The organism is Sphaerobacter thermophilus DSM 20745 (genome assembly GCF_000024985.1).
Taxonomy (GTDB): Bacteria; Chloroflexota; Chloroflexia; order Thermomicrobiales; family Thermomicrobiaceae; genus Sphaerobacter; species Sphaerobacter thermophilus.
This window is the reverse complement of sequence record NC_013523.1, coordinates 1895755-2357127: the sequence shown is the minus strand read 5'-3', so window position 1 is coordinate 2357127 and position 461373 is coordinate 1895755. Positions and strand designations below refer to the sequence as shown.

386 protein-coding genes, 1 tRNA gene, 2 pseudogenes and 2 riboswitches (2 of these 391 cut by a window edge) are annotated in these 461373 nt (G+C 68.4%); of the genes and pseudogenes, 190 read left to right on the top strand and 199 right to left on the bottom strand.

Going from position 1 to position 461373, the window contains the following annotated elements; genetic code table 11:
* On the bottom strand, positions 1–506 hold the 5' portion of the coding sequence (locus STHE_RS10635; RefSeq protein ID WP_012872585.1) for a hypothetical protein. The gene continues 265 nt to the left of window position 1, outside the view; 506 of the gene's 771 nt are visible here — the first part of the coding sequence; the start codon lies at positions 504–506; the stop codon falls past the left edge of the window.
* A 539-nt stretch (positions 507–1045) separates the two neighbouring features.
* Between STHE_RS10635 and STHE_RS10630 the strand changes: the two genes are divergently transcribed.
* The 4 genes from STHE_RS10630 (at position 1046) to STHE_RS10615 (ending at position 6301) form a co-directional block, all read left to right on the top strand.
* Entirely contained in the window at positions 1046–2065 is a 1020-nt protein-coding gene (locus STHE_RS10630) for an Ig-like domain-containing protein (protein ID WP_012872584.1), read from the top strand.
* A 15-nt stretch (positions 2066–2080) separates the two neighbouring features.
* Positions 2081–3250 (top strand): Ig-like domain-containing protein, encoded by a 1170-nt coding sequence (locus tag STHE_RS10625; protein WP_148219961.1) that lies wholly within the window; start codon positions 2081–2083, stop codon positions 3248–3250.
* Between the two features lie 277 nt (positions 3251–3527).
* Complete coding sequence (locus STHE_RS10620) at positions 3528–4598, top strand: signal peptidase I (protein WP_012872582.1); 1071 nt, start codon at positions 3528–3530, stop codon at positions 4596–4598.
* Positions 4595–6301, top strand: coding sequence for a hypothetical protein (locus STHE_RS10615; RefSeq protein ID WP_012872581.1), 1707 nt, complete (start codon positions 4595–4597; stop codon positions 6299–6301). The genes STHE_RS10620 and STHE_RS10615 overlap by 4 nt, the downstream gene beginning before the upstream one ends.
* A gap of 360 nt (positions 6302–6661) precedes the next feature.
* On the opposite strand, the gene STHE_RS10610 is transcribed toward STHE_RS10615, so the two are convergent.
* The 3 genes from STHE_RS10610 to STHE_RS10600 form a co-directional block, all read right to left on the bottom strand.
* On the bottom strand, positions 6662–7051 hold the full coding sequence (locus STHE_RS10610; RefSeq protein ID WP_083776102.1) for a c-type cytochrome domain-containing protein: 390 nt from the start codon (positions 7049–7051) through the stop codon (positions 6662–6664).
* An 18-nt stretch (positions 7052–7069) separates the two neighbouring features.
* Positions 7070–8506, bottom strand: a complete 1437-nt coding sequence (locus tag STHE_RS10605; RefSeq protein ID WP_012872579.1) for a glycosyltransferase — start codon at positions 8504–8506, stop codon at positions 7070–7072.
* 188 nt (positions 8507–8694) lie between these two features.
* A complete protein-coding gene (locus STHE_RS10600; protein WP_012872578.1) occupies positions 8695–9678 on the bottom strand; it encodes a gluconeogenesis factor YvcK family protein in 984 nt (327 codons plus the stop codon).
* A gap of 278 nt (positions 9679–9956) precedes the next feature.
* Here STHE_RS10600 and STHE_RS18525 point away from each other — a divergent pair, with 278 nt between their 5' ends.
* The 5 genes from STHE_RS18525 to STHE_RS10575 all read left to right on the top strand — a co-directional run bounded on the left by STHE_RS18525 (position 9957) and on the right by STHE_RS10575 (position 15457).
* Positions 9957–10193: a glutaredoxin family protein gene (locus STHE_RS18525; RefSeq protein ID WP_012872577.1), complete on the top strand. Its 237-nt coding sequence runs from the start codon at positions 9957–9959 to the stop codon at positions 10191–10193.
* Between the two features lie 13 nt (positions 10194–10206).
* The gene (locus STHE_RS10590) at positions 10207–10404 is read left to right on the top strand and encodes a hypothetical protein (RefSeq protein WP_012872576.1); all 198 of its coding nucleotides are present in this window, start codon (positions 10207–10209) and stop codon (positions 10402–10404) included.
* A 426-nt stretch (positions 10405–10830) separates the two neighbouring features.
* Positions 10831–12327 carry a hypothetical protein gene (locus STHE_RS18030; protein ID WP_012872575.1) on the top strand — a complete coding sequence of 499 codons (1497 nt, stop codon included), beginning with the start codon at positions 10831–10833 and terminating at the stop codon, positions 12325–12327.
* Positions 12328–12875: 548 nt separating this feature from the next.
* Entirely contained in the window at positions 12876–14231 is a 1356-nt protein-coding gene (locus STHE_RS19450; protein WP_012872574.1) for a L,D-transpeptidase, read from the top strand.
* A gap of 212 nt (positions 14232–14443) precedes the next feature.
* Positions 14444–15457, top strand: coding sequence for a WD40/YVTN/BNR-like repeat-containing protein (locus tag STHE_RS10575; RefSeq protein ID WP_012872573.1), 1014 nt, complete (start codon positions 14444–14446; stop codon positions 15455–15457).
* Positions 15458–15648: 191 nt separating this feature from the next.
* Here the strand turns inward: STHE_RS10575 and STHE_RS10570 are convergent, their stop codons facing one another.
* From STHE_RS10570 to STHE_RS10555, 4 genes are all read right to left on the bottom strand, one after another.
* Positions 15649–16737: an ABC transporter permease gene (locus STHE_RS10570; RefSeq protein WP_012872572.1), complete on the bottom strand. Its 1089-nt coding sequence runs from the start codon at positions 16735–16737 to the stop codon at positions 15649–15651.
* A gap of 13 nt (positions 16738–16750) precedes the next feature.
* Complete coding sequence (locus STHE_RS10565) at positions 16751–17608, bottom strand: ABC transporter ATP-binding protein (RefSeq protein WP_012872571.1); 858 nt, start codon at positions 17606–17608, stop codon at positions 16751–16753.
* 106 nt (positions 17609–17714) lie between these two features.
* Positions 17715–18107, bottom strand: coding sequence for a hypothetical protein (locus STHE_RS10560; RefSeq protein ID WP_012872570.1), 393 nt, complete (start codon positions 18105–18107; stop codon positions 17715–17717).
* A 15-nt stretch (positions 18108–18122) separates the two neighbouring features.
* The gene (locus tag STHE_RS10555; RefSeq protein ID WP_012872569.1) at positions 18123–18329 is read right to left on the bottom strand and encodes a helix-turn-helix transcriptional regulator; all 207 of its coding nucleotides are present in this window, start codon (positions 18327–18329) and stop codon (positions 18123–18125) included.
* Positions 18330–18609: 280 nt separating this feature from the next.
* Here STHE_RS10555 and STHE_RS10550 point away from each other — a divergent pair, with 280 nt between their 5' ends.
* The gene (locus tag STHE_RS10550; RefSeq protein ID WP_012872568.1) at positions 18610–19122 is read left to right on the top strand and encodes an IS1096 element passenger TnpR family protein; all 513 of its coding nucleotides are present in this window, start codon (positions 18610–18612) and stop codon (positions 19120–19122) included.
* Between the two features lie 61 nt (positions 19123–19183).
* On the opposite strand, the gene gltX is transcribed toward STHE_RS10550, so the two are convergent.
* The 3 genes from gltX to STHE_RS10535 form a co-directional block, all read right to left on the bottom strand.
* Entirely contained in the window at positions 19184–20677 is a 1494-nt protein-coding gene (gltX, locus tag STHE_RS10545; RefSeq protein WP_012872567.1) for a glutamate--tRNA ligase, read from the bottom strand.
* A gap of 133 nt (positions 20678–20810) precedes the next feature.
* A complete protein-coding gene (locus STHE_RS10540; RefSeq protein WP_012872566.1) occupies positions 20811–24188 on the bottom strand; it encodes a UvrD-helicase domain-containing protein in 3378 nt (1125 codons plus the stop codon).
* 1 nt (position 24189) lies between these two features.
* Positions 24190–27390: a PD-(D/E)XK nuclease family protein gene (locus tag STHE_RS10535; RefSeq protein WP_012872565.1), complete on the bottom strand. Its 3201-nt coding sequence runs from the start codon at positions 27388–27390 to the stop codon at positions 24190–24192.
* A 309-nt stretch (positions 27391–27699) separates the two neighbouring features.
* Here STHE_RS10535 and STHE_RS10530 point away from each other — a divergent pair, with 309 nt between their 5' ends.
* The 4 genes from STHE_RS10530 to STHE_RS10515 all read left to right on the top strand — a co-directional run bounded on the left by STHE_RS10530 (position 27700) and on the right by STHE_RS10515 (position 36145).
* Positions 27700–29607 carry a S9 family peptidase gene (locus STHE_RS10530; protein ID WP_012872564.1) on the top strand — a complete coding sequence of 636 codons (1908 nt, stop codon included), beginning with the start codon at positions 27700–27702 and terminating at the stop codon, positions 29605–29607.
* A 402-nt stretch (positions 29608–30009) separates the two neighbouring features.
* Positions 30010–32853 carry a type I restriction endonuclease subunit R gene (locus tag STHE_RS10525; protein WP_012872563.1) on the top strand — a complete coding sequence of 948 codons (2844 nt, stop codon included), beginning with the start codon at positions 30010–30012 and terminating at the stop codon, positions 32851–32853.
* 173 nt (positions 32854–33026) lie between these two features.
* Positions 33027–34625 carry a restriction endonuclease subunit S gene (locus tag STHE_RS10520; RefSeq protein ID WP_012872562.1) on the top strand — a complete coding sequence of 533 codons (1599 nt, stop codon included), beginning with the start codon at positions 33027–33029 and terminating at the stop codon, positions 34623–34625.
* On the top strand, positions 34622–36145 hold the full coding sequence (locus tag STHE_RS10515; RefSeq protein WP_012872561.1) for a class I SAM-dependent DNA methyltransferase: 1524 nt from the start codon (positions 34622–34624) through the stop codon (positions 36143–36145). The genes STHE_RS10520 and STHE_RS10515 overlap by 4 nt, the downstream gene beginning before the upstream one ends.
* Positions 36146–36210: 65 nt before the next feature.
* Here STHE_RS10515 and STHE_RS18520 read toward each other — a convergent pair whose 3' ends face one another.
* From STHE_RS18520 to STHE_RS18020, 16 genes and pseudogenes are all read right to left on the bottom strand, one after another.
* Complete coding sequence (locus STHE_RS18520; RefSeq protein WP_012872560.1) at positions 36211–37134, bottom strand: ABC transporter ATP-binding protein; 924 nt, start codon at positions 37132–37134, stop codon at positions 36211–36213.
* Positions 37125–38003 carry a hypothetical protein gene (locus tag STHE_RS19025; RefSeq protein WP_012872559.1) on the bottom strand — a complete coding sequence of 293 codons (879 nt, stop codon included), beginning with the start codon at positions 38001–38003 and terminating at the stop codon, positions 37125–37127. Before STHE_RS19025 ends, STHE_RS18520 begins: the two co-directional genes overlap by 10 nt.
* Entirely contained in the window at positions 37957–38670 is a 714-nt protein-coding gene (locus tag STHE_RS10500; protein WP_012872558.1) for an RNA polymerase sigma factor, read from the bottom strand. The genes STHE_RS19025 and STHE_RS10500 overlap by 47 nt, the downstream gene beginning before the upstream one ends.
* A complete protein-coding gene (locus STHE_RS18795; protein WP_012872557.1) occupies positions 38667–39089 on the bottom strand; it encodes a hypothetical protein in 423 nt (140 codons plus the stop codon). The genes STHE_RS10500 and STHE_RS18795 overlap by 4 nt, the downstream gene beginning before the upstream one ends.
* Positions 39079–41133 (bottom strand): M1 aminopeptidase family protein, encoded by a 2055-nt coding sequence (locus tag STHE_RS10490; protein WP_012872556.1) that lies wholly within the window; start codon positions 41131–41133, stop codon positions 39079–39081. The genes STHE_RS18795 and STHE_RS10490 overlap by 11 nt, the downstream gene beginning before the upstream one ends.
* Entirely contained in the window at positions 41126–41878 is a 753-nt protein-coding gene (locus STHE_RS10485; RefSeq protein WP_012872555.1) for a hypothetical protein, read from the bottom strand. Before STHE_RS10485 ends, STHE_RS10490 begins: the two co-directional genes overlap by 8 nt.
* Entirely contained in the window at positions 41868–43892 is a 2025-nt protein-coding gene (locus STHE_RS10480; RefSeq protein ID WP_012872554.1) for a M1 aminopeptidase family protein, read from the bottom strand. Before STHE_RS10480 ends, STHE_RS10485 begins: the two co-directional genes overlap by 11 nt.
* Complete coding sequence (locus STHE_RS10475; protein WP_012872553.1) at positions 43885–44775, bottom strand: ABC transporter ATP-binding protein; 891 nt, start codon at positions 44773–44775, stop codon at positions 43885–43887. The genes STHE_RS10480 and STHE_RS10475 overlap by 8 nt, the downstream gene beginning before the upstream one ends.
* Positions 44776–45353: 578 nt before the next feature.
* Positions 45354–46475, bottom strand: coding sequence for a phytoene desaturase family protein (gene crtI / locus STHE_RS19445; RefSeq protein WP_425376003.1), 1122 nt, complete (start codon positions 46473–46475; stop codon positions 45354–45356).
* 68 nt (positions 46476–46543) lie between these two features.
* Positions 46544–46879 (bottom strand): annotated as a pseudogene (locus tag STHE_RS19565) (FAD-dependent oxidoreductase); the annotation flags it as partial.
* On the bottom strand, positions 46876–48408 hold the full coding sequence (locus STHE_RS18025; RefSeq protein ID WP_012872552.1) for a carotenoid biosynthesis protein: 1533 nt from the start codon (positions 48406–48408) through the stop codon (positions 46876–46878). The gene STHE_RS18025 and the pseudogene STHE_RS19565, both read right to left, overlap by 4 nt.
* A 1-nt stretch (position 48409) precedes the next feature.
* Positions 48410–49564, bottom strand: coding sequence for a glycosyltransferase family 2 protein (locus STHE_RS10460; RefSeq protein WP_012872551.1), 1155 nt, complete (start codon positions 49562–49564; stop codon positions 48410–48412).
* On the bottom strand, positions 49561–50376 hold the full coding sequence (locus tag STHE_RS10455) for an alpha/beta hydrolase (protein WP_012872550.1): 816 nt from the start codon (positions 50374–50376) through the stop codon (positions 49561–49563). The genes STHE_RS10460 and STHE_RS10455 overlap by 4 nt, the downstream gene beginning before the upstream one ends.
* Positions 50357–51102, bottom strand: a pseudogene (locus STHE_RS19440) (phytoene/squalene synthase family protein). Before STHE_RS19440 ends, STHE_RS10455 begins: the two are co-directional and overlap by 20 nt.
* Before the next feature lie 32 nt (positions 51103–51134).
* Complete coding sequence (locus STHE_RS10440) at positions 51135–51314, bottom strand: hypothetical protein (protein WP_041399018.1); 180 nt, start codon at positions 51312–51314, stop codon at positions 51135–51137.
* 256 nt (positions 51315–51570) lie between these two features.
* Positions 51571–52032: a MarR family winged helix-turn-helix transcriptional regulator gene (locus STHE_RS18020; RefSeq protein ID WP_169308191.1), complete on the bottom strand. Its 462-nt coding sequence runs from the start codon at positions 52030–52032 to the stop codon at positions 51571–51573.
* Positions 52033–52527: 495 nt separating this feature from the next.
* On the opposite strand from STHE_RS18020, the gene STHE_RS10430 reads away from it, so the two are divergent.
* Complete coding sequence (locus tag STHE_RS10430; RefSeq protein WP_012872548.1) at positions 52528–53184, top strand: 50S ribosomal protein L25; 657 nt, start codon at positions 52528–52530, stop codon at positions 53182–53184.
* 282 nt (positions 53185–53466) lie between these two features.
* Here the strand turns inward: STHE_RS10430 and STHE_RS10425 are convergent, their stop codons facing one another.
* From STHE_RS10425 to STHE_RS10415, 3 genes are all read right to left on the bottom strand, one after another.
* The gene (locus STHE_RS10425; RefSeq protein WP_012872547.1) at positions 53467–54381 is read right to left on the bottom strand and encodes an LLM class flavin-dependent oxidoreductase; all 915 of its coding nucleotides are present in this window, start codon (positions 54379–54381) and stop codon (positions 53467–53469) included.
* A gap of 193 nt (positions 54382–54574) precedes the next feature.
* Complete coding sequence (locus tag STHE_RS10420; protein WP_012872546.1) at positions 54575–54955, bottom strand: VOC family protein; 381 nt, start codon at positions 54953–54955, stop codon at positions 54575–54577.
* Between the two features lie 32 nt (positions 54956–54987).
* Entirely contained in the window at positions 54988–56247 is a 1260-nt protein-coding gene (locus STHE_RS10415) for an MFS transporter (protein ID WP_012872545.1), read from the bottom strand.
* Between the two features lie 426 nt (positions 56248–56673).
* Here STHE_RS10415 and STHE_RS10410 point away from each other — a divergent pair, with 426 nt between their 5' ends.
* Positions 56674–57522 carry a TIGR03560 family F420-dependent LLM class oxidoreductase gene (locus tag STHE_RS10410; RefSeq protein WP_012872544.1) on the top strand — a complete coding sequence of 283 codons (849 nt, stop codon included), beginning with the start codon at positions 56674–56676 and terminating at the stop codon, positions 57520–57522.
* A 73-nt stretch (positions 57523–57595) separates the two neighbouring features.
* Positions 57596–58228, top strand: a complete 633-nt coding sequence (locus tag STHE_RS10405; protein ID WP_245534860.1) for a thioredoxin family protein — start codon at positions 57596–57598, stop codon at positions 58226–58228.
* 380 nt (positions 58229–58608) lie between these two features.
* Here the strand turns inward: STHE_RS10405 and STHE_RS10400 are convergent, their stop codons facing one another.
* The 3 genes from STHE_RS10400 to STHE_RS10390 form a co-directional block, all read right to left on the bottom strand.
* The gene (locus STHE_RS10400) at positions 58609–59085 is read right to left on the bottom strand and encodes a DUF6194 family protein (RefSeq protein ID WP_012872542.1); all 477 of its coding nucleotides are present in this window, start codon (positions 59083–59085) and stop codon (positions 58609–58611) included.
* A gap of 184 nt (positions 59086–59269) precedes the next feature.
* Positions 59270–59878 (bottom strand): zinc ribbon domain-containing protein, encoded by a 609-nt coding sequence (locus STHE_RS10395; RefSeq protein ID WP_012872541.1) that lies wholly within the window; start codon positions 59876–59878, stop codon positions 59270–59272.
* A gap of 210 nt (positions 59879–60088) precedes the next feature.
* On the bottom strand, positions 60089–61003 hold the full coding sequence (locus STHE_RS10390; RefSeq protein ID WP_012872540.1) for an HpcH/HpaI aldolase/citrate lyase family protein: 915 nt from the start codon (positions 61001–61003) through the stop codon (positions 60089–60091).
* A 118-nt stretch (positions 61004–61121) separates the two neighbouring features.
* Between STHE_RS10390 and STHE_RS10385 the strand changes: the two genes are divergently transcribed.
* Complete coding sequence (locus STHE_RS10385; protein WP_052295297.1) at positions 61122–61766, top strand: uracil-DNA glycosylase family protein; 645 nt, start codon at positions 61122–61124, stop codon at positions 61764–61766.
* A 128-nt stretch (positions 61767–61894) separates the two neighbouring features.
* Here STHE_RS10385 and mgtE read toward each other — a convergent pair whose 3' ends face one another.
* Positions 61895–63247 (bottom strand): magnesium transporter, encoded by a 1353-nt coding sequence (mgtE, locus tag STHE_RS10380; protein ID WP_012872538.1) that lies wholly within the window; start codon positions 63245–63247, stop codon positions 61895–61897.
* 434 nt (positions 63248–63681) lie between these two features.
* Positions 63682–64734 carry an SIS domain-containing protein gene (locus tag STHE_RS10375; protein WP_012872537.1) on the bottom strand — a complete coding sequence of 351 codons (1053 nt, stop codon included), beginning with the start codon at positions 64732–64734 and terminating at the stop codon, positions 63682–63684.
* A 405-nt stretch (positions 64735–65139) separates the two neighbouring features.
* Here STHE_RS10375 and STHE_RS10370 point away from each other — a divergent pair, with 405 nt between their 5' ends.
* From STHE_RS10370 to STHE_RS10350, 5 genes are all read left to right on the top strand, one after another.
* Complete coding sequence (locus STHE_RS10370; protein ID WP_012872536.1) at positions 65140–66246, top strand: ABC transporter ATP-binding protein; 1107 nt, start codon at positions 65140–65142, stop codon at positions 66244–66246.
* A 202-nt stretch (positions 66247–66448) separates the two neighbouring features.
* The gene (locus tag STHE_RS10365) at positions 66449–67696 is read left to right on the top strand and encodes an NAD(P)/FAD-dependent oxidoreductase (protein ID WP_012872535.1); all 1248 of its coding nucleotides are present in this window, start codon (positions 66449–66451) and stop codon (positions 67694–67696) included.
* 574 nt (positions 67697–68270) lie between these two features.
* The gene (locus tag STHE_RS10360; protein ID WP_012872534.1) at positions 68271–71081 is read left to right on the top strand and encodes a 2-oxoglutarate dehydrogenase E1 component; all 2811 of its coding nucleotides are present in this window, start codon (positions 68271–68273) and stop codon (positions 71079–71081) included.
* Positions 71071–72399, top strand: a complete 1329-nt coding sequence (gene odhB / locus STHE_RS10355; RefSeq protein ID WP_012872533.1) for a 2-oxoglutarate dehydrogenase complex dihydrolipoyllysine-residue succinyltransferase — start codon at positions 71071–71073, stop codon at positions 72397–72399. The genes STHE_RS10360 and odhB overlap by 11 nt, the downstream gene beginning before the upstream one ends.
* A 170-nt stretch (positions 72400–72569) precedes the next feature.
* Positions 72570–73406: an alpha/beta fold hydrolase gene (locus STHE_RS10350; protein WP_012872532.1), complete on the top strand. Its 837-nt coding sequence runs from the start codon at positions 72570–72572 to the stop codon at positions 73404–73406.
* Between the two features lie 699 nt (positions 73407–74105).
* On the opposite strand, the gene STHE_RS10345 is transcribed toward STHE_RS10350, so the two are convergent.
* Positions 74106–74330 carry a hypothetical protein gene (locus STHE_RS10345; RefSeq protein WP_012872531.1) on the bottom strand — a complete coding sequence of 75 codons (225 nt, stop codon included), beginning with the start codon at positions 74328–74330 and terminating at the stop codon, positions 74106–74108.
* Positions 74331–75170: 840 nt separating this feature from the next.
* Here STHE_RS10345 and STHE_RS10340 point away from each other — a divergent pair.
* A complete protein-coding gene (locus tag STHE_RS10340; RefSeq protein ID WP_052295363.1) occupies positions 75171–76793 on the top strand; it encodes a thiamine pyrophosphate-dependent enzyme in 1623 nt (540 codons plus the stop codon).
* A gap of 112 nt (positions 76794–76905) precedes the next feature.
* On the opposite strand, the gene STHE_RS10335 is transcribed toward STHE_RS10340, so the two are convergent.
* From STHE_RS10335 to STHE_RS10300, 9 genes are all read right to left on the bottom strand, one after another.
* Positions 76906–78591, bottom strand: a complete 1686-nt coding sequence (locus STHE_RS10335; protein WP_012872529.1) for a cbb3-type cytochrome c oxidase subunit I — start codon at positions 78589–78591, stop codon at positions 76906–76908.
* Positions 78588–79055, bottom strand: a complete 468-nt coding sequence (locus tag STHE_RS10330) for a cytochrome c oxidase subunit II (RefSeq protein WP_012872528.1) — start codon at positions 79053–79055, stop codon at positions 78588–78590. The genes STHE_RS10335 and STHE_RS10330 overlap by 4 nt, the downstream gene beginning before the upstream one ends.
* 16 nt (positions 79056–79071) lie before the next feature.
* Positions 79072–79212: a cytochrome c oxidase subunit 2A gene (locus STHE_RS18515; protein ID WP_012872527.1), complete on the bottom strand. Its 141-nt coding sequence runs from the start codon at positions 79210–79212 to the stop codon at positions 79072–79074.
* Between the two features lie 33 nt (positions 79213–79245).
* On the bottom strand, positions 79246–79455 hold the full coding sequence (locus tag STHE_RS10325) for a hypothetical protein (protein WP_012872526.1): 210 nt from the start codon (positions 79453–79455) through the stop codon (positions 79246–79248).
* A 482-nt stretch (positions 79456–79937) separates the two neighbouring features.
* On the bottom strand, positions 79938–80492 hold the full coding sequence (locus STHE_RS10320) for a hypothetical protein (protein ID WP_012872525.1): 555 nt from the start codon (positions 80490–80492) through the stop codon (positions 79938–79940).
* Positions 80493–80559: 67 nt separating this feature from the next.
* On the bottom strand, positions 80560–82467 hold the full coding sequence (locus STHE_RS18015; RefSeq protein ID WP_012872524.1) for a nitric oxide reductase activation protein NorD: 1908 nt from the start codon (positions 82465–82467) through the stop codon (positions 80560–80562).
* A gap of 3 nt (positions 82468–82470) precedes the next feature.
* Positions 82471–83346 carry a CbbQ/NirQ/NorQ/GpvN family protein gene (locus STHE_RS10310; RefSeq protein ID WP_012872523.1) on the bottom strand — a complete coding sequence of 292 codons (876 nt, stop codon included), beginning with the start codon at positions 83344–83346 and terminating at the stop codon, positions 82471–82473.
* 317 nt (positions 83347–83663) lie between these two features.
* Positions 83664–83945: a hypothetical protein gene (locus STHE_RS10305; RefSeq protein ID WP_012872522.1), complete on the bottom strand. Its 282-nt coding sequence runs from the start codon at positions 83943–83945 to the stop codon at positions 83664–83666.
* A complete protein-coding gene (locus tag STHE_RS10300; RefSeq protein WP_012872521.1) occupies positions 83894–85087 on the bottom strand; it encodes a DNA polymerase Y family protein in 1194 nt (397 codons plus the stop codon). The genes STHE_RS10305 and STHE_RS10300 overlap by 52 nt, the downstream gene beginning before the upstream one ends.
* 176 nt (positions 85088–85263) lie before the next feature.
* On the opposite strand from STHE_RS10300, the gene STHE_RS10295 reads away from it, so the two are divergent.
* Entirely contained in the window at positions 85264–85539 is a 276-nt protein-coding gene (locus STHE_RS10295) for a hypothetical protein (protein ID WP_012872520.1), read from the top strand.
* A 9-nt stretch (positions 85540–85548) separates the two neighbouring features.
* Here STHE_RS10295 and STHE_RS10290 read toward each other — a convergent pair whose 3' ends face one another.
* Together STHE_RS10290 and dinB are read right to left on the bottom strand one after the other, a co-directional pair.
* Complete coding sequence (locus tag STHE_RS10290) at positions 85549–86208, bottom strand: RNA polymerase sigma factor (protein ID WP_012872519.1); 660 nt, start codon at positions 86206–86208, stop codon at positions 85549–85551.
* Between the two features lie 182 nt (positions 86209–86390).
* Entirely contained in the window at positions 86391–87575 is a 1185-nt protein-coding gene (dinB, locus tag STHE_RS10285) for a DNA polymerase IV (protein WP_012872518.1), read from the bottom strand.
* Positions 87576–87916: 341 nt separating this feature from the next.
* Here dinB and STHE_RS10280 point away from each other — a divergent pair, with 341 nt between their 5' ends.
* From STHE_RS10280 to STHE_RS10270, 3 genes are all read left to right on the top strand, one after another.
* On the top strand, positions 87917–89845 hold the full coding sequence (locus STHE_RS10280) for a CocE/NonD family hydrolase (protein WP_012872517.1): 1929 nt from the start codon (positions 87917–87919) through the stop codon (positions 89843–89845).
* A gap of 59 nt (positions 89846–89904) precedes the next feature.
* Positions 89905–91125 (top strand): CaiB/BaiF CoA transferase family protein, encoded by a 1221-nt coding sequence (locus tag STHE_RS10275; protein ID WP_012872516.1) that lies wholly within the window; start codon positions 89905–89907, stop codon positions 91123–91125.
* 201 nt (positions 91126–91326) lie between these two features.
* Positions 91327–92898, top strand: coding sequence for a sensor histidine kinase (locus STHE_RS10270; RefSeq protein ID WP_012872515.1), 1572 nt, complete (start codon positions 91327–91329; stop codon positions 92896–92898).
* 174 nt (positions 92899–93072) lie between these two features.
* Here the strand turns inward: STHE_RS10270 and arsM are convergent, their stop codons facing one another.
* Positions 93073–93909 (bottom strand): arsenite methyltransferase, encoded by an 837-nt coding sequence (gene arsM, locus STHE_RS10265; RefSeq protein ID WP_012872514.1) that lies wholly within the window; start codon positions 93907–93909, stop codon positions 93073–93075.
* A 315-nt stretch (positions 93910–94224) separates the two neighbouring features.
* Positions 94225–95418, bottom strand: a complete 1194-nt coding sequence (gene chrA, locus STHE_RS10260) for a chromate efflux transporter (RefSeq protein WP_012872513.1) — start codon at positions 95416–95418, stop codon at positions 94225–94227.
* A gap of 408 nt (positions 95419–95826) precedes the next feature.
* On the opposite strand from chrA, the gene STHE_RS10255 reads away from it, so the two are divergent.
* From STHE_RS10255 to STHE_RS10245, 3 genes are all read left to right on the top strand, one after another.
* Positions 95827–96969, top strand: a complete 1143-nt coding sequence (locus STHE_RS10255; RefSeq protein ID WP_012872512.1) for an AI-2E family transporter — start codon at positions 95827–95829, stop codon at positions 96967–96969.
* 261 nt (positions 96970–97230) lie between these two features.
* On the top strand, positions 97231–97974 hold the full coding sequence (locus STHE_RS19435) for a DsbA family protein (RefSeq protein ID WP_012872511.1): 744 nt from the start codon (positions 97231–97233) through the stop codon (positions 97972–97974).
* Complete coding sequence (locus STHE_RS10245; protein WP_012872510.1) at positions 97971–98420, top strand: vitamin K epoxide reductase family protein; 450 nt, start codon at positions 97971–97973, stop codon at positions 98418–98420. Before STHE_RS19435 ends, STHE_RS10245 begins: the two co-directional genes overlap by 4 nt.
* A 108-nt stretch (positions 98421–98528) precedes the next feature.
* Here STHE_RS10245 and STHE_RS10240 read toward each other — a convergent pair whose 3' ends face one another.
* On the bottom strand, positions 98529–99782 hold the full coding sequence (locus STHE_RS10240) for an MFS transporter (RefSeq protein WP_012872509.1): 1254 nt from the start codon (positions 99780–99782) through the stop codon (positions 98529–98531).
* A gap of 258 nt (positions 99783–100040) precedes the next feature.
* On the opposite strand from STHE_RS10240, the gene STHE_RS10235 reads away from it, so the two are divergent.
* From STHE_RS10235 to STHE_RS10190, 10 genes are all read left to right on the top strand, one after another.
* Positions 100041–100859 carry a serine hydrolase gene (locus tag STHE_RS10235; protein WP_012872508.1) on the top strand — a complete coding sequence of 273 codons (819 nt, stop codon included), beginning with the start codon at positions 100041–100043 and terminating at the stop codon, positions 100857–100859.
* Between the two features lie 239 nt (positions 100860–101098).
* The gene (locus STHE_RS18000; protein WP_169308190.1) at positions 101099–102220 is read left to right on the top strand and encodes a sensor histidine kinase; all 1122 of its coding nucleotides are present in this window, start codon (positions 101099–101101) and stop codon (positions 102218–102220) included.
* A gap of 110 nt (positions 102221–102330) precedes the next feature.
* On the top strand, positions 102331–103179 hold the full coding sequence (locus tag STHE_RS10225; protein ID WP_012872506.1) for a M55 family metallopeptidase: 849 nt from the start codon (positions 102331–102333) through the stop codon (positions 103177–103179).
* Positions 103180–103345: 166 nt separating this feature from the next.
* Entirely contained in the window at positions 103346–103855 is a 510-nt protein-coding gene (locus tag STHE_RS10220) for a CinA family protein (protein WP_217155816.1), read from the top strand.
* A 49-nt stretch (positions 103856–103904) separates the two neighbouring features.
* On the top strand, positions 103905–105170 hold the full coding sequence (locus STHE_RS10215; RefSeq protein ID WP_012872504.1) for a M16 family metallopeptidase: 1266 nt from the start codon (positions 103905–103907) through the stop codon (positions 105168–105170).
* Positions 105171–105189: 19 nt separating this feature from the next.
* Entirely contained in the window at positions 105190–105924 is a 735-nt protein-coding gene (locus tag STHE_RS10210) for a response regulator transcription factor (RefSeq protein ID WP_012872503.1), read from the top strand.
* Positions 105925–105933: 9 nt separating this feature from the next.
* Entirely contained in the window at positions 105934–107415 is a 1482-nt protein-coding gene (locus STHE_RS10205) for an ATP-binding protein (RefSeq protein ID WP_012872502.1), read from the top strand.
* Between the two features lie 149 nt (positions 107416–107564).
* Positions 107565–109490: an acetate--CoA ligase gene (locus tag STHE_RS10200; RefSeq protein WP_012872501.1), complete on the top strand. Its 1926-nt coding sequence runs from the start codon at positions 107565–107567 to the stop codon at positions 109488–109490.
* A gap of 290 nt (positions 109491–109780) precedes the next feature.
* On the top strand, positions 109781–111181 hold the full coding sequence (locus tag STHE_RS10195; protein ID WP_041399014.1) for a cystathionine beta-synthase: 1401 nt from the start codon (positions 109781–109783) through the stop codon (positions 111179–111181).
* Positions 111182–111321: 140 nt separating this feature from the next.
* Positions 111322–112503 carry a cystathionine gamma-synthase gene (locus tag STHE_RS10190; protein WP_041399012.1) on the top strand — a complete coding sequence of 394 codons (1182 nt, stop codon included), beginning with the start codon at positions 111322–111324 and terminating at the stop codon, positions 112501–112503.
* A gap of 192 nt (positions 112504–112695) precedes the next feature.
* Here the strand turns inward: STHE_RS10190 and STHE_RS10185 are convergent, their stop codons facing one another.
* Positions 112696–113142: a nucleoside deaminase gene (locus STHE_RS10185; RefSeq protein ID WP_012872498.1), complete on the bottom strand. Its 447-nt coding sequence runs from the start codon at positions 113140–113142 to the stop codon at positions 112696–112698.
* Between the two features lie 150 nt (positions 113143–113292).
* Positions 113293–113688, bottom strand: coding sequence for a helix-turn-helix domain-containing protein (locus STHE_RS10180; RefSeq protein WP_012872497.1), 396 nt, complete (start codon positions 113686–113688; stop codon positions 113293–113295).
* A 1137-nt stretch (positions 113689–114825) separates the two neighbouring features.
* Here STHE_RS10180 and STHE_RS10175 point away from each other — a divergent pair.
* The 3 genes from STHE_RS10175 (at position 114826) to uppP (ending at position 117726) form a co-directional block, all read left to right on the top strand.
* Positions 114826–115809, top strand: coding sequence for a polysaccharide deacetylase family protein (locus tag STHE_RS10175; protein ID WP_012872495.1), 984 nt, complete (start codon positions 114826–114828; stop codon positions 115807–115809).
* Positions 115810–115896: 87 nt separating this feature from the next.
* Positions 115897–116886, top strand: coding sequence for a lysylphosphatidylglycerol synthase transmembrane domain-containing protein (locus STHE_RS10170; protein ID WP_012872494.1), 990 nt, complete (start codon positions 115897–115899; stop codon positions 116884–116886).
* Positions 116887–117726, top strand: coding sequence for an undecaprenyl-diphosphatase UppP (gene uppP / locus STHE_RS10165; RefSeq protein WP_012872493.1), 840 nt, complete (start codon positions 116887–116889; stop codon positions 117724–117726).
* Between the two features lie 25 nt (positions 117727–117751).
* Here the strand turns inward: uppP and STHE_RS10160 are convergent, their stop codons facing one another.
* Together STHE_RS10160 and STHE_RS10155 are read right to left on the bottom strand one after the other, a co-directional pair.
* A complete protein-coding gene (locus STHE_RS10160) occupies positions 117752–118081 on the bottom strand; it encodes a tRNA-binding protein (protein WP_012872492.1) in 330 nt (109 codons plus the stop codon).
* 105 nt (positions 118082–118186) lie between these two features.
* Positions 118187–118750, bottom strand: coding sequence for a DJ-1/PfpI family protein (locus STHE_RS10155; protein WP_012872491.1), 564 nt, complete (start codon positions 118748–118750; stop codon positions 118187–118189).
* A 380-nt stretch (positions 118751–119130) separates the two neighbouring features.
* Between STHE_RS10155 and mreD the strand changes: the two genes are divergently transcribed.
* From mreD to STHE_RS10120, 7 genes are all read left to right on the top strand, one after another.
* On the top strand, positions 119131–119628 hold the full coding sequence (gene mreD / locus STHE_RS17995; RefSeq protein WP_148219956.1) for a rod shape-determining protein MreD: 498 nt from the start codon (positions 119131–119133) through the stop codon (positions 119626–119628).
* Positions 119612–121876 (top strand): penicillin-binding protein 2, encoded by a 2265-nt coding sequence (gene mrdA / locus STHE_RS10145; RefSeq protein ID WP_012872489.1) that lies wholly within the window; start codon positions 119612–119614, stop codon positions 121874–121876. The genes mreD and mrdA overlap by 17 nt, the downstream gene beginning before the upstream one ends.
* 74 nt (positions 121877–121950) lie before the next feature.
* On the top strand, positions 121951–122667 hold the full coding sequence (gene minC, locus STHE_RS10140; protein WP_012872488.1) for a septum site-determining protein MinC: 717 nt from the start codon (positions 121951–121953) through the stop codon (positions 122665–122667).
* A gap of 67 nt (positions 122668–122734) precedes the next feature.
* Entirely contained in the window at positions 122735–123598 is an 864-nt protein-coding gene (gene minD / locus STHE_RS10135) for a septum site-determining protein MinD (RefSeq protein WP_012872487.1), read from the top strand.
* Positions 123598–123885 (top strand): cell division topological specificity factor MinE, encoded by a 288-nt coding sequence (gene minE, locus STHE_RS10130; protein ID WP_012872486.1) that lies wholly within the window; start codon positions 123598–123600, stop codon positions 123883–123885. Before minD ends, minE begins: the two co-directional genes overlap by 1 nt.
* Before the next feature lie 7 nt (positions 123886–123892).
* Positions 123893–124309, top strand: a complete 417-nt coding sequence (gene mce / locus STHE_RS10125; protein ID WP_012872485.1) for a methylmalonyl-CoA epimerase — start codon at positions 123893–123895, stop codon at positions 124307–124309.
* Between the two features lie 173 nt (positions 124310–124482).
* Positions 124483–126054, top strand: a complete 1572-nt coding sequence (locus STHE_RS10120) for an acyl-CoA mutase large subunit family protein (protein WP_012872484.1) — start codon at positions 124483–124485, stop codon at positions 126052–126054.
* A gap of 325 nt (positions 126055–126379) precedes the next feature.
* Here STHE_RS10120 and shc read toward each other — a convergent pair whose 3' ends face one another.
* Both shc and fni read right to left on the bottom strand, forming a co-directional pair.
* A complete protein-coding gene (shc, locus tag STHE_RS10115) occupies positions 126380–128233 on the bottom strand; it encodes a squalene--hopene cyclase (RefSeq protein ID WP_012872483.1) in 1854 nt (617 codons plus the stop codon).
* A gap of 124 nt (positions 128234–128357) precedes the next feature.
* The gene (fni, locus tag STHE_RS10110) at positions 128358–129863 is read right to left on the bottom strand and encodes a type 2 isopentenyl-diphosphate Delta-isomerase (protein WP_012872482.1); all 1506 of its coding nucleotides are present in this window, start codon (positions 129861–129863) and stop codon (positions 128358–128360) included.
* Between the two features lie 361 nt (positions 129864–130224).
* On the opposite strand from fni, the gene STHE_RS10105 reads away from it, so the two are divergent.
* The 4 genes from STHE_RS10105 (at position 130225) to STHE_RS10090 (ending at position 135042) form a co-directional block, all read left to right on the top strand.
* A complete protein-coding gene (locus STHE_RS10105) occupies positions 130225–131778 on the top strand; it encodes an acyl-CoA carboxylase subunit beta (protein WP_012872481.1) in 1554 nt (517 codons plus the stop codon).
* Positions 131775–132011 (top strand): acyl-CoA carboxylase epsilon subunit, encoded by a 237-nt coding sequence (locus STHE_RS10100; protein WP_012872480.1) that lies wholly within the window; start codon positions 131775–131777, stop codon positions 132009–132011. The genes STHE_RS10105 and STHE_RS10100 overlap by 4 nt, the downstream gene beginning before the upstream one ends.
* A gap of 51 nt (positions 132012–132062) precedes the next feature.
* The gene (locus STHE_RS10095; protein WP_012872479.1) at positions 132063–133841 is read left to right on the top strand and encodes an acetyl/propionyl/methylcrotonyl-CoA carboxylase subunit alpha; all 1779 of its coding nucleotides are present in this window, start codon (positions 132063–132065) and stop codon (positions 133839–133841) included.
* A gap of 325 nt (positions 133842–134166) precedes the next feature.
* Positions 134167–135042 carry a hypothetical protein gene (locus tag STHE_RS10090; RefSeq protein WP_012872477.1) on the top strand — a complete coding sequence of 292 codons (876 nt, stop codon included), beginning with the start codon at positions 134167–134169 and terminating at the stop codon, positions 135040–135042.
* A 184-nt stretch (positions 135043–135226) separates the two neighbouring features.
* Here the strand turns inward: STHE_RS10090 and STHE_RS10085 are convergent, their stop codons facing one another.
* Positions 135227–135607, bottom strand: coding sequence for an SPW repeat protein (locus STHE_RS10085; RefSeq protein ID WP_012872476.1), 381 nt, complete (start codon positions 135605–135607; stop codon positions 135227–135229).
* A 347-nt stretch (positions 135608–135954) separates the two neighbouring features.
* Between STHE_RS10085 and mraZ the strand changes: the two genes are divergently transcribed.
* From mraZ to STHE_RS17990, 16 genes are all read left to right on the top strand, one after another.
* Positions 135955–136383: a division/cell wall cluster transcriptional repressor MraZ gene (gene mraZ / locus STHE_RS10080; RefSeq protein ID WP_012872475.1), complete on the top strand. Its 429-nt coding sequence runs from the start codon at positions 135955–135957 to the stop codon at positions 136381–136383.
* Positions 136384–136405: 22 nt separating this feature from the next.
* Complete coding sequence (gene rsmH, locus STHE_RS10075) at positions 136406–137386, top strand: 16S rRNA (cytosine(1402)-N(4))-methyltransferase RsmH (protein ID WP_012872474.1); 981 nt, start codon at positions 136406–136408, stop codon at positions 137384–137386.
* The gene (locus STHE_RS10070; protein WP_012872473.1) at positions 137383–137865 is read left to right on the top strand and encodes an FtsB/FtsL family cell division protein; all 483 of its coding nucleotides are present in this window, start codon (positions 137383–137385) and stop codon (positions 137863–137865) included. Before rsmH ends, STHE_RS10070 begins: the two co-directional genes overlap by 4 nt.
* A complete protein-coding gene (locus tag STHE_RS10065; RefSeq protein ID WP_012872472.1) occupies positions 137865–139613 on the top strand; it encodes a peptidoglycan D,D-transpeptidase FtsI family protein in 1749 nt (582 codons plus the stop codon). The genes STHE_RS10070 and STHE_RS10065 overlap by 1 nt, the downstream gene beginning before the upstream one ends.
* Before the next feature lie 81 nt (positions 139614–139694).
* Positions 139695–141086 carry a UDP-N-acetylmuramoyl-tripeptide--D-alanyl-D-alanine ligase gene (locus STHE_RS10060; protein WP_012872471.1) on the top strand — a complete coding sequence of 464 codons (1392 nt, stop codon included), beginning with the start codon at positions 139695–139697 and terminating at the stop codon, positions 141084–141086.
* Positions 141083–142123 (top strand): phospho-N-acetylmuramoyl-pentapeptide-transferase, encoded by a 1041-nt coding sequence (gene mraY / locus STHE_RS10055; RefSeq protein WP_012872470.1) that lies wholly within the window; start codon positions 141083–141085, stop codon positions 142121–142123. Before STHE_RS10060 ends, mraY begins: the two co-directional genes overlap by 4 nt.
* Before the next feature lie 147 nt (positions 142124–142270).
* On the top strand, positions 142271–143716 hold the full coding sequence (gene murD, locus STHE_RS10050) for a UDP-N-acetylmuramoyl-L-alanine--D-glutamate ligase (RefSeq protein WP_012872469.1): 1446 nt from the start codon (positions 142271–142273) through the stop codon (positions 143714–143716).
* A complete protein-coding gene (gene ftsW / locus STHE_RS10045) occupies positions 143713–145107 on the top strand; it encodes a putative lipid II flippase FtsW (RefSeq protein WP_012872468.1) in 1395 nt (464 codons plus the stop codon). Before murD ends, ftsW begins: the two co-directional genes overlap by 4 nt.
* A gap of 4 nt (positions 145108–145111) precedes the next feature.
* A complete protein-coding gene (murC, locus tag STHE_RS10040) occupies positions 145112–146533 on the top strand; it encodes a UDP-N-acetylmuramate--L-alanine ligase (protein WP_012872467.1) in 1422 nt (473 codons plus the stop codon).
* Complete coding sequence (locus STHE_RS10035) at positions 146520–147662, top strand: D-alanine--D-alanine ligase (protein WP_281047858.1); 1143 nt, start codon at positions 146520–146522, stop codon at positions 147660–147662. The genes murC and STHE_RS10035 overlap by 14 nt, the downstream gene beginning before the upstream one ends.
* The gene (locus STHE_RS10030) at positions 147659–148429 is read left to right on the top strand and encodes a cell division protein FtsQ/DivIB (protein ID WP_012872465.1); all 771 of its coding nucleotides are present in this window, start codon (positions 147659–147661) and stop codon (positions 148427–148429) included. The genes STHE_RS10035 and STHE_RS10030 overlap by 4 nt, the downstream gene beginning before the upstream one ends.
* Positions 148430–148612: 183 nt before the next feature.
* Entirely contained in the window at positions 148613–149788 is a 1176-nt protein-coding gene (locus STHE_RS10020) for a cell division protein FtsA (RefSeq protein ID WP_012872464.1), read from the top strand.
* A 128-nt stretch (positions 149789–149916) separates the two neighbouring features.
* Complete coding sequence (gene ftsZ, locus STHE_RS10015; protein WP_012872463.1) at positions 149917–151026, top strand: cell division protein FtsZ; 1110 nt, start codon at positions 149917–149919, stop codon at positions 151024–151026.
* A 9-nt stretch (positions 151027–151035) separates the two neighbouring features.
* Entirely contained in the window at positions 151036–151512 is a 477-nt protein-coding gene (nrdR, locus tag STHE_RS10010; RefSeq protein WP_012872462.1) for a transcriptional regulator NrdR, read from the top strand.
* Between the two features lie 12 nt (positions 151513–151524).
* Positions 151525–152748, top strand: a complete 1224-nt coding sequence (locus STHE_RS10005) for a hypothetical protein (protein ID WP_012872461.1) — start codon at positions 151525–151527, stop codon at positions 152746–152748.
* A 252-nt stretch (positions 152749–153000) separates the two neighbouring features.
* Positions 153001–153684, top strand: a complete 684-nt coding sequence (locus tag STHE_RS17990; RefSeq protein ID WP_012872460.1) for an NUDIX hydrolase — start codon at positions 153001–153003, stop codon at positions 153682–153684.
* 13 nt (positions 153685–153697) lie between these two features.
* Here STHE_RS17990 and STHE_RS09995 read toward each other — a convergent pair whose 3' ends face one another.
* From STHE_RS09995 to STHE_RS09980, 4 genes are all read right to left on the bottom strand, one after another.
* Positions 153698–154549 (bottom strand): ABC transporter permease, encoded by an 852-nt coding sequence (locus STHE_RS09995; RefSeq protein WP_012872459.1) that lies wholly within the window; start codon positions 154547–154549, stop codon positions 153698–153700.
* A gap of 1 nt (position 154550) precedes the next feature.
* Entirely contained in the window at positions 154551–155483 is a 933-nt protein-coding gene (locus STHE_RS09990) for an ABC transporter ATP-binding protein (protein WP_012872458.1), read from the bottom strand.
* 39 nt (positions 155484–155522) lie between these two features.
* Positions 155523–156206, bottom strand: a complete 684-nt coding sequence (locus tag STHE_RS09985; RefSeq protein ID WP_012872457.1) for a LiaF transmembrane domain-containing protein — start codon at positions 156204–156206, stop codon at positions 155523–155525.
* 228 nt (positions 156207–156434) lie between these two features.
* Positions 156435–156785 (bottom strand): SPW repeat domain-containing protein, encoded by a 351-nt coding sequence (locus STHE_RS09980; protein ID WP_012872456.1) that lies wholly within the window; start codon positions 156783–156785, stop codon positions 156435–156437.
* A 223-nt stretch (positions 156786–157008) separates the two neighbouring features.
* Here STHE_RS09980 and STHE_RS09975 point away from each other — a divergent pair, with 223 nt between their 5' ends.
* From STHE_RS09975 to STHE_RS09955, 5 genes are all read left to right on the top strand, one after another.
* Positions 157009–158775, top strand: coding sequence for an ArnT family glycosyltransferase (locus tag STHE_RS09975; RefSeq protein ID WP_012872455.1), 1767 nt, complete (start codon positions 157009–157011; stop codon positions 158773–158775).
* 161 nt (positions 158776–158936) lie between these two features.
* A complete protein-coding gene (locus STHE_RS09970; protein ID WP_012872453.1) occupies positions 158937–160484 on the top strand; it encodes an ArnT family glycosyltransferase in 1548 nt (515 codons plus the stop codon).
* A 216-nt stretch (positions 160485–160700) separates the two neighbouring features.
* Entirely contained in the window at positions 160701–162518 is a 1818-nt protein-coding gene (locus STHE_RS09965) for a cellulase family glycosylhydrolase (protein ID WP_012872452.1), read from the top strand.
* Between the two features lie 195 nt (positions 162519–162713).
* Positions 162714–164606, top strand: coding sequence for a selenocysteine-specific translation elongation factor (gene selB, locus STHE_RS09960; protein ID WP_012872451.1), 1893 nt, complete (start codon positions 162714–162716; stop codon positions 164604–164606).
* Complete coding sequence (locus STHE_RS09955; RefSeq protein WP_012872450.1) at positions 164584–165366, top strand: PIG-L deacetylase family protein; 783 nt, start codon at positions 164584–164586, stop codon at positions 165364–165366. Before selB ends, STHE_RS09955 begins: the two co-directional genes overlap by 23 nt.
* A 54-nt stretch (positions 165367–165420) precedes the next feature.
* On the opposite strand, the gene STHE_RS09950 is transcribed toward STHE_RS09955, so the two are convergent.
* From STHE_RS09950 to pdo, 7 genes are all read right to left on the bottom strand, one after another.
* Positions 165421–167379 carry a hypothetical protein gene (locus tag STHE_RS09950; protein WP_041399001.1) on the bottom strand — a complete coding sequence of 653 codons (1959 nt, stop codon included), beginning with the start codon at positions 167377–167379 and terminating at the stop codon, positions 165421–165423.
* A gap of 342 nt (positions 167380–167721) precedes the next feature.
* The gene (gene ribH / locus STHE_RS09945; RefSeq protein ID WP_012872448.1) at positions 167722–168204 is read right to left on the bottom strand and encodes a 6,7-dimethyl-8-ribityllumazine synthase; all 483 of its coding nucleotides are present in this window, start codon (positions 168202–168204) and stop codon (positions 167722–167724) included.
* A 76-nt stretch (positions 168205–168280) separates the two neighbouring features.
* A complete protein-coding gene (ribB, locus tag STHE_RS09940) occupies positions 168281–168973 on the bottom strand; it encodes a 3,4-dihydroxy-2-butanone-4-phosphate synthase (protein ID WP_012872447.1) in 693 nt (230 codons plus the stop codon).
* A gap of 14 nt (positions 168974–168987) precedes the next feature.
* Positions 168988–169626, bottom strand: coding sequence for a riboflavin synthase (locus tag STHE_RS09935; protein WP_012872446.1), 639 nt, complete (start codon positions 169624–169626; stop codon positions 168988–168990).
* Positions 169626–170789: a bifunctional diaminohydroxyphosphoribosylaminopyrimidine deaminase/5-amino-6-(5-phosphoribosylamino)uracil reductase RibD gene (gene ribD / locus STHE_RS09930; protein WP_012872445.1), complete on the bottom strand. Its 1164-nt coding sequence runs from the start codon at positions 170787–170789 to the stop codon at positions 169626–169628. The genes STHE_RS09935 and ribD overlap by 1 nt, the downstream gene beginning before the upstream one ends.
* A gap of 91 nt (positions 170790–170880) precedes the next feature.
* Positions 170881–171012: riboswitch (FMN riboswitch) on the bottom strand.
* A gap of 159 nt (positions 171013–171171) precedes the next feature.
* On the bottom strand, positions 171172–172506 hold the full coding sequence (gene nhaA / locus STHE_RS09925) for a Na+/H+ antiporter NhaA (protein ID WP_012872444.1): 1335 nt from the start codon (positions 172504–172506) through the stop codon (positions 171172–171174).
* Positions 172507–172712: 206 nt separating this feature from the next.
* Positions 172713–173393 carry a protein disulfide oxidoreductase gene (gene pdo / locus STHE_RS18775; RefSeq protein ID WP_012872443.1) on the bottom strand — a complete coding sequence of 227 codons (681 nt, stop codon included), beginning with the start codon at positions 173391–173393 and terminating at the stop codon, positions 172713–172715.
* Between the two features lie 247 nt (positions 173394–173640).
* Between pdo and STHE_RS09915 the strand changes: the two genes are divergently transcribed.
* From STHE_RS09915 to STHE_RS09885, 7 genes are all read left to right on the top strand, one after another.
* Entirely contained in the window at positions 173641–174507 is an 867-nt protein-coding gene (locus STHE_RS09915) for a DUF72 domain-containing protein (RefSeq protein ID WP_012872442.1), read from the top strand.
* Between the two features lie 860 nt (positions 174508–175367).
* The gene (locus tag STHE_RS09910; RefSeq protein ID WP_012872441.1) at positions 175368–177287 is read left to right on the top strand and encodes a hypothetical protein; all 1920 of its coding nucleotides are present in this window, start codon (positions 175368–175370) and stop codon (positions 177285–177287) included.
* Between the two features lie 643 nt (positions 177288–177930).
* Complete coding sequence (locus STHE_RS09905; protein WP_012872440.1) at positions 177931–178197, top strand: hypothetical protein; 267 nt, start codon at positions 177931–177933, stop codon at positions 178195–178197.
* Positions 178198–178212: 15 nt separating this feature from the next.
* Positions 178213–181020 (top strand): Ig-like domain-containing protein, encoded by a 2808-nt coding sequence (locus STHE_RS09900; RefSeq protein ID WP_012872439.1) that lies wholly within the window; start codon positions 178213–178215, stop codon positions 181018–181020.
* Between the two features lie 446 nt (positions 181021–181466).
* Complete coding sequence (locus STHE_RS09895) at positions 181467–182999, top strand: hypothetical protein (RefSeq protein WP_012872438.1); 1533 nt, start codon at positions 181467–181469, stop codon at positions 182997–182999.
* A 182-nt stretch (positions 183000–183181) separates the two neighbouring features.
* Positions 183182–183913: a hypothetical protein gene (locus tag STHE_RS09890; protein ID WP_012872437.1), complete on the top strand. Its 732-nt coding sequence runs from the start codon at positions 183182–183184 to the stop codon at positions 183911–183913.
* 471 nt (positions 183914–184384) lie between these two features.
* Positions 184385–185182, top strand: a complete 798-nt coding sequence (locus STHE_RS09885; RefSeq protein WP_012872436.1) for a class I SAM-dependent methyltransferase — start codon at positions 184385–184387, stop codon at positions 185180–185182.
* Between the two features lie 92 nt (positions 185183–185274).
* Here the strand turns inward: STHE_RS09885 and STHE_RS09880 are convergent, their stop codons facing one another.
* A complete protein-coding gene (locus STHE_RS09880; protein ID WP_012872435.1) occupies positions 185275–186519 on the bottom strand; it encodes a M48 family metallopeptidase in 1245 nt (414 codons plus the stop codon).
* A 261-nt stretch (positions 186520–186780) separates the two neighbouring features.
* Between STHE_RS09880 and STHE_RS09875 the strand changes: the two genes are divergently transcribed.
* Both STHE_RS09875 and STHE_RS09870 read left to right on the top strand, forming a co-directional pair.
* Positions 186781–187419: a LysE family translocator gene (locus STHE_RS09875; RefSeq protein WP_012872434.1), complete on the top strand. Its 639-nt coding sequence runs from the start codon at positions 186781–186783 to the stop codon at positions 187417–187419.
* A complete protein-coding gene (locus STHE_RS09870) occupies positions 187410–188534 on the top strand; it encodes a DmpA family aminopeptidase (protein ID WP_012872433.1) in 1125 nt (374 codons plus the stop codon). The genes STHE_RS09875 and STHE_RS09870 overlap by 10 nt, the downstream gene beginning before the upstream one ends.
* Before the next feature lie 66 nt (positions 188535–188600).
* Here STHE_RS09870 and STHE_RS09865 read toward each other — a convergent pair whose 3' ends face one another.
* Positions 188601–189860 (bottom strand): ArgE/DapE family deacylase, encoded by a 1260-nt coding sequence (locus STHE_RS09865; RefSeq protein WP_012872432.1) that lies wholly within the window; start codon positions 189858–189860, stop codon positions 188601–188603.
* A gap of 188 nt (positions 189861–190048) precedes the next feature.
* A complete protein-coding gene (locus STHE_RS09860) occupies positions 190049–191623 on the bottom strand; it encodes an alpha,alpha-trehalose-phosphate synthase (UDP-forming) (RefSeq protein ID WP_012872431.1) in 1575 nt (524 codons plus the stop codon).
* 403 nt (positions 191624–192026) lie between these two features.
* Between STHE_RS09860 and STHE_RS09855 the strand changes: the two genes are divergently transcribed.
* On the top strand, positions 192027–192356 hold the full coding sequence (locus tag STHE_RS09855) for a hypothetical protein (protein WP_012872430.1): 330 nt from the start codon (positions 192027–192029) through the stop codon (positions 192354–192356).
* A 608-nt stretch (positions 192357–192964) separates the two neighbouring features.
* Here the strand turns inward: STHE_RS09855 and STHE_RS09850 are convergent.
* The 12 genes from STHE_RS09850 to STHE_RS18770 all read right to left on the bottom strand — a co-directional run bounded on the left by STHE_RS09850 (position 192965) and on the right by STHE_RS18770 (position 207838).
* Positions 192965–194374, bottom strand: a complete 1410-nt coding sequence (locus STHE_RS09850; RefSeq protein WP_012872429.1) for a class II fructose-bisphosphate aldolase — start codon at positions 194372–194374, stop codon at positions 192965–192967.
* Positions 194375–194510: 136 nt separating this feature from the next.
* Complete coding sequence (locus STHE_RS09845) at positions 194511–196502, bottom strand: S9 family peptidase (protein ID WP_012872428.1); 1992 nt, start codon at positions 196500–196502, stop codon at positions 194511–194513.
* A gap of 129 nt (positions 196503–196631) precedes the next feature.
* On the bottom strand, positions 196632–197993 hold the full coding sequence (locus STHE_RS09840) for a M20/M25/M40 family metallo-hydrolase (RefSeq protein WP_012872427.1): 1362 nt from the start codon (positions 197991–197993) through the stop codon (positions 196632–196634).
* Positions 197994–198021: 28 nt separating this feature from the next.
* Positions 198022–199980, bottom strand: coding sequence for a S9 family peptidase (locus STHE_RS09835; RefSeq protein ID WP_012872426.1), 1959 nt, complete (start codon positions 199978–199980; stop codon positions 198022–198024).
* Positions 199981–200680: 700 nt separating this feature from the next.
* On the bottom strand, positions 200681–202087 hold the full coding sequence (locus STHE_RS09830; protein ID WP_012872425.1) for an NAD(P)(+) transhydrogenase (Re/Si-specific) subunit beta: 1407 nt from the start codon (positions 202085–202087) through the stop codon (positions 200681–200683).
* Entirely contained in the window at positions 202084–202380 is a 297-nt protein-coding gene (locus tag STHE_RS09825; RefSeq protein ID WP_012872424.1) for an NAD(P) transhydrogenase subunit alpha part 2, read from the bottom strand. Before STHE_RS09825 ends, STHE_RS09830 begins: the two co-directional genes overlap by 4 nt.
* The gene (locus STHE_RS09820) at positions 202377–203543 is read right to left on the bottom strand and encodes a Re/Si-specific NAD(P)(+) transhydrogenase subunit alpha (protein ID WP_012872423.1); all 1167 of its coding nucleotides are present in this window, start codon (positions 203541–203543) and stop codon (positions 202377–202379) included. The genes STHE_RS09825 and STHE_RS09820 overlap by 4 nt, the downstream gene beginning before the upstream one ends.
* A gap of 157 nt (positions 203544–203700) precedes the next feature.
* Positions 203701–203940, bottom strand: a complete 240-nt coding sequence (locus tag STHE_RS09815) for a hypothetical protein (RefSeq protein WP_012872422.1) — start codon at positions 203938–203940, stop codon at positions 203701–203703.
* Positions 203941–203943: 3 nt separating this feature from the next.
* Positions 203944–204474, bottom strand: a complete 531-nt coding sequence (locus STHE_RS09810) for a hypothetical protein (protein WP_012872421.1) — start codon at positions 204472–204474, stop codon at positions 203944–203946.
* A gap of 40 nt (positions 204475–204514) precedes the next feature.
* Entirely contained in the window at positions 204515–205837 is a 1323-nt protein-coding gene (locus STHE_RS09805) for a Glu/Leu/Phe/Val family dehydrogenase (RefSeq protein ID WP_012872420.1), read from the bottom strand.
* Between the two features lie 174 nt (positions 205838–206011).
* On the bottom strand, positions 206012–206734 hold the full coding sequence (locus STHE_RS09800; protein ID WP_012872419.1) for a response regulator transcription factor: 723 nt from the start codon (positions 206732–206734) through the stop codon (positions 206012–206014).
* A gap of 3 nt (positions 206735–206737) precedes the next feature.
* Positions 206738–207838 carry an ATP-binding protein gene (locus STHE_RS18770; RefSeq protein WP_012872418.1) on the bottom strand — a complete coding sequence of 367 codons (1101 nt, stop codon included), beginning with the start codon at positions 207836–207838 and terminating at the stop codon, positions 206738–206740.
* 181 nt (positions 207839–208019) lie between these two features.
* On the opposite strand from STHE_RS18770, the gene STHE_RS09790 reads away from it, so the two are divergent.
* On the top strand, positions 208020–208865 hold the full coding sequence (locus STHE_RS09790) for an MBL fold metallo-hydrolase (RefSeq protein ID WP_012872417.1): 846 nt from the start codon (positions 208020–208022) through the stop codon (positions 208863–208865).
* Between the two features lie 382 nt (positions 208866–209247).
* Here STHE_RS09790 and pyk read toward each other — a convergent pair whose 3' ends face one another.
* The gene (gene pyk, locus STHE_RS09785; RefSeq protein ID WP_012872416.1) at positions 209248–210678 is read right to left on the bottom strand and encodes a pyruvate kinase; all 1431 of its coding nucleotides are present in this window, start codon (positions 210676–210678) and stop codon (positions 209248–209250) included.
* Between the two features lie 521 nt (positions 210679–211199).
* Here pyk and STHE_RS09780 point away from each other — a divergent pair.
* From STHE_RS09780 to STHE_RS09760, 5 genes are all read left to right on the top strand, one after another.
* Positions 211200–212819 (top strand): MFS transporter, encoded by a 1620-nt coding sequence (locus tag STHE_RS09780; RefSeq protein WP_012872415.1) that lies wholly within the window; start codon positions 211200–211202, stop codon positions 212817–212819.
* Between the two features lie 210 nt (positions 212820–213029).
* Entirely contained in the window at positions 213030–213533 is a 504-nt protein-coding gene (locus STHE_RS09775) for an adenosine-specific kinase (RefSeq protein ID WP_012872414.1), read from the top strand.
* Positions 213534–213764: 231 nt separating this feature from the next.
* Positions 213765–214775, top strand: coding sequence for a pyruvate dehydrogenase (acetyl-transferring) E1 component subunit alpha (gene pdhA, locus STHE_RS19020; protein ID WP_012872413.1), 1011 nt, complete (start codon positions 213765–213767; stop codon positions 214773–214775).
* A gap of 40 nt (positions 214776–214815) precedes the next feature.
* The gene (locus STHE_RS19015) at positions 214816–215811 is read left to right on the top strand and encodes an alpha-ketoacid dehydrogenase subunit beta (protein ID WP_012872412.1); all 996 of its coding nucleotides are present in this window, start codon (positions 214816–214818) and stop codon (positions 215809–215811) included.
* A 39-nt stretch (positions 215812–215850) separates the two neighbouring features.
* On the top strand, positions 215851–217182 hold the full coding sequence (locus STHE_RS09760) for a dihydrolipoamide acetyltransferase family protein (protein WP_012872411.1): 1332 nt from the start codon (positions 215851–215853) through the stop codon (positions 217180–217182).
* Positions 217183–218171: 989 nt separating this feature from the next.
* Here the strand turns inward: STHE_RS09760 and rsmI are convergent.
* Entirely contained in the window at positions 218172–219029 is an 858-nt protein-coding gene (gene rsmI, locus STHE_RS09755) for a 16S rRNA (cytidine(1402)-2'-O)-methyltransferase (protein WP_012872410.1), read from the bottom strand.
* Positions 219030–219118: 89 nt separating this feature from the next.
* On the opposite strand from rsmI, the gene dnaX reads away from it, so the two are divergent.
* Positions 219119–220888, top strand: coding sequence for a DNA polymerase III subunit gamma/tau (gene dnaX / locus STHE_RS09750; RefSeq protein WP_012872409.1), 1770 nt, complete (start codon positions 219119–219121; stop codon positions 220886–220888).
* A 7-nt stretch (positions 220889–220895) separates the two neighbouring features.
* Here dnaX and STHE_RS09745 read toward each other — a convergent pair whose 3' ends face one another.
* The gene (locus STHE_RS09745) at positions 220896–221450 is read right to left on the bottom strand and encodes a hypothetical protein (RefSeq protein ID WP_012872408.1); all 555 of its coding nucleotides are present in this window, start codon (positions 221448–221450) and stop codon (positions 220896–220898) included.
* Positions 221451–221549: 99 nt separating this feature from the next.
* Positions 221550–222773, bottom strand: a complete 1224-nt coding sequence (locus STHE_RS09740) for a TolB family protein (RefSeq protein ID WP_012872407.1) — start codon at positions 222771–222773, stop codon at positions 221550–221552.
* Positions 222774–222911: 138 nt separating this feature from the next.
* Here STHE_RS09740 and STHE_RS18760 point away from each other — a divergent pair, with 138 nt between their 5' ends.
* The 6 genes from STHE_RS18760 to STHE_RS09715 all read left to right on the top strand — a co-directional run bounded on the left by STHE_RS18760 (position 222912) and on the right by STHE_RS09715 (position 229571).
* Positions 222912–223139, top strand: coding sequence for a hypothetical protein (locus STHE_RS18760; RefSeq protein WP_148219953.1), 228 nt, complete (start codon positions 222912–222914; stop codon positions 223137–223139).
* Between the two features lie 1147 nt (positions 223140–224286).
* Positions 224287–224580, top strand: coding sequence for an Asp-tRNA(Asn)/Glu-tRNA(Gln) amidotransferase subunit GatC (gatC, locus tag STHE_RS09735; RefSeq protein ID WP_012872406.1), 294 nt, complete (start codon positions 224287–224289; stop codon positions 224578–224580).
* A 38-nt stretch (positions 224581–224618) separates the two neighbouring features.
* The gene (gatA, locus tag STHE_RS09730) at positions 224619–226112 is read left to right on the top strand and encodes an Asp-tRNA(Asn)/Glu-tRNA(Gln) amidotransferase subunit GatA (protein WP_012872405.1); all 1494 of its coding nucleotides are present in this window, start codon (positions 224619–224621) and stop codon (positions 226110–226112) included.
* Between the two features lie 13 nt (positions 226113–226125).
* Positions 226126–226539 (top strand): FtsB family cell division protein, encoded by a 414-nt coding sequence (locus STHE_RS09725; protein ID WP_012872404.1) that lies wholly within the window; start codon positions 226126–226128, stop codon positions 226537–226539.
* Positions 226540–226879: 340 nt separating this feature from the next.
* Positions 226880–228478, top strand: a complete 1599-nt coding sequence (locus STHE_RS09720) for an amidohydrolase (RefSeq protein WP_012872403.1) — start codon at positions 226880–226882, stop codon at positions 228476–228478.
* Positions 228479–228629: 151 nt separating this feature from the next.
* On the top strand, positions 228630–229571 hold the full coding sequence (locus tag STHE_RS09715; RefSeq protein WP_012872402.1) for an LLM class flavin-dependent oxidoreductase: 942 nt from the start codon (positions 228630–228632) through the stop codon (positions 229569–229571).
* 354 nt (positions 229572–229925) lie between these two features.
* Here STHE_RS09715 and STHE_RS09710 read toward each other — a convergent pair whose 3' ends face one another.
* The 5 genes from STHE_RS09710 to folB all read right to left on the bottom strand — a co-directional run bounded on the left by STHE_RS09710 (position 229926) and on the right by folB (position 233598).
* Positions 229926–231059 (bottom strand): DUF3500 domain-containing protein, encoded by a 1134-nt coding sequence (locus tag STHE_RS09710; RefSeq protein ID WP_012872401.1) that lies wholly within the window; start codon positions 231057–231059, stop codon positions 229926–229928.
* 140 nt (positions 231060–231199) lie between these two features.
* Positions 231200–231703, bottom strand: coding sequence for a 2-amino-4-hydroxy-6-hydroxymethyldihydropteridine diphosphokinase (gene folK, locus STHE_RS09705; protein WP_012872400.1), 504 nt, complete (start codon positions 231701–231703; stop codon positions 231200–231202).
* Complete coding sequence (folP, locus tag STHE_RS09700; RefSeq protein WP_012872399.1) at positions 231703–232539, bottom strand: dihydropteroate synthase; 837 nt, start codon at positions 232537–232539, stop codon at positions 231703–231705. Before folP ends, folK begins: the two co-directional genes overlap by 1 nt.
* Positions 232540–232658: 119 nt before the next feature.
* Complete coding sequence (gene folE, locus STHE_RS09695; protein ID WP_012872398.1) at positions 232659–233210, bottom strand: GTP cyclohydrolase I FolE; 552 nt, start codon at positions 233208–233210, stop codon at positions 232659–232661.
* A gap of 10 nt (positions 233211–233220) precedes the next feature.
* Positions 233221–233598, bottom strand: a complete 378-nt coding sequence (gene folB, locus STHE_RS09690) for a dihydroneopterin aldolase (RefSeq protein ID WP_012872397.1) — start codon at positions 233596–233598, stop codon at positions 233221–233223.
* A gap of 140 nt (positions 233599–233738) precedes the next feature.
* On the opposite strand from folB, the gene STHE_RS09685 reads away from it, so the two are divergent.
* Positions 233739–234332 (top strand): 3'-5' exonuclease, encoded by a 594-nt coding sequence (locus tag STHE_RS09685; protein WP_012872396.1) that lies wholly within the window; start codon positions 233739–233741, stop codon positions 234330–234332.
* Here the strand turns inward: STHE_RS09685 and STHE_RS09680 are convergent.
* From STHE_RS09680 to STHE_RS09635, 10 genes are all read right to left on the bottom strand, one after another.
* A complete protein-coding gene (locus STHE_RS09680; protein ID WP_012872395.1) occupies positions 234329–235291 on the bottom strand; it encodes an ABC transporter permease in 963 nt (320 codons plus the stop codon). The genes STHE_RS09685 and STHE_RS09680 overlap by 4 nt on opposite strands.
* Positions 235292–236233, bottom strand: coding sequence for an ABC transporter permease (locus STHE_RS09675; protein WP_012872394.1), 942 nt, complete (start codon positions 236231–236233; stop codon positions 235292–235294).
* 63 nt (positions 236234–236296) lie between these two features.
* Complete coding sequence (locus STHE_RS09670; protein ID WP_012872393.1) at positions 236297–238024, bottom strand: ABC transporter substrate-binding protein; 1728 nt, start codon at positions 238022–238024, stop codon at positions 236297–236299.
* A 549-nt stretch (positions 238025–238573) separates the two neighbouring features.
* On the bottom strand, positions 238574–239518 hold the full coding sequence (locus STHE_RS19010; protein WP_012872392.1) for an N-acetylmuramoyl-L-alanine amidase family protein: 945 nt from the start codon (positions 239516–239518) through the stop codon (positions 238574–238576).
* A gap of 131 nt (positions 239519–239649) precedes the next feature.
* Positions 239650–240849, bottom strand: coding sequence for a DUF8173 domain-containing protein (locus tag STHE_RS19005; RefSeq protein WP_012872391.1), 1200 nt, complete (start codon positions 240847–240849; stop codon positions 239650–239652).
* A gap of 626 nt (positions 240850–241475) precedes the next feature.
* Positions 241476–241685: a hypothetical protein gene (locus STHE_RS09655; protein ID WP_012872390.1), complete on the bottom strand. Its 210-nt coding sequence runs from the start codon at positions 241683–241685 to the stop codon at positions 241476–241478.
* A 190-nt stretch (positions 241686–241875) separates the two neighbouring features.
* The gene (locus tag STHE_RS09650; RefSeq protein ID WP_012872389.1) at positions 241876–242055 is read right to left on the bottom strand and encodes a hypothetical protein; all 180 of its coding nucleotides are present in this window, start codon (positions 242053–242055) and stop codon (positions 241876–241878) included.
* A gap of 280 nt (positions 242056–242335) precedes the next feature.
* Positions 242336–243058: a DUF2182 domain-containing protein gene (locus STHE_RS09645; protein WP_012872388.1), complete on the bottom strand. Its 723-nt coding sequence runs from the start codon at positions 243056–243058 to the stop codon at positions 242336–242338.
* 196 nt (positions 243059–243254) lie between these two features.
* Positions 243255–244031, bottom strand: coding sequence for a phosphatase PAP2 family protein (locus STHE_RS09640; protein ID WP_012872387.1), 777 nt, complete (start codon positions 244029–244031; stop codon positions 243255–243257).
* A gap of 115 nt (positions 244032–244146) precedes the next feature.
* Positions 244147–245040 (bottom strand): MqnA/MqnD/SBP family protein, encoded by an 894-nt coding sequence (locus STHE_RS09635; protein WP_012872386.1) that lies wholly within the window; start codon positions 245038–245040, stop codon positions 244147–244149.
* A gap of 485 nt (positions 245041–245525) precedes the next feature.
* Between STHE_RS09635 and STHE_RS09630 the strand changes: the two genes are divergently transcribed.
* Positions 245526–247481: a hypothetical protein gene (locus STHE_RS09630; RefSeq protein WP_012872385.1), complete on the top strand. Its 1956-nt coding sequence runs from the start codon at positions 245526–245528 to the stop codon at positions 247479–247481.
* A gap of 36 nt (positions 247482–247517) precedes the next feature.
* Here the strand turns inward: STHE_RS09630 and recG are convergent, their stop codons facing one another.
* From recG to STHE_RS09610, 4 genes are read right to left on the bottom strand one after another with little or no spacing between them, the layout of a single operon-like run.
* Positions 247518–249992, bottom strand: a complete 2475-nt coding sequence (gene recG, locus STHE_RS09625) for an ATP-dependent DNA helicase RecG (RefSeq protein WP_012872384.1) — start codon at positions 249990–249992, stop codon at positions 247518–247520.
* Positions 249993–250024: 32 nt separating this feature from the next.
* Positions 250025–250903 carry a DegV family protein gene (locus STHE_RS09620; RefSeq protein ID WP_012872383.1) on the bottom strand — a complete coding sequence of 293 codons (879 nt, stop codon included), beginning with the start codon at positions 250901–250903 and terminating at the stop codon, positions 250025–250027.
* Complete coding sequence (locus STHE_RS09615; RefSeq protein ID WP_012872382.1) at positions 250900–251769, bottom strand: DegV family protein; 870 nt, start codon at positions 251767–251769, stop codon at positions 250900–250902. Before STHE_RS09615 ends, STHE_RS09620 begins: the two co-directional genes overlap by 4 nt.
* Positions 251770–251784: 15 nt before the next feature.
* Complete coding sequence (locus STHE_RS09610; protein WP_012872381.1) at positions 251785–253509, bottom strand: DAK2 domain-containing protein; 1725 nt, start codon at positions 253507–253509, stop codon at positions 251785–251787.
* Positions 253510–253727: 218 nt separating this feature from the next.
* Here STHE_RS09610 and rpmB point away from each other — a divergent pair, with 218 nt between their 5' ends.
* On the top strand, positions 253728–253955 hold the full coding sequence (rpmB, locus tag STHE_RS18490; RefSeq protein WP_342626137.1) for a 50S ribosomal protein L28: 228 nt from the start codon (positions 253728–253730) through the stop codon (positions 253953–253955).
* A gap of 351 nt (positions 253956–254306) precedes the next feature.
* On the opposite strand, the gene prmC is transcribed toward rpmB, so the two are convergent.
* From prmC to STHE_RS09555, 11 genes are all read right to left on the bottom strand, one after another.
* The gene (gene prmC / locus STHE_RS09605; RefSeq protein WP_012872380.1) at positions 254307–255161 is read right to left on the bottom strand and encodes a peptide chain release factor N(5)-glutamine methyltransferase; all 855 of its coding nucleotides are present in this window, start codon (positions 255159–255161) and stop codon (positions 254307–254309) included.
* 131 nt (positions 255162–255292) lie between these two features.
* Positions 255293–256369, bottom strand: coding sequence for a peptide chain release factor 1 (gene prfA / locus STHE_RS09600; RefSeq protein WP_148220049.1), 1077 nt, complete (start codon positions 256367–256369; stop codon positions 255293–255295).
* A gap of 70 nt (positions 256370–256439) precedes the next feature.
* On the bottom strand, positions 256440–256967 hold the full coding sequence (locus tag STHE_RS09595; protein ID WP_012872378.1) for a TIGR00725 family protein: 528 nt from the start codon (positions 256965–256967) through the stop codon (positions 256440–256442).
* The gene (gene thpR, locus STHE_RS09590) at positions 256964–257548 is read right to left on the bottom strand and encodes an RNA 2',3'-cyclic phosphodiesterase (protein WP_012872377.1); all 585 of its coding nucleotides are present in this window, start codon (positions 257546–257548) and stop codon (positions 256964–256966) included. The genes STHE_RS09595 and thpR overlap by 4 nt, the downstream gene beginning before the upstream one ends.
* A 162-nt stretch (positions 257549–257710) precedes the next feature.
* Entirely contained in the window at positions 257711–258637 is a 927-nt protein-coding gene (locus STHE_RS09585; RefSeq protein WP_012872376.1) for a hypothetical protein, read from the bottom strand.
* A 278-nt stretch (positions 258638–258915) separates the two neighbouring features.
* A complete protein-coding gene (locus STHE_RS09580; protein ID WP_012872375.1) occupies positions 258916–260712 on the bottom strand; it encodes a peptide ABC transporter substrate-binding protein in 1797 nt (598 codons plus the stop codon).
* Between the two features lie 129 nt (positions 260713–260841).
* Positions 260842–261786: an ABC transporter permease gene (locus tag STHE_RS09575; RefSeq protein ID WP_012872374.1), complete on the bottom strand. Its 945-nt coding sequence runs from the start codon at positions 261784–261786 to the stop codon at positions 260842–260844.
* Between the two features lie 15 nt (positions 261787–261801).
* A complete protein-coding gene (locus tag STHE_RS09570) occupies positions 261802–262734 on the bottom strand; it encodes an ABC transporter permease (protein ID WP_012872373.1) in 933 nt (310 codons plus the stop codon).
* Positions 262735–263152: 418 nt separating this feature from the next.
* A complete protein-coding gene (locus STHE_RS09565; protein ID WP_012872372.1) occupies positions 263153–264031 on the bottom strand; it encodes an ABC transporter permease in 879 nt (292 codons plus the stop codon).
* On the bottom strand, positions 264032–264973 hold the full coding sequence (locus STHE_RS09560; protein ID WP_012872371.1) for an ABC transporter permease: 942 nt from the start codon (positions 264971–264973) through the stop codon (positions 264032–264034).
* A 69-nt stretch (positions 264974–265042) separates the two neighbouring features.
* Positions 265043–266812: an ABC transporter substrate-binding protein gene (locus tag STHE_RS09555; protein ID WP_012872370.1), complete on the bottom strand. Its 1770-nt coding sequence runs from the start codon at positions 266810–266812 to the stop codon at positions 265043–265045.
* Between the two features lie 451 nt (positions 266813–267263).
* Between STHE_RS09555 and STHE_RS09550 the strand changes: the two genes are divergently transcribed.
* Positions 267264–268214 (top strand): proline dehydrogenase family protein, encoded by a 951-nt coding sequence (locus tag STHE_RS09550; protein WP_012872369.1) that lies wholly within the window; start codon positions 267264–267266, stop codon positions 268212–268214.
* A 267-nt stretch (positions 268215–268481) separates the two neighbouring features.
* On the opposite strand, the gene STHE_RS09545 is transcribed toward STHE_RS09550, so the two are convergent.
* Positions 268482–269708: a DegT/DnrJ/EryC1/StrS family aminotransferase gene (locus tag STHE_RS09545; protein WP_012872368.1), complete on the bottom strand. Its 1227-nt coding sequence runs from the start codon at positions 269706–269708 to the stop codon at positions 268482–268484.
* 793 nt (positions 269709–270501) lie between these two features.
* Between STHE_RS09545 and STHE_RS18750 the strand changes: the two genes are divergently transcribed.
* The 7 genes from STHE_RS18750 to STHE_RS09510 all read left to right on the top strand — a co-directional run bounded on the left by STHE_RS18750 (position 270502) and on the right by STHE_RS09510 (position 277004).
* Positions 270502–273201 carry an ATP-binding protein gene (locus tag STHE_RS18750; protein WP_148219950.1) on the top strand — a complete coding sequence of 900 codons (2700 nt, stop codon included), beginning with the start codon at positions 270502–270504 and terminating at the stop codon, positions 273199–273201.
* 120 nt (positions 273202–273321) lie between these two features.
* Entirely contained in the window at positions 273322–274182 is an 861-nt protein-coding gene (gene pheA / locus STHE_RS09535) for a prephenate dehydratase (protein ID WP_012872366.1), read from the top strand.
* A 31-nt stretch (positions 274183–274213) separates the two neighbouring features.
* Positions 274214–274798, top strand: a complete 585-nt coding sequence (locus STHE_RS09530) for an RsmD family RNA methyltransferase (protein WP_012872365.1) — start codon at positions 274214–274216, stop codon at positions 274796–274798.
* A gap of 1 nt (position 274799) precedes the next feature.
* On the top strand, positions 274800–275306 hold the full coding sequence (gene coaD, locus STHE_RS09525) for a pantetheine-phosphate adenylyltransferase (RefSeq protein ID WP_012872364.1): 507 nt from the start codon (positions 274800–274802) through the stop codon (positions 275304–275306).
* 23 nt (positions 275307–275329) lie between these two features.
* Positions 275330–275815, top strand: a complete 486-nt coding sequence (locus STHE_RS09520; RefSeq protein ID WP_012872363.1) for an ATP synthase subunit B family protein — start codon at positions 275330–275332, stop codon at positions 275813–275815.
* Positions 275816–275929: 114 nt separating this feature from the next.
* Complete coding sequence (locus STHE_RS09515) at positions 275930–276139, top strand: hypothetical protein (protein ID WP_012872362.1); 210 nt, start codon at positions 275930–275932, stop codon at positions 276137–276139.
* 52 nt (positions 276140–276191) lie between these two features.
* Positions 276192–277004: a DUF4097 family beta strand repeat-containing protein gene (locus STHE_RS09510; protein ID WP_012872361.1), complete on the top strand. Its 813-nt coding sequence runs from the start codon at positions 276192–276194 to the stop codon at positions 277002–277004.
* A gap of 547 nt (positions 277005–277551) precedes the next feature.
* Here the strand turns inward: STHE_RS09510 and STHE_RS09505 are convergent.
* Genes STHE_RS09505 through STHE_RS09495 form a run of 3 tightly spaced genes read right to left on the bottom strand, consistent with a single transcriptional unit; the run spans position 277552 to position 281178 of the window.
* The gene (locus STHE_RS09505; RefSeq protein ID WP_012872360.1) at positions 277552–278448 is read right to left on the bottom strand and encodes an ABC transporter permease; all 897 of its coding nucleotides are present in this window, start codon (positions 278446–278448) and stop codon (positions 277552–277554) included.
* Positions 278449–278499: 51 nt separating this feature from the next.
* Positions 278500–279444 (bottom strand): ABC transporter permease, encoded by a 945-nt coding sequence (locus tag STHE_RS09500; RefSeq protein ID WP_012872359.1) that lies wholly within the window; start codon positions 279442–279444, stop codon positions 278500–278502.
* Positions 279445–279459: 15 nt separating this feature from the next.
* Positions 279460–281178, bottom strand: coding sequence for an ABC transporter substrate-binding protein (locus tag STHE_RS09495; RefSeq protein ID WP_012872358.1), 1719 nt, complete (start codon positions 281176–281178; stop codon positions 279460–279462).
* 664 nt (positions 281179–281842) lie between these two features.
* Between STHE_RS09495 and trpE the strand changes: the two genes are divergently transcribed.
* The 10 genes from trpE to hisIE all read left to right on the top strand — a co-directional run bounded on the left by trpE (position 281843) and on the right by hisIE (position 291110).
* Positions 281843–283429 (top strand): anthranilate synthase component I, encoded by a 1587-nt coding sequence (gene trpE / locus STHE_RS09490; protein ID WP_012872357.1) that lies wholly within the window; start codon positions 281843–281845, stop codon positions 283427–283429.
* A complete protein-coding gene (locus STHE_RS09485) occupies positions 283426–284067 on the top strand; it encodes an anthranilate synthase component II (protein ID WP_012872356.1) in 642 nt (213 codons plus the stop codon). The genes trpE and STHE_RS09485 overlap by 4 nt, the downstream gene beginning before the upstream one ends.
* Entirely contained in the window at positions 284064–285101 is a 1038-nt protein-coding gene (trpD, locus tag STHE_RS09480) for an anthranilate phosphoribosyltransferase (protein ID WP_012872355.1), read from the top strand. The genes STHE_RS09485 and trpD overlap by 4 nt, the downstream gene beginning before the upstream one ends.
* Positions 285101–285904 carry an indole-3-glycerol phosphate synthase TrpC gene (gene trpC, locus STHE_RS09475; RefSeq protein ID WP_012872354.1) on the top strand — a complete coding sequence of 268 codons (804 nt, stop codon included), beginning with the start codon at positions 285101–285103 and terminating at the stop codon, positions 285902–285904. The genes trpD and trpC overlap by 1 nt, the downstream gene beginning before the upstream one ends.
* The gene (locus STHE_RS09470; RefSeq protein WP_012872353.1) at positions 285901–286695 is read left to right on the top strand and encodes a phosphoribosylanthranilate isomerase; all 795 of its coding nucleotides are present in this window, start codon (positions 285901–285903) and stop codon (positions 286693–286695) included. Before trpC ends, STHE_RS09470 begins: the two co-directional genes overlap by 4 nt.
* Complete coding sequence (gene trpB, locus STHE_RS09465; protein WP_012872352.1) at positions 286692–287915, top strand: tryptophan synthase subunit beta; 1224 nt, start codon at positions 286692–286694, stop codon at positions 287913–287915. Before STHE_RS09470 ends, trpB begins: the two co-directional genes overlap by 4 nt.
* The gene (gene trpA, locus STHE_RS09460; protein ID WP_012872351.1) at positions 287915–288718 is read left to right on the top strand and encodes a tryptophan synthase subunit alpha; all 804 of its coding nucleotides are present in this window, start codon (positions 287915–287917) and stop codon (positions 288716–288718) included. The genes trpB and trpA overlap by 1 nt, the downstream gene beginning before the upstream one ends.
* 84 nt (positions 288719–288802) lie before the next feature.
* The gene (aroH, locus tag STHE_RS09455) at positions 288803–289189 is read left to right on the top strand and encodes a chorismate mutase (protein ID WP_012872350.1); all 387 of its coding nucleotides are present in this window, start codon (positions 288803–288805) and stop codon (positions 289187–289189) included.
* 127 nt (positions 289190–289316) lie between these two features.
* On the top strand, positions 289317–290363 hold the full coding sequence (aroF, locus tag STHE_RS09450; protein WP_012872349.1) for a 3-deoxy-7-phosphoheptulonate synthase: 1047 nt from the start codon (positions 289317–289319) through the stop codon (positions 290361–290363).
* 60 nt (positions 290364–290423) lie between these two features.
* Positions 290424–291110 carry a bifunctional phosphoribosyl-AMP cyclohydrolase/phosphoribosyl-ATP diphosphatase HisIE gene (gene hisIE, locus STHE_RS09445; protein ID WP_012872348.1) on the top strand — a complete coding sequence of 229 codons (687 nt, stop codon included), beginning with the start codon at positions 290424–290426 and terminating at the stop codon, positions 291108–291110.
* Here hisIE and rimM read toward each other — a convergent pair.
* The 3 genes from rimM to rpsP form a co-directional block, all read right to left on the bottom strand.
* Positions 291092–291628, bottom strand: coding sequence for a ribosome maturation factor RimM (rimM, locus tag STHE_RS09440; RefSeq protein WP_012872347.1), 537 nt, complete (start codon positions 291626–291628; stop codon positions 291092–291094). The two genes, hisIE and rimM, sit on opposite strands and share 19 nt — an antisense overlap.
* On the bottom strand, positions 291621–291860 hold the full coding sequence (locus STHE_RS09435) for a KH domain-containing protein (RefSeq protein ID WP_012872346.1): 240 nt from the start codon (positions 291858–291860) through the stop codon (positions 291621–291623). The genes rimM and STHE_RS09435 overlap by 8 nt, the downstream gene beginning before the upstream one ends.
* A 66-nt stretch (positions 291861–291926) precedes the next feature.
* A complete protein-coding gene (rpsP, locus tag STHE_RS09430; RefSeq protein ID WP_012872345.1) occupies positions 291927–292250 on the bottom strand; it encodes a 30S ribosomal protein S16 in 324 nt (107 codons plus the stop codon).
* Between the two features lie 569 nt (positions 292251–292819).
* Between rpsP and STHE_RS09425 the strand changes: the two genes are divergently transcribed.
* On the top strand, positions 292820–293890 hold the full coding sequence (locus STHE_RS09425) for a L,D-transpeptidase (protein WP_012872344.1): 1071 nt from the start codon (positions 292820–292822) through the stop codon (positions 293888–293890).
* A gap of 169 nt (positions 293891–294059) precedes the next feature.
* Here the strand turns inward: STHE_RS09425 and rsmG are convergent, their stop codons facing one another.
* Both rsmG and dxs read right to left on the bottom strand, forming a co-directional pair.
* On the bottom strand, positions 294060–294791 hold the full coding sequence (gene rsmG, locus STHE_RS09420; protein ID WP_012872343.1) for a 16S rRNA (guanine(527)-N(7))-methyltransferase RsmG: 732 nt from the start codon (positions 294789–294791) through the stop codon (positions 294060–294062).
* Between the two features lie 284 nt (positions 294792–295075).
* Positions 295076–296965, bottom strand: a complete 1890-nt coding sequence (dxs, locus tag STHE_RS09415; protein WP_012872342.1) for a 1-deoxy-D-xylulose-5-phosphate synthase — start codon at positions 296963–296965, stop codon at positions 295076–295078.
* 473 nt (positions 296966–297438) lie between these two features.
* Between dxs and STHE_RS09410 the strand changes: the two genes are divergently transcribed.
* A complete protein-coding gene (locus tag STHE_RS09410) occupies positions 297439–297846 on the top strand; it encodes a response regulator (RefSeq protein ID WP_012872341.1) in 408 nt (135 codons plus the stop codon).
* Between the two features lie 47 nt (positions 297847–297893).
* On the opposite strand, the gene STHE_RS09405 is transcribed toward STHE_RS09410, so the two are convergent.
* Complete coding sequence (locus STHE_RS09405; RefSeq protein ID WP_012872340.1) at positions 297894–299801, bottom strand: glycosyltransferase family 39 protein; 1908 nt, start codon at positions 299799–299801, stop codon at positions 297894–297896.
* Between the two features lie 41 nt (positions 299802–299842).
* Entirely contained in the window at positions 299843–302269 is a 2427-nt protein-coding gene (locus tag STHE_RS09400; RefSeq protein ID WP_245534856.1) for a flippase activity-associated protein Agl23, read from the bottom strand.
* A 159-nt stretch (positions 302270–302428) separates the two neighbouring features.
* Between STHE_RS09400 and STHE_RS09395 the strand changes: the two genes are divergently transcribed.
* Together STHE_RS09395 and lhgO are read left to right on the top strand one after the other, a co-directional pair.
* Positions 302429–303322: a pyruvate, water dikinase regulatory protein gene (locus STHE_RS09395; RefSeq protein ID WP_012872338.1), complete on the top strand. Its 894-nt coding sequence runs from the start codon at positions 302429–302431 to the stop codon at positions 303320–303322.
* A 62-nt stretch (positions 303323–303384) separates the two neighbouring features.
* Positions 303385–304614 (top strand): L-2-hydroxyglutarate oxidase, encoded by a 1230-nt coding sequence (gene lhgO / locus STHE_RS09390; protein WP_012872337.1) that lies wholly within the window; start codon positions 303385–303387, stop codon positions 304612–304614.
* A 139-nt stretch (positions 304615–304753) separates the two neighbouring features.
* Here the strand turns inward: lhgO and STHE_RS09385 are convergent, their stop codons facing one another.
* The 3 genes from STHE_RS09385 to STHE_RS09375 all read right to left on the bottom strand — a co-directional run bounded on the left by STHE_RS09385 (position 304754) and on the right by STHE_RS09375 (position 307441).
* A complete protein-coding gene (locus tag STHE_RS09385; RefSeq protein ID WP_012872336.1) occupies positions 304754–305098 on the bottom strand; it encodes a hypothetical protein in 345 nt (114 codons plus the stop codon).
* Positions 305099–305209: 111 nt separating this feature from the next.
* On the bottom strand, positions 305210–305998 hold the full coding sequence (locus STHE_RS09380) for a slipin family protein (RefSeq protein ID WP_012872335.1): 789 nt from the start codon (positions 305996–305998) through the stop codon (positions 305210–305212).
* A gap of 72 nt (positions 305999–306070) precedes the next feature.
* Positions 306071–307441 (bottom strand): NfeD family protein, encoded by a 1371-nt coding sequence (locus STHE_RS09375; RefSeq protein ID WP_012872334.1) that lies wholly within the window; start codon positions 307439–307441, stop codon positions 306071–306073.
* A gap of 174 nt (positions 307442–307615) precedes the next feature.
* On the opposite strand from STHE_RS09375, the gene STHE_RS17975 reads away from it, so the two are divergent.
* The 4 genes from STHE_RS17975 to STHE_RS09355 all read left to right on the top strand — a co-directional run bounded on the left by STHE_RS17975 (position 307616) and on the right by STHE_RS09355 (position 315716).
* Positions 307616–309079: an FxLYD domain-containing protein gene (locus STHE_RS17975; protein ID WP_012872333.1), complete on the top strand. Its 1464-nt coding sequence runs from the start codon at positions 307616–307618 to the stop codon at positions 309077–309079.
* Positions 309080–309412: 333 nt separating this feature from the next.
* Positions 309413–313489: a dynamin family protein gene (locus STHE_RS09365; RefSeq protein ID WP_169308188.1), complete on the top strand. Its 4077-nt coding sequence runs from the start codon at positions 309413–309415 to the stop codon at positions 313487–313489.
* Between the two features lie 5 nt (positions 313490–313494).
* On the top strand, positions 313495–315159 hold the full coding sequence (locus STHE_RS09360; RefSeq protein WP_041398984.1) for a dynamin family protein: 1665 nt from the start codon (positions 313495–313497) through the stop codon (positions 315157–315159).
* Positions 315156–315716, top strand: a complete 561-nt coding sequence (locus STHE_RS09355; RefSeq protein ID WP_012872330.1) for a hypothetical protein — start codon at positions 315156–315158, stop codon at positions 315714–315716. Before STHE_RS09360 ends, STHE_RS09355 begins: the two co-directional genes overlap by 4 nt.
* Positions 315717–316500: 784 nt before the next feature.
* Here the strand turns inward: STHE_RS09355 and STHE_RS09350 are convergent.
* A complete protein-coding gene (locus tag STHE_RS09350) occupies positions 316501–319053 on the bottom strand; it encodes an AAA family ATPase (RefSeq protein ID WP_012872329.1) in 2553 nt (850 codons plus the stop codon).
* Positions 319054–319318: 265 nt separating this feature from the next.
* Here STHE_RS09350 and STHE_RS09345 point away from each other — a divergent pair, with 265 nt between their 5' ends.
* Both STHE_RS09345 and STHE_RS09340 read left to right on the top strand, forming a co-directional pair.
* The gene (locus tag STHE_RS09345; protein WP_012872328.1) at positions 319319–320344 is read left to right on the top strand and encodes a sigma-70 family RNA polymerase sigma factor; all 1026 of its coding nucleotides are present in this window, start codon (positions 319319–319321) and stop codon (positions 320342–320344) included.
* Between the two features lie 85 nt (positions 320345–320429).
* The gene (locus STHE_RS09340; RefSeq protein WP_012872327.1) at positions 320430–321767 is read left to right on the top strand and encodes a hemolysin family protein; all 1338 of its coding nucleotides are present in this window, start codon (positions 320430–320432) and stop codon (positions 321765–321767) included.
* A 93-nt stretch (positions 321768–321860) separates the two neighbouring features.
* On the opposite strand, the gene pyrB is transcribed toward STHE_RS09340, so the two are convergent.
* Complete coding sequence (gene pyrB / locus STHE_RS09335) at positions 321861–322793, bottom strand: aspartate carbamoyltransferase (RefSeq protein WP_012872326.1); 933 nt, start codon at positions 322791–322793, stop codon at positions 321861–321863.
* Between the two features lie 215 nt (positions 322794–323008).
* Positions 323009–323110: riboswitch (SAM riboswitch) on the top strand.
* 442 nt (positions 323111–323552) lie between these two features.
* Between pyrB and STHE_RS09330 the strand changes: the two genes are divergently transcribed.
* Positions 323553–324599: a uroporphyrinogen decarboxylase/cobalamine-independent methonine synthase family protein gene (locus tag STHE_RS09330; RefSeq protein ID WP_012872325.1), complete on the top strand. Its 1047-nt coding sequence runs from the start codon at positions 323553–323555 to the stop codon at positions 324597–324599.
* A 106-nt stretch (positions 324600–324705) separates the two neighbouring features.
* Here the strand turns inward: STHE_RS09330 and rpoN are convergent, their stop codons facing one another.
* Complete coding sequence (gene rpoN, locus STHE_RS09325; RefSeq protein WP_012872324.1) at positions 324706–326124, bottom strand: RNA polymerase factor sigma-54; 1419 nt, start codon at positions 326122–326124, stop codon at positions 324706–324708.
* Between the two features lie 435 nt (positions 326125–326559).
* Between rpoN and STHE_RS09320 the strand changes: the two genes are divergently transcribed.
* The 4 genes from STHE_RS09320 to STHE_RS09305 all read left to right on the top strand — a co-directional run bounded on the left by STHE_RS09320 (position 326560) and on the right by STHE_RS09305 (position 330157).
* Positions 326560–327702, top strand: a complete 1143-nt coding sequence (locus tag STHE_RS09320) for a site-2 protease family protein (protein WP_012872323.1) — start codon at positions 326560–326562, stop codon at positions 327700–327702.
* A 125-nt stretch (positions 327703–327827) separates the two neighbouring features.
* A complete protein-coding gene (locus STHE_RS09315; protein ID WP_012872322.1) occupies positions 327828–328343 on the top strand; it encodes an Hsp20/alpha crystallin family protein in 516 nt (171 codons plus the stop codon).
* Between the two features lie 150 nt (positions 328344–328493).
* Positions 328494–329162 (top strand): alpha/beta hydrolase, encoded by a 669-nt coding sequence (locus STHE_RS09310; protein ID WP_012872321.1) that lies wholly within the window; start codon positions 328494–328496, stop codon positions 329160–329162.
* Positions 329159–330157 carry a ring-cleaving dioxygenase gene (locus tag STHE_RS09305; RefSeq protein WP_012872320.1) on the top strand — a complete coding sequence of 333 codons (999 nt, stop codon included), beginning with the start codon at positions 329159–329161 and terminating at the stop codon, positions 330155–330157. The genes STHE_RS09310 and STHE_RS09305 overlap by 4 nt, the downstream gene beginning before the upstream one ends.
* Positions 330158–330209: 52 nt before the next feature.
* Here STHE_RS09305 and STHE_RS09300 read toward each other — a convergent pair whose 3' ends face one another.
* Together STHE_RS09300 and accD are read right to left on the bottom strand one after the other, a co-directional pair.
* Positions 330210–331094 carry an acetyl-CoA carboxylase carboxyltransferase subunit alpha gene (locus STHE_RS09300; RefSeq protein WP_012872319.1) on the bottom strand — a complete coding sequence of 295 codons (885 nt, stop codon included), beginning with the start codon at positions 331092–331094 and terminating at the stop codon, positions 330210–330212.
* Complete coding sequence (gene accD, locus STHE_RS09295) at positions 331087–332007, bottom strand: acetyl-CoA carboxylase, carboxyltransferase subunit beta (protein WP_012872318.1); 921 nt, start codon at positions 332005–332007, stop codon at positions 331087–331089. The genes STHE_RS09300 and accD overlap by 8 nt, the downstream gene beginning before the upstream one ends.
* Before the next feature lie 196 nt (positions 332008–332203).
* Between accD and STHE_RS09290 the strand changes: the two genes are divergently transcribed.
* On the top strand, positions 332204–333487 hold the full coding sequence (locus tag STHE_RS09290) for a glucose-1-phosphate adenylyltransferase (RefSeq protein WP_012872317.1): 1284 nt from the start codon (positions 332204–332206) through the stop codon (positions 333485–333487).
* Positions 333488–334089: 602 nt separating this feature from the next.
* Entirely contained in the window at positions 334090–335205 is a 1116-nt protein-coding gene (locus tag STHE_RS09285; RefSeq protein WP_012872316.1) for a hypothetical protein, read from the top strand.
* Between the two features lie 104 nt (positions 335206–335309).
* Here the strand turns inward: STHE_RS09285 and STHE_RS09280 are convergent, their stop codons facing one another.
* The 3 genes from STHE_RS09280 to STHE_RS09270 are packed head-to-tail and all read right to left on the bottom strand — an operon-like array spanning position 335310 to position 337668.
* Positions 335310–336974 (bottom strand): cbb3-type cytochrome c oxidase subunit I, encoded by a 1665-nt coding sequence (locus tag STHE_RS09280; RefSeq protein WP_012872315.1) that lies wholly within the window; start codon positions 336972–336974, stop codon positions 335310–335312.
* Complete coding sequence (locus tag STHE_RS09275; RefSeq protein ID WP_012872314.1) at positions 336974–337456, bottom strand: cytochrome c oxidase subunit II; 483 nt, start codon at positions 337454–337456, stop codon at positions 336974–336976. The genes STHE_RS09280 and STHE_RS09275 overlap by 1 nt, the downstream gene beginning before the upstream one ends.
* The gene (locus tag STHE_RS09270; RefSeq protein ID WP_012872313.1) at positions 337453–337668 is read right to left on the bottom strand and encodes a hypothetical protein; all 216 of its coding nucleotides are present in this window, start codon (positions 337666–337668) and stop codon (positions 337453–337455) included. Before STHE_RS09270 ends, STHE_RS09275 begins: the two co-directional genes overlap by 4 nt.
* A 303-nt stretch (positions 337669–337971) precedes the next feature.
* On the opposite strand from STHE_RS09270, the gene STHE_RS09265 reads away from it, so the two are divergent.
* Together STHE_RS09265 and STHE_RS09260 are read left to right on the top strand one after the other, a co-directional pair.
* Positions 337972–339219, top strand: a complete 1248-nt coding sequence (locus STHE_RS09265; RefSeq protein ID WP_169308187.1) for an MFS transporter — start codon at positions 337972–337974, stop codon at positions 339217–339219.
* Positions 339220–339303: 84 nt separating this feature from the next.
* A complete protein-coding gene (locus STHE_RS09260) occupies positions 339304–339996 on the top strand; it encodes a sulfite exporter TauE/SafE family protein (RefSeq protein WP_012872311.1) in 693 nt (230 codons plus the stop codon).
* A gap of 100 nt (positions 339997–340096) precedes the next feature.
* Here STHE_RS09260 and STHE_RS09255 read toward each other — a convergent pair whose 3' ends face one another.
* On the bottom strand, positions 340097–341497 hold the full coding sequence (locus STHE_RS09255; protein ID WP_012872310.1) for an amidase: 1401 nt from the start codon (positions 341495–341497) through the stop codon (positions 340097–340099).
* A gap of 98 nt (positions 341498–341595) precedes the next feature.
* On the opposite strand from STHE_RS09255, the gene STHE_RS09250 reads away from it, so the two are divergent.
* From STHE_RS09250 to STHE_RS09230, 5 genes are all read left to right on the top strand, one after another.
* Positions 341596–343140 carry a gluconokinase gene (locus STHE_RS09250; RefSeq protein WP_012872309.1) on the top strand — a complete coding sequence of 515 codons (1545 nt, stop codon included), beginning with the start codon at positions 341596–341598 and terminating at the stop codon, positions 343138–343140.
* Positions 343141–343550: 410 nt separating this feature from the next.
* Positions 343551–345020, top strand: a complete 1470-nt coding sequence (ftsH, locus tag STHE_RS09245; RefSeq protein ID WP_012872308.1) for an ATP-dependent zinc metalloprotease FtsH — start codon at positions 343551–343553, stop codon at positions 345018–345020.
* Positions 345021–345194: 174 nt separating this feature from the next.
* Positions 345195–345689, top strand: coding sequence for a DUF488 domain-containing protein (locus STHE_RS09240; RefSeq protein WP_012872307.1), 495 nt, complete (start codon positions 345195–345197; stop codon positions 345687–345689).
* The gene (locus tag STHE_RS09235) at positions 345686–346141 is read left to right on the top strand and encodes a DUF488 domain-containing protein (protein WP_012872306.1); all 456 of its coding nucleotides are present in this window, start codon (positions 345686–345688) and stop codon (positions 346139–346141) included. Before STHE_RS09240 ends, STHE_RS09235 begins: the two co-directional genes overlap by 4 nt.
* Before the next feature lie 68 nt (positions 346142–346209).
* Entirely contained in the window at positions 346210–346974 is a 765-nt protein-coding gene (locus STHE_RS09230) for a dual OB domain-containing protein (protein ID WP_012872305.1), read from the top strand.
* 125 nt (positions 346975–347099) lie between these two features.
* Here the strand turns inward: STHE_RS09230 and STHE_RS09225 are convergent, their stop codons facing one another.
* Together STHE_RS09225 and STHE_RS09220 are read right to left on the bottom strand one after the other, a co-directional pair.
* Positions 347100–347711 (bottom strand): superoxide dismutase, encoded by a 612-nt coding sequence (locus tag STHE_RS09225; protein WP_012872304.1) that lies wholly within the window; start codon positions 347709–347711, stop codon positions 347100–347102.
* A 125-nt stretch (positions 347712–347836) separates the two neighbouring features.
* Positions 347837–348613: a metallophosphoesterase family protein gene (locus STHE_RS09220; protein WP_012872303.1), complete on the bottom strand. Its 777-nt coding sequence runs from the start codon at positions 348611–348613 to the stop codon at positions 347837–347839.
* A 144-nt stretch (positions 348614–348757) separates the two neighbouring features.
* On the opposite strand from STHE_RS09220, the gene STHE_RS09215 reads away from it, so the two are divergent.
* Positions 348758–349606 (top strand): nucleotidyltransferase family protein, encoded by an 849-nt coding sequence (locus STHE_RS09215; protein ID WP_012872302.1) that lies wholly within the window; start codon positions 348758–348760, stop codon positions 349604–349606.
* A 199-nt stretch (positions 349607–349805) separates the two neighbouring features.
* Here STHE_RS09215 and STHE_RS09210 read toward each other — a convergent pair whose 3' ends face one another.
* On the bottom strand, positions 349806–351449 hold the full coding sequence (locus tag STHE_RS09210) for an amidase (protein WP_012872301.1): 1644 nt from the start codon (positions 351447–351449) through the stop codon (positions 349806–349808).
* Between the two features lie 637 nt (positions 351450–352086).
* On the opposite strand from STHE_RS09210, the gene rlmN reads away from it, so the two are divergent.
* Together rlmN and purE are read left to right on the top strand one after the other, a co-directional pair.
* A complete protein-coding gene (gene rlmN, locus STHE_RS09205; RefSeq protein WP_012872300.1) occupies positions 352087–353130 on the top strand; it encodes a dual-specificity RNA methyltransferase RlmN in 1044 nt (347 codons plus the stop codon).
* Between the two features lie 204 nt (positions 353131–353334).
* Positions 353335–353817, top strand: a complete 483-nt coding sequence (gene purE / locus STHE_RS09200; protein ID WP_012872299.1) for a 5-(carboxyamino)imidazole ribonucleotide mutase — start codon at positions 353335–353337, stop codon at positions 353815–353817.
* A 173-nt stretch (positions 353818–353990) separates the two neighbouring features.
* On the opposite strand, the gene STHE_RS09195 is transcribed toward purE, so the two are convergent.
* Positions 353991–354443 (bottom strand): Fur family transcriptional regulator, encoded by a 453-nt coding sequence (locus tag STHE_RS09195; RefSeq protein WP_012872298.1) that lies wholly within the window; start codon positions 354441–354443, stop codon positions 353991–353993.
* Positions 354444–354640: 197 nt separating this feature from the next.
* Here STHE_RS09195 and STHE_RS09190 point away from each other — a divergent pair, with 197 nt between their 5' ends.
* Both STHE_RS09190 and STHE_RS09185 read left to right on the top strand, forming a co-directional pair.
* Positions 354641–355495, top strand: coding sequence for a hypothetical protein (locus STHE_RS09190; RefSeq protein WP_012872297.1), 855 nt, complete (start codon positions 354641–354643; stop codon positions 355493–355495).
* A 297-nt stretch (positions 355496–355792) separates the two neighbouring features.
* Positions 355793–357142, top strand: coding sequence for a glycosyltransferase (locus STHE_RS09185; RefSeq protein WP_012872296.1), 1350 nt, complete (start codon positions 355793–355795; stop codon positions 357140–357142).
* An 83-nt stretch (positions 357143–357225) separates the two neighbouring features.
* On the opposite strand, the gene STHE_RS09180 is transcribed toward STHE_RS09185, so the two are convergent.
* The 3 genes from STHE_RS09180 to STHE_RS09170 all read right to left on the bottom strand — a co-directional run bounded on the left by STHE_RS09180 (position 357226) and on the right by STHE_RS09170 (position 361800).
* A complete protein-coding gene (locus tag STHE_RS09180) occupies positions 357226–359706 on the bottom strand; it encodes a heavy metal translocating P-type ATPase (protein WP_012872295.1) in 2481 nt (826 codons plus the stop codon).
* 161 nt (positions 359707–359867) lie between these two features.
* The gene (locus STHE_RS09175) at positions 359868–360182 is read right to left on the bottom strand and encodes a metal-sensitive transcriptional regulator (RefSeq protein ID WP_012872294.1); all 315 of its coding nucleotides are present in this window, start codon (positions 360180–360182) and stop codon (positions 359868–359870) included.
* 133 nt (positions 360183–360315) lie between these two features.
* Positions 360316–361800, bottom strand: coding sequence for a thioredoxin-like domain-containing protein (locus tag STHE_RS09170; RefSeq protein WP_012872293.1), 1485 nt, complete (start codon positions 361798–361800; stop codon positions 360316–360318).
* Between the two features lie 425 nt (positions 361801–362225).
* Between STHE_RS09170 and STHE_RS09165 the strand changes: the two genes are divergently transcribed.
* The 4 genes from STHE_RS09165 to STHE_RS09150 all read left to right on the top strand — a co-directional run bounded on the left by STHE_RS09165 (position 362226) and on the right by STHE_RS09150 (position 367285).
* Entirely contained in the window at positions 362226–363752 is a 1527-nt protein-coding gene (locus tag STHE_RS09165; protein WP_217155806.1) for an ABC transporter substrate-binding protein, read from the top strand.
* A gap of 96 nt (positions 363753–363848) precedes the next feature.
* A complete protein-coding gene (locus tag STHE_RS09160) occupies positions 363849–364784 on the top strand; it encodes a carbohydrate ABC transporter permease (RefSeq protein WP_012872291.1) in 936 nt (311 codons plus the stop codon).
* On the top strand, positions 364781–365632 hold the full coding sequence (locus STHE_RS09155) for a carbohydrate ABC transporter permease (protein ID WP_012872290.1): 852 nt from the start codon (positions 364781–364783) through the stop codon (positions 365630–365632). The genes STHE_RS09160 and STHE_RS09155 overlap by 4 nt, the downstream gene beginning before the upstream one ends.
* 279 nt (positions 365633–365911) lie before the next feature.
* Positions 365912–367285: an aspartate aminotransferase family protein gene (locus STHE_RS09150; protein ID WP_012872289.1), complete on the top strand. Its 1374-nt coding sequence runs from the start codon at positions 365912–365914 to the stop codon at positions 367283–367285.
* 208 nt (positions 367286–367493) lie between these two features.
* Here the strand turns inward: STHE_RS09150 and STHE_RS09145 are convergent, their stop codons facing one another.
* The 5 genes from STHE_RS09145 to rplU form a co-directional block, all read right to left on the bottom strand.
* Positions 367494–367736 carry a 4Fe-4S dicluster domain-containing protein gene (locus tag STHE_RS09145; RefSeq protein ID WP_012872288.1) on the bottom strand — a complete coding sequence of 81 codons (243 nt, stop codon included), beginning with the start codon at positions 367734–367736 and terminating at the stop codon, positions 367494–367496.
* 229 nt (positions 367737–367965) lie between these two features.
* Positions 367966–368133 carry a hypothetical protein gene (locus STHE_RS09140; protein ID WP_245534855.1) on the bottom strand — a complete coding sequence of 56 codons (168 nt, stop codon included), beginning with the start codon at positions 368131–368133 and terminating at the stop codon, positions 367966–367968.
* A gap of 277 nt (positions 368134–368410) precedes the next feature.
* A complete protein-coding gene (gene rpmE, locus STHE_RS19560) occupies positions 368411–368743 on the bottom strand; it encodes a 50S ribosomal protein L31 (RefSeq protein WP_012872286.1) in 333 nt (110 codons plus the stop codon).
* Positions 368744–368783: 40 nt separating this feature from the next.
* A complete protein-coding gene (rpmA, locus tag STHE_RS09130) occupies positions 368784–369077 on the bottom strand; it encodes a 50S ribosomal protein L27 (RefSeq protein ID WP_012872285.1) in 294 nt (97 codons plus the stop codon).
* 42 nt (positions 369078–369119) lie between these two features.
* On the bottom strand, positions 369120–369431 hold the full coding sequence (gene rplU / locus STHE_RS09125) for a 50S ribosomal protein L21 (RefSeq protein ID WP_012872284.1): 312 nt from the start codon (positions 369429–369431) through the stop codon (positions 369120–369122).
* Between the two features lie 386 nt (positions 369432–369817).
* On the opposite strand from rplU, the gene hemC reads away from it, so the two are divergent.
* From hemC to hemA, 5 genes are read left to right on the top strand one after another with little or no spacing between them, the layout of a single operon-like run.
* On the top strand, positions 369818–370753 hold the full coding sequence (gene hemC, locus STHE_RS09120; RefSeq protein WP_012872283.1) for a hydroxymethylbilane synthase: 936 nt from the start codon (positions 369818–369820) through the stop codon (positions 370751–370753).
* 8 nt (positions 370754–370761) lie between these two features.
* Positions 370762–371568: a uroporphyrinogen-III synthase gene (locus STHE_RS09115; protein ID WP_012872282.1), complete on the top strand. Its 807-nt coding sequence runs from the start codon at positions 370762–370764 to the stop codon at positions 371566–371568.
* Positions 371565–372602, top strand: a complete 1038-nt coding sequence (gene hemB, locus STHE_RS09110; protein ID WP_012872281.1) for a porphobilinogen synthase — start codon at positions 371565–371567, stop codon at positions 372600–372602. The genes STHE_RS09115 and hemB overlap by 4 nt, the downstream gene beginning before the upstream one ends.
* A gap of 43 nt (positions 372603–372645) precedes the next feature.
* Positions 372646–373929 (top strand): glutamate-1-semialdehyde 2,1-aminomutase, encoded by a 1284-nt coding sequence (hemL, locus tag STHE_RS09105; protein WP_012872280.1) that lies wholly within the window; start codon positions 372646–372648, stop codon positions 373927–373929.
* Between the two features lie 23 nt (positions 373930–373952).
* Positions 373953–375221, top strand: coding sequence for a glutamyl-tRNA reductase (gene hemA / locus STHE_RS09100; RefSeq protein ID WP_012872279.1), 1269 nt, complete (start codon positions 373953–373955; stop codon positions 375219–375221).
* Between the two features lie 137 nt (positions 375222–375358).
* On the opposite strand, the gene STHE_RS09095 is transcribed toward hemA, so the two are convergent.
* The 3 genes from STHE_RS09095 to STHE_RS09085 all read right to left on the bottom strand — a co-directional run bounded on the left by STHE_RS09095 (position 375359) and on the right by STHE_RS09085 (position 377925).
* Positions 375359–376084, bottom strand: a complete 726-nt coding sequence (locus STHE_RS09095; RefSeq protein WP_041398970.1) for an RDD family protein — start codon at positions 376082–376084, stop codon at positions 375359–375361.
* Between the two features lie 206 nt (positions 376085–376290).
* The gene (locus STHE_RS09090; RefSeq protein WP_012872277.1) at positions 376291–376800 is read right to left on the bottom strand and encodes a hypothetical protein; all 510 of its coding nucleotides are present in this window, start codon (positions 376798–376800) and stop codon (positions 376291–376293) included.
* A 12-nt stretch (positions 376801–376812) separates the two neighbouring features.
* Complete coding sequence (locus tag STHE_RS09085) at positions 376813–377925, bottom strand: DSD1 family PLP-dependent enzyme (protein ID WP_012872276.1); 1113 nt, start codon at positions 377923–377925, stop codon at positions 376813–376815.
* A 350-nt stretch (positions 377926–378275) separates the two neighbouring features.
* On the opposite strand from STHE_RS09085, the gene STHE_RS09080 reads away from it, so the two are divergent.
* Positions 378276–378530, top strand: a complete 255-nt coding sequence (locus STHE_RS09080; RefSeq protein WP_148219945.1) for a hypothetical protein — start codon at positions 378276–378278, stop codon at positions 378528–378530.
* 80 nt (positions 378531–378610) lie between these two features.
* Here the strand turns inward: STHE_RS09080 and argF are convergent, their stop codons facing one another.
* Positions 378611–379576 carry an ornithine carbamoyltransferase gene (argF, locus tag STHE_RS09075; protein ID WP_012872274.1) on the bottom strand — a complete coding sequence of 322 codons (966 nt, stop codon included), beginning with the start codon at positions 379574–379576 and terminating at the stop codon, positions 378611–378613.
* A gap of 382 nt (positions 379577–379958) precedes the next feature.
* On the opposite strand from argF, the gene STHE_RS09070 reads away from it, so the two are divergent.
* The 4 genes from STHE_RS09070 to STHE_RS09055 all read left to right on the top strand — a co-directional run bounded on the left by STHE_RS09070 (position 379959) and on the right by STHE_RS09055 (position 383920).
* Positions 379959–381116 carry an acyl-CoA dehydrogenase family protein gene (locus STHE_RS09070; protein WP_012872273.1) on the top strand — a complete coding sequence of 386 codons (1158 nt, stop codon included), beginning with the start codon at positions 379959–379961 and terminating at the stop codon, positions 381114–381116.
* The gene (locus STHE_RS09065; RefSeq protein WP_012872272.1) at positions 381116–382294 is read left to right on the top strand and encodes a CaiB/BaiF CoA transferase family protein; all 1179 of its coding nucleotides are present in this window, start codon (positions 381116–381118) and stop codon (positions 382292–382294) included. Before STHE_RS09070 ends, STHE_RS09065 begins: the two co-directional genes overlap by 1 nt.
* A gap of 142 nt (positions 382295–382436) precedes the next feature.
* Positions 382437–382958, top strand: coding sequence for a MaoC family dehydratase (locus STHE_RS09060; protein WP_012872271.1), 522 nt, complete (start codon positions 382437–382439; stop codon positions 382956–382958).
* 176 nt (positions 382959–383134) lie between these two features.
* Positions 383135–383920: an enoyl-CoA hydratase/isomerase family protein gene (locus tag STHE_RS09055; RefSeq protein ID WP_012872270.1), complete on the top strand. Its 786-nt coding sequence runs from the start codon at positions 383135–383137 to the stop codon at positions 383918–383920.
* 98 nt (positions 383921–384018) lie between these two features.
* Here the strand turns inward: STHE_RS09055 and STHE_RS09050 are convergent, their stop codons facing one another.
* The 4 genes from STHE_RS09050 to STHE_RS09035 form a co-directional block, all read right to left on the bottom strand.
* Positions 384019–384861: a CoA-binding protein gene (locus tag STHE_RS09050; protein ID WP_012872269.1), complete on the bottom strand. Its 843-nt coding sequence runs from the start codon at positions 384859–384861 to the stop codon at positions 384019–384021.
* A gap of 53 nt (positions 384862–384914) precedes the next feature.
* The gene (locus STHE_RS09045; protein WP_012872268.1) at positions 384915–386276 is read right to left on the bottom strand and encodes an MmgE/PrpD family protein; all 1362 of its coding nucleotides are present in this window, start codon (positions 386274–386276) and stop codon (positions 384915–384917) included.
* 160 nt (positions 386277–386436) lie between these two features.
* Positions 386437–388569 (bottom strand): YfhO family protein, encoded by a 2133-nt coding sequence (locus STHE_RS09040; RefSeq protein WP_041398967.1) that lies wholly within the window; start codon positions 388567–388569, stop codon positions 386437–386439.
* A gap of 141 nt (positions 388570–388710) precedes the next feature.
* Positions 388711–388974, bottom strand: a complete 264-nt coding sequence (locus tag STHE_RS09035; RefSeq protein WP_012872266.1) for a hypothetical protein — start codon at positions 388972–388974, stop codon at positions 388711–388713.
* A gap of 194 nt (positions 388975–389168) precedes the next feature.
* Between STHE_RS09035 and STHE_RS09030 the strand changes: the two genes are divergently transcribed.
* The gene (locus STHE_RS09030) at positions 389169–390218 is read left to right on the top strand and encodes a hypothetical protein (protein ID WP_148219944.1); all 1050 of its coding nucleotides are present in this window, start codon (positions 389169–389171) and stop codon (positions 390216–390218) included.
* A gap of 133 nt (positions 390219–390351) precedes the next feature.
* On the opposite strand, the gene sucD is transcribed toward STHE_RS09030, so the two are convergent.
* From sucD to STHE_RS09015, 3 genes are all read right to left on the bottom strand, one after another.
* Positions 390352–391221, bottom strand: a complete 870-nt coding sequence (gene sucD, locus STHE_RS09025) for a succinate--CoA ligase subunit alpha (RefSeq protein WP_012872264.1) — start codon at positions 391219–391221, stop codon at positions 390352–390354.
* Positions 391222–391241: 20 nt separating this feature from the next.
* Positions 391242–392381, bottom strand: coding sequence for an ADP-forming succinate--CoA ligase subunit beta (gene sucC / locus STHE_RS09020; RefSeq protein ID WP_012872263.1), 1140 nt, complete (start codon positions 392379–392381; stop codon positions 391242–391244).
* 295 nt (positions 392382–392676) lie between these two features.
* Positions 392677–393858, bottom strand: coding sequence for a S9 family peptidase (locus tag STHE_RS09015; protein ID WP_052295288.1), 1182 nt, complete (start codon positions 393856–393858; stop codon positions 392677–392679).
* Between the two features lie 206 nt (positions 393859–394064).
* Between STHE_RS09015 and STHE_RS09010 the strand changes: the two genes are divergently transcribed.
* From STHE_RS09010 to STHE_RS08990, 4 genes are read left to right on the top strand one after another with little or no spacing between them, the layout of a single operon-like run.
* Positions 394065–394469, top strand: coding sequence for a YtxH domain-containing protein (locus STHE_RS09010; RefSeq protein ID WP_012872261.1), 405 nt, complete (start codon positions 394065–394067; stop codon positions 394467–394469).
* Positions 394470–394487: 18 nt separating this feature from the next.
* Positions 394488–394661, top strand: coding sequence for a YtxH domain-containing protein (locus STHE_RS18745; protein ID WP_012872260.1), 174 nt, complete (start codon positions 394488–394490; stop codon positions 394659–394661).
* Positions 394662–394699: 38 nt separating this feature from the next.
* Positions 394700–396286, top strand: coding sequence for an ArnT family glycosyltransferase (locus STHE_RS17970; protein ID WP_052295287.1), 1587 nt, complete (start codon positions 394700–394702; stop codon positions 396284–396286).
* Between the two features lie 39 nt (positions 396287–396325).
* The gene (locus STHE_RS08990) at positions 396326–397063 is read left to right on the top strand and encodes a rhomboid family intramembrane serine protease (RefSeq protein WP_012872258.1); all 738 of its coding nucleotides are present in this window, start codon (positions 396326–396328) and stop codon (positions 397061–397063) included.
* 44 nt (positions 397064–397107) lie between these two features.
* Here STHE_RS08990 and STHE_RS08985 read toward each other — a convergent pair whose 3' ends face one another.
* The 3 genes from STHE_RS08985 to STHE_RS08975 all read right to left on the bottom strand — a co-directional run bounded on the left by STHE_RS08985 (position 397108) and on the right by STHE_RS08975 (position 401895).
* Complete coding sequence (locus tag STHE_RS08985) at positions 397108–397989, bottom strand: DUF1028 domain-containing protein (RefSeq protein ID WP_012872257.1); 882 nt, start codon at positions 397987–397989, stop codon at positions 397108–397110.
* 144 nt (positions 397990–398133) lie between these two features.
* Positions 398134–401124: an ABC transporter permease gene (locus STHE_RS08980; RefSeq protein ID WP_012872256.1), complete on the bottom strand. Its 2991-nt coding sequence runs from the start codon at positions 401122–401124 to the stop codon at positions 398134–398136.
* A 30-nt stretch (positions 401125–401154) separates the two neighbouring features.
* On the bottom strand, positions 401155–401895 hold the full coding sequence (locus tag STHE_RS08975) for an ABC transporter ATP-binding protein (protein WP_012872255.1): 741 nt from the start codon (positions 401893–401895) through the stop codon (positions 401155–401157).
* A gap of 438 nt (positions 401896–402333) precedes the next feature.
* Here STHE_RS08975 and STHE_RS08970 point away from each other — a divergent pair, with 438 nt between their 5' ends.
* Positions 402334–404058, top strand: a complete 1725-nt coding sequence (locus tag STHE_RS08970; protein ID WP_012872253.1) for a cation:proton antiporter — start codon at positions 402334–402336, stop codon at positions 404056–404058.
* Positions 404059–404067: 9 nt separating this feature from the next.
* Here STHE_RS08970 and STHE_RS08965 read toward each other — a convergent pair whose 3' ends face one another.
* Positions 404068–404775 carry an SDR family NAD(P)-dependent oxidoreductase gene (locus tag STHE_RS08965; protein WP_012872252.1) on the bottom strand — a complete coding sequence of 236 codons (708 nt, stop codon included), beginning with the start codon at positions 404773–404775 and terminating at the stop codon, positions 404068–404070.
* A gap of 145 nt (positions 404776–404920) precedes the next feature.
* Between STHE_RS08965 and STHE_RS08960 the strand changes: the two genes are divergently transcribed.
* Positions 404921–405499, top strand: coding sequence for a DNA-directed RNA polymerase subunit alpha C-terminal domain-containing protein (locus tag STHE_RS08960; protein ID WP_169308184.1), 579 nt, complete (start codon positions 404921–404923; stop codon positions 405497–405499).
* Between the two features lie 6 nt (positions 405500–405505).
* Here STHE_RS08960 and galE read toward each other — a convergent pair whose 3' ends face one another.
* Together galE and STHE_RS08950 are read right to left on the bottom strand one after the other, a co-directional pair.
* Entirely contained in the window at positions 405506–406486 is a 981-nt protein-coding gene (galE, locus tag STHE_RS08955; RefSeq protein WP_012872250.1) for a UDP-glucose 4-epimerase GalE, read from the bottom strand.
* Positions 406487–406579: 93 nt separating this feature from the next.
* Entirely contained in the window at positions 406580–407665 is a 1086-nt protein-coding gene (locus STHE_RS08950) for a lysylphosphatidylglycerol synthase transmembrane domain-containing protein (protein ID WP_012872249.1), read from the bottom strand.
* A gap of 550 nt (positions 407666–408215) precedes the next feature.
* Between STHE_RS08950 and STHE_RS08945 the strand changes: the two genes are divergently transcribed.
* Together STHE_RS08945 and STHE_RS08940 are read left to right on the top strand one after the other, a co-directional pair.
* Positions 408216–409148, top strand: coding sequence for an ABC transporter ATP-binding protein (locus STHE_RS08945; RefSeq protein WP_012872248.1), 933 nt, complete (start codon positions 408216–408218; stop codon positions 409146–409148).
* The gene (locus STHE_RS08940; protein WP_012872247.1) at positions 409145–409942 is read left to right on the top strand and encodes an ABC transporter permease subunit; all 798 of its coding nucleotides are present in this window, start codon (positions 409145–409147) and stop codon (positions 409940–409942) included. Before STHE_RS08945 ends, STHE_RS08940 begins: the two co-directional genes overlap by 4 nt.
* A 67-nt stretch (positions 409943–410009) precedes the next feature.
* Here STHE_RS08940 and STHE_RS08935 read toward each other — a convergent pair whose 3' ends face one another.
* Positions 410010–411254, bottom strand: a complete 1245-nt coding sequence (locus STHE_RS08935; protein ID WP_012872246.1) for a hypothetical protein — start codon at positions 411252–411254, stop codon at positions 410010–410012.
* Between the two features lie 219 nt (positions 411255–411473).
* On the opposite strand from STHE_RS08935, the gene STHE_RS08930 reads away from it, so the two are divergent.
* From STHE_RS08930 to STHE_RS18995, 4 genes are read left to right on the top strand one after another with little or no spacing between them, the layout of a single operon-like run.
* Positions 411474–412289, top strand: a complete 816-nt coding sequence (locus STHE_RS08930; RefSeq protein ID WP_052295355.1) for a HipA family kinase — start codon at positions 411474–411476, stop codon at positions 412287–412289.
* Positions 412258–412692 (top strand): DUF3037 domain-containing protein, encoded by a 435-nt coding sequence (locus STHE_RS08925; protein ID WP_012872244.1) that lies wholly within the window; start codon positions 412258–412260, stop codon positions 412690–412692. Before STHE_RS08930 ends, STHE_RS08925 begins: the two co-directional genes overlap by 32 nt.
* Positions 412693–412729: 37 nt before the next feature.
* On the top strand, positions 412730–413524 hold the full coding sequence (locus tag STHE_RS08920) for an enoyl-CoA hydratase (protein WP_012872243.1): 795 nt from the start codon (positions 412730–412732) through the stop codon (positions 413522–413524).
* A 6-nt stretch (positions 413525–413530) separates the two neighbouring features.
* Entirely contained in the window at positions 413531–415564 is a 2034-nt protein-coding gene (locus STHE_RS18995; protein ID WP_012872242.1) for a hypothetical protein, read from the top strand.
* Positions 415565–415636: 72 nt separating this feature from the next.
* Here STHE_RS18995 and STHE_RS19655 read toward each other — a convergent pair whose 3' ends face one another.
* Complete coding sequence (locus STHE_RS19655; RefSeq protein ID WP_012872241.1) at positions 415637–415930, bottom strand: AbrB/MazE/SpoVT family DNA-binding domain-containing protein; 294 nt, start codon at positions 415928–415930, stop codon at positions 415637–415639.
* A 307-nt stretch (positions 415931–416237) separates the two neighbouring features.
* On the opposite strand from STHE_RS19655, the gene STHE_RS08910 reads away from it, so the two are divergent.
* From STHE_RS08910 to STHE_RS08880, 7 genes are all read left to right on the top strand, one after another.
* Positions 416238–417092 (top strand): transketolase, encoded by an 855-nt coding sequence (locus tag STHE_RS08910; RefSeq protein ID WP_012872240.1) that lies wholly within the window; start codon positions 416238–416240, stop codon positions 417090–417092.
* Positions 417089–418051 carry a transketolase family protein gene (locus tag STHE_RS08905; protein WP_012872239.1) on the top strand — a complete coding sequence of 321 codons (963 nt, stop codon included), beginning with the start codon at positions 417089–417091 and terminating at the stop codon, positions 418049–418051. The genes STHE_RS08910 and STHE_RS08905 overlap by 4 nt, the downstream gene beginning before the upstream one ends.
* A gap of 78 nt (positions 418052–418129) precedes the next feature.
* A complete protein-coding gene (gene rpiA / locus STHE_RS08900) occupies positions 418130–418834 on the top strand; it encodes a ribose-5-phosphate isomerase RpiA (protein WP_012872238.1) in 705 nt (234 codons plus the stop codon).
* 249 nt (positions 418835–419083) lie between these two features.
* Positions 419084–420523, top strand: a complete 1440-nt coding sequence (locus STHE_RS17965; protein ID WP_012872237.1) for a LysM peptidoglycan-binding domain-containing protein — start codon at positions 419084–419086, stop codon at positions 420521–420523.
* A gap of 46 nt (positions 420524–420569) precedes the next feature.
* Positions 420570–420944 carry a fluoride efflux transporter CrcB gene (crcB, locus tag STHE_RS08890; protein ID WP_012872236.1) on the top strand — a complete coding sequence of 125 codons (375 nt, stop codon included), beginning with the start codon at positions 420570–420572 and terminating at the stop codon, positions 420942–420944.
* Between the two features lie 102 nt (positions 420945–421046).
* Entirely contained in the window at positions 421047–421796 is a 750-nt protein-coding gene (locus STHE_RS08885; RefSeq protein ID WP_012872235.1) for an anti-sigma factor, read from the top strand.
* A gap of 157 nt (positions 421797–421953) precedes the next feature.
* A complete protein-coding gene (locus STHE_RS08880) occupies positions 421954–422328 on the top strand; it encodes a cupin domain-containing protein (protein WP_012872234.1) in 375 nt (124 codons plus the stop codon).
* 60 nt (positions 422329–422388) lie between these two features.
* Here the strand turns inward: STHE_RS08880 and STHE_RS08875 are convergent, their stop codons facing one another.
* Genes STHE_RS08875 through STHE_RS08865 form a run of 3 tightly spaced genes read right to left on the bottom strand, consistent with a single transcriptional unit; the run spans position 422389 to position 425082 of the window.
* Positions 422389–422892, bottom strand: a complete 504-nt coding sequence (locus STHE_RS08875) for a DUF4149 domain-containing protein (protein ID WP_012872233.1) — start codon at positions 422890–422892, stop codon at positions 422389–422391.
* Positions 422893–422932: 40 nt separating this feature from the next.
* Positions 422933–424564: a murein biosynthesis integral membrane protein MurJ gene (gene murJ, locus STHE_RS08870; protein WP_012872232.1), complete on the bottom strand. Its 1632-nt coding sequence runs from the start codon at positions 424562–424564 to the stop codon at positions 422933–422935.
* A 2-nt stretch (positions 424565–424566) separates the two neighbouring features.
* Positions 424567–425082 carry an adenylyltransferase/cytidyltransferase family protein gene (locus STHE_RS08865; RefSeq protein ID WP_012872231.1) on the bottom strand — a complete coding sequence of 172 codons (516 nt, stop codon included), beginning with the start codon at positions 425080–425082 and terminating at the stop codon, positions 424567–424569.
* Positions 425083–425374: 292 nt separating this feature from the next.
* Between STHE_RS08865 and STHE_RS18990 the strand changes: the two genes are divergently transcribed.
* Positions 425375–425536: a hypothetical protein gene (locus tag STHE_RS18990; protein WP_012872230.1), complete on the top strand. Its 162-nt coding sequence runs from the start codon at positions 425375–425377 to the stop codon at positions 425534–425536.
* Positions 425537–425705: 169 nt separating this feature from the next.
* On the opposite strand, the gene STHE_RS08860 is transcribed toward STHE_RS18990, so the two are convergent.
* The 3 genes from STHE_RS08860 to STHE_RS08850 are packed head-to-tail and all read right to left on the bottom strand — an operon-like array spanning position 425706 to position 428117.
* Entirely contained in the window at positions 425706–426719 is a 1014-nt protein-coding gene (locus STHE_RS08860) for a bifunctional heptose 7-phosphate kinase/heptose 1-phosphate adenyltransferase (protein ID WP_041398957.1), read from the bottom strand.
* Positions 426720–426724: 5 nt separating this feature from the next.
* Positions 426725–427282: a B-box zinc finger protein gene (locus STHE_RS08855; RefSeq protein WP_012872228.1), complete on the bottom strand. Its 558-nt coding sequence runs from the start codon at positions 427280–427282 to the stop codon at positions 426725–426727.
* Between the two features lie 19 nt (positions 427283–427301).
* Positions 427302–428117, bottom strand: a complete 816-nt coding sequence (locus STHE_RS08850; RefSeq protein WP_012872227.1) for a WecB/TagA/CpsF family glycosyltransferase — start codon at positions 428115–428117, stop codon at positions 427302–427304.
* Positions 428118–428603: 486 nt separating this feature from the next.
* Here STHE_RS08850 and STHE_RS08845 point away from each other — a divergent pair, with 486 nt between their 5' ends.
* From STHE_RS08845 to STHE_RS08835, 3 genes are all read left to right on the top strand, one after another.
* On the top strand, positions 428604–429668 hold the full coding sequence (locus tag STHE_RS08845) for a helix-turn-helix transcriptional regulator (protein ID WP_012872226.1): 1065 nt from the start codon (positions 428604–428606) through the stop codon (positions 429666–429668).
* 102 nt (positions 429669–429770) lie between these two features.
* Entirely contained in the window at positions 429771–430631 is an 861-nt protein-coding gene (locus tag STHE_RS08840) for a hypothetical protein (protein ID WP_012872225.1), read from the top strand.
* A gap of 290 nt (positions 430632–430921) precedes the next feature.
* Positions 430922–431476: a S1C family serine protease gene (locus tag STHE_RS08835; protein ID WP_245534905.1), complete on the top strand. Its 555-nt coding sequence runs from the start codon at positions 430922–430924 to the stop codon at positions 431474–431476.
* Between the two features lie 359 nt (positions 431477–431835).
* Here the strand turns inward: STHE_RS08835 and STHE_RS08830 are convergent, their stop codons facing one another.
* Positions 431836–432711 (bottom strand): DUF4352 domain-containing protein, encoded by an 876-nt coding sequence (locus STHE_RS08830; protein ID WP_012872223.1) that lies wholly within the window; start codon positions 432709–432711, stop codon positions 431836–431838.
* 240 nt (positions 432712–432951) lie between these two features.
* On the bottom strand, positions 432952–436218 hold the full coding sequence (locus STHE_RS08825) for a WD40/YVTN/BNR-like repeat-containing protein (RefSeq protein ID WP_012872222.1): 3267 nt from the start codon (positions 436216–436218) through the stop codon (positions 432952–432954).
* 520 nt (positions 436219–436738) lie between these two features.
* On the opposite strand from STHE_RS08825, the gene STHE_RS17960 reads away from it, so the two are divergent.
* Positions 436739–437866 carry a C40 family peptidase gene (locus STHE_RS17960; RefSeq protein ID WP_148219943.1) on the top strand — a complete coding sequence of 376 codons (1128 nt, stop codon included), beginning with the start codon at positions 436739–436741 and terminating at the stop codon, positions 437864–437866.
* A gap of 725 nt (positions 437867–438591) precedes the next feature.
* Here the strand turns inward: STHE_RS17960 and STHE_RS08815 are convergent.
* From STHE_RS08815 to STHE_RS08770, 10 genes are all read right to left on the bottom strand, one after another.
* Positions 438592–439743: a 1-deoxy-D-xylulose-5-phosphate reductoisomerase gene (locus tag STHE_RS08815; RefSeq protein ID WP_012872220.1), complete on the bottom strand. Its 1152-nt coding sequence runs from the start codon at positions 439741–439743 to the stop codon at positions 438592–438594.
* Positions 439744–439758: 15 nt separating this feature from the next.
* Positions 439759–440613 (bottom strand): phosphatidate cytidylyltransferase, encoded by an 855-nt coding sequence (locus STHE_RS08810; RefSeq protein WP_012872219.1) that lies wholly within the window; start codon positions 440611–440613, stop codon positions 439759–439761.
* Between the two features lie 15 nt (positions 440614–440628).
* A complete protein-coding gene (locus STHE_RS08805; RefSeq protein ID WP_245534853.1) occupies positions 440629–441387 on the bottom strand; it encodes an undecaprenyl pyrophosphate synthase in 759 nt (252 codons plus the stop codon).
* A 13-nt stretch (positions 441388–441400) separates the two neighbouring features.
* A complete protein-coding gene (frr, locus tag STHE_RS08800) occupies positions 441401–441958 on the bottom strand; it encodes a ribosome recycling factor (RefSeq protein WP_012872217.1) in 558 nt (185 codons plus the stop codon).
* A 67-nt stretch (positions 441959–442025) separates the two neighbouring features.
* A complete protein-coding gene (gene pyrH / locus STHE_RS08795; RefSeq protein WP_012872216.1) occupies positions 442026–442772 on the bottom strand; it encodes a UMP kinase in 747 nt (248 codons plus the stop codon).
* Positions 442773–442784: 12 nt separating this feature from the next.
* Positions 442785–443345: a translation elongation factor Ts gene (gene tsf, locus STHE_RS08790; RefSeq protein ID WP_012872215.1), complete on the bottom strand. Its 561-nt coding sequence runs from the start codon at positions 443343–443345 to the stop codon at positions 442785–442787.
* Between the two features lie 91 nt (positions 443346–443436).
* A complete protein-coding gene (rpsB, locus tag STHE_RS08785) occupies positions 443437–444246 on the bottom strand; it encodes a 30S ribosomal protein S2 (protein ID WP_012872214.1) in 810 nt (269 codons plus the stop codon).
* A gap of 226 nt (positions 444247–444472) precedes the next feature.
* Positions 444473–445399 (bottom strand): SH3 domain-containing protein, encoded by a 927-nt coding sequence (locus STHE_RS08780; protein ID WP_012872213.1) that lies wholly within the window; start codon positions 445397–445399, stop codon positions 444473–444475.
* A 177-nt stretch (positions 445400–445576) separates the two neighbouring features.
* Positions 445577–446092, bottom strand: coding sequence for a bactofilin family protein (locus STHE_RS08775; protein ID WP_012872212.1), 516 nt, complete (start codon positions 446090–446092; stop codon positions 445577–445579).
* Between the two features lie 35 nt (positions 446093–446127).
* Positions 446128–446778, bottom strand: coding sequence for a bactofilin family protein (locus tag STHE_RS08770; protein WP_012872211.1), 651 nt, complete (start codon positions 446776–446778; stop codon positions 446128–446130).
* Positions 446779–447305: 527 nt separating this feature from the next.
* On the opposite strand from STHE_RS08770, the gene STHE_RS08765 reads away from it, so the two are divergent.
* Positions 447306–447593 (top strand): glycosyltransferase 87 family protein, encoded by a 288-nt coding sequence (locus STHE_RS08765; protein ID WP_012872210.1) that lies wholly within the window; start codon positions 447306–447308, stop codon positions 447591–447593.
* Between the two features lie 188 nt (positions 447594–447781).
* On the opposite strand, the gene STHE_RS08760 is transcribed toward STHE_RS08765, so the two are convergent.
* The 8 genes from STHE_RS08760 to nadD all read right to left on the bottom strand — a co-directional run bounded on the left by STHE_RS08760 (position 447782) and on the right by nadD (position 456631).
* A tRNA-Arg gene (locus STHE_RS08760) sits at positions 447782–447857 on the bottom strand.
* A gap of 166 nt (positions 447858–448023) precedes the next feature.
* The gene (locus STHE_RS08755; protein WP_012872209.1) at positions 448024–448389 is read right to left on the bottom strand and encodes an antibiotic biosynthesis monooxygenase family protein; all 366 of its coding nucleotides are present in this window, start codon (positions 448387–448389) and stop codon (positions 448024–448026) included.
* A 259-nt stretch (positions 448390–448648) separates the two neighbouring features.
* Complete coding sequence (locus tag STHE_RS08750) at positions 448649–450025, bottom strand: NAD(P)/FAD-dependent oxidoreductase (protein ID WP_012872208.1); 1377 nt, start codon at positions 450023–450025, stop codon at positions 448649–448651.
* A complete protein-coding gene (gene secF / locus STHE_RS08745) occupies positions 450022–450972 on the bottom strand; it encodes a protein translocase subunit SecF (RefSeq protein WP_012872207.1) in 951 nt (316 codons plus the stop codon). The genes STHE_RS08750 and secF overlap by 4 nt, the downstream gene beginning before the upstream one ends.
* 64 nt (positions 450973–451036) lie before the next feature.
* Positions 451037–452506 carry a protein translocase subunit SecD gene (secD, locus tag STHE_RS08740; RefSeq protein ID WP_012872206.1) on the bottom strand — a complete coding sequence of 490 codons (1470 nt, stop codon included), beginning with the start codon at positions 452504–452506 and terminating at the stop codon, positions 451037–451039.
* A gap of 868 nt (positions 452507–453374) precedes the next feature.
* Positions 453375–454307 carry a hypothetical protein gene (locus STHE_RS08735; protein ID WP_012872205.1) on the bottom strand — a complete coding sequence of 311 codons (933 nt, stop codon included), beginning with the start codon at positions 454305–454307 and terminating at the stop codon, positions 453375–453377.
* Between the two features lie 349 nt (positions 454308–454656).
* The gene (locus STHE_RS08730; RefSeq protein ID WP_012870543.1) at positions 454657–455580 is read right to left on the bottom strand and encodes an IS982 family transposase; all 924 of its coding nucleotides are present in this window, start codon (positions 455578–455580) and stop codon (positions 454657–454659) included.
* 433 nt (positions 455581–456013) lie between these two features.
* The gene (gene nadD / locus STHE_RS08725) at positions 456014–456631 is read right to left on the bottom strand and encodes a nicotinate-nucleotide adenylyltransferase (protein WP_012872204.1); all 618 of its coding nucleotides are present in this window, start codon (positions 456629–456631) and stop codon (positions 456014–456016) included.
* 168 nt (positions 456632–456799) lie between these two features.
* Here nadD and STHE_RS08720 point away from each other — a divergent pair, with 168 nt between their 5' ends.
* Positions 456800–457714: a hypothetical protein gene (locus STHE_RS08720; RefSeq protein ID WP_012872203.1), complete on the top strand. Its 915-nt coding sequence runs from the start codon at positions 456800–456802 to the stop codon at positions 457712–457714.
* 7 nt (positions 457715–457721) lie between these two features.
* Here STHE_RS08720 and gyrA read toward each other — a convergent pair whose 3' ends face one another.
* Both gyrA and STHE_RS08710 read right to left on the bottom strand, forming a co-directional pair.
* Entirely contained in the window at positions 457722–460232 is a 2511-nt protein-coding gene (gene gyrA / locus STHE_RS08715) for a DNA gyrase subunit A (RefSeq protein WP_012872202.1), read from the bottom strand.
* Between the two features lie 433 nt (positions 460233–460665).
* A protein-coding gene (locus STHE_RS08710; RefSeq protein WP_012872201.1) for an acetyl-CoA hydrolase/transferase family protein crosses the window boundary here: on the bottom strand, positions 460666–461373 show its 3' portion. Its footprint extends 576 nt past the window's final position; only the last 708 of its 1284 coding nucleotides appear in the window; its start codon lies beyond the right edge, outside the window; the stop codon is at positions 460666–460668.

Below are 461373 nucleotides of genomic sequence, written 5' to 3'. Positions count from 1 at the left end.
GCGCCGCGATCGTTGGGGTCGGTACCCAGGTAGAGCGACAGGTCGATCCGCCCGTCGCTCAGGTGCAGGTAGTAGCCCTCCTCGGCATGCTCGATGGCGATGTCCTGCGGGAACCAGAGGTCGTAGATCACCAGCGGCCGGTTGACCTCTTCCTCGTCATCGTCTGCCGGCGGCTCGACTTCGACATCGACCGCGCCCTGCTGCTGCAAGAGGGAGTAGTGGGCGAGCCCGTACGCGTAGAGCATCTCCGCTACCCGTGTGCGCAGCGCCCCGTTGAACGTCCCCGGAAATTCATCCTCAACGAGGCGTTCCAGGGTGCGGATCATCCGGGAATACTCCTCCATCGCGCGGAGCTCCCGGTTGATAAAGCTCCGCGCGCCCTGGAAGGCAGCTCGGATATCCTCGTAGATCTCGTCGCCCGCCTGCTCGGCGAGGAACCTCCGGATTTCCTCGAAGAGTTCCTCGTCGTCGTCCGATTGTTCCCGGAATCCCGGCTCCTCAGACACGGCTGGCTCCCCGCGATTTCAGTCTCGCACCGTCGCCGTCGTCGCCGACGGACCCTTATACAGCGAGAACAATACCAGAGCATTCCGGGGTGGGCTAGATCCTGTCCGGGGGAGCGCCCCGTCCCACGCCGACATACATCACCTCCCTACTGCTGCCATCTGCCTGTGCCGTTCCGGAGGCAACCCGCGGCAGCGCCCCGCGGCGCACGGGTTTCCGGCGTCGAGAGGACAGGGCTTGTCCGCAATTGGATAGTCTGTAACGAACTGTATGACACTGTGTTCATGATATCGCCATGCGTGATGATGTGAGGGTATGATCGTTTCCAATCCATATACGTCATGCTTGACATGCTCAACGGACGCCGACAGAATGAGAAGCGATGTACGTACGCCATCGGGCGCGCGGGCTGAGTGCGCTGGGTGCCCTGTACGCCAGTCGTGCGGCGACCGCCACGATGCCGCGCGGGTTGAGCGCGATCCAGCGATGTCCTGCGGAAAGGCGCTTTCGTGCCGGTCCGCCCGGAGAAGGAGAGGATATCGTGAGACGCACAGGACGTGACGCCAGTCCCTCCCGCCACCACACCTACCGTCTGGCGCGACTGCTCGCGGCGCTCCTGCTGCTGGTCCTGGCGGCACCGCCCGCGGTGGTGAGTGCTGATGACCCGGAACCACCATATTCACTCACCTTGACCGCCAGCGCAGAGCGGCTCGAGGTCGACCAACAAGTCACGCTCACCGCGAAACTGACGAAGGGTGGTGTCGCCGAGAAGGACGCCGAAATCGCATTCAGCATCACTGGCACCGTGAACAGGACCGGAAAACTCACCACCGACGAAGACGGCGAGGTCACATTCACGCACACGAGCAATCAGGTTGGTGAGGACGATATCGAGGCGACGTTCTCGCTCAATGGTCAGGAGCTCGCATCGGACGAGGTGACTGTCACCTGGTTCCGTGTGACGCAGGTGACCCTCACGCCGTCAGAGTCGTTCGGCATCGGCGGCAAGTCGGTCACGCTCACCGCGACGGTGCGTGCCAACGACGGTGGATCGACTGACGGTGCGACGCTCAACTTCGAGGTGATTGAGGGCCCGAACGAGGGTAAGGGCGGGACCGTAACCGTTGAAGACGGCACCGCGACCATCACGTACGAGGGCACGGGAACGTTGCCGGCGAACAACGACACCGACACGGTCGAGGTGACAAGCCCCAGCAACGACGACGTGGAAGTGACGGCCACGGTGCGCTGGGTGCGCGGCCCGGTACACATCACCCTGTCGCCCAACAGCGCCACCGGCACGCTGGGCCTGCCGCACGAGGTGACGGCCAGGGTCACTGATACCGCCAACGTCGCTGTGGCCGGGGCGACGGTGCGCTTCACCGTTACCGGCCAGAACCCGGACACAAGGGACGTCAAGACCAACGCCAACGGTGTGGCGACTCTCAGCTACACCAGTAGCCGTACTGGTCGCGACACGATCACTGCGTACGTCGACCTCAACATGAACGGCTCTCTCAACAGTCCCGATGAGCCGGAAGCACAGGCCACCGTGGACTAGGCCGGGCGCGGGGGCCTGACGCTCTCGCCCACAGCGAACACGCTGACGACCGGCCTCTCGCAGACGCTGACGGCGACGCTGACCGACGCCGAGGGCGACCCGATCGTCGGGATCATGGTCTACTTCGACATCACCGGTGCTAACACGGTCTCGCGTGGCAGCTCGACCAACGAGTCGGGCGTGGCGTCGATCTCCTACACCGGGCGGAACGCCGGCAGCGATACCGTCAGTGCCTACGCTGACCTCAACGGGAACAACCGCCGGGACAGCAACGAGCCGACCGCGACCGCGACGATCACCTGGGTGCGCAATGCCACCCTGAGCCTGGCTGTCTCCGCCGATGCGCCTGACGCAGGCAGCGCGGTGGAGGTCATCGCGACCCTGGCGGATCCCGACGGCGGCGTGTCCGGGGTTCCGATCCGCTTCTCGGTCACCGGCAGCAACAGCACCAGCGGCGTGCGGACGAGCGACGCCACAGGCAAGGCCGTATTCACCTATACCGGCAGCAACGTGGGTACTGACACGGTGACCGCCTACGCCGACTTCAACAGCAACGGTGTGCGCGACACCGGTGAGCCTTCAGCCAGCGTGACCATCAACTGGAGACGGCCCTTCGGGCCGGCCGACCCGTCGCCCGCTCGGCCCGGCTGCGTCTACTTCCTGGCTACGCAGCACAACCTCTGCGCCGGGTTCCGGAGCTACTGGGAGCAGTTCGGTGGGCTCGCGGTCTACGGCATGCCGATCACCGAAGAGTTCGTCGAGAATGGTGTGACGGTGCAGTACTTCGAGCGCGCCCGCTTCGAGTGGCATCCCGGCGTCTGGCCGGAGCGTTACGACGTCCTGCTCGGCCTGCTCGGCAACGAGGTGACCGAGGGACGCCGCGGCGAGCTGCCGTTCCAGGCCGTTCAGGCGAACCCCGCCTGCCGCTACTTCCCGGAGACGGGCCATAACCTCTGCGGCGGGTTCCGGACCTACTGGGAGACCTTCGGCGGCCTAGCCGTCTACGGCCTGCCCATCAGCGAGGAGTTCCGGGAGGTCAACCCGGATACCGGCGTGGAGTACACCGTGCAGTACTTCGAGCGGCAGCGCTTCGAGTGGCACCCGGGTGAGTGGCCCGAGCGCTACGACGTCCTGCTCGGTCGCATCGGCGTCCAGGTGCTCGACGCCCGCTATCCCAACCGTTAGCCTCTCGACGCGAACCAGCCACCCAGGCGCCGCCGGGGATCTTCCCCGGCGGCGCTCACGTTCCCAGCGGTACCGTGCCGCCGGCGCCGGGCGAGGCGCTCGCGCCCTATCCCGCGCGGAGCCGGTCGCAGCGGGTGCCGCGGCCCGAGGTTCCATTCGGATTGAGGGAGCCGTCCTTCTGCTGCCCAGCGCGTGCACACCGTCGGCGCGTGGCACCAGCGCACCAAGACGGGGCTGGCTGGCTATCGTCGGCGCGATCGTAGCTGTCTATGCGGGCGTGAGCTATTTGGCGCCGCTGGCTCCGGCGCGCGTGGACATGTACGTCATCCGGCCAATGCTCTGGCTGCTGCTGGGATTGCTGGCGCTCCGGTTGGCCTGGCACGATCCGCGGGCGTCGCTGCGCGCGTCTGGCTTCCTCCTCCCCGCGCTCGCCATCGGCGCAATTCAGGTTGGAATCTCCGCCATCGCCGCTTTCCTCCTCGGTTGGGGCCGTTCGCCATACGGGCACGCGCCACTGGCGATCATTCTGAACCTTTGGTACGCAGGCGCACTCCTTGTCGGGCGCGAACTGGCCCGCTGGTATCTCGTATCGGCGATGAAGCAGCGCAGTGAAGCGCTCGCGGTCGCCGCCACCACGGTGCTGCTCTGGCTGGTGACGCTGTCGCCGCATGCAGTGACACAACTCACGGATCCCGACCGCGCCTTCGACTACCTGGGCCGTGTCGCGCTACCGGCCATGGCGGCCAGCCTGCTGGCGACCTACCTGGCACTCCTAGGCGGCCCGCTCGATTCTATTGGCTACCTGGGCGTGCTGACTGCCTTCGAGTGGCTGTCGCCGCTTCTGCCCGACCTCCCCTGGCCCGTCGCCGCGATGATCGGCGTCATGGTCCCACTGCTCGGTCTGCTCCTGATCCAGCCGGAGGAGGCGGCCGAAGCCGAGGAGGGCGGTATCAGCCTCCACTGGATGGTCGCGGCGGTACTGCTAGTGGTGATCGTCTGGTTCAACACCGGCGTCTTCGGTGTGCGGCCGGTTCTGGTGCAGGGGATCAGCATGGAGCCGGGATTCCACACCGGCGACGTGGTCATCGTGCGCCCGGTGGACCCGGAGGATCTGAAGGTCGGGGACATCATCCAGTTCCGGGACGGCAACCACGACGTGCTGCACCGGATCATTGAGATCCGCCAGGAGGAGGGCGGGCTCGTCTTCATCACGCAGGGCGACAACAACGATGCGCCCGACCCCCGGGTGCCGGCCGAGCACGTCCGGGGACGGCTCGCGTTGCACATCCCCAAGGCCGGGCTGCCGGGGATCTATTTCAAGCGTCTCGTGACGGCGGTGGTGCGATGAGTGAGCATCCGTTTTGTCGGTTGACACCTCCCACGTCCGGCGCGCCCGAGCCGACGGCGCACCCGGGGAAGGCCCGCCTGCGTAGCCGGATCAAGCGCCTGCGCGCTACTGCCCTTAGCGCCCTCTCGGCGCTCTGCCTGCTCTCGATGCTCACCCTGCCGATCGCCTACGGCGGCTGGTCCCAGGATCTCACCATCCGCGCGACGGTCCAGATGGGCACGTGGTGTCCGGCCGACCCGATCCCGGCGGACGTGTGGATCACGCCCCGGTCATTCAATCCGACGGGCAACGGGCCTGACCTCAAGGTTGAGATCACGCTCGCGAGCGACGTGTCGCACGCCTACTCAGCCCATCAGATCGCTGTCGCCAGTATCACTCTGCGGACCAGTGAGAACAGCATCGGGCCGAACATTGCAACGGCGCCAAAGTACAAGGGCAATGGGCGGCTGGAAGTAACGATCCCCCATCATCTGGCCGAGGATCTCGTGGAAGGCCAGCTGGCCGGCGACGTGACGATCACCGTCGAAGGCGTCGTAGGCGGCGACCGCTGCACCTTCGCCGGAAGCGACACGATCACCTACATCGTTCCCCCAGGCGGGCCGAAGTCCAAGGCTGCCCAGGACCCAGGGGGAGCGATTACCGGCGACCAGGGCATTGCCGACGACGCGACGGACAGCGAGGACGGAACGCCGACGCCCATGCCCGAACCGGGCGACGACGAGGGCACCGATACGTCGGACACGCCGTCGACCAAGCCGGATGGGACGGACGACACCCCGACGCCCGCGCCAACCACGCGCGATGGAGGCGAAGAGCCAGCGCCGCCAACCGAGCCTGAACCGGCGAGTGACCTCGATCCCAAGCCACAGGTGATGCCGACTCCGAAGCCCACCCCGGTGTCGTCCGCTGCGCCGCGGCCCGGCAATCGGGAGCCGTCCCCGGCACCAACTCCGGTACCTACGCCGAAACCGCGCGCGACGCCGGCGCCGGTGCCGACCGTGCCGCCGCCATCCTTCAGCATCGACCCGCCCGCGCCACGGTCGCAGCCGCCGCGTGCGCCGCATCAACCGCGTGAGACGCGCGAGGCGTGGCCGCTGACGATCGAGCGCATCACCTGGGCCTGCGACGGCGAAGATCGTGTCTGCGGCGAGGTTGTCGTCGATCGGTTCCCGTGGTTGCAGGCGGGCTCGGAGATCGTACTGGCGCTGGAGTACCAGGACCCGGCTACCGGCGCCTGGCAGCCGACCGGTGACACCGTCACGATCACGCTCGACCGCTGGCAGACGCGCTACGACTTCTGCCTGACCATCCCCGAGAAATACCGCGACGCGACTGTGACCGGCGCGCTGCGGCTCACACTCGCGTCGGAAACCACAACCGCGCTTACCGATCAGCCGGTCGCGTCCGACCCGCTGCTATGCTCCCCACCCGAGCCAGCGGAGGACCCGCCGCCATCGGACGCGACCGACCTCCCGGAGGACGATCCCGCGCGCGATCCGCCAGAGCCCGCTGCCCCGGCCGAGGAGCCGCCGCCTCCACCCCCGCCGCCAGCACCACCGCCGGCACCCGTCGAAGCTGCCACCGGCACCGACCCGGATTCCGACACGGACCCCGATCCAGTCCCGGACACCCCGGAGCCCGACCCCGACCCGGCTCCCGAGCCAACCCCGACGCCCGACGACCCAACACAGGACGAGGCGTAGTACCCATTGCGGGTAATGCCGCGCGTTGGTGTTGCGGACGAGTCCTCGAACTCTTGTTGCGGGGCGAGGTCTCGTGCTTTTCTCGTGGGCGGTGCCTCGTATTCATGTCATCCGGAGCGGAGCCGTCCGCCGCATGGCGGCGGAAGCGAAGGATCTCTGCGCTGGGAGTGAAGCCGAGGAGAGATCCTTCGACTCGAACGGAGCCGCCGGGGACGGCTGGCCGCCGCCCCCGGCTCCGCTCGGGATGACATCTGCGCACGCGGTGCCGGGTGTTGATATCGGCTCACGTTCCCAATCAACGCCGCTAGCCGTGTCGGCGTCGGAAGGGGGAGGCGGGCAAGGGCCGTGCCGGCGGCTGGGTCAGTTGTCCTTGGCGCCCTGGGCGATCCAGAGGCGGATGGTTTCGATCTGCTCGGGGCGGAGCTTGCGGCCGCCGATGGGCATGGCGGGTTGCTTCTGGCCGGTGATGCGCAGGTACAGCTCGCTCGCGTCGGGATCGCCCGGGATGATGACCGGCGCGCGCGGAGTGCCCTCCATCACCGTCTCATACCGGTCGAGCCAGAGCCCGGCTGAGCCGCCGTGGCAGCCGACGCAGTTGCGCAGCAGGATCGGCTGGACGTGTTTCTTGAAGCTCACCTCCCCGGTCGGCACTTCGGCCGGCTCCTCGTTGCTGCCGCCGCACGCCGCGGTCAGGAGCGTTATCGCCAGCAGCGACCCTGCGACCAGCCGCCGCCACATTTGCACCCTCATTCCTCCTCATTTCTGGACTCATGCGGCCCCGTTGCCGCTCTTCCCCATCTCTGGGCCCTGGGTCATCCACTCGAACCGGTCGTGGGTTCTGAGGAACATGCGCAGGCAATCCTCGGAGCAGAAGCGGATCACGGTGTCGCCGTGGCGCGTCTCCACACCGGTGCCGGGCGCGACACGGTGTCCGCAGACCGGGTCACAGACCTCCGCGGCGAGCGGCTCGCCGCTCAGCAGGTCGCGGTAGAGGCGCAGCTCGTCGGCGATCAGGCGCGTCAGCAGGAAGCGCTTGCGCACCCGCTCCCGGCCGAGCTCCGCCAACGCCTTCCCCTCCTCCGGGTGCCGCAGCAGCCAGAGGGTCCGCTCGGCGTACTCCTCGATCGTCTTCACCAGGAAGCCGCCGATGCCCTTGGGCATCTGAAGCGGGATGCCGCCGACCTGGCCGGCGACCACCGGGGTGCCTTTCCAGAGCGCCTCGGAGACGACGAGCCCGAATCCCTCGCGGATCGACTTCTGAACGATGACGTCGGACAGCCGTTGGAAGGCGTTGACCTCGAGGTTGCCGACTCCGGTGAGGTTCGTATAGACGTGGATGCCGGGGTCGGCGTTGGCTGCCTCCCGGATCTGGCGGTAGATGTCCCAGGCTTCGGGGTCGTCCAGGGCCATCGAGCCGACCAGCGCGAGCTGGAGGTCGGGCACCTCGGACTTGATCATCTTGTAGCCCTCGATGACGCCGAGCGGGTCTTTCCACGGGTCGAAGCGGCTGACCTGGGTGATAAGCGGTTTGTCCACCTCGACGCCGATCCACTCGAGCACGCGGCGAGCCAGGTGCGGGTCCAGGTCGAGGTTCTTCGGGCTCACCGGGTCGATGGCCGGCGGGATAACGTCGACGCGCATAGCGGGGAAGCGTGGCGGGACGAAACTGCCCAGGGTGAAGACCGCCGCGTCGTAGCCTTCCAGGTAGGGCAGCAGGAAATCCCACACCTCGAGGTTCGGCTCCGAGGTGTCGATATGGCAGCGCCAGATCCAGCGGGCGGAGTTCCGGCCGTGGAAGTGGAGGAGCGCCAGCGGCTGGGGATCGTGGACGACGATGACGTCGTAGTGGCGTTCGAACTGCTCCGCGTTGTGCTTGCTGTGTGCCTGGTAGATCTCCTTCTCCTCGGGGGTCAGGGGATACGGCGCGCCCTGCAGGCCGTTGTGGATCTTCTTGGTGACGGTGAAGAACGCCTCATCGCCGCAGATGATGCGCCAGTCGGCTGCCAGCCCGAGGTCGCGCAGCAGCGGGATCTTGGAGCGGAGGATCTCGGCGACGCCGCCGCCGTACGGGGTCGCGTTCAGGTGGAGCACCCGCACGCCGCGCAGGGGTTCGGCCAGAGCTCGGAGCTCCTCGACGACCTCGGCGCCGGCGCTGGCTGCGTAGGCATCGATCGACTGGGTGCCGACATCGATTAGTTCGAGCAACGCACACCTCCTCGGGCTCGTGCTGTGCCCTGGGGCACCGCGACGGCTTACGCTTCTTGAGGATAGCCTAGAGCGCGGAATCGGTGCCGTCAGTGGCCAACTATCGAGATCCCGCCATCGCGTTCCGGGGTGGGATCAGTGCCGTCAACTGGCACGATGCCAGCGCTCCCGAGTAGGACCGGCCGCCGTCAACTGGCCAGCTCGGGCCAGATGGTCAGGATGACACGCTCGGCGTCGTGGCGGATCAGCCGCTCGGTGTGCGCGACCGGCCCGGTCAGGACACGGGGCACCAGTGCCCGCACCGTGTCGAGGTCGGGTCGCACCGGTTCCGCCCGTTCCTCGGCGTAGCGGGCGAGCAGCTCCGGTGGATAGTCGCCGGTGTTGACAACGACGGCGTCGACCCGGCGCCCCAGGTAGCGGTGGACTTCCCGCACGAAATCGGACGCGGCGAAGCCGTCGGTTTCGCCGTGCTTGGTCATCACGTTGCAGATGTAGATCACCTCACCGTCGCTGGCGCGGATCGCCTCGGCCACGCCCTCGACGAGGAGGCAGGGGAGCACGCTGGTGTAGAGGTCGCCGGGGCCGATCAGGATCTTGTCGGCGCGCTCCAGTGCCTTGCGCGCCCGCAGCGTGGCGCGCACCGGCGGGTCGAGGAAGATCCGTCGGATCGGGAGCACCGGCCGGCCCTCGGGGCGGTCGATAGCCGCTTCGCCACGGATCACCGTGCCGTCGCTCAACTCGGCGCAGAGCGTGGACTGGTCGAGCGTGACGGGGATGACGTGCCCGTTGGTGCGGAGCAGTTCCTCGGCGTCTTCGATGGCGCCGAGCAGGTCGCCGTCGTTCAGGTCCTGCAGGGCGTGGAGGATCAGGTTGCCGAGCGCGTGGCCGCCGACGCCCTGGGTGGTTGCGTCGGGGAACTCGGGGAACCGGTAGTTGAACAGCTCTCGCCAGAGCGCGCTGGCGCGTGAGAGGGCCACGAGCGCCTGGCGAAGGTCACCCAGCGGCAGCGGGCGGCCGAACTCGTCGATCAGCCGGCGCGAGGATCCGCCGGAGTCCATCATGGTGACGATGGCCCACAGGTTGGTGGCGACCTTGCGCAGCTCCGACAGCATGGTGTAGGAGCCGGTGCCACCCCCGACCGTCACAATGCGCTCGTCGATCCGCTGGCGCATGGTCGCCCCCTCACAATCCGCGCGGGCGCCGACCCACGTGGATCGGCTCGCCGCGCCCTGCCCGATGGCGGTCGCGCCGAAACCGCCACGCGGGCAGCGACCCTCGTCACTCCCGGGACCGTGACCTTCCCTCTCCCCCGTACCTTCATCGTACCGCACGATGAACGAAGATGGACGATTCGGACGGGGAGCGCATCGAGTGGACGCGGTGGGGATCCTGCGGTACAGTGCGGACTACCGCCGGTGAGTCGCGGCGTGCGTCGGAGATGAGAGCCGCTATGCATACGGTCGTCATCTTTTCCCAGCCCGGGTGACGGGCCTGCCACCAGGAGATGGAGTATCTATCTCGACGCGGCATCAGTTATACGGTGCGAGACATCACCGAGGACCCGGACGCGCTCCGGGAGCTGCTGGAGCTGGGCTCGTACCTGACGCCGACAACGCTGATCGATGGCGAGCACGTCGTCATCGGGTTCGACCAGGCGCGGCTCTCCCGCCTGCTGGGCCTGACCTGATTCGAGGGAGCGTATGGCCGAGAAGCCGGACCAGCCGCTGCACGGGACCGGCCCGGAGGATCTGGACCTCGCAGGCCATGTAGGACAAGGTGACTACGAGGACGAGGAAGAGGAGATCCCGCGGCCGGCGATGACCGTCATCATCGTCATTGCCGTGGTGATCGCGATCCTCTACCTGACCGTGGGTGGCGGCCACAACCACTTCCACTAGTGCCGAACGCCCGGATGGACCGCCGTTGGCGCAGACGGCCATGCCCGCCGTGTGGCGGATGGCCGTGACAATGGGTGTGCCGGTCAGCGGAGCCCTCACGAGGGTGCGATCCACGCCATAGAGATCCCGCACGAGCGCGGGCGTGACCACGTCGGCCGGCGCTCCCTGCGCGACCACCTTGCCACCACACATCTCCACCAGATGGTTCACGTCCCGGCACGCCTGAAAGCGATCGTGCCGGGTCATGACTGTGGCCTGCGAGAGAACGGGACACACAGGGCACCTGACCTGTTAGACTCTCTTCGTCGTCTGCGTCACCCCGTACCGTTAGCCCGCGTGCGCATATCGTCCCGATGGGTGACGCCGCACACCGGGGCTTACCTGCAAGGTGTGGCAGGCGCCGTGGTCCAGGGTCGGAGTCCTGTCGTGTCCAGTCTCCTCCGTGTCGCGATCGTCCTCACCCTGCTTCTGGCAGGCACCGCCGTCAGCCCGGTCGGCGTGCGTGCCGCACCAGATACGCCCGCCATTGGCGAGCCTGCCTTCGCCCGCCTCTGGGAGCGGACCGAACGCCCGGTCGCCACCCAGGCGGTCACGCGCTCCTGGCTTTGGGGGCCGGCGCCGCTCGATGCAGTCGTCACTGAGCGCTACGTCGACGCGCCGGGTGGTGCGCGCCGGGTGCAGTACTTCGACAAGGGGCGCATGGAGTTGACTGACCCGCAGGGCGACCCGACGAGCCCCTGGTACGTTACCAGCGGCCTGCTGACCCGCGAGCTGATCAGCGGACGCGTGCAGATCGGTGACGGGACGTTCCTCAACGGGCACGGTGCGGAGGTGCCGGTGGCGGGCGACCCCACGAACACCTTCCCGACGTATCGTGACCTGGAAGCGATCGTCGACCAGACCCAGCCGGATCGCACCGGCGAGGCGGCGACGATGGCGCTGCTGCCCGACGGCCCCGGCACGTACGACGAGGCCGCCCAGGATCCCAAGGCCCGCTTCACCCGCTACATCACCTACACCGGTCCCTTCGGCACGCCGGTGGGCTACAACATCCCGGTCGCATTCTGGGAGTTCATGACCCAGCCCGGGCTGGTGGCGAGCGAAAGCGGATTCGCCATGGCCGAGCCGCTGTTCGACTGGCTCTTCGTCCTCGGCTACCCGATCGCCGACCCGTTTTGGACACGGGTGCAGGTGGCCGGGGTCGAGCGCTGGGTGCTGGTGCAGCCCTTTGAGCGCCGCGTGCTGACCTACACGCCGGACAACCCGGCCGGGTGGCAGGTGGAGATGGGGAACATCGGGCAGCACTACCACCGCTGGCGCTACGAGGCCACGCCCCCCACCACGTCCACGGGCGATCTCGTGGGGTACGGCATGGTCCAGGGCCGGACCTGGACCTACGCGACGACGATGGGCATCGACACCGAGTGGCGGATCACCGGCACCTCGGAGTCCTTCACGGCCGGGTCCACGCTGATTACCCGCAGTGAGTCGGGATGGACCGGGCGCTTTGTGACCTACTGGTCGGTCGGCCCGGATGGTCTGACTCTCCACGGGCATGACCAGGTGGACGAAGCCGGTCGCCTGCTTGAGTCGGCGGTCTACTGGCCGCCGGTCCGCTACCTCCCGCCGCTGCCGTTGGAGACCGGCGTGCAGTGGCAAACCAGCACCACCGTGCTCTCGACCAGCGGCCCGCCCCGGCGCACGCTCGTCAGCGGGCTTGTTCTCGGCCGTGACCTGGTGGCGACTCCCGCCGGGCTCTTCCCGTCGTGGAAGATCGAGCTGTCGTCGTCGACCGACCGCGCGGCCCCGCAGGGCTTCAGGCTCTCCGCCACCCTCTGGTTCGAGCCTGGCATCGGCATCCTCCGCTGGCACACCCGTACCTACGGCGCGCATCTGTATTCAGCCACCCCGGTACAGGAGTGACGCGCGCGGCGGCGCTGGCCGCCGCACGGCAGGGGGTCGGCCGCTCCTCCTGGGGTGAGCGCGACCCATGAGGGAGCGGCCGTTTGCGTTCGTCCCGCGATCTCCCCGTCTCGCCCCAGTTCGCATTGCGTGGCCGTGGCACGGTGTGGAGTGTGCGGGGATGAGAAAGGGCGATCCTGGCCGGAGGTACAGGTCGCCGTCATGAAGATGCTGTCTATGATGAAGATGGGACGACATGGTGCCTGTCACACGACCGGATAAGGGGAGGGGCGCCATGTGGCGGAGCGTGTGGACCCGTAGCCGGCCATCGGGCCGGGTTCTGATCGCCGCACTCGGGGTTGCGCTGGTGCTGTTGTTTGCCCGACCCCGGCGTGTCCGCGCGGCAAGCTGCCCGTGACGGTCACGTGAGACGAGCGGAGAGGGGTGCGTATGCCGATGTTCATGTAACATCGGTCACCATGCTCCGTTGAGAGAGGTGGGGCGACAGAAGACCCTGAGGAGAGCGGGCGCGGCCCGAGAAGATCAGACAGGTGGGGGAGGGGATGAGCGTGCACCGTCTTCGGCGGCTTCCGCTGCTTGCTGTGCTGATTGCGGTTCTGATTTCCGGTGTGGCCGGGGTATTCGGCGCGCCGGCCGCACAGGCGGCAGATATCCTGCCGGCCAAGATCTATTTCCATGAAACCGGTCACCATCTCAGTGGGGACTTCTTGACCGCCTGGCAGGCCAACGGGGGTCTGATGACGTTCGGCTACCCGCTGACCGAGCCGTTCGTCGAGGACGGCATGCTCGTGCAGTACTTCGAGCGGGCGCGCTTCGAGCGGCACGACCAGCATGCCGGCACGCGCTACGTGGTGCAGGCGACGCTCCTGGGCAATTGGGTCGCTGAGCGGCTGCGCCACACCGACCCGTTCCGGCCGCTCCCTCCCGATACCGGCACCGGGGGTGACCCGCACCGGCGCTTCTTCCCGGAGACCGGACATTCCCTGGCGTACGGCTTCCTGGACTACTGGCAGCGCCACGGCGGACTCTACGTCTTCGGCTATCCGATCAGCGAGGAGTTCACCGAGAACGGGCTGACGGTGCAGTACTTCGAGCGGGCGCGCTTCGAGTGGCACCCGGAGCACCGCGGCACCGAGTTCGAGGTCCTGCTCGGCCGGCTCGGGGCGGACTACGCGGCCAGCCGTGGGGTCAGCACCGCACCGGTCCCGAAAGACAGCGATGCCATCTCCGCCTTCCCGGGGCTGCTCGATCCCGATTGGGGCAAGGCGATCCGCACTCACGACGGCGCGGTCTTCGGCGCGATTACTGCCGACGTCCTGAACATCCGCTCGGCCCCGCGCCTCGACGCGCCCACGGTCGGCACAACCTACTACCGGCATCCGGTCGCCATCCGCGCCATCGTCGAAGGCGACCCGGTGGACGGAATCCCGGTCTGGTACCAGATCGGTGACGGTCGCTACGTCGCGGCGGCCTGGGTGCGGCCGCTGGTTCCCGCCGCTCCGCCGCAGATCTACGGCGGGCGCTGGGTGGACGTCAACCTGTCGAACTTCTACGCGGTGGCCTACGAGGGCTCGCGACCGGTCTACGTCGCGATCATCACCGCCGGGCGCGACGGCAAGACCCCGATCGGCGTCTTCAACGTGCAGTACCGGGTGCGCAACGAGACGATGGACTCGGCGACCATCGGGATCCAGAAGGGGCAGCCTGGCTACTACTACCTGGAGAACGTGCAGTTCACCCAGTACTTCAAGGACGGCGGGTACGCCATCCATGAGAACTACTGGACGCCGCCCTCCGCCTTCGGCGGCTTCGGTAGCAACGGCTGCATCGGCCTGCTCCTGCCCGACGCCGAGTGGTTCTGGAACTTCCTGTCGGTCGGGTCGGTGGTGGCGATCCACTACTGAGGCGCGATCCGTGTTGCGTGGTCCGTGTTGCGTGCTCCGTGCTCCTGAGCGCTTGCGCGCTAGTCGTCTCACCCGGGACTGTGCGACGGCGACGTGCCCCATACGGAACACGGAACACGCAACACGGACCACGTCCCCGCCCTCTGCTCCCTGAGTCGCGTAGAATCGGGGTATCCAACCGGGCCGCACGCGGCGACGAGAAGGAGCATCCCATGTTCGAGACGTACCTCGGGACCGACGCGGGCGTCGTCCGGCTGACGACCTCCGGCGTGGAGTCGCTCGGGCTTGACGACCAGCGGATCAGCGCCGTCTACGCGCTCCGCGACGCACGCGGCGACACCGTGATCCTGGCCGGGAGCTACGGCAACGGCCTCTTCCGCAGCAGCGACGGCGGCCGCACGTGGGCCCCGGTCGACGGCGGGATGACGGCGCCTGCCGCGCGCACCATCACCCCAGACCCGACCCGTCCGGGCGCGCTGCTCTGCGGCACCGAGCCGGGGCGGATCTTCCGCAGCCTGGACGACGGCAGCACCTGGGAGGAACTGGCGGGTATCCGCGACCTGGCGGGCTACGAGGAGTGGTTCCTGCCCTACTCGCCGCGGGCCGGCGCGGTGCGCAACATCTACTCGCCGCCGGGCGAGAGCCAGCGCCTGCTGGCATCGGTCGAAGTCGGTGGGTTGATCGAGAGTCGCGACGGCGGGGTCACCTGGGCCTACGTTGATGTCGGGCCTGACCACGACATCCATCACATCGGTGGCCACCCGTCGGACCCACGGATTCTCTACGCTTCCCTCGGCTATGCCGCGCTGAAGTCGCAGCCGCGCGGTGACGGTGCGCCCCAGTACGGCGGCATCGCCCGCTCCCGCGATGGCGGCGCGACCTGGACCAAGGTGGAGACGGACTACACGCGCGCCACGATCGTCCCGCCGGCGCGGCCCGATCTGCTGCTCGCCGGCCCGGCGCCGCATGTCGGGCGCATGGGCCGCATCGTGGTCTCGGTCGACGAAGGTGACACCTGGGAGCCGGCCGGGACCGGTATCGAGACGCCGATGGAGGACATGGTCGAGCTGTTCCTGGCGGCGCCGGACGACACGGTGTGGGCGATCTGCTCCGGCGGGCGGCTGCTGCGTGCCGAACCCGCCGACCCTGGCGCCTGGCACTGGCGCTCGGCCCTGCCCGCGGACTTCAAGGCAAAGGTCGAAGCCGCCTGCTTCCTGGCCGGCTGAGGGCCGGGCACGGGGCGGGAGCGGGCGTCGTTGATGGCGCCCGATGACTCAACACGATGTACGTGGTCGGCATGGGCCAGGGGAGGGTGGCGTGAAGGATCCCACAGCGCGGCACAGGCCGGGTGGCGGACCCCCTATGCCGAGGTGTTCACCTTGATCCACCGCTCCCCGTTACCGGTGCGTCCGGACCGCTACGCCTCGCGGCGCTGGAGGGTGCGCAGGAGCAGCAGGTAGGCAAGGGCGGTCCAGGCAAGGATCACGACGAAGCCGAGCCAGGTGTCCGCGAAGTAGGCCCGGCCGCTCAGCCCGTTGATCATGAGCTGGACGGCCTGGCTGGTCGGGAGCAGCTTGAGCAGGACCTCGACCACGTCGGGCATGGACAATCCGGCGATGAACGCCGGGGCGATCACCGGGAGAAGGATGAAGCCCGACCAGGTGTTGAGCTGGTTCGCGTTCTTGAACACCCCGCCGAGCAGCAGGCCGAAGCCGATCATCGCCAGACTGAGAGTCAGGAGCGCTCCGATAAAGAGCGCCGGTTGCTCAGGGGCGACGCCGGTGAGTGCCAGGAGCAGCCCGACGGAGATGACGACGTACACCAGGCCGACCAATGCCTTGGCAACGATCACGTCGGTGTAGGACACCGCCATCACCAGCGCGTCCAGTGTCTTCTTCTCCGCCTCCTCGGCCAGGATGACCGGCACGGCCAGCATGCCGATCATAGCGACCAGCATCACGGCGACCGCGACCACGAAGTAGCGGCGCAGCCCCAGCTCCTCAAAGATCGCCTGGGCGGCACTCGGCGGCTCGTCGATGATCTCCTGCTGGATCGTCGCCGGAGGTTGTTGCCCGGCCATCGTGCGCAGCGCCCCGTCCAGGATGGCGGTGACGAGGTCGGCGTCGCTGTTGGTCTGGCCGCGAATGACCGTCAGCGGCGGCGAGCTACCCTCGGCGACGCCTTCGTCGAACCCGGCCGGGATGACGAGGCCGACGTCGGCATCCTCGTTGGCCACTTGCTCACGTACTGCCGCCTCGTCGTCATAGGCGGTGACGATGAGCTTGACCGCCGGGCCGGCAGCCGTCTGCAGGGTGTCGAGCAGTTGCGTCTGGCCCGCGGCGTGGTACGCGATGTCGACTTCGAAGGTCGGTGCCTCGTCGCTGAAGATCTGGCCGTAGAGGATCCCCAGGCCGAGCGGGACGATGACGGCGACCAGCACCCGCGCGTCCCGGATCGCGTCGCGCAGATCCTTGCGGAAGATCGGCAACATCAGATTGAAACGCATGCTCCGCTCCTCCTCACAGCGGTCGCCCGGCGAGGGCGATGAAGACGTCCTCCAGCGTCCCCTCATTGGAGTGGATGGTGAGGACGCGCCCGTCGCGCATCCAGGCTGCGAGCCGGTCGGCGTCGGCGGGATCGTCAAGCCGCACGGTGTGCTCGCTGCGGTCGTCGAGGAGCACGGTGGCCGAGCGCTGACCGTAGCGGAGCTTCAACTCGCGAGGAGTGTCGAGGGCGACGATCTTCCCCTGGCTGAGGAAGGCGACCCGGTCGCACAGTTCGTCGGCCTCTTCCATGTAGTGGGTCGTCAGCACAATGGTCGTGCCCTGCGCGCTCAGGTTCTTGACCAGATCGCGGAGGTCACGGGCGGAGGAAGGGTCGAGGCCGCGAGTCGGCTCATCGAGGAAGAGGACGCGTGGCTCGTTGATCAGCGCGCGGGCGACGAGCAGTCGCTGCTTCATCCCTGTGGAGTAGGTCTTCACCTTGCGGTCGGCCGCCTCGGTGAGCCCGACCAGCTCCAGGAGGTCGTCGGCGCGGGAGCGGGGCGCCTGGTAGAGGTCCGCGAAGAAGTGCAGCGTTTCTCGTCCGCTCAGGCGCTCGTACAGGTTCTGGTCTTCGAAGACGAGGTTGATGAGCGGCTTGATCTTGTCCCGCTCGGCAACGATGTCGTAGCCCGCCACGGTGGCCTGCCCGGCGGTCGGGCGGGTACGGCCGGTCAGCATGCGGATGGTGGTGGTCTTGCCGGCGCCGTTGTGGCCCAGCAGGCCGAAGACCTCGCCCGCCGCCACGCTGAAGCTGATCCCGTCGACCGCGCGCACGCTGCCGTAGTGCTTGGCGAGCTGCTCGACGGTGACCATCGGTGTAGCGGATGCCGTCATCCAGACTCCTTTCCTCCTCAGCAGGTCTCCGGGCGCAGCTCACCGGAGCTTCTCGGTGGTGCAGCCCCTGACATCATGCCACGCGCGTCTCAGCGACGGGTCGGACTCAGCGATAGCGCCACTGGACGGCGAGCCAGGCCACACTCCAGGTGGCGCCCATGAAGGCGAACAGGTAAGTGACCGGGTTGTAGACCTCCCCCGTTGCGAGGGCCTGCTGGAAGGCGACGAAGTAGGTTGCGAGGATGGCTGCGCTGTAGGCGTACCGCATCGCCTTGGCCTGCAGCCAGGCCGCGCGTTCGTCCATCGCCCGGACGATCGTGTCCTCACCGCGCAGCATGACCTGGAGGACCGAGGCCACGGCCATGACGCCGAACAGCACTGCCGCGAACAGGTAGAACCAACTATCCGTGACGCCGTGGCTCCGCACGATCAGGTACTGCACGACCGCGACGGCGGCCAGTGCCAGGAAGCTCGCAACCTGGTTCCGTACCGCTGCCACTTCGTTCCGCTCCTCTCATGTCACGGGCGTTTCCTCCGGAAAGAACAGATCTTCGATGGTGGTCTCAAACACGCGGGCGAGCTTGAACGCCAGTGGCAGCGACGGGTCATAGCGGCCGTTCTCGATCGCGTTGATCGTCTGCCGTGAAACGCCGACGCGCCGCCCGAGGTCGTCCTGGGTCCAGCCTTGCTTCTGCCGCGCCTCGCGTACTCGGTTCCGCACCACCATCCTCCCCGATGTAAAGTTCGCTTTCCATCTTCAGGATAGCGACGGTGCGGCCCGATGTCAAGGATGCTTTCCATCGCCGGCTGGGGGGAGATGAGGATTCATCGCCCGCCACGGCGCAGTGTTGGCGTTCTTCATGCAGTGGGAATGAGTGCTCTGGTCTTGCCCATGCGCGCGTTCCATGGGTCCGGTGCATGGTCGGAGCGCCCGGAGTCGCGGGCACGCCGGCCCCCGGGTGGCAGCTCGGCACCGGCCCAATCAGCGGAGGGAGACTCCGATGTCGACGACACCCGCTCCCTACGAGGCGCCGATCTATACCTTCCGCGTCCGCATGCTCGGCGGCGGCTACGCGCCACCGAACCCGCAGGAGATCTGGCGCGACATCGAAATCGCGGCCAACCAGGTGGTCGCCGAGCTGGGGGATGCCATCCCGCTCGCGTTCGACTTCGATCTGGACCACATGTGGGCCTTCTACCTGACCGGTAAGGCATGGGATCAGGAGGGGTCCTACAACATTGACGACCCGGAGGTCGACGAGGTCGTCATTCGCGAGTTGCCGCTGCCGGGCCCATCGGGCACGAAGGAGTTCCTCTACATCTACGACTTCGGCGACGAGTGGCACTTCGGTGTCCAGCTCCAGCGGACGAGCGACGCCGTGGACCCCGACGCCGATTATCCCCGGGTCGTCGCCAAGCACGGGGAGGCGCCGCCGCAGTACCCGGACATGGATGAGTGGGACGAGGAATGGGACGACGAGGACGACCTGGACGAGGATGAGGACGAGCTCTAGGAGCGGTACGGGCGCCCCACGGGCGCCCGCTCATCGCTCGTATTCAGTCGGGCGACGGACGCTAACTGGCGGCGGAGGATTGCTCGGTGACGTAGGCGCGGAGCTTGTCGCGGGCCACGTCGAGCCGAGCCAGGGTCCGTTCCTTGCCCAGCACCCGCAGCGTTTCGAATAGCCCGGGGGAGACGGTTCGCCCGGTCGCGGCGACGCGGATCGGCATGAAGAGCTGGCCTGCCTTGAGCCCGATCTCATCCGCCAGGGCGCGGAGGGCTGCCTCCATCCCGGCTTCGTCCTCGAAGTCGGCGTCGGCCAGGATCTCCCGCGTGCGATCGAGTCCCTCCAGCACGCTCGCAGGCTCGGTCTTGCGCGGCACGAGCAAGTCCGCCGGGTACTCCTCGGTCCCCTCGGTGAAGAAGAAGCTGGTCAACTCGACCACTTCGGCCAGCGTCTTGAGGCGATCCTTCAGCAGGGCGACAACCGAGCGCACGTAAGCGTGCTCGGGTGTGGTCGGGTCTTCGGCCGCAGCCGGGACCAGCCCGGCCTCCCGCAGGTAAGGGATGCAGCGGACGGTCAGATCCTCCAGCGAGATGATGTGGTTGATGTAGTACTGGTTCATCCAGGCGAGCTTGTCGAAGCTGAAGCGCGCCGGGCTGGGGTTGATCTCCTTCAGATCGAAGAGCTGAATCAACTCCTCGCGGGTGAAGATCTCCTGGTCGCCGTACGACCAGCCGAGCAGCGCCAGGTAGTTGACGACCGCCTCGGGCAGGTAGCCGGCCCGCTGGTACTCGAGGACGCCGACGGCGCCGTCTCGCTTGGAGAGCTTCCCCTTGCCGTCGGGGCGCAGGATGACAGGCAGGTGGACGAAGGTGGGCAGATCCCAGCCGAATGCCTGGATGATGCGGACGTGCAGCGGCGCCGAGGGGAGCCACTCCTCGCCGCGGGTGACGTGGGTGATGCCCATCAGGTGGTCGTCGACCATCGCCGCCAGGTGGTAGGTCGGGAAGCCGTCCGACTTCAGGATCACCGCGTCTTCCAACAGGCGGTTCTCGAAGGTGATGTTGCCGCGCAAGAGGTCCGGCACAACGGTCGTGCCCGCCTCGGGCATCTTGAAGCGGATGGCCGGGGTGATCCCCTGGGCCTCGAACTCCGCGCGTTCGTCGGGCGTCAGGTTGCGGCAGCGCCGGTCGTAGCCGGGCGGCTCGCCCCGCGCGCGCTGCTCGGCGCGCACCTGTTCCAGCCGCTCCGGGGTGCAGTAGCACGGGTAGGCGTCGCCCTGCGCGACGAGACGTTCGGCGTGCTCGCGGTAGATCTCCAGTCGCTGGCTCTGGAAGATCGGCCCCTCGTCCCATTCGAGCCCGAGCCATTTGAGCGACTCGACGATCCCCTCGACGCTGCCCTCGACGTAGCGGCGGCGGTCGGTGTCCTCAATGCGGAGGATGAAGTCGCCGCCGTGGTGACGGGCAAAGAGCCAGGTGAAGAGTGCGGAACGAGCTCCACCGACGTGGAGGTCGCCCGTGGGGCTGGGCGCGAAGCGCACCCGAACCCGCGTCCCGGTCATATCCGTTCTCCCTCCCGAGGCATCAGACGACGCGCCCCGGTGCCAAGTATGAGCCACCACGCCGTCACCGGGCAACGCGGCGCCGCTACCCGGCTCACATCATGATCGTGTGGGAACAAACCGCGCGCCGCTCTCACCCCGCCGCGACGGCTGCGTCGGTCAGGGTCGCGCTGGCGGTCGCCAGGTGCCGGCCGAGGGCGAGGAGGCCGTCGTCAACCGGGATGGCGCGCTCGACCCCGGCGCGAGCGAAGACGAAGACGACCTCTTTCACCGGTAGTCCGGTGACTTCGGCCACGGCGAAGGCGTAGACCGCCGCCTGGTTGCGGTAGACCGCGAGGCGCGCGTCGACCTGCTCCGGCGTTACCCGGTCGGTCTTGTAGTCGGCGATGACGAGGCCGTCGGGCTCGCGGAAGAGGAGGTCGACCCGGCCCTCGACGAATCCGTCGCCCACGGGGAGGGTGAAGGCCGCCTCGCGCGCGGCGCGCTCAGCCGCGCGGGCACGCTGAACCACGCCGGAGGCAAGGCAGGCGCGGGCGAGGGCGGCGACCTCGTCCGCGTGGCCGGGCACACCCGCCTCGGCGGCCTTAGCGCGGGCCATCGACTCGACCTCGCCGTCGTCACTCAGGTCCAGCGCCTCCATCGTGGCGTGGAGGGCAGTGCCGACGGCGAGCGCGGCATCACGCGGCAGCGCACCCGGCGTCGCCTCGGCGTCGTCCGCCGGTTCCTGGTCCCACGCCTCGACGCTGCTGGCAGTCGTGACCTGGAGGCCGGCCCCGGCCTGCTTCAGCAGCGCGGCGCGCTCCATGAGCCACCGCTCACGGACGGCCAGGACGTCGTCGACATCCACGTTGGTGGCGGGCGGCGACTCCCGTAAACCGTTGTCACCAACCGGGAGGTGCGCGGCGAGGAGGACGTGGCAGCCGTCGATGTCCGCGCCGTTGGGCGAGTGGTCGGGCGTCGGCACGGGCAGGTGGGGAGCCAGGCGGGCGAGCATCCCCTTCGGCTTGCGCTCCTTCTCCCTGGAACCCTTCCAGATGATCACCGGGAGGATCAGGTGATCGCGGGCACGGGTGGCGGCCACGTAGAGGAGCCGGTCCTGCTCGGCTGCGTCGTGCTGTTTCTCGATCTCTGCCGCCGCGGCGTACCCCGGCGTCTCGAAGTAGCCCTGGTCCTGACTGCCGACCCGCAGGTGCAACCGGCGAACGGCATGGTCGGGGATGACGTTCCTGGTCCTGGCGTCGCGGCCCTGGAGGTTGGCGAGCGCCACGATGGGGAACTCCAGCCCCTTGGCGGCGTGGATGGTGAGCAGGCGCACTACGTCGTCCCCCGCCTCGGCTACGTCGGCGTCCTCCTCCTCGGTGCTCCTGCTGGTGGCCGTGTCGAGCCAGCGGACGAAGGCGCGGAGTCCCCCGCCGCGCGCGGCGGCGAAGGCGCGAGCCTGATCGACGACCTTGAGCAGGTTGGCAGCGGCCTGGTCTCCCTGCGGCAACGTCAAGGCGTACTCGATCAGCCGGGTCTCGTCGATCACGCGGCGCACCAGCTCCGGCAGCGGCAGGCGGTGCCGCAGCGTGTGGAGCTCGCGGAGGGTGTGCATCCCGTCGGCCACGGCGGCATGCTCGGGCGGCGGCTCGCGGCGGTAGTCAAAGTCGGTGCCCATGGCTTCGGCGGCCAGAAAGATCTCCTCATCGGAGCAGCCGAAGGCGCCGGAGCGCAGCGCCGCGACCATCGACAGCCGGTCGCCCGGATCGTCGATAGCGCGCAGGCAGTTGATGAGCTCCCGCACTTCCTGCCGTTGGAAGAAGCTGCGACCGCCCTCATGGCGGTAGGGGATGCCCGCCTCGGCCAGCGCCTCCTCGTAGATCTCGATGCCGGTCCGGCTGGGGATGAGAATGGCGACGTCACGCCAGCGGGCGGGGCGGATCTCGCCCGTCTCCGGGTCGCGCACCGGCCAGCCCTCGACATCCACCGCCTGCCGCAGCAGTGCCGCCAGCGTGGTCGCCTCGTACCGGCGCACGTCGTCGGCCGAGCCGTCCATCTCGTGGTGGACGACCACGACCGGAGCGCGGGGCAGGTCGAGCCGGGCCTGCGGCCACGGATCGAGCGGGACGTACCCGGCCTGGACGCCGTCATGCGGGGCGATGATGTGCTGGAAGCAACCGTTCACCCAGTCGATGACGCCGCCGAGCGAGCGGAAGTTCTGGGTGATGGTGCAGAGATCACCCGGCAGGACATGCCGCTTGACCCACTCGTAGATGCTGATGTCGGCGCGGCGGAAGCGGTAGATCGACTGCTTCGGGTCGCCGACGAGGAAGAGCCGTCCCGGCGCCGGGCGCAGCTCGCGCCAGTCGCGCGCGGCGACCCCGTCCGGTTCTTCGCCGCAGAGGTAGAGCAGGATCTCGACCTGGAGCGGGTCGGTGTCCTGGAACTCGTCGACCAGGATGCAGCGGAAGCGTTCGCGGAAGTAGCGGCGGACCTCCGGCCGGTCGCGCAGCAGGTCGCGCGCCCAGATGAGCAGGTCTTCGAACTCGGCCCGGCCGGTGCGGCGGCGCTGCTCGGTGTAGCCCCGCACGAAGTCCTCGGCCAGCGGCAGCAGCCCGGCGATCGCCTCGGCGCGCAGCGCGCGCTTGACCTCTTCGACCGCCTCATTCAGTTCCCGGCAGATCTCCTTCTGCCGGTCGCAGTCCGCCGGATCGACCCAGCTCGTCCGCGCTCCCTTCTGGCTGATCTTGGGCAGGTGCAGGATCGCGCGCTCCAGGGCGTCGCGGTCGTTGCGCACCGCGCGGAGGTCATCGCGCTGGGCCATAAGCATGCGGATCTGCTGCGCACCGTGATCGGCGGGGTTGCGGCAGCGGGCGAGGATCTCCTCCAGCTCGTCCACGTCCTGCTCGAACCGCGCCAGGAACCCGTGGATGTCGGGTGCCGGCACGTCGTCATGGACGAGTGGCAGCAGGCTCCGGTGGTGGTGCACCTGCTCCACGACCTCGCGCAGATGCCGCAGATCCAGTCCCCGGTTGAGCGCGCGCCAGACCGCCTCGGGGCGCTCGCCGTCCTCGGGGTTCAGGAGCGTGGCGAGCCAGTCCTGGTACGCCTCGTCGAACGCCAGCGAGGCGCTCAGGTCGTCCATCTCTTCGAAGCCGGGGTCGAGCCCCGCCTCGACCGGCCGCTCCCGCAGGAGCCCGGCGGCGAAGGCGTGGATCGTCTCGATCCGGGCGCGGGGGAGCGCGTAGAGTGCCTCTTCCAGCCGGGCGCGCTCCTCCTCGGACTCGGTGGTATCGCGTGTCTCCTCCAGTCGCTCGCGGACCCGTGTCGCCAGTTCCGCCGCGGCCAGCCGGGTGAAGGTGATGACCACCAGCTCGTCCACCGTCGCGTGGCCGTTGCGGAGGATGGCGACAATGCGGTCGACCAGGACGGTCGTCTTGCCGGTCCCGGCACCGGCCTCGACGAAGAAGTTGCGGTCGAGCGCGGTGCGGATCGCCTCGCGGGTTGCCTGGTCAATCGGCCGGTAGTCCACGCTACATCACCTCCCCCAGCCGGGCGAAGTCGGCGGCGCGCGGGTCGGCCGCTTTGCGCTCCGCCAGGCGGGCGATGCGGATGTCGCAGACCGTGCTGTAGTCGCAGTACGTGCAGTGCTCTCGGCTCGGGCCGGGCACCGGGTGGAACCGGCCGGCGGCGATGCCCTCGGCGAGCCCCTGCACCAGCGCGGTGAACTCCTCCCAGCGGTCGCGCAGCGTCGCGCCGCTGAAGCGCACCCGTTTGAACTCGCCGCGGCGGGTGACGTAGAAGTACTCGGCTTCGCCCCGCTCCCAGGGGATACCGAGGACGTGCGACGCGGCCAGCAGGTAGATCGGCAACTGCAGCGCGCGCCCGCCGGCCAGGCGGTCGTCCTTGTGGTGACCGGGGCACTTCCCGGTCTTGTAGTCCACCACGCGGAAGGCGCTGCGATCGGGCGACCAGTCGATCCGGTCGATCCGTCCCTGGAAGCGAAGCGTCAGCCCGTCGGCCTGGAGCGGCACAGGATCGTCGGTCGAGAGCGGGCTGTCCTCCCGGTCGTGGGTCCACTTGGGGCCGAAGCGCAGCTCGAAGGCGCCGGGGCGCAGGGCGTCGTCGCGCTCGGCCACCTCCCGGTCGTACCAGGTGATGAGATCCTCCAGGATTGCCCGACGGTCCACCTGCCAGAGGAGCGGGTAGCCGACCAGCCCGCGCTGCTCGCGGTCGGCGCACTCCTCCTCGGCGATGGCGCGCAGCCGGGCCAGGTGGGCTTCCCGGCGGACCCGTGAGGGCGGATCGTTCGCGCCACACTCGGTCAGGAACCGCTGGAGCACGTCGTGGACGAGCGCGCCGCGCTCGAGCGACTCGATCCGCTCCAGCAGATCTGGCTCCTCGACCGGCTCCAGCCGCAGCAGGTAGGAGAGGAAGAAGCGGAAGGGGCAGGTGGCGTAGGTCTCCAGACGGCTGGGCGAGATCGCCCGGCGCAGTCCGGCCCGCCGCGCCACTGCCGCGGCTGCGGCTTCCCCCAGTACCCCGTCGTAGGTGGTGAGTTCGCGTCCGCGCCAGCGCGCCTCCCAGGCGGCACGCGCCCGGGCGAAGGGCGGGTGAAGCCGCGCCAGGCACTCCGCTCCCTCCTGGGGCAAGAGCGCCAGCAGCGTGCGGTCGTACTCTCCGGCGGTCAACGCTTCCTCGGGCGTGGCGGCACCGAAGCGGTTTGTCGGCACGCGGGTGAACAGCTCTCGTGAGAGGCTGTCGATGTCCTCGACACCAACCCGGCGGCCGGTCAGTGCCTCGGCCGCTGCGCGGAAGAAGTGGGAAGGGAGGATCGTCCGCCCGTCGCCGCCCGAGCGCGGGTAGCTCAGCAGCAGGCGCTCTCCGGCCGCGGCGACAGCCAGCGCGAACAGCAGCGGCTCCGGGTCCGCCCCGGCGGCGCGGAGCGGGATCTCCCACCGACCCGCCGCGCTGAGCCGGACGCGCTCGCGATCGAGCAGCAGGGCATCCTGCCGCGGCGGGGCCGGGAAGGAGCGTTCAGCCAGTCCAAGTACCGCCACGGCGCGGAGCCGCAGGAAACGCAGGGAGAAGACGTCCAGCACCGCGACCCCGTCGCGGCCGAAGTGCCCGTTGGGTGGCACCTCGTCGGGGCCAAGCACCGTGCCGGCATCGGCCCGCTCCAACACCCGGCGCACGGTGCGCTGGAAGCGGACGAAGCTCACCTGGGGCACAAGGGCGTCGAGCCGTGCCAGCGGCGCCAGGAGGTCGAGCAACGGCTCGGCGCGATCGACATAGGTCACGGCCAGGTCACGCAGGTAGTCGAGGTGTGCCTGCCAGGAGGCGTGCTCGGGCCGCGCCTCGAGTTGGTCGGCGAAGTCCTTGATGAACTGCGAGAGGCGCTCGATCGCCTCCAACTCCGTTCGGAGCCGTTCGTCGATGCGCTCCGGGTCTTCCTGCTCCTCACCGAGGACGGCGCGCCGCTTCGCCTGGTGCAGCAGGCTGAGCCGGGAGATCCACTGGTCGCGCCCCTCGACGATCCCGGCCTCGCGGGAGAGAGCGTCCCAGAGGGCCGGCTCGACCGGGCCATAGCGCTCGGCGGTAGCGTCCGGCAGGTGTGTCTCAGTGATGAACTCCATGACCGCGGCGCGGCGCAGGGGCGATCCGGCCAGGGCGAGCAGCGCCAGCAGGCGCCGGCCCTGGGGGTGCTCAGCCAGCGGGCGCCCGCCGTACAGGTAAACGGGAATGCCTGTCTCGCGGAAGACCTCGTCCACCAGCGCCCGATATGGCTCGTCGCGCCGGAAGACCACGGCCATCTCGTGGAAGGGGATACCTTCTGCCGCCCAGGCGAGGCAGGCGCGGGCCGCCTCCCGCACCTCGCGCGCCGGGTCGGGCGCCGAGACGAGCCGCACTGTGCCGTCCGGCTCAGTCCCGCCGGCAGGGTGGAAGAGCGTCGCGCGGAGGTGGTCGAGTGCCGTCGGCTCCCGGTCGGGCACCGGCTCCGGCGCGGGCTCCTCGCCGGCCCCCAGGCTGGTGAGCCAGTCGATCATCTCGCGGTGTGCCCGGTCGGCCTCGGGGACGGTGCGAGGCAGGAAGACCGTAACCGGGAGGGTCTCCATCAGCCGCTCCAGCAAGCGGCGCAGCAGCCCGGACGGCTGCGAGATGCCGTAGACCAGCACGGCGGGCGCGTCGAGCCGCGACGGGTCGGCCGCGGCGTAGGTGTCGAGCCCGTCGTAGAAGCCACGGCGCCGCTCGGCGTAGCGCGCGTAGAGGTGGGCCAGCGCCGTGCACTTCTCCTGATTGACCTCAGCCTGTGATACCGCCGCGCGAAAACCCTCGGGGTCGACCCCAGCCTCGCGCAGTTCCCGGAAGAGGCGATCGAGTGCTTGGGCGAATCCGGGTGCCTGCCGCACCGGGGCGAAGTAGCCCCCGGCTCCGAGCGCGATCTCTTCCGCCAGCAGGTGCTGCCCGCCGGCCGGGAGCGGCGTGCGTCCCTCGGCGAGCAGGGCCGGCTCACCGAGCAGCCGGGCGAGATGCCCCGGCGTCATGACCGGCAGGTTGACGTGGCCACCGGCCAGACGGGCCAGGCGGCGACGCAGGTAGATGCCGATCAGCACGTCGCCGACCAGCAGCAGCGGCGGGGCGAGCGGATCAACGGCCTTCCAGCGGCGCAGTTCATCCCCTAGCGCCGCCTCGATTGCGTCGAGGCTGCCCAGGATCAGTCGCGGTCGATGCATTCGGGATGTCCCCCTCCCGCGCAGACCGGATCATCCGGAGCGGGTTGCTTCGATCCTAGTCACTTCGACGCATCAGGTCAACGTCACTCAGTGTCGCGACATAAGACTGTAGTGCTGGATGGGCTGGGAGACCCCTCACCCCCTAGCCCCCTCTCCCACAAGGGGAGAGGGGGAACGCCCCTCGCCCAATTTTGGGAGAGGGACCGGGGGCGAGGGCCGTATCCGCGCTCTTCCCCCTGCCGTATCATGTGCCTTGGGAGTCCTGCTCCCCTGTCCAGAGCGCAAGACGAATAGCGAGTGACGAACACGATGACGAGCAAGCAACGCTATACCCCGGACCACGCGGTGAACCTCCGCATCGCGAGCGACGTCCAGGTGTCGCCGGATGGGCGGCACGTGGCCTTCACCGTCGCACCCATCGGCCACAAGGAGACCAAGCCCACCTCGGCCATCTGGCTGGCGGCGGTTGAAGACGGCGAGGCGCGAGAGTTCACGATGGGCGCGGTCGTGGGGCATGAGGACAAGATGCCGCGCTGGTCGCCCGATGGCCGCACCCTCGCGTTCCTCTCCGACCGGACGGAGCGGGGCGCGCACCAGATCCACCTGATCGACCTGGAGGGTGGGGAGGCACGCCCGCTGACGAGCGTCCCCAAGGGGCTGGATCTGCTCGCCTGGGCGCCCGACGGCCGGTCGCTGACGGCGACGGCGGACCGGCGTGCCCTGGCCGGGGAGGACAAGCCCGCCACCGAGGTGCGGGTCGCCAGCGCGGACGCGCGCCCGCGGGTGATCGTGCGCGTCCCGGTGGAAGGCGGAACGGTGCGGGTGCTCGGCCCGGCCGAGGGGCATGTCTGGGCCTACGCCTGGAGCGCCGACGGCCGGCGTGTCGCCGCGCTGACGACGCCCGGCAACGGGCTGGATGAGCCGGCGCGGGGCGTTCGCCTGCTCGTGATCGACCCGGCCACCCGCGCTGAGCGCGTCCTCACCACGCTCGACAACCTCCCGGCGACCCTCCAGTGGTCCCCCGACGGCAGCCGGCTCGTGGCCGTGGCCAACGTCCCTGGGAGCGCCGACGATACCCGCGTGCTGCTCATCGACGCCGAATCCGGTGCGATTGAGACCCTGGAGGCGGGCGCGACGACCCCGCTCTGGGCCGGCTGGCTACCGGGCCAAGAGCCGCGCCTACTTACGCTGGCCGAGGAGGGTCTGTACAACCGGATCGAGCTGGTCAACCTCAGCGACGATACCCGGCAGCAGCTCGACCCCCTCCCTCCCGGCGGCGCGGCGCAGGCACCGCTCAGCGTCAGCGCCGACGGACGGACCCTCGCCTGTGTCCGCACGCACCCGGCGGGGCCGCCTGAGGTCTGGGCCGGGCCAATCGACGGTGAGCTGCGCTGTCTGACGCACCTGAACCCCCAGCTCGACGATGTGGCGATCGCCCCGATGGAGCCGGTCGAATGGACCGCCAGCGACGGGCTGACGATCCAGGGTTGGCTGCTCCGCCCGCCCGGCGCGGAGCCGGGGGAGCGACTGCCGCTCATCGTCCAGGTCCACGGCGGGCCGACCTCCCGCTGGGGCCCGACCTTCCACGGCACCTGGCACGACTGGGGGCAGATCTTCGCCGCCGCGGGCTACGCCGTGCTCCTGCCGAACCCGCGCGGCAGCACCGGCCGGGGTGCCTCCTTCACCGCCTCCAACCGCGGCGATCTCGGCGGGATGGACTTCGACGACGTGATGCGCGGGGTCGACTGGGCCATCGAGCAGGGTATCGCCGATCCGGACCGCCTCGGCATCGCCGGCTGGAGCTACGGCGGGTTCCTCACTGCCTGGGCCGTTTCCCATACCGACCGCTTCAAAGCGGCCGTGGCCGGGGCCGCCGTGACCAACTGGCCGAGCAAGGTCGGCACGACCGACATCCGGCCCTACAACGAGGCCCGCTTCCCCGGCCCTCTCCACGAGGCGCCCGACGCCTACTGGGAGCGCTCACCGATCCGCTATCTGGGGCGGATCACCACGCCGACGCTGGTGGTCCACGGCGAAGCCGACGTGCGGGTGCCGCCCGAGCAGGGCATGGAGCTCTACCTGGGCCTGCGCGCCGCCGGAGTGCCGACCGACTTCATCACCTACCCCCGTCAAGGCCACGCCTTCCACGAGCGCACCTTCCAGCGCGATCTCCTGCAGCGCCTCGTGGCGTGGTTCGACCGGTGGATGGGGAAGTGAGGGATGGTGCGTCATGCGTCATACGTCATACGTCCCCCTCACCCCCTACCCCCTCTCCCCTCGTGGGAGAGGGGGAAACGGCCCTCACCCCCGGCCCCTCTCCCAACGTTGGGAGAGGGGGGGATGTTATGCATGATGCGTCACGCGTCAGTCGTTACACGTCACCCGTAGTGCTCCCCTCTCCCCTTGTGGGAGAGGGGCCGGAGGTGAGGGGTGCTTCTAGATGCCACTTGGACGTGTCGATCAGGTATTCTTACAGAGCTCTATCGCCGCACCGCGTATCCCTTGCCTGAACGTACACCAGGCTGGCATACTAGCGGCCAACTAGTCATAACGCCGGGTTCGCGGCACTTTGGTGATCCCGGCGTGAGCATCGCTGCAACAGTGGAGTACAGAGCTGACATGCCGACGCCGGAGACGCGCGCTCGTGCTGACATCGACGCAGCCTTAGATAAGGCGGGCTGGGCAGTGCAGGATCGGTACGCCGTGAACCTAGCCGCGGCCCGCGGGGTGGCGGTGCGCGAGGTGCCGCTCAAGCCTGGTCATGGCGTTGCAGATTATCTCCTCTTCGTCGACGGTTTGGCGGTCGGCGTCATTGAGGCCAAGCGCGTGGGTACGACGTTGACCGGCGTCGAGCCGCAGACCGCGAAGTACGGCGCGGGCTTACCCGATTACCTCGACACGCTGGTCAAGCCGCTGCCGTTCCTTTATCAGAGTACGAGCATCGAGACGCGCTTCACGAACGGGCTCGACCCCGAGCCGCGCAGTCGCCGTGTGTTCTCTTTCCACCGGCCGGAGACGCTCGCCGCCTGGATCAGCGGCACCCCGCCGGCTCAGGCCGCGGTCGCGTCGCCGATCCTGCGGGCTGCAGAGGATCCGGCGCGTTACCAGGCAGTGACGACCCTCCGCGCCCGCCTGCAGAAAATGCCGCGCCTCGACCCGGGCAGGCTCTGGCCCGCCCAGGAGCAGGCAGTGCGTAATCTGGAGCGCTCCCTCGCGGATGACCGGCCCCGGGCATTGATCCAGATGACCATGGGCAGCGGCAAGACCTACACCGCGATCACGGCGATCTACCGGCTGATCAAGTACGCGGACGCCCAGCGCATCCTCTTCTTGGTTGATCGCGCTAACCTCGGGACACAGGCCAAGAAGGAGTTTGATGCCTACGTCCCCCCGGACGACCGCCGTACCTTCACCCAGCTCTACAACGTCCAGCACCTGAAGACGAACCGGATCGATCCGACCGCCCGTGTCGTCATTACCACTATTCAGCGGCTCTACTCGATCCTCAAGGGCGAGCCGGAGCTCGATCCGTCGCTGGAGGAGGGCTCCCACTTCGACACCGCCTCCGGGCTGGTGCCTGAGCCTGTTCCGGTCGTCTACAACCCAGACGTCCCGATCGAGACGTTCGATTTCATCGTCATCGACGAGTGCCACCGCTCGATCTACAACCTCTGGCGCCAGGTGCTCGAGTATTTCGATGCCTACCTGATCGGGTTGACCGCCACGCCGTCGAAGCAGACCTTCGGGTTCTTCAATCAGAACCTGGTCATGGAGTACAGCTACCCGCAGGCGGTGGCCGATGGGGTCAACGTCGACCACGACATCTACCGCATCCGCACGCGTATCACCGAATCCGGCTCGACCATCGAGGCCGGCATGTACGTCGAGAAGCGTGACCGCCTCACCCGCGCAGCTCGCTGGGAGCAGCTTGACGAGGATCTCGCCTACGATGCGGCCGACCTCGACCGCGCGGTGGTGGCGCCCGATCAGATCCGCACCGTGATCCGCACCTTCCGCGACCGGCTTTTCACCGAGATCTTCCCCGGTCGCAGCCACGTGCCGAAGACACTCATCTACGCCAAAGACGACGCCCACGCCGAGGAGATCGTCCAGATCGTTCGCGAAGAGTTTGGCAAGGGCAACGACTTCTGCCAGAAGATCACCTACAAGACGACCGGTGTCCGGCCCGAGGATCTGATCCAGTCGTTCCGCATCAGCTACAATCCGCGCATCGCTGTCACCGTCGACATGATCGCCACCGGCACCGACATTAAGCCGATCGAGATCGTCATGTTCATGCGTGCGGTCAAGAGCCGCACCTTCTTCGAGCAGATGAAGGGGCGCGGCGTGCGGGTCATCGACGAGACCGAATTCAAGGCGGTCACTCCCGACGCCGAGCGCAAGACGCGCTTCGTACTGATCGACTGCGTCGGCGTAACGGAGCGGATGCTGAGCGACAGCCCTCCGCTCGAGCGCGCGCCGACCGTGTCCTTCGAGACGCTGCTGCAGCGGGTCGCTTTCGGCAGCCTCGACCGTGACCTCCTCTCCTCGCTCGCCAGTCGTCTGGCCCGGCTTGACCGCCAGCTGGGCGCACCCGACAAGGCACGGTTGGCCGAGTGCGCGGGCGGGCACACCCTCCAGGACATTGCCCGCGGGATCATCGATGCCCTCGACCCCGATCGGCAGGTCGAGGCGGCCCGCACGATGTTCGGGCTACCCCCGGGAGAAGATCCGACGCCGGAGCAGCTCGAGCAGGCCACTCGTGAGCTATTGCGGCAAGCCGCCGCGCCGATCGCGACCAATCCGGACCTGCGTGAGCAGCTCGTGTCCTTACGCCGGCACTACGAGCAGACAATCGACGTGGTCAGCAAGGACTCGCTGCTGGAGGCCGGCTTCGATGCCCAGGCGCGGGAGCGGGCGCGTGAGCTGACCACCTCGTTCGAGCAGTTCATCATCGAGCACAAGGACGAGATCACCGCCCTCCAGGTCCTCTACAGCCGGCCCTACGGCCAGCGGCTGCGCTTCGCCGACATCAAGGCGTTGGCCGACGCGATCCAGGCGCCGCCCCGCCAGTGGACGACGGATCGCCTCTGGCAGGCCTATGAGACGCTCGACAAGTCGCGGGTGCGCGGCTCTGGCATGCGCAGGCTGACCGACGTCGTGTCCCTGGTCCGCTTCGCGCTCCACCAGGAGGAGGAGCTGATACCCTTCGAGGAGCAGGTGGAGGCCCGCTTCGACGCCTGGCTGGCGCAGCAGGCCGCTCTCGGGCGGGAGTTCACCGAGGAGCAGCGCCGCTGGCTGGAGTGGATCCGCGACCACATCGTGGCGAGCTATACCATCGAACTCGACGCCTTCGACTATGCTCCCTTCGCGCAGCACGGCGGCTTGGGGCGCTTCTACCAGCTCTTCGGCTCCGACTGGCGCACCCTGTTGGATGAGTTGAACGAGGTGCTGGCGGCGTGATCCTCTATGTGGAGCCAGTCCGCTGCCATCCTGAGGTGCCGGCCGACGGATCTCAATGGTGCGGCCCACAGCCTCCGAGTGAGGTGCGCCGTTGCGCTCAGCGCTGCAGATGCGCGACTGCCTGCCCCGTGGTGATGACATGACGCGTTCCGCGCGAATAGAGGAGCCGCCCTATGCGTGAGGACAACTCTCCGTGCCTGCCTCCAGGCTGGACCTGGGCGACGATCAGAGACACCGGGGAATACATCAACGGTCTGGCCTTTAGGAAGAGTGATTGGGGTGACGAGGGGCTGCCGATTATCCGGATTCAGAACCTAACTGACCCATCCAAGCCTTTCAATAGGACAAGCCGCCAAGTGGACCCGGTCTACATCGTCCACCGCGGTGATATCCTACTCAGTTGGTCAGCAACGTTGGATGCCTTCACTTGGCGGGGTGAAACTGGTGTCCTGAACCAGCACATCTTTAAAGTGGTACCTGACAACCGTCTAGTGCATTCACCCTATCTCTATCACCTACTGCGTCATGCCATAGATTTGCTGAAGCAGAGCAGCCACCTGCACGGTTCTACGATGAAGCACATTAACCGTGGTCCGTTCTTGAGCTTTCAGGTACCCCTCGCCCCCCTCGCCGAGCAGCGCCGCATCGTGGCGGAGATCGAGAAGCACTTCACGCGGCTGGACGCTGCGGTGGCGGCGCTGGAGCGGGCGCGCGCCAACCTGAAGCGCTACCGCGCGGCCGTGCTCAAGGCCGCCTGTGAGGGCCGACTCGTCCCGACCGAAGCTGAGCTTGCCCGTGCCGAGGGCCGGGATTACGAGACGGGCGAGCAGCTCCTCCAGCGCATCCTCCAGGAGCGCCGCGCGAAGTGGGAGGCGGAGGAGCTCGCCAAGCTGCGGGCCAAGGGCAAGGAGCCCAAGGACGACCGGTGGAAGGCGAGGTACAAGGAGCCCGCCGCGCCCGACACCAGCGACCTGCCCGAGTTGCCCGAGGGGTGGGTGTGGGCAAGGCTAGATCAACTCCTCGGGTCTCTTAGAAACGGGATCTCGAAGAAACCAGATTCCGAGTCTGGGACGCCAATCTTACGCATTAACGCCGTTCGGCCCCTTTCCGTGAATATGGAGGAGATCCGTTACCTCTCCGGTTCGGTTGATCAGTATGCGGATTATGTTCTCTGCCAGGGTGATCTTCTATTCACGAGGTACAACGGCAGCCCGGAACTGGTCGGGGTTTGCGGAGCCGTTAGGGCGGTGGATCGAAAAGTGGTCTACCCTGACAAGCTGATCCGAGCTCGGCTCGCTTCTCACCTCTGCTTGTCGTCGTTCGTTCAGATTGTGCTAAACGTTGGACTCTCTCGGGAGTTCATCGCGCGCCGCATTCGAACAACGGCGGGCCAATCTGGTGTGAGCGGAAGTGATATCCGCAGCGTTCCTCTCCCCCTCCCACCCCTCGCTGAGCAGCGGCGCATCGTGGCCGAGGTGGAGCGGCGGCTGTCGGTGGTGGAAGAGCTGGAGCGGCAGATCGAGGCGAACCTAAAGCGGGCAGAGCGGCTGCGCCAGGCGATTCTGAAGCGCGCCTTCGCGGGCAAGCTCGTGCCGCAGGATCCCAACGATGAGCCGGCCAGCGTGCTGCTGGAGCGCATCCGCGCCGAGCGCGCGGCCGCCGCAGCGGCTGAGCCGAAGCGCCGCCGGACTCGCCGGACTGGTGGGAATGGGAAGCGGACGGAGCCGGTAGCCAAGACGCTGCCGCTGTTCGGTGCGGGGGGTGAACGGTGAGCGCGACGAACCACGCGCAGCAGATCGTCCAGAGGCTCTGGAGCTACTGCAACGTTCTGCGCGACGACGGGCTGTCCTACGGCGACTACGTGGAGCAGTTGACGTATCTCCTTTTCCTCAAGATGGCGCACGAGCAGACCCAGGAGCCGTGGAACCGGCCCTCACCGGTGCCGGAAGGATATGATTGGCCCAGTCTGCTCGCCCGCGACGGCGACGAGTTGGAAACCCACTACCGCCACCTACTGGAGGAACTGGGTCGGCAGCCGGGGATGCTCGGGCTGATCTTCCACAAGGCGCAGAACAAGATCCAGGACCCGGCCAAGCTGCGTCGGCTAATCGTCGACCTGATCGACCGCGAGCAATGGATGGTACTGGGCACCGATGCCAAGGGTGCCACCTACGAGGGGCTGCTGGAGAAGAACGCTCGGGACGTGAAGGGCGGTGCCGGGCAGTACTTCACCCCCCGACCGCTGATCCAGGCGATCGTCGATGTGATGCGCCCGCAGCCGGGAGAGACGATCTGTGACCCGGCCTGCGGCACGGGCGGCTTCCTGCTGGCGGCACACAACTCCATCGTCGAGCGGTACCCCCACCTTGACCCGGAGCAGCGCAAGCACCTGAAGCTCCATGCGCTGCGCGGCGTCGAAATCGTGGACAGCGTGACCCGGCTCTGCGCGATGAATCTGCTGCTCCACGGTGTCGGGCCGGGGCCGGCCGAGGCCGACATCGAGCCGCCGGTGCGCACCGGCGATAGTCTGAACTCGGCGCCGAGCGACCACTTCGACGTCGTGCTGACCAACCCGCCCTTCGGCCGCAAGTCGAGCGTGCTGGTGGTGAACGAGGAAGGACAGCAGGAGCGGGAGGCACTGACAGTCGTCCGCGAGGACTTCTGGGCCACGACGAGCAACAAGCAGCTCAACTTCGTGCAGCACGTGAAGTCGCTCCTGAAGATCCACGGCCGGGCCGCGGTCGTGGTGCCCGACAACGTCCTCTTCGAGGGTGGCGCTGGGGAGACGATCCGGCGCAAACTCCTGCAGGAGTGCGATGTCCACACCCTGCTGCGCCTACCGACCGGGATCTTCTACGCGCAGGGCGTCAAGGCGAACGTCCTGTTCTTCGACCGCAAGCCACCGCGCGAGCAGCCCTGGACGTCCCAACTCTGGATCTACGACCTGCGCACCAACAAGCACTTCACGCTGAAGACCAAGCCGCTCCAGCGATCGGACCTCGACGAGTTCGTCGCGTGCTTCAACCCCGAGAACCGACATCAACGGACGCCGACCTGGTCGGAGGAGAACCCGGATGGCCGCTGGCGAGCCTTCAGCTATGACGAGTTGATCCAGCGGGACAAGGTGAACCTCGACATCTTCTGGCTCAAGGACAAGAGCCTGGAGGACGGGGAGAACCTGGGTGACCCGGACGAGATCGCGGCCGACATCGTAGAAGACCTGCGCGCGGCGCTGGAGGAGTTCGAGACGATCCTTGCCGACCTCGCGCCCAACGGCGTTGTCGCCGACTGATGGCACCCCTCACCCCCGGCCCCTCTCCCAAAGTTGGGAGAGGGGGGAAATCCTCGCGTCATCCGTCACGCGTCAGTCGCCAGCCGTCTTCGGTCCTCCTCCCCTCTCCCCTTGTGGGAGAGGGGCTGGGGGTGAGGGGGAATCGCCTGCACCCACAGGTACGCATCCTCCAGCGTCGGTGTAACCGGCACCCCGGTGAGGCCGGGCGGGAGGGGGCCGACGACGCGGAGGAGGGCGTGGTCGGCGTGGAGGGTCATCTGACTGACCTGGCAGATGCGAAGGGTGTCCTCGAGGTCGGCGGTGGGGATAGTCACCTCGTGGACCTGGCCGGCGGCGAGGGCACGGACGGTGTCGATGGTTCCCTGGGCGCGGACGGTGCCCTGCTGAAGGACCAGCACGGCCGCGGCGCCGGCCTCGATATCGGCCGGGACGTGGCTGCTCAGGACCACCACGCGCTCGCCGGGGGGACCGGCGATGATGCGCAGGACGCGGGCGCGCTCGGTGGTGTCGAGGCCCGTGAGGGGCTCGTCGAGGATCAGCAGGCGCGGGCGGCCGAGCAGTGCCTGGGCCAGGGCGACCAGCCGCGCCTGACCGCCGGAGAGGGTCCGGAGCGGGCGGTTGGCCAGGTCGCCGAGGCCGAGGTCTTGAAGGAGCATGTCCGCCTGTGGCTCGGGTTGGATGCCCTTGAGCCGCGCCACGTAGTGGAGGAACCCGCGCGGCGTCAGATGGCCCGGCAGGTCGATCTCCTGCGGCAGGTAGCCGATGCGGCGGCGCAGCGGGCGGGGATCGGACGCGTAGTCGCGGCCGGCGAAGGAGGCCCGGCCCGCATCGGGCCGCAACGCCGTGGCGAGGATGCGCAGCAGCGTCGTCTTGCCTGAGCCGTTCGGGCCCAGCACGGCGAGCACGCCCGGACCGGCGTGGAGGGAGACGCCGGTCAGGGCTGGGACGTCGCCATAGCGTTTGGTCAGCCCCTCGGCGATCAGTTCCACGCGGCGGTCTCCCGGCCGACGAGCCGCGTGCCCTGCCAGAGCAGCAGCACGCCCGCAGCGAGCAGCAGCAGCGTGGCGACCAGCACGCCGGGCGCCTGGCTCAGGTGGACGAGAATGTCCGTTGGCCCGAACACCTGCGGGTCGGCGGGCTCGATCACCCCCTGCCACGCGAGGAGAACGAGCGTGCCCCAGGCGCCGAGGGGAACGGTCAACCCGGCGATGGTGCCCCAGCGGGCCGAGGTGTAGAGCGCCATGCCCGCCAGCCCGAGCATCGGCCCGAGCCAGAGGAGTACCACCCGCCAGAGGACCAGCCGCGGCCCTTCGATCCAGACCAACCCGAGGAGCGCCAGGGCCAGCGCGAGGTTCCCGGCCAGCACCAGCCCGAGCCGGACGTAGAGCAACTCCAGGGGCATTACCGGGCTGATCCGCTCGATCTCCGCCAGCGTTTGCCCGGCGGGGCGGAAGGCGAAGGCGACCCCGGCCGCGGCGAGCACCGGTGCACACAGGGTGACGCCGAGCGAGAGCAGCCCGCTGTACCCGACCCCGGCCACGATCAGGCCGAGGGCCAGGACCAGCCCACCGGCCCAGAGGACGACGTGGTCGATCAGCGCGATCTGGGCCCGCGCCAGCGCCAGCCAGTGATGGATGCTGGGGGCCGGGCTCTCGTCCCATACCAGGTCGGACTCCGGCGCGGTGCGGGCGGCCACCAGCGGCGCCAGCCGGTCGATCAGCGCCTCGGTGTCGGCCGGGTCCGGCTCCGGCGCATCGTAGGTGGCGAGGCGGGCTGCCAGCGGGTCGAGATCGCCCAGCGCCGCGCGCGCCTCAGGCGAGAGACCGCTGGCCAGGTCTGACCGGCGCTGCCGTGTCATGGGCCATCCCTCCTTCCGCGTGCTTCCTGTGCTGCGGGCGCGGGGTGCCGGGTGAGGGCGGTGGTGCCGCGCCGTTCGGGGCTCGGTACTCGTCGATGAGCAAGGTCTTCAGCCGCCGCAGGCCGTGGAACAACCGGCTCTTGACTGTGCCTACGGCGACACCGGTCACCTCGGCGATCTCGTTCAGCGAGAGGTCGTGGTAGAAGCGGAGCACGACCGTCTCCCGTTGGTGCGGCGGCAGTTGCTGGAGCGCCGCTGCCACGGTGCGCCGGTCGTCGTCGCGCAGCACCAGATCGAGCGCGCCGGGGTCCGGGTCCGGCACCGTGGTGAATGGATCGTCGTCCTCTGATGGCGTCACCCGTGGGGCGATCGCCTGCCGTCGCGCGGCGGTGCGCAGGTGGTCGAGTGCGATGTTGCGAGCGACGGTGAACGCCCACGGGCGGAAACGGGTCGGCGGCTCGCCGCGATAGGTGACGATCCGGGTGAACGTCTCCTGCACCAGATCCTCCGCCTGCTGGCGATCGCCGGTCAGGCGGTAGAGGAAGGCGAGCAGCGGGCCGTGGTAGCGCGGCACCAGCGCCTCCAGCGCGGCGACATCCCCCGCCAGCAGGCGGCGGTAGAGCGCCTCATCAGAGGTGTCGATGCTGTGGTGTCGCGGGTCGCTCATCGCCATCTCCCCGGTCGCCGCGCGGCGAGGTTCGCGTTCGAAGTCATCAGCCCCGCGCCGGCCGCCAGCGCAGCGCGGTTCCACTCGGCGAGGACGCCCTCGGCCGGGCGACTGTGCTGGAAGATATCGAGCAAGCCGCTTGCCTCGCGGCCTACCCCAATCTCAACCCACCAGTACCCTACCACGGCGCCGGCTGCGAGCCAGGATCCCCCGGTAACGCACCCCAGCACGAGCACAACCCCGAGCAGGTAGACGGTCGGCACGAGACGGCCCCACCGTCGAGTGGTGAGCACGGGAGCCGGCAAGCTGCCGGCACTCCGCTCAGGATGCCAGGAATTGGGCGGCTGCCGGCCGGGGACGGCGCGGTGTGGGACGTGCCGGCGTTCATACACGCCGTCGATCAGTGCACTACGACACACCGGCGGCCTCCTTGTACCAGGCGGCGATCGCCTCGTCGGACGTCACCCCGTCGAGCGACGCCGGGTTGGCAAGCAGCCGGTCGATTACCGCCTGAATTCCCGCGGCTCCGCGCTGGCGGTAGATGTCGAGCAGCGTTCTGGCGGGGAGCTTTGACCCGTTGTCACCTCCGGGCAACGAGCGGCCATAGGCATCGATGGTGGCCGCGATTTTCTCGGGGTCGCCCTCTTCCCGCGCGTAGGCCCAGAGGAACAGGTCGAGCGTCCAGGGGACGAGCCATCGCTCCCCGTCGGGATCGACCGGCGCGCCGAGGGCGGCCGTCCACAGGCTGTTGAGCACCCAACTGCCGAAGTACTGGGCGTCCATCTCCAGTGAGCGATCCAGGCTGTCGATCTGATCCGCGTCGAACACGAGGAGGATCTGCCGACCCGCTGGAGCGCGCTCCAGCGCATAGCCCGGCAACCCATCGAGGAGGGCGAAGGTCATCCCGTCGATCTGCACGGTCGGGAAGAAGGGAGTGAGCCGTTCGAGCGTCGCCTCATAGCGGGCGGCGTAGGCGCGTGCCCGCGGCAGCAGCACGTCCGGCGCGGCCACCGTCACCCTGCCGACCTGCTCCGTCCGAAGGCGCGGCGCGGCGAACAGGAAGGCTCCGGTTACGTGCTCGGCGGCGAAGACCCCATCGCCCACCGGCGGCAGGTTTGATGTCACGCCGAAGCCAGCCGGCGCCTGCACCGTCAGGCGGAAGGCCCCCGGTGGGTGGTTCTGCGACTCGAATCGGTTCAGGTCGTCGAGCCCGCTCACACCCGCCAGCGGATACCAGCCGACCGCGGGCAGCAGGCGCACCCCGCCTGGGCCGACGAAGTAGGTCAGTTGGGGCTTTCCCTGCTGGTAGCGTACGTAGACCGCGAAGGCCCCTTCGTAGGTAAGGCGGACCTCGGTTGCCGCGCCGGGCGCGAGTGGCTCCGGCAGGGCGAGTGTGAGCTGGTCACCGTCGCGGGTCACGGGTAGGCTGCTGTCGACCACGACGAGGTCGTGATAGAGCGTCAGCGTGGCGTCGGAGATGGGCGTGCTGCCGGCGTTGCGGAGCGTCATCCGGGCGTCGAAGCGGGGCCGTGCGAGATCGCGCAAGTCGGCATCGATCTCCCAGGCGTCGATCACCTCGCGGTCGGACACGACCTCGGCCGGCTCCCCTCCACTGAAATCGATCGCCACGGCCTCGGCGCTCCACTCGGTAAGCAGGCTGTTGTAGCGCACGCCTCCGGTCAGCGCGAACGTGAGCCCGGCCAGAACCACCGCGCCGGTCAGGATCGGCAGGCGCCGCGTCCGACGGTGCTGGGTCAGCAGGATCGCCAGCGCCAGCACGCCGAGTGCCAATCCCGCATAGAACCGGTTGAACAACGCCGGAAGCTCTCCGGCGAGGAAACGTCCCCACAGTTCCTGGTACTCGGCGCGGTTCATCCGGGTGAAGTCGAGCAAGGACGAGATCCCCCGGCCGCCGGTCAGGATTCGGCTCATGGGCGACACCGCGACCCAGCCGGCGGCGAGCACGGGATAGATCCAGCGCCGGTTCCCGAGCCAGACGACCGCGCACCAGCCGATCGCGCTGGCGAAGGCGAAGGTGATCGTTGCCTCCAGGAGGTAGCGCGGCACGGCGCGGGTGAAGGAGTCCACCGGGCCGACGCGGAAGGCCAGCACCAGCGGTACGATCAGCGCGCTGAGGAGCGCTGTGACTGTCGCCAGCCAGCGGCCGAGCATCACCTCGGCGCCGGTCGGGTAGGTCTGCTCCAGATCGTCGAACCGCGTCCGGGCGCTGCGGGAAGCACCGACCGCGCCGACGATGAGCGACACCAGCGAGACGGCGCCGATCGACAGGTTGCCCAGCTCGGTGCTCAGCGCCGCCTCGGCCGTCACGCCGATCCAGGTGCGGAACGTGAAGAGCAGCAGGCCCGCCCAGAGCAGGTGCAGGACCGGGAAGGTCCAGTGGAAGCAGAGCAGCCGCAACTCCGTGCGCCACGTCCGCACCAGGCGGCACGCCAGGTCAGTCATCGTGGCGCCCCTCCCGGTCGTCTGCGGGCTGCGCGTATGCGGCAGGGGCCGGGCGCAGCGCAGTCCGCCCCCGGTGACGGGCCATGCCCGGGGTGGTGCGACGCGCGGTCCAGAGCGCATTGGCTGCCAGCATCGCCACGCCGAGGCCCGTCACGAGGGCGCGGTTGAGATCGTTGCTGACTCCTGCCACCGGGTAGATCGGGTGGAACAGGTAGAGCGGGCCGGTCACCGGGTCGGAGCGGGTGAAGACTTCGAAGAACCAGTAGGCCAGCACGCCCCCACCCGCTGCCCAGTAGCTCCCGGTCAGGTTGCCGAGCAGTAATCCCAGCCCTAGCAGGAAGGCCGCGGGGGCCAGCGCCGGCAACACCGTGGTGCCCAGATCGTATGGCCCGTAGCCGATCCGGAAGATGACCATTGCCAGCAGGAGCGGCAGCGCCGTAGTCGCCACCGCCCCGGCCGTGCGCAGTAGCGGCAGACGCCAGGGCGACTCTGGATAGGTGCGGCGCAACTCGTCGAATCCTTCCTGGCGCTCGACTCCCATCAGGTGCGCCGCGCCGAGCCCACCGGCGAGGCACACGGTGAGTGTCAGGGCGCGGGTGATCTCCCACTCGTAGGCCGGCTCCAGCCGTTGGGTCCAGACGAACCACTGGAACAGGGCGAAAAGGGGCGGGATGAGCGCCGCTAGCACCGAGGAGAGGCCGAAGACGACGCGAGCCTCGTACCAGACGATGCCTCTAGCGCGCACCGCCGACCTCCTCGATCCAGGTGGCGATCTGATCCGGCTCGAGATCGCGTAGCGACTCGCCCTCGGCGATCATCCGGGCGATGATCTCGCGCACGCCGTCCACACCCTGCTGGTTCTCAATCGCCATCAGCGCCCGGGCGATCGGTGCCGTGTAGGATCCGCCATTGGCGAGCAGCGCGCGCTCGAACTGCGTCGGGTCCGTGCCGACGCGGTGGCGGATCCAGAGGTATTCGCTGATGCCGGCTCGCGGGATGGTCACGCTGGTGTCGCCACCGGCCAGGACCCAGAGGTCCGCCGCCAGCGCGTCGCTGATGAAGTAGCGGTGGCCGCCGGTGTTCTCCTTCAAGTCCTCCGGCGTGTTCTGGCTGATGACCACGAGCGGCTGGTCCCCGGCCGGAGGCGTGTGGTCGGCCATCCCCGCGAAGCTATCGAGCACGGCCAGCGTCACCCCGTCCGGTGCCGTGGTCGGGAAGAACGGGGCGTACTCGGCGAGTAGCGCCTCGTAGTTGGGGATGACCGCACGCGCAGTGGGCAGGATCGCCTCCGGCGCGATGATGGTGCTGGCGTCCACCCGCTCGGTCCGCAGCCGCGGCGAGGCGTAGAGCACCGCCCAGGTGGCCCGGTCGCTGGCGAAGGTCAACTCACCGGTCGCCGGCAGGTTGGTGAAGATGCCCCAGCCGCGCGGGACCGACACGGTGAGGACGAACCGTCCCGGCGGGTGGAGGACGCCGGACGCATCGGGGCCAACGAGTTCCTCGCCCGGAACGGGGTACCAGCCGGCGAAGAACGGCAGGCGCACGCCACGCTCGGTTGTGAAGACGAGCGGATCCGGCAGCGGGCGGAAGGACGGGACCAGGGTCCAGAGTTCCCCGCCGTAGGTCAGATGCAGTTCCTGAGTTGCTCCCGGCGCGAGTGGTTCGGGCAGTGCCAGTGTCAGCACGTCCCCGTCCCGCTCGTAGGGCACGCTCGACGACGCGATCTCCAGATCGTGATGGAGCGTCAGCGTCACCGTGGAGATCGGCTCGTCCCCCGCGGCGCGCAGGGTGAGGCGGGCGTCGAAGCGGGGCGAAGCCGGGTCGGTCAGATCGGCGGCGATCTCCCAGGCGTCGACCACCACGGGGGACGCGACTGTCGCCTCCGGCTCAGACGGCTGGATCGACTCGACGATGATGGCCTGCGCGCTCCATGCCTGCGCCTGCCGCACGTAGGCGGTCACGGCCGATGCAGCCAGCATCAGTGCCGCCAGCGCGAGGGCTGCCGGGATCAGCGGCGCCCGCCGGTTGCGCCTCGCCGCGGTGCGGGTGGCGACCAGGGCCACAAAGAGCGCCGCCAGTCCGCCGTAGAAGAGGTTGAACCAGACCGGTCGCTCTCCTTCCATCAGTCGGCCCCAGAGCTCTTCGTACCGGATGCTCGCGGTGCGCAGGACGTCGAACAGGTCACTACCGGGGATACCCAGTCCCTGCCCGCCGAGGAAGATCTCCCACCCCAGGCTGGAGAGCCAACCGCCGGCGAGCAGCAGGTAGACCCAGCGTCGCGGCCCGAGCCAGGTGACGAAGAGCCACCCGACCGAGACGGCGAACGCCAGGATGATCCCGGCCTCCAGCAGGAACGTGGGCAGCCCGCGCCACAGTGACGATGCCGGTCCAATCCGGCTGGCGAGGACCACGGCCGCCACCTGCGTCGGCAGGAGCGCCACAATGCACGCCAGCCACCGACCGAGCAGGACCTCGGCGCCGGTCGGGAAGGTCTCCTCCAGCGCCTCGAAGCGGGTCCGCTGGCTGCGCCCGGCCACGAATGCCCCAAGCAGGAGCGCCGCCAGCGCGGACAGTCCGACGCTGAATGCGCCGGGGTTCCCTTTCAGCGCCGCCTCGGGCGAAATGAGGGACTGAATGCTGAAGACGTAGGCTACCAGCGCCCACCACCCCAGGAGCATCAGCGGGTACGACCAGTGACGCACCACCAGCCGCAGCTCCATACGCCAGGCGGTGAGCAAGCGGCGGAGGAGGTTAGACATGGACCAGCCACTCCTCACGCTGCACGCTGCCGCTGACGGCCAGGTACCCGTCCTCCAGCCCGGGCTCGACCGGGACACCCCGCCCCAGCGGGTTCTCGTCCGCCACCACCCGGAGCTGTACCCGGCCGCCGACCGTGCGGCTCGACACGACCTGCACCCGCGCCGCGACCTCGTCCCACTCGCCCGGCTCGACCTCCACCTGCCAGACCCGGCCTCGCGCCCGCTCGACCAGCTCCTCCGGTGTTCCGGCGAAGGCCAGCCGACCCTGGCGCAGCACCGCCAGCCCGGTGCAACTCGCCTCGACATCGGCCACGATGTGGGTCGAGAGCAGCACCGTGCGCCGCCCGGAGATGCGCACCAGCAGGTTCCGGAAGCGGATACGCTCCTCCGGGTCGAGCCCCGCCGTCGGCTCGTCCACCACCAGCAGGTCCGGATCACCCAGCAGCGCCTGGGCGATCCCCAGCCGCTGCTTCATCCCGCCGGAGTAGGTACCGACCCGGCGCTTCGCGTCGGCCGTCAGGTTCACCTCCTCCAGCACCGCCTCTATCTGACGCTTGCGCTCGCGCGGCGGGATGCGCTTCATCGTGCCGATGTAATCGAGCATCTCGTAGGCGTTGAGGCTGCGGTAGAAGCCGAACTCCTGTGGGATGTAGCCCAGTCGCTCGCGCACCTTCGCCGGGTCGCGCATCACATCGATCCCACCGATGGTCACCCGGCCCGAGGTCGGCGCCAGCAGCGTGACCAGGATGCGCATCAACGTCGTCTTCCCGGCGCCGTTGGGGCCCAGCAGGCCGAACATCCCGCCCGGCACCCGCAGCGACACCCCATCCAGTGCCCGCACACTGCCGTAGTGCTTGCTGAGTTCCTCGATCACGATCTCCATCGCGCATCCCTTCGTCGTCCTCCGTGGCGACAGGCCACTCTCACCGACAGAGACGAGGTGGTTGCCAGCAAGGTTCAAGAGGAGCGTGGGCAGCCAGTCGGTTGCGTGGGCAGCGCATGGACCGTTCATGCGTGCGTGACGCATGGATCCAACGTGGTCGGCACGTGCCCCCGGCGATAGGCGTGTGTTCGGGAAGAGCGGCGTGAAGGTCTACGTGCGGTGGCATGTGCCCGGGCCTAAAGGCGCCGGGCTGACAAAAAAGCCCGCTAAAGCGGGCTGGGGCAGACCAGGGATAACACCCAGGTGGGAGGTGTCCACCGCCCGGTTGGTGCCCGGGGGTAAACCCCCGGGCTGAATATAGAAAGCCCACTGAAGGGGCTGGGGACGCTGCGTTCGGTAGGAGGCCGGTTCGTATACGCCTGGATGTGAGTATCGCAGCCCCTTTCGTGGGCTTACCCTGTATTCAGCCCGGCAGCTTTAGCCCCGGGCACGCGCCGACCGCCGGAAATCCTCGCGGCTGCCAGCCTCGGCCACGTACACCAACGGTGATCGTGCCCGAGACAGACTCCGCGCGCCCGTCACACGGCTTTGCTGTACACACGCGCCCTCACTGAACGGAGATCCTCCTGGACCAGGCGGCTGGTGATCTTGGCGGAGAGGAGTACGCCGGGAAGGCCGGCGCCAGGGTGGGTGCCGGCGCCGACGAGGTAGAGGCCGGGGAGGTCGCGCGAGCGGTTGTGTGGGCGGAAGTAGGCCGATTGGAGCAGGGTCGGCTCGATCGAGAAGGCGGCGCCGAGGTGGCTCCGGAGGTCCGTCGCGAAGTCGACCGGGGTGAAGCGCCGCTCGATCACGATGCTCGATTCCAGGTCGTCCAGTCCGACCTGCTCTTCCAGTGCCCGGATGATCCGGTCGCGGAGCATGTCGCCGGCGTGGTTCCAGTCGATGCCGTGGCCCAGGTGCGGGACCGGCGCCAGGGCGTAGAGGCTCTCCCCGCCGGGCGGGGCCATGGTCGGGTCGGTGCGCGTCGGTGTGTGGAGGTAGAGGGCCAGGTCGTCGGGGAGGCCGTGGCCGTCGAAGATGGCGCGAATGTGCTCGCGGTAGTGGGCAGGCATCAGGACGGTGTGGTGGTGGAGCTGCGGGTATGTGCGGTTTAGGCCAAGGTAGAGAAGGAAGCAGCTCATCGAGTAGCGGAAGCGCGCCAGACGAGCGAGCGTGCGCCGGGGGCGGTGGGCGGGTGGGATCAGCTCCCGGTAGGTGGTGGCGACGTCGCTGTTGGCGACCACGGCGGCTGCGGGGATGGTCTCGCCGCCGGCAAGGCGGACCCCGGCGGCGCGGCCGTCGGTGACGATAATCTCCTCCACCGGCGTGCCGCAGCGCACCTCGGCGCCGAGGTCACACAGCAGGCGCTCCATCGCCTCGACCAGCGTGTACATCCCGCCCATGGCGAAGTGGACCCCCTGCTGGCGCTCCAGGTAGGGAACGATGCCGTAGATGGCGCTGGCGCGGAACGGGTTCCCGCCGATGAAGAGCGGGTGGAAGGAGAAGACGGCGCGGAGACGCGGATCGTGGAAGTGGCGCGAGGTGAAGCGATAGACGCTCTGAGCCGCGCCGAGGCGCAACAGCTCCGGGAGGACGCGGGCGAAGGATCCGGGCGACAGGAACGGCTCGCCGGCCAGGTCGGCGAAAGCGCGGGCGTAGATGCGCTCCGACGCGGCGAGGAAGGTGCGGTAGCGGTCACGTCGCGCGGGTCGAAGCGGGCGATCTGCTCCTCGTCCGCCTCCGGCCCGGCCCCGTAGTCGAACTGGCTGCCGTCCGGGAAGAGGAGCCGGTAGAAGGGGCGGAGCGGCACCAGGGGCAGGTCGGCCGCACGGGAGCGACCGGCAGCGGCCCAGAGGTCGTCGAGGAGCTCCGGGGCGGTGATGAGGGTCGGGCCCATGTCGAAGGTGAAGCCCGCCTCGCGATGCTGGGAGGCGCGGCCGCCGAGGCGCGGGCGTGCCTCGACCAGGGTCACGGCGTACCCGGCGGCTTGCAGGCGGATCGCGGCGGCCAGACCGCCGAAGCCGCCGCCGATGACGACGACGCGCGTTGCCTGCGGGTCGCTCATGGCTGCAAGACCTCGCCCGCGACGGCCGGGCGGTACGCGGGGGCCGGGCGCGACAGGTCGCGCACCTGCTGCTCTACGGCGGCCACCAGCGCCGCCCGGTCGGGCCAGTCGTCGATGAAGAGGGGCGGGCCGAAGCGGAGCGTCAGCTCCCAGCGGTCGCCGGGGCGGTATGCCAGCCCAGCCGGGATGATCGGGACCGGTAGATGGCCGTCGCGCTCGGCCAGGGCCGCGAGCGCGGCAAAGCCGGGGCGGAAGGGGAGGAAGCCGTCCGCCGTCTTGGGAGTGTAGGTCGGGTCAACGTTAGGGTAGGCCTCGGGGAAGACCACGACGACCTCGCCCGCGCGCAGCAGGTCGACCGTCTCCGTCACCGCGCGGTGCAGGTAGCGACGGCGCTCGGCCGGGCTGTAGGCCGTGCGGGCGCCGGGGCGTGTCAGGGCGTCGCCACGGAGCACGATCGGCCAGCGGGCCGCGGCGCAGGCGCGCTCCATCACCCGGCGGACGATGGGGCGGTCCACCCAGTCGAGCGCGACCAGGATGTGGACCGGGCGGGGCAGCGTGGTGATGAGGGCGCAGCCGTCGTAGAGGTGGTGATAGTGGCGAGCGGCGATCAGGGCTGGGCCGCTGGCCGGAATGTGCTCCAAACCCTCGACGGTGAGTCGGAGTCGCCGCCCGGCGATGGCGCGGCTGCCGAGGCGGATCGCGGTCGCGGCCGGAGACGTCGTCCTCCCCAGCGCCAGCGTTGCCGGGAGCACGCCCAGGAGGACGGCCGCCACGGCCGGCTCCCACAGCCCCACGCTCAGGCTCAGCGCCAGGGCGAAGATGATGTTGGCGGTGTAGATCCCGAAGGGGAGCCAGGCCGGGAACTCATCCGGACTGGCGTTGCGCCGCCAGAGCAGGCGGCTGAGGCCCATGAAGAGGAGGCCGGTCACGGACCAGCCCACGAAGTTCTGCAGCGGCATCCCGAAGTAGGGCCCAGTCGCGTGCCAGACCCAGAACTGCATCGGGAGCGACGGGTGAGCCATGGCCGGGTCGAGCACCAGGTCCCAGACGGTGAGGAACCAGACGCCAAGGAGCACCGCGCTGAGCGCCGAGCGGCGGACGCTGAGCCGGGCCACGATGGCGCTGGCGAGCAGGTAGGCGGCCAGACCGACGAAGAACCAGGAGAGCGGGATGGTGTAGGGCACCCGCCCGAGCACCTTCATCCCCAGCCCGCTGGTGTAGCTGTACGCGCCGAAGGGCCAGCCGGTGCCGGTGCCGAGCAGTTCCATCCCGAGGGAGAGCGTAGTGGCGAGCGCGAAGAAGGTGAGCGTGCGCCAGGCGCCGAGGTAGCGAAGACCGAAGGCGAGCATGGCGGCAGCGCCGAGGACGATGTGCAGCGCACCGCCGTGGCGCATCCCGAAGGCGAAGACCTTCGCGGCCTGGGCGCTGCCGGCCCATAGCTCGGGGTGTGGCAGGGCGATCAGGAGGCCGCCCAGGGCGAAGATGAGCGCCCCGAGGTGGGCGAAGAACAGGGTCCGTGCTGCCGTCACGTCAACCTCCTCCATCGACGAGCGGGCGACCGCGCCAGACGTGCCGACGCTGCAGCGCGCTGGCGCAGAGCCGGAGGGCTACCGGCACGTCGCTCAGGGGCGAGAGCCAGTAGGTCCAGGGCGGGCATCGGTAGGCGCGTGCCATGCCGGCCAGCACGCCGACCCGGGTCGCGGCCAGCACGGCGTTGACCGCGGTTGCCGGGCCGCGCTGACCGGTGAGCAGGCGCAGCATGAGCAGGGGTAGCGGCAGGGCCTGGACCAGGGTGACCTCGGCCAGCCCCAGCAGGGTGGCGCCCCAGCCGGCGAAGCGGTCGCGCAGAGGGAGCGACCGCGGCCAGTTGCGCCAGGCCTCGCCCGCACTCGCGTACATCTGCACCCGCGCCAGGTCGCCCGCCTCGTAGAACCCGACCGCGGTGCCGGAGGCCGCCAGCGCGCGGGCGAGCCTCACGTCCTCACAGCGTGAGTCCCGGACGACGGCGAAGCCCCCGGCACGGGCCAGGACATCGCGCCGTAAAAGGAAGCACTGACCGTTCGCCTGCACGCGGTCGACCTGATCGGTCGCATGGCCGGGGATGCCGAAGCGGTAGACGAGCGTCGCGAGCAGCGCCGGGTGGATCAACCCCTCGGCTGGACCCGATAGCTCCTGCCGTGTGGCGACGCTGAGGGCCGCGACTCCCTCGATGGCGGTGTGAGCCAGGAGCGCGGCCGCCAGCCTGGGTGCCGGGCGCACGTCGGCGTCGATGGTGAGCAGCCACGGCGCGGTGGGGTTGGCTTCCCTGGCTCCGACCTCGAGTCCCCATGCCTTGCCGTTCCAGCCGGGTGGGATCGGTCCGGCGTCGACCAACCGCACCCGGGCGTCGCGCGCGGCATAGGTGGCGACCAGTGCCTGGGTGCCGTCGGTCGAGCCACCGTCAACCACTACGATCTCGCCGACCTCGGGACCCTGGGCGGTCAGCCCGTCCAGGCAGGGGCCGAGGCGCGCCACTTCATTCAGTACCGGCACGACCACCGCGACGCTGCCCGGTGCCGTGGCCGAGTAGTGTGGACAAGGCGCCACGCGGTTCCCCCCGGCGGTGTCGAGCAGGCGCAGCAGGACACGGGTGCCGAGCGCCGCCTGTGCCAGGGTGAGGAGGCTCCAGAGCAGCCGGGCGGTCACGGCGCACCTCCGAGCGTGAAGCGGACGACGAGGTCGCGGACGGTGGGCCACGCCTTTTCCTCCGGCCGCACGATCTGGTGGCCGGCCGGGACCTCCCGCAACGCGGTGCTGCCGTTCAGGCGTGCCGCGAGCCGCCGGGTGTCGGCCGGGGTGACCGTGCGGTCATCGGTGCCCTGGATCACCAGCGTGGGTACGGTGACGCGCTCGGCGGCGCGTCCGGCTCCGCTGGCGACCCGGCGCAGCTCATCGAGGGTCACCGGCGAGAGGTGAACCTCGTTGCGCAGGGCGTGCTGCACCGCGGGGTCGTCCAGGTCAACGCCCGGCATGGCTTCAGCGAAGAACGTGCGCACCTCCGGGTTCTGGAAGTCGGCGGCCTCGAAGGGGCGCAGCGGCCGCATGACGTACCGGGCCAGCGGAAGCAGGCGTACGCGCCAGTCTCCGGAGAGGAGCCGCCACAGCGGCGCGAGGAGCACCAGCCGGTCGGGCGGATTCTCCGCGGCGAGGTGGAGGGCGACGGCACCGCCCATCGAGAAGCCGATCAGCGACGCCGGGCTGTGCTTCTTGCGAACCTCCTCCCAGGCGCTGGCCGCGGCCTGGATCCAGTCGCGGGCGCGCATCGCCTCCAACCGCTCGATGTCGGGACCGAAGCCGGGCAGGAGCACACCGTGCGCGGAGATGCCGGCCTCAGCCAGGGCGTGCCCGAGTGGGCGCATCTCCGCCGGGGTGCCCATGAAGCCGTGGATCAGCAGCGCCCCAGCCGCGCCCGACTCGAAATGGAACGGCTGATGTTCCTCAGCGTCGAACCAGCGCACCGGTCGGCTCCCCTGGTTGGGGCAGCAGGTTCTCCCCATCCCGCCACAGCCGCACGAGCATGATCGCGATGGCTGCCTCGCGCAGCTTCTCCCGGCGTGTCGTCACGGCACGCTGCCGCAGTGTGTCGTAGTCGTTCCGCTCGATGACGTCGAGGATGCGCCGGTAGAGCCGTCCGGCGATGAGGATCGGGAGGCGACAGTCCGGCGGCAAGAGCCAGACTCCGGCCAGCCCGCGGGCGTAGTAGACGCGGGCGCGGTCGATCTGGAGCCGGATCACCTGGCGCAGCGGCTCGTCGGGGCCACGCCCATCGGCGACGAGCCGCGCGAGCGCCTCAGGCGATGAGCCGGCCGCGAGGAGTTCATCGAGCGGCAGGTAGACGCGGCCGCGGCCGAGGTCGGCGCCGATGTCGCGGTCAACTGCATGGCCACGCCCAAGTCCGCCGCGGCCGCGAGCGCTTCGGGCCGGGTCGCGTCGAGCACGTGGGCCATCGCGAGCCCGACAGTCGAGGCCACCTGGTAGCAGTAATGGTGAAGCTGGGAAAAGGACGTGAACTCACGCGGGATCAGGTCCGAGGCGAGGCCGTCGACGAGGTCGGTGAGGTAGTGGACCGGGATGCGATGCTTGTCGATCACCCCGGCCAGGAGGCTGCCGAGCGGCTCACGCGGCGCGCGGCCCGTCTGCCCCGCCAACAGCCAGTCCCGCCAGGCATCGAGTTCGGCCCTCACCGGCTCGACGGCCGCCGTGCCATCCCGCTCGTCTACCAGATCATCCAGCGTCCGGGAGAAGCGTAGAGCACGACCACGGACTGGCGACGCTCCGGCCGCAGGAAGCGGGCGGCGAAGGCGAAGGTCCGTGCGTGGTGCTGCAGGAGCGCTTCCGCCGCCACCAGATCAGGGGGCGAGCCGCGGATCGATTGCCGTGAGCGTGGACACTGCACGGTATCCTCCGCTGAGTCGAGTGCGACGCACGCATATTTGTCCGGACGTCAACGCAAGCGAGGTGCCAAACGCAGGGCACGCGGGGGTGGCGAACCGCTCTGCCACTCGGGAAAGCGGCGTGCAGGGCACACGTCATCGCGGCGACGCGTCCAGCGTGACGGACGGCCGTCTGGGCAGAGGAATGGATTGGTTTAGGCGATCGGTGAGAGCTTGGGGGCTGGCGCGCGGCTCGGCCGCGCGCCCAGTCGTGACCGGCTAGGTGCGCGCGGTCATCCCCTCCAGCAGGCTCGTCAGGCTGTTCGCCAGCGCACGGCGGGTGGCTGGGTCCAGCGTTGCCACCGCCGCTCGGAGCCGATCCTCCTCAAGCGGGTGAAGGCTCGCAATGACCTCTTCGCCCTCGGGGGTGAGTGCGTTGAGGACCACGCGGCGGTCGCGTGGGTCGTCGGTGCGGTAGGCCAGCCGCTGGCGCACGAGGCGGTCGAGGATGCCGGTGACGGTCGGCGTCGACACGCGGAGCCGCCGGGCTAGCACCGAAACGCGGGTTGGTCCCTCGGCATACAAGATCCGCAGCACCCGAAGTTGCTGCATCGTCAAGTTCGGCCAGTCAGTCGCCAGGCGCTCCGGGCCCGGCTGCAACTGCGCGAGCATCCTGCGGAGAAGTTCTACCAGTTCGTCGCTCTCCTCCTCGGAATGGCCATTGTCCGTCAAGACCGGCATGCTCATGGTATCCCTCGTCCCTTCCTGCCATTCGTGACTGCCGGGGCACGCGCCCCGGTTCAGTTCCACTCTGGCAAGCGCTCCACTGAGGTTGACGAACCCCCTCAACCCTCTGCCTAAACACCAATTCCCAGTATAGCAATGGTGTTTACTACTAGGCTATCGGTGACAGGTCCTGATCATATAGGGTGATCAGCCCGTGATCGATAGGCCTAGCAGATCGTCACCAATCTTTGCATAGAGCCTTCCGATGCCCTAGCAGTATTCTCTGTCATTCGTGCGCGTTTGTCTAGTCTCGAGTCAACAAAAGAAGGGTGCCGAAGTACGCTCGACTTCTGTACTAACGGCATGCCGAATGGTGGGCTGAGATTGCGTACAGGGTGACGTGGCTTTGCTCGGACCCGGCTCCGGGTGCTAGGCTACATGCGCAGGAGCAAGAAGCGCCGGATCGTAACCGAAACGAGTGGCCGGTGCTGCGAAGTAGGGAGAGTAATCGTGGCGACGCATCCTCAGCTACAGGCACAGCAGCGTGCCGTGCTCGGTAAGAAGGTACGACAGCTCCGGCGTCAGGGCTTGCTGCCGGGTGTCATCTATGGGCCCGCGGTGGAAACTCCCCGCCCTGTCGCCATCGACGGCAAGGAGTTCGACCGGTTGTACCGGAACGTCGGTCCAACCACGCTGGTCGACCTCGATCTGGATGGCACGACCCATACGGTCTTCATCCGTGGGGTCGATCGGGACTCCCTGGGCAAGGAGTTGCTGCACGTTGACTTCTACGCGCCTAACCTGAACGAGCCGACCGTCGTCAGCGTGGCGATCAACGTCGTGGGTGAGTTGCCCGCGTCGGTGGACGGCGTGCTCACCTACGGGCGACAGGATGTTGAGATCCGGGCGCTGCCGGAGAACATCCCTTCGCAGATCGAGGTCGACATCTCCGGGCTGACCAACGAGAACCGCGCGATCCATGTGTCCGATCTGCAGGTTCCAGAGGGCTGCGAGATTCTGACCCCCGGCGACGAGGTGGTCGTGCAGGTGGCGGCGCCGGTGGTGGCCGAGGTTGCCGCGCCGGAGGCCGAGGAGGCGCTCGCCGAGGAGCTGGGCGACCAGCCGGCTGCACTGGCCGAGGGTGCCGAGCCGGTCGAGGAGGAGTAGCCGGTCATCCGGCAACTCAGGGCTGGAACGCGCTTGGGATTGCATTGGACTGCGGCGGCTTCGGCCGCCGCTTTCGTATGGCGCGGGATGGTGACGCATACCCGGGATGGGTGGTGCCAGCGATCCCGCGCCGCCGTCCGTACCCGGGACGGTTCGTGCAAGATCTCCAACCCCGTGGTCAGGATCCGGAACGGGTGGTGTGAGGTTCCCGCGCGGTGTTTTGGGGCCCGGTGGCTTCAGCCCCGGGCCCAGACCACACGCCGCATCCGGGTGCCTTCCCGCCTATCCACCGCTCGCTAGGGCGGCGCGGACGGGCGGCACGACCTCGGCAGCGAAGACGGCTGCCTGCTCGACCTGATGCTCGCCCAGCGGCCAGAAGATGAACGTGTCGATCCGATACTCGCGTCCCAGCCGGATCAGATACTCAACCCATCCCGCGGCGGGGAACACGAGCGTGTCAGCCTGGATCTCGTCTGAGCGGTTCGGGCGGTCGGCGAGGTCGATTGCCCCCATCACGTTGTAGCCCCGGCGGATCGACTCCGGCGGGCGCCCAGCCTCGGCCGCGCCTTCGTCCACCCAGCGGTTGATCCGCGGCAGATCCTCGACGGACGCGAACGTATTGGTCACCAGAATCCCGTCTGCCAGGCGCCCGGCAAGGCGCAGCATCCGCGGCCGGGCGGCTCCCACCCAGATCGGGATCGGTCGTGTCGGACTAGGGCCGAAGCGCGCGCCCCGCGTGCGGTAGTGCTCGCCGTCGAATGTGAACCCGCGCTCGCTGGTCCAGAGCCCGCGGATGACGCGGATCCCCTCCTCGAACGCCGCCACGATCTCGGCGCGCTCCAGCACATCCGCGCCGAAGGCCCGCAACCCGACCGGGTAGCCCCCTGCGCCGATCCCGAGCTCGACCCGCCCCCCGCTCAACATATCGAGCGAGGCCGCCGCCTTGGCCAGGATTGCCGGTGGCCGGAGCGGCAGGGGCGAGACGTTCGTCCCGAGCCGGACCCGCGTCGTCGTAAACGCCAGTGCGGTCAGCAGCGTCCATGTGTCGTAGTGGGTCGCCACATAGGGGTGGTCCTGAATGGTGATCAGGTCGATCCCGGCCGCGTCGGCGATCCGGGCGCGGCGAAACGGCTCATCGGGATCCTCAACGCCGGGGTGGATATTGAGGCCGAACTGCGGGGAGAGACGATCGGTCACGGATGCACTCCTCAGAATCGCGCGGACGGGCCAATCATGCCCTGCATCACCCCGCAACGGTCATGCCGGTTGACGTATTCCTGCAACGGCAGCGCGGCGCAGGGAGCGGTGCGAGCGGCTCTCACCCCCGATCCCTCTCCCAACTTTGGGAGAGGGGAGGCATGCACGCCGGTTACCTGCCTGGGAGTGGGTGCTAGTGGGGACGCCGAGAGCGCTGGACGAGGCGGAAGCGGTTGCCGTCGGGGTCGCGGAACTCCGCTTCCCAGTCGCCCCAGTCCTGCATGCATGGCTCGTCGTCGAACTCGACACCGCGTTCGCGCAGCGTCACGTATGTGCGGTGGATGTCGTTGGTGAGGAGTGCGACCCCGGTGATGGGCGGGAGGTCGTTTGCGGCCGGGGCCAGGGTCAGCGTCACGTCTGGCCCCGCACCCGCCGGTGCGACTGCCACCCGGCGCATGCCGTCCGGCATCCGCCGATCCTCCCGCACGACGAAGCCGAGCGTGTCCCGGTAGAAACGGAGCGCGCGGTCGAGGTCGGTGACCGGGACGGGGATGCTGCCAACGCCGGTGATCACGGGCTCCTCCTCTCGGTGCGGGGCGGTGCCGCTCAGTCGGCGATCACCGGGGCCGGCTGCTCAGCGGTGGGTGCCTCGGTCCGGGCGAAGATCGGCCGCGCCTGGACGAGCAGGGTGACCGCGGCCGCAAGCAGCCCGGCGGCGACGTTGGCCAACAGCGAGACGGTGTAGTTCCCCGTCAGGTCGCGCAGTTCTCCGGCCAGCGCCGAGCCGACGGCCGAGCCGATGGGCATGATCGCGAACATGAGCCCGAAGATCGTGCCGAGCGCGCGTCGGCCGTAGATGTCGGCGCAGAGCGCGGAGGTCAGCGGCACAGTCGAGCTCCAGGAAAAGCCGGTGACCGCCAGCGCCAGGAGGACCAGCGGCACGTTGCTTCCGGCCAGCAACAGCCCGGCGAATCCCAGGCCGCGCAGTGCATAGACCACAGAAAGCGGAACCACGCTGCCGCGCCGGTCGGCCCACCGGCCGGTGATCAAGGTGCCGAGGATGCTCGCCCCACCGACGAGCGAGAGCCCGAACCCGGCTGTCTCCCGGCTGATTCCCTGATCCAGGGAGTAGTCGACAAAGTAGTTCATGAGCCAGGCCATCGTGAAGCCGCAGACGAAGAAGCCGAAGCTCAGCTCCCAGAACGACCGGTGTGACAATGCAGTGCGCACCGAGCAGCCCACCTGCGCCATGTCGGCCGCAGCTTCCCCCTCTCGCTCGCGCAAGAGCCAGAGGATCATCGGCACGCCGACCAGGAACAGCCCCGCGCCCAGGAGCACGTAGGCGTCGCGCCACCCGACCGCGACGACCAGCACCGTCAGCCCGGGGACGATGGCCAACTGCCCCACCGAGCCGCCCGCGTTCACGATCGAGAGCGCCGTCGCCCGCCGCTTGACGAACCAGCTCGCCACCAGCGGCGTCACGGTGACCGGCGACACGGCGGCGAGCCCAAGGGCCACGAAGACGCAGTAGCCGATGACCAGCTCCCAGACGCTGCTCGCCCGCCCGGTGATGATGAGGCCGATCGCCAGCAGGGCCAGTCCCCCGGCTGCCACGAATCGCGCCTGCAGCCGGTCGACCAGCCAGCCGACCGCGGGCTGGGTCGTGCCGATCACCAGGATGCTGAGGGAGACGACCAGGCCGAGGTCGCCGTGGGAGAGGGAGAAGCCCTCACGTACCTGATCGAACACCACGCCGATCAGGAATCGGCCGCCGGAGGCGACAGCCAGGATGGCGGTCGCCGCGACGACGATCCCCCAGCGCAGCAGGCTGCTGTTCCTCCGCGTGCCGGTCGCTGGTGACGCCATGCCGCTCCCCCGTCTCTCCACTGATGGGCCATCGCAGCCGCAGAATGTGCGCCGCGAACCCCGCCCGACCCGGGCTGAACCATCGCCAATTGCACGTGCGGAGGAGTATAACGCACCGCCGCGCTTGTACGGTTGTCATGACAATACTTTGATGGGAGTGCCGGCATCGTGCCGACTCCGTGCCCGGCGCGTCACCAGCCTCGTCGGCCGACGACGTGACCGCCTGGTGATCGTAAGCACAAAGGCCGGCAGGATGCCGGCGCTCCTGGCGGGGCGCTCCTACGATTGATGTACACTGGTGGTCGTGCGATTTTCTGATGGGTGGAACCAGCGACCCTAGCGCCCGCGCGCAAGGCGTGCGAGAACCGTGACCGTGGGGACGGTCGCGTGACGCGGCCGGCCGCCGACGGTGAGTGGAGGAGATCGATGGAGTTTCCGCTTCGTTTTGGCATCGGTACTGGCAACCGGCGGCCGTTTCCGGAGCTGGCACAGCAGTGGCAAATGGTCGAGTCGCTCGGCTTCGACACCGTCTGGGTGGTCGACCACTTCCTGCCACCCGACGATGAGGGGTCGCCGTACTTCGAGGCATGGTCCCTGATTGCCTCGCTCTGTATGCTGACCCGGCGGCTACGCTTCGGCGTGATGGTGAGCGGGAACACCTACCGCAACCCGGCGCTGCTGGCGAAGCAAGCCGTGACCATCGACCATGCGTCTAACGGCCGGATCGAACTCGGCATCGGCGCCGGATGGTTGGAGCGGGAGCACGAGGCGTACTCCTTCCACTTCCCGTCGGTCAACGAACGCGTCGAGATGCTGGAGGAAGCGCTGCAGGTCATCCGCAGCCTGATGACCCAGGAGCGTACCACCTTCCACGGCCGCTACTACCGCCTGGAGAATGCACCCTTCGAGCCCAAGTCGCTGCAGCAGCCGCACATCCCGATCGTCATCGGTGCGTTCCGGCCGAGGATGCTGCGCCTGGTCGCGCGCTACGCCGACATCTGGAACACCCGGCTCGAACCGGAGGAGGCCGAGGCGGCAGTGCAGCGGTTCCGCGAGGCGGCGCGGAGTGTCGGGCGGAACCCGGACGAGGTTCGCCTGTCGGTCTACACCTGGCGCCACCCCTTCACCTCGGTCGATCACTTCCGGGACGTCGTGCTGACGTACCGCCAGGCCGGGTTCACCGACTTCATCTTCCCGATGCCGCCCGAGGAGCACTACGAGACGCTGCGGCGCTGCGCTCTGGAGGTGATCCCGGAGATTCGCCGCATGGGCTGAGGCGTCCCCGGGGGAATACGCCGCGTGCCGCAGCGTTGCTCATTAGTGGGGGAGATGTCCATGAGCATCCCCAGTGAGCACGACACAGGTTGAGGAGCGAGCCATGCTGGCAGCCGAGCGTTGGCCCCAGGCCACGAGCGTCGACGACTACATCGCCCGGATGGAGCAGAACCGCGAGCGGTATCTGGAGAATATCGAGCGGACGGAGATTACCGCGACCGATCGCGAGGTCTTCGGCCGGGAACCGCTGCGAATCCTCGTTCTGACCGAGGACTGGTGTGGGGACTCGGCGCAGTTCATCCCGGTCATCGCCCGGCTCGCGCGCGAGGTACCGACCGTCGAGGTGCGCATCCTCCGCCGGGATCAGCACCGCGACCTCAACGCCCTCTACCCGCGCAAGGACGGGTACCTGGCGATCCCGGTCCTGATCGTCATGGACAAGGATCTCAACGTCCTCGGCGTACTGGTGGAGCGGCCCGAGCGTGCCACCGAGGAGATCGCGGCCGAGACGCGCCGCTTCCAGCTGGCGAACCCCCACCTGCCCGGAATCAACCGCACGGTTGACCGCATGCCCGAGGAAACCCGTGCCGCCGTGAAGGCCAACATCGCCCGCTGGCGCGTCGGCCAGCAGGACCGCTTCGCGCGCTACCTCCTCGAAGACCTCGCCGCCCTCATCCAGCGCGCCCGGTCCGAGCGCGTGGCGTGACAGGGGACGCCAACGAATACGGCGAGCACGTGAGTGCGCGTCGTGTGTGGTGCTTGCCCGGGGGTTCGCCCCCGGGCTAACAACGAAAGCCGGCTGGGGTGGAGCAGGGCTCATAGCCCGGCGTCAGGTTCCCACCGCCCGGCACGTGCCCGGGGCTAAAGCCGCCGGGCTGAACATGAAAAGCCCACTGAAGGGGCTCTCTTGTACACCCGCGGGTGGAGCCGATCCAGCATCCCGTCGGGCGTCGTGACCCCAGCCCCTTCAGCGGGCTTCGCCTTATCAGCCCGGGGTTTACCCCCGGGCACGTGCGGACCGCGTAGACCCCTGCGATGAGTCCAACTCCAGCAGCCCAGGCACGGGCCTCCCGCAATAGTTGTTGTTCACTCATCACGCCGGGCCTGCGTGCGAGCGTGCCGGGTGGCGACCCGGTCGTAGGCGTCGGCCAGCAAGGGCTTGACGGCTTCGAACGTCTCCGGGCTGGGATTGAGCAAGCACACCCACCATTGCGATGCGTAGATCGGGTGGGGCATCAGCCGGTCGAGGGCCGCGTAGTCATAGTCAGTGCTCGGCGCATCGGCTCCGCTGGGCGGATCCCCGAAGAGCGCGCGAAAGGTGTCTCGGCGCACGCCGATGTTGAGCCGGAAGACACCGGGGCGGTCCAGGCGCGAGGACTCATCGAAACCGGTGTGGTTCTTGGTGACGATCGTGGCGAACGGGAGCTCACGCGTCCGATCGAGATCGCCATCGGGGTCGTAATAGATGAACGTGTCCCCCGCACCGGGCCCGTCGCTTGGTCTCAGGACGTCAACACCCGCGAACGTGTCCGTGATGTACTGGATGATCGCCTCCTGGTCCATGGTCGGCCTCCAAGTCGTTGGTTGGGACCCGAGGTAGCCACGTCTCACTAAACGTGCGCCACCGTCGTCGGTTGTGGAACAGACCGGTGTGGCTCGGTGTCGAACGTTCGTGACCGGCTCGCCGCGTGGGATTCGCGAGCACGTTGCAAGTGCTCGCGTTCTGTCGTGGGCGCGTGCTGGCGGCCTATCCCGCCTCGATGGGCGGCAGCGGGTGGCCGCAGGAGGGGCACCAGCTTGCGTCAGGGAAGGTCCGGGTGCCGCAGGCGGGACAGAGGCGCAGGGGCGTGGTGACCGGTTCCCCGCAGTAGGCGCAGTACGCCGCCCCCGACTGCAGGGGCTTTTCGCATGCCGGGCAGGTGCCCGCCGATTCCGGCAGCAACCCGAGCCTGGCCTCCAGCTCAGCGATGCGCTGTTGGCGCTCGAGTGCCCGGCGCGACTGGGCGGCGCGCGTATCTTGCGCAGCGATTGCCAGGTAGGGGATCAACCAGAAAAACAAGAAGGGAAAGAAGACAATCGCGAGCCCGATCGCCAGGCAACCCGGCGGACGCCCGCCCCCGATCCGTCCGCGCAGAGAGAGGACTCCGCGCCCGTCGAGCACGAGCGTGGTCACGAGGACGCCAATGATGAGGAGCCCCCCGACGTCCTCCAACAGGTTGATGCCTGCCACGAAGGGAGCCCACGCCAGCACGTAGGCCAGGATCAGCCCACCGATCACTCGGGGGCTGTACTCGTGGTATTGCACGTCCCCGTCGTCGGGTGTGTCGATCCGTTGGAGGCTCTTGGTCTCGTCCACCTGCCCACGCCCTTACGCCCGGCTGACGCGTGATGTCGGATCGCCACCGGGCGCACTCTGGACGATACGCGCTGATCCGCCAGTATGTCAAGATGACGCCCCGTGGGTGCCGGCATCGTGCCGGCTCCCGCGCGGGGACGGTCACTGTCGCAGCACCGCGAGCTGCTGCTTTGGGCGTAGAGGCGAACGCCGGCTGAAGGCTGGCGCTGCTTACTCCAGCATCCCCGCGGCGCGGGCGAGGTCGAGGGTGGTTTGTGCCATGCGGATGCTGGCGGCGTCGATCATCCGGCCGTCGATGGCGATGGCGCCGCGCCCTTCGCGGGTGGCGGCGTCGTACTCCTCGACCACGCGCCGGGCCCAGGCGATCTCGTCCGGGGTGGGAGAGAAGACCTCGTTGACGATCGGGATCTGGCTCGGGTGGATGCACCACTTGCCGTCGTAGCCCATCGCCCGGCTGAGCATGGCCGAGCGGCGGCAGCCGTCGGGGTCGCGGAAGTCGGCGTAGGGGCCGTCGATCACCAGCACCCCCGCCGCGCGGGCGGCCACGAGCAGGTGGTGCATGACGTACTGGTAGCGGTGACCGGGGTAGGCCGCGTCCCATTCGTCGAGGGTGCCGATGGCAGTGGAGGGCATTCGCACCGAGGCGCTGTAGTCGCCGGGGCCGTAGATGAGCGCGGTGATGCGCGGGCTGGCGGCGGCGATGTCGGCACAGTTGAGCACCCCCTCGGCCGTCTCGATCTGCACTTCGAGGCCGATCATCCGGTCGAGGCCGCGGTTTGCCTCGATCTGTGTCAGGAGCGTGTCGACGAAGGCTACGTCCTCCGGGCGGTTGACCTTGGGCACGATGATCCGGTTGAGTCGGTCCCCTGCCGCCTCCACCACCTCGATTACGTCACGGTAGCAGAAGGGGGTGTCGAGCGCGTTGATGCGGAAGACGCGCGGCTTCCGCCCCCAGTCGAGCTCGGTCAGCGCACGGATGACCGTCTCCCGCCCGGCCGCTTTGGCGTCCGGGGCGACGGCGTCTTCCAGATCGAGGAAGATGACGTCGGCGTCGGAGGCAATCGCCTTCTCGATCATGCGCCAGTTGTTCCCCGGCACCGCCAGCACACTCCGCTGCACCGCCATACCGTTGCTCCCTCCCTGCGCCGTCGATCTCGCGCGCCGCGCTCCCATGGTCGGCGGCAGCATACCACGGTCCCCGGTCGATAGAATGGGCGCCGAGAACGAGCGGACAGGGGAGGCAATGGCGCACCGAGTCGCGGAGGATCTGCGGATCACGGTCGAGGACCGGCAACGCCGGCTGGAAGCGCACCAGGCGGCCATCCGGGCCTGCACCGCATGTGTCGCCGCCGGGTTCATCCCCGAATCACGGCCAGTCTTCCGCGGCCACACCGGGCAGCGCATTATGGTGATCGGGCAGGCCCCGGCGGAGCACCGGGAGGAGAACCCGATCCCCTACTCCGGCGCCAGCGGGCGGACGCTCCGCCGCTGGCTAGCCCAGGCGGGCTTCCCTGAGGACGCGCTGCACGAGCGCTGCTACCTCACCTCGCTGACCAAGTGCTTCCCCGGTCCGAGCCGCTCCGGCAAGGGCGACCGCGCTCCGTCGGCCCGGGAGATCGCACTCTGTCGCCCCCACCTGGAGGGAGAGATCGCGCTGGTGCAGCCGGAGGTGATCCTGGCGCTGGGCAGGCTCGCATCGACCTACTTCGTGGGCAACCGCCCGCTCGCCCAACTCGTCGGGCAGTCGTTCACCCACGGCACCGCCGTGGTCGTGCCGCTCCCGCACCCCTCCGGCGTCAGCCACTGGCTCAACGTCCCCGCCCACCGCGCACTGCTCGACCGCGCCCTCACTCTCCTCGATGCCATCCGGCGTGAGCGGGGGTTATAGGGAGTGATGCGTCATACGTCATGCGTCATACGTCACTCGTAGTGCGTATTGCGTATCCATCCCCTCTCCCCTGATGGGCTCCGTCCGAGAGGGGCCGCGAGTGAGGGGAACGCATGACGCATCACGCATCACCCTAACCGCAGCACCATGCGGGCGATGGTGAAGTAGATGAGGAGGCCGGTGCCGTCGACGAGGGTGGAGATGAACGGCGCCGAGACCACGGTCGGGTCGACCTTGAGCTGGCGCAGGACCATCGGGAGGATGGCACCGACCACTGCGGCCCAGACGACGATCGCGGTCACCGCAGCGGCGACGACCATGCCGACGTCGACGCCGACGTCCAGCATCAGCGCCCGGATGAAGGTGGCGACGGCCATGGTGATCCCGAGCATCAGGCCGGTCGCGAACTCCTTGGTGACGACGCGCGGCAGGTCGCGGAAGCGTACCTCGCCGAGCGTCATGGCGCGCACCAGGGTCATCACGACCTGGGATCCGGCGTTCCCGCCGGTGCCGATCAGGAGCGGGATGAAGAAGGAGAGGGCGATGACCTCGGCCAACTCGGCCTCGAAGAACTGCATCACGGTGCCGGTGTATGCCTGGGCCAGGAAGAGGACGAAGAGCCAGACGATCCGCTTGCGCCAGAGTTCGACCGGCGACACGCGTAGGTATGGCTCCTCCAGCGGTGCGGATGCACCCAGCCGGGTGATGTCCTCAGTGGCCTCCTGAGCGAGGATGTCGGCCACGTCGTCGGCGGTGATGATCCCGAGCAGGCGCCGCTGGTCGTCGACCACCGGGAGTGCGAGCAGGTTGTTCTCCGTCAGGAGGTGGGCCGCTTCCTCCTGATCGGCCATGGCCGGCACGGTCACCAGGTCGGTGACCATCAGGTCGCCCACCCGGCGGTGGGGCGGGCTGAGGACGAGGTTGCGCAGCGAGAGGACGCCGAGCAGCCGGTCGTGAGGGTCGGTGACATAGACGTAGGTGACTCCCTCGGCCTCCTGTGCCAGTCGTCGCAGCGCGAGGACCGCCTGGTCGGCGCGCAGGTCCGGTGCGATCGAGACGAAGGCCGGGGTCATGCGCCCGCCCGCCGTGTCGGGCGGGTAGGTGAGCAGGTCGCGCAGCTCGGCGGCCTCGACCGGCTCCATCTCGATCAGGATGCGGTCGGCCGCCTCCGGCGCGATCTCGCCCATCACGTCGGCCGCCTCGTCCGGGGCCATGGCCTCCAGCACGTCGGCGGCGTCGGCCACGGCCAGCCGGCTCAAGATCTCGGCCGCGTCGGCCGGGTCGAGGGTTCCCAGCAGGTCGCCGAAGACCTCGTCGCCGAGGTCGCGGGCGATGGCGGCCAGGCGGGAGGGCGGCACCTGGAGGAGGTATGGCACCAGGTCGCCTTCGGTCGCCAGGTATCGGAGTTGGTCGAGCAGCGAAACGGTCTCGCCGTCGCTGGGCGTGGCCTCCGGGGATCGCTTCTGCTCATCCAGGCTCACGCTGACCCTCCTTCGCCGTGGCGGGAGCCGTCCCCCGTGATGGCTGGTCTTTCCTCCCTCGATGCGGGCGCGCGCGCCGACGCCAAGCTGCCGGAGCGGCTCAGGGGCGGGAGCTGGGCACGCACCGGAGCATACCCGAGGTGGCGAGCGAGCGGCGCCGGGCAGGACCGCAACCCCTGCCGTGGCCGCAATCGGTGCGCCGTGTCACCGGGCCTGGCGGCAACGTCCCCGGACACCGCGCTGCCTGGGGGCGTCGCCCATCCAGGCAATTATTCACCTCATCGCCAGCAGGCGACAGTCCCGGCGCCCAGCGGCAGCGCGGCTCCCGTCGGTGCGCGCGCGGTTCGGCGCCCCAGCGGTGGGGGCGCAAGGGGTTGCTGGACGACTGCGCTCCCGACCCGGCTCCTGCCGGATCGCTTACGCTGGGCTGGGCACTAGTGCGTGACGGTGACCTTGCTCAGGCCCCGTGGCTGGTCCGGGTCGAGCCCACGGGCGGCGGCGAGCGCCCCGGCCAAGAGTTGCCCCGGGATCACCGCGATCGCGGGCGTGAGCCACTCCGGCACTCCCGTCGGGAGCGGCAGCGGCGTCCCGGCGCGTGCCAGCAGGTCCTCCTGGTCGGAGATGGTGATGACCTCCGCTGCGCGTTCCTCCAGCAGGCCGAGCAGCCCGGCGGTGTTGTCCAGCGTGGCGCCGGAGGGCGCGATGAGTAGGACCGGGAAGCCTGGCTCGATCATCGCCACCGGGCCGTGCAGAAAGTCGGCCGACGAGTAGGAGTGCGCCATGGTGTAGGTCGTCTCTTTGATCTTGAGGGCGATCTCGTGAGCGGTGGCGAGGTTGTAGCCGCGGCCGATCACGGCGAAGCGGTCTACGTGGCGGAAGCGCTCGACCTGCTCGGCGATCCCCGCGTTGAGCCACAGTGCCGCCTCGGCGGCGGCCGGGATGGCCGCGAGCGCTTCCCAGTCGGCGTCAGCGTCCTCCCCGCGGAGGGCAGTGGAGAGGAGTGCGAGCGCCATCAACTGGTTGGTGTAGGTCTTGGTGGCCGCGACGGCGTATTCAGGCCCGGCGTGCAGCGGCAGGCAGTAGTCCGCCGCGGTGGCGAGCGGCGACTCGGGGTGGTTGGTGATGGCGACGGTGAGCGCTCCCTGCTGCCGTGCCGCCTCTTCCACCGCCACGATGTCGGCCGACTGGCCCGACTGGCTGATGCCGATCACCACGGCGCGGCCGAGCCGCGGCGGCTGCTGGTAGAGGGTAAACATGGAGGGCGCAGCGAGCGTGACCGGGAATCCGTTCCGCATGCCCAGGAGATACTTGGCGTACACCGCCGCGTTGCCGGAGCTACCCCGCGCGACAATGACGATCAGGTTCGGCTCGGCGTCGCGGATCGCTTCCGCGATCGCCTCGGCCTGCTCCCGTCCACGAGCGAGGAGCCGCTCGAGTGCCTCCGGCTGCTCGCGTACCTCCCGGTCGAAATTCTGGCCCTGGCTCATCGTTCTCCCTCGCAGGTGTCCCCGCCGCCATCTGCAAGCTTGGGGAATCGCTGGTTGGTGCGCGGTCCTCCGCCACGCGCGGCAAAGGATAACAGCCGGCTGGGCATGGTGGAGGATGCGTGTGAACGGACTCTACCACGCTCGGCGCCGCGACCGGGTAGCCCAGGCGTCCCGGATCGTGCTTTCCCGGTTTCCCGTGCGTAGCCTGTGTAGCGGCACGCGGCGTGCGATGCGCGGCGGAGACACTATCCCGCTCGGCGAACCGAAGACGAGCGCCCGAGCGCCCTGCGCACACAGTCGGGTAGGTGACGGCAGGTACGACGCGGGTTAAGATGGGGAGAGGCCGCAACCGTGGGCGGCGCCGCGCGCGTGCGCCGGTCGATACCGGAAAGAGGGGGATCCAGCATGGCGCAAGTGATCTACGACCACGTCACCAAACGCTTCGACGGGGTCACGGCCGTCAATGACCTGAACCTGGACATTGCTGACGGCGAGTTCTTGGTGCTGGTAGGTCCCTCCGGCTGCGGGAAGACGACCGCGCTGCGCTGCCTCGCCGGGCTGGAGGAAGTCACCAGCGGCGACATCATCATCGGCGACCGCGTGGTGACCCACGTGCCGCCCAAGGACCGCGACATCGCGATGGTCTTCCAGAACTACGCCCTCTACCCACACATGACCGTGCGCGACAACATGGCGTTCGGCCTCAAGCTGCGGGGCACCCCCAAGGAGGAGATCGAGCGGCGCGTGAAGAACGTGGCCGAGATCCTGGGGATCGACACCCTGCTGGACCGCAAGCCGAAGCAGCTCTCGGGCGGGCAGCGGCAGCGGGTGGCGCTGGGGCGGGCCATCGTGCGCGAGCCACAGGTCTTCCTGATGGACGAGCCGCTCTCCAACCTGGACGCCAAGCTGCGCGTGCAGACGCGGGCCGAGATCATCAAGCTGCAGCAGCGGCTGGGGACCACCACCGTCTACGTGACCCACGACCAGGTCGAGGCGATGACGATGGGCCACCGGATCGCGGTCATGAACGCCGGGGTGCTTCAGCAACTCGACACGCCGCAGAACCTCTACGACCGGCCGGCCAACCTGTTCGTCGCGACCTTCATCGGTAGCCCGGCCATGAACGTCTTCCCGGCTCACGTGACCACCACGCCGGAGGGGCTGCAGGTCGTCGCCGAGGACCTGCGGCTGACGCTCCCGGCGGAGCGAGGTGCGCGGCTGCGCGAGTGGGACGGTAAGTCAGTGCTGCTCGGCATCCGACCGGAGCACTTCCACGAGGTGAACGAGGCGGACGCCGCCCCCGACGGGCGACACGTGCGTCTGCCGGTGGAGCTGGTCGAGCCGCTGGGAGCGGAGACGCTGCTGCACCTGCGCGGGCCGGAAGGGCGCACGCTGGTGGCACGGGTCGAGCCGGAGTTCCAGCCCGACCCGGGCGACGTGGTCACCCTCACGGTGGACGTCGACCAGATCCACGCCTTCGACCCCGACTCCCAGGCTACGTTGACGTTATGAAAGGGCGCCGGGAAGATCCCGGCGCTCATCGTCTACCTACGTGCAGGGACGAAGGAAGCCGCTCGGATGCTGGCGCAGCCGGGCCGGACGGGAACGCGTGTGTTCCGGCCGGTGGTAGAGTTAGGGCTGGCCGGGCGGTGTGCCCGTGGGGCCGCCGCACGGTCTGGCTGCTGGCGCTCACGGCAAGGAACGACCCGGTCTGATGTACGACGCCATCATCGTCGGTGCCCGGATCGCGGGCTCAACCACCGCTCTGCTCCTGGCGCAGCGGGGCTACTCCATCCTGCTGCTCGATCGCGATCGCTTCCCCAGTTCGACGCTGTCCACCCACCTCTTCTTCACCGACTCGCTCAGTGCGTTCGAGCGCATCGGCGTGCTGGACCGTGTGCTGGCGATCGACGCGCCCCGGCTGAAGCGTCTGCGCTTCCCCTACGTCGACGCGCCCTTCGCCGAGGTTGACGGCCGCGACTTCGCGCTCTGCATCCGCCGGGAGCCGCTCGACGCGATCCTGGTCGAGGCGGCCGGAGCACACCCGGAAATCGAGCTGCACACCGGGGCACGCGTGACCGGCCTTCTGCGGGAGGGCGAGCGGGTCATCGGCGTGCGCTACCAGGAGGCGGGACAGGAGCACGAGGCGCGGGCGCGCTTCGTTATCGGCGCCGACGGACGGCACTCGCTGGTCGCGCGCGAGGTCGGCGCGACGGCCTATGAGGACTTCCCGCCGATGTTCGCCTGGTACTACGGCTACTTCCGCGGGGTTCCGCTGGACGACCCGCCGAGCGCCTTCGCCGTACGCGGCACCTACCCCGAGATCGGTGCCGAGTACGCCGCGTCCTTCATCTTCCCCTGCGACGACGGGCTGACCCTGGTCGGCTTCGGCGTACAGGCCAGCGCCTTCGACGCCTTCCGGCGCAACCACCGGGAGCACTTCTTCGGCGGTCTGGCGCGCATCCCGGAGGCAATGGAGCGGATCGGCGACAGCCAACTCGAGGGGCCGATCGTCGGCACCGGCGATCTGCCGAACTTCCTGCGCGTGCCGGTCGGCCCCGGCTGGGCACTCGTGGGCGACGCCGGGTGCCACAAGGACCCGCACAGTGTGCAGGGGATGGGTGACGCGGTCCGCAGCGCCCAGCTCCTCGTCGAGTCGCTCGACCGTTGGTGGCAGGGAGAGATCGACGAACAGACGGCGCTGGCCGAGTACCACGCCCGGCGTGACGCCGATGTGTTGCCGATGTTCGAGTTCACCACCGGCCAGCTCGAGGCGCGCTTCACCGAGGAGGAGTGGAAGGAATTCGGCCGCCGCACCTGGGAGGACCCGGCGCTGGCCCGCGCCCGCGTCGCCGCCATGGCTCATGCCATTCCCCCGGCCGAGGTCTACTCGGAGCAGGCAATCCGCCGGGTGCTCGAAGGCCGCGGCGTCGGTCTTAGTGATTCGGGCCCGGGCCAGTAGGGGTGGTGCGAAGGGTCCCGCGCTGTGGCACGGGCCCGGGGGTTTACCTCGGGCACGAACCGGACGGTGGACACCGAACTACCCGGATGTGAATCCTATGTTCCCGGCCGGCTCTAGCCGGCTTTCATTGTGAGCCCGGGGGGGGTTACCCCCGGGCACGCGCCATGCGCGGAGACCTTGCATCATTCGCCACACTCCATCACCGCCGGCGTCGACGCCGTCATTCGCTGACGGCGAACCGGGGCGACAGGACATGCGCAGGCACCGGCTGTGCGGCGCGTACGATTCGGAAGAGGATACGCGCGGAGGGGGCGTCCGAAAGCGTGCCAGTTGGTGTACCATTAACAGCGTAACAACGGTGACGCCCGCACCCGCGCGCATCGTAGCCGCTCCGATGACAGAGAATAACCGCGGGCCATGGGCCTCACCGGGGTGGGGGGCACGCTGTGCGTACTCGCGTCGCATGCCGGGGATGTGAACCGTCCCGGCGGGCCTGGTGCGCGGGGGCGCCGGGCACGACGCGCGATCGATTGCTGCGAAGGAGCGGTGCGGGGAAGATGGGTGGAAGCGCCAAATGAGTGTCATGAGCCGTTTTCATGGCCCAAATGCTGGCTACGTCCTGGAGCTGTACGACCGCTACCTGCGTGATCCGGAGTCGGTCGACCCAGAAACGCGTGCGATCTTCGAGCGCTGGGCACCGGAGCCGGATGGTGCGGTCGCCACGGCGGTTGCGGAGGCTGCGCCGGGGGTCGATGTCGCCAAGGTCGTTGCCGCTGCCAATCTCGCCCAGAGTATTCGCTCACGCGGCCACCGCGCAGCGCGGCTCGACCCGCTGGGCAGTGAGCCGCCCGGCGATCCATCGCTCGATCCGGCGGCCCATGGTCTGACTGAGGCCGATCTCGCTGCGCTGCCGGCGACGGTGGTTGGTGGGCCGGCGGCTGAGGGCGCGCGCAACGCCGCCGAGGCGATCGCCAACCTGCGCCGCATCTACTGCGGGACCATCGGCTACGACTTTGACCACGTGCAGATCGCCGAGGAGCGCGAGTGGCTGCAGGAGGCGGTCGAGTCCGGCCGCTACGCACGGCCGCTCACTGCCGAGCAGAAGCGGGCGCTGCTGCAGCGGCTGACCGAGGTGGAATCGTTCGAGCAGTTCCTACACCGCGCCTTCATCGGTCAGAAGCGCTTCTCGATCGAGGGGACCGACATGATGGTCCCCATGCTCGATGAGATCATCCGGGAGGCGGTCGAGGCCGGCACCTCCGACATCATCATCGGCGCAGCCCACCGCGGACGGTTGAACCTGCTGGCCCACGTGCTGGGCAAGCCCTACGCTAAGATCATCGCCGAGTTCATGGGGGTCAACCACCGCGAGCCGGCCGCGGCCACCGAGGGCGGCAGCAGCGGCTGGACCGGTGACGTCAAGTACCACATGGGAGCGGTCCGCCACGCCCCTGAGATCCGTGCCCGCCTCTCGATGTCCGCCAACCCGAGCCACCTGGAGTTCGTCAACCCGGTCGTCCAGGGGATGACTCGCGCCGCGCAGGAGGACCGCGACCAGGGCGGCCCGCCCCGGCAGGATGTCCGGCGCGCGCTGTCGATCCTGATCCACGGGGATGCCGCCTTCCCGGGCGAGGGTATCGTCGCCGAGACGCTCAACCTCTCGCGCCTCGCCGGCTACCAGGTGGGCGGTACGCTGCACATCATTGCCAACAACCAGATCGGCTTCACCACGGAGCCGTGGCAGGCTCGCTCGACCCACTACGCCAGCGACCCGGCGCGCGGCTTCGAGATCCCGATCGTGCATGTCAACGCCGACGACCCGGTCGCCTGCTTGATCGCGACTCGGCTTGCCGTGGCCTACCGCCAGCGGTTCCACAAGGACTTCCTGATCGACCTCATCGGCTATCGCCGCTGGGGGCACAACGAGGGTGACGAGCCGGGGTTCACCCAGCCGCGCATGTACGAGATCGTCAGCCGGCACCCAACCGTGCGCGACATCTGGGTGGCGTCGCTCGTGGACGAAGGAGTCGTCACCAAGGACGAAGCCGACTCCATGAAGCAGGCGGCCCTCAACAAGCTGCAGGAGATCCGCAACGCTGTCGCCCACGGCGAGGAAGGGGGCGAGCCGCTCGTCGAGGAGTCGGTGGACCCGCGGGTGCGTCATGTCGAGACGGCTGTCCCGCTCGACGTGCTGATCCAGCTCAACGAGGAGATCCACCGCCTGCCCGAGGGGTTCAACCTCAACCCCAAGCTGCGCCGGCAGATGCAGCGGCGCGTGGCAGCCGTGGTAGAGGGCGGGCCGCTCGACTGGGCTCACGCCGAGTCGCTCGCCTTCGCTTCGATCCTGCGCGACGGCACGCCGATCCGCATGGCGGGGCAGGACGCGGAGCGCGGCACCTTCAGCCAGCGCCACCTCGTCTTCCATGATGTCGAGACCGGCGACCGCTTCGTCCCGCTGCAGCAGATGCCGTCGGCCCGCGCCTCGTTCGCGATCCACAACAGCCCGCTGTCGGAGGCCGCGGCGCTCGGCTTCGAGTACGGCTACAGCCTGGAGGCGCCGGAGGCGCTGGTCCTCTGGGAGGCCCAGTTCGGCGACTTCGCCAACGTGGCCCAGGTGATCATCGACCAGTTCATCGTGGCGGCGCGCTCCAAGTGGCAGGAGAACCCGTCGCTCACGCTGCTGCTGCCCCACGGCTATGAGGGGCAGGGGCCGGAGCACTCCAGCGCCCGCCTGGAGCGCTTCCTGCAGCTCGCGGCCGACGACAACGTGCGGGTGGCCAACTGCACCACGTCGGCGCAGTACTTCCACCTGCTGCGCAAGCAGGCGGCGCTGCTCAAGTCGGCACCGCGGCCGCTCATCGTCATGACCCCCAAGAGCCTGCTGCGCCACCCGGCTGCGGCCTCGCTCCCGGTCGACCTGGCCGAAGGGCGCTTCCAGCCGGTGCTGGACGACCCGGAGGCGGCAGAGCGGCGTGAGGAGATCGGCCGGGTCATCCTCTGCAGCGGCAAGGTCTACGTTGACCTGATCACCAGCGAGGCGCGCAAGGCGGGGGCGCCGGTGGCCATCGTGCGGGTTGAGCAGCTCTACCCGTTCCCCGAGGAGGATCTGCGCCGCGTGCTGGAGTCGTACCGCAACGCGCGCGAGGTGGTCTGGCTGCAGGAGGAGCCGGCCAACATGGGCGCCTGGACCTACATGGAGCCGCGCCTGCGCCGGATCATCGGGCCGGATCTGGACTTGCGCTACATCGGCCGGCCGGAGCGGGCCAGCCCCGCCGAGGGATTCCACGAAGTGCACGTGGTCGAGCAGGGACGCATCGTGGCCGAGGCCTTCGCGGGGGTGGCCTCGCCGCGGGTGAAGACCTACGGAGTGCAGCATGCCGGTTGAGATTCGAGTGCCACAACTCGGTGAGTCGGTCGTCGATGCGGTCGTCGGCACCTGGCTCAAGAAAGAAGGAGACCCGGTCCAGGTCGGCGAGACGCTGGTCGAACTCGAAACCGACAAGGTCAACGTCGAGATCACAGCCGAGCAGTCTGGGGTGCTGGCGAAGATCCTCAAGCCGGAGGGGGAGACGGTGGCCGTCGGCGAGGTGATCGGGGCCATCGTGGAAGCGGAGGCTGCCGCCGCTCCGGCGCCTGCTGCGGCAGCCGAGGCCCCGGCGGCTCCGGCCCCGGCCCCGGCGCGGGAGCCAGAGCCCGAACCGGTCGCTGTCCCGGCCGCGCCGGGTGGGCCGCGCGCGACCCCGGCGGTTCGCCGCCTCGCGGCGGAGTACGATATCGACCTGGCGCAGGTGCCGGCCAGTGGTGAGGGTGGCCGGGTCACCCGCGAGGACGTGCTTGCGTACATTCAGCGCGCGGGACGCACCCGCGAGGCCGCGCCGGCCGCCCCGGCCAACGGCGCCGAGGCACCCGCGGCGCCGGCACCGGCGCCCACTCCGGCCGCGCCTGCTGCGCCCGCTGCACCGGCGGCGCCGAGCGCACTGCCGTTCGAGATCGCGGCCGACGGCCGCCGCGAAGAGCGCGTCCGCATGACCCGGCGGCGGCAGACCATCGCCCAGCGGCTGGTCGAGGCCCAGCACACCGCCGCCATGCTTACGACCTTCAACGAGGTCGACATGAGCGCCGTCATGGAGCTGCGCAAGCGGCGTGGCGAGTCCTTCCAGCAGCGGCACGGGGTCAAACTCGGCTTCATGTCCTTCTTCACCAAGGCTGTCGTCGGCGCGCTCAAGGCGTTCCCGTACCTCAACGCCGAGATCCAGGGGAACGAGATCGTCCTGAAGCACTACTACGACATCGGCATCGCCGTTGGCGCCGAGGAGGGCCTGGTGGTGCCCGTGGTGCGCGACGCCGACCGCAAGAGCTTCGCTGAGATCGAGCGGGAGATCCTTGATCTCGCCACGCGGGCGCGCGAGGGCAAGCTCCAGCTCCAGGAACTGATGGGCGGCACCTTCACCATCACGAACGGCGGCGTCTACGGCTCGCTCCTGAGCACGCCGATCCTCAACCCGCCGCAGGTCGGCATTCTCGGGATGCACAAGATCGAGCAGCGGCCGGTCGTCGTCGACGGCGAGATCGTCATCCGCCCGATGATGTACCTCGCCCTCTCCTACGACCACCGTATCGTCGACGGCAGCGATGCCGTCCGCTTCCTGGTGCGGGTCAAGGAGTTGATCGAGGATCCGGAATCCCTGCTGCTGGAGGGCTAGACCCGCGCAGCCAAACGATGCAAGCAGATCGGGGCGCGATGGATCGCGCCCCGATTGTGTGGGAAGCATGTCCCCCTCATCCCGCACGGAGCCGGGTGATTTTCGAAGGTGTCCACGGGGGGCGGGGGAACTGACGGATGACGCATCACGCATGACGTAAAGGATCACCGATGGCGCTGATCGAGCAGCGGATGACCCAGGCGGACGACGGCGCACGCATCGCCTACGAGGTGCGCCACGAGCCGGGCGCGAGCCCGGCCATCCTTGCCTTGCACGGCGTCCTGGTCGGCACCTCCAACTGGGTCCACCAGATGCTGCGCCTCCCGCAGTTCCACTGGATCGCCCCGTTCTTCCGTGGCCATGGCAACAGCGCCCCGGCCGGTGAGCGCCCGACCATCGAGCGCGCCGCGTACGACGCGCTGGCCGTCCTCGATGCCGAGGACGTTGAGCAGGCGGTCGTTATCGGCAACTCGCTCGGCGCGACGGTCGCCCTGGCGCTCGGCCTCCTCCGGCCCGAGCGCGTCCGGGGGCTGCTGCTGGTGGAGCCGTCGGTCCCCGCACTGCTGCCCGACCGCGGCGGGGACCGCCTCAGCGCCGCCGCGCGGCAGGCGCGGGTCCTCCTGGACGATGGCAAGGTGGACGAGGCGCTCGACCTCTTCCTCACACCCCGCCTCGGTGCCGACTGGCCGCAGAAGGTCGGCCGCCGCCGGCTGGCTGAGTGGCGGCACAACGTGCATTCCACTCCGGCGTGGTTTGATGCCGTGATGGACTTCGATCCCGGCCCCGGCCCGCTCGCCGCCCTCGACATTCCCACCCTCCTGGTCTACGGCGCCAACACCCAGCCCGAGTACCGCGAGCTGACCCTCGCGGTCGCCGACGCCCTCCCGCCCACCGACCTGGTGGAGGTGCCCGACGCCGGTCACGGCGTCCCCGTCGACAACCCCGACGCCTTCAACGCGCTGCTCCTGGAGTTCCTGGAGCGGATTGGGGTGGGTGGGAGTTCATGATCGGGACCGCCCGATCGACGAGCGTGGTCAACTAGACGGATCTATGCCGGTGGCATGTGCCCGGGGGTGAACCCCCGGGCTAACAACGGAAGCCCGCTGAAGCGGGCTGGGACACAGCAGGGCTCAGACCCGGGTGAAACGGTCTCCACCGTTCAGGTGAGTGCTCCGGGCCAAAGCCGCCGGGCTGAAGAACAAGAGCCCACTGAAGGGGCTTCTCTTTCCCACACCTGTAGTGAGCCGATCCGGCACCTCGCGGGGCGAAGACTCCCCAGCCCCTTCAGTGGGCTTCGCCTTCTCAGCCCGGGAGTTTACTCCCGGGCACTTACCACGATACGGGGATCCTCTCGCCACCCATCCGTCGTCCCGACGACGGTACGAAACCGACCGACGCGCCATCATCCCGCGCCATACCAAAGCAGCGGTGCTGGCCGCTGCACTCCACAGCCGGCTTCAGCCGGCTTTCCTTGTCAGCCCGGGGGGTCACCCCGGGCACACGCCGGGCAGTGTGAAACCTGCGCCGAGTGGTGAACGTAAGAGGCGCAGATCCGGGCAGGCGGATCGAGCCACGTTCGGCACTGGCTGGGACGAGGAGCGCCGGCATCGTGCCGGCGCCGCCGTTCGCAGGTTTGAAGGCAGGGGCGAGCGGCGGTTGTCACCGCCAGACGCCGAACGGGGAGACGCAGCCACCCACCGTGGCCGCTACCGTTCTTCCTGCTCGCGCTCTGCATTCGCGCAGACCGGGCAGGTGACCCACGCGTCCCCGGCCAGGATATCGGTCGGACTCACGGTCCAGGTGGTGCCGCAGTCGGCGCAGGTCAGGTCGAATCGGCGTGGGAGCAACGGTGTGGCGCTCGGCTTGTGTGGCGACTCGGCCGGAGCGCCGAAATGCCGGTGGCGGTAGGGCCGGTCGTCAATGGGCATCATCGGGATCTCCAAATCAAAAGGGGAACTACAACAGATAGGTTAGGTCTACATGGCGATGAGTAGGCGCTGCAATAGCCAATCTTGGCTAGAAATATGTGTACTCAGGTGGGAGAAGGGGCCTGGTACTTGCGCGTTGGAACGAGGTCGGTGCGTCTGCCTGCATCGCTGCTCTCCCCCTGCACAGGCCGGGACGCACTGCGCGCGATGCGGGCGCCATGATCACCCCGTCGCATTGGTTCGACGACGAGCCGGTCAGTTCGCGGGCGCTATAGGCGGGGGTTCGGGCGAAGCTCGATCGACACAGCCGGTGCGAGCGAGGCGGTTATTTGCCTGGCGATGGTGGTGTAGGTGCTGGGGTGTGAGCGGGTCGACACCTGGGACACAAGATCCAATCGTTTCCCTGGATCATCGATTCGGCCGTGACGCTCCAGGACTCGCCGCAGTCGGCGCACCGGAGCTCCCACGCTTCGGGCGTGTCGAAGCGTGGGGTGTTGACCTGGGACGCTGATGTTGTCGAGTCGGTTTGCGGGCGAGCAGACTCGGGCTGTGGCGCCATAGGCGTGACTCCTCCATCTCCCCTGTTGTCCCCGTGGGATCAACGTATATCGGAGCCCCGGTCCGCGTCAAGACCCCTCGCCACGGGCGAGAGCGTGCAGCTCTCGTGGATCCGTCCTACAATCGTCGGAGCTGACGTCGCGGACGCCGAACACGGCCAGCAATGTGCAGGTACCGTGCCGCGGGTTTGGCCGGCTTTTCCCGGCGTGCCCATGCGGATTCCGGCCGCGGCCGATCCTTGGTGCTCCGGGCGAGCGAGGAGAAAGGAGACTGAGTGTGGCACAGATGACGGGTGGGGAGGCGCTGGCAGCCGCGTTGGTGGCGCACGAGGTGGCGGTCGTCTTCGGCCTGCCGGGCGTGCAGCTCGACTGGGCCTTCGACGCCCTGTATGCGGTCCAGGACCGCATCCGGGTCATCCACACCCGCCACGAGCAGGCCACCTCCTACATGGCGGATGGCTATGCGCGCACCACCGGACGGCCGGGGGTGTGCCTGGTGGTGCCGGGACCGGGGCTGCTCAATGCGGCCAGTGGGCTGGCCACGGCCTATGCCTGCTCCAGCCCGGTGCTGTGCCTGGCGGGGCAGATCGCCAGTGACCTGATCGACCGGGGGCGGGGGGTGCTGCATGAGGTGCCGCGGCAGCTGGAGCTGGCGGGGTCGTTCACCAAGTGGGCGGCGCGGGCGCTGGCACCGGGGGAGGTGCCGGGGCTGGTGGCGACGGCCTTCGAGCAGCTGGCGAGCGGGCGACCCCGGCCGGTGCTGATCGAAGTGCCGCCCGATATCCTGCAGGCGGTCGGGGACGTAGGACCGATCGAGCGGGGAGCGGCCCCGGCTCGGCCCTCGGGCGACCCCGATCTGCTGGAGGCCGCGGCGAAAGCCCTCGGCGAGGCGAAGCAGCCGGTGATCTTCGTCGGCGGAGGTATCCTGCGGGCCGAAGCCTGGGAAGAGCTGCGAGAGCTGGCGGAGATGCTGCAGGCGCCGGTGGTGATGTCGGCCAACGGGAAAGGCGCGATCTCGGCTCGCCACTATCTGGCGCAGAACATGGTCGCCGGGCGGGAGCTGTTGCCCCAGGCCGACGTGGTCTTCGTCGCCGGGACCCGCTTCGTTCAGCCCGCAACCTCCACCTGGGGGCCGCGGCCTGACCAGACCGTGATCCAGATGGATATCGACCCGGAGGAGATCGGGCGGAATACGCCGGTTGCAGTCGGCATCGCGGCTGACCTGAAGGCGGGGCTGGCCGAGCTGGTGAACCGTGTGCCGCGCCACAACCGCAAGCGCCCGTCGCGGGAGGAGGAACTGACCGCGCTCAAGGAGCGGATCGACGACCTCCTCTTCGAACTGCAGCCGCAGGCGTCCTACGCCCAGGTCATCCGCGAGGAGCTGCCGGACGACGGCATCCTGGTCAACGAGAGCACGCAGGTCGGCTACTGGTCGAACCTCGGCTTCCCGGTGTACGAGCCGAACACCTTCCTGACGTCGGGTTACCAGGGCACGCTCGGCTACGGCTTCGCAACGTCACTCGGCGCTCAAGTGGGCAACCCCGGGAAACGGGTGGTCTCGATCAACGGCGACGGCGGCTTCATGTACAACGTCCAGGAGTTGTCAACTGCGGTCCGTCACGGGATCAACCTGGTGACGATCGTGTTCAACGACAACGCCTACGGCAACGTCCGGCGCATCCAGAAGGAGAACTTCGGCGGGCGGACCATCGCCTCCGACCTGCTGAACCCCGACTTCGTCAAACTGGCCGAGTCGTTCGGGGTCGAAGGGCGGCGTGCCGAGGGGCCCGAGGGGTTGCGCGCCGCGCTGCGCGACGCCCTCGCGAGCGATCACCCCACGTTGATCGAGGTGCCGGTCGGCGAGATGCCCAGCATCTGGCCGATCGTCTTCGCCGGCCGGCGGGACTAGATGGCGTAGCCCTCATCCCCGACCCCTCTCCCAACGTTGGGAGAGGGGCGAAAAGAGAGCCCCCCTCTCCCGTGATGGGAGAGGGGGGTGGGGTGAGGGGGGCACACGCTCGTTACCACACCTTGATCGGCGGGGAGGTCATGTTGGCCGGGAGGTAGGGGATGATCACCGGGAGGTAGGCGATCAGCATCAGCGCGATCGACACGATGACCCAGAGTCCGACCCGGTCGAATGCCTTCCAGGTGTCCTTGGGGCCGTGGATCGGCTCGCTCAGGACCGGCTCCACCGTGGCCGGGTCAATCCGCTTGGGGTTGAAGAGCGTGCCGATCAGGACGATGAAGAAGAGCACCCCGCCGATCGCCATGATCACGCCGCCGACGGCGGTGAACCAGTTCGAGACATCCCAACCGGGCAAGGAGTAGGTCGCCGAGCCGATGGCGGTGCGCCGCGGCATGGCGTCCAGCCCGCCCTGGATCTGCCCGCGGGCGAAGATCAGCGCGCCGATGGCCCAGAACCAGGCCTGGGCGATTGCCAGGCGGCGGCTGAAGAGCTGGCGGCCGGTGAGGTAGGGCACGAACCAGTAGGCGATGCCCATGAAGGTGAGGGCCACGGCGGTCCCGACGGTCAGGTGGAAGTGACCGGGCACGAAGGCCGTGTTGTGGACCGTCAGGTTCATCGTGTAGCTGGCGTTGATCAGGCCGGTGGCGCCGCCCAGGAAGAAGGTGAGCATCGCCAGGAGCTGCGCCGCGACGCTCGGTTCACGCCATGGCAGCTTCGGGATCCAGCCGAGCACGCCCTTGCCGCCCGCCTTGCGGCCACCCATCTCCAGCGCCGCCATGACCGAGAAGGCGGTGATCATGCTCGGGACGAAGACCACGAAGGTCAGCACCGCGTGAATGGCCTTCATGGCCGGCGGGATGCCCGGGTCGGTGAACTGGTGGTGCAGGCCAACCGGGATCGAGAAGAGCAGGAAGAGCAGGAAGGTCAGCCGGGTTAGCCCGTCGCTGTACAGCTTGCCACCGACCTGCCCCGGGATCAGGGCGTACCAGGACATGTAGGCCGGGAGCAGCCAGAAGTAGACGATCGGGTGCCCGGTGAGCCAGAAGAGGATCCGGTTGAGCTGCGGGTCGGTGGTGCTCACCCAGCCCAGCGACCAGGGGAGCAGGAAGCCCAGCACCTCGACCGCGATCCCGACCGTGGCGATGGTCCACATGAGGTAGTTGAACAGCCCCATGTAGGCGATCAGCGGGATCCGCTCGCCGGGGTTATCCCGCCGGAAGGCGCGGAGCGTCAGCAGCAGGTTGGCGAGCACCAGCCAGGTCGAGACGACCAGGAGCGCCGCGCCCAGGTAGAAGAGCGGGTGGGCCTTCATCGGCGGGTAGAAGGTGAAGAGCACGCTCGCCTGGTTGGTGAGGATCGCGTAGCCCGCCAGGACGACCCCCAGCAGCGCGGTGAGGAACGAGGCGTGCACCAGGGCGGTGCTGGCGAGCGGCCGCCCGTAGGCGCGAATCGTCATGTACTGCGTGAAGGCGTTGGCGAAGGTGAAGGTAAAGACCAGCGCCAGCAGCACGCCGTGCAGGGTGAGCCCCTGGTAGTAGGTCTTGATCTCGCTGATCTTATAGAGGTCCACCCCGATCCGCTCGAGGGCCTGGAGCAGCCCCATATAGCCCCCGATGAGGAGCCCGGCGAAGCCGAGGAGGAGTTGCCAGCGTATCGGGCGAAGCTGCGCGGCCGGGTAGGCGGTCACCGCCTCCTCGGCAGCGGCTTCGCGTGGGAGAGAGATCGCAGCGCCCGTCATTCGACCACCACCCGTCCATACATCGTGTGATGCCCGATCCCGCAGTACTCATGGCAGATGAAGAGATACTCGCCCGGCTCCTCGAAGGTCTTGGTCATGGACGTCACCTGGCCGGGGATGAGCATCCCGTTGATCGCCGTGTTCTCCAGCTCGAAGCCATGGACCACGTCGGCCGAGGTCATCCGGAAGGTGACGGTGGAGCCGGCCGGGATCCGGATCTCCTTCGGCTCGAAGTACCAGACGCGGGCGAGGATGACCGCCTCGTACTCGCCCGGGGCGATCTCGCGCAGGCCCGGCTCGTTGAACGGCGGTGTCTCCTCCACGGTACGCGGGTCGACCCGCCCGGCGGGCGACGGCACGTGCACTCCGGCCACGACCACCGAGGCGCCGATGGTCACGAGCCCGACCGCCAGCACGATGACGGTCAGGACCACGAAGACTTTCTCGTAGAATTCGACCTTCATGCGTCGCTCCCCGGGCCTATGCGCGTTGGAGCAAGATCAAATAGACCGAGCCCCAGAGACCGATGATCACCACCAGGTAGATCAGGAGGATGATGAGCGTCCCGGTTGGGTGCCCACCTTCCTCATGTTCGGCCTGTGGCTTACCCTTGTTGGCCATGCAGGACCTCCCCCATCCAGCGATCGCCCGCGGCTAGCGTGGCTGCTCCAGGTGGCGGACGTATCGCACCACCCCCCCGAGCAGCAGAATGAGCGCGGCGGCCACGACGGCCGCGGACACTCCACGCTGCCAGGTGAGATCGCCCTTGAGGAGCGCGGTCGTCGCGCTCCAGACGTAGATCGCGCCCAACCCGCCGACCGCCAGGCCGCCGAGCAGGACCGTAAAGAGCCGCGCCGTGCTCATGCCGTATCTACTCCTCGCTACTCGCTGCGCGGGTGGGCCGTGCTCCAGGAACACGGGCCGCATCCTCCCGAGAACTGTAGAGCGAGAGGCAGCGCGGACTTGTGAAAAAGTGCGCGAGGGGCGCTACAAAACCGCAACAGGGTTCATGGCGCAGGTGGACGCCCATCACGGGATTGATGTGAGGATCATCGCGGATGGGTTCCGTAAACCGGGATCAGGGGTCATGTCCTGCATCGAAGACGTTATCTAGGGGCGTGAGGTTCACGCAATGTGGGCAGCGCCAGCCGCGTCCTTTGACGCCAAGTGGCTGTCATCCTTCGTTTCTGTGTCACCCTGAGCGGAGCCGTCCGCGGCGGGAGCCGCGAGCGGCGGAGTCGAAGGATGCCATGGGTCCAAGCGGCGACGCGGAACTGGTATCAGCAGTCCACACGGTGGGCTTGCCGTGGTGGATGGTGCCTGTCAGGTGGCGTCCGCCGGCTCACTCAGTTCTGCTGGCTACCGCTGCGGCGGGCCTGGCGGGCGCGCCAGGCAAGGATCCCCTTGCCGACCAGCCGCCCGGCGACCCGGGCGCCTTGGACCGACAGAGAGTCGAGCGTGGCGACACCGGTGCGACCGAGGTGGCGGGTGATGCGGGTGATGTCCCGCAGGTCGGCCTCTACCTGCGCGCGGGTCAGGCCGACGGCCGCCAGGTGCTCCTCGGCGACTTCGGGCTGCACTTGGTGCAGCACGACGTTGATCGTCTGCACACCGCGCATCAGCCGCTCGGCGTTGGCGAGGAGCGGGCCGAGGCCGGGGACCAGGCCAAGGGGGACGTTCCGCCCCGTCAGCCCGGCCAGGGACGAGCGCTGGCTGGTGGCGAGGCGCGTATCGGCGGCGAGGCGCGTGGCGAGTTGCGCATAGAGCGGCAGCCGACGGGCGATATCGGCCAGAACCTCGCGCATCGGCGGTTCCTGGCCCTCGGGCTCCTCCTCGTCCGGCTGCGCTGCAGGCTCGATGTCCGTCTCGTCGATCGCCTGGATGCTGCGTTCCTCCGTCATCTTCGGTTCCCTCACCACGCCCACCGTGTCGCTGTTCCGGATCGCGTGTTGATTCCGATTGTACCGTCTACGGCAGGGTCAGGCGCCGGTAGACCTCGGCTAGCCGCAGGGCGAGCGCGGGGACGTCCTCGACCACCACGTAGTGGCCGCCGCCGAACATGTGCGGCATGTAGTCGCGCGCCTCGGCGTCGATGGTGAGCGCGAAGGTAGCAACCCCCTGCTGTCGCGCCTCGATCAGTGCCCGGCGGGTGTCCTCGATCCCGTAGCGCCCGCCGTAGCCGTCGAAGTCGTTCGGCCGGCCGTCGGAGATCAGGAGCAGCAGCCGCACCCGTGCCGGTTGCTGGATCAGCGCCCGCGTGGTGTAGCGCACCGCCGGGCCAATGCGGGTGTACGACCCCGGCGAGAGCCCGGCAATGCGTCCCTTGACCGTCTCCCCGTAGCGCTCGTCGAACCCCTTCACGACGGTGATCTCGCAGCGCTTGCGGGTGCCGCCGGTGAAGCCGTAGATCGCATAGCGGTCGTCGAGCACGCTCAGCGCCTCGCAGAGGAGGACCAGCGCCCGGCGCGTCACCTCGATCACCTGGTCGTTGCGCGGGTCGTCGTCGATCCAGGCGCCGGTCGAGCCGCTGAGGTCGACGAGGCAGCCGAGGGCGATGTTGCGCTCCCGCTCCAGCACGCGGCTGTAGAGCTTGTCGCTGGGGGCGAACCCGGCGCGGCGGTCGGCGTGGTCGGCCACGATAGCGTCCAGGTCGAGCGCGTCGCCGTCAAACTGCCGCGTGAGTCGCAGCCGCTCCGGCCGCAGCGCCTCGAACTGCTGCTTGAGCCGGGTGATGAGCGCCCGGTTCTGACGCAGGATGCGCTCGACCGGCTCCGAACTGCCCCCGCGCGGGCGCCGCTCGCGGACGGCGCACCACTCGGGGAGGTACATGCCGCGGATGTAGTCCCACTCGTCGAACAGGAGCGCCCCCGCCTTGTCCTCCTCGGTGAGCGGCACCTGCTGGAAGGTGACCGGCGGCTCGCGGTCGCCGAGGCTGAGCTGGATCGCCTGCCGCCCGCCGGAGGAGGCGCGCCGGTCCCGCGCCGCGAACTGCTCGGGCGTTCGCGCCTCGACGTGGATCGGCAGCCCGCGCGCGGTGGCCCGGGGCGGCGGCTTCCTCCGGTCGTCCCGCGCCTCGTCCTTGCCCTCGTCGTCGCCCTCCACCACCGCCGCTGGCCGACGTATCAGGTCGGGTCGGAGCCGTCCCCGGTAGTGGATGGCCTCTGGGGCGGGCTCGTCCGGATCGAGCGGAGCCACCCGCGCCAGCTCGATTGCCAGATCCCGGCACAGCTCCGGCCCCGGTGCGACGAGTGCCTCCGGCACCGCAGCCAGTCGCGCGCCCGCCGCCGGGTCCAGCCCCACCTGCTCGACAGCCGCAACGAGCGCGGCGGGGTCCGGCGGTGTCGCCAGCGGCGCGGCGACGAGCGCCCGCAGCAGCGCCTCGGGCAGTGTTCGGGGTGCGACGCCGTCCCGGCGTGCCAGCGCGTCGGCCCGCAGGAGCGCCAGATCGTCCGCCAGCCCCGGCCAGGTGGCCACCAGCCGCCGGTCGAGCCACTCCCCCGCCAGCGCCTCATACAGCGCCAGCGCCGCACCGTAGTGCTCCACCCCGCGAAGGTCGCCCGCTTCCAGGTAGCCGCTGGTCGCCTGCAGCACCTTCCAGGCGGTCATGACCCGGTAGAGGCGGCGGGCGTCGGTCGGGTCGGGGAAGAGGTCGATCCGCGGCGGCAGGAAGATCGTGCGCCCGTCGGTGTAGCTCCCGCGCGCCGCGCCGGTGTTCGACATGACCCGAAGCCGCCCGCCGGAGAGCGCGGTGGCGTAGAGCGCGAGCGCCCCCTCGACCTCGGTGAAGTCGAGCCCGGCAGTGGCCGACACCGCGGGCGACGCGGCGGCCCGCGGTTCCTCTCTGCCCGGTCGCAGGCGTCGGAGCCAGCGCTGCATGGCTCAGGCCGGGAAGACGGTGGCGACCAGGTCGCGCACGGCGGCCTGGACCGTCGGGTCGTCGGTGATCGGCGCGGCGATCGCCAGATCGCAGGCGCGGCGCGGGGAGACCCCGGAGCGGATCAGGTGGCCCGCGTAGACGAGCAGCCGGGTGCTCGCCGGCTCCTCCAGGCCGGAGTCGCTCAGGTTGCGGATCAACCCCGCGAGCTTCACCAGTGCCTCGGCGGTCGCGCGATCGACGCCGCTCTCGTGGACCACGATTTCGGTCTCGACCTCCGGCGGCGGGAAGTTGAAGTCGATCGCCACGAACCGCTGGCGGGTGCTCGGCTTGAGGTTCTTCATCAGGCTCTGGTAGCCGGGGTTGTAGGAGATGACGAGCAGGAACTCGGGCGGCGCCACGATCAGCTCACCGGTCTTTTCCAGGCGCAGGCGGCGGCGGTCGTCCGTGAGCGGGTGGATCACGACGGTGGTGTCCTTACGCGCCTCGACGATCTCGTCCAGGTAGCAGATCGCGCCGATGCGCACGGCGTGGGTCAGCGGTCCGTCGATCCAGACCGTCTCATTGCCGCGGATGAGGTACCGCCCCAGCAGGTCGCTGGCGGTCAGGTCGTCGTGGCAGGCGACGGTGACCAGCGGGCGTCCCAGCCGGTAGGCCATGTAGCGCAGAAAGCGGGTCTTGCCGACCCCGGTCGGCCCCTTGAGCATCACCGGCAACCGCCGTGCGTAAGCCGCCTCGAAGATCTCCACCTCGTCGCCCACCGGCAGGTAGTACGGCTCCTCGACCACCTCCGCGATCCCTGCATCCGCCCAGCGCTCAACCTGCTGCTCGCCGCTCACAGCGCCCTCCCGTCCGGCTGCCCCGGGGTGTTCCATCGCCATCTCACGTTGCCCTCTCTCCCCAATCCTACCGCGAGCCGCGTTCCGCCGGGGGAAGGGCTGGTGCGTGGAAACGCGGATCGCTCATGTTCGTCCGCATCTCTTGCGTGAGTGTGTCAAGCCTCGCCGGCGGAATGGATCACTCGGTGTCATGTGCCGGATGATCGCGCCGTGCCAGGAGCGCAGGCGTCGGACGGAGCCTCGGCGGTCTCCTGCAGAGGAGACACCCCTCTCCCAACGTTGGGAGAGGGGTTGGGGGTGAGGGCCACTTCCTTTGCGGGATGGCGGCGTGTGCCTCGTGGGAAGGTGCGACTGGCCCCTCAATACCCCTGCTCGTACCAGGTGTCAGTGATGAGGTCGTGGTAGACGGTGCGGAGGCTGCCATTGTCGAGGACGAGCTGGTAGTAGCGGCGGCTGATCGGGTTGCGCCACCACTCGTCGTCGATGCGCCAGGCGTCTCGCACCTGAGTCACCCGGTAGCGCCGCTGTCCTTCGATTACGACCGCCGGGCGGCCCTGCTCGGTCAGGATCCGGGCCGGGCGCGGGTGGTTTAGGGGTCGAAGCTGATCAGCGCGCGTCTCCGCTCGGGGATTCGGGACCATGGCTCGACCTCCACGACGCGATAGATCGGGGATGTACCGTAGCGCTGTTTGAGCTGGCGGATGGCCTCGATGAGTTGCCGGGCGCGCCGGGGGCGGGTGCCGAAGAGCGTCTCCTGGTGGGCGGCTACCGCGGTCAGGCCGGTCAGCTCCAGGGTGAGCGCTTCCAGCGGGGCCGGGAGTGTCACTGCCTGGAGCCGGTGGCCGAGGGCGTCGATCAGCCGCTCGCGCCCGGCCGGCTCGCGGAGGGTGGCGACGTGCTCCCAGGAGCGGCCGCCCTCCAGGTGGGCCCGCAGTCGTGCCTGCCGCACACCCCGGCCGTGGAGCGCGGGGCGCGCGAAGGCGCGGGTGACGAGCTGGCGCAGGGCAATCATCAGGGCGTCGCGGCTGGTGGCCGGTGCCGGCAGGGACAGTTCGACGACAACCGACTCGGCGCGCTCGCGCGGGCGGACCGGGTCGCTGTCCAGCCCCTGGGCCAGCTCCCAGGCGCGGCGGCCCTCGGGGCCGAAGCGGGCCTGGACCGCGTGGGCCGGGAGCTCCGCGAGGTCACGCATGGTGCGCAGCCCCAGGCGCTCCAGTCGGCGCAGCATGTCCGGTGGAAGGGGCAGCCAGTCGATCGGCTTGTCGGCCAGGAAGGTTGCGACGTCCTCCGGCGCGACGATGTGCCAGCCGCCCGGCGCCGCCTGTCCGGCTGCGACGCGCGCGGCGAACTTCCCCGGCGCGATGCCGGCCCGCGGGCGCAGGAGCGGCGGGACGGCTTGGAGCAGGCGGGCGGCCGCGCGCTCCGGCGAGCCGTAGTGGCGGTCGAGCCCGCGCAGGTCGACGTAACAACAGCCGGGCGCGGCCGGCTCGACCAGTGGGCTGAGCCCTTCGAGCCGGGTGACGATGCGCTCGAACACGGCCGCGTCGCGCACCGGGTTCGGCTGGACGACGACGGCGTCGGGGCAGAGGGCGGTCACCTCGCGCAATGACAGACCGGGGCGGATGCCCGCGGCGATGGCTTCGAGTGTGCAGTCATCGACCAGGTTGCGGCCCCCGGGTGGGGTGGCGAGCACGAGCGGCCTGCCGTCGAGCTCCGGGCGCTCGAGGACCTCGACCCGGAGTGCGAAGTGGGGGATGCTGACGCAGGCGATGCTCACCGTCATCCCTTCCCGCTGCCCCTCGGCCCCCGCCGGAGCGGGGGACCGGCGCTGTCCGATGCCTCTAGGATAGAACAGATGTTCGAATTCTGCAAGGGGGTCGTGGGACTCTGTTACACTGGGGCGGGGCAGGTCGCGCTCGCGTGGGCGAGCGGGGAATTCGAAGTGGAGGAAGCGCGCCGATGTCGGGTCAGGCAGAGAAGCCGTCCGGAGGAGAGTCGACCGCGGTGCAGCCGGCGACGGAGTCCGCCCCAGCCGTTGTGGAGGGGCACGCGGTCGCCGGGCCGCCGCCACAGGGCGGGGTGAGCTGGGAAGAGGCGCGCAAGGGGCAGGCGCCGAAGACGATCAAGAACCCGGACGAGGCGCTGCTGTACGACCGCTACACCAGCCAGTTCACGATCGTCAACATGCCGGGAGCTACCTGGCGGCCGGTGCGCCCGCTGTTCAAGCCGGACTAGGCGCGGCGGCTACCGAGGTCCGTCGTCCGGCTGACGGGGTCGGCTGCGCTTCCGGCGCGCCCGCTTCGGCGGGATCTCGGGCCACATGCGGCGCACCTCGGCGGTGATCCGCGCCCAGGCGCGGTAGACCGTCTGCGGGTGGACGCCGAGCACGTGGGCCACCTCGCGCAGGTGCAGCCGGTAGCCGATGTGGAGCTCCAGCACCATGCGGTCGCGTGGGTCGAGCCCGGCGCCGATCTCGGCCAGGGCGAACAGGTCGTCGGGGTCGAGCGGCGCGATGGAGCGAGCAGTGTCGAGGTCGTCCAGCGGAGTGAGCCGGGCCGCCGACCAGCCGCGCTCGATGATGTCGATGGCGCGGGCGAGCCGCCAGGGGAAGCGACTGAAGAAGTAGCCGAGGAAGCTCTCCTGACCCGGCCAGGCCGCGACCAGGTCGCAGAAGACGACGAACGCCTCCTGTGTGATGTCCTCCAGATCACAGATGACCAGCCGCTCGGCGCGGCGGTGGTAGCGCCGCACGAAGCGCTGGACTTTGAAGCCGAGCGCGCGGTAGAGCACGTTGCGGGCGGCCGGATCCTCCTTTGCCCGGCGCGCCAGCGTGGTGATGAGCGTGTCCAGGTTCGGTGTCGGATCGAAGTCTCCGAGCGACTCTGTGAAGAGCGCCTGCGCCACGGCGGATATCCCTCCCCGTTGCGTCATGGGTCACGTGTCATGCGTCATACGTCATGCGTATTGCGTGTTGCGTATTCCGTGTTCCGTTCTGTTCCCCTCTTCCCTGGTGGTCTCCGTCCGAGAGGGGGCGGGGGTGAGGGTGACGGATGACGGAGGACGGATGACGCATGACGCATGACGCATCACGTATGACGTGCTACTCGTGCCGGGATGACCAGTCCGGCGTGGTAGCGCGCGGCGAGATCGTCGAGGGCGTGGTTGAGCCGGTGCCGCCGCAGCGGGTCGTCGCCGAACATCGTGAGCTGGATCGCGGCCGGGCCGAGCCCGGCCACCCGTACGCCGAGCAGGCGCACCGGCGCCTGGCGCTCCTCCAGCAGACGGGCCACCAGGTCCATCGCAACCTCCGCGATCTCCTGGTGGTCGTCGGTCGGCCGGGGCAGCCGTCGCTGCCGCCCGACTGTCTCGAAGTCGCTGTAGCGCAGCTTGACCGCGACCACGCGGCCCTGCAGCCCCTCACGGCGGAGGTCGCGTCCGGTCCGCTCAGCGAGGTGGTAGAGGGCGCGCTCGATCTCGTGCCGGTCGGTGAGGTCCTGGCCGAAGGTGCGCTCGCGCCCGATCGACTTGGCAGGCTCGCGCTCCGGGTTCACCGGCCGCGGGTCGATGCCGCGGGCGCGGGCGATCACTTCGTCTGCGCGCCGACCGAAGATCGGCCGCAGCGCCGCCGCCGGCATCCGCGCCAGCCCGCCGAGCGTCGTGACGCCGATGCGCTGGAGCCGCTCGACCGACTTCGGGCCGATGCCGGGCATGCGCTCGACCGGCAGCGGGGCCAGGGTGACCGCCTCGGCGCCCGGCTCGATCAGGCGCAGGCCGTCCGGCTTGTCGAGATCGGAGGCGATCTTGGCCACGAGGCGGCTGGTGGCGACGCCGAGCGAGACGGTTAGCCCCAACTCTTCGCGCACCTGCCGCTTGATGGCGCGCGCCGCCTCCAGCGGGGGGCCGACGCTGCGCTCGGAGTGGCTCAAGTCGAGGTAGGCTTCGTCGACGCTCACCATCTCGACCAGCGGGCTGAAGCGCTCCAGGATGGCGCGGAAGCGGCCCGATAGCTCGCGGTAGTAGGCATGGTCGCCGGGCAGGAAGACGCCGTGCGGGCAGAGTCGGACCGCCTGCGCGATCGGCATGGCCGAGCGGACGCCGTACGCGCGGGCCTCGTAGCTGGCGGCGGCGACCACACCGCGCCCGCCGGGCCGCCCGCCGACGATGACCGGCTTGCCCCGCAGCTCCGGCCGGCGCAGGATCTCGGCGGCGGCGAAGAAGGCGTCGAGGTCGGCGTGGACGATGACCCGCGGCCAGTGCGTCGCGACGCTCATGGCGCGGCTCCTCTCCTGGGTGTCAGGCGTCGACCCTCACTCTCTGGCTCCTCTCCCAACCTTTCGGCTTCGTTCAACGTAGGCGCCTGGGAGAGGCGACCGGGGAACGTGTTCCGTGTTGCGTGTTTCGTGTTCCGTTCTTTTCCCTCTTCCCTGGCGGGCTCCGTCCGAGCGGGGCCGGCACGGTACGGGATGAGAGGGATTTCTCGTTCTACTCCGCCCCGGCAGAATAGAACATCTGTTCGTATCGTAGGGCAACGTCCGTACGCTGTCAAGGGGGTGACGGCGGCGTTGCCTTGCTACAATGGCCCCCGACGCTGCCGCATGGGAAGGGGGCTGCTATGGATCAGGCTGGCGAATCGCGCTCGCGGCCGACATACGAGGTCGTCGTCGCCCGGGATGTCATGGTGCCGATGCGCGATGGGGTGCGACTGGCGACCGACATCTACCGCCCCGCGCGCGATGGGGAGCCGCTCCCCGGGCCGTTCCCCGCTCTCCTCGTCCGCACGCCCTACGACAAGAGCGTGCCGCACACCGTCGAGACCAAGGGGATCTTCTTCGCCCGGCACGGCTACGTCGTGGCGATTCAGGACGTGCGCGGTCGCTATGCCTCCGAGGGAACCTTCGCCTTCCTCTCCCAGGAGGCAGAGGACGGATATGATACCGTCGAGTGGCTGGCGGCGCAACCCTGGTGCGATGGGAAGGTCGGTACCTTCGGCACCTCCTACCTCGCCTGGGTGCAGAACGCGCTCGCCGCGCTCAACCCGCCGCACCTGGCCGCGATGTACATCAACCAGGGCGGTGCCCAGGCGCACTCCAGCTCGGTGCGGCACAACGGCGCCTTTGAGCTCCGCTTCATGGCCTGGGCCTTCATGGGCGCGGCCACCAGCCCGGAAGCCGCGGCCAATCCCGCGGTGCGCCAGGCCCTGGCCAACACCCGCTTCCGTGACTGGCTGCAGCGCCTCCCGCTGCGCCCCGGCCAGAGCCCGCTGGCGCTCGTGCCGAGCTACGAGCGCTGGCTCTTCGATATCTGGACCCGCGGCGACTACGACGAGTTCTGGTCCCAGCCCTCGCTCGACTTCCTGGCGCACGTCGAGCAGCACGCCGACGTGCCCATGCTCTTCACCGGCGGCTGGTACGACTCCTACACCCGGGCCACGTTGGAGAACTTCGCGGCCTTCTCTGCCGCCAAGCGTGGTCCGGTTCGGGTCATCATGGGCCCGTGGACGCACGGCACCGAGATGCCCGACCGCACGTGGGCCGGCGACGTGGAGTTCGGCCCGGGAGCCTCGATCGCCGGCACCTTCGCGGACAACGTCTACGACCATCACCTGCGCTTCTTCGATCGCTATCTCAAGGGGCTGGACACCGGGATCGATGACGACCCGCCGGTGTGGATCTTCGTCATGGGTGGCGGCGACGGGCACCGCACGCCCGAGGGGCGGCTGTTCCACGGCGGCCGCTGGCGCGCCGAACGCGAGTGGCCACTCGCGCGCACGCGCTACACCGAGTACTACCTCGGCCCGGGCGGGACGCTCGGGACCGAGCCCCCGACTGCGCCGAGTGCGTCCAGCAGCTTCCGCTTCGATCCGGACGACCCGGTTCCGACGGTCGGCGGCAACATGTCGTCGCTCAACGACTTTGCCCCGGTGCCGGCAGAGATCGCGGACAAAGTGCGGCTGGAGGACCGCTGGGCCAGCATCGTCAAGGTCGGCCCGTGGGACCAGCGTACGACGCCCGATACCTTTGGGGCCCGGCCGCCCTACCTGCCCCTGAGCAGCCGGCCCGACATCCTGGTGTTCCAGACTGAGCCGCTGGAGGAGCCGGTGGAGGTGACCGGGCCGCTGCGGGCAGTGCTGTGGGTCTCCTCCACGGCCGTCGACACTGATGTGACGGTGAAGCTGATCGATGTCTACCCGCCGAGCCCGGATTACCCGGAGGGCTACGCGCTCAACCTCTCTGACAGCATCCTCCGGCTTCGCTACCGCAACAGCCCGGAGCGGGCCGAGTTGATGACGCCGGGCGAGGTCTACCGCGTGGAGATCCCGCTCTACCCGACGAGCAACCTGTTCGGCCGCGGCCACCGGATCAGGGTCGATATCTCGAGCAGCAACTTCCCGCGCTTTGACGTCAACCCGAATACCGGGGAGCCGCTGGGCCGTCACACACACACCCAGGTGGCGATCAACACGATCCACCACGACCGGGACCATCCATCGCACATCGTCTTGCCGCTGATCCCCGTTGAAGAGGAGGACGCGGACGCCTGAGGACGCCCCGTCCGCGATGCGCGGATCGGTCGGCGTGGGCTGAGGAGGGAGAGGCACAGGTGAGCGACGCGACCAACCCGGCGGGCGGCGCGCGGCCGCAGCCGCTGGAAGGCGTGCGGGTGTTGGAGTTCGGGCAGGCGGTCTCCAGCCCGCTGTGCACGATGCTGCTGGGCGATCTCGGCGCCGACGTGGTCAAGATCGAGCCGCCGCACGGCGACGCCGCGCGGGGCTACGGCCCGCCCTTCGTCGCCGGGGAGAGCCCCTACTTCCTGTCGGTCAACCGGAACAAGCGCAGCGCGGTCATCAACCTGAAGCACCCGGAAGGCGCCGCGCTCGTCCGCACCCTGGCCGAGCGGGCGGACATCATCGTGACGAACTTCCGGCCGGGGGTGATGGAGCGCCTGGGGCTCGGGGAGGAGTCGCTGCGCGCGGTCAACCCCGGCCTGATCTTCTGCCAGGTCAGCGGCTACGGCCCGCGCGGTCCCTACGCCGGTCAGCCGTCCTACGACCAGATCGCGCAGGGGATGTCGGGGCTGATGAGCGTGACCGGCACGGAGGAGAGTGGGCCGGTGCGGGTCGGGGTGGCCATCGCCGACTGCCTGGCGGCGCTCTTCGCCACCATCGGGGTCCTGGGTGCCTTTGCTGAGCGGCAACGGACCGGGCTCGGGCAACGGGTCGACACCTCGCTCCTCGGCGCCGTGCTCGGCATCCTGACCTACCAGACCGGTGGTTATCTCGCCGGCGGCGGCGATCCCAAGCGCGAGGGGAACGACCACCCGGTCGCGGCGCCCTACGGTGCGTTCCCGGTCCAGGACGGCCACATCAACATCGCCGTCGCCAGTGAGCCGGTCTGGCGGCGGCTGGCTGAGGTGCTGGGCCACCCCGAGTGGGTTGACGATCCCCGCTTCCGTACCAATGCTGATCGGGTCCGCAACCGTCCGGCGCTCAACGCGCTGGTGACCGAGGCGCTGGCGGGCGACACGGTGGACAACTGGGTGGCACGGCTAAACGAGGCGGGCGTGCCGTGCGGGCCGATCTGGAGCATCGGGCAGGCACTGGAGAGCGACGTGGTGCGCCACCTGGGGATCATCCAGCAGGTGCGGCACGACCGGGCGGGAGAGATCCCGCTGATCGGCCCGGCCATCGAGCTGACCGCCACGCCGCCGGTCATCCGCCGCCCGCCGCCGCTGCTGGGCCAGCACACGGCCGAGGTGCTGGCCGAGATCGGGGTGGATGAGGCAGAGTTTGCCCGGCTGCGTGAAGCGGGGGCGGTTGGGTAGAGGTACGCCGATCGGTCATTCTTCCCCGCGCCATGGTACTTAAGGAGGGTTTTCATCAGGGATTTTCGGGCTATGGCGCAAGTGGAGGTGTTCTGGCAGAATGCGTTTCTGTCAAGATGCCGCAGTCTGAACCTGGCTTGCTGACTCCCGCGGCTCGCGGCGCGGTGCCGGATGTGTGTGCCACGCGGAGGGGCGAATCAGATGACCGTCATGCCTGACGGTGGTGTCCTGCTTGACCATCTGACTCGGTTACTCGCGCGTGTGTCTGACCGGGACGGCGTCGTGGAAGCCGCCCTCGATCTCGTGCTAACCCTCGGCGCGGTCAACGCGGCCGTCTTCCTCTACGACCCCGAGCAAGGGGGAGCGGTTCTTGCCGGGCACCGGAACCACCCGCCCGACCTGGTGGAGCAGTGGCAGCGGCTCTCTCTCGACGAGGAGACCCTGATCACGCGCGCGATCCGCACCGGCGAGTACCAGTTCATCGCCGACCTGCCGGCCGTGGCCGACCAGTTACCCAAGACGGCGGACGCCGCCGTACGGACTGGCTTCCGTGCAGCGGCGGCCTGTCCGCTCCTCGTCGATGGCCAGCCCGTGGGTGCCTTCGCCTGCGGGTTCGACACTGCGCCGGCCGGCGACGACCTGGCGAAGGTGTTGGGCGCCATCGCGCAAGCCATCGCCGTCGCGGTGGAGCACTCCCAGCGCTTCCGGCGCGTCCGCGACGAGCACGTGTTTCTCCGGTCGGTCGTCGACCGCCTGCCGGAGGCGGTGATCATCGCTGAGGGCCCAGAGCAGCGGCTGACGGTCGTCAACCGCGCGGTGAGGTATCTGCTCGGCACCGCGCCCTCCGTGGGGATGCGGCTGGTGGACTGGGCGCCGCAGTGCCCCTGCCGCGACGCCGAGGGCACGCCCTTCACGCTGGAGACCCACCCGCTGGTGCGCGCCGCGACCGGCGAGACCCTGCACGGCGTGGAGATGAGCGTCGAGCGCCCGGACGGGTCCGTCCTGTTCGTGCTGGGCAACTTCGCGCCGCTGCGCGACCAGGCGGGGCACCTCGTCGGCTCGGTAGGGATCATGCAGGACATCACCTGGCGTCGGGAACTGGAGCAGGAGAAGGACGACTTCCTGGCCGTCGCCGCGCATGAGCTGCGCACCCCGCTCACCACCATTCGCGGCCACCTGCAACTCATCATGCGCCGCGCCGACCGCCTGCCGGAGGACATCCGCGGGCGGATCGAGATCGTGCAGGAGCAGGTGGAGCGCATGACCCAGATGGCGGTCCGGTTGCTCGACGTCTCGCGGATTGGGATGGATCGTCTCGACCTCCACCGCACCGAGGTCGACCTCGGCGAGCTTATCGCGGGGGTCGTCCGCCGCTACGAGCCGCGTCTGGTCAATCACCAGGTGGTGCTTGCGCTCCCGGAGCGGCCCGTGGTCGGCTGGTGGGACGGCCCGCGGCTGGAAGAAGTGCTGGCAAACCTGCTCGACAACGCGATCCGTCACGGCCCACCCGGCACCCAGATCACCATCGCGGCCGGAGATCTCGGCGATCGGGCACGCCTGGAGGTCTGCGACGAGGGGCCGGGTATCCCCGAGGACGTCCGCCCCCACCTGTTCACCCGCTACACCCGGAGCCGCCGCGACAGCACTGGCGGCAGTGGGCTGGGTTTGGGGTTGTTCATCTGCCACGGCATCGTGTCGGCGCACGGCGGGCAGATCGACGTCGAAAGCCGCCCGGGGGAAGGCTGCCGGTTCTGGGTGGAGCTGCCGAAGTAGGGCGGGGAAACGGCCCTCACCCCCTGGCCCCCGCTCCCAACCCTTCACCTTCGCTCGGGGCAGGCTCTTGGGAGAGGGGGAACGTCATGCGTTTTCCGTGATACGTGTTGCGTGTTCCGTCCTCCTCCCCTCTCCCAGTGTTGGGAGAGGGGACGGGGGTGAGGGCCGTCTACTCTACGGCTTGCGGGCGCGGATGAAGGCCGAGATCAGAGTGCCGTGCTCCGCCTGGAGCGTGGTCAGCGCCTGCAGGTCGGCACCACCGCCCCCACAGCAATCGCCCATCAGCTCGTCGAGGGTCAATTCCCGTGTCGCCTCGACGGAGATGTCGATAAACCCCGCCGCCGCGAGCTTTTCCCGGTACTCCTCCTCGCTGAGCGCTCCGCCGACGCAGGCGGACCACGCGCTCAGGCTCTGCCGTACCGGGGGCAGCAGGCGACCGCGCACCACGATGTCGGCGACCGCGAACCGGCCGCTTGGCCGGAGCACCCGCCACGCCTCGCGCAGCACGCGGTCCTTATCGCCGGAGAGGTTGATGACGCAGTTGGAGATGATGACGTCGACGCTGGCGTCGGGCAGGGGAATCTCCTCGATGTGCCCCTTGAGGAAGCGCGCGTTCTCGATACCGGCCTGCTGCCGGTTCCGCTCGGCCAGCTCCAGCATCTCGTCGGTCATGTCGAGCCCGTAGGCGAAGCCGGTCGGGCCGACCCGCCGGGCCGAGAGGAGCACGTCGATCCCGCCGCCCGAGCCGAGGTCGAGCACGATCTCGCCCGGTTTCAGGGCCGCGAGCGCGGTCGGGTTGCCGCAGCCGAGCGCGGCCAGGACGGCCTCCTGCGGCAGGTCGCGCAGGGCGTCAGGGTCGTAGGCGGTCACGACGAGCGGGCTGACCTGTGCTCCGCCGCAACAGCCGCCGCCCGTTGCCGCGCCGGTCTCAACCGCCCGGGCCGCCGCCCCGTATCGATCACGGACAACCAGGCGGATCTCATCAAGTGCGGGCCGAGATGGCTCAGGCATCGGAGATGTCCTTCCTCGTGCCGGGCGATGTCCCTCGCCGCGCAGGTGTCGCATGCGCCAGGCCGCCGCCGGGCCACACGGGCGTGGGTCCAAGTCCGGGTGGCGAGCCACCGCGACTCCCGGCCATCGTATTTTTACGAACTACCGCCGGAAACGAATGCCGCTCCACCGGCGGCTTTCATCGGTAATTTACGATGAAGCAGGCCGGCTGTCAATACCCTCTCGGAGCCCCGCTCCTACCGAAGCCCCTTTCCCCAGGTGGGCTCCGTCCGAGAGGGGTTGGGGTGAGGGGGGACGCGCCTCTCAACCACCCCTTCACAATAGCCACGTGATGAGCCCGACCAATCCGCCGCCGAGGACCAGCCAGGCGGAGTTGACCCGGAAGCGCACAAGCAGGACCAGCGCGGCGAGGGCGAGCGCGGCCGTGAGCGGGTCGACCACGGCCGAGCGGGTGAGCTGCCAGGTGACCGCTGCCATCAGCCCCAGGGCCGCGACATTGACCCCGTCCAGCAATGGACCGGTCCACGGGGATCCCCTGAGCCTGGGGATGAGCGGGTTGAGCACCGCGACGAAGATGAACGAGGGGAGGAAGATGCCCACGGTCGCCAGCGCCGCGCCGGGGAACCCGCCGACGAGGTAACCGACGAAGGTGGCGGTGGTGAAGACCGGTCCCGGTGTGAACTGGCCGACCGCGACGGCGTCTAGCAGTTGCTGGTCGGTCAGCCAGCCGAGGCGCAGCACGAAGTCGTTGCGGAGGAAGGCGAGCAGCACGTAGCCGCTGCCGAAGAGGACCGAGCCGATCTTGAGGAAGGTGAGGAACAGCGTCAGGAAGCTGAACGGCGCCGTGCCGGCCACGGCTGTCGCCGCCGGGATCGGGGCTCCGACCAGCGGCAGTAGTGCGGCGACCGGCGGGGGGCGTCGCGCACGGCGGGCGAGGGTGAGCACGAGCATCAGTGCCGCACCGCCGAAGAGGAGCACGATCTCGTTGAACCCGAGCAGCGCCAGCGCGAGCACCCCCAGGCCGATCGCGGCGGCCAGCACGCCCTTGACGGCGGTTTTCGCCAGGTTCCAGAGCGCCTGGGCCACGATGGCGATGATGACCGGCTTGATCCCGTAGAGCAGCCATTCGGCCTCGGGTGTCGTGCCGACGCGGGCGTAGGTCCAGGCGAAGGCGAGGACGATCAACGCGGCGGGGGCGATGAAGCCGACCCCGGCGGCGATCAACCCCCGCCACCCGGCGCGGATGTAGCCGGTGTGGATCACCATCTCGGTTGAGTTCGGTCCGGGAATCAGGTTGGTCGCACCGAGCAGGTCGAGGAAGTGCTGCTCCGTCACCCAGCGGCGGCGGACGACCACTTCGTCACGCAGCATGGCGATGTGCGCGGCCGGTCCGCCGAAGGCGGTGAAGCCGAGTTTGACCGCCACCCATGCGACCTCACGCAGGGCCGCGCGACCGCGCTCTCCTGGCGTGCCGGTCGTGGATGCATCCTCGTCCGTCGCGATGGTCACCGCCCCTCCGTTTCGGTGTGCATGTCTTGGCCGCGACACGTGCGCAGGGCTACGGCGCCGTGCCAGGAAGCGACGTTCACGAGAACGACCGCGAACGGGCGCCGTTCCAGCCCGCTGCAGCGGGCTTCGCCTGGTGAGCCTGGGGGGTTACCCCCGGGCTCGCGCCGCGGCGCTGGGATCCTCGCACTACCCACCTCAGGCCCAGGACGAGCGCGTGTCCTCGATTCGTTCGGCAAGCTCCATGCTCTTCCCGGGTAGTCTTATCGCACCCGCAGTTCGCTGGCAACGCGCGCCGCAGGGCGACAATGGGGGACAGCGGATTGCGGATTCTCCCATGGTCCGGGGTGATGCCCCGGACCGGTGGACCCGGCTGTGGGAGAGTAGGCGAGGGTATCGAGGAGAGAGCCTATGGAAGGCGTTGACCTGGACGGGGATCGGCCCGCTTCCCGGCAGCGCGAGTCGGTCATTCAGCGGGCCATGCCGATCTACTACGCGCTCCTGTTCGCCATCCTCACCGCGTTCGGGCTCTACCTGCTGATGCGCCTGAGTGGCGTGCTGCTGATCCTGTTCATCAGCCTCCTGTTCGCCGCGGCGGCGGCGCGCCCGGCGTCCCAGCTCGAGCGGCTACGCATACCGTCCGGCATCGCCGTGCTGTTGGTCTACCTGGTGGCGATGGCCGTCGTGGTGGCCATCGGCTGGTTTGTGCTGCCGCCCCTCTTCGGGCAGGTCGCCACGCTGGTGGATGAGATCCCCAACTACGTCGATCGCTACCAGGCCGTGCGGGAGAGCTGGGAGCGCCTGCGCGAGCAATACCCGGAACTGGAACCGTTCGAGGAACAGGTCGCCACGGCCGGCTCGCGACTGCTGAGCACCGTCGGCAGCCGGCTGGCCGAGTTGCCGAGCGAGTTGTTCAGTCTCTTTCTCGACGTCCTGAGCATCTTCGTCATCTCGATGCTGCTGGTCACGACGCGCGGTCGGCTGCTGAGCTTTATCCTGTCGCTGGTCAGCCCCGATCACCGCGACACCGCGGAGCGCGTGATGCGCGAGATGTGGGATCGTATCGGCTACTACGTGCGCGCCAAGCTGATCGTCATGACGATCATCGCGGTGATCACCTACGTGGCGCTGATCATCATCGGTGTGCCGTACGCGGTCCTGCTGTCGATCGTGGTGGGGCTCGGCGAGGCGGTGCCGCGCATTGGTCCGTGGCTGGCGCGCATCCCGCTGCTCACCATCGCGGCGCTCCAGGGGTGGACGACCTTCCTCCTGGTGTTCGGTGCCTCGCTCGTCATCGAGAACGCCAAGGGCTACGCCATCTCCCCCTGGGTGGAAGGTGACCAGCTCGACATCCACCCTCTGCTCGTCTTCGTAGCCGTACTGGTGGGGGCGGCGCTGCTCGGCGTTGCGGGTGCGTTCGTCGCCGTGCCGGCCGCGGCGATGGTGCAGGTCATGTTCGAGGAGGTGATCATCCCCTGGCGGCGCGCTCAGATCGCGCCGGAGCCCGCCCCGGATCGCGTCCCCGAGCCGGCCGCGCGCGAGCACGAGGGGTAGGCCGCAGCGCAGGCCTCTGGCGGCGGCGCTGCGGCCTTCACCAGCCGGCTCAGCCGGCTGGCGGGGCGTTCGGTCGTCAGCCCGCCACGAGTATCGACATGAGGCTCGATCCCTCAGCTATCCTTAAGGTACGCGTGCTAGGAGTACGGACGTGGGCTGCTTCCGGCGTGCCGCGACTCGCCGTAGCTGGGCGGGGGCGTGGTACGATACGGCCCAGACAACTGGGCAGGTGGTGTTGTTGGGAAGGGCAACGCGGAGGAGATGAGTCGCCAATCAGAGCGGGAGGCACGGCGCTCCCGCAGAGCGGAGCGCCGGCTGGCGGCGGAGCGAGCGGCGCGGCGACGGCGGCAGATGTCGATCTTTGGCGGTCTGGTCGCTGTCGCGTTGATCGCAGCCGTCGTGCTGATCCTGCTCAACCGGCCGCAGGGCAGCGAGGACGTCTCGGACATCGCGGTGGCGCCGCCGCCGGACGCGAGCATCCCGACCAACGGGCGCGTCATGGGGCAGGAAGGCGCGCCGGTCCACGTGGTGGAGTGGGGCGACTATCAATGACCAGGCTGTGGTTACTTCACCCGTGCGGTGAAGCCGCAGCTCATTCAGGAGTATGTCGCGACCGGGAAGATCACCTTTGAGTATCGCGATTTCGCCTTCCTGGGAGCGGAATCGACCCGCGCGGCCGAGGCAGCCTTCTGCGCCGAGGACCAGGGCAAGTTCTGGCAGTATCACGACACGGTCTTCCTGAACCAGCGCGGGGAGAATCAGGGCGCCTTCAGCGAGGCCCGGTTGAAGGAGATGGCGCGGCAAGTTGGCCTGGACATGGAAGCGTTCAACGAATGCTACGACAACCGGACGCACAAGCAGGACGTCGAGGCCATGTACAACGAGGCCAAAGAGGCCGGGGTCACCGGGACGCCGAGCATTATGATCAACGGCCAGCTCCTGCAGGGCTGGAACGGTCGCTGGGAGACGCTGAAGGCCGCGATCGATCAGGCACTGGGGCAGTGATCCGCGGAACTGGTTGGCAGACCGCCTCGTTGGCCCTGGCGATCCCAGGGGTGCTGGTCGCCGGATACCTGACCTACAGCCACTACGACACCGGCGCACTCGTCTGCACCGTCGGCGACTGCAAGACGGTGCAGAACAGCCCCTATGCGGAGATTGCGGGCATCCCCATCTCGATCCTCGGGATGGGGATGTACCTCGCGGTCATCGGCCTGGGATTCCTCCGCCGGACTCGGCCGGCCTGGGCCAGCACCGCCACTATGGCCGCCTTCGCGCTGGTCCTCTCCGGCGCGCTCTACGCGGCCTACCTGACGTACCTCGAGATCGCCGTGATCGAGGCCATCTGCCAGTGGTGCGTCACGTCGGCGGTGCTGACCCTCGGCATCCTGGTCGCTGAGGGCGTCCTCCTCTGGCGCTTCCTCGGCGCCGGGGAGAGCGAGATCGCCTGAGCCGTCGCCACGGCGCGATGTGCGGACAGGGCCCGTGGGAACGGCCCTCACCCCAACCCCTCTCCCAACAGTGGGAGAGGGGAGTTTTTTCTTCCCCGGTCGAGGCATTCAGTCCGCTGCCGGGGTGACGGCTTCCACCTCCTCGGGGCGGCGCAGCGCCCGGGTGTACAGGCCGAGCGAGGGCACGAACGCGAGCGCCACGCCGATCATGGCGGCCGGGATCGAGGCGAGCGTGGCCACCGCGCCGAGTACCGGGCCGCCGGCGATCTGGCCGAGGGCGTCGGCCTGGCTGGCGATTGAGAGGACCGTGGCGCGTACCCGCGGCTCCAGCCGCTGGTTGACCCAGGCGGTGTAAAGCGGGTCGTGGGTCGTGCGCAGCAGGTAGGTCAGCCAGTAGGCTGCCAGGGCGACCGTGAAGCCTTGGGCCAGGCCGAAGAGCGCGACCGAGCCGATCAGCAGGAGGTTGATCGTCAGCAGCGCTCGCGCGACGCCGCGGTGACTGGCGGTGTTGACCCGGCGCCGTGCGATCTCCGTCACCCCGGCGCTCAGGACCATCGCCACTGCGTTGATAATGCCGAACCAGACGACCGGCTCGAAGTCGGCGATCTGCGGGAAGGTGAAGTTGTCGAGGAAGTGGACCGGCCAGAGCCGGTCGAACGCCTCGCTGGCCATGCCGTAGATGGCGCCGATCGTAAGGATGGTGATCAGTACCGGCCGGCCCCGAACCGTGCGGGCCCCATCGCGCAGGGTGCGCCGCATCGACTGCCACGAGGAGCGTTCCTCCGGCGGCCGAGGGGTGAAATGCCGTTCGGGCATCCGGAGGATGAGATAGAGGCCGAGCAGCGCGAAGCAGCCCCCGCCGGCCAGGATCGGCAGGTTGAGCCGGACGCTGGCGAGCGCGACGCTGACGCCCGTCGCCAGCAGCGCGCCCGCCTGACCCAGTTGCGCGCCGCGGAGGAAGGCGCGCCCGGCGCCTTCCTCACCGATCTCGTCGCTGATCCAGGCGTTGACTGCGCCGCTGGTGAAGGTGTAGCCGATCCCCCAGAGGGCCTGCGCCAGCAGGATCGTCCAGAAGATGGGAAGGGCACCCTCCAGCAGGAACCCTGCGCCGACCAGGAAGACGCCGATGATGACCGACAGGCGGCGGCTGTAGACGTCGGCCACGACGCCGGTCGGGATCTCGAACAGGAAGACCGATGCTTCCAGCACCGTCCCGACGAGCACCAGTTGGAACGGGTTGAGCCCGGCCTGCTCGACCCGGTAGACCGCGCTGACGGTGAAGACGAGCGTGTAGAAAAAGGCCGATGCGGCCGCGAAGATCAGATAGACGGAGTAGGCGTTCCGTCGCTCCCTACCCCGCATGGCAGACCGCCATTCTCGCTCCGTTCCTCTCTACGGCGGGCGTGGGGCACCGCCCGGTTGCAGATCGAGCCCTGCGTCAGAAGAAACGTCGCGATTGTCACGGCATTGCTCCTCGCGGTCGGCGTGTTCAACCCGGTGGTCTGCCTGCGTCGGGCACGCGCGGGATTGTAGCCTACGACGCTTCTCCCGCGCACGGATGGGCGCGACCGGCTATGATGCCGGGCGGTTGGGCTTGCACGTGAGTTAGGGAGGCGTGGCATGGACGGGATGACGATCGACTGGTCTGGCGTAGCCGCGGCGGTTGCGGCAGCCGAAGCGACGGGAGGCACGGTAGGAGCGACCATCGTCGCACCCGGCGGTGAAACCTTCCGCCACAACGGCGACCGGCGCTTCCGCGCCGCGAGCACGGTGAAGATCCCGCTCATGATCGCCGTCTACCGCGCGGTGGACGCCGGGGAACGCGCGCTGACCGACCGGATCGTCCTGCGCGCTGCCGACAAGGCGCCCGGGAGCGGCGTGCTGCTGCACCTGCACGACGGGCTGGAGCTGACGCTGGAGGACCTCGTCTATCTCACCATCTCGATCAGCGACAACACCGCAACCAACCTGCTGATCGATCTCGTCGGCCTCGACGCGGTGAACGACGTGATCGCGTCGCTGGGCATGCGAGACTCGAACCTGAGCCGGAAGATGAAGGGGCGCCCGGCGCTCCCCGACGAGCCGGAGAACTGGGCCACGCCGGACGACTACGCCCTGGCCGTCCAGGCGCTGCTGGAGGGCCGTGCCGCGTCGCAGGAGTCCTGCACGGCGATGCTGGCGATGCTGGAGAAGCAGCAGAACCCGCGCCGGATCGGGCGCTACGTGCCCGAGGGTGAGGGCATCCGCTGGGGCTCGAAGACCGGCAGCCTGACCGGCGTGGTCAACGACGTCGGCTTCATCACCACCCCGGCCGGTACGCTCGTGGTTGCCGTCTTCACGGAGAACCTTCCCGACCTCCATGCCGGGGAGCAGGCGATCGGCGACATCACGCGCGCTGCACTGCAGGCGACGGGCCTCATTCCACCGGGGGCAGCCTAATCACAGGCCCGGCGCGAATCCGTGCGATCCGTCATCGCACCTCTTTCGCCAGGGACTGGCCTGCGCTATACTCGGCGTGACACGGTGTCCATTGATAGGTGTTTGTGGCAACGCGCCCGTGCCAGTTCTGTGAGAGCGGTAGCGCGTATGCGCGCGTTCGTTGCCGAACACGGTATCACTGGCGCTGAGCACGACCGAGCAGGCAGAGTATGGACATCGGGCCAGGGGAGCGGGCCAGGGTGGCGGGGTCAGAGCCTCGCGGGGCAGCGTGGGACACGTCGGTGCCGGCCGGCGATGCAGCGTCGCAGCGTCGAAGCGTCTCCCCGTGGCTGATCGGTGCCCTGGCCATCGCGAGCCTCCTGGTGGCCCTGGCTCTCGACCTGACCCTCATGCCTCAGGGTCGGGTCGTCTCCCTCCTCTACGCACTTCCCATCCTGGTGGTGGCGCGGTGGCTCACCCCCCGTGCGGTTGGCGTCATCGGCGCCGCCGCACTGTGTGTCGGCGTCATCAGTGGCGCGGTTCAGGGACTCCCCGTTGCCGTCTGGATCACGGATGTGCTCGGGCTGCTCCTCATCGTCGGCGCAGCAGTGCTCCTCGCTCGCCAGCGTGTCGCCATGCTCCATGACGCGCGCGTGATCGAGGAGGGGAACCGGCGGCTGACCGACGCCCAGCAGCAACTCCAGGTCTTCATTGCCGCGGTCACCCATGAACTGCGCCAGCCCCTGACCACCATCGTCGGCTACGCCCAGGGGCTGCAGCGCCGCATCGAGCCGGACCTGGCGGAGCAGGATCGCCGGGCGCTGGAAGCCATCATCGAGGCGGTCTGGCGCACGCGCCGGATCACCACGGACCTCCACGACGCCGCCCGCCTCGGGGTCGGCGAGTTCAAGCTCCAGCCGGCCCCGGTCGATCTGGTTGCGGTCGTCCGCGAGGTGGTCGAGGCCCAACTTGTTAGCGGGGGGCAGCACCGGTTGCACCTCGATGCCCCGGAGCAACTGACCGGCTGCTGGGATCGCGAGCGGATCGCGCAGGTCGTCGCCAACCTCATCGACAACGCCGTCAAGTACTCCCCCGACGGCGGTGAGGTGCGCGCCTCCCTCCGCGAGGAGGCAGGGTCGGCGATCCTCACCATCAGCGATCAGGGCCCCGGCCTGTCCGACGATCAGCAGACGCGGCTGTTCCAGCCGTTCTCCCGTGTCGGCGAGACCACCCTGGTCGGCAGTGGGTTGGGCCTCTTCATCGCCAAGGGGATCGTCGAGTCCCATGGCGGTCGCATCTGGGTCGACAGCGAGCCCAACCGCGGCTCGACCTTCACCGTCCGCCTGCCGCTCCGGTCGGCCGATTGCCAGCCCGCCGGGTGATCGCCTAGCACTCCCCGACCGGATACTTGTCACCCCACCCCTGGCGTCGGAAGATGGGCCGGTGCGAGAGCCGCTCTCGCCGATGATGGTCCGATAGGGGAGGTTGGGCAATGAAGGTGTACATGTCGGTCGACATCGAGGGGATCACCGGTGTGGTCCACGGCGACATGATGATGTCGACCGAGCGGGAGTACGACCGCGGCCGCAAGCTGATGACCGGCGACGCGAACGCCGCGATCGAGGGGCTGATCCAGGCGGGTGCGACGGACATCCTCGTCAGCGACGGGCACGGTCCGATGCGCAACATCCTGATCGAGGACCTCCACCCCGCGGCGCGGCTGATGACCGGCGCCGGGGAGGCGCGTGACGCCTGCCAGCTCGAAGGTGCCGACAGCGAGCGCTTCGACGCCGCCGTGTTCATCGGCTACCACGCGATGGCGAAGACGCCGCGTGCCGTGCACCCGCACACCATCGCCGGGGCGGCGGTGGCCGAACTGCGCATCAACGGCCGCCCGCACGGCGAGACCGGCCTGAACGCCGCCATCCTCGGCTCCTTCGGCATCCCGGTCATCATGGTCACCGGTGACACCGCGACCGTGGCCGAGGCGCGCGCGTTCCTGGGCGACGACATCGAGACGGTGGCGGTGAAGGAAGCGCGTGGGCGCAACGCCGCGATCTGCCGCCCCCCGGCAGCGACGGGGCCGGAGATCCGGGAAGCCGCTGCTCGGGCGCTGAGCAATCTGAGCCGGGCACGGGTCTACGCGCCGGAGCGGCCGCTCCGGCTGGAGGTGGACTTCCTCACGATGCAGCAGTGCGACCGCGCCGCGCGCGTCGCCGGGGTCGAGCGCCTCGGTCCGGTCACCCTCCTCGTGCCCGGGGATGACCCGTGGCAGCAGTACCAAACCCTCTGGGCGGCCCTGCGCAACGCCCTCTACGAGCCGGCCGGCTGGTTGGGCTGATGCCGCGATCAGGAGCGTCGGCTGTCGGCCACCTCTCGTCGCTCTCGGAGCGACCGCGCGGAGGCTGGCGGGTAGCCGGCGCTCCTCGGGCGCTGGGTCATCTGGACCCGCCTGCTATACTTCAAAGACGTGATCGAGTCCCGCGATGTGGGGAAGGGTGGCCCGGGTGGCCGCGCGTACGATGGAACAACAGCTTGCAGACATCCTCACTCGGCAGGAGTTGACGATCGCGACCGCCGAGTCGTGCACCGGCGGCTTGGTCGCCCACCGGATCACCACGGTGCCAGGGAGTTCGGCCTACTTCGTCGGCGGCATCGTGTCCTACAGCAACGACCTGAAGGAGCGCCTCCTCCACGTGCCGCGGGAGGTGCTCGAGCAGCACGGAGCGGTCAGCCGCGAGTGCGCGCTGGCGATGGCCCGCGGCGTCCGCGCCACGACCGGCGCCGACATCGGCGTCTCGACGACGGGCATCGCCGGACCGGGTGGGGCTACGCCGACCAAGCCGGTCGGCCTGGTCTACATCGCCTGCGTGACACCTGCGGGTGAGGCCTGCGAGGAGCATCGCTGGGACGGCGATCGCGCCAGCAACATCGCACGCACCGCCGAGGCGGCGCTGCGCCTAGCCGTGGAGATGGCGCGCCGCGTGCCAGGCACGGGGGCGGGCACCACCGCGTGAGCGTGCCTCGGCGACACTTCGGATCTGTATCCTCAGAGTGAGGGAAACGTTGTACCAGAAGACGGTTCTACCGAACGGCGTCCGGGTTGTTACCAGCCGGATGGACCACGTTCGCTCCGCAACGCTGATTCTCTACTTCCGCGTCGGCTCTCGCTACGAGTCCGACGACCAGGCGGGCATCTCGCACTTCCTGGAGCACATGGTCTTCAAGGGGACCGAGCGTCGCCCCGATCCGATCATGTTGACCCAGGAGATCGAGGGCGTCGGCGGCATCCTCAACGCCGCCACCAGCCGCGAGAGCACCAACTACTGGGTCAAGGTCCCGAGCGCGCACCTGGCGCGGGCCTTCGACGTACTGGCGGACATGCTGCGCCACTCCACCTTCGACCCCGAAGAGCTGGAGAAGGAGCGCTTCGTCATCATCGAGGAGATCCGCGGGATCCACGACACGCCTGACGACCTGATCCACGACGTCATCGACGAGCTGGTCTGGGACGGGCAGTCGGTCGGTCGCCCGGTCATCGGCAGTGTCGACACCGTGAGCGCGATCTCGCGCGAGGACCTCATCACCTACCTGCGCACCCAGTACCGGCCCGACCGGTTGGTCATCGCGGCCGCAGGCGATATCCACCACGAGCAGGTCGTGGAGCTGGCCGAGCAGTACTTCGGCGATCTCCCCGCCAGCGACGTCAATACCTTCGTCCAGGCCGAGGTGCGGCAGCAGGAGCCGCGCGTGCGGCTGCTCACCCGTCCGACCGAGCAGGCGCACCTGTGCGTCGCCGTCCCGGCGCTTCCCTACACCGACGACCGGCGCTACGTTCAGGAGATGATCGACGCCGTGCTCAGCTCCGGGATGAGCTCGCGCCTGTTCCAGGAGATCCGGGAGCGGCTGGGGCTGGTCTACGAGGTCTATGGGTACTTCCGCGAGTACGCCGACGTGGGCCAGGGCGTCGTCTATGCCGGGACCGACCCGGCGCGGGTCGAGCAGACCATCGAGGCGATCCTGCGCGAGTTCGACAAGTTGCGCCGGGAGCCGGTGCCGGCGGACGAGCTGGAGCGCACCAAGGAGCTGCGCCGGGGTCGGATCGTAATGGGGCTGGAGGACAGCCGCGCCGTTGCCGCCTGGGTCGGGAGCCAGGAGGCCGTCTTCGGCGAGATCCTCACCCCGGAGGAGGTCATGGCGCGGATCGACGCCGTCACGGCCGAGCAGATCCAGGAGTTGGCGACCGAACTCTTCCGACCCGACCTACTGAACCTGGCGATCGTGGGGCCGTACGAGGCCGAGAGCCATTTCCGGTCGCTGCTGCACCTCTGATGGAGGGAGGCGGAACGGAATGGCGCAGGAGCAGCACATCCTGGTCGTCGAGGACGAGCGCGCGATTGCATCGTTCCTGCGCCGCGGCCTGGTCTTCGAGGGCTACCGGGTCACGGTGGCCGACACCGGAGCGCGCGCGCTGGATGCGGTGCGCGACGACCCGCCGGACCTCATCATCCTCGACATCATGCTGCCGGGCGACATCGACGGCCTCGAAGTCTGCCGCCGAATTCGTGCGGCCGGCGAGGGGATGCCGATCCTGATGCTGACGGCGCGGGACGAGGTGGCCGACCGGGTGGCCGGTCTCGATGCCGGAGCCGACGACTATCTAATCAAGCCGTTCGCGTTCGAGGAGTTGCTGGCACGGGTCCGTGCACTCCTGCGGCGCCAGGAGCGGCGCCGCGCCGAGGAACCGGCTGACGACGGCGTCTACCGCTTCGCCGACCTGACGCTCGACACCACCTCGCGCTTCGCCTACCGGGGCGATCGCCGCATTGAGCTGACGACCCGCGAGTACGAGCTGCTGCTGCTCTTCATGCGGCACCCGAACCAGGTGCTGACGCGGGACGTCATCATGGAGCGGGTCTGGGGCTACGATTTCCCCGGCGAGTCGAACGTGCTGGAGGTCTACGTCAGCAATCTGCGGCGCCACCTCGAAGCGGGCGGTGAGCCGCGCCTGCTTCAGACCGTCCGCGGCGCCGGCTATGCCCTGCGCCTGCCGACGGAGGAGCGCGCGGGGTCGCAATCATCGTAGGAGCCATCGATGTCGGTTCGATTCCGGATAGCGCTCTTGACGACCGCGCTGATGGCCGTGCTCCTGGTGGCGGTGGGCGCAGGGGTCTACCTCACCCTCCAGCGTTCGCTCAGTAGCGAGGTCAACGCCCGGCTGGCGGAAGCCTGGACGCGGGTCGCGCGCCAGGTGCGCGAGCAGTCGCGGGCGGTCCGGGTCGGTCCGGACGGGCCGAGTTTCCCCTTCCCGCCGCCCGATCTCGACCCGGTGACATTCCCCGGCCTCTACTCGCAGTTGACCCTCCCGGATGGGAGCTTCTACCTCAACTCCCCTCAGCTCGAGGACTACATCCCGCTGCCCGCGTCGGTGCTCGAACGCAACCTGCGGGGCGAGCCGGTCTACTACACAGTGCACTTCCACGGCGCCCCGGTGCGCGTCCTCAGCGTGCTCCTCGTTGCCTACCCGACGGAGGAGCCGGTCGTCACGCTCCAGGTGGCCGAGCCGCTCACCCCGATGTACCAGACGCTCAGCAAGCTTCGGCTGCTGCTGGCCGTCTGTGGCGGGATGGGGCTGGTCGCGACCGCCGTCGGTGCCTACGTCCTGGCGGGCCGCTCGCTGCGGCCGCTGACGCGCATCACCCACACGGCTCAGCACATCGGTGACGAGGGCGACCTGAGCCGGCGGATCGATCCGCCTCCCACGCGGGATGAGGTGCGGCAACTGGCCGAGACCTTCAATGAGATGCTCGACCGCCTTGAGGAGGCCTTCTCCGCCGAGCGACGCTTTGTCTCCGACGCCTCCCACGAGCTGCGCACGCCCCTCACGGCGCTGCGCGGCAACGCCGAGATCCTGCTGCGCCAGATCGACGCTGAGCGCTGGGATCCCGCGGACCTGCGCGACGGCCTGGCCGACATCCGCGACGAGGCCGAGCGCATGGGTCGGCTGGTGGAGAACCTGCTGACCCTGGCGCGTGCCGACGTCGGCTGGCGGCCCGACCTGGAGGTCATCCACCTCGATCAGGTCGTGGCCGACGCCGCGCGCGTGGTGGCCCCGCTCGCCGGTGAGCACATATTCCGCGTCCACAATGCGGGCGAGATCGACGTCGTCGGGAACGCCGACCAGCTCAAGCAGTTGCTCCTGATCCTGCTCGACAACGCCTTTACCTACACCCCGCCCGGTGGCGAAGTGGAACTCAGCCTCCACCGCCGCGACGACGCAGCCGAGATCATCGTGCGCGACACCGGGCCGGGTATCCCGCCCGAGCAGCGCCAGCGCATCTTCGACCGCTTTTACCGGGGCGATGCAGCCCGCGCCAACGGCGCCGCCGGCGCCGGCCTCGGCCTCGCCATCGCCCGCTGGATCGTCGACTGCCACAACGGGTCGATCCGGATCGACGGCGGGGAGACGGGCGGTACCGTCGTGACCGTGACCGTGCCGCTCGCGCCCGCGACCGGTTCCTCGCCAGACGGCCGACCAGCCGCTGCCACTGGCCAGCCCATCGCCGCCGCCGGGTGACCCCGTGCCGGTGGGAGTTGCCGGCTCGGACCGTTAGGGTGATACTGGCGATACCCTGGGTATCGGTTGTAGGGACTGCCGGGGTGCGACGGCCCCCTGGCTCCGGAGGGGCGGGAGCATACCCGATCGACGGCCGCGGGAGGTGCGCGATGGAAGTCGTCAACCCGATCGTCCGCCGTTGGCAGCAGGAGGCGGCCGACGACCACGAAGGATTCTGGGCGCGCGCGGCTGAGCAGATTCCCTGGTTCCGCACCTGGGATCAGGTGTTCGCCTGGGATCCGCCCGGCTTCCGCTGGTTCCTCGGTGCAGAGACGAACCTGTGCTACAACGCGCTCGACTACCATGTCCGGCGCGGCTGGGGCGGGCACGCGGCGCTGATCGCCGAGAACGAACGCGGCGAGCGGCGTGTCCTGACCTACGCGCAGTTGCTGCACGAGGTTGAGCGTGTGGCGGCCGCCCTGCGCGGGCTGGGGGTGCGCCGCGGCGACCGGGTCGGGATCTACATGCCCACCTGCGCCGAGGCGATCATCGCGATGCTCGCCACCGCGCGCATCGGCGCGATCCATTTGGTCGTCTTCGCCGGGTTCGGCAGCGGGGCGCTGGCCCAGCGGCTGCAGCTCGCCGGGGCACGGGTTCTCCTGGCCGCCGACGCGACCTGGCGCAAGGGGCGCACCGTCCCGTTGAAGCCGATCGTGGACGCTGCGCTCGACACGCTCGATGGGCAGGTCGAGCGCGTGGTGGTGCTGCGGCGGACGGACGACTCCGCCATGCAGCCCGGGCGCGACCTCGACTGGGACGAATTCCTGGCCCTGGGAGCCGGGCAGAGCGCCGAGCACGAGGTGATGGAGGCGAACGAGCCGGCGTACATCCTGGCCACGTCGGGGACCACCGCCAGCCCGAAGCTCGCGGTGCACAGCCACGGGACCTATCAGGTCGGCATCCGCAGCACCGCCGACTGGTGCTTTGGGATGAAGCCGACCGACATCTGGTGGTCTACTTCCGACATCGGCTGGGTGGTCGGTCACAGCTTCATCGTCTACGCGCCGCTCCTGGTGGGGTGCACCACCATCGCCTACGAGGGTGCCCTGGACCACCCCGGCCCGGAGACCGTCTACCGGATCATCGAGGAGAACCGGGTCACCGGCATTTTCACCTCCCCGACCGCGGCCCGGATGCTGATGCGCTATGGCACCGAGCCGGCGCGGGCGCATGATCTATCGTCGGTCGAGCGGGTCTTCTGCGCCGGGGAGCTGCTCAACCCGCCCGCCTGGGAATGGCTGCAGAAGGAGGTCTTCCAGGACCGCGTTCCGGTGCTGGATCACTGGTGGCAGACCGAGACGGGTGGGCCGGTGGTCGGCAACCCCTATGGGCTCGGCATGCTGCCGATCAAGCCCGGCTCGGCCGGCGTGCCGCTGCCCGGCTTCGCGCTCGCAGTGATGACGCCGGAGGGGGAGCGGTGCGGGCCGGACGAGCCGGGGATCGTGGTCATCGAGCGGCCGTTCCCGGGACTGACGCCGACGATCTGGGGCGACCCGGAGCGCTACGCTAATGAGTACTGGCGGCGCATCCCCGGGGTCTACTATACCGGCGACTCGGGTGCGATCGACGAGGACGGCTACGTCTGGTTCTCCGGCCGGGCCGACGAGATCATCAAGATTGCCGGGCACCGCATTGGCACGGCGGAGGTAGAGAGCGCCTTCCTGCGCCACCCGGCCGTCGCCGAGGCGGGCGTGACCGGGCGGCCGGATCCGGTCCGCGGTGAGGTCATCTCGGCCTTTATCGCGCTCAAGCCGGGCTGGCAGCCGACGGAGCTGCTCAAGAGCGAACTGCTCGGCACCGTGCGCCAGGAGCTGGGGCCGGTAGCGGTCATCGGCGAGCTGAATTTCGTCAGCATGCTGCCGAAGACGCGCAGTGGCAAGATCATGCGCCGCGTCTTCCGAGCGGTCATCGCGGATCAGGACCCGGGCGACGTCTCGACGATCGAGGACGAAGCCTCTGTCGAGGAAGCACGCGCCGCCTGGCGTCGCATGCGGGCAGAGATCAAGGGCGGCCAGGGGGACGGCAGCGCGTCCTGATCCGGATCGTGAGCGCGGGCGTCTTGCCCGACCCGTCTCCCAACGTTGGGAGAGGAGTCGGGGGTGAGGGCCGCTCTCGCGGCGAGGACGCCTGCGCTTCTCTTAGACAGCTAGACAGCGCGGGAGCGGGCACGAGGCCGGCGCTCCCGGGGAGCCGGGTGGGCGGTTCGCCCGTGCTAGAATCGCCGCTGCGGGGCTTCACCCCGCCAGGCGATGCTTCCTCGCGGCAGGACGCCGGTGGGCGAGCCGTCGTGCGGAAAGGGGGAGTGGCCCGCTCGGGCCGAACGACGATGATTCACCCAAACGTCCTCTCGCTCATCGGTGAAACGCCACTGGTCCGGTTGAACCGGGTGACGCAGGGGATCACCACCCCCGTAGTGGCCAAGGTTGAGTTCGTCAATCCCGGCGGGAGCGTCAAGGACCGCATCGGCTTCCGCATGATTGAAGAGGCTGAGCGGCGGGGCTGGCTCAAGCCGGGCGGTACGATCGTCGAACCGACCAGCGGCAACACGGGCGTTGGCCTGGCGATGGCGGCCGCCGTGCGGGGCTACCGCTGTGTGTTCGTCATGCCGGACAAGGTGTCGCAGGAGAAGGTTGCGCTGCTGCGCGCCTACGGTGCCGAGGTGGTCACCACGCCGACCGCCGTGCCGCGCGAGTCGCCCGAGAGTTACTACAGCGTGGCCGACCGGCTGACGCGCGAGATCCCCGGCGCATTCCAGCCCAACCAGTATTTCAACCCGATCAACCCCCGTGCCCACTATGAGACGACCGGACCGGAGATCTGGCGGCAGACTGAGGGCAAGGTCACCCACTTCGTGGCCGGTGTCGGCACCGGCGGGACCATCAGCGGTGTCGGCCGCTACCTGAAGGAGCAGAACCCGAACATCAAGGTCATCGGCGCCGATCCCGAGGGATCGATCTACACCGACCCGGACAACATCCGGCCCTACAAGGTCGAGGGTATCGGGGAGGATTTCTGGCCGGGCACGTTCGACCGCGCGGTCGTCGACGAGTTCATCCAGGTCAGCGACCGGGACTCGTTCCTCACCGCCCGCCGGGTCACGCGCGAGGAGGGCCTGCTGGTCGGCGGCTCGGGGGGCACGGCCGTCTGGGCGGCGCTGCAGGTCGCCGCTCGGCTGGACGACCCGGAGTCGCTGGTGGTCGTGCTCTTGCCCGACAGCGGGCGGGGCTACCTCTCGAAGGTCTACAACGACGACTGGATGCGGGAGAACGGCTTCCTCTCGCGCTTCGCACACGGGTCGCGGGTGGCGGCCTTGCTGGCGCGTGAGGCAGATGCGGAGATCCCCGCCGTGGTCGCCGCGACGGTCGACCAGACGGTTGAGGAGGCGATCGACCTGCTGCGGCGCTACCGCATCTCGCAGATGCCGGTGGTGCGGGCCGGCGGCACCGGAGACGGCCGGATCGAGGTCCACAGTGTGGTCGGCAGCTTGCAAGAGCGAACACTGCTCGACCAGGTCTTCCGCCGCCCGGAGGCGATCCGCGAGCCGGTTAGCACGGTGATGGACCCGCCCTTCGCGCTGGTGGACGTCAAGGAAGAGGTCGAGCGCGTCTTCCCGCTCCTGGCTGCCGGTTCTCCGGCGGTCCTGGTGCAGGAGGAGGGGGTGCTGGTCGGTATCATCACCCGCGCCGACCTGCTGGACTTCGTGGCGCACCAGAAGAACGGCGGGTAAGGGGAACTGCCCTCGCCCCCGTGCCTCTCCCAACCCTTCAGCGCCGCTCAGGGCGGGTTTGTGGGAGAGGAGAGTGAACGGATTACGCATACAACGGGTGCGGGGGCGTCCCCGCACCACGCGAAAGGATTCGGATGCATATGGCGCAGGATGAGACGACCCTGCGGTTCGAGACCCTCGCCATCCACGCGGGGCAGGACCCGGACCCGGCGACCGGGGCGGTGATCGTGCCGATTTACCAGACCTCCACCTTTGCCCAGGAGGAGGTCGGCAAGCACAAAGGGTTCGAGTACGGCCGCACCGACAATCCGACCCGCAGCGCGCTGCAGACGGCGCTGGCCGCGCTGGAGCAGGCCGATTGGGGACTGTGCTACGCCTCCGGCCTGGCGGCGACCCAGAACACCTGGTACCTGCTCAACCCCGGCGACCACTTGATCCTGTCCGACGACGCCTATGGCGGCACCTACCGCCTGGCGGCGCGGGTCGCCTCCCGCTACGGCATCACGTTCTCGATGGTCGATCTGACCGATCTGGACGCGGTGGCGGGCGCCATCCAGCCGAACACGCGCATGATCTGGGTCGAGACGCCGACCAACCCGTACCTCAAGATCGTCGACATCGCCGGGATTCGGGAGGTCATCGGGGACCGGTCCATCTGGCTGGTGGTCGACAACACCTTCGCCTCGCCGTACCTGCAGCAGCCGCTGACGCTGGGCGCCGACCTGGTGCTCCACAGCACCACCAAGTACCTGGGCGGGCACAGCGACGTGATCGGCGGCGCGGTGCTGGGGAACGACCCCGAGATCTACGAAACGCTGAAGTTCCACCAGAACGCGGCGGGCGCGGTGCCCGGCCCGTTCGACTGCTGGCTGGTGCTGCGCGGGATTAAGACGCTCTCGGTTCGCATGCGCGAGCACAGCGCGAACGGCATGGCGATCGCCGCGATGCTGCGCGAGCACCCGGCGGTTGAGCAGGTCTTCTACCCCGGCCTGCCGGACCACCCGGGTCACCTGGTGGCGCGGCGGCAGATGCCGCGTGGCTTCGGCGGCATGGTGTCGTTCACGGTGCAGGGCGGCTACGAGGCGGCGCGGACCGTGGTCAGCCGCACGCGTCTCTTCACCCTGGCTGAGAGCCTGGGGGGTGTCGAATCGCTCATCGAGCACCCGGGTCAGATGACCCACGCCAGCCTGGCCGGCTCCGGCTTCGAGATCGCGCCGAACCTGATCCGGCTCTCGGTCGGGATCGAGCACGTGGATGACCTGATGGACGACCTGCGCGAGGCCCTGTCCGCGGTCGTCCCGGCCAGCGTGCCCGGGAACTAGCGGCTGGGCCCGCAGCCGACGCGCCGCGGCAAGACGGCGATGCCCGCCGACGGGGGCGAAAGGATCCCCGCGCCGTGGTCTGGGCCCGGTGTTTACCCCCGGGCACGTGCCACCGCCGTAGATCGTTCTTGCCGGGTCGTCGTCTCCAGACCTCCGGATCGCCCTCGGGTGGCGGTGCCGGCGGCGCCGGGGTTATGGCTGGAGGATTGCCCGGCACTCGTCGGCGAGGACGCCGGTGATGACGGTGACGCGGTCCTGGTAGCCGAGCCACTCGACCAGCCGATCGACCGAGTAGGTGGGCCAGCGGGTCTGGGCAGGGTCGTCTGGCACCGCGCCGATGACCACCGTGCTGATCCCGCTCACCAGGATCGACCCACAGCACATCGGGCATGGCTGGAAGGTTGCGTAGAGGGTGCAGCCTGACAGGTCGAGCGTGCCCAGCGCCATGCCGGCGTTGCGCACGGCGATCGTTTCGGCATGAGCGGTGGGGTCGCTCGTGGTGGTGGCTTCATTGCGCCCGGTGGCGATCACCTGCCCGTCGCGGACGACCACCGCGCCGTAGGCGCCGTTGCCGGCCGCCTTGGCCTTGGCCGCTTCCTCCAGGGCCAGGCGCATATAGCGCTCGTGCGTGTCGCTCATGAGATTTCCATCCTGACGATGACGCCTGGTGACGCTGGCGCATACCAACGCACCGAGCACGCCAGGCGCGTCCTCGGTGCGATCGTGCGCGATTGGGGTTCGACCGGGCCGTGCCGGCGGGCACACCCCGGTCGAGACACGCTGTCCTTATCAGCTCCCGGCGCGGGCGTGCGCTTCGAAGTAGTCGAGGAGCGCCTTCCGGGCTTCGATGCTCAGCGAGAAGATCTCGGGCCAGACGTCCTCTGGGATGGAGGTCTTGCTGAGCTCCTCCTCGAGCGCGCGGTCCACGTCCTGGGCTTCCCGCTCGGTCTCAACGAAGAAGCCGATGTCGACGCCAAGCTCGTTGCCGAGCCGGGAGAGGAGCGTGAAGGACGGGACGCTGCGGCCCTTCTCTAGGCGCGAGAGATACGACACCGAGATGCCGGTGCGCTCGGCAAGATCGGAGAGTGACAGCCCTTGTTGCTGGCGTAGCCGGCGAATAGCCGGTCCGATGCGTTGGCGCACTTCCGACGACGTTGGTCTGCGCTCGCTGCGTTCGTTTTCCACAGTCTCAGTCCTCCCTGCAGTTCGTGTTCACGCTTGCGTTGTGCCGTGCCCGCCGCGGCCTCATGGTCGTGGCTACCTCGTTCGAGGCGACCCAAGGCGTGGGACGATGCCGTACACCACGCTTAGGCGAGGTTGCCGGCGACAGCCTCCACCCGCCGATTCCGGTGGTGTCGCCACACGCTACTAGCCGGGGCGCGGCGGACGCTGCCTCGATCGGAGCAGCCGCACGCGTCCTCCCTCCTCGCCGTTCTGCGGCGTTGTGTGGCACCGGAGCTGGGGCGCTGGTGCTGCGCCGGCGCCTGCTACGAGGCTCCGCACCAGCCAGCGCGATGGCAGTTTGGTTCCCCATCGAGCGGTAGCGGTGCGGCTCCTCGTTCGTTCCGCAACCCCCCAACATTGGCCCGCTGGCCCGCACAACCTGCGCGTCCTAAGCGCCCGGTGCACCGGAGATGGGCTTCCGGGCGGATCGCGTGACGAGGATGATGGTGCCGCGACGCCCGGTGAGAGTCCGGTCCTACCCATGTCCCACCGGCGCTTGCCGGGTAGCGTGGCGGCGACGTGTCGCAACCACGCGCCGGGGCCGTCCGCAACTCCCAACGGGCACGGACCACAAGGCCGGGTCCATGGGCACCCAGTGGGAACCTCGTCGTTCCCGGCCCCGCAGGCCACTGTGCGATCAAATGGGTCGTCCCGGGGGCACCCGTATGCACCCCACCCCACAAACAACCCAGAAAGACGATAGCATCTGTTTGCCCGTTTGTCTACTCGACCCAGCCTGACAAACGTTCCATGCAGTCGTGCCCGCGGGACCCAGTTACGCGAATTGGACAAGAAGCGAGTACCGCGCAGTACCCGTCCATCCACCCTGCCCGTCTCCGCACATTGCTCCAAATACCCGCCCCGGCTCGGATTTCCGCCGGTTGAAGCTGCCCCGACGGCGTGTGCCGGATCTCTCGCGACGCTGCGCAGCGTCGCAGGTCGGTGCGCTGTACTCAGTACGCATCGGCCCCCAAAAGGTCAATGGATGTCAAACATGTCAGCTACGATAGGGACTCGACGGCTCGCGGCTGGCGACGGTAGGATTCTGGCGGATCGTTCGCAAACCGCGCATTGCTTGCTCGGGAGGGGAAGAAAGTTATGCGCGAGCCGGTGTGGCCCCGACTGGTGCTGGGGCTGCTGGTGCTCGCCGTTGCGCTCTTCAATCTCTCGATCCCCACGTCGACCATCCTCCTTCCCGTGATCGCCGCGGGGCCGGCTACGCCGGAGGTCCCAACCCCCGCGACTCCCGAGCGCCCGCTCGCAACGCGCGTGCCCGCCACACCAATTCCGGTCGCCACACCGACGGCAACCCCACGACCCACACCGACGGCGACGCCTACCCCGGAGCCGACGCCCACGCCGGTGCCCACACCCACGCCGACGCCGACTCCGGAGCCGCAGGGCCAGATCACTCCGGTGCCGATCCTGATGTACCACTACGTCCGTCCCGACCCGGGGCCGGGTGACTCGATCGGCCGTGACCTCTCGGTCAGTCCGGAACGATTCGCCGAGCAGATGGCCTGGCTGGCACAGGAGGGCTACACCCCGATCACGCTGGGTGAACTGGCCGATGTCCGGGCCCGGCGCCGCCCCCTGCCGCCCAAGCCGATCGTGCTCACGTTCGATGACGGCTACCGGGACTTCTACACCGCTGCCTTTCCGGTGCTTAAGCAGTACGGCTTCAAGGCCACGCTCTTTGTCATCACCGGCGCGGTGGATCAGCCGCCGTACGTCACCTGGGACATGATCGCGGAGATGGACCGCTCCGGCCTGGTCGAGATCGGGTCGCACACGGTGTCGCACCACCAGCTCCCGTCGCTGGGGGAGGCGCAGGTGCGGGCCGAGGTGATGGACAGCAAGCAGGCCCTGGAGGCGCACCTGGGCCATCCGGTGCGCGCCTTCTGCTACCCGGTGGGCCGTTTCGACCAGCGCAGCGTAGCCGCGGTGCGGGACGCCGGCTATGAGATCGCGGTGACCACCCAGGGCGGCCGGGCCACGGCTGAGCAGGACCAACTGCTCCTTCCCCGGCTGCGCATCCACGGAGGAGCCAGCATGGAGCAGTTCAAGTCGCTGCTGTCGTGAGGCGCGGGGACGGTATACTCTGGTGGCCCGTCACGGCGTTGCCCGGGGCGCGGCATCGACGATACGCTGCACGGCTGGAGATTCTGGGTGGGTAAGCCGCGCGTCTGGCTCGGGTTCGCCGTGAGCCTCATCTTCCTGGTGATCGCCTTCCACGGCCAGGATCTGGACCAGATCGGGGCGTCGCTGGCGCGCGCCAATTACTGGCTGCTCTTGCCGGCCGTCCTGCTCTACTTCGCCGGGCTGTGGGTGCGCACCCTCCGCTGGTCGTCCCTGCTCCGTGCGGTGCATCGTTGCGCGCCGCGCGACCTCTTCCCGGTTGTGACCGTTGGCTTTATGGCGAACAACGTCCTGCCGTTCCGGGCCGGCGAGCTGGTGCGGGCGTATATGCTTTCCAATCGCCGTGGCGTGCGGGCGTCGTCGGTGCTGGCGACCATCGCGGTCGAGAAGGTCTTCGACGGGCTGACGATGCTCCTCTTCATGCTGGTGGCCTCGTTGTCGGTGGCGCTGACGGCGCAGGTGCGCCACGTCGGGCTGGTCGCCGGGGTGCTCTTCGGCGGATTGCTGTTTGGGCTCGTCGTGCTGACGACCGAGTGGCCGCGCCGGTGGCTGCTGGAGCGCGGGCTGGGGCTGCTCCCGGCACGCGTCGCCGTGCCGCTCGGGCAGGCGGCGCACACCTTCCTCGATGGGCTGGGTATCCTTCGGCGCCGGGGCGACCTGATCGCGGTCGCCGTCGCGTCACTCGGCGCCTGGCTGCTGGAAGCGTCCATGTACTGGGTGATCGCCGAGGGCTTCGGGCTTGGGCTCAGCCCCGGGGCGGTGCTCCTGGTCACCGCCGTGGCCAACCTGGCGACCTTGATCCCGGCCTCCCCGGGCTACGTCGGGCCCTTCGAGGCCGGCATCCTGCTAGCGCTGGCCGGGGCGGTCGGTGTCGAGCGGGGAACCGCCCTCTCCTATGCGATCGCCGTCCACGCCGCGCTCTACTTCCCGGTGACGCTCGTCGGCCTCTACCACTGGTGGCGCGAGAGCCTCTCCTGGCGCGCCGTGCGGCGCCTGTCGGCCGAGGAGGTGGGTGACTGAGTGGACGTCCTGCGCGCGATTGTCCTGGGCGCGGTCCAGGGCCTGACCGAGTTCCTGCCGATCAGCAGTTCGGCCCACCTGATCATCATTCCCTGGTTGTTCGGCTGGGAGGAGTCGGGCCTGACGTTCGACGTCGCCCTGCACCTCGGAACGCTGGTCGCGGTGCTGGTCTATTTCCGGCGGGAGATCTTTCAGATCGCCGTGGCCGTGCCGCGCGGGCTGATCGAGCGCCGTCCGCTGGCCGACCCGATGGCGCGGATGGGCTGGATCATCATCCTCGGCTCGATCCCGGCCGCCATCGTCGGGTTCGTCGCAAACGACACGATCGACTCCTTCTTCCACGGAGGCGCCGGGGGGAACACCGCCATCGTCCTCGTGGCGCTCCTCCTGATCGCTCTCGGTGCGCTCCTCGCCCTGGCCGAGCGGGTCGCCAAGCACTGCCGACCGGTCGAGTGCATCAACGCCGGCGACGGGTTGGTGGTCGGACTGGCCCAGGCGCTGGCGCTGCTGCCGGGGGTGTCGCGTTCGGGCAGCACCATCACCGCAGCGCTCTTCCGCGGGCTGCAGCGGGATGCGGCGGCACGCTTCTCGTTCCTGCTCGGCATCCCGGCCATCGTCGGCGCGGGCGTGCTGGAGACGCGCTCACTCATGGAAACCGGGCTGGCCCCGGGGGAGGGGCAGTCCTTCCTCGCCGGGATGGCTACCGCTGCCATCGTCGGCTACCTCGCCATCGCGTTCCTGCTGCGCTATCTGCGGACGCGTTCGACGATGATCTTCGTCGTCTACCGGCTTGGGTTGGGCGTGCTGCTCCTAGCCTTGGTCGCGACCGGGGTGCGCTAGACACCCCGGTCGGCGGAGTGATCGATCAGGCGATCGGGGCTGCCAGTTCCGACTCGCGATCCGGCTGGAGCAGGACGACGCGGCCGTCAGCCTGCATAGCTCCCAGCACCAGAACCTCCGACGGGAAGCCCGCGACGCGGCGCGGCGGGAAGTTGACCACGCAGACCACCTGGCGCCCGATCAGCTCCTCCGGCTGGTAATAGGGCTTCAATCCGGCCGACGAGCGGCGGATACCGAGCGGGCCGAAGTCGATAGTGAGCTTGTAGGACGGCTTGCGGGCCTCCGGGAACTCCTCAACCTCGATGATCCGGCCGACCCGCATGTCGATCTTCTCAAAGTCCTCGATGGTTGCCACGAGATGCTTCTCCCCTTCCACGGAGCGCCGGCCGCGTGCCCGCGCTCTCTCATACCCCCGATGTTGTCCCGCCGCCGGCGCTCTCGGGATGGCGTCCCCCCCCAGTTATGCACCGTAGGGGTAGTCCATCTGCTGCTTGATGCGGGCCTTGACCTCCGGTCCGGCGATGCGTTCCACCAGGTAGAGCCCCAGGTCGATGGAGCTGGAGACGCCCCGGCCGGTGACGAGGTTCCCCTCGTCCACCACGCGCTCATCCACGACCTGCGGCGTGTAGGCACGCAGCTCGTCGTAGGCGGATGGGTGGCTGGTTGCCCTGCGGCCGGCGAGCAGCCCCGCCGCTCCCAGCAGGAGCGACCCGGTGCAGACCGAGGCCAGGCAACGGCTGTCGCGGGCCGTCGCCAGCCAGGCCAGGAACCCCGCATCCTGAACCAGCGTGCGGGTGCCGAAGCCACCCGGCACGTAGACCAGATCGTACCCCGCGAGCGGCTCGCCGATGCGGGTGGGCGTGAATTGCAGCCCGGAGCCGTCTCGCACCTCCGCGGTGTAGGCGCAGATGTCCCAGGTAACTTCAGGCATGAATCCCATCGTCTTGAGGCGCGTGAGCGGGTCATAGGCGCCGATGAAATCGAGGGCTGTCATCCCGTCGTAGATCACGAAGGCAAACTTCATCGTTCCTCCTCGATACAGATTACGGCGTGCCCGACCGTTCCGCTCGGCGACCTATTGTCAGGCCGCGCGCTAACGTTGTCATCCCGGTTGCCCCGGTCGCTGCCTCAAGAGCCTCAGGAGCGCCGGCACCATCGAAGTTGACGTAAGGTCGCGACAGGCCAGAATCACCACCGTGTCATCCTTCGCGTCGCTCCGGATGACTCATGAGTGACGTCGCAGGCTGCTGAAAGGTTTACCGGGGGGTGATTCCTCAACGTTCATCCTGCCGGCGCTTTGGTTCGGGCCCGCTATCCGTTTGTGGCCCCGAGAGGGCCTATGATACGATTCGCCGGGATGGGTGGCAGTCCGTTTCCGACAACGAGCGGGGCGACGCGGCGAGGGTGACACGCCTCTTCTTTGCGCTGATCCTCATCATCACGGCATTTGTGCAGATCACGGTGTTCCCGGTTGTCAATGTGCTCGGGATCGGCCCGAACCTCATCCTCGTCCTCGTGCTCGTCTGGAGCGGGCTGCGGGGCGCGCCCGAGGGGCTGCTCTGGGTCTTCCCGCTCGGGCTGCTGCTTGATGTCCTGACGCTCGACCCGCTCGGGTCCAACGGGCTGGCACTGGTACCCGTCGCGCTGATCGGGGGTCTTGCGCGGCGACGGCTCTTCCACAGCGGCTTGATCATCCCGCTGGTGGCGGTGGTCGGGGCCACGCTGGCTCACCACGTCGTGACGCTGCTCGTATCGCTCCTTGCCGGGACGAGCTATCCGTTCCTGGCGAGCGTGCGACTGGGCATCCTGACGGCGCTGCTCAACGTGATGGTGGTGCCACCGATGTACCTGTTCGTGCTGCTGATGGAGCGTATGGGGGTGGGGCGTGCGGCGCGGGCATAAGCGCATGGAGCTGGTCCGCCCAGCGGACCGGAAACGGCGGCGCGCCGACAACCGGCCGGACGACGCCGTGTTCCTCACGCGGCGCGCCTTCCTGCTCAAGGGGCTGTTCCTCAGTGGCTTCGGCGCTCTGGTGGCCAAGCTGTTCAAGATGCAGGTGATCGACGCCGCCGAGTACGAGCTGGCGGCCGCCGGCAACCAGTTCCGCGACGAGCCGATCCGCGCCCCGCGCGGGTTGATTGTCGATCGGAACGGGAACGTCCTGGCCGAGAACCGCATCAGCTGGACCGTCTCGGTCGTGCCGGCTCTCTTCCCCGACGACTCCGAAGAAGCTGACGCCATCGCCGAGCAGCTCGTCCGGCTGCTCGACCTGCGGGACCTGCTCGTCGTCCGTCGCTCGGCGCTGCCCGAGGGGTCCGAAGAGTATGTGCTGCGCGAGCTGGCGGCGCTGGTCGGGATCGAGCCGGCCCGCCTGCTGGGGAGCGTGCTGCGCAGCGGCAGTTCTGACGATCTGTACATCATTCGCGAAGATCTCTCTCCCGAAGAGGCCGCGCGGCTCCGCGAGGAGGTCAAGCGGCTCCCGGGCGTCCACGTCATGGACCGCGTCCGCTATACCCTGGAGGCCAACCCGGGTGCGCCGCGGCCGGTCCTGCTCAAGAAGGACGTGGACCGGGAGGTGGCGCTCGCCATCGAGGGAAACCGGTTGTACCTGAAGGGCGTGGAGGTCAGCGACGAGACGCTGGTGCGCCAGTACCCCGCCGGGCCGGAGTTCTCCCACATCCTCGGCTACGTCGGGCCGATCACGAAGGAGGAGTACGAGGCGGCTGGAGGCCCGGACGGGAATTACCTCTTCGACGACTGGGTCGGCCGGGGCGGCATCGAGGAGCACATGGAGGGGGTGCTGCGGGGACAGCACGGGCTGCGCTGGGTGCAGGTCGACGCCCACGGGGTGAAGGTCAACGAGCTGGAATCCCTGCGCCAGGATCCCCAGCCCGGCCACACGGTCGTCCTGACGATCGACCGCGACTTCCAGTTGAAGGCGACGGAGGCGCTGCGCGAGGGGATCGCCGCGGCCAACGAGGCAGCCATGAAAGATGGGCGGGACCCGGTCGGGAGCGGTGTGGTCATCGCGCTCGACCCGCGCACCGGTGCGATCCTGGCGCTGGTGAGCTGGCCGACGTTCGACAATCAGCTCTTCGTCGACGGCATCTCCCAGGAGCAGTACGACGCCTATCTCAACGACCCGTTCAAGCCGCTGACGAACTTCGCCATCAGCGGCGAGTTCCCACCCGGCTCCGTGATCAAGCCGCTCCTGGCCTGCCTGGGGCTCGAGGCGGGTGTCATCGGGCCGCAGGACCACGTCTACTGTGCTGGGCAGATCCGCGTGCCGGTGGTGGGAGACGAATCCGGCGGCCAGTACTACTACTGCTGGGTGCAGAACGGCCACGGCGCGGTGGCGATGGAGGAGGCCATCGCCGTCTCGTGCGACGTCTACTTCTACAACGTGGGCGCGCCGAACCAGCAGGCGGAGGGGGCCGATTTGCCCCTGCACTACTACAATCCCGGGGACCCGCAGCCCTACTTCTTCCACGGTCTCGGGATCGATCGGATCCATGAGGGGCTGACCAAGGAGTTCCGCCTGGGCGCGCCGACGGGGATCGAGCTGGCTTCCGAGGCCTCGGGAGTCGTGCCGAACCCCAAGTGGTTGTTCCAATCCCCTTTGCGCGAATACTGGTCTGTCGGCGATACTATTAACGTCTCCATCGGCCAGGGGCACTTGTCGTGCACGCCGCTGCAGTTGACATGCGGGATCGCGGCAATCGCCAACGGGGGAACCTACTACCGGCCGCGGCTGGTTGAGGCACTGGCTGATGGAGCGGGTAACATTATCCGGCGCTTCGAGCCGGAGGTCGTGCACCGGCTGAACGTGGCGCCCGAGCACATTGAGACGGTGCGGCGCGGGATGCGGCGCACCATAACGGACCGCATCGGGACGGCCTACGGCAAGTTTCCCCGGACGGGCGACGACATTCCGATCGCCGGGAAGACCGGGACTGCCGAGTATGGCGTCGCTGTCGACGGGAAGTACAGGCAGTCGCATGCCTGGTTCACCGCCTTTGCCCCGTACGACGATCCCGAGATCGTGGTGACCGTACTGATTCCGGCGGGCGGGGAAGGGGCGGTCGTGTCGACCCCGGTGGCGGACGCGGTCCTCGCCGCCTACTTCGGGAAGACGCCGCAGGCGGTATGAGGCGCGCGCCCAGGGCGCGCGGGGCGCCGGCCGGACCCGGCGTCCAGTTCGGTGTTAGGAAGGAGCGGGGTCCGATGGCGGAGCCGCACCGCAGCGAGTCGGGACAGGTCCGGGTGCGCGGCACCCAGGACGGCCTCGTCATCCAGTTGCCACCCGAAGTGCCGCTGCCGGTCCTGCTCGGCCAGGTGCGCAGCCACATCGACAGCGGGGGCGACTTCTTCCGGCAGGCGGAGATCGTATTGGACTACGGCACCCGCGTCCCCAACGTGGAAGAAATCGTCGCGCTGCGGGCGCTGCTGGCCGAGCGCGGGATCACCCTGCGCACCGTCACCGCCAGCGTGCCCGCGCACCGGGAGTTGCTCCACACCTGGGGCTACCACCCGCTGCGCCTCGTCAGCCGCGACGAGGGGATCAATCGCGACGCCCCGGCGGCCGCGGAGGGGGAGCGGGTTGCACTCTACGTGCGCCGGACCCTGCGGTCGGGATCGTCGGTGCAGAGTGACGGCGACGTGGTGATCATGGGTGACGTCAACGCCGGGGCCGAGGTCTATGCCGCCGGTGACGTCGTCGTCTGGGGGGCGATCCGCGGGACGGTCCACGCCGGGATCGATGGCGATCCTGGTGCCGTCATCTGTGCCCTCCGCTTGATGCCGACGCAGCTGCGCATCGGTCGCATCTTTGCTCGCCCTCCCGATGAGCAGGGCGCACGGGCCGAGGGGCCGATGCTCGCTCGGATCCAGGACGGTGAGATCGTCGTCGAGTCGTGGCGGGCGGACCGGTTGAGCCGCTGAGGCGGGGGTGCCGGGCGCCGCGGCGCCCGGCGTACCGGGACCGGACCGCCTGATAGAGGTGGGGACTATGGGAGAGGAACAGCAGCAGACCACCCTCGGACGCGTCATCACATTCACCTCGGGGAAGGGCGGGGTCGGCAAGACAACCACGACGGCCAACGTCGGTGCCGCGCTGGCGGCCCTGGGCAAGTCGGTCGTCCTGATTGACGCCGATATCGGCCTGCGCAACCTTGACATCGTGCTTGGCCTGGAGAATCGGATCGTCTACGATCTTGTCGACGTCGTTGAGGGCAACTGCCGGCTGCGGCAGGCGATGATCCGCGATAAGCGGCTCAACAGCCTGCACCTGATCCCGGCAGCACAGACGCGTGAGAAGGAAGCGGTCTCGCCGCAGCAGATGAAGGCGCTGTGCGATGAGCTGCGGCGGCAGTTCGACTTCATCCTGATCGACTCCCCGGCCGGGATCGAGCAGGGCTTCCGCAACTCGATCGCGGGCGCGGACGAGGTCGTGGTGGTGACGAACCCGGAGGTGTCGTCGGTACGCGACGCCGATCGGATCATCGGCCTGGTGGAGGCGGCGGAGTTGCCGACTCCCCGGCTCATCGTCAACCGCTTGAACCCGATGCTGGTGCGGCGGGGCGACATGATGAGCGTCGAGGATGTCACCGACATCCTCTCGATTCCCCTCCTGGGGATCGTGCCGGATGACGAGACGATCGTGACGTCCACCAACCGGGGCGAGCCGGCCGCGCTCGATCCCCGCTCGCGTGCTGGGCAGGCATTTCGCAACATCGCCGCGCGGCTGACTGGGCAGGATGTGCCGCTGATGGTGATGGAAGAGCCGGACGGCGCCTTCCGCCGCTTCCTCCGAGCGATCGGCCTGGGCGGCGGCAACCAGGGTGGCGTCGCGGTTCGGGGAGGAGGGGGCTGATGGGCCTGTTCGACACGTTGTTTGGCCGCCGCCAGGCGTCGCGATCGTCCCAACCCGCGAGCGCCAGTGTGGCCAAGCAGCGGCTTGTCGAGGTCTTGATCCAAGACCACGTCAAGTTGACGCCGGCCGCGATGGAGGCTATCCGCCAGGACATCGTCAAGATCCTCTCGCGCCACCTCGACATCGACGCCGACGCCCTGCAGATCCACATCACCCGGGGTGAGCGAGGCGAGAGCCTGACGGCAAACGTACCGGTGCGCCGCTCTGGGGTGCCGCAGCGAAGGTAGGGGGCCCATGATCCCGGAGGTGCTCGGGCAACCGGCCCTCCACCACGTCGGCATCGTCGTGCATGACCTTGAGGCGGCGGTGGCGCGCTACCGCACGCTGGGCTTCGGTGAGCCGGAGGTGTTCGACGTTGCCGATCAGGGCGTGCGCGTCGCCTCCTTCCACGCCGGGCCGGGCTACGTCGAGCTGCTGACGCCGACGATCCCTGACACCGGCGTGGCACGGTTCCTGGAGGCGCGCGGCGACGGGATGCACCACGTGGCCTTCGGCGTGCGCGATCTGGACGGGACGCTGCGCCGGCTGGCCGAGGCCGGGATCGAGCTGATCGACGCCGAGCCCCGGCGGGGCATCCACGACTGGCGCATCGCCTTCCTCCACCCCCGCTCCTGCGGCGGCGTGCTGGTGGAGTTGGTGGAGGTGGAGTGAGACGTCATGCGTGATACGTCATTGGTCATCCGTGTTGCGTGATGCGTGTTGCGTATTCGGTGGCTTCACCAGCGACGTCGGAACAATGGCAACGCAACACGGAACACGCAACACGGAACACGCCTCACAGACCACTGATGACGCGTGACGCATGACGCACAGAGGAGCATCCGATGGCCGAGAAGGGGCGCCGGGAGGTCGTGACCGACTCCGGCATCGTCATCGAACCGGTCTACCGCGCGAAGGAACGCCCGCCCGAGCCGGACCCGGGCGAGTACCCATTCACGCGCGGCATCTACCCGACGATGTACCGGGGCCGCCGCTGGACGATGCGCCAGTACGCCGGCTTCTCCTCGGCCGAGGAGACCAACCGCCGTTTCCGGCTCCTCCTGGAGCGTGGGCAGACCGGGCTGAGCGTCGCCTTCGACCTGCCGACCCAACTCGGCTACGACTCCGATCACCCGGCGGCGCGGGCCGAGGTCGGTCGCGTTGGTGTCGCCATCAGCACGCTCGACGACATGCGCCGGCTGTTCGACGGGATCGACCTCTCCTCGGTCACCACCTCGATGACGATCAACGCCCCCGCCTCACTCCTGCTGCTCCTCTACCAGATCGTCGCCGAGGAGCAGGGGGTGGACCCGGCGAAGCTGGGCGGCACCATCCAGAACGACATCCTGAAGGAGTACGCCGCCCGCGGGACGTACATCTTCCCGCCCCGGCCATCCATGCGCCTTGTCACCGACACCTTCGCCTACTGCCGTGAGCACCTGCCCAACTGGAACACGATCAGCATCAGCGGCTACCACATCCGCGAGGCGGGCGCGACGGCGGTGCAGGAGATCGCCTTCACCCTGGCCAACGGCATCGCCTACGTGCAGGCGGCGCTGGACGCAGGTCTGGACCTGGACGATTTCGCGCCGCGGCTCAGCTTCTTCTTCGCGGCCCACAGCACCTTCTTCGAGGAGGTCGCCAAGTTCCGCGCCGCCCGGCGCATGTGGGCCAAGATCATGCGCGAGCGCTTCGGCGCCAAGAACCCGCGCTCGTGGATGCTCCGCTTCCACACCCAGACCGGAGGCTGCACCCTCACCGCCCAGCAGCCGCTCAACAACGTGGTGCGCGTCGCCTTCCAGGCCCTGGCCGCCGTGCTCGGCGGCACCCAGAGCCTCCACACCAACGGCTTCGACGAAGCCCTTGCCCTCCCGACCGAAGAGGCGGCCACCCTGGCCCTGCGCACCCAGCAGATCATCAGCGAGGAGACAGGCGTCGCCGACACCGCCGATCCCCTGGGGGGCAGCTACTTCGTCGAGACCCTGACCGACGAGCTGGAGCAGCGCGCCTGGGCCTTGATCGACGAGGTCGAAGAGCGGGGCGGGGCGGTCGCGGCCATCGAGTCCGGCTTCATCCAGGACCAGATCGCCGACAGCGCCTACAAGTGGGAGCTGGCCGTCGCGTCCGGCGAGCGCACGGTGGTCGGGGTGAACAAGTACCGGGTCGAGGAAGACGTGTCTGTGCCGATCATGCGCATCGACGAGGAGTCGGTGCAGCGGCAGATCAAGCGCGTCATCGCCTACCGCGAGCGTCAGGACCGGGCGCGCGTTGCCGCCGCGCTCGACGAGGTGGAGGCCGCGGCGCGAGGCACGGACAACCTCCTGCCCCCCATGAAGGCCGCCCTCCTCGCCGGGGCAACCGTGGGTGAGATCTGTGGTCGCCTGCGTGAGGTCTGGGGCGAGTACCGGCCGGCGTAGGGTTATCCAGAATCGGTATGTGCCCGGGGGTGAACCCCCGGGCTGAGCATGAAAAGCCCACTGAAGGGGCTCTCCTGCCCACATTTATACGTAGCCGGTTCGGCAGCCCGCGGGGTGCAGCGTCCCCAGCCGGCTTTAGCCGGCTTTCTTTGTCAGCCCGGCGGCTTTAGCGCCGGGCACATACCACGGTGCGAAAACCCTCACACCACCCCTTCCCGGCACGCCTATCCGGTCACCAACCACAGCGCGTAGATCGTCGCACCACCCCGAGTCCTGACCACGGCGCACGGACCCACGTGCGACTGCGTCCGGGGCACGTCCGTGCCTAGCGGGGGCTGTCCATACCGGTAGCTGCACCGGCGAGGGCCATGGTTGGGAAGACGTGTCGGTAGAGGTGGTAGTTGATGAAGAAGTCGCCGGGGAACCCGGTGCCGGTATGTTCGCGCTCTTCCCAGGTGCCGCCCACTTGCCGCTCGCGGAGGAAGTCGAGGCCGCGGCGGCAGGCGGGGTGTTGGCCCAGGCCGGCAGCCTGGAGGGCGAGCACGGCCCACGCCGTCTGCGAGGGTGTGCTGCGGCCGACGCCGGCCAGGTTGGGGTCTTCGTAGGAACCGCAGGTCTCGCCCCAGCCGCCGTCGGCGTTCTGCCGGTCGAGGAGCCAGGCCACTGCTCTCGGGACCATCGCGCGCGCCGTGGCGTCCGTGTCGGCGAAGGCGGTGAGTGCCGAGACCGCGCACCAGGTGCCGTAGATGTAGTTCACGCCCCAGCGGCCGAACCACGCGCCGTCCGGCCGCTGGGTCTGCTGCAGGAACTCCAGCCCACGAGCGACGACGGGGTCGGTGCTCGGGAACGAGAGGCGAGCCAGCATCTCCAGCACGTGGGCGGTGACGTCCTCGCTCGGCGGGTCGATCAGCGTGCCGAAGTCGGCGATCGGTAGCCGATGGATCACCTCGCGCGCGTTGTCCCGGTCGAAGGCGCCCCAGCCACCGTCTGTCGAGCGCATCGCCAGGATCCAGCGGGCCGCCCGCTCGACGGCGTTGCGGACTCGGTCCTCGTGGCCTGCCTCCAGCAGTGCCAGCACGACCACCGCGGTGTCGTCGATGTCGGGGTAGTGGTCATTGTCGAACTCGAAGGCCCAGCCTCCGCCCGGGATTGTGCCCGTGCGCACCTGCCAGTCGCCACCCCCGGGGATCTGCTCCTGCAGCAGCCAGTCGACGGCCAGGGCGAGGCGCGGGTGCTCGCGCGGCAGGCCGGCCCGCCGGAGCGCCAGTACGGCCCAGGCGGTATCCCACACTGGCGACGTGGACGCCTGCAGGCGCCAGCCGCGCTCGTCCTCCAGCGCGACCCGGTCGAACCCCGCCAGGCCCGCGCGCATGACTGGGTGGTCGAGCGGGAGGCCCTCCAGGTGCAGCGCGATGAGGGACATGACCCACGCCGATTGGATGCCGCCCCAGCTCCCGTCGGCCTCCTGGCGAGCGATGATCCACTCGACGATCCGCTGGCAGGCTCGGTCGCGGCCGGGGTGGCGGACCAGATGGTCGTAGCGCTTGAGGACCTTGTCGCCCCACCAGAAGGGGCCCGAGCCCGGCACGCGGGTCAGCAGGTGTTCGCTGCCGGGCAGGACCAGCTCGCCGAGGTCGCAACCGAGTGGGCGCACCGGGCGGCGCGCGAGGATGATCAGGAGCGGGGTGATGGTGGCGCGCGCCCAGCAGGCGAAGTCGTACAGGTTGAACGGGGCGGACGGCGGGAGCCAGATCAGCTCCGGCGGCATGCTCGGCACGCCGTCCCAGGGGTACTGCCCGAACATAGCGAGCCAGATCCGGGTGAAGACCCGTGCCTGTGCCACCCCGCCGAGGTCGTGGATCACCTGCAGCGCGCGGCGCATCGGCTCGCTCGTGGGGTCGAGGCCGAGGACCTTGAGCGCGGCATAGGCCTCGATGGAGGTGCTGAGGTCGGCCGGTCCCTCGTAGTACAGCGCCCAGGAGCCATCCTCACGCTGCTGGCCCAGCAGGTAGCGGGTGACGGCGTCGCGGAGCGGGGACGGGTCCAGGCCGAGGAAGCGGAGCAGCAGGATGTGCTCGGCCGTGATCGTCACGTTGGTTTCGAACTCCCCGCACCACCAGCCCGCGGGGTCCTGGTGCTCCAGCAACCAGTCGACCGCGCGGCTTAGGGCCGGGTCCATGGCGTGGTGCTCCTCTCGACACCCTCCAAGCCGGCCGTAGCGCTCTGGTTCAGCGCACGACCGGCAACTCTCGGGTGGAAGAAGTGCTCCTGAGGCGCGGGCGGCTATGGCGCTCCTGGCGTGCTCACCGGCCTACCACTTGCACTGTGATCCGGCGCTCACGGGCGTCGTCGAGTTCGATCAGGAAGATGCGCTGCCACAGGCCGAGCGCCAGGCGGCCGCCGACCAGTGGGACGCTCTCGCTGGAGGCGAGGAGCAGGTGCTGGCAGTGGGAGTGCCCGTTGCGGGGCTCGTCCGGGCCGACCCCGGTGCGGCGCGCCAGATCGTCGTGCTCGTAGGGTCCAGCGCACGGCGCGAGCCGCTCCAGCATCTCCTGGAAGTCGGTCAGCAGCAGGGACTCATGCTCATTGATCCGGATGGCCGCGGTCGTGTGGCTGGAGAAGATGTGGACGATGCCGTCCTGAATGCCGGAGCGGCGGGCCACGCCGGCCACTGCCTCGGTGATGTCGATGAACTCCCGCGCCCCCGTCGTCCGGAAGATCAGGTCCTCGGTGGCGACGCCGAGCCCGGCAGGGCTCTCGGGCACCAGGCGCGGCGTGCCGCGCAGCTCCTCGAGGGTCGATGCGCCGATGCAGAACATCGTGATGCGCAGGGTTTCGATCAACTCCGTCGCGAGGTCGTGGACCGCTTCCGGTCCCTGGTCGGCCGCGCGGAGGAACGGACCGGCCATGCCGACCAGATCGGCCCCCAGTGCGACGGCCTTGGCGGCGTCCATGCCGTCGCGGATGCCGCCGCTGGCGAAGATCAGCCGGTCGGGCGCGACGCGACGCGCGCCGCGCAGCGCCTCGGCCGTGGGGATCCCCCACCCGGCGAACGCGGCTGCCACCCGGCGGCGGACCTCCCCTTCCATCCGGTGCCGCTCGACCTCGCTCCAGGAGGTGCCGCCGGCCCCGGCCACGTCCACCGCAGCGACGCCGGCCTCGAAGAGGCGGACGACCGTGTCGGGCGGGATACCCCATCCGACCTCCTTGACGATGACCGGCACCTCGAGGACGGCGCAGAGGGCGGCGATCCGGTCGAGCAGGCCCGCGAAGCGGGTGTCGCCTCCGGGTTGCAGTGCCTCCTGCAGCGCGTTCAGGTGCAGCACCAGGGCGTCGGCTTCGAGTTGCTCGACGAGCCAGCGGCACTGGTCCGGTCCGACCCCGAGGTTCAACTGCACGGCGCCGAGGTTGGCCAGCAGGAGCACGTCCGGCGCCTCGGGCCGCACCCGGAAGGTGGGCAGTACCTCCGGGTGCTCCAGCAGCACCCGGCCGGATCCCAGGCCGACGGCCAGCCCGATCTCCTGGGCGGCGCCCGCCAGCGTGAGGTTGATGCGTTCAGCCTCGGGCACGCCCCCGGTCATGCATGAGATCAGGAGCGGCGCGGCGAGCCGGCGGCCAAAGAGGGTGGTTCCGGTGTCGACCTGGTCCAGATCGATCTCGGGGAGGGCTGCGGGGACGAAGCGGTAGCGCTCGAACCCGGTGGTGACGCCCTTCGCGGAAACATCCTCGTCGAGATTGATGCGAAGATGCTCGGCCTTGCGTTTGGGCGTCGCAGTGGGCTCGGCCCGGGACGACTGCACTCGAGCCACGGAACCTTCCCTCTCTGTGTGCCGGGATTCGGCGCCGCGGCCGTCCGCCGGCTGGGATGTATGCTCGACCTCAGGAGCGCGAGCCCCGGCTCATCTCTCGCAACGTCCTTGCCCCGGCAATAATGTGGGGCACGGTCGCGCTTAGCGGTACTCTAGCACAGACCGTCTTCTTGCTCGATGGGTCACCTTCCTTGGTGCTACGTGCCCGTTGCCGCTGCTCCCGTGTGTTTGGACACGCTTGCTGCACCGGAAGGATGGCCCCGGAGCCGGGGATCGGGCGGGGCGGGCGTCATAGCTGGTGCGGGGCGCGTACAATCAGCGGCGAAAGTGCGTGCGCCGTGGTGCAGGACGGGATGGAAGCATGGCTGTCGAACAGCGCGCCAAGCGCGAGCGGCTGGAGCAGATTCGCGCCGAGATCGCGGCGCAGGAGGCTGAGGCGGCCGAGAAGCAGCATGCCCGCGGCAAGTTGACGGCCCGCGAGCGCATCGACCTGCTGCTCGATCCCGGCTCGTTCGTCGAGCTGGACGCAATGGTGCGACACCGCTCGCATTACTTCGGCATGGACAAGCGGCGCCCCTACGGTGACGGCGTGGTCACCGGCTACGGCACGGTCGATGGCCGCACCGTGGCGGTCTTTTCGCAGGACTTCACCATCTTCGGCGGCAGCCTGGGCGAAGCCTTCGCCGAGAAGATGGTCAAGATCATGGACCTGGCGCTGAAGATCGGCTGCCCGATCATCGGCATCAACGACTCGGCGGGTGCCCGCATCCAGGAGGGGGTCGAGGGGCTGGCCGGCTACGGCGAGGTTTTCTATCGGAACGTGCAGGCCTCCGGCGTGGTGCCGCAGCTCTCGCTGATCGCCGGGCCGTGCGCGGGCGGCGCGGTCTACTCCCCGGCCATGACCGACTTCATCTTCATGGTCAAGGGCACCAGCCAGATGTTCATCACCGGGCCAGACGTGATCAAGACCGTCACCGGCGAGGAGGTCACCCACGAAGAGCTGGGCGGGGCGATGACGCACACCTCCGTCAGCGGGGTGGCGCACTTCGCCGCCGAGGATGAGGAGGATCTCTTCGTCCAGGTGCGGCATCTGCTGTCGTACCTGCCGTCGAACAACCTGGAGCATCCTCCGTACGAACCGCCGATGGACGACCCCGAGCGGCAGGATCCGGAGCTGGACGACGTGGTGCCGGAGGTCTCGAGCAAGGCCTACGACATGCATGACGTCATCAGCCGGATCGTCGACGATGGGGAGTTCCTCGAGGTTCAGCCGAACTGGGCGCGCAACATCATCATCGGGTTCGCGCGTCTCGACGGGCATGTGGTCGGCATCGTGGCGAACCAGCCCAAGGTGCTGGCCGGGACGCTCGACATCGACGCCTCGGCCAAAGCGGCGCGCTTCGTCCGCTTCTGCGATGCCTTCAACATCCCGCTGATCACCTTCGTCGATGTCCCCGGGTTCCTGCCCGGCACCAACCAGGAGTACGGCGGGATCATCCGGCACGGCTCGAAGCTGCTCTATGCGTACTGCGAGGCGACCGTGCCGAAGCTCACAGTCATCACGCGCAAGGCGTACGGCGGGGCCTACGTCGTGATGTGCTCCAAGGCGCTGCGGTCCGACTTCAACGTCGCCTGGCCCACGGCCGAGGTTGCGGTGATGGGGCCGGAGGCGGCTGTCAACCTGGTGCAGCGACGGGAGATCGCGGCTGCGCCCGACCCGGAGGCGCGCCGGAAGGAGCTGGTGGCCGAGTACGAGCGGGAGTTTGCCAACCCCTTCCAGGTCGCCTCGCGCGGCTACGTGGACGACGTCATTGCGCCGAGCCAGACGCGGCCCTGGCTGATCCGGGCGCTGCGCGCGGCGCGGACGAAGCGGGTGAGCGTGCCGGCCCGCAAGCATGGGAACATCCCGCTATGATCGAGGAGACGCGGTCGCTAGGGCGGGTGGAAGTCCGGCCGCAGCCGTCGCCGGAGGAGCTGGCGGCCATCGGCGCCGTGCTGCGAGCGCGCAAGGCGCGGCAAGACGAGGCGGGGCCGGCGCCGATGCCTGCCTGGGTGGAGGCGGGGCGGCGTGAGGCGATGCGCGCACGGGAGGTCGGCCCGACGCCGGGCGGCTGGGCGCGGGCGGCGCGGCTGGGCACTGTGCGGTAGCGCGGCGCGTGCGGAGGACGCGGAGCAGAGGAGAGCAAAGGGAGGCAGCACTTGGACGGGCGGGTGCCGGCGTTTCGGAAGGTCCTGGTGGCCAACCGTGGCGAGATCGCGCTGCGGGTGATGCGCGCGTGCCGCGAGCTGGGCATCGCGAGCGTCGCGGTCTACGGCGACGACGAGCGGGACGCCCCGCACGTGCGCTACGCCGACGAGGCCTACCGTATCCCCTCCACGCAGCCGCTGCCCTACCTCGACATCGCCGCCCTGCTCGAAGTCGCGCGCGCCGCCGGAGCCGAGGCGGTCCATCCCGGCTACGGCTTCCTGGCCGAAAACGCCGACTTTGCTCGCGCGTGCGCCGAGGCCGGTATCGTCTTCATCGGCCCGCCGCCGGAGGCGATCGCGGCCATGGGGGACAAGGTGGCCGCGCGCCGGGTGGCACAGGATGCCGGGGTGCCGGTGGTGCCCGGCAGCGACGGGCCGGTCGATGCCGACGGTGCGGCCGCCTTCGGCGCGGCGCACGGCTATCCGATCGCCATCAAGGCGGCGGCCGGGGGTGGTGGGCGCGGGTTCCGCGTCGTGTGGGATGCGGGAGAGGTGGCTGAGGCACACCGCGCGGCGTCCGGCGAGGCTGAGCGCTACTTCGGCGACCCGACGGTCTACGTCGAGCGCTACCTGGACCACCCGCGGCACGTCGAGGTTCAGGTCTTCGCCGACGCCCACGGCAACGTCGTCGCGCTCGGCGAGCGTGACTGCTCGATCCAGCGGCGCCATCAGAAGCTGATCGAAGAGAGCCCGTCCCCCGCCATCGACGCGGCAACCCGCAGGCGGATGGGGGAGACGGCCGTGGCGCTGGCCCGCGCGGTGGGCTACCGCGGCGCGGGGACGGTCGAGTTCCTGTACCAGGATGGCGAGTTCTTCTTCATTGAGATGAACACCCGCATTCAGGTCGAGCACCCGGTGACGGAGCTGGTGACCGGGATCGACCTGGTCAAGGAGCAGATCCGGGTAGCGGCCGGCTGCCCGCTCTCCTTCGACTCCAACGTCCCGCTCCTCGGGCACGCGATCGAGGTGCGCATCAATGCCGAGGACCCGGCCCGTGGCTTCACCCCGACCCCCGGGCAGATCACGACCTATCGCGCTCCGGCCGGCTTCGGCGTGCGGGTCGACAGCGCCGCCGAGCCCGGTTTCACCATCCTTCCGCAGTACGACTCACTGATCGCCAAGCTCATCGTCTGGGGTCGTGACCGGGACGAGGCGCTGACGCGACTGGGCCGGGCGCTCGACGAGTTCGCCGTCGAGGGCGTGGCCACGACGATCCCGTTCCACCGGGCGGTGCTGGCCGTGCCGTCCTTCCGCGAGGGTACGTTCGACACGCGGTTCCTGGAGCGCCACCCGGAGGTGCTGGAGGGTCTGGCGGCCGCGGCCGGTACTGCTGCATCGAACCCGGCGCCGGCGGATCCGCCCGCGGAGCCGGAGGTCTACGTGGTCGAAGTGGCGGGGAAGCGCTTCGACGTCCGGCTCTTCCCGGCCGGCGATGCGCGCCCGGCGCGGCGCTCCCGTCCGCGCGTGAGTTCGTCGCGGTCCGGCTCGACTGCCCCGGCCGGGCGCGAAGATCTGACCAGCCCGATCCAGGGGACCGTCCTCTCGGTCGCCGTGGCGGAGGGCGACCGTGTGCGGCAGGGGGATCTCGTCTGCGTCATCGAGGCGATGAAGATGGAGAATGAGATCACCGCGCCGCACGACGGTGTGGTGCGTGCGGTCGACGTGGCGCCCGGGCAGACGGTGCAGATCGGGGCGCGGCTGGCCCGGATCGAGGCGGACGGCGCATCGTGACCGCCGACCGAGCGGAACTCCTCTCCCCGGTGCCGTACAGCAAGCCGCTGGAAGAGCGCTGCTGCCCAAATTTGGAGAAGTTCGTCCAGGCGGCGCGCTAGGTGCTCGCTGCCTGACCTCCCAGCCGTGCGGGGCGGCTGCAGCGGAGCCGAGGGAACGGCGAGTTCGTTGCGAAGCGAGCGGGAGGGATGGCCTTCCGCTTGCGGTTGTCAGGGACATCCTGTCCCAACGGACATTGATCCAGCGATCCCGCCCAGTTATCCTCAAGGTGAGACACGCTGTGCTGGCCGCCCAGCGCCACGGTGATCGGAGGAGGTGGGGCGAGATGTACCAGCTAGCGCGGGTGGGATGTCTCGCGTTCGGAGCCTTCATCCTCTTTGTGATACTGATTAGCCTCATCGTGCCGTTGCTCGCGCTGCTGGCGCTGGCGGGCGTGGTCTACCTCTTCGTGCTGCTGTGGCGGTCGTCACTCTCGCTGCGGACGAAGCGCGCCATCACCGGCATGATTGTCTACCCGGCCGGGCTCTACTTCCTCTGGCGCTACACCCGCCACGACCAGAACGTGAAGCTCGGTGCGCTGGCCGTGACCGTGGGGGCGACGGCCCTCCTGAGCGCGGCCCCGGCTGCCCTGTTCGGGCTGGTGCCGCTCATGGGCGCCGGGTTCCTGTTCCTCTTCCTGACGGGGTCGGAGGCCACCACGCCGCTACCCGCCCCGGCGATGCCTGTCGCGGAGGTCCCGGCGGGGCGCACGGGGAAGGTCGAGGTCCCGCGGCCCGACCGGCGTCGCTTGCTGGAGATCGAGTCGGCGAACACCGCCACGGAGCGGCGCGTCCTGCAGGTGCGGGAGTTCAGCCGTCTGGCTTCGGCCGCGCTGGCAGCGCTCCCCGACGACCCGAAGAGCTGGCCCTCGAAGGGGGAGCTGGCGAGCCTGCGTGAGCAGGCCCGGGTGCTGCGCAGCAGCGTTGCCGACCCGATCGGCCGGGCGCTGCCCGACCCGAGCCCGAGCGAACCGGTGCCGGACGAGTTGCTGACGCGGGCCATCGACGCGCTCGCGAGCTACACGGCGCTGCTGGCGACGATGCCGGCCTCGGGGACGACCGACCTGGAGCGGCTGCGGGTGTTGGCCCGCGAGCGCGCCCGCCTGGCTGCGATCCACGACGAAATCGCCGACGCCCTCGGCGATCGCCTTCCCAAGGTGTGAGTCACCGACCAAACCCGGCAGGGGCACCACGCATGGTGCCCCGTTTTCGTTATGCCGCCTGACTCCGTGGGTTTGGCCCTCACCCCCAACCCCCTCTCCCAACGTTGGGAGAGGGGGCGCCTTGAGGGGGCTGGGCGACGACGCCTGCGCCCCTGAGTCGTGCCCGGCACCAGGCCGCTGGGGGTCAGGCTCGGGAGGTCAGGGTGGGGGTGCCGAGCGCGGACCAGGCGGCCATGCTGGTGATGAACAGGCCGCATATCACGTGGTTCACCACCAGGGTCAGGTTGTCCGCGTCGCCCCAGATCCACGGCGATGCGATCAGGTAGAGCCCGATCAGCGCGTTCACCCAGCTCAGCCAGCCCTCGTCCGCTGCGCCGGTGACGCGCAGCCCGGCGATGAACGCTGCCACCCAGGCCACGGCGATCGCGTTCCAGGCCGAGTCGCGCAGATGGTTGTAGTCCAGGACGAACGGCGAGAGCATGAGCCAGATCGCGACGAGGACGATGATCAGGGTCGAGATGCGCAGGCGTTCGGTCAGGTCGAATTCGCGCGATTCCTGGTGCATCCGTGTACGTCCTTTCTAGGTGCGACACGTGGTGTTCGATTCGTTGCCGATGCATCACATCCAGTGCCACGAGCTCGCTCACGTGGGGTCGATCCGGGGCGCGTGAACGGACAATCTGTACGAACAAATGGATCTAGTTGTCATAAAGAGCATTGCGGAGTGGGTGGCGGCCAGTATAATGTGGATAAGGGTGGGGAGAAGTGGGGATAAGTGGGGTCCGATGTGGATAACATGCCGGCGAGTGGGGTTCGCACCCCCTCGGGAAGGTGCAGCCGCCGGTCGGACCTCGGGGTGATCGGGGGCCGCGGAGCAGGCCAGCGCACCGCGGCGGCTAGAGGTGGGGACGCGTGTTCCTCGGGCGCTACAGCCACAATCTGGATGCCAAAGGACGGCTGGCGATCCCGGCGCGCTTCCGCGAGGCGCTCGGTTCCGACGTCGTGATCACGCGCGGTATCGATCGCTGCCTCTCCCTCTACCCGATGGCCGCCTGGCAGCCGCTGGCGGAGAAGGTGTCCGCCCTCCCCATCAGCGACCCGGACGCTCGTACCTTCCGGCGCATGGTGTTCGCTGAGGCCGCCACCGCCGAGTTCGATCGCCAGGGCCGCATCCTCATTCCCCCTGACCTGCGACGCTATGCCGGTCTGGACCGCGAGGCGATCGTGGTCGGCATGCACACCTACATCGAGATTTGGAGCCCGGAGCAGTGGGAGGCTCAGGCCGAGATGATGGACAGCGAGGGCTCCAGCATCGCGCAGCGGCTGGCCTCGCTGATCTAACTAGACCGGAGTTCCACCAGCCATGTCCACCGACGCCCTTCCGGGTAACACGCCGTTTGACGCGTCCCGGCCGTCCGGCCATCAGCCGGTCATGTTGGCCGAGTCGCTCAACCTCCTCCAGGTTCGACCCGGCGGGCGGTACATCGACGCCACCTTCGGCGGCGGTGGGCACACCCGAGCCATCCTGGAGGCCAGTTCGCCCGATGGCCGCGTGCTGGCGCTGGATGCCGACCCGGCGGCTGTGGCCCGAGCCGAGGCGCTCGCGGAGGAGGTCGGCCCACGCCTGACCGTGCGCCACGGCAACTTTGCCCAGATTGCGCGCCTGGCGCGCGCGGCCGGCTTCGACGCGGTCGACGGCGTCCTGATGGACCTCGGCTTTTCCTCGTTCCAGATCGATGAGCCGTCGCGCGGGTTCTCCTTCCAGCGGCCCGGCCCGCTCGATATGCGGTTCGATCCGACGACGGGATCCAGCGCGCGGGAGATCGTCAACACCTGGGACGAGGCGGACCTCTCGCGGATCATCTTCGAGTATGGCGAGGAGCCGAAGGCACGCCGGATCGCCCGCGCCATCGTCGCGGCCCGGCGCGAGCGGCCGATCGAAACGACCGACCACCTGGCGGCGATCGTGGAACAGGCCGTCGGGGGGCGGCGCGGGCGCGCGATCCATCCCGCCACACGGACCTTCCAGGCACTGCGCATCGCGGTCAACCGTGAACTTGAGGTGCTGGAGCAGGGGCTTGCCGGCGCCCTTGATGTGCTCGCCCCTGGCGGGCGGCTGGTGGTGATCGCGTTCCACTCTCTGGAGGATCGGATCGTGAAGCAATACTTCCGCACCGAGGCGCGAGACTGCATCTGCCCGCCCGAGACGCCCGTATGTGTCTGCGGACATCGCGCGCGGCTGCGGGTTGTCACGCCCAAGCCGCTGCGCCCGACGGAGGCCGAGCAGGCGCTGAACCCGCGCAGCCGGAGCGCCCGGTTGCGCGCAGCGGAGCGGCTGCCATGAGTACGGTCACGCGGGTTGGACGAGCGCAAACTGCGCGGCGCGAGCGGCGACGCTACGTCTCGCTCAACGGCGCGGCGCTGGTGATCGTGGCCGGGGTGGCGGTGTCCGTCATCGGCATCCTGTACCTGATCCAGACCAGCCACGTCGCCAGCCTCGGCTATGAACTCAGCCGCATCGAGCGTGAGCGGAACGAGTTGGCGATGGAGAACGCGCGGCTCAGCTACCTCGTGGCCGAGGAGGAGTCGCTGGAGAAGGTCGAGCGCGTCGCGACAGAGGAGTTGGGGATGCGACCACTGACGCGCTACCGCTTCCTGGAGGTGCAGGCGCCGCTGGAGGAGGAGCTTCCGCCACCCCCGACGCCGGCTCCTTACTCTGAATCGCTCTGGGAGCGGGTGTGGCGTGGTCTGACCGGGGTCGGTCGCGCACAGGCACCGGCGGCCGGACCGCCCGCGCTGCCGGGCCTCGGGGGAGGCGAGTGATGCGCCGTCCCTATGCCATCCCCCGCCGCCGGATCAACGTGCTGTTCGCCGCGTTCCTGATCTTCTCGCTGGCGATCAGCTACCGCGTCGTGTCGTTCCAGGTGGTGCGCAGCCACGAGCTGGCCGCCGAGGCGCACGCCATCCGCTACCGGGAGGAGGACGTCCCGGCCCAGCGGGGCGATATCCGCGACGCGCGCGGCCGCCCGCTGGCGACCAACATGCCGGTCGACCGGGTGGTGGCCATCGTGGACAAGATCGAGGATCCACGCCTGACGGCGGAGCTGTTGGCGCCGCTGATCGGTCGCAGCGTCGACTACATCTACGAGCGGCTGACTGACCCCAATCTGGAGTGGGTCTGGCTCCAGCGTCAGCTCAGCCCGGAGGTGTCGGCTAAGATCCGGGAGTTGAAGCTGCCCGGGATCGTGCTCGATCCCGAGCCGCGGCGGGTCTACCCGATGGGTGATTTCGCCTCGCACGTGCTAGGCTTCGTCAACTACGATTACGTCGGCTCCTACGGTGTCGAGGGGGCGTACAACGACATCGTCGGGGGCGAGCCGGGGAAGCTCATCGGGGAGCGGGATGCCGCGGGGAACGTGATCGCATTGAGTCGCAGCACACTGGACCCGCCGATCGACGGCGCGAATCTGACCCTGACGATCGACAGCGCGGTCCAGCGCGTGGCTGAGCAGGCGCTTGACGAGGCCATCGCCCAGCAGCGGGCCTCGGGCGGCACGGTCATCGTCCAGAATCCCAAGACGGGCGAGATCCTGGCCATGGCCAGCCGGCCGTCGTTCGACCCCAACCAGTTCGAGCAGGTAACCGACCCGGCCCTCTTCAACAACCCGGCCATCAGCTCGACCTACGAACCGGGTTCCACTCTCAAGGTGCTGGTGATGGCGCTCGGGCTGGAAACCGGCGTGGTCTCGCCGACGACCACCTGGGAGGGTGCACAGTCCCGGGTTATCCCGGGGGGCGCCCGGATCACCAACGCGCTGGAGCAGGATTTCGGCCCCGAGACGATGACCGAGGTGCTGCAGCACTCCAGCAACCTCGGCATCATGTGGGTGGCGGACCTGGTGAACCAGGACCGCTTCTACCGGGGGCTGGTGTCGTTCGGCATCGGGGAGCAGACCGGCGTCGACCTGGCCGCTGAGTCGGACGGGCTGCTGCCGCTGCCGGGCGGTCCGAACTGGACGCCTGCCAGCTTCTACACGCACTCGTTCGGCCAGGGGCTGGCGGTGACGCCGCTGCAGTTGGTCAACGCCATCTCGGCTCTGGCCAACGGTGGCAACCTGATGAAGCCGTACGTGGTCAAGGAGATCGAGCGGGCTGACGGCACCGAGGTGAACCAGCCGGAGGTCGTGCGCCGCGTGGTCTCCGAGGAGACATCGCGTCAGATCACCGAGATGCTGACGACGGTGATGGAGACCACCTACGAACGCTTCAAGGTGCCGGGCTACGACATCGCGGCCAAGACCGGCACGGCGCAGATCCCGTCGCCCAACGGCGGCTACGAAGAGGATGCGACGATCGCCTCGATGGTCGGGTACGGGCCCTCGCAGGATCCACAGTTCACCGTTCTGGTCAAGATCGACCGGCCGCAGGAGTCGCCCTGGGGCGAGACTGCCGCCGGTCCGGCCTTCCAGAAGATTTTCCAGGAACTGTTCCTGCTGTACGGCATTCCACCGAGTGACCCGGACGCTGCCAGCGGGTCACCGGTCACGCCCTCGACATCGAGCACGCCCTGATCGGTGCCCTGTGTTGCCCGGAGCGGCCGGGCACACCCGGGCGCGGGCGTCCGTGCCTGGGCGGAGATGGAGAGTGTGAGCATGTTGACGCTGCGCGAGGTGCTGGAAGGGTCCCGCGGGGCACTGCGCGGCGCGGCCGACCTCGGCACGCCGGTGCGGCGGGTCTGGCACGACTCGCGGGAGATCGAGCCGGGCGACCTCTTCGTCGCCGTGGTGGGCGAGCGCCTGGACGGGCACGACTTCCTGGCCGAGGCCTTCGCCCGCGGCGCCGTGGCAGCCCTGGTCGATCGCGCCCACGTGCCGCGCCTCCCAGAGGGGCTCGGTCCATTGATCGTGGTGCCCGACACCGTGGCGGGCTTGCAGGATCTGGCTGCGTTCTGGCGCGACAGCCACGACGTGGCCGTGGTCGGCATCACCGGGAGCATCGGGAAGTCGAGCACCAAGGAAGTCGTCTGGTCGGTTGCCTCCCAACGCTTCCGCGCCATCCGCAGCCAGCGCAGCTTCAACAACGAGATCGGCCTGCCGCTGAGCCTGATGGAGATCGGCAGCGACACTGAGGTGGTAGTGCTCGAGATCGGCGGCGCCTACGCGCCGGGGGAGATCTCGCGGCTGGCCGAGATCGCCCGTCCAACGATCGGCGTCGTCACCAACGTCAGCCATTCCCACCTGGCTCGCATGGGTTCGCTGGAGGCGATCGCGGCCACCAAGGCGGAACTCCCGGCCTCGCTGCCGGAGGATGGGGTGGCCGTCCTGAACGGCGACGACCTGCGGGTGCGCCTCATGGCCGACAAGTGCCGCTGCCGGGTCATCCGCTACGGTCTGGCGCCCGACTGCGAGGTCCGCGCCGAGAACGTCGAGAGCCACGGGTTGGACGGCATCTCGTTCGACCTGCTGGTGGACGGGGGCCGCCACCACGTGCACGTGCCGCTGCTGGGGCAGCACAGTGTCCACACCGTGCTGGCGGGGGTGTCCGTCGGTCTGGCGCTCGGGATGTCCGTCGAGGAGACCCTGCCGGGCCTGCGCGACCCGAGCATCCAACTGCGGCTCCTGGTGGTGCCGGCAATCGGCGGGGCGACGCTCATCGACGACACCTACAACGCCAACCCGACCTCCAGCCTGGCGGCGCTGAACCTGCTGGCCGAGCTGCCGGCTCGGCGACGCATCGCGGCCTTCGGGGACATGCTGGAGCTGGGGAGCTACGAGGAGGAAGGGCATCGGATCGTCGGCAAGCGGGCCGCGGCGGTAGTCGATCGACTCTTCACCATGGGGCCGCGTGCTCGGATCATCGCCGACGAGGCGGTCGCGAGCGGGCTGGCACCTGATGCCGTCGTGGCGGTAGACACCAAGCAGGATCTGATCGACGCGCTGAAGGAGACGATGCGCGAGGGGGACGTCGTGCTGGTGAAGGGGTCGAGGGGGATCCAACTGGAACACGTGGTGGCCGCGCTTCGTGATCGGACACGCTCCGCATGATCCCGACGCTCAACATCGTTGCCGATCTGTTTGAGCTGCTACGGAGCAACAGCCTGCTGCCGCGGGACCCGGACCACAACCTGGCCGTGTCGCTCGGGCTCTCGGCCGTCACCTTCTTGATGACGGTCAGCATGGGGCGACCCTTCATTCAGTTCCTGCGGGCCAAGAAGGTGGGCAAGCAGATCCGGATTGAGGAGCCCGAGGGTCATTTCATCAAGACCGGCACGCCGACCATGGGTGGCTTCATGATCACGATCCCGGTGCTCCTGGCCACGGTCGCGTTCAATCTCGCCGGGCGCCTATCCATGCTACTGCCCGTCGGCGTCCTGATCTGCACGGCCACGCTGGGGGCGATCGACGACCGCATGAGTCTGGTGGGGACCAACCGGGAGGGTCTGGCGGCGCGCTTCAAGATGATCTGGCTGCTGGCCTTCGCGACGGTCTCCGCCCTGATCCTCTATTTCCCGCTCGGCCTGCGCAGCATCTACATCCCGGCGATGGGGAAGTACGAGATCGGGCTGCTCTACATCCCGATCGCCATCCTCGGCATCTCCGGCTTCGCCAACGCGGTGAACCTGACCGACGGGCTGGACTCGCTGGCCGGCGGCACGGCGGCAGTGGCCTTCGTGGCCTACGGCATCATCGCCTACCTCCAGGGTCAGGTGCAGGTGGTGACCTTCTGCTTCATGATGGTCGGCTCGCTGCTGGGCTTCCTCTGGTTCAACGCCCACCCGGCCCAGGTGTTCATGGGCGACACCGGCGCGCTGGCGATCGGCGCGTCGCTGGCAACGGCGGCCTTCATGACCGGGCAGTGGCTCTTGCTGCCGATCGTGGGCATCGTATTTGTGGCCGAGACGCTGTCGGTGATGCTGCAGGTGGCCTACTTCAAGTGGACCGGGGGCAAGCGCATCTTCCGCATGACGCCGATCCACCTGCACTTCGAGTTGCTCGGTTGGTCGGAGACGCAGATCACGATGCGCTTCTGGTTGATCTCGATGATGGCGGGGCTCCTCGGCGTCGCCCTGGCATTGATCTAAGGGGGACGGCGATGGTTCCGGGCTCGGACCGGCAAGACTTGCTATCGCCGGGTGGCCGCTGCCTCTGTCATCCTTAGACTCCGCCGGGCGCGGCAGCACGCCGCGCCCGGATCCGCTCAGGATGACACACGTTGGGACGCTGTGGTGATGACGGATCACGTTGCTCGGACCACGCAGAGGAGAGCGGAGCCGGACCTGCGCGGGGCGCGGGCGCTGGTGATGGGCCTGGGCACGCGCCAGGGGGGCGTCGGCGTGGCCCGCTACCTGGTGGCGCAGGGTGCCGAGGTCACCGTGACCGATCTCCGCACCGAGGCGGACCTCGTCCCGGCGCTGGAGGAGCTGGCCGGGCTGCCTATCCGCTACGTGCTGGGCGAGCACCGCGCCGAGGACTTCGAGCGGGCCGACCTGGTGGTGCGGAATCCCGCCGTGCCGCTCGATTCCCCCTGGCTCCAACGTGCCCGCGCGGCCGGTGCCCGGATCGAGATGGAGATGTCCCTCTTCTTCCGCGCCTGCCCGGCTCCCATCGTCGGGATCACCGGCACGAAGGGGAAGACCACGACCGCCACCCTCTGCGCCGGCATCCTGCGGGTAGCCCGGCCGGACACGGTGCTGGCGGGAAACATGGGCACATCGACCCTCGATGCGCTGCCCGGCATCCGGCCCGACACGCCGGTCGTCATCGAGCTGTCGAGCTGGCAGATCGAGGGGCTCGCCGAGCACGGCCTCAGCCCGCACGTGGCCGTGATCACCAACATCAGTGAGGACCACTTGAACCGCTACCCCTCCATGGCGGCCTACGTTGAGGCAAAGCGGCAGATCGCCCGCTACCAGGGGCCGGACGACTGGCTGGTGCTGAATCGTGACGACCCGCTCGCCTGGGAGAGCCGCAGTGCGGGCGCGGGACGCGTGGTGCCCTTTGGCATGGCCGGGGACGCGCCGGCCGGTGCCTTCCGCGACGGCGACCGGCTCGTCTGGCGTTGGGACGGCAGCGAGGTCGAACTGCTGCGCCGTGATGAGTTCCCCTTGCCGGGGGACCACGCCGTGGCCAATGCCCTGGCGGCCGCGGCGGCGGCCATCCTGGCTGGGGCGGACCCGGCCCAGGTGCGGACCGGGCTGCTCGCTGCGACCCCGGTGCCGCACCGGCAGGAGATCGTGGCCACCATCGACGGGGTCTGCTACGTGAACGACACGGCAGCCACCGCCCCGGCCGCGGCGGTGGCCGCGCTCGACACCTTCCGTGGGCGGCCGCTGGTCCTGATCGCGGGCGGTGCCGCTAAGGGCGCCGACCTCGGCCCGATGGCCCGGCGCGTCGCCGCCGAGGCGAGCGCCGTCGTCCTGCTCGACGGCACGGCCACCCCTGACCTGCACGCGCGGCTGCGCGACGCGGGAGCGGCACGGATCTCCGGGCCGCACCGGTCGATGGAGGACGCCGTGCGGGCCGCGGCCGAACTGGCGACGCCGGGTGGGGTTGTGCTGCTGGCCCCGGGCTGCGCCAGCTTCGGCCTGTTCCGGGATGAGTTTGAGCGCGGGGAGGCCTTCCGGGCGGCGGTGCGCGCCCTGGCCGGGGCCGCCCGGCGGGAAGGAGAGCCATGAGCGCCACGACCGCCAGGACCGCCGGGGAGCGCCTGCGCCGCGTCCGCGACTTCACCGCGGCGCGCTACGCCGTGCACGCGCCCGACTACTGGCTCGTGACCATCCCGCTGACGCTGGTCATGTTCGGGACCGTCATGGTCTTCAGCGCCAGCTTCACCATCGGTCTGAGCCAGGACGGCAACGCCTACTACTACCTGACCCGGCAACTCATCTGGGTCGCGCTCGGCCTGGCGGGGATGGCCGTGACCTATGCCGTCGACTACCACGTCTGGCGGCGCTTCTCGATCCTGGGCATGTTGGTGGTGCTCCTGCTGCTCTCCGTGGTGCTGATGCCGGGTGTGGGCCAGGAGATTTACGGGGCACAGCGCTGGATCTTCATCGGGCCGCTCTCGGTCCAACCGAGCGAGATCGCCAAGCCGGTGCTCATCATCTACCTGGCCGACTGGCTGGCGCAGAAGGGCGCCAAGGTGCGCCTGTTCAGCTACGGGCTGGTGCCCTTCACCGTCTTCCTCGGCCTGCTGATCGGCTTGCTCATGCTCCAGCCCGACCTGGGGACGTCGGCCCTGCTGGCGATCATCGCCGTCGGCATGTTCCTGGTGGCCGGCGCCCGCCTGATCCACCTGAGCCTGCTGACGGGGGTTGGCACGGTCGCCTTCCTGGTGATGGCGCTGGGTTCGTCCTACCGCCGGCAGCGCATCCTGATTTTCCTCAACCCGGACGCTAACCCGGACCTCGCCTGGCAGCTCATCCAGGCGCGGGCTGCGCTCGCCAGCGGCGGCATCTTCGGCCTCGGCCTCGGCGCCAGCCGGCAGAAGTTCGCCTGGCTGCCCTTCGCCCAGACCGATGCCATCTTCGCCGTCATCGGGGAGGAACTGGGCCTGATCGGCTGCAGCGTCGTCCTGTTCCTCTTCCTGGCGTTCGCCTGGCGCGGCTACCGCATCGCCAAGCGCGCCCCCGACACCTTCGGGACGCTGGTCGCGGTGGGTATCACCACCTGGATCATCTTCCAGGCGGCTATCAACATCGGCGGGATCACCACGACGATCCCCTTCACCGGCATCACCCTGCCGTTCCTCAGCTACGGCGGCACCTCCTTGGCCGTGACCCTCACCGCGGTGGGCCTGCTGCTGAACATTTCCCGGCAGACGGTAGACCCCGCGCTCACGGCCGCCAGCACCGAGGCTCACGCTCCACGCACGCGCTCGCTCCGGCGGCGTGCCCCGCGCGACCCGGCTCCGGCCGGGCGGCTCGCGCGCGGCGCCGCGCTGGCTTCCGGCAGCAGCCGTCCGCGAACCAGCACGGTCCGCGGCACGGTCGTACGTGGGCGGGCGCAGTCGGGTACCTTTGGGCGCGGCCGGCGGGCTTCGCGCAACACGCGGCACTGGAGGTGAGCGGATGCGTCAGTTGCCCGGCACCGCCCCGGTCCTCCCACCGCCCCCGGCGACGCTGCACCTGATCGGGATCGGCGGTATCGGCATGAGCGGGCTGGCCCGCATCCTGGCCGCGCGCGGCTACCGCGTGAGCGGATCGGATGCCGTCGACTCCCCGGTGGTGCAGGCGCTGCGCGCCGAGGGCTTCCCGGTGACCGTCGGCCATGACCCGGCCAACCTGGATGATCCGGACCTCGTCGTCGTCACCGCTGCCGCGCCAGAGTCGAACCCCGAGGTGGCCGCCGCCCGGGCTCGGGGTATCCCGATCATCAAGCGCGCGGCGCTGTTGGGACGCCTGTGCGACGAGCGCGTCTGCCTCGCCGTCGCCGGGACACACGGCAAGTCGACCACCAGCGGGATGCTGGCTCTGGCCCTCGTGCACGCCGGGGAGGACCCGTCGTTCGCGGTGGGGGCCGTCGTCAAGGAGCTGGGGACCAACGCGCGGCCGGGCGCTGGCCCGTTCTTCGTGGCGGAGGCAGACGAGTACGACTATAGCTTCCTCTGGCTCCACCCCGATGTGGCGGTGGTGACGAACATCGAGCACGACCACCCGGATCTCTTCCCCTCGCGGGAGTCTGTCCTGGAGGCATTCACCCGCTTCGTAAGTGGGATGCGCCCCGATGGCACGCTCGTCGTCTCGGCGGACGATCCGGGGTGTCGTGACCTGCTGGCACGACTCGGCGATCGTCGCCCGCGGGTGGTAACCTTCGGGTCCGACCCCAACGCAGACTGGTCGATCGTTCGTGATGAGGAAACGGGGTCGGGCGACCTGGTCCGCGCGCCGGGCGGGCGAACGCTGCGGCTGCGGCTGGCGGTGCCGGGTTGGCACAATCGTCTCAACGCGCTGGCGGCACTGGCTGCAGGGGAGGCGGCCGGTGTCGCGCCGGAGCGGCTGCTGCCGGGTCTGGCGGCCTTCGGCGGAGTCGGGCGGCGCTTCGAGGTGCGGGGGCAGGCACGCGGAGTGACGGTGGTCGACGACTACGCCCACCACCCGACCGAGATCCGGGCGACCATCGAGGCAGCGCGCGAGCGCTACCCCGCGGCGCGGCTCTGGGCGGTGTTCCAGCCGCATACTTACTCGCGCACCCGCGAGATGCTCGACGACTTCGCGGCCGCGCTATCGCTGGCCGACTACGTGGTACTCGCGCCGATCTATGCGGCGCGCGAGACCAATGACCTGGGCGTCAGTTCGGCCGACATTGCCGGGCGGATGGCCGGGCGGCCGGTGGTGGTGGTCGAGTCGCCGGCTGCGGCCGGGGAGGTGGTGGCCGCTGACGCGGAGGCCGGTGATGTCGTGCTGATCCTCGGCGCGGGGGACATCTGGAAAGCGGGCGAGCGGCTCCTTGGGCTGCTCGGCGCCGGGGAACAAGGGATTGGAGGCACGTGACGTGGCACAGGGCGCCAGGAAAATTCGCGTCGGTGTCATCTTTGGCGGGCGCTCGGGCGAGCACGACGTGTCGCTGCGCTCCGCGCAGGCCATCCTGCGGGCGATCGACCGGGAACGGTTCGAGGTCGTGCCCATCGGCATCACACGGGAGGGCCGCTGGTTGAGCGGTGGTGACCCGTTGCGGCAGCTCGCCGCCACCTCGCGCCTGGCTCTTGCGCCGGGGGACGACCCGCCGGCGGAGGAGTCCGACCTCGGCAGCGCGCTGGCCGTGCCGGAGACGGGCCACGCCGTCGAAGTCGCCGGTGCCGGTGTCGTGCAACAGCTCGATGTCGTCTTCCCGGTCCTGCACGGCCCGTACGGTGAGGACGGCACGGTGCAGGGTCTGCTGGAGCTGGCCGATGTCCCCTACGTCGGCGCCGGGGTGCTCGGCTCGGCGGTCTCGATGGACAAGGTTGTAGCCAAGCAGCTCTTCGAGCGTGAAGGCTTGCCGGTCGCGCCCTGGCTGTGGGTGACCCGCCGCCAGTGGGAACGCGACCCGGAAGGCGTGGCAGCGCGGGTCGAGCGGGAACTGGGCTATCCCTGCTTCGTCAAGCCTGCCAATCTCGGGTCAAGTGTCGGCGTCAGCAAGGTGCATCACCCGGGAGAGCTTCCCGGGGCGATGGAGGAAGCCGCGCGCTACGACCGCAAGCTTGTCGTTGAGCGGGGGATCGACGCGCGCGAGCTGGAGGTGAGCGTCCTCGGCAACGACGAGCCGATCACCTCGGTCGTGGGCGAGATCCGGCCGGTCAACGAGTTCTACGACTACCAGGCCAAGTACGTCGATGAGGGCTCGGAGTTGCTCGTCCCGGCGCCGATCACGCAGGAGCAGTCCGACACGGTGCGCGAGATGGCGGTGCGCGCCTTCAAGGTCGTGGACGCCGCCGGGATGGCGCGCGTGGACTTCTTCCTGGAGCGAAACACCGGCACCATCTACATCAACGAGATCAATACCATCCCGGGCTTCACCCAGATCAGCATGTACCCCATCCTCTGGGAGGCAAGCGGATTGTCCTTCCGGGAGCTGGTTTCCCGGCTGATCGAGCTGGCGCTGGAGCGGCACGCCGAGCGCCGCGACGGCAGCGGGGTATGAGCGAGCGCGTGTCCCAGCGGCGGTATCCGCCGGCCCGGCATGCCGCGCCACCGCGGCGTCGCCGGCGCCGCTCGCGCCTGGCGGGCTTCCTCCACGCCAGCGCGGTCAACGGTCGCCTGCCGGCTTTCTTGCTGGCAGTCGGGCTCTCGGTGTTGGGCGGGGGATTCTTGTTCTCCGACGACTTCGTTGTGCGCAGCGTCGTGGTCCAGGGGAACGCCCTGGCCTTCGCCGACTCGATCGTGGCGACCAGCGGGGCGCTGGGCCAGCCCGTCTTCCGGCTCGACACCGAGGAGGTGGCCCGCCGCGTCGCCGCACACCCGGCCGTGGCCTCGGCGGAGGTGCGTACCGAGTTCCCCGACCGCGTCGTGGTGCGCGTGCAAGAGCGGGTACCAGTCCTCGCCTGGCAAGCCGGGGAACAGGCCGTGCTGGTGGACCAGCAGGGATGGGTGATCGCACTGGGATTCGATCCCAATCTGCCGCGCGTCGTGCAGACAGAGGGGGACTTGCCGCGCGTGGGTGCGCAGATTTCTCCGGAGCTGATACAGGCGATTCAGGTCGTTCAGGAACGCCTGGGCGAGCGGCTCACGATGGTAGCCTACGAGCCGCGGCTGGGCCTGACGGCCCACCTGACCGAGGGGCGGACGGTCGTGCTGGGTGGCAGCGACCGCCTGCCGCTCAAGCTCAATGTGCTGGATGCGGCGCTGTCGCTGCCGGACCACTGGTCACAGCTCGACCTGCGCGAGCCGGAGCGTCCCTACTACCAGTAGCCAGGAGCGAGGATGCTTGTTCACAGTGTTCGGACACTCAGGCATAGTGGCGCCGGGTTGGGATTCCGACGCGCGCACGTACGTACAGCGCGCATGAACAGCTTGTGCTATACTGGCGCTCAGCGGCGGCTCATCACTCAGATCCCGTACGTACAACCTTACTCGTCTGGTAGGTAGTCGAGGATGACAGCGCATCGCTGGTATGTTGGCCTTGACATTGGGTCATCGACCGTCGCGGTAGCCACGGCGACCCACGACGCGGCCGGGCAGGTTGCGCTCGCTGGTTGCGAGGTGCTGCCGAGCGCCGGCGTGGTGCGGGGCGAGGTGGTCGACGCTGCGGCGCTGGAGCAGGTGCTTGCCGCCGCTCTCCGGCGCGTGGCTGAGCGGACTGGCGCCCCGGTCGAGCGGGTGGCGTTGAGCGTCTCCGGGTTGCACCTGCGTCGGGTGACGGCCGCGGCCGAGCAGCGCACCCCGCGGGCCGTGCGTGTCGAGGCCGACATGCTCGAAGCGCTCCACCGGCGCGCGCTGCGCGACCCACGCGTGGCCGGAGTCGTCCTCGCCTCGGTGCCGCGCGGCTGCACCGTCGATGGCTTCCCGGTCGTCGATCCCCTCGCTGGACTGTACGGACATGTCGTGCGCGTGAAGATGGAAGTGTATAGTATCCCTACATCCTACGTAGATACGCGCGCGCGCATCCTCGCACAGCTGGGCGCCGAGGTTGATTTGCTGATGCCGCGAGCGATGGCGGCAGCCGAGGCGGCGCTGCCCGCGAGTGTGCGGGAGCAAGGCGCGTTGCTGATCGATCTGGGCGGGACGACGACTGACGTGGCGGTCTACCTCGACGGCCAGATCCGCGAACTCTTTTCGATGCCGATCGGGGTTCGGTCAGTGGCGACCCTGGGCCGTGGCGTCACGCCGGTCGCGTCCGGTGCTCGAGGGTACCCCGCGCCGCGCACGGTGCCCGGCGGGGGCATGGTCGATCTATTCCATCGTATCCGCCAGCGGCTGGACGACCTGGACCTGGGCTGGCGGCTAGCTGGTGGCGCGGTGCTTGCTGGTGGTGGCGCCGGCATTGATGGCGTACTTGGCGCGGCGCAGCGCGGGCTGCGCATTCCAGTCCGGTTGGCGCGGCCAGGCGGGCCGCGCTTCAGCGACACGCGCACTACCGGCGCGGTAGGGTTAGTGCTGGCCCAGGCGCGGCTCCGGCCGTTGGAGCCTGCGCCCGAGGGGGTGTTTGGCATGGACGAAACGTTGCCGGACGAGTTCGAGGAGGTGGAGCCGGAGCCGCCTCGTCCGGGCCTATGGCCGGCCCTCGGTCGCTGGCTGCGTGAGTTCGTGCCGTTGGGAGGTACCGATTAGGCCGTTGGGCCCGGGGGACGTGTTGTCGGCGGCGAACTCATACGTGCATACTCTTCTGTAAACTGCGTGCTATCCAGCGCGACTCACAGGGAACGGGCGCCGCTGGTGTGCTGCGGGGAGGATCTTGAATGTTCAACGTCCACGATGACGACTTCACAAACTCATTCGCACGGATCAAGGTCATCGGCGTCGGCGGTGGCGGCGGTAATGCCGTGAACCGAATGATCGAAGCCGGAGTAGAGGGCGTCGAATTCATCACGGTCAACACCGACGCGCAGGCCCTGGTCAACTCCCTGGCGCCGGTGACGGTGCGCATCGGCGACAAGCTGACCAAGGGGCTCGGGGCCGGCGGCCGCCCGGAGATCGGTGAGCGCGCGGCCGAGGAGAGCATCGACGCCCTCGGCGAGGTGGTGCGCGGCGCCGATATGGTCTTCATCACCGCGGGGATGGGCGGCGGCACCGGTACCGGCGCCTCGCCGATCGTGGCCCGACTGGCGCGGGAGACCGGCGCGCTGACCGTCGGCGTGGTGACCCGTCCGTTCGACTTCGAGGGCGCCAAGCGTCGCCGCGTGGCCGACGAAGGCGTGGCCGCCCTCAAGGAGCACGTGGACGCGCTGATCACGATCCCCAACCAGCGGCTCATCAGCCTGGTCGATCCCAAGACGCCATTCTCCGAGGCGTTCCGGCTGGCCGACGACGTGCTCCGCCAGGGTATCCAGGGCATCTCCGACCTGATCGTCAAGCCCGGCCTGATCAACCTCGACTTCGCCGACGTCAAGACGATCATGCGCGACGCCGGCTCGGCCCTGATGGCGATCGGCCGCGGTACCGGGGAGACCCGCTGCGTCGACGCGGCCCGCATGGCCATCGAGAGCCCGCTGCTGGAGATGAGCATCGACGGTGCGGTCGGCGTTCTTTACAACATCATCGGTGGGCCGGACCTCTCGCTCACCGAGATCACCGAGGCCGCCGAGATCATCCGCGCGGCCGCGGACGACGACGCCGAGATCATCTTCGGCGCCACGACCGACGAGTCGATGGGCCGGGATGTCCAGATCACCCTGATCGCCACCGGCTTCCACGGCACCAGCCAGCCGCGCCGCCAGCGGCCGGACCGCCGGTTCCGCCAGGCGGCCGAGGCCCAGGCAGGTGGCCAGACGGCGCCGCCGCGCGTGCCGCTGTTGCCGGACGACGAGTGGTCCGAGCCGGCTATCTTGCGCTTCCTGCGCGAGCGGTAGGAGTTTCCCGTGCGCTGCCCCTTCTGCCAGGCACGGGACTCGCGGGTGATCGACTCGCGGGAATTGAGCGGCGGCGACAGCATCCGGCGTCGGCGAGAGTGTCCCGCCTGCGGCCGCCGCTTCACCACCTACGAGCGGGTCGAACCCGTCGCCCTGATGGTCGTCAAGCGCGACGGCCGGCGCGAGGAGTTCGACCCGCGCAAGCTCCGCGACAAGCTGCGCATCGCGCTCACCAAGCGACCCGTCCCGCAGGCGGAGATCGACCGCATCGTGGCGACCGTCGAGACCGAATTGCTGGCGATGGGCACTGTCGAGGTGCCGAGCACCACAATCGGGGAGATCGTACTGCGGGAGTTGAAGCAGCTTGATCAGGTGGCCTATATCCGCTTCGCCTCCGTCTACCGCGACTTTGCCGACCTCGACGATCTCCGCCGGGAGGTCGAGGTGCTGCGCGGCGCCTCGCCGGGCCCGAAGCGCGCCGGGTAGGCGAGACCGGTGATGGGCCGCTCCCCGCTCGCCCTGGCCGTGACTGGGGCGGATGGCGCGCCACTCACGCGCTTGCGCTACGCCAACACGCCCGGGACGCCCGCGTTCCGCTACCACCCCGATCGCATCCACGTGACAGCCACACTTGGCGATGTCCTGGCAACCGAGGGCGCCGGGTCCCAGCGCGGCGTGCAGGTGCGTCTCACCGTGCCGCGCGGCTGGCTGACGCTGCCCGGCACCACACGCTTCCTCCCGGCGGGCGAGTCGAGCGTCTCCTGGACGGTCTACCCGCGCGGGCTGCCCGGCGACTACACCGTTCCCCTCCGGGTCGAGGTCTTGCGCGACGGGCGAGTGGCTGCCTCGGCGGAGACGTCGGTCGCCGTCACCGTCGAGGCTTACAGTCAGTTCGACCCCGCGCGGCACTCCCTCCCGTTCGCGAACACCGTGGCGGACCTGGGTGTCGTCCGGCCGGACCCGGCCCTCTTCGCACGCACCTACCGGCTGACGCTCCTGCCGCAGGCGTTCTTCCGCGGGCTCTACGGCGCCGTCGTCTTACTTGGTGGCGAGTCCGGCGCGCCGCATGGGGGCCTGTGCACCGGCATGGCGCGGGCGGCGCTGGAGCAGAGCCTCGATGCGCTGCCTCCGGGCGCCAACCTGCTCAACGAGGTCATCATCCTCCACGGCCGGCAGTTGACCGACCGCGCCCTGCTCTCCTCCGCGCCGTGGTTCTTCTGGCCCGGCCCGGCCCGGGCATTCCGCCGCTTTCGTGCCGACCTGCTGTCGAGCGGTCGCAGCGACCGCTGCTGGGACATCGGCGTCCCGCGCCCCTGGCGGCGCGACATCGCCCGAGCGTTGGTCGGAGAGGGGCACACGGTCGTTCCCTATGGCTTCCGCCAGGAGTCGCCGGACCGCGTCGAGGTGCTCGTCTGGGATCCGAACCATCCCACGGGGCCGGGTGCGGCCGCGTCGATCCTGACCCTCGACCTGCACGGCGACACCTATGGCTACCGCCACCGCGCGGCCCTGGGGGAGCGCCGGACGACGATCATTGCCGTCCGGCAGGCAGCCTACCGCCGCGGCCGCACCGCGCTCCTGGCGAGCGCCGCGAGCCTGCTTCTCTACCCCGCGTCGGTCGGCCTGACCCGGCGACGTCTTACCATCGGGGGTGCGGTCATCGCCGGTGCTACCGGCATCACCCTGGCCGCCGCTCGAGTTACCCGCCGCGTCGCGGCATGATCGGACGCGGGCGGAACGCGTCGCGCCTTTCCGGCAGCGCAGGCATAGGGCGCGGGACGGTCACCCAGAGAGTGGGAGGGGCCTGCGCCGGTGCGGGTGCCCGGGGGTTTACCCCCCGGGCACGCGCCGACCGCATACATCCGAACTAGGGACGCCGATCCGCCGGCCACACTCGCGAACCGGTATCATGCGGTTCGGCGGGCGTGGCCGGAGCGGCACGCCACAGAATTTCCCAGGGAGAGAAGGTCCGACGTGGAGCCAGACCCGCGCGATGAGTTGTTCGATGTTCTGACGGCCGAGGGGGTGCCGACCGGAATGGTCAAGCCCCGCGCCGCCGTGCACCGGGACGGCGATTGGCACCGGTCGTTCCACTGCTGGGTCGTCTGGCGGGGGCCGGACGGATGCGTTCAGGTCTTGTTCCAGCGCCGCAGCCCGACCAAGGACACGGTGCCCAACCACCTCGACGTGGCTGTCGGCGGGCACTACCGCTCGGGTGAGACGCTGACCGAGGTGGTGCGCGAGGCGGAGGAGGAGCTGGGCCTTCCCCTGGGGCTGGACGACCTGGTGCCGGTCGGCGCGCGCCGCGCGGTCGGTCGTGGGCCCGGCTGGGTCGATCGTGAGATCCAGGGCGTCTTCGTGGCGGTAGTGCCCGACGGGCTGGCGGGGCTCCGCCCCGCGCCGGACGAGATCACTGCGCTCACCGTCGTCCGCGCCGACGACCTCGTCCGGCTTTTCCCCGACAGCGGGCAGGCCGATCTGGAGATACCTGCCCTGTGCGCTCCCGTCCTACCCAACCGCGGCCTCGGGCCGGCCGAAGCGGCGCGGGTGCGCGCTGCCGACTTCGTTCCCGTCACCGACCGCTACTGGGCCGTCGGTGCCCAGGTCGCCGCCCGCGTCCTCGCTGGGGAGCGGGGGCTTGACCTGGGGCTGTGGTGAGGGCTGCGTTCGCCTACCCTCCGCCGCCCGAGATCATGTTCATGCGCCGGAAGCGCACCACCGCGATCGCGAGCATCAGCGCGGTGTAGCCCACCAGGTTGGTGACGATCCAGGCCCAGTCGGTCGCTACCAGGTCGGTGCCGGTCGACAAGGCGTTGAGCGCGGTGTTCGGGAAGATGCGGGAGATCCACCGGCCGAGCGTACCCAGCCCCGCGATGATGCTCGTCGTGAAGTCCCCGACGAAAAGGGCGGCCATGGTCACGCCGATCCCGGCCGCCAGCGAGCGGGTGACGATCGTCAGTGCCGCCGCGAAGAGCGTCCAGAAGGTCGAATAGACCATGCCGATCAGCATCAGGCGGGCCGCGTCGCGGAAGAAGCTGGCGGTGAGCCACTGGTCGGTGCGCAGTGACCCGTCCACCACGATACCCGCCACCAACGACCCGAACAGCCCGATCGCCGCTCCCAGGAGCATGACGACGACCACGGCCAGCAGCAGGACCAGCAGCTTGGCGATCAGCAGGCGCACCCGGTCCGCACGCATCAACAGCATGGTGCGCAGCGTGCCCCAGGAGAACTCGCTGCCGAAGGTGCCGGCGGCCAGGATCGCCAGGAGCACGCTGCCGACGCCCTGCGCCAGCCCGACGCCCAGCGAGAAGCCGTCCGGCAGGAGGATCATGTCCTCGAAGCTCTGTCCTTCGGCGCCCTCGACGGTCACGTTCCCCTCGAATCCGCTCACCAACGCCAGGATCAGGGAGGTGTAGACGAGCACGGTGAACCCGAAGAGGATCACCACGAGGATCCAGGTCATCGGCCGGCGAACGATCTTGGCCAGCTCGACGCCGAACAGGGTTCCGAGCGATGCCATCTCAACCCTCCCCCCGGCGCGCCTCGGTCAGCGCGAGGAAGCGCTCCTCCAACCGGCTCTCGCGGACGCCCAGGGCGCTGACGGCGAAGCCCGCCTCGACGAGCGCCCGGTTGAGCGCAGCCGCCTCGTCCACCGGTGCGTCGACCAGCAAGTGCCCGTCCTGCTCCTCGACGCCGCGGACCACAGGGAGTCTGCGCAGCAGGTCCGCCGCGGCCTCCGGCCGATCCACGCGGATCGCCAGCCGCTCGCCGCCGGCCAGGATCTCGGCCAGGGGACCGCTGGCGATCAATGTGCCGCGGTGGATGATCGCGACGTGAGTGCAGATCTCCTGCACCTCATGGAGGAGGTGGCTGGAGAGGAAGATGGTCCGTCCGGCGCTGGCGAGATCGCGGATCAGACTGCGGATTTCGTGCTGCCCGGCGGGGTCGAGCCCGTTGGTCGGCTCGTCGAGGATGAGCAGGTCTGGCTCCAGCAGGAGCGCGGCGGCGATGCCCAGACGCTGCTTCATCCCCTGGGAGTAGCCGCCGAAGTTGGCGTTGGCGCGGGCCGTGAGGTCCACCATCTCCAGCGCGGCGTCGATCCGCTTCGGGTCGTCGATCCCGGCGATGCGCGCCATCAAGCGCAGGTTGGTCCGCCCACTGAGGTAGGGGTAGAAGCTGGGGCGCTCGACCAGCGCGCCGGTGCGGGCGAGCGCGGCCGGCAGGTCGGTGCGGACGTCGTGGCCGAAGATGGTGGCGGTCCCCTCGTCCGGCTCTATCAGGCCCAGCAGCATGCCGATCGTGGTCGTCTTCCCGGCCCCGTTCGGGCCGAGGAAGCCGAAGACGGAGCCAGCCGGGACCGAGAACGTGAGCCGATTGACGGCGACAAACGTGCCGAAGCGCTTGGTCAGCCCAGCGAACTCGATAGCCGGCGGGCCGTTCTGGCTGAGGCCCATGCGTCGCACCTCCCTTCAGCGGCGCCCCTGGCGGCGCGCCTACCGCTCGTGCTTGACAGTTACCCCGCCGAACAGGCAGACCGCGTTGACGGTGAGCGTCGGCGCGTCCGGTGGCAGCGGTCCGTCCTGGTCGGTCTTGTCCTCGTAGCCCCCGAAGATCGGGAGTCCGCTGATCGCGATGTTCCAGCCGCGCGGGACGAGGATGTCGATCCCGCCGAAGGCCGTGTATACGTCGAGGGTGGCGCCGGCCGGCAGGAGTTGTGCCTGCCGCAGATCGAGTGTGATCCCGCCGAAGAGCGCGGTCGCCCAGCCGCCCTGGAAGTCTTCGGAGCGGTTCACGATGTCGTTGCCGCCGAAGATCACGAAGCTGCTGACCGCGTCGGCCGGGTCGAGGCTCGCCCGCCGCGGGCCGCGGCGCAGGATCACGAACAGGCCGATCGCGATCAGCACCAGCGGCCAGAACAGGCTCCAGATCGAACCGGGGACGAGCCCGGTCGTGCTTGCCAGGAACACCAGTCCGACCGCGATGAGGATGGCCGGGCCGACTCGCGTGTGCCGGCTGGCGGCGAGTTGAGCCAGGCCGATGGCGATGATCGCCAGTGGCCACCAATCGCTGATGATCTGGCCGACGTCGGGCCCGCCCAGCGTCTGGATCAGTAAGAGGGCCCCGAGCAGGACGAGTAGCAGGCCGATGAGCGCGCGTCCGGTGAGTTCTCGGGCCATGATGCACCCCCAAACGGGCTTTCGGTGAGCCGCTGCCGGAGTCGCGCCATCGGTCGGCAATCGGCCCTACCACACGATATGGCCCAACTCTACACGGACGTCAATAGCGGACGCGCCGCGCACGTGCGGAGAGTGCAACATGAACGCAACAGTCTGCGTGGTGAATGGGGAGAGATACGGACCCGGCCCCGCGGCGGAGGCGGGGCCGGATGAGGTCTATCAAACGCGCTAGCGGCGGAGGAGGCCGGTGGCCGCGATCAGAGCCATCAGGATGCCGCAGACCACGTTGTTGATCGTCCCGGCCGTCATCACGGTGAAGTCGAAGAGGAAGGGCGCCGCAGCCACGAAGACGCCGGTCAGCACGCCAACCCACGACCACACGCGCCACCGCGGTATGGCGAGCTGGGTAATGGCGAAGCCGATGATCAGCGCAGCTCCCATTCCATTGGCGATCCGCGCGCCCTTGTACTCTTGCAAACCCAACCAGTAGGTAGAACCCAGGATCCAGATACCCAGGGCGATATTGAGGGCCTGGATGAGGCTGAGCCCTGCCGACGAACGGGCCTGTTGCGCCTGCACCGCTTCTCCTTCCCTATCTCCATGACCGCCGCGACGCGGGGCGCTTCCCCGCCGCCGGCTCCCGGGGCGATTGTATATCTATTTGCCCGGTCGGGTGCAAGTCCCTGCTCAGCGCAGCGGGACGCCGCCCTCGTGGCGCTCGTTGGACGGAGTGGCGCGGCCTGGGTAGGATGGGAGCGGGCAGGCCTCGGCGCCTGCCGATCCGTCGGGAGGGCTACGGCGCATGCTCACAGAGCAGCCGAGCAGGGTGGGGGCGGAACTGGCTCTCGAGACGCCTCTTGGAGAGGGGAGCCTGGGGCGCTGGGTGGCGCGCGGCGCGGTTGCGCTGGCGATCGTCCTCTTCGGCGCCCTCTGCCTGTACCAGTATCACCTGCCGGGCCTCCACTACGATGAGGCCTTCGACGTCGTCCCCGCCTTGCAGATTCTCCGAGGGGATCCGGTGACCCTACCGCGGGGAGTCGGTATCCACCTCTTCGGGCGGTCCTTCCCGGTGATGCTCGGCGACACCTGGGGCATTGTCAGCACCTATGCCGTGCTGCCGCTCTTCTGGCTGCTCGATGTCGATGTGCTCGCCATCCGCCTCTGGCCGATCCTGGCCGGGATGCTCGCCGTGTTCCTCACCTATCTGATCGGACGGCGGATCTACCACCGCTGGGTCGGGGTGGGCGCGGCGTTGCTGCTGTCGATGTTCCCCTCCTATGTCTTCTGGACGCGGGTCGGGATTTCCGCCATCGCCCACCTTGTCGCGATCATGCTCGGCATCATGCTGGCCTACCTGGCATGGCGCGGGCGTGAGACACGGGGTGGCACGCGCTGGCTTGTCCTGATCGGACTGCTAGCCGGCATCGGCCTTGCCACGAGGCTCCTCTTCGGCTGGCTTCTCCTTGCCGTGCCGATCGCCTACGCCATCCTGGTCCTGGCCGACTGGCTCAGCGAGGACCGCCACGCCGCCTACTCGGTGCGCGACACGGTGGAGCTGGCCATCGACCGCCTGAAGCGCGATCTACCGTTCCGGAGCAAGCGCGAGGCGCTCTCCCCGCTGGCCGGCGCTGCCGTCGGTGCCTTCCCGGTGCTCTACTACAACGTGGTCACACGCGGCAGCTCCCTCGGCCAGCTGGCCAACCCGTCCCAGACCGGCCAGGGCGTCGACAACCCCACCCTCTGGGACAACCTGGAGACGGTGGCCGACGGGCTCAGGACCCTCCTGAACGGCGGTTCCTTCTGGTTCTACGGCGGGATCTTCACGAACCCGCTCTACCCGTGGGTGGTGGCCGTCAGCGCGGTCGGGCTGCTCGTCCTGGTCCACCGCGTGCCGGAGTTGCGGCGCTGCCGGCGTTCGACCGTCTTCCTCCTCGGCTTCGCCTTCGCTGTGTTGCTCCTGAGCTGCTTCACCGTCTCGATCCCGGAGTCGACCCGCCTGCTCATCCTGCTGCCGATCCCGCAGTTGCTCACCGCCGGTTTCGCGGTCTTCGGCTCCCGCTGGCTCGCGCGCAAGCTGCGATCGCGCCTGCGCCCGGCGCTGACGGCGACGGTGGTGGTGACGCTGCTCTTCGTGCCGCTCATAGCGCGCGACCTGTGGGTGGACGCGCGGTACCACCGCGCGCTGGCGCGGAGCGGCGGCCGGAGCGACTTCTCCAGCGCCATCTACGACCTGGCCGCCTATCTGGATGAGCACGGCATCACCCGGCCCTATGCGCTCGATCGAGGCGTCAAGTGGAACATCATGATCCTGACCCAGGGGCGTGTCGAGCCGCTGGAGATTGCCGGGACGGGGGCCGAGTCCGGATCGGGCTCAGAGGCAACGGTACAGGACCTGCTGGCGGCGCCTGATCCGGTCATCCTGGTCCGCGCTGAGGCGGGGAATCCCTCTCACCAGCTCGCGTCGTTGGAGCAGCTCGTCTCCGCCAGCGGCCGCACCCCACGGCTGGAGCATACGTTTACTCAACGGGATGGGACGCCGGTGTTCCATGTCTTCCGTGTGGGAGAGTGAGTCGTGATCCCATCCTTTATATATGTCTCCTACCTGAGCGATCCGAGCATCGGGAGTAATCCCGGAGGGGGACAGATCCAGGGCCTCGGGAACGCGAAGCCGAGCGACGACTGCGCCGCTGCCGCGGGCGCATTGCCCGTGTCGTAGGGTAGGACCTGGACATGGATCGTCTCAGGACACCTGTGCAACCACAGCGGCGCGAGGCCACGTTAGCTCTTCCCGAGACGCCTGAGCGCTTTTGGGCTCACCCTCATTCCCTGTGGATCGCCATCGCGGCGGCCTGGGGTATCCGGCTGGTGCTGGCCTGGCTGTCGCTCCGGCTGGGCTTCGTCGAGTACAACGCCGATGGCTTCACCCGCGTCATCCACGGCTACGAGTGGCTCCAGAACCCGCGGTGGGAAGTCGGGGTCTGGCTCCCGCTGCACTTCTGGTTGCTTGGTGGCGCGCTGGCCATCTGGGACAACCTTTACCTCGCGCCGAAACTGCTGGCCACGCTCGCCGGGCTGGCCACGATCACCAACCTGGCGCTCGTCGGCGCCACCCTTGCGGGGCGGCGGGCCGGGGCCCTGACCGCGCTCGTCGTCGCGGCGTTCCCATACGAGGTCTGGTTCTCCGTGAGCGGCATGGCCGAGCCGGTGTTCCATGCGTTCGTCAGCGGCGCCGCGCTCGGCCTGGCCCGCTGGTGGGTCACCGGCTCGGGCCGCCCGCTCGTCCTCGGCGCCCTGTCGCTCATGGCAGCCACAGCCGTTCGCTACGAGGGGTGGTTCTACGCCGCGGTCTGGGCCGCGCTGGTGCTGGGCGGCGGCTGGCTGCGTGGCTGGCTGCGCGGCCGCCGGCAGGCTGGCGTCGTCCTGGGCGCGCTGCTCCCGTTCCTCTTCATCGGCGTGTGGCTGCAGCAGAACTACGCCCATTTCGGTGATCCCCTCGCGTTCGCGCGGGAAACGGCCGCGATCAAGACCGAGCTGGACCCGGCGAACGTGAGCGCATCGCTGCTGCAGCGCCTTCTCGCCTACCCCCGGGCGCTGCTCCAGATCGTGCGGGTCGTGGTGGTCGCCTCAACCGGCGCGGCGCTCTGGCTCCTTCTCCGTCACCCCCGGCGCTGGGGCGTGCACGTGGTGTTCGTCGGCGGGCAGGCACTGCTGCTGATCCTGGTCACGGCGACCTTCGCGAATCTCGGCCCGGGCGCCGAGCGCTACCTCCTCTCGAACGTCGTCCTGCTCCTCCCCGCGCTGGCGGCCGCCGCACTCGACCTCTGGGATCTGCGCCCGACCGGGTGGGGAGCGACGTCCCGGTATGTCCAACGCGCGGCGCGCCTCGTCGCCGTCCTCGGCGTGGTCCTCTTGCTCGCCAGTTTCGGCCGGCGGCTCGCGGCTCCGCCGCGCGACTACCCGGATCCGGACACACGGGAACTCGCCCCGGTGCTGACCACGGCGCTTCGCGAGCCGGACCCGCTCGGCCGGCCCTTCGTTCCGGTCGTCCTGCCTCACCCACCAGCCGACGCCTACAATGCCGGTTACGCGCTGCGCATCCTGACCGGGCAGCCCGACACGGTCGTGGTCACGGACCAGCCGGCGCTGCTGACTGACATGCTCGCGACGCATGGTGCCCGGCTCTGGGTCGTCGACACGACCGCGGAGGTCGACCCCCCGGCCGCAGAGCGCTCCGTCACCGTCGGCCGCTTCGTCATCGGCTGGCCGGCAGGGGAGTGATCCTGCTCCTCGTCACAACCGCTTCCCGTGGAGCGTTCAGGAGCAAGGAAGGTGGTGTCCGCACGCTACGTCGTGCACAGCGCCTCGTAGCCCCTTGGACGGATACCAGTCCCCCCGTGCTGAAATGGGCTGGTGTACCATCTCTGGGGCGTGGCCAACGAACGTGCACCTGTGCGCGCCCATGCGGCGATGGGGCCGGGAGGTAGGACGAAGGCGGTGAGCGCCGTTGGGCATCGGTTTCATCGACTGATCCGTCGCTGGGACGTGCGTGTGGCGTTCCACGTGCTCGTCCTGCTCGGGCTGCTCGGGAGCCTGGGCGTCGCCGCGCTGAGCCAGCCGTACTTCACGCGAGGTGTTGAGGCGGGGGAGGATCTCCAGCCGATCCCGCACACCGATGTCAACCCCCTGGGCGTCAACACGCTGCTGAATGAGGAAGCCGACCCGGAGAAGGTCGAGCGCACGCTCGACATGATCGCTGCGGGCGGCTTCACCTTCGTGCGGCAGATGTTCGCGTGGTACGAGATCGAGCCGGCCAAGGGGGTCTACGTCGACCCACGTACCGGGCAGGATACCTGGGAGAAGTACGACCGCATCGTGAACCTGGCCCACGAGCGCGGGCTGGAGATCATTGCCCGGCTCGACAAACCGCCGCGCTGGGCGCGGGAGGGGCAGCCGGGCGTGGATCAGGTGCCTGACGGCCCGCCGAACAACGACGCCGACTACGCCGACTTCGTCCGCACCGTCGTCAGCCGCTACCGGGGCAAGGTCCGCTACATCCAGATCTGGAATGAGCCGAACCTGTACGGGGAGTGGGGCGGGCAGCCGATCAACCCGGCGCGCTTCACTGAACTGCTCAAGGCTGCCTACACCGCGGCCAAGGAGGCCAACCCGGAGGTGGTCGTTCTCCTTCCGGGCCTGGCCCCGACCGACCAGCGCGGACCGGAGAACCTGAACGAATTCCTCTTCCTGCAGGGGATGTACGACGCCGGGGCGAAGGACTACTTCGATATCGCCACGGCGATGGTCTACGGCTACGGCTACAGCCCGTACGACCGCCGGGTCGAGTTCGAGCGCAACAACTTCTCCCGCGTGATTCAGATGCGGGAGGTGATGGTGCGCAACGGTGACGCCGACAAGCCGATCTGGGCGGCCGAGTACGGGTGGGTGTCGCTGCCGGACGACTGGACCGGCGATGCTTCGGTCTGGGGCAGGCCGGTGAGTGCCGAGACGCAGGCGCGCTACCTGCTGCAAGGTTATCTGCGGGCGCAGCGCGAGTGGCCCTGGCTCGGCGCGATGTGCGTCTGGCTCTTCCGCTTCCCGACGTCGCCCACCGCCACGCCCGATGCGGGCCGCAACCCCACCCGCGGCTTTGCGATCGTCAACTACGACTTCTCACCGACTCCGGCGTACACCACGCTCGCGGGGTCCCGCGCGCGGCTCGACCGCGCCTACACCGGCGCGTATCCCGCCAGCACCCGACTGATCCAGCACGACGGCGGGTGGAACCTCGTCGGGGAGGGGACAAGCCAAACCCTGGTGCCGGCGGCAGCCGGGGCGACCCTACGCATCCCCTTCAGCGGACCGCGGCTCGACCTGCTGCTCGACGGGAGCGGTCAGGGCTTGATGGTGACCATCGACGGCGAGCCGGCACCGGGGTTGCCGACCGACGAGACCGGGGCGGCGATCGCTGTGCCGGACGCAGATGGCCGAGTCACCGTGGCCGACGGGCTCGACGACGGGCCGCATGTGGCCGAGATTCGCGCCCTGGCGGGCGAGGGCGGCTCGGTGGCGTTGGCCGGCTTCGTCGTCGTCCGGCAGCCGTGGCAGTCCTGGGCCTACCCCTGGATCTACGGAACCTTCGCCGTGATGGTGGTCCTGACCCTGGCGTCGCTCGTGTGGAACTGGCGCTTCCGCCCTGCCCTGCCGCCGAGCCCGACGGGCGGCGGGGCCAACGGCCACGTCCCGCGACGCCTCACTGCCGCTGACCTCCGTGCTCGGTCCCGCGCCCGGCGGAGCACGGTGCGCCGCCGGTGAGCGCATCCTCCCGACCGAGCGGCCCTCACCCCGTCCGCTCTCCCAACGTTGGGAGAGGGGGGTGACGTACGGAAGTCGACAGAGAGTCGGGGTTTCTGGAACCCGAGTTCGTGACACGCGGAGGGGTATAATCGCGTTTGCGTTGGTGACCGGAGCGCGTCGGCACTGCAACAGGACATGACCCATGAGGTCCCCATGAGCATGCAGTCCCTGACCTACGTGGTCGGCACGGCCGGCCACGTCGACCACGGTAAGTCCACGCTGGTGAAAGCCCTGACCGGCATCGACCCGGACCGGCTCCGCGAGGAGAAGGAACGGGAGATGACGATTGACCTGGGCTTCGCCTGGATGAAGCTGCCCAGCGGGCGGCAGATCAGCATCATCGACGTGCCGGGCCACGAGCGCTTCATCAAGAACATGCTCGCAGGTGTGGGCGGAATCGACGCGGCGTTGCTGGTGGTCGCGGCCGACGAGGGGCCGATGCCGCAGACGGCCGAGCACCTGGCGATCCTGGATCTCCTCCAGATCGAGCGGGGACTGATTGTCTTGACCAAGACCGACCTGGTCGATGGCGAGTGGCGGGATCTGGTGGTCGAGGAGATTCGCGAGGCGGTGCGCGGCACCGTGATGGACGGAGCGCCCGTGGTGCCGGTGTCGGCGGTGACCGGGGAGGGGCTGGACGACCTGCGCGCCGCCATTGATGCACTGCTGGATGCCGTCCCGCCGCACAACGAAACCGGTCGGCCGCGGCTGCCGATCGACCGGGTCTTCACCGTAGCAGGCTTCGGCACGGTAGTGACGGGGACGCTGCTCGGCGGGCCGCTGGAGATCGGTCAAGAGGTCGAGATCCTCCCGGCCGGGCGGCGTGGGCGCGTGCGCGGGCTGCAGAGCCACCGGTCGAAGGTGGAACGCGCACAGCCGGGCTCTCGCACCGCGGTGAACCTGGCGGGGATCTCGGTCGAAGAGATCGCCCGAGGCGATGTGCTGACGGTCCCTGGCTGGCTGACGCCGACGCGCCTGCTGGATGCCCGGCTGCGGCTCGTGCCTGACTCACCGGTCGCCCTGGAGCAGAACGACGAGGTGGACTTCTTCCTCGGCTCGGCCGAGACCCTGGCGCGGGTGACCTTGCTCGATGCCGAGCGGATCGAGCCGGGGCAAGAGGGCTGGGTGCAGTTCCGCTTCCCAACGCCCCTGGTGGCCGTCAGAGGCGACCGCTTCATCGTGCGGCGCCCCTCGCCCAGCCTGACGATCGGCGGCGGGGTGGTCGTCGATGCGCACCCACGTCGCCACCGTCGTTTCCGGCCCGAGGTCATCCAGGCGCTCGAGGTGCTTGCCTCCGGGGCGCCGGAGGAGATCGTCGCCCAGGCACTCGCCGCCGGGCCGCAGGAGCGCCGCGCGCTCGTGCGGAGCGTGGCGCTGCCGGAGTCCGATGTGCAGGCGGCGATCGACCGGCTGGTCGCGGAGGGCCAGGTGGTGGCGCTCGGTCGTGGCGGCCCGGCGGGCTACCTGATCCGTGCCGACACGCTGGAGCGTATCACCGGCGACATCCAGGCCCTGCTCGAGTCCTACCACCGGCGCCAGCCGCTCCGCCGCGGCATGGCCAAGGAGGAGGTCCGCAGCCGGACCGGTCTGCCTGCTCGTGTCTTCGAGGAGATCGTCGCCCACGCGGCTTCCGCGGCTGCGCTGGTGGACGACGGCGAGACACTGCGCCTTCCCGGCCACGAGATTACCTTCACCCCGGAGCAGCGGGAGAAGATCGACCGCTACCTCGCGGCACTGCGGGCGGCGCCCTACACGCCGCCCGGCCCGGCCGAGTTCGGGATCGACCCGGAGGTCGCCATCGCGCTGGCCGAGACGGGCGAGGTGGTGCGGGTCGACGAGGGGATCATCTTCGCCCGCGAGACCTTCGAGGAGATCCAGCGGCAGGTCCTGGAGATCATCGACCGGGAGGGCCGGATCACACTGGCCCAGTTCCGCGACCACTTCGGGTCCAGCCGCAAGTACGCCCAGGCCGTGCTGGAGTACCTCGATCACCAGCGCGTGACCCGGCGTGTGGGGGACGAGCGTGTCCGTTACCACTCCGCCTGAGCCACGCCCGGTCTTCCTCGCTCCGCACTACGACGACGTGGCACTCTCCTGCGGCGGGACCGTGGCCTCCTTCGCCGAAGGCGGCGCGCGCCCGCTGATCGTCACCTGCTTCGGCGGCGCGCCGACCGGGCCGCTCAGCGACTTTGCGCGGTTCCAGCACGAGCGCTGGGGGGTCGGACCGGACGACGCCGTGCGCATCCGTCGCGCGGAGGAGGCGTGCGCCGCTGCCGCGCTGGGAGCCGAAGCGCTTTGGCTCGACTTCCACGACGCCATCTACCGGGGCACGCGCTACACCTCGGATGACGACCTCTTCGGCCCTCTCCACCCGGACGACCGCCCGCTGGTCGACGACCTCACCGCGGCCGTCGCCGCGCTGGCCGCACCGGGCGCGACGGTCTACGTGCCGCTCGGCTTGGGCAACCATGTGGACCACCAGATCGCCACGCTCGCGGGACAGCGGCTGGCCGGGATGGGCCGCCGCGTGCTGGCGTACGAGGACTTCCCCTACGCCGGAGACCCGGCCGGTGCGCCCGCGCTCCAGGCGCGTGCTGCGGAGGTCGCCGCGGGTCCGGCCGAGACGCGGTTCCTCACTCCGGTCCAGTTGGAAGCGCGGGTGCGCGCCATCCTCTGCTACCGCACCCAGCTCCCGGTCATCTTCCGCCACCAGGGCGATCCGGCCGAGTCCACCCGCCGCTACGCCCGCGCCGTCGGCTCCGGCCGCCCGGCCGAGCGCTTCTGGCCGCTGCGTACCAACTCCTAGGTCTCGGTGTGGCGGGTAGGCAGGCCCCAGCGGGCGCCGAGGCCTGCCGTGGACTCATCGGGGCGGGCGCGGGTCGTACACGGTATCGGCGCGGGTGAGGGTGAAGGCAGCCGAGCCGTCGCCCGCCACGGCGTAGTTGACGTTGTTCGACACACCGACGAGCGCGCCGTCTCCCACCACGCCGATCACAGCGGAGCCGATGAACCCGTCGAGCATCTCGCTGTACCGGAGGGTATAGAGGGTGGCCCCGGCATGCGGGCCGAGCGGCAGGTTGAACGGCGCTTCCGCGTCGGTCCCGGTTACGGTCGGCGCGACCGGCACCCCGGCCGAGTCGACGAACTGCACCCAGGCCACGACGGTGTCGTTCGGGGCAGGGTTGAACAGGTTGATGCCCGAGGTGTCGCCGGTGCCGGTGTCGGTGATCCCCCTCTGCACCAGCGGCAGTGCCAGCAATCGCTCGTAGAACCAGCGGCCGGTGTCGAGCACGGGAACACCCCCATTCGGCTCGAAACCCGATAGGTCGCCCGAGGCTGGGTACGACATGGCGTGACCCTGACCGTGCCCGGCGAGGTACTTCACCTCGTCGATCGCCGCTGCCAGTGGGTAGTTGCCCACGATCTGCACCGCCGTGATCTGGCTGTCGCCGATACCGACATTGCCCGTGGCCGGGGTGTAGACGTACTCCATCGCCCGTGGCGGGATGGTGAGCAAATCAGTTGCCGCCACGTTGCCGTCGTAGTTGTAATAGGTCACCGTGACCCGGTTATAGAAGCTGGACAGATTCGCGATGTTGATCCCCGTGTTCCAGCCGTTGTAGTCGCGGAACACCAGGGGGCCGTACGCAACGCACTGGTCGCAGGTGTCCCCATTCGTGGGCTCATCGTAGCGCGGCTGAGCGACGGTTGTTAGCATCATGCCCGTTTCCGGCTTCATCCGGAACGCCGCGACGACCACGTCCTCTGTCGCGTCCACCCAGAGCGACCCGACGCGCCCCTCTGGCAGCGGGGTGTCGGCCATGAGGTCGACCGACACGCTCTCCCCCGCGGGCAGCCAGTAGTTGCCGAGGATAAGGGTTCCCCGGCCAGCCACACCCTGGCCTTGAGCCGGATAGAACGTGGCGTTCACCGTGGTGTCGTTCTGGGAAACATTGGTGATGAAGATCTCGGTGTTCCAGCCGCTGCTGGTCTGCACGATGGGAACGACCCAGCGGATCTGCTCCTCCAGTGTCTCCCCGCCCTGTGCTGCACGCTTCAGGTCGCTGTGCGGCACGGCGCTGTAACCGTCCACCATCTCGGTAGTGCTCGTCGTCTGCGGGCCGAACAGAGTGCCGACCGTGTGCTTCTCGACTCCGGCGATCCGAGGGGGCGGGCACTTTTCGTACACCTTCACCCGATAGGTTACGTTTGCTGCCGGCTCCGGCCCGCTCGGGCTCCAGTCGACGGCAAGCGTGCCGTTTCCGTCCCACCGGGCGACGTAGCTATCGGCAGGGAAGACGAAGTCCGGCTGGTAGATCTTGCCGATGAGAACGGGGGACGTCAGGGTCAGCTTCTGGAGGACATCGAAGCTACGTGAGGGGTTCCTACTAAACGGAATATCGCGCTCCACGCAGACACTTTGGTCGATCTGGTTGACCTCCTTTGGGTCAGTCCAGGTTGCCTCAACGACGATCCCGGCCCCGCCGGGGGTGCCCTCCTCGGGATTCTCCCGCGGTATCTTCAGTTGTGCGGCGGTCCAGACCTGCGATGCGCGCGGATTGAGCGTGAGCCCGGCGAGCTTCTGTCCGACGGTGTTCTTGACCACCACATCGACCGCGACGGGCTCCACGTTCTGCACGATGATCGCGCCGGTCACACCGGCCACCCCGGCGATCGTGTCGTGGTGCGGCACCCAGGGGAAGTAGATGCGGTCCACCACCGCATCCGCGGAATCAGCGACGGCGGGACTGATGGCAGCCGTCAAGAGCGCGGTGGCCAGCCCCAGCGCCACCGCGAGGCGAAGCAGTCTGGTGTGCAATGGCATGCTTCCTTCCTGCCGGTCGGCGACCGGTACTCCTCCCCTACCCCGTGCCTCGCGCCGGGCATGCAGCAGCCTCTCGCCGGGGCGCGAGGCGTCTCGCTCCCCGACCTCCTTCCATTCAGGCGCGCCGAACCCACCCGATGAGTCGGGTGATCTTACGGCACAACATGGCTAGTACTAAGGTACTATGATCGTATCACAGGATGGTGAAATGTCAAGTGTTGCGCGTGGTCATTTCGTGAGAGCGTCGCGATTGGTGGAGCATGCGAGGTTCTCGGGGCAAGGCACACGGCGCGGAGCCGGGCCGTCGGCCCGGCTCCGCTGCCGTCATCCCGGTGGTCAGACGCTCGCTGCGACGGTGTCGAGTTGCCGCAGGGCGTTGGCCATCTCGATCGCGGTGACGGCGGCGTCGAAGCCCTTGTTGCCTGCTTTGGTGCCGGCGCGCTCGATCGCCTGCTCGATGGTGTCGGTGGTGAGCACCCCGAAGATGACCGGGACGCCGGTGGCGAGCGATACGTTCGCCACCCCCTTGGCGACCTCGGACGCGACGTAGTCGAAGTGCGGGGTTGCGCCCCGGATCACGGCGCCGAGGCAGACCACCGCGTCGTAGCGCCCGGAGTCGGCCATGCGCTTGGCCGCGAGCGGGATCTCGAACGAGCCCGGCACCCACAGCACGTCGATCGCGTCGGGATCGACCTCGTGCCGCACCAGCGCGTCCAGCGCGCCCTCCATGAGCTTCGAGGTGACGAACTCATTGAAGCGTGCGACTACCATACCGATGCGCAGCCCGCGCCCGGTCAACATACCCTCAATCGTCCGCATCGTCTCTCTCCTTACGCCTGCTGCGTACCGGGGTGCCCTGGTGCCCCCGTGCGGTTGTGTGGGCGCTGCGCCGCCGCTAGCACCCGTACGCCGTACCCTCGCGGGCGGCGGTCCCCGCGGGGCTGTGGTCTGCCACGCCGGCCGGGTGGCGGTCTGCCTGTGCCCGGCGAACGGCGGCGAGGTCGGCGACGCTGATGATCGGGATGTCGTGGCGCGTGGCGAAGCGCTCCAGTTCGGGGAGGCGGGCCATGGTCCCGTCGTCCGCCATGATCTCGCAGATCGCCACCACCGGGTGCAGCCCGGCCAGGCGTGCCAGGTCGACCGCCGCCTCGGTCTGCCCCGGTCGCTCCAGCACCCCGCCGGGACGGGCGCGGAGCGGGAAGACGTGGCCGGGCATGGCGAAGTCGGCTGGGGTGGAGGCCGGATCGGCAAGGGTGCGGATCGTCCGGGCCCGGTCGTGCGCCGAGATGCCGGTCGTGACCCCCTGGCGTGCCTCCACCGACACGGTGAAGGCGGTGCCGAAGGGTGCCGAGTTGGACGCCGGGTCGACCATGAGCGGCAGGCGCAGCCGGTCGACCCACTCCGGCGCCATCGCTGCGCAGAGGAGCCCGCGCGCCTCGCGCACGATGAAGTTCACCGCTTCCGGTGTGATGAACTGTCCGGCGATGCAGAGATCGCCCTCGTTCTCCCGGTCCGGCCCGTCGACGATGATGACGAACCGGCCCGCGCGCAGCGCGGCGATGGCCTGCTCGATTGTCGCCAGCGGCACGATGCCTCCTCCCTCTAGGCGAACCCCGCCCGTCGTAGCAGGTCGAGGTCGACCCCCGCGCCGGGCGACGGACCGCAGAGCCGCTCGACGTACTTCGCGATGATGTCCACCTCCAGGTTGACCCGCTCGCCGGGCCGCTTGTGCGCCAGCGTCGTGTGGTGTTGGGTGTGGGTCACCAGCGAGACGGTGAAGCCGTCCGGCAGAACCTCCACGATCGTCAGGCTGGCGCCGTCGACGGCGATGAAGCCGCGCGGCACCAGGTAGCGATGGATCTCCGGCGGTGTCGCGATGCGGACCACGACCGCTGCACCGTCCGGTGTCTGCGAGACGACCCGGCCGGTGCCGTCGATGTGCCCCTGGACGTAGTGACCGCCGATCCGCCCGCCGACCATGACCGAGCGCTCCAGGTTTACCGGGGAGCCGGGGCTGAGGTCGCCCAGATTCGTTAGCCGGAGCGTCACCGGTTGCAGGTTGGCGACGAAGTGGCCCGCGTCCAGGTCAGCAACGGTGAGACAAACCCCGTTGACGGCGATGCTGTCTCCGAGCCGTGTGCCCTCCAGCACCGTGCGGCCGCGGATGGTGAGCGCTACGTCGCCTCCGACCCGGCCGAGCGCGGCCACGGTGCCGACTTCCTCGACGATGCCGCTGAACATCACACCTCCTCCAGTCCGGGTATCGGCTGCACCCGGCCCTGCACCATGAGATCGCTCCCGACCTGGCACACCTCGACCTCGCGGAGGCGGCACGCCGCGTCCATCGTGGCCACGCCCTCGCCACCCAGTGGCCCCGGCGCGTCCCGCCCGCCGACCATGACCGGGGCGATGAACGCGACCGCGCGGTCGATCAATCCGGCGTCGAAGAGTGCGCCGAGCAGCGTCCCGCCTCCCTCGACCAGCACGCTGTTGACTCCCCGCGCCGCGAGGCAACGCAGCAGTGCGTGCAAGTCGACTCGTCCGCCGTGATCCGGGAGCGTCACCACGTCGGCCCCCACCGCGCGGAGCGCCGCGATGCGCTCGGGTGGGGCCGAACTGGTGGTCGCGAGCAGCGTTCGACCCGGCATGTGCGGCTGCAGCATGGCGGCACCCGGCGGCGTCCGCGCCTGGCTGTCGACCACGACGCGGAGTGGGTGATGCGGGCCGCCGGCCCCGCAGTCCTCGGGCGGGAGGCGGGTGGTGAGCAGCGGGTCGTCGGCCAGGAGCGTGCCGATACCGACCATGATCGCGTCGTGCGTGTCGCGCAGCCGGTGGCCCTCGCGCCGCGCCTCGGCGCCCGTGATCCACCGCGCGTGGCCGGTGTGGGTGGCGATCTTGCCGTCGAGGCTGACCGCGAACTTGGCCGTCACCTCCGGCAGGCCGCAGTGCACCCGCTTGAGGAACCCGGCGTTGATCGCAGCGGCCGCACCGGCGGCTAGGCCCAGCTCGACCCGCACTCCGGCCTCGGCCAGGAGACGCAGTCCCCGCCCGTTGACCGCCGGGTAGGGGTCGCGCAGTGCCACGACGGCACGGGCGATCCCGGCTGCAATGAGTGCATCGACACAGGGTGGCGTTCGCCCGTAGTGGGCACAGGGTTCGAGAGTGACGTAGAGGGTGGCGCCGCGGGCGAGGGCGCCTGCCTGTCGGAGCGCGACGATCTCGGCGTGGGCTCCGGGCGGCGGTTCGGTGGCTCCCTCGCCGACCAGGCGTCCGTCGCGGACCAGGACGGCCCCGACGGCGGGGTTGGGCGCGACGCGCCCGCGGGCACTGGCGGCGAGGTCGAGTGCCCGCCGCATCCAGTGGAGGTCGGTTGCCGGCACGACCCGGCAGTCCGTGGTCACCATGGCTCGCCCCCGCTTCGTTGACACGAAAAACCCGAGGGCAAGCCCTCGGGTTGCGGTGGCAAGATAGGTTCGCACGGCCGGATCGGCCGTCGCATACCTTCTCCCATCCGGACTATACCGTCGGCCCCGGAGTTTCACCGGATCCTGCGGCTCTCGCCGCTCGCGGGCTATACCGCCGGTCGGGAATTGGCGCCAGGCGCCTCACCCTGCCCCGAAGGTCTTGCGCTCGCAGTATAGGCCCGCCGGAGCGAGCCGTCAACCGTGCGACGGAGGAGTGGGGGCGCAGTCTCCCGACGAAGCGGCACCCACTCCCAACGTTGGGAGCGGGGAGCTGTGCACGCAAGGCCGGCACGATGCCGGCGCTCTCGTGGCCCGATGACGCTCAGTCAGCCGCGTGGACGGCGTGGCGGGGGTGCGTGGCAGGGGTGAGGCGCAGGAGGATCCAGCCGAGGATGCCGGAGATAAGCGAGGCGATGAAGATCCCCAGTTTGGCCATGGTGAGATGGGCCTCGTCGACGAAGGCCAGCTCCGCGATGAATAGGGCCATGGTGAAGCCGATCCCGCCCAGCGTGGCCGCGCCGTGCAGGTGACGCCAACTGACCCCCTCCGGCAGGCTGCTCAACCCGGTCCGCACCGCCAGCCACGTGGTCAGGGTGATGCCGATCTGCTTGCCGATGACGAGGCCGAGCAGCACACCGAGCGTGACGGTGCCGGAGAAGGCCGCGCGCAGGTCACCCCCGAGCGAGACGCCTGCATTCGCCAGCGCGAACAGCGGCACGATAAGGAAGGCGACCCACGGATGGAGCGCGTCTTCCAGCCGCTGCATCGGCGGCTGCACGTGTCCTACCGCGGCCCGCAAGGCGTGGAGCGCCTGCTGGTGCCGCTCGTTGGAGAGGACGCTTCGCCCAGGCTCGCAGGCGTCCCGGAATTCCTCCAGCGCGGCGCCTGCCCGGTCGAGGAACTCCGTCGGGTCGATCCGGTTCCGCGCCGGGATGGTCAGTGCCAGCAGCACCCCGGCAACCGTCGCGTGGACGCCCGACTGAAGGAACGCGAACCACAGGCCGATCCCGAGCACGGCGTAGACCATTGGCTGCGAGACACGCGCCAGATTCGCGGCGAGCAGCAGGAGCAAGATCCCGCCCCCGGCCGCCAGGGCTCCCCAGTTGAGGTCGCTGGTGTAGAAGACCGCGATTACCAGGACGGCCAGGAGGTCATCGACGATAGCGAGCGCCGTCAGGAATACCTTGAGCCCGATCGGCGCGCGCGACCCGACCAGCGCGAGGACGCCGAGCGCGAAGGCGATGTCCGTCGCCATCGGGACGCCCCAGCCGCGGACCATATCGGTCCCGGCATTGAGCGCGAGGTAGATCAGCGCCGGGGTGACAGCTCCACCGCAAGCCGCCGCCACCGGAAGCGCCGCCTGCCGCGGCGAGGCCAGCTCGCCGACCAGCAGCTCCCGCTTGATCTCCAGGCCGACGACGAGGAAGAAGATGGCCATCAGGCCGTCGTTGATCCACTGGTGGAGGGTCAGGGTCAGCCCGGTGCCGTTGAGCCCGATCCGCAGCGGGGTGTGCCACAGGTCGGTGTAGCTCTCGCTCCAGGGCGAATTGGCCCAGATGAGCGCGACGGCGGCCGCGAGCAGCATGACGATCCCGCCCGAGACCTCTGAGTGGATGAACTCCTCGAGCGGAGTGATGACGCGCCGGACCGGGCGCATGGAATCGCCGTGCTCCTTACCTACGATGACTGCGGTCGTACCGTCGCGAGGCGCGCACGATGCGGGACAAATGGACCATGACCGGCGTTCGACCACACGACGACGTGGTGATTAACTGTACCAGAGACGCGCACGGTTGCAGAGCCGCACCCGAAGCGGTGCGCCCCATTGGTCCATCACCCCGGGGAGCCGAGCGGTGTGCCCGGTCAGGACGCGGCGCTACGGGACGCCGCTTCGACCGCCCCGACCATTGCCTCCTCCGGTCGCGCGCCCTCCAGCTCGATCGACTCATTGATGACGGTCTTCGGCACGCCGTAGATCCGGTAGCGTTGGGCCATGAGGGGGTACTCGCTCACCTCGATCACGTCCGCCGTGACTTTGTCGCTCTCGATTGCCATCATGTGCGCCAGCCTGGCGGCACTCGGGCAGTAAGGTCAGGTAGGGGTGACAAAGACCTTGATGTGGACCGGGTTCTGTAGCGCGGCCAGCACCTCGCGGCTGTACGGCTGAAGCGACGTGGTACCGCGCGAGACGTCGATGAGATCCTCGATCAGCGTGGCGAACTCGTAGCCGGCCGGGACGCCGATGAAGCGCACGGTGCCCTTGTTCTGCCCCTCCAGCACGATCGCCGGGATCTCCTCGATCCCCTCCGCCTTCGCCTGCTCCTGCTCGGTGACGAAGTCGCGGACCTCCAGCGTGAGCTTGTCGGAGAGCGCCACCAGCTCGTTCAGCAGGGCGTGGGTGTCGGAGCAGGTGCCGCACTCCTGCCCCGGTACGCTCAGCACCGACTGGCGCTGGGTGTAGAAGCGGAGTGTGACCGGGTGCTCCAGCTTCTCGGCGAAGAGCTCCTTCAGGTACTCCTGATCTTGCTGCGGGATGATGGCCATGGTGTGGCTCCCTTCGAGGCTCGTTCCGGCCGGCGGCCGACGTGCGAACCATCGCGCGGGGATCCGCCGGGGCGTGCCTGTTCCATCACTCAGGTCAGCGTGGGCGCGGACCCTGCGTCTGCTGTCGCACGGACGCTGCCAACGGGCTCGCGCCGTGCGATAATCGAGCGCCGGACCACCGCAGATCCCATCGTCCGGCTCCGGGCATGCCGCGCCGGGACCGACACCGGTTGGGAGGAGCGTACACATGGGCCAGCTACTCATCGGCACCTCGGCCTGGAGCGACCACGACCCCTTCTACCCGCCGGGGACTAAACCAGCCGAGCAACTCCCCTTCTACGCCCGCTACTTCCCGATCGTGGAGGTCAACACCACCTATTACCGCATCCCGAACCGGCGCATGGTCGAGGGCTGGGTGCAGCGCACGCCGCCCAGCTTCATCTTCGACGTCAAGCCCCCGCGTGAGCTGACCAGCACACCCGAGACGCCCAGGGGCGAGGCGCCCGTGCCCGACGCCGCCGTGGCCGAGGCCTTCGCGGAGGCGATCGAGCCGCTTGCCCAGGCCGGGAAGCTGGGCGCGCTCACCTTCCAGTTCCCGCCCTCCTACCGCAACACCGAGGAGCACCGCGAGTACCTCCGCCTGCTGCCGGAGCTGCTGCCGGGCTTCACCATCGCGGTCGAGTTCCGCCGTCGCGACTGGCTTGACCCGGAGCATGCCGAGGACACGCTGCGCCTGCTCCAAGAGACGGGCCTCGCCTACACCATGGCCGATGAGCCGCAGATGGGCACCGGGAGCGTCCCGCCGGTGTACGGCGTGACCAACCCGCGTCTGGCCATCATCCGCTTCCACGGCCGAAACTACGAGACCTGGTACAAGTTCACCGGCTCCAGCCGCGACCGCTTCAACTGGGAATACAGCACCGAGGAACTGGAGGAGTGGCGCGACAAGCTGGAGGCGGCGGTCCGCGCCGCCGAGGCGGTCCACGTCTTCTTCAACACCAACTACGCCAACCAGGGGCCCCGCAACGCGGTCCGGCTGATGGACATGCTGGGCATCCCCCACCCGCCGCTGCCTGACGGCGGCCCCCAGCAACGCACCCTGTTCGACGAGTAGGCGAGCGCAGCTCGCAGCACTCTGCCCCCGCGTCTCCGGTGGGGAGTGGGTAGGGCGGGCTGCCCTGTGCCGTGCCACACCGTCCCGGCCGGTGCCAGCGGGTGACAACGTGGGGCGGCCAGGTTCTCGTGCCGCGCGGCGGTTGCTCCCTGGGGGTCGGGCAAGCCGCGTACGGACGTGGGCCATAGTACTTTTTTCCTATTCTGACGGTAGCCTTCGTCGTTGTTTGATCCTGCAGATCTGGCCGCTCCCTTGCCCGAACGATCGCGCGATTGCGTGATGATGAGCGCATCAGATTCAGCATGCGTGCGATCTACCAATCCTCGCTCACGCAGTACCAGTGGCAACGGAACTAGGAGATATTTCCTGGTGATGCGCTTCGGGCGAAACCCGAATATGAAACACGCGTTATCATCACGGGAGAGCCCGGCGTGGTGTTGCCGATCCGCTGGGCTCTACCGATGCCGGACCCGCTCGGTGACGGTCATGCGCGACACCGTCGTTGACCTGGAGCGGATAGGTTGACCGGGCGGACCGGTCCGATCGCCCGATGGGCGAGATGCCGGGGAAACGGAGTCTGCGATACGGGCGAAGTTGTGTCGCCGGGCGGGGCGGCTCCAGGAAGTGTGGAACAGATCACGGCAGCGCTGGAGCCGCCCCGCCCGCCGGATGCGGGCGCGACGCAACCCACATCCGAAGGGGATTGGGAATCTAGAAGGGGGTGATAACGAACGAAATTCGCCTACTGCCTGGCCGGCGCGAGCGGGTGCGCCGCGCGGCCGAACACCCGAATGTAGGTGTGACAGATTGGGTTCCGGGTAATCCACTGGTCTTAGGACTGGTGCGAAAGGAGTAACGGGGTGAGAAAGAAGTTTCTCCACCTCGCGATGGCCCTGGGGCTGATCACGGGCCTCTTCGTGGGTGCCATCGCCCCGGCGGCAGCAGCGCCGGAAGAACCCGGGGAGGGGGCGATCTACTTCCCCTGGGTTCCGAACAATGATTCCCTGGCGGGCATCGACGGCATCACCGGCTCGGTGACGGTGCAGAACCTCGAGCCGTTCTCGGTCCACGTCGATGTGTACGACGCGGCGGGCAACGAGCTGACCTCGATCACGCTCAACCCGCGGGCGTCGCAGACCTGGACCGCGGCGCAGCTCGGCATCGATGAGCCGGGTTCCGGTGTGATCGCCGTCGCGCACTGGTTTGACTTCGCCGAGATCTGCGACGTGGTTGGTGAGGGCCCTGTGACCCTCGGCACCCGCGGTAAGCCCGCGGACACCACCGACGAGTTCGCCGTGCCGGACGGTTACGGCGAGGACTGGAACAAGATCCAGGTCGTGGGCTACGTCGAGGGCCGCGACTACAACTGGTGGGTTGCGAACGGGATCCTCTACATCGACTGGAGCCTGGACGGCACCGAGCCGGCTTACAACACGCCGATCAAAGTCGATCTGCTGAACTGCCCCGACCTTGATCTGCCGGATCCGCGGATTGCCGGTGTGGAGAAGCACACGACCGGCACGGTTGGTCCGCGGACCTCGGCGAATACCGAGATCGTCGACGGGTACACCGCGCTCCCGGTTCAGGATCTGATCCTGGCGACCGGCGTTACCTCCTTCCCGGAGGCGTGGCTGGACCTGCAGTCCCGCTGGATCATCCCGATCGTCCAGACGAACAACCACTGGAACACCGAGATCGTCATCACCAACGTCTCGGGCGTGAACAACTCGGTCAACGCAACCTTCTACGCCGCGGGTGGCCAGGGCTCGGCCGGCGAGAGCGTCGCGCTCCTCTCGGGCCAGACGCTGGCACCTGGTGAGTCGATCACCGTTGACCTGCGCGAGGATGCCGGCTTCCCGGATGAGGTGGTCGGTTCGGTCTGGATCGATGCGACCCACGCGGTCGTGGCGGCGGCCTTCCGCAACAAGCCGTCGACCGAGATGATGCTGACCACGCTGGCCCAGCCGCGGAACGATGATCCGATCAACAGCCCGGCGCTGAAGTTCGGTCCGCTCGTCTTCCGCGACTACAACGGCTGGAACACGGGCATCAACATCGCCAATCTGTCCAGCGACAACAACCGGGTCACGGTGACGTACTACAACTACGCCGGGAATGTGGTGCACGCGGAGACGGTCAACATCCCGCCGCGGGCCATGGAGTACATCTACACCATGGCGACCGGCAGTGAGGGTCTTGCCGAGCGGCAGATCACCTCGGCCCGTATCGAGGGCTCGGCGCCGCTGGCGGTGGCTGTCGACGAGGTGAAGTACCTCGAGGGCCAGGACCAGTGGCACGCCATGACCTACGCGGCTGCCCGGGCGCAGTTCGGTGGTGACGCGATCGACACCGGCGAGCGCGTGCTCTACGAGTCGATGCTCGGTCTGCCGCTGGTGCAGAAGGGCAATCCGACCACCGGCTACGGCGACACCTCCGGCATCAACCTGTTCAACCCGAGCGACGCTGCCGTGACGGCCTACGTGCAGTTCCTGAGCTCGAGCGGGGTGCCGGTTGCGCCGACGGTCGACGCGACCGATGCTGAGAAGCCGCTGTCGTTCCCGATGCCGGCGGGCGCGGGTGCGACGATCTACACGCTGAGCCTCAGCGAGATGCCGGCTGGCTTCCAGGGCTCGGCGGTCGTGGGTGTCGTCGGTGACGGTGCGCTGGTTGGCGTCTCCAACAACGTCAACTACGAGGTTGCCGGCGACGGCTCGGCCGTCTACAACCTCGCTCCGACCTGGGTCTTCGACTTCGAGGAGCCCGAAGAGTCGGTCCTCTAATGGATCCCCTCGTCTAACCGCCGGCGGAGCGGCCGGCTGGGTAACCGGCCGGCCGCTGCCCGGAACAACCACAACGCTGTAACGCGGACTGTTACGAGGAACCCAACGGTCACACCGGAGTCGCCCCCTGGATCCGACCAGGGGGCGGCTTTTTTGTCTGCACGCGTCAGGTGTTGCTCACTCCTCTTCCTCCTATCACGCATCATCACGCGTCCCACGAGCTTCCGTCAGCTCTTGTCCCACATTCAGAGGATTTTCATGAACGACGTTACGTTGACATGCAGGTGGATGGATTGTAAAAGAAGAGGGCTATACAAGATGGACGCGACCGATACGGAGGACGCGCGTTACCAAAGGTAGGACCATGATGCGTGTTCTTCTATGACAGCGACGCGTGGAGCGGCCCAGCGCGATGCGACAGCACGACAACCAGGTGCGAGTGCATGGTGCCAGGGGTATATGCGCGTCGCTGCGTCATATGATAGAATACGCTATATAGAGAAATGAGACCGCCGAGGGGAGCGGTGCGGAGACGCACGGCGGCCCGCATCCATCCCGGCGTATCGAAAGCTGAAAGGGGGTGATGACGAGGAGGAGAGGCGTCATGGTCCAGCCCGCGCTGGCGTGACGCTGGAGCGGGCGAATGCGTGGTGAAGGGTTGATTGGGTTTCGGAAATGCGACCGGTCGGATGACTGGTGCGGAAGGAGCAACGGGGTAAGAAAGAAGTTTCTCCACCTCGCGCTCGCGTTGGGGCTGATCTCTAGCCTCTTCGTGGGTGCCATCGTTCCGGCGGCCGCAGCGCCCGATGATCCGGGCGAACTCGAGATCTTCTTCCCGTGGGTTCCCCACAATGACACGCTCGGAGGAGTCGAGGGGGTCACCGGCTCGATCACCGTGCAGAACCTCTAGCCGTTTGCGGTCGACGTGGAAGTGTACGACGCGGCGGGCAACGAGCTGACCTCGATCACGCTCAATCCGCGGGCGTCGCAGACCTGGACCGCGGCGCAGTTGGGCCTCCCGGCGTACGACCCGGAGGAGGGGAAGCCGGGCGGCGGCGGCGTCGTGGTTGCGGCATGGTGGGCGAACCCCGCCGACCTGATCAACGCTGGGGTCATCCGGTGCGAAATCGACCAGACGTCCGGGTCCCGTGGCACCCCGGAGAACACGACCGACCAGATCGTAGGGATCGCCACTGAGCCGGCCGCCATCGCCATCGACGGCTTCCGCGCGGGCCGGGACTACAACTGGTGGTACGCGGGGAACACCCTGTACATCGACTGGAGCCCGGATGGCGCTGAGCCTGCGGCGGGCCAGGGCACGTACTCGGTGACCTTGTACTACTGCGACGACATCCCGCTCCCGCGGATCGCGGGTGCTGAGAAGCACACCGTCGGCACGGTCGGCCCGCGGACCTCGGCAAACACCGAGATGGTGGACGGCTACAGCGCGATCCCGCTGGCTGACGTGCTCCTGGCGAGCGTCGGCGGTGCTTTCCTCGACGCGCCGTCCCGCTGGGTGATCCCGATCGTCCAGACGAACAACGGCTGGAACACCGCGATCGTCATCACCAACGTCTCGGGTGCGAACAACTCGGTGAACGCGACCTTCTACGCCGCGGGCGGTCAGGGCTTCGCCGGGCCGAGCGTGGCGCTGCTGTCGGGCGAGACCCTGGGTCCGGGTGAGTCGATCGTGGTCGACCTGCGCGAGGACGCGGGCTTCCCCGACGAGGAAGTCGGCTCGGTCTGGATCGATGCGACCCGCGCGGTCGTGGCGATGGCCTTCCGCAACAAGCCGTCGACCGAGATGATGCTGACCACCGTGGCCCAGCCGCGGACCGATAACCCCGTGGTGAGCCCGACGCTGAAGTACGGCCCGCTGGTGTTCCGGGACTACAACGGCTGGAACACCGGGATCAACATCGCCAACCTGTCGAGCGCCACCAACCAGGTCTCGGTGACCTACTACAACTACGCCGGCAACGTGGTGGCGGCGGAGACCCGCACCATCCCGTCGCGGGCCATGGAGTACGTCTACACGCCGGCGACCGGCTCCTTCGGTATCGGTGAGAACCAGATCACGGCGGTCCGCATCCAGGGCACGGCGCCGCTGGCGGCGGCGATCGACGAGGTGAAGTACCTCGGCGGCCAGGGTGAGGGCCACGCGATGTCCTACGCGGCCGGCCGGTCGCTGCAGGGCGGCTTCGAGATCGACCTGCGCGACACCCAGCTCGGTCGCGTCTACTATCTGTCGATGCTCGCTCTGCCGCTGGTGCAGAAGGGCAACCCGCAGACGGGCACCGGCGACACCTCGGGCATCAACCTGTTCAACAGCGACGCGAACAGCAGCGTTGAGGCCTGGGTGCAGTTCCTCGACTCCGCCGGCGTGCCGGTCGCGCCGACGGTCGCGGCGACCGACGCCGAGGATCCGCTTACCATCCAGATCCCGGCCGGCAGTGGGGCGACGCTGTACACGCTGAACTACAGCCAGATGCCGGCGGGCTTCACCGGCGCGGCAGTGGTCGGCGTGGTGGGTGACGGCGCGCTGCTGGGCGTCTCCAACAACGTCAACTACGAGGTTGCCGGCGACGGCTCGGCCGTCTTCAACCTGGCGGTCACGCCGCAGGCGACGCCGCGGTTTGCCGTGGACTTCGACGTGGACTGGGGTGAGTCGCCGAACCCGGTCAACGACGAGAACGGCGATCCGGTGTCGCACACCGTGACGGTGACGGTGCGGGACCTGTTCGGTGATCCGGCGCCGAACGTGCGGGCGTTGCTCCGCGTGACGAGCGGCCCGAACGCGGGCCTGGAGGTGTCGGGGACGACCGGTGCCAACGGCCAGGCGGCGCTCAGCTACACCAACGATGACGGCGAACTCGGCACGGACCAGTTGGAGGTCTGGGTCGATCTTGACCGCGATGGTGTGGTCGATGCTGATGAGACCGAGACGGGCACCAAGGAGTGGGTCACGGGGCTCTACCGCGTGGTCTCCGTGACGCCTGAAGAGGCGACGAACCTGCTCGGCACGCAGCACACTGTGACCGTCACGGTCACCGACGGATCGGATGCGAACAACCCGGTGCCGGGCGCGGCGGTGACGTGCGAAGTCCGTACGGGTGATGGCCCGAACGCGGGTGCGACGTTCACCTACAGCGATGCGTCCCAGCAGACCGACGAGAACGGCCAGATCAAGTGCACCTACACGGGCGAGAACGCGGGTGAAGACACCATCACCGCCACGGCGGACGGCCGGGGCACGGGCACCGCGACCAAGACGTGGGTAGCGCCCGAAGTCAGCGCGAGTGGCCCCACCAGCGTTGACCAGGGTGATGAGTTCGAGATCGAGGCCACTGCCACGAACCGCACCGGCTTCGACATCTCGCAGGCTCTGTTCCGGATCATCGTCAAGCCGCCGGAGCCGGAGGCGTGCGGTGCAGGCGACTCGTGGACCGACGTGTTCAACATCACGGCGGTCGACGGTGAGGATCCGCAGGGCATCAACGACACGTTCGCGTGCGTTGACGGCCGGTGGGAAGGCTCCTGGGGACCGTCGAGCGGTTTCCCGATGCCCAACGGCTACACCGCTGACACCACGTTCACGGTGCAGTCGCACGCCTCGGCGCCGGCCGGAATCTACACCGTGACCCTGCGGTTGGTGGACCTGAGCGAGACCCCGGAGCGTGTGCTGGCTGAGACTAGCTTCGAGATCCACGTCACCGATCCCTCGGAAGATTGACGCCGTCAGTCTCCTGACGGATAGGTGACACAGGGCAGCGCCCCTCGGGAAACCGGGGGGCGCTGTCGTGTTCAATGGGCGTGGTGCCTGGCTCGGGGCCCCGCACCCCGACACCTCTCGGACGGAGCCCACCAGGGGAGAGAAGCGAGCGATACGCAATACGGATTACGCGGCACGGATGACGCATGACGCATGACGCAAGACGTTCCCCCTCTCCCAACCTTGGGAGCGGGGACAGTGGGTGAGGGCCGTTCCATGCTTCCCTCTTGCCCCATCAGTCACATCCCCGTTAGACTAGGGTGCCTGCCGTGATCTGTTCGGACAGCGCGGCCGTTCGGGTCGAGAGGCGTTAAGCTGTTGAGGGACCGATCACCGGCCTGGCGGCCGGGCCGGGGCTACGGGGTCACCCCCGGTCACGACGCGCTAGGGAAGCGGAAGGGGAACTCATGACAGGTACCTGCCGCCGTGTGGCCGTCATTGGTCGCACCGCCGCTGCTCTCCTGATCCTGAGCAGTCTGCTCGCTGTGCTCGCTGCACCCGCCGCGGCGCAGGAGTATGCCGGCTGGGAGTTTTCGCCCGTCGTCTGCGAAGCCTCGCCCGGCATCGGGGAGGCCTGGCTTGCAGCGGGACCGGATGTCCCACCGCTCGGCAGCGGCAGCCTGCACTTTGCGGTGTCAGCCGACGGAAACGGCTTCCCGCAGCTACGCCAGAGCGCATTCGATGGCGTCGCCCTTGCGACGCTGACGAAGCTGGAGTACAGCACCTACGTCGATATGGACGGTGACCTATCGGTCGCGCCGATGCTTATCCTGGACATCGACGCGGACGCCGATGGTGAGGCGGACGACCAACTGATCTTCCAGCCCGGCCTGCAGGGCGTGGAACTCGTGAACCGCCGATGGCAGGACTGGGACGCGCTCGGCGGGCTCTGGTGGTCGAAGCAGGGGCTGGCGGGGATGACCGAGGCCAACCCGCAGTTGCTGACGACCTACCTGGAGGTCTACCCTGACGCAGCGATCGTCAGCCCGGATGATGACGGCGCGCTGCGGGTTGCGGCCGGCTGCATCGGCGCCGGCTGGGAGAGCTTCGCCGGCGCGCTCGACGCCGTCGTGGTGGGCGTGTCCGGGCTGGACACGGAGTACGATTTCGAGGCGGGGGTCATCTACGCCCGCGGTGCGCTCCCGCCGGGTTATGAGCGCGACGTGCCGGTCTTCACCCAGTTGCTGCCGGCGCCGCACAGCACCCATGCGCCCGGCACGGAGATCGCCGTCGGCGTCGAGGCTCGCTCCGACAGCCCCATCCGCTCGGTGCATCTGATGATCGATGGGCAGAACGTGCCGGTGCAGGTGGTGCCGCGGGCCGGCGGGGGTGTGCTCGCGACGGCGCCGCGCACGCTGCCGTCTGGCGTCCATCGGGTGATCGCGACTGTCACCGACCAGGAAGGCGACCAGTTCACCGCGCAGTGGAACTTTGTGGTCGGCGAAGCGGGTGAGTCGGAGTGGTTCAACGCCGACGGCACGCCAAAGGACGATGCGATCAACGCCACCATGAAGTCGCTGGTCGAGGCGTTCCGCTGGCACCTGTTCGGCCAGACCTGGGATGGCGTGAACCATCCGGAGATGCCGACCCACGTGGACACGATTACCCAGGGCACCGAGCCTGGCCCGTGGGTGACGGACGGCACCTTTGACGCCGAGGCGACCACGGCGACGCTGAAGAGCCTGGTCGAGGCGTTCCGCTGGCATTTCTGGGGTCAGTCGTGGCAGGGCGCGGGCGATCCACCGAATGTCCCGACGCACGCGACCGAGTTCGTCGACGCGGAGCCGCTCTCGCCGTGGTTCGAGGAGGACGGGACGCCGATCCGCTCGCAGATCGAGGGGACGCTGCGGTCGCTGGTCGAGTCCTTCCGCTGGCACTTCTGGGGCGTGACCTGGGACGGCCAGCGCCACGAGCACGAGATGCCGACCCACGCATGGTAGGCTGGGAAACGCCCTCACCCCCTCACCCCCTCTCCCAAAGTTGGGAGAGGGGGAATGAGGTGGACGGACGTGGTTGCCCCTCTCCCAACCCTGGGAGAGGGGCTTGGGGTGAGGGCCGATAGAGTGATCCTGATGCGCGACCCGCAGTGGCGGTCGCGCATCAGTTGTGGGGAGGAGCCAGATTGAGACGGTCCCGATTGCTGATCATCGCGCTCGTGGGAGTGGCGCTCCTGGTGGTCGCCGCGTGTATGGGTGGGTCGTCTAACTCGACGCCGCAGACCACCACGACGCCCGCGACGCCGACGACGGCTCCGGCTTCCCCCTCCCCGCAGGCGCAGGGGACCGCAGTGGTCGAAGGATGCACGCCGGTGCTGGCGCCCGGCGCCACGCCGACGCCGACGCCACGAGTGGACCGCCGCCTGGGTCCGCCTGTCTTGGTCCTCATTGCCGGAGATTGCGAGCAGGAAGCCTCGCTGGGCTCCTTCTTCTGGCAGCTTGGAAAGGACGTCGCGGCGGACGTCAACGCACCGGGCTTGCAGATCCAGAAGGACGGCGCGCTGGCGTTGGAGCAGGGCCAGGAGGTTCGGTTCGAGCCGCGGGTCGGTCCGGTGCCGGAGACGATGACGATCGACGTCTACCCCGAGCAGGGGAACGTCCGTCCGCTGGAGGAGCTGCCCAACCCGCAGGGAACGCCCTACATCGGCACGCCGATCCCGGGTTCGAACACGCCCGACGTCTTCAAGCCGACGACCGACCCGGTGACCACGGTGGAGATCCCGACCGACGCGCTGACCTGGACGGTTGACCTGGAGCCGGGCACCTACTTCCTGCACGTGAAGGGGACGTGGCCGAACCCCACCGGCGAAGGCCGCGAACTGACCAGTGAGTACTCGTTCTACGTGCGGGTGAAGTAGGTGAGCGTCATGCCACGCCTGGCGCCAAGGCGATGACCAGGGATACCCGCCTGTGAGCTGGGGTGGGTGGATCGGGGCTCACACCCAGGTGGTACGGCGTCTGCCGCCCGGTTCGTGCCCGGGGCTGAAGCCACCGGGCTGAATATTGGATAAGCCCACTGAAGGGGCTGGGGACGCGGCGGACGGTGGGACGCTCGATCGCGTCAGCCCGGGTGCAGGACATGGGGAGCCCTTCAGTGGGCCTTTCATTGTCAGCCCGGGATGTACTCCCTGGCACGCACCGACCGCGTACACTGCATTCAGCAGGCATTGTGGTGAACACGGGGTACGTGCCGGCCCCGTGTATGCTATCCGCCGACCCGATGAACACCAGTCACGCGCAGTGCCCGCCGGAGATGCGATAGATCTTTCGAGGTTCGGCGGTGACGCATGACGTATGACGCATCACGCACGACGAAGGGCGGGTGACGCATGGTGGATGACGGCCGGGCAGAGCAAGTCAAGGCGCGGGTGCGCGAACAGTTTGCGGCGGCGGGGGATGCCTATGTGGTCAGCCCCACCCATCGGAGCGGCGATGATCTGGAGCGGCTGGTGGAGCTTGCGGAGGCGACGCCGGAGACGATCGCGCTCGATATCGCCACCGGTGGCGGGCACACCGCGCTGGCGCTCGCGCCGCATGTCCGGCACGTCACGGCCACCGACCTGGTCCCGGAGATGCTGGAGCGGGCGCGCGCTTTCATCACGTCCCAGGGGGTGATCAACGCTGACTTCCAGGTGGCCGACGCCGAGGATCTGCCCTTCGCCGACGGCAGCTTTGACCTCGTGACCTGCCGCATCGCGCCGCACCACTTCGCCGATGTCCAGCGGGCGGTGCACGAGGTGGCGCGTGTGCTCCGGCCGGGCGGGCTGTTCTTGCTGATCGATAGCGTGGCGCCGGAGGACCCGGAGCTGGACGAGTTCCTCAATGAGTTGGAGCGGCGGCGGGACCCGAGCCATGTCCGGTCGTACCGCCGCTCGGAGTGGCGGCAGTTCCTCGAAGCCGCGGGCCTGACGGTCGAGGTGATGGAGACCTTCACCAAGCGGCACGACTTCACCGCGTGGACCGCCCGCTCGCGCCTCGGTCCGGAGGGACGCGCCGTGCTGGAGTCCTGGGTGCTGGCCGCGCCCCCCGCCTGCCGGGAATCCCTCAAGATCGAGATCGTCGACGGCCGCGTCGTGGCCCACACGGACGAGAAGGGGCTGTTCAAGGCGCGGAAGCCGCGGCAGTAGCGGTCGCCTCCCTAGGGGAGCGGCCCTCACCCCCCGACCCCTCTCCCAAAGTTGGGAGAGGGGTGCTGCTTGGTTTGGGATGGGCGAGGTGCTTACTCCACCGTGATCGGCTCGGGGGCCGGGAGGCCGTGTTCGGCGGCGAAGGCGCGGGCGTGGTCGATGCGCTCGGCGATGCTCGGGTGGCCGTAGAGGAGCAAGCGCACCAGGGCGGGCGGCTTCGGGTCGGACAGGTTGACCGCCGCCAGCCGGGTCATGGCCGAGCCGAAGGCCACCGGGTCGCGCGTCAATTCGAGCGCGAACGCGTCGGCCCGCCGCTCGATGCGGCGCGAGTACCAGTTCTGCACCGGCCCCAGGAGCAGCCCGGCGATCGAGAGGAACCAGCTCAGGAGCGGCATCGTGGCCACGTCTCCCAGCCGGTCGGTGCCGATGCGGGAGCCGAAGCGGGCCAGGGTGCCGCGCGCCAGGCGGTCCACCAGGAACGAGAGGGCGACGGTGAAGACGCTGCCGAGGGCGATGAAGCGCCAGATGTCGCGGTGGGCCTGATGCGCGATCTCGTGCGCAACCACGACCTCGATCTCCTCCGGGGTGAATTGCTCCAGCAGGGTATCGGCGAGGACGATGCGCTTGGTGCGCCCCAGCCCGGCGAAGAAGGCGTTAGCCTTCTTGGTCTGCCGGCTCATGTCGGTCTGGAGCACGTCGGCCACTTCGATGCCGGATCGGGCGGCCAGAGCCTTCAGTCGCTCGGCCAGTTCGCGGTCCTTGAGCGGCTCGTACTTGTTGAAGAGCGGCATGATCAGCACCGGGCCGAGCTGGGCCAGCAGGACGGTCAGTGGGATCGCCGCGGCGCTGACGATCGCCCACCAGGTGCGCGGCCAGCGGCGAATCGCGGTGTACCCGGCCAGGGCCAACGGCGTCTGGAGCACCAGGCCCACCCCCAGGCCCTTCAGGTGGTCGGTCAGCCACGCGGTGCGCGTCTGGTTGCTCAGGCCGTAGCGGTGCTCGACGACGTAGGAGCTGATGTAGTCGAGCGGGAGCGCCGCCAGCCAGCCGAGCAGCGAGTAGACCGTGGTCGTGGCCGCGTCGCCCGGGAGGCCGCGCCCCGTGCGGCGCTGCACGGCGGTCCGCACTCTGGCCGCCGCGCCGGAGAAGACCACCAGCGCGCCGGTGACGAGGCTGGTGACGAGCCCCACGAGGAAGAGCTGCTCTTTGGTCCGGTTGTAGCGGCGCGCGCGGCGCAGCCGTTCCGGATCGACCGTGCGCGCACCGGGGGAAGCGCCGTCCGCCGCGAGACGGCGGAGCGCAAGCGCGCCGCGGATGATCATCGGCCAGGACACCACGATACCGTCCTTCCCGCCCTCCGATGGCCCGCTGCCGCCGGAGATTTGCTATCCTTACGCGCCGGACCCGGGATTGGCGTCCCTCCGGGAAGGGGTGAAATCAGTCCCTCCCGTGCGGCTCACCCGCCGCATGTTGCCGCGCTCTGGCGGCGGGCTAGCCCGGGCGATGCTCCGGGTCGCACACGCTGCCGCTGCCGCGGGCGGGACCGGCGCGTGAGCGATGACCTTGTGTGCGGGGCGGAGAGGAGCGGACACCCTCGCATGGAACTGGCACTGCGTGGGATTGCCATCGGCCTGGCGCTGGCTGCGCCGATCGGTCCGGTGAACATCGAGATCGTGCGCCGCGGGCTTCGCTCCGGGTTCCTCTCCGGCTGGCTGGTCGGGGTCGGCGCGATCAGCGCCGACACGCTCTACTGCCTGCTCGTCATCGCCGGTATCACGCCGCTTGTCGACCGCGCCGCCGTGCGCACGGTCCTGTGGGTCGCAGGCGCGGCGTTCCTCGTCTTCCTGGGTTATAGCAGCATCCGCGCCGCCTTTGCCACGGGGAGTTTCATCGACAAGCCCGATTCGGGCGGCTTCATGCGCCGCTCCTACCCGACCGGGCTGCTGATCGCCCTGCTCAACCCGATGGGCATCGTCTTCTGGGCCTCGATCGGCGGTGGCCTGGTGGCGTCGGCGGTGGCGCAGACCGACACGACCGGGACGTTCGCCATCGTTCTCGGGGTGATCCTCGGGCTTGGCCTGTGGGTCACCGGGCTGTCGCTCCTGGTCCACGGGGGGCAGCGGTTCGTGTCCGACCGGCTCTTTCGCTGGGTGAACTTCATAAGCGGGGTGGTCCTGATCGGCTTCGCCCTCTCGTTCGCGGTCCGAGCGGTGCAGGAGGTAGGAGCGTGGCTGTGAGCGGATCGCGGCCCCGGGCGCGGGAGGCCGGGGTGGTGCTGGGGACGCTGCCGCCTGGTCCGGAGAACACGATCACCGATGTCGCCGGCGTCCGGGTGGGGCATGTGACGCTCATCGAAGGCGATGGCCCGCTCGTGCCAGGCCAGGGGCCGGTGCGCACCGGCGTGACGGTGATCCTGCCCCACGAGGGGAACGTGTTCCGGGAGAAGGTCCCAGCCGGGATCTTCGTGCTGAACGGCTTCGGTAAGTGTCTGGGCCAGGAACAGATCGACGAGCTGGGCGTGATCGAATCGCCCATCGCGCTGACGGGAACGATGAACGTCGGCGTGGTGGCCGACGGGCTGGTCGAGCACGCCATCCGCACCAACCCTGACATCGGCATCACGACATCGACCGTGAACCCGGTGGTCGGCGAGTGCTCCGACGCCTACCTGAACGATATGCAGGGCCGCCACGTGCGGCAGGAGCATGTGCTGGAGGCCATCGCGGCGGCCTCGCCGGGACTGGTGGCTGAGGGGTGCGTCGGCGCCGGGACGGGGATGAGCCTGTTCGGCTTCAAGGGCGGCATCGGCACGGCCTCGCGCCGGCTGCCCGAGCGGCTCGGCGGCTACACGGTCGGCGCGCTGGTGCTCGGCAACTTCGGGCGGCGGGACCAGTTGACGATTGCAGGGGTGCCGGTCGGACGGGAGCTGGCCGGCTGGCGGCCGGACGCCGCGCCGGAGCCGCCCGAGAGCGGATCGGTGATGGTTATCCTGGCGACCGATGCCCCGATGCTCGATCGAGCGCTGCGGCGGCTGGCGCGGCGCGCGGCGCTGGGGCTAGCGCGGACCGGCTCGATCGCCGGGCACGGCAGCGGCGACTACATCATCGCCTTCTCCAACGCGGTGCGCATTCCCCACGAACCGAGCGAGCGCGTGCTGACGCTGCCCCACATTGTGGAGGACGGGGCGCTGATCGACGGCCTGTTCCAGGCAGCGGTCGAGGCGACCGAGGAGGCGGTGATCAACGCCCTCTTCGCCGCCACGACGATGACCGGTCGCGACGGCCACGTCCGCTACGCGCTTCCTCTCGACGAGACACTGGCGATCCTCCGCCGCGCCGGTGTGGTGCGGTAAGGGCAGGCGCGGCCCCGTTTCAGGCGGCGGAGCCTGCGCCTGCCAGTGTCAAGTCAGCCTCTGGGATCAGGCGTCAGCACCGCACCAATCCATCATCAACCGCGCGAGGACCTTGGTCACCGAGCGCACGCTTTCGAGATCGACCCACTCATCAGCGGCGTGGAGGTTGTCGCCGCTCGGGCCGTAGCAGGTGGTCTGGACTCCCTGGTAGAGCTGGAAGAAGCGCGCGTCGGTCGTCGCCGTGGTGACCTCATGGCGGATCGGGGTGCCGGTGACCGCCTGGTGTGCGTCGGCGAGCGCTGCGAAGATCTCCTGGTTCGGATCGAAATCGGCCCCCTCGGCATGGAAGGCGTAGAAGATCACCTCGGGGAGGTGGTCACGCAGCCACGGGTCGCGGCGGGCAGCCTCCATGATGCGGTCCTTGAAGCGCGCCTTGACGTCTTCCAGGTTCTCGCCAGGATACGTGCCGATCCGCACCTCGAAGACGGCCTCGGCCGGCACGGTCGAGGTCCAATCGCCCGCGTGGAACTGCCCGACGTTGTAGTTGATCGGGTGGGGAATGTCCCGCCAAACAGCCGGCTTGGCCTCCGGGCGGTTGACCTCTGCCTCCAGCTCCTTCACCGCTTGGAGTAGAGGCAGCGCCTTGAAGATGGCATTCGTTGCGGCACTGGCGCTGCGCGCGTGTGCTCCCGCCCCACGGACGGTGACGCGAGCCCAGAGAACCCCAACCTGCGAGATCAGCGCCGTCTGGCCGAACGGCTCCGGGATGACGACGGCATCGGCGCGGTACCCTCGCGCGATGGTCGAGAGCGCTCCCGCACCCGTGCACTCCTCTTCGATGACGGTGTTGAGGTACACGTCACCCTTCAGCCGGACTCCGGCCCGTTGAAGGGCCTTGACCGCGAAGATCATGGCGGCGATGCCCGACTTCATGTCGGCCGATCCGCGGCCGTACATGCGTCCGTCTACGATCTCTCCGCCCCACGGGTCGTGCGACCAGAAGTGGATGGGCTCCACGCTGACGACATCGACGTGGCCGTTCAGCAGGAGGGATTTGCCCCCACCGCTGCCCCGCAGGGTGCCGACGAGGTTGGGTCGGCCATGATATGACCACTCGACTGGACTGTAGCCGGGAAGAGACTTCAGGGCGCCTGGGTCGATTTCCCACCGATCAACCTCAAGCCCCATCTCTGCCAGCTCACGTGCGATCCAGTTCTGGATCTCCGCTTCATGGTGAAGCGTACTCGGACGACGGACGAGACCCTGGAGAAACTGGACTTCGGCATCCCAGAGATCATCGACTGCCTGCATCACGCGGTCGATCATTAACTGTGCTCCCTCCTATGTACTGCTGCATGCTACTACAGCTGCTATAGAAGGAGGAAGCCCAGGGGCCGAAGCCGGACAGGTGCAGCAGGGCGCGGTGAGGGAACGGGAGCCGACACGTCGCCGGCGCTCCTTGCGCTCGGGACCGGGCGGTGCTCCGTGCGACGCCCTCGCGCTCCCGCCGGGTGTTACTCCCGGACGAGGCTCCCGCCGACGGTGGCGGCGAGGTCTTCGAGTTGAGAGTAGATCCAGGCCAGGATGTCCTGCTCAATCACCAGCCGGCGCAGCGCCTGGGCGTGGTAGGCCCGCTGCTCGGGTGGCATCGTGAGCGCCTGATAGATCGCGTGGGCGGTGCTCTCGACGTCTGCCGGAGACACGCTCAGCGCGTGCTCGCTCAGTTGCTGGTAGGCGCCCGCCCCCTCCGAGAGGATCAGCACGCCGTTGCGGCGGTTGAGCAGCGCCCCTTCCTTGGCCACCAGGTTCATGCCGTCGAAGATCGCGTTCACCAGGAGCACGTCGTAGTACTTCATCGCGGCCAGCGCGCGTGGGTAGTCGTCGCCGATGAAGAGGCGGACGGGCTCCCAGGCCACCCCGTCGCGCTCAGCCACGTTGGCGTACTTAGTGTTAATCCGCCCGACGATGGTGTTGATGTCGTCAAGGTAGTCGACGTACTCGGCGACCTCCAATCGCGACGGCACCAGGAACGCCAGGAAGTTGACCCGGCCCAGGAACTCCGGGTGGAGTTCGAGGAAGCGGTCGTAGGCCTGGAAGCCGCGCACGATGTTCTTGCTCGGCTCTGCCCGGTCCACCCGCAGGATGGTGTGCTCGTTGAGGAAGGTCTTGATGTGCTCCTCGTGGCGCAGGGCGTCCTCGCTAGCGGCCACGCGGCGCACGGCGTCGACGTCGATCGAGATGGGGTAGGAGCGGACATAAGTGGTGTGGCCGCGGTAGCGGATCTCGCGGCGGCGGTAGTCGATATCGACGTCGTCGAGCGTCGCCTCACAGGTGTAGACGAAGCTGCGGGCGTGGCGGGGCGTCTGGAATCCGACGATGTCGTTGGCGAGCATGCTGTGGCAGATGGCCCGGCGGAACTCCACCGGCAGCAGGCGCCAGTAGTCGGGGTCGGGCCAGGGAATATGGACGAAGTGCTGCAGGATCAGGTCGGGGCGTGCCTCGCGCAGGTAGCCGGGCACGAGGTAGAGGTGGTAGTCCTGCAGCATGACGATCGGCGGTTGCGCGCTGGAATCGGCCACGGCCAGGATCTCCTCGGCGAATTGCCGGTTCACCGTGACGTAGCCGTTGTTCCAGGCGTCCCAGGTGATGTGGTCGATGTCGGGCTGGCGCGGGGTGTCCCACAGATAGTGCTGCAGGAACCAGAGGAGCGGGTTGCTGATGTGGTTGTAGTACCGGTCGTAGTCCTCCGGGTCGGACACGACGAAGCGGACGCGGAAGTCGGCGTTGTCCGGTTCGATGACGGCCTCACCGCGCTCGGCGGCGAGCTCGGCACGCAGGCGGTCGCCGTCGGTCATGGCGGCGGCCACCCAGATCGCGTCGGTGAAGCGGCTGACCGCGCTGATCGCGGTCACAACCCCACCGGTGCCGCGCCGGGTGGAGAAGGAGCCATCCGGTTCACGGTGGAACTCGACCGGACCGCGGTTCGACGCGATGATGAGGGTTACCCGGCTGAGGAGATCCCGGGCCGGATCCGGCAGATCTCGTCGCCTGACGTCAGCGTTGACTGTCGCTCCATGCTCGTCGGCCACCTGTCCCTCTCATCCCATCGTGCTGGTGAACCTGTGCGGCGCTGGAGATCGTCACCAGGGAGGTAGAGCACGACCGAACGGTCGCCGAGATGCGAGGGTGGACTCGCAATCTGCGTTCCGACCGGTGGTGGGTCGTGTGATCGCAGCGCGCCGCCGCCCGCGGCGCGCTCGACCCGTCAGCGACGCGGCGGACACGCCGCGCGGCCCCGTTGCTGGTGACTCCCGGGCCGCTCTCCCCTTGGTATGGATCGTACCACAGGTTACCGTCGCGTCCTGATCCTTGCGCGCCGGATGATTGACTTCTCTATCGTTCAGTGTAGAGATCGCGTAGAATAGCAGCATCTGGAGGTGAGGCGTTCATGCTGGCGTGCCCGCCGTGTCCAGGAAGGAAACGAGCGCATCTGTGACCCTCTCCGGTGGCCGGATCTGTCCCGACTGCGGCAGTGATCGCGTGGACTTCGTTCAGCGCGGGTTGGCTGGGCCCATCAATGCGACAGACCAGTACTACCGCTGCCACGCCTGCGGGCGGGTCACCTACGAGATCGTCACGCGAACGTCGCGCGAGCTTCGGGCGGGGCGGATCGAGCCTGGTCGCGTGATCCGTACTGCCGGCCACAGCTACTCGGTGCGCCGCATCCTCAAGATCGGGCTCGACGAGTATCTCGTCTACCTCCGGCCCGCCGAAGACCCCTTCCCACGCCTTCGCCGGCAGGGGCAGGGCCAGGAGCGGTAACGAACGAGCATTGACGAATTCGTCTCGGCTACCCGCCACCCGCTCCCCCTCGTGTCATGCTTCGCTGCGCCTGGGCACAGGTCACGGCGGATTGACCGCGAACGCCGCGGGGCATCTGGTCTCACCGCTCGGCGCGTGCCCGGGGCTCAAGCCCCGGGCTGACAACGAAAGCCGGCTGAAGCCGGCTCTTTGGAGTGCGGCGGCCCGAGCCGCCGCTTTGGTATCGCGCGGCATCAGCCGCGCGCCGGGGTCGGTGCCGCGTCGACCTGGGGACGCGCGATCGGTGGTGCGAAGGATCCCGCACCCTTGCGCGTGCCCGGGGATGGGTAGCGTGCGGATCACCGCCCCGGGCACGGGCCACGGCGCGGCCACCTTCCCGCCACCCACCCCCGGGCACGCGTCGACCGCGTACGTCCATGTAAGTCGGCAGACTCCGTTAGCCCCGGGTACAGGCTGGCCAGGTGAATCCGAGAACGCGGCAACACCGGACGTGCCTGCCCGGGGTTGCCGGGATGGTCGAGGATATCCCGAACGGGAACGTGCCGGGGTCGGGCGAGGGATCCCCCTCGCTCCCAAAGGCGGGAGCGAGGGGGTTGCGTGCGACGGGACTAGGAGACCTGCGCGGCGGTGCGGAGGGACTCGGGCATCGGCTTGTCGCGCTTGGTCGGGGTGACGTACTTCTCGACGAGGCTGCTGGTGCCGCCGACGTTGAGCCGGTCGAAGATGAGATCGAAGCGCTCCTCGAGCAGCTTGCTGATCCCCTGGCGCACGTCGTCCGAGAGGTCCCACATCTGCTGCTTGAAGGGGCCGAAGGCCCGCTTGCGGGTCGTGTAGTAGAACTGCGCGTCGGTCATGTCCGGCTTGCGCTCGTCGGCATGGTTCTCCGCCAGGTAGGCGTAGATCTCGTCGCGCAGGTCCTTGGGGAAGAGGTCGCTGTCGTAAATCAGGTTCTGGAACGCCGTCGCCAGGTGCACCTCGCAGGCGTTCGCCTCGGCGAAGCGGTTGAAGGCGACCTCGGGCAGGGTCGATGCGCCGTGCTGGACCGCGCCGGCCAGGCCGTACTCCTTGCGGCTGACCTCGGAGAGCTCGGCCAGCGTGTCGAAGTCGACCTTGACGTCGGCGATGGTGCCGTCCGGCAAGACGACGCCGCCGTGGCTGGTGCCGGTCTGGACGCTGATCTTGCTGATGCCGACCAGGTCGCCGCCCTTCTCGGCAAGGACTCGGTTGAAGCCGTCCATGAAGGCGCGCAGCTCGTGGACGTCGCTGTTCTTGCCGCCCACCTCGCCGATCTCGCCGCCGACGGAGACCATGACCCCCTCGGGCTGGTGCTTCCGGATGAAGGCGGTCAGGTCGGCGCAGTGCTGGTAGTTGAGGGTCTGCTGCTCGGCCACGGTCGGCTTGCTCAGGTCGACCAGTGTGGAGGAGTCGACGTCGATGTTGTAGAACCCGGCGTCGAGCGCTTCGAGGATTAGCTTCTCAACGCCCTCGATCTCCTTCTGGGGATCCTTGGCGTAGCCCTTGGCGCTGATCTGGAAGTGGTCGCCCTGGATGAAGACCGGGCCGCGGTAGCCCTCGCGCAGCGCGGCGGCGAGCACGCTGGAGACGTACTCCTCCGGCCGCTGCTGGGTGTAGCCGATCTCCGAGCGGGCGATCTCGAAGATGAACTGCTTGCAGTCGTAGCGCATCGCAGTGCGGAAGACTGCCCGCGCGGTGTCGTAGGTCAGGCCGCGGATATTGATCGCCGGGGTCGTGCGGTGGTGCCACTCGCCGCGCCCGCCGGCCATGTAGTACTCGTGGATCGAGGCCGGGAGCGCGCCGAGCGCCTGGGCCGCCTGCCAGATGATCCAGCGGCAGGCCGGCTTGACCTCGTCATCGCCGAAGACGGCACCGTAGACCAGGCGATCAACCTTCTGCTCCCGGAACGCCCGCTCGTCGGTGATCGAGAGGGCGCCGTCCCGGATCTCGGCAGCGGGTTTCAGGTCGTCGATCAGCTCCTGAACAGACGAATAGCCACGCATGGGTGTAGCCTCCTCGCGGTATCGTCCCGTTGGCACGGCCACCGGGGCCGGCCAGAGCCTATCTTAGCCGTACTTCTCCGCTCCGGGCCATACTCGCTCTTGGCAAGCAAATTCCGCGCCGACTGGCACCGAACGGCTACAGGTGCTCGGCGAACCAGTCGACGATCCACTGCAGCCGCTCGATGCGCCGGTCGGGCCGCCCGGTGCGCGACAGGCCGTGGCTCTCCTCCGGGAAGCGGACGAAGACTGCCTCCTTCCCCAGGTAGCGCAGCGCAGCGAACCACTGCTCGGCCTGCTCGATGGGGCAGCGCAGGTCCTGCTCGCTGTGGAGGATGAGGATCGGCGTCGTCACGTTCTTGACGTAGGTGATCGGGGAGCGCTCCAGGTAGAAGGACGGGTTGTCGTAGGCGCTGCCGCGGAACTCCCATGGAGTGTAGGACCAACCGATGTCGCTTGTGCCGAACAGGTTGAGGCGGTTGCAGGTGCTGCGCTGGGTCACGGCCGCCTTGAAGCGGTCGGTCTGGGTCACGATCCAGTTGGTCAGGTAGCCGCCGTAGGAGCCGCCGGTGACACCCAGGCGCTGCTCGTCGATGTAGCCCTGTGCGACCACGTAGTCGACCCCGGCCATGACGTCGCGGTAGTCGACCCCGCCCCAGTCGCCCATGGCCGCGGAGACGAACGCCTGCCCGTAGCCGGTGCTGCCGCGTGGGTTGGTCATGAGGACGACGTAGCCGCGGGCGGCCAGGACCTGCATCTCATGGAAGAAGGCGCTGCCGTACATGGCGTGCGGGCCGCCGTGGATCTGGAGGATGAGCGGGTAGCGGACGGACGGGTCGAAGCCAGGCGGCTTGAGCAGCCAGCCCCCGATCTCCACCCCGCCTTCAGCGGGATAGGTGATGCGCTCGGCGGGGACGAGCTCTACCTCGGCCAGGAAGTCGGCGTTGGCCTCGCTTACCTCCCGCTCATTGCTGCCGTCGGCCGCGGCCACATAGACCTCCAGCGGCCGGGTGGGCGAGGAGGCGAGGAAGGCGAGCGTGCCGTCGCCGGCAACGCTCACATTTGCGACTTCCCGGTCGCCGCCGACGACGACCGTGGTCTCGCCGTCGAGGCTCACGCGCAGGACCGGCACCGTGCCCTGATCGCTGATGAGCGTCAGCAGTCCGCTGCCGTCGGGCAGCCAGAGGGGTCGCTGAGGCGCCACCGCGTAGTGCTGGTCCGAGAGCACGGTGTTGCCCACCTCGCGGTCGAGCGCGGCGGTCAGGTTGCGCGCCTCGCCCCCGGTGGTGGGAGCGACCCACAGGCCGGTGAGCGTCGTCGGGCCGTAGGGTTCGACGATCGGGTTGCCCACGTAGGCGATCCAGTCCCCGTCGGGCGAGAAGGCCGGGGAATTGTAGACACCGTCGCTGGGGGTGATCCGGCGCGGCTCGCCGCCGTCGAGCGGCGCGATCCAGATATCCGAGAAGGTATTGCGCTCCCGGTCGTCGGTGCGGTTGGAGACGAAGGCGATGGCGCGGCCGTCCGGCGACCAGGCCGGCTGGGTGTCGTCCCAGTCGCCGTCGGTGATCTGGCGCGGCGTGCCGCCCGTGGCCGGGACGATGAAGATGTGGCGGCGTCGGTCGTCGAAGAAGCCTTCGCCGTCCAGCTTGTACTTGAGCGAGCGGATGACCTTCGTGTCGCTGCGCTGTGCCGCGCGCTTTCGGTCCTCCTCGGTCTCGTCCGCGCGCTGGACGGGGCCCTCGGGCCCGACCTTGCTGACGAACGCCAGCCAGGCGCCGTCCGGCGACCAGACCGGATCAGCCACGCCGTGCTTCAGGTCGGTGATCCGCTCCGGCTCGCCGCCGTCACTCGGCATGACGTAGAGCTGGGTCACGCCGTCGCGGTCGGAGAGGAACGCCAGCCGGCTGCCGTCGGGCGACCAGCGAGGGCTGGTGTCCTTGTGCGTCCCGGCAGTGAAGCGCGTCCGTCCGCTGCCGTCGGCGTTGACGACCCAGATGGCAGAGCGGTAGCGCTTCCCCTCCAGGTCGATCTCGGTGACGACATAGGCGACGCGCCGGCCGTCCGGTGCGATCTGGGGATCCCCCAGGTAGCGAATACGCGCCAGATCGGCGATCTCGATCGGTCGGGGCATGGGTGCGTGTCCTTTCGGGACTACTGCGTGTTGCGTATTGCGTGTTCCGTGTGTCGTGGTCCACCGGCAGGGCGGGCTTGTGCCGGACCCTGCCAGTGGACCGGATGGGTTTGCTGACGGATGCGGTCATCAGCCCTCGCCGAAGAGCGACCAGATGGTCGCGGCGTACTTGATCCCGGCGAGGTAGTGACGGACGGTGATGAACTCGTTGGCGGCGTGGCCGCGCCAGTCGGGCGGGCCGATCCCCGTCCCGGCGCCGGGGATGCCCAGTTTGCCGGCGAGCCACACCGCCTGGCGCCCGGAGGCCGACTCGCTCGGCCGCAGCGACGGCTCACGACCGTAGACGCGGCGCGCAGCCTCCACCACCACGCGCGCGAAGGGCGAGTCGGCCGGGACGCGCGAGGGTTCGATGCTGCCGAGGTCGTGCAGCTCCACGTCGGCGAAGCCGTGGTCGTCCAGGTGCTTCCGCAGCCGCTGGAAGATGTCGGCCGGGTCCTGGTCGACGACGAGGCGGAAGTCGACATTCACCGCGGCGGTCGCGGGCAGGAGCGTCTTGTTGCCCTCGCCGACGTAGCCGGAGGCGAACCCGGCGATGTTGCAGGTCGGCGTGAACAGCAGTTGCTCCAGCGCGTCCACCCCGGAGACGCCGCCGAGGAACTCGTCCACGCCGAGGTCCCGCTTCTGCGCCTCGTCGTCCCATCCCGCCTGCTCCAACAGGGAGCGCTCGAGCGGCGTTGGCGGGCGTACGGCGTCGTAGAAGCCCTCGATGCGCACGCGCCCGTCCGGACCCTTGATCGACGCCAGCGCCCAGACGAGCTTCCAGGCCGGGTTGGGCACCAGCCGGGCGCGGGCGGAGTGGAGATCCTTGCTGCCGCCGTGGGCGCGCATCTGCACGAAGAGGAGGCCGGAGGTGCCGAGGCTGACGCGCGGCACATCGCCGGCGTCGAAGCCGCCGTCGAACGAGAGGGCGGCATCGGCCGCCAGCAGGTCGCGGTGGCGCTCAACGAAAGCGGGCAGGCTGGGGCTGCCGCTCTCCTCCTCGCCGTCGAAGATGAACTTCACGTTGATCGGCAGACCGGTCGTAGCCCGCAGCGCCTCCACCGCCTTCAAGTGCGCCATCAGGTTGCCCTTGGCGTCGGTCGCGCCGCGGCCGATGATGCGGTCCCCCACGCGCCGGGCCTCGAAGGGCGGCGACTCCCAGTCGGATTCAGGGTCGGCGGGTTGCACGTCGTAGTGCGTGTAGATCAGCAGCGTCGGCGCCTCAGGCCGGTCGCTGTTGATTTCACCGTAGACCACCGGCAGCCCGTCGGTTTCGATCACCCGCGCGGTGATCCCAACGTCGCCCATCATCTCGACCAGCAGTTCGGCGCACTCGCGCACGCCGAGGTTCGCCGAGGAGATGGACGGCTGGCGGATGAGCCGCTGGAGGTCGGCGACCATGCGGTCGGCGTGCTCGTCTACGTAGGCATAGACGGGTGATAGATCGGTCATCGCGCCCCCCCTCTCGCGTCCGCTGCCGCTATGCGTCCTGTGCCGCCCGGCCCAGGTGCCGCTCATACCAGTCGATTGCCCGCTGCAGGACATCGATCTGGTGCTTGCGCTCCATGATCACGTGCGGCTCGCGCGGGTAGAGTACCAGTTGCGTCTCCACGCCGCGGCTCTTGAGCCCCTCATAGAGCTCGAACCCCTGGCTGGGCGGCACGCGGATGTCGTTCTCGCCGTAGAGGATCAGGGTCGGCGTGGTCGCCCGGCTGATGACGCGAATCGGCGACAGGCGCCAGTGGGTCTCAACCTCCTCGTCGACCGGACCGAGGTAGCGGTCGAAGACGCTGCGAACATCGGCGGTGCCCTGGAAGCTGACCCAGTTGGAGATCCCGGCGCCGGAGACGGCCGCCTTGAAACGATCGCTGTGGGTGATGGCCCAGTTGGTCAGGAAGCCGCCACCGCTCCAGCCACCGACGACGAGCTGGTCCGGGTCGGCGATTCCCTGTTCGATCAGGTAGTCCACTCCGCTGTTGATGTCCTCCCAGTCGGGCTCGCCGTAGCAGCCGACGATGCCGCAGAGGAACGCGGTGCCGCGGCCGGAGGAGCCGCGCGGGTTGGGCAGGAAGACCGCGTAGCCCCGCTGGGCGAAGAACTGCCCCCAGTCGTGCCAGCCGGCATACAGGTGGTGGAGCCAGGCACCGCACGGCCCGCCGTGGATGTGGACCAGCAGGGGATAGCGCTTCCCCTCCTCATAGCCGACGGGGAGGATCACCATCCCCTCGATCTCCAGCCCGTCGGTCGAGGTCCAGCGGATATCCCGCACCTCACCCCACTCGTAGTCGCGAGTCCAGGGGTTGAGGTCGGTCAACCGGCGCGGCTCGCCACCCAGGTCGGCTGCGTAGACGTCGCCGTACGACTCGTCGTGGGCGTAGACGAACGCGGCACGGTCGCCGCTCGCGCTCAGTCGGAAGGCGGTCACCACGCCCACCCGCTCGAACGGCGCGAATGCGTCGCTGACCTCCCCGGAGGTGAGGTTGAAGACTTTGACCGTCACCTGCTGGCCCATCTCGACCGAGGTGACGATCCGCTCCCCGTCCGGCAGCCAGTGGAAGTCTCGGAACGATCCCTCGAAGCCGGGTGCAACGATGTGGGGCTGACCGCCGCTGGCCGGCATCGTCTGGAGGGAGAAGAAGGCGGGCATGACCTCTTCGGCGGCAACGAAGGCGAGCGTCTTCCCGTCCGGGCTGAACTTCGGCGCTGTCAGCAGTCCTTCGAAGCGGCCGAGACTGCGCAACTCCCCGTCCAGGCTGAGGATCGCCATCTCGGGCGCGAACGTGTAGTGGGCCTTGGGGTCGGGCGAGGCGAGGACGACGAAGGACTTCCCATCCGGCGCCCAGGTGAACCCCGCGTCCGCCTCGGTGCCGATGTGGATCCCCTCCGGGCTGATCCGGCGCGGCTCGGGGAGGGCGTTCGGGTCGATGGCGGCCGTGGCCTCCGGCACGGCGATGACCCAGAGGCTGGCGCGCTTCACGTCGGCGTCAACGAGGCGGGCGTCGTCGCGCTCCTCGCGGCGCCGCTTCTCCTCCTCGGTCTCGGCGTCCATCGCGGTGTAGGCCAGCAACGACCCGTCGGGCGACCAGGCCGCCTGGCCGACACCCCCTTCGGCGGCGGTGACGCGCACCGCCTCGCCACCGGCGAGGTCCAGCACGTAGACCTGCGGCTTGCCGCGCTCGAGTCGATCGGAGACGAATGCCAGCCGCCGCCCATCGGGTGACCAGCGTGGAGCGCCGTCCGCCGCCTCGGAGGTGGTCAGGCGCCGGGGCGTACCGCCGTCTGCGGCGACCAACCAGATCGCGCTGACCGGGTGTTCTCCCTCCTTCGAGGCCGGTGCCGTCACGTAGGCGACGTGCCGGCCGTCCGGCGAGATCTGAACGTCGGTCACGAGCGTGGCACTGACTGCCTGCTCGAAGGGGAGCAATCGCTCCGCTGCCATTCTGTTCTCCCTCCCCTGCCGTGGGCGGATACGGGTCTCGGTTACCACGGTGAGCCTGACGCCGGAGCCGCGACCTGTCAAGGCCGGGGAGTCGTCTGGGCGTCATTCCTCCATGCTGTCCGTGCTCGCGCGGATCCCCGCGTCGTGGTCTGTGACCGGGGGTGAACCCCCGGGCTGACAAGGCGAAGCCGGCTGAAGCCGGCTTTGGAGTGCGGCGGCTCCAGCCGCCGCTTTGGTATCGCGCGGCATCAGCCGCGCGCCGGGGCTGGTTCCGCGCCAGTGTCGTGGCATGGGCTGGGTGACGCGAAGATCCCGCGCCGTGGCATGTGCCCGGGGCTAAAGCCACCGGGCTGAATACGGGCAAGCCCACTGAAGGGGCTTGGACGGCCACGCCCGGGTGGATCCGATCCGGAATCTCGATGGTTGCCGTGTTCCCAGCCCCTTTAGTGGGCTTCGATTTCTCAGCCCGGGGGTTTACCCCCGGGCACATACCTGGATGTCAGAACCGTATCACCTGAAGGTGAGCCTCGCACCGACTCAGCCCGCTTCAGCGGACTTTCCGTTGTCAGCCCTGGGGTTTACCTCCGGGCACGTACCGCTCACGCACGGCCTTCGCACGTGGTGGACATCCTGGAGGAAAAAATGCCCCTCGCCCAGCGGTGGGCGAGGGGCTGGTTGCGTGCGGATGAGAGGCGCTCGCTCAGGCTGCCTTGACGGCGTTCGTGAGCTTGGTGAGCGACTCCTTGGCGTCGCCGAAGAGCATGACCGTCTTCGGATCGTGGAACAGTTCGTTCTCGATCCCGGCGAAGCCGGGGCGCATCGACCGCTTGAGGACGATGATGGTGCGCGCCTGATCCACGTTGAGGATGGGCATGCCGTAGATCGGGCTGCTCGGGTCGGTGCGCGCGGCCGGGTTGACCACGTCGTTGGCCCCGACGACCAGGGCCACGTCGGCGTGGGCGAACTCGTTGTTGATCTGATCCATCTCGAAGAGCTGGTCGTACGGCACGTTCGCCTCGGCCAGCAGCACGTTCATGTGGCCCGGCATGCGCCCGGCGACCGGGTGGATGGCGTACTTGACCGTGACGCCGCGCTTCTCCAGCTCGTCGGCCAGCTCGCGGATCTGGTGCTGGGCCTGGGCCACCGCCAGGCCGTAGCCCGGGACGATGATGACCTCGTTGGCGTAGGCCATGACCACCGCCGCGTCCTCGGGGGTCGTCTCGCGGATCGGCTTCTCTTCGCCGACCTTGGCGCCGGCCGTGGACGCCGCGCCGAAGGCGCCGAAGAGCACATTGCTGAGCGGGCGGTTCATGGCGCGGCTCATGAGCACGGTGAGGAAGCCACCGGAGGCGCCGACCAGCGCGCCCGCGACGATCAGGATCTGGTTGTGGACCACGAAGCCGGTCAGCGCGGCGGCGATGCCGGTGAAGGAGTTGAGCAACGCGATCACGACCGGCATGTCGGCGCCGCCGATCGGGAGCACGACCAGCACGCCCAGGACCATCGCCACGGCCAGGAGGAGCCAGACGAACAGGTTGCCCCCATCGAAGCCGACCACGACCGTGCCCAGGGCGAGGATCGCCACGAAGAGGATCACGTTGAGTGCCGACAGGCCCGGGAAGCGGATCGGCCGCCCGGAGATCAACTCCTGCAGCTTGCCGAAGGCGATCAGGCTGCCGGTGAGGGAGAGCGCGCCGATGGCCGTGCCGGCCGAGACGGAGAGCGCCTCCCCGGCGCCGATGGAACCTTCTTCGCTGAACCGAAGGAACTCCGCGACCGAGACGAAGGCCGCGGTACCACCGCCCATGCCGTTGAACAGCGCCACCATCTGCGGCATGGCCGTCATCTGCACCGTGCGGGCGAAGTAGACACCGACCACGGCGCCGATGGCGGTGCCGACCACAATAATGGCGATGTTGATCGGCTTCCAGGTGATCGAGCGGTCGAGGAGGGTGACCGCGACCGCGATCGTCATGGCGAGGATGGCAAGGCGGTTGCCGTGGCGGGCAGTGGCCGGGGAACTGAGACGCTTGAGACCAAAGATGAAGAGGATCGCGGAGATGAGATAGGCGACTGCAATAATGGCTGCGCGAGCGTCAGTAATCACCGCTTCTCCACCGGCTTCTTCTTGAACATCTCCAGCATCCGATCGGTGACGGCGAAGCCCCCGAAGACGTTGCCGGCCCCGAGCACGATCGCCACGAAGGCCAGCACGTAGAGGAGGGGCGAATCGGCCGTCCCCGCGACAAGGATCGCGCCGATGAGCACGATGCCGTGGATGGCGTTGGTGGCCGACATCAGCGGTGTATGCAGCGTCGATGGGACGCGGCCGATGACCTCCACGCCGAGGAAGAGCGCCAGGAGAAAGACGTAGGCGCCCAGGATGAGCTCTTGACTCACGCCACTCGCTCCTTCATCCACTCGCGGGTCGGCCCGTGCAGGACCTCACCGTCCCGGGTCAGGACCACGCCCGCGGTAATCGAGTCCTCCATGTCGAACGTCAGGTTGGCGTTCGGCGCCAGGTGCTCGAGGAGCGCGCCGATGTTCTTGGCGTACATCTGGCTGGCGTGGTAGGCCATCTCGCTCGGCAGGTTGAGCGGGCCCATGATCGTGACGTTGTGGCGGACGATCGTCTCACCGGGCTTGGTCAGCTCGCAGTTGCCGCCCATCTCCGCGGCCAGGTCGACGATCACCGAGCCGGGCCGCATGTTGGCAACCGTGTCCTCCGGCAAGAGCAGCGGCGCGGGGCGGCCGGGGATGAGTGCGGTCGTGATGATCACATCGGAGCGGGCCGCGTGTTCCTTAATGAGGGCGATCTCCCGCTTGATGTGCTCCTCCTCTAGCTCAGTGGCGTAGCCGCTCGCGTCCTGCGAGCTCTGGATGTCCAGCTCGAGGAAGGTGGCGCCCAGGCTCTCGACCTGCTCCTTCACCACTGGGCGGGTGTCGAACGCCTCCACCACGGCACCGAGGCGGCGGGCGGTGGCGATCGCCTGGAGCCCGGCCACACCAGCCCCGAGGACGAGCACTCGGGCTGGGGGGATCGTCCCCGCGGCGGTCATGAGCAGCGGGAAGAACTTGGACAGCGCATTCGCGGCGAGCAGCACCGCCTTGTAGCCGGCGATGGTGCTCATCGATGAGAGCGCGTCCATCGGCTGGGCGCGGGTGATGCGCGGGATCGCGTCCATGCTGAGCGCGGTGACCTTGCGCTCGGCCAACTGCACCACCAGTTCGGGGCGGGTGAGCGGCGAGAGGAACGCGATGATTACCTGACCCTCGCGCAGCAGCGGCACCTCCTCGTCGGTCGGCCGCTGCACCTTGAGGATCACGTCCGCTTCGCGGTAGAGTTGGGCGACTTCGGGGACGATCGTCGCGCCGGCCTCCGTGTAGAGCTCGTCAGGGTAGCTGGCTGCGACGCCAGCCTCGCGCTCTACCAGGATGCGGAAGCCGCGGCCGGACAGTCGCTTGACGACATCCGGCGTGAGGGCGACCCGTCGCTCCCCAGGGATCGTCTCCCGAGGCACCCCTACCGTGAGCGTGGGGCCGGATTCGGGCTGTGAAGACACCAAGACCAACCACTCCTTGATACTCGCTGTGGGTGGACGAATCCCCCACAGTCATGACCGGGATCGTCGAGGCACATGGCCGCAGGTGTCGCGCGCGGCACGTCGACCGATGTGTTCCCACAACGGGTAGCGTACCGCCGCGATGGGCCAGCGTCAACTATCCTCGGCGCCCGAGGCTGGGGCCGGAACTCTTCCCAGGTTCGAGGGAATCTTGCTCGGCGCGCTGGGCCTCTACCAGCCAGCGCACCACATCCAGGTGGTTCTCACGGTAGTACCGGCCCAGCCCCAGTGTCCACCAGGGCCGGACCGGTACTACCAGCCGTTTCTGTTCCAACCGGGCCAGCTCTTCCTCGCTGGCGCCGGTGATGTGCAACACCTCGTCCCGTCGGAACAGCATCCGCTAGTCGCTCATCTCCGCGATCGACTCGCGTGCCAGGACCAGGGCCGGGCGGGGTCGGTAGCCGCGCGCACGGGGCCGGAGCAGGTTGGCTCGCGCCGGATCCACCACCACTGCCTGCAGGTACCGGCTGAGTGGCTGCCCGAAGCGCTGCGCGATCGCGCCCACCAGCGCCCGGTCCAGTGCCTCCAGCAGGTGGTCGAGGGCGTGCGTGGCCTGCTCGACGAGCACATAGACGCGGAGGGCATCGTACAGCGACGCCTCCGGCGGTGCCAACTCCTCCCCGTCCGGGACGTCCTGCTCCTCGTAGAGAGCGACAACGTTCCGATCGTAGCGCAGAAGCAGCATCGCGACCTGGCGCGCCAACTCGTAGCGGAAGTAGGAAACGGCGGTCGGGTCGTTCGCCTCGAGCCGCGCGAACGCGGCGAGGGGTGTTGGAAGGTGCATCCGGCGCGCCGTGACTGCCACCGCCTGCTCGATCATCTCGGGGGCGGTGTGATCCAGTTCCGCTGGGGCGCTCAGGACCTCTGCCATGACGAAACCCTCTATTCCTCCGGGTACCGGTCTCACCGGGTTACGCGCCGGCCGTCCGCCGAAGCGCGGCGGTCTCAGCCACCCGGCCGACGGCGATCAGATACGCGGCCAGCCGCAGGCTGACATCCTCCGCCTCTGCCCGCTGGATCACGGCCTCGAAGGCGTCGAGCATCATGCGGTCAAGCCGCGCGCGAACGTCCTCCAGAGTCCACTTCGTGCCCTGGAGTCCCTGGATCCATTCAAAGTAGGAGACGACGACGCCCCCGGCGTTGGCCAGGATGTCGGGCACGACCGTGATGCCGCGATCCTCCAGGATGCGGTCGGCCTCGCCTGTGGTCGGTCCGTTGGCCGCCTCGACGATGATCGGCGCGCGGATATCGCCCGCGTTGGCCGTGGTGATCTGCCCCTCGAGCGCGGCGGGGATCACTACGTCGCAGTCGACGGTCAGCAGCTCGGCCGCGCCGATGGGCTCGGCGTCTTCACCGGGGTACCCCTCGAGGAGGCCGCGCGGGTGGTTGCGGGTGTGGGCGACGATGCGCGGGATGTCCAGCCCCTTGGGGTTGTAGAGTCCGCCGCTGACGTCGCTGATGGCCACGATGCGGCAGCCGGCGTCGGCGAGGGTGCGAACCGTGTGTCCGCCGACCTTGCCGAAGCCCTGGACCGCGATCCGGGCATCCTCAAGCGCGATCCCCCGGCGCTTGAGCATTTCCATGGTGATCAGGGCGACGCCGCGGCCGGTGGCCTCACCGCGTCCCGGGATGCCGCCAAGGGCGAGGGGCTTACCGGTAACAACTGCCGGATCGAAGACACCGGTCTGCGTCTCGACGGCGTCCAGGAACCAGGCCATGACTTGCTCGTCGGTGTTGACGTCCGGCGCGGGGACATCGACGCGCGAGCCGATGATCGGCAGCATGGCCGTGGCGTAGGCTCGCGTGATCCGCGCCAGTTCACCTGCGGACAAGAGCGATGGGTCGCAGTTGACCCCGCCCTTACCGCCGCCGTATGGGAGGTCCAGGAGGGAGCACTTCCAGGTCATGAGGGCTGCCAGGCCGCGTACCTCGTCGAGATCGACCGAGGGATGGTAGCGGATGCCGCCCTTGGCCGGGCCGCGCAGGCGGGAGTGCTGCACGCGGTAGCCCTGGAAGACCGCGATGCGGCCGTCGTCCATCTCGATCGGGAGCGCGACGCTCATCTCGCGCTCGGGCGTCTCCAACACCTGCTGTAATCCGGGATCGAGGCCGAGGTGCGCCGCTGCTGCACGGAACTGTGCGCTGGCGTCCTCGAGGAGAGTTGAGCCCTGTCGCTCGCGGGCACGTACGTCGACCGACCTGCCTGCGACCTCGGCTTGCTCCTGTTGCTGCATAACCACCTTCTCTCCTTTTGCCGTCCCACGGGCGGGACACCGGCGCCCGCCGCCCCGATTCTCGTAGATTCGGGCGTGAGAATCCCATAGGAAGGTGGCCATCCGGCGTAAGAATTGCGTGAGAATGCCGATGCGGCGAACGCTAGGCGAGGCTCGGGGGCGCAACCCTCCGGATCAGGCAGGGTCGTTGTTCTCCGGCTCGGCGGCAAGAACGTAGCCGACGCCGGGCTCGGTCAAGAGGTGAGTGGGGCGAGTGGGGTTGCGTTCGAGCTTCTGGCGCAGGTAGCGCATGTAGGTGCGCAGGTACTCCACCTCGTCGCGGTACTCGGCACCCCAGACCTCGGTCAGGAGTTGATCGTGCGGGATGACGCGCCCAGGCCGGCGCGCCAGCGCCACGAGCAGCCGGAACTCGGTCGGCGTCAGATGGATATCTTCGCCGCCGCGTGTTACCCGGTGGGCGGCCAGGTCGATGACCAGATCGCCGACGGTGAGGCGCGCAGGACCGGCGGCAAAGCCACGGCTGCGACGCAACACTGCCTGCACCCGTGCCAGCAACTCCTTGGCACTGAAAGGCTTGGTCACGTAGTCGTCCGCGCCGAGCTCGAAGCCGCGCAGTTTGTCCGTCTCCTGGGTCCGAGCCGTCAACATAATGATCGGCACGTCCGAGAACTCGCGCACCCGGCGGCAGACGTCGAAGCCGTCGATGTCGCCGGGCAGCAGGAGGTCGAGCAGGATCAGGTCGGGCGCCTCCAGCGCGACCATCTCCAGCGCGTCGGCGCCGGTAGCCGCGGTCAGTACCCGGTAGTCTGCTGTGCGGAGGATCGATTCGATGAGACGGACCAGGCGCGGCTCGTCTTCGACGACCAGGATCGTGGCACGGTGTGTCGACGACGGCACGCGCTAGCTCCCTTCTGCGTCAGTTTCGGTATCGCGGGGCGCCAGCGGCAGGGTGAAGGAGAAGACCGTTCCCTGCCCGACAGTGCTCTCGGCCCAGATGCGACCCCCGTGCGCGCGGATGATGGCGTCGGAGATCGGCAGCCCCAGACCGGTGCCGGCCACGCGGCGGCCGTTCGTGCTGGCGCGGAAGTACCGCTCGAACAGCTTGTTCAGATGCTCCGGCGCGATCCCGATCCCCTGGTCGGCCACGCTGACGACCACCTCGTCTCCCGCGACCCGGCCGCTCACGACGATCAGCCCGCCCTGCGGCGAGTACTTGACTGCATTATCAAGCAGGTTGCTCAGGACCTGATCGATCCGCAGGGCGTCGGCCATCACCGCCGGGAAGTCGGGCGGGAAGGAGAGGACGAAGCGGTGGCGATCGGTGCGGAGCGCCAGTTTATCGATGGCGCGGCGAACCATATGCGGCAGGAGGATCGGCTCCGGCTCGATGCGCAGCGCCCCGGCCTCAATGATCGAGGCATCGAGCACGTCTTCGATTAGTTGCGTCAGGTGGTCGGTTTCGGCGTCGATCGCCAGCAGGAACTCGCGCCGGGTCTCTTCGTCCCAGTAGGCGTCCTCCAGGAGTAAGGCCGAGGCGTAGCCCTTGATCGACGCCAGCGGTGTGCGCATCTCGTGGGAGAGGATGGCCGCCAGATCCGACCGCAGGTGGGCGCCCTGGCTTGCCAGCCGGCCCGCCGGGCGTGCGGCGCGCTGGTGGTGGTCGATCGCGGCTGCGATCAGGGACGCGGCGCGCCCGGCCCGGTCCTCGTCCCACCAATCGGGCGCGACTGCCTTCCGGCTGCCGGCGACGATGGCGCCGAGCAGGCGCCCGTCATGGCGGAGCGGCAGGCTGACCTGCCAGCGCGCCTCGGCGAGCGCGGGGGCCTCGAAGGGGCGATCGTCCGCCGCGATTCTCACGCGCCACTCCAGCCCATCGCCGAGCGCCGCGGCCAGCAGCCCGGGGAGTGCGGCGAGCAGGTCATCGAGGTTCAGCGGCCTGAAGAGGGCGCAGGCCAGGTCGTCCAGGTCGGCGGTGGTCTGCTTGGTGGGCGTGGTCGTCATGGCCATCGACCTCCTCCATGCCTGACATGCTCGCCATCCTCGCGGCGTGCCAGGAGCACTGGCACAATGATAGCCCGAGCGGGGCGAAGCCGCGCTGGACGCGTCTGGTAGCATGTCCGCAGAGCGGAGCGGGGCGCGGCCCCGGCGTGGGGAAGAACTCCGGCTCGGAGGAGATCTGCCAGTGGAGACGGTGGACATCGCGAGCAAGATCATCAGCGTGCCGGTGCCCAACGACGGCATCATGGAAGAAGAGACGAACGCCTACATCGTCCACTCCCCCGAGCAGGGTGGACCGGTGGTGGTCGTCGACCCTGGATCCGCGGCGGGGACCGAGGTGATCCTGGCCGCGCTGGCAAAGCTGGGTGACCCGCCGGTGCGTGACATCCTGCTGACCCACGCTCACGTCGATCATGCCGCAGGGGCGGCGGCACTGCGCGAGGCGACGGGGGCGCCGATCTGGCTGCACCCGGACGACCTGCCGGTCGCCGAGCGACTGAAAGAACCCCTCCCCGTGGACCACTACCTCAAGGACGGTCAGACCTTCGAGGTCGCCGGGCTGGTCTTCGATGCGGTGTTGACGCCGGGTCACGCCGCGGGGCATGTCGTCTTTGTCGAACGGAACTCCGGTGTGACGCTCGCGGGGGACCTGGTGCACGGGCGGGGCACGGTCGGCATCTTCCCGCCCTACGGCAGCATGCGCGCCTACCTGGCGTCGCTCCAGCGCCTGCTCGACCGCGGTGTCACCCGGCTCCTGCCGGGACACGGCCCGGTGATTGACAACGGACCGGCCACGCTGCGGCGCTACATCGAGCACCGGCTGGCGCGCGAGGAGCAGATCGCCGAATACCTGGCCGCCGGTGTCACTACTATCCCTGACCTCGTTGCGCGCATCTACCCTGATCTGGCCCCACGGAACGTGTACGCCGCCCGCTCGACGGTGTACGCGCACCTGGAGAAACTGATCGAGGACGGACGCGTCATCCAGGAGGGCGCGGACGAGCAGGCGACGTACCGGTTGGTTCGGTAGGGCCGCCGTCCCCCGCGCGTGCGTTCGAACGCAAGGGCTTGACAAGCCGGCACACGTGTGGTACTGTACATACACGATCCCGAGGAGTCGACCGACGGATCGACGCACAGCCACCGAGGCCCACCCTCGGGGCTGATCCCGACCCAACCGGGAAGCCGGGGCGGTCGGCCGCAAACCAGGAAGCTGGGGAGCGGTCGCTGGCACGAGCGAACCAGGGCAGCCGGCGCTCGTCGGCAAGCCAGGAACGTATCGGTCAGTGGGATGGCGTCGAGACGCAGGCTCGTCGGGATCGTTTCTTGTGTCCGAGAACAGCTTTCCTCCGCATAACACCCAGAGAACGCGCCAGGTGCGGTTGCCCCTGAACGCCTGACTTGTCTCCGCCTCACAGCCGGCGGAGATGGAGCACGTCGACGTGGCCGGGCTCGTGGTGGACGGTGAGGCTACCGACGAAGAGGGCGTGCATCCCGGGATGCGCGTGGCCGGTGGCGACGAGCCGCTCGCCGATATCGCGGACCAGCGTCTCGGTGTCGCTGGCGAACTCCATCACTACCGTCTCAACCCCCCACACCAGCGCGAGCTGATTCGCGACGAACTCGCTGTTCGTCACGGCGACCACCGGGACGGCCGGCCGCTCGCGGGCCACCTCGCGGGCGGAGTAGCCGCTGCGGGTAATGACGGCAATTAAGTTGACCAGCGTCGAGCGGCGGGCGAGGTCGCTGGCGGCGCGAGCCATGGTGGAGGCGATCGTGTCGGCTCGGTCGCTTTGCGGCCGCGGGCTCACCGGGAAGGCGGTCTCCACCGTCCGGGCGATGCGGTCCATCATCTCGACGGCCTCCACCGGGTACTTGCCGGTGGCCGTCTCGGCCGAGAGCATGACCGCGTCGACCCCATCGAGCACGGCATAAGCCACGTCGCTCGTCTCCGCGCGCGTCGGGAGCGGCTGACTGGTCATTGTCTCCAGCATCTGCGTGGCGATGATGACGGGTTTCCCGTGGGAGCGCGCCACGTCGACGATGTGCTTCTGGGCGATCGGCACCTCCTCCGGCGGGAGCTGCACGCCCAGATCCCCCCGGGCGACCATGAGGGCGTCGGCCACGTGGCTGATCTCGTGGATGGCGCGCAGCGCCTCAGGACGCTCGATCTTCGCGACCACGGCGGCGCGGCCGCCGTGCCGGCGCAGCTCGTCGCGGACCATGATGATGTCGGCCGGGGAGGTGACGAAGCTCACGCCGAGGTACTCCAGGTCCTGCTCCGCGGCGAAGGCGATGTCGGTCGCCTCGGTGGCTGAGAGGGTACGTACCGGCGCCGGGGCGCCCGGCACCGTGACGCCCTGGCGGCCGCGCAGGCGCCCGCCGCGCACCACCCGCGCCGTCACACTATCTCCCCTACGGGCGGTGACGATCAGTTCGATCAGGCCATCGCTCATCAACACCCGCTGCCCGGCGCCCAGTGCGCTGACCAGCTCCGGATCGTCGATCGAGATGCGATCGGGCTCGAGCGGGTCATCGCCCGCTGTGAGCTGGACCAGCGCGCCCCGCTCCAAGATGATCGCCTCGCCGTCCGCGGCCGGGCCGGTGCGAGGTTTGGGGCCGGCCAGGTCCTGAAGAATGCCGATGTGGCGGCCGGTCTCGCGCGTGACGGAGCGGATGATCTGCACGATCGCGTAGCGTTCCTCAACGGCGTTGTGGGCGGTGTTGATGCGGATCACATCGGCGCCCGCGCGGATCAGGCGCTCGAGTGTCTGCGCATCCCAGGACGCGGGGCCGATCGTTGCCACGATCTTGGTCGTTCGGGTGCGGCGTGGGGCGTTCACGATACTGGTACTCCTCGACTCAGCCGCCGGGCGGGATAGTGCAGCACCTGCTTTTCTCGGGTCCGGCATCCACGATACCACGCACTGTTCGTGCCCGGTAGAGCAGCAGAGAAATGGGCCGAGCGTGCGTCAACTCCTTTACCAAATCGGTCTCTCCATCGGTGAAACGCCCGCGGGTGGGAGGATCGCTCACCTCGCGCTGCGACGCGGACGCGTACGCATTCGACAAGAAGTTATTGCAAGATTAGGTATGTGTCGATAAAATAGCAACTACCGCGACAATAGAGCGTTACGTTCACATAGATAGGAGGTGGCACCGGGTACCGGAAAGTAGCCCACGGACATGTCCCGCACGTAAGCGGGCCGACAGGCCGGGAAGTGGGGAGTCGGTAGCCTGTCGCCCAGCGTGATCCGTTTCGACAACGCAGCGCGGATTGGGTTCCTGGTCTTGTCGGTGACGACCGCAACGACTCACGTCAGATGAGAGTTCCGGCACGCAACGACACAGAAGGGGGAGCCGTATGTCCAGCGGGGCACTTCCAGCATCCACACCCGCAGGTCGTCAGGGGGATTCCAGCATCTTCCGGGTCATCGGCGCCTCGGCCGTGGGCACGATGATTGAATGGTATGACTTCTATATCTTCGGCAGCCTGGCTACGGTGATTTCCCTGCACTTCTACCCCAGCGGCAATCAGGTAGCCGCGCTGCTCGCCACGTTGGCGACATTTGGAGCCGGGTTTGCGGCGCGTCCCTTCGGCGCGCTCTTCTTCGGCCGCATCGGCGACCGGGTCGGACGCAAGTACGCCTTTCTCGTCACGCTCCTGATCATGGGTGGGGCGACGTTCCTCATCGGTATCCTGCCCGGCTACGCCACGATTGGCATTGCTGCACCGATCATCCTCGTCACCATCCGTGTGCTGCAAGGCCTCGCCCTCGGCGGCGAGTATGGTGGCGCCGCGGTCTATGTCGCCGAGCACGTCCCCGACCACAAGCGCGGCTTCTATACCAGCTTCATCCAGACGACCGCGACACTCGGCTTGTTCCTGTCCCTACTCGTCATCCTGGCCGTGCGTGAATCCATGTCGCAGTCGGCGTGGGAGAGTTGGGGCTGGCGTGTTCCGTTCCTGCTCTCGATCGTCCTGGTCGCTGTGTCGCTCTTCATTCGACTCCGCCTGAAGGAATCCCCGCTCTTCACCAAGATTAAGGACGCCGGGAAGACCTCCAAGGCGCCGATCATGGAGAGCTTCGGCAGCAAGGCCAAGTGGCAGACGATCCTGCTGGTTCTCTGGGGTGCTGCTGCCGGGCAGGCAGTGGTCTGGTACACAGGCCAGTTCTACACGCTGAGCTGGCTGCAGAACGAATCGACGGCGGGCGTGCCGTTCGTCGATACGAACTGGATCGTCGCCATCGGGCTGGCACTCGGAACCCCGTTCTTCGTCGTCTTCGGTGCCCTCTCCGACCGACTCGGCCGTAAGACGGTGATGATGGCGGGGAACCTGCTCGCCGCGATCTTCACCATCCCGATCTTCGTCCTGATGCGGGCGCATACGCCGGTCGGGGGCAACTACAACCCGGTGGTCCTCATCTTCTGCGTCTTCGTGCTGGTCCTCTTCGTGACGATGGTCTACGGCCCGATCGCCGCCTTCCTCGTCGAGTCGTTCCCGGCGCGGGTCCGCTACACCTCGGTGTCGCTTCCGTATCACATCGGGAACGGCTATTTCGGTGGCTTCCTGCCGCTGATTGCCACGGCGCTGGTCGTCGCCGCGCAGGACAACAGCTCCCTGTCGCGGTACGCGCCGTACGTGGGCCTGATCTACCCGGTCACGGTTGCGGCCATCACCTTCGTCGTCGGCTCGCTCCTGCTGCGCGAGACGAAGGACAACACGATCGAGGGGATCGAGACGCGCCAGCGGGGGTACTCGCCGGCTATCTTCGGCTCCCTGGTCGGCCTGACCATCGTGGCGCTGGTGGCGGCGGACCAGTTCCTGATGCCGACGCTGAACACGGAGACCCTCAACGTCCAGTGGTTCTTCCGAATCTTGGCGCTGCTCGTGGTCGTGATCAGCGCGGTGGTCACGGTCCGGCACCGGCGGATCTACGGCATCGAAGAGCAGGAGGATCTGGCTCTCGAAGGGCGCTAACCGCCCCGCACCCCTCGCGGTCACCGGACGAGCGCCTGCCGTGTACGGCAGGCGCTCTGTCTTTTGCGCCCGCCCCTGACCCCGGGTAGATCACGTGCCGAAACGGAATCCGAGCGGCAGCGTCCGCATCGCGAGAACCGTGATAGGATGACCGCAGGAGGGTGTCCCGGCGGCGGTGCGCCGTGGCGGCTCAGCCGAGGGGAGGGCGGTATGCCGATCGAACTCACCAGCTACCGCATCGAGAAGCCTGACGACGTCAACATCATCTTCGGACAGAGCCACTTCATTAAGACGGTCGAGGATCTCCACGAGGCGCTCGTCGGCAGCGTGCCGGGCATCCAGTTCGGCCTCGCGTTCAGCGAGGCGTCCGGCGACCGCCTGGTGCGCTGGAGCGGGACGGACGAGGAGTTGATCGCGCTGGCGCAGAAGAACGTGCTGGGGATCGCCGCGGGGCACTGCTTCCTCATCATGCTGCGCAACGCGTTCCCGATCAACGTCCTTCCCGCGGTGCGCGCTGTGCAGGAGGTCTGCACCATCTTCTGCGCCACGGCCAACCCGACCGAAGTCATCCTGGCGGACGTGGGCGAGGGCCGGGCGGTGCTCGGCGTGGTGGACGGGTTCAAGCCGCTCGGGGTGGAGACTCCGGAGCAGGTCAGGGCGCGACAGGATCTGCTCCGTCGGTTCGGCTACAAGCTGGGCCCCGGGAGTGCCTAAGCGGCGAACCAGGAGCCGGGCAAACACTCATATAGCTACGGTTTGGATGAGAAAGGGCCGCGTCTGCGTGGCTCTACCTCACGTGTTGGGGTAGAATCCGGAGTTGAATGCGTGTGCGGCTCGTGCCCGCGGGCCGGGACGGTGATGGGGCAGGGAAACCCCGCCGACCAGCAGCACTCCGGAGCATTCCCCTGGGCACGTACAGCGTCATAGTCTGGAGGCAGGGTAGGTATGACAAGCCCAGACGGCAGCCGAACCAAGGATCTGACGCTGGGGAAGGATGACTTGCTCCATCTCTACCGGCAGATGGTGGCGATCAGGAAATTCGAGGAGCGGGCGGCGGAGCAGTACGCGCACGGCAAGATCGGCGGGTTCCTGCATCTGTACATCGGTGAAGAGGCGATCGCCGTCGGCGCAATCGACGCCATGGAGGAGCGCGACCACGTCGTGACCCACTACCGCGACCATGGCTATGCGATCGCGCTGGGGACCGACCCGCGCCTGCTGATGGCCGAGCTCTTCGGCCGCTCCACGGGGGTCGCCGGTGGCCGCGGCGGCTCGATGCACTTCGCCGACGCCGAGCGCAACTTCTGGGGTGGCTATGCGATCGTCGCGGGGCACCTGCCGATCGCAGCCGGCCTGGCGCTGGCCAGCCAGTACCTGGAACAGGACTACGTCGTCCTCTGCTTCTTCGGCGATGGGGCGACGAACAACGGGGCCTTCCATGAGGCGCTCAACTTCGCGTCCCTCTGGAAGCTGCCGGTGCTCTTCATCTGTGAGAACAACCAGTACGGCATGGGCACCGCTGTCGAGTACGCCTCCGCGGTGCGAGAGATGGCCAAAAAGGCCACCGCCTACGACATTCCGTCGGAGCGGATCGACGGCCAGGACGTACTGGAAGTGCGGGAGGCGGTCAAGAAGGCGCTTGACCACTGCCGCGCGGGTAATGGCCCATATTTCATTGAGGCAATGACCTACCGCTTCCGCGGCCACTCGATGGCCGACCCCGAGGCGTACCGCACCAAGGAAGAGGTCGAAAAGTGGCGGCAGGAGGACCCGATCCTCCGCTTCCGCGGGAAGCTTCTCGCCGAGGGTGTGGCGACCGAGGATGAGCTGAATGCCATCGACAGCGAGGTCGATGCGCAGATGGAGGAAGCGGTGCGCTTCGCCGACGAGAGCCCGGTGCCGGATCCGTCCACGTTGACCAAGCACGTGTACACGGAGCCGGTAGCGGTACGCTAGAGCGACCGCATCGCTCGGAGCAGGGGAGACGACAGGCGACATGGCGCGAGAGATTACTTACCGCGACGCGCTCCGGGAGGCCCTCCGCGAAGAGATGGACCGTGACGAGCGCGTCTTCCTCATGGGCGAGGATATCGGGGCCTACGAAGGCTCCTACGTGGTCACCCGCGGCTTCCTGCAGGAGTACGGCAGGAAGCGGGTGAGGGATACCCCGATCTCCGAGCTGGCGATCGTGGGGCTGGCCAACGGGGCGGCGATGGGTGGGCTGCGCCCCGTGGTCGAGCTGATGACGATCAACTTCAGCCTGCTGGCGATGGACCAGATCGTCAACCACGCCGCCAAGATCCACTACATGTTCAACGGCCAGTTCTCGGTGCCGATCGTGATCCGGACCGCTTCTGGCTGGGGCCAGTTGGGCGCGACCCACTCACAGACCTTCGAGGCGTGGTACGCGCACGTGCCCGGGCTGCGGGTGGTGATGCCGGCGACGCCGAAGGACGCCAAGGGGCTCCTGAAGTCGGCCATCCGCAGCGACGACCCGGTGATGTTCATTGAGCACTCGCTGATCTACCGCAACCGGGGCGAGGTGCCGGAGGGCGAGTACCTGCTGCCGCTGGAAGGCGCGGAGGTTCGCCGCGAGGGAAGCGACGTCACCATCGTCTCCTGGTCGCGCGGCTACTACCTGGCGATGGGAGCCGCGGAGGAGCTGGCGCGCGAGGGGATCGAGGCCGAGGTGATCGACATGCGGGTGCTGCGCCCGCTCGACATCGACACCGTCGTCCGCTCGGTGCAGAAGACCAACCGGTTGGTCATCGTCGAGGAGAGCTGGCGGACTCTGGGCATGGGCGCGGAGATCGCGGCGGCGGTCCAAGAGCACGCGTTCGACTATCTGGACGCCCCGATCGCGCGGGTTGGAAGCGTCGAGGTGCCGATGCCGTACGCCAAGAACCTCGAACGGCTGGTCATTCCCGGCAAGGACGAGGTGGTGGCGGCGGTCCGTGAGGTGTTGTACCAGGATCTCGCGGCAGCCCGCTGACGCGCCGGATCAGCACAGCATCGAGCAGAGGAGCAACGGATGGCCAAGACCGTCGTGATGCCCCAGATGGGCTACGACATGGATGCAGGGACGCTCCTGCGCTGGCTGAAGCAGGAGGGCGAACGGGTCGAGCGTGGCGAGCCGATCGCCGAGATCGAGACGGACAAGGTCAACCTGGAGATCGAGTCGTTCGAGTCCGGCGTCGTGCGCAAGCACCTCGTCAGCGAGGGCGCGACCGTCCCGGTCGGCCAGGCGATCGCCATTGTCGGCGACCCGGACGAGCCGATCGACGTGCCGGAGACCCCTGCGCAGACCGAGGCGACGGTGCCCGAAGCCGGCACCCCCGCCGCCCCCAGCCCGACTGACGGTGTCCGCGAGGCGCCACAGCCGGAGTCCCAGCCCCAGCCGGTGGCTCAGGTGGTCGAGCGGGCGCCGGGCGAGCGCGTGCGTGCCTCGCCGCTGGTCCGCCGTCTGGCCGCCGAGCACGGCATCGACCTGAGTACCGTGGCAGGCTCCGGACCCGGCGGACGGATCGTCAAGGAAGACATCATGCCGCTGATCGGCCGCCCGGCCGCTCCCGCGGCTGCGCCCGAGCCGGCGGCCCCGGCCGAACCCGCCGCTGCCCCGGCTGCTCCGGCCGCGCCGGTCGCAGCGCCCGCAGCAGTGGCCGCGCCCCCAGGCGCGCCGCCGAGCGAGCTGCGCGACCTCTCGCGCATGCGCCAGACCATTGCCCGGCGTATGACCGAGAGCTTCCAGGCGCCCCACTTCTACGTCACCACCACGGTGGACATGGGCGCCGCGCTCGCCCTGCGCGAGCAGATCAACGAGCAGGTCGAGGCGGAGCAGAAGGTCTCGGTCAACGACTTGATCGTCCGGGCCACGGCGCTGGCGTTGCGCAAGTTCCCGATGCTCAACGCCAGCTTCGCGGGCGACCAGGTGCGCGTCTACGAGCGGATCGACATCGCCATCGCCGTCGCGGTGGAGGGCGGGCTCATCACCCCGTTCATCCCCGACACCGACCGCAAGTCGCTGGGCGAGATCGCGACGATCACTAAGGACCTGATCCAGCGCGCCCGCGAGGGCGGGCTGCGCCCCGAGGAGTACCAGGGCGGCACGTTCACCATCAGCAACCTCGGCATGTACGATGTCGAGAGCTTCATCGCTGTCATCAACCCGCCGCAGGCGGGGATCCTGGCCGTCGGCAGCATCCGCAAGGAGCCGGTCTATCAGGACGGCGTGTTCGTGCCGGTCGACCTGATGCGCATCACGATCTCGGCCGACCACCGGGTCACCGACGGTGCCGAGGCGGCGCGGTTCCTGGCGGAGGTCAAGCGCTACCTTGAGAAGCCGATGCTGCTGGCCATCAGCTAGCGTCGCGGGGTCATCTCAGACGACTGGATACGACCGGGGCGGGAAAACCCGCCCCGGTCGCGCATTTCAGCGGGCACGCACCGCCCAAATCCGAACGTAGCAATTCGTGGCCTGAGGGGGTTGACAGGCCGGCACCGGAGTGCTACTCTGACTATGCGGTCCCGAGGAGTTGTTCGAAGGGCCGGCGCACTTCCAGATCGGCCAACCGATTTGGAAGATCCAGACCAAACCGGGAAACCGGGGAGGTCGATCGCATCAGAGGCAACGATGGTGCGGTCGTCGGTACAGGCCATACGGGAATCCGATGAGGAAACCTGGTGTGGGAGAGACCGACAGGATGGCGTCGGAAACCACGAGGCTCGTCGGGATCGCGTTTTTGTGCCCTCTTTTTGTGTCTCAGGGACACTGATTGATCACCGTGGTGGCTGTTTGACCGTGGGTGCGCGGCCGCGGGTTCATGCGTGCGGGGGCGTGTGCTGCTGGGTCTTCGTGCGGTGGAAAGGGCCCAGGGGCTGAAGCCACCGGGCTCACAGAAGAAGCCGGCTGAAGCCGGCTGGGACACATTGCGGTTCAGACCCGGGTGATGACCCAGGTGACATGGTGTGGGCCGGTCGGCGCGTGCCCGGGGGTAAACCCCCGGGCTGAGAAGGCGAAGCCCACTAAAGGGGCTGGGGACGCTGGGCCCGGTGGAAGGTTGGATCGCGTGAGCCCAGGTATGGGACAGGACAGCCCCTTCAGTGGGCTTTCCCTATTCAGCCCGGCGGCGCTAGCCCCGGGCCCTGACCTCGGCCGGTTCCACACCATTCGGTAGCTAACGCTGTGTGACCTCAGCCGGCTTTAGCCGGCTTTCCATTGTGCGCCCGGGGGTTTACCCCCGACCCATTCCGGCAATGGTATCCCTATCGTATCCGCCCAAACGCAAGAACGTCGGGCCAGGACAAACCTCGGGGATGCATCTTCTTCGCCAGACGCCGCTCGCTACCCCTCCCCTAATCCTTCGACCGCGGCTTGTCGCTCACCTCCCTCTCCCGCAGCGCCAGGGCCTGGCGGTAGAGGTCGCTGCGGGGAAGGCCAGTTGCGCGGGCGACGGCGCGGGCGGCGGCGCTGGGTGACTCGCCCGCTGCGAGCCGGTCTCGCAGCAGGTCCGCGGCCTGTTCCGGATCGGTCCGGGTGCGCGGCTCGGGTGCTCCGACGACCACGACGTATTCACCGCGCGGGGGGCGCTCCTCCAAGGCCGCGTGCGCGGCGGCCATGGTCGTGCGGATGATCTCCTCGTGCACCTTGGTGAGCTCGCGGCACAGAGTGACCGGCCGATCGCCCAGGACCGACTCGAGGTCTGCAAGCGTCGCGCGCAGGCGGTGCGGTGCCTCGTAGAGGACGAGCGGGAACGGGAGGTCGGCCAGCGACGCGAAGAGCTTCCGACGTTCCGACGGACGGCGCGGTGGGAAGCCGAGGAAGAGGAACCCACCAGGCACCAGGCCGGAGGCCGCGACGGCGGCGATGACGGCCGATGGACCCGGAATCGGCTCGACGCGGATCCCGCGTTCCGCCGCGGCGCGCACCAGCTCGAAGCCCGGGTCGGAGATGCCCGGCATCCCGGCATCGGAGATGACGGCCACGTCGCCGGTCTCCAGCGCCGCCAGGATCTCGTCGATCCGCCCGGGCCCGCTGTGGCCGTGGTAGCTCACCATTGGTGTCTCGATGCCGAAGTGCTTGAGCAGGCGGCCGGAGTGGCGCGTGTCCTCGGCGGCAATCAGGGACACCTCGCGCAGGATGCGCAGGGCACGGAGCGTGATGTCTTCCAGGTTGCCGATCGGGGTCGCGACGAGGTACAGGGTGCCGGCCATGCCCGTGTCTTTCACCCGGCTCGCCCGGCGGGGTATAATGCGTACGGACACTTGACGCCGCGCAGGAGCCAGCTCGTAAGGATCAATGGATGCCCCAGGAGCCGAGCGGTCGCGCCGAGACGGCGGCGCAGTCGCAGTCATTGTACCGGAAGTATCGCCCGCGATCGTTCGCGCCGGGCGAGTTCGTGGGTCAGGAGCACATCGCCCGGACGCTGCGCAACGCCATCGTGCTCGACCGGGTCGCCCATGCGTACCTCTTCTGTGGACCGCGCGGCACGGGGAAGACCAGCACCGCCCGGCTGCTGGCGAAGGCGGTCAATTGCCTGGCTCCTGACCCCGAGGCGCGCCCCTGCAATGCCTGCGAGGCCTGCGAGGCCATCAACGCCGGGACGGCAGTCGACATCATCGAGATCGACGCGGCATCGAACCGCGGGGTCGACGATATCCGCGACCTGCGCGAGAAGGTCAAGTACGCCCCGACCCAGCTCCGGGTCAAGTTCTACATCATCGACGAGGCGCACCAGCTCACCCGTGATGCCTTCAACGCCTTCCTCAAGACGCTGGAAGAGCCGCCGGGGCATGTCAAGTTCGTCCTCGCGACCACCGAGCCGGACAAGTTGCCGGACACCATCGCCTCACGTTGCCAGCGCTTCGACTTCCGCCGCTTCGCGCTCAGCGATGTCGTGGAGCACCTGCGCGCGGTCTGCGAGCGCGAGGGTATGGAAGCCGAGGACGAGGCGCTGCGGCTGATCGCGCGTCAGGCCACCGGCAGTATGCGGGACGCGCTTGGCCTGCTGGAGCAGCTCGCCCTCTTCGGGGAGACGGTCGACGGCAAGCTGGTGATCACCGCGGACGCCGTGCGGCGCGTCACCGGCATGAGCCGAAGCGATCGCCTGGTGGCGCTCGTGGACGCGCTGGCAAAGAAGGACGCTGGCGCCGGGCTACGCGTCATCGCCGAGGCCACCGAGAGCGGAGAGGATATCCATCAGCTCAACCGTCAGCTTGTGGCCTACCTCCGCACGCTGCTCCTGATCCGCGCCGGTGGCACCAGCGACGAGGCCGGGGACGACGCTCGCGCCCAGGCGGAGCAGTTCACCGTGGCGGAGCTGGCCGCGCTGGTGCGAACCTTCAGCTCGATCGAGGGGGCGCTGAACAAGGGCTCCTACGCGCAGTTGCCCTTGGAGATCGCTCTGGTGGAGTCGATCGTCGGCGCCACGCCGGCCGCGGCTCCGCCCGCGGAATCGCCGCAGCCCCCGCCGATCCGGCCGGCCGAGCCGGCGCGTGCGGTTGCGCCGTCGCCGCGACCGGAACCCGCGCGACGGCAACCCCCGGTGCGGGAGCCGTCACCCGTGCTCCGCACGGTGCGCCCGGTCGATTCCCCGCGGCCTGCCCCGACGCCGGCCGCGACGCCACGCCCCGCAGCCGGCTCCGCGCTGGAACGGCTGGTCGCGAGCTGGGGGCAGATCCGGCGCGACGTGAAGATGGCCAACTCCCGCGTCGCTGCCCTCCTCAGCTCGGTGGACCCGCTGGACGTGCGGGGGGAGGAGGTCGTCCTGGTCTCCCCCTACGAGTTCCACCGTAACAAACTGAACGACGACGGGATCCGCGCCGTCGTCGAGGACGTGCTCGGCCGGTACATGGGTGGACCCTACCGCGTCGTCTGCCTAGCCCCGGAGGAGATCCGCGACGTGGCGCCGGCGGCCCCGATGCCGACGGAGGCCACACCCACACCCACGCCACCGCCCGCGAACGGCGGCGCGTCGCCATCCGCAGCCGAGTCTCCAGCGGATCAGGACGACGAGCGCCGGCTGCGCGCGGCACGAAGCATCTTCAACGCCGAGGAGATCGAGCCGGAGTAGCCGCGGTTCACCGCGCCCGTCGCCGCGGCCGGAGCGCGCTCAACCCGAGCACGATCAACCCGGCGGCGACGAGGAGCGCCCCTCCGACGATCCCTGTCGCCTCGCCGCTGAACCGGCCGGAGATGTTCAGCACGAACTCGAAGAGGACCAGCAGTACGAGGAACAGGACCAGGCCGATGCCGGCGGTCATGACGCCCCTCCGCCCGGTCCGGATCTTTCCCTCGCGGACGCCATAGATCATCATGGCGATCCCGATCGACGTCGGGACGACCAGCGTCCAGGCATACGCCCAGCTCTCCCAGTGCCCGGTCAAGCGTTGATAGAGCAAGACCAACCCGACGGTCGTGAGAACCGCCCCCGGGAAGATCAGTGCGGCGATCGCTCCAGTGCCGCTCAGCGCCACTGCCAGCAGCACCACGCCCGGCAGGATCACGAACAGCGGCCAGAGCAGGCCGAATACCTCGGCCCCGGTGATCCGGGCGACGAACAGCACGATCCCCACGATCACCAGGGTCGTCCCGATCACCAGGGCGGCGGCGTTGCGACCGGTCGAAGCGTCCATTGACCCCTCCGTCCTCATGCGTGCGCATTCCTGCACCGCACAAGCCCGGCCGCCGGTATGCCCAAGGTGTCTGTGCATGATGGAAATACGGATGGCGTTTTACGGTCCGCGGTGGCGCTCACGGACCTGGAGGGTGGCTGGATCGACCTCGTAGAGGGCGAATGGCTCGGTGCCGGTGTAGATCCCGGCATGCACCAGCCGGGACTCGTCCACCGCCCGGAAGACGAGCCGGCGGTCGACCCACCAGAGGTCGGTCACTGCCTCGCCCCGCTCCGTCGGCACCTGGGTGAGGTCCATCGTGGACGTGTCGAGCAGCCACAAGCCGTGGAAGAGCGGGTGGTCGGTACCGGGGATGTAGACCGACATCGCCAGGGTGCGACCGTCCGGCGCGGCCGCCAGGTTCACCACGCCCGCCACCGGCGCGAACCGCCCGGCCGAGACGAGCAACTGGCTGGGCCCGCCCGACGCCGGGACGACGAACACGTCGCCACCACCCTCGATGCTCGCGGGTGAGGAGCGGACGTAGGCGATCGCCTGCCGGCCGGGCAGCCAGATCAGATCCAGCACGGCACCGTCCGTCTCCCCCGCGACCAACTGAGTGCGCTCTCCGGTCGCGGCCGAGACGACGTACAGGCTGCTTGCCTGTCCCGGGAGCGATGGATCCCGGTAGGCCAGCATCGTACCGTCCGGCGACCAGCTCAGGTCGTCGGGCAGGCTCTCCGGCTGGGGCGGAGCCAGAAACTGCACCGTGCCGCCGATGTCCACCAGCGTCAGCGACCCGTCCTGCCGGGCCACGGCGACCGCCGATCCCGTCGGGGACCAGGCGATCGCGCGGACGGGCGCCTGGCTCTCGGCCGGCGCCGGGTCAGGCAACTCCAGCACGACGCTGCCGTCCGCCGCCATGATCCCGACCGTGCTGTTGCCGTTCATTTCCGGCTGGGTCGCGAAGACGACGGCCACCTGCTCCCCGTCCGGCGAGGGGCCGAACGCGAGGATATCCCGGCCGGTGACGACCGGCGCGGGCGGGCCTTCCCGTGGCATCTGCCACAGGTCGCCACCGCTGGTGAAGTAGACCCGGCTGGCATGAGGGACAGAGAGCGGCGCCTCAGGAGGAAGAATCGACTGTATCCGCGCGGTCGGTGCGGGAGTGCTCGCCGAGGGCGAGGCGATGCTGATGGGGTCGTCGGGCCGGCCGACCGGCACGGCTGCCTGATCGACCTCCTCGCACCCGGCCGCGAGCAGCGCCAGCGCCAGTAGCAGCGCCAGGACGACAGCGGCCGGCCGTTTCGCTGCATCGTGACTCCGAACCGGTGGCACGGCCACAGGTTCCCCACTCCTCCCGCCGGCGACGAACCGGCATGCTCGCGGTGGTCGGCCCACATTGTAGCAGACCCGCAGCCAGCGCCGGGTTTGGTACAATCATGCCTACATCGCGAGATTCTCCCTAAAGAGCTGATTGTGATGAGTAAGCGTATTCTGTGGCTCCTCGTGCTGGCCTGGACGGTGCTGGTCGTGCAGGGGTGCCGTAACGCTGACCCGGCGCGGCTGGAGGCGCCACCGGAACAAAACGCACCGGCCGAACCAACCCGATCTGTCACGATGCGGGGAGAACCTACGGCTATCCCACGGGGCCAGCGGCCCGCCATCGCCACCGTGGAGCCGGCACCGTCCCCGCCCACCTCGCCCTAGGCTTCACCGCATGCGCCTCTGCTCCTGGCACCTGTTGACGGGGGTCTCCTGGCGGTGCCGGCGGACTACCGCACGCGCGTCTTCCGCTACGCGACGGTGGCGCGCACGCTCCCCGAGGGTACGCTCATCATCATGGAGTCCTACGAGCCCAAGCACAACGCCGACGGCAGCGTGCTGCGCGACGCGCACGGACAGCCCATCCCCGGGGACCTGCACTCCATCGTGGCCCCAAGGGCTGAACCAAGCGCTCTGCCACGCCTGCCATGCCCGTGCTCGGGCCTCGGACTACGTCTTCTCGTTATCGGAGTTGCTCGCCTTCATGCAGACGGAGGAGCCGCAGTACACCGTGTGCGACCGCCCAGCCCGCCAACCTTGCTACGTGCCGGGAGAGGAGTAGGTCGCGCACCCCCCGGGTCACGTCGATCGTGTCCCTGCCTGTTTGTAAAGCCAGCGTCGAGTCGAGGACATCGCGCAGAAAGCTCTGGCTCCCGCCGGAGTCGGAGCGAGCGATGATCTCCGCCGTTCCGGCTCCAAACCCGGTGAGCCTCGCATTCCCATCTTAGGAGAGAGCGTTTCAGTGGATCAGTCCGGCCTCCGCGAGGAGCGTGCGTCCCTTCTCTGGGCGGTGAAGGCATCCCGCGAACGGAACACGCGGTGGAAGGCCTCCCTGGCTGCCTGTAACTCTGGCTCGCTGGTGAGCTTTCGCACGGCGGTCCTTCCTCACGACGGATTGGTAGCGCGGGCTGTGTCATCTACGACACCCCTCGGGTCGGCGTCTTGGTTGGGGGCTGTCGAAGGCGGAGGCGCAGAGGCTGAGGTCGCAACTGGACCGATGTCGCATCCGACTTCCCACGGATGCAACGCCCACACCCAGAACACAAGCAACGGTAAGGGCATGATGCGAAAACTGGCCCTTGTCGTCAAGATGAGCGAAACGGGCAAGTTGGGCCGGAAACGATTGCCTGGTCGAGAACGAGTTGGGGGGTGTCGTCGCTTCGGCGTGGTGGAGGGGAGGTCGCTCGTTCCGAGTGCGTCCGTACGCGTGGGCGTGGTGGGGCGCGGGGTGGTGTGCTACACTCGACTCTCGCGGCCGTGCCTGGCCGGCACCAAGCGTGGCGAGTCTCCATCGTGAAAGGTCGATCGACCGATGACCCTGAGCCGCGAAGAAGTGGACCATGTGGCGATGCTGGCGCGCCTCGGCCTGGAGCCGGAGGAGCGCGAGCGGATGCGCGTCCAACTCTCCTCGATCATGGAGCACATCAACCGGCTGCGCGAGCTTGACACGGAGGCGATCCCGCCGACGGCCCAGGTGATCGCGCTGCAGAACGTGATGCGGGATGATGAGGTTCAGCCGTCCCTGCCGCTCGCTGATGTCCTGCGCAACGCGCCACAGCACGAGGACGGCATGTTCAAAGTGAACGCGGTGCTGGACGAGTCCTGAGTCGGCGGATCGCGGGCGGACCGGGGAGCGAGGCAACGGTGACGGCCGAACTGACGAATCTGAGTGCCATCGAGGCGCGGCGGCGGCTGGATCGCCGCGAAGTAAGCGCGGTCGAGTTGACTGAGGCGCATCTGGAGCGGATCGAGCGCCTGGAACCGCACCTCCACGCCTTCATCACCGTCATGGCGGATGTGGCCCGCGCTCAGGCGCGTGAGGCGGACCGGCGCATCGCTGCCGGGGAGGCGACCGCGCTGACCGGGATCCCGGTCGCGCTCAAGGACATCCTCTGCACGGTGGACGCGCCGACCACAGCCGCCTCCAAGATCCTGCGCAACTATCAGAGTCCCTACGACGCGACGGTCGTCCGCCGGCTGCGCGAGCAGGGCGCGGTCTTCGTCGGCAAGACCAACACCGACGAGTTCGCCATGGGGTCCTCGACCGAGAACTCGGCGTTCTTCGTCACCCGCAACCCGTGGGATCTCAACCGGGTCCCGGGCGGCAGCAGTGGGGGCTCGGCGGCCGCGGTTGCGGCGGGCGAGGCGATCCTGGCGCTGGGCTCGGACACCGGCGGCTCGATCCGGCAGCCAGCCGGCTTCTGCGGCGTGGTTGGGGTCAAGCCGACGTACGGTCGTGTCTCGCGTTATGGCCTGCTCGCCTTCGCCAGCAGCCTGGACCAGATCGGGCCGTTCGCGCGCAGCGTGGCGGACGCCGCGGTGCTGCTGGAAGCCATCAGCGGGCGCGATCCGAACGACTCGACATCGGTGGATCTGCCGGTCCCGTCCTATGTCGACGCGCTGGGGCAGGACATCCGCGGGATGCGTATCGGCATCGCGCGGGAGTACCAGGTCGAGGGAGTCGACCCCGAGGTCGAGCGGGTGGTGCAGGCCGCCATCACCGAGCTGGAGCGTCTCGGTGCCGAATTGGTCGAGGTCAGCCTGCCGCACACGAGCTATGCGCTGGCGACGTACTACATCATCGCTCCGGCTGAGGCCAGCGCCAACCTGGCGCGCTACGACGGCGTGAAGTACGGCTTGAGCATCCAGGAGGACACCCTGCTTGAAGACTATCTCCAGACGCGCGGGCAGGGATTCGGGCCGGAGGTCAAGCGCCGGATCATGCTCGGCACCTATGCCCTCAGCTCCGGCTACTATGACGCCTACTACGTGAAGGCCCAGAAGGTCCGCACGCTCATCAAGCGCGACTTCGACGAGGCTTTCGAGAAGGTGGACGTGATCGCCGGGCCGACATCGCCGACGGTTGCGTTCGGGATCGGCGAGCGGGTGGACGACCCGATCCAGATGTATCTGGCCGATATCTTCACCATCCCGGCGAACATGGCGGGGATCCCCGGCGTGGCGATACCCTGCGGCTTCGCCCACGGGATGCCGGTGAGCTTGCAGTTGCTCGGCCGAGCGTTCGACGAGGCGACGGTGCTTCGAGTGGCGCACGCCTACGAGCAGGCGGCGGGGTGGTCCGAGCGCCGGCCGCCGCTCGACATGGCGCGCGCGGATGCATCGGGCGATACCAAGTGAGGAGTCGGCGGGCGTGGGCGACCGGTTGACCGCCTTCCGCGCCTACGCCGAGCGCGTCCGCGGGCGCGTGGTCGCGCTGATCGTGCTGGCCATCGGGCTCTACTTCGTCGTGGCCTTCGGTGAGCAGGCGTGGCGGGCGCGCGCGTTGCAGGCGGAGATCGCCGGACGTCGGGAAGCCCTGGCGGCGATGCAGGCGCGGCACGACGAGCTTGCCTGGCAGTTGGTGCGCTACCGCTCCGACTACGAGAGCTACGTGGAGCGCATCGCGCGGCGCGACCTCAACCTCTCCCGCCCCGGCGAGACGGTCATTCTGCTCCGGCTGCGACCCGCGCCGGAGCCAACCCCGACTCCGACGCCGGAGCCGGGCGAGCGGACGGCCAGTGACCCCGCCTGGCGCGCCTGGCTAGACCTCTTCGGGTTGCCCTGACGCTGCCACAGCCTACAACTGCCGAATGACATGACCAATAGCCGCCCGACGTGGCCCTGATCGCACCCACGCCGGGCGGTTTCTCATTCCAGTGCAGGCAGGCGCTCGGTCGGATCATCCTGATCGGCTCAGGACTACCTGAGTGACCGATGTCATCCTGAGCGCAGCGAAGGATCTCCTCACGAGCGCATCTCTCGACACCTCCCTCCCGACTCTGCGCGCCGGACGGTTCGATTCCCTCGCCTCCTCGTGTTCCGCACCGCTGTCATTGACACGCTTCCCGGGATGCGTCATACGTAGCTGCACGTTCTGGGGTACGGCAGAAGCATGGAGAACGTTGATGGCGGGAGCGCAGTTGATCACCAACGGGACGATCCTGACGATGGATCCGGCGCAACCGGAGGTGGAGGCGGTCGGGGTCATCGGGGAGCGCATTGTGGCGGTGGGGCAGCGGCGCCTGGTCGAAGCTGCCCTGCCGCGGGGCTACCGCACCCTGGACCTGGCAGGGCGGGTGTGTCTGCCCGGCTTCAACGAGGCGCACAACCACATGATCGGCTTCGGCACCGCGTTGGGCCACGTCCCGGCCGGCTACCCGGAGGTCCGCGCGATCGCCGACATCGTGCGCAACGTCGCCGAGCGCGCCCGCCAGGTGCCGCCGGGGACCTGGATCCTGGGGCGGGGCTACGACGACAACAAGCTGGCGGAGCGCCGCCACCCTACCCGCCACGACCTCGACGCCGCCGCACCCGAGCACCCGGTCATGGTGGTCAACGGCTCCGGGCATATGTCGGTCGTCAACTCGCTGGCGCTGCGCCTGGCCGGGATCACGCGCGACACGCCGGACCCGGAGGGCGGGCACATCGTGCGGGACGAGCACGGGGAGCCGACCGGCCTCCTGCAGGAGACGGCGCAGGAGCTGGTGCGCGCCGTCATCCCGCCGCCGACGGTCGAGGACCACGTCGCGGCCCTGCGCCGCTGCAACGACGCCTATGTCGCGGCGGGGATCACCTCCAGCCAGGATGCCGGCTCCTCGCTGCCCGAGCACCTGGAGGCCTACCAGCGGGCGGTGCGCGAGGGGGCGCTCAAACTGCGCACCTCGATGATGATCCGGGAGCACCTGCTGCCGCACCTGCTCGGGCTGGGGATCAAGCAAGGGTTCGGCGACGACCGGTTGCGGGTTGGGCCGGTCAAGCTCTTCATCGACGGCAGTCTGATCGGACGCACCGCGGCGGTGAGTCGGCCGTTCCTGGAGGATCCGCGCGAGGACAACCTGGGGCTGACGATGATGGCGCAGGAGGCGCTCGACGACTACGTGTGGCAGGCGCACCAGGCGGGGTTCCAGGTGGCGGTGCACGCCATCGGCGACCGCGGCATTGAGATGGTGCTGGACGCCTACGAGCGGGCGCTGGCGCGGCTGCCACGGGCCGATCACCGGCACCGGATCGAGCACTGCGGCATCCTGCGTCCGGATCTGATCGAGCGGATCGCGCGGCTGGGGGTGCTGGTGGTGACGCAGCCGATCTTCATCACCGAGTACGGGGACGGCTTCATCCGGCACCTGGGGCTGGAGCGGATCCAGCTCACCTACCCGTTCCGCAGCCTGCTGGAGGCGGGGATCCGGGTGGTCTTCTCGTCGGATTGTCCGGTGTCGTCGTACGTGCCGCTCAAGAGCGTGCAGGCGGCGGTGACGGAGCGGACGGGCTCGGGGCGCTCCTATGCGCTGGAGGAAGCGATCACGGTGGAGGAGGCACTGCCGCTGTATACGGTGGCGGGGGCGTATGCCACGTTTGAGGAGGGGCGCAAGGGGCGCATCCAGCCCGGGATGCTGGCCGACTTTGCCGTGCTGGAGCAGGATCCGCGGGCGGTCGAGCCCGAGGCGATCGGCGCGGTGCGCGTCTCCCAGACCATTATCGGCGGCGAGACGGTGTATGAGGCGTGAGACGTGATGCGTGTTCCGTGTTGCGTGATGCGTGATGCGTCATACGTCCCCCTCACCCCCCGGCCCCGCTCGGACGGAGCCCACCAGGGGAGAGGGGAGCACCACGCATGACGTATGACGCATGACGTACGACTCACCGGAGGTTACCGCGATGGATCTGCCGCGTGTGGGATTGGATCTGACGGAGAAACTGCGGGTGCCGGAAGCGGTGGATGCGATCGTCCGGGCGGAAGCCCGCGGCGTGCCGATGGTGTGGTCCACGATCCGGCGTGGGGCGCCCGACGCCATGACGTTCTTCGCTGCGGGGGCAGTACGTACCAGCCGCATTGGCCTGGGCACCGCGGTCGTGCCGACCTATCCCCGGCATCCCGCGGTGCTCGCATCGCAGGCACTGGCGGTGGAGCAACTGGCGCCCGGGCGCTTCCGGCTCGGCATCGGCCCGAGCCACCGGCCGGTGATCGAGAACAGCCTTGGTATCCCGATGGACCGGCCGCTGGCGCACTTGCGGGAGTACCTGATCGTCCTGCGCGCGCTGCTCTGGGAAGGCGCGGTCGACTTCGAGGGCCGATATTTCTCGGTGCATCTCGAGACCGGCCAGACGGCCCAGGTGCCGATCTACATCTCCGCCTTGCGCGCGAACGCGTACCGCCTGGCGGGTGAACTCGCCGACGGCGCGATCTCTTGGATGTGCCCTGCCGACTACCTGCGGGAAACCGCGGCACTGGCGATGGCGGAGGCCGCGCAGGCCGCGGGTCGGGCAACACCGCGACTGGTCGCCCATGTCCCGGTGGCGATGACGTCCGACCGGGCCCAGATGCTGGAGGTCGCTCGCCCGAGGGTCGGCGGCTACGCGCGCCTGCCGTTCTACGCTGCGATGTTCGCCGACGCCGGGTTCCCGGTGGACGGCGGGGTCGTCAGCGACGACCTGCTGGACCACCTGGTCGTCTGGGGCGACGAGGCGCGGGTGCAGGAGCGGCTCGCCGGGCTCCTTGGCGACGGCATCGACGAGTTGCTCGTCATGGCCATCCCAGTGTCCGATCTTGCCCAGGAAGAGGAGCGCCTCTCCCGCGTGCTGGTCGCCCTGGCGAACTGACGGGGTCCGACGAACGAAGCAGATGCGGTCGGTGAGTTGCCCGGGGGTGAACCCGCAGGCAACTCACCCCTTTGGGGCAGCATCGACACCAATTGCTCCAATGCTGCCTTCAGCCGGCTTTTCATTGCGAGCCCGGCAGCTTTAGCCCCGGGGCACGTGCCACGGCGTGGGATCCTTCATGCCTCCCTTCTCGAGGCACCTGCCATAGTTAGAGACCGTCAACCACGCATTGCGCAGCCGAAGAGCGCTGGCGTCCTCGCCTGACCCAATCTGTGAGAATAGCCCTCACCCCCGTCCCCTCTTCCAACGTTGGGAGAGGGGCCTTTAGTAGCGGGGGACAGGCGAGAGGCCGGGTCAGTGGGCGTCGGCGTAGTGGCGGGCGAGGAGTTGGGCGCCGAAGTCGTCCTCGGGGTCGCGCCAGACGGAGTGGATGTGGTTGGCGTCGTTCTGCGTGTTGTCGTACTCCACCACGAAGCGCGGGCCCTGCAGTCGATAGTAGTGCGGTCGGCGCGGCTCGATCTCCCCTGCCCAGGCGAAGTGGATGCGCTCCAGCCCGAGGCGCCGGAGTTCCGCCAGTTCGAACACGGCGACATCCTCCGGGAGGCGGCCGATGTACTCGTGGACGAGAAGGCCGAGGACCTCGCGCTGGGCGGCGGTCATGCGGCCGGCGGCCAGACCCCGCGGGGTGCTGCTGTAGCGCAGGGCATCGAGATGGCGCGAGGTCAGGCCCATCTCCCGCCATTCCTGCTCCGTCGCGGCCTGGAGTTCGGGCGTCAACGGCTGGCCCGAGAGGGCCGGCGTCGGCAGGGGCAGTGCACCGTCCACGACCCTGGGTCGGTTACCGAGCACGATGTCGGGCGGGGCTATCGGGGAGATCACTGCCTCGTGGCGTTGTTCCTCGGTGAGCAGGTGGATCAGCTCGCGCGCCAGGTCCTCCACTGCGGCCAGCGGGCGCAGCGAGGCCGTCCCGCCCAGGGGCGCCTCAGCCGGGTTGGCGCCGAAGAAGGTCGGCGTCGGAGAGACCAGGCGTCCGTCCACGATGGTGTAGTTCAGTGAGAGGTGATGTCCCTCGAAGCGCCAGCCCCAGGCGCCGCGGTCGGTGGGCTCTCCGAAGATGCTGACGTAGTAGAGCAGCGGGTCCCGGCCCCGGCCGGGTCGTTGCCAGCCCTCCAGGTGGTCGAGCGTCGTTTCCAGCCCGATGATGGTGGAGGCTGTGACATAGCCCGCGCGGCTCAGGCCGGTGGCCAGGAGCTGATGAGCGAGCCGTTGCTGGTGGCGCTCCATCTCCGCGAGGGGGAGGCCATTCCTGGGGTTCGGAGTGTAGAACCACCGGGTTCGTTCCTCATCGTGGGTGAAGGGGAAGGACGCCTTCGCGCGTTGCTCCGGGGTGAGGCTCGCCAGGAAGTTGGCTGCAGCCTCTCCCATGCGCTGGGCTGTCGCTGCCGGGCTGCCCACGTCCCTCGGCATCGCGTCGTGCCAGCACGCCATCGCTTTGTCCTCTCCCGCGTATTCGTCGTGGCACCACTCCGCGGCCATTGTATCCGGTGGGTCATTCCCCACAATGGCCGGAGGGGAATGCAGGACCATCGGTTATGGAGGCGAGACGCACGAGTGCGTCGCTGCCCGCATCACTCCGTCACCCACTCCGGGCCGGCGACGAGGCGGACATCGGCGGAGGTGTCGCCGAGCGCGGCGAGGAGGTCGCGCACGGAGCGGCCGAGGCGGGGGTGAGAGATGTCCGGGGCGATCTCCGACAACGGGACGAGGACGAACGCGCGCTCGTGCAGGCGGGGATGCGGGATCGTCAGGTCCGGATCATCGCGGCACAGGTCGTCGTAGAGCAGCAAGTCGACGTCGAGGGTTCGGGGTGCGTTGCGGAAGGTGCGCACCCGGCCCCGTGCCCGCTCGGCTTCGAATGCGGCAGCCAGCAGCGCCTCCGGCGACTCATCCGTATCGAGAGCGATCACGGCGTTGAGGAACGCCGGCTGGTCGGTGTAGCCGACGGGCGCGGTCTCGTAGAGCGACGAGACGGCGACGAGCGTGCCGTGCTGGCGCAACGCATCCACCGCGCTGCGGAGTGCCGCGGCAGGGTCGCCCAGGTTCGCGCCGAGTCCGAAGTAGGCCCGAGCCATCACTCGCTCCATCCACGTACGACGGCGTCGGTCATGCGCGCCACGCGGACCATCTGCGGCACGTCGTGCACCCGGACGATGTCAGCCCCATTGGCGATGGCGAGTGCCACCGTGGCGGCGGTCCCCTCGACCCGGTCGTCCGGGTCGGTCCCGAGCACGCGGCCGATGGTGCTCTTGCGCGAGGTGCCGGCCAGGATGGGGCGGCCGAGCACGGTCAACTCCCGCAGCCGCCGGAGGAGGACCAGGTTCAACTCGGCCGTCTTACCAAAGCCGAAACCGGGGTCGATGATGATGTGCTCCCAGGGGATGCCGGCGGCGAGCGCGCGCTCGATGCGCAGGCTGAGTTCGCGCACGATGTCGGGGATCAGCCGATCCTCCGTCTCGATCTTCAGGTCGTGCATGATGACGACGGGTGCCCCGGCCGCGGCCGCGACGGCGGCGATCTCGGGGTCGGCGCTCAGCCCGCGGATGTCGTTCACGATATGGGCACCGGCCTTGAGAGCGGCCTCGGCAACGACTGCCTTGGAGGTGTCGATTGAGATCGGCACGTCGATCGCGTCCGCCAGGGCCTCGATGGCCGGGATGACGCGGCGCAGTTCCTCCTCGGCCGGAACCGGCGTGTAGCCCGGACGGGTCGACTCTCCCCCGACATCGATCACGTCAGCGCCCGCGGCGATCATAGCCCGGGCGCGCTCGACGACCGCGTCGAGTTGACCGGCCAGGCCGTCGCCGCTAAACGAGTCGGGCGTCACATTGACGATGCCCATGACGTAAGTCCGCCGGCCCCACTCCCAGGTGAAGGTGGGTGTGCGCAGGGGTGCGAGCGTCGTCGACACGGGTGGGGTCCTTTCGTCATGCGTCATACGTCATGCGCCCTGGTCCCTTCTCCCCTGGTGGGGCTTCGTCCGAGAGGGGTTGGGGTGAGGGGGACGGGTGACGCATGACGTATGAGATCCTACTCCAACGCTGCATGGAACTCGGCGCGCCAGGCGGGGTCGTCGCGGAAGACACCGCGGTAAGCCGTCGTGACCACGCGGCTGCCTGGGCGACGCGAGCCCCGGATCGTCATACACATGTGCTCTAACTCGAAGCGCACCGCAACCCCGGCCGGTGACAGCATCTCATCAATGGTGTCCGCCACCTGCCGCGTGAGGCGTTCCTGGATCTGCGGACGGCGTGCGTAGGCATCGACCACCTTGACGATCCGGTCGAACCCGGCGATGCGGCCGGCCGGTAGGTAGGCCACGTGTGCCAGGCCGACCATCGGCACGAGGTGGTGCTCGCACATCGAGCGCACGGTGACATCGTGGATCACAACCAGTTCGCCGTGCTCCTCGGGTAGCGCGCCCGCCAGGTAGGTGCGTGGATCGATGGCCAGCCCGCCGAACATCTCGGCGAAGAGGTCGGCGACGCGCCGCGGCGTACGGCGCAGGTCGGGACGGTCGGGGTCCTCCCCGATGGCACGAAGGATCTCAGCGACGGCGGCGGCGATGCGCTCCCGGTCCATCCTCTCCCTCTCAGCCCTCCGCCTGCCGCGTGCGGTGGATACGCACGCCGGCCCGCCGGAGCGTGCCCTTGATGGGTGCCTCCGGCTTCCAGACCGCCACGGTCACTGCCGTGACCATGGGGAACGCGGCGAGGATCTCGCTCGCGATCGACTCGGCGACCGCCTCGATCAACGCGCGCGGCTCACCCTCGACCACCTCGCGGGTGATCCGGTACAGGTCGCTGTAGCTGACGGTGTCGTCGAGCGCGTCGCTCCGGCCGGCGGGTTGCAAGTTACAGGTGATCTCCAGGTCGACGACGAAGCGCTGGCCGAGCTTCCGCTCCTCCGGGTGCACCCCGTGGTAGCCGTAGAAGACCATGCCCTCGACGATGATCTGGTCTCCGGTCACATCCCGCTCCTGTCCGGCCCCGTGCGGCGCCCCGGTGCCACGATGGTACCACCGCGCGTCCCACCTCGCTCCGGTATCTTTCCTGCCGGAGTGCCAGCCGGTATGGTAGCCCTTAGGAACGACGCGCGGGAGGGGTACGGGTGTACGGGGGACTCTCGGACCGGGCAGCCGCGGTGGCGTGGGCGGCAGAGATGCTGCGCCGCCGCGACGTGCTCTTCCTCGATACCGAGACGACCGGCCTCGACGGCCAGGCGGAGATCGTGGAGATCGCGGTCGTCGACGCCCAGGGCACGGTGCTGCTCGACACACTCGTGCGCCCGCTGCGGCCGATCCCGCCCGAGGTGCAGGCCATCCACGGTATCACCGACCGCATGGTAGCCGGTGCTCCCAGGTGGCCGGAGGTCCATGCCGAACTGGTGCGACTCTTCCGCGAGCGCCCGCGTGCGGTGGTCTACAACGCGGCGTTCGATCGCCGGGTCATCGCTCAGACTGCCCAGCAGCACTGCCTGCCGCCGCCCACCGCCGAGTGGCACTGTGCCATGCTGCGCTACGCCGCGTATGCCGGCGAACGTCATCCGGTCACCGGCAAGTACCGGTGGCACCGGCTGGACCGCGCCGCGGCCGCGCTGGGCATACCCCGGCCGACGCACCGGGCGCTGGGCGACGCCCTGGTCTGCCGGGGCGTGGTCGCCGCCATGGCAGGCCTGGGCGGACGCCTTGGCCATCGACGTTAGCGCTGCCGGAGGCGTGGGTCGAGGAGGTCGCGCAGGCCATCCCCGAGCAGGTTCAGCGCGAAGACGGTCAACGCCAGCGCAGCGCCTGGGAAGAACATCGTCCAGGGCGCTTGCCGGAGCAGGTTCTTGGAGTCAGCCAGCATGTTGCCCCAGGACGGGATCTCCGGTGGAGCACCCGCGCCCAGGAAGGAGAGCGCTGCTTCGGCCAGCACCGCCTCAGCGAAGACGAAACTCGCCTGGACGATCAGCGGCGAGACGATGTTCGGTAAGATGTGCCGCCACAGCACCCGACTGTTCGGGTTCCCGGTCGCGATGGCTGCCTCCACCATCGGCGACTCGCGTAGGCCCATGACCACCGAGCGCACCAGGCGGACGACGCGCGGCGTTGAGACGATGGTCAGCGCGATGACCACGTTCGACACGCTCGGGCCGCGGACGGCCATGATGCCGATGGCGAGGATGATCCCCGGAAACGCCATCATGCCGTCGGTGATGCGCATGATCACGCCCTCGGTGCGCCGGTAGTACCCGGCGATCATGCCGACGAGTGTCCCGCACACGATCGTCAACGCCGAGGTGAGGAACCCGACCTGCAGCGAGAGGCGTGCACCGTATACGGTGCGGCTATAGACATCCCGGCCCTGGTTGTCGGTCCCGAAGAAGTAGTACTCATTCGGGGCTCGTAGCCGCACGTAGCCGTTGATCAAGGTCGGGCTGTTGGTTGTGATCACCGCCGCGAGCACCGCGCTCAAGATCATGACGAGGAGGATCGCTCCTCCGATCAGAATCTGCTTGTGCCGGCGGAGGAGGAACCACTGCTGTGCCCACCACCGCCGTTCGAGTGGCGACGGGGGCAGGAGAGCGCGCGACGACCCGTCGCGCGGGATCCGCCCGCCCGCGACAGACGTGGCACGGGTGTGCTCGCGGTTTCCCTGTTCGACGATCTCTTCTCTCCGCACCTAACGCTCGATCCGTGGATCGACGAAACCGACCAGGAGATCTACCAGAAGGTTGATCAGCACATAGACGGCGGCGATGACCAGCACTGCCCCCTGAACGAGCGGGAAGTCGCGTCTCACCACTGCCTGGATGAGCAGGCGCCCCATCCCTGGGATGTCGAAGATCTGCTCCGTGATGACGGCGCCACTCATCAGGGTGGCGGTCATCAGCCCGATGATGGTGAGCAGCGGGACAAAGGCGTTGCGCAGTGTGTGCCGCAGGATCACGGTCTGCTCAGCCAGGCCCTTGGCGCGGGCGGTCCGCACATAGTCCTGTCCCAGCACATCGAGCATCATCGAGCGGGTCATCCGGCCGAGAAAGGCGCTCTGCCCTGCTCCAAGGGTGATGGCCGGGAGGATCAGGTACCGCAACGATTCCCACAGTCCGGCTGAGAGCGGCTGATACCCGGCGACTGGGAGCCAGCGAAGCTGGATCGCGAAGAAGAAAATGAGGAGCAGCCCGAGCACGAAGGACGGCACGGTGATCCCGATCATGGCGCCGCCCATCAGTGACAGATCGAGCCAGGAGCCACGACTCCGAGCCGCGAGGATGCCTGACGTCAGCCCGATGACAATCGCGACGATCAGGGAGAGTATCCCGAGCATGATGGTCGGCTGCGCACGCTCCGCCAACGCCGTCGTCACCGGCTGGTCGAGGAACAAGGACTGTCCCAGGTCCCCACGCAGGACATGACTCAGCCACCGGACGTACTGGACGACGATGGGATCATCGAGGCCGAGCTTCTCCCGCAATGCCAGCCGCTGCTCTTCGGAGGCGTCGGGCCCCAGCATCACGCCGACCGGATCCCCCGGCGCGAAGTGCATCAGCAGGAAGACAGCGCTGGCGACGATCAGCATGACCGGAACGGCCAGGAAGACGCGGCGAATCGCGTAAGCAAGCATCTCGGCTCCCACGGGGCAGGCGGCGCGGCCGGGGCCGTGACGCCATCGGCCGCGCCGTGCGTGCTAGCTGCCCTGGCTCAGGCTGACATTCCAGAAGAACCAGGCGTTGCCGGTGACGTAGCCCTGGATCTCTGCCCGTCGCGCCTGGAGCGTGTGGCTGTCACCGATCTTGATGAACGGCAGCTCCTCATAGATCAGTTGCTGGTACTCCACGATGGTCTGGTACCGCTCCTCCGGGTCTGCCAGCTCGACCATCCGGCTGAGGATCTCATCCTTGCGGGGATCGTCCCACCAGCCCGGCCATTCCTTGTCATTGAAGATCTGGGTGGCCGGGTGCCAGGAGCCCGGCAGGCCGACGACGAGCAGTTCCCACAAGTCAGGCTGCGCGCGGCGCTGAACCACCGTCGCCCAGTCGGAGACGACCAACTCGACGTTGACGCCGATCTTCTCCAGCTCCTGCTTGATGTACGCGGCGGTGTTGTAGTGGTATGGGTACTCCTTGGTCGTGAGCCAGCGGAGCGGTTCGCCGTTGTAGTCTGTCTCCGCCAGCAATGCCTTCGCGGCTTCCGGGTCGACGTTGCGGTAGACCTCGTCGCCGACATCGGTATGCCAGGCGGTCTCCTGCATCGCGATCCCCGGGTCCAGGCGCGTCAGTTCGATGTTGCCGAAGGCGGCGATCAGGGCCTGCTGCCGGTCGAACGCCATCGCGACGACCTGGCGCAGGCGCTTGTCGGTCATGGGACCCTGCTTCTTGTTGAAGTTCACGCAGATCCACATGCCCGGCTTGTCGATGATGGGGACGACATTTGGGTCGCTCTGGAGCAGCTCGAACTGGTCAGGGTCGACGTCGCGGGCGAAGTGGAACTCGCCGGTGATCAGCCCGTTGGTCGCCACGGTGACATCAGGAACCGGGATGATGTGCAGCTCGTCGATGTAGACCTCCTTGCGACCGCTGTGGCCGTCCGGATCCTCGGTCCGTGGTTGATAGTCCTCGAAGCGCACGAGGCGGATGAGGCGATCGACCTGATGCTCTTTGAGCAAGAAGGGGCCGGTGCCGATCGTCTTCTCGTCGGGCAGCTTCTCTGTGCCCACCTCGCGAGCGATGGCGGCGGGCATGATGAACGCTTCGTGCAACGCCAGGAAATCGAGGAGGATACCGGTCGGTTGCGCGAACGTCATCGTCACGGTCAGCGGATCGGTGGCCTGCACCCCTTCTTCGGCGAGCCGCGAGTACACGATCTTGCCGCGACCGGTCATCACGCCCCACCGCTCGAGCGAGGCGACCACATCCTCCGCAGTCAGCTCTGACCCGTCATGGAACTTGATGCCGCTCCGGAGCGTGAACGTGTAGAGGAGCCCGTCGTCACTGATCTCGTATCGATCGACGAGCATCGGCCGTGGGTTGAACTCGGAGTCCTGGGCGAAGAGCCCCTCGAAGATGTGGCGCGTGATGTCCGACGTCACCGTGGTCGTCGTGAACATCGCGTCGGCGACCGACGGCGGCTCACCGATCATGGCAACCTTGATGATGCCGCCGCGCTGGTGGGTGACTTCCTCCGTGGTGCCCGATCCGGACTCCGTGTCTTCGGTACCCTCCGGCGTGCTCCCGGCCCCACCTTGACTTCCCGAGTCCCCAGAGGAGGTGGGGGTGTTCTGCGGGATCGGCTCCTGACCACCGCATGCCTGGAGCAGCGCCGCGCCCGCTGTGCCGATTCCTGTCAGGATCAAGTGTCGCCGACTCAGCCGGCGCGTCAGGACGTCGAGACGGTCCCCCTGGTAGCCGTTCTCCATTGATGCCCCAAACCTCCTCTATCTGCGGCTCTGGCTGCCCTGTCCTCGACTGCACATCTGACAGTGCGCCTCGTCACCGCGGCTCCAAACCCATCACACGCTGTCTCAGCGGGTGTGTTGCCCTTCGTTGGGCACACGGTCAACGTTCAGGACCGCTCTGCCTCCCCGCCCGACGGCAACGCCCTGGCGGCGAACTGGCAGAACAGATCGCGTCGCTCGGCTCTATTCCGGTGTGGCTAAACGGTCGCTCATGCACCGCATGCGCGGTGTTTCCTTCGGGGGGTAGCCTGAAAGGGTACCGCAAGAGTGCGCAATGTGCTCGCTATATGAGAGTGTAGCTTCGCGTTGATCGGAACCGGCGTTCTCCCCCACAATCTCCGACGCTTAGACCACACCTACGCGTTCCGGTCAACAACTCAGTCGTCTTTCGCACCTGGTCTTGTCTCAATCCGACGTTGCTCTTCATGTGAAGCGCGTAAACCGGCAGAAGCACGCGTACACGTCGAGCGCGCGACCGAGCACCCAGATCAGGATCTATGTGGTGTGCGGTTAGGACTTGACGGCTGCGAGGAACTCGAGGATGGCGTCGGTGTAGGCCTGGGCGATGCGGTCCTGGATCTCCGGCTGCTGGGCGAGCGAGGCCTCGGTCGGGTTCGAGAGGAAGAGGACCTCGTTCAGCACGCCGGGCATCGCGCTGGGGCGCAACCTGCCGGGTACGGCCGGGCCGAGCATCACCAGATGTGGGTAGTCGGGCAGCACTCCCAGCCCGGGCGCCTCGAGTTCGGTCTGGTCGAACACCCCGCGGTCCACCGCATCGTAGCCCGCCTCGCGCAGCCCCTCCACGACGTGGCGCTGGATCAACTCGGCGAGGCGGCGGCTCTCGTCACTGAACGGCCGTGTTGAGTCGTAGTAGGTCTCGGTGCCGGTGGCCGCGGGGTCGACGTGGCCGTTCAAGTGGATGCTGAGCAGGAGGTTGGCGCCGCTGGCGTTGGCATGGTCGATCCGCCGCTGCAGGTCGCGGAGCACACCCTCGGCCGTCAACCCCTCGCCGTCCGGCTGGACATCCTGCGGCTCCAGACCGGGCAACTCGTCGCTGGTGCGCGAGAGGACCACCTCAATCCCCGCCGCGCGGAGCCGCTCGGCCGTCCGCAGCGCGATGGCGAGCGTCACGTCCTTCTCCTGGACCCAGGTTCCGTCGAGGGTCGTCCCGCCGGTCCCCGTGTCTGGCCCACCGTGCCCGGGGTCCAGGTAGACGACCCGGGTGCGGGAGGGTGTCGCTGCAGGGGACGCGGGGTCCGGGGTGGTTTCGGCGGTCGCTGCTCCTGGTGGCGAGGGCTGACCCGTCGCGGTGGAGCGTTCGGCTGCGGCCTGGTTCCCCCCGAACCGGTGCGGCACGCAGCTCACAATCAGGATGACGAGCGCGAGCAGGGAAAGCAGGACCGGGGGCAGCCCGCGGCGGGGCCCCAGTCGGCTGTCAATCCGGCGACGGTCCATCGTGCGTCCGCTCCCTGTCCAGCACGGCCAGGCACGCCCCGAGTATGCATCGCGGCGGCGTCGACCAGTATGGCAGGGCGAGCGGCCAAGGTTGTCGCACGAATGCTGCCGGGACTGTGGCGGCGTGTGCCCTAGGCCGGGGGCGGCGGCGCAGTGGCTGCGCGTTCGGGCACCCTGGCATAGCGGCCCCAGCCCGTCAGCTCGGTCCAGATCGCGCCGATCGCGAGGACGGCGATGAGCAGGCTGACCCAGGTGGTCCAGCCGTAGGGAATGGGGAGCAGACGGATCAGGACGACAATCGTGACCCCGACGAGCATCGCGGCCCAGAGTCCCGTGCGCGTCGTCGGCCGGCGCAGGAGCAGGCGGCCGATCGTGATGCCCACCACGATCTGACTCAGGTAGGCCGCCAGGAGGAGCAGGCCGAGGGCGATCAGCGCGAGCGGCACACCCACGATGGTGACCGCGAGCACGACCGCCAGGAGCGGCACGGCGATGAGGAGGGCGACGCCCCATCCCAGGCTGACGACGGGACGCTCACGCAGCGTGTCGGTCACGATCCGGGTGGTGCGCGGGATGAGCAGGACGATCGCGGTGCCGACCAGCAGCGCCCACGCCAACCGGAGCAACGTGGAGATAATCCAGCTAGCCACGCGCGCCCCGGTGCTCTGCCCGGCCGGCTGCTCGCGGGTGGTGGTCCCCGCCACGGTCGCACCCTCGGCGATGTTGGCCGCGCCGGGAGCTTCGTAGATCAGGTCGCCCTCGATGCTGGCGTTCTCCGCGAGCGTCAGGCGGCCGTCGAGGTCCAAACGGACATCTCCACCCACGGTGCTGTTGAGGCGAAAATCGCCGCCGCCACCGCGCACGTCGCGGCCTACCGGACCGTCGACCGTCACCGTGCCGCCCGCGACGACGAGGTCCTGACCCACACGTGCATTCGAGGTGATGCGGACGGTGCCGCCGGCGACCACGACATCCCGTGCGACCTCGCCGTCGATCGTGATCGTCCCCGCGGCGACCCGCACGGTGCCCCCGACGGGCCCGCTGACCGTGACATTGCCCGAGGCGATGTTGACGTTGCCGTCTACCGGCCCGGCAGCGGTGACGGTCCCGCCCGTCGCCACGAGGTCGCCCGTGACCTGCCCGTCGATGCGGATCATGCCACCACTGATGTAGAGGTCGTCATCGATCCGCTCCTCGGAGCCGATCGAGGGGCTGGAGCCGGAGCGGAACTCAGCCGCCAGCGCGTCACCTGTCCCACCGGCCACCGGCAAGAGCAGCGCCGCCGCGACCGCAAGCGTAATCACGAAGACCTGAAGCGATCGGATGCGCATCGGAACGATCCTTTCCTCGCCGCACGCGTGGCAGGAAGCGTGCCGTTGTTTCTCCGCTGCGGCGCCTGGTCGGGCCGGCCAGGAACTGAGGACGGCTGGCTGGGGAGCGGGGGGCTGGCGCGTCGGCCTGTATGAGATCGGGTTTCCGGCGGTGGCACATGCCCGGGAACGAATCCGCCGGGCCCACAACGAAAGCCCGCGAGGGCGGGCTGGGAATCAATGTGGAGTGCGGCGGCAAGAGCCGCCGCGTTGGTATGGCGCGCCGCCGGGATACCACACGTGGCCCAACCATGCCGTCGCCCGGTGAGTGCCCGGGGGTAAACCCCCGGGCTGACAAGGCGAAGCCGGCTGAAGCCGACTGGGACGAGGCAGTGAGTACATCCGGTGTGGTGAGGAGGCGCGACACCGTGGCTTGTGCCCTGGGGTTTACCCCCGGGCCCGTGTCGACCGTGTGCTTTCGACGAACTCGCCTGATTCCCTGAGCACGCGCGTGCCTGGCCATCGTGGTGCATCGTGGTCGCGGTTGTGACCTCGAGGCGTGGCGCCGCAGGGTGGTGGCGCTCCCCGGGGGCAGGGCAGCGCACCGGGAGGAGAGCGCAAGACGATCTCGGCTCAGAGGCCGGGGATCAGCCGTTGCGCTCGAGTTCGCCGTACTCGGGCTCGGGGCGGTGGCTCTCGGCCGTGTGGGCCTCGATGGCGAGGAGGATGGCCCGCGCGATGTTCTCGCTCAAGCGGGTGAAGGCTTGTTCGGTCAGCCCGAGATCCGCGGCGGACAGGTCCTGCCGGATCGTCTCGGCCAGCGTCGTGAGGGTCGGCCGGGTGTGTTCGGTGGTCATCGCTCGGCACTCCCTTCAGCGGTGCCGCGCGCGGCGGCGGTGTGCGGTGTGGGTCGTTGGGTCGATTATCGGGGCTGTGTGGGAGCCGAGCAAGAGAACGGGGCCGGCCGCGATGGGCGGACCGGCCCCGGTGTTGCCCGCGCGTGAGCGCGGAGGGGAAATGGCGATCTAGAGCTAGGTCGCCCGGTGACTAGAAGATCACCGCGCGATCCATGATGCGGCGGACCGGCTCGAAGTCGCGCCGCGCCTCCTCAGCGCTCGGGGTACCGTCCTGCCTGGTCAGCAGGATCGAGCCGTAGTAGCTCTCGAACCCCTCATCGCGCCCACTGCGCGGGGCCAGGATCTGAACCAGACGGGTCAAGCGAGACATTGTTGATCACCTCCGTGGTACGAGGGGCGGCGAACTCAGTGCCGTCCACTGATATTAGTCTATCACCATATGGTGATATGTGCAATACGTGGTCGGCGCCAGGAGTCCGGGTTGCCCCCTGTCCAACCGGTCATGCCCGTCCCTGTCCGGCCGGGTGGGACGGCCAGCCGATCGCTCGCTGTTGCATGTGGCGATGGGGCGAGTGATCGCGCGTGGATGTGGCTTCGGGTCAGGGCAGGAAGAGGAGTCCCCAGGCGGGCCGCAGTACGACCACGAGGCCTCAGACGAGGAGGGTAATCCCGACCACCGGTACGAGGCGCCGGCCCCAGCGGGTCGTCTTCTCCGCGACCATGATGCCGGTCAGGCCGACCATCCACACGATGTTTCCGACGCCGACGGCGAACATCACCAGCATCAGCGCCCAGCAGCACCCAAGGCAGGAGAGCCCGTGCCGGACGCCGAGCGTCCAGGCCGGGCCGAGGCCGCGCTGGTAGTGCTGCCGCAGGAACGTGAACGGGGTGCGGCACTCGTGCAAGCAGTGTTCCTTCAGGGAGCTGAACTGGAACGCCCCGGCGACGAGGAGGACCGAGCCGGAGATGAGCCAGGGCCGCGCGGCGAGCCAGTCCCAGCGGTCGATGAGCCAGTGGAGCCCGGCGTCGGCGCCGAGCACGACCGCGGCGAAGCCGGTCCAGACGGCGAAGTAGGCCGCCAGGAAGATACCCAGCACCAGGCTGGGGTGTGCCTGTCCCCGGCTGGTCCGGGCGAAGAGCCGCATCATCGGGAGGCTGGAGGGGAGCATCATCGCCCCGGTCATCAGTTGCCAGGCAGCGAGGAAGGCGAGCAGGGTCAGCCAGAAGGGCGCGGTGCTGCCTTCGAGCAGCGCGTCATGCGAGAGTACCCGGTCGCGGCCGGTCAGGATGGCACCCAGGAAGAGGAGCCACGCCAGCACGGCAAGCGCTTCAGCGACGAAGGCGGGACGGGCGATGGTGGCGCGTAGCTGCATGCGAGATACCCGCCGGTGGAGCTGAGCGAAAGCGATGATCGCCCACGCAGCATAGCGAGCGGCTTCCCGGTCGTCTACGGAGATTACAGAAGCGTTAGGCAGCGGCTGCTGCCCGGTTCCGGACGCGCCTTACCCCCAACGGTCTGGGTGGTCGATGAGTGTAAGTGCGCATTAGGGGTGACCCAAGAGCGCGGGTTCACCAGCTGTCCACCTTGATGCCCGTCCAGGGGAGGTAGCTGGGGCGGGGGAGCCGAGCGCTGACGCGGGGGACGAGCGCGTAGGCGGCGAGGGTCAGCAGTGACCCGGCGATCCCGTCGACGATGTAGTGGTTGCCGGTGCCGACCACGACGATGTTGACGAGCACCCAGTAGCCGAGCGCTGCCCAGCGCAGCCGGCTGCGGCTGAGCCGGATTACCCCGAGGGCCACGAAGAGGGCGAAGGCGACGTGCATGCTCGGCATGGCCGCGAAGGGGTTGTAGAGGAGCGTGTCGGCGTGTGCGTCGTAGTTCGTGCTGGTGAAGAGCTTGACGGTGTCGACGAAGCCGAGCTCCGGGAAGTAGCGCGGCGGCGCGAGCGGAAAGAGCCGGTAGACCGGGATGGCGACGACGAGCAGCGTCAGGTAGATGTTGCGCGTCTCGACGAACCGGTGGGGACGCAGGCAGAGGACGCCGAGGCCGAAGAGCAGGGTCGCCGGGAGGTGCACGTAGATGTAGATCCAGTTGAAGATGTCGACCAGGCGGGGATGTTCCAGCACCCAGGCCTGGACGTGTGCCTCCCAGAAGAGCCCGACAGACCGCTCGACGGCGATGACCAGCTCGGCGTTTGCAGTCGCCGCCTCCGGGGTGCCCATGGCGAGGCCGCGCAGGACCTCGTGGACCCAGAAGAGCGCCAGCACCAGCGCGACCTCACACACGCCGAAGCCGACCCACTGAACCACGCGCCGCCGTCGGTCGGCCGGCAGGCTCCATTGCATCCCGTTGGCACCTCCTCGCTCGCTATCCGGGTTGGGTCACCCGCCCCGCGCCCGGACGGACCTTCCGCCAGTCCCGTGCCCGGCTTCGGCTCCGAGGGGGCGATGGCGGCGAGCGTCAGCTCCGCTCGCGAGCGGTGAAGACGACCGGCTCCTCTATCGCCGGAAGCTGCATCGCGCGAGCGGTGCGGCGCACCAGGTCGAGCCAGGCCTTGCGCACCGTCTTGCTGGCGGTGAAGGTCTGGTCGTTCTGGAAGGCGACCAGCCGCTCGCGGTCCAGCCCGAGGTCCTCGGCAAGGTTGCGGCGCAGCTCACGCCGCCGTTCGTTGGTGATGCTGAGGAGTTGCTGGAGTTGCTCCACCACAGCGCGCACGGTGTCCGGGTCACGTTCCACGAGCTCCCGGGGCGCCATGAGCAGATGCGTCGGCAATGGGAAGCCGCTCAGGATGAACCAGGCCCGCACGAGATCACCGACATGCCCGTCCGCGGAGGGCCGGAACGCCGCGGCACCCTCGCGCACGGCGGCATCGCGCTCGTCGGTGGTGCGGTCCCAGCCGGTAACCTGAAAGCCGTAGAAGTGTGTGAGGGTGGCTCGGGCGACCGCTTCTGCGGTGCGGCTGACGTCGTCGAGCGCGACCACCGCGTGGTCGATCTCGTCCGGCCGGCCGGGTGTCCAGATGATGATGGGGCCGTTGTGGTGGGAGACGAGCGCCACGTCGGTGACGACGGCGTAGCGGTCGGCCAGGTAGACGGCGTCGATGCTGCCCAGGAGCGCACAGGCGCCTCGCTCGGCGACCATCTCGGCGGTCAGTCCGGGTACCAGTTCGATGCCTTCCGGCGGCTCGACCCAGCCGCGCTCGATGGGGTAGGTGATGGCCGCGGTCGTCAGGCTATGGTCGATCAGGCAGAGTCCCACGATGTTCTTATCCTCCGTCGTGCTCCATGCCGCGGGCGACCGGGCGCGCCGCGGTTCGATGCAAGGGGTATACCAGAGTTCGGACGCCTCGCTCATGCCCGACTCGTAATGTCCACTGCTCTAAGGGCTTGACTTAATGCAATGAAGTCGCTAGTATGTTCCAGGATCCACACGAAAATCGTTCTGGTGGACGCGATCAGCGACGTTTCAACGGTACTCGTTCATCCGTCAGTTCAACTATCGCGGCGTTGTCACAGGGTCGGGAATGATCCCGATACAGTGCCGCGGCGTGGATGAATCGAAGGGGTTGGTCCCGCGCGATCGTATCTCCTTCCGCATCCAGGACCACGCTGCAATCGAGCCGGCGAGGTCTCCCCGCGTTCCAGGAGAGCGCCCGAGCGGTGGCTGACAGCTTTCTGATTCTATCGTCTGCCGCACCGTGGAGGGCGACTCCGCCCCGGTAACGATACCCCGTCCAGAGCGCCGGCATCGTGCCGTGCCGGCTCCCGGTTGTTGGATAGCCACAAGGGCGCCTTGATGAGAGGTGCCAGGCGTTCGTGCGAGCACAGGGGAGGGCCACAATGACGACCGCGCGATCGACCGAGGAAACCGGTGGCAACTCAATCAGCCGCGGCGGCACACCTGCGAAGAACCCCAAGGACCCGAAGGATCCGAAGGAAAGCGTCGGACGGCGCGACTGCTGCAACGTCGATATCCGGATCGACTCTGCCAGAGATGTGCACATCTACAACTGCTCGTGCGCGGCGCCGGGCGGAGGCGGCCCGGCCGCGCCGCCGGAGAGCCAGCCGTGCTACCCCCCGGTGGGCGCCTGCCTCCCGGTGGTCCCCGGTGCGAAGCACAAACTTGACCGCGACTACAAGCTCGCCCGCCTCGCCGAGCGGGTAAAGGTGCCGAGCGCGTTGGCAGCGGGGACCGTGCATTTGATGCGCCGCTTCCTCCTCGGGAAGCCAGCGGCCAACCCGCTGGAAGCCGCGGCGTTCGCCACCCTCGGCCAGATGCCGCGTGACTTCTTGTCCTGCGCGGTCGCGGCCTTCGACACCGTGCCTCCGCGCCAGCGCCAGCGCCTGTTTGCATCGTCACTCGATCTGGATCCGGATCAGCCGCTCGACGAGGCGACGTTGACGGCGGCGCTGGCTGAGGAGATCAAGCAGCGGATCGGGATCCAGGTCTTCGACGACCCGAAGGCCGCAGAGGAGGAACGTCCCGGACGCATCCGCATCTACGAACCGCAGGGGGAGGACTTCTTCTCACAGGTGCGCATCTGCGCCATCAACGACCTACGAACCGCCAACTTCTACCCGCCGCTCAACCCCGGCGACTACCTGCCCGACGAGTTCCAGCACGATTGTGAGCTCAAGATCGTCGATGGCGAGCCGCAGGTGGTGTGTCAGGTGCGGACCACCGATTGCCCGGGTCACACGCTTTCGGGAGGGGTTTGCGCCCGGGTACTGGACGTTGCGCAGGGCGATGGTGTCGTGCTGCAAGGAGTGAACTACTTCAGCGTGGACGCCAAGGTCCGGTTCTCCAACCCGCAAACGGGAGAAACCGTGCGCGAGGTGGAGGCGCACGTCTGGGGTGATGTGGATACGCCCGTGACCGAGGTGGTCAACGGCCAGACCGTCCTGATCAACGACTGCCGCGTGCAGGACCGCCTCACGTTCCAGGTGCCGAACGATCTCAGTCCAGGGCGCTACAGTATCCAGGTCGTCCTGCCGAATATCACCGGTATCGACGTCTTCGGCGCGGAGCTCGTCTCCAACGTTGAGTTCATCAACGTGATCCCGGCGCCCACGTCGCGCTACCAGATCGTGATCGAGGCGATCTCCGCGCGGAAAGAAACGTCGCCGGAGTGGCTGGGGTCGGACGAGGTCGGGCTGCGGACGATGGCGTTCCCGATGGACCTGATGTTCCAGCCGATCGAACCGATGCAGGAGCAGGCGTTCAAAGATCTGCGGGGCGTGGAGTTCGACACGGGTACCACCCGTGACATTGCCCGCGTTGTGTTCCAGCACGATCAGCCCATCCTGGCGATGGTGATGGCTGTGCTGGGCCATGAGATCGACAGCCAGCGCGCCTACGATCAGGAGATAACGGACTGGACGGAGTACTTCTGGGACCTCATTAAGGAGCAGGCGGCCTATATCGGTGCGGCAATCGTGGCGCTTGGGGGAGGCGGCGCGCTCGCGAAGCTCGGGAAACTTGGCGCGATTGCTGTCCTGATTGCGGCCGGCATCACAATCGGCGTCGATGCGATCATCGCCCTCTGGGCGCCGGCCGATCCCATCATCTTCGACACTATCGGACTGTCGATCACGGATCTGGCGTGGCTGACCAGCGCCGACGCGCCGCCGCCTGGCTCCTCGAGCTTTACCACCGAGGACGACATCGTCGTCAATGTGAACACGTCGATCCCACCCGTGAAGCGTCCACTCGAGTATGTGGAGGTCCGCGAGTACGTCAGCGACGACCAGGACAGCCGGTATGAGCTCCGGTACCGCTACAGCCGCGTCGCCTGATCGGGGACGCTGGACGCCCACGCGGCAGGCGGCGCGCTAGCTCAGATCGCCCGCGCCGGGGATCCAGAAGCGGTCGACGCGCTCGCGCAGCGCCCGGTGGATCGGCTGGGAGAGCGTCGGGTCTGCGGACAGGATGCGGTGTGCCTCCTCCCGCGCGCGCTGGAGCGTTCCCAGGTCGCCCAGGGAGGCGAAGCGGAGATCGGGCAGTCCGCTCTGGCGGGTGCCGAAGAATTCGCCGGGGCCGCGGATCTCCAGGTCGATCTCGGCGAGGCGGAAGCCGTCCTGCGTCTCGACGAGCGCGTTGAGTCGCCGCTGGCCCTCCTCGCTCACGTCGTCGGCGACCAGGATGCAGACCGAGCGAGCCGCACCACGCCCCACGCGGCCGCGGAACTGGTGGAGCTGCGCCAAACCGAAGCGGTCGGCGCCCTCGATCAGCATGACCGTCGCGTTCGGCACGTCGATCCCCACCTCGACAACCGAGGTGGAGACGAGGATGTCGATCTCGTGGTCGCGGAACGCGGTCATGATGGCGTCCTTCTCGGCCGGGCGCATTCGGCCGTGGAGCAGTCCGAGGCGCAGGTCGGGGAAGACCTCGGTCGAGAGGCGCTCGTACTCGGCGGTGGCGGCCCGGGCGTCGATCGCCTCCGACTCCTCCACCAGCGGGTAGATGATGAACGCCTGGCGTCCGGCCTCGACCTCCTTGCGAATGAAGCGATAGGCGTCGGGGCGCCGGTCACCCTCGATCCAGTGGGTTGCGATCTTCTGTCGGCCGGGCGGCAACTCGTCGATGATCGAGACATCGAGGTCGCCGTGGAGGACCAGCGCCAGGCTGCGGGGGATCGGGGTGGCGGTCATGACCAGCACGTCCGGGTTGTAGCCCTTCGCCCGCAGCCGGGCACGCTGGACGACGCCGAAACGGTGCTGCTCGTCGATCACCGCCAGTCCCAGTCGGGCAAACTCCACTCGCTCTTCCAGGATGGCGTGCGTGCCTATCAGGATATCGATCGTGCCGGAGCGCAGCCCGGCGTCGATCTCCTCCCGCTCGCCGGCGGGGGTGCTGCCGGTCAGCAGGGCGAGCCGCGGGCGACGCTCCTCGGGCAGCACGTCGTAGAGCGAGGCGAAGTTGCGGGCGTGCTGCTCGGCAAGGATCTCGGTCGGCGCCAGGATGGCCGCCTGGAACCCATCGGCGACTGCGACCAGCGCGGCGGCGGCCGCGACGACCGTCTTGCCCGAGCCGACGTCGCCCTGGAGCAGGCGGCTGGCCGGGCGCGGGGAGGCCATGTCGGCCAGGATCTCGCCCAGGGCGCGCGACTGCGCGGCGGTCAGGGTGAAGGGCAGCCGGTCTTCGAAGGTGGCCAGCAGTTCCTCGTCAATGCGGAAGGCGTGTCCGGTCTGCGCCTGCCACTCCACCTTGCGCTGCACCAGGCCGATCTGGAGCACCAGGAACTCGTCGAAGGCGAGGCGACGGCGGGCTGCCCGTTCGTCCGCCTCAGAGTCGGGGTAGTGAACCGCCTCCAGTGCCTGGGCCAGCGGCAGCAACCCGTGTCGTTGGCGGATCTCTTCTGGCAGCGGGTCGGCGATGAGGTGCGCGGCGGCGTCGAGCGCCATCCGGGTCAGAGTGCGCACCTGCTTCTGGTAGAGCCCGCGTGTCAGCGGGTAGATCGGCACCAGCCGGCCGGTGTGAAGCATCTCCGCGTCGAGCAGCTCCCACTCCGGATTTCGGAGGACGAGCGTGCCCCGCTGGCGCTCGATGCGGCCGCTGACGGCGATCGGCAGGCCTGGGTGCAACTGGCGCGCCAGGTACGGGTTGAACCAGATGGCCTGGACACTCCCGGTGTCGTCGGCGATCTCGGCCACGACCATCGTCTTGCCGGTGCGCGTGCGCTGCTGGTCGATGGAGACGACCGTCCCCTTGATGGTGCACTCGCGATTGAAGAAGAGGCTGGAGCCGATGGGCTCGATCCGGGAGTAGTCTTTGTGGCGGCGAGGAGTCAGGTAGAGCAGGTCCTCGACGGTGCGGACCCCGAGCGCCTCCAACTGCTTCGCGCGCTGCGCACCGACTCCGGGCAGGGTGGTGACCGGGTCGGTCAGCGCGCTGACCCGGACCTGGCGCGTGAGCCGCCGGGGAGCCGCGGCGCGCGGCGGCACGCGGGGCCGCTCGATACGCGGAGTCTGGACATCCCTGCTGGGGGCGGGCGGCGCCGGCGCGGCCGCCCGCGGCGGTCGGGCTGCGGCGCGCTGGAGCAGACGCCCGGCCTGGGCCACGCGCTCGCGGCGCTCCTCGGTCGAGAGCTGGTCGTAGTCGCGAAAGAGGCGTACCAGCGCCGCCAGCGTCTCGGCCGCGTGGCCGTCACCGCTGCCTGGTCGGTGGGCTCGTGCCTGAACCGCAACGAAGTTTGCCAGCCCGCCCGCTACGGCGGTGTCCTGGTACCCCTTGCGGTCTTCGAGCGCCAAGATCTTCCTGAGCAGCCCTAGCGGGTCGCCGGAGCCGCGCGTCGTTCCCCTGCTCATGCGGGAAGTGAACGCCGCCGTTCGGCCGGCTGTCAAGCCGGGTCGCCGCCCTCCACCGCGCGCGGCCGCACCAATCCGCCCACACCGACCAGCCCTGGTCCGCCGTAGGTGGCGACCACCGTGCCGATCTGGCCGGTGATCACGTTGATGTCCGGCTGGGCTTCACGCAGGCGGGCAGCGACCGCCTCGGCCGCGTCCGGGTTGACGAAGTGAAAAACTGCGGCATGGTCCCAGGGGCACTGCTCCGTCACCAGTGTCACCAGGCGGTCGATCGCACGGCGCATCGTGCGCACGCGCTCCAGCGGTTCCACCGTGCCGTCACGCACCTGCACGATCGGCTTGATCTGCAGGGCCGAGCCGAGCAGCAGCGCGGAGCGGCCGATCCGCCCGCCCCGGTGGAGGTACTCGAGCGTCTCGAGAACGGCGTAGAGCCGCTGATCCCCGGTACGGCGCTCGGCGTGGGCCGCGACTTCGTCCAACGACTTCCCGGCTGCCGCCAGGTCGGCCGCCTCCAGCACGATCCAGCCGAACGTTATCGAGACGGAGTGGCTATCGATCAGGCGGATGCGCTCGGGCGCGACGGCCTGAGCCGCGGCGTGAGCGGAGTTGTAGGTGCCGGAGAGGGCAGAAGAAATGTGGATGGAGACGATGTCGTAGCCGCGGTCGATTCGCTCCTGGTAGACCTCCTGGAAGGTGCCGATTGACGGCTGGGATGTGCGCGGGAAGTGCCCCTCACGCAGCGAGGCGAGGAACTGGTCCCGGCTCAGATCGATCCCGTCGCGGTAGCTCTGCCCAGCGATCTCGACGATGAGAGGGACGACGGTGAGGGGCCGGTCGCCGATCATCTCGGGCGGGATATCGGCAGTGCTGTCGGTAACGACATAGACCGGGCGTGAGGGGGCGTCGCTCATGGCACCTCCTCGATTGACAGCGGCGCATCGCCCTCGTAGACGACGACTCCGAGCGCGCCGGGGCCCACGTGGGCAGCCAGGACCGGTGATAACTCGGCGAAGATCATGCGCTCGCGCGGGCAGCGATCGGCCAGCGCGTCGGCCACCCGCTCGGCATCGCTGCTTCCGTTCGTGGTCAGTATCGCAAGTTGGTCGATCCGGGGAAAGTCTCGCACCAGCTCAATCAGTCCGGCGGTGGCCTTTGGGCGGGTGCGGGTGCGGGCGTGGGGGACGACGACGCCTTCCTCCAGCCGCAGGATCGGCTTGAGCTGCAGGACAGTGCCGACGATCTCGGCGGCGCGGCCGATCCGCCCGCCGCGGCGCAGGTACTCCAGGGTGTCGACCAGGAAGACGGCGTGGGTCGACTCGATGGCCTGCCGGGTCGCACGGTCGATTGTATCCAGATCGTAGCCGGCCTGGGCCAGCTTGGCTGCGCGGAGCACCGGGAAGCCCAGCCCCATCGAGGTGGAGCGGGAGTCGATCACCGAGATCGGCAGGCGCCCGTTGATCGTATCGCGTGCCAACAGCGCGCTCTGATACGTACCGCTGAGGCGGCTGGAGATGTGGATCGAGATGATGGCGTCGTACTCCTCCGCCAGGCGGTTGAACACCTCCTGGAACCGGCCGACGGAGGGCTGAGATGTGGTGGGGAAGGTGGTGGTCGTGGTCAGCCGTCGCATGAACTCGGCTGGGGTGATGGAAACGCCATCCTCGAACACTTCGCCGTCGATGTGGACCGTGAGCGGCACGACGTGGATGTCGTACGCCTCGATCATCTCGCGCGGAAGGTCCGCGGTGCTGTCCGTGACCACCGCGACTCGGGGCATGGTACCTCCTCCTCTTTACTCGAGGGCAATTATCAAGTCGTAATGGGGCTGGTCTCCGGCGGCGACCTCGATGGTCAGGTTGGGGTAGGCATCCCCGATCGCCTCGGCGACGCGCCCGGCCAGGTCGGGGCTGGCGGGTTCCCCGACGAAGACGGTCAGCAGTTCTGCCTGATCCGGGTCAGCCTCGGCCAGCACGGCGAGGACGACCTCTACCGGGTCCTCCCCACCCGCGCGCAAGCGGTCATCGAGGAGGCCGATGAACTGCCCCTGCTCGACGCGCACGCCGTCGATCTCGGCCGAGCGCGTGGCGCGGGTCAGTGCCAGGGAGCGGACCATGCCGAGCGCTTCGGTCATGGAGGCGACGTTCTCCTCCAGGTCGGAGTCGAAGTTGAAGGCGGCCAGGGCACTGATGCCCTGCGGCACCGAGCGGGAGGGCACCACCCGGATGGTCCGATCGGTGAGGCGTTCCACCTGCCGTGCAGTGGGGATGACGTTGCTGTCGTTGGGCAACAGGATGACCTGGCGCTGGGGGAGCGCCGCGATGACGCGCAGGATCTCCTCGGTGCTGGGGTTGACGGTCGGCCCCCCGGGCACCACCGCGGTGGCGCCCATGCCGCGGAGCGCGTCGGTCAGCCCATCGCCGCTCGCCACGGCCACCAGGGCGATGTCTGTCGTGTCCGCCGTGGATGGCGCAACGGCTGTCGGGTGAGCCGCGTGCCGATCTTCCAGGAGCGCGCGGGTCTGGGCGGTCATGTTGTCGATCCGCACCTGGTGCAGCTCACCGTAGCCGAGCGCAATCTCGAGGATGGTGCCGGGGTGCTCGCTGTGGACGTGGATCTTGAGCATCGTCTTGTCGCCCACCACGACCGCGGAGGTACCCAGCTCGGTCATGCGGCGGCGTACCTCCTCCACCGGCAGGTTGTCCCCCGTGAGCAGGAAGTTGGTGCAGTAGCCGAACTCCTCGGCGTCATGCAGCTCATCGAGGTGATCGAGGAAGTCCATCTCCGCGGCGGGAGCGGTCGAGACGGGGACCGTTTCGTCGGACGGGATTGAGAGCGTCGTCCCCTCGGCAAAGCGCTGGAGCCCGGCGAGGAGGATGGCCAGCCCCTGGCCCCCGGCATCGACGACGCCGGCCTGGCGCAGGATGTCGAGCAGTTCCGGCGTCCGCCGGACGGTGTCCTCCGCGGTGTCGAGCGCGGCCGCCAGCACGGTGCTCAGCGAGCTGTCCTTGGCCGCGGCGATCTCGGCCGCCTCGGCCGCGGCCCGGATCACGGTCAGCATGGTCCCCTCGACCGGGTTGACGACCGCCCGGTAGGCGAGGTCGGCTGCACGCCGCAGCCCGGCGGCCAAGACACGGCCGTCGAGGTGGGCGGCGCCCTGGCAGCTCTCTGCAATGCCTGCGAAGATCTGGTAGAGGATGACGCCGGAATTTCCCCGCGCGCCCATCAGTGCGCCGTGCGCCGCACCGGCCAGCACCTCATCGGCCCGGGCTTGGCTACCGTGGTTGAGCCGCTGTGCCTCGCGCACGGCTGCCTGGATAGTCAGGAACATGTTGGTGCCGGTATCCCCATCCGGGACTGGGAAGACGTTGAGCGCGTTGACTGCGGTCACATGCGGCTCGAAGTGCGCCACGGCGGTTTCCAGCGCGCCGATCAACGTCGCCCCCGACCACCGTCGCTCCCTATCAACTTCCTCCCCGCGAGCCGGGTGCTCCACGCCGCGTGCTCCCTCCCGGGTCATGATAGTCCTCTTTCGCTCCTTTGCGAATGGTCGCTGACCGCTCCCAAGGCCACCATTGCACAGTCAGTCGACCGCCACCCGGCCGACGCTTCCCGCGCCGCGCCGTCCCCCTGGCGCCGTACGGTGCTTGTCGTGGCAGATGGCTGTGTGCTATGCTCTCCGGTTGTGGGCGCACTCGACTCAGATCACCTGAGTGCTCTTCTCGGCGCCAATACTAATTGCTGAAACCATACCAGGTAAAGGGGGCCGACTTGGCCGGGAAGTGCGACATTTGCCATCGAACACCGGGTTTCGGCCATAATGTAAGCCATTCTAAGCGCCGAACCAACCGCATGTTCCGCCTGAATATTCAGCGCGCGACCATTTATCAGAATGGCCAGCCGCGCCGGGTGAATATCTGCACCCGCTGCCTGCGCACGCTGACCAAGCCGGCCCGGATGGCGTAGCAGTCAGTCTAAACCAACTCGTCGATTCCGCGCACCCACGGGTCACCGGGGTGCGCTCATCGTGTTGTGTGTGGCGCGGTGCGTGTTGCGTACTCCGTACTGGGTAGTGCGCGGTGCGGGGTTGTCGTGCTTCATCCGCAAGGAGCGCGCGGGCTGGCGACCCGTGTCCGCGGTGGGTGGCGAGAGTACCCCGACGCTCGGCACGTGTCCGGGGCTAGGGCCGCCGGGCACATTCCACGGCGGGGATCCACTCACTACCGACGGTACCTTGGATGGGCCACGTGTAGCTTCCCGATTCCGCGCCATGCCAAAGCGGCAGCTCTGGCGCCGGGCCATGACCAGGCCGCGGCATCAATCCGTCTCGATGATGAGGTAACGGTCGAGGCCGGCGAGGTCGGGGCGGACGGTGATACGGGCGGTGGGGAAGTGTGAGCGGGCGGTGGCGAGGGCAATGGCGCGCTGGCTGGGGTCGATCTCGCAGCCCACGGCGCCACGGGGGCGCAGACGCTGGGCCACCTGCGGCAGGAGTTGCTCGTAGAGCCCGAACCCGGTCTCCCCGGCGTAGAGTGCCACCGCCGGCTCCCAGGCGATCCCGGCGTGGGCCTGGTCGGGGCGCAGATAGGGGAGGTTGGCGAGCACCAGGTCGATGCCGGGACGGCACCAGGAGAGGAGATCCCCCGCCACCAGTGCCACACGGCCCGGCGCGAGCCGGTCACGGTTGATGGCGGCGACACGCAGGGCGTCGAGGGAGCGATCGCTGCCGACCACGCGCAAGGCCGGGTCGTCCGCGTGGGCGGCAAGGCTGACGGCGATCGCGCCGCTGCCGGTCCCCACGTCGACCACGAGGCGATCCCCGCCCCGTTCGCGTAACCACGCGAGGGCCCACTCGACCAGATACTCCGTCTCCGGCCGGGGGATGAGCACGCGCCGGTCGACCAGGAAGTCGAGCCCCATGAACTCCCGATGGCCGGTGATGTAGGCCACCGGCTCCCCGGCGGCGCGCCGCGCGATCAGGTCGCGGTACCGCTCGACGGTATCGGGTGGCGCGGGGTCCGGTAGTCGCGCGTAGAGCGTCGCGCGGTCGATGGAGAGCAGGTGCCGCAACAGCACCTCGGCGTCGAGCCGAGCCGTCTCGTCGCCCGCCTGCTCGAGCTGCTGGCGGCCGTCATGGAGGAGTTGGCGGAGGGTGGGAGGATCATGCGTCATACGTCACGCGTCATGCGTCACGGGTATTGCGTATTTTCCCCTCTCCCCTGGTGGGAGAGGGGGTGGGGGTGACGGGGACGCACGACGCATGACGGAGGACGTATGACGCATGACGAACCACGCCCCACGTCCTACGCCCCGTTCAGCCCGGCGGCCTTCAGGCGCTCGGCCTGGTCGGCGGCGCGAAGTTCGCGGATGAAGGTGTCGATCTCGCCGTTGAGGATCTCGGGCAGGTTGCCCAGGCTGAGCTTCAGTCGGTGGTCGGTCACACGGTCCTGCGGGAAGTTATACGTGCGGATCTTCTCCGCCCGCTCGCCGGTACCTACCTGCGAGCGCCGCATGCCCGAGCGCTCCTCGTGCAGTCGCCGCTGCTCCAGGTCGTACAGCCGTGCGCGGAGCACCGCCATTGCCTTCGCCCGGTTCTTGATCTGCGACTTCTCGTCCTGGCAGGTCACGACCAGTCCGGTCGGCAGGTGGGTGATGCGCACCGCCGAGTCGGTGGTGTTCACGCTCTGGCCGCCGTGCCCGGTGGAGCGGAAGACGTCGATGCGCAGATCCTCCTCGTTGATCTGGATATCGACCTCCTCGGCCTCCGGCAGCACCGCGACAGTGGCGGTGGAGGTGTGGATGCGCCCACCCGACTCGGTGACCGGCACGCGCTGCACCCGGTGGACGCCCGACTCGTACTTCAGTTCGCTGTACGCGCCGCGGCCGCGAACCTCGAAGATGATCTCCTTGAAGCCACCGATGCCGGTCTCGTTGGCCGACATCACGTCGATCTTCCAGCCGCGCTTCTCGGCGTACTGGGAGTACATGCGGAACAGGTCGGCGGCGAACAGCGCCGCCTCCTCGCCGCCGGTGCCGGCCCGGATCTCGACGATGACGTTCTTCTCGTCGTTGGGATCCTTGGGCACCAGCAACATCCGGATCTCGTTGTCCAGCCGCTCCCGCTCTTCCCGGAGTCGCTTCAGCTCCTCCTCGGCCAGCTCCTCCAGGTCGGGGTCGCCGCTGCGGAGCAGCGATTCTGCCTCCGCGATCTCCGCGTCGACGCGCTTGCGCGTGCGGTAGGTGGTGACGACCTCTTCCAGGTCGGCCCGCTCTCGCCCGTACTCGGCGAGCTTCTCCGGGTTGGTCACGACCTCCGGATCGGCGAGCAGCCGATCCAGTTCCTCGAAGCGCGCTTCCAGTTGGTCAAGTTTGCTGGTCAGTATCGTCATCGTGTCTCCTCCGTCCGCCGCGATGTCTTCGTCGTCGTGTCGTTCGGGCGCGGTGGGGCTGCTAACCGTGGCTGGACGGAGGCTCCTCCAATCTCCGTGCTCGCACCGCGGACGTGTGTGCAATGGCGTCGAGCGCCAGCGCGACCGCCTGTGCGGGATCCTCAGCGCGGTGGTAGCGCCCCTCCCCACCGAAGCGTACCAGCCGCGCAGCATCGAGATCCCAGCTCCCGAGTCCGATGACGTGCTTCCCCATCTTCAATGCCAGCGCGATCTCGGAGAGTGTCCCGAAGCCGCCGCCGATCGCGATGACCGCCTCGCCCGAGGCAACGACTACGGCGTTGCGCGCGTTGCCCAGCCCGGTGCAGATCACGTGCTCGACCCACTCATTGGCCTCGCGGCGGTCAGTGCCGGGCAAGATGCCGATCGTCGCGCCGCCGGCCCGCCGCGCTCCGCGGCAGGCGGCGGCCATGACGCCGTCACGCCCCCCGCACACTAGTGCGTGCCCGGCGAGCGCGATCCGCTCACCGACCTCCTCGGCCCAGCGGATCTCCTCGTCGGTCGCCTCGTTCGGCCCGCAGACGGCGATCACCCGGCACCCCCCAGCGGGAACTCGTCGACAACGGTGTAGACCGCTCCCGTGCGCCGCAGCTCGCTGCGGAACAGCGTCACCCGGTCGACCGGGATCGGCAGCGGCGGCAGCGCAGCGATCTCCGCCAGCCGGCGCTCGACATCCCGGAGGCTCCCCAGGTCCTCCGGCCGGACGCGCGCCACCGTCAGGTGCGGATGGAACGCGCGCTCCTCCGGTGGGTAACCCTGCGCCGCGCTGGCCTGCTCGACGGACCGCTGCAGTGCGCCCAGCCGACGGACATCGCCAGCGACGCCCAGCCACAGCACCCGTGGGCGCCGCGGGTTGGGGAAGGCCCCGGCCCCCGCCGCCTCGATCGTGAACGGCCGGGCGGTTGCCACCGCCGGGCGCAATGCTGCTCCCAGCGCCGGGATGTCATCGACCGGCACATTGCCATAGAACTTCAATGTAAGATGGGTTCCCTCGGGGGTGACCCACTTCGCCCGCCAGCCGGCGTCTCGGAGCCGATCACGGACGGCGGCGACGCGGTCGCGGACCTCGGGAGGAATCTCGATGGCGGCAAAAAGCCGCCAGACATCCTGCATGGCGGCATCCCCAACACCCGCGGATGGTCGCGGCATTCCGTTGCTATTATAGCCGATTTCCCCTCCCGACTCCACTCCGCTGACGCATGCCTGGGAACGACGGACGACGCCCCACCTCCCGGAGGGCCGGGAGATGGGGCGAGTAGGGTCGGGTGGGAGGATCTACGGCGCCGGGGCCGGGGCGCCGGCGGGGTGCTCGGGGCGGCGGGTGCGTGGAGTGCGGAAGGCCTGCCAGGCCAGGAGCGCGGCGCCGCCTGCGCCGTACATGCCGGCGAGGGCGACGATCAGCCCGCCGATGAACGGCACCAGGCCGATGATCTGCAGGATCACGAGCCCGACCACTGCCGCGAGGTAGGGGTGCTCGGCCGACGTGCGGTTGCCGAAGGCCTTGAGAAGCGCGGCGCCAACGGTGGTCCCGGCGATCAGGTACCCGATGACCCAGGTGGCCGGCAGCAGTACCAGGAACACCGCAATGCCGAAGGGGATGCCGATGATGGTCGGGAAGGCGATGACGCCGAGGATCGGCAAGCCGATCCCGATGATCAGCGCGGCCAGGATCACCGGGCCCGGGCGGGTTGCGAGGAACTCACCGGCGGCGCTCAGTTGACGACCGCCGATCGCGGCGAAGATCAGGCCCCCGATCACGACCAGCAGGGTCATCCCGAGCCAGAGGACGAGCCAGGCGGCCGTGAAGTCCCACGGGTTAAAGGTCGCCGTGGTGCGGGTCACCTGCCCCGTGACTTGTGCGCCGGGCGCCTGGTTGATGGTGCTGTTGACCAGGGCCACGTTGCGAACGCGCGCGCCGTCCCGGAGGTCGGCCTGACCGTTGATGACCGTCAGGTCGCCGTTGATCACGCCGTTCACGACGGCGTTGCCGTTGATGACGACGGCCGAGTTTTCGATGACCCCGTCAAAGGTGCCCTGCGCGTTGATGACCATGACCGTCTCGACGGTGTCGTCTGGGGGAACCGTGAGCGGGCTGTTGACGCGGAGGAGGAAGTCGTCGTCGCCCGGTTCCTGGGCGAGGGCAACGCCCGGCAGGAGGGCGAGCATCGCCGTGACGAGCACGAGCAAGATCCAGCGTTTCATCTGGGTGCTCCTTTCCGGCGCGTGCAACTGTCACGCGAATCACGGTAGCGCGCCTGTGCTTGCGAAGTCGTCGCACGAGCCGGCCCACGGTTGCAGCTGTGTGACACACCATATGACATATGTGACATAAGGTGCTAGGGCAGTGCCGGGACGGGGAATGGCGTCCCCAGGGTTGGCGGCGCGGGAGTCTGGCAAAGGGGAGGGGGACGCACGACCGGGCGGCACCGAAGTGAGCGCCGCCCGGTCGCGCAGCAAGGCTCCTGGGTCGTGGCCGGATCCTAGTGCTTCAGGATCTTGATCCGGTCGTACATACGCACGAACACATTCCAGGTCGGGACCAGCTCACCCTGGGAGTTGCGCGGGAAGTTGGCGACCCAGGGCTTGAGCAGGCCGTAGTTGTACGGGTTGTAGACGAAGATCGCGGCGCCGTCCTTGAGCATCAGCTCGTCGGCCTGCCGGTACATCTCCATCCGCTTCTCTTCGTCCTTTTCCCCGGCCGCCTCGCTCACCAGCCGGTCATACTCCTCGTTCTGCCAGGTGTGGCGCGAGCCGGTGGGGAACTTGGAGTACCAAACCAGATACTGGGTGTTGTTGGGGTCGGGGTAGTCGATGTACCAGCGGACCCACCAGAGCTGCAGTTCGTGCTTGTAGGCCCGGTCGTAGACCTCGCGCTGCTCGCCGATCTCGTGCTTGATGTCCATGCCCAGATGCTCTTTGAGCATCTGAATGATCGCCTCGGCGGCGGCCTTCGGCGCGTCGCCCTCTTCTCGCTGGGTCAGGGTGATCGGCGGCCAGTTCTTCCCGCCCTCATACGGGGTGCCCTTGAGCAGGGCCATGGCCTTCTCCGGGTCGAAGGCGGTGTACTCCTCGTACTTATTCGGGTTGTACCCCGGCATGCCCGGCGGGGTCATGGTGTAGGCCGGGGTGCCGAGCCCCTTGAGCACGTTGTTGACGATGACGTCCCGGTCGATGGCGTGGGACATCGCCAGGCGCACTTCCCGCACGTCGAAGGGCGGCATGCCGAAGTGCGGGGCCAGGTACCATGTGCCGTACAGGTTGTACTTGATCATCTCCTGGGACAGCGTGGGGTCATTCTGGACCCGTTCGAGCTGCCCGAGCTGCCCGCGGTAGTGCCAGTCGATCTCGTTGTTCTCATAGGCGAGCTGGGAGGCATCCGACGCGATGATCGGGCGCTCGATCCGCTGGAGGGTGATGTTCGCCGCGTTCCAGTAGCCCTCATTCTTCTCGCAGATGACGATCTCGTCGTGGCGCCACTCCACCAGCTTGAACGGGCCGTTGGAGACGCAGTTGCCGGCTTCGGTCCACTTGTCGCCGTACTTCTCGACCGACGGACGGTGAGAGGGCGCCGCGGCAATGTAGGAGGCCAGCACCGGGAAGTACCCGCGCGGGCCTTCCAGCGTGCAGACGAGGGTGTAGTCGTCGACCGCCTTGACGCCGATGTCGTCGCGGGTGAAGTTGCCCTCTCCCAGGTTGAACGGCTCGGCGTTCTTCAGGTCGTAGAGGAAGCCGGCGTACGGAGCGGCGGTCTCCGGGTCGAGCTGGCGCTTCCAGGACCACTCGTAGTCGTGCGCGGTCACCGGGTCGCCGTTGCTCCAATAGCTGTCTTTCCGGAGATAGAAGGTCCAGACCGAGGCGTCCTCGTTGGCCTCCCAGCGCTCGGCGATGTCCGGCTGGACCTGCAGGTTCTCGTCGAACTGGCCGAGCTGGGCGAAGAGGGATTCCTCGCCGCCGCTGTAGAGGTCCCGGTTGAAGTCGTGGCTCGTCGGGTCTCTCTCGAAGTTGACGCGGAAGACCTGCTCCTCGGCCAGCTCCCCTTCCGCCTGGCCGGGCTGGCTCGTGGCGGGCGCGTCGGTGCTCTGGGTCTCGTCGGTGGTCCCGCCGCCTTCCTCTCCCTCGGAGCCGCCGCAGGCAGCCAGGGCGAGCGACACGGCAGCGGTGCCCCCGGCGGCGCCGACGATGGCCAGGAACTGGCGCCGGTCGGCGCGCACGGCTTCAAAGCGTTTGTGCAACAGCCGCAACTGTTCTGGATCTTCCCACCACCGAAGCTTATCCATCAGTCTCCTCCTCTCGCGCCGCGTTCACCGCGGCTCGGCTAATCCATTGTGTTTCCGTTACCGTTCAGTCCCTACACCGTGGAGAGGAGCGTCCGGCCGAGGCCCGGCCGGTGGATCCTCGCACTCCGGCTACTTCTGCTGCATGCGTGGGTCGAGCGCGTCGCGCAGGCCGTTGCCGAAGAAGGTGAAGGACATCATGACCACCGCGATCGCTATCGCCGGGAAGAGCGCGAGGAACCAGTACGACTGCAGGTACGGGAAATACTCACCAACCATCTGCCCCCAGCTCGGGCGCGGCGGGTTGATGCCCACGCCGATGAAGCTCAGGCTTGCCTCGGTGAAGATGGCCTCCGGCACGCCGAAGGTGAGCGCCACGACGATGGGGGTCAGCGCATTCGGCAGCATGTGGCGGGTAATCAGCCGCCAGGGCCCGGCCCCGGCGGCGCGCGCCGCCTGGATAAAGTCCTTCTCACGCATCGACAGGAACTCGGCGCGGGTCAGCCGGGCGATGGTAACCCAGCCGGTGATACCGATGGCAATGAAAATGTTCTGCAGGCCCCGCCCGAGCGCGGCCATGATCAAGATCACGAACAAGAGTTGGGGGAAGGCGTACATCACGTCGACGAAGCGCATCAGGATGGTGTCGGTCTTACCGGCGGCGTACCCGGCGATTGCTCCAATCGGGACGCCGATCAGGAAGACGATCACCTGAGCGCCGATGCCGACCAGCATCGACACCTGGGCGCCGTAGATCATGCGGCTCAGCATGTCGCGCCCGGTCAGGTCAGTACCCATCGGGAAATCCCGGCTGGGGAACTGCGAAATGGCGCTATAGTTGGGCTTGTCGTATGGGTAGGGCGCGATCAGGGGCGCGAAGATCGCCATCAGCGCGATGAGCAGGATGATGATCCCCCCGGCCAGTGCCAGGCGGTTGGCGATCAGTCGCCTCATTGCGTCCTGCCACAGGGTGCGGTGCGGACGGGCAAGGCTGGCTAATGTCTTTGAAGCCTGGCGGCCGCCCTCGGTAGTCGACGGTGCCAGCGTCTCTTCACGACGCGAGCCGAGCGCATCCATGACGTTTCCCCCTCCTCAGGCCAGCCGAATGCGTGGATCCACCACACTGTAGAGGATGTCCACGACCAGGTTCATGATCGCCAGGAAGATCCCGTAGAGGAGGATGATCGCCATGATCAGCGGGTAGTCGCGGGCGATCATGCTGTCGACGAAGAAGCGGCCCATCCCGGGCACGCGGAACAGGGTCTCGACGAAGAAGGACCCGGTGCCGACAGCGGCGAACATCGGGCCGAGGATGGTCAAGGGGGGCAGCAGGCCGTTCTTGACCGCGTGCCCGAGGACCACCGCGCGCTGCGACAACCCCTTCGCCTGGGCGGTCCGCATGTAGTCCTGGCGCATCACCTCGACCATGCTGGAGCGGGTGTAGCGGGCCAGAATGCCCAGCGGGCCGAGCCCGAGTGCGATGGTCGGCAGGATCCAATCGACTGGGCTGGTCCAGCCGCCGGTGCGTGGGATGACGCCCAGCCCGAGCACGAAGACGACGATCAGGAAGATGGCCAGGACGAAGTTCGGCACGGCGACGCCCAGCGTCGCGATGAAGCTACACACGTAGTCGATCGGGCCGTTCTGGTTGACCGCGGCCAGGACGCCGAGCGGGATGCCGACGAAGATCGCGAGCAGGAGCGCCATGGTGCCGAGGTGCAGCGACACCGGGAAGGTGCGCTGGAGGATCTCCATGACGGTGCTGGTCTTGTGGACGTAGGAGGTGCCGAAGTCGCCTCGCAGGGCGTTCTTCAGGAAGGTCATGTACTGGATGTGCAAGGGCTTATCCAGACCCCACTTGCGGGCGAGGTTCTGCTGGGCGGCGGGGGGCAGCGGGTTGGCGTTGGGTGCGTCGGGTTGCAGGGGTGAGCCGGGTGTGGCGTGCATGACTACAAACGTCACAAGTGAGATTGCCAGCATGGTTGGCACCAGCCAGAAGAGGCGGCGCAGGATATACTGACTCATCTCCCATCCCCTCTAGGTCGTCCCCACGGCGGCGCCGGGTACTGGGAATTGCCCCGGGGCCCGCCGGGGAACGGCGGTCCGCGGCCGCTGCCTTTTGTCGGTCTCGCTACGAATGCGTGATTACCGTATCACCGGCGTGCGGACGTGTCAATAAGTCCCGTAAGGACGCGTGTCGTGGTAGCCGTTCAGGTCGTGGGATGCCGAACGCGCAGAATCGGGACCGCCGAGCGGGAAGATGCAAGATATCATTCACCGGGTTCCCGCAGGCGGTTGTATCCGGCACGCTGTGGCCGATTCTGTGTCCCGAATCCGACGGAGGCGGGACGTCATCAGTGAGGTGTCAGACATCCCAGACATGCCGCATGGAGCGGGCTCCCGCTGGAGTTGGGGCCCGCTCGGGAGTGGGAAGCAAGATGCGTCACGCCTGCGCCCTGGGGTCAAGCGCGTCGCGAAGGCCGTCGCCCAGGAGGTTGAAGGCGAGCACCGTCAGCAGCAGAGCGATCCCCGGGGCGAGGGAGAAGAGCGGCACGTCCGTCAGGTGGAGCGTCCCGTCGCGGATCATCTGGCCCCAGCTCGGCGTCGGCGGCTGCACACCCAGGCCGATGAAGCTCAGGCTGGCCTCCAGCCGGATGGCTGAGGCGGTCCAGAGGCTGGCAAGCACCAGCAACTCGCCGGCGACATTGGGCACGATGTGCACCAGTAGGAGCCGGCCGTCGCGGGCGCCCAGGGCACGGGCGGCTTCGACGAAATCCTTGTTCTTGAGCGATAGCGTCGGGCCGTGGGCCACGCGGGCGAAGCGTGGAGCGATGGTCAGCCCGATGGCCAGAACCAGGTTGGTCATGCCCCCGCCGAGCACCGCGGCCACGAGCAGCCCGGTGATGAGGTCCGGGAAGGCGAGCATGACGTCGACGACCCGCATGATGGTCGTCTCCACCCGACCACCGCGGAACCCTGCGATGGTGCCCATCGCCGTGCCGAGCAGGCCGCCGAAGGCGACCGAGAGGATGCCGACCAGGAGCGCGGCGCGGGCGCCGTAGATGATGCGCGAGAGGATGTCACGCCCGTAGTCGTCCCGGCCCAGGGGATAGCCCTCGCCGGGTGGGGTGAGGCGGTTGACCACGCTCTGCGCGAGTGGGTCATGCGGTGCCAGCAGCGGAGCGGCCAGTGCCACGAAGACGATGATCGCCACCATGGCGAGGCCCAACAGGGCGGCCCGATTCTGGGAGAAGGTGCGCCAGATGCGCCTCCGCTGCGAGACGTACCTGACAGATGGGAGTGTTGCTTCGGCCTGTGCCACCTAATCGTACCTTACGCGAGGATCGACCAGTCCGTATACGAGATCAGTGATCAGGTTGATGATGACGATGAACAACGCGTAGACGACCATGATCGACTGCACGGTCGTGTAGTCGCGCTGGCGGATCGCCCCGACCATCAACCGTCCCAGCCCCGGCCGCGAGAAGACGATCTCCGTCAGAACCGAACTGCCGATCAGCGAGATGGCGAAGATGCCGACGAGCGAGACGATAGGGATCAAGGCCGCGCGGAAGCCATGGCGCAGCAGGACGACCCAGTTGCTCAGCCCCTTCGCTCGCGCCGTTCGCACGTAGTCGTCGCCAAGGACGTTGATCATCACCGAGCGGGTCATGCGCCCGATGTAGGCCGTCTCGATCAGCCCGAGGCTGATGGCCGGCAGCGCCAGGTGGTGGAGGTTGGCCAGCGGGTCCGAGAAGTCCCCGGCTCCGAGGGTCGGGAAGAGGCGCCAGCGCACCGAGAAGAAGTACAAGAGCAGGATGCCGAGATAGAACGCCGGGAAGGACAGTCCCGCCAGCGACAGAACCCGCCCGAAGTAGTCGATCATCGTGTTGCGGCGGACGGCGGTGATGATCCCGACGGGGATGCCGAGGACCAGCCCGATGAGGATCGCGGCGAGGGCGAGTTCGATCGTGTGCGGCAGCGCGAAGCGGATCTGATCGATTACCGGCTGGCTGCTGATCAGCGAACGGCCGAGGTCGCCGCGGAGCAGGCCGCTCAAGAAGTCGACGTATTGGATGTAGAGCGGCTTGTCGAGGCCCATGCGCTGGCGCAGGGCCTCGACCGCCTCCTTCGAGGCGTAGTCGCCGAGCGCGGCCGTGGCCGGGTCGCCCGGCACGACGCGCACGATGATGAAGATGAGCGTCAGCACCGCCAGGAGTGTCGGCACTGCAAGGAGGATGCGCTTGAGCGCATAGACAGCCACAGGCGTCACCCATCCTAGAGCACGGCCCACCCGGGACCAGGGAGGACCCGAGCGGGCCGCGTGTACACGCTACCCGGAGATGGTCGTCAACTCGGTGATCTGCGGGTAGAGGGCCAGTGACGACTTCAGCTCATGCCCGTAGTCAACCCGTTCGGATCGACCGTAGACCTGGTTGATGTACAGGAGCGGCATGGCCGCCATATCCTGCAGGATCCGGATGTTGATCTCCTTCCAGAGCTCCACCTGCCGGTCGGGGTCCGTCTCGGCCCGCGCCTCCTCGATCAGGTCGTCCACCTGGTCGTAGTGCGAGAAGTTCGTGTTCGGCCTGGGCCCCGTCACCACGATGGCATCGGAGTGGAAGAACTGGGAGAAGTAGGTGTCCGGGTTGGGCCGGAAGGCGATGTAGATCACGATCGGGTTGACGTTCTCCCGGATCAGGCTGTGGAACGTGGGGTGGTCGACCACGTTGACCGTGAGCGTGACGCCGATTTGGGCGAGCTGTGCCTGGAGCGCTTCGTAGTGCTTGCGGTAGCTCTCCAGCTCCGACGTGACCACCTCGAACGTCAGGTTCTGCACGCCGGCCTCGGCTAGAAGCTGCTGGGCGCGCTCGGGATCGTAGTGGTAGGCGACGCCTGCCTCCTCCGCCTCCTCGCGCGTCAACCCGCCGGCCATCAGCTCGGCCGGGGCGACGGAGTAGACGCTCTGCGCCACCGGCTCGCCGAACAGCGCCAGGTGCTCCTCACGGTTCATGGCATAGGCCAGCGCCTGACGCACTCGCACGTCCGACAGCGGCTCCCGGCTCATGTCGAAGTTGACGAAGGTGACCTCGCCGACGCCGAAGACATCGGCCGTGAGCCCGTCGATCGCGTTGATCTTCTCGACCCAGCGTGCCTCGGAGATGCCATCCACCACGTCCATCTCGCCCGACTGCAGGGCGAGCTCGCGGCTAGAGGGGTCGGGCATGAAGCGCAGGGTGACGCCCGCCAGCTTGGGCGCGCCGCGGAAGTAGTTGTCCCAGGCGACCAGCTCGATCGCGTTCTGCGGCGTGTAGTTCTGGAACATGAACGGCCCGGTGCCGACCGGGTGGGTCTTGATGGCGTCGGGCCCCATCGCCTCGACCGCCCGCTGGCTCATGATGAACCCGCCCGAGTAGTTCGCGATCTTGGGCAGGAACAGAAGGGGCGAGAGCGGCGTGTCGAGCGTGATCCGGACGGTGTAGTCGTCGACCTTCTCAAACGTCATGCCGGTGTACTCTGCCGCATAGGCCGAGGTGTCGGGGTTGGCTGACTTCTGGAGCGAAAAGATGACGTCGTCCGCCGTCAGCTCGTACGACTCCGTCTGCGGACCGGGATGCCACATGACCCCCTGGCGTAGGGTGAAGGTCCAGACCTGCTTGCCGTCCACGATCTCCGGCTCCGGGATCTCGGTGGCCAGGTCCGGCTCGAACTGGGAGCTGTCGCCCGGCTTGTAGCGCACCAGGGCGTTGAAGATCATGTCGACCACGGTGCGGTCAGGAGTGCTCGACGCGTAGTGTGGGTCCAGGGTGCCGAGGTCCGCCGCGTCGAGCGCGTAGCGGAGCACCGGCCGATCACCCGACGGTGCTTCTCCCCCAGGAGTCTCGCCGGGTTCAGCGGTCGCGGTGGTGCCGGGCTCCTCGCCCGCCGGGCTGGTCGGTTCCGTATCGCCGTCGTCGCCACCACCGCAAGCTGCGAGGAGCCCGGCGATGACCGGCGTGCTCAGGCCGATCGCGGCAGCCCGGCGGAGCAGGGTGCGCCGGCTGATCTGGCCTGCCTCCGCAGCGGCGAGTTCGTCCAACTCACGGTCACGCTGCTCGTTCATGACTCCTCCTCTGCATCAAACATGGCCAACCACACGCCCGCGAGGGGTGGAGACGTCCATGTGTGGGATCGGGTAGTGCCACTCCAGGCAAGTCCCGAAGAGCGGGTCTGCCGTCGGGTTCGGCTCAGGAGAACGCTTGCAGTACGTCGATAATCACACCGGTGGTGCTATTCATCACACTACTATCAGACAGTCGCAACGGTGTCAACAGCGGCTGTGTAATAGTGGCATGCGCCTGAGCGGGTGTTGTGAAGGGCGGTCTACCGGACCGGACTCGGCGTGCCTCGCTGCAGGCGTGGGGCAGCTACAAGGGGCATCAGGGGCGCCGGGCTGCCGCGGCGTTCGGGTTGGATGCCGCTACAATGCGGGTGAGGTCGGGCGAGACGGGGACTCTTCGTGCGCCGGGGCCAGGGTGCGGCCGCGGCTGGACATGCGGAGGTGATGGCGAGCCATGGGCCTGTCGGACGCAGTGAACCGGGTCTTCCGGAACGGTATCCTCCACGCGACGACGAACCCGGTGGTGCGGCGCACGGTTGAGCGCTACGGCATGCAGCTCGGCGCGGCGCGCTTCGTCGCCGGTGAGAGCCTGGACCAAGCGATCCAGGCGCTGCGTCGCCTCGAAGACATGGGCTTCAAGACCAACACCACCATCTTCGGCGAGCACGTTTTCGACGAGGCGACTGCCGACGCGGTCGCCGACGAGTACATCCGGGTGATCGATCGTCTCAAGGCCGAGGGGTTGCGCACCAACATCGCGCTCAAGCCGACCCACCTGGGCCTGAGCGTGAGCCGGGAAGTCGGCTACCGTAACATCCGCCGGGTCGTCGAGCACGGCGCGAAGGTCGGCACCTTCGTCCGCATGGACATGGAAGACTCGCCGTGGGTCGACGGCACGCTTGGGATCTACCGGGACCTACGCGAGGCGGGCCTGGACAACACCGGGGTCGTCCTCCAGGCCTATCTCTATCGCAGCGAGGTGGACCTCGAGTCGCTGCTCCCCTACGCGCCCAACATCCGGATCGTCAAGGGCGCCTATCTCGAGCCGCCCGACATCGCCTACCCGAGCAAGGCCGACGTCGATCGCGCCTACATCCGGCTGGCCGAACGCGCGCTCACCGCCGACGGCTACACGGCGATCGCCACGCACGACCGAAGGATCATCGAGCACATCATCGACTTCGCGATCGCCAACAAGATCCCCCGGGACCGCTTCGAGTTCCAGATGCTCTATGGCATCGCGACGGACCTGCAGCTCCAGCTCCTCCGGCGTGGCTACACGGTGCTCATCTCCACGAATCACGGAACCGGCTGGTACCCGTACCTGATGCGCCGGCTGGCGGAGCGCCCGGCCAACCTTCTCTTCTTCGCGCGCAACGCCGTGCGGCTCCCGTTGAGTAAGTGACGTTGTCGCGGTGTGGCGGCCGGTGGCGGTTGTCCTTGAGGAACAAGACCAATGACCCGCCGGCCGTCCGTTCCCGCGCTCGTGTCATCTATGAACGTCGACGAATTACCGTGGCATATCCGCCCGCACCCCGCTCCCGCGATGATGTCATCCTGAGCGCAGCGAAGGATGACAGAAAAAACGTCGGCAACGGCTTCTGTATGGCGTGGTGGATGCTGTGTGCGCCGCCTTCATTGAGACGAAGACCCTGCGGCGGGGTAGTTGCGCCTAGCCGGTCTCGTGGGCGACCGGAGCGGCCTCCGCCGGGCGCGGCGCCGCAGCCGCGCGTGCAAGCCGGGCGAGGTCGTGGTCCGCGATGCCGGGGTACACCGGGAGGTAGAGCACCTGGTCCATGACCCGCCGTGCCTCCCGCGGCTCCAGCTCCGGTCGATCCGGAGGCCGGTCCACGACCGACATGCTGGAGGCACCGCGCGTCGCGTCGAAGCCGTGGCGCCAGAGTCGCCGCACCAGACCGTCCGGGTCCGCGGCCTGGATCGGGAAGACCCAGTAGCTGTGCTCAGCGGCGCGGGTGCCGGGTCGGTCCACGCCGGGCATGAGGGCAATCGCCGTGCGGGCCACCTGCGTCCGCCGCGCGACCCGGCGCGGGTCGAACCGCGTCACCCGCCGGGCGAGCAGGGCCAGGAGCGGGGCGGACGGCTGCTGCCGGATCTTGGCCATCAGCCCCGCGCCCGGGAACCCGCGCAGGGCGCCGCTGATCACAGCGTCGTGCTCCCGCCCCAGCGCGCGGCACGCGGCGGTGAAGGCCCGGTACGGGGTCGGCGCGGCCAGCAGCTTGAAGACGCCGAAGGTGAGCACCCGCTTCAGGTAGCGCCGGCGGCTCTGCACCGGGTACCCCGCCTGGATCGCGCGCATCCGCTCCCGAATCATCCCGTCGCGCACCGTCACGATCCCGCCGCCCAGCGCCGTCGCCGTCTTGATCGGGCCGAAGCTGAAGAGGCAGACGTCGCTCGCGGGGTGCCCCCGGTAGTCCGGCCCGGTGAACGCCTGGGCGCAGTCCTCGATCAGGAGCAGCCCGCGCTCCCGGGCGAAGCGGGCGATGTCGTCCAGCGGCATCCGGCTCCCGAACAGGTGGGCCACCAGGATCGCACGCGTCCGCGGCGTCCACGCCCGCTCCAGGTTCGCGACCGGAACCGAGAGCGTCGCCATATCGAGATCTACCGGCACCGGCACCAGACCGTGGTGCTCGATGATCCGGGTCATGTCCCGGATCGTGATGGCCGACACCAGGATCTCGCTCCCGGCCGGGAGCGCCAGCGCCTGGAGGAGCAGGTCGAACCCGCTGCGCACCGACAGGCAGGCCAGTGCCTCACCTTCCGGCGACCACGCCGCCTCGACCCGCCGCTGTGCCGCAGCGCGGTCGCCCGGCCGCAGGCACCGCGCCGCCGCGACGGCCAGATCCGCCCAGCCGATATCCGGCTTTCCTCGTGGGATCATCCGCACCTCCAGACGGGAGCGCTTCCCGCGGTGTTAGGCGTGGAGCGCAGTGCCACCGCACCGCGGCTCACCAGTGCCCCGCATTGGCTGCAAGGCGTGCGGCCAGTATGACTCCAATCGGACCGCGCCGTCGAGTGGGTGTGGCGGGGTAAAGTTGGGCAGAGGATGCCGGTGATGAGACGCCCAAACGTAGCGGCCCGGAATATCGATCCGCTTTTCTGCTCACAGGTACGGGCGATTGCCCGTCGAAAACGGGGTTTCTCGTAGGTTTTCGCTTGTCCCTACGTCGCCGGAATCGTCCATAGTAAGCTTGACCGTACAGCGTAACATGGTTGGAAAAGGTCGGCTGCCTATTGTGCTTCTTAGTCGTACAGGCATGTCGCCCATATGACGGCCGTATCAGGAGGTGGATTCAGTGAACGACTCGCTGCCTCCATATCTCTTTGAACAACCCGACCCTACACCGCCGCCACCGGTGTCGACACGAGCACAGCTCCTCCCGTTCGACCAGCTAACGTGGAAGAACTTTGAGCGTCTATGCCTCAGGGTTGCCGAGCGCGTTGATAGGATCAGAGATCCCCGGCTGTATGGTACAAGCGGCCAGAGTCAACACGGAATCGACCTGTGGGGCACTACTGCAAACGGCACATCTGTCGTGTATCAGGTTCGGAACATTGGCAAGCTCACAGATCGAGCCTTGAAGAGCGCAGTTATCGATTTCGCTGAAGGGAAGCGTCCATTTTCCCCAAGGAGGTTTGTCCTGTGCGTTGCTGCGTCCGGGAGCTCGACCGAAGTGCAAGAGGCGTTGTCTGAGCTGAGGAACAGGTACTCAGACCTAGAGATAGTGCTTTACGATCAAGAACGCCTTTCCACGCTGCTAAAGAATCAGCCCGACATCGTTGATGATTTCTTCGGGAAGCCTTGGCGAGATCATTTCTGCGTTGTGGGTTCGCCGGAGACGTTTCGGCAAGACCCAGATTCCCCACGCAAGATAACCGCAGACATGCTCCTTCGAGGCCCCGTGGCGGCCCTGGGCCTTGCCGGGGATCTCAAAAGGGCCGATAGCTTGTCTGATCGCGCAGCCGCCGCCCAGATCTATGGACGGGTGGCTGAGGAGCTCGAACACCGCGGTTGGGGTCTGCCTGCTCGACTAATCCGACAGCGCCAAGGGGATGCTCTCCTGGTTAGCGGTGAGATCGAGGCCGCATACCTCACATGGTTAGCCCTACTGAAGGACGAGGTCCACACAGGAGCGCTGTTAGTTGCGCCAACGTGTTCGCAGAGGCTCGAGGATCATCGGGACAAGGTCCGTCCCGCGCTGGCAGCGCGGTTCGTGGCCCTCAAAGGACTGGATACCTGGTTCGAGAACCCGGAGGCCGGGATCAAGTTGCTGCGAGACGCCGTAACCAGCCTTTTGGGAGAAGACGATCCCTGGGCACCAGATGCGGCACTGTGGTTGGCGGAAGCGACACTGGTTGATGAGCTGGACCACGAAGAGGTAACCGCTGTCTGCAAAGAGGTGCTTGAACGATTTGGGGCAAGGTCCGACGAAGCGGTCGTGGTGAGGTTGCGCCTGGCACTGGCCGAGTTCGGAGGTGACTGGACAGAGCTCTTGCGTGAGGCATCGTCAGCGCGTCTCGGGCCCAAGGATGCTGGTCTGGTCTTTGCCCGATACGGCCGAGAGCTCGGTTTGGCTGCGCAATGGAGCGAAGCGATTGACGAGTACCGGCGAGCGATCGAGAAGCTGACGCAGACTGACCTGTACGGAGATGTAGCCCAATCGCTGTATGCAATTTCGAAGCTCCAGTTCACGTACGGAACCGACTTTACGGGGGCAGGTGAGGTCCATACGCTGGCCCGTGCGATTCCTGACAAGGTGACTCGGTTAACAAGGAACCGTGACTCCCGAGCCGCTGCTCTGCGGGCCCTTCATGCCGGGCGGTTGCCTGATGCACATCAGAGCCTGCGTCGATATCTATGGGAAAGCCGACTGTCCGGACACTTGAGCACAGAGCTTGAGGCTCGCGAGCTAATCGGTGACCTCTATGTTGAAGCCGGTGAGTTCGCTGCGGCGGTGGCGAACTATATTCGTGCAGGGTGTACCGAGAAGGTGACGGAGACCGTACGTCGCTGTGGCAAGCCCGTGGACGTTTCAGCCGACCTGTGGCGAGAAACACCCTGGGTGCAAGTTACAGCTCTAGCGGAGATCGCTGAACAAGGCGATGTACTGCCTCCCGATTGGGTCCATCGTATCGAGTCACGTCTTGTCGAACTCACGGACGGCGCGGATCAATCTCCTATGGGACGGAAGGTCGTGCGAGCGGCATGGGCCGCCCTCGCCGGTGTAGCGTACCAATTGTCGAGCGACGCCTGTGAGGCTGTGTTGTACCGTATAGAGTCGCTGCTTTCGAGAGAGCCAGGCCACGATCGTCTAATAGGTAATTATGTCGGAACTCTGTTGGGGCGGTTCCATTACACACGACCATCGCTGCGGCATCTCGCTCGTACATTGATCGCTCGGAGTTTGAATCACGAAGACCTCGCTTGGCGACTCCGTGACTATTTGGTCGTCGCGGTCGATCTCGACGAGCACATCCGGCAAGCTCTGATGAGCGAAGCCGATGGCGGGAACCGCGTGGCGCTCGAAGTGTTGGCACTCGCTGAGATACATCACGAAAGAGCAGCGGAGGAAGCAAACTCACTTGCTAAGCGGATAATGTCTTATCAGCCGGGACAGGCCCGCAAGTCCTGGTCCCTAACCCTGGGGTTTGAAGACGCCGCGGTGTTCGTCCGCCTGCTACCAATACAAACCCGCGAGGAAGTCGCTCGGCATCTCATGGCTCTTGTCGAGGATGTCGGTTCGCCTGAATTCTTCCGGAACTCAGCGTTGAATGGAGTTTCTGTACTCGCTAACACGCTGTCCTCCCAAGTGCGCGGAGAGTTGTTTGAGTCTGCGTTTCGGTTAGCTAACCCCGACACGCCCGTGAGTCTCGCCGATGTCACATTGCGCGCCATGTTGCATCCGCTCAGTCGAGTCCGACTTGATTTCGGTGTAGGGAGTCTCTGGCGTACGGCGATTGAAACCGCTGGACAACTAGCGGTCTCGGCTGATCAGGCGCAGCAGCTTCGTAGAGTGGTTTACGAAACGTTCCATACCGGCGATGAGAAGGCAATCGCCGCTGCTGGAAGTGCCCTGCTGGCTCTGGAGCGGTCGATGCGCCCTAGTGTCGACCTGTATCTATTGAGTACGCACACCTCGCCCTGGGTTCGGAGTCTTGCGGCGCGCTTGTGGTTGGAAGAACCGACTTCTGCCCCGGACTTGGGAGAGTGGTTCGTGCGCGATTCGGACCGTCGGACCCGGCTCGTCATCGCCGATAGTCTTCCACGTCTGGCTCAGCTCGATCCCAAACTCCACGACCACCTGCGGGCCGTTCTCTCGGAGGACCCGAGCGCACTTGTTAGAGCAAGAGCACAGGGGTTCCAGCCCAACTGAACGCGAGCTGCCGATGATAACCTGATCCGTCCCGTTGTGCCGCCACCCCCCGCGTTGACCGGGTTGTGGAGGGGCGCCTATACTCTGGCGGGCGACGGCGGTTCGGCGAAGGGAATCGGTATGCGCATCGCGTACCTCGGGCCGGAGGGGACCTTCAGCGAGGAGGCGGCGCTGGCCTGGGCCACGCCGCGCGGGGCGGAGGTTGTCCCCTTCTCCTCGTTTCCGGCGCTGGTGAACGCGGTCGAGGCGGGGCTGGCCGAGCAGGCAATGCTCCCCATCGAGAACTCACTGGAGGGCTCGGTCAGCGGCACGGTTGACCTGCTGATCCATGAGACGGATCTGAAGCTCTGCGGTGAGCTGGTGCTGCCGGTTCGGCACTTCTTGGTCGGGGTGCCGGGCACGACGCTCGCTGAGGTGCGTACGGTGACGTCGCACCCGCAGGCGCTCGGGCAGTGCCGGCGGTTTCTCGAGCGTGCGCTGCCGGGCGCCGGGCAGGTGGCGGCGCTGAGCACGGCGGCGGCCGTCGCCGGGGTAATGGAAGCGGGCGACCGGTCGCAGGTGGCGATCGGAACCCGTCGGGCGGCCGAGCTGTACGGCGCCGAGATCCTCGCGGCCGATATTCAGGACTTCGACAACAACGTTACGCGGTTCGTCGTGCTGGCGGAAGCGGACGCGCCGCCGACCGGGCAGGACAAGACCTCGCTCTGCTTCAGCGTGAAGGCCAATGTGCCGGGGGCGCTCTATGAGGTGCTGGGCGTCCTGGCGGCCGCGCAGATCCAGATGACCAAGGTGGAGAGCCGTCCGAAGAAATCCAAGCTGGGCGACTACTATTTCCTGGTGGATATCGAGGGGCACCGCGAGGATCCGCCGATCCGCGCCGCGCTGGATCAGATGGCGGAGGTTGTCGCCGAGTTGAAGGTCTTCGGGTCCTATCCGGCCAGTCCGGTGCCGGCGCCCACGAAGTCGCGAGCCGGCGCGTAGCCGGGCGCGGGCCACGGCCGGGAGGGATGCGATGCGGGTGATCGCCGGCACGATGAAGGGGCACCAGCTCAAGGTGCCGCGCACTCGCCGGACCCGCCCGATGTCGCAGCGCGTGCGCGAGGCGCTTTTTATGGTGCTGCACACGCTGGGGGTGCGGCCGCGACGGGTGCTCGACCTGTACGCCGGGAGCGGCGGGATCGGCATCGAGGCGCTGTCGCGCGGCGCCGAGTGGTGCGACTTTGTCGAGCAGAACCCGGCGGCGTGTGCCGTCATCCGTGATAACCTGGCGAGCACCCGTTTCACCGATCGTGCCGCGGTGCATCAGACGACCGTGCAGTCCTTCCTGTCTCGGCCCCTGGAGCCGTACGATCTGGTGGTGATGGATCCGCCGTACGCCGACCCGCACATTCTCCAGACGATGCAGCGGGTGGCGGAGTCGGGTGCGGTGGCTGAGGGGACCATACTGGCACTCGGCCACTGGCCGCGGCTAGAGTTGCCGGAGGAGATCGGCCCGTTGCGGCAGATCCGGCGGCGCTGCCACGGCGATAGCTGCTTCTCGATCTACGAAGTTGTCACGCCGCCGGGAGCGGCAGACGGCGAAGCGACGGAGGGATGAGGTGACGCATATCGCGCTCTACCCGGGATCCTTCGACCCGATCACCAACGGGCACATTGACGTCGCGTGCCGCGCCGCGCGGCTGTTCGACGAGTTGATCGTCGCGATCTACGAGGGCGACGAGCTGCACGACAAGCGGGCCCTCTTCTCGGTGGAGGAGCGGCGAGCGATGGCGGAGCAGGCGCTCGCCGGCTTGGCGCCAAATTTGCGCGTTGACACATATCGCGGACTGACCGTAAACTATGCACGATCCGTAGGTGCACAAGTAATAGTTCGCGGTCTGCGGGCTGTCTCCGACTTCGAGTATGAATTCAAGTTGGCACATATGAACCGGCACATGGCGCCGGACGTCGATGTCGTCTGCTTGATGACGAGTTCGCAGCACTCGTTCGTCAGCTCGAGTCTTATCAAGCAGGTCGCCTCGCTCGGTGGGAATGTCCAGGGGCTGGTCCCCGACCACGTAGCCGAGGCGCTGGCACGGAAGTTCGGTGCGGTCGTGCGTGAATAACGACTAGAGATGGAAGCGTCGCGGTGCAAGACGGTCGTGGGGGACACGGACAGCCCAGTCAACCGGTCGACATCCTCATGCTGCTCGACCGCTTGGAGGATCTGATCAGCAACGGGATGCGGGTGCCGCTGAGCAGCCGGGTGATGATCGAGGAGGAAGACGCCCTCGCCCTCATCGATCAATTGCGCCTGGCGCTGCCGCAAGAGATCAAGCTGGCGCGCCGGGTGGTGCAGGAGCGGCAGAAGATCATCACCGACGCCCAGGCGGAGGCGGACAAGATCCTGGCGGTCGCCAAGGAGCGAGCCGAGTACCTGATGGCCGAGCAGGGGCTCATCAATGAGGCCAAGGCGCGCGCTGAGGAGATCCTGCGCCAGGCCAAGGACAATGCCAAGCGCTCGATGGGCGAGGTGGACGGCTACGCGCTCCGGCTGCTCAGCGAGCTGGAAGCTGTCCTCGAAGAGGATCTCGAGCGCATCAAGCACGTCAAGTCCGCCGTGACCTCCCGGTAGGACCGTCCTTCACGGCGCGTCCGTGGATAGCAGCTCTGTGGCGGCCGTGGAATTGCGGCAGCGACGCCGGCGGCCGTCGCTGGCGCAGGGCTGAGCAGGGCAGGGAGGACCACGGTGGCGCGCATCCTGGCGTTTCCCCTTATGCTGATCTGGCGCCTGACGCGCCTGATCGTCGAGGCGGTCGGGCGGCTGCTCGCCGTCGTGATCGGCTTCGTTTTCCTGGTGGTCGGCACGCTGCTGACGCTGACCGGGATCGGGGCGATCGTCGGCGTGCCGCTGTTGATCCTCGGCCTGGCGCTGATCGTCAAGGGCGTGTTCGGTTGAGCGCCGGGCCGGCCGATGCCTGGCCGCGCGCCACGGTGAAAGGGGTTGCCGCGTGAGCAATGCGATCAACCAGACGATCGATGTCGGCTTTCCGGAGGGGGAGAAGCTGCGACTCCGCATCCGAGTCGGCGGCTGCCGCCTGCGGGTGCGCCCGGGTGGGGGCGACCGCTGGGTGACCGGCACCTACCACGACCCGACCGGCACGCTCCCCTGCCGGGTGGTGGAGGACGGCAGTACCCTGGAAATCACCCAGGGGCTGAACGTCTCAAGCTTGACGGGTGTTTTCAGCGGTGTGCCCACGCTGGAGCTGACGCTGGGCACGGCGAAGCCGTACCGCCTGGTGTTGGAGGGCGGAGCCACAGAGAGCACGCTCGACCTGGGCGGGCTCCCGATAACGGACCTGGAACTGCGCCAGGGTGCCGGCAAGTATGAGATCGACTTCTCGGCGCCGAACCCGGTCATGATGGATGAGCTGGACATCGACGGCGGCGCGTTCGGCCTGGAGCTGCGGAACCTGGCAAACGCTAACTTCCGCGAGATGGAGGTCGACGGCGGTGCCTCGTCCTACACCCTCGACTTCGGCGGGAATCTGGTACGCCCGGCGGAGGTGAAGCTGTCGACCGGCGTGTCCACGGTGACTATTGCGATCCCCAGCAACACGGCGGCGAAGGTGGAAGCCGAGACGATGCTCGGGACGATCGATGTGGGCGACGGGTTCACCAAGCAAGAAGGGGCCTTCTGGACCGCCGCGGCCGTGGCAGGCGGCAAGCCGGTCCTGACCATCAAGGCCGAGGTCGCTCTCGGGGCGCTCCGGCTGCGTCAGACCACTCCCACGCAGGCGCTTCCCACCGGCAACGCGGGGTAGGCCGTGCCCGACGGTAGCGGGGATCGCCAACGGCGGCGGGTGCCCATGGCGAAAGCCGCCGGGCACCCGCTTATCGTGTGATCCGGTCGTGGTCGTCACTGGCCGAGTTGCCTGTCAGGGCGACGGGCCTATCCAGTAATTGATGACATCTCTCATTCGCGGGCCATCCTGAGCGGAGCCGTCCGCGGCGTGAGCCATGGACGGCGGCTCCGTTCGAGTCGAATGAGTTCCCCGCCGGGTGGTGGTTCCGGCGCGAGATCCTTTGCTCCGCTCAGGACGACATCCCTTCCAGCATTCGCCATGAATTTGTGCCAAGCGGAGTCGGTCGGGGCCGGGCAGCCGGGTGTGCCGTCGTTGCCGCTGGGTGCCCTAGCCACCTCGGTGACGAGTGGTGGGGATATCCGAGACATGAGTAGGGGATACGCGGTCCAGATGACCTGCCCTCCGAAACGGAGCCGCCCGCCATGGGACGGCGGGCGGCGGAACCGAAGGATCTCTGCGGTTGTGCTCCAGCGTCTCCCCGACTCTCGTGTGCCGGAGAGGGCCATCACTGGCGGCGGCGCAGGCGCGGGTCGAGGAGGTCGCGGATGCCGTCGCCGACCAGGTTGAGGCTCAGCACCATGAGCGTCAACGCAGCGCCGGGGAAGACCATCAGGAGCGGCGCCTCCCGGATGAACTGACGCGCCTCGCCCAGCATGTTGCCCCAACTCGGGATCGTCGGCGGCGGCCCGATCCCCAGGAAGCTCAGCCCGGCCTCGCCGAGCACGCCCTCGGCGAAGATGAAGGTCGCCTGGACGATCACCGGGGACCAGATGTTGGGCAGGATGTGGCGCAGCAGGATGTGGATGTCGGCCAGACCCGTGGCCTGCGCCGCTTCGACGAACTGGCGCTCCCGCAGGCCGAGGACGACGCTCCGGACCAGGCGGGCGACGCGCGGCATGTAGACGACACCGAGCGCGATGATCACGTTCAGCAGGCTCTGACCGAGCATCGCCATGATGCCGATGGCCAGCACGATCCCGGGGAAGGCCATCAGCGCGTCCATCAGGCGCATGAGCGCGCTGTCGACTCGGCGGTAGTATCCGGCGATCAGTCCGACCGCGACGCCGACCACGACCGCCACCAGGCTGACGCCGACGCCGACGATGAGTGAGACGCGGGTACCGTACACGGTGCGGCTGTAGACATCCCGCCCCAGGTTGTCGGTGCCGAAGAGGTGTCCCTCGGCGCCGACGCCAAGCAGGCGGTTCACGGCGTCGGTCTCCGTCGGGCTGTGCGTAGCGAGGACACCGGCCAGCAGGGCGACGAGGACGACGATGAGCAGACCCACCGCCCCGATCACGCCGCTGGTGTGACGGGCGGCCAGGTAGCGGGCCCGCTGGAAGAAGCTCCGTTCCGGGCGCTTACTGGCGCGACTCAGTGCCTGTGACTGTCCAACCACCATGCGCATGAGCCCTCTGCGGTGCGTTGGCGGGCCCTCAGAACGCCCGCCCGCCTAGCTGTAGCGGATGCGCGGGTCGAGGAAGACATACAGCACATCCACCAGCAAGTTGATCACGACGTACAGGAACGCGATCGTCAGCACGATCCCCTGGACGAGCGGGAAGTCCCGGCGCAGCACGGCCTGGACGAGGAGTCGCCCGACGCCCGGGATGTTGAACACCTGCTCGGTGATCACCGCGCCCCCCATGAGCACGGCGAAGGTCAGCCCGATGACCGTGACGAGGGGGATGAACGCGTTGTGGAGCGCGTGGCGGAAGACGACACGGCGTTCAAACACCCCTTTCGCCCGCGCGGTGCGGATGTAGTCCTCGCTCAGCACCTCCAGCATCATCGAACGGGTCATGCGGGCCAGCAGCGCGGCCTGGGCCGCGCCGAGGGTGATGGAGGGGAGCAGGAGGTATTTGAGCGTGGCCAAGCCCCCCTCGCCAATCGACTGGTACCCCTGTGCGGGGAGCCAGCGCAGCGTCACGGCGAAGATCAAGATCAGGTTCAGGCCGATCCAGAAGGTCGGCATCGAGATGCCGAGCATCGCCACCAGCATCGACCCGGTGTCGATCAGCGACCCGCGCCGGACCGCCGAGAGGACGCCGAGCGGGACGCCGATCAGGATCGCGACCAGGGACGCACCGATGGTGAGCAGGATAGTCGGCTCGGCACGCTCCAGGATCGCCTCGGTGACGGGCTTGTTCAGGAAGATGCTCGTGCCCAGGTCACCGCGGAGCAGGCCCTGGAACCAGTGGAGGAGCTGGAGCGGAAGCGGTTCGTTCAGCCCCAGCGCCTCCCGTACCTGCTCGACCTGTTCGGTCGTGGCATCCGGCCCGAGGAGCACGGCGACCGGGTCGCCCGGCGACATGTGCAGCAGGAAGAAGATCGTGATGGCGACGAGCAGCAGCACCGGGATCATGAGCAGAAGTCGCCGGACGATGTACGCGGTCATCGGCCTCGGTCTCCCCTACTCCTCGAACCAGACGTTCCAGAAGAACCAGTCCGCCGGGTTGACGTAGCCCTTCACCCGGTTCCGGTAGGCTCGCAGGGTCGCCCCCTCGCAGACCTTGATGTACGCGGCTTCCTCCCACCAGTGGTACTGGAGCTGTTCGATGTACTCCATCTGCTTGTCGGGGTCGGGCTCCGCGATGATCTTGTTGACCAGATCATCCTTGGTCGGGCTGGACCAGAAGCCGGGCCAGGACTCGCTCATGAACGGCTGCAGGACCGGGTGCGAGTAGCTCTCATGCCCGGTGATGAAGATGTCCCAGGCATCCCGCTGGCTGCGCGTCGCGACCAGCGTGGCCCAGTCCATCACCTGAAGGTCGATGACCGCGCCGGCCTTCTCCATCTGCTCCTTGAGCACGACGGCCATGTTGTAGTTGTAGGCGTACTCCTTGGTGGCGATCCAGCGGATCGGCGTGCCGTCATAGCCGGCGGCCTGGAGCATCTCCCGCGCCTTGTCGGGATCCTTGAGGTTGTAGAACTCCTTGCCGGCGTCGGTATACCAGGCCGTCTCCGGCGCGGCCATCTCCGGACCCAGGCGGTAGAACTCCGGCCGGCCGAAGCCCGCCGCGGCAGCCGCGTCCAAATCGCAGGCGGTCAGCAGCGCCATGCGCAGGTCGCGGTTGCTCATGATGCTCTCTTGGGACTTGTTGAAGTGAGCCCCATAGAAGTAGTAGGGCAGCACGACCTGCGTGGTCAGGTCCGGCTCGGCGGCAAGCGCGTCGTAGTTGTCGGTGCTCAGCGTGTCGGCGAAGTCGAATTCGTCGGTGATGAGTCCGTCGCCGCGCACCGCGACCTCCGGCACCGGGATGAAGCGGATCTCGTCGAAGTAGGCGATCTTGGTGCCGCCGTAGCCGTCGGGCCCGCCCTCCAGCGGCTGGTAGTCCTCAAACCGCACGATGCTGATGTAGCGGTCCGGCAGCCGCTCCTTGAGCATGTACGGGCCGGTGCCGATGAACTCGCCCATCTCGCCGTCGTGGGACGCGTCCGCGATCTCCTTGGGGATGATGATGGCGTCGGTCTCCGACAGGAAGACCGGTAGGATACCGGTCGGCTCGTTGAAGGCGAGGCGGACAGTCAGATCGTCGACCTTGTCGAGGCCCTCGACGCGCTGGAACAGCGTCTTGCCGCGACCGGAGAGCACGCTGTAGCGCTCGAGCGAGGCGATGACGTCGTCGGCGCCCATCTTCTTGCCGTTGTGGAACAGGACGCCGTCGCGCAGCTTCAGGATAAAGACCTTGCCGTCGTCCTGGACCTCATAGCTCTCGAGCAGCAGCTCCTTGGGCGCGAAGTTAGCGTCGGGCGCCCAGAGGGTCTCGAAAACGTGCCAGGCGCAGTTGTGGGTGACCGTCGCGGTGGTGAAGGTCGGGTCGAAAGCCGGCGGCTCGCCCACGATGGCGACACGTAGCACGCCGCCAAACTTACCCTCGGCCGTCACCTGCGTCTGGACGGGCCGGAACTGGCCGGCAGTCGGGCTGGCGCCCGGCGTTGCGCCGCCAGTCGTGCTCCCGCCCCCGGTCCCGGTGTCGCCCCCTGAGGACGACTCACCGCCGCAGGCGGCCAGGATGCCCGCCATGGCTGCCCCGCCTGCCAGCGTGAGCGACCCGCGCAGCAGCGCACGCCGGTTGACCGGACGACGCAGCCAGTAGGAGAGCTGAGTCGATCTGAGATCCCCAGCCATGGATGCTGAACTCCTCCTCCTTGCGAAACGACTCGCAAACGTATCAACCGCTCCCTGCTGCGTTGCAGCGCGGTACCGTTGCTCCCGTCTGGTTGTTGGCTGGGATAGGATGAACTGCTACTCGTCTCAGCAGTTCATCGGGGTCTGTTGCATGGCCGGCGGTTAGACTAGCACATCCTGCGGTGCTCGTCAAACGCGCAACGACCGTGTGTCGTGTATGCAGTAACCGGTACGGATCTTGACAACCCCGGTCCCTTCTGCTAGGCTGCGCGTCAGACAACCAAAAAGCGGCAACGACGACGATCGGAACTAGTACGCGCCGAAGCGGAGCCCAGAGAGCCGGCGGGTGGTGTGAGACCGGCGCTAGCGCTGGCGCGGAATGGATCCGGGAGTTGCGTCCCGAACGCTGCGGGTGAGCCCGCAGCCAGTAGGCGGCGCCGGAGACTCCACCGTTATCTGGGAGCTGGGTATCGGATCGGCTTGGATCGGTCCCGTACTCGTAGAGTGGGGCGCTTGCGTGAGCGGCGTCCAACAAGGGTGGCACCGCGGAGTTGAGCACTCAACCTCCGTCCCTTTCGGGGACGGAGGTTTTTTTGTTGGCGGGTTCGACCCGCGCGACTCCCGGCCGCCGCCAGCGAGGCGGGTCGGTGAAGGGTTATGAAGGATGCTCGATCTGCGTCCGCACCCCAACGGAGCGGCGACCAGCGCCGGGCGCTACCGCCCGACGCTGGAAGAGGTCGCCGCGCTGAGCGAACAGGGGAACATCATCCCGGTCTACCGGGAGATCATGGCCGACCTTGAGACGCCGGTTTCGGCATATCTAAAGGTAGCGACAGGTAGGTACTCGTTCCTGCTGGAGAGCGTTGAAGGCGGGGAGCGCCTGGCGCGCTACTCCTTCATTGGGACGGACCCGTACCTGACCCTGTGCCTGGATGATGGCGTGGCTCACGCCACGCTCCAGGGCTACAAGCAGACCAGCCGCTTCGACGACCCGCTGGTGGCGCTGCAGTCCTACCTGGAGCCATATCGCACGGTGGCGCTCCCCGGCCTGCCGCGCTTCCTCGGCGGTGCGGTCGGCTACCTGAGCTACGAAGCGGTGCGTTATTTCGAGCGGCTGCCGGTGGCTACGGCCGACCCACTCGGCTTCCCCGATGCGTTCTTCATGTTCGTCGACACCATGCTGGTCTTCGACCACCTGGAGCGCACGATCAAGGTCGTCAGCCACGTCCATGTCGACGAACACACCCCGCTGGAGCAGTCCTACGCCCAGGCGGTGGAGCGGATCGATCGGCTGGTCGCGCGGCTCGGTGGGGAGCCTAGCCTGCCGCTGGGCACTGAGCCGCTGGACGAGCGGCCGGTGTCCGAGCGCATTCGGCCCAACATGGAGCGCGAGGCGTACCTGGGGATGGTCGAGCGCGCCAAGGAGTACATCTCGGCCGGGGACATCATCCAAGTCGTCCTCTCCCAGCGGCTGGCGGTCCCGAGCGCGGCGCATCCGTTCACGATCTACCGTGCGCTGCGCAAGATCAACCCCTCTCCGTACATGTACTACCTCAACATCGACGATGCGCAGATTGTGGGCGCCTCGCCGGAGATGCTGGTCCGGCTCGACGGCCGAACGCTGACGACGCACCCGATCGCGGGGACGCGGCCGCGCGGCGCTACCCCGGCGGAGGACGACGCGCTGGCGGCCGAGCTGGCGGCCGACGAGAAGGAGAACGCCGAGCACATCATGCTCGTCGACCTCGGGCGCAACGACATCGGCCGGGTGGCCCGCCCGGGGACGGTGCGAGTGCCGCAGTTGATGGAGATCGAGCGCTACAGCCACATCATGCACCTGGTCAGCCACGTCGAGGGTGAGATCGCCGACGGGCTCGTCGGGGTCGACGCGCTGCGCTCGTGCTTCCCGGCCGGAACGGTCAGCGGGGCGCCGAAGATCCGCGCCATGGAGATCATCGCCGAACTCGAGCCGGAGCAGCGCGGACCCTACTCCGGCGCGGTCGGCTACGTCAGCTTCAGCGGGAACCTCGACGCCGCGATCACGCTGCGCACGATGGTCGTCCGCGACGGGGTGGTCTACCTCCAGGCCGGCGGCGGCATCGTGGCCGACAGCACGCCGGAGGGGGAGTACCGCGAGTCGCTGCAGAAGATGCAGGCGCTGGTGCGGGCGATCGAGCTGGCCGAGCAGATGGAGTACAGCGTGCGGGGCGCCGGCGCTGGCCTGGCGGAGCAGAAGGAGGGCGTCCGGTGATCCTGCTGATCGACAACTACGACTCCTTCACCTTCAACCTTTATCAGTACCTGTGCGAGCTGGGAGCCGAGGTGGTGGTGCGGCGCAACGATGCGCTGACGGTGGCCGACGTGCGGGCACTCGGCCCGGAACGCGTCGTCATCTCGCCCGGCCCCTGCACGCCGGCCGAGGCGGGCATCTCGGTCGACTTGATCCGCGAGCTGGCGGGTGAGGTGCCAATCCTCGGCGTCTGCCTGGGGCACCAGGCGATCGGGGTGGCGTTCGGGGGCCAGGTGGTCCGCGCACCGCGGCTGATGCACGGCAAGACGTCGCGGATCAGCCACGACGGGCGCGGGGTCTTCACCGGCCTGCCGAACCCGTTCGTCGCCACACGCTACCACTCACTGATGGTGGACGAGGCGAGCCTCCCGGCCGATCTGGAGGTGTCGGCGCGCAGCGAGGACGGGGTCATCATGGGGCTCCGCCACCGGCGCTACCCGGTGGAGGGGGTTCAGTTCCACCCGGAGTCGATCCTGACCGAGGCGGGCAAGGACCTGCTTGCCAACTTCCTGAGCGTGACGCCGGCTGCGGTTTCCGCGGTGGGCGGTGCGACCAGCGTAGTTGGCGCGGTCGGCGCGATGGACGGAGGGGAGCGATGAGCGTCAGAGCGGCGATCCAGAAAGTCGTCGACGGCGGGACGTTGACGCGCGAAGAGGCGGCCGCGGCAATGGACGCGATCATGACCGGCGAGGCGAGCGGCGCGCAGATCGGCGCGCTGGTCACGGCGCTCCGGATGCGCGGCGAGACCGAGGAGGAGATCGCCGGTTTCGCGGAGTCGATGCGACGACACGCGCTGCCAGTGCCGCGCGCCACGTCCGATGCGCTGGTCGACACCTGCGGCACGGGTGGTGACGGCGCGCACACCTTCAACATCTCCACCGCAGCCGCCTTCGTCGTGGCCGGGGCCGGGGTGCGGGTGGCCAAGCACGGCAACCGCGCCATGACCAGCCGTTGCGGCTCGGCCGATGTGCTGGAGGGCCTGGGCGTGCGCGTCGACCTGACGCCGGAGGCGGTCGCGCGCTGCATCGACGAGGTCGGCATCGGCTTCATGTACGCGCCGGTCTTCCACCCGGCGATGCGCCATGCCGGGCCGGCGCGCAAGGAGATCGGCATCCGCACTGTGTTCAACTTGCTTGGCCCGCTGACCAACCCGGCGGCCGCTCAGCATCAGATCGTGGGCGTCGCCGATGCCGCGGTGGCGGACAAGCTGGCCCGCGTGCTCGGCTTGCTCGGGACGCGGCACGCGCTGGTGGTTCACTCCCGCGACGGGCTGGATGAACTAAGCATCTCGGCACCCACCCAGGTGAGCGAGGTGCGCGTGAACGGTGGGGTCGAGGTTCGCCGCTACGAGCTTGTGCCGGAGGAGGTCGGGCTGCCGACCGCGCCGCTGTCAGCGGTCCGCGGCGGCGACGTCGAGGACAACGTCGCCATCATCCGCCACGTGCTCGGCGGCGGGAACGGCGCGGCACGGGCGATCACGCTCCTCAACGCCGCGGCGGCCCTCTACGCGGCCGACGCCGTCGGCTCGATCGCCGAGGGCGTTCAGGCGGCGGCCGAGTCGATCGACTCCGGCGCGGCCGCGGCCAAGTTGACGGAACTGGCGGCGCTGAGTCACCGGCTGGCGGAGGCGTGATGGGGACCGAAACGGGCACGATCCTGGACCGGATCGCCGAGCGGACGGCGGCCGACCTGGCGGAGCGCCGGGCGACCCGGCCGCTGGCGGATCTCGAAGCGATGGCGCGGGCGATGCCGGCCCCACTCCCGCTCGATGCAGCGCTACGGGGGACCACGACCCGCGTCATCGCTGAGGTGAAGCGCGCCTCGCCCTCGAAGGGGGCGCTGGCGGCGGGCGTCGACGCCCGCGCCGTGGCGCGGGACTACCTCGCCGCGGGCGCGGCCGCCATCTCGGTGCTCACCGACGCACCCTTCTTCCAGGGCAGCCTGGAGGACCTGGCGCTGGTGGCCGAGCTGGCGCATGCCGACCCGACGCCACGTCCGGTGCTGCGCAAGGACTTCCTGCTCGACCCGTATCAGGTGGTCGAGGCACGGGCGTACGGCGCCGATGCCGTACTGCTCATCGTTGCCGTGCTGGGCGGCGCGTCGCTGCCCGAAATGCTGGACGCGGTTCATGCCCAGGGGATGCAGGCGCTGGTCGAGGTCCACGACGAAGCGGAGTTGGACGTGGCACTCGCGGCCGGCGCGCGGATCATTGGGATCAATAATCGCGATCTTCGGAACTTCACCGTCGACCTGGGCACGACCGAGCGCCTTGCGCCGCGCATCCCGCGCGACCGGGTCATCGTGGCCGAGAGCGGCATCCACGGGCCGGGCGATGTGCGGCGCCTCGCGGCGGCCGGGGCCCACGCGGTGCTCGTCGGCGAGTCGTTGATGGTGGCGGCCGATCGGCAGGCCGCGTTGCGAGGGCTGCTGGCGTGAAACGGGGGCTGGTCAAGATCTGTAGCCTGGGGCGACCGGAGGACGCGCGGGCGGCGCGCGCCGCAGGGGTCGATCTCGCCGGGATGATCTTCGCCCCGGCCCGTCGCCAGATCACGCCCGAGGTCGCCGAGGCGATCGTCGCGGCGCTGCGGGAAGGCCCCGATGCAGCCCCGCAGGCCGTTGGAGTCTTCGTCAACGAGGCGCCGGACCGGATGAACGCGCTGGCAGAACGGCTCGACCTCGACCTGGTGCAGTTGAGCGGCGAGGAGCCGCCGGAGGCGATCGCGGCGCTATCCCGACCGGTGATCAAGACGCTGCGCCTGCGGCCGGGCACCAACCCCGCCGACGCACGGCGACTGGCCGAGCAGTACCTTGCCGCGCCCGTGCCGCCGGTCGCGCTGATCGTCGAGGGCTGGATCCCCGGCGCCCCAGGAGGGACCGGGCACGTGGCCGACTGGAGCCTGGCGGCGGTGCTTGCCGCCGAATATCCGGTGATCCTCGCCGGCGGCCTGCGGCCGGAGAACGTCGCGGACGCCATCCGCGCCGTCCGGCCACTGGGGGTCGACGTGTCGAGCGGGGTCGAAGTTCCCGGCGCCGTGGGCGTCAAGGACCACGCGCGCATCCATGCCTTCGCTGCTGCCGCCCGCGCGGCGTTCGAAGCCGAACAGCGCGCGTCTGCGCCCGACCCCGTCGTCGCTACCCGAGCGGACCGGAGCGACGGGAGCACTGTTGCGCTCCTGAAGGAGACACGGAAGATCGACCGCAGCATGGGAATCGAGGAGCGATCATGACGAGCATGACCACCGGGCGGCCACCGGCCGCCGCGCTGCCGGACGAGCGGGGCCGCTTCGGCCAGTTCGGCGGCACGTACGCGCCGGTTACGCTATTGCCCGCCATCGAGGAACTGCGCGAGGCCTACGACGCCGCGCGGCGTGACCCGGAATTCCAGGCTGAGCTGGAGCGCCTCTTGGCGACCTATGTCGGCCGACCGACGGCGCTCTACTACGCCGAGTCGTTGAGCCGGGAGATCGGCGGGGCGCAGATCTACCTCAAGCGGGAGGATCTGGCGCACACCGGTGCCCACAAGATCAACAACGCGCTCGGCCAGGGCCTGCTGGCCAAGCGCATGGGCAAGCCGCGCGTCATCGCCGAGACCGGCGCCGGTCAGCACGGGGTGGCGACCGCCACCGTCTGCGCCATGCTCGGGCTGGAGTGCGTCGTCTACATGGGCGAGGTGGACATCGCGCGGCAGTCGCTCAACGTCTTCCGCATGAAGCTCCTCGGCGCCGAGGTGCGGCCGGTCGGGACCGGCAGCCGCACGCTCAAGGACGCCATGAACGAGGCGATCCGCGACTGGGTCACCAACGTCGAGACCACCTACTACCTCATCGGCTCGGTGGCCGGCATGCACCCCTACCCTTTGATGGTGCGGGACTTTCAGTCCGTGATCGGCCGCGAGACCCGGCGACAGATCCTCGAGCAGGCAGGGCGGCTGCCGAACGCGGTCGTGGCCTGCGTCGGCGGCGGTTCGAACGCGATGGGGATCTTCCACCCCTTCGTCGACGACCCCGGCGTCGAGCTCCACGGCGCTGAGGCGGCCGGGCTGGGGATCGAGAGCGGCAAGCACGCCGCCACCCTGAGCGCCGGGCGGGTCGGCGTGCTCCACGGCTCGCGCTCCTACGTCCTTCAGGACGATGACGGGCAGATCATCGAGGCCCACAGCATCGCCGCCGGGCTTGACTACCCTGGTGTCGGCCCAGAGCACAGCTATCTCAAAGACACCGGGCGGGCCACGTACCACCCGATAACCGACGCCGAGGCGCTGGAGGGCTTCAAGCTGCTCTGCCGCACTGAGGGGATCATCCCGGCGCTGGAGTCGGCGCACGCCGTGGCGCTCGGCGCGCGGCTGGCGGCGGACCGTTCGCCGGACGACATCATCGTGATCAACCTGTCGGGTCGGGGCGACAAGGACATGCACACCCTCGCCGAGGCACTGGGAGTGGCGCTGTAATGGAGACGAAGACAGGGAGCCGGATCGCGGCGACGTTCGCACGGCTGCGGGAGGCTGGGGAAACCGGCGTCTGCCCGTATGTGACGGTCGGTTACCCGGAGCTGGACACCGTCGGCCGGGTCGGGCCGGCGCTGGTGGCCGGGGGCGCGGCCATGATCGAGCTGGGCATCCCCTTCTCCGACCCCCTGGCCGACGGCGCGACCGTTCAGCACTCGAGCCACGTGGCGCTGACCAACGGGGTCACGGTGGCGACCTGCCTTGAAGCGGCTCGTGATCTACGTCACAAGGGCGTTGACGTGCCCTTGATCTTCATGGGATACTTCAACCCCCTGCTCAGCTACGGTCTTGAGCGGTTCGCCGCGGCATGTGCTGAAGCAGGGGCTGATGGGGTCATCGTGCCGGACCTGCCTCCGGACGAGAGCGGGGACCTGCGGGAGGCGCTGCAGCGGCACGGGCTGGACCTCATCTTTATGCTCGCTCCGACGAGCACCGATGCGCAAATCGCGGCGGTCGCCCGGCAGGCCAGCGGCTTCGTCTACTGCGTCTCGCTCACCGGGGTCACCGGGGCGCGTGATCGCTTGTCGCAGCAACTGCCGGGGTTCATTTCGCGCGTACGCCAGCATACCGACCTTCCGCTCGTTGTCGGCTTCGGCATCTCGACGCCGGAGCACGTGGCGGAGGCCGGGAAGCTGGCAGAGGCGGTGGCCGTCGGGAGCGCTGTGATCAAGCGGCTGGGCGAGACGCCACGTGAGCGCCAGCCCGACGAGATGGAGGCGTTCATCCGATACCTCCGCGGCGCCTGAGCCGCCCCGGTGCCTCCGGGGCCGCGCAGGGCCGGAGGCACCGGATGGGCGCGTCGCTTAGGCGACGTGGGAGGTAGCGCGGGCATGTTGAGATGCCGGGGTATCCGCGGAGCGACCACGGCCGACCGGAATACGGCCGAGGACATCCTGGAGGCGACGCGGGAGTTGCTGGCGACCATGATCGAGGCCAACGACATCGCCGCAGAGGATGTGGCGAGCATCATCTTTACCACCACGCCGGATCTCAACGCGACGTTCCCGGCGATTGCCGCGCGCGACTACGGCTGGGACATGGTGCCGTTGCTGTGCACCCACGAGATGGACGTGCCGGGCGCGCTCGACCACGTCGTCCGTATCCTGATGCACGTCAACACCGAGAAGTCTCCCAGCGAGATCAGGCACGTGTACCTGCGGCGCGCGCGGGAACTGCGGCCAGAGTGGGCCTACGAACCGAACGGCCGGTCTGTCTGACGGCACCGGCTGCCGCCGCACCGTTGCGGCGCATAGGATGCTCCGGCACGGCGCCGGATAGAGCGCGGCGCGGGTTGCCCGCGTCTGTACCATCAGACGAGAGTCAGGGAGAGCAGGGAGCGGGCTGATGATCGTCGTCATGAAGACCTCCGCCAGCGAGCGGGACCTCCAGGAGGTGATCGCGCGCATCGAGCAATTCGGCTTTGCCACGCGCAGCATCGTCGGTTCCGAGCGCGCGACGGTGAGCGTGCTCGGCGCGCCGCTGCCCGACTCGCTGCAGGAGGCGCTGGAGCGGATGCCGGGCGTGGAAGAGGTCGTCCGGATCACCAAGCGCTACAAGCTTGCCAGCCGCGAGTTCCACCCGGACGACACGGTCATCCACGTCGGGGACGTGGCGGTGGGCGGCAACGAGGTCGTCGTGATCGCCGGCCCCTGCTCGGTTGAGAGCGAGGCGCAGATCATCCAGACCGCGCACGCGGTCAAGGCGGCGGGCGCGAGCATGCTGCGCGGCGGCGCCTTCAAGCCGCGCACCTCGCCCTACGACTTCCGCGGCCTGGGGGAAGAGGGGCTGCGGCTCCTGGCCAAGGCCCGGGCTGAAACGGGCCTGCCGATCGTGACCGAGGTTCTCAGCGTTGCCGATCTCGACATGGTGGCCGAGTACGCGGACGTGCTCCAGATCGGCGCCCGCAACACGCAGAACTTCCTGCTGCTGGAGGCGGTCGGCAAGACGCAGAAGCCGGTGTTGCTCAAGCGCGGCATGTCCACCCAGATCGAGGAGTGGCTGCTGGCGGCGGAGTACATCATGGCGCAGGGCAACGAGCAAGTCATGCTCTGCGAGCGCGGCATCCGCACTTTCGAGACGATCACTCGCAACACGCTCGACCTGTCGGCCGTTCCGGTTGTCAAGCGCCTCAGCCACCTGCCGATCATCGTGGACCCGAGCCACGGGACCGGGAAGTGGTACCTCGTCCCGTCGATGATGCTGGCGGCGGTCGCTAGCGGTGCCGACGGGCTGATCGTCGAGGTCCACCCCAACCCCGACCACGCCCTCTCCGACGGCAGCCAGTCGCTGACATTCGAGAACTTCAGCGCGGCCATGCCCAAGTTGGCACGAGTCGCGGAAGCCGTCGGCCGGACCGTGCGGGCACCGCAGATGGAGATGGCGGCGGACTAGCAGCGTCGCCCCTCACCCCCGACCCCCTCTCCCCTTGTGGGAGAGGGGGAGTTCTTGGGAATGCAGCGAGAGGATCCCATGGACACACCCACCTCCCCCGTTGATGCCGTACGCTTCGATGAGCGTGGGCTGGTGCCGGCGTTGGTGCAGGACGCAGCCACCGGTCAAGTGCGCATGCTCGGCTACATGAACCGCGAGGCACTGGAGCGGACCATCGCCACGCGACGGCTCCATTTCTGGAGCCGCAGCCGGGGCAAGCTCTGGATGAAGGGGGAGACTTCGGGCAACGTCCACGAGGTGGTGGAGATCCGGCCCGATTGCGACGGCGACGCCCTGCTGGTCCGGGTGGTTCCCGCGGGCCCCACCTGCCACCTGGGGACCGACACGTGTTTCGCCCAGCCGCCGCTGATGGTGGGCGAGGCGGCCGTGCCGCCGACGAGTAGCGTCGTGGATGAGGTGGCCCGCGTGGTCGCCGAGCGGCGCGCTCACCCGGTCGAGGGCTCCTACACGACCTACCTGCTGACGACGGGGATCGACAAGATTGGGAAGAAGATCGGCGAGGAGGCAGCCGAGGTCATCATCGCCGCCAAGAATGCCGATCCGGAGAACCTCGCCAACGAAGCTGCCGACCTGATCTACCACCTGCTGGTGCTGCTGGAGGCGAGCGACGTGCCCACCGAGCGCGTGTGGGCGGTGCTGCGCACGCGACGGGGCCGACCGGCGGCGGATCAGTCTTCGTCGGCGTAGCGGAGAGGCCGGACCGTCATCCGTCCGCACTCGAGGTCGATGTCGAGCACGACGTCCCGGAGCGCGGGGAGGAGCGTCTCCTTGCCAGCCTCGTCGCGCACGATGTAGACATCGTTGGCGCCCGTCTCAAGGATATCGGTCAGGGTGCCGAGCGGGTTCCCCGCTTCATCCACCACCGTCAGGCCGATCAGTTGGAAGTGGTAGTACTCGTCCTCGCCGAGCGGCGCGGCCTGGTCCGGGCCGATGCGCACGACCGTGCCGCGCAGATCCTCGGCCTCGTCGCGCGTCTCGACCCCCTCGATGCGGAGGATGGCCACCCCTTTGTGGAGCCGCGCCGTGAGGAGGCGGCGCGGCTGGGCTTCGTCATCGAGATAGACCTCGGTGAGGTCCGGGATGCGCTCCGGGAAGTGCGTCCAGATGTTCATCCGGACTTCGCCGCTGATTCCCTGAGGTGCGACGATCACGCCGATCGCGAGGCGGACCTGATCGGGAGGGGTTTGCCAGTTTGGCTCACTCATGAATGTCCAGGCTGGCACGGAGTCCGTTGCGGGCCGCAGCGATAGTCAAAAGGGTGCGCATTGCGCGCGCGATGCGGCCCTGGCGGCCGATCACCTTGCCCATCTCGGCAGCGGGAACGCGCAGGTCGATGATGACGTTCGGGCCGCGACGCCGGGCCTGGACGCGGACTGACGCGGGGTCATCAACCAGACCCCGGGCGATGTACTCGACCAGCGCCTGCAGTTCGCCCATCCCGTCTCTGTTTCGCCCCGGCACGGCGACCTCCCCGGTTTGCTGGTGTCTCGACCGTCGCGCGGCCTACTCCTCGGTCGCGCTCTCTTCGGTCGTGCTCGTCTCGGCCGGGCTCTCCTCGGCCGGCGCGGGCGCGCCATTGACCCTGCCGGGGAGGACGCCGGTGCGGACGAGCAGGGTGCGGACCGTCTCGGTCGGCTGGGCGCCGTGGTCGAGCCAGTACTTCGCGCGCTCCGCATTCACCTTCACGGTTGCGGGGTTCGTCTTCGGGTTATAGTAGCCGACCACCTCGATGAAGCGGCCGTCGCGGGGAGACCGCGCCTCTGCGGCCACAATCCGGTAGTGTGGCTGTTTCTTCGCTCCCATGCGCCGCAGCCGCAGCTTGATCACGCTTCGCTGCTCCCTTTCCTGGTCTTCTCTTTCGTCCGCGGTGTCCGGCGTGCCGATGGACTAGCACGATCCACAAGGCACACATGATCAGCCCGGGGCAACCCCGGGGACTCCAGGATATTAGCACGCAGCCGGGTGCGCGTCAACGCGTCACGGGACTTGACGAAGTTCCGTGGTATGCCGGAGCCGGCCACGGTAGAACCGCCACCATCGCCCGTTCGCTGTCCTCCTGAGCGAAGGCGGAGGCAGTGCCCAGCCGGTTCCGGCGACTCCCTCCGAGCCGGAGGAGCGATTCGGCGCGTGGCTGGTCCGACGCGAGATCCTTCGATTCGCTCATGATGACAGGGCTTGTGGAGCGTGCTACTGGCGGGCATACCGGGTGATTTCCTCAAAGGTCATCGCGCGTTGAGTGGAGCCGGTACTGGGGTAATCGGGCTAGTCCGGGCTAGCGCTGAAATACTATGTATCACCCCAACGCTTCGTGCGTTATACCCTATGAGGGATAAGGCCGGTCGTGCACGACCCGCGGCGGCGCGGGTCGCGGCGTCCGTTGGGAGGGAGTTGACGCAATGCGCCGTCTAGTTTCGTTGGCCACTGCGCTGGTGCTCTCGCTGGTCTTCCTGCCAGTGGGTAGCACTCCTGTGAGCGCAGCTGCGCCGCCGCTGCAGCAACTGGAACGGGTCGTCTACTTCCCCCAGACGGGCCATCATGCGCAGACCGAGTTCCTACACTTCTGGTGGAGTCACGGCGGGGTCGACATCTTCGGGTTCCCGATCACCGAGGAGATTGGTGAGGACGGGCTGCGCGTGCAGTACTTTGAGCGCGCGCGGTTCGAGTGGCACCCCGAAAACCCGGAGAACTTTCGGGTGCAGCTCGGGTTGGTAGGACGGCAGGTAACCGCCGGACGGGACCATCCGGCGTTCACGCCGATCCGGCTTGATCAGCCCTATCAGAACAACGACGCGCACTGGTACTTCCCAGAGACCGGCCACTTCCTCAGCTTCGGCTTCAAGAACTTCTGGCTGGCGAACGGCGGGCTGGACATCTTCGGCTACCCGATCAGTGAGGAGTTCACCGAGAACGGCCACACGGTCCAGTACTTCGAGCGTGCGCGTTTCGAGTGGCACCCGGAGCACCGCGGCACGCGCTATGAGGTCCAGCTCGGCCTGCTCGGCCGTCAGGTAGCGGAATCCCGGGGCGTAAACACGGCCGGCATCGGGCAGCGACCGGACTCCGGGGTCTTCCCGCACATTACCCGGCTGCCGGATAAGTGGATCGAGGTCAATCTGAGCGTGCCCCAGCGGCTGACGGCCTGGGAGGGGAACACGCCCGTCTTCTCGTCGCCGATGTCCGGCGGGCTGCCGCAGTACCCGACGCCGGTCGGAACGTTCACCGTGCAGTGGAAGCTGCGCTACGACGACATGACCGGCGGGCTCGCCGGGACTCCCGAGTACTACTACCTGCCGGATGTGCCGTACGTGATGTACTTCTACACCGGCGGCTATGCCATCCACGGGACGTACTGGCACTCGGACTTCGGCTACCCACGGAGCCGTGGCTGCGTCAACCTGCCGATCGACGCCGCCGGCTGGCTCTACAACTGGGCGCCGCCCGGAACGCCGATCTGGATCCACTACTAGGTCTTCGGCAACGCTCGCTCGGGGCGGGGACAGGTCCCCGCCCCGAGTCGTATCAAGCCCCAAGGGGCGCGGCCCTCACCCCCGGTCCCTCTCCCAATTCTGGGAGAGGGGAGCGATGTGAGTGGGCCGGGAAAGGCCGCCTGGGCTGCTGAGAACGAGTGTGGTGCCTCTATAGCGGGCGCTTGGCGGGTAGGCCGGCGCGGCGGGGGTACTTCGGCGGGACGGGTTTGATCTGCTCCACCACGACGATCGCGGTGCCGGCCAGCTCCGGCACGGGCGCCGGGTCGATCGCGAGCAGGCGCGCGTGGAGGGTCGCCAGCGCATTCGCGGCCTCGGCCGCCTCGTCTTGCGCATCGCGACCCTTGGGAAACAACCCCCAGCCACCCGGACGCAGCAACGGCAGGCAGTACTCCAGCAGGGTCGGCATCCGGGCCACCGCCCGCGCTGTCACCACGTCGAAGCGACCGCGGTAGTCCGGGAGGTGCGCGAGTTCCTCGGCACGGCCGTGCACGGCGCGGGCGCCGGCTAGGTCGAGCGCCGCAATGGCGGCGTCGAGGAAGGCGACCTTCTTGCCCGTGGCCTCGATCAGCGTCAGGTCGAGGTCGGGCATGGCGATCTTGAGCGGAAGTCCGGGGAACCCGCCCCCCGCGCCGACATCTGCCAGCCGCGGAGGGTTGTCGGGATTCGCCTCACGGAAGCGGCGCAGATAGGGGATGAGGAGCAGCGAGTCGGCGAAGAGGCGGATCTCGACCTCGGTCGGCTCCGTGACCCGCGTCAGGTTGATCCGCCGGTTCCAGTCGAGCAAGAGATCCCGGTATCGGGCGAAGCGGTCGAGCGCCGTGGCGTCGAGCGCCACGCCCAGTGCCTCGGCAAGTCTGGTGAGAGTCGGGAGTGCGGTCATGTGCTGTGTCCCGTGGGCGATCCGACGCTTGTGCTCCGCCGCGGGGTGGTGGAGTGATACCGAACCCGGTCGGGGCGCGGGGCTGAAGCCGCCGCGCTGACACGGCGAAGCCGCCTAGAGCCGGCTGGGGGTTCCGGCCGCTCATGCCCTTCAACGAGAGAATCCGGCATGTCCACTGACGCATCCCCAGCCCGCCTTAGCGGGCTTGCGCTGTCAGCCCGGGGGTTTCCCCCCGGGCAGGTGCCGACCGCATACACGCCGTGAGACGGAGCCGCCTCTCAGCTCTACGCACCACCGCCTGCGACCGGAACGTCGGCCGGGCGGGCGCCGAGGAGTGCCGCGGCGCGGGCGGCGATGGTCTCGGCGTCGAGGCCCGCCTGCTTGCGCAGCACGCCCTGGGGCGCGTGGTCGAAAATCCGGTCCGGCACGCCGAGGGTCGTCACCGGTAGCCGCAGCCCCTCGCGGGCGAGGAGCTCCAACACGGCGCTGCCGAAGCCACCTGCGAGCATGGCTTCCTCGACGGTGAGCAGGTGGCCCGTGCGCTGCGCGCTGGAGAGGATCAGCTCCTCGTCCAGTGGCTTGACGAAGCGGGCATTGATGACGGTCGCGTGGATCCCCTGCTCGGCCAGAATGTCCGCCGCGCGCTCCGCGGGCAGGACCATGGTGCCGAGCGCGACGATGGTGATGTCGTCGCCCTCTCGCAGCACTTCACCCCGGCCGATCGGCAGCGGGTGTGGCTCCCCGGTAAGCGGCACGCCGACCCCGGCGCCGCGCGGGTAGCGCAGTGCAATCGGTCCATCCTCGTAGAGGATGGCGGTCTTGAGCATGTGGCGCAGCTCGTTTTCGTCCTTCGGCGCCATCAAGACCATGTTCGGCAGGCAGCGCAGGTAGGCGATGTCGAAGAGGCCGTGGTGGGTTCGCCCGTCCTCCCCAGCGAAGCCTGCGCGGTCCATGGCGAGGACCACCGGCAGTTTCTGGATGCAGACGTCGTGCACCACCTGGTCGAAGGCCCGCTGGAGGAAGGTCGAGTAGATGGCTGCCACGGGCCGCAGCCCTTGGGTGGCGAGGCCGGCGGCGAAGGTGACTGCGTGCTGCTCGGCGATGCCGACGTCGAAGAAGCGCTTCGGGTGCTCCTTGGCAAAGGGCAGCAGCCCGGTGCCGTCCGGCATGGCCGCCGTGATGGCGACGATGCGCTCGTCCTCGCGCGCCAGCGCGGTCAGCGTCTCACCGAAGACGTCCTGGTACTTCGGCGGGCTGGGCGGTGCGCCGGGGATCTTGATCGACGCGGCGTGGTGCTTGAAGGGGTCGTTCTCGGCCGGCTCGTAGCCTTTCCCCTTGACCGTCACCGCGTGGACGAAGACCGGGCCGTCGATCTCCCGCACCTGCTGGAGGGTCTCGATCAGGTCGCGCAGGTTGTGGCCGTCGACCGGTCCGACGTAGGTGAAGCCCAGCTCTTCCCAGATCATGGTGTGGTAGACGACCTCTTTCAGGCCGTCCTTCATGCGCTTGCCCAGCTCCAGGAGCCAGTCGCCCTGGGGCATGCGGTGGAGCAGGCGTTCCACCTCGATCTTGGCCTGGGTGTACCGCTCGTCGGTCCTAATACGACTCAGGTACTTGGGAAGCGCCCCGACGTTGGGGGCGATCGACATCTCGTTGTCGTTGAGCACGACGATCAGCGGGACCTGCAGGCTCCCGGCGTTGTTGAGTGCCTCGTAGGCCATGCCCCCGGTGAGCGCGCCGTCGCCGATCACGGCGACGGTGTGGAAGCGCTCGCCCTTCAGCCGGCCGGCGACCGCCATACCGAGGGCCGCGGAGATCGACGTGCTGGCGTGCCCGGCGCCGAAGTGGTCGTGCGGGCTCTCCTCGCGCTGCAGGAAGCCGCTGAGCCCTCCGGGCTGGCGGATGGTGTGGAAGCGATCACGCCGGCCGGTGATGAGCTTGTGCGGGTATGCCTGGTGGCCGACGTCCCACACGATCTTGTCCTGAGGGGAGTTGAAGACGTAGTGCAGGGCAATGGCTAACTCGACCGAACCGAGGTTGGATGCGAAGTGGCCCCCGGTCTTCCCGACGATGATGTCGAGGATCGTCTGGCGGATCTCAGCAGCCAGTTGCTCCAGCTCGCGCAGGGAGAGGGCCTTGAGATCCTCAGGGCTGTCGACTCGCTCCAGCAGCATGGGATCGTCCTCCATCGCGTTAGGATCGCCCGCCTTCGGGGCGAACGCTCCGGTGATCCTATCAGGGGCCGAAATATGGCGTCAAACGCCCGCCGGGCGGGAGGCACGATCCGTGCCGCAAACGTCTGGCGTCCTGCCAATTCTGACAACGTTCGGATCGCGCCAATGTTACCTGAACGTTGTCATATGCGCGGACACGGAGCGCCGACGGGTACGGATCCCCTGATATCGCAGCGGATTGGGCCGTCAGTTGCGCGACATCCGGCATAGTCACCGGCCGTAAGCGGAGTACCGCGTTCGTGAACATTACGCGATGAGCAGGATTGCGCCACTGGTAGGCGTACGGACAGCGAGCGAGGTTGGCATGCAACATGCGTAGCCATAAGCCGGGTTTGGTGCTTCTGCGTGAGAAGCATCAGCGGGGCGAGTTGTAGGCGTGGCACGACGCCGTGCTCGGCGATCTGAGGATATGGATGGCGACCAGGCAACTGACTCAGACGATACTTGTGGTGGAGGATGATCCCTCAATAGCGGAATTGATTGCCTGGGCGCTCGACGATGCTGGGTTTGTAGTGCATACCGCGCCCAGCGTGGCCGAGGCGCTGCGGCTCTGGGAGCAGGCGGCGCCGGATCTGGTGGTGGTGGACTTCCTGCTGCCGGACGGGCTGGGTTCCGACCTCGTCCGTGCGATCCGGCGGCACACTGACCACGACGACATCCCGACCGTGGTCATGTCCGCGCACCCGCGGGCGCGTGAGCAGGCCCGCGCCAGCGGCGCGGATGCATGCCTCCAGAAGCCCTTCGATCTCGATGAGTTCTTCGTTACCGTCGAGCGTCTCCTCGGGCGCGACGGCGCGGCGGAGCGCTCCCTCCACGACTGATATTGCCCGATGACGATGCCCGCCGGATGGGGGGCGGGCATCCTCCCCTACCGCGATTCCGTTTCCGTTGTCGGTCCATACACCCGTTCCGCGTGGTCGGAACGCAATACCAGCGCGAAGGCCCGGGGCTCGGCGGGGTTGCTGACCTGCCGGTCGATCAGGAATTCCGTGAAATGGCGGATCTGTGCCGGGTCGGTCAGGCTGGCCAGCAGCGCGCCCCAGTCGGGCTGCGCGAAGCTGGGAGGCACGGGTACCGTCAGGGCGTAGGGCCGTGGGACGTAGTCGGTGTGTTCTCCGAGCAGCGCGGGCACGTGCTCCGGCAGGGCGATCACGACGTCGGGCGGCGTCGTGCCGGTCGCCGGCTCGTCGGCGTCGACCACGCGCAGGTTCGGGAAGTCGCGCAGGTACCAGGCGAAGGGCTGGGCGATCTCCTCATCGAGCACGATCGTAAAGCCGTGGCCGCCGGTCGGGTCCTGCACGTTCTGGGTGAACGTGGTCAGGTCTGCACTCAACCTCTCGATGCGGGTGATCCAGCGCTCCACGGCGGGCGCGGTGCTGCCGATCAGCAGCGGCTCGCCGGGCCGGTTGACATTAGTGGCGCCGAGCATCACCCCGGTGTGCAGCGTGACCCCGCCGAGCACGAGCAGCGCCGCAAGGCCCACTAAGCCGGTTGCCGGCTGATTGAGCCGGCGTGCCAGCCACACCGTCGCCAGCAGGAGCGGCACCAGCACCAGCAGGATCAGGATCGCCAGCGTCAGCAGCCAGGCGAAGCGCGCGGACGTGGCCGGCGTGCTTCCGAGCGTGTTGAAGGTGCTGAGCAGCGCGGCGAAGGTGAGGAAAACCGCCACCACAAATGCCAGCCCGCGACCACTCCAGACCTCCGCCCAGTCGATCCCCCCGACCAGCGCGCCGAGCCCCACACCGCCAGCCAGAACCAGCGGCAGCACTGCCAGGCTGTATCGGTCCGCGCCGGAGCCGGCGACTATCGTGGCGACTACCGTCCCGACCGCGGCCCACGCGAGGATCGCCCGCGCCGGACGAGCGGTGCCGAACGGCAGCTTCTCCCGGTTGACCAGGACCTGCCACACCGCAACGACCGCCAGCACGAGCAGGAGGAACTCGTCGGCGACCAGCACCAGTGGGGTCATCCACCACTGCGTGCCTGCGCTGGCAAGGTGCTCGCGCCAGAGAGTGCCGAGGCTCCCGGAGATGAATGCCGAGAAGCCCGCGGGCCGCGTGAAGAGGACGGTGGAGAGCGTGATCAGCACCAGCAGCAGGCCCACTGCCAGGCCGGAGAGATCTCGCAGCCGGGCATGGCGCCCGCCCGCCATGGCGATGCCTGCTCCGGCGGTGAGCGGCAGTCCCACCCAGCCGAGCGGGCCAGTCAGTAGCAGCAACCCGGCGGCCGCTCCGGTGGCTACCGCCGACAGGGTCGTGGGTTGGCTCAGATGGTGCAGCAGGAGGGCCAGGAACAAGAGCGACCCGGCGACGAGCAGGCTCCCGGCTCCCGCCTGCCTGGCGGTGAAGGCCAGGGTCGGCGACAGCGCCAGCAGGATGGCTGCACTGAGTGCCGCCCCGCGGCCAACCCAGCGCCGCAGCGGCCAGAGCAGTGCGATCGCCCCGAGGCCCGCCAGCGCGGGCACGAGGCGCACCACCCCGTCGCTCGGCCCGAAGAGGAACATGGCCAGACCCTCTGCCTCGACCACGAGCGGGTGCGTCCAGGCGTCATTCGATAGTGTCCCGCCGGTCGCGAGCGCCAGCCCGTCGGTCGCGACGCGCGCCTCGTCCGCCCCGAGCGGCCAGGTGGTGAGCTGGGTGAGCCGCACGAGCGCCGCCAAGAGGGCGGCCGCGATCCACCCGACCCCCTCCCAGGAGAGGGCGGAGAGGTCCAGGCGCCGGTCGAGGGCGTCGGGCGCGGCGTCGGCCTGATCGAACACCGAGAGGCGGTGCACCACCGGGCGTCTCTCCTTCTGCGTGGTGCCGGCGCGATCCGGCGCTAGTAGCGCAGCCCGTTCAGGTACGGGACCAGATCGGCGCGGACGTAGACACGGAACCAGTAGCTCCCGATCGGCGCTGGCAACTCGCGGAACGCGACCAGTCGGAAGATCTTCCCCTGCTGTTCGGGTTCGTGGAGCGACCAGACGCTGCGCCAGACGCTCCCGGCGACATCGAGTAGGGTGAAGGGCGGCTCCTGGTCGTCCTGGTAGTTCTGGCGGCCCTCGTTCTTCAACTCCGGCGCGTAGGCGAAGCGGCGATAGGTCTGCTCCTCCGGGAACCACCAGCGCATCGGGTACTGCTGGAAGACGTAGTCCTCCAGTTGCCGCTCCAACTGCGGCGTGACGTTGTCCTGCGAGACGAGCACCACCGGCCCGGTGGGTGTCTCGGTGAGTTGGGTGCCGAAGTAGCGGCGGTTGGGGAAGTTGCGCAGGTACCAGTTGAACGGCCACTGCGTCCCCGAGTCGTACCAGACCTCCAGGTTCATCCCGCCGGTTAGCTCCTGGGACAACGCCTCCAGTTCCCGGGTCACGCGGGGCACGTAGGGCGAGGTCTGCACGTAGATCAGCATGTCGGTCGGGACATCGCCCGCGCGGTAGGTCATGTGCCAGCCGACGTGCACCTGTCCGAGCGCCAGAGCGACGGTGCCGGCCAGGGCCAGGGTGGCGAGCATCTGCCTCACTCCAAGCCGGACCGCGGCCGCGATCAGGAGCAGGGCGAGCAGGAGCCAGGGGATGTAGACGATCCACCAGTGGTCGGCGGCCCAGGGCCGAAGCGTACGCTGGAGGCGGGTCCCGAACGTCGTCTCCTGCTCCACGTACGGCCCGGCGCTGGCCCAGGCCATGACCAGGAACCACGCCACGGCGAGCCCGACGACCCCGGCGCCGGCGGCCAGCGCCTCCCGGCGGCGGGCGGGCGTCCACTCGCGCCAGGCCTGGGCGAGCCATTCGGCGGCTTCGCCCAGCAGCGCGGCCGCCAGAAGCGTCAGCGGCAGCGCGATGTGGACGGTCAGCCAGGGCATCTTCTCACCGGCCCAGGAGAGCACACCCAGCATCAGCATCGCCCAGTAGATGAGGAAACCCTGGACGTAGTGGCGATGACCGAGCGGGCTGCCGCCGCGCCGTGCCCGGAGCCAGCGCCGGCCGAGGCAGACGATGCCCACCGGGAAGAACAGGGCGGCGACGAACTCGTACTGGGGCACCAGCAGCAGGTAGTAGAACCAGGGCTGCTCACCGCGCTGCACGCCCTGCTGTCCCAGCCAGTATCCGAGGGCGCCGAACGTGCCGCTCGCCAGCCCCATCATGTTCGAGAAGACGCTGGTGTAGAGGACGACGAAGACGAGCGTGCCTAGCCCGGCGCCGATCAGCAGGCCGTGCCGCTCGGTGAGCAGGGCTCGCAGCGCGGCCGCGGTCGAGCCTTCGGCCGCATCGCCGAGGATGCCCTCGATCCAACCCGCCCCCGCGCGGCGGCGGTCGAGCAGCCACACCGCGGCGACGAACGCCAGGAGCGCGATGCCGATGGCCGCCACCACGACCGGGTGCCGGAAGAGTGCGACAGTGAAGCGCCAGATTTGTTCGCTCGTCGGCTGGTCCCAGGGGATGCCGGGCAGCGGCCCGACGCCCAGCGCCTTGAACGTCATCGCCGCCGCACCGAAGGCGACCAGCGCTCCGGCGGCGACCAGCAGCAGGCCGGGCGCGGCGCGCAGGGCCACGGCAATGGCCAGGAAGGTCACGAAGATGAACAGCACGATGAAGCTGACTTCCTTGGTGGTGAACAGGAAGCCAATAGCGAGCCCGCCGAGGATCGCCCAGCGCGGCTCGGGTCGCTCAACATAACGCACGATGGCGATGGCCAACGCGAACGTCCCGAGCAGGCAGTAGATGTCGTGCCGGATGAAGCGGGAGTAGAAGAGGATCGACGGCGACACCAGCAGGAGGGCCGAGGCGAACAGCGCGCCCCAGCGCCCCAGCAGCCGCGGCCCGCGCAGCAGCCAGGGCAGCATGACGACGATGACGCCGGCGACGGCCGGCATGACCCGCGATACGTAGTCGCTCGCGCCGAAGAGCAGGTAGAGCAGGGCGTTGGCGTGGAACAGGAACGGCCCGTGCATCAACGGGTTGTGCTGGTAGCCGAAGCCCTCGGCGTAGATCCAGGAGTAGTAGGTATGGAGCGACTCGTCGTGGTGCAGTGCGCGGGAGCCGAGATCCCAGAAGCGGGTCAGGACCGCGGCCAGGAAGATGAGAACGTAGAGGGCGGTCTCCAGCGAGATGGTGGTCGGGAGGATGCCCGCAGCGCCCCGCCGCGGCGGTCGCGCGGCGACCTGCGCACCGGTCATCTGCCGCGCGCGGTGCATCGCGGCGGCCGATCGCGAGGGAAGATGGTCCGTCTCCAACAGATCGTCCCGTTCGGTCAGGTCGCCTCGCCCCAATCCGGTACCGTCGTTCGCGCTGCCGATTCTACACCGCGGTTTTCGCCCCGGCTAACGCCGGGCACGCGGCGCGCCTTGCGGCGGCCTGGGGTGTATGGTATCGGTGGCTCGATCGTCGATGTCCCGCGAGCGCACGCCAGAGGATGGTAGGGCCGGGCCATGGAGCGCAACCAGCCGCGACGCTGCACGATCTACGTCGTCTCCGACGGCGGCGGGGCCACGGCCGAAGCCGTGGTCGATGCCGTCACCGTTCAATTCCCCGGTGTCGATTTCACCATCGAGCGCCACCCCGGCGTGCGGACCCGCGAGCAGGTGCTGGCGGTGGTGCAAGAGGCGGCCCGCAACAACGGCATCATCGTCCATACCATCGTCATCACCGAGATCCGCCGTCTGCTGCTGCGTGAGTGCCGTCAGCGGGTGATCGACCATGTGGACCTGACCGGACCGCTGCTCGGGCAGATCTCCCAGCACGTCGGCATGCGCCCGCTGCTGCGGCCGGGCGTGTCGCGCGGGTTGAGCGACGAATACTTCCGCCGCATCGACGCGATCCAGTTCACCGTGCAGCACGACGACGGTCAGGGAATCGACAGCCTGCACGAGGCCGACATCGTGCTGGTCGGCGTCTCGCGCTCCTCGAAGACCCCGCTCAGCATCTACCTCTCGATGCGCGGCTGGAAGGTGGCGAACATCCCGATCGTGCTGGGGGTGGAGCCGCCTGCCAAGCTCGATCAGATCGATCAGACCCGCATCGTCGCCCTCACCATCGACAAGGACGAGCTGGTCCGCATCCGGCAGCACCGGGTGCGCTCGCTTGGGGCCGATGAGGACGGCGACTACGCTGATCCGGAGAAGGTCGCCGAGGAGCTGGCCTACTGCCGGCGTATCGTCCGGCGGGGCTATCCCTGGCCCACGGTCGACATCACGGGCAAGTCGATCGAGGAGGCGGCGAAGGAGGTTATCTCGCTGGTGGAGAGCCAGCGCCTGCGTGCCGCGCTGAGCGAACGCCTCGGTGTCGACGCCGATCCCTGGACCGACGGGGGCTGGGAGGACTGACGCGGCCGGAGCGTGGGAGCCGGAGGGGACGTATCGGCACGCCTTGAGGACGAGAGGGCGGGATGGTGGCAGACGAGCGATTCGACATTGCGATCGTGGGTGCCGGGATCGTGGGCCTGGCCACGGCCAGGGAGTTGCTCACGCGCCGGCCCGGGCTCCGCGTGGGTGTCCTCGACAAGGAACCGGCCATCGCCCAGCACCAGACCGGCCACAACAGCGGCGTGATCCACGCCGGGGTCTACTACGCCCCCGGCTCGCTCAAGGCTCGTGCCTGCGTCGCCGGCAAGGCGAAGCTGATCCGCTTCTGCGAAGAGCACCGCATCCCATACGAGCTGTGCGGCAAGGTCATCGTGGCGACGGAGGAGTCGGAGTTGCCGCGCCTGCACGAGCTCTACAAGCGTGGGCAGGCCAACGGCGTGCCGGGCCTGGAGTTGATCGGCCCGAGGCGGCTGCGGGAGCTCGAGCCGCACGTCGAGGGCATCCAGGCGCTCTACTCGCCCACGACCGGCATCGTCGACTTCGGCAGGGTCGCGCACGCGTGTGCTGACGAAGTTCAGGCGCGGGGCGGCACCATCCTGACCGGCCACGAGGTCATCGCCATCACCCAGCGGGACGGGCTCCGCCAGTTGGTCACCCCGGTCGGGACGATCGAGGCGCGGGTCGTGATCACCTGCGCCGGGGTCTACGCCGACCGCGTTGCGCGCCTGACCGGCGCGCCGGAGTCCCCGAAGATCGTCCCCTTCCGCGGCGACTACTACGTGCTACGCCCGGAACGCGCCGGGATGGTGCGGAGCCTGATCTACCCCGTGCCTGACCCCCGCTTCCCCTTCCTCGGGGTCCACTTCACGCGCCGGATCGACGGGAGCGTCTGGCTGGGACCGAACGCGGTGCTGGCCTTCTCCCGCGAGGGCTACCGCTTCCGGGACGTCAACCTCCGCGACCTGAAGGAGACCCTGGCGTTCCCGGGCTTCCGCAAACTGGCCCGGCGCTACTGGCGGACCGGGGGCGCCGAGATGTACCGCGACCTGAGCAAACGCAGCTTCCTCAAGGAGCTGCAGCGCTATATGCCCGACCTGCGGCCCGACGACCTCCTGCCGGGGCCGTCGGGGGTGCGGGCGCAGGCGCTCGCACCGGACGGGTCCCTCGTCGACGACTTCGTGGTGGATCGGCAAGAGGGCGCGCTCCACGTGCGCAACGCGCCCTCTCCCGCAGCGACCTCGTCGCTCGCCATCGCGGAGCTGATCGCGGATGCCGTCGAGGAGACCACGGATCTCGGCCCGGCGCGGGTGTAGGAAAGCGAGCCCTTGTGCCCGGTTCTCGTAAGGGTGACCCTCACCCCGACCCCTCTCCCAACCTTGGGAGAGCGGAGTTGTGGACGGGGCTGATCGAGGACGACGCGATGCGATCAAGGACGTAATACGCAATACGCCCTTACGAACCCTTCCCCTCACCGGGCTCGATCTTGCGCCACCAGGCCGGGACCGCATATGGGTCCTCTTCGCCGTAGGCGTAGCCGGCCCACTCGACCAGGCCGCTGCGGCGGAGCGCGACCGGGATCACCTGCCCGTGGATCACCATGCGCGCGCGGTGTTCGCCCTCCGGCCAGCGTTGCACCGCGGCCTCGTAGGCCTGGCGTGTCGGCTCGTCCATCTGCATCGCCTCGATGAACTCGACGGTGGTGAACTCATCCACGTTGATGCGCTGGATCAGGGGCGCGATGTAGGGTTCGAGGAACTCGATCAGCTCTTCGACCGGGTCCTGACCACGCTGGGCCATGTGTTTCCTCTCACCTCACGACCGGGGCGGTGATGCGCCCGGCGATCCGTTCCCGCAGGCAGAGCAGTGCCCCGGCACCCAACGGGCGACCGGGGCGCTGCGACGTACGCGTTAGTCGTTGCTGCCCTGTCCGACGGCCTTGACCGAACCCACCTTATCGAGGAAGGGGGCAAGCAAGTCGATCGGGACCGGGAAGAGGATGGTGCTGTTACGCTCCGAGGAGACCTCGGTCAGCGTCTGGAGGAAGCGAAGCTGGAGAGCGCCGGGCTGTGAGGTGATGACGGCTGCCGCATCGGCGAGCTGCCGGGCGGCAGCGTACTCGCCCTCGGCGTGGATGATCTTCGCCCGCTTCTCCCGCTCGGCCTCGGCCTGGCGGGCCATCGCCCGCTGCATGATGTCGGGCAGCTCGACGTCCTTGACCTCGACGATGCTCACCTTGATGCCCCAGGGCTCGGTCTGCTCGTCGATGATTGTCTGCAGCGTGTGGTTGATCTTCTCCCGCTCAGCCAGCAGTTCGTCCAGCTCGGCCTGACCAAGCACGCTCCGCAGCGTCGTCTGCGCGATCTGCGACGTGGCGCGGATGTAGTCGGCCACGTTGACGATGGCCGCGTTCGGGTCCATCACCCGGAAGTAGGCGACGGCGTTCACGCGGATCGTGACGTTGTCGCGGGTGATGACCTCCTGAACCGGGATATCCATTGTCACGGTGCGGAGATCGACCTTCACCATCCGTTCAACGAACGGGATGAGCAGGATGATGCCGGGGCCGCGGGCGCCAACGAGACGCCCGAGGCGGAAGACGACGCCCCGCTCGTACTCCTGCACGACCTTGATGGCCGACGTCAGGACGATGAGAACGAACAGGACGACGACGACGGTCACGACAAAAGTTGGGCTCATGCGCTGCTCCTCATCATTCTCCTCCAGCGGATATCAACGGCGCGGGGGAGGATTCCCCGCACGGGTTCGCGCCTAAGCGCCCTGCCCGGCGGCAAGGGCTTGCTCTGACTCGGCCGGCATCACCGTGAGCGTGAGACCGTTGACCGCGATCACACGCACAGACGTGCCCGGCTCGAGCGGCCCCGCGGGGCTCGTCGCGCGCCAGAGCTCGCCTTCGACGAAGACGTAGCCCTCCGGCGCAAGTGGCTGTCGCACGGTGCCGATCGCGCCGATCAACCCCTCGCGGCCGGTCGATGCGCGGCGCAGCCGTGCCTTGGCCACGGCCCCGACGATGAACATGAAGAACCCCGCCACCAGGATGGTCACGACGGCCACCACCAGCTTGGAGATCTGCATCGCCGGGACCGTGGTCGAGTTCATCAGCATAATCGAGCCGAGGGCAAAGGCGGCGATGCCGCCGATAGTGAGCACGCCATGGCTCGTCACGTAGACATCGGCGACAAAGAGCAGGAACCCGAAGCCCATGAGGAGCACGCCGGCCCAGTTGACGTCCAGACTCCCGAGCGAGAAGAGCGCCAGCAGGACGAAGATGCCGCCCAGCACCCCCGGCAGGATCGACCCGGGGTTGGCTAGCTCCAGAAAGATGCCGAGCATTCCCAGGCTCAGCAGGATGTACGCGATGCTCGGGTCGCTGATCAACTGGAAGAACTGCTCACCGAGTCCCATGCCCTCGGTGCGAATTTCGGCACCGCGGGTCTGCAGTGTGACCGGGCCCGCGGCTGTCTCCACCGTGCGGCCATCCACCTGATCGAGGAGCGTCGGCAGGTCGGGCGCGATGAGGTCGATCACGTTCAACTCGAGCGCCTGCTGGGCGGTGATGTTCGCAGCCTCACGCACGGCCTGCTCTGCCCAGTCGGCGTTACGCCCGCGGGCCTCGGCGAACCCACGAATCTGCGCCACGGCGTCGTTGACGACCTTCTGGGTCATCGCGTCGTCGGCATCCTGCGGCTGGCCGCTGTCGTCCAGGAAGACGGGAGTGGCCGAACCGATGTTGGTGGACGGCGCCATGGCGGCGACGTGGGCGGCGTAGGTGATGTAGACCCCGGCCGATCCCGCTCGTGCGCCCGACGGCGCGACGTAGACGATCACCGGGACCGGGCTGGCGAAAATGTCTGTCGTGATGTCGTTCATTGCGCTGCTCAGCCCGCCGGGTGTGTTCATCCGCAGGACGACCGCCGATGCACCGACGCGCTCGGCGTCCCGCAGGCCCCGCTCGACATAGTTGGCGACTACCGGGGTGATGGCACCATCGATATCGAGCAGCATGACGCTCGGGGTCGCGGCCTGCACGCCGGGCGCGATCATCGACGCTAGCGCCAACAGCACGGCGGTGATGAGGATTGTGAGGCGGTGGGTTGGGATTCGCGGCTGGGGATAAGTCATGGTGTCGGCGCTCCTGTCCACTCTCATTATACGAAATGTTTCGCGCGCTGGCGGGCATTGCGCCGTTATGTTTTGGGAGGAATGGGCTGCTGTCGCCGCCGTTTCCGCGCGCTACCCTGGTGGCAGAGGAGGCTTTAGGGCCGTCCGGGGAAACTGGGAGCGCGGGGGACGAGAATGGGCTCGGGAGCGTGCATCGCGCGTATCGTGCGCATCGTGTCGTGTGCGGCGCTGCTTGCCGTCGCGCTGGCGGCGACGCCGGCCGCCGCGGCGCAGCCGATCGACAACTATGCGATGGCGCAGGTCTGGGCGCGGCTCGACCGGCCGGTCGCCGAGGGGCGGGTCAGCCGGGCCTGGGTCTGGGGGCCGGAGCCGATCAGTCCCCTCCTGCTGGAGCCATACGCCGGGGCCCGCGCGGGGAGCGCAGCGGGCCGACGCTGGGTGCAGTACTTCGATAAGGGCCGCCTGGAGGTCGCTGACGGCGCGAACGGCGAGCCCGGTCCCGTCACGAGCGGCCGCCTGGCGGCCGAGTTGATCACCGGGCGCATCCAGCTCGGCGCCAGTGAGACTCAGGACGTGGGCCCCGCAGAGATCCCCATTGTCGGGGAAATAGCCGACCCCGGGGCGCCCACCTACGCCACCTTCTCCCCGCTTCTGCGCTACGAGCCGATTCCGACCGGCTGGACCGTGATCCAGGTGGTTGACCGCGCCGGACGTGTGACGAGCGACCCAGCGCTCGCTGAGTATGGCGTCACCGCTGCGGTATTGGTTCCGGAGACGAACCACACTGTAGCGTCGGTCTTCTGGGACTACCTGCACTCCTCTGGGCCGGTCTGGGCCGGGTGGGAGTTCCGCGATGAGCGGCTTTTCCCGGACCCCTTCGCCGTCACCGGCTTTCCGATCTCCGAGGCCTACTGGGCCTGGGTGCAGGTCGACGGCCAGCCGCGTCCGGTGTTGCTCCAGGCGTTCGAGCGCCGTGTCCTGACCTACACGCCAGCTAACCCCGCGGGCTGGCAGGTGGAGTCGGCCAACGTCGGGCGCCACTACTACACCTGGCGCTACCTCGACGACCGCGGCGAGCCGGCGTTGCGGATCGGCAGCGTCGCCTACCGTCCGGATGCGACCGGGAAGTGGGTCTTCATTGGCACCGTCCGCAATCTGTCCCGCGGCGCCTACGGCGACGTGGCCGTCACGGTGAACCTCTACGATGAGAACGGCGAGGTGATCGCCAGCCAAACGGGACCCCTCGACCTGGCACCTCTGGGCCCCGGTGAAACCCTGCCATTCCGGGTTTGGCTGGACAGCGGTGATCCGTTCGCGCGGGCCGAGGTGCTGGCGACCGGCCAGCCCGGGGAGCGCCGCGCCCACCCGACGCTGGTCGTCGAGCGTGAATCGGCCACCGGCTTCGACGGCGACCGCTTCAGCGTCCGGGCCGAGGTGCGCAACGTCGGGGAGACCCGCGTGCGCTATACAGCCTACGTCGTGGCGCTCTACGACCGGCACGACCGTATCGTCGGCTATACCTGGGGCCTGGCAGACCCCCCATCTCTGGAGCCCGGCGCGCGTGCCACTATCACCACCAGCATCGACAAGCCACCTCCCACCGCTGTCCGCTACCGCCTGTTCGTCACCGGGCAATGAAGCCGCGGCCAGCGCTCGCATCCTCGCCACGATGACGATCCCGGCGTTGGGTGACCTTGCTGCCTGACACCACCGGGGAGCGGCGGGGGTAGACGAGGCATTCCCCTTGATCGCACGTCGGCGGCCGAACCATCTTGCCTTTTATCGAAACGTGGGCTAGGCTCGCAACGGGTCCGGTACACACAATCGCTTGACCTCAGCATCATTGTTTGCATGCGGCCGGCTTGTGCGTTGTTGTTGGTCCGCGGAGCCGGCCGGGCCGTGCTCCACTGGCTCCTGTCGCTTCCCTAAGTGAGCCTGCTGGGTTCAGGGAGAGGGATCTCGATGGTGTTGATGTATCCAACGTCGTTGCCCGACGATGTCGCGAGCGCGGCAGAGCGGCGACTGTTCCGGCTGTTCCAGGCACAGTTGCCGGATGACTTCGTGGTCCTGCACAGCGTGAAATGGCTCGTGCGCGAGCAGCGCTTCGACCGGGACGGCGAGGCCGACTTCCTGATTGTTCACCCGGATCTCGGGATCCTGGTGCTCGAAGTCAAGGGTGGCGGTGTCCGCGTCGATGACCAGTCCGGCACCTGGTCCACAGTTGATCGCCACGGCGAGGAGCATGTCCTGAAGCGGAGTCCGTTCGACCAGGCGAGGCACAACGCATACGCGCTCCGCGGCAAGCTAGAGGAGATGCCGGCGACTCGCCCCTTCGAGTATCGCGTGGAGTATGGCGTTGCCCTCCCCGACGTCACAGTCGGCAGCGACGGCATCGGTGCCTACGGGCATCGTGAGAAGATCATCGACTCCACGGATCTGCACGCACTCGAAGCCGCGGTACGGCGCGTCATGGGCCCGCCCGGTGAGGTGTCCCCGCTGCCGAAGGCTGCCGTTGACGCGGTCGTGGATGCGTTCAAGCCGGTGCGCGAGATCGTGCGGCGTGGGTTGAACGCTGAAACCCTTGAGGCGGAGGAGCAGATCATTCGCCTGACGGAGCAGCAGTATCGCGTGCTCGACGGCTTGCGGCTCAACACCCGTGCGCTGATCTCCGGCTGCGCCGGTTCCGGGAAGACGATGCTCGCCCTGGAGAAGGCCCGCCGGCTGGCACGCGAGGGATCGCGGGTCCTCTTCACCTGCTTCAACAGGGCCTTGGCCGAGTGGATCAGAGAACAACTGCGCGGAGAGCCGCCGGAGGTCAGCGGCAACGTCGAGGTCCACCACTACCACAGTCTTGCGTATCGATGGTGCGACCGTGCCGGTGTGCAGATTCCGCCGGTGCCCGACGACGGAACGCAGCACCACTTCAGCAAGGTTGTCCCGGAGAAATTCCTGGAGGCCATCGAACGCACCGAGGAGCGGTTCGACGCCGTTATCGTCGATGAGGGGCAGGACTTCAAGACGGATTGGTTCGTCACGCTGCTCTACCTCCTCCGCGATGAAGACCGGGGCGTCTACTACATCTTCTTCGACGACAACCAGCGGATCTACACGCAGGAGGCCGTCTTCCCATTCGATGGGGTTCGCTACTCGCTGTCGGTCAATTGCCGCAACACCCAGCGTATCCATGAGGCGGTCATCCGGTACTACCGAGGCGCGCTCCCGCCGGAGGTCCAGGGGCCGCCGGGGCTGGAGATTGAGTTCATCGATGATGGGGGTGGGCGACCGCTCGTCGGACTGTCCCGCGCACTCCATCGTCTGGTGACCGAAGAACGCGTGCCGCGTAACCACATCGTCGTGCTGACGCCGAACAGCGAGGCGAAGAGCGCGTTGAAGGAAGGTGCGCGGGTCGGCACGGTCGAGCTGACCTGGAAGCCGAACCCCGGACCGAATCAGGTGCGGGTTGCTACCATCTACTCCTTCAAGGGCCTGGAAAGCCCGATCGTCGTGGTGGCGGAGCTGGATCGTCTCGCGGCGCGTGGGACCTACGATGCGGTGCTGTACGTGGCGCTTTCCCGCGCCCGCTCTCATGTGGTCGTCGTCGGCGAACTCCCTGAGCCCGCGGCGGATACCCCGGCGCCGCCGGTTACGGCACTGTCGGCGGGCGAGTCCGATCACAAGCCGGGAAATGACGATATCGCGTCGGATGCCCTCGCGTCCGAAGCTGACGTTACCGATGGCGAGGACGAGACCGTGGATGTTGGAGGGGACGTGTCGGATGTCCGCGCCGAGGTGAGTACAGCGGAAGCTGCTGTGGAAACTGAGGCCGGCGGAGATGGTGAGGTCGAGCCCGAGGGCGCGAGCCCAGAATGTGCTGGTGAAGAGCCGGATCCGGAATCCACAGGGTATACGCAGGCGCGGCATCGGAGTCGCCTGGTCGCTGACGCGCTCCGCGAGCTGGCCGTCCTGATCGGGGAACCCGGGGACGAGCCCGTGGTGCTACCGGGGGGCGCAACGGTCCAGCCGGGGCTCGGCTTTGCGCGGGACGCCGAGGCACTCCTGGTCCGCGCTCGCGATCTCGACCTGGGGCTGTTCAAGGTGCTGGTACTGGGTGAGTTTAAGAACGGCAAGAGCACCCTCCTCAATGCGATGCTCGGCAGCCCCGCCCTCCCGGCCAAGGCGGCACCGGCTACGGCAATCATTACTGCCCTGGTGCACGGCGAGAACGAGGGGGTGCGCGTCTACGAGGTCGGACAGGACACCCCGCGGGTGCTCAGCCGGGAGGAGTTCCTCCGCGAGTTCCAATTGACTCCTGCCGATCAACAAGCGCTCGATGCACACGAACCGATCGACCGCTTCCAACACATCCGCTATGCGGAGATGGAAACCCTGCACCCCTTGTGCGCTAACGGCGTGATGCTGATCGACTCGCCGGGCCTGGGCGAGCATGCCAGTCGCACCCGCGTGGCAACGGATTTCTTGAAGCAGGTCCAGGCGGTCGTGTTCGTGCTCAACGCGAAGCGCATCCTCAGCCTGGATGAGCGAGAGTTTATCGAGCACGCCCTGGGGCCGGGGCGCCTGACGCACGTCTTCTTCGTGGTCAACTACGTGAATCAGTTGGACGAGCCGTCGGACGTCGAGGACATCAAGGAGTTCGTCAGGCTCGCGTTGGGGCGACACTTCCTCGACGAGGATGGCGCGTTCGATGCCGACCTTTACGACCGTCGCGTCTTCTTCATCGATGCGCGCGGCGCGCTTCGCGCCAGGAGTCAGGATCCGGTCGACACAACGGCGTTGGAGGCGTCGGGCGTGCCGGCCTTCGAGCGGGAGCTGGAGCGATTCCTGACCAGTGATGAAAAGCTCCAGGCCGCCCTCCAGTCACCGCTGCCGATGCTGCGCCACATCGCCGCTCGGGTTGAGCGGAAAGTGGCCGATGACTGCGCCGCACTCGACCAGCCGGTCGAGGAATTGGAGCGTCGTCATCAGGCTGCACTGGAAAGTCTGCGCCAACTGGATCTCCAGCGGCAGGAGATTGAGCGGACTGTGCGGCTCCATGGCGAGTCGATCTCGCGGGCGGTCTACGCCAATCTCCAGGAGTACGTGTCAGAGCTGCGCTCCACCTGGCCGCAGGACTCCGAGCGGTTCATCAAGCTCGAAGAGTTGACCCTTCTCGCCTCGGTCGAGTCGCTTTGGCGCGACCAGACCAAAGAGCGTATCGCCAGCTCAATCGAAGCCGAACTGAAGCACTACCTGCACACCAAGTTGGCGCGCTGGCAAGAGCAGGTGTCGGTGGTGATTGAGCCGGACATCGCGAGATTGGCGGCCGACGTCGACGCCGAGATCGCCGCCTTCAACGTACGGCTCGACGAGATCGCCGAGGCGTTCTCGGTCGGACATGCACGGCGCACCATCGCTGAAGAGGTGGAAGGGGACCGTACCCGCAAGTTGCTCCAGGCGGCTGCTGGCGGGATCATGCTCGATCCGTCGCAGGTCCACGGGGCTCTCTTCGGCAAGGCCGACTGGATCGGGTTCTTCCGCAGGGTGGTGGAGCAGGTCGTACTCGCGAGTGCCCTCCCCTGGATCTTGCCGGGCGGTCCACTGCTCTGGGCGGCGTACATCGCAATCGAGGCGAGCCTCATTAGATACCATGCCAACCGGGTGCGGAAACAGCTCCGTAGCGCGCTCGGGGAGAAGCTGTTTGAGCAGCTCGCACAAGATCTTCCGGCTCGCCGGGACGAGATCGAGGCTGCGCTGCGCGCGCAGTTTGACGTGGCGGCGACCGTAGTCACCCGTGCGCTCCAGGCGGAGATCGACAAGGTGCGCAATGAACAGCAGCGGATCATTGTCCGGATGCGCGAAGCGTCGTTCTCGGCCGAGCAGGAGAAGGCGCGGCTGCGGGCGATCGGCCAGCGGGTTGACGTTTTGGTGGACACGGTGTTGGACGCTGCTACCGGTGCGCAGGAGGATCCCCGTGAGGTGGTGGCCGCGGGGGTGGGTAAGCGGCTCGGTGCCGCCGGTGCCAAAACCGGACTCACCGTCGCCGACGAATGAGCGCCATGCCGACAGAGAGGCTAACGGATACGGGTTCCCAGGGAGCAGACACCGGCCGTTTGGTCCGGATCACACGTCGGCTCCGGAGTCATGCCGACTTCCCGCCGCTGATGGGCCTCTGCCGGGAGCTTGAGAGCACCATCTTGAGAAAAGAGCGTCGCGTCGTCTTCGTAGGGGTTCTGAAAACGGGCAAGTCGACGCTTATCAATGCGCTGTTGGGCGCGCCCATCCTCCCGGTCCGCGCCAACCGCGCCACTGGTGTCCCGGTACGAGTGGGCTACGCGGAGCGTCTGACGGCCACCGTGGTACGAGATCACGGGCGTGGAACAGAGGAGGCTCGAGTCTGGCCGGATGAGCTTGCACGCTACATCCTCCTCGATCTCACTACCTCGATCGCGGTCCCACCGCCGAGGATCGGTGAGGTCCGCATTGGCGTTCCCGTGCCCGCGTTGCAGGCGGGTTGGACTCTGGTGGACACGCCTGGACTCCAGGATACCCCCGCGCTCACCGAGCGCACGCTGGGCGAGATCGAGTGCGCCGACCTCGCGGTGCTCGTGCTTGCTGCCGACAAGCTCCTGTCCGAGTCCGAGCAGGCGATGGCGCACACCTTGAACGCCCGCCTGCGCGGGAATGTCATCTTCGTGATCAACCGGCTCGGGCTTGTCGAGGAAAAAGATCGGTCGGAGATTCTCCAGCGCGCCCGGGATGTGCTGGGCGGGCTGGGGAACTGCCTCGTAGGGAACCCCGCCATTTTCGCGTGTGATGCGCGCGCCGCGTTGGCCGGTGCACCCGACCCCGGGTTCCGGGCGTTCGAGCGGCACCTGGGTACCTTGTTGACCGGAGCAGCGGGTGAGCGGATTGCCGTACTCTCCCGCGTCGCCTGGGCGGAGTCTCGCATCACATCGGCCCACGACGCCGCTAGTACAGCCTTGGCTGAAAACGAAGCCAAGAGAGCGGCCGTGGTTGCGGACGAGGAGTCAGCCCGAGACCGGGAGCGGCGCCATCGGCGCCAGGCGATACGAGAAGCCCACATGGCGCTGCGGCGGCTGCGGAGTGAGATTCACGGCCTCGTCGAGCCGTTCGTCGACGACGCGGCGCGGAGCGCGGTTGAACTCGTCGATGCCGACCGGGCATGGCCGAAACGGCTGACGGTGTGCTTCCGCGGGCCGCTCAAGGCTGTCCACGATCGTGTGACCGCCCGGGTTGCGGGGAGCCTCGCGCCGCTTGAGTTGACTGCCCCTACCCTATGGTTCGCGGTGACCGCGGAGGAGGCGGTGGAACACATGCTGGACCAATCGCGGGCGCTACGTGAGTCAGTCGCGGCCTACCATGTGTATACCGGCGTGGCGGCCGGATCGGGGATGAGCGCGACGCTGAGCCGATGGCTTTGCAACTGGCTGTACAGCCCCAGCATGAGCCGTGAGCAGCTTGAGAAGGCCGTGCGGCAGACGGCGGAAGCGTTGCTCCCACGGTTGGTGGCGGACGTACGGCATCACCTCGACGTGGTGGATGAACTCCTCGCCGCGGCTGCGTCCACGGACGTTTGCCATGACCCATCGGCTGCGGTCCAGGAGGCGACGGCGGCCGTTATCGAGGCCGAGCGGCTGGTGACCAGGATAGAGATGCTGAGACGGGCTATCGCGGAAGCCGCACGGGAGGCGCTCGCGTGAGTTGGGAGTCGCAGTTCCAGGAACAGTGGGTTACGCTCGTCGACAGCGTCGAGACACACGCGCGCCGCGCCCTGGCTGGTCGCCCGCTGCTTGACGTAGCGGCGCTCGACGAGATCCTGCAGCGCGAGGTCGCCAAGTGGAATCGACCCAGCCACTACAACGGGGCCTGGCTCGCGAAACTCGCGGGCACACATCCGGAGGTGGCCGCTCGCTTTCGGGCGACGCTGGGAAACTTGCGTGCGGTTCGCCCGCTTGTGCCACAGATCGGGAACCCGTGGCTCCGCGTGGCACTGGTGGTAGCTCTCGTTGCCGCAGCATTCTTCATCGCTTGGTGGCAGACAGACCGGCTGCTGGTGCACGTAGCGGCGCCGCTCACTGCGGGCATCGTGTTTGGGTCACTGGTCCGCGCGCGGTGGCAAGCAGCCCGGGAGCTGGCCATCGACCGAGCGGTCGGCGCATTCCTCGCTGACCTCGATGGTGTTGGCCGCCAGCTCCGTGAGGCCGCCGCGGAGGCGGATCGCATGGACGACCCCGAGGATCGTCGTCTTCGGGCCTGAGGCGATCTACCACACCGCGTCAGCGAGACCCGGCGGAGGATGCGGGACCCGACGGGTTATGGAGGTTGACGAAATCACCTTGTCTCCGGCCGCGGCCGCCGGACTGACGCCGAATGATTGCTGATGCCGGTCGGGATGAGGAGGGCGCACAGCCACATGACACGGTGTCCACCGGTCGGAATGTGCCCGGGCCTAAAGGCGTTTCATTACTGAATCGGACAACTCAGTCACAAGACGCTGCGAGGTGTGACACGACGTGCTGGCCGGATAAACGCCGCGCTGAGCACGGCGCAAGCGCCGATCTCCCCGGCGAGCATTATCCGAATCAGTTGTGAAACTCCGCTGAATATGGGAAAGCCCACTGAAGGGGCTGCGATGGCCACGCCCGGGCGTATCCGGTTCGGCACCGCGCCGGGCGCCGCGTCCCTAGCCCCTTCAGTGGGCTTTGTTTCTTAGCCCGGCGGCTTTAGCCCCGGGCACATTCCGCAGCGTTGGGATCCTCCCAGCACCCGGTCGGCTCACCGTCCTTTGCCGGCTCATGACCTTTGACGACTTATCCTGGTACACCCGCCAGCCGTCCGCGACTCCCCGCGTGTCATCCTTCGCTGCGCCGCCCGGCGCGGGAGCGCCGGCCGGCTCCGCTCAGGATGACAGCGGCCGGGCGACAGGGAGATCTCCGGTGTATCACGGTATTTCGTCAAACTCCATTAGTCCCGGGCACGGGCCACCAACGTTGCGCCTCGTCACCACACCTCGCACGCCCATCACCCGCTCCCGCGATCCACTACGCCACGCGGACCTGGGAGCCGGTGGGAGTCTTCCGGACCTCGATGCGGGTGGGGAACATCTCTTTGAGCTCGGAGAGATGGGTGATGACCAGGATCGTCTGGAAGTCGCGCTCGATCGCGCGGATGGCCTCGATTAGTCCGTCGCGGCCCTGGCTGTCCTGGGTACCGAAGCCCTCGTCGATGACCAGCGTCTGGAGGCGGGTGCCGGCACGCCGGGCAAGGAGGGTGCTGAGCGCGACCCGGATGGCAAAGTTGGCGCGGAAGGCCTCGCCGCCGCTGTAGAGCTCGTAGGGCCGGCGTCCGGCCTCGTCGCCGATCACGATGTCGAGTGTCTCGATCGTGTTGTCGCCCCGGACCGTCTGCTTCTGGGTGCGGAACTCGACGCGCATGGTGTTGCCGGGCATCTTGTCGAGGATGGCGTTGGCCTCGTCTTGTAGCTCCGGGATGACGTTCTCGATGATCATGGCCTGGATGCCGCGCTTGCCGAAGGCCAGGGTCAGCTCATCGTAGATCATCTTCTCCTCAGCCACCTGGCGACGCTCGGCGATACGTTCCTCCCGGAGGTCTTGCAGGCGCAAGCAGTCCTCGAGCCGCTGCTGAGCGGCGCCGAGCCTCGCCTGTGTCTCGCCGCGGCACGCCTCCAGCGCCTCCAACTCCGCCTGGAGCGCGTCGCGCTCGGCGCGCAGGGGTTCCAGTTGGGTGAGTTGTTCGCTGAGTTCAGCCTCCTCTGCCTCGGCGGCGGCTCGCTCGGCCTGGTGCTGTGCGATCTGGAGTGTCAGCGTTTCGATCTGGGCCTCATCGCGTTCGAGCGCGGTCTGCGCCACGTCAAGCTGGCGCCGCTCCTCCTCGACGCCGCGCAGCGCGGCGATGCGTGCCCGGATCGTCTGGTGCTCCTCGCGGTCGTAGGGGAGGTCGGCGAGCGCCTGCTCCACCTCAGCCAGGGCAGGGCGGTGCTCGGCGCCTGGGGCTCCCCGGGCCAGCCGGTCGCGGAGCCCCGCGAGGAGGGCTTCGAGTTGCTCCGTCTCCGCCTGGGCACGGGTGAGGCGCTCGTGCCGCTCGCGGAGCGCGGCGGCGGTGCGCTCCAGCTTCTCGGCGCGCGCTCGCTGGCGTTCCAGGTGCTCGATTCTCGCGGCCGCTTCTGCGGCCTCGGCCTGGAGCTGCTTGATGGCCGCAGCGTTGGCGCGGAATTGGTCGCCGAGCGCTTTGCCCTCGGCGGTGTACTCGGTGCGCAGCCGCTGGCGCTCGTCCTCGCCCAGCTCGCGGCGGCAGACGGGGCAGAGCGCGCCGGCGCCCTCGATCTGGTCGAGCCGGGCCTTGATCTCCTCCATGTCGGCTCGCAGGCGCTTGTTCTCGGCCTGGAGCTCGCCCCGGCGCGCTTCGCGGGCGGCTTGCGCCGCGTGCTCCTGGGCGATCGCGTCGGCGACACCCGTCAGTTCGGCGAGTTCGGCGGTGACGGCATCTAGTCGGGCGACGACGTCCGGTAGCTCCTTGAGTTGCAGACGGCGCTCGTCGATCTGGCAGGTGACGGAGTGGATCTCCGTCTCGAGCCGGTGGGTGGCCTGCTGGATCGCTTGCTCGATGGCGCGGCGGCGCTCGATCAACTCCTGGCGGGCCGATAGCCGGTCGGTCAGGTCCGCCTCGCGCTGGCGCAGCTCGGTCAGTTCGCGGTACCCGGCCTCAATCGCGTCCCTCCTTGCCAGCACGGCGCGGTGGGCGGCGATCTGCTCGTGGAGCGTGGCCCGGCGGCGCTCGAGATCGGCGATGGCGACATCCAACTCGACCTTGCGCCGCCTTACGCTCTCGCGTTGACTCGCGGTAAACTCTAGTGACCGGACGCGCTCCTGCACGGCGTCGAGCCGCCGGCGCAGGTCGTCGGCCCGGTCGGTCAGTTTCAGGAGTTCCTGACCGAGCGACTCGACCTCCTCCCGGTGGCGGGGTAGGTCCGCGAGCCGCTGGTCGAGCTCGGCCAGGTGCAGGTCGATCTCGCGCAGGCGCCGGTCGCGCTCCCGGAATGCCTGGCGCGCGGCCTCCTCGTAGCGATCGTACTCGCTCAGGTTGAGGATTTCCGCGAGGACCTGCTTGCGCTGCTGGGGGGTCTTGGTGGTGAATTCGTCGGCCCGGCCCTGCAGGATGAAGGCCGAGTTGATGAACGTCTCGTAGTCCATCCGCAGCAGGCGGTCGATCGTCTGCTGGGTCTCGCGGAGACTGGCGCCGGTTAGCGACCGGCAGCGGTCGCCCTCGATGGCTTCCAGCTCCAGGGTGGCCGAGCTGGTGGCGCGGGCGCGGCGCCGCCGGGTGACGCGGAACTCCTGCTCACCCAGGATGAAGCCGAAGGTGACCTCCATGTCCGGGGCACCGATGGAGATGAGGTCCCGGTCGCTGTTGACGCGCGCCTTGCCCCAGAGCGCCCAGGTGATGGCGTCGAGCAGGGCGGACTTTCCGGCTCCGTTATCGCCCGAGAGGCAGGCGACCCGGATGCCGCGGAAGTCGATTTCGACCGGCTCGCGATAGGACATGAAGTTTCGAATGGCGAGGCGAGTTGGTATCATGGGACGCCGCCGCTCCTGGCATCGCCACGGACCCGCGGCGATGCATCCACGCTGACCTGTTGGTCAAGTATACCGGGGCAGGCGGGTTCAACGCCGGAGTTGGAATTGTTCTTGCGTGCCGACGATCGCATGCGCCGATAGGTGGCGCCACGGAGGGGGCGAGCGGCGCACTGTCAGGGAAGCCAACTGTGACCCGCAGGCATAGCGTGCCGCACCGGGTGCGGCGGTTGGTCCGAGCCTGACTGCTTCTAGAAGGACGTAGCGGATGGTGATGGATAGGGATCGACGACCGGACGAAGACGAATACCAAGAGGAGGCCGAGCCGGAGCCTCTTCTAGACGGCGACGAGCTCGACGAGGAGGCTCTCGCGGAGGAAGAGTCCTCCCGCGCGCTGGTTGAGGTGGAGGAGGACGCAGCGGCTCTCGATGAGGACTGGGATGAGCTGCTGCAGCACGACCCCACTCTGGCGACCGATCCGATCCGTCTCTACCTCCGCGACATCGCGCAGGCGCCGCTGCTCACGGCGGAGGAAGAGGTGGAGCTGGCCAAGCGCATCGAGGAGGGCGACGTCGAGGCGCTCCAGCGCTTCGTCCGCTCGAACCTGCGGCTTGTGGTCAGCATCGCCAAGCGCTACGTGGGACGTGGGCTCTCGTTGCTGGACCTGATCCAGGAAGGCAACCTCGGTCTGATCCGGGCGGTCCAGAAGTATGACTGGCGCCGGGGGTACCGCTTCAGCACGTACGCGACCTGGTGGATCCGCCAGGCGATCACCCGTGCCATAGCCGACCAGGGCCGCACCATCCGGCTGCCGGTCCACATGATCGACAGCATCACGCGCTACCGCCGGACGGTGATGCAGCTCACGCAGGAGCTTGGCCGCCCGCCGCGGGCCGAGGAGGTGGCCGAGGCGATGAGCGTCCCGCCGGAGAAGGTCGAGCAGTTTATCCGCGCCGCCCAGCGCACGATTTCGCTCGAAAAGCCGATCGGTGAGGACGAGGAAGGCACCCTCGCCGATCTCATCGCCGATGAGGTGGCGCGCTCGCCGGAGGAGGAAGCGGTCGAGACGCTGCTCCAGCGCGATGTGGCCGAGGTGCTGGAGGAACTGACGCCGCGCGAGCGGCTGGTGCTGCAGCTCCGCTTCGGGCTGGGTAACGGCTCGCCGCACACGCTGTCGGAAGTGGGCCAGCAGCTCGACATCAGCCGGGAGCGCGTGCGTCAGATCGAGAGCGAGGCACTGCGCAAGCTGCGGCGCCGAGCGGCCGATCGGCTGGCCGCGTACGCCGAGCTCTAGCCAGCGACGGGCAAACCACGTAGACTGACGCTGCGGATACATAGGATGGATGTAGCGTGAGACTACGTGGGGAGTGTCAGTAGGCGTGCTCGGTCTGGAGCAGTGGCTCCTCCTTGGCTCAGTCTTCCTTCTGATCCTCGCGAATGGCATCTTCGTCGCGGCGGAGTTCGCGCTGGTTTCGGCCCGCCGCACCCGCATCGAACAAATGGCTGCGGAGGGGAACCGGCTGGCCCGCGCGGTGCTGCGGGCCATGGACGACCCCAACCGGTTCATCTCCGCAGCCCAGATCGGGATCACGGTCGCCAGTCTGGGACTTGGGTGGCTGGGTGAGCCGGCCTTTGCCCGGCTCTTCGAGCGCCTTTTCTCTATGCTGCCCGGGAGCTGGCAGGGCATTGCCTCGCACAGCGCCGCAGTGGCGACCGCGTTCATCCTGATCACCTTCCTCCACATCACGCTGGGCGAGCAGGTGCCCAAGATGATCGCCATCCAGCGCGCCGAGGGCACCATCCTGCTCACCGCTCAGATCACCCAGCTCATGTCGACCATCTTCCGCCCGGCGATCGCGGTGGTCTTCTGGGCGACCGAGTGGCTGCTCCGCCCGTTCGGCCTGCGTTACCAGAGCGAGAGCCACCTGGTCTACACGGTGGAGGAGCTGGAGATGCTCGTTGAGGCGAGCGCCCGCGGCGGGCAGCTCGAAACCAGCGAGCAGGAGATGATCCACCGGCTCCTCACCTTCGCCGACCTCGACGCCGGGCAGGTGATGGTGCCGCGCACCGAGATGATCGCGGTGCCGGTCGATATCACGCTGCCGGAGCTGATCGAGGTCATCGCACGGGAGCGCCGGTCACGCTACCCGGTCTACGACCAGACGCTCGACGACATCGTCGGCATCGTCCACAGCAAGGATCTCTTCCCGATCCTCGCCGCCGGGAAGACGGACGGGTTCTCCATCCGCGAGATCACCCGCGAGGCGATGACGGTGCCCGACAGCCTGCCGATCGACCAGGTGCTGGCGCTCATGAAGCAGCGGCGGACACACATCGCCATCGTCATCGATGAGTACGGCGGCACCGCGGGGCTGATCACGATGGAGGATCTGGTCGAGCGCATCGTCGGCGAGCTGCAAGATGAGTTCGAGCGGCCGGAGCAGGAGGTCGAGGTCCTGCCGGACGGGTCGGTGCGCATCAACGGGCTCATGCTCATCGAGGAGGTTAACGAGCGCTTCGGCCTGGACATCCACGACCCGAACTTCGACACCATCGGCGGGTATGTCTTCGGCCAGCTCGGCCGGAAGCCGGAGGTCGGCGACACCGTGCAGGTGGGGGATGTGACCTTCCGCGTGGACGTGCTTGATGGCCTCCGCATCGCCCGACTCTGCCTCATCCGCGACCACGTCCCCTCAGAGGAGCAAGCGGGGGAGTAACGCGCCCTACGTGGCGCAAACCGGCGACGATCCGACGACCGCGCACTCGTGTCGGGGTCGCGAGTCCGGAAATCGCGGAATCGGCGCGCTCGACTACCCCAGGAGCATGTCGAGCAGGGCCATGCGGATGTAGACGCCGTTCTTGGCCTGCCGGAAGTAGGCGGCGCGCGGGTCGAGATCGACCTCGGGGGCGATTTCGTCCACGCGGGGCAGCGGGTGCATCAGGATCGCGTTCGGATGCATCAGGCGGAGGCTCGCGGCGTCGATGACGTAGAGTCCCCGCGCGGCCTCGTACTCCTCCTCCGAGGTGAAGCGCTCGTGCTGGATGCGGGTCTGGTAGACGACGTCGACCTCCGGCAGGACCCGCGACAGGTCGCTCTCCTCGCGGAAGCGGACCCCGGCTGCCGCCAGCGCGGCGGTGACGTCGTTGCCCATGCGGACGTTCGGCGGTGAGACGAAGGTCAACTCAATCCCCCGGCACTGCGTCAGGATGAGGGCGAGCGAGCGGGCCGCACGACCGTACTTGAGGTCGCCGACGAGGGCGATGCGCAGGTCGTCGATCCGGCCGAGCTCCGAGCGGATGGTGTAGAGGTCGAGCAGCGCCTGGGTCGGGTGCTCGTGTGGCCCATCCCCGGCGTTGATGACCGGGATGTCGATCACCGACGCAGCGCGGGCGGCGGAGCCGGCCTCCGGGTGGCGGATGACGATGACGTCGGCGTACGACTCGACGATGCGCGCGGTATCCTCGATGGTCTCCCCCTTGGCCGCAGACGAGGTCTCCCGGGCGTACTCGGCCGAGAGGACCTGCCCGCCGAGCCGGATCATCGCCGACTCGAAGCTCAGGCGCGTGCGCGTGCTCGGTTCGAAGAAGAGGGTCGCCATGATCCGGCCGCTGAGCCGGTTGGAGCCGCCGGCAGCCACAATCACGCGCATCTCGTCGGCGCGCGCGAAGAGCTGTTCGAGGAAGGGGCGGTCGAACTGCTGCACGGCGAGGATACTGCGCGCACTCCGCGACCCGGACATCATCTCTCCTTCCTGCTCGGCCGAAAACGGGCCATCCCAGAGTATACCCGGATCGCGGCCTTCTCACCGTCTTCACGCGACCAAGATCTCTGGTCGGAAGAGACATTTCCGAACCCGTCATGGCGGGGCTGGGTGGATCAGGCGTGGAAATGCCGCCCAAACCTATTGACATCCGCGACGGAGGGGCGTAGTATCCGACCCACAACTGAATAGAGTTCTGCTCATCCAGAGTGGTGGAGGGAACGGCCCTGCGAAGCCCGGCAACCAGCGCGTACCGCGCCAGGTGCCAATGCCGGCGGACAGTGTCCGCACGATGAGCGACACGGTTTGTGATCCTCCACCGATGCCGTGGAGGTTTTTTATTGCCCCACGGCCGAGCGCAAAGGCGTTGACGAGGAGAGTACGCGAGGCGCTACGGTCTCAGCGAGCCGCGACGGTGAGAGGCGGCACACGGGCCCTCGCCGAAGATGACCTCCGAGCCGCGGTCTGAACCGGGCAGTCGCCCGCAGTAGGTCCCGCCGGGTTGACCTCCGTTATCCAGGTCAGGGTGCATCCGCACCCACCGAGGCGCGCGTCGCGAGGCGCGGGCGAAGCGGGGTGGTACCACGGGTTCGCGAGCCCGTCCCCAGCATCCGGGGACGGGCTCTCTTCGTCCCCGGCGAATCACACCAGGTCAGTCACCGGCAGTGGAGTGGGAAGGCGAACGTGCAGCCCGCAGGGTGCTGTACGGATCGCCCGACGACCGTATGGAAGGAGCGGACCGTGAGTAACCAATTCGAGGCCCCGCGTGGCGCGCTGCTCGTCGGGAGCGTCCCGTTGGCCGATGCCGCCGAGGTTTTCCAGACTGCCGCCGGGATCCTCGGCGACCGCCTGCGCCGCATCCCGGACGGGGAGACCGGCGTGCGCAGCAACTGGATCGGGTGGCAGAACGACGTGCTGGCCAGGGTGCCGCAACTCGAGGTGATCCCGCCGAACCCGGATGACTACGTGCCCGCGCCAAAGTTTCGACTCCGTGCCGGGGTGGACCCGTCGGAGATCCGCTTCGACAACCTGGGCTACGCCGACGCGGCTCGGGAGTCGTACGCGACCTTCACGCAGCTCAAGGCGGCCGGGACGATCCCGGCGCACGTCCGCTTCCAGGTCTCGCTGCCCACGCCCCTGGCGTCGGTCGCCGCCTATGTGCAGCCCGAGTCGCAGGCCGCGGTCGAGCCGGCCTACGAGGCACGCCTGCTGGCCGAGGTGGATGAGATCCTCGCAGCGATCCCGCACGATGAACTGGCGATCCAGTGGGACGTGGCGGTCGAAGTCGGCATCCTGGAGCAGGCCTTTCCGTCCGCCTTCGATAACCCGCTCGAGGCGATCGTCGAGCGGCTGGTCCGTATCGGCGACTACATCCCGGCCGACGTCGAGCTGGGTTACCACCTCTGCTACGGCGATGCCGGCCACAGGCATTTCAAGCAGCCGGAGGACACCCGGCTCCTGACCGACCTCGCAAACCGCATCGTCGCCGGGGTGCAGCGGCCGATCACCTGGCTCCACCTGCCGGTGCCGGTCGACCGCAGCGACGACGCCTACTTCGCCCCGCTGCGCGATCTGCGGCTCGACCCGGAGACCGAGCTGTACCTGGGCCTGGTTCACGACACCGACGGGGTTGAGGGAACCCGGCGCCGCATCGAGGCGGCTCGACGAGTGGTCCCCACCTTCGGCGTCGCGACCGAGTGCGGTCTGGGGCGCCGCCCGCCGGAGTCCATCCCGGCGCTGCTTCGCCTGCATGCCGAGGTGAGCGAGCCGGTGGTGTCGGTGGTGTAGGGGCAGGGCTGTCACGTCCGGCCATGCCCGGCGTGGCAGGCACGTGCCAGACACATCGACGAGCCCCCTCTCCCTGACCTGGGGAGAGGGGGCTCAGGTCTTCCTGCTACCGCATGGTGCTCGGGAGGATGCCCAGCTCGGCGCGGTACTTGGCGACGGTGCGGCGGGCGATACGGATGCCCTGCTTGCTCAGGAGGTCGCAGATGCGACGGTCGGTCAGCGGCTGGTTCTCGCGCTCGATCATCTCCTTGATGATGTCCTTCACGCTGAGCGACGGCGTGAAGAAGTCGCTGAACGGGATGACCTTGCGGTTGGGGAGCATCACGAACTTGTTGGCGGTGGCCCGGCTCACGGTCGACTCGTGTACCCCAACCTGCTGAGCGACGACGGCCCGGGTCAGCGGGCGCAGCTCGCGCACGCCGCCGCGCAGGAAGTCCTCCTGCAGCTCGACGATGCACCGCGAGATCTTGTAGAGCGTCTCCCGGCGCTGGTTGATGTTGGAGATGAAGAGCTTGGCACGGTTGACGAACTCGCGGACGTGCTGGCGCTCGGTGTCGTTGTAGTCCCCGCGGGTGCGGCTGCGGCCGATCTCGCGGGCGATCTGGGCGTAGAGCGGGTTCATCCGCAGGTGGAAATGCCGCGTGTCCACGACCTCGACCACCAGATCTCCGTCGCGCAGGCTGACCACCACGTCAGGCGCGACGTAGGGTGAGCGGAGCGGCGTCTTCCAGTAGCGCGCCTCCTGGCTCTGCAGCGGGTAGGGGTTGAGGTGCGCGCGGATGAAGTCGCGCGCTTCCTCGACCTGCTCGTTGGTGATCCCCAGCTCTTTGGCGATGAAGCCAAACTTATGGGCGCCGAACTGCTCCAGGTAGTCGCGCAGGATCGGCTCGACGAAGGGCGGCACCTCGACGCCGATGTCCTTGAGATAGCGCAGTTGGATCAGCAGGCACTCGCGCAGGTCGCGTGCCCCGACGCCGATCGGAGCCACCGACTGGATGTACTCGATCACCCGGTCGACGTACTCCCGCGGGCGGCCGAAGCGGGCGGCAACGTCATCAAGGTCGACATCGATGAAGCCGCGCTCGTCCAGGGAGTTGACCAGGTACTCGGCAACGCTGAGATCCCCATTCTGGCACAGCGTGGCGACGTCGGAGAGGATTTGCTCCTGGAGGGTCTGCTCGGAGGCGACGAGCGTCATGGGGTCGAAGTCGTCGGAGTCGTCGCGCTCCCGCGAGACCGCGGTGTAGAGCTGTTCCGGGTAGTCCTCGAAGGGCTCCTCGGGGTGCTGCTCCCGCTGGTCGATAAGACAGGTAGGGCAGTAGCCCCCCTCGATCACGCCGCCGCAAACGGGGCAGATCTCCCGCTCCTCCATCTCCAGTGCCGGGTTGGCCTCCAACTCCTGCTGGATGACCTCCTGAAGCTCCATTCGTGAGAGGCTGAGGATGTAGTTGGCCTCGATGAGGCTGGGGGAGATCCAGACCCGCATTTCGGGGCTGAGATCCATCGAGACATCCATACCCGGCATGCATACCCTCCTTGACCTTCGTAGGTCTCCCGTACCGTGCGTCTGGTGGGCCGGCCGGGTCGTACAACTCTTAGGCGGGGCTCCGGCGAACCACCGACGCCGGTGGACACGAGGGCGTGCCCGTCCTGTGTCCCCAGTATAGGGGGCGGGGGAAGTCTTGGCAAGAATCTTGCGAGAAAAACGCACTCCGCGGTCGTGCCGGGGGCAAACCGAGGGACCGGTAGTTGGGGGCGGCCTGACGGGTTATTTGCTCCACATTACGCAGGCACCGTGCCACAGGAGGTAGTGCCCGGCAGGCAGGGTGGTGCAGTGTAGCCGCCTTCCTGCTATTATCGTGCGTGGCTCGTGCCGATCGGCTCGTGCATGGTGGCGCGTGTCACCGAGGCGCCCAGGGCTGCGCCGAGCCGCAGGGTACCGGTTAGGGAGTGGAAGACCGTGGGGAGAGGGCTGCGGATCGCCACGATCCGGGGCATCGAGATCAAGCTGCACCCAAGCTTCCTCCTCGCGCTGCTCTGGGTGACCTACTACTGGGGCATCGCCCCCGACAACGGGCTGCTGGGTGTCCTCTTCGGCGTGTTCATCCTGACCGCGATCTTCGTCTGCGTCGTCGGTCATGAACTGGCCCACAGCTTCGTCGCTCTCCGCTACGGTCTGACGGTGCACGACATTACCCTGTTGCCCATCGGCGGGGTGGCGCGCATCGAGCAGGTGCCGATGACGCCCCGGCGCGAAGCGACCGTCGCCCTCGCAGGACCGATCCTCAACCTGATCGTCGCCGCCGTCTTGTTGCCGGTGGTGCTGGCGGTCGCGCTCGCGAGTGGCGTACGCGACGCGTACGGGTTTCTCCTCATGATCCAGGGGATCGACGGCGCGAGCTTCGTGATTCACCTCTGGATCGCCAACCTGATGCTGGCGGCCTTCAACCTGCTGCCGGCCTTCCCGATGGACGGCGGCCGGATCTTCCGCGCGCTGCTCACGGGGGTTTCGAACCGGGTGCTGGCCACCCGCGTGGCGGTGTTCCTCGGCCAGTTCCTTGCGCTGGCACTGATCGCCGCCGGGTTCTACACCCGTGATGTCGCGCTCCCGCTGGTTTCGATCTTCATCATGCTGGCGGCCTTCGTGGAGTCCCGCATGATCTACGTCGAGGCGGCACTGCGCTCGCTGCCGGTGGGGCAGTTTGCCGTCTGGGACTCCGGCGGTGTCTCGCCCGATTCGCCGCTGAGCCATGCGGTCCTGGGCGGCCCGCGGGATCTGGCGGTGACCGAGGGAGGCGTCGTAGTCGGGATGCTCTGGCGCGATGAGGTCCTGGCGCGCCTCCACCAGGGCAACAGCCTCCGCGTGGCCGATGTGATGGACCGCGATGTCACCGCCATGGACGTAGACAGCTCCGTCTATGATGTCCACCGCCGCATGCTCGCCACGGGCAGGACGGCCATCCCGATCGTCGAGGGCGGCCTCTATCGCGGCATCTTCACCTCGGACCGCTTGGTACACGTCCACCGCTACCTCCAGGAGCGCTTCGGGACGCGCGATCGCTACCGCGGGCTCATCGAAGCGCTCGGCCTCATGGGCCGCTAGCCGCCCTGATCTCTGCCACCCAGCGCTCCGCTATCGGCACGGACCTTGCATGGTGTCCAGTCCCGCGCCGGTGCCGTCGCGCGCCGACCCGATGCGACGGTTGTCCTAGGGAGGGAGATGGTGGAATGAGCATCACCCGATGGGATCCGTGGAGCGAGATGATGTCGCTCCGCGAGGCGATGGATCAGCTCCTCCGCGAGAGCTTCGTGCGTCCGGCGACGTCGATGCTGCGCTCGGGCAGCCTGGGGATGGGGATACCGCTCGATGTGCGTGAGACGGACGATGCGTACATCGTAAAGGCGACCATGCCGGGTGTGCGGCCCGAGGACGTTTCCATCCAGATCACCGGCAACACGCTCCAGATCAGCGGTGAGACGCGTGAGGAGTACGAGCAGTCGGAGGGCGCGGGAGAGGGCCGCGATCGCGGTACCTGGCTGGTGCGCGAGCGCCGCTACGGGCGCTTCGAGCGCACGATCACGCTGCCGACCGACGTCAAGGCCGATCAGGCTCAGGCGACGCTCGAGCATGGGGTGTTGACCCTGCGCCTGCCTAAGGCCGAGGAAGCCCGCGCGCGCAGGATCCCCGTCCAGAGCGGCACGGGCGCGCAGCAGATCGAGGCTCAGTCACGCCCTCGATCGTGACGTTGCCTGACTGCATCCGCCCCCACGCCGGCCCGCAGAGTGCGCGTTCGGCGTGGGGGCGTGTTTGTGTGAGCAAGCCGGTAGTCGCTCGCGCGGCGCAGGCGTGGTACTCTGACGAGAACAGACCGCTATGCTGAGCAGGGAGTGAGCATGCAGGAATCTGCCGAGCTGCTGGGGCATCGCTATCGCTTCGTACCTGCGCCACGTGCGGGACGGGAGACGGCCCGCCGTCCGGTTCTGCTGCTGCTCCACGGCACGGGCGGTGACGAGGCGGACCTGCTCCCGCTGGGTGAGTTGCTGCTACCGGGCGCGCCCCTGCTGAGCCCGCGCGGAACGGTGAGCGAGCAGGGCGCGGCCCGGTTCTTCCGCCGGCTGGCGCCCGGTGTCTTCGACGTCGAGGATCTGATTCAGCGGACCCACGCGCTGGCGGACTTCGTCCAGGCGGCCGTCGAGCGCCATGGTGTTGCTGGTCGTCCCGTTGTGGCCGTGGGCTACTCGAACGGCGCCAACATCGCGGCCAGCCTGCTCCTGTTGCGGCCCGGTCTGCTGGCAGGAGCGGTCTTGTGGCGTGCGATGGTGCCGCTGGAGCCGGAACCGCTGCCGGATCTTACGGGCACACCCGTGCTGCTGGGGGCGGCTCGGTTCGATCCCATGATCCCGAACGACAACGTCGAGTGGCTGGCAGCACTGCTGCGTAAAAGCGGCGCGAGCGTCACGCTCCGCTGGCAGGACACCGGCCACGGGCTGACGCAGGCTGACGTGCGCGAGGCTGCCGCGTGGCTGGCAACCCTATGGACCGATGAGGAGAGCACGCAATGAATCTGGGCGGACTCCACCACGTCACGGCGGTCACAAGCCGCGCATCGGAAAACGTCGCCTTCTACACCGAGGTTCTCGGGCTCCGGCTGGTAAAGAAGACCGTCAACCAGGACGACGTCTCGGCCTACCACCTCTTCTACGGCGACGAGTTGGGCCGGCCGGGGACGGAGATGACCTTCTTCGACTGGGAGATGGTCGGCGCGCACCAGGAGGGCAGCGGCCAGATCTCGAACACCAGCTTCCGGGTGCCGGGTCGAGCCGCGATCGAGTGGTGGGCGCAGCGCCTCGACGCCTACGGCGTCCAGCGGGGAGAGATCGGTGAACGGCTGGGCCGGACGGTTCTCCCATTCCAGGATCCCGAGGGACAGCGGCTGGAGCTGATGGACGACATGGCGGGCGAGGCGGCTCCGCGTGTGGAGCCCGGCATCCCGTGGGACCGGTCGCCGGTACCGGCCGAATACGGCATCCGCGGGCTCGCGGAGGTGACGCTGACCGTGCGCGAGCTGGCGCCGACGGCCTTCATCCTGACCGAGGTACTCGGCTTCCGGCAGGTCGCCGCCGATCGCAACGGCGAGTTCCAGAGCGTGACCTACGAGACCGGCCCTGGTGGTCCCGGCGCTCTGGTGCGCGTCGTCGTGCGGCCGGATCTTCCCTTCCGCCCGCGTTCCGGCGCCGGTGGGGTGCACCACGTGGCCTTCCGCACCCCGAACGATGAGGAGCATGCCGCCTGGCAGCGGCGGCTCGCGCAGATCGGCATTGGCGTCACGCCGGTCATCGACCGCTACTACTTCAAGTCGATCTACTTCCGTGAGCCGGGCGGGGTGCTCTTCGAGATCGCGACCGACGGCCCCGGTTTCGCTACCGACGAAGACCCGGAGCACCTCGGCGAGCGGCTGGCGCTGCCGCCGTTCCTCGAGCCGCACCGCGCGGAGATCGAAGCGGGGCTCAAGCCGATCCGGCCGGTGACCTTTGCCCCACTGAGCGCGGGGGACTAGCCCAGCCGGCGCTCCTGGTCGGACGAGGTTGGCGCAGGCTGAGCGTCGTCGCTTAGCGGGCTTGGTCGGCAGCGTGGGACGGGATCGGTCCGTTGGGGTGGCGGGTCGGGTCGGTCTCCTCGACCCAGCGGCCGATCCTCCGGTACTTCTGGTAGCGGGCCGCGAGCAGCGCGTCGATGCCGGCGTCTCCGTCGTGCACCAGCGCCTCCAGCTCGGCAAGGTGGCGTTCCAGAGCGTCGCCCACGCGCTGGATGGTCTGGGTCGGCTGCTCGTGGGCGGGGGCCGGCTCGGGGATCACCTCATCGACGATGCCGAAGCCGTACAGGTCGGCGGCGGTGACGCGCATGGTCGCGGCCGCCTCGGGAGCCTTGCTCACGTCCTTCCAGAGGATCGTCGCGCAGGCCTCGGGAGACGCGACGGCATAGATCGCGTTCTCCAGCATCAAGATGCGGTCGGCCACGCTGATGGCGAGCGCGCCGCCGCTCCCCCCTTCGCCGATCACGACGGCCAGCGTCGGGACGCGCAGGGAGGCAAGCGCCAGCAGGTTCTCGGCGATGGCGACGGCCTGGCCGCGCTCCTCCGAGCCGATTCCCGGTTCGGCGCCCGGCGTGTCGACGAAGGCGATGAGCGGCATGCCGAACTTCTCGGCGTGCTGCATCAGCCGCAGCGCCTTGCGGTAGCCCTCAGGCCGCGGCATGCCGAAGTTGTGCGCCAGGTTCTCCTGGGTGTTGGCCCCCTTGCGGTGGCCGACGACGACGACCGCCCGGCCGCGGAAGGTGCCGATACCGCCGAGCAGGGCCGGATCATCACCGAAGCGCCGGTCGCCGTGCAGTTCCACGAACCCGGAGATCAGGTCCGCCACGTAGTCCTGCGTATGCGGGCGTGCCGGGTTACGGGCCAGGAGCACGCGCTCCCAGGCAGAGAGGGTCTCAGGCATCGGGCGCCTCCTGCGCCGAGGCGGCCGCGACGGCAGGCCGGCGGGCTGGCCGCTGGCGGGCCAATGCGTAGTGGTCGAGCAAGGTCGCGATCTTCGCGCGCAGGCTGCGCCGCGGGGCGATCAGATCGATCATGCCGTGCTCCAGCAGGAACTCGGCGGTCTGGAAGCCCTCGGGGAGCTTCTGCCGGGTGATCTGCTCGATGACACGAGGGCCGGCGAAGCCGATCATGGCGCCCGGCTCCGCGATGATGACGTCGGCCACCGTCGTGTAGCTGGCCGTGACCCCGCCGTAGCACGGGTCCACCAGCACCGCGATGTGGGGCAGCCGGGCTTCGCCCAGCCGCGCCAGCGCCGCTGTGGTCTTCGCCATCTGCATCAGTGAGAAGGGACTCTCCTGCATGCGCGCACCGCCGGACGACGAGACCGTGACCAGCGGCAGCTCCTGCTCGATGGCCCGCTCGATCGCCCGCACCAGCTTCTCCCCGAAGACGGAGCCCATGCTGGCGCCCATGAAGCCGAATTCCGCGACCGCCAGCGCGAGCGGGCGACCGTCCAGCCGGGCGGACCCGGTGACCAGCGCCTCGCGCGTACCGCTCTTACGCTTGGCCGTCGCTACTTTGTCGGGGTAGGACTCGCCGCCGGCGGCGAACCCGAGCGGGTCGGCCGCTTCGAGCCCGGCGTCCCACTCCACGAAGCTGCCCGGGTCGGTCAGCATCGCGATCCGCTGCGCGGCGGTGAGGCGGAAGTGGTGGTTGCAGCGTGGGCAAACCCGCAGTTCGCGCTCGAACTCGCGCGAGTAGGTCAACTCGCGGCAGCGTGGGCACTTGACCCAGAGGTCATCGGGTACGACCGGGCTGTCCTCGCTCTGTGGTTCAGACGTGAAGCGCGGTTGTCGGCGGAACAGTTCCCGCATGACTTCCCCCCGGTTTGGCGCGACGGTGGGCGGCGCGCCGTTTGCGATCCGGTGGAGTATAGCACATGCAACGCCGGGCCCGAGGTGCGGGCTGCCCGATGTTGCTTGACCGGCATGCCGCTTGCGCACTACAGTGAAGGTGCCTGACGGAGGGCGGGGACGCGCGCCGGCATCACCTGGGGTAGAGGAGCGGGCCATGGTGGACGTTGCCGTGATGATCCTCGCAGGCGGTCAGGGTGAGCGCCTGAGCATCCTCTCCCGCCAGCGCGCCAAGCCGGCCGTCCCCTTCGCCGGGAAGTACCGCATCATCGACTTCGCGCTCAGCAACTGCGTCAACTCCGGCTACTTCGATGTCGCCGTCCTCACCCAGTACCGGCCCCACTCGCTCAACGAGCACATCGGCCACGGCCGTCCGTGGGACCTTGACCGCGAGCGCAACGGCGGCATCGTCATCCTCCAGCCCTACCTGGGCCGTTCGCAGTCCGGCTGGTACCGGGGTACGGCTGATGCCATCTACCACAACCTCTTCTTCATCACGCGCAAGCCGTACACGGACGTGCTGATCCTCTCCGGCGACCATATCTACGCCATGGACTACCGCCCGATGGTGGCGCAGCACCGCCGCCTCGATGCTGACGTGACCGTGGCGGTCCAACCCGTGCCGTGGGAGGACGCCTCCCGCTTCGGGCTGATGACGACCGACGACGAGGGCCGGATCATCGACTTCGTGGAGAAGCCCGAGCAGCCGCGGAGCAACCTGGCCTCGATGGGCATCTACGTCTTCAAGCGGGATGTCCTGCTCGACCTGTTCCGCAGCCCAACCTACGCCGAGGAGATGACCGACTTCGGGCACCACTTCATTCCCTACCTGATCCATCACGGCCGGGCCTATGCCTACCGCTTCGAGGGCTACTGGCAGGATGTCGGGACAATCCAGTCCTACTGGGAGGCGAACATGGCGCTCCTGGAGGACGTCCCGGCCTTGAACCTCTACGACCCGAACTGGCGTATCCATACCCGCAGCGAGGAGCGGCCGCCGGCCAAGATCATGGACGGGTCGGTCGTGTCGCGCTCGCTCATCTCCCACGGCGCCATCATCATCCGCGGCCATGTGGAGCACTCGATCCTCTCGCCCGGCGTGGTGGTGCACGAGGGGGCAGTCGTGCGCGACTCCATCATCATGACCGACGCGGTGATCGGGCCGGGCGCGGTCATCGACCGCTGCATCATCGACAAAGAGGTCCGGGTCGGGGCCGGCGCCTACCTCGGCTACGGCGACGACTACACGCCGAACTGGCTGGAACCGAAGCGGGTCAACACCGGGATCACCATCGTCGGCCGGAACGCAATCGTGCCGCCCAACGTCCGGGTCGGGCGCAACGTGCTGATCGGCACGGACGTGACCGAGGCCGACTTCCCGTCGAACGATATCCCCAGCGGCGACACGATCGACCCCCGCGTCGCGGCGTTCTGGTCGTGAGGCGCGTGCTCCGATCGCACCGCCGTCGCGGGGTCAGGACGGTGATGTGAAGATCCTTGCGCCGTGGTGAGGGCCTGGGGGTGAACCCCCGGCACCGTCGTTGCCCCGTTTGGCCTGGCCGTTATGGGCCGGTGGGGACGGAATCGTCGGAGCAGCGATAACGGCAGGTTGATGCCGGGTGTGCGCTGGCCTCGGCTTGTCATGAGCCATCCTGCTATAGTTGGGGGATGGGGGCGTCCCGGTCGGCAGACGTCCGCGCCAAAGTTGCGCGCTTCGCAAGCGGGGAGAGGGGACGATGTCGTCGCCGAGCGTGGCGCCTCGCGCCGTACCGGGACCGTACCCGTTCGTTAGAATAATCAGACCCGGCTTGGCCAGACGATTGCGGTGCGATATCGGAGCACCCGGCCGTTCTGAGAACCGCGACTGTTGCGGCCAATGTGCAGTGAGTAGCACGCGGTTCACGCGGTTGGGGTGGATCGGGCACGAAGGGGCCGGCAGGGGCGTCACGTTCCCCGGTTCCGTCTCCCGTCCGGTCGGCTTGCAGGGATTGCGAACCGGCTCCGGTCGCCCGCGTGACGAGATTGTGGAAGCGAGAACACCGTATGGAGGCAAAGTCCGAGGGGCCCGTGCTGGCGCAGCGCGGTATTGTCGACCTGGTGAACATCGTCGCCGCGTTGCCCGAGGCGGAGCGCGAGCGGTTTGACCGCCTCTTCCGGGTGGTGTCGACCGTGGGTGAACTCGACCCGCCGGAGCATATGTACCGCTGGATCGAGCGGTACTTCGGCTCGGTCGAGGCGGTCCTGCGCCAGAAGGTGGTGAAGGTCACCAACCGGCTGACGCTGGAGGAGACGCTCTTCAACGACATCCGCGCGCGCCGGCCGCTGGAAGCGCGTATCCCGGCCGAGCTGGCCGATGAGATCGCCAAGACGGCGCCCGACCCGTTCTGCGAGCCGGAGCTGAACACGCCGGCCGACCCGTTCGGCCGCATCCGGGGCGAGCACACCATCACCGCGAGCAACATCGCCAAGTACGACGGTCTCCACGGCGTGGTCATCTTCGACGAGCACGACCCGCTGGCCTTCACCGAGGCGCTGGTGGTCGACGCGGTGCGCGTAGCCCGGCGCTGGTTCGAAGCCGCGCATCAGATCGACCCGAGCGCGGTCTATCCCTTCTTCATGTGGAACTGCCTCTGGAAGAGTGGGGCATCGATCCCCCACGGCCACGCCCAGGTCAGTCTGACCCGCGGGGCGCACTACGGCAAAGTCGAGAGCACCCGGCGGGCGACCCTGGTGTACCGCGAGGAGTACGGCACGGAGTACTTCGACGACCTGTTCCTGGCTCACCAGTCCCTCGGGCTGGCGTCCGAGGTGGGCTCGGTGCGCGTCATGGCGAACCTGGTCCCGCTGAAGGAGAAGGAGGTCGTCCTGACCGCCAAGGCGGTCGACGATAACCTCGCGCGCGTGGCCTATCAGGCGCTGCGCTGCCTGGTTGAACGGCTCAACGTCGTCTCCTTCAACCTGGTCATCTGGATGCCGCCGCTGGTGGACACCAACGAGGACTGGAGCGGAATGCCGGTGGTGGTCCGGCTGGTGGACCGAGGCGACCCGCTGAATCGCACGTCCGACTTTGGCGCGATGGAGCTCTACGCGGCGAGCGTCGTGTCGAGCGATCCCTTCCGGGTCGCTGAGGTGCTGTGGGAGGATCTGGACGTGCGCTAGCGCCGGGTCGCGACGCGCGGTCGTACCGGATTATCTGAGCGGCAGAAAGAGAACCGCCCGAGTCCCCGTGGGGGCCGGGCGGTTCCGTACTCTCGGGGTGAGCGTCACCAGATTCCGGCGAAACCGGGCACGGAGGAGACGTTGCGAAGCAGGTGGGTGAAGACCGGCAGGTAGGCGATGGCGATCAGCACGGCGGAGCCGATCAGCCACGGCCGCCAGCTATCAAGCAGCTTCGGCACGCGCTCGTGGCTGCCTTCCTCACCCGGCCGCGGCAGCGGCACCTGGACCCGCGCCGGCTGGCGCGAGGCGACCAGCGTCATGATGATGATCACGAAGTAGAGGACGCCGGCCACGAACATGGTGGGGCCGCCGATGAGGAGCAGGATCCGCTCCAGGTCCCACTCGCCCTGGGCGTACGGGGCCTGGGAGAGGAACGTGCGCCGGGGCATGTACTCGAGCCCGAGCCGGTGCATGGTTTCGGACCAGATGGTCATGCCGACGAAGAAGATGATCGGCTGGGCGACCGCCAGGCGACGGCCCCAGAGGGCCCGACCGGTCAGGTAGGGGATGAGCCAGTAGGTGGTCGCCATGAAGGTCAGCGTGACGGCCCCGCCGACGGTCAGGTGGAAGTGGCCCACGACCCAGGTCGTGTTGTGCACGGCCTGGTTGACGTTATAGGAGGCATTCGTCAGGCCGCCGATCCCGCCCGGGACGAACAGGAACATGCCCATCACCTGGCCGGTGAAGGCCGGGTTACCCCAGGGCAGGTTGCGGACCCACCTGATCCACCCGGTCCCTCCATTCAGGCGGGCCGCCGTTTCGATCGAGGCGCTGATGTTGAAGTAGGTCAGCAGGCTCGGGAAGAAGACGGCGAAGGTCATGAAGGTATGGACCAGCTTGATGCCACCCCCGAGACCCGGGTCGCTGAACTGGTGGTGCAGGCCGACCGGGATGGAGTAGAGCACGAAGAGCAGGAACGCGATCCGCGCCATCGGCTCGCTGAAGAGGTGCCCGCCTGCCAGTCGCGGCACCATCGTGTACCAGGAGACGTAGGCGGGCAGAAGCCAGAAGTAGACGATCGGGTGTCCGGTGAACCAGAAGAGGGTCCGGGCGAGCAGCGGGTCGACCGTGTCGATGATGCCGAACGACCAGGGGATCAAGAGGAACAGCATCTCGATTGCCAGGCCGACGCTCGCGATGGTCCAGAGGGCGTAGGTGGCCAGCGTACCGAACACGGCGAGGGGCGTGCGCTCGCCCGGGTTATCGCGCCGCCAGCCGCGCCAGGTTTGCAGGATATTCCAGCCGATGAGCCAGGTGCCGACGACGATCAGGGTGAGCCCGATGTAGAAGAGAGGCGAGGCCTTCAGCGGCGGGTAGAAGGTGTAGAGGACCGTGGCCGTGTTGGCAAAGATGGGGATAAGCGCCATCACGAGCCCGGCCAGCATGATCCAGAACGCAGCCCAGCCGAGGCGCATCGAGGCCAGCGGCCTGCCCAGCGCGTAGACCGTGACGAAGGAGAAAAAACGACTCAGGAAGAAGATCGTCCAGACCAGGACGTTCATCACCCCGTGGATGGTCAGCCCCTGGTAGTACGTGCGGATCACCGGGCGGGCATAGGGGTACAGGTTGATCCCGGCGCGATCGAACGCCTGGAAGAGGGCTGGCACGTTGGCGATCGCCAGCGCGACGATGGCCACCGCGATGAATGCGGCCGTCAGGCGATGGATCGTGCGGACCTCCGGGGTGACTTCGGCACTCACGGTTGCCATCACGTCTCCTCCACGATGACGCTGCCGAACATCAGATGATGGCCTGAGCCGCAGTACTCATGGCAGACGAAGCGGTACTCCCCAGGCTCCCGGAAAACCGCCGTCTGCCGCGTGATGCGGCCCGGGATGAGCATCACGTTGACGTTGGTTCCCTCGATGTGGAGGCCGTGGATGACATCGCGGCTGGTGGCGATGAATGTCACCCTCGAGTTGGCCGGTACGCGGATCTCGCGCGGGTTGAACACCCAGATCTGGGCGACGAGGGCGATCTCATACTCATTGGGGCCGACCTGCCGGAGTTCTCCCGGCTGGTCGAAAGGCGGAGTGCTATCGATGGCCGCCGGCTGGATGGTCCCGGCGTCGGCGGGCACGTGGATCATCATGCCGAAGGCACTGACGATCACGGCCACCAGCATGCCCACCGGGATCGCGATGCTCGGGAGGATCCAGCCGAGCTCGAGCAGTGTCTTGCGGTTGATCATGCGACACCCCGGTTCCACACGGCCAGGTAGGCGAAGAGCCAGAGCACGACGAGCACGACGAGGAACAGGCCAAACAGGATGAGCGTTCCCCGCGGAATGGGCTCGTCGATCGGCTCACCGAGCGGTCCCGTCTCGTAGGGCCCGGCGTAGGAACGCTCACGAGCTTCCTGGTGTTGTTCGGCATCGGGGCGGTTCGGTGGTTGGTCGGACATGGGTTGCTCCCTTCCCCGGCGGGTGCCCGGAGCACTCCCCGCCATGCCGCACACTGTGGGTACCGGAAAGCCCCCGTGTGGTAACGCCCAACGAGGCAAACTGATGGATCGGCCGATCTCTCCCTTACGGCCGCTCCGACCGCCAGAATCGTGCCAGCGATGCACGTTCTGCTTACCGTGTCGGGGAAATGAGGGGGTCGAGTACTCGGCGGCGGACGATGGCGAGGTGGCGCTGCTTCGGGCATGATAGGGGCCGCCGGTTGTGTCTCCGATCAGGTGGGGGAGGGCATGTACGAGCGAGCGATGGAACGGGTCCGAGGCACGTTGCAGCGCTTTCCGCGCTCGCTCTGGCTCCTTGCTGCGGCCAACTTCATCCTCTTCACCGCTCGCGGCATGACCATGCCGTTCCTGGTCATCTTCTTCGGCCAGATCGTCGGCCTGGGTGAGGGGATGGTCGGCGCCGGGATCTTCGTGAACGCCGTCGTCGGCGTCGTCTTTACGCTCGCGGTCGCCGGCCTGATCGACCGGCTCGGGGCGCGGCTGGTCCTGATTGCCACCATCGTCGGGGTGGCGGTGATGACGGCGAGCTTCCCGCTGGCGACCACGCCCTCGCTCTTCTTCCTCGTCATGGTGCTGCACGGCTGTGCCAGCCAGCTCTACTGGCCCGCGTCGGACACCTTCGCGACCTCCATGGTGTCGATGGACCAGATGGGCGAGATGTTCGCGCTGCTGCGGGTGGCCAACGCGCTCGGCATCGGTGCCGGGGGGCTGCTGGGCGGGCTGATCGTCGCCGGGGGCACGCTGGACCAGTACCGGGTGCTCTACCTGTCGAGCGGGGCGGGGATCGCGCTGGCGGCGCTGATGATCGTGACGCTCGTGCGCCGACCGGGCACCGCCGCGCCGAGCCCACGGGCCGGGTCGGCCAACGCCGGGAGCTGGCGCGAGGTGTTGGCCGACCGTCGATACATCTTCAGCCAGGTTGTCATGTTCATTCTGCTCGCCGCGTTCACCCAGCTCCAGGTCAGCGCGCCGCCCTTCCTGCGCAAGGAGGCCGGCGTGAGTGAGGCCGTCATCGGGCTCCTCTTCGCCATCAACACGGTCATCGTTGTCGCGCTGCAGATCCCGGTGGCGGCGCGGATCGGTAGCTGGGGGCGCGGGACGACCTTTGCCGTGGCTGCCCTCTTCTGGATCGTGGCCTACGCCATGATCGGCGCCAGCCCGTGGCTGAGCCTGCTCCCCTTCGCCGCGATCATCATCTACACCGTGGGCGAAATGCTCTTTATGCCGACCACCGGTGTGCTGGTGGTGGAGCTGGCGCCGGAGCGTCTGCGCGGGCGCTACCTGGCGGGGAGTAGCGTCACCTGGGGGCTGGCCTGGGGCGTCGCCTCCTGGGGGAGCGGCGCCATCCTCGGGTCGAGTTCCCCGCTGTTGCTCTGGCCGGCACTAATCGGCGTCCTGATCGTCGGCGGCCTCGGCGGACTGCTCTTCGACCGCATGGGCGGGACCCGGCGCGCGGCTGCGCCTGCGGTCCAGCTCGGCGATGGCGACTGAGAGCGGCCGGCGGTCACCACGTGGGGAGGGGGGAGGGCCATCGCCGACGAGAGCCTGCTGCTGGTCGGGTTCGGCGCGCTGGTGATGCTGATGGCAGGGTTCCTGTCGGGTGCCACCGGGTTCGGGTTTTCCCTGGTGAGCACCCCGTTGCTGCTGGCCGGCGGTTTCTCCCTGCCCTTCGTCGTGGCGATGAACCTCTCCCTGGGCCTGCTGACCCGCATCTCTGTCGCGGTGCACCTGCGTGCCCACCTGACCCCGCGCCGTGTCTGGCTGCTCACCCTGGGTAGCCTGCCTGGACTGGTGCTCGGAACGGTCGCCCTGACCCGTCTCGACCCCGCCTTCATCCGACGAGCGGCCGGGCTCGTCGTTATCCTGGCGGCGATCGGGCTGGCACGGGGTGGAGCGCCGATCCCCTCACGGACAGGCGCGCCGCTGCTGGCAGGGGTGGCGGCAGGCTTCCTCGGGGCCACGACCTCGCTCAACGGCGTCCCACCGGCGCTGCTGATGACGCGCGAGCGGGCTGCTCCCATGAGCTTCCTGGCCGACCTCGCGTTCTTCTTCATCCTGTCGAATGGGATGACGCTCGTGCTGCTGCACAACCGGGGTGCGGTGGAGCTGGCGTCACTCTTCCCCACGGGCGCCCTCTGGCTGCCGACCGCGCTGCTCGGCAACTTCCTCGGTGTGCGGCTGGCGCGTCGCCTGCCGGAGCGGATCTTCCGCGCCGTCGCGCTCAGCGTCATCGCCGTCTCCGGGTTCATCGCACTGATCGGAGCGTGATAACCAGGGAGCGACCCTCACCCCCGACCCTCTCCCAACGTTGGGAGAGGGGAGCGACGCACGGGGTCGTGGCACGATGCCGCCGCTCTCTGGGGCCGCGCTAGCGTGGCTGGGTTGCCAGCATCTTCTGCTGTGCCATGGCGATCGGTGCGTGGCGCGGCCAGGGGCGGGCCTCCTCGATGAGGCGGGCGGCCGAGAGGATGAGCGCCTCGCCGCCGGGTGGGGCGACGAGCTGCACACTTAGCGGCAGGGCGCGGGAATGGAGCCCCGCCGGGATGGTCGCGGCCGGGTAGCCTGCGAAGTTCCATGCGGCGGGGAACGGGGCGTAGCTGGCGTTGCTGTACACGTTGGCGAGCCACGAGCGCTCTCCCCAGCCATCGGCTGCGATCGGCAGGCGCGCCAGGCCCGGCGTGAGGAGCAGGTCGAACGCGTTGAAGAATGGGGCGAGCCGCGCCCGCCACCGGTCGCGTGCCTCCTGGCGTACCCGGCCGAGGCGGCGCAGGAGTCGGCCGGCACTCGCGTGGCGGCGCGTGCGGGCCGAGAGCCGGCTGGCATCGACCCGCTCGGCCTCCTCCGATACGGCAGCGCACCAGAACGCGACGACATCGAGCGCGACCCCGAGGGTGTAGGGCGGGTCGGCAGGGACGACATCGTGCCCGGCGCGCGCCAGGATCTGCCCCACCTCCTCCGTCGCGGCGGCGAACTCTCGATCGACCCACACGCCCGCCATCGGCGCGCGGGTCGAGACGGCGACCCGCAGCCGCCGGTCCGGCGGCGCGACGGTGGCCAGGTCCGGGCGGTCGGCGAGGACGGATAGCATCAGCGCCGCGTCCTCGACGGTCGTTGCGATCGGCCCGTGCTCCGCCATGCCGAGCCAACTGCTCACCCCGATGCCGGCCGGCACGACGCCGGTACCGGGTTTGACGCCGACCACGCCGCAGGCGGCGGCTGGGATGCGGATCGATCCGAGCCCGTCGCTCCCGAGCGCGAGCGGCGCCATCCCGGCGGCGACGGCGGCGGCACTCCCGCCCGATGACCCGCCGGCGGTCCGCGACAGATCCCATGGGTTGCGGCAGGCGCCGAACGGGCCGTCGGCCGTGCCCCAGGCGCTCAACTCCGGTACGCGTGTCTTCCCAAGCACGATGGCGCCGGCCGCGCGCAGGCGGCGGACCACTTCGTCGTCGGCGGGTCGCGGCTCGGCCGGGATCAGTGGTGTCCCCCAGCGGCTCGGCTCACCCGCGACGTCCGTGTTGTCCTTGATCGCGACCGGTATACCCGCCAGCGGGAGGCGATCCAGGTCGTCCCTGGCGCTGAGCGCTTTCGCCTCGGCGAGTGCCCGCTCGCGCCGGACGACCTCGAATGCCCCGAGGCGAGGGTCAATGACCTCGATGCGCTGCAGAAAGTGCTCGACCACGGCAGCCGGGGTCACCCGGCCGGCGCGCACCGCGTGCGCCAGTTCGGAGGCGGTGAGATCGGACAGGCACAGATCGCCGCTCGTCATCGTGTATCCTCTCGAGATGGCACGGACCGCGGAGGAGACCAGCAGGGCGATTGTAGCACCGGCGTTGGGCGGCCGCGCCGGGTGCGGAGCGGGCCAGGATGGGCGGCGTGATCAACTGGGCGGCGGGACCGGGTGAGATCGACGTGGCGCAAGCCGAGCCGCCGTTGGTGCTGGCGCTCGATGTCGGCTCGTCGTCGACCCGGGCGGCGCTGTTCGATGGCCGCGGCCGTCGCCTCGGCGGGACGCTCCACCAGGTACCCTACCGCCTGGAGACGACGCCCGACGGCGGGGCGTCCCTCGACCCGGACCGGCTCGTGGATGCGGTGGCGGAGACCATCGACGACGCGCTCCCGGCGGCTCCGGATGCCGCGGTGCAGGCGGTCGGGGTCTCCACCTTCTGGCACAGCCTGATGGGCGTGGACCGGGACGGTCATGCACGGACGCCGGTCTATACCTGGGCCGATACCCGCGCCGCCACGGCCGCAGCACACCTGCGCGAGACGCTCGACGCCGAGGGTCACCACCGCCGCACCGGCACGGTCGTTCACTCGAGCTACCCCCTTTCCAAACTGGTCTGGTTGCAGCGGGCGATGCCCGACGTCACAGCCGGGGTGCACCGCTGGCTCTCCTTTGGCGAGTACCTCTTTCTGACCCTGTTCGGCGATGCGACCTGCTCGATCTCGATGGCGTCCGGTACCGGGCTGTTCGATCAGACCCGACTGACGTGGGATCCGACGGCGCTCGACGCAGCCGGGATCGCCCCCGACGATCTCTCGCCGATCGGCGACGAGCCGATGGTGGGACTGCGCCCGGCGTTCGCGGCACGGTGGCCGGCGCTGGCGCATGCCGCCTGGTTCCCTGCCCTGGGCGATGGTGCCTGCTCAAACCTGGGGTCGGGGGCGATTGGCCGCGGGCGGCTGGCGGTGACGATCGGCACGACCGGAGCGCTGCGTCTCCTGTGGGCCGGCGATCCGGTGCCACCCCCGCCGGGCCTGTGGCTCTACCGGCTCGACGCGCGGCACGTGCTGCTGGGCGGTGCGCTGAGCGAGGGCGGCAACCTCTACGATTGGGTGTGCACGCGGTTCCGTCTTCCCGACCCACCGGAACTGGACGCGGCGCTTGCGGCGATGCCGCCCGACAGCCACGGCCTTACCTGGCTCCCGCTCCTGGCCGGTGAGCGCAGTCCCGGCTGGGCGCCGCACGCCCGCGGTGCGCTGGCCGGCATGACGCTCGACACCAGCCCGGTCGCCATTCTGCGCGCGGCCATGGAGGCGGTCGCCTACCGCGTCGCGCTGGTGGCGCGGCTGCTCGATGCCGCGGCACCGGGGGAGCGGACGATCATCGCCAGCGGCAGCGCGTTGCTGCGGAACCCGATCTGGCTCCAGATCCTGAGCGACGTGCTGGGCCGGCCGCTGCTGGCCGGGGCGGCGCCGGAAGCGTCGCTGACCGGTGCGGCGCTCATGGCCCTGGCGCGCCTGCCGCGGGAGGCCGGTGGGCAGCCGGACCTGCTGGATCGGATCGCGGCCGGGCCGATCCCCGCGGCCGCCCGGTACGATCCAGACCCGCGTCGGCACCAGACCTACCAGGCCGCAATTGCGCGCCAGGAAGCCCTCTACCGCCGCCTCATCGCCGATGCCGGATGAGGTGAGGAGACGGCGTCCCTCCAGCCGTTTTCGGTAGCGAGATGCGCTGCTCCATCCGCGGACCGTGGATACGAGCCCGGACACCTTGCGACTCGTTAACCATATTCGGTAGGCTATCCGCCGGGGAGGAGACGCGGCCGGCCTGCGCCTCCGCGACCCGGACATCGTTGCAACAAGCTTTGACTTCCGCGTGGGCGAGAGGTCCCAATCACCGCTGACCGCTTGTCACCGACCGCCAACGGCGACTAAGCTCTGAGGCACCGCGCCGAGCGCCTGGGACCCATCGCAGCCACAACGGGCATCGTGTCAGCCGGTGGGCGCGCAAGCGTGACCCTGCCGTCCCAATCGCGCGCACCTGTGCCTTCCCGTGCGCTCATGCGGAGGGGTGTGTTGAGGAGAGGAGACCACGTGTGAATCCGCGACCGGTGCGCCCCGGCGGCTCGCTGCAGCAGAGCTTGTTGGCTCTGGGGTCGCTCTCAGTGGCTGTCGGGTTGGCTGTCTGGCAGCAGCGGACGCTCGGACGGGGCCGCAGCGACTCCGTCACCGCGGTCGAGCGGCCGGAGACGACGTTCAGCGACGTGGCGGGCCTGATCGAGGCCAAGGAGGAACTCGCTGAGATCGTGACCTTCCTCCGCGATCCTGAGCGCTTCCGACGCATGGGCGCACGGATGCCGCGTGGGGTGCTCCTGGCCGGGCCGCCAGGCACCGGTAAGACGCTGCTGGCGCGCGCCGTGGCCGGGGAAGCCGGCGTGCCATTCTTCGCGATGTCGGCCTCGCAGTTCGTCGAAGTGTACGTCGGCGTCGGCGCGAAACGCGTCCGGGATCTGTTTGCCGCTGCGCGCAAGGCATCGCCCGCCATCGTCTTCATTGACGAGATCGACGCCATCGGCCGCCGCCGGGGCGACAGCCAGAGCCATCAGGAGTACGAGCAGACGCTGAATCAAGTCCTGGTGGAGCTCGACGGCTTCCACCCGCGACAGGCGGTCGTTGTGATCGCCGCCACCAACCGGAGCGACATCCTCGACCCCGCGCTGCTGCGGCCGGGCCGGTTCGACCGCCGCGTGGAACTGTCGCTGCCTGACCGGGCCGAGCGGGCGGCGATTCTCCGGGTCCACGCGCAGGACAAGCCGCTCGCGCCCGATGTCGACCTGGACGCCCTGGCCGCGCGGACCGTGGGCCTCTCGGGCGCCGACCTGGAGAACACCTTGAACGAGGCCGCACTGCTGGCGCTCCGCCGCGGCGGCGATGAGATCACCCAGGCCGACCTGGAGGAGGCGGTGGACCGCGTCATCGCCGGGCCGAGCCGGCGCAGCCGGGCCCTCAGTGCCCGCGAGCGGGAGACGATCGCCGTCCACGAGGCGGGCCACGCGCTGGTGGCGCACCAGCTCGCCTCGGCCGACGCACCCCGGCGGGTGACTATCCTCGGGCGGGGTCAGATGGGGGGCGCGACGGTTCTGGCGCCCGACGAGGACCGGCGCCTTTGGACGCGCGGTCAGTTCCTCGACCGGCTGGCCGTCCTGCTCGGCGGTTACGCCGCGGAGGAGTACCGCTACGGCGAGGTGACGACCGGATCGTCCGGCGACCTGAGCCAGGCGAGCGCGCTGGCGCAGGCCATGGTAACCACCTACGGTATGGGGAAGAGCCTCCGCGGGCGCGCCTTCGACGCGAACGGCCCCGTGTCGGACGAGACGAGCCGGGCCATCGACGAGGAAGTCTCGGCGCTGGTGAGCGAGGCGCTGGAACTGGCCAGCCGGACCATCGCGAACGCGGCGCACCTCCTGGATGCCCTCGTGGCCGCCCTGCTGGCAGAGGAGACGCTGGACGAGGCGCGGCTGGCGGCCATCCTCGGGCCGCGCCCGGCGCGGCCGGCGATGAACTGAGGCGTTCTCGCGCGGTGATCCTGATCCCGGCCCCTTCCCCGAAGTTGGGGGAGGGGCCGGTCTTTGGCCGGGTCCCGCAGGAGCGCCGCTGGCTGCGCCAGTCTCCGTCGCCTGGGTCGCCTTGCTGCCGCAGCGCGACGACGTATAATCTGAGCTACGCAACCGGAGTGATGGATGAGCACGCACACGATCTACACCATTGGGCACAGCAATCAGCCCGCAGCGGACCTGATCGCGCTGCTCGACCAGCATCAGATCGCGGTGCTCATCGATGTTCGCAGCGCGCCGTACAGCCGGTACTCCCCACAGTTCAACCGCGAGGCGCTGCGGGACACGCTCTCCCGGGCCGGTATCCGCTACGTCTTCGCCGGCGAGTACCTCGGCGGGCGTCCTGCTGATCCGGCGTGCTATGACGACCTGGGGCACGTCGATTACCAGAGGATCGCGCGCCAGGCGTTCTATGTAACCGGCATCGATCGCTTGATCGACTACGCCTGCGCGGCGCGCACCGCTATCATGTGCAGCGAAGAGGACCCGAACCAGTGCCACCGGCACAAGCTGATCGCGCAGACCCTACTCAGTCGGGGTTTCACCGTGCTGCACATTCGCGGCGACGGTCGCATTGAGCCGGCCCGACCGTTGGCTGTGCAGGCGAGGCTGTTCGGATGACGACAGAGACGATACCGCTCTACACCATCGGGTTTACTCAGCGGAGCGCCGAATCGTTCTTCGAGACGCTGCGCCGGCACGGCGTGTCCCGCCTGATCGATGTGCGCGCCAACAACACCTCCCAGTTGGCGGGCTTCACCAAGCGCGATGACCTGGCCTACTTCCTCCGCGAGATCGTCGGCGCGGAGTATCACCACCTGGAATTCCTGGCGCCGACGCCTGAGCTCCGCGAGATGATGAAGCCCGGTGGCGGCGGGTGGGCGGCCTACGAGCCGCGCTTCCTGGCGCTGCTCGACGAGCGCCGGGTGATCGAGCAGCTGGACCGGACGTTCTTCACCGAGCAGCCGTGCTGCCTGCTCTGCAGCGAGCGGAAGGCTGAGCACTGTCACCGCCGGCTCGTGGCGGAGTACCTCCAGCGCGCGTGGCCTGAACTGCGCATCGTGCATCTATAAGCAGAGCGGCGCCGACCCCACGTCGCCGCTCGCCACCGGATTGCCCGCTGTCGTGGGAGGGGAGGTCTATGCGCGAGCGGCTTGTCGTTACCGACGTGGCATGGATGGATTCTGGCGTGTGCATCGCCGGTTACGTGGGACAGCAGGCCACGCGACCGGTGCTGCCGGCAGGCGGTGGGATCCCTTGGGCGTACCTTCGCGACGAGTCGGGGACCCTTGTCGAACCGCTGACGGAGATCGAGATCGACCTCCTGGAGGCGACGCCCTCTCCGCCGCACACCGAAGATCGCCGCATCGATGGGCTCGGTAGGGTACGTATCGTTCGCCGCCTGCCCGAGGCTGAAGCGCGAGCCTTCCTCCGGCGGGTGTGCCGCGATGCCGTCACCGATCTCTTTGGCACTGAGGTCGTCGACGGGCGCTATGTCCGTCCGGGAGAAGGGCATGCCTCGCTCGGTACGGTGCGTGTGCTCAGGATCACCTGGCTCGATCTCAGCCGGGATGAGGTCCGTGACCGCGACCAGTTCACGCTCCGCTTCGATGACGCGGCCGGAACCAGCTATCGCCTGCGCGTGACCGATCTGGCGTTTCGCGAGCACTGCCGCCGAACCTGGGAGCGGAGCAACGGGCGCCGCGATCGCGCCGCGATTCACGTGCGAGAGCGGCTGAACGACGCGGAGGAGATCTTCCTGCGGATCGGCCTGAGTCGCCCGTTCGAGCCTCAGGCTGGGGCGGGACACCGCTGCTACTTGATAGTAACCGGTGTCTACACGTTTCCAAGCTATCTCGACGCGCGATGGGCCGACTACTACGCGGCGTTGAGCGGCGAGGTCTGAGTGCCCGAGCCGGCCTGCCTGCGCGACGGCGGCGCGTACCACAGCGGCGGCTGCGGCCGCCGCCCTCCACAAAGACCAGCGGGAGGGCGTGGGTGCCCTCCCGCGGTGCGGGCGCCGTCGTACGGCTAGCTGCGGGCGGTGGCGAAGCGCTTGGCGACCTCGTCCCAGTTGACCACGTTCCACCAGGCCTCGACGTAGGCCGGGCGGCGGTACTGGTACTTGAGGTAGTAGGCATGCTCCCAGACGTCCAGGCCCATGATCGGGTAGAGGCCGTCCATCAAGGGGCTGTCCTGGTTCGCCGTGCTCATGACCTCGAGCTTGCCGTTGCGCCATACCAGCCAGGCCCAGCCGCTGCCGAAGCGCCCGAGGGCTGCCTTGGTGAACTCGTCCTTGAAGGAGGCGAAGTCACCGAACGCCTGCTTGATGGCGTCCGCAAGCTCACCGGTCGGCTCGCCACCCTTGTTCGGGCCCATGATCTCCCAGAACATGGTGTGGTTGACCGCACCGCCCCCGTTGTTGCGGACGGCAGTGCGGATGTCCTCCGGCACCTGGTTGATGTTGCGCAGAACATCCTCGGCGCTCATGTTCTGCAGGTTGGAGTGGCCCTTGATGGCGTTGTTGTAGTTGTTGACATAGGTCATGTAGTGGTTGTCGTGGTGGTAGCGCATGGTCGCTTCGTCGATATGCGGCTCCAGCGCGTTGTACGCGTAGGGCAACTCGATCGCCTGGTAGGCCATAACCTTCCCTCCTTGGTAACGATCGATCAGCCATGCGGGCCGAGCGCCTTGGTGCCCGGAACCGTCGCACCTCCCATTATCACACAAGATGGTTCAGAAACCAGACCGTACGCGCTCCTGTGCGTCTAACCATCGCTCGTCGGGCCGTCCGAGCCGACCAGGATCGGCTCCACGACCGTGTCCTCGCGCCTCGGGTCGAAGCGCCAGATCACCGGACGCCGGACGACCGGCAGCGCGACGTTGTAGACCGGGATGCCCTGGTCGGTGCATCCCTCCGGCCGACCGCGATGGGCGTGGCCGTGGACGGCGAAGAGCACCTGGTGGCGTTCCAGCGCCTGACCCAGTTCGCTCGACCCCAGGTAAGGGTGCAGTGCCGGCGGTTCATCGCCCATGGTGTCGACGGTGGGGCTGTAGTGTGTGAGCGCGACGCGGTAGTCGCAGTCCGCGACCGCGGTCAGCCCGCGGTCGAGTTTGCGGCTCTCCTCGATGACCTTGTCGTAGAGGATCTTCCAGGCCGTCTCGCCGAAGGGCTCGAGGTTAAAAGGCCGGAAACCTCCGCCGAAGCCGATGCAACCTGCCAGGCCGAGGCGCACCCCGGCGCGTTCGAACACCCAGCCGTCGCCGTCGAGTACGACGACCCCACACGCCTCGAGGATCTCCTGGATGGCCTCCTGCTGGTTGTGGTGGCAGTCGTGGTTGCCCAGGACCGCGACGACGGGGAGCTGTTCGCAGTCGAGCAGCGAGGCGAGCACCCGGGCCTCGTCAGCCACGCCGCTGTCGGTCAGATCGCCCGCGAGGAGGAGCAGGTCGGCTTCCTCCCGGACAAGGTCGAACAACTTCCGCAGCTCTGCTTCCGTGCCCTTCCGGGTGTGAATGTCGCCAATCGCCGCCAGTCGAATCACAGCGCTCTCCGCCTACGTGTCCCGGGCACGGCGTTCGTGACCCGCCCGCCCGCATGCTGCAGGAATCGGACCACGACGGCGGTACGTGATTTGCATTTGCACGCGCAACCCGGCAACGTGGCCGGGGAGGACGGAGGAATAGGCATGCAGATGAGCATGCAACACGACCTGCCCGCCGAGGTCCAGGCTATCTACACGCGCGCCATGCAGACGCTGCAGGACGCGGGCGTGCCCTACCTGGTGGCCGGGGCGCTCGCGGTCTATCACTACACTGGACTCTGGCGGAACACCAAAGATCTCGATCTCTTCCTGCGACCCGAGGATCGCGACCCGGCGCTGGTGGCCCTCGCCAATGCCGGGTTCCGGGTGGAGATCCTCGCATCGCACTGGCTGGCGAAGGCCGTTGACGACGATGTTGTCGTCGACCTGATCTCAGGGTTTGGGAACTGGCTCCAGCCGGTGGACGATAGCTGGTTCGAGGCCAGCGAGCCGCTGCGGATCTTCGGCCTCGACACGTCGGTCCTGGCGATCACCGATCTGATCTGGGCCAAGTCATACGTGGCCGGGCGGGAGCGATTCGACGGCGCCGACATCGCCCACCTGATCCGCCGCGCCCACGACCGGATCAACTGGCAGCACCTCCTCGACCGCTACGCCGACCACTGGGAGCTGCTGAGCGTCTACATCCACTACTACCGCTTTGTCTACCCCGAGGCCCGCTCGCTGGTCCCGACCTGGGTGGTCGAGTATCTGATCGCGCGGCTGCAGGACGACCTGCGCACGCCCGCGCGCCCCGAGGTCCCCTTCCGCGGACCGCTCCTCGACCGCTTCTCCTACCTGGTGGACATCGATCACTGGGGCGAGTCGGATCCACGCGAGGACGTCGCGCGTCGCCGCGATCTCCCACCCGAGGAGGTCATCGAGCAGCGAGCTGCCGACCAGGCGCTCGTCGATCAAGATCGGGTGCACGGGAAGCGGTTTCGCGATACGTGATGCGTGATGCGTCATACGTCATACGTCATGCGTCAACCGTTCCCCTCACCCCCGGCCCCTCTCCCCGCAGGGGAGAGATACGCCATACGAAATACGCAGTACGAGTGACGTATGACGCATGACGCATGACGCATGACGGAGATCCCCCGATCCCCTTCCCTGCGTTTGGAGAAGGGGATCGGGGGTGAGCGTTCGGTCCTTACGGCTTACCGCCGGGCCAGGGGCCGTCGGCCTCGACGACCGCCGCGGCGCGGAGTACGGTGACCTCGTCCCACGGCCGGCCGGCCAGTTGCAGGCCGAGCGGCAGCCGCTCGGCCGTGCGGCCTACCGGGACGGTGATCGCGGGCCAGCCGAGCGCGTTGAAGGGCGAGGTGAAGACGGTGTTTCGGCTGGGGTCACCGAGCCGCGGGGCGCCGTACGGCAACGTCGGGGTGCTCAGCAGATCCACGCGCTCGAAGATCGCGTCGAGGCGGCGCCGGAGCGCCGCACGCGCCTGCTGCGCCTTCACCAGCGCGAGCGGGCCGTACCCGTACGCCGAGAGGACGCGGTGGCGCATGAAGTCGCCGAAGTCGTCCAGCCGCTCGCGCAGATTGGGCTCGTGATAGGTCGCCGCCTCCATGGCGATGATCGCGCTGTTCAGCACGCGCAGGGCCTGCATCTCAGGGATGTCGATCTCCACCAGTTCGGCACCGTTGCGTTCCAGCGCAGCCAGCCCGGCCCGCCAGGCAGCCAGGGCCTCGTCCGTGCCGAGGGGCATCCCGGATCCGTCTTCCCGCAGCACACCGATCCGCAGCCCGGCGACGCCCGCGTCGAGCTGCGCGCTGTAGTCCGGCACCGGGACGGCTCGGGCCCGGAGGTCGCGCGGGTCGTGCCCGGCGAGGATCTGGAGCATGGCCGCGGCGTCGCGGACGCTGCGTGTCATCGGCCCGAGGTGGTCGAGCGACCAGGAGAGCGTGACGGCGCCGTGGAGGCTGACCCGGCCGAAGGTGGGCTTCAGCCCGACGATGCCACAGACCCCGGCCGGCATGCGGATCGAACCTCCGGTGTCGGAGCCCAGCGCGCCGTAGACCATCCCGTCGGCGACCGCCGCGCCGGAACCGCTGCTGGACCCGGCCGAGTCGTGTTCCCGGTTCCACGGGTTCGGCGTTGGTCCATAGTGCGCGTTGTTCGACCCTGGCGAGTAGGCGAACTCCGACATGCGGGTCTTGCCGACGATCACGGCCCCGGCTTCCCGCAGGCGCTCGACGGCCGCCGCATCGAAGTCCGTGACCCAATCAGCGAGGATCTTCGAGCCGGCGGTGGTGACCGTGCCCTTCATCGCGAGTAGATCCTTCACCGCCACCGGAACTCCGTGCAGCGGGCCGCGCCAATTATCCGCGGCGATCTCCCGCTCGGCCTCGCGCGCGGCGGCAAGGGCTTCGTCCGCAAGCACGAGCTGGAAGCTGTTCAACTCCCCATCGCGCTCGGCGATGCGGTCAAGCGCCTGCTGCGTCAGCTCGACCGGGGAGACCTCGCCTGTACGCAGGCGCGCCGCGACCTCGGCGAGCGTCTCGTACCCCGGCTCGCGCTCGGTCGCCGGTGCGCGCTCAGCGGACCCGGCCGGAGCGGCCGCGGTGGGAGCTGGCGGCGCGCCGTCCTCTCCCCAACCCTTGAGGTAGTCGGGGATCAAATCCGTGGGCGTCTGGGCTGCGATGGCCTCGAAGGCCACCACGTTGGCCAGGAAGCCCTTATCGATCATCCCCTGGATGTCATCGTCGGTAATAGGGATCCCTGCGGCCCGCACGTTCGTGCGGACGCGTTCGACAATCTTCTCGAGAACCTGTTCATCCTGCCCCGCACTCATCGGCACCCTCCCGGCCACAGCGTCGCCGTCCCCTGCCCACCAACCGGGCGGGGCGCGGTTCGTCGTCACCCGCTGGGCTCCCCTTGTAGCACCTGACCCCGTTTCGGGCAACCGGGGTGCGGTGGGGGTGCGCGCAAGCGGGATGGCACAGCGGCGGTGGGTGTTCGAAGGGGGTGGGGGGAGGAGCCTCGCGGCGAGGTTGGGGGCCCGGGGTTGGTGGTGTAGGGATCCCCGTGCGGTGGCACGTACCCACCCCCGGGCTGAATCCTCGGGTAAGCCCACTGAAGGGGCTGTGATGGCAACATACAGGCGTAACCGATCCGGCCGCCCACGGGATCCAGGATTCCTAGCCCGCTGAAGCGGGCTTCTCTTGTGAGCCCGGGGGTTTACACCCGGGCACGCGCCGACCGGTGAACATCCCATCATCCGGGTCTGCGCCTTGACGCGCCCTGCGCAGCGATTTCCACGGGACGACGATGAGCGTGGCGCGCCGATCGTGCCGTAATCACCGTGCTACACTTCGAGTTCGAACATGGCGCGTGATGGGAGCGGGCAGGCAGCCGAGATGACAACGACGCAAACTTCTTCTTCGACACCGGTGACTCGGCCAGTGCGCTTGGCGCGGCGGAACCGGCCGGTGGCGCTCTACGATCTGACCCTCGCGGAGTTGGAGGAGCGGCTGGCTGCGGACGGCGTCCCGCGCTACCGGGCGCGCCAGATCTTCCACTGGGCCTATCGCCAGCTCGCCGTCGATTACGACGCTATGACGGTGCTCCCCAAGACACTGCGGGCCGATCTTGCCACGCGGCTGCCCTTGACGCCGCTGACTCCCGTGCGCGAGGTTCAGACCGACGACGGCGAGACGATCAAGACCCTCTTCCGGACGGTCGACGGGCAGCACATCGAGACGGTGCTGATGTTCTACCCCGACCGCACCACCGTCTGTGTCTCCTGCCAGGTCGGCTGCGCGGTCGGCTGCAGCTTCTGCGCGACCGGCATGATGGGCCTGACGCGGAACCTGACGGCCGGGGAGATGGTCGCGCAGGTGGTCGCGGCCGCGCGCCGGGCGCGGGAGGCTGGCCGGACGCTGACTAACATCGTGATGATGGGGATGGGCGAGCCGTTCCAGAACTACGAGGCGACCATGCGCATGGTGCGCATCCTCCACGAGGAGGAGGGGATGAACTTCGGCGCCCGGCGCATCACGGTCTCCACCTCGGGCCTCGTCCCCTTCATCGACCGCCTGGCGCGGGAGCCGTTCCAGGTGAAGCTCGCGGTGTCGCTCCACGCGCCGAACGACGACCTGCGCTCGTCGCTCGTCCCGCTCAACCGGCGGTACCCGATCGGGGAGTTGATCGCCGCCTGCCGCCGCTACGTAGGGGAGACCGGGCGGCGGGTGACCTTCGAGTATGTCCTCATCGACGGCGTGAACGACAGCGATGCCAACGCCGAGGAGCTCGCCCGGCTCCTGCGTGGCCTCCTCTGCCACGTCAACCTGATCCCCCTGAACCCGACGCCGGCCGCGCCGTTCGGCCGGCCCAGCGTCGAGCGCATCAACCGCTTCGAGCAGATCCTGCGTGCCCGGGGCATCCCGGCCACGGTGCGCTACTCGCGAGGCGTCGACATTTCTGCTGCCTGTGGGCAGCTACGGGCCGAGTACGAAGCGGTGGCGGGCGCGTGAGCCCGTCGCTGGCCGTGGGGTCCGCACCCGGTCCGCGCATCGGCTCCTTTTATCTCCGGCGTCATGAGCGATATGATCCTCGGCGCGCCCCGGCGTTTCGTGCCCGGCGCCTCGGCGGTCGTGGGGGCCGGTCCGCGCCGCGTCGGGCGTAGCAGCGGGGCGTGTTGGGGCCTGGATGGGCTAACGAATGGAATCGGAGGGGTCATGGCACGGGTCGCGATCGTGATGGGCAGCCAGTCCGACATGCCGTACATGGAGGAGACGATCAAGGCGCTGGACGGGCTGGGCCTTGACCACGAAGTGCACGTCATGTCGGCGCACCGCACGCCGGACCTGGTGCAGCGGTTCGCGACGGGTGCGGCGGAGCGCGGGGTGAAAGTCGTCATCGCAGCTGCAGGTGGTGCAGCGCACCTGCCGGGGGTGATCGCCTCCTGGACCACGCTGCCGGTGATCGGTGTGCCGCTCCCGACGACCGATCTCAAGGGGTTCGACGCGCTGCTCGCCATCGTGCAGATGCCGGCCGGGGTGCCGGTGGCGACGGTGGCCGTCGGGAAGGCTGGGGCGCGCAACGCGGCGTTCCTCGCGGCGCAGATCATCGGGCTGTCCGAGCCGCAGTTCGCCGACGCCTACCGCGCGTACCGTGAGGAGCAGGCCGCCAAGATCCGCGAGGGCGTCACCGGGTTCTAGTGTGAAGTGCGCGGCGGGGACCCCGCTGCCGTGCCGTTCATTCTAGTCGTGTGTAGGTGATCGGTACGAGCGCGGAGCTCGCCCAGATCCTCGTTGGGTGGATTGTGCCCGGGGGTTTACCCCGGGCACCGACCACTGCGCTGGGATCGCCGTATCCTCCACAGTGCCGAGGATCAGTCGTCGGAGGAGCCGTCAGGCTGGCAGACGCGGCAGAGGCCGAAGATGGCGAAGTGATCCATTCGGGCGGCGAAGCCGTACTCCTCCTGGAGCCGGGCACGGAGCGGCTGGAGGACCTCGTCGGCCAGGTCGATCGTCACGCCGCAGCGCTGGCAGATGAGGTGGTGGTGGGGCTGTGTCCCTATCAGTTCGTACTGGCGCACGCCCTCGCCCAGGTCGGTGACGGCCACCAGCCCCAGCTCTACCAGCCGGTCGAGCGTGCGATAGACCGTCGAGCGGTTGAGGAAGGGGTATTCCCGGCGGACGAGGTCGAAGATCTCATCCGCCGTCATGTGCCCCTCGCCCGCTGCGAGCGCCGCCAGCACCATCATGCGCTGCGGAGTTACCCGCAGGCCGGCGCGACGCAGTGCGTCCTGTAGCGCGTTGTCCTCCTGCACGTCACCCGACATCGTCATCTGCTCCCCAGATCGCGGCCCGTTGATGCACTAGCTTACTCCGGGTTGACCACCGGGGCCACGGGCACTAACATGCTACCAGTTGCATCTGCAACGAGTTGCCAGATCCGTGCGGTTCGGGCGCGCAGCGACTCGGCCCGCGACAACGTCCTCGGACATTTCCCACAGCGCCGAACGGAGGGCAGGCGACGATGGCGGACCTTGGTGCGCTGGCACTGATCGCGACCGGGTTGGGCCTCGGGCTCCGGCACGGTATCGACTGGGACCACATTGCGGCCATCACCGACATCACCGGGACGATGGATGACGAAGAGCTGGTGAAGCCGGTGCAAGGCGGTGCCGACGGGGTTGGTGCAGCGACGCTGGCGCCGAGCCGCCGCTACCTCACGGCCGAGTCGCGGCATCGCTTCTTCCTCGCCACGCTCTATGCGGTAGGGCATGCCCTGGTGGTTGTCGTGCTGGGGTTGATCGCCCTCTGGACGAGCACGATCCTGCCCGACTGGATCGATCCCATCATGGAGCGCGTCGTCGGTGTGACGCTGCTGGTTCTCGGGGGCTGGATCCTGTACTCGCTGTGGCGTCACGGGCGAGATTTTCAACTGCGCAGCCGCTGGATGCTGGTGTTCGCCGCCGTCGGTAACGCCTGGGCGTGGCTCCGCAGCCGGCTGCGCGGTGAGCGCTACGTCCGCCACGACCACTGGGTCAGCAGCTACGGCTGGAAGACGGCACTCGGCATCGGCATGATCCACGGCATCGGCGCCGAGACCGGCTCCCAGGCGCTGCTTCTGGCCGCCACGGCTGGAGCGACCACCAAGGTGGCGGGGTCCGTGCTGCTGGTGGCCTTCGTGGTCGGCCTGGTCATCTCGAACTCGATCATCGCTGCCCTGACCACCTTCGGCTTCGTCTCGTCCAGCACGCGGCGCACCGTCTTCGTGGTGATCGGGCTGATTGCGGGCGTCTTCAGCCTCTTCCTGGGCTTCTTGTTCACCACGGGCATCGGGGTCGAGCTTCCCGACCTCCAAGAGCTGATCGACCGCGTCATCTAGCGGCCGGGCCTTGTGCCTGGCCGTTTCTGTTCCGTGCACCGTCTGGGGGCGGATCCCCTGGTGCCAGCGTCGGCACCAGGGTGGGGCGTGCCCTGCGGTGCTCACCCTGGGCAGGAACAGCGCTCCCGTGCCATCCCCCGTTGGCACTCGCTTGACGATCCCCCTCCGAGCCGCTATCGTGGCGCCGTCGCAAGCACGAGAGACAGCGAGAGTGCGGTTCGGCGTGCGGTCCCGACCGTGGTGTGCGCTGCCGTCTGCGGCCGTCGGGTGGACGCCGGACGGAAGGAGGATGCAGGGATGACGGGTTCGTCGAACAGGCGCACGATCATCTTCTTTCCAGAAGGGGCTTTCGGGCCGACGAACAACTGTATCGGCATCGGCAAGATCTTGCTGGAGCGCGGTCACCGGGTGGTCTTCGTCGTCGAGGAGTCCTTTGCCGGGACGCTGGCAGCGCGCGGCTTCGAAGAGCGACTGATGCGCCTCTCGCCACCGCCCGAGGTCCCGGAGGAGCCGGGACAATTCTGGAAGGACTTCATTCGCGACACGGCGCCGCACTTCCGTAAGAACACGTTTGACCAGATCGCGTCGCTCACGCAGCCGATCTGGGAGTCGTTGGTCGACGGGGCGATCTACGTGGAGCCGCGTCTGCGCGAGATCTTCGCCGAGGTGCAGCCGGACGTCATCGTGGAGGACAACGTCGTCGCCTTCCCGGCGATGCTGACGGCGGGCGTCCCCTGGGTGCGGATCATCTCCTGCAACCCGTTGGAGATCGCCGAACCGGACCTGCCGCCGGCGCTTTCCGGCCTGCCGACCGACGATCGGTCCGAGTGGGAGCGCTGGCGCGCCGAGTACGACCGCTGTCACGCCGACCTGTACGCCCGCTTCAATGCCTTCGTCCAGGAGAACGGCTGCCCGCCGCTGCCGCCCGGCCAGTTCATGTACGAGTCGCCCTGGCTCAACCTTTACCTCTACCCAGAGGAGGCCGACTACCCACGCTCGCGGCCGCTCCCCGCGACGTACCACCGGCTCGACTCGTCGGTCCGCGACACCGAGCCGCCCTTCTCGGTGCCGGAGTCGCTGCGTGGTGAAGGGCCACTGATCTACGTCAGCCTCGGGAGTCTGGGGTCTGCTGAGCCGGAGTTGATGAACCGGCTGGTGGACTTGTTCGCCGGGACGAACTACCGGGTCATCATGAGCCTCGGGCCGCAGGCGGGCCAGATCGAGCTGCCGCCGAACATCTGGGGCGAGGAGTTCTTGCCGCAGCCGTCGATCCTGCCGCTGGTGGACGCAGTGGTCACCCACGGCGGCAACAACACGGTCACCGAGAGCGTGCACTTCGGTAAGCCGATGCTCGTGCTGCCGCTCTTCTGGGACCAGCACGACAATGCGCAGCGGGTGCAGGAAGTCGGGTTCGGCTGGCGCCTCACGTCCTACGGCTTCACTGACGCCGAGTTCCACGAGGCGCTAACCGATCTGCTCCGGGACGACGCGCGCCGGGCGCGCATGCAGCGGATCGCGGCGCGGCTGCAAGCCAATCCGGGGACGGTGAAGGCTGCCGACCTGATCGAGCGCGTCGCCGTCACCGGCGAGCCGGTGCTGCGCGAGGACGTGGCCGGAACGTCCGCGGGCGCGGGGGATGGTGCCTGAGGGCCGTGCCGGTTGTGCCGGCCTGGCGGGTGCGATCGAGAGAAAGACGAGGCCGGGCGCTGCGCCCGGCCTCTTTGCGTTGGTTACCCTGTCGCCGTGGGGGGTGTGAACCGGCGCAGGCGCAGGGAGTTGGTCACGACGAAGACGGAGCTGAAGGCCATGGCGGCGGCGGCGAACATCGGGTTCAGCAGGCCCAGAGCCGCGATCGGGATGCCGATCGTGTTGTAGATGAACGCCCAGAACAGGTTCCACTTGATCGTGCGGACCGTCCGGCGCGAGAGGGCGATGGCCGTCACGACGCCCCGGAGATCGCTGCCGACCAGCGTCACGTCGCTGGCCTCGATGGCGACATCGGTGCCCGAGCCGATGGCGATGCCGACGTCGGCCTGGGCGAGTGCGGGGGCGTCGTTGATGCCGTCCCCGACCATCGCCACGCGGTGGCCTTGCTCCTGCAGCCGGCGCACCTCGTCGGCCTTATGGCCCGGCAGAACCTCGGCCAACACGCGGTCGATGCCTACCTGCCGGGCGATCGCCTCGGCGGTGCGTCGGTTGTCGCCGGTGATCATGGCGACGTCGAGCCCCATTCGCTTCAGAGCGGCGATGGCCTCGGCACTCCCCGGCTTGACGGTGTCGGCCACGGCGATCACGCCGGCGGGCCGGCCGTCGACCGCGACGAGCATGGAGGTCTTGCCATCGGCTTCCAGCCGCGCCGCGTCTGCCTCCAGGCTGTCGGGGGCGATCCCATGGTCGCGCAGCAGCTTGCGGGTGCCGACCAGGATCGGACGCCCCTCGACGGTGCCGGTGATACCGTGCCCGGGGACGGCGGTGATGTCGGCCACCGGAGCGCCGAGGTCGATCCCGGCCTCGCGCGCGTGTTGGACGATGGCCGCGCCCAGTGGGTGCTCGCTGCGCTGCTCGACGGCGGCGGCGAGGCGGACCAGCTCCGCGGCCGGGTCGGCTACGCTGTTGAAGCCGGGCGCCGGAACGACGTCAGTGACTGCGGGCTTGCCGCGGGTGATTGTCCCGGTCTTGTCGAGCACCACGGTGGTCAACTCCCGGGCGCGCTCGAGCACGTCGCCGCCCTTGATCAGGACACCGTGCTCAGCCCCCCGGCCAGTGCCAACCATGATCGCGGTCGGCGTGGCCAGCCCCATAGCGCAGGGGCAGGCGATGACCAGCACGGCGACGGTCGCCAGCAGGGCGTGGGTCAGGTCTCCGCCCAGGAGCATCCAGGCGGCGAAGGTGACGGCGGCGACGACCAGCACGGCCTGGACGAAGACGCTCGCCACGCGGTCGGCCAGCCCCTGGATCGGTGCCTTCGAGCCCTGCGCCTGTTGGACCAGCCGAATGATCTGGGCCAGGGCCGTGTCGCGCCCGACCTTGGTCGCGCGGAACGTGAAGCTCCCGCTCGTGTTGAGGGTCGCGCCGATCACCTCGTCGCCGGGACCCTTCTCGACCGGCAGGCTCTCGCCGGTCAGCATGCTCTCGTCAACCGCGGAGCGGCCCTCGATGATCCGGCCGTCGACCGGGATCTTCTCACCGGGGCGCACGACGACGAGGTCCCCGGCTCGCACCTGGCTGATGGGAATGTCGATCGCTTCGCCGCCGCGGATTACCCGCGCCGTGCGGGGCTGCAGGCCGAGCAGCTTCTTGATGGCCGAGGAGGTCTGCCCCTTGGCCCGCGCCTCGAAGTACCGCCCCAGCAGGATCAGGGTGATGATCACGGCCGCGGTGTCGTAGTAGATCTGATCCATTCGGCCAAGAACGAGCGTGCCCACCAGGGAGTAACCGAACGCTGCGGTCGTGCCGAGGCTGACCAGCGTGTCCATGGTGAACTGGCCGTGCCGCAGGTTCTTGAGCGCCGCCCGGTGGAAGCGCCAGCCGAAGTAGGCCCAGACCGGGAGCGTCAGTGCCAGGAGCACGTACTCCACGTTCATGAGCGACATGAAGAACATGTTCAGGATGACGGTCGGCACGGTGAGGATGGCGGCGCCGATCACGTCCCGGCGCAGCCGGGCGATCTCGCGCCGGCGTCGGGCGGCGTCCTCATCGGCCGCGTCGCTGATCTCCTCCGGCTCGGCGACGACATCTGCGCCGTAACCGGCGGCCTGCACCGCGCGGAGGATCTGGTCCAGGCTCACCCGCTCTGGGTCGTAGGTGACGCTGGCTCGCTCGGTCGCCAGGTTGACAGTGGCTGCCTCGACCCCGTCGAGTCGCGTCAGGGCGCGCTCCACCCGGCGCACGCAGGAGGCGCAGGTCATGCCGGTGATGGCGAGATCCACGGCGGCCGTGTCGTGTGCCGCTGTCTCGTCATCCGTTGCTTCGACAGTGGCTGTATAGCCAGCTTGCTCGACGCGCTGCACCAGGTCGGCCACCGACACGGTCGCCGGGTCGTAGGTTACGGTCGCGCGCTCGGTCGCGAGATTCACCTGCGCGTCGGTGACGCCGGGCAGGCGCTCCAGCGCGCGCTCCACGCGCCGGACGCACGAGGCGCAGGTCATGCCGCTGACAAGCAGCGTTGCGCGCGCCTGCGCGGCGCGTCGTGGTGTGGTGGTTGTGGTCATTGGCTCGATTCCTTCGGCGTCATGCGTGATGCGTCACACGTCATGCGTCATACGTCATACGTCACCCGTGGTGCTCCCCTCTCCCACCAGGGGAGAGGGGCCGGGGGTGAGGGGGACGCATCACGCATGACGCATGACGCATGACGCATGACATCCCGTCCCTACCCGACGCTCTTGGTGAAGCGGTCGATCGCCTCGGTCAGCTCCTGGATTCTGGCTTCCTTCTCCTCGTCATCGGCATTGATGACGCAGCCGCGGATGTGATCCTCCAGGAGCAGGAGGCCGATGCTGCGGGCGGCGGCCATGATCGAGGACAACTGGGTGAGGATGTCGACGCAGTACTGGTCCTCCTCCACCATGCGCTGGACGCCGCGGACCTGCCCCTCCATGCGCCGCAGCCGGGTCAGGATGCGCTGCTTGTCATGCTGATACGAGTCAACCTGCTTCGGCTTTTCGACGACCGGTTTCTCGTTCACGTACTCCCCCTCCTGCGCGGTGTACGCTCCTCACACCCAATTATACCCCCTGGGGGTATCTATGTCACGCGGCACACGCCGGTGCGCCGGGGGATGGGCCGGCGTCGTCTATCGGCAGCGGAGCCGCCGCGGGTCACACCGTCAGCGGGAGAGTGGTGACGGCGCCGGTGGTGGTATCGGCCACGCGGATGGCGTGGTTGTTGGTGTCGGCGATGTAGAGCCGGGAGCCGGCCAGGGAGAGTCCGCCCGGCTCGTGGAAGCGTGCTGCCGTGCCGGTCCCGTCGGCGTCGCCGGGCTCGCCGCTGCCCAGCCATGTCTCGCAGCGCCGGGTGGCCGGGTCGAGCCGCTTGATCTTGTGGTTGTAGCTGTCGGCAACGTACAGCACGCCGTCCCCGCATGCGACGGCCAGCGGGTGCTGCAGGCGCACCTCATCGCCGATGCCGTCCACGTCGCCGAAGTCGAACAGCCCGGTCCCGACCAGGGTCCGCACCTCGTCCCCGGGCGGGAAGGTGACCGTGCGCACGGCGCTCGTCTCGCTGTCGGCGACGTAGAGCAGACGGCCGTCGGTAGCCAGCCCGCTCGGCTGCGCCAGCCAGGCCCGCTGGAGTGTGTGGTCGCGGATCGACTCACGGCCGCTGCCGGCGTAGGGGCGCAGCTCGGCCTCGTCGAGGTCGAGCGCCCAGATCTGGTGCATCCCCGCCATGGCGATGTAGAGGACGCCGTCGTGGAGCACGAGGTCCCACGGCGAGCGGAGGTCGATGGCGCGGGCCGCGCCGGCGCGGGCGTAGCTCCACCCGATGTGGCCTGTCCCGGCGATCGTCTCGACTGTGCGGGCAGCGAGGTCGACCCGGCGCACGACGTGATTGCGCGTGTCGGCGACGTACAGGGTATCGCCATAGAGGGCGAGGCCCTGCGGATCGTGGAAGGCCGCGATCGCTCCCGGGCCGTCGCGCAGCCCCGCCTCACCGGAGCCGATCACCCAGGCGTCGCTACCGTCGAGCCGCGCGACGATCAGCCGATGGTGACCGGAGTCGGCGACGATGAGGCGGTCGGTGGCGGCGTCGGCGAGCACCTTGCCCGGGAAGGCGAGCGTGCCTTCTGGCGGTGCCATCGGCTGCAGGCCAGGGATCGGGCTGCGGTCGATCAGCCCCTGGGCGTCGTACTGATCGACGAGTTCGCGCACGACGCGCGCCAAGTCCTCGGCGGACGCTTCTCCTTCGTGCCGCCCGATGACGCGCCCCTCGGGGTCGACAAACATCAGCGTCGGCCAGGCGCGTACGGCGTAGCGCGTCCAGACCTCGAGGTTCGCGTCGTTGACAACCGGGTGGTGGACGTGGTAGCGCTGGATTGCCGCGCGCAGGCTCTCACTGCGGCGCTCGGCCGGGAACTTGGGGGAGTGGACCCCGATCACGACCAGCTCATCGGGGAATCGGCGCTCGAGCTCCCGCAACTGCGGAAGCATGTGCAAGCAGTTGATTCAGCAGTAGGTCCAGAAGTCGAGGATGACGATCTTGCCGCGTAGGTCACTAATCTCCAGCGGGCGGGTGGTGTTGAACCACTCACCGGGCGGGAATTCGGGCGCGCGTACAGTGCCACGGAAGGCGCTGTAGTCAGCCATGGGTCGCTCCGTTCCTCGGCCACTGGGACAATGCCGCTGTTTCCCTCTTCTCGCCATCGCCATGCCGCAGTGCAGCATCCGCGATTGTACGACAGTTCACGGCACAAAATCTGCGAATCGACCTTGGACGCTTGCCGATCTGCCCTGCGCGCCATTCCCGCTCCGACGTCGTATGGGTGTTCCCTGATCCCCGCTCCGGCGACGCAGCGGGTCGGTCAGCGGAGGAGACGAGGGCTGATGGAGTCTACCGCCAGGAGGCGTGACCGCTCCGGCGCTGATCCGAGGCGCGTATCGGCGCGGTCGGAACGATGCCGCGGCACGGCGCCGCTGGATCCGGACGCCACCACGCGCGGTCCACCCCCACTCCACAACCCGATCGGATCGGAGGGCTCATTTCGAGCCGGGACATGCAGGAGGAGACGCTCGTGACGATTCACGATCGCAGGTATCTGGACCTGTATCGCGCGGCCCTTTCGGGACGTCTCAGCCGGCGGGATGTGCTGCGCCGGGCAACGGCTCTCGGATTGTCGATGCCGGCAGTCGCGGCGCTCCTGGCCGCCTGTGGTGGCGGCGGTGGCGACGAGGCGACTGCCACGATGTCCGGCGGGACGGGGACTACCCCGACCACGGCCGCAACGCCCGCTGAGTCCCCGGCTGCTTCCCCGACGACCGCGCCCTCGGCATCGCCGTCCGGCTCGCCCACGGGTGGGGCGACCTACACCCTCGAGACGCCGCCCGAGGTCTTCAATGCCGATGCCGCGAGCCAGTACAGCGGCCAGACGATCACCTACTACGGCGACACCGTCGGCATCGGCGGTGAGCTGGATCAGCAGCTCGCGCGGGCTTTCACTGAGGCGACGGGCATCAACATCAACATCGTGCCGAAGCCGCAGAGCTCCACCGAGAACTACGCGACCTACCTCCGCCTGTTCCAGGCCCAGTCGCCCGACATGGACGTCATGATGATCGACGTCATCTGGCCGGGCGCCTTTGCCCAGCACCTGCTGGATCTGACCGACGCCTTCCGTGAGGAAGCGGCGCTGCACTACGAGACGATCATCCAGAACAACACCGTCGATGGTGTGCTCGTTGCCATGCCGTGGTTTGCCGACTTCGGCATGCTCTACTACCGCACCGATCTGCTCGAGAAGTACGGCTTCAGCAACCCACCAGAGACGTGGGATGAGTTGGAGGAGATGGCACGGGCGATCGTCGAAGGGGAGCAGGCTTCCAACCCCAACTTCGGCGGCTTCGTGTTCCAGGGCAACGCCTACGAGGGGCTGACCTGTAATGCCCTGGAGTGGCTCGCCTCGACCGGCGGCGGCACCCTCATGGACGAAGAGGGGAACGTGACGATTGACAACCCCGAGGCGATAGCGATGCTTAACCGGGTGCGCGGTTGGATCGGCACGATCTGCCCGCGGGGCGTGACGTCCTACCAGGAAGAGGACTCGCGGAACGTCTTCCAGGGCGGTAACGCCGCCTTCCTGCGCAACTGGCCCTACGTGTACGCGCTGGCCACGGGTGAGGACTCCCCGATCGCGGGGAACGTCGGGGTCGCGCCGCTGCCGGCGGCCGAGGGATTCGATCACGTCGGGACCGTTGGTGGCTGGCAACTGGCCGTGTCGCGGTACTCACAGGTGCCGGAGGCAGCGATCGAGTTCGTGCGCTACATGACGAGCCCGCAGGTGCAGTCTTACCGGGCGCAGGTGGGTTCGTTCGTTCCGACCATCCCGTCGGTGGCGGAAGAGGCGGCGGTGCTGGAGAAGATGCCGTTCCTGGAGCCGATGCAGGACGTGGTGCGTGTCACCCGGCCGTCCACCCAGACCGGCGAGCGCTACAATCAGGTTTCGACGGCCTTCTTCCAGGGCGTCAATGCGATCCTGAACGGCCAGGACGCCGAGCAGGTCGTGCCGCAGACGGCACAGCAGATGCAGCGCGCTGCGGGCTAGCCGCTGTGCCCACGGCTCGCTACCGTGCCGCGCGGCGTGCGCGGATGAGGAAGGGGCGGGCACCTGCCCGCCCCTTAGGATCGAACGGAGGCCGGAATGAGCGGCACCGCGGTCGAGGACAAGGAGCTCGCCGTTCCGAAACGCCCGCGCCGGGTGCTGGACCTCGCCGAGCGGCAACGGCGGCTCGCCTGGATCCTGCTGCTCCCCACCGTCGCGGTCGTCGCGGCAGTCGCGTTGGTGCCCCTCGGACAGACGATCTACTACAGCTTCACCAATGAGCGTCTGGGGAGCTTGACGCCGGGCGAGTGGATCGGCCTGGAGAACTACCGCTTCCTGGTACAGGATACGACCTTCCGCAGTGCGATCTGGGTGACGGTGAAGTTCACCGTCATCACCGTGGTCGTTGAGTTCATCCTGGGGCTGCTGATCGCCCTGGTGGTGAACTCGAACTTCCCCGGTCGAGGGCCGATGCGGGCAGCCATGCTGGTCCCCTGGGCCATCCCGACCGTGATCTCGGCCCAGATGTGGAAGTGGATGTACCACGACGTTTACGGCGTCATCAACGACCTCCTCGTGCGCCTCCACATCATCGACCGCAACGTGGCCTGGTTCTCGCAACCGAGTACCTCACTGTTCGCGATCGCCTCAGTTGACATCTGGAAGACAACCCCCTTCGTCGCCCTGCTCCTCCTGGCCGGGCTACAGGTCATCCCGACCGATGTCTACGAAGCGGCGACGGTGGACGGGGCGAGCAAGATCCAGCAGTTCTTCCGGATCACCTTGCCGCTGCTGCGGCCGGCGATCGTGGTGACGTTGATCTTCCGCACGCTGGATGCGCTGCGCGTCTTCGACGTGTTCTACGTCGTCTTCGGCAACCGCCTGGATACCCAGACCATGGCGATCTACGCGCAGCAGAACATCGTGGCGTTCGCCGATGTCGGTTATGGGTCGGCCATCAGCCTCGGGATCTTCCTGATCATTGGGATCTTCGTGGTGGCCTATGTGACCACGCTGAAGGTGGAGCAGGCATGAGTGGGTCAAGATCGCGCGTGCTCTCACGCATCGGCTTCTACATCCTGCTGGCGATCATCGTTGTCTACCTCATCTTTCCGTTCTACTGGGTGATCCGGTCGGCAATCGTGCCCAACTCCGTGCAGTTCACCACGCCGGTCGTCTACTGGCCGGAGGATCCGACCTGGGACAACTTCCGCACGGTCCTGACCGACCGGCGCTTCCTTCGCTCGCTGCTGAACTCGGCGATCGTGGCCGGCACGGTGACGCTGCTCTCGCTCGCGATCGGTGCCTCGTCGGCCTACGCGCTGGGGCGGTTCCAGTTCCGGGGGCGCACCCCTGTGCTGTACATCGTGCTGGCGATGACGATGTTCCCGGCGGTGTCGGTGCTCGGCGGGCTGTTCACGCTGGTCAACGAGTTCAAGATGTACAACTCGCTCCGGGCGCTGATCTACAGCTACCTGATCTTCACTTTGCCCTTCACCGTCTGGGTGCTGACGAGTTTCTTCCGGCAGATGCCGAAAGATCTGGAGGAAGCGGCCTACGTGGATGGGGCGACGCCGTTCCAGACCTTCTGGAAGGTGCTGCTGCCCCTCTCGGCGCCGGGATTGGTGACGACTGGCCTGCTCGCATTCATCGCCGCCTGGAATGAGTTCCTGTACGCCCTCTCGTTCCTGCAGACGCCGGAGCACTACACGATCACCCTGGCGATCTTCAACTTCTCGCCGCAGACCGGCGGTGGATTCGAGATCCCCTGGGGGCCGATGATGGCGGCGACGGTCGTGGTGACGATCCCGCTGATCGTCCTGACCCTGATCTTCCAGCGTCGGATCATCCAGGGCCTCACTGCCGGCGCGGTCAAGGGTTAGCCCCTGCGGACGACCGTGCCCTGTCCTGTAGCTGGGAGCGCGGGTGTCTCGCCGAACCCCATGCGCGTGGAAACGTCGGCATGGACCGGGCGAGACGCCCGCGTTTTCGTGGGGACGGTGTACCCTCTTGACGCAACTCGCTGCGTCGGTCATGCTGAGCCAGCCTGTCGTATAGCCCCACCGGGGGTGGGGCGCGGAGAGCGAGTATTTTGGGTCGCCTCGTCCTCGGTATGGGATGGCGTGCCCACCAATAAGGCGACTGTCAGAGAGGAGTTTGGGGTGCAGGCAGAGGGGCGGTTTACACTCGACAAGAGCCGCGCGATGTTCGAGCGCATCGCGAAATCGATTGCTGGTGGTGAGAGTTCCTACGCGCGGCTGAAGAAGGGCCTGGAGCTCTGCTTCGATCGGGGCCAAGGTTCGCGCTTCTGGGACGTCGACGGCCACGAGTACATCGACTACAGCCTGGGCTACGGCCCGCTCATCTTCGGACACAATCCGCCGGAGGTGACGGCGGCGGTCGTCGAGGCCATCACCACGCGGGGCAGCGTGGCGACCTTCCCCTACGACCTCGACTATGAGGTCGGGGAGCAACTGGTGCAGATGGTGCCGGGGGTCGATCAGGTGCGCTTCGCCAACTCCGGCACGGAGGCGACCATGGCCGCGGCGCGGCTGGCACGCGCCTATACCGGCCGCACCAAGATCGTGCAGATGGAGGGTGGCTACCACGGGTTCTCCGACACGCACTACTGGAGCATCCACCCTGACGTCTACTCCGACAACCCGGCCCCCTACAGCCCGGAGCCGCGACCGAGCTCGCGCGGCATCCCGCCGTCCTATGGGGAGGCGCTGCTGATCGCCCAGTACAACGACCGCGAGAACATGGAGATGCTGTTCGACCGGTATGGCGACGACATTGCCGCAGTGCTGGTCGAGCCGATCCAGGCGAACAGCGGCCTGATCCCGCCCGAGCCGGGCTACCTGGAGTTCCTGCGTGACATCACGCGGCAGCACGGAGCCCTGCTCATCTTCGACGAGGTGATCACCGGCTTCCGGGTCGCTCCCGGCGGTGCCCAGGAGCTCTATGGGGTGATACCGGACATCACGACCATGGCGAAGGCGCTCGGCGGTGGCTTCCCGATCGCCGCGTTCGGCGGCTCCGAGGAGGTCATGGGCCTGGAGGCGCGCAACGAGGTGATGCACGGCGGCACCTATACCGCCAACCTGGTGGCGTTGGCCGCGGCGAACGTCGTGCTGCGCATTATGCGCGAGCGGAGAGAGGAACTCTGGGACCGGCTGAACACCTACGGCGCGCGGCTCTGCCAGGGCATCGGGGACGCCTGCCGTGAGGCCGGCCTGCGGAATATCGTGCAGGGCGTCGGACCGATCTGGCACATCTTTTTCGCCAAGCCCGGCGCGCCAGACCTCGACCGCATCCGCAACTACCGCGACGCGCTGGCCTACTCGAGCGTCGAGATCTTCGACCGCTTTCACGACCAGATGCTCCGCCGGGGTGTTTACTTCCACCCCTATCACCTGGAGCGCTGGTTCCTGTCGACGGCGCACGACGAACGGGACGTGCAGGAGACGCTGGAGGCGGCGGCCGAGGCGGCCGAGGCCGTGGCGGCCGAGCTGCGCGCGGAGGGGAAGCTATAGCGTCATGCGTCATGCGTCACCCGCCGTGCAAGACGCGTGACGCGTGCTCCGCGCTGTCTGCACGTGTGCTCCGAGGAAAGCCTAACCGCGCCCCTCTCGCAATCCGGGAGGGGCGCGTCATCCGTTGGCGGCTGGGTCTACGCCGGACGGGACATACGGCACGCCGCACGCGTGACGCATGACGTATGACGCGTGTGACGCGTGGCGGCTACTTCTGGAAGTACTCGCGGTTGATGCGCAGGAAGTCGGCCCACTGCTCGGGGAGGTCGTCCTCGAAGAAGATGGCCTCCACCGGGCAGACCTCGGCGCACACGCCGCAGTCGATGCACTCGTCGGGATTGATGAAGTACTGCTCAGCCTCGTCGTCGGAGTGGATGCAGTCCACCGGGCAGACCTCAACGCAGGAGGCATCCTTGAGCCCGATGCAGGGCTGCGCAATGACATAGGTCATTCGTGAGTTGTCCTTTCTGTCGCGGGCGACCGATGCCCGAGGACCGCATGGGACCGCGAGCCAGCGCTCCGTGCACCTGGCCGCTCCGGGGGTTCAAGTATAGTGGGCGCGGCCAAGCAGGCAAGTGGTTGGGCCATCTGGAGCGGGCGGGGATCCCGGTGCGGTACACGGAAACGGGCGCGCCGGGGTAAGCCCTGGCGCGCCCGTTGGGTGAGCAGCGGATCACGCATCAGGACTTGAACTGGCCACGTGCGTAGAGCCACTTCACAAAGCGCAGGTGGTGCCACTCACGGCGGGTATCCACGTACTCGATATAGGGATACGCATCACGCAGCTCGCGCAGGCGGGCGATCTCTTCAGCCGAGAAGCCCTCACGCTGGAGCTGCAGTTCGCTCATCTCATTCGGTCGTGGTGAGACAGACAGAGGTCCGGGCATCGTCTCTTCACTCCTTGCGTGTGGTGTTGAGGGGTGCGGCGCTGGCCCGGTTGCGAGGGGCGCCGCGGTGTGCTTCGACCCCTCTCACTGAGTATAACGCATGGCGGCGGGAAATGGATCCGTTGCGCCGTTACGCAACCGTGACAATAGTCCCGAAAAACAATCGGCGCGGCGGATACCCGCACGCGCCGATCTTTGTCTCGGCTCGTTGGCCCGTCGCACGCGACGGATACCCGTGTTAGCTCTCTGGCTCCCCCTCGGGGGATTCCTCCTCGGGCGTGACCAGGAGCTGCTGCTCCTGCCGCTGGTTCCTCGCCCGCTGCTCCAGCTTCCTCTGCCGACGCTCCGCCTTCTTCTTGCGGGGCGTCTCGGAGGCCGCCTCCAGGCGCTTCATGAAGCGCTCCACCTGGCCGGCGGTGTCCACGATCCGCTGCTCACCGGTATAGAACGGATGGCAGTTCGGACAGAGGTCGATGCGCAGGAGCGGCTTGGTCGACCTCGTGTTCCAGGTATTCCCACAGGAGCAGATAACTGTCGCGTCCTGGTAGGTGGGGTGAATTCCCGGCTTCATCAGTGTTTGTTCCTCGTGCGTTGCGCCGATTGATCGGTGCTTAGTCCCCGGCGGCCGCCTCGGCAGACGCGACCGTCTCGGACAGCGGGTAGACGCTGACGCGGCGCCGGTCGCGGCGGATTCGCTCCCACTTCACCGTGCCGTCGATGAGGGCGAAGAGGGTGAAGTCGCGACCCATGCCGACGTTGTTGCCCGGGAAGTACTTCGTCCCGCGCTGGCGGACGAGGATGGAGCCGGCGCGGACGACGTTACCGTCGTAGCGCTTGACACCCAGCCGCTTGGACTTGCTGTCGCGCCCGTTTCGGGAGCTGCCCATACCCTTTTTGTGCGCCATGTCTCTCCTCCGTGCCTCGGCTCCCGCAGGTGCGGCGTCGCGTCAGGCGACGATCTCCTTAATGGTCAAGCGGGTCAATTGCTGGCGGTGCCCCTGCTTGCGCCGGTAGCGCTTCTTGGGCTTGAACTTGAAGACGATGACCTTCTTGCCCTTGATCTGGTCTTCGACGCTGGCGACGACCCGGGCGCCTTCGACGACCGGCGTGCCCACACGCACGTCCTCGCCGTCGGCGACCAGGAGCACCCGGTCCAGGGTCACGTCAGTTCCTGGCTCGGCGTCGAGGCGCTCGACCTCAATACGATCGCCGACCGCTACCCGGTATTGCTTACCGCCAGTCTCAACTACCGCGTACACTGAGCGTCCCCCCGCGTGATCCCGGCAAAACAAAAGCCGTGGACGCCGAACCCACGACCCGTAATCCTAGCAAATGCCTGCCAGCGTGTCAAACAGGCCGGCACCGCGAAACGGCGTCCCCTCGGGCCGCCGCAGCACGCTTAATCATACCACGTGCGTATGCGCGATGCGCCTTGACACCCCGTGACAGCGGCACGTAGAATGAAAACGATGTGAAGGTTTGCACAGATTTAGGCAACTTTGCCGAGAATCTGTGCGCCGGTCCGTCTCGCCCGCACCCGGTGCGGGTGCGCTCACCGCGAAGGGATCGGAGCCGTCCTCATGATCCACCCCGGCTCGAAGCGCCCCGTCGAGCCAGCCAGCCACCCCGGAGCGGAGGTGCGGCCGTGACCATCGTCCCGTCGCCTCAACTCCAGGTGCGCCTGGGAACGCGCGGGAGCGCACTGGCGCGGGAGCAGACCCGCCGCGTGATGGCCGCCCTCGCTGCCCTGCGCCCCGATCTCGAACTGATCGAGACGATCGTCAGCACCGCGGGCGACCGCGATAAGCGTACCCCATTGACCGTCATCGGGGGACAGGGGGTCTTCGCCCGCGAGCTGCAAACCGCACTCCTGGCCGGCACGGTCGATGTTGCCGTGCACAGCGCCAAGGATCTTCCCACCGAGCCGGTGCCAGGCCTCGTCATCGGCGCCTTCTTCAGCCGTGAGGATGCGCGGGATGTGTTGGTCTCGCGTGACGGCCGCTCGCTGGCCGACCTGCCTCCGGGCGCGCGCGTCGGGACCAGTTCCCGCCGGCGGCTGGTCGCCTTACGGCGCCTGCGGCCAGATCTTGAGGCGGTCGACCTTAGAGGGAACCTCGATACCCGCCTGCGCAAGGTGCGCGAGGGCGAGGTTGACGCGGCGATCCTGGCAGCAGCCGGGCTGCTGCGCATGGGCTGGCAGGAGCACATCACCGAGTTCCTGTCACTGGACGACTTCGTCCCGGCGCCGGGCCAGGGAGCGCTGGCGATCGAGTGCCGCGCGGACGATCCGGCGGTGAACGAGATGCTGGCCGCACTCAACGACCCCGCCGCGGCACTCGCGGCGCGGACCGAGCGGTCGTTCCTGCGCGCGCTCGGCGGAGGCTGCCGTTCCCCGATTGGCGCCCACGCCACGGTCAGCGGCGACACGGTGACGCTGCGGGTCATGCTGGGTGATGAGGCGATGACTCGAGTGCGCCTGTCGACCTGGACGCTCCCGGCCGCCGAGGCGGAGACCCGTGCCGGGGCGCTGGCGGTTGAGGTGCAGCGCTCGCTGGCGGGCGCCGACCCGTTGCCGGTGTGAGGACGGTCATGGAAGGCGGTGTCATCCCGGCGGAGTCCGCGTGCGGCCCTCTGGCAGGGCTGCGGGTGCTCGTCACTCGCGCTGCCGGTCAGGCGGGCGATCTGAGCGCCCGCCTGCGGGCCGCAGGGGCGGAGCCGGTCGAGGTGGCGGTGATCCAGATCGTCCCGCCGGATGATGTTGCCCCGCTGGATGACGCGCTGCGGCGGTTGCCCGAGTACGACTGGGTGCTGTTCACCAGCAGCAACACGGTTGAGGCGGTGTTCGCCCGGCTCGATGCGCTGGGTCTGGACGCCCGGGCGTTCGAGGCAACGCGCGTGGCGGCGATCGGGACGGCGACGGCCGAGCGCCTGCGTGCGCGAGGGGTGCGCGTTGACTACGTGCCGGACCGGTTCGTCGCCGAGGCGCTGCTGGAGGGGCTGATCACGCGCGGCGTCGCCGGGCAGCGGGTGCTGCTGCCGCGCGCCGAGCACGCGCGGGATGTCCTGCCGAACGGCCTTCGCTCGGTGGGCGCCACGGTCGACGTCGTCGTCGCCTACCGGACCGAGATCCCGCCCGACGCGCCGGGGCTGCGCGCGCTGGAGGCGGGGGAGATCGACGTCGTGACGCTGACCAGTTCCTCGACGGCGCGTAACCTCGTGGCGCTCGCGTCCGGGCGGGTCGACCTCATCAACCGCGCGCGGGTTGCCTGCATCGGCCCGATCACCGCCGCGACCGCGCGCGAGGTGGGCCTGCGGGTGGATCTGGTCGCCGAGGAACACACGATTCCCGGACTGGTTGCCGCGCTAGTGGCCGATGCAGAGAGGAGCCGCGCATGAGCCTGCCCGATCCGAGCGACCTGTCGTTCCGCCGCTTCCGCCGGTTGCGCCGGACGGAGGGCCTGCGGCGCCTGGTGCGCGAGACGCGCCTGTCGGCGGACGACTTCATTTATCCCCTCTTCATCACCTACGGGCGTGGAGTGCGCCGCCCGGTGCCCTCGATGCCGGGGGTTGACCAGATCAGCGTCGATCAACTCCCGGCCGAGGTGGAGGATCTGCGACGGCACGGCATCGGCGCGGTGCTGCTCTTCGGCATTCCGGAGACGAAGGATGCTGTTGCCAGCGGCGCCTACGACGAGCACGGCGTCGTGCAGGAAGCGGTGCGGGCGATCAAGGCGGTCGATCGCGATCTCGTGGTCATCACCGACGTCTGCAACTGCGAGTACACCGACCACGGCCACTGCGGCATCCTGATCGACGGCGAGGTCGCCAACGACCCGACGCTGGAGTTGCTGGCCCGGACCGCCGTCTCCCAGGCCGCGGCCGGAGCCGACGCCGTTGCGCCGTCGGACATGATGGACGGCCGGGTGAAGGTGATCCGGCGCGCGCTGGACGAGGCCGGGTTCACCCAGACGCCGATCATCTCTTACGCCGCGAAGTACGCCTCCGCCTTCTACGGTCCCTTCCGCGACGCGGCTGAATCGACACCGAGCTTCGGTGACCGGCGCTCGCACCAGATGGACCCGGGCAACCGGCGTGAGGCGCTGGCGGAGATCGCTACCGACATCGAGGAGGGGGCCGACGCCATCATCGTCAAGCCCGCGCTGCCGTACCTCGACGTGGTTGCCGAGGCCAGGGTGCGCTTCGACGTGCCGGTGCTGGCGTACAACGTGAGCGGCGAGTACAGCATGTTGAAGGCCGCCGCATTGAACGGGTGGATCGACGAGCGGCGCGCCGTGCTTGAGGCCTTGACCGCGATCAAGCGTGCGGGGGCCGGGGCGATCATCACCTATCACGCCAAGGAGGCTGCTCGCTGGCTGGCCGAAGAGGCCGGGGTGCCGAGCGCGGTGCGGGTCGCTGAGCCGGGCGACTGACAGAGGTGGAGGCGGGGTACGAGGGTCCATTGGAGGGCAGGGGATGACGCGTTCGGAGCGGGCATTTGCCGAGGCGCAGCGCTACATGCCGGGCGGGGTGAACAGCCCGGTGCGGGCCTTCCGGGCTGTGGGCGGCACGCCGCCCTTCATCGAGCGAGGGCAAGGCTCGCGCCTGACCGACGTCGACGGCAACGTTTACATCGACTACGTCTGCTCGTGGGGGCCGCTCATCGCCGGTCACGCCCACCCGGCCGTCACCGCGCGGCTGCACGAGGCGGTCGACCGGGGTACCAGCTACGGCGCGCCGACCGAGGCGGAGACGGAGCTGGCGCGGCTGGTGGTCGAGATGGTGCCGTCGATCGAGATGGTGCGATTCGTCAACTCGGGCACCGAGGCGACGATGTCTGCCCTCCGGCTGGCGCGCGGCGCCACCGGCCGGGACAAGATCGTCAAGTTCGCCGGCTGCTACCACGGGCACGCCGACGCGCTGCTCTCGACGGCCGGCTCGGGCGTGCTGACGCTCGGCATCCCAAGCGGGCCGGGGGTCACCGCCGGCACCGCGGCCGATACGATCTCGCTGCCGTACAACGACCTCGATGCCGTGCGTGCGGCCTTCGCGGAGAGCGGCGACCAGATCGCGGCGGTGATCGTCGAGCCCGTGGCGGGGAACATGGGAGTCATCCCGCCCGCCGAAGGGTTTCTTGAAGGGCTCCGCGAGATCACCCGGGAGCACGGCGCGCTGCTGATCTTCGACGAGGTCATCACCGGGTTCCGGGTGGCGCCGGGTGGGGCGCAGGAACGCTACGGCGTGCTGCCCGACCTGACCTGCCTGGGCAAGATCATCGGTGGCGGGCTGCCGGTTGGTGCCTACGGCGGGCGGCGTGACTTGATGGAGCAGATGGCGCCGCTGGGGCCGGTCTACCAGGCGGGGACGCTCTCGGGGAACCCACTGGCGATGGCGGCAGGGATCGCCACGCTGGAGCTGTTGCGCGAGCCGGGCATGTACGAGCGGTTGGAGGCGCTTGGCGCTCAGCTCGCCGAGGGGATGACCCGCGCCGCCGAGGCGGCGGGTGTGCCGCTGACCGTCAACCGGGTCGGCTCGATGCTGACCGGCTTCTTCACTGAGGGGCCGGTCACGGACTACGCCAGCGCCACCGCTGCCGACACGACACGCTACGCCCGCTTCCACCAGGCGATGCTCGCGCGCGGCGTCTACCTGGCTCCGTCGCAGTTCGAGGCCGCCTTTGTGTCGCTGGCGCATACAGCCGAGGACCTGGAGCAGACCGCCGAGGCGGCCATGGCGGCGATGCGGGAGGCGGCGGCCTGAAGTCGCCGGAGGACGAGCACGGAATGATCCTGTCGCACCTGACGCTCCTGGCTGTGACGCACCGCAGCGCACCGCTCGACGTGCGCGAGCGGCTGGCGTTCGACGACGCGGCGCTCGGTGCTCTGGTGGCTGATCTCCAACCGGTCGCGGAGGAGGTCGTTCCTCTCGTCACGTGCAACCGCACGGAGATCTACCTGCTCGGCCGGTCGGCAGAGGCCGCGGCCCGTGCCCTGCCCCTCATTGCCGCGCGGGCCGGGCTGGCGGAGGACACCCTCGCGGCCCACACCCGCTGCCTGACCGGCGCGGATGCGGCGCGCTACCTGTTCCGCGTCGCGGCGGGGCTGGAGTCGCTGGTCGTCGGCGAGCCGCAGATCCTTGGGCAGGTGCGCACGGCAGCGGAGTGGGCGCGCGGCGCCGGGGCAATCGGGCCGATCCTCTCGCGGCTCTTCACCTACGCGGTCGTCGCGGGCAAGCGCGCTCGCAGTGAGACCGCCATCAGCCGCGGCGCCGGGTCGGTCAGCCATGCGGCCGTGGAACTGGCGCGCTCGATCCTGGGTGATCTGGATGGCCGGCGGGCGCTGGTGATCGGCGTCGGGGAGATGGGGCAACTGGTCGCACGGAATCTGGTGGCACACGGCGCGCGGGATGTCGCCGTCTGCAACCGCTCGCCGGAGCGTGCGGCACTGGTCGCCCGCGAGATCGGCGGTCGCGTCGTGCCGTGGGAGGACCTGGACTCCGCACTGTATGATGCCGACATCGCCGTCACCGCGACCGGTGCCCGTGAACCGGTGCTGACGCGCGACCGGCTGGAGCCGGTGGCGGCGCAGCGGAACGGCCGCCCGCTCCTCCTGATCGACATCGCCGTCCCGCGCGACGTGGACCCGATCGCGGCCACGTTGCCTGGCGTATACCTCCGCGACATCGACGCGCTGCACGACATCCGCGAGGAGAACCTCCGCGAGCGGCAGGAGGTCATTCCCCAGGTCGAAGCGATCATCGAGGAGGAGGTCGCCGCCTTCACCGCCTGGTGCCACGGCCGCGAGGCCGTACCGGTCATCCGCGGCTTGCGCGAGCGGGTCGAGGCCGTGCAACAGCAGGAAGTGGAGCGTGCCCTGCGGCGCCTCGGCCACCTCAGCGAGCGCGACCGGGAAGTCGTCCGCGCGCTGGCCCACGGGCTGGTCAACAAGATCGTGCACGAACCGGTCACGCGCCTGCGCGAGGCCGACCCCGAGACCCGCGACGACTACGCCCAGGCGCTCAGCCACCTTTTCGACCTCAACGTGCGGTCGTAGGTTCCGTAGTTTCAGCCTCACCCCTCGCGGGCCTGGCACAGGCGTGTTCCCTGGTCCGCGAGACGGCACGAAAGAGGCGCAACGTCTCCAGCCCGTCTCACGTGGCTGGTGTGCCCGAGTATTTCGTCAAAGGCCATTCACCGCCGGCGGCGCTTGCGGTTCTTGCGGTTGGGGCGCGGCTCTGCCTTCGCGGGTGCAGGCGGCGGCTCGGGTTCGGAGCCCGGCGTGTCGGGGCGGTCGAATATGACGAGATCCTCGGGGATGTCGACCATCCTGATCACGACGACGACACCTGCCAGGCGATCCTGGAGGGTCTGGCCGCGCGGGTCGAACAGTGCGTAGAGGTGGCTCCACATCCCGGCTATCAGCAGCAAGAACGAGGTGATGAGCAGCGCGTAGCCGGCCGTGGTCTCTGATGTGGCGCTTCTGCCGCTGAGCACGAAGTTGGCAAGGACCAGGAATGCCCCTCCCAGGGTTGCGGCCATTAGCGCCCGGATCAACGCACGTGAGCGGCGAGGAGGCTCGCCGGTCTCCGGGTCGAGGATGCGGAGTTGAAGGATGCGCATGCCGACGGTGCCGCCGCGCGCGACGGTCAGGGTGAAGTATGCGACGACGCCGATCGCGACGACCGCGAGCCAGGCCCAGCCGGCCAGCCCTGCCTCCTCCTCGGCCTCGGGACCGGCGAAGGTGTTCCAGAGGAAACTTGAGCCCAGCGCGGAGAAGATGAACCAGAAGAAGCAGATGAACCAGTCGATGATGCTGCCTACCAGCCGCGGTATGGCTCCGGCGTAGCGCGCCGCCCGCTTACCGTCGGGAGTCCGGTAGACTCCTTTCCCGAGTAAGATCTGTGCCGCGGTCGACAAGTGCTCACCCCCACTCAGCGCCTGGACAGGCTTCCTGGGCACAATCATTCACCACGGGCGCGGATGCCAGCAAGGAGCAGGCGCCGAGGAGCGGCCCTCACCCCCGACCCCTCTCCCAACGTTGGGAGAGGGGAGCGATGTACAGAGGACCGGGCGAGGTCGCCAGTGCTTTTGGGTTTCCGCACGTCGAGGCGGAACCGGAATGGTTATGGCGTGCAGGTGGTGACGGAGCAGGTGACGGTGATCCCGGTGAGGACGAAAACGATGCCCAGGGCGAGCAGCCCGGCGGTCGCGGTCAGGTCGCGCCGGAGGCTGGAGGTCTTGCCGCGGTAGCGCCAGACGACGGCGTTGACGATCAGCGCCAGCACGGCGGCGGTGATGACGATCAGGGAGAAGAGGTTGGGGAGGAAGTCACCGGCGGCGGTCAGGCGCAGCACGGTGGTGACGGTGATCACCAGGACGGCGGCGGCCTCGGTCGCGCCGCTGATGGCGTAGAAGCGGCTGCGCGAGCGATCGACGGCGACCGCGTTGGCAGCCCAGCCACCCGCCAGAGCCGCCACAAGCGCGCCGAAGCCGACCGCCAGGGGCCAGACGACCGCCTCCGGCACCGTCAGTCCGAACGGTGCCACCAGCATCATCCCCGCCATCGCGGCGATCAAGGCCGCCAGGAAGACCACCGTGCCCGCGATCGCGCCGCGGACCCCGCTCCCGGCCACGGACGACCTCCGTCAGGTGGCCCGGCCGCGTGCGGCAACCGGCCACACGGCTTCCACGATGCCACCGCGCACGACCACATAGCAGTCGTGGAGGTTCACGGTCGTGCAGACATGGCCCGGCACGAAGCGGATCTTGTCTCCCGGGCGCAGCGAGCGCGCTTCTCCCTCCACGCGCAGCTTGACGTGCTCCTCGGACAGTGACAGCGTTTCCACTCCTTCGATACCGAAGGCGGTGGGCAGTCCGTGCTTGGGCGTCGCCGTCTTCAGCCCGATGTCGCCGACCGCGCGGTCGGGTGCGGGCCGGCTGACGATCGTGGACCAGAGGAACAGGGCCGGCTCGAAGGCGGTGTCCGGTCCCTCGACCTGGCGGTACCAGGCGTCCATGAAGACGTAGGAGCCGGCCTGGACCTCGTCGAAGCCCTCGATAGTGCTGGTGATGTCAAAGGTGCCGGTGCCGCCGCCGCTGACGACCTCGACCGGGATCCCCGCCGCCTCGATCATGCGCCGGGTCTCGATCAGCGGCGCCATCGCCTCGCGTACCCGGCGCTCCCGCTCGGCCCGATCCGGCACGCCGACCAGGTGGCCTTCGTACCCCTGCAGGCCGAAGAAGTGCAGGCCGGGCAGCGACGCGACCCGCTGGGCCAGCTCCACCGCCGGCGCGCCCGGCTCGACCCCGCAGCGGTTCATGCCGACGTTCACCTCGACCAGCACCCGTACGGTCGACCCGGCTGCCACCGCGGCCTCCGAGATCTGCCGGGCGTTGTCCAGGTCGTCCACCGCGACCGCGAGGTTGGCGTGCCGTGCCAGCCGGACCAGCCGCGCGATCTTGACCGGCCCGACGATCTGGTTCGCGATCAGGATGTCTTTGATGCCACCCTCGACCAGGGCCTCGGCCTCGCCGAGCTTCGCGCAGGTGATGCCGACCGCGCCGGCCTCGAGCTGCTTGTGGGCGATGATCGGCGACTTGTGGGTCTTGGCGTGCGGGCGGAGCTTCGCCGGTCGCTCCGCAAAGAAGGCCGCCATGCGGGCGATGTTTCGCTCCATCGCATCCGCGTCAATCACCAGAGCCGGCGTATCGACCTCATCCAGCGGTCGGCCGACGATCTCACTCCCGAACAGCGTCATGACCAGCCCCCTGCGCTCGGCGATTCGTCCAGGCGCAGCCCAGCGGCGGCTGCGCTCGGTGAGTCGATGGCGGCATTGTAGCACCGGCTTGCGCTCGTGGAGCCGCAGATAGCCGTGTGAACGCGGGTGCCGTCGCGCTGCCGGGGCACACCGAATTGGCTGCTCCACCCCGCAACCAGGAGCGCGGCTAATCGTTAGGTGAGATGAACCTACCAGGGCGAGCCGAGAAGGCCCGTCCCCGGCGGAAGGGCACCCGCGCTGGGGTGTGGCCGGTGTGCCTGTCACGGAGCGCGACCGTGGTTGCGGTGGGTTTCGAGGGGGTCGGTTTGGACGTTGACGAGGAGCGGCAGATGCGTGCAACGAGTGGGCCACGACTGGTCCACCAGGAACTGTGCGACCTGGGCAACGGGCGGATCGTGGAGGTCTTCGGCTACGACGCGGTGATCGGCATCGGCGAGGACGGGCGCGCGACGCGGTGGGACAGCATCGTGCGTGATGCCAGCGGCAAGATCGTCGATAGCGGCGCGGTGAGCGAGTCGATGGCGCGGGCGATGATCGACGCGGCCCGACGGCGGCTGGAAATCGGCGTCGTCGGCCAGGCATAACCCCGGCCGGTGGGTGCCCAGGCCAGGGTATGGGGATCGCGGAGGCGCGGGGCGGCCGTGTGGCCGCCCCGCGTCGCGCCTTAGGCGAAGATGCTGTCGACGTGGTCGCTGATCATTTCGACCAGCAGCGCCTTGTGCAGGTGCAGGCGGTTCTCGGTCTGGTCGAAGATGATGGACGCCGGGCCGTCGGCCACCTCAGCCGTGACCTCGTTGCCCCGGTACATCGGGAGGCAGTGCATGAAGAGTGCGCCGGGCTTGGCGTAGGCCATCAACTCGGTGTTGACCTGGAACGGCTTGAGAGCCTCCAGTACCTCCGGTGCCACCTCCTGGCCCATGCTGACCCAGACATCGGTGTAGACGATGTCGGCACCGGCCACGCCCTCGCGCGGGTCGTCCACCACCGAGATCGTCGCGCCGGTGGTGGCGCCGATAGCCGTCGCGCGGGCCAGGATGTCCGGGTTCGGGCGCGACGCGGCCGGGCAGGCGACACAGACGTCGAGGCCGACGAGCGCCCCGGCCAGGAGCAGGGAGTGGACCATGTTGTTGGCGTTGCCGACGTAGGTCAGCTTCCGGCCGCTCCAGCCCCCGAGGTGCTCCTTGACCGTCAGCATGTCGGCCAGCGCCTGCGTCGGGTGGGCGAGGTCGGACAGACCGTTGATCACCGGTATCGTCGCCGCGGCCGCCAGAGCTTCCAGATCCTCGTGCTTGAACACCCGTGCCATGATGGCGTCGACGTAGCGCGAGAGGACCCGAGCGGTGTCGGCGATCGTCTCACCCCGGCCGAGTTGCAGGTCGTTGGTCGAGAGGTACAGGGCGTGACCACCAAGCTGTGCGACCCCGGCTTCGAATGCCACCCGGGTCCGGGTTGAGGGTTTCTCGAAGATCATCGCGAGGGTCTTGCCGCGGAGGAGGTGGTCGTGGAGTTCGCCCGCGGCTCGCTGGGCCTTCAGTTCGGCGGCGCGCTCGATCAGCGCCACCGCCTGATGCGGGGTCAGATCATCGTCGGTAAGAAGGTCAAACTTCGCGATCCGGGTTTGGGTGGCCATCGCTTCTCTCCCTCCACAACACAGGCCAACCTACGAGACTCAGCGTCACACCTGAGCATCTCGAAGCTGCACCTGCGCCTGAAGCGGAGAGCCGATTGACCCACCTGTTTACCCTTCCATTCGCTCTGATCCGCGGAATACACACTCCCTACCGGACCTTGCCCGGCAAGTGGGCGTAACAATGCACTATTGTGGCCACGGTGTCAAGGGTACTGTCCGTAATGTCAGCGCGATATCAGTCTGCGGCGGCCCTCGTGCCTCCTGGCTTCTTCGTAAGGAGCGGCGCTCGCGTTCCAGGGGGCATGCATCGCGCCGGGTGTGCGCTATAGTGGGCGAGGGGCGCTTCTTGCCGTGGAGTGGATAGGAGAGGGAGCGGTCGAGCGTGACCGAGAATGAGCTGCATCGAGACCTGCGCCGCGCGGTGCGGGAGTTGTGCCAGCGTTTCCCCGATGAGTACTGGCGCGAGAAGGACGCAGCGTCGGCTTATCCCGAGGAATTCGTCAAGGCGATGACCGACGCGAGCTTCCTCGCCGCCCTGATTCCCGAGGAGTACGGCGGGCTCGGCTTCGGCGTCACCGAGGCGTCGATCATCCTGGAGGAGGTCAACCGCTCCGGGGGCAACGCCGGTGCCTGCCACGCGCAGATGTACACCATGGGCACGCTCTTGCGGCACGGCTCGGAGGAACAGAAGCGGAAGTATCTGCCCAAGATCGCCACCGGCGAACTGCGACTGCAAGCCTTCGGCGTGACCGAGCCGGACGCGGGCACCGATACGACCCAGATCAAGACGACGGCCGTGCGCCGTGGGGACCGCTACGTGATCAGCGGGCAGAAGGTCTTTACCTCGCGGGTGCAGCACTCCGACCTGATGATCCTGCTCGCACGCACCACGCCGCGCGATCAGGTGAAGAAGCGGTCGGAGGGGCTGTCCGTCTTCCTGGTCGACCTGCGGGAGGCGATCGGCCATGGGATGGAAGTCCAGCCGATCGAGACGATGATGAACCACGAGACGAACGCCGTCTTCTTTGACAACCTGGAGGTCCCGGCGGAGAACCTGATCGGCGAAGAGGGACAGGGGTTCCGCTACATCCTCGACGGGATGAACGCCGAGCGGATCCTGATCGCCGCCGAGTGCATCGGGGACGGCTACTGGTTCATCGACCGCTCGACGAAGTACGCCTCCGAGCGCGTGGTGTTCGGCCGGCCGATCGGGCAGAACCAAGGGGTGCAGTTCCCGATCGCCCAGGCCTACGTCCACCTGCGCGCCGCCGACCTGATGCGCTACGACGCGGCGGCGAAGTTCGACCGGGGCGAGCCGTGCGGTGCGGAGGCGAACATGGCGAAGCTGCTGGCGGCAGATGCCTCCTGGGAGGCAGCCAACGTCGCCATCCAGACGCACGGCGGCTACGGCTTTGCCAAGGAGTACGATATCGAGCGCAAGTTCCGTGAGACGCGGCTGTACCAGGTGGCGCCCATCTCGACGAACCTGATCCTGTCGTACATCGGCCAGCATGTGCTGGGAATGCCGAGGTCGTTCTGATGCTGCCGCTTGAAGGGATCACCGTCGTCGCTCTGGAGCAAGCGGTCGCCGCGCCGTTCGCCACGCGGCAGTTGGCCGATCTCGGCGCGCGGGTCATCAAGATCGAGCGCCCGGGAAGCGGCGACTTCGCCCGCGGTTATGACGCGGCGGTGCGGGGGCTGTCTGCCTACTTCGTCTGGCTCAACCGGGGCAAAGAGTCGCTGACGCTCAACCTCAAGCACCCGGAAGGGGTGCGCATCCTCGATGGGTTGCTGGCGGGGGCCGACGTCTTCGTTCACAACCTGGCGCCGGGCGCGGTGGAGCGGCTCGGCTTCGGGGCCGAGACGGTACGCGCCCGCTACCCGCGCCTCATCACGTGCGCTGTCTCGGGCTACGGGTCGAGTGGGCCCTACCGGGACAAGAAGGCCTACGACCTCCTGATCCAGTGCGAGACGGGGCTGGTGTCCGTCACCGGCACGCCGGAGGCGCCGTCGCGGGCCGGGATCTCGGTGGCCGACATCGCCGGTGGCATGTACGCCTACTCCGGCATCCTGGCCGCGCTCTACCAGCGCGAGCGGACCGGCGAGGGCGCGGCGCTGGAGGTGTCGCTGTTCGACGCCCTGGGCGAGTGGATGAGCCACCCGATGTACACCACGGCCTACACCGGGCAGCAGCCGGTGCGCAGCGCGGCCAGCCACCCGACGATCGCGCCGTACGGCCCGTATCCGGCCGGGGACGGCGCGCTGGTGCATCTCTCGATCCAGAACGAACGGGAGTGGGTGCGCTTCTGCGAGGTGGTGTTGGAGCAGCCGGAGGTTGCCACCGACCCGCGTTTCGCTACCAACCCCGACCGGGTCGCCAATCGCAAGGCGCTGGCCGAGGTGATCGAAGCCGCCTTTGGCGGGCTGAGTGCCGACGAGGTGGTGGAGCGGCTGGAGCGAGCCGGGATCGCCAACGCGCGGATGCGCACGGTACAGGAGTTCATCGATCATCCCCAGCTCGCGGCGCGAGACCGCTGGACCGAGATCGACTCTCCCGTGGGGCCACTGCGTGCGCTGTTGCCACCGGTCGTCATGGAGGGCGTCACACCGGCGATGGGTGCGATCCCCGCGCTCGGGGCGCACACCGATGCCATCCTTGCGACGCTCGGGTACGACGCCGCGGCCATCGCGCGCCTGCGGGACGAGGGGGTCGTGTGAGGAGGACGTCATACGTCATGCGTCAACCGTCCCCCTCACCCCTGGCCCCTCTCGGACGGAGCCCCACCAGGGGAGAGGGGAGCAGGACGGAACACGCATCACGTATGACGCAGGATGTGCCGGACTGAAAGGACTCTTGTGCATGGCTGAGAAGCCAGGCTGGAGCGGACGGTTCTACGAGGACTTCGAGGTCGGGGATGTCTACCAGCACCCGCTGGGACGCACGGTCACCACGACCGACAACATCTGGTTCACTCTGCTGACGCAGAACACGGCGCCGATTCACTTCGACCACTACTACTCGGCGCAGACCGAGTTCGGGCGGCCGCTGGTCGACTCGACTTTCACGCTGGCGCTGGTCACTGGCCAGAGCGTGATGGACATTTCGCAGAATGTCTTCGCCAACCTCGGCTGGGATGAGGTGCGGCTGCCGCACCCGGTTTTCGAGGGGGACACGATCTACTCCCAGTCTGAGGTGCTGAGCAAGCGGGAGTCGAAGTCGCGGCCGAACGTGGGTATCGTGACGGTGCGGACGACCGGTTACAACCAGGACGGGGTGGTGGTCATCACGTTCAAGCGGACGATCATGGTCTACAAGCGGGGCCATGCGCCGACGATCCCCCGACCGAAGCTCGCAGAGAGCGGTGAAGAGGGTTCGTCGTGAGTGATGCGTCATACGTCATGCGTCACCCGTATTGCGTAGTGCGTATTGCGTGTTCCGTGTTCCGTGTTCCGTCTTGCTCCCCTCTCCCCTGGTGGGGCTCCGTCCGAGAGGGGCCGGGGGTGAGGGGGACGCATCACGCATGACGTATGAAGCATGAATTCATCGGAAGGAGCGCCATGGATACGGGAACGCCTGATCTGTTGTTCGAGCGGCGGGGGCCGGTCGCCTGGGTGACGTTCAACCGGCCGGAGTCCCGCAACGCGATGACCTTTGCCATGTACGACGGGCTGGCCCGCATCTGCGACGCGGTGGAAGCCGATCCGGAGGTGCGGGTGCTGGTGCTGACCGGCGCGGGGGACAAGGCGTTCGTCGCCGGAACTGACATTAGCCAGTTCCAGACCTTCACCGAGCCGCAGCATGCGCTCGACTATGAGGCGCGGATCGACGGCGTGATCGGACGGCTGGAGGCGCTGGCGCGGCCGACGATCGCCATGGTGCGTGGCTACGCCGTCGGGGGCGGCGCGAGCATTGCCCTCGCCTGCGACCTGCGCATCTGCACGCCCGACGCCCGCTTCGGGATCCCGATCGCGCGGACGCTCGGCAACTGCCTCTCGATGAACAACTACTCCCGGCTGGTGGACCTGATCGGTCCGGCGCGGACGAAGGAGATCATCTTTACCGCGCGTATGGTGGGCGCTGAGGAGGCTAAGGCGATCGGGCTGGTCAACGAGATCGTCGCGCCGGAAGAGCTGGAAGCGCGGGTGACCGAGGTGGCCGAGCAGATCGCGGCCAACGCCCCGCTGACGATCCAGGTCACCAAGGAGTCCGTGCGTCGCGTGCTGGCGCACCGGCGCCCCGAGCGCAGCGAAGAACTGATCCTGCGGTGCTACATGAGCGAGGACTTCCGCGAGGGGGTGCGTGCCTTCCTGGAGAAGCGCAAGCCGCAGTGGCAGGGGCGCTAGCCACTGGAGCGTCGGCGTCCATCCCGGATCTCCCGCACATAGCCCCCCTGTCCCAACGTTGGGAGAGGGGTCGGGGGTGAGGGCCGCTCACGTATACATCAGTCGTCGCCGAAGTAGGGGACGCCCCGAAAAGTCAGGCTGAGGTACTGGACGAGGTCTTCCCACTCCTCCGCCACGAGCGCCCCTGCGTCGAGCAGCGCATCCGTTCCGTCAGGGGCGCCGTCGGTAGACGCCACGATGAGTGGCTTGGTGTACCGCTGAGCCATGATGGCGTCGGCGACCTCCTCCGCCCAGGCGGCGTTTCCCGCGAGCACGACGCCTGCGGTCGCGTCGTCTCGCTCGAAGAGGGGGAGCAGGGACGCCGGGGTCGTCACCACCATCGGAGCCGTGCCCGTGCTCACGGCGGTGCTGATGCCGATGCCGAGCCGCCGGGTCAGCGCGGCGATGTCGGCGGCCAGCGTGGCGCCCGGCGCGATGACACCTACCCTGCCGGGGGAAAAGTTGCGGTCGGGGTTTTCCCCGCCGATCGTGCCGATCCGCAGGCGTGCCGCCGGGGCGATGATCCCGGCCGAGCCGGGGCCGAGCACGCGGGCCGCGCTGTCGCGCGCCCAGCCGAGCAGGCGCTGGACATCTCTCTCCGGGACGAACTCGGTGGCGATCAGGAGCAGGCGGATGTCGTGGGAGAGTGCCTCCAGCGCGGCGTCGAGCACGGCGTCCGGCGGTACCGCGATCAACGTGGCGCTCGGCTGGTGGAAGAGGACGGCGTCGGCCACAGAGTTGTAGACCGGCACTCCTGCCACACGATCGCCATAGCGTCCGGGGGCGACCCCGGCCACGACCGGTGTGCCGTAGGCCAGCATCTGCTCGGTGAGGGCAGCCGCTGCGTCCTCGGTGATCCCCTGGACGAGCACGCGCGTTGTGGTATCGATCAACACGGTCACCGAGGGCCGCCCCTTCGCCCGTCTCGCACCCGTACCCTGCGCTTCACGTACAGCTAGATGACCGGCAGCCGCTGAACCAGCGGCAGGATCAGGTCCACCACCGGCGGATCATCCGGCAGGCGGTTCACCTCTTCAACCAGCCGGGCCGCGGTGTGGTGTCCGACCACGGGATCGGCAAGGTCGTGGAACTTGGCCGCGACCTCGTCGTCGGTGAGCGGGTTGGCCGGCATCCCCTTGGGGTGCTCGACCGTCTCTTCCAGCACCGTGCCGTCCGACAGCGTCACCCGAACGTGAGAGGCCCAGACGGCAGGGTACCTGGCGGTGCGCTCGGGGTTCTCTGATGCACTCGTGCGGGACAGAAGCGCGCCGATGTCGTCGCCGGCGAGCCGCTCCTCGGTGAACTGCTCCAGACCGGCCCGGCCGTCGAGGAGCGCGACAGCTACCGCGTACTGGATGCTGAACTTCGCCTCGTACGGGGTGCGCGGCGCCGGGTTGTCGGTGATGTCGAGGGCCACCCGGTAGGTGTCGATGTCGACTCGCTCGATCGGCCGCCCGGCGATGCGCTCGCGCAGCAGCAGGGCGGCATCGACGGCGGTGTGGGTGTGACCGCAGCAGGCGTGGAGCTTGAAACCGTTCTCCACGATCTTGAAGTCACGGCCGAGCCCGGCGGTGACCCGCTCGGGGTGGGCCGGGTCGGCTGTGGCGGCGAAGAAGCCGCGCGGGCCTTCGAGGATGCGTGTTGCGCCGGTGAACCCGGCAGCGGCGAGGTCGGCCGAGAGGATCCCGTCGTGGGCAGCCATCCCGGCGTGCAAATGCTTCGACATCGCGCCGTCGGCAAGGAACTCCCAGAGTCCGCCAGCCTGGGTGCCTGCGGTGCCGAGGGCATGGACAACCTGCTCGGGCGACAGATCGAGCAGCGCGCTGGCCGCGGCCGCGGCACCGAAGACGCCGCAGGTGGCGGTCGGGTGCCAGTACCGGTAGTGCGAGGGGTTGACTGCCTCGGCCACGCGGATCCCCACGTCGTAGCCCAGGGCGACCGCGCGGATGAGGTCTCTGCCGCGGGCATTGCGCCGCTCGGCGACAGCGAGCGCGGCCGGGATGATCGGTGCAGCCGGGTGGAACGTTGAGGCCTGGTGGAGATCGTCCAACTCGATGATATGCGACGCGGTGCCGTTGACGAAGGCGGCGCCGAGAGCCGAGAGTGTCTCACCGGTTGCCAGCACCGTCGAGTCCTTGCCGGGCATCGCCCGGCTCGCTACCTTGTGCGCGATGCGCGCGGGTTCGGTGGTTCCACCGCGGAGCGCAGAGCCGAGCCAGTCGAGGATCGAGCGGCGCGTCATGACGACGGCCTCCGTGGGCAGGTCGTCGAAACGCGTGGCGGTGATGAACTCGGCCAAGGTCCTCGTCAGCGTCATGCCGTGCCTCCGCTCTCGTACTCGCGCAGGATCGTTTCGATCTGCTGCTGAAGGTCCGGTAGGTCGCGCTCGATCACGTTCCAGACTTCGATGACATCGACGCGCATGTGGCTGTGGTGCCCTCGCTCCGCCGTGGGTGGTGATCCTCGCCGGGATCGTATCACAGTGTCGCCTTGGGAGGGTGGGGCGCGCGGCGGGCGGCGCGGGCGGCGATCAGGGTCCAGATCCCGGCCAGGATCAACCCGCTCACACACAGCGCCAACCCGATCCAAACCGAGCGAGGGCGGTAGACGATCTCGACGATGTGGATACCCGCGGGGACGCTGACCCCTTGCAGTACGCCGCCCACCTGATCGAGCGTGGCGCGGCGCCCGTCGATGCGTGCCTCCCAGCCGGGGTACCAGGGGGTGCCCACCACGAGGTACCCGTCCGTGGCGAGGTCCACCTGCACCACGAGGCGGTCGGAGGTCTGCATGGTCACCGTCGCGCCTCCGGTCGCCGGATCAGGTGCGACGGCGCCGTCCATCGCGAGCCGGGCGAGGTGCTCCGGCGTGGCGCCGGCCAGTGCCGCACCCAGCGAAGCGGGGACGACGAAGGCGCGCGGCATGACCGCGTCGTTGCGGTAGAGGAAGGTGTCGCCGATGGTGGCGATGTGGTCCAGCTCGGGGTCATCCAGTGGCGCGCGCGAGGCCACGATGCCGACGTTGAGCAGGCCGAGGAGGCGCGCGCGCGGCTGGGCGTCCTGGTGCGTGGGCCACTCGGGGTCGTAGACCTCAAAGGGCGGGATAGCCAGCGCGTAGCCGTCGAACCGGTAGCCGCCTGCGAGCTGCATGAAGCCCGCGTATCGTGCGATCTGGAGCGGGTCCTGCCCGTCGGCGAGTTCGAGGTCCAGCGCGGGGAGGACCGCCTGGCGGATGTTCCGCTGCACCCCGTAGACGCGGGTGTCCCCCGCCAGGGCCGCGGCGACGGCTTCGAGACGGGACGGGGTGTATCCGATGTCGGCGCTGCGGACGTGCAGGAGGGGCTCGTCGACTGCCCAGAGGTTGACGGCGAGGAGCAGGATCACCGCGGGTTGGAGGAGGCGCAGGTGCGGGCGGCCGCCCAGGAGCGCCTCGAAGCCCAATCCGGCCAACAGGGCGAGTGTCAATGTCCCGAGGAACCAGATGCGCGCCGGAGCGCGGAAGTAGCCGAAGCCGGGGACATGCTCGGCCAGGAAGGGCAGGAGTGGCGTGGCGGCGCCCATCGCCAGCACGGCGGTGAGGCAGACCGCCACGGTGAGGAGCGCGGCCAGTGCACGCCGGCGGAGGAAGGCGAGCGGGAACAGGAACAAGACCGGGATGCCGGGTACGAAGGTCTTCTCGTGGGGTGTCGCCCCATCCAGGGGCACAGCAAGCAGGTAGCGGAGCAGATCGAGCGGCGCCAGTCGATCCTCGACGGTTAGCCCGCCCTCGCGCAACGACTGGTGAGTGAACTCCAGTGCCGGGATGAGGAGTGCCGCACCGACAAGGGCGCCGATGGCGACGGTGCCCACGCCGATACCGGCGACCCGCAGCGCGGCACGGAGGCGCACCCGCCCCGTCGGCTCCTGCTGGGCAGCCCACACCAGCCCGCCGGCGGTCAGCGCGCCGACCATGAGCAGGTGATAGAACGCGATCTGCGGGTGCCCGGCCAGGATCGCCAGCCCGAGGGCGAGCCCGGCGGGGGCGACCCAGATGGGCCCTCGGCGGATCGCGAGCACGAGCGCGAGTGCGACCCACGGGAGCCAGGCGGCGGCCATTGTCATCGTCAGATGACCGGCACCGTAGTGGCCGATGAGCCGTGGACTCCACATAAAGGCGATGCCGACGAGCAGGGCGGCGCCTGTGCCGAGGCGCACCCCCAGGCGGGCCAGCGCGTAGGCGCCGACGCCCGCAAAGGCCAGGTGGCCGACCAGCACTAGGAGGAAGAACTCGCGGAGCGGCAGCAGATGGACGAGGTGTGTGGGCGGATAGAAGAGCGCCGCCAGTGGGTCCGCGGCGAAGGGCCGCCCGCTCATCAGATGCGGGTTCCAGAGCGGGATCGCGCCGGTCTCGGCGACGGCCTGCTTCAGAAAGGCCGTCTGGCCCCAATGCGTGACCCAGAGATCGGAGCCATCGCCGCTGGCCGGCAGTCCTTGGGGAACCTGGAAGGTTTGCCAGTTGAGGAGGATGGCCAGCAGCACGAGGGTGACGACGGCAAGGGCGTCGCCCACCCTGGAGGGCGCCCGGCTGTCGAGCGAGCGTTCGGCGTGCGCCAGACGAGGGTCAGCCAGCACCGATCGACACGTCGCAATCTCGATCCCGAAGGGTCGCCGCACGGTGCAGACCGGGCCGCCGGCATGCTCGACCGAAGGCAGTCAGCGGCGCCGGATCGCCTCGTAGTGTACTCGACGTGGCTCGGGGGTGGGGCCGCCCGCTCAGGAGGTCCAGAGCCCTGCCGTGAACCGGGCCGCCACCGCACCGCAGTCGGAGCAGCGGGCTTCGATGCTGTTGCCCGTCCGCTTGAGGCGGATAGCGACGGTATCAGGGTGGTCGGTCCCGCACTCCGGGCAGACGATCGGCTCCCACAGCTCGCGGGCAAGCTCGAGGTCGTTACTGCTGGCTCGCGCGCGCCGGACCGAGCGGACTCCGGACGCCATGGCGCCGTCGTCGTCGCGGGCGAACCCGCGGTTGCGCCTCATGCTGTTCCTCCACCGGTGTTGCCATTAGGCTGCCAGCGACCCGGCCGCCGTTGCGCGGCGGGGGTCGGATCGGCCTGCGCTTCCCACTGTTTCGCTCGTCTGCCCCACCATATACTCGATATCCGCGTTCCCGGCAAGACCACACTACGCACGGGCCCGCGCCGTGCCGGTCGGGTACAATCGGGGACGAGGCCATGATGACCCGACCACACGACCCCAGCGACATCGACGGCATACTGGCGCGCCTCCGGGCCGGTGAGTCACCAGACCCGGGAGCGGCGGAGCATGTCGCCCATCTCCCGACTGAGGAACGAGCGCGCGTGCTCGGCGTGCTCCTGGAGGAGCCGACCGCACGCCGCTGGCTTCGGGGAGAGATCCTGCCCCGCCTTGACCCTGCCACCGCAGCCGCCGTGGCCGATTGGCTCCTGACGTACGAGGCGGACTTCGTTCCTGAGCGGCGCGACCGGACGACCGCCGCGGTCGTCCGTGCCTTGCCGGTGAGCGAGCTGGTCGAGCGCGCTCCCTTCCTCGCCGGAAGCAACGCCGCGGGAGTGCTCTGGGAGCGGCTGGCTACGGCCGGGCCGGATACCGTGCGGGATGCGGCGCTGCGCGTCTTCCGGGAGGGCACGCCCGTGGCTCGCGAGACGACCCTCTACCTCCTGGTGCTCGATCCATACGGCCCTGGATCACTGCCGGACGACGGCCGCCGCGCGCTGGTGCTGGCTGCGTTGGCGGATCCGGACGAGGAGATCCGTGGTCTGGCCGCCGAGGTTGCGGCTGATGAAGCGCCGGACATGCTCCTGGCCGACACGGCGCGCTGGGTGCGGGACTCTGCGGTGCGGGTACGGGCCGCCGCCTGGGCGTGTGCCTTCACTGAGGATCCGGAGCGTGCGGCCGAGGACGCGCTGGCGCTCCTGGTGAGTGAGGCGGAACCGCTCCCGGCGCGCCGCAGTGCGTTGCTGGCGCTGGGCGAGTGGTTGACCACGGCGCAGATCGAGCCGGTGCTGACCACGTTCGTGCGGCACCCGGTGCAGGAATTGGCCGAAGACGCGGCCGGGCTGCTGTGGACGCGGCACCGCACGCCTGTGGCGGCGCAGGCCGCGTCGGAGAGCCCGCATGCCACGGTGCGCGACATCGCCGCGCGGCTGTTGGATCCGCGGCTCGGCTCCCCGCTCGCGGGCGGCTTCCGCTCGGGCGCCGAGGAGCAGGGGTACGACTTCTACGACCCGTTCCGGGAGAGGTGAACGCGTGATGCGTCATGCGTCATACGTCACCCGTCAGCCGGCACTCCGCGGATATGGCAAGACGGGTGCGGGAGGATCTGATCATCCTCCCGCACCCGTTGTGTGACGCCTGACGTATGACGGGTGACGGATCCTACCCGAGCGCCTCGCGCACGAGTTCGGCCACCTGCTGGGCGCTCTCGGCGACCGGCACGCCCGCCGCGTTGAGGGCAGCGATCTTCTCGGCCGCAGTGCCCTGGCCGCCGGAGATGATGGCTCCGGCGTGCCCCATGCGCTTGCCTGGCGGTGCGGTGCGCCCGGCGATGAAGCCGACGACCGGCTTGGTGACGTGTGCCTTGATGTACTCGGCTGCCTTCTCTTCGTCGGTGCCGCCGATCTCCCCGATCATCACGATGGCGCGGGTGGCCGGGTCAGCCTCGAACATCCCCAGCACATCGACGAACGAGGTACCGATGATCGGGTCGCCGCCGATGCCGACTGCGGTGCTCTGCCCGAGGCCGGCCTGGGTCAGTGCGTGCACGACCTCATAGGTCAGCGTGCCACTGCGAGAGACGACCCCGACCGGGCCGGGCGTGTGGATGTAGCCCGGCATGATGCCGACCTTGGCCTGACCCGGGGTGATCAACCCGGGGCAGTTCGGCCCGATCAGCCGGCTGCCCGACTGCTTGACGTGGTGGTAGACCTTGACCATGTCGAGCGTCGGGATGTTCTCAGTGATGCAGACGACAAGCGCGATCCCGGCATCCACGGCCTCGTAGATGGCGTCCGGCGCGAAGCGGGCGGGGACGTAGATGATCGAGGTGTTGGCGCCGGTCTCGCGCACGGCCTCCTCAACCGTGTTGAACACCGGGACGCCGTGCACCGTCTTGCCCGCGCCGCCGGGGGTGACCCCGGCGACCACGTTGGTGCCGTATTCGATCATCTGCGCGGTGTGGAAGGACCCTTCCCGGCCGGTGATGCCCTGAACCAGCAGGCGTGTCTGGCGATCGACGAGAATGCTCACGCGTTTCCTCCCACCCGGCGTTAGGCCGCGCCGCTTGCCGCCGCGACGACCCGCTCGGCCGCTTCCGGCATCGTATCGACCACCGTGATCCCCGCATCCGCCAGGATGCGGCGCCCCTCGTCCTGGTTGGTGCCGACCAGTCGGATGACGAAGGGGACCGTCGGCTTGACCGCGTCCATGGCGGCGAGCAGCCCGCGCGCGACCTCGTCACAGCGCGTGATGCCGCCGAAGATGTTGATCAGCACAGCCCGCACGTTGGAGTCGGCCAGAACCAGCCGCAGTGCTTTCTCCACCTGCTCGGCGCTCGCGCCGCCGCCGACGTCGAGGAAGTTGGCCGGCTCGCCGCCATAGTGCTTGATGGCGTCCATGGTCGCCATCGAGAGCCCGGCACCGTTGACGACGCAGCCGATGTTGCCGTCGAGCTTGACGAAGCTAATCCCGGCTGCACGCGCCTCCAGCTCAGTCGCGTTCTCCTCCTGCAGGTCGCGCAGTTGCTCCAGGTCCGGATGGCGGACCAGCGCGCTATCGTCGATAGTGATCTTGGAGTCGAGCGCCAGCCAGGTCCGGTCCGCGGTGAGCACCAGCGGGTTGATCTCCGCCAGCGAGGCGTCGGACTGAACGAATGCCTCGAAGAGCTGGCGGGCGATCCGGGCGAAGCCGCCGACGAGGTCCGGCTCGATCCCCAGCTTGAACGCCAGGCGGCGGGCCTGGTAGTCGTGGAAACCGAGGAAGGGATTCGCCGCTTCGCGGTGGATCTTCTCGGGCGTCTCGCGGGCCACCTCTTCAATGTCGACCCCACCCGCGCTGCTTGCCATGATCGTGATACCGCGGGCGGCGCGGTCGATCACGACCCCGAGATAGTACTCCCGTGCGATGTCCACGCCCGGCGCGACCAGCACCTTGTGCACGGTGTGGCCGCGGATATCCATGCCCAGGATGCGGCTGCCAACTTCCCGGGCTTCCTCCGGCGAATGCGCCAGCTTGACTCCACCCGCTTTACCGCGCCCGCCGGTATGCACCTGCGCCTTGACTACCACCGTACCGCCGAGTTGCCCAGCCGCTGCTGCGACCTCGTCCGGCGTGGTCGCGACGATCCCCTGGTTGATTGGGATGCCGTACCCCTTGAGGATCTCGGCAGCCTGGTACTCGTGAATGTTCATCCATCACCCCCGACGTCGTAGGGCGGCTGGCCCGCCCCACCGCGGTCCAATCGCGTCCCCGATAATAGCACAGGCCCGCCGCTCCTCCGTGCGGCGCAATCAATCAGAGAGCATGAAACCGCGCATCGCCCACGGAGGAATCCTACCGAGGGGATATGCTACGCTAACGTCTGTCCCAGGCCACTCCGGGTACCCGGACAACGAGACCTGAGGCAGGGCACGGATCGGCCCGAGCGACCCTGCTCCCTGCCTCGCTTCCAATCACGGGTAGGCACGGCGCGGCGCGGACGCCGCGCTAGATCATCGCCGGTGGACGCTCCGCGGGCGGGACGGTGAGGTACCGCTTGAAGGCGCGCTCGATCCGCGGGAACGCATCCTCCCAGGTCTTACGCCAGGTGAACATGTGCGTCTCGCCCGGATAGTAGACGACGGCGAAATCCTTCCCGTGCTCCACGCAGTCCCGGATGATGGCATCCATCTGGGCGAAGTCGACCCGCTCGTCCTCGGTCCCCATCAGGTTCAGGAGCGGCTTGCTCAGACCGTGAACGAAGTTGAGCGGCGAGGCGTTGTACCACACGTCCGCGTTGTGCTCTCCCTTCGGCCCGTCGAGGCGGGCGATGCCGTGCCAGGGGCTCCCCGGGTACTGCTGCTCGCGCCAGCGCTCATACTGCTCCCAGTCCCACACACCGGCGATGTTGATGCCGAGGGCAAAGGCGTCCGGATACTTGGTCAGGGCGCCCAGCGTCAGATAGCCGCCGTAGCTGAGGCCATAGACAGCGATAGCTTCCGGGTCGATGTAGGGTAGCGACCGCAGGTAGGTCGCCCCGGCCACGACGTCAGCCAGCTCCGCCTGGCACATCGAGCGGTAGGTGGCTTCCTCGTAGGCGCGTCCATACCCGATGCTGCCGCGGTAGTCGACCGAGAGCACAACGAAACCCCGATGGAGCAGATACTGGTGGAAGGAGTAGAACACAGCATAGGAGCGCATCGGGTGCCAGCCGTAGCGCATCTGCCGAGCCATGCCGCCGTGGACCCAGACGACCGCCGGGTAGCGGTGGTTCGGATCGAACCCCTTGGGCAGGAACAGGTCGGCATGTACCGCCAGCCCATCCTCGCTCGGGTAGGTGATATGCGTCGGCAGGGTGATCTTCTCGGGCGTCAGGCTCTCGGGCATCGAGCGCGAGACCTGTCGTCGCTCGCCGCTCTCGGGATTGACCAGCCAGATGTCGGCGCTCTCGTATGGTCCACAGTGGACGTAGGCGATCCAGCGGCCGTCGGGCGACCACGAGGCGCACGAGTCAGTGCCTGGACCAGGGGTGAGCAGCGTTGACTCGCCGCGCTCGAGGTCGACGATCCAGAGGCGGCGCTGGTTCAGATCTGTATCCCGGTTGCTGCAGTAGACGACCCGAGTGCCGTCGGGCGAGAAGCTGTAGACATCGGCAGCGTGCCCGGTGTCGTCGCACTCGCCGTCGGTCAACTGGACCGAGTCGATACGTGCGGTTCTGCGGCGGAACGCGGGAGCGGGTGTGGCGGTGGCACGGGGATTGATGGTCGCGACGGGGAATCGCGCCCCGGACCGGCGTGTGGTAGTCGGTCCCATCCTGTTGCGGTAGTCTAACCACGATCGATGGGCCGACAGGCCAACGCGCCTGTCGGGATGGGTTCGGGCGCGAAGGAGGAGACATGGCTGACGACCGTGGTGACGGCGCCTTCATCGCTGGGGTTGTGCTTGGTGCGATCGCCAGCGCGAGTGCGACGCTCTGGCTGACGCCCCGGTCCGGCGAAGAGGTGCGCGCGGAGATCGCGCGGCGGGCCCGGGAGCTGGAGCAGCGTGCACGTGAGGCAGCGGCGCAGGTGCCGGTCTTGTCCGACCTGCTGGCGACTACCGGCGAGGAGCCGGCCGAGTATCCGTACGAGATGACACCGCCGCCCGCGCCGACGCCGGCGCCGGAACCCGCGCCGGGACCGGAATCGGCGGCTGAAGTCACCACCGCGATGCCCACTGCGTCGCCCGCGACGGCGGATGAGACGCCCGCGGCGACCGAGGAGCGGTCCGGCGAGGGGGACCTGCCTGCCGGCCGAACCTGATGGTAGGGAGAGCCGAGCATGTTGACCCGGATGCGCACTGCCCTCAAGTTCATGACGTACGGCCTCGTCATCGGCCTTCTGTTCGCGCCACGCCGCGGGGCCGAGACGCGGCGGGAACTCGTGCGCTGGGTGACCTCCACCGCTCGCGACCTCACCGGCGGCATCCGCGGGACGATGGGGGCGCAGCGATAGGGCGGCCCCGCGCTGGCTAGGGTATGCTGCGAAGTCGATTGACGGCTCGGTGGTGGGAAGCCACCAGCGCGAGCCTGCTGCTCCTGACGGCGCTGACGCGCCTGCCATTCCGCTCAGAGGTGCCCATCAACTGGGATGCGGTGCAGTACCTGCTAGCACTGGAGCGCTTCGACATCGCGCTTCACCGGCCGCATCCACCGGGTAACCCGCTCTACGTCCTGCTCGGGCGCGGGGCGAACGCGTTGATCCCCGACCCGAACCAGGCTCTGATTGCCCTGAGCATCATCGCCAGCCTCGTGGTGGTCTGGGGCACGGCTGCGATCGGCGAGCGCCTCGCCAGCCGCCGGGTTGGTGCCTGGGCGGCGCTGCTGGTGGCGGTCAATCCGTTGCTCTGGTTCTACGGGGAGACGGCTCTCTCCTACGCCCCGGAGGCCGCGGCGGGCGTCCTGGTGGCGCTGGCGGCGTGGCGTGCCTACACCCGGCCCGATCGCTGGAGCGCGCTCTGGCTGGGGCTAACCACAGCCTTTACGGGTGGGCTGCGCCCGACCGCACTGCCGCTCCTTGGGCTGGTCTGGCTGTTCGGCGTCTGGACGATGCGCTGGAGGGTACGAGCGCTCGCGGCCGGGGTCACCGCAGCAGGCTGCCTGGCCTGGGCGGTGCCGCTGGTTGTCGTGTCGGGCGGCCCAGTGGAGTATTGGACGCAACTGCGCCTCCTGACCCGGATCGCGGTCGAGCCGACCTCGCTGGCGTCGGGGCCGAGCATGCGCTGGCTTGGCAATCTGTGGTCGGTGGTCAGTGCCAGCGCGGTCATGTTGAACCTCTTCGCGGTCGTGGTGGCGGTAGCCGTGGTTCGCGCGCGGCCGTCGTTGCGGCCGTTGTCGCCGCGGGCCTGCCTCCTCTGGGCGTGGCTGATCCCGCCGGTGCTGATGTTCACGCTGGTGCACTTCGGCCAGTGGGGCTACCTGCTGCTGATCCTGCCCCCAGTGACGATCCTCGGCCTGCTGGCCCTCGAACGCGCCGGGATGTTGGACGGCCGGGTGGCGGCGGCTCGCCTGGTTGCGCTCGCGCTGGCGGGTGCGCTTGCCTTCCTGCTGACGCCGCCGCTGGCGATGCCGGGACACGAGATGCAGCCCAGCCGGGGTGCACTGGCGGCCCACAATGCGGCCTGGCGCGAGGTGACGCGCATCGTCTCTGAGCTTCCTCCGGACCGCACTGTGGTCTTGACCAGTTCGGACGGCCGCCAATCGTTCCGCATCGCGGGCTATCTGCTCCCCCAGTACTCCGTCGTGGGCGTTGGGCGCGACTGGCACGGCAACTGGGGTAGCCTCTACGATGCCATCGACGGGCAGTCCGACTACCGGCTCGACCCGACACTCTACGCCCACGCTCTCGTCCGCGTCACCGATCTGGAGTATATTGTGGTCCTGGACAACTCGCTCGCGGAGCGGGTGCCGGACGCGATCACCTGGTCCCGCTGGGACCTCCCCGACGGTCGACCGCTCCTGGTCCACCGGTCACCGCCGGGTACGACCTACCTCAGCTTCGCGGATCGGAAGATCCGAGTGCTGCATGAGAACGCGTTCCGCAGCCCGAGTTTCCGCGATCGTCCTCCGGCCCAGCCGTAGGCCGCACCGGCGGGGCTGGGCCGGAGAGAGGGACCGCGCATGATCCCGATCGGTGATGACAACCGGGGACGCCGTACGACCCCGTTCGTGAACTACACGTTGATCGTCCTCAACGTGCTGGTCTTCCTCTACGAGGTTTCACTGCCGATGGACCAGCTCGAGGTGTTCGTCTACCGGTTCGGGATCGTGCCCGCCGAGATCACGCAAGGGGTGGATATACCGCCGCTCGCCCCGTTCCCGATTTACCTGACCATCCTCACGTCGATGTTTCTCCACGGCGGGTGGGCGCACCTGCTGGGCAACATGCTGTTCCTATGGATCTTCGGCGACAACGTCGAAGACTCGATGGGGCACCTGCGCTACCTGATCTTCTATCTCCTGGGCGGCATCGGCGCAGCGCTGGCCCAAATCTTCCTCGCCGGCCCGGACAGCACCACGCCGATGATCGGCGCGAGCGGCGCAATCGCCGCCGTGCTCGGGGCCTACTTCGTGATGTACCCCGGCGGGCTGGTGCGCGTGCTCGTGGTTCTCGGCTTCTTCATCACCGTCGTGATGGTCCCCGCGGTCATCATGATCGGGCTCTGGTTCCTGCTGCAACTGTTGAGCGGGCTGGCCACGCTGGGTATCGAGACGCAGCAGACCGGCGGGGTGGCGTTCTGGGCGCACGTCGGCGGCTTCGTGACCGGCCTGGTCCTCGTCTGGGTGTTCCGCGACCCGAAGGCAGTTGAACGCCAGCGCGCAGCCCGGCGCGGCTACCGCGCCTTCCAGCGCTGGTAGGGGTCTGTTCCGCGCCGAGTGGCCGCCGATCACGCGTGCGGTGGTCAGGTGTCGCCGGCGGCCTTGCGAAGGAACTCCAGGATCACGGTGTCGATCTGGCCGTCATCGCGCAGGCGCGATTCGAGGTTCTCGCGGCTGGCGAAGCGCTCCAATGCCGCGGTGATGGCGGCGGGGTCGTCGGTGCCGTCGGGGAGGTCGCCCGTCGCGACGAGCTGACGGCGGATGGTCGCTATCAGCGCCTCGTCCGGCACGACCAGATCGGCCTCGTCGGTCTGGAAGTAGACCCGGTGGAGCATGACCAGCCGGCGTAGCTCCTCGATCGGGCGGGGGTGGTCGTCGACGCGCAGGTCGATGTAGCGGTCGTTGCCACCGAGGAATCCGCCCTTCTCGCGCACGACGAGGATCGCGGCCGATTGCTGGCCGCGGCTGTCCCCGCCGGCTGCCTGCCCCGCTTCGAGTGCAGCGAGCAGCCGGTTGGCGAAGCTGCCGGTCGTGGACCGGTAGGCGTTGGCCATAGCCCGGACCACCTGGGGCCCGGCCAGAATGTTCCCCTGGCAACAGAAGCCGTCCCCGACGATGCTGCCGGCCCAGGCGGGTGCCTCCGGGCCGGTATAGCTCGCTGCCCGGCCACGCGCATCTACCATCCCGACCTGGCGGCGCTCATGCCCTTCGCCAGTGCCGATGATCGCGGCCAGGGCTTCCCCGGCCGAGGCGCCGCCGGCCATCAGGTCGAGCCCTCGTGGACCGTGGCTGGTGTCGCACCAGGCCTGGGTGGCGACGGCGCCGACCCCGGCTCGGGCCCACGGCACAACCGCGCCAACCGCCAGGAACTTCGACTGCACGGCGATGCCGAGGTCGCCCGTGGCCCGGTCGTAAGCCACGATCGAGAAGGTGCTCACCGGTGGCCACTGTCGTCCGCTGGTCATGGGCGTCGTCCCCTCCCCGGTTGGCCGCAAGCGATTGATTGCCCGCGTGCCCACTATGCCGGACCTTGCCGTACCCCGCAAGCACGAAGCGGCGGCAGGGAGCACCTGCCGCCGCTTCGTGCCGGATGTGCGCGGTGCTGCGTGCTACTCGTAGCGCAGCGCGTCGGCGATCGGAACGCTGGCCGCCTTGCGGGCCGGGATGTAGGCCATCACGAGCGCGGCCACCAGCGCGATGCCGACGAAGAGCGCGATCGTACCCCAGGGGACGAGGAAACTCGCCGCGGCCCCGCTGGAGCCGGTGAACTCGTCGCTCGTCATCAGGTTCCGGGAGAGGATCAGTCCCAGGATGGTCCCCGAGCCGACGCCCAGGACGGTAATCATCGTCGACTCGATCAGGAAGCTCGCACCCACCATGGCGCGGCTGTACCCGATCGCGCGGAGCATACCGATCTGCTGGCGTCGCTCAACGACCGAGCGGAAGGCGATCACGCCGAGGGCCGCGATGCCGACGACGAGGCCGAGCGCCATGAAGCCCTCGACGAGCATCAGGAAGCCGCGAGCCACGCCCGTTCCCTGCTCGATCAGCTTCTCAAGCGATTCCGCCTGAACACCGTAGGCGATCAACTTCGCCTTGATCTCCTTGGCGAAGGCGACGTTGTCCGTGCCGGCCTGCGTCTGAACGTAGTACATGGTCTGGGTCGGCTGCGCGAACACCTGGTCGAACGCCTCGTCGTTGACGTAAAGCCCGTAGAGCACCGACACCGTCGGGTTGATCACGCCGATGATCGTCACCGTGCGTGTCTGACCGCTTACGGGATCACCGATCTCGACCTGGATCGGCTCCATGGTCGTGTCGCCCGGCTGGACGCCCTGGAGGAAGAAGTTCGCGGCTGAGCCGATCTGCACGGTCGGCCCGGGGAGCGCAACGCTGTCGATCACGGCGAGATCGGGATTCTGGCGCAGCGCCTCCCAGACGGCGGCGTCGCTGTCGTACCCGGTGGCGCGGATCGAGAGCGGTGCGTGGCTGTGCTCGATGAAGGAGGCATCGGCGCCGTTGATGGTGTATCGCTTCCACTCCTCGGTGCCGGCGAGGCGAATCTGGGAGTCGTACGATGCCACCTGGCGCACGCGGCCGGTCGCGGTGACCCGGCTCGTGTCCACTCCGCTCTCGGCCAGCGCCTGGTCGAAGGGCGGCATCGGGTCGTTCATGACCCGTGTTGCCGTGATGTCCCAGCCGGCCGCGGCCTCCTCACCGGAGAAGATCCTGGTGAAGTTGTGATCGATGGTGGCCATCATGACCAGCGAGAAGACGATGAGGCTGAACATGGCGATGGTCATGCCGGTGCGGCCCTTGCTCGCCAACGGGTAGGCCACAGCGGTCTTGACCGCGGGCAGCCAGCGGCTGAAGGTCCGCCCAAAGAGGCCGACCAGGGTAGTCCCGATCTCGGCGTTCCAGATGATGGCCATGGTGGCCGCGGCCACCATCATGATGCCGGAGACGAAGAACATCTCCATGCCGCCGGTGAGGACCGGGAAGATTTTCTGGTGGATCGAATCGGGCAGCAGCCAGTAGGCCAGGACGAAGAGCGAGGCGACGGTGTACAGCGGGCGCGCAGGCAGCCCGAAGCGGCGCAGCGCCGCCGCCAGGCTGAGCGGCAAGACGGAGATGCCGATGGAGTAGGGGAAGAGCTTTTCGCTGTCGGCACCGACCCACATGAGCAGCGCGCCGAGTACCACACCGAGGATGCCGAAGATGAGCCAGCGGTTGCCGGCCCGCTGGCGCTGCGGCTCGGGAATGTCGCGGATGGCGCGCACGATGTTGAGCCGGCTAATGCGCCAGGAGGAGATGGCGATGGTGACGAAGGTGACGACGACGCCGAGGCTGTAGGCCACGACCAGGCTACGCCAGTGCGCGGTGGGGACGATGGTGAAGAAATCGCCGACGAGCCGCCCCATGACGCCCGCGATGACGAAGGCCACACCGACGCCGAGGGCTGAGCCGATCAGGGCTGAGACGAGGTCGTAGGCGATGCCCTCGGCGAGGAACATCTCAGTCAACTGGCGCCGCTTCATGCCGACGGCGCGGGCCATGCCCATCTCGGGCTTCCGCTCCGCGGCCAGCAGGACGAAGATCAGGAAGATCAGCAGGATGCCCGCCGCGATCGAGAAGAGCCCGAGCACGAGGAAAATGCTGGTGAAGACGTTTGCGCCCTCCTCGGCCGTATTCAGCGCGCGCTGCTTGACCCGCACCGCCCCGTATGGAGCATCGCCGAGAGCCGCCTCGATCGCCGCGACCGCCGCGTCGGTCGCCTCGGCGCCAGCCTCGACGCCACCGGCGTTCGACACCGCGATGAAGCTGATCTGGTCCGGCAGCTCGAGCAGCGCCTGGGCGCGGTCGAGGGTCATCACGAAGCCGCCGGCCTGCCCCAGGTCTTGCATGCCGGTCAGGATCGAGTCGGGGGCGATGGCAGCCACGGTGATGTCGTGGGGCTGGTTCTTGATGTAGACCGTCAGGGTGTCGCCGATCCCCGCGTCAATGCGCTCGGCGGCCGTCTTCCCAAGGACGACCGCGCCTTCGGGGAGGGCGGTCAGATCGATGTCGTTCCCCTCGAGGTCGCGCAGCCCGCCGAAGGGGTCGAGCACCGCGGGGTCGATCCCCACCGCGGTCACCATCGGCTCGCTGAGCTGGGTCTTCGGGTTGAGGATCGGGACGGGCTGCGCCAGGACGGGCATAAGCCCGTCGATCACGGGGTCGTCGGCCAGGGCGGCCTGCAGGTCCGCGGCGACCTGCTGCGGAAAGGTGACGCTCTGCTGGGCGTTGGGCTCCGCATCGTCCCCGTTCACGGGGACGACCAGTTCGTCGGTGTGCTGGAGGACGTCCAGGACCGTGGCCTTGACACTGTAGTTCAACGTATCGCCGGTCGTCAGCGCGGCCGCGATGATGAGCGTGCTCAACATCAGGCCGATGACGATCAGGGACGTCTGTGCCGGTCGGCGCCGGGCGTTCCGGATGCCCATGCGGAAGATGATGCGCTGGCGCAGGTAGATCCAGCCACCGACGCCGAGGCACAGCCCAAACGCGATGAGCAGTGCCAGCATGATCGACTGCATGGAGATGCCGAAGATGTTATCCATGGACAGGTCTTCCCTTTCGGATCGGCCGCACTACTCGACGAGGTCGTCGCTGACGATTCGGCCGTCCTGCATCCGGATGATCCGGTCGCACATGGCACCGATGCGCGGGTCATGGGTGACGACCACGAAGGTCTGCTGGTTCGTCTGATTCAGGTGGCGCATCAGGGCCATGACCTCGTCCGCGGTCTGGCTGTCCAGGTCGCCGGTTGGCTCGTCGGCCCAGACGATCGCCGGCTGGTTCGCCAGGGCGCGTGCGATTGTCACGCGCTGCCGCTGGCCGCCGGATAGCTCGGCCGGTCTGTGGTTGGCCCACTGGGCCAGCCCCACCTGCTCCAGCACCTCAAGGGCGCGTTTTCGCGCGTCCTTCGGACGCACGCCGCTGACGAGCAGCGGTAGCTCCACGTTTTCCACGGCGCTGAGCACGGGCAGGAGATTGTAGAACTGGAAGACAAAACCCATCTGCCGGGCCCGGAACTCGGTTCGCGCGTTATCGGACAGCTTGGAGAGGTCCGTGCCTGCGATCAGAATCGTGCCGCTGTCGATGGTGTCGAGTCCTGACAGGCAGTTGAGGAGCGTGGTCTTGCCGCATCCCGACGGCCCCATGATGGCCACCATCTCGCCGCGGCGCACCGTGAGATCGACACCCCGCAGTGCCGGAACCCGGAGCTTGCCGGTGTCGTAGGTCTTCTCGACGCCCTTTGCGGTGATGATGAGATCGGTGTCCCGCTCCGTGGTGACAGTTAGGCGTTCTTCCCGAATAGCCGGAACCATGCGTTGACGCTCCTCACTCCCTCAAACCTCACCTCGGTGGATCGCCTGAGCCCCGGGCGCTATGGATGGGCTTGTACGTGCCCGGCACAGTTGCTCATGGTGGATCATAGATGGAGACGACCCGCTGCTTCTTCCTCCGTCGGGTCGGGCTGACAGCGCCGAAACGGGCAGCACCTGCCTGTCCCGACGGACAGGTGCTGCACCCCGTCATGCTGCCTGTCCCCAGGTCACGACGCCGCGACCACAATATCGAAGTTTACGTAACGGATCGTGGTGGCGACAACGTGCCCAATGCGGAAGGGGATGGTGAGCGGCGACGCGTCGCGAGCGGGGTGCGTCATCGTGTATGCTCGCCAGCAGCGTGCCCGTTCGAACCCGACCCGTACGGACAGATTGTGCGCAAGCCCCGCTGCATAGGCCCCGGGGATCGGCGAACCGATGATCGGCTCAGGTCTATTGGTGAACCTGGTTCTGGCGCTGGCGATCGCGACCGTCGGCGCGGCGCTGGCTGCCCGGCTCGGTCAGTCGGTCATCCTCGGCTACATCGTGTCCGGGGTCATCATCTCGCCGTCCACCCCCGGCCCGGTCGGGGCAACGGCACCGGTCGAGGCGCTGGCGGACATCGGTGTCATCTTGCTGATGTTCACCGTGGGGATGCGCCTGTCCCTCCGCGAACTGCAGGCAGTGGGACCGGTGGCGCTGCTCGGCGGAAGCGCGCAGGTGCTGATCCTGATCGGCCTGGGTTACCTGATCGCCCGTGGTGTCGGCTGGGGCTGGCAGGAGGCGCTCTTCTTCGGGGCAGTCGTCTCCAATTCCTCCAGCACCGTGCTAAGCAAGGTGCTGGGAGATCGCGGGCAGATGGGTGCGCTCCACTCTCGCATCGCCCTCGCCTGGTCGACGGTCCAGGACCTCAGTACGGTGGCGCTGGTCGTGGTCCTGTCCGCCGTCGTGACCGGTGGCTCCGGGATGACCCTGGCGGGCACGCTCGGCGTGGCGGCGGCCAAGGCTGGGATCTTCCTCTTTCTCCTCCTCGGCGTCGGTAGCCGGGTGCTGCCGCTCCTGTTCGAGCGTGTCGCCGCCCTGCGCAACCGGGAGATCTTCGTGATGGCGGTTGCGGCCTTCGCGCTCGGTGTCGCCTACGCCTCGCTCTTCTTCGGCCTGTCCCTGGCGCTGGGCGCCTTCGTGGCCGGCGTGGTCGTGAGCGAGTCGGACCTGTCGCACGAGATCCTTGGTTCGGTTCAGCCGCTGCGCGACGTCTTCGTCGGCCTCTTCTTCGTCTCCGTCGGCATGCTCGTCGACATCGGATTCCTCGTGCAGAACTGGCCCTATACGCTCCTCGTCGTAGCGGTGATCGTGCTCTTGAAGGGCGCCATCTCGACCGGGATCGCCCGGCTGTTTCGCTACTCGTTTGCGACGGCCCTGCTGACCGGCGTCGCGCTGGCGCAGTCGGCGGAGTTCTCCTTCCTCATGGCACGGGTCGGCGTGGAGGTCGGGGCGCTCTCGCCGGCTGTCTTCAGCTACCTGCTGGGCGGGTCGGTGGCCAGCATCGCGTTGGCGCCCTGGCTCAACGCGCTGGCTAATGACCTGGCCCGCGCCTACGAGCGCCGCCAGGCTGGGCGCCTGGTTGCCGAAGCGGTGCCGGAAGGCAAGAAAGCTCCCTTCCAGGGCCACGCGGTCATCTGTGGCTACGGGCGCGTCGGCCGCCTCATCGGCGCGGCTCTGCGGCGCCGCGACTTCAGCTTCATCGTCATCGAGCAGGACCGCGACATCGTGCACGCCCTGCGTAATCAGGGCATCTACGCCCTCCTCGGCAGTGCCGACAACCCGGTGCTGCTGGAGCAGACGCACCTCGAGCACGCCCGCATTCTTGTCGTGGCGATCCCCGACGCGCTGGCAGCGCGCCTGGTTGTGGAGTACGCCCGGCGGGTCAACCCAAATCTGGACATCATCGTGCGGGTCCACTCCGAGGAGGAGCGCCGCTTCATGCTCTCGCGCGGCGTCTCGCTGGCGGTCCTGCCGCTCCACGAGGCGGCGTTCGAAATGACCCGCCACACGCTGCGGCGCTTCGGCCTGAGTGCCATCGAGACACTCGCCATCGTGCAGCGCATGCGCGGCGACCCGACCGCCTACGATCCGACCGGTCCCAACGTCATGCCACACTGAGCCGGCTGGTCAGAGCTGCCCGTAGACCGGGATCACCGCGCCATTAATCGCGGCCGCCGCGTCGGAGCACAGGTAGAGCATCAGGGCCGCAACCTGCTCTGGCCGGACCCAGCGGGACGGGTCACCCTTCATCGACCGGCGGTTCTCCTCCGTATCGAGCGTGCTGGGGACGACACAGTTGACGGTCACGCCGGTGGTGCGGACCTCGCGCGCGATCGCTTGTGTCATGGAGACGACGGCCGCCTTGGCCGCGGCATAGGCGGTGCTCCCGCTGGGCGGCTCGAGCGCCGTGCGCGCGCCCACCGTAATCACTCTGCCGCTCCCCTGGGCCACGAGGTGCGGCAGGACCGCGCGGGTGCAGACGAGCGTGGGGCGGACGTTCAACCGAAACAGCCGATCCCACTGGTCGAGGTCTGTTTCCAGGAACTTGCCTCCTTCGTACCCGCCCACCAGGTTGAGCAAGAAGTCGATCCGCCCGTGCTCCGCCAGGACCGCATCGACCAGCCGCGCCACCGCCGCTTCGTCTGTCACGTCCACCTGCTGGCCGTGCAGGCGTGTACCCTCGTCGCCCACGTGCTCTCGGAGCTTGTTGATGGACGCGTCGGTACGGTACGGCACGACGACCGTCGCCCCCGCGCCGAGGAAAGCCGGTACCACGGCCCGCCCCAGATTCCCTGTCCCACCGGTGATAATCGCGACCCTGTTGCTCAGCGACATAGATTGCCTCCGTGTCGTTCGCGCGCGGTGGTGCGTCTCCCATTGGTTCGTACGCAGCTACTGTACCCCGTGCCGGGGCGCTGGTATAGTGGAAGATCCCGGGCAGGGGCTGCCCGGTGCGGCTTCCTGGCTGGGACGGGTGGTGGTGAGACAGGTATCCCGTGGGCGTGCGCTGGGGCCGGGGCCGACGCACACCGTCTTCGATCCCTTCAGCATCAATCCGATTCGCCGGTCGCTCGGGGCGATCGTGGTCAGTGCCGCGATGCTCTACGCGCCGATGCGCTTGCTGGGTGCGGAGGCGGGCGGTCTTGTCCTTGTCGGCGTCGGCTGGCTGGCGGCGACGGTGCTGATTGTGTCGGTGCCGGTGCTGATCATCGCAACGGTGGAGGAGCTCTGGCGTCAGGTGCGGTGCCGCCTGCAGCCACCGATTGAGGAGCTGGACCTGAGCCCCCGGGTGCTGCGCCTCCTGCACCGCTACGGGCTGCACACAATCGCGGCGGTCGAGCGGGTCGACGAGGCCACGCTGATGCTCCTGCCCAACTTCGATGCGCGGGCTCGCCACGAAGTGCTGCGCGCGATCAGCCTCCGTCGCTACGCCGCCGAGCAGCGCGCCTGGGAGGCGGAGCGGGAGCGCGACGCGCGGCGGCGGCGCGTTGCCTGGAAGACCGCGCAGCTCCCGATGCGGCTGACGCGGCGCTTCTCCGATCGATCCGGCCGGCGGTAGTTCCCCTCACTCGTCCGGATACCCCTGTGGGTACGCCTGCATCCACGCCCAGGCGTCGGCGATGATCGTCTCCAGGTCCGGCTTACGCGGCTGCCAGCCTAGCTCCTCCCGGATCCGCTCGCTCGACGCGACCAGAACCGGCGGGTCACCTGCGCGCCGGGGCGCTTCGACCGTCGGGATCGGGTGCCCGGTCACGCGGCGCGCGGTTTCGATCACCTCGCGCACCGAGAACCCGGCCCCGTTGCCGAGGTTGTAGATGCGGTGCGTTCCCGGTTCGGCCGCCGCCAGCGCGAGCTGATGGGCCACGCCCAGGTCCTCCACGTGCAGGTAGTCGCGAATGCAGGTGCCGTCGGGTGTGGGGTAGTCGTTGCCGAAGACGGCAAGGTGCGGACGCCGGCCGAGTGCCACCTGGAGCGCGAGCGGGATGAGGTGCGTCTCGGGCCGGTGGTCTTCGCCGAATCGGTCCCAAGCTCCGGCCACGTTGAAGTAGCGCAAGCTGACCGCCCCCAGGCCGTAGGCTTCGGCGGCGAAGCCGAGAAAGGTGTCCACCGCGAGCTTACTGGCGCCGTAGGGGCTGATCGGGCGCACCGGGGCGGTTTCCGGAATGGGCACGCAGTCGGGAATGCCGTAGACGGCGGCGGTTGAGGAGAAGACCAGGCGGTTGACGCCGGTGGCGCGCATCGCCTCGACCACGTTGACCGTGCCCCCGATATTGGTGCGGAAGTAGCGCCCGGGCTCGGCGACCGACTCCCCGACGAGGGAGAGTGCGGCGAAGTGGAAGACGCCGTCGAAGCCGCGGCTGAGCGTGCGGGTCAGGGCGTCGAGGTCCAGCACGTCGCCGTGGACGAAGTCGGCCCCGTCGGGGATCGCCGCGCGGTGGCCGTTGACGAGGCTGTCGTAGACCGTCACCCGATGGCCGGCGGCGAGCAATTGACCCGCGACCACGCTGCCGATGAAGCCCGCTCCGCCGATGACGAGAAGATCCATCAATCGCCTTTCTCACACGCCGGTTAAGCCACCCTGGCACGGGCCGGGGGCGATGGGATGATGGCCCGCCGCGGCGGTACGGTCAACGGGAATTTAGTCGCCCCCATGGATGGTCGTGCTGGACACGTCTGCGGTGCTCGGCTCGGCCCGCATTCGGGCGGACCGCGCGACGAGCGCCAGCCCGACGCGGCGAGCCAGCGGGCGCGGTGCCCAGCGCCGAACGCCGACCGGCTGCGGGCGCGGCATGTCGATCGGCCCGACGAGGAGGTACGGGTAACGGGCAAGCAGGATGAGCAGCCCGAGGAAGGTGCGGAACAGCACGCCGACGGAGCGGTAGGCGAGGGCGATGAAGGTCGCGCGCGCCAGACCGATGCCGATGTAGTTGAGCATCCCGGCAAGGCTCGCGTCGCCGATGCCGTAGCCGCCCGGCACCGGGACCACCAGCCGCGTGGCGACGCTGACGGTGTGGGCGTAGATCGCCTCGCCACCGGTCATTCCCCGATCGGTCAGTGCGGCGGTGATGACCAGCAGGATGAGGGCCGAGAGGACGGTTGAGGCAACGCTGAAAAGTGCGCCGATGGCGAGCGTCCGCGAGCGCATCAGCGTGGCAGCGTGCTTCAGGAAGTCCTCCTCCAGCGGGAGGAAGCGCCGCGTCACGCGCCAGCGGCCGAAGAAGCCGATACCCGCGCAGCGCAGCCGTGGGCTGCGGAGGCCGGTGAAGACCACCAGCGAGAGGAGGACGCCGATGCCGGGTACCAGGAGTTGTGCCGGGCGCTGGCCCGTCAGGAAGATGGCTCCGGCGGCCAGCAGGGAGATGCCCCAGACATCGGCCAGAGCCTGGCCGACCAAGCCCGAGGCCGCCTGGTGCATCCGCACCTGGCCGTGCTCCTGCGCCAGGCGGGCGCCCAGCATCGAGCCGCCCGGGATGGCCGTCGCCGCCTGAGCGGCGAGATAGCTGCTCAGACCGTCCACCATGCGGATGTCGAGACGCGCGGCCCGGAGGAAGAAGGCCCAGCGCAGGCCCTTGACCAGCTCGTTCAAGACCAGGAGGGCAACCAGAGCGAGGAACATCTCGCCCGGCATGCTGAGGATGGCGCTGCTCATCGACTCAAGGTCGGTGATAACGAACAACGCCACGATTGCGGCGGCTATGAGGATGAGGATGACCGCACGCTTCATAACGACTAACCGCTCCAGCGGTGAGGGCCTGGTCTACCCGCCCCCGTGGATCCTATTCGCACGCGCCGTGCGACGGTTAAATGTGGCGGCTGTGTCCCTGGATGGCTGGTGACCCACCGATGCCGCACGATCGGGTAATCCCCCGAGCCCGATCGTCGGCGACCGCTTCGTGGCACTTTCCCCGTCCGCCCCGACGGCCGAGGCTGCCCCGTAGGGCCGCACCGCGTGCGGCGCCGGCGATCCAGAGTGAGGAATGGTCGTGGCCAACCCGGAATCGAGTGAAGTTCCATTCCCCAGCCTGTACGGCTAACTGTACCCCGTTTTCGCGCTGCGCGCCAGTCCCGAAGTGGGAGTTGACCACGGTTGGCGTAGCGAATGCCTGAGATGGTGAACGAAGTGACAGCCAGTCAGTGACAAAGTTGCGTACGTACGCGTGATGGGGCGATGTAGCCGGGTCGCGAGATTCGCGCCGCCCTGCCTGGACCCGGTGGCGTATGATTGTCGGGCACGCAACACGCATGCGCCGGCGATAGAGCCAGGAGACGCACAAATGCCACCACCGATCGAGGTCCAAGGGCTCACCCGCTACTACGGCAAGTATCGGGGGATTGTTGACGTTACTTTCACCGTCAATGAGGGCGAGGTGTTCGGCTTTCTCGGCCCCAACGGCGCGGGCAAGACGACCACGATCCGTCAGTTGATGGGGCTCATCAAGCCGACCAGCGGGACCGCACGCATCTTCGGCCTCGACTGCTGGGCCGATGCGGCCGCGGTCAAGTCCCGCGTCGGCTATCTCCCCGGCGAGATCCACCTGTACGAGAAGATGACCGGGGCCGAGTTCCTCGACTTCATGGGCGCCTTCCGGGGCGGAAAGTCACGACGCCGCCGCGATGAGCTGGCCGAGCGTCTCGACCTCGACCTGAGCCGGACGATCCGGCACCTGTCGAAGGGGAACCGCCAGAAGCTGGCGATCGTCCAGGCGCTGATGCACGAAGCGCCGCTCTTGATCCTGGACGAGCCGACCAGCGGGCTCGATCCGCTCAAGCAGATCGACTTCCTCGACCTGATCCGGGAAGAGCGTAACCGGGGCGTCACCGTGTTCCTCTCATCGCATCTCCTCGATGAGGTCGATCGCATCGCCGACCGGGTCGGGATCATCCGCGAGGGGCGACTGGTAGCGATCGAAGAGATGGAGCAGTTGAAGCGGAAGTGGGAGCGACACCTCTCTGTGATCCTCCGCGAGCCGGTCGCGCCCGAGCGGTTCACGGCGCTCGACGGCGTCGTGGTGGAATCGGTCGCGGATGAGGGGCGCCATCTGGAGCTGGGGGTGCGAGGGCCGGTGCAGCCGCTGCTCCGGCTGCTGGCCGAGCTGCCGGTGGAAGACTTCACGTTCGCCCCGGCGGATCTCGAGCGCGTCTTCCTGCGCTACTATGGCCCCGAGACCGCCGCGACGGTGAAGGAGCCGGTAGGAGTCGAGCGATGAGCGTGGTGATGCTGCGACGCGCGACGCGCGACCTGCAATTCACGGTGTTGTGGTACGGGCTGGGGTTGTTCCTCTATGGCGTGTTCATCCTCCTCCTGTACCCCACCGTCCGTGACAACACCGAGATGCTCGATCAGTATCTCCAGGCGTTTCCCCCTGCGGTGCAGGCGGCCTTCGGGATCAGCGACATGGGCACGTTTGCGGGCTTCGTCGGTGCTGAGTACCTCAACGTCGTGTGGCCGCTGATCGTGGGCGTCTTCGTCATCATGACCGGTGCGGGCCTGGTCGCGCAGGAGATCGACCGGGGCACGGTCGAGTTCTGGCTGTCAGTTCCGGAGACGCGCACGCGACTCCTGTTGGGGAAGCTGGGCGCGTTCCTGGCCGGGATCGTTGCGCTGGTCGCCATCACACTGCTGGGACTCGTGATCGGCGGGGCGCTGGTCGGCGAGGCGATTGGCCCCGCGCCGCTGCTGGCGACCGGGGTGGTCCTGCTCAGCTTTCCCGTGGCCGTCGGCGGCTACTCGGTGCTGCTCTCGTCCCTCTCGTCCGACCGCGGCCGTCCTGCCGGGTTGGCGGCGGGGATCACGCTGCTGTTCTACGTGCTCTGGGTGGTGAGCAGTTTGAGCGAGCGGTGGGACTGGCTGCGTTACCTGTCGATCTTCACCGCTTTCGAGCCGCAGGAAGCCCTCGCGAGCGGCACGATCCCGATTGGCGTGCTGGTCCTGTTTGCGATCGGTATCGTCTCCGCACTGGGAGCGCTGGTCATCTTCGAGCGTCGCGACGTGATCGCGTAGGGGTGCCCCGGTACCGCCGGCCCCGTTTCCTCGTGGGAGGCAGGGCCGGCGGCCGGGGGTTCTCGTACTACGGGACCCAGCCAGCCTGGCGCAGTAGTTCGGTGACGAGCAGGCCGTACGTGATCTCCTCGGGTGTGCCCACCTTGTCAGGCCACCACTCGAAGCGCGCCCGCTCGAAGATCTGCGCCACGTAGCGCCGGCCGTCCGGCGTCACGCCGGAGAACTCCTCGGTGATCGGATAGCCGAAGGCCTCGACGCCGCCGTGCGCAAGCCACTCCTGCTTGAAGCCGAAGCTCAGGGAGTGCTGCGTCTCCGGGAAGTACCAGTGATCGGCGTTGCTCTCGAAGGGCGCGATCGGCGCGCGTGCCTCCTGCGGCGCGTACGCCGCGTAGCCGATCAGGTCGGATTGCACCAGTGCTGAACCATCCGGCTGCAGCACCAGCTCGAGGATCTGGCGCTCGAAGTACTGCACCAGTCGAACGCGGCCGTTGGCCGTCACCTCACGGAACAGCTCGGTCAGCGGCAAGCCGATGTTGCGCCAGCCGCCGTTGGCGTACCAGTAGTCGGCGATCGGCTTGATGATGTTGTGCCCGGTCTGCGGAACGTAGACCGACCCCGGCTCGCCGCTCGGCTCGACCCGGTCGAGGGGCGGCCGCTCGCCGAACTTGATCGTCTGCAGGTGCTCGTATCCCGCAGGCAGCGGTGGCAGCTCCGGCTCCTCATCGGGCAGCATCCAAAGGAATGTGACCGTCACCCAGTCGGAATCGGTCATGCCGAGGTCGTGCCAGAAGGTGCCGTCGGCGATGTCGATCCCGGCGGGGCTGCGCACCTCGCGGCCTTTCCCGTCGCGGCCGCCGTTGTGCCCGTCGTAGTAGGCGGCAGCGGCCTGCGGCACCCCTTGCGGGATGTCGCTGTAGCGACGCTTCTCCGGCGGGTCCCAGTAGTTGTCGTCGACGTTCCAGGGGCCGACGTCCCAGACCGGCACGATGGCCGTGCGGCCCTTGTACTCGATCTTCACCTGGAACTCATGGCCACCCTTGGACGACAGGACGCACCGGCAGGGCAGTGCGACGAAGCGGTCGTTCTCCTGGATGACATGGCCGTTGGCCGTGGTGTGACCGACCAATCCCTCGCGGTGTGCGTAGACTCGGAAGGTGGCCGGTCCCATGCTCGTCGGTGTGGCGAGCATCTCCGCCGCTCCCCCGGCGGCGGGCTGCCCCGGTGCGGCCCCGACCGCACCCGGGACGACGGCGGTCAGCAGGACGAGGAGTCCTACCAAGAACCGCAGTCGCGTGGTCCTCCCCTTGGTCAAGAGACCTCCTTCCCTCGCTCCACCTCGCGAACGTACTGACAGTGCTGGTGGAAGCCGACAATACCCCGTCTTGAGCAACGGAGCAAGAGCGGCTTGGTTGCGCGGCAGCGTGTAGACTTGCGTGGATGGTGATGGACGATGCCGGTCCGGCTCACGCCGGTCGGCAGACGGGGAGGTAGCGGCGTGGGCCGCGGGTCGAGTGGCGAACCGAGTCCGTTGATCCCGTGTGTGCGCGGCGTGCGCTACGCCGTCCCGCTCCGTGAGGGAGGATCCCTCCCGGCCGTGGTCGATACCGACGGCGCGGGACCGGTCGTGGTCAAATTCCGGGGTGCCGGGCAGGGCGCCAAGGCGCTGGTGGCGGAGGCGATCGCCGCCGGGCTCGCGCTCACCCTCGATCTGCCGATCCCGTCGCCCGCGATCGTGATGCTCGACGCCGAGTTCGGCCGCAGCGAGCCCGACCCTGAGATTCAGGACATCCTGCGGGGCAGCGTCGGGGCCAATTTCGGGCTGGCTTACCTGCCGGGCGCGCTCGCGTTCGACCCGGCGGTGGACACCTGGGTGTCGCCTGAGCTGGCGGCGGCCATCGTCTGGTTCGACGCGCTGATCACCAACGTCGACCGCACGGCGCGCAACGTGAACCTGCTGGTGTGGCAGGATCAACTCTGGATGATCGACCACGGCGCCGCGCTCTATTTCCACCATCGCTGGCCGGGCTGGCGGGACCGCATCCAGTCACCCTTCCCGCAGATCCGGGAGCATGTCCTGCTCGGGTTGGCCGGTGATCTACGTGCCGCCGACGAGCACCTGCGCCCGCTCCTAACCGAGGAGGCGCTGCATCGGGTCGTAGCGGCGGTGCCGGATGCATGGCTCGGCGACGAGCCGGAGTTCCCTGATCTGGCCGCACACCGGGCGGCCTACGTCACGTATCTGAGCGAGCGCCTCAACGGCCCCCGGCGCTGGCTGGAGGAGGCGGTCGAGGCGCAGAAGCGAGGGCCGGTCACCTATGTGCCTCGCACCACCCACCGCGTCGTATAGCTACGCCATCATCCGCCTCGTGCCGTGCGTGACGCGCGGTGAGTTCGTCAACGTCGGCGTCATCCTGTTCGCGCGCACGTCCGGGTTCCTGGAGACGCGGATCGAGGTCGATCGCGACCGCGTGCGTGCCCTCGCGCCGGACCTCGACCTGGATCTGGTCGAGCGGCACCTGCGGAATCTCCAGGCTATCAGCGCCGGTGCTCCTGACGCCGGTCCGGTGGCGACCCTGCCCCCGAGTGAGCGATTCCACTGGCTGACCGCTCCCCGGAGCACGGTGATCCAGCCCTCCCCGGTCCACGTGGGTCTGACCGATGACCCCGCCGCCGCGCTTGAGCACCTCATGGACGTCTACGTCCGCCGGCGCCGGTGCGTAGCGCCCGGCGCTGGCGCTGACGTACGATAGGGCCAGCGTCCCAACCGCAGACGAAGGGAGACCGGCCATGACCACCGCACCGGCGCAGTCGTACCGCTACGTGCTCATGGAGACTGACGGGCCGATCGCCTACGTCACGATGAACCGGCCGGAGAAGCGCAACGCCCTGTCGGTCGACCACATGCAGGAGTTGATCGCCTGCTTCACCGCGATCGGCGAGCGTCAGGACGTCGCTGTGGTGATCCTGCGGGGCAACGGCCCGGCCTTCTGCTCCGGGCACGACCTGCGGGAGATGGTCGGGGGCGACCCGGCGTTCTACCGGCATGTCTTCGACGTCTGCACACGGTTGATGGAGACGATTCAGGGTATCCCGCAGCCGGTGATCGCCCAGGTGCACGGGATCGCGACGGCCGCCGGGTGCCAGTTGGTCGCTACCTGCGACCTGGTGGTTGCCGCCGAGGACGCGCGCTTCGCCACCCCGGGCGTGAAGATCGGGCTCTTCTGCTCGACGCCGATGGTGGCGCTCAGCCGCGTGGTTGGGCAGAAAAAGGCCCTGGAGATGCTTCTGACCGGCGAACCGATCTCGGCCAGCGAGGCACAGGCCGCGGGGCTGGTCAATCGGGTGGTCCCGGCCGACCGACTGGCGGACGAGACGCGGGCGCTGGCCGAGAAGATCGCGGCGGCCAGCGGCTTCGTCGTCGGCATCGGCAAGCAGGCGTTCTACCGCCAGCTCGAGATGGCCCAGCCACAGGCGTACGCCTATGCCAAGGAAGTGATGTCGCTCAACGCCCTTGCCGCGGACGCCCAGGAGGGCATGTGTGCCTTCCTGGAGAAGCGGGTGCCTGAGTGGAAGAACCGCTGAGACTCGATGGAGACCGAGATCGGCGGCGCGCCGCGCGCGACGGATGAGCCGTCCCAACCGGCCGGGGGATGGCGGCGCGCTGCTATCCACGTTGGCGTGCTGGTGCTGTTCGGCGCGCTCGCGGTCGCCATGACCTGGCCGCTGGCGACCGACCTATCGCACACCCTGTTGAGCTGGGGCGATCCCGTCTTCCAGGCCTGGACCATGGCCTGGGACGTGCACGCCTGGCGCACCGACCCGCTGCGGGTCTTCGACGCCAACATCTTCTACCCCTACCGGAACACGCTGGCCTTCGCCGACCACCTCTTCGGGCAGGCCGCGCTCGTAGCACCCGTGCTGCTGGCGACTGGCAACGTCATCCTGGCCGACAACCTTGCGGTGCTGCTGGCGTTGGCGCTCAGCGGCTTCGCCATGTACCTGCTGGTCGTCGACCTGACGGGCAGCCGGCTGGCCGGGGTGGTGGCCGGGGTGGCCTACGCCTACCTGCCGGCGCGCATGGCGCACCTGGAGCACCTGAACCTGCTCTCGGCTCAGTGGCTGCCGCTGGCGGTGCTCACCGCACGCCGGGCGCTGCGTGGCAATTCGTTCCGCTGGGCGGTGGCCCTGGGTGCGGTGATCGTGGCCCAGGGGCTCTTCGGCGTCTACTACCTGATGTTCCTTGTGCCGCTGCTGGGCTTCGTCGTCGGCTCCTACCTGCTCTGGCATCCAACGCGCGCCAGCCTGATCGCCACGGCCAAGATCGCCGCTGCGGGTCTGGTCGCCACGCTGGTGCTGCTTCCGACGTTGCTCCCTTATCTCGAGGTGAACACCGAGCTTAGCATCCAGCGGACCATGGGCGAGGTGGTGAAGTGGAGCGCCCAGGCGAGCGACTACCTGGCGGTGCACCCATACAACCGGCTCTATGGTGGCCTGCTGAGCGAGCGTTTCCACCGCCACCTGGAGCAGGACCTCTTCCCGGGTGTGCTGCTGGTCGTGCTGGGGCTGATCGGGCTGGCATACCGGCGCCTCGGCTGGGAGCGATGGATGCTCCTGATCGTCGTGGTGGGGTCGCTGGTGCTCAGCTTCGGACCGGAAGCCGAATTCGGGGGCCGGAGCGTGCCGCTGCCGTACCGGCTGGCCTACGAGCTGGTGCCCGGCTTCAAGGCCGTGCGCGTCCCGGCGCGGCTCGGCGGGCTGCTGGCGCCGGTTGGGCTGGCGGCCCTCGCCGGGCTGGGCGTCGCACTCATCCAGCAGCGGCTAGGGATGCTGGCGGGCAGCGAGGTCCGGCGACACCTGGTGACAGCGACGCTGGCCGGCATCCTGGCAGTCGGTATCCTGGCCGAGGGCGCGATGGCCTGGCCGCTGCCTGACCCGTTACCCGCCACGGCGGCCGAGGCGCGCCGCGCCGATTACGACTGGCTGGCGGAGCATCGCGTCCCCGCGCTCGAATTGCCGATGGGGGAGGGGCTGATCGCCTCGGCATGGCCGAACTTCTGGTCGACCTTCCACTGGGCGCCGCTCGTCAACGGCTACAGCAGCTTTGCTCCGCCCGCCTACTACCCGCTCCGCGACGCCATGCGGGACTTCCCGTCCCGCGAGACGATCCGGCTCCTGCAGGGGATCGGTGTCCGAGCCGTGCTCTACCACGCGGATACTGCAACAACGGCCGAGCGGGATGCGCTGCTCCGCCGGGTGGAGGACTTCCCTGAGTTGCAGGTCGAACTGGCCGCGCCGCCCGACTACGTCATCACGGTCGCGCCCGATCCGTGGCTATGGGAACTCGCCGAGGCGGTCCCGGACGGTGCCGCGGTCGACCTGCCACAGCTGGACGCCGACCCGATCGCGCTCGGCCTGCTGGGTGCGATCCTGCAGCGCAACGGGCACACGGTCTACGGCCAGGGCACGGTCGAATACTGGACGCCGCCGCCCGCCCCGCCCGGCACCTGCTACGCCGTCCTGCCGCGTGATACCGCGCCGGACGCAGCCGGCTACCCCGGCGCGAGCGCCGTCGCGAGCCGCGAGGGCCTGACCCTGTACCGCGCGGCGGGCTGCGCGGAGTAATGGCGAGGTGGACGAAGAGCGCACCGGTCGATGGTCCTGGAGAGCGTATCGTCAACGGTGCGGAATCGGATGTTAAGGTCGGAATCGACGGGCGGGGCGCTCATCGTGCGTCTGGGTGACTCTCGGAAAGCGCGTCCTCACGGGCGATACGACGCACGTGGCTCCAGGCCAGCGGCCCACGCAGCGTCCCGGCTGCTCCTCGGAGGCTCGCATACTCGGGTATGCTGCCCGCCGCATGGTGACGATACCTTCGTCGCTGATCGCGAAGACGACTTTGCCGCCAGGGGCGACACCGAGGGGACGACGGACCGCGGCTGGGATCGTGATCTGACCCTTACTCGACACTGTGGCGATGATCTCGGTCATGTCAATCCCTTGGTAGAATAGAACGTGCCCTGAATGTCACAATGGAATGAAAGGATACACCACCTTCCCCGGGCGGGCGAGAGCATTCGCACCAAGGGCGGTGGTGAGTCTCACGTCTGAGGGCCCTTGGTTCGGCGCACCGGTTCGGATGCGGAAACCCGCGCTCTGTGGACCCTTGCACCAAAGCGCCGAAAAGGCGATGATCCCCGGCGGCCACCCGCTAGCCGGGCGGCCGGCGCCTCGCGGTCCGGCTTGTGCAAGGATTGACGAGGGACCGTGACGAGGTCGACTAAAGGAGGTTCTTTCGATGGGTGACCAGCACGCGAGCGCGCAGGCACAGCCCGCGGCGGCCAACCTGGACGAACTGCGGGATCTGGCTCGCCGGCTGCGTCGCGAAGTGCTCATCATGACGAGCGAGGCGGGATCGGGCCACCCGAGCAGTTCCTTTTCGGCTGTCGAGATCCTGACGCAGCTCTACTTCGGCGGCATCCTGCGCTACAACCCGCAGCAGCCGGACTGGCCCGACCGCGACCGTTTCATCCTCTCCAAAGGGCACGCCGCGCCGATCCTGTATGCGGTGCTGGCCGAGGCGGGGTACTTCCCGAAGGACGAACTCAAGACGCTCCGGCGGCTGGGCAGTCCGCTCGAAGGACACCCCAACATGCGGCGACTCCCGGGTGTCGAGGCGTCCACTGGCAGCCTGGGGCAGGGGCTGTCGATCGGCCTCGGGCACGCCCTGGCGGCGCGCCTGGACGGCCGCGACTACCAGGTCTACGTGATGCTCGGCGACGGCGAGATCCAGGAGGGCCAGGTCTGGGAGGCGGCCATGGCCGCGGCGCACCAGAAGGTCAACAACCTGATCGCCATCGTCGACAACAACGGTTACCAGCAGACGAGCGCGGTGTCTCAGGTCACCGACCCGGCGCTGTACGATGACAAGTGGGCGGCCTTCGGTTGGAAGGTCCTGGAGATCGACGGGCACGACCTCGGGCAGGTCCGCGATGCGTTGATCGCGGCGCGGGACGAGAAGAGCGGCCCGGTGGTGATCATCGCCCACACCGTCAAAGGCAAGGGGCTCAAGGTCTTCGAAGAGGACTTCACCTGGCATGGGCGGGCCCTCCCGAAGGACAAGCTGGCGGAGGCATTGGAGGAGCTGGGATGAACCTGGGCACCGAGGTCGGCTTGAAGATGGGGAAGGCCACGCGTGACGCCTTCGGCGAGGCGCTGCGCGACATCGGCCGGGAGAACCCGGCGGTGGTGGTGGTCGACGGTGACGTGGCCAACTCCACCCGCACGGAGTGGTTCGGCAAGGAGTTCCCCGATCGCTTCTTCGACGTCGGCATCGCGGAGTCGAACCTGGTCGGTGTGGCCTCCGGGCTCGCTGCCAGCGGCAAGATCCCGGTGGCGGCCAGCTTCGCGGCCTTCCTGCTCTGCAATGCCTACGACCAGATCCGCATGGCTGTGGCCTACCCACACCTGAACGTCAAGCTGGTCGGCAGCCACGCCGGAATCAGCATCGGTGAGGACGGACCGTCACAGATGGCGATCGAGGACGTGGCGCTCGCCTGCGCCCTACCGGGCGTGGTGGTGCTGGTGCCGGCCGACGAGCACGCCGCACGAGCCGCGACCCGCGCGATGATCGCCTATGAGGGCCCCACCTACCTCCGTGTCGGGCGGCCGAACGTCCCCGTGGTCTACGATGAGAGCGTTCAGATCGAGATCGGTAAGGCCATCACGGTGCGCGACGGCAGCGATGTGACCATCATCGCGAACGGGCTCATGGTTGCGGCGGCGCTCGACGCAGCCGCGCGCCTGGCCGGGCAGGGGATCGAGGCGCGTGTGCTCGATATGCACACGGTCAAGCCGCTGGACGAGGCTGCGGTCGCGGCCGCCGCGCGCGAGACCGGTGGGATCGTGGTCGCCGAGGAGCACCTGCACCACGGCGGGCTGGGCAGCGTCGTGGCCATGGCGGTCGCGCGGTTGCATCCCTGCCGTATGGGCTTTGTGGACCTGGGTGACACCTATGCCCAATCTGGGACGGGCGCCGAGCTGCTCCGTGAGTACGGCCTGACAGCGGATCGGATTGTTGAGGAGGCCACCCGCATCGTGCGGGGTGAGTAAGGCGTAAGCCATCCCGGTACTGCGCGGGCGCCTCACACCCGCGCGCATCCTGTGGCCGGGCGAGGAGAGGACAACGGAGTGCCGCCGGAGGGGGATGAGCAGACGCGGCGCAAGCGGGCGGCGGCCGAGCGCGCCGCGTCTGCCGTGCAGGACGGTGCGGTGGTGGGTCTGGGCACCGGTTCCACCGCCGAGTGCGTGATTCAGGCGCTGGCGGAGCGGGTGAAAGAGGGTCTGCGTATCGTGGGGGTGCCCACGTCGCTGCGCTCGGAGCGCCTCGCCCGCTCACTGGGTATCCCGCTGATCGATCTGCAAGACGCCACCCGCATCGACGTCACCATCGACGGAGCCGACGAGGTCGCGGTCGGCACCTTGGACGTACTCAAGGGCCACGGCGGCGCGCTGCTGCGCGAGAAGCTGGTGGCGGTGGCGTCGGAGCGCGAGGTGATCGTCGTCGACGACACGAAGCTGGTCGAGCGGCTCGGCAGCCGCTTCGCGGTGCCGGTAGAGGTTGTTCCCTTCGGCTGGCGTGTTCCCGCCCAGGCGCTGGAAGCGCTCGGGGGGCGGGTGGCGCTGCGGTCGGTTCCGCCCGAGGGCGAGCCCTTCGTGACCGACAACGGGAACTACATCCTCGATGTCGACTTCGGCCCGATTGCCAACCCGGCCGCGCTCGCGAACGAGATCAAGACGATCACCGGGGTGATCGAGCACGGACTCTTCATTGGAATCGCCCACGAGGTCATCGTCGCCGGCGCCCAGGGTGTCGAGGTGCTGACGCGCGGGTAGCCAGGCTTCGGAAAGTGGCCCTCACTCCCAGCCCCTCTCCCAACGTTGGGAGAGGGGAGTTTATTTTCGGGGCTGGGCAATGCTCCGTGCCGCGTGTGCGCGCTCGACATGGCACCAACCGGACCATGATTTCTGTGCCTCAAAGTCATCGCTGGTCTTGTCCGGGGGCTGGTTCACTGCTACACTCGTGGCAGGTGTACGTACATGGCGTACGGTCAACCAGCCCGGCAGGGAACGGAGAAGGTCAGCATGGCGAACGAGCCGCTCGAGGAAGAGCGTGACCTCGTGTCCCTCTACGCCGCGCGCATCCGCAGCCGGGGTGAGGGCACGACGGTCGAGACGCGGGGCGCGCGCCCCGCTCCGGGTGTCCACCACTTCGGTCGCCAGCGGCGGGCACAGCGCCGATCGTCCCGGTGGCAGAAGGGTGGGGCGGCTTCCGCCCTGGTCGCCGGTGCGCTGCTTGCGGGCGCGCAGGGCGTGGGTGCGGCCATTACCCACGACGTGCAGCCGGGCGACACGCTGTCCGAAATTGCCCTCCAGTACGGCACCACGGTTCCCCAACTGGCGACGATCAACGGCATTCCCGACCCGGACTTCATCCTCGCGGGCACGACGCTGACGATCGAGCCCGACACGACGCTCGACCCGGATGCGGCGGTCGCGCGCTACGAGGTCCAGGAGGGGGACACCCTCTCCGCCATCGCCCAGCAGTTCGGCGTTACGGTGGATGCCATCGTGGCGGCCAACGGCATCGCGAATCCGGACTTGATCACGGTCGGGGCGGTCCTGCTTATCCCGCCGGCCGATCCTGAGGTTTCTGAGCCGACCGTGTCAGGGGAGACGGGAGCGGAGGCAGACACGCCGGAATCGACGGCGGTAGGACCGACGGCACCGGAGTCGACCGAATCAAAGCCGGTCGCGTCGGAAACGAGGTCCACGGTTCCGTCGCTGCACCTGGTCGTTTCCGGGGAGACGCTGGGTGAGATCGCGAAAGCGTACGGGACGACCGTCGAGTTGATCGCGCACGCCAACGCGATCGCGGACCCGAATCAACTCCTCGCCGGCTCGCTGCTCCAGATCCCCGCCGCCGACGCGGAGGCGTCGGAGGTGGCGGCGCCAGTAGCTCAGGACGACGGGGTGCTGCTCCAGAACATGCCGGTGACACGGCAGTCGCTGCCCCTCAGCTCCGAGGCGGCCGCGGCCAGCATCACGACCGCCTACTGGGGCAGCCCGGTCTCGGAGTGGGTGTTCATCGAGAACCTGCCCTCTCACCCTAACCCGCACCGCGGGTTCCGGGGCAATATCTCCGGTGCCTTTGGCGGCACGCGCGACTACGGGGTCTACGCCGAGCCGCTGGCGGAGATCCTCCAGCGCTACGGGTTCGTCGGCGAGGTGTTCTACGCCCAGGGCGATGCCGACCTGCTGCGGCAGCAGATCGACCAGGGGCGGCCGGTCATCGCCTGGATCACAAACCGAACGTCGGTCCAGCAGCGCGGCTACGCGTGGCACGACGAGGAGCGGTTCGTCCTCGTGCCGGAGGAGCACACCGTCGTCGTCTACGGATACGATGCTGAGCGCGTGTACGTCGCCGACCCTGGAGACGGGGCGTACCGCAGCTTCTCCTGGGACGATTTCCTGCGCTCCTGGGGCTACTTCGACGGCATGGCGCTGGCGGTGTACCCGGCCTAGCGACCGCGCGGCAGGCGAGCCTGACGCCGCGAGCCGGGGAGGGCAGATGATGCAGTTCCTCTGGGTGGCCTTGGGCGGGGCGTTCGGCGCCGTGGCGCGGTTTGGCGTCAGTGAATGGGCCGCTGCGCGCTGGGGTACGCACTTCCCCTACGGCACGCTGGTGGTGAACCTCTCCGGCTCGTTCCTGCTGGGGCTCGTCCTCACGCTCGCTGCTGAGCGGGTCGCGCTCCCGGGAGAGGTGCGCCTGCTCACCACGACTGGGTTCATGGGCGCCTACACGACGTTCTCCACCTTCTCCTGGGAGACGGCCCGCCTCTTCGCCGGCGGGGGCCATTGGCACGCCGTGCTGAACGTCGTCGTCAGCGTCCTCGGCGGGCTCCTGGCCGTGCTCCTCGGCATCCTCGTGGCCCGCGCCATCTGAGCCTGTCCCCGCGGGCACAATCCGCGCCGTACGGCGCCGCGTATTCCCGAGGGGCACGGCGCGGGGTGCCCCTCACTCGGTGTACCCCAACGGGACGGGCATGTGGACAGACGCGACGCGCGAGACCCGGACAACCCGGAACGCGTGGCGGAGTGCGAGCCGATCCGCCTCCTCTTGCCGCTGGCCGCGCTCGATGCGCTGGACCCGGGAGAGGCGGAGGCCGTCGAACGCCACCTGTCGACCTGCCGACGCTGCCGCCATGAGCAGGCGGACTACGCGCGTACCGTCGACTGGCTGGCGCTGTCCGTTCCCGACCGGTCTCCGCCGCCGTGCCTGCGCCGCCGCGTTCTGGGCGCGCTTCGGCCTACCCCGTGGCCGCTCGCCGCACCGGCGCGCCGATGGCTTGCCGCGGCAGTGCTGCTCATCCTCGTCCTCACCGGCAGCAACCTCGTCCTGTGGCAGCGCCTGGCCGACGCCCGGGACGCGGCCGAGCCACCACGGTCTGCGCGGGCCAGAAGCGGCCCGCTGACCTGGTACGACCTGGTGGCGTCGACGCCGGGAGCCTCGGCGCAAGGCACGCTCTGTGCCGTCCCGGATGGGCGACTCGCCTGGCTCATCGTGCAGGGCTTGCCGCCGCTCGCGCCGGGGCAGGTCTATCAACTCTGGTTCGCCCGCGGCGATCGCTGGGTCAGCGGCGGCACGTTCACCGTCGATCAGCGCGGTCGCGGGTTCCTCACTATCTGGCCGGACCAGCCGCTCGGCTCGTACGAGACGTTGCGCGTGACCGTCGAGCCGGCTGACGGCAGCCCTCATCCCACGAGCCAACCCATCCTCGCGGGACGCCTCGCCTGATCGTGTCCGCGGGTCGCTTCCAGTAACCGCGCCATGGCCGCGGGTGCGCGCCACGGCATCACCCGTTATGATCGACTGGTTCGCGGGGCATCGCCGTCCGATCGCGGGCGCCGCCCCGACGGGCCTCGTGCCCGCACAAGAGAGGAGGCCATGGACGATGGCAGCGCAGGAGATCCTCGGGCACTTCGAACTGGCCGGTGAGATCGACCGTCTGACGCCCGGTCCCGGCGCCAGCGGGCGGCGGGCGGAGACGCTCGTCAAGACCGACAGGCTGCGCGTCGTGCTGGTGACGATGCTGAGCGGCGCGGCGCTAGACGAGCACACGGCACCGGGACCGATCACCATCCACGCCCTCCGCGGGCGGTTCCTGGTCACGGTCGGCGATGCGGAGCACGCGCTCCCTGCGGGTGATCTGATTGCGATCGACACGCGTGTGCCCCATGCCGTCCGCGCGCTGGACGATGGCGCCTTTCTGCTCACGATCGGCTGGGGCCCGGGTGTGACTGAGGAGCCGGCGGCGGTGCAGTCTTAGCCTGGGCGCTATCGCCGCTGGCTTGGGGTCATCGAAGCCCTACCATGCGCCACCGCTGTGTCAGGAGACCAGCGCCGCAGCGAGGAGGACGATCACGAGGTTCAGCAGCAGGTTGGCCGCTGAGAGCATCCCGGACATGCGCTGCAGGCGTCGGCGCTCTGCCGCCAGGGCAGGGTCGTCGCCGTATTCCTTAGCCTGCTCCGCGAGCCGGGTGATGCGGCGCCCGTAGTAGAACGCGTGGACCAGCGTGATCGGGATGACGATGGCGACCAGCAGCAACTTGAGCGCGAGCGTGCGCCCGTACTCGCCGTCCAGTAGCTGGAGCCACGCGACCCCACGCCGCTCACCGTTTAAGACGCCGGTGATGACCAGGATGCTGAGCGCGACCCAGGACAGGACTCCGTAGCGCTCGCCGACCTGTGCGACGAGCACCGTCCGCTCGGCGGGCGGCATGGAGCGGCGCATCACCGGCAGCAGCACGATCAGGATGAAGAGCATGCCGCCGATCCAGGCAATGGCGGCCAGCAGGTGTGCCCAGCGGATTACCGACCAGATATCGATCACCGGTCCACCCTTCCCAGGAGCCGAAGCTGGGGCCCGCCCGCTACGCCGCGGCGCGGCCAAGGCGGCGCATGACGCCGCGCCAGATCTGGCGTATCTCGTCGACCCCGAGCAAGTGCAATCCGCCGGCGTAGATCGCCGCTCCGACAGCAATCGGGATGGCGACTGCAACGGCCCGCCGCGCCAGATCGAGCGCCGTCCCCGGTGCAGTCCCCAGCGGCACCGCCTGGAGCGCCTGCGCCAGGAGGAACACCGCGACCGCCATCAGCGCGCCAACCGCGACGCAGACCCGGAGCGTTCGCCCGACCGTCGCGTCGCCCACCTGGCCGAGCGCCCGCCGCATGATCAGCCACATGACGATCGCATGGAACATGAACTGGGCGGAGTTGGCAAGTACCAGCCCCGCCATCCCGAGCGGGCCGACGAGGGAGAAGGCGGTCAGCAGGAAGACGCCAACCGCCAGCACGCCGACGATCACCGGGGTGCGCGTGTTCTGGCGCGCGTAGTAGCCGAAGATCAGTACCTGATCGAACGCGGCGAAGAAGGTGCCTGGCAGGTAGCAGAGCAGCGCGGTCAGGATCGCCCGCGCGCCTTCGAGGTCGGTGGCGCCGTGGAAGAAGAGCAGATCCACCGCCGGCCACGCAATTGCGGCCATACCGAAGGTGGCGGGCACCACCATCACCGTCACCATCTTCAGGCCGTTGGAGAGGGTCCGCTGGTAGGCGGCCTCATCACCGCTGCTGAAGTGGCGGGAGAGGGTCGGCAAGGCGGCGAGCGAGGTCGCCGCCGCGACGATGCCGAGGATCATCTGGTTGAGCGCGGTGGCGTAACGCATGGCGCCGAGGGCATGGGCGTCGACGTTGAACGCCAGGTTGCGGTCGATCACCAGCGCGATCGTGTTGCTGATCAGCCCCACGAAGATGGGCAGGTAGAGGAGCAGGATGCGCCGGATGGCCGGGTGGCGGAAGCCGAAGTTGGGCCGCGGCATCGCGTCGCGCAGACCCGGAAGCTGAATCGCGATCAGCAGCAGAGCGCCGACGACGATCCCGACCGCCAGGCTGCGGATCTCGAAGGCAGTCCTCCCCAGCGCCAGCGCGGCGGCGACGATGGCCGCGTTGCGCACGGCGAGCGACAACGCCGGCCGCGTGAAGCGCTGGAGCGCGTAGAGCGTGGACATCAGGATCGTCGAGATCGACAGCAGCAGCACCGCCGGCAGGATGATGCGCACCAGTTCGATGGTGAGCGGGATCGTGTCCGGGCTGTGCACCTGCGTGTCGCCCCCGAGGGCGGTCATCAGCCACACCAGTTGCGGGGCGAACAGCATCATGACCGCGACGATCGCGCCGATGACGATCATCGCCAGCACGAGGAGGGCACCGACGATCCGGCGCAGTTCCTCGCGGTGCTCCGGCGCGGCGTAGGCGCTCAGCACCGGCACGAGCGCGGCCTGCATCATGCCGCTGATGACCAGATCGAACAGGATGGTGTGGATGTTGTCGGCGAGGGTGAAGGCCGCGACCTGGTCGGTGGTACCCCAGAGGTAGGAGGTCACCTGCTCTCGGACGAGGCCGAGGATCCGGCTCAGGACGGTGCCGACCATGATGATCGCGGCGGCTTTGGCGATGCGCTGGCGATCCGACGATCCCGCCGCGACCTGCTCCTCCGCGCTCACCACGGCTATGGCTCCCGGGCGTCGGACATCTCGCGGATGCGCCGCACGATATCGGTGGTGGAGCGGCCCGGCACGAGGGGCACTGTGCGGACCTCACCGCCGTACCCGCGCACGACGGCGGCCTCCGGCAGGGGCTGCTTCCCGGCCCGCTCTTCCGCCTCGTCGATCGCGTAGTCTCCACCCTTGACATAGATATCGGGCCGGAGTCGCGCGACCGCCGCTTCGGCGGTCTCCTCGTGGAAGATGACCACGTAGTCGACGCAGGCGAGCCCGGCGACCAGCTCGGCCCGCTCCTCCTCAGGGACGATCGGGCGGCCCGGTCCCTTGCGCAGTCGGGTGACCGCGTCGTCGTTCACCCCGACGATGAGCGTGTCGCCGAGGGCACGGGCGGCCTGCAGGTAGCGGAGATGGCCGACGTGGAGGAGGTCGAAGTGCCCGTTGGTGAAGACGACGCGCTTCCCCTCCGCCCGCAGCCGTTCTCCGAGCCGACCCACTTCTTCGAACGGGATGATCTGTCCCATCGCTCCCCTGGTCTTGGCCCCGGCTCACCGCCGAGCCAGGCGCTGAGGAATCGTAGCACGTCCGTAGTGGCGAGGGGGGTGAGGGACGAACTCGCAGCGGGCCACGCGGAATACACAGCGTTAACTGCGGGTTAACCGTCAGCACATAGGTCAGTGACTGCCGCTTGATCGGCGGAACCTATGCTGAGGATGACGCCCGGGGATGCCCGGCGGCGACCCGGGGCGTCAGGGAACACGATCGGGACCACGCGCGGCTCAAGGCCGTGCAGAGGCAATCGGAAGGGGGCGGACCATGTCGCGACAGCCGGACGGGCTGCGGGTCGCGCCGGAGCAGGTCTGGTTCCCGGCGGGAGTCACCGCTCGGAATCGGGCTCGGACGCTGGCCCGCCGCCGCAGAGCGGCGATCCGGCCGATCATCGGCTGGCGCCGCTCTCGCGGGAAACTCATCCGCTGAACTCCCACGCGCCTTGATACCCCGGAGAGCCCACCTACCCCGTAGACCACTGCCGGCCTCCGGAGCCCCTCCTCCACTCCGGAGGCTCCCCACAACGACCGGCCCCTCGGATTCCGAGGGGCCGTCCCCATCATCCACGGAAATTGAATGCGCCGCCGCCCGGCGGGGATCAATCGTGCCAGCCGCGGGAGGATTCCATCTCGTCGAGGGCGGCCTCGATCTCCTCCGCGGTCGCCTGCGCGTTCCCCCACTTCCCGACGACCAGCCCGGCGGCCACCTGCGACAGGCGCAGCGCGGCCAGAGCGTCTGCCCCGGCTGCCAGGGCGAGCGACATCACCGCGATGACCGTGTCGCCCGCGCCGGTGACGTCGAAGACCTGCCGCCGGACGAGCGGCGGCACCTCGTGGTAGGCGCCGTTTGCCTCCGCCAGGGCCGCGCCGGCTGGCCCGAGCGTGACCACCAGCCGCTCGCACTCCAGCCGCGCGCGCAGCGCGGTCAGGTGCTCGCGTCGCCGCTCCGGATCTCCCAGCGGCTCCCCGAGGTAGGACTCAGCCTCCGCCTGGTTGCACTTCACCAAGCCCAGTCCGCGGAAGTCGGCAAGCGACCCCTGGGAGTCAACCGTCGCCAGGCGGCCACTCCTGGCTGCGGCCGCGATCACCTCGGGAACGATCACACCGCTCCGGTAGTCGGAGAGGAGAATGGCGTCCACCTCGGGAGCGGTGGCTTCGACGAAGGAGGCGAGGCTGCGTGCGATGGCCGGATCGATCGGGCGGCGATCCTGCCGGTCGACGCGCGCCACCTGTTGTGGGAAGACGTTGTAGACCCCCTCGGCCACCAGCCGGGTCTTGGTGGTGGTGGGGCGGGTTGGATCGGTGAGAACGCCGCTGACGTCGACCCCCTGATCCGCCAGCATCTGGCGGAGCCGCTGCCCCTCGGCGTCGTTGCCGATCACGCCGGCCTGCCACGCCTCGGCGCCGAGTGCGCGAGCCACAAGCGCCGGGGCGGTCCCGCCGCCGGGCCGCTCCTCGCGTCGCGTCTCCTCCAGGACCATGATCGGCGCCTCGCGCGAGACCCGCGCCGGAAGGCCGAAGATGTAGCAGTCGAGGTAGAGATCCCCGACCACGAGCAGCTTTTTCCCGCGCATCGCGGCGAGTAGCGGCCGCAGCGATGCCAGTTCACCCATTCCCATCACCGGAACCGCACATACGGGATCAGCAGCGCCAGCCCGGCGAACAGCAGGTCGGGGATCAGCCGGATCTGGAACACCTGCTGCACGTCGTTGTCGATGGCCCGATTCAGCAGATCGTCGAGCGTGTATCCCCACGGGTTGGTCTGCGCGATCACGACCCGGGCGACGATCAGGCCCAGGATCACCAGCCCCATCGCGGCGACCTGGAGGTCCCGGCCACGCTTATAGTTCGCCGCCCACGACATCCCCTCCGCCACGCCGAAGCCGAGCAGCAGCGAGAGATAGAAGTTCCATTCGGGGAAGTAGCCCCAGAGGACGCCAACCGCGATCGCCACCACGGTGCCGACGAGGAAGCTCTTGGCCAGCACGCCCGTGTCCGTCTGGTAGGTCGGCAGTCCACGCACAGCGGCGCAGTCAGGACAGCGATAGCCGACTGGCGTCTCCACCGCGCAACGGGGGCAGATCGGTGTACCGCACTTGCTGCAGCGCAGGCGCGTGCGGACGTTGGGGTGGTAGGTGCACTGGCGCTCGTTGATATCCGAAATCTCTGCTGTCACGCTGCGTGTTCCACCAGGGTCAGTCTGATCGCCGGAGCCGCTCGCGCAGCACGAGGGCCGCGAAGAGCGGCAGGGCAAGTTGCCGTCGCCAACGCCAGGGCTGCCGGATCAGCCGGTACAGCCACTCGAATCCGAGGCGGCGGACGAGCGCCGGTGCGCGCGGGATTGCCCCGGCCAGGTAGTCGAGTGTCCCGCCGATCCCCATCGCTACCATAATGCCACAGGCTGCAAGGTTCGTCCGGTGCCGCGCGATCCACAAGTCCTGCGCCGGATGGCCGAACGCGACGAGCAACACCGCCGGCCGTGCCGCCCGCAGCCGCTCCAGAATCTCCGGAGCATCCTCCTCCCGCGGCGACCCCGGCCAGGTACCGGCGATCACACAGCCGGGGTAGCGCCGGGTCAACTCGGCCGCTGCCTGCTCAGCGATCCCCGGCCCGGCCCCGAGGAGGAACAAACGCAGTGCCGGATCCTCTGCCGCGGCGAGCGCCTCGACCAGATCAACCCCGGTGACCCGCTCGCGCAGCGGCCGCCCCAGCAGCCGCGCCGCCAGGGTCACCCCGACTCCGTCTGCCGTCGCCAGCTCGGCTGCCTCCAGCGTCGCCCGGAACTGCGCGTCGCGCCGCGCCGCGATGATGAACTCCGGGTTGACCGTGACCACATGCCGCAGCGACCCGTGCCCCGCCCGCACCCATTCCCGGACACATTCGACCGCCTCAGGCAGCGTCACGTCGTCGACGCGCACGCCGAGGATCCGCAGCGATGGGCGAACGCCGGCTCCTCGACCCACGTTGGCGTCATTCACATTGGCCTTCGTCGATCCCACGCTTCCCAGCATTATCCCCTTCCTGGGCGGAGCGAGCCCCCAGCGGGGCGGTATCGGACCGACGATACGAGACAGGTCGAGCAGAGGCAAGGGGAGCACCAGCGCGGTACGCGGGAGGTCCGCCACGATGCGATGTTGGACACATGCTGGAACTATATCCTAGAATGGCAGCCAGCCGAAGAAAGGAGAGTGCGTGGTCCGGTGGGGCCCTCCGGCGCCTTGGAATAGGGCGGTACCACCCAGTTCTGCGCCGCCCTCCAGAACAACTCGACGACTGCCAGCACCTCATTCGCCATCCCATCGGATCTCGCCCGTGAAACCGCGAGCTGGCCGGGCGATTCGGGCTCGGGCGTGTTGAGTGTGCCCTGATGAGTGCCATGGGACAGACGCGGTGATACTGCCTGTGGCGGTGCGAACATCCCTGTTGCGGGAATGACTGCGTTCCCAGGCTCGCGTTATGCTGGCGATAAAGCAGTCATGAGCGCGAGGAGAGGGCCGATGAGCAAGCGCTACCCGACGACGCGCGGGGAACCACGCGCACCGGAGACGCAGCGCGCGAGCCGCATCCTGGAGATCATCTCCAAGATCAGCGCAGCGCCTAACCAGTGGACCCGGCGCAGTCTGGCCGAGCACTACGAGATCAGCGAGCGGCAGATCACCAAGGATCTGCAGGTCATCCGCCACGGCCTGCGCCTTGAACTGGAGCGGCAGCCGAGCGGGGGGTACTACTTCAAGACGCTGCCACGACTTCCCGCCGTCTCGTACTCGCTCGCCGAAGCGCTCGCCATCTTCCTGGCCGCTCAGGCAGGTCGCCGCCTGGCGGGCATCCCGCACGAGGAGCTCTCTGCCGCCATCGCCCGCCTGCGCTCGATCATGCCGCGGGAGCTCCAGCCGCTGTTGCAGGACGATGGGGCTGCGGTCCCGCCGGTCCCACGAAACCGCCACCGCGAGCGGATCCTGGAAGTGCTGACCCGCGCGATCGCTGCCCGCAAGAGCGTCGATCTCGTCTACCACCCGGCATCGCGCCCAGGGGAACGAACCCAGCGGCGGGTGGACCCGTATGCGGTGGTGCCCAACGCGCAGTCGTGGCACCTGATCGGCTGGTGCCACCTGCGCTGCGCCGTTCGGATCTTCAAGGTTGACCGTGTCGAGGACGTCACGGTGACCGATATCCGCTTCACCCCAGACCCGGAGTTCGACTTGAACGAGTTCCTGACCGCGGGCTGGGGGGTGACCCGTGGCACCGACCAGCCGCCGGAGGAGATCGTGCTGCGCTTCACCCCGACGGCGGGCCGCTGGGTGGCGGAGGAGCAGTGGCACCCAACGCAGCGGAGTGAATGGCTCCCCGACGGGTCGCTCGAGTTCCGCGTGACCGTCCCCGTCACCGAGGAGTTCGCGCGCTGGGTGCTCCACTACGGCGCCGACTGCGATGTTGTCGCGCCGGTACACCTCCGTACCTGGCTTGCGGAGCAGGCCCGGGCGCTGGTGGAGCGGTACTCGAGGGTTAACGTCGAAGTTGGAGACTTGCTCGTCACCTCCTTTCAGCCGCGCAAAGAAGTATGATATCAGTTATGCGACCATGAGCTTCGGATTGCACTGTCGCGAAGCACACGAGTGGTTAACAACATCCAGCATCGTTGATATCAGCGGGAGGGAGGCTACCCAATGGGAGACGATGCTGCGAAAGATGCCAAGTGTGAGCCGGCACACCAGGCGGGCGTGGCCGGGAATGATTCCACGGGGAATGGCGCTGACGAGAGGATTGATCTGCCGGTAAGTCCCGTCGACCCGGCCAATCGGGAAGATTCTATTCCGGAAGCCTCTTCGGCCGAGACCCGTTCGCTGCGCGTGGTGCAAACCGATGCACGCGATTCGCTGGGGCCGGAAATTGTCGGATATCAGGCGGCGGCTGAGCCTCATGAATCCCGGGGGGTACGCCGGTTAACACCGTTGTTGCTCGGGGTCACGGTTTTGCTCATCTTGGCGCTGGTGTGTGGCGGCATCTATGCGATGGTGGAGATCGGCCGACGGGACAGCTTAATCGCCAAGCACCAGGCCACAATCGACAGTCTCTCGGCTGCGAACCTGTCCTTCCAAGAGCAGGTTGCGGATCTGACCAACCAGCGCGACCAGCTTTCGCGGGAGCGTGACGAGCTCACGCGCGAGCGTGATTCCCTTACGGCGAGGATTGCGGATCTGGAACGCCGGGAAGCCGAGCTGAATCAGGATTTGGCCGAGCGGGATCGACTCCTCCGTCAGGCACGTGAGGAGAGCTCGCGACAGCAGAACCGCGCGGAAGCCGCCGAGGCGGTGGGTATGACGCTCGCAATGATCCTCGATGTCGACGAGGAGATACATCAGGCATTCGTCGATCTGTTGGTGACCGTCGCCGAGATGGAGGAGGCTACTCGTGTTCGGAACTCTTTTGCTTACCAACGCGCGAATGACCGAGCGCTAGTGTTGATGGGGCGCATCGATGAACTGTTTGCGCGACGCGAGGCACTGATAGCGACATTGCCGTGGTGAAACCGCACCAGTCAAATCGTACACCGCCCTCCGAATACGCGGCGCTCGTTGCACTCGCCGCTGCCGTGGTCGTTGCCGTGGTCATGGGGGTTATGACGGTTCGGGCACTGATAACTCCCGCTCAGGAAGTCTCGCTTCCCCCCGGGGTGCGCCTCATAGCTACCAACACACTCACAGCGGTTTCGGCATCGGTGACTCCGACGGCGATCTCAACCCCCAGCCCGTCCCCGTCTGATCCGGTGGAGGCCGCGCAGGCTCAAACTGCTGAGGGCGAGGCTGTCCGTGCTGTGATGTCGAGCGTCGTACAGGTCCGTGCCAACGAGAGCCTCGGCACCGGGTTCCTCGTGCGGCAGGAAGATGGCCGGTCATTCTTCGTCACGAATGAGCATGTGGTTCAGGGTGCGGAGGCCGTATCGGTAGTCGCGCCAGACGGAACCATGCATGATGCGTGGGTAACCGCCGCGGATCCCACCCTCGACCTTGCGTTGCTGGTAGTCGAGGGAGTCAGTGGGATGTCGCCGGTGCGATGGGGCGATGTCGGCGACCTGCGTGCGGGTGACCCGCTTTACGTGATCGGCTTTGCCCTCGGTGATGAGTTATTGGGCGATCCCACTGTTACGCGCGGAGTGCTCTCGGGTCGTCGCATGTATGGGCAGGTGGACTACATACAGACAGACGCCGCGATGAACCCGGGAAACAGCGGCGGACCGGTGGTCAGCGGGTCTGGCGAAGTTGTCGGCGTGGCGACCTGGATAATTCGGGAATTGGGTGGACTGCCGATCGAGGGTATCAACTTCGCGATCCCGGCGGACGTCGCGCTCGCCTTTATCGACCGCTCCGTGTGACTGGGGAAGGTCCGTCCTGGCGCAGGCGTTGTCGGTCGACATCGGTGCCACAGGGGGCCACGTCTCGGTCCAGTCTCCTGCGACCTTGATCGAGCAGGCCCGGGAGCTGCTGGAGCGGTACCCATGGGAAGCGTCGGGGGAAGCAAGTACACTAGCCACGGCGTGGTCGTAGGGTCAACCTAGGAGAGCGGGCGTCCTCACCCGTCCCCCGCTCTCGGTCCAGGCAACTCGGCGCAGAGCCGCCAAGAAACCGACGCACCTGACGAAAGAAGACGGGCGAGGGCGCCCTCTCTCCTGCTATGAAACCACCGAGGGGGCGGCCACTTCGGCCGCCCCCTCGGTGTCACCGCGCTGGAGGGTCACTGGGCATCGAAGTACAGGTCGCCCTTGGCGAGGATGTTGGGATCGTAGCGGAGGAACTTGGGCTGGGCATCCTCCGGCACTTCGAAGACCACCACCCCCTGCGTCTTGGCCCCGGAGGTGAGGTTCTGCACCAGATTGAGCGGCTCACCGAACCCCACCGCGATCGTGGGATCGTACTCGAAATCGGCGGTGGTCCGAAGCTTCCAGCTTCCCACGTAGATCTCAGCCGGGCCGGCGTTCTCCACGAGAACCTCGACGACCCAGAACTTATGGCCATTAGAGGGCTTCTCGAACTCGTTCGATGACGTCGCGTTGTCGGTAATGGAGACGATCGTCACGCGGTGGAGCTTGTCCTTCGCCTGCTGGACCTCGCCGACGGCACCGACTTCCAACGGGAAGTGGACATCGCCTTCGTTGGTGCCAACCTCCTTGGTGCTCAGGCTGTTACTCGCACCGCTGCCGGAGACGGTCGTCGTGGACCCCGTGCTGGCTGCGCCGCTGTCACCGTCGCTCGAGCCGCCGGTCAGCATGGTGCTGATGACGATGAGGGCCACGAGCGCGAGCGTTCCGAGGCAGCCCCACTTGAAGAGCCCGCCGATGCGCCCGCCAGACTTCGCCGGAGCCTGCGGGATGGCCGGGCGCACCGTGGTTTCCAGCCGCCCGGCGTCTGCCAGCGTCGCGCCACGCAGCGTGAGGGTCTTTCCCTTGCGGCGCCGGAAGGTCACGTCGAGTCCCTCGCGGCGCAACTCCATGACCTCACTGAGGTCAATCGTTTCCACCACCGCGCCCTGCGCGTCAAGGATCTCGACGGCATAGGGGGTTGCGCGGTAGGTCCGGCCGTCGGCCAGCGTTCCCGTTACCTGCTCCTCCATCGCACACCTCCGTTCCCGTAGTCGCGCCGCGGCTGGAGGCCGGGCGCGCAACCTGCCCGTCGTGGCCGTGCCGAGCGGTCACAGACCGTGTCCTGTCCGACTCGACCAGCGTTCGGTTCCAGCCTAGTGAGGCCGCGGGAACACAGTTGTTCCTGTGGTGTGCGATCAGCGGGAATCGTGACAGAGAGGCAGGAGGAGCCTGGGTGCTGGCACCTGCCAGCACCCAGGTGGGAGTGGCCGTCAGGCCCGGGCGGTGCGCTTCGTCGGGACGACTGCGGGGATGCCCGCGTCGCGCACCGCGCGGTCAAACGCGGCCAGGTCGGTGTCCAACACCTGACGTAGCGCTGCGAGGTGGGTGTCGGCCTGCGCAGCGAGTTCGGCGAAGGCGTCGCGCGCCTGCTTGGTTGGGCGAGCGTCGTCGGAGTCGACGAACACCGTTAGCACCGCCAGCTTCCAGTTGAGCTTGCTCGGGAACTGGCGCGGGTCGTCGCCCTTGACCTGGATCAGCTCCTCCTCGATCGCAGTGAGCTTCTCCCTCAGGCTCTTGGCCGCGTCGACGACGGCGCTGCCACCATCGCGCTCCCCGGCCCGGCGCGCCCAGTCGTCGACCTGCCGCCGGACGTCGCGGATCGTGTTCACCGCCTCGTGCACCTCGCTCACCTTGTCGCGGATGGCGAGGAGGAGTTGGAACTGCTCCGCCAGGTCCTCATCCGTGGCGGCGATGCGCGGGTCCTTCAGGATGCGGAAGGTCGCGGTCTGGCTCTCTTCCCCGACCGTCAGGCGCACCTGATAGGTGCCGGGAACCACGACCGGCCCGTCCCGGTAGTCCTCGGTCGTCTTGTCGCCGGGCACCATCGTCGGCCCCGGGACGCGCATATCCCAGACGAAGCGGTTGAGCCCGGCATCCTTCGGGACACGCGGCTCCTTCTTCTCTTCGCTCCCCGGCGCCTCGCCGCCCTCGATCATGGCGCGCTCGCGCGGGCTCGGAGCGCTGCCGTCGGCGAGCTGCGCCGGCTTGGGCGGCTCGCTCGAGAAGGTGCGAATCTCGTTGCCCGCTTCATCGAGGATGGTCAGGGTGACCTCGCCCTCTGGCTGCTCCTTCAGCCAGTAGGTGATGATCACGCCGTTAGGCGGGTTCTCGCCCGCGTCGAGCAGTTCCTCGACCGTTGTGCCGGTCGGCGTCTCGCGCTTGCGATAGCCGAAGACGAGCGGACCGGCCATGCGGTAGCTCGTCTCGGTTTTCGACTCGGAGCCGTACCCCTTGTAGACCTTGAAGCGCGTGGTGTCGCGCGGCGTGAAGAGGTGTACCGGCATGTCCGCGAGGCCGTCCGCCATCTGGTGGAGCGGGGTGAGGTCGTCCAGGATCCAGAAGGAGCGGCCGTGCGTCGCGGCGATCAGGTCGGTCCCCTTCACCATCAGGTCGTGAATCGGGCAGACCGGCAGGTTCAACTGGAAGCGCTGCCAGTGGCCGCCGTCGTCGAAGGAGATGTAGATCCCCGTCTCGGTCCCGGCATAGAGCAGGCCGCGCCGGTTGGGGTCTTCCCGGATGACCCGGGTGAAGTCATCCTCGGGGATGCCGTCGACGATCTTGGTCCAGGTTTTCCCGTAGTCGTTCGTCTTGTAGAGGTACGGCCGGTAGTCGTCGTGTTTGTAGCGAGTCGCGGCGATGTACGCCGTAGCCGGGTCGTGCGGGGACACCTCCAGCACGCTGACCAGGGTCCATGGCTCAAGGTCCGGCGGGGTGATGTCCTGCCACGTCTTGCCGCCGTCGCGCGAGAGGTGCACCAGGCCGTCGTCGGTCCCGACCCAGAAGACGCCCGGCTCGTGCGGCGACTCGACGAAGGCGAAGATGGTGTCGTAGACCTCGGCACCGGTGTTGTCCTTGGTGATCGGCCCGCCCGAGGCCTGCTGCTTCGTCTTGTCGTTGCGGGTGAGATCCGGGCTGATGACCTCCCAGCTCATCCCCTCATCGGTGCTGCGGTGCACCACGTTGGAGCAGACATAGAGCACGTTCGGGTCGTGCGGCGAGATGACGATCGGGAAGGTCCACTGGAAGCGATACTTCAGCGTCTCGGCGCCGTCGCCCATGCCCTGGTCTACCGGCCAGACGGTAATGTTGCGGATGTGGCCGGTGCGATGGTCGTAGCGGGTCAGCCGCCCGTTCCCCTCACCGCTGCCGATGGCGCCGCCGAAGACGATGTTGGGGTCGTCGGGGCGGACCGCGATGTATCCGCTCTCGCCGCCGCCCGGCTCGTACCACTCGCTCGGGGTGATCGCGCCGAGCACCGACATGCTGGGGATGCTGATGGCGGTATTGTCCTGCTGCGAACCGTAAACCCGGTAGGGGATCTGGTTGTCGGCGGTGACGTGGTACATCTGCGCCGTCGGCTGGTTGTAGAGGGTGGACCAGGACCGCCCCCCGTTGTAGGTGACGCAGGCGCCACCGTCGTTCCCCTCGATCATCCGCAGCGGGTTCTTGGGGTCGATCCACAGGTCGTGGTTGTCCCCGTGCGGGGTGGGGACGGAGACGAACGTCTTGCCGCCGTCGATCGACTTCCAGCACTCGCCGTTGAGCACCCAGACGGTGTCGGGGTCGAGCGGGTCGGCGTAAATGTGCATGTAGTACCAGGCACGCCAGCGCAACCCGGGCTGCTCGGAGAGCCGCTGCCACGTCTGTCCCCCGTCGTCGGAGCGGAAGAGGGCGCCGTCCTCGGCCTCGACGATGGCGTAGACGCGGTCGGGCTGCGCCGGCGAGACGGCCACGCCGATCTTGCCCAGGATGCCCTTGGGTAACCCCTCGTTCCGGCTGATGTCGACCCAGGTGTCGCCGCCGTCGGTGGACTTGAAGATGCCGCACTCGGGGCCGCCGCTGGAGAGGCTCCAGAAGGTGCGGCGCGCCTGCCACATGGTCGCATAGAGGATGCGCGGGTTGTTCGGGTCCATCGAGAGGTCAACGGCGCCGGTGTTTGGGCTGCGGTAGAGCACCTTCTCCCAGGTCTTTCCGCCATCGGTGGAGCGGAAGACGCCCCGCTCCTCGTTGGGACCGAAGGCGTGGCCGAGCGCGGCGACGTAGACGATGTCCGGGTTCTGGGGGTGGATGCGGATCTTGCCGATGTGGCGGGTGTCGCGGAGCCCGACGTTCGTCCAGGTCTTCCCCCCGTCGGTCGACTTGTAGACCCCGTCGCCGTGGGAGACGTTCCCGCGGATGCAGGTCTCCCCGGTGCCCACGTAGATCACATTGGGGTCGGACTCCGAGACGGCGATCGCGCCGACCGCGGCAGTGGTGAAGAAGCCATCGGAGACGTTGCGCCAGTACTGCCCGCCGTCGGTTGTCTTCCACACGCCGCCCGCGCAGGCGCCAAAGTAGAACACCGCGGGGTCGCTGGGGTCGCCCGCCACGGCCACGACACGGCCGCCGCGGTGCGGGCCGATGCAGCGCCACCGCATGGTGTGGACCGCTGCCGGGCGCAAGGGCAACCCGGTCTCGCGGGTTGGCTGGGTCTGCATGGTGCTCCCATTCCTCCCTGCTCTCAGGCCGGATCGAACGCCGGATAGTGTCCCACGTCTTCCCGGGTTTGGGAATTAGCCCAAATCGGCCACCAACTTGAGGCGCACGACCCCGTCGCCAGCCCGATCGCTCAATAGCGGGCAACCACGGTATCGCCGTCCCCACCGGTACACGGCAGCAGGGATACACACCGCGGGGTTTGGGGATTCGGCGGGGGATTCGCCGAATTAGTACTTTCGTACCGAGCCTGCGAAAAGGGTGCGTTCGGACGCGGCATCTTGAGGCAAGTGGCAGCTTGTTGCGCAGCAGATGTCTGCAACGGTGGGCGTGCAGCGATGCAACTCGCGCAACCGACGAGAATCGCAGTCGTTTACTGAGCGTTGCTCGGGCCGGACTCGGTCCGGGGCGGCAGGGGAGAGCCTGCGCACCCGAGCGTTAGCAGAGGAGGCCTGGCACGAGCGCCCCGCGGGGACGGGGCTATGGCATTGCCGGCCATGGGACGTAGGAAGGGAAGGGCCTTTGACCACGCGAGCGGCGTGGAGCCGCCTCTTGGGCGGCTGCCTTGTGGCCGCGGCCGTGACACTGTTGGGGCCGGTGTCGGTTGCCGCGGATACGCTTCACGACGCGAACGATCCGACGTACAACCCCTCATCTGCAGCCCTGGCGGGCGCCGGCGGAGGGACCGCGACGCCAGCGGCACCCGGTACGATTCCCATTTCCTGGGAGTTCAAACGCTTCTACGACCGGAGCGGCGGCGTGCCGATCTTCGGCTACGCCATCAGCATGCCGGTGCTCGAGAACGGGCTGCGCGTCCAGTACTTCGAGCGCCAGCGCTTGGAGCACCACCCCGAGAAAGCGGGAACCGCGTACGAGGTGGAGCTCGGCCGGCTGGGCGCCGATGAGGCAGCTCGGCGCGGGTTGCTCGAGACGGCCCCCTTCGCACCGCAACCCGGCGGCAGTGCGCCCGGCTGCGATTACTTCGCCGAGACCGGACACTGGCTGTGCAACGGCTTCCGGCACTACTGGAAGTCCCACGGCGTCGAACTGGGCGATCCTGGCGTCTCGTTCCGGGAGTCGCTGGCGCTGTTCGGCTACCCGATCAGCGAGGAGTTCGTCGAGAACGGCGTCACCGTGCAGTACTTCGAGCGCGCACGGTTCGAGTACCACCCGGGAACGGGCGCCGCGCACGACACCCTCCTCGGGCTGGTGGGGTACCCGGCCTGGGCAGCGGCAGAGCCGACTGCGGTTGCCGCGCCGCTGCAGGCCCCACCCGTCGGCGAGCTGATCAAGGAGGAGGCGCTGCGGCATCTCGGAGCCCCCTATGTCTGGGGAGGGACGACCCCTGCTGGGTTCGACTGCTCGGGCTTCGTCTACTACGTGGTCAACCAGGTCCTCGGCGGCGGCTTCCCGCGGAACATGGACGCGCAGGTCGCCAGCGGTGTCCCGGTCGATCCGAAGGATCTGCACCCGGGTGATCTGGTGTTCCAGCAGAACACCTACCAGTGGGGGCTCTCGCACGCCGGGATCTACATCGGCGACGGGAAGTTCATCCACGCCTCCATGCCCGGCGTCGGCGTCACCATCAGCGACTTGTGGGACGGCTACTGGGGCCCGCGCTTCTACGCCGCGCGCCGCGTCGGGGTCTGAGAGGAGTTCGCAGAACCGACCGGCTCACGATCCCTAGTCCAGAACCGGCGCTCGTTCACTGCCATCCTGAGCGAAGCGAAGGATCTCGCGTCGGACCGGCGACGCACCGGAGGGATCCTTCGGCTCGGACGGAGTCGCCGGGGGCGGCTGGCCGCCGCCCCCGGCTCCGCTCAGGATGACAGGAGCGCGGCAGTCGACTGCTGACAAGACCAAGCCTGCGGCAGCCGGCGGGAGCGAACCAGGGCCGACCCCCAGGTGATTGGGTGCCCGCTGGCGGACCTGTACCCGGGGGTAAACCCCCGGGCTCACAATGCGAAGCCGGCTTTAGCCGGCTTTGGAGTGCGGCGGCCAGAGCCGCCGCTTTGGTATGGTGCGGCCTCACGCCGCGCCGAGGTTTGTGTCGTGCCGTCGTCGAGACGCTGATGGGTGGCGTGCGGATCCACGCGCCAACGTATAGGCCCGGGGCGGAAGCCGCCGGGCTGAGTATGGGCAAGCCCACTGAAGGGGCTGTGGTGCCGCCATGAAGGCGGCCTCCCACGGGGCGGAGCTTTCCCAGTCCCTTCAGTGAACCTCATGTTGTCAGCCCGGCGGTTTTCGCGCTGGGCACACGACAGCGCCGAAGACCCACCTTACCGCCGGAGTAACTCCATCGTGTTCGTCAAACTCCATGAGCCCTGGGTCACCGCTGCCCCGGTGGCGGGGGGGCATCGCATGGGGCTGTGGGTCTAGCGGGCGGTGGCGGCGATGAGGGTTTCGGCCTCGCGGCGGGCCCAGGCGTCGGCTTCGGCGATCGCTTCGAGGGTGAGGGGACCGGGCGCGGGTTGGTGGCGGTCGAGCACCGCGCGGACCACGTCCACGATGCCGGTGAACCCAAGGCGCCCAGCGATGAAGGCGGCCACGGCGACTTCGTCGGCGCTGCTGAGCACGGTGGGGTAGGTGCTGCCGGCCTCACCCGCAGCGCGGGCCAGCTCGAGTGCTGGGAAGCGCTCGGGGTCGGGTGGGCTGAACTCCAGCCGGCCCAGGGCCGCGATATCGAGACGCAGGTGTGGAGCGGGTGGGCGTTCCGGGTAGGTCAGGGCGTACTGGATCGGCAGCCGCATGTCGGGCACGGCGAGGTGGGCGACGACCGAGCCGTCGGCAAAGCTGACGAGCGCGTGGACGATGCTCTGGGGGTGGATCACGGTGTCGATCCGCTCGTAGGGCAGGTCGAAGAGCCAATGGGCCTCGATGACCTCCAGGCCCTTGTTCATCAAGGTGGCGGAGTCGACGGTGACTTTGCTCCCCATGCGCCACGTCGGGTGCGCCATCGCCTGTTCGACGGTGACTGTTGCCAGCTCGGCCGCCGGGGTGTCGCGGAAGGGGCCGCCGGAGGCGGTCAGGGTGACCCGATCGACCTCGGACTCCTGGTGCCGAACGCTGAGGCACTGCCAGACGGCGCTGTGCTCGCTGTCGACGGGACGGATCTCGACGCCGCGGCGGCGGGCTTCTCCGACCAGGATCTCGCCGGCGCAGACGATGGCTTCCTTGTTGGCCAGCGCGATCGTCTTGCCGCGCCGGATGGCCTCCAGCGTGGGGCGGATGGCGCTGTGGCCCGAGGTGGCCACGACCACGATGTCGGCCTCGGGCATGGTCGCGACGGCCTCCAGCCCCTCGGCGCCGGACAATACCTCCGGTGCCTGAATGGTGCGCGGGTCGCAGCCGTCGGCCACCGAGACGAGGCGAGGGCGGTAGCGGTCCACCTGTTCCTGGAGCAGTTCGGCGTTGTGTCCGGCGGCCAGCGCCACCACCTCGAATCGGTCGGGCAGGTGGTCGACGACGCCCAGTGTCTGGCGGCCGATGGAACCGGTAGAGCCGAGGATCGCGAGGCGTTGTCGCATACCGACAGAACCTCTCTACAGCAGCCGGGCCAGATAGTACGCGACCGGGAGCGCGAAGAGGAGGGCGTCGATGCGATCGAGGAGGCCGCCGTGTCCGGGGATCAGGTGCCCCATGTCCTTGATGCCCAGGCTGCGCTTGATCAGTGACTCACTCAGGTCGCCGACCTGGCCGACGGCGGCGAGCACGAGGCCCACCCCGACCGCCGTGTACCACGCCACCGGCACACCGAACAGTGCGGCGGCAGCGATGCCGGTCAGGGCGCCCGCAGCGAGGCCGGCCGCGGCGCCGACGCGCGTCTTGCCGGGGCTGACCGACGGGATGAGCTTCGTCGTCCCGTAGGCGCGGCCGATCAGATAGGCCGCGGTGTCCGTCAGCCAGGTGACGGAGAGGGCGAGGCCGAACCATGCGAGCCCCAGGCCGGTGCCGTCCGAGCCGAGCAGGTCGACGAGCTCGTTGACCCAGCCGCGCGTGGCGTCGCCCGGCAGCGCCCGCAGGGCGACGAAGTGGGCGATCGGGATCGCCACATAGAGCGTGCCGGCCAGGGTCAGTGCCCAGTCCTGGAGTCCCGGGATGGGCTGGGGGCGAAAGACGGCCATGGCCAGGGTGCCGAGTACGGCGGCAGTGAGCAGCCCTGCCAAGACGGCGGGCGAGGCGTCGAGCGCTACGGCGGCGATGAGGAGGGCTGTGAACGTGAGGGCGCCCGTGCGGAGCGGTCGGGTGCCGTTCGCCTCCAGGGCGCGCGTCAGCTCGGCGACGGAGAAAAGGCCGAGGAGCAGCATGACCGCCGCGAAGACGTACCCGCCGACGAACGCGGGGACGGCGGCGACCAGGACGATGAGGACGGCACTACGAGAGCGCTGCCGCAACATGGCCGCCTGCCCGGACTAGCCGGCAGCGCGGCCGGGGGTGGCCGGTGTGATGCCACCGAACCGCCGCTCGCGATGACAGTAGTCGTCGACGGCGCGCTCGAGGTCTTCGGGGCCAAAGTCCGGCCAGAGCACCGGTGTGAAATGGTACTCGGCGTAGGCTGCCTGCCAGAGGAGGAAGTTGCTGGTGCGCTGCTCGCCGGAGGTACGGATGATGAGGTCCGGTTCCGGGAGGTCGGCGGTGTAGAGGTAACGATCGACCAGCTCCTCGGTCACCTCCTCCGGGCGGACGCCGTCGGCGATCATCCGGCGGATCGCCTGGATGATTTCGGCGCGCCCTCCGTAGTTGAAGGCCAGCGTGAGGACGATGCGGTCATTGTTGCGGGTGAGGGCGATGGCCTCGCGCACGGCCTGCTGGAGGTCGGGGTCGAGGCCGTCGAGGCTGCCGATGTGGCGGAGCTGCGCCCCGTTGCGGTGCAACTCGGCAGTCTCGCGCTCGATGGAGCGGGCCAGGATCTGGAGGATGCCCTCGACCTCCTCCTTGGGGCGCCGCCAGTTCTCGGTGGAGAAGGCCCAGAGCGTGAGGTACTTGATGCCGAGTTCGGCCGCATGGGTGGTGATGCGGCGGATGTTCTCGGTCCCGGCCTCGTGGCCCGCGATGCGGGGCAGGCCGCGGCGCGTCGCCCAGCGACCGTTGCCGTCCATGATGATGGCGACGTGGCGCGGCACGACACGTTCCGGCGACGCGGACGCCGCCGGATCTGTCGTGGGCGCCACGGCTGCGCCGTTGTCAGACTTCGAGGACCTCGGCCTCTTTGTTCTTGCCAATCTTGTCCGCCTCGTTGATGTAGCGGTTGGTGAGCTCCTGGACCTGTTGCTCGGCGCGGCGCTCATCGTCTTCGCCGATGAGCTTCTCCTGGAGCATCTCCTTGACCTGTGCCAGGGCATCGCGCCGGATGTTCCGGATCGCGACGCGGCTCTCCTCCACCTTTTGCCGCACAACCCGGACCAGAGCCTTGCGACGCTCTTCGGTCAACGGCGGGATGGCGATGCGGATAACCTGGCCGTCGTTGGTCGGGTTGAGCCCGAGGTCGGAGCTACGGATGGCCTTCTCGATGGCGGACATGGCGCTCCGATCCCACGGCTGCACGACGAGGAGCCGGGGCTCGGGCGCACTGATCCCTGCCACCTGATTCAGCGGGGTCGGCGTGCCGTAGTAATCGACCTCCAGGCGCTCGATCAAGCCAGGCGAGGCGCGGCCGGTTCGGATACCGGCCAGTTCGCGCTGGAGGTTGTCGAGGGTCTTCGTCATGCGGCCTTCGGCATCGGCAAGTACATCCTCGATCACGCTGGCCTCCTGCGTTGTGTGACCATGCCCGCCCCGTGGCGGCGCGCGATTGGCGTGCGCACCGCGCTCAACAGACGAGGGTTCCGACCTCGTGGCCGAGCGCAGCGCGTTCGATATTGCCCGGGCGATTCAAGTCGAAGACGATGACCGGCAGGTCGTTCTCCCGGCAGAGTGCGAGGGCCGACTGATCCATGACCCGCAAATGGCGCTCGAGTGCCTCCTGGTGGGAGATCACATCATAGCGGGTGGCGTTCGGGTTGATATTGGGGTCGTCGTCATACACGCCGTCGACGTTGTTCTTCCCCATGAGGATGACCTCGGCGCCGATCTCGACCGCGCGCAGGGCGGCCGCGGTATCGGTGGTGAAGTAGGGGTTTCCGGTGCCGCCGGCGAGGATGACGACACGGCCCTTCTCCATGTGCCGGATGGCACGGCGCCGAATGTACGGCTCGGCGATCTGGTGCATCTCCACCGCGGTCTGCACACGGGTCTGAACGCTCTGGTGCTCGAGCGCGTCCTGGAGCGCCAGTGCGTTGATGACGGTGGCCAGCATGCCCATGTAGTCAGCCGTGGCGCGATCCATTCCCCGCGAGCTGGCGGCCAGCCCGCGCCAGATGTTGCCGCCGCCGACGACAATCGCGATCTGGACACCGTCGGCGGCGACGCGCGCGATCTCCGCAGCCAGACGCTGGACCACGGCCGGATCGATCCCGTACCCGGCGCTGCCCATAAGGGCCTCGCCCGACAGCTTCAATACGACACGCCGGTAGCGGCGCCGCTGACAGGTTCCGGGACCGGATTCGCCTGCTCCCACGGCTCGTGTCCTCTACTCTTCGTCGGCCGCCCCAGTGCCGACGCCCAGCTCGAACCGCGCGAAGCGGCGCACCACGATGTTCTCGCCCAGCCGAGCGATGTGGTCCTTGACGAGATCCTTGATGGTCCGCTTCGGGTCCTTGATGAAGGCCTGCTCCAGCAGGACTGCCTGCTTCAGGAAGAGCTCGCGATCGCCGTACTCGCGCTCGCCCTCTTCGAGCACCTCGGCCGGGACGTCCTCGACGCTGACGTAGCGCGGGTCCATGGCCGCGACCTGCATGGCGATGTCGTGGGCCAGATCCTGGAACTCCTGGGTGCGGGCCACGAAGTCGGTCTCGCAGTTCACCTCGACGAGTGCGCCGATCCGTCCGCCGCCATGGATATAGGCCTTGACCAGACCCTGCGACGCCGCGCGGCTCGCTTTCTTCTCGGCACGGTCGAGCCCGCGCTGTCGCAAGAGCGCGGCGGCCTTGTCCATGTCCCCCTCGGACTCTTCGAGCGCGCGCTTGGCATCCATGATGCCAGCCCCCGTGCGCTCCCGCAGCTCCTTGACCATCTGAGTGGTGATCTGCACAGGTCCTCCTCGTGGATGTAACGTGGCGTCCGGTGTTCGGCGCAAGACATGACTCGGCCGGCGCACGCGCCGGCCGACGGAAACAGCAACCTCAGCGGCGCGAAGAGGGAGCCTCGGTCTCGGCCTCCAACTCCTCTTCGTCCTCCAGCGGCTCCTCCTCGTCGATGGAGTAGTCGGGCAGATCCTCCTCCGGCTCCTCACCGACGCCCGGCTCCCCGGCCATCGTGCTTTCGAGCTCGGTGCGGCCCTCGATCAGGGCGTCCGCGATGCGAGAGGTGATCAGCCGGACTGAGCGGATCGCATCATCGTTGGCGGGGATGACATAGTCGATCAGATCAGGATCACAGTTGGTGTCCACCATCGCGATGATGGGGATGCCCAGACGCCGGGCCTCGGCGACGGCGATGCTCTCCCGCTTCGGGTCGACGACGAAGATCGCGGCGGGGAGCTGCGTCATATCACGCATGCCGCCGAGGGTCTGGCGGAGCTTCTCGAGTTCGCGGCGCTTGCGGATCCCCTCCTGCTTGGGCAGGGTGTCGAGCTCACCGGCAGCAGCCTGGCGCTCGAGCTCCTTCAGGTACCGGAGCCGCGAACGGATGGTGACGAAGTTGGTCAGGGTGCCACCCAGCCAGCGGCGGTTGACGTAGAACATGCCGCTGCGCTCGGCCGCATTCTTGACGGCTTCCTGCGCTTGCTTCTTGGTGCCGACGAAGATGACGCGCCCGCCGCGGGCGGCGAGGTCGCGGGCGAAATCCTGAGCCTCGGCGAGCAGACGGACCGTCTGCTGGAGGTCGATGATGTGGATCCCGTGGCGCTCGGTGAAGATGTAAGGGCGCATCTTCGGGTTCCAGCGCTTGGTCTGGTGTCCGAAGTGGACCCCTGCCTCCAGCAGCGCCTTCATACTGACTCGGGTGGCTTCGGTATCGGCTGCGGTGACCAATGGTCTATCCTTCCTGGTGTTAGAGCGTCCGTGCCCTTCATCCCGACCGAGGACCGCATACGCGGCACACCAGGGTCGGTCCGGGCACGTGTGAATTTGGCGGCTGATACCGCCGACGCTCAGTATAGCACAGGCCGATTTCCGCCCTCAATCGGCTGCGCCCGGCCATCCAGGTGATTTGGGTCAGCTACTGGGCCAGCTCCAGGAAGTCCTCGACGACGTACCCCTCGACGCCGTCCCCCTCGACAGGCCACCAGGTGTAGCCATCGGCCGTGACCGACTCACCGGTGATGGTCAGCTCGGTCCCCTCTTCGAGCGTCATGACGAGTTCGCCGCTGGTGCTGGGGCTGCTGCGCAGGTTCACGCCTGCGCCGTCAGTGTTGGCGACCACGACGGTCGCGCCCTGGCCGATCGACCCGCTGGACGGGGCAGGGGTCGTCTCGGTCGTCGGCAGCGGCCGCGGCGTGCTGACCGGGCCGACCCCGCCACCGGGGGTGGCACCCATCACGACCGTTGGGCCGGTGATCCCGTTCGTGTTGTTCCCGGCCTCGTCCTCACCACCCAGAAGCGACTGGAGGAGGAACCAGACGAATCCGAGCATGAGGATGACGCCGACGACCGGGACGGCGATCCGCAGGTAGTCGGTCCAGTAGCGCTCCTCGCTGTAATAGGTGAACTGGCGCTCGCTCCCACTGGCGAAGGGCGATCGGGAGCGATCGTGGGTGGAGGGGCGCTGGAACTCATCATCGTCGTCGAAGTCGCCGGGCCGTCCGCTGCCGGGGTACTGATGCATCTCGCCTCCTCTACCGGAACGGGCGCCGCCGCCGGGCGGCGGCACGAAGTTCAAGGGTGCGACTTGGGGTTCGAACGCGGGCGTGGGATTGGGGTTGGTCAGGTCTGCTTCGGTATCCGGGGGCGGGGTGACACCGGCGACGCCTGGCGGTGCGTCGATCGGCTCCCAGTAGTTACCCATGCCCCGATCGCAGTCCAGGTCGTCCTCACCGACGAGGTGGCTCTGCTGGGGCGAGTAGAGCAGTGGGTTCCGGCACCAACCCTTGCGCCAAATCGGCGCCGGCTCGTAGTGCTTGCATGTGCTGCACTTCCGTACGGTCATGGCCCCCCCTTGTGCCGGGTGTCGTCACGGAACCGCCAGGGGCGTGAGGCACAAACAGAGAGCGCGCAGGGAAAACCTTACCCTGGCCGAGGCTGCTCCTGAGTTACCCCCAGCCGGCGGGGCCATTATAGCACGGGCTTTCGTGGTGTCGCAGTGCCGATATGGGCCGCGAGGGCGTCACTCTTCCTTCGCTCGCTGGGCACCCGGGGATGTCTCGGCATCCGAGGACTCCCCGGCCTCGCCGGCGAAGCGTCGAAGGACGCTCGGAACCGAGTCGTCCGCGGCAGCCTCGCCCACCGTGCTCGTGGCCACCGAGCCGACCTCCATGTGCAGCTCGCCCTCGAAGAGGGCACCCTCGTTGATGACCAGAGATTGGGTCGTGACGGTGGCGCGGACGCGGCCGGTCGGCATGATCTGTAGTTTGCCGCGGCAGTTGACCTGACCCTGCAGGTCTCCGGCGACGGTGACGTGGGCGGCCTCAACGGTGGCGTCGACGTCGGCTCCCTCGGCGATGTAGACCAGCCCCTGGCAGCGCAGGGTACCCCGCATCTGCCCTTCAATGCGGAGGTCGCGTTCGGAGGTGAAGGTACCCTCGACGGTCGAGTGTCGGTCGATGAGGCTGTAGGCCTCGGGCATCTGGGCGTTCCCCGCCTCGCCAAAGCCGGAGCTTGACCCGCCTGGACGATACGACATCGGCCTCCTCCTCCCAACAGGGTGGTCCGGCGGGCCTAACGGCCCGAGCGGCGCGACTTCGTGCTCTGACTGGACGTCGAGTACTGGACGGCGCCCGTGCCCTCCATCGTCAGCTTCCCGCTCAGCCGGGCACCCTCGTGCACGACGAGCTTGGGTGCCTTGACGTCACCGGACACGTGGCCCTGTGGCAGAACCTCAAGCCGGGTACGCGCCTCGATCGTGCCGCGAACCAACCCGGCAACGACCACGTTGTCGGCGAAGATCCCGGCGTCCACCTGGGCGCCTTCGGCCACGTAGAGGTCGTGGGTCGCATGCAGCTCGCCTTCGGCTCGCCCATGGACGTGGAGCGACCCCTCGGTGCGCAGCGTGCCGTTCCAGTGCGCGTTCCCGGCGATCACGCTGGTGTTGGTGTCTGGCGTCTGCCACGTCCCGCGTGGGGTCGTCCCCGCAGTCGTGGCGGTCGTGATCTGGGTCGTACCGCTGGTATCGGTTGGTCGGGACGCGGCGATCGTGACGTCCGCCGTCTCCCGCCCCTCGCGGGCGGACGCGCTGAACTGTGAGGTGTCCTGAGACTCGCTGTGGCGGAACTCGTCGGTCTGCGACTCGGTCTCCGTCTGCAACTGCTGGCGCAGGCTGGAGATTTGCCGCTGGAACGACTCGCTACGGTTCTCTTTCCGGAAGATCATGGCCCTTCCTCCCGGCATCAGCCAGTCGAGCGTCGCGGTTACAAGGCGGGACGTGGGCGCAACCGTCGTCGTCCACAGCCATCCGGGATGGGGTGCGTCGATGCCGGGCTGCGGATCGCGCGTTCGGAACCACCACCCACGGAGATGCCGTATCCATCGTGAAACGAAAAGGTCCGAATCCGGGTCGTGGCCGAACGTGTGCGCAACACTGCGCCAGATCTCGCTTCTCGGTCGAACTACCATCGGCCCCACTCCCAACGATTGTACTATGGGCGCTCAAAGGCCGCACAGCGCGGCCATGGTGGGCGCCGGACGACGGTTGTTGGCCACAGTATATAGTGTACGTACACACTTGTCTAGCAGGCACGGCGTGCGTTGTGCGGCGATGAAGCGTCCGGGCGCGTTGAGACCGGGCGTCGCACCGCCCGAGAGGAGGGCTGCCACGTATATCAGGTATGCTTGGTAGCCGTGCGCCCGGTGGATGGGCAGCCGGGCTCTAGCCGTGCGGGAGCGGGTAGGCGAGGCGCATGGATCACGGGCACTCAGGGAGTGACGACGGGCCGGGAGCAGGAGCTTTCATCGCGATCCTGGTGGGCTTCAAGCTCTGGACACTGCTGCTGATCCTGCTGGTCGCCACGTCGTGGGGCACAGTGGGTTTCCTGGCTGCTACCCACGTCCTGTGGATCATGGTGGGCATGGTGGCACTCTGGGGACCCGCGCTCCTGTGGTACCGGCTCATTCGGATGCGCCGTCGCCGGCGAGAGTTGCAGCGAGCCGAGTGGGAAGTCGAGGACACCCAGCGGACTCGGCACTAGTCCACGCCGCGGAGTCGAAGGATCTCCCTGCTGTGGGGTGGGTCCGAAGCGAGATCCTTCGCTCCGCTCAGGATGACATCGAGGCAAGGGCGGATTCGGATTCGAGACAAAGGGGTCGCGACCGGAGGACGCCTGGAACGCAACAGCCCGAGGGTATTGACCCTCGGGCTGTTCGTCTCCTCATCGGGTGGTACGCCCGGCAGGATTCGAACCTGCGGCCTTTTGCTCCGGAGGCAAACGCTCTATCCACTGAGCTACGGGCGCCTGCCAATGCAGCAGTGAGTATACCACGGCGGGCGCCTGGGCGGCAATCGGCCGCGTACGGCGCCCGCTGGTCGTCGGGGGCGTCGCCCCACATGTACGGTCATTGCTCGCCGCGGCGGGTCGGGGGGAATCAATCCCTGATCCTCCGCGACTGCATGGCTCGCCCCTACTCAGGGGATGCCGGCTCGGTGCCCATCATCCCGCTGGCGTCGTCCCACGTGGGCATGGTGGAGCCATGCGAGGCGTAGATGATCTCGCCGTCTTCCCAAATCGGGTCCTCGGTGAGGTGCTGGCGAAAGCGGCGATAGAAGGCATCCTGCTCCGGGGAATCGGCGTTGGCCATATAGCTCTCGCGGTCCTCGAATATCGCGACCAGGATGTACTCCCCAGGGTGCTTCTCGGACTCGAGTATGTAGTCGGCGACGTACCCCTTCACCCGCTTGGCGTGTTCGCGGTCGAACTCGTGGCTCATGTCGAGGAGTGCCTGGATCCCACCCGGCTTCGGCCGGATGCGGGCGACTGTCCCGAACATGCTGCGCCTCCCTCGTGCGATTGGGGCGCCCGTGATGCGCCCCACGAAACCGCTCCCAGGAACTGACGCGGTGGCCGGTGAGGAGCATCATTCCCGCCGGCCGGCAGGTGCTCGCGAGGGTTTCCGTGCGACGGCCCACCGCATCGCGCCGGCCGCCGCGCGTGCCGCTCCGCGTTCCGACGGGCACAGTGTATAGCGACAGGCTAATTATCGCGATGATTCTGACAGGACCGTCAGGGGATGGAAGTCGGCGTTTGGATCAAGAGCCGCCGGCAGGGGCGGGGGAACCGGGGCGCAGGAGGCCGGAGCGGAGATCCTGCTCGACGAGGTCGGCGACCACATTGCCGATGCGGACGCTGTAGTTGGTGCCGCGGTCCTCCGGGTAGATCTGGGCCGTGTTGGCCAGGTAGAGGCCGGGCAACGGTGTGCGGTGCTCCGGGATACGGGCGGAGTAGTTCTTGGTGATGATCGGCTGGGCCGCGTACTCGCGGAAGACCCAGTATTGCTCGACCCAGTCGGGGCTGAACGCGGGGTTGATCCGCTGCAGGTAGGGGACGTACTCCGCGAAGAGCTGGTCGTCGGGCGTGGTGAGGTACGGGTGGTCGTGCTCGACGTACTTGCTCACGTAGATGAAGTGGCGCCCCTGGTAGTGCTCGGGTCCGATGAAGTTGGTGTGCTCGATGATGCCGGTAAAGGGGACCGAGGGGTCCCCGATGTTCAGCCAGTAAATATGCGACAGCGAACGGGTGGTCTGGAGCAGCATGGTGACCGCTGCCTGGTAGACGGCGCCCGTCAGCTTGGCCTTGTAGTCCTCCGGTAGGTCGGGGAAGAGCTTGGCCAGGATCGGCGACGGGACGGTCGCCACGATCACGTCGCAGGTGACCTCCTCGCCCTCGCTCGTCCGCACCAGCCACTCGTTGCCGCGGCGCTCCAGCCGGTCGGTGCCGACGCCGACCTTGATCGTCGCCCCCTGCTCGGCGATGACCTCCGCAAGTCGGTCGATCAAGGTGTTGAAGCTGCCCCGGATGTAGCCCAGCTTCTCCTTAGCCAGGAGCGAGGGGCGGGACTGGGTGCGGAGGTAGATCTTGTTCCAGAACCAGACCATCGCCACCTGATCGTACCGGGGGCCGAACTTGGCCCGAAGCTGCGCGCCCCACACCCGGTCGAACGCGCGCTGGCCGACGGCACGCCGCAGCCATTCGGCGGCGGTCACCTGCTCGAAGTGGCGCCAGTTGCGCAGCTTCTGCAGGTACAGGGTCGTGAATCCGATGCGCAGCCGGTCGATCAGCGGGACGCACCCCAGGCGGAGCAGGTCGAAGGCGCCGGAGAGCGGGTAGATCTTCCCGTCGGCGAAGAATCCCACTGGGGATGGCAGCCAGATGAGGTCGTCGCCGATGCCGATCTCGTTCATGAGCTGCACGATATCGTGATCGCTCATGAAGAGGTGGTGGTAGAAGTACTCAATCGCGGTATCGAGCACCGGGAAGGCAGCCGCCTGCCCGCCGAGGCGTGGCCCGCGCTCCCAGAGGGTGACCTGGTGGCCGCGCTGGGCGAAGCGGTAGGCCGCGGTCAGGCCGGCGATGCCGCCGCCGATCACACCGACGCGGAGGCGGGGCGGACCGGCGGCCGGGGTCATGGCCGCGACCCTTTCCCGGCCGGAACGCTCTGCCGCCCCTGACCGCGCAGCCGCGCGAAGAAGCGCTGGATCTCGCCGTTCTCCCAGGCGACCACGATCTGGCTGGCGTTGAAGATCGACGAGTAGGTGCCGGCAATGATCCCGACGAGCAGCACGAGCACGAAGGTCTTGGTGGTCTCCCCGCCGAAGAGATAGAGCGCGGCGAGAGGCAGGATCGTGGTGATCGAGGTGTTCAGCGACCGGACCAGAGTCTGCACCACGCTGTAGTTGACCGTCTCCTCGAAGGTCTCGCCCACCTTGTGCGCCAGGTTCTCGCGGATCCGGTCGAACACGACGATGGTGTCGTGGACGGAGAAGCCGATGACAGTCAGCACGGCCGTGATGAAGAGGGCATCGACCTCGACACCCCGCAGCCAGCCGAGGATCGAGACCAGACCAAGCAGGATGGCGACATCGTGCAGCATGGCGATGATCGCGGCGGTGCCGTAGAGGAACGGATTCTGGGTGTTGCGGAAGGCGAACGCGATGTAGAGCAAGATCCCGATGGACGCCAGGGCTACCGCGATGATGGCCCGGTTGCGGATCTCCGTGCCGAGCGTGGGGCCGACCGACTCCAGGCGCAACTCGGTCACCTGCCCGAACTCGTCCTGCAGGGCGGTGAGCAACTGGTTCTTTGCCTCGGAGCCCTCCTGGATCTCCTTGGTGCGGATCAGGACGACGTTGTCCTCCGAAGTCTGCACCATGGAGCCGTCGTAGCCGTTGGCGGCGAGCACCCGCTGAACCTCGCCCGGCTGCACCGTGCGGCTCATCTGGAGCTCCCACAGGGTGCCGCCCGTAAAGTCGATGCTCACGCGCAGGCCGTTGACGGCCAGCGAGACCAGCCCCGGCAGGATCACCAGCACCGAGAGCAGGAACCACCAGTAGCGCTTACCAACGATATCGATCATGGGCAACTGCATCCTCGCCGTGCCCCGGTGCGCCCAGGGGCATCGATCGGGCCGCTGGTGCTCATCATCGGCTGGCCGCCCGCCCGGCCGGCGGGATGGGCGCCGACTCGACCCCGAACCACCATTCGTTGTGGAAGAACCCACGGGTCAGCATGACGCGCAGCAGGGTGCGGGTGACGGTAATGGCGCTGAACATGCTGACCGCCACCCCGATGAAGAGCGTGAGGGCGAATCCCTGGATGATGCTGGCGCCCGTATACCGCCCGAACCAGTACAGGATCACGCAGGTGATCATCGTCGAGACGTTCGAGTCGCGGATCGACGGCCAGGCGTGGTCGAAACCGGCCTCGATGGCGCGCCGCACCGGGTTACCCCGGCGCAACTCCTCTTTCATGCGCGAGAAGATCAGTACATTGGCGTCGACCGCCATCCCGATCGACAAGATGAACCCCGCGATGCCGGCCAGCGTCAGCACGACCGGGATCAACTTGAAAAGGGCGAAGACGATCGCGCTGTAGACCATCAGGGCGACGACCGAGAGGACGCCCGGCACGCGGTAGAAGAGGATCATGAAGAGGGCGACGAGCGCCAGTCCCACCGCGCCGGCCACGATGCTCTTGTCGATCGAGTCCTGACCCAGGGTCGGGCCGACGGTGCGGCTCTGCACCACTTCCAGCGGCACGGCCAGCGCGCCCGACTTGAGCTGCAGCGCCAGCGCGTTGACCTCGGCGGCCGGCATCCCCTGGATCACCCCCGAGTCTCGGATGGGGTTCCGGATCTCGGCAGTGCTGATGACCCGCTTGTCGACCACGATCGACATCGGCTGGCCGATGTGGGTGCTGGTGAAGTCGTAGAACTTCTGCGCGGCCTCGGGCTTCAGCTCGAAGCCGACGACCAGGACGCCGGTCTGGGGGTCGGTGGTCGGGTAGGCGTCCTTCAGGTCCGCCCCGGTGACGATCGTCTCGTAGACTGGACCACTCGGCTCCGGCGTGGCTTCGGCCTCGGTCCCGGCCGCGCCGTCGGCGCCGGGGGTGGCTTCCGGCGTTGCACTCGGCGTGGCGCTGGGCGTCGCTGCCGGGCTGCCCGTGCCGACCGAGTCCGCCGGCCCCAGCGTCGTGTTAACCAGCATGCCCTCGGGGAGGTACTGCCCGTTGGGGTTGATGATCTCCAGGAGCGCCGTCTCCTTGAGGATATTGACGGCGGCTTCGGGGTCCTCGATGCCGGGCAACTCGACCACGATCTGGTCGTCACCCCGGGTCTGGATCAGCGGCTCGCTCACGCCGAGCGCGTTGACGCGGCGCTCGATCGTGTCACGGGTGCCGAGGAGTGCGTCGCGGCTGACCGACTGCCCGGCCGGCGGCTGGGCCTGGAGGATCACTTGCAGGCCGCCCTGGAGGTCGAGCCCCTGATGGACGGAGATGCGGTCGCCCTTCCAGTTGAAGGGGTCGAGTACCCCGTCGGGGAGGTCAACCCAGACCGCGCCCAGCGTGAGCAGGACGATGAGGATCAACGCGAAACCCGGTTTGATCCGCACGGTGAAAACTCCTCGTGGCTGGGCACCGCGGTCCGGCCCCGGCATTCCATGCATTCATAAGTGAGCCCGCCGGACCGGCGGGCGCTTCGCATTATAGACCTCGCCTGCCAGTGTGTCAAAAGGCTCAAAAACCCCGCGTCACTCCGGTGTGTGGCCAGCAGCGGCACGGGGATCGGTCCTGCCAGCGCGCCAGCTGCCCGGGGGTGATGGAGTTTGACGAATTAATCCTGCATACCGGCCGCGCCGTCTCCCGACCGCGTCCGCCGGCTCGGGCAGTTGCCGACCGTTGCCGCGATGGGTGGTGGAAAGACCCCGTGCCGTGGTCGGTGCCCGGGGCTAAAGCCATCGGGCTGATAGCTTGGTAAGCCCACTGAAGGGGCTGCGATGGCGACACGCAGGCAGAGCCGATCCGGCCTCCCACCGGGCCCAGCGTCCCTAGCCCCTTCAGTGGGCTTTTCATTGTCAGCCCGGTGGCTTTAGCCCCGGGCACGCGCCGCCCGGCGGACACCCAAATCATTCATCACACTCCATGACCCCCGGGCTCACAACGAAAGCCCGCTGATGAACTTTGACGAATTACCCTGGTCTACCCGCCAGCAACCCGCTCCCGCGCGCATGTCATCCTGAGCGCCATGTCATCCTGAGCGCAGCGAAGGATCTCTCCGGTGCGTGGCCGCTCCCGCGCGAGATCCTTCGCTGCGCCGGGGGCGGCTGGCCGCCGCCCCCGGCGCAGCGAAGGATGACCGCGACCGAGCGCCGGGGTGGGCTCCGGTGGATCACGCTCATTCGTCAAACTCCATAAGCCGGCTGGGCACGACTCCTGGCGTAGATCGGGCCACGGAGCAAGCCGTCCCGGGCCTGGGGCAGCCTACGGCTCCTGCGTCTCGGCCGGGATCTCGGTGTAGCGCCAGTGGTAATAGTGCCGGCCGATGTTCCCCATCTCGACGCGCCACCCCTCGGGGTTGCTCGGGGTGTATGTCATGCACCGCCGCTCGAAACACTGCACCAACACGTCCGTCTCGACGCCCGCGACGCGTGCCCGCGTCCAATACGCCTCGGTCGTCGGATACCCCGTTGCATAGAACGGGTTCGGGAAGAGCGGGCCGGACACCAGCTCACCATCGTACCGATACGTGACGCCATCCTGGGTCATCCACTCCCAGAACACCGAGGCGACCGTGTGATTCGTCGGCGCCCCCACGTCCAACGCCGTCACGCCATACTGCGCGAACCGCTGATCCGCCCCGACGTTGCCGTGCGCGTCGATCGTCTGGATGATCGTCCACCCCGCCGGGATCGGCTGGTAGCCCATCACCTTGCCCATCGCGGCATAGCTGGGGGTGATGTCCCCGCTGTCAGGGTCGCCCGCCACCGGCGCCGCCGAGGGGGTGTGCGGCTCGAACGTGTCATGCCCCAACTGCAACCGCCCGGTCATCAGTTCGGTCGCCAAGAGACCGGTCGTGATCCGCCACAGATCCTCATCGGGGTGCGGGCGCCCCGCCGCGCCAGGCCAATACTCCATGCGGGCCTTGTCGTAGTACTCCACGCGCCGCTCGCCTGTCCCCCTACCAGGCCATACCTGCCCCTCGACATAGGGCTCGGTGTCCGGATCCTCAAGAATCGGCGTGCCCCAGACCCACGACCGTTTCACGTCTCCCCGGGCAACCGGCCGGTCCCAATAGTACCACCACTCACCAAACGCGATGTCGGCATCTGACAGTCCTGCCGACACCGGGGCCACCGCCTGCGCGACCAGCGCCGCCCCGATCATGGCCGCGCCGAGGATGCGTCTCAGCCTCACGCTCTCCCTCCTTCTCGGTCACCAGTCTACTCTAGCGGCGAGGTGAGACAGCTCGCCGCGCCCGCGAGCCGAACCGCCTGGTTCGCGGGCGCGCTCAGTGTCGGAGGAGAAGGTTCCCTGAAAGTTCTCGTCATCACGGACCACCCGGTAGGGTATCCACCGGTCGGCGCGTGCCCGGGGCTAAAGCCGCCGGGCTAGGAAGCGAAGCCCACTGAAGGGGCTGGGGAATCAGCGCCCAGTTGGTTGCCGGATCGGATTCGCCCGTGCGTGGCCATCGTAGCCCCTTCAGTGGGCTTACCCAATGTCAGCCCGGCGGCTTTAACGCTTGGTGTGAGTTAGGGCGCCGTGGCTACCAGGTGATCAGGTTCGCCACGGCCAGCAGCGGCCGCCCCTGCTGCCGATTCAGCCAGCAACAGAGGTTGTGCAGCGCCACCTTGGCCGCCAGTCGCGCCTGGAAGCCCGCCAGGGTGTGCGGGCGCTCCCGCTCGAGGCCGAAGGTGTGCAGCAGTCGTCCAACGACCGTCTCCACGATCTGGCGATGGCGGGCCACCCAGCGGCGGACCGCCTTGGGCCAGCGCCGCCGACTGCCCCGCTGCGGGGTGGCCACCAGCGTCACGCCATAGGTGGCCGCCAGGTGCGCCTTGTAGTCCTCGCCGGCAAAGCCACTGTCGGCCAGATAGGTCGCCACCGGCGTGCCGACACTGGGCAGGCGGGGATCGGGGTGGGCCCGACAGGCAATCAGGGTCTCGGCGAGGGACCGCTCATTGGTGCTGGCCGGGGCCACGCCCCAGCCGGTGATCGCCCCCTCCAGGCTGACGGCGGTCAGCACGCGGAAGCCGGCAAACCAGCCCAGGCGCAAGCTGAAGCCGATGTTGGCCTCGCCGGCCAGCCAGCCCCGCCCGCGGCGCTTGGCGTTGCGCACCGGAGCCGGCGCCACATCGAGCACATCCACCGCCACTGGCCCCCGGCCAAGTTGGTCTGCCAGGTAGAGGGCGAACTGGGCCAGGGCGACCTGATGCCGCCGCAGCAGCCGGTTGTATTGGCTGCGGTGGGGCAGGGTCGGGAAGTAGGGGCGCAGGTGGCGCTCGGCGTAGCGGTAGAAGTCCTGCTCACTGGAGAACCTCATCCACTGCCCGAAGATGGCCAGGGTCAAGACCTCGCTGCGGCTCAGGGCCGGCGCGGGGCCGGGGCGGTGGGGCTCCGGGGGCAGGTGGGTCTGGCAGAAGGTGTCGACCAGGACATAGACTGTAATCAGGAAGGTGTCCACATCCATCGGGTGCTCCTTTCGTGGGAGACGGATACGAGCTATCTCCCGTATGGAAGTGGGCACCTTCCTGTGTCAAGAGGGCACAGCATGCCCCGGCTAACTCACACCAAGCGTTTTAGCCCCGGGCACGTGCCGACCACGTACACCCATACAACCGGGTACGAAACAATCCCCTGCGCGCGGCTCGTGCCGCGCCATACCAAAGCGGCGGCTCTGGCCGCCGCACTCCAAAGCCGGCTTGAGCCGGCTTTCGTTGTCAGCCCGGGGCTTGAGCCCCGGGCACGGGCCCCGCGCAGAAACGTTCGCGCCACCCACCTTCGGGTCAGACCACGACGTGGGATCTTCTCACCACCTGTCCAGGATCCACGTCGCCACCCACGTTTGCCACCCCACCCCCGCGAATGACTCCGACGGAGAGCCAGCACTCGCCAGTGATGCGCTACCTGTCCTTATACAGCCCTCGGCGGAGGATGTACTGCTCGACCTCGCGGGGGACCTGGTAGGTGATGGGGAGGCCGTCGTGGACGCGCTGGCGGATGACGCGGGAGGCGATCTGGATCAGCGGCACGTCGACGAGGGTGATGCGGCCCGCGGCCTCGGGGACGCGTGACACGATGGCGTCGATGTCCACGGTGACGCCGGGGCGTAGGGCGACGCCGAGGAGAGCCTGACGTGCGATGCGGTTGGGGTCGTGCCAGTTGGGGAAGTCCCGCAGCGAGTCCTGGCCCATCAGGAAGTAGAGCGTGTGGCAGGGGTACTCTTGGGTCAAGATCTCGAGGCTGTCGGCGGTGTAGGACAGGCCGCCGCGCTGGAGGTCGACGTAGGAGACGCCGAAGTGCGGGTTCCCGGCGATGGCCATCTCGACCATCAGGGCGCGGTCCTCGTCCGGGCTGATGTGGCGGTCGGTCTTGTGGGGAGGGCGCGCGGCCGGGAGGAAGAGGATGCGCTCCAGCCCGAGGCGGACGCGGAGTTCCTCCGCGATGATGAGGTGACCCAGGTGGATCGGGTCGAACGTGCCGCCGAAGACCCCGAGCCGTGCGCTCTGGCGCCTGGCCATGTCCGTTCTAATCCTCCCTACTCCTCCCACGACGCGCCGGCCCCGTGGCGGCATACGCATATCGTAGCATTTCGCGGGCACGCTGCCTCGGGACGCGACGGCCAGGACGCGGGGCCGCCCGAGGTGCGTGTTATACTCGCCCGCTGAGGGTCTCGGGGAGGGAGTGTATTGGAGCGCTGGGAGCCATCGACCAGCACACAGGAGAGAGCGCGCGTCGCGCCGCCGCGCGTGGTGCGGCCCGCTGGGGATCGCCGGGCCGTCTGGGCGAATGCCATCCTCGCCGCCGGCGGCCGCGCGGGGATCGGCCTCGCGCTGATCGGCAGCCGCGTCGTGCCCCTGCCGGCGCTGGTCCAGGCCGGGCTGTCGGTCGTCGTGCTCCTGGCTCTGCTCCTGGGGACCTTCCGTGCGTGGCGGACGGGTTGGCCCGCGTGGGGCACCGTCTGGCTGATGGACTTCGCGACCCTGACCCTGCTGACACCGGTCCTGGTCTGGAACGGATTCGTCGCGTCCGGCCCGGCGCGCATGATGGCCGCCGAGCGGCGGGCGTACCTGGAGACCATACTGGCCGCGTTCGTGCTGCTGGTGCTTCTCGGCGGGGTGGCGGGCTGGATCGGGGGCCGCCGGGTGGGGTTGGCCGGGATCCTGTTGCTCCCGGCGGTGCTCCAGGCGCCGGCGCTGGTTCCCGCGCTGACCGATTACCGGGATGCGACGGTCTTCGTCGCACTGGCCGGGGTGTATCTGCTGTCCGCGCTGGCGACTGGCGCCGCCTGGCTGGCGCCGTCGGTGTGGCGTCTCTGGCTCGCGCCGCTGGCGGCGGTGGTCTACCTGATCGTGCTGCTCTTAGGGCCAGGGCTGGGCGCGCTGACGCAGCGCCCGGCGCCGGTGAGCGGCTTTCACCCGCTGCTGATCGCGTTCGGCCTGGTGCTGGTGGCGGCGGCGCCTCTCTTCGGGGTCCGGGGTCGACCGGCGGTGTCTGGCCCGCGACCGCACTGGCCGCGGCGCGCGCGGGCACGCCGACGCCCGGCGGTTGAAGAGCGGAGCGACGTGGCGGAGGTCGGGCCGACGTCGGAGCGCTGGCGCTAGGCGCGGGCTATTCGCCCGCCGCTTCGTCGCGGGCTGCGCCGGCCGTCTCGGATGTGTCGGCGGAGGCTTCCTCCAGGTCCGCCATCTCGGCGTCTTCCGGCGTGCGGATGACCGTCACCGAGGCGACCTGGTCCTGCTCCTGCAGGCGCATGATGCTCACGCCCTGGGTCATGCGGCCGATGCGCGAGATCTGCTCGGCCGGCACCCGGATGACCATTCCCCGCAAGCTGACGAGCATGATGGAGTCGGTGTCCGTGACGACGCGGGCCGCGGCCACCGGGCCGTTGCGCTCGGTGATCTTCATCGCGGTGACGCCCTGACCGCCCCGGCCCTGGACGCGGAACTCCGAGAGGGCGGTCCGCTTGCCGTAGCCGTTGGCTGAGACCACGAGGAGGTCCTGATCCGGCTGCACCACCTCGGCGGCAATGACGCGGTCGCCCGGCTCCATGCGGATGCCGATCACCCCGGCGGCGGGGCGGCCCATCGGACGGACATCCGTCTCCTTGAAGCGGATCGCCTGCCCCTGCTCGGTGACCAGGATCAGCTCGTCGTTCCCAGAGGTGAGCCGCACCCAGGCAAGCTCATCGCCCTCCTCCAGGCCGATGGCGATCAGGCCGGAAGAGCGGACGGAGGCGAACTGGTCGAGGCGGGTGCGCTTGACCCGGCCGTTGCGGGTGCACATGAAGAGGTACCGAGCCGACGCGAAGTCGCGCACCGGCAGCAGGGCTGTGATCGTCTCCCCCGGTTCGATGCCAATCAGGTTGATGACCGGGATGCCGCGGGCGGTGCGCCCGGAGTCGGGCAACTCCCAGACCTTGAGCTGGAAGACACGGCCGCGGTCGGTGAAGAAGAGGAGGCTGTCGTGGGTGCGGGCGGCGACGATGCGGTGGACGCCGTCCTCCTCGCGCAGGGTCATCCCGGTCACGCCGCGGCCGCCGCGGTGCTGCTGGCGGTAGGTGCCGTCGGCGATCCGCTTGACGTAACCGCGGTTGGTGATCATGACCAGGACGCTGACGTCGGGGATGAGGTCCTCGTCGGTGATCTCGCCCGATACGTCCTGGATCAGCGTGCGGCGCTCGTCGCCGAACTTGTCGCGGAGTTGGACCAACTCTTCCCGGATCACCGCCAGGATCTTTGCCGGGTCGGCCAGCAACTCCTCCAGCCCGGCGATCTCCTTGAGCAAATCGCGGTACTCGTTCTCGATCTTGTGCCGCTCCAGCGCGGCCAGGCGGCGCAGTTGCATGTCGAGGATGGCGTTGGCCTGGACCTCGGTGAAGCCGAAGCGATTGATGAGGTTGGTCCGCGCGCTCTCGATCGTCTGCGACTGCCGGATGGTCTGGATCACCTCGTCGAGGTGGTCGAGCGCGATCTTGAGCCCTTCGAGGATGTGCGCACGGCGGCGGGCGCGGCCCAGCTCATGCTCGGTGCGCCGGCGGACGACCTCCTGCCGGTGGTCGAGGTAGAGCTGCAGCAGCCGACGCAGAGTGAGCACGCGCGGCTGCGTGCCGTCCACCAGAGCGAGCATGTTGACCCCGAAGGTCTGCTGGAGCTGGGTGTGCTTGAAGAGCGCGTTGAGGACGCGCTGAGGCTGCGCATCACGCTTCAGCTCGATAACCATGCGCATGCCCGTACGGTCGGACTCGTCGCGTAGGTCGTGGATGCCCTCGATCCGGCCCGCCTTCACGAGTTCCGCGATCTTCTCCAGCAGCGCGGCCTTGTTCACCTGGTAGGGCAGCTCGGTCACGATGATCTGGTAGCGGTTGCCGCGCGGCATCTCCTCGATGTGGGTCCGGGCGCGGATGACGACTCGCCCCTTACCGGTGGCGTAGGCGGCGCGGATGCCTTCCCGGCCGAGGATGACCCCGCCGGTCGGGAAGTCCGGTCCCTGGATGACCTCGAGCAAGTCATCGCTGGTCGCCTCGGGGTTGTCGATCAGCATGATGAGGCCGTCGCAGACCTCGGCGAGATTGTGCGGCGGGATGTTGGTCGCCATGCCGACGGCGATGCCGGCGGCACCGTTGACCAGCAGGTTGGGCAGCTTGGCAGGGAGGACGACCGGTTCCTGCGCCTCGCCGTCGTAGTTCGGCTTGAAGTCGACGGTGTTCTTGTCGATGTCCTGGAGCATCTCCTCGGAGATGGCTGCCAGCTTGGCCTCGGTGTAGCGCATGGCGGCCGCGCTGTCGCCGTCGACCGAGCCGAAGTTGCCTTGCCCCTCGACCAGGGGGTAGCGCAGGGAGAAGGGCTGCACCATGCGGACCAGCGCGTCGTAGACGGCGCTGTCGCTGTGGGGGTGATAGAGCTTCAGGACCTCCCCGACGATACCGGCACTCTTGCGGAAGCGGGACTGTGGGCGCAGGCCCATCTCGTGCATGGCGTAGAGGATGCGCCGCTGGACCGGTTTGAGGCCGTCGCGGACGTCGGGCAGCGCTCGCTGCACGATTACGCTCATGGCGTAATCGAGATACGAGCGACGCATCTCCACGTCGATGTCAATCTGCCGCACGGTTCCGATATCCACGGGTGGTCGGCCTCCCTGGGGTCACTCGGAGCAAGCTAGTTTCCGCCACAAGTCTACCATTTTCGTACCCCTGAGCGCCGGACCGGCATCCCCGTGCGGGAGGGATTGGCGGAAACGGGGCCGTCGTCATGCCAAATGCGGGGGATCGCTTGTCTTGGTGTCAGCCTGCGCAGAGGGAAGGATCTCCGGTGAGTGCTTCGGCCCCAGCACGAGATCCTTCGCTTCGCTCCGGATGACACGGAACATGCTTGCCCGCGGCCGGTTTGGGGCGAGCTGATCTCAGCGGAGCACGGGCGTCCTCGCTTGACCCGGTGGGAGCGGCCCTCACCCCGCCCATCTCCCAACATTGAGAGAGGGGAGCGACACACGAGCAACGCGCGAGGCTCCGTGCTACGCCCGCGCTCGTGAGGCGTCGGCGAGGGCGGCCGACGACTTACTCAGACACCGCGAACAGGCGCCGGGCGACGGCCGCCGCGCGGAGGTCCGGGCGGAAGTCCGGGTGCGCGATGCTGATGAGCAACTCGGCCCGTTCGCGCAGGGTGCGCCCACGCAGGTTCACCGCGCCGTACTCGGTCACGACCCACTGCACATGCCCGCGGGTGGTGACGACCCCGGCGCCGGGGTCGAGCCGGGGCACGATGCGGGAGATGGTGCCGCCCTTGGCCGTGGAGGGAAGCGCGATGATGGCCTTCCCGCCGGGGGAGCGCAGCGCGCCCTGCACGAAGTCCATCTGCCCGCCGATGCCGCTGTACATCTGCTCGCCGATGGAGTCGGCACAGACCTGACCGGTCAGGTCGATCTGGATGGCGGAGTTGATCGCCACCATCTTCGACTGCTGCCGGATCTCCCTGGGATCGTTGACGATGTCGCTGGGGTGGAATTCGACGAAGGGGTTGCCATCGACGAAGGAGAACAGCCGGTCTGTCCCGACGGCGAAGGACGTGACGACGCGGCCGCGAAAGCGCGACTTGGCGCGGTTGGTGATCACGCCCGCCTCGATAAGGTCGATCAGGCCGTCGGTGAACATCTCCGTATGGACGCCCAGATCCTCGTGATGGCGCAGTGCGGCCAGGACGGCGTTCGGGATCGTGCCGATGCCCATCTGAAGAGTGGCGCCGTTGGGGACCAGCGCCGCGACGTG

Excerpts from the sequence above, each read along its gene's own strand:
- STHE_RS10005 (WP_012872461.1), top strand. The coding sequence starts at position 151,525 with ATGGGCCGCTCCCCGCTCGCCCTGGCCGTGACTGGGGCGGATGGCGCG.
- STHE_RS09380 (WP_012872335.1), bottom strand. The coding sequence starts at position 305,998 with ATGAGCCCAACTTTTGTCGTGACCGTCGTCGTCGTCCTGTTCGTTCTC.
- STHE_RS09345 (WP_012872328.1), top strand. The coding sequence starts at position 319,319 with ATGGTGATGGATAGGGATCGACGACCGGACGAAGACGAATACCAAGAG.
- STHE_RS08950 (WP_012872249.1), bottom strand. The coding sequence starts at position 407,665 with ATGAAGCGTGCGGTCATCCTCATCCTCATAGCCGCCGCAATCGTGGCG.
- STHE_RS09060 (WP_012872271.1), top strand. The coding sequence starts at position 382,437 with ATGGCTGAGAAGCCAGGCTGGAGCGGACGGTTCTACGAGGACTTCGAG.
- STHE_RS10090 (WP_012872477.1), top strand. The coding sequence starts at position 134,167 with ATGTACCAGCTAGCGCGGGTGGGATGTCTCGCGTTCGGAGCCTTCATC.
- STHE_RS08750 (WP_012872208.1), bottom strand. The coding sequence starts at position 450,025 with ATGACCCCGGCCGCCGGTCCGCCCCGCCTCCGCGTCGGTGTGATCGGC.
- STHE_RS08925 (WP_012872244.1), top strand. The coding sequence starts at position 412,258 with ATGTGCCTCGCACCACCCACCGCGTCGTATAGCTACGCCATCATCCGC.
- STHE_RS09065 (WP_012872272.1), top strand. The coding sequence starts at position 381,116 with ATGCTGCCGCTTGAAGGGATCACCGTCGTCGCTCTGGAGCAAGCGGTC.
- STHE_RS09085 (WP_012872276.1), bottom strand. The coding sequence starts at position 377,925 with ATGACGCTGTTCGGGAGTGAGATCGTCGGCCGACCGCTGGATGAGGTC.
- hemA (WP_012872279.1), top strand. The coding sequence starts at position 373,953 with ATGATCCTGTCGCACCTGACGCTCCTGGCTGTGACGCACCGCAGCGCA.
- ftsW (WP_012872468.1), top strand. The coding sequence starts at position 143,713 with ATGAGCGCCACGACCGCCAGGACCGCCGGGGAGCGCCTGCGCCGCGTC.
- STHE_RS17975 (WP_012872333.1), top strand. The coding sequence starts at position 307,616 with ATGGGCTCGGGAGCGTGCATCGCGCGTATCGTGCGCATCGTGTCGTGT.
- STHE_RS10100 (WP_012872480.1), top strand. The coding sequence starts at position 131,775 with ATGATCGAGGAGACGCGGTCGCTAGGGCGGGTGGAAGTCCGGCCGCAG.
- lhgO (WP_012872337.1), top strand. The coding sequence starts at position 303,385 with ATGGTGGCAGACGAGCGATTCGACATTGCGATCGTGGGTGCCGGGATC.
- STHE_RS09780 (WP_012872415.1), top strand. The coding sequence starts at position 211,200 with ATGTCCAGCGGGGCACTTCCAGCATCCACACCCGCAGGTCGTCAGGGG.
- STHE_RS10195 (WP_041399014.1), top strand. The coding sequence starts at position 109,781 with ATGATTCACCCAAACGTCCTCTCGCTCATCGGTGAAACGCCACTGGTC.
- STHE_RS09635 (WP_012872386.1), bottom strand. The coding sequence starts at position 245,040 with ATGAGCGAGGCGTCCGAACTCTGGTATACCCCTTGCATCGAACCGCGG.
- STHE_RS10030 (WP_012872465.1), top strand. The coding sequence starts at position 147,659 with ATGAGCGAGCGCGTGTCCCAGCGGCGGTATCCGCCGGCCCGGCATGCC.
- STHE_RS19025 (WP_012872559.1), bottom strand. The coding sequence starts at position 38,003 with ATGACACGGCAGCGCCGGTCAGACCTGGCCAGCGGTCTCTCGCCTGAG.
- STHE_RS09255 (WP_012872310.1), bottom strand. The coding sequence starts at position 341,497 with ATGACGAGCGGCGATCTGTGCCTGTCCGATCTCACCGCCTCCGAACTG.
- pheA (WP_012872366.1), top strand. The coding sequence starts at position 273,322 with ATGCGCATCGCGTACCTCGGGCCGGAGGGGACCTTCAGCGAGGAGGCG.
- STHE_RS08840 (WP_012872225.1), top strand. The coding sequence starts at position 429,771 with ATGGGAGACGATGCTGCGAAAGATGCCAAGTGTGAGCCGGCACACCAG.
- STHE_RS10390 (WP_012872540.1), bottom strand. The coding sequence starts at position 61,003 with ATGGCGGTGCAGCGGAGTGTGCTGGCGGTGCCGGGGAACAACTGGCGC.
- mraY (WP_012872470.1), top strand. The coding sequence starts at position 141,083 with ATGATCCCGACGCTCAACATCGTTGCCGATCTGTTTGAGCTGCTACGG.
- STHE_RS18020 (WP_169308191.1), bottom strand. The coding sequence starts at position 52,032 with ATGCCGGTCTTGACGGACAATGGCCATTCCGAGGAGGAGAGCGACGAA.
- STHE_RS10365 (WP_012872535.1), top strand. The coding sequence starts at position 66,449 with ATGTACGACGCCATCATCGTCGGTGCCCGGATCGCGGGCTCAACCACC.
- ftsZ (WP_012872463.1), top strand. The coding sequence starts at position 149,917 with ATGTTCAACGTCCACGATGACGACTTCACAAACTCATTCGCACGGATC.
- rimM (WP_012872347.1), bottom strand. The coding sequence starts at position 291,628 with ATGAGTGAGCCAAACTGGCAAACCCCTCCCGATCAGGTCCGCCTCGCG.
- STHE_RS08945 (WP_012872248.1), top strand. The coding sequence starts at position 408,216 with ATGCCACCACCGATCGAGGTCCAAGGGCTCACCCGCTACTACGGCAAG.
- STHE_RS09670 (WP_012872393.1), bottom strand. The coding sequence starts at position 238,024 with ATGGAGAACGGCTACCAGGGGGACCGTCTCGACGTCCTGACGCGCCGG.
- prmC (WP_012872380.1), bottom strand. The coding sequence starts at position 255,161 with ATGACGCATGATCCTCCCACCCTCCGCCAACTCCTCCATGACGGCCGC.
- pyrB (WP_012872326.1), bottom strand. The coding sequence starts at position 322,793 with ATGATGTCCGGGTCGCGGAGTGCGCGCAGTATCCTCGCCGTGCAGCAG.
- STHE_RS10575 (WP_012872573.1), top strand. The coding sequence starts at position 14,444 with ATGTTCGAGACGTACCTCGGGACCGACGCGGGCGTCGTCCGGCTGACG.
- STHE_RS09275 (WP_012872314.1), bottom strand. The coding sequence starts at position 337,456 with ATGATCAACCGCAAGACACTGCTCGAGCTCGGCTGGATCCTCCCGAGC.
- STHE_RS09160 (WP_012872291.1), top strand. The coding sequence starts at position 363,849 with ATGAGCGGCACCGCGGTCGAGGACAAGGAGCTCGCCGTTCCGAAACGC.
- STHE_RS08775 (WP_012872212.1), bottom strand. The coding sequence starts at position 446,092 with ATGTCGTATCGTCCAGGCGGGTCAAGCTCCGGCTTTGGCGAGGCGGGG.
- STHE_RS09290 (WP_012872317.1), top strand. The coding sequence starts at position 332,204 with ATGGTGGACGTTGCCGTGATGATCCTCGCAGGCGGTCAGGGTGAGCGC.
- STHE_RS10490 (WP_012872556.1), bottom strand. The coding sequence starts at position 41,133 with ATGACTGACCTGGCGTGCCGCCTGGTGCGGACGTGGCGCACGGAGTTG.
- STHE_RS09030 (WP_148219944.1), top strand. The coding sequence starts at position 389,169 with ATGATGACCCGACCACACGACCCCAGCGACATCGACGGCATACTGGCG.
- trpC (WP_012872354.1), top strand. The coding sequence starts at position 285,101 with ATGGGGACCGAAACGGGCACGATCCTGGACCGGATCGCCGAGCGGACG.
- STHE_RS09265 (WP_169308187.1), top strand. The coding sequence starts at position 337,972 with ATGGAACGGGTCCGAGGCACGTTGCAGCGCTTTCCGCGCTCGCTCTGG.
- STHE_RS09385 (WP_012872336.1), bottom strand. The coding sequence starts at position 305,098 with ATGGCCCAGCGTGGTCAGGACCCGGTCGAAGAGCTGATCGAGTTCCTC.
- STHE_RS10300 (WP_012872521.1), bottom strand. The coding sequence starts at position 85,087 with ATGACGGTGAGCATCGCCTGCGTCAGCATCCCCCACTTCGCACTCCGG.
- STHE_RS09905 (WP_012872440.1), top strand. The coding sequence starts at position 177,931 with ATGCGTGGTGAAGGGTTGATTGGGTTTCGGAAATGCGACCGGTCGGAT.
- STHE_RS09235 (WP_012872306.1), top strand. The coding sequence starts at position 345,686 with ATGACGACAGAGACGATACCGCTCTACACCATCGGGTTTACTCAGCGG.
- STHE_RS10615 (WP_012872581.1), top strand. The coding sequence starts at position 4,595 with ATGAGTGAGCATCCGTTTTGTCGGTTGACACCTCCCACGTCCGGCGCG.
- STHE_RS09675 (WP_012872394.1), bottom strand. The coding sequence starts at position 236,233 with ATGCTTGCTTACGCGATTCGCCGCGTCTTCCTGGCCGTTCCGGTCATG.
- STHE_RS08985 (WP_012872257.1), bottom strand. The coding sequence starts at position 397,989 with ATGACCAGCGGACGACAGTGGCCACCGGTGAGCACCTTCTCGATCGTG.
- STHE_RS09895 (WP_012872438.1), top strand. The coding sequence starts at position 181,467 with ATGACAGGTACCTGCCGCCGTGTGGCCGTCATTGGTCGCACCGCCGCT.
- STHE_RS09610 (WP_012872381.1), bottom strand. The coding sequence starts at position 253,509 with ATGACCCGGGAGGGAGCACGCGGCGTGGAGCACCCGGCTCGCGGGGAG.
- STHE_RS10590 (WP_012872576.1), top strand. The coding sequence starts at position 10,207 with ATGGCCGAGAAGCCGGACCAGCCGCTGCACGGGACCGGCCCGGAGGAT.
- STHE_RS09365 (WP_169308188.1), top strand. The coding sequence starts at position 309,413 with ATGTATCCAACGTCGTTGCCCGACGATGTCGCGAGCGCGGCAGAGCGG.
- STHE_RS10175 (WP_012872495.1), top strand. The coding sequence starts at position 114,826 with ATGCGCGAGCCGGTGTGGCCCCGACTGGTGCTGGGGCTGCTGGTGCTC.
- STHE_RS10070 (WP_012872473.1), top strand. The coding sequence starts at position 137,383 with ATGAGTACGGTCACGCGGGTTGGACGAGCGCAAACTGCGCGGCGCGAG.
- STHE_RS09620 (WP_012872383.1), bottom strand. The coding sequence starts at position 250,903 with ATGAGCGACGCCCCCTCACGCCCGGTCTATGTCGTTACCGACAGCACT.
- STHE_RS09140 (WP_245534855.1), bottom strand. The coding sequence starts at position 368,133 with ATGAGCGAACTGCAGCTCCAGCGTGAGGGCTTCTCGGCTGAAGAGATC.
- STHE_RS08920 (WP_012872243.1), top strand. The coding sequence starts at position 412,730 with ATGACCACCGCACCGGCGCAGTCGTACCGCTACGTGCTCATGGAGACT.
- STHE_RS09710 (WP_012872401.1), bottom strand. The coding sequence starts at position 231,059 with ATGGCGTGCTGGCACGACGCGATGCCGAGGGACGTGGGCAGCCCGGCA.
- STHE_RS08850 (WP_012872227.1), bottom strand. The coding sequence starts at position 428,117 with ATGCTGGGAAGCGTGGGATCGACGAAGGCCAATGTGAATGACGCCAAC.
- hemL (WP_012872280.1), top strand. The coding sequence starts at position 372,646 with ATGACGCGTTCGGAGCGGGCATTTGCCGAGGCGCAGCGCTACATGCCG.
- STHE_RS09615 (WP_012872382.1), bottom strand. The coding sequence starts at position 251,769 with ATGCCCCGAGTCGCGGTGGTCACGGACAGCACCGCGGACCTTCCGCGC.
- STHE_RS10190 (WP_041399012.1), top strand. The coding sequence starts at position 111,322 with ATGGCGCAGGATGAGACGACCCTGCGGTTCGAGACCCTCGCCATCCAC.
- trpB (WP_012872352.1), top strand. The coding sequence starts at position 286,692 with ATGACGAGCATGACCACCGGGCGGCCACCGGCCGCCGCGCTGCCGGAC.
- STHE_RS10280 (WP_012872517.1), top strand. The coding sequence starts at position 87,917 with ATGGATCAGGCTGGCGAATCGCGCTCGCGGCCGACATACGAGGTCGTC.
- STHE_RS09210 (WP_012872301.1), bottom strand. The coding sequence starts at position 351,449 with ATGAGTGCGGGGCAGGATGAACAGGTTCTCGAGAAGATTGTCGAACGC.
- STHE_RS10205 (WP_012872502.1), top strand. The coding sequence starts at position 105,934 with ATGTCGGTTCGATTCCGGATAGCGCTCTTGACGACCGCGCTGATGGCC.
- STHE_RS08965 (WP_012872252.1), bottom strand. The coding sequence starts at position 404,775 with ATGTCGCTGAGCAACAGGGTCGCGATTATCACCGGTGGGACAGGGAAT.
- argF (WP_012872274.1), bottom strand. The coding sequence starts at position 379,576 with ATGGCCACCCAAACCCGGATCGCGAAGTTTGACCTTCTTACCGACGAT.
- STHE_RS08830 (WP_012872223.1), bottom strand. The coding sequence starts at position 432,711 with ATGGAGGAGCAGGTAACGGGAACGCTGGCCGACGGCCGGACCTACCGC.
- STHE_RS18770 (WP_012872418.1), bottom strand. The coding sequence starts at position 207,838 with ATGACGACCACGCCCACCAAGCAGACCACCGCCGACCTGGACGACCTG.
- STHE_RS08755 (WP_012872209.1), bottom strand. The coding sequence starts at position 448,389 with ATGTTCGGGACAGTCGCCCGCATCCGGCCGAAGCCGGGTGGGATCCAG.
- STHE_RS09545 (WP_012872368.1), bottom strand. The coding sequence starts at position 269,708 with ATGATCCCACGAGGAAAGCCGGATATCGGCTGGGCGGATCTGGCCGTC.
- nhaA (WP_012872444.1), bottom strand. The coding sequence starts at position 172,506 with ATGCGCCCGGTCCGGCGCGTCATCACTCCGCTCGAGGAGTTCATCCAC.
- rsmH (WP_012872474.1), top strand. The coding sequence starts at position 136,406 with ATGTCCACCGACGCCCTTCCGGGTAACACGCCGTTTGACGCGTCCCGG.
- folE (WP_012872398.1), bottom strand. The coding sequence starts at position 233,210 with ATGGACCGGGAGCGCATCGCCGCCGCCGTCGCTGAGATCCTTCGTGCC.
- gatC (WP_012872406.1), top strand. The coding sequence starts at position 224,287 with ATGACCCTGAGCCGCGAAGAAGTGGACCATGTGGCGATGCTGGCGCGC.
- STHE_RS10065 (WP_012872472.1), top strand. The coding sequence starts at position 137,865 with ATGCGCCGTCCCTATGCCATCCCCCGCCGCCGGATCAACGTGCTGTTC.
- ribH (WP_012872448.1), bottom strand. The coding sequence starts at position 168,204 with ATGCGGACGATTGAGGGTATGTTGACCGGGCGCGGGCTGCGCATCGGT.
- gltX (WP_012872567.1), bottom strand. The coding sequence starts at position 20,677 with ATGACCGGGACGCGGGTTCGGGTGCGCTTCGCGCCCAGCCCCACGGGC.
- STHE_RS09045 (WP_012872268.1), bottom strand. The coding sequence starts at position 386,276 with ATGACGCTGACGAGGACCTTGGCCGAGTTCATCACCGCCACGCGTTTC.
- STHE_RS09995 (WP_012872459.1), bottom strand. The coding sequence starts at position 154,549 with ATGGCATCGCTCGGAACCCTGTTCGGCGTCGAGCTGGCCAAGATCGTT.
- murC (WP_012872467.1), top strand. The coding sequence starts at position 145,112 with ATGCGTCAGTTGCCCGGCACCGCCCCGGTCCTCCCACCGCCCCCGGCG.
- STHE_RS09645 (WP_012872388.1), bottom strand. The coding sequence starts at position 243,058 with ATGCAGCTACGCGCCACCATCGCCCGTCCCGCCTTCGTCGCTGAAGCG.
- STHE_RS10345 (WP_012872531.1), bottom strand. The coding sequence starts at position 74,330 with ATGATGCCCATTGACGACCGGCCCTACCGCCACCGGCATTTCGGCGCT.
- STHE_RS10475 (WP_012872553.1), bottom strand. The coding sequence starts at position 44,775 with ATGGAGATCGTGATCGAGGAACTCAGCAAGCACTACGGCAGTGTGCGG.
- minE (WP_012872486.1), top strand. The coding sequence starts at position 123,598 with ATGGGCCTGTTCGACACGTTGTTTGGCCGCCGCCAGGCGTCGCGATCG.
- STHE_RS09395 (WP_012872338.1), top strand. The coding sequence starts at position 302,429 with ATGGAGCGCAACCAGCCGCGACGCTGCACGATCTACGTCGTCTCCGAC.
- STHE_RS08860 (WP_041398957.1), bottom strand. The coding sequence starts at position 426,719 with ATGGGTGAACTGGCATCGCTGCGGCCGCTACTCGCCGCGATGCGCGGG.
- accD (WP_012872318.1), bottom strand. The coding sequence starts at position 332,007 with ATGCGGGAACTGTTCCGCCGACAACCGCGCTTCACGTCTGAACCACAG.
- STHE_RS08910 (WP_012872240.1), top strand. The coding sequence starts at position 416,238 with ATGGGTGACCAGCACGCGAGCGCGCAGGCACAGCCCGCGGCGGCCAAC.
- mce (WP_012872485.1), top strand. The coding sequence starts at position 123,893 with ATGATCCCGGAGGTGCTCGGGCAACCGGCCCTCCACCACGTCGGCATC.
- STHE_RS09640 (WP_012872387.1), bottom strand. The coding sequence starts at position 244,031 with ATGCAATGGAGCCTGCCGGCCGACCGACGGCGGCGCGTGGTTCAGTGG.
- STHE_RS10155 (WP_012872491.1), bottom strand. The coding sequence starts at position 118,750 with ATGAAGTTTGCCTTCGTGATCTACGACGGGATGACAGCCCTCGATTTC.
- STHE_RS10120 (WP_012872484.1), top strand. The coding sequence starts at position 124,483 with ATGGCCGAGAAGGGGCGCCGGGAGGTCGTGACCGACTCCGGCATCGTC.
- rpsB (WP_012872214.1), bottom strand. The coding sequence starts at position 444,246 with ATGAAGGCGCTGCTGGAGGCAGGGGTCCACTTCGGACACCAGACCAAG.
- STHE_RS09500 (WP_012872359.1), bottom strand. The coding sequence starts at position 279,444 with ATGACCGCGTACATCGTCCGGCGACTTCTGCTCATGATCCCGGTGCTG.
- dxs (WP_012872342.1), bottom strand. The coding sequence starts at position 296,965 with ATGCTGCTGGAGCGAGTCGACAGCCCTGAGGATCTCAAGGCCCTCTCC.
- STHE_RS10410 (WP_012872544.1), top strand. The coding sequence starts at position 56,674 with ATGGAGTTTCCGCTTCGTTTTGGCATCGGTACTGGCAACCGGCGGCCG.
- STHE_RS08990 (WP_012872258.1), top strand. The coding sequence starts at position 396,326 with ATGATCCCGATCGGTGATGACAACCGGGGACGCCGTACGACCCCGTTC.
- galE (WP_012872250.1), bottom strand. The coding sequence starts at position 406,486 with ATGGATCTTCTCGTCATCGGCGGAGCGGGCTTCATCGGCAGCGTGGTC.
- STHE_RS19655 (WP_012872241.1), bottom strand. The coding sequence starts at position 415,930 with ATGACCGAGATCATCGCCACAGTGTCGAGTAAGGGTCAGATCACGATC.
- STHE_RS09715 (WP_012872402.1), top strand. The coding sequence starts at position 228,630 with ATGGATCTGCCGCGTGTGGGATTGGATCTGACGGAGAAACTGCGGGTG.
- STHE_RS18760 (WP_148219953.1), top strand. The coding sequence starts at position 222,912 with ATGAGTAAGCGTATTCTGTGGCTCCTCGTGCTGGCCTGGACGGTGCTG.
- STHE_RS09850 (WP_012872429.1), bottom strand. The coding sequence starts at position 194,374 with ATGCGTGGCTATTCGTCTGTTCAGGAGCTGATCGACGACCTGAAACCC.
- minD (WP_012872487.1), top strand. The coding sequence starts at position 122,735 with ATGGGAGAGGAACAGCAGCAGACCACCCTCGGACGCGTCATCACATTC.
- recG (WP_012872384.1), bottom strand. The coding sequence starts at position 249,992 with ATGAGCAGGGGAACGACGCGCGGCTCCGGCGACCCGCTAGGGCTGCTC.
- murD (WP_012872469.1), top strand. The coding sequence starts at position 142,271 with ATGACGGATCACGTTGCTCGGACCACGCAGAGGAGAGCGGAGCCGGAC.
- rsmG (WP_012872343.1), bottom strand. The coding sequence starts at position 294,791 with ATGACCGCACTCCCGACTCTCACCAGACTTGCCGAGGCACTGGGCGTG.
- STHE_RS10320 (WP_012872525.1), bottom strand. The coding sequence starts at position 80,492 with ATGACGGAGGAACGCAGCATCCAGGCGATCGACGAGACGGACATCGAG.
- STHE_RS09985 (WP_012872457.1), bottom strand. The coding sequence starts at position 156,206 with ATGGCCCGAGAACTCACCGGACGCGCGCTCATCGGCCTGCTACTCGTC.
- STHE_RS10295 (WP_012872520.1), top strand. The coding sequence starts at position 85,264 with ATGTCGGGTCAGGCAGAGAAGCCGTCCGGAGGAGAGTCGACCGCGGTG.
- STHE_RS10370 (WP_012872536.1), top strand. The coding sequence starts at position 65,140 with ATGGCGCAAGTGATCTACGACCACGTCACCAAACGCTTCGACGGGGTC.
- STHE_RS09840 (WP_012872427.1), bottom strand. The coding sequence starts at position 197,993 with ATGACCGATCTATCACCCGTCTATGCCTACGTAGACGAGCACGCCGAC.
- STHE_RS09720 (WP_012872403.1), top strand. The coding sequence starts at position 226,880 with ATGGCGGGAGCGCAGTTGATCACCAACGGGACGATCCTGACGATGGAT.
- STHE_RS09585 (WP_012872376.1), bottom strand. The coding sequence starts at position 258,637 with ATGAAACGCTGGATCTTGCTCGTGCTCGTCACGGCGATGCTCGCCCTC.
- rpoN (WP_012872324.1), bottom strand. The coding sequence starts at position 326,124 with ATGCCGGGTATGGATGTCTCGATGGATCTCAGCCCCGAAATGCGGGTC.
- STHE_RS09530 (WP_012872365.1), top strand. The coding sequence starts at position 274,214 with ATGCGGGTGATCGCCGGCACGATGAAGGGGCACCAGCTCAAGGTGCCG.
- STHE_RS10570 (WP_012872572.1), bottom strand. The coding sequence starts at position 16,737 with ATGCGTTTCAATCTGATGTTGCCGATCTTCCGCAAGGATCTGCGCGAC.
- hemB (WP_012872281.1), top strand. The coding sequence starts at position 371,565 with ATGAGCCTGCCCGATCCGAGCGACCTGTCGTTCCGCCGCTTCCGCCGG.
- STHE_RS09350 (WP_012872329.1), bottom strand. The coding sequence starts at position 319,053 with ATGATACCAACTCGCCTCGCCATTCGAAACTTCATGTCCTATCGCGAG.
- STHE_RS09305 (WP_012872320.1), top strand. The coding sequence starts at position 329,159 with ATGAATCTGGGCGGACTCCACCACGTCACGGCGGTCACAAGCCGCGCA.
- STHE_RS08845 (WP_012872226.1), top strand. The coding sequence starts at position 428,604 with ATGAGCAAGCGCTACCCGACGACGCGCGGGGAACCACGCGCACCGGAG.
- STHE_RS09270 (WP_012872313.1), bottom strand. The coding sequence starts at position 337,668 with ATGTCCGACCAACCACCGAACCGCCCCGATGCCGAACAACACCAGGAA.
- STHE_RS09360 (WP_041398984.1), top strand. The coding sequence starts at position 313,495 with ATGCCGACAGAGAGGCTAACGGATACGGGTTCCCAGGGAGCAGACACC.
- STHE_RS09580 (WP_012872375.1), bottom strand. The coding sequence starts at position 260,712 with ATGGATAAGCTTCGGTGGTGGGAAGATCCAGAACAGTTGCGGCTGTTG.
- STHE_RS10085 (WP_012872476.1), bottom strand. The coding sequence starts at position 135,607 with ATGCACCAGGAATCGCGCGAATTCGACCTGACCGAACGCCTGCGCATC.
- STHE_RS09875 (WP_012872434.1), top strand. The coding sequence starts at position 186,781 with ATGGAACTGGCACTGCGTGGGATTGCCATCGGCCTGGCGCTGGCTGCG.
- STHE_RS09845 (WP_012872428.1), bottom strand. The coding sequence starts at position 196,502 with ATGCCCCGACCGATCGAGATCGCCGATCTGGCGCGTATTCGCTACCTG.
- STHE_RS09285 (WP_012872316.1), top strand. The coding sequence starts at position 334,090 with ATGGAGGCAAAGTCCGAGGGGCCCGTGCTGGCGCAGCGCGGTATTGTC.
- dinB (WP_012872518.1), bottom strand. The coding sequence starts at position 87,575 with ATGAGCGTCGCGACGCACTGGCCGCGGGTCATCGTCCACGCCGACCTC.
- STHE_RS10360 (WP_012872534.1), top strand. The coding sequence starts at position 68,271 with ATGAGTGTCATGAGCCGTTTTCATGGCCCAAATGCTGGCTACGTCCTG.
- STHE_RS09885 (WP_012872436.1), top strand. The coding sequence starts at position 184,385 with ATGGTGGATGACGGCCGGGCAGAGCAAGTCAAGGCGCGGGTGCGCGAA.
- aroF (WP_012872349.1), top strand. The coding sequence starts at position 289,317 with ATGATCGTCGTCATGAAGACCTCCGCCAGCGAGCGGGACCTCCAGGAG.
- STHE_RS09760 (WP_012872411.1), top strand. The coding sequence starts at position 215,851 with ATGGCCAAGACCGTCGTGATGCCCCAGATGGGCTACGACATGGATGCA.
- STHE_RS10340 (WP_052295363.1), top strand. The coding sequence starts at position 75,171 with ATGACGGGTGGGGAGGCGCTGGCAGCCGCGTTGGTGGCGCACGAGGTG.
- STHE_RS09080 (WP_148219945.1), top strand. The coding sequence starts at position 378,276 with ATGCGTGCAACGAGTGGGCCACGACTGGTCCACCAGGAACTGTGCGAC.
- STHE_RS09495 (WP_012872358.1), bottom strand. The coding sequence starts at position 281,178 with ATGGCTGGGGATCTCAGATCGACTCAGCTCTCCTACTGGCTGCGTCGT.
- STHE_RS09410 (WP_012872341.1), top strand. The coding sequence starts at position 297,439 with ATGGCGACCAGGCAACTGACTCAGACGATACTTGTGGTGGAGGATGAT.
- STHE_RS09225 (WP_012872304.1), bottom strand. The coding sequence starts at position 347,711 with ATGGCCTACCAGGCGATCGAGTTGCCCTACGCGTACAACGCGCTGGAG.
- STHE_RS09970 (WP_012872453.1), top strand. The coding sequence starts at position 158,937 with ATGGATCGTCTCAGGACACCTGTGCAACCACAGCGGCGCGAGGCCACG.
- pdhA (WP_012872413.1), top strand. The coding sequence starts at position 213,765 with ATGACAAGCCCAGACGGCAGCCGAACCAAGGATCTGACGCTGGGGAAG.
- STHE_RS09215 (WP_012872302.1), top strand. The coding sequence starts at position 348,758 with ATGCAGATGAGCATGCAACACGACCTGCCCGCCGAGGTCCAGGCTATC.
- STHE_RS08975 (WP_012872255.1), bottom strand. The coding sequence starts at position 401,895 with ATGGTTCCGGCTATTCGGGAAGAACGCCTAACTGTCACCACGGAGCGG.
- STHE_RS08810 (WP_012872219.1), bottom strand. The coding sequence starts at position 440,613 with ATGTTGCGGCAGCGCTCTCGTAGTGCCGTCCTCATCGTCCTGGTCGCC.
- STHE_RS09775 (WP_012872414.1), top strand. The coding sequence starts at position 213,030 with ATGCCGATCGAACTCACCAGCTACCGCATCGAGAAGCCTGACGACGTC.
- STHE_RS09805 (WP_012872420.1), bottom strand. The coding sequence starts at position 205,837 with ATGCAGCAACAGGAGCAAGCCGAGGTCGCAGGCAGGTCGGTCGACGTA.
- STHE_RS10610 (WP_083776102.1), bottom strand. The coding sequence starts at position 7,051 with ATGAGGGTGCAAATGTGGCGGCGGCTGGTCGCAGGGTCGCTGCTGGCG.
- STHE_RS10565 (WP_012872571.1), bottom strand. The coding sequence starts at position 17,608 with ATGACGGCATCCGCTACACCGATGGTCACCGTCGAGCAGCTCGCCAAG.
- STHE_RS10310 (WP_012872523.1), bottom strand. The coding sequence starts at position 83,346 with ATGGCGATGGAACACCCCGGGGCAGCCGGACGGGAGGGCGCTGTGAGC.
- trpE (WP_012872357.1), top strand. The coding sequence starts at position 281,843 with ATGCTCGATCTGCGTCCGCACCCCAACGGAGCGGCGACCAGCGCCGGG.
- STHE_RS10225 (WP_012872506.1), top strand. The coding sequence starts at position 102,331 with ATGAAGGTGTACATGTCGGTCGACATCGAGGGGATCACCGGTGTGGTC.
- STHE_RS09180 (WP_012872295.1), bottom strand. The coding sequence starts at position 359,706 with ATGACCACAACCACCACACCACGACGCGCCGCGCAGGCGCGCGCAACG.
- nadD (WP_012872204.1), bottom strand. The coding sequence starts at position 456,631 with ATGGCCAGGCGCCAGAGCGCACGGCTCGGGGTCTTCGGCGGCACGTTC.
- hisIE (WP_012872348.1), top strand. The coding sequence starts at position 290,424 with ATGCAGCGAGAGGATCCCATGGACACACCCACCTCCCCCGTTGATGCC.
- STHE_RS10060 (WP_012872471.1), top strand. The coding sequence starts at position 139,695 with ATGTTGACGCTGCGCGAGGTGCTGGAAGGGTCCCGCGGGGCACTGCGC.
- rpmE (WP_012872286.1), bottom strand. The coding sequence starts at position 368,743 with ATGAAGCCGGGAATTCACCCCACCTACCAGGACGCGACAGTTATCTGC.
- STHE_RS08980 (WP_012872256.1), bottom strand. The coding sequence starts at position 401,124 with ATGGATAACATCTTCGGCATCTCCATGCAGTCGATCATGCTGGCACTG.
- STHE_RS10480 (WP_012872554.1), bottom strand. The coding sequence starts at position 43,892 with ATGTCTAACCTCCTCCGCCGCTTGCTCACCGCCTGGCGTATGGAGCTG.
- STHE_RS10525 (WP_012872563.1), top strand. The coding sequence starts at position 30,010 with ATGCCGACGCCGGAGACGCGCGCTCGTGCTGACATCGACGCAGCCTTA.
- STHE_RS10385 (WP_052295297.1), top strand. The coding sequence starts at position 61,122 with ATGGCGCACCGAGTCGCGGAGGATCTGCGGATCACGGTCGAGGACCGG.
- STHE_RS08940 (WP_012872247.1), top strand. The coding sequence starts at position 409,145 with ATGAGCGTGGTGATGCTGCGACGCGCGACGCGCGACCTGCAATTCACG.
- STHE_RS19010 (WP_012872392.1), bottom strand. The coding sequence starts at position 239,518 with ATGGACCGTCGCCGGATTGACAGCCGACTGGGGCCCCGCCGCGGGCTG.
- STHE_RS09195 (WP_012872298.1), bottom strand. The coding sequence starts at position 354,443 with ATGTCGGGTGACGTGCAGGAGGACAACGCGCTACAGGACGCACTGCGT.
- STHE_RS09055 (WP_012872270.1), top strand. The coding sequence starts at position 383,135 with ATGGATACGGGAACGCCTGATCTGTTGTTCGAGCGGCGGGGGCCGGTC.
- STHE_RS09935 (WP_012872446.1), bottom strand. The coding sequence starts at position 169,626 with ATGTTCAGCGGCATCGTCGAGGAAGTCGGCACCGTGGCCGCGCTCGGC.
- STHE_RS18015 (WP_012872524.1), bottom strand. The coding sequence starts at position 82,467 with ATGCAGCGCTGGCTCCGACGCCTGCGACCGGGCAGAGAGGAACCGCGG.
- STHE_RS09435 (WP_012872346.1), bottom strand. The coding sequence starts at position 291,860 with ATGGGCGAACTGCAGGCGCTGGTCGAGTACATCGCCCGGGGTCTGGTT.
- STHE_RS10020 (WP_012872464.1), top strand. The coding sequence starts at position 148,613 with ATGACAGCGCATCGCTGGTATGTTGGCCTTGACATTGGGTCATCGACC.
- STHE_RS09185 (WP_012872296.1), top strand. The coding sequence starts at position 355,793 with ATGACGGGTTCGTCGAACAGGCGCACGATCATCTTCTTTCCAGAAGGG.
- STHE_RS09630 (WP_012872385.1), top strand. The coding sequence starts at position 245,526 with ATGACGACCGCGCGATCGACCGAGGAAACCGGTGGCAACTCAATCAGC.
- STHE_RS10535 (WP_012872565.1), bottom strand. The coding sequence starts at position 27,390 with ATGCATCGACCGCGACTGATCCTGGGCAGCCTCGACGCAATCGAGGCG.
- STHE_RS09250 (WP_012872309.1), top strand. The coding sequence starts at position 341,596 with ATGGGCGGCGTGATCAACTGGGCGGCGGGACCGGGTGAGATCGACGTG.
- STHE_RS10335 (WP_012872529.1), bottom strand. The coding sequence starts at position 78,591 with ATGACGGGCGCTGCGATCTCTCTCCCACGCGAAGCCGCTGCCGAGGAG.
- odhB (WP_012872533.1), top strand. The coding sequence starts at position 71,071 with ATGCCGGTTGAGATTCGAGTGCCACAACTCGGTGAGTCGGTCGTCGAT.
- STHE_RS09990 (WP_012872458.1), bottom strand. The coding sequence starts at position 155,483 with ATGGGCCTCAGCCAGAACGGCCCGCCGGCTATCGAGTTCGCTGGGCTG.
- STHE_RS10350 (WP_012872532.1), top strand. The coding sequence starts at position 72,570 with ATGGCGCTGATCGAGCAGCGGATGACCCAGGCGGACGACGGCGCACGC.
- STHE_RS09575 (WP_012872374.1), bottom strand. The coding sequence starts at position 261,786 with ATGGATGCGCTCGGCTCGCGTCGTGAAGAGACGCTGGCACCGTCGACT.
- STHE_RS09300 (WP_012872319.1), bottom strand. The coding sequence starts at position 331,094 with ATGCCTGAGACCCTCTCTGCCTGGGAGCGCGTGCTCCTGGCCCGTAAC.
- STHE_RS09315 (WP_012872322.1), top strand. The coding sequence starts at position 327,828 with ATGAGCATCACCCGATGGGATCCGTGGAGCGAGATGATGTCGCTCCGC.
- STHE_RS10520 (WP_012872562.1), top strand. The coding sequence starts at position 33,027 with ATGCGTGAGGACAACTCTCCGTGCCTGCCTCCAGGCTGGACCTGGGCG.
- STHE_RS09650 (WP_012872389.1), bottom strand. The coding sequence starts at position 242,055 with ATGTCTCGCTTGACCCGTCTGGTTCAGATCCTGGCCCCGCGCAGTGGG.
- dnaX (WP_012872409.1), top strand. The coding sequence starts at position 219,119 with ATGCCCCAGGAGCCGAGCGGTCGCGCCGAGACGGCGGCGCAGTCGCAG.
- STHE_RS09230 (WP_012872305.1), top strand. The coding sequence starts at position 346,210 with ATGCGCGAGCGGCTTGTCGTTACCGACGTGGCATGGATGGATTCTGGC.
- sucC (WP_012872263.1), bottom strand. The coding sequence starts at position 392,381 with ATGAACATTCACGAGTACCAGGCTGCCGAGATCCTCAAGGGGTACGGC.
- STHE_RS09835 (WP_012872426.1), bottom strand. The coding sequence starts at position 199,980 with ATGGCAGCGGAGCGATTGCTCCCCTTCGAGCAGGCAGTCAGTGCCACG.
- STHE_RS09810 (WP_012872421.1), bottom strand. The coding sequence starts at position 204,474 with ATGGCAGAGGTCCTGAGCGCCCCAGCGGAACTGGATCACACCGCCCCC.
- STHE_RS09155 (WP_012872290.1), top strand. The coding sequence starts at position 364,781 with ATGAGTGGGTCAAGATCGCGCGTGCTCTCACGCATCGGCTTCTACATC.
- trpD (WP_012872355.1), top strand. The coding sequence starts at position 284,064 with ATGAGCGTCAGAGCGGCGATCCAGAAAGTCGTCGACGGCGGGACGTTG.
- STHE_RS09010 (WP_012872261.1), top strand. The coding sequence starts at position 394,065 with ATGGCTGACGACCGTGGTGACGGCGCCTTCATCGCTGGGGTTGTGCTT.
- STHE_RS10270 (WP_012872515.1), top strand. The coding sequence starts at position 91,327 with ATGACCGTCATGCCTGACGGTGGTGTCCTGCTTGACCATCTGACTCGG.
- STHE_RS08780 (WP_012872213.1), bottom strand. The coding sequence starts at position 445,399 with ATGACCGTACGGAAGTGCAGCACATGCAAGCACTACGAGCCGGCGCCG.
- STHE_RS09865 (WP_012872432.1), bottom strand. The coding sequence starts at position 189,860 with ATGATCGACCGCGTGATGCAGGCAGTCGATGATCTCTGGGATGCCGAA.
- STHE_RS10240 (WP_012872509.1), bottom strand. The coding sequence starts at position 99,782 with ATGCGGGGTAGGGAGCGACGGAACGCCTACTCCGTCTATCTGATCTTC.
- STHE_RS08815 (WP_012872220.1), bottom strand. The coding sequence starts at position 439,743 with ATGCGACAACGCCTCGCGATCCTCGGCTCTACCGGTTCCATCGGCCGC.
- rpmA (WP_012872285.1), bottom strand. The coding sequence starts at position 369,077 with ATGGCGCACAAAAAGGGTATGGGCAGCTCCCGAAACGGGCGCGACAGC.
- minC (WP_012872488.1), top strand. The coding sequence starts at position 121,951 with ATGGCGGAGCCGCACCGCAGCGAGTCGGGACAGGTCCGGGTGCGCGGC.
- arsM (WP_012872514.1), bottom strand. The coding sequence starts at position 93,909 with ATGCCTGAGCCATCTCGGCCCGCACTTGATGAGATCCGCCTGGTTGTC.
- STHE_RS10325 (WP_012872526.1), bottom strand. The coding sequence starts at position 79,455 with ATGAGCACGGCGCGGCTCTTTACGGTCCTGCTCGGCGGCCTGGCGGTC.
- STHE_RS09310 (WP_012872321.1), top strand. The coding sequence starts at position 328,494 with ATGCAGGAATCTGCCGAGCTGCTGGGGCATCGCTATCGCTTCGTACCT.
- STHE_RS10305 (WP_012872522.1), bottom strand. The coding sequence starts at position 83,945 with ATGGTCCCGAATCCCCGAGCGGAGACGCGCGCTGATCAGCTTCGACCC.
- crcB (WP_012872236.1), top strand. The coding sequence starts at position 420,570 with ATGATGCAGTTCCTCTGGGTGGCCTTGGGCGGGGCGTTCGGCGCCGTG.
- STHE_RS10550 (WP_012872568.1), top strand. The coding sequence starts at position 18,610 with ATGTCGACGACACCCGCTCCCTACGAGGCGCCGATCTATACCTTCCGC.
- STHE_RS09975 (WP_012872455.1), top strand. The coding sequence starts at position 157,009 with ATGCTCACAGAGCAGCCGAGCAGGGTGGGGGCGGAACTGGCTCTCGAG.
- STHE_RS10500 (WP_012872558.1), bottom strand. The coding sequence starts at position 38,670 with ATGAGCGACCCGCGACACCACAGCATCGACACCTCTGATGAGGCGCTC.
- folK (WP_012872400.1), bottom strand. The coding sequence starts at position 231,703 with ATGGCTCGGGCCTACTTCGGACTCGGCGCGAACCTGGGCGACCCTGCC.
- STHE_RS08865 (WP_012872231.1), bottom strand. The coding sequence starts at position 425,082 with ATGGGACAGATCATCCCGTTCGAAGAAGTGGGTCGGCTCGGAGAACGG.
- shc (WP_012872483.1), bottom strand. The coding sequence starts at position 128,233 with ATGGACCCGGCCCTAAGCCGCGCGGTCGACTGGTTGCTGGAGCACCAG.
- STHE_RS18990 (WP_012872230.1), top strand. The coding sequence starts at position 425,375 with ATGTCGCGACAGCCGGACGGGCTGCGGGTCGCGCCGGAGCAGGTCTGG.
- STHE_RS10235 (WP_012872508.1), top strand. The coding sequence starts at position 100,041 with ATGGACGGGATGACGATCGACTGGTCTGGCGTAGCCGCGGCGGTTGCG.
- ribD (WP_012872445.1), bottom strand. The coding sequence starts at position 170,789 with ATGGTGACCACGGACTGCCGGGTCGTGCCGGCAACCGACCTCCACTGG.
- STHE_RS09550 (WP_012872369.1), top strand. The coding sequence starts at position 267,264 with ATGGGCCTGTCGGACGCAGTGAACCGGGTCTTCCGGAACGGTATCCTC.
- STHE_RS09240 (WP_012872307.1), top strand. The coding sequence starts at position 345,195 with ATGAGCACGCACACGATCTACACCATTGGGCACAGCAATCAGCCCGCA.
- rsmI (WP_012872410.1), bottom strand. The coding sequence starts at position 219,029 with ATGGCCGGCACCCTGTACCTCGTCGCGACCCCGATCGGCAACCTGGAA.
- STHE_RS09035 (WP_012872266.1), bottom strand. The coding sequence starts at position 388,974 with ATGAGGCGCAACCGCGGGTTCGCCCGCGACGACGACGGCGCCATGGCG.
- STHE_RS08730 (WP_012870543.1), bottom strand. The coding sequence starts at position 455,580 with ATGGATGTGGACACCTTCCTGATTACAGTCTATGTCCTGGTCGACACC.
- STHE_RS18515 (WP_012872527.1), bottom strand. The coding sequence starts at position 79,212 with ATGGCCAACAAGGGTAAGCCACAGGCCGAACATGAGGAAGGTGGGCAC.
- STHE_RS09815 (WP_012872422.1), bottom strand. The coding sequence starts at position 203,940 with ATGCTGTTCCGACGGGACGAGGTGTTGCACATCACCGGCGCCAGCGAG.
- STHE_RS09505 (WP_012872360.1), bottom strand. The coding sequence starts at position 278,448 with ATGGTGGTTGGACAGTCACAGGCACTGAGTCGCGCCAGTAAGCGCCCG.
- STHE_RS08970 (WP_012872253.1), top strand. The coding sequence starts at position 402,334 with ATGATCGGCTCAGGTCTATTGGTGAACCTGGTTCTGGCGCTGGCGATC.
- STHE_RS10255 (WP_012872512.1), top strand. The coding sequence starts at position 95,827 with ATGGAAGGCGTTGACCTGGACGGGGATCGGCCCGCTTCCCGGCAGCGC.
- STHE_RS10375 (WP_012872537.1), bottom strand. The coding sequence starts at position 64,734 with ATGAGCCAGGGCCAGAATTTCGACCGGGAGGTACGCGAGCAGCCGGAG.
- STHE_RS10530 (WP_012872564.1), top strand. The coding sequence starts at position 27,700 with ATGACGAGCAAGCAACGCTATACCCCGGACCACGCGGTGAACCTCCGC.
- STHE_RS08835 (WP_245534905.1), top strand. The coding sequence starts at position 430,922 with ATGTCGAGCGTCGTACAGGTCCGTGCCAACGAGAGCCTCGGCACCGGG.
- STHE_RS09425 (WP_012872344.1), top strand. The coding sequence starts at position 292,820 with ATGCGCCGTCTAGTTTCGTTGGCCACTGCGCTGGTGCTCTCGCTGGTC.
- STHE_RS10330 (WP_012872528.1), bottom strand. The coding sequence starts at position 79,055 with ATGAAGGTCGAATTCTACGAGAAAGTCTTCGTGGTCCTGACCGTCATC.
- STHE_RS10105 (WP_012872481.1), top strand. The coding sequence starts at position 130,225 with ATGGCTGTCGAACAGCGCGCCAAGCGCGAGCGGCTGGAGCAGATTCGC.
- STHE_RS08880 (WP_012872234.1), top strand. The coding sequence starts at position 421,954 with ATGGCAGCGCAGGAGATCCTCGGGCACTTCGAACTGGCCGGTGAGATC.
- STHE_RS08770 (WP_012872211.1), bottom strand. The coding sequence starts at position 446,778 with ATGATCTTCCGGAAAGAGAACCGTAGCGAGTCGTTCCAGCGGCAAATC.
- STHE_RS10600 (WP_012872578.1), bottom strand. The coding sequence starts at position 9,678 with ATGCGCCAGCGGATCGACGAGCGCATTGTGACGGTCGGGGGTGGCACC.
- STHE_RS08905 (WP_012872239.1), top strand. The coding sequence starts at position 417,089 with ATGAACCTGGGCACCGAGGTCGGCTTGAAGATGGGGAAGGCCACGCGT.
- STHE_RS09280 (WP_012872315.1), bottom strand. The coding sequence starts at position 336,974 with ATGGCAACCGTGAGTGCCGAAGTCACCCCGGAGGTCCGCACGATCCAT.
- STHE_RS10400 (WP_012872542.1), bottom strand. The coding sequence starts at position 59,085 with ATGGACCAGGAGGCGATCATCCAGTACATCACGGACACGTTCGCGGGT.
- STHE_RS08825 (WP_012872222.1), bottom strand. The coding sequence starts at position 436,218 with ATGCAGACCCAGCCAACCCGCGAGACCGGGTTGCCCTTGCGCCCGGCA.
- STHE_RS09570 (WP_012872373.1), bottom strand. The coding sequence starts at position 262,734 with ATGAGTCAGTATATCCTGCGCCGCCTCTTCTGGCTGGTGCCAACCATG.
- selB (WP_012872451.1), top strand. The coding sequence starts at position 162,714 with ATGAGCATGCAGTCCCTGACCTACGTGGTCGGCACGGCCGGCCACGTC.
- STHE_RS10210 (WP_012872503.1), top strand. The coding sequence starts at position 105,190 with ATGGCGCAGGAGCAGCACATCCTGGTCGTCGAGGACGAGCGCGCGATT.
- STHE_RS10200 (WP_012872501.1), top strand. The coding sequence starts at position 107,565 with ATGGAAGTCGTCAACCCGATCGTCCGCCGTTGGCAGCAGGAGGCGGCC.
- STHE_RS08765 (WP_012872210.1), top strand. The coding sequence starts at position 447,306 with ATGGATCACGGGCACTCAGGGAGTGACGACGGGCCGGGAGCAGGAGCT.
- STHE_RS09375 (WP_012872334.1), bottom strand. The coding sequence starts at position 307,441 with ATGACTTATCCCCAGCCGCGAATCCCAACCCACCGCCTCACAATCCTC.
- STHE_RS09655 (WP_012872390.1), bottom strand. The coding sequence starts at position 241,685 with ATGACCACCGAACACACCCGGCCGACCCTCACGACGCTGGCCGAGACG.
- STHE_RS09145 (WP_012872288.1), bottom strand. The coding sequence starts at position 367,736 with ATGACCTATGTCATTGCGCAGCCCTGCATCGGGCTCAAGGATGCCTCC.
- STHE_RS10185 (WP_012872498.1), bottom strand. The coding sequence starts at position 113,142 with ATGAGCGACACGCACGAGCGCTATATGCGCCTGGCCCTGGAGGAAGCG.
- STHE_RS10415 (WP_012872545.1), bottom strand. The coding sequence starts at position 56,247 with ATGGCGTCACCAGCGACCGGCACGCGGAGGAACAGCAGCCTGCTGCGC.
- STHE_RS17965 (WP_012872237.1), top strand. The coding sequence starts at position 419,084 with ATGGCGAACGAGCCGCTCGAGGAAGAGCGTGACCTCGTGTCCCTCTAC.
- STHE_RS09190 (WP_012872297.1), top strand. The coding sequence starts at position 354,641 with ATGGCGGACCTTGGTGCGCTGGCACTGATCGCGACCGGGTTGGGCCTC.
- STHE_RS18995 (WP_012872242.1), top strand. The coding sequence starts at position 413,531 with ATGGAGACCGAGATCGGCGGCGCGCCGCGCGCGACGGATGAGCCGTCC.
- STHE_RS09260 (WP_012872311.1), top strand. The coding sequence starts at position 339,304 with ATGCTGATGGCAGGGTTCCTGTCGGGTGCCACCGGGTTCGGGTTTTCC.
- STHE_RS19015 (WP_012872412.1), top strand. The coding sequence starts at position 214,816 with ATGGCGCGAGAGATTACTTACCGCGACGCGCTCCGGGAGGCCCTCCGC.
- STHE_RS09555 (WP_012872370.1), bottom strand. The coding sequence starts at position 266,812 with ATGAACGAGCAGCGTGACCGTGAGTTGGACGAACTCGCCGCTGCGGAG.
- STHE_RS18745 (WP_012872260.1), top strand. The coding sequence starts at position 394,488 with ATGTTGACCCGGATGCGCACTGCCCTCAAGTTCATGACGTACGGCCTC.
- STHE_RS09745 (WP_012872408.1), bottom strand. The coding sequence starts at position 221,450 with ATGGACGCTTCGACCGGTCGCAACGCCGCCGCCCTGGTGATCGGGACG.
- purE (WP_012872299.1), top strand. The coding sequence starts at position 353,335 with ATGGCACGGGTCGCGATCGTGATGGGCAGCCAGTCCGACATGCCGTAC.
- STHE_RS09115 (WP_012872282.1), top strand. The coding sequence starts at position 370,762 with ATGGAAGGCGGTGTCATCCCGGCGGAGTCCGCGTGCGGCCCTCTGGCA.
- trpA (WP_012872351.1), top strand. The coding sequence starts at position 287,915 with ATGGAGACGAAGACAGGGAGCCGGATCGCGGCGACGTTCGCACGGCTG.
- thpR (WP_012872377.1), bottom strand. The coding sequence starts at position 257,548 with ATGCAGGATGTCTGGCGGCTTTTTGCCGCCATCGAGATTCCTCCCGAG.
- STHE_RS19005 (WP_012872391.1), bottom strand. The coding sequence starts at position 240,849 with ATGCGCATCCGATCGCTTCAGGTCTTCGTGATTACGCTTGCGGTCGCG.
- STHE_RS09915 (WP_012872442.1), top strand. The coding sequence starts at position 173,641 with ATGGGCCAGCTACTCATCGGCACCTCGGCCTGGAGCGACCACGACCCC.
- aroH (WP_012872350.1), top strand. The coding sequence starts at position 288,803 with ATGTTGAGATGCCGGGGTATCCGCGGAGCGACCACGGCCGACCGGAAT.
- secF (WP_012872207.1), bottom strand. The coding sequence starts at position 450,972 with ATGATCGATATCGTTGGTAAGCGCTACTGGTGGTTCCTGCTCTCGGTG.